General features: G+C 62.9%; 409 protein-coding genes, 1 tRNA gene, 1 other RNA gene, 18 pseudogenes and 1 riboswitch (2 of these 430 cut by a window edge). Of the genes and pseudogenes, 169 read left to right on the top strand and 260 right to left on the bottom strand.

What is annotated here, in order from left to right; translation table 11 throughout:
• The 8 genes and pseudogenes from IVB26_RS05830 to IVB26_RS05795 form a co-directional block, all read right to left on the bottom strand.
• A protein-coding gene (locus IVB26_RS05830) for a hypothetical protein (protein WP_247970948.1) crosses the window boundary here: on the bottom strand, positions 1–13 show its beginning. Its footprint begins 326 nt before the window's first position; the window shows 13 of its 339 coding nt (coding positions 1–13); its start codon is at positions 11–13; its stop codon lies off the left edge, out of view.
• A gap of 610 nt (positions 14–623) precedes the next feature.
• Positions 624–1,043: a CopG family transcriptional regulator gene (locus IVB26_RS05825; protein ID WP_247973078.1), complete on the bottom strand. Its 420-nt coding sequence runs from the start codon at positions 1,041–1,043 to the stop codon at positions 624–626.
• 12 nt (positions 1,044–1,055) lie between these two features.
• Positions 1,056–3,036: pseudogene (locus tag IVB26_RS05820) on the bottom strand (conjugal transfer protein TraG).
• A gap of 1,270 nt (positions 3,037–4,306) precedes the next feature.
• Positions 4,307–6,034, bottom strand: coding sequence for a relaxase/mobilization nuclease domain-containing protein (locus tag IVB26_RS05815; protein WP_247970947.1), 1,728 nt, complete (start codon positions 6,032–6,034; stop codon positions 4,307–4,309).
• Between the two features lie 547 nt (positions 6,035–6,581).
• On the bottom strand, positions 6,582–7,670 hold the full coding sequence (locus IVB26_RS05810) for an IS110 family RNA-guided transposase (protein ID WP_247476073.1): 1,089 nt from the start codon (positions 7,668–7,670) through the stop codon (positions 6,582–6,584).
• 190 nt (positions 7,671–7,860) lie between these two features.
• Positions 7,861–8,454 carry a lytic transglycosylase domain-containing protein gene (locus tag IVB26_RS05805; RefSeq protein ID WP_458309323.1) on the bottom strand — a complete coding sequence of 198 codons (594 nt, stop codon included), beginning with the start codon at positions 8,452–8,454 and terminating at the stop codon, positions 7,861–7,863.
• A 305-nt stretch (positions 8,455–8,759) separates the two neighbouring features.
• Positions 8,760–9,224 carry a S26 family signal peptidase gene (locus IVB26_RS05800; protein ID WP_247804072.1) on the bottom strand — a complete coding sequence of 155 codons (465 nt, stop codon included), beginning with the start codon at positions 9,222–9,224 and terminating at the stop codon, positions 8,760–8,762.
• 41 nt (positions 9,225–9,265) lie between these two features.
• The gene (locus IVB26_RS05795; RefSeq protein WP_247970946.1) at positions 9,266–9,730 is read right to left on the bottom strand and encodes a DUF2840 domain-containing protein; all 465 of its coding nucleotides are present in this window, start codon (positions 9,728–9,730) and stop codon (positions 9,266–9,268) included.
• A gap of 368 nt (positions 9,731–10,098) precedes the next feature.
• On the opposite strand from IVB26_RS05795, the gene IVB26_RS05790 reads away from it, so the two are divergent.
• Positions 10,099–10,797 (top strand): transposase, encoded by a 699-nt coding sequence (locus tag IVB26_RS05790; protein ID WP_247970945.1) that lies wholly within the window; start codon positions 10,099–10,101, stop codon positions 10,795–10,797.
• A gap of 797 nt (positions 10,798–11,594) precedes the next feature.
• On the opposite strand, the gene IVB26_RS05785 is transcribed toward IVB26_RS05790, so the two are convergent.
• The 5 genes from IVB26_RS05785 to IVB26_RS05765 all read right to left on the bottom strand — a co-directional run bounded on the left by IVB26_RS05785 (position 11,595) and on the right by IVB26_RS05765 (position 14,116).
• Positions 11,595–12,497: a replication initiator protein A gene (locus IVB26_RS05785; RefSeq protein ID WP_247970944.1), complete on the bottom strand. Its 903-nt coding sequence runs from the start codon at positions 12,495–12,497 to the stop codon at positions 11,595–11,597.
• A gap of 3 nt (positions 12,498–12,500) precedes the next feature.
• Entirely contained in the window at positions 12,501–12,779 is a 279-nt protein-coding gene (locus IVB26_RS05780) for a helix-turn-helix transcriptional regulator (protein ID WP_148742779.1), read from the bottom strand.
• Between the two features lie 124 nt (positions 12,780–12,903).
• Entirely contained in the window at positions 12,904–13,434 is a 531-nt protein-coding gene (locus tag IVB26_RS05775) for a DUF2285 domain-containing protein (RefSeq protein WP_247970943.1), read from the bottom strand.
• A gap of 49 nt (positions 13,435–13,483) precedes the next feature.
• Positions 13,484–13,615, bottom strand: coding sequence for a transcriptional regulator domain-containing protein (locus tag IVB26_RS05770; RefSeq protein WP_247973076.1), 132 nt, complete (start codon positions 13,613–13,615; stop codon positions 13,484–13,486).
• A 222-nt stretch (positions 13,616–13,837) separates the two neighbouring features.
• Positions 13,838–14,116, bottom strand: a complete 279-nt coding sequence (locus tag IVB26_RS05765; protein ID WP_247970942.1) for a DNA -binding domain-containing protein — start codon at positions 14,114–14,116, stop codon at positions 13,838–13,840.
• 160 nt (positions 14,117–14,276) lie between these two features.
• Between IVB26_RS05765 and IVB26_RS05760 the strand changes: the two genes are divergently transcribed.
• Positions 14,277–14,528, top strand: a complete 252-nt coding sequence (locus IVB26_RS05760) for a helix-turn-helix domain-containing protein (RefSeq protein WP_247970941.1) — start codon at positions 14,277–14,279, stop codon at positions 14,526–14,528.
• Between the two features lie 52 nt (positions 14,529–14,580).
• Here IVB26_RS05760 and IVB26_RS43350 read toward each other — a convergent pair.
• From IVB26_RS43350 to IVB26_RS05675, 17 genes and pseudogenes are all read right to left on the bottom strand, one after another.
• Positions 14,581–14,730 (bottom strand): annotated as a pseudogene (locus IVB26_RS43350) (DUF736 family protein); the annotation flags it as partial.
• Between the two features lie 196 nt (positions 14,731–14,926).
• Positions 14,927–15,100, bottom strand: a complete 174-nt coding sequence (locus IVB26_RS05755) for a hypothetical protein (RefSeq protein ID WP_247970940.1) — start codon at positions 15,098–15,100, stop codon at positions 14,927–14,929.
• A gap of 609 nt (positions 15,101–15,709) precedes the next feature.
• Positions 15,710–15,904, bottom strand: a complete 195-nt coding sequence (locus tag IVB26_RS05750) for a hypothetical protein (RefSeq protein ID WP_247278034.1) — start codon at positions 15,902–15,904, stop codon at positions 15,710–15,712.
• Positions 15,901–16,710 carry a ferredoxin--NADP reductase gene (locus IVB26_RS05745; protein ID WP_247970939.1) on the bottom strand — a complete coding sequence of 270 codons (810 nt, stop codon included), beginning with the start codon at positions 16,708–16,710 and terminating at the stop codon, positions 15,901–15,903. The genes IVB26_RS05750 and IVB26_RS05745 overlap by 4 nt, the downstream gene beginning before the upstream one ends.
• An 894-nt stretch (positions 16,711–17,604) precedes the next feature.
• Positions 17,605–18,672: pseudogene (locus IVB26_RS05740) on the bottom strand (IS630 family transposase).
• A gap of 668 nt (positions 18,673–19,340) precedes the next feature.
• The gene (locus IVB26_RS05735) at positions 19,341–19,661 is read right to left on the bottom strand and encodes a DUF736 domain-containing protein (protein WP_247970938.1); all 321 of its coding nucleotides are present in this window, start codon (positions 19,659–19,661) and stop codon (positions 19,341–19,343) included.
• Positions 19,662–20,209: 548 nt separating this feature from the next.
• Positions 20,210–20,689, bottom strand: a complete 480-nt coding sequence (locus IVB26_RS05725; RefSeq protein WP_247970937.1) for a hypothetical protein — start codon at positions 20,687–20,689, stop codon at positions 20,210–20,212.
• Between the two features lie 133 nt (positions 20,690–20,822).
• Positions 20,823–21,746 (bottom strand): DUF2493 domain-containing protein, encoded by a 924-nt coding sequence (locus IVB26_RS05720; protein WP_247970936.1) that lies wholly within the window; start codon positions 21,744–21,746, stop codon positions 20,823–20,825.
• A gap of 330 nt (positions 21,747–22,076) precedes the next feature.
• Positions 22,077–23,138 (bottom strand): DUF7146 domain-containing protein, encoded by a 1,062-nt coding sequence (locus tag IVB26_RS05715; protein ID WP_247970935.1) that lies wholly within the window; start codon positions 23,136–23,138, stop codon positions 22,077–22,079.
• Positions 23,138–27,460 carry a strawberry notch-like NTP hydrolase domain-containing protein gene (locus IVB26_RS05710; RefSeq protein ID WP_247970934.1) on the bottom strand — a complete coding sequence of 1,441 codons (4,323 nt, stop codon included), beginning with the start codon at positions 27,458–27,460 and terminating at the stop codon, positions 23,138–23,140. The genes IVB26_RS05715 and IVB26_RS05710 overlap by 1 nt, the downstream gene beginning before the upstream one ends.
• Positions 27,461–27,641: 181 nt before the next feature.
• Positions 27,642–29,733 (bottom strand): annotated as a pseudogene (locus IVB26_RS05705) (ParB/RepB/Spo0J family partition protein).
• A 75-nt stretch (positions 29,734–29,808) separates the two neighbouring features.
• Positions 29,809–30,789: an ArdC family protein gene (locus tag IVB26_RS05700; RefSeq protein ID WP_247970933.1), complete on the bottom strand. Its 981-nt coding sequence runs from the start codon at positions 30,787–30,789 to the stop codon at positions 29,809–29,811.
• A gap of 716 nt (positions 30,790–31,505) precedes the next feature.
• Positions 31,506–32,552, bottom strand: coding sequence for an IS110 family RNA-guided transposase (locus IVB26_RS05695; protein ID WP_247973075.1), 1,047 nt, complete (start codon positions 32,550–32,552; stop codon positions 31,506–31,508).
• Between the two features lie 144 nt (positions 32,553–32,696).
• Entirely contained in the window at positions 32,697–32,879 is a 183-nt protein-coding gene (locus tag IVB26_RS05690; RefSeq protein ID WP_247970932.1) for a hypothetical protein, read from the bottom strand.
• A 251-nt stretch (positions 32,880–33,130) separates the two neighbouring features.
• Positions 33,131–33,466, bottom strand: a complete 336-nt coding sequence (locus IVB26_RS05685; protein WP_458309322.1) for a thermonuclease family protein — start codon at positions 33,464–33,466, stop codon at positions 33,131–33,133.
• 37 nt (positions 33,467–33,503) lie between these two features.
• Positions 33,504–33,854, bottom strand: coding sequence for a hypothetical protein (locus IVB26_RS05680; protein ID WP_247970931.1), 351 nt, complete (start codon positions 33,852–33,854; stop codon positions 33,504–33,506).
• 69 nt (positions 33,855–33,923) lie between these two features.
• Positions 33,924–34,106 (bottom strand): annotated as a pseudogene (locus IVB26_RS05675) (IS701 family transposase); the annotation flags it as partial.
• 412 nt (positions 34,107–34,518) lie between these two features.
• On the opposite strand from IVB26_RS05675, the gene IVB26_RS05670 reads away from it, so the two are divergent.
• Complete coding sequence (locus tag IVB26_RS05670; protein WP_247970930.1) at positions 34,519–35,127, top strand: hypothetical protein; 609 nt, start codon at positions 34,519–34,521, stop codon at positions 35,125–35,127.
• Positions 35,128–35,183: 56 nt separating this feature from the next.
• Here the strand turns inward: IVB26_RS05670 and IVB26_RS05665 are convergent, their stop codons facing one another.
• From IVB26_RS05665 to IVB26_RS05655, 3 genes and pseudogenes are all read right to left on the bottom strand, one after another.
• Entirely contained in the window at positions 35,184–35,567 is a 384-nt protein-coding gene (locus IVB26_RS05665; protein WP_247970929.1) for a hypothetical protein, read from the bottom strand.
• A gap of 329 nt (positions 35,568–35,896) precedes the next feature.
• A pseudogene (locus IVB26_RS05660) lies at positions 35,897–36,268 on the bottom strand (IS66 family transposase); the annotation flags it as partial.
• A gap of 215 nt (positions 36,269–36,483) precedes the next feature.
• On the bottom strand, positions 36,484–37,602 hold the full coding sequence (locus tag IVB26_RS05655) for a Fic family protein (protein ID WP_247970928.1): 1,119 nt from the start codon (positions 37,600–37,602) through the stop codon (positions 36,484–36,486).
• A 146-nt stretch (positions 37,603–37,748) separates the two neighbouring features.
• On the opposite strand from IVB26_RS05655, the gene IVB26_RS05650 reads away from it, so the two are divergent.
• The 4 genes from IVB26_RS05650 to IVB26_RS05635 are packed head-to-tail and all read left to right on the top strand — an operon-like array spanning position 37,749 to position 41,472.
• Positions 37,749–38,327, top strand: a complete 579-nt coding sequence (locus IVB26_RS05650) for a hypothetical protein (protein WP_247970927.1) — start codon at positions 37,749–37,751, stop codon at positions 38,325–38,327.
• On the top strand, positions 38,324–39,706 hold the full coding sequence (locus tag IVB26_RS05645) for a 7-cyano-7-deazaguanine synthase (RefSeq protein ID WP_247970926.1): 1,383 nt from the start codon (positions 38,324–38,326) through the stop codon (positions 39,704–39,706). The genes IVB26_RS05650 and IVB26_RS05645 overlap by 4 nt, the downstream gene beginning before the upstream one ends.
• Positions 39,690–40,871 carry an XRE family transcriptional regulator gene (locus IVB26_RS05640; RefSeq protein ID WP_247970925.1) on the top strand — a complete coding sequence of 394 codons (1,182 nt, stop codon included), beginning with the start codon at positions 39,690–39,692 and terminating at the stop codon, positions 40,869–40,871. Before IVB26_RS05645 ends, IVB26_RS05640 begins: the two co-directional genes overlap by 17 nt.
• A complete protein-coding gene (locus IVB26_RS05635) occupies positions 40,849–41,472 on the top strand; it encodes a hypothetical protein (RefSeq protein WP_247970924.1) in 624 nt (207 codons plus the stop codon). Before IVB26_RS05640 ends, IVB26_RS05635 begins: the two co-directional genes overlap by 23 nt.
• 335 nt (positions 41,473–41,807) lie before the next feature.
• Here IVB26_RS05635 and IVB26_RS43345 read toward each other — a convergent pair whose 3' ends face one another.
• On the bottom strand, positions 41,808–41,990 hold the full coding sequence (locus IVB26_RS43345) for a helix-turn-helix domain-containing protein (RefSeq protein WP_458309321.1): 183 nt from the start codon (positions 41,988–41,990) through the stop codon (positions 41,808–41,810).
• A gap of 693 nt (positions 41,991–42,683) precedes the next feature.
• Here IVB26_RS43345 and IVB26_RS05630 point away from each other — a divergent pair.
• The gene (locus IVB26_RS05630; RefSeq protein ID WP_247970923.1) at positions 42,684–44,921 is read left to right on the top strand and encodes an alpha/beta fold hydrolase; all 2,238 of its coding nucleotides are present in this window, start codon (positions 42,684–42,686) and stop codon (positions 44,919–44,921) included.
• Positions 44,922–45,255: 334 nt separating this feature from the next.
• On the opposite strand, the gene IVB26_RS43340 is transcribed toward IVB26_RS05630, so the two are convergent.
• The 5 genes from IVB26_RS43340 to IVB26_RS05615 form a co-directional block, all read right to left on the bottom strand.
• A complete protein-coding gene (locus IVB26_RS43340) occupies positions 45,256–45,699 on the bottom strand; it encodes an NAD(+)--rifampin ADP-ribosyltransferase (protein WP_458309320.1) in 444 nt (147 codons plus the stop codon).
• 41 nt (positions 45,700–45,740) lie between these two features.
• Positions 45,741–46,640 (bottom strand): hypothetical protein, encoded by a 900-nt coding sequence (locus tag IVB26_RS05625; protein ID WP_247970922.1) that lies wholly within the window; start codon positions 46,638–46,640, stop codon positions 45,741–45,743.
• Positions 46,637–47,293, bottom strand: a complete 657-nt coding sequence (locus IVB26_RS43335; RefSeq protein WP_458309319.1) for a hypothetical protein — start codon at positions 47,291–47,293, stop codon at positions 46,637–46,639. The genes IVB26_RS05625 and IVB26_RS43335 overlap by 4 nt, the downstream gene beginning before the upstream one ends.
• Before the next feature lie 236 nt (positions 47,294–47,529).
• Positions 47,530–48,984, bottom strand: a complete 1,455-nt coding sequence (locus tag IVB26_RS05620) for a UvrD-helicase domain-containing protein (RefSeq protein WP_247970921.1) — start codon at positions 48,982–48,984, stop codon at positions 47,530–47,532.
• On the bottom strand, positions 48,977–50,605 hold the full coding sequence (locus tag IVB26_RS05615) for an ATP-dependent nuclease (RefSeq protein WP_247970920.1): 1,629 nt from the start codon (positions 50,603–50,605) through the stop codon (positions 48,977–48,979). Before IVB26_RS05615 ends, IVB26_RS05620 begins: the two co-directional genes overlap by 8 nt.
• Before the next feature lie 308 nt (positions 50,606–50,913).
• Between IVB26_RS05615 and IVB26_RS05610 the strand changes: the two genes are divergently transcribed.
• Positions 50,914–51,582 carry a recombinase family protein gene (locus IVB26_RS05610; RefSeq protein ID WP_247970919.1) on the top strand — a complete coding sequence of 223 codons (669 nt, stop codon included), beginning with the start codon at positions 50,914–50,916 and terminating at the stop codon, positions 51,580–51,582.
• 1,945 nt (positions 51,583–53,527) lie between these two features.
• Here the strand turns inward: IVB26_RS05610 and IVB26_RS05605 are convergent.
• A complete protein-coding gene (locus IVB26_RS05605) occupies positions 53,528–53,692 on the bottom strand; it encodes a DUF2934 domain-containing protein (RefSeq protein ID WP_247970918.1) in 165 nt (54 codons plus the stop codon).
• Between the two features lie 669 nt (positions 53,693–54,361).
• On the opposite strand from IVB26_RS05605, the gene IVB26_RS05600 reads away from it, so the two are divergent.
• Complete coding sequence (locus IVB26_RS05600; protein ID WP_247970917.1) at positions 54,362–55,222, top strand: radical SAM/SPASM domain-containing protein; 861 nt, start codon at positions 54,362–54,364, stop codon at positions 55,220–55,222.
• A gap of 116 nt (positions 55,223–55,338) precedes the next feature.
• Positions 55,339–55,653 (top strand): quaternary ammonium compound efflux SMR transporter SugE, encoded by a 315-nt coding sequence (gene sugE / locus IVB26_RS05595; protein WP_247970916.1) that lies wholly within the window; start codon positions 55,339–55,341, stop codon positions 55,651–55,653.
• Positions 55,654–55,676: 23 nt separating this feature from the next.
• Here sugE and IVB26_RS43330 read toward each other — a convergent pair.
• The 4 genes and pseudogenes from IVB26_RS43330 to IVB26_RS05585 form a co-directional block, all read right to left on the bottom strand.
• A pseudogene (locus IVB26_RS43330) lies at positions 55,677–55,780 on the bottom strand (inorganic phosphate transporter); the annotation flags it as partial.
• A gap of 96 nt (positions 55,781–55,876) precedes the next feature.
• A pseudogene (locus IVB26_RS43325) lies at positions 55,877–55,978 on the bottom strand (inorganic phosphate transporter); the annotation flags it as partial.
• Positions 55,979–57,521: 1,543 nt separating this feature from the next.
• Positions 57,522–58,043 (bottom strand): thermonuclease family protein, encoded by a 522-nt coding sequence (locus IVB26_RS05590; RefSeq protein ID WP_247970915.1) that lies wholly within the window; start codon positions 58,041–58,043, stop codon positions 57,522–57,524.
• Positions 58,044–58,497: 454 nt separating this feature from the next.
• Positions 58,498–59,244 (bottom strand): energy-coupling factor ABC transporter permease, encoded by a 747-nt coding sequence (locus IVB26_RS05585; protein ID WP_247970914.1) that lies wholly within the window; start codon positions 59,242–59,244, stop codon positions 58,498–58,500.
• 709 nt (positions 59,245–59,953) lie between these two features.
• On the opposite strand from IVB26_RS05585, the gene IVB26_RS05580 reads away from it, so the two are divergent.
• On the top strand, positions 59,954–60,793 hold the full coding sequence (locus IVB26_RS05580; protein ID WP_458309318.1) for an RMD1 family protein: 840 nt from the start codon (positions 59,954–59,956) through the stop codon (positions 60,791–60,793).
• 833 nt (positions 60,794–61,626) lie between these two features.
• Here the strand turns inward: IVB26_RS05580 and IVB26_RS05575 are convergent.
• From IVB26_RS05575 to nifH (IVB26_RS05540), 8 genes and pseudogenes are all read right to left on the bottom strand, one after another.
• Positions 61,627–62,157: a hypothetical protein gene (locus IVB26_RS05575; protein ID WP_247970913.1), complete on the bottom strand. Its 531-nt coding sequence runs from the start codon at positions 62,155–62,157 to the stop codon at positions 61,627–61,629.
• 521 nt (positions 62,158–62,678) lie between these two features.
• A complete protein-coding gene (locus IVB26_RS05570; protein ID WP_247279062.1) occupies positions 62,679–62,975 on the bottom strand; it encodes a ferredoxin family protein in 297 nt (98 codons plus the stop codon).
• A gap of 42 nt (positions 62,976–63,017) precedes the next feature.
• Complete coding sequence (locus IVB26_RS05565) at positions 63,018–64,325, bottom strand: FAD-binding protein (RefSeq protein WP_247970912.1); 1,308 nt, start codon at positions 64,323–64,325, stop codon at positions 63,018–63,020.
• 12 nt (positions 64,326–64,337) lie between these two features.
• The gene (locus IVB26_RS05560) at positions 64,338–65,453 is read right to left on the bottom strand and encodes an electron transfer flavoprotein subunit alpha/FixB family protein (RefSeq protein WP_458309317.1); all 1,116 of its coding nucleotides are present in this window, start codon (positions 65,451–65,453) and stop codon (positions 64,338–64,340) included.
• 1,145 nt (positions 65,454–66,598) lie between these two features.
• A complete protein-coding gene (gene nifW / locus IVB26_RS05555) occupies positions 66,599–66,931 on the bottom strand; it encodes a nitrogenase stabilizing/protective protein NifW (protein WP_247970911.1) in 333 nt (110 codons plus the stop codon).
• A gap of 118 nt (positions 66,932–67,049) precedes the next feature.
• Positions 67,050–68,202: pseudogene (nifV, locus tag IVB26_RS05550) on the bottom strand (homocitrate synthase); the annotation flags it as partial.
• A 592-nt stretch (positions 68,203–68,794) separates the two neighbouring features.
• On the bottom strand, positions 68,795–69,523 hold the full coding sequence (locus IVB26_RS05545; RefSeq protein ID WP_247970910.1) for a nitrogen fixation protein NifQ: 729 nt from the start codon (positions 69,521–69,523) through the stop codon (positions 68,795–68,797).
• Between the two features lie 66 nt (positions 69,524–69,589).
• A complete protein-coding gene (gene nifH / locus IVB26_RS05540; protein WP_026233535.1) occupies positions 69,590–70,480 on the bottom strand; it encodes a nitrogenase iron protein in 891 nt (296 codons plus the stop codon).
• Positions 70,481–71,013: 533 nt separating this feature from the next.
• On the opposite strand from nifH (IVB26_RS05540), the gene IVB26_RS05535 reads away from it, so the two are divergent.
• Positions 71,014–71,568: a peroxiredoxin gene (locus IVB26_RS05535; protein WP_247279058.1), complete on the top strand. Its 555-nt coding sequence runs from the start codon at positions 71,014–71,016 to the stop codon at positions 71,566–71,568.
• A 257-nt stretch (positions 71,569–71,825) separates the two neighbouring features.
• Here IVB26_RS05535 and IVB26_RS05530 read toward each other — a convergent pair whose 3' ends face one another.
• The 13 genes from IVB26_RS05530 to IVB26_RS05470 all read right to left on the bottom strand — a co-directional run bounded on the left by IVB26_RS05530 (position 71,826) and on the right by IVB26_RS05470 (position 82,881).
• Positions 71,826–72,083: a hypothetical protein gene (locus tag IVB26_RS05530; protein WP_247970909.1), complete on the bottom strand. Its 258-nt coding sequence runs from the start codon at positions 72,081–72,083 to the stop codon at positions 71,826–71,828.
• 392 nt (positions 72,084–72,475) lie between these two features.
• Positions 72,476–72,721: a hypothetical protein gene (locus IVB26_RS05525; RefSeq protein WP_247973072.1), complete on the bottom strand. Its 246-nt coding sequence runs from the start codon at positions 72,719–72,721 to the stop codon at positions 72,476–72,478.
• Between the two features lie 688 nt (positions 72,722–73,409).
• Complete coding sequence (locus IVB26_RS05520) at positions 73,410–73,589, bottom strand: hypothetical protein (protein WP_247970908.1); 180 nt, start codon at positions 73,587–73,589, stop codon at positions 73,410–73,412.
• A gap of 133 nt (positions 73,590–73,722) precedes the next feature.
• Positions 73,723–74,082 (bottom strand): DUF3024 domain-containing protein, encoded by a 360-nt coding sequence (locus tag IVB26_RS05515; RefSeq protein WP_247970907.1) that lies wholly within the window; start codon positions 74,080–74,082, stop codon positions 73,723–73,725.
• An 11-nt stretch (positions 74,083–74,093) separates the two neighbouring features.
• Complete coding sequence (locus IVB26_RS05510) at positions 74,094–74,333, bottom strand: nitrogen fixation protein NifZ (RefSeq protein ID WP_247970906.1); 240 nt, start codon at positions 74,331–74,333, stop codon at positions 74,094–74,096.
• On the bottom strand, positions 74,330–74,650 hold the full coding sequence (locus IVB26_RS05505) for a nitrogen fixation protein NifZ (protein ID WP_247324242.1): 321 nt from the start codon (positions 74,648–74,650) through the stop codon (positions 74,330–74,332). The genes IVB26_RS05510 and IVB26_RS05505 overlap by 4 nt, the downstream gene beginning before the upstream one ends.
• Before the next feature lie 1,119 nt (positions 74,651–75,769).
• The gene (locus IVB26_RS05500) at positions 75,770–75,994 is read right to left on the bottom strand and encodes a 4Fe-4S binding protein (protein ID WP_247297545.1); all 225 of its coding nucleotides are present in this window, start codon (positions 75,992–75,994) and stop codon (positions 75,770–75,772) included.
• A 17-nt stretch (positions 75,995–76,011) separates the two neighbouring features.
• Positions 76,012–77,568 carry a nitrogenase cofactor biosynthesis protein NifB gene (nifB, locus tag IVB26_RS05495; protein ID WP_247970905.1) on the bottom strand — a complete coding sequence of 519 codons (1,557 nt, stop codon included), beginning with the start codon at positions 77,566–77,568 and terminating at the stop codon, positions 76,012–76,014.
• 641 nt (positions 77,569–78,209) lie between these two features.
• Positions 78,210–80,321 (bottom strand): prolyl oligopeptidase family serine peptidase, encoded by a 2,112-nt coding sequence (locus IVB26_RS05490; RefSeq protein WP_247970904.1) that lies wholly within the window; start codon positions 80,319–80,321, stop codon positions 78,210–78,212.
• Between the two features lie 470 nt (positions 80,322–80,791).
• Positions 80,792–81,013, bottom strand: coding sequence for a putative nitrogen fixation protein NifT (nifT, locus tag IVB26_RS05485; RefSeq protein WP_247279050.1), 222 nt, complete (start codon positions 81,011–81,013; stop codon positions 80,792–80,794).
• Positions 81,010–82,209 (bottom strand): cysteine desulfurase NifS, encoded by a 1,200-nt coding sequence (gene nifS, locus IVB26_RS05480; RefSeq protein ID WP_247970903.1) that lies wholly within the window; start codon positions 82,207–82,209, stop codon positions 81,010–81,012. Before nifS ends, nifT begins: the two co-directional genes overlap by 4 nt.
• A gap of 18 nt (positions 82,210–82,227) precedes the next feature.
• A complete protein-coding gene (locus IVB26_RS05475; RefSeq protein WP_247970902.1) occupies positions 82,228–82,521 on the bottom strand; it encodes a NifU family protein in 294 nt (97 codons plus the stop codon).
• Positions 82,522–82,560: 39 nt separating this feature from the next.
• Positions 82,561–82,881, bottom strand: coding sequence for an iron-sulfur cluster assembly accessory protein (locus tag IVB26_RS05470; protein WP_247279072.1), 321 nt, complete (start codon positions 82,879–82,881; stop codon positions 82,561–82,563).
• Positions 82,882–83,207: 326 nt separating this feature from the next.
• On the opposite strand from IVB26_RS05470, the gene IVB26_RS05465 reads away from it, so the two are divergent.
• Positions 83,208–83,798 (top strand): hypothetical protein, encoded by a 591-nt coding sequence (locus IVB26_RS05465; RefSeq protein ID WP_247970901.1) that lies wholly within the window; start codon positions 83,208–83,210, stop codon positions 83,796–83,798.
• Between the two features lie 243 nt (positions 83,799–84,041).
• Positions 84,042–84,233: a hypothetical protein gene (locus tag IVB26_RS05460; RefSeq protein ID WP_247970900.1), complete on the top strand. Its 192-nt coding sequence runs from the start codon at positions 84,042–84,044 to the stop codon at positions 84,231–84,233.
• A 75-nt stretch (positions 84,234–84,308) separates the two neighbouring features.
• Here the strand turns inward: IVB26_RS05460 and IVB26_RS05455 are convergent, their stop codons facing one another.
• Positions 84,309–85,328 (bottom strand): IS481 family transposase, encoded by a 1,020-nt coding sequence (locus tag IVB26_RS05455; protein ID WP_247973071.1) that lies wholly within the window; start codon positions 85,326–85,328, stop codon positions 84,309–84,311.
• 205 nt (positions 85,329–85,533) lie between these two features.
• Here IVB26_RS05455 and IVB26_RS05450 point away from each other — a divergent pair, with 205 nt between their 5' ends.
• Positions 85,534–86,055 (top strand): hypothetical protein, encoded by a 522-nt coding sequence (locus tag IVB26_RS05450; RefSeq protein WP_247970899.1) that lies wholly within the window; start codon positions 85,534–85,536, stop codon positions 86,053–86,055.
• 556 nt (positions 86,056–86,611) lie between these two features.
• Here IVB26_RS05450 and fni read toward each other — a convergent pair.
• From fni to nifH (IVB26_RS05400), 10 genes and pseudogenes are all read right to left on the bottom strand, one after another.
• Entirely contained in the window at positions 86,612–87,661 is a 1,050-nt protein-coding gene (fni, locus tag IVB26_RS05445; protein ID WP_247970898.1) for a type 2 isopentenyl-diphosphate Delta-isomerase, read from the bottom strand.
• 85 nt (positions 87,662–87,746) lie between these two features.
• Positions 87,747–88,648 (bottom strand): annotated as a pseudogene (locus IVB26_RS05440) (terpene synthase family protein).
• The gene (locus IVB26_RS05435) at positions 88,645–90,195 is read right to left on the bottom strand and encodes a hypothetical protein (protein WP_247970897.1); all 1,551 of its coding nucleotides are present in this window, start codon (positions 90,193–90,195) and stop codon (positions 88,645–88,647) included. The pseudogene IVB26_RS05440 and the gene IVB26_RS05435 overlap by 4 nt, the downstream one beginning before the upstream one ends.
• 296 nt (positions 90,196–90,491) lie before the next feature.
• Positions 90,492–91,487 (bottom strand): polyprenyl synthetase family protein, encoded by a 996-nt coding sequence (locus IVB26_RS05430; protein ID WP_247973070.1) that lies wholly within the window; start codon positions 91,485–91,487, stop codon positions 90,492–90,494.
• A 149-nt stretch (positions 91,488–91,636) separates the two neighbouring features.
• Positions 91,637–92,980, bottom strand: a complete 1,344-nt coding sequence (locus tag IVB26_RS05425) for a cytochrome P450 (RefSeq protein ID WP_247970896.1) — start codon at positions 92,978–92,980, stop codon at positions 91,637–91,639.
• Positions 92,980–93,825, bottom strand: a complete 846-nt coding sequence (locus tag IVB26_RS05420; RefSeq protein WP_247970895.1) for an SDR family oxidoreductase — start codon at positions 93,823–93,825, stop codon at positions 92,980–92,982. The genes IVB26_RS05425 and IVB26_RS05420 overlap by 1 nt, the downstream gene beginning before the upstream one ends.
• Positions 93,812–94,102: a ferredoxin gene (locus IVB26_RS05415; RefSeq protein WP_247970894.1), complete on the bottom strand. Its 291-nt coding sequence runs from the start codon at positions 94,100–94,102 to the stop codon at positions 93,812–93,814. The genes IVB26_RS05420 and IVB26_RS05415 overlap by 14 nt, the downstream gene beginning before the upstream one ends.
• Before the next feature lies 1 nt (position 94,103).
• Positions 94,104–95,393, bottom strand: a complete 1,290-nt coding sequence (locus IVB26_RS05410) for a cytochrome P450 (RefSeq protein ID WP_247970893.1) — start codon at positions 95,391–95,393, stop codon at positions 94,104–94,106.
• 94 nt (positions 95,394–95,487) lie between these two features.
• Complete coding sequence (locus tag IVB26_RS05405) at positions 95,488–96,690, bottom strand: cytochrome P450 (RefSeq protein ID WP_247970892.1); 1,203 nt, start codon at positions 96,688–96,690, stop codon at positions 95,488–95,490.
• Positions 96,691–96,843: 153 nt separating this feature from the next.
• A pseudogene (nifH, locus tag IVB26_RS05400) lies at positions 96,844–97,036 on the bottom strand (nitrogenase reductase); the annotation flags it as partial.
• Positions 97,037–97,379: 343 nt separating this feature from the next.
• Here nifH (IVB26_RS05400) and IVB26_RS43320 point away from each other — a divergent pair.
• Positions 97,380–97,778 carry a hypothetical protein gene (locus IVB26_RS43320; RefSeq protein WP_458309316.1) on the top strand — a complete coding sequence of 133 codons (399 nt, stop codon included), beginning with the start codon at positions 97,380–97,382 and terminating at the stop codon, positions 97,776–97,778.
• A gap of 316 nt (positions 97,779–98,094) precedes the next feature.
• Here the strand turns inward: IVB26_RS43320 and fdxB are convergent, their stop codons facing one another.
• The 11 genes and pseudogenes from fdxB to IVB26_RS05340 form a co-directional block, all read right to left on the bottom strand.
• On the bottom strand, positions 98,095–98,379 hold the full coding sequence (gene fdxB / locus IVB26_RS05390) for a ferredoxin III, nif-specific (RefSeq protein ID WP_247279041.1): 285 nt from the start codon (positions 98,377–98,379) through the stop codon (positions 98,095–98,097).
• A 13-nt stretch (positions 98,380–98,392) separates the two neighbouring features.
• Positions 98,393–98,593, bottom strand: a complete 201-nt coding sequence (locus IVB26_RS05385) for a CCE_0567 family metalloprotein (RefSeq protein WP_247437403.1) — start codon at positions 98,591–98,593, stop codon at positions 98,393–98,395.
• A gap of 7 nt (positions 98,594–98,600) precedes the next feature.
• On the bottom strand, positions 98,601–99,071 hold the full coding sequence (locus IVB26_RS05380; RefSeq protein ID WP_247970891.1) for a NifX-associated nitrogen fixation protein: 471 nt from the start codon (positions 99,069–99,071) through the stop codon (positions 98,601–98,603).
• A 10-nt stretch (positions 99,072–99,081) separates the two neighbouring features.
• Entirely contained in the window at positions 99,082–99,477 is a 396-nt protein-coding gene (gene nifX / locus IVB26_RS05375) for a nitrogen fixation protein NifX (protein WP_247970890.1), read from the bottom strand.
• A 22-nt stretch (positions 99,478–99,499) separates the two neighbouring features.
• Positions 99,500–100,882: a nitrogenase iron-molybdenum cofactor biosynthesis protein NifN gene (gene nifN, locus IVB26_RS05370; RefSeq protein ID WP_247970889.1), complete on the bottom strand. Its 1,383-nt coding sequence runs from the start codon at positions 100,880–100,882 to the stop codon at positions 99,500–99,502.
• Positions 100,883–100,891: 9 nt separating this feature from the next.
• Positions 100,892–102,535, bottom strand: a complete 1,644-nt coding sequence (gene nifE / locus IVB26_RS05365; protein ID WP_247973069.1) for a nitrogenase iron-molybdenum cofactor biosynthesis protein NifE — start codon at positions 102,533–102,535, stop codon at positions 100,892–100,894.
• 119 nt (positions 102,536–102,654) lie between these two features.
• Complete coding sequence (nifK, locus tag IVB26_RS05360) at positions 102,655–104,214, bottom strand: nitrogenase molybdenum-iron protein subunit beta (RefSeq protein WP_247973068.1); 1,560 nt, start codon at positions 104,212–104,214, stop codon at positions 102,655–102,657.
• A gap of 81 nt (positions 104,215–104,295) precedes the next feature.
• Positions 104,296–105,798, bottom strand: coding sequence for a nitrogenase molybdenum-iron protein alpha chain (nifD, locus tag IVB26_RS05355; protein WP_247970888.1), 1,503 nt, complete (start codon positions 105,796–105,798; stop codon positions 104,296–104,298).
• On the bottom strand, positions 105,795–106,058 hold the full coding sequence (locus tag IVB26_RS05350) for a hypothetical protein (protein WP_247970887.1): 264 nt from the start codon (positions 106,056–106,058) through the stop codon (positions 105,795–105,797). The genes nifD and IVB26_RS05350 overlap by 4 nt, the downstream gene beginning before the upstream one ends.
• A gap of 903 nt (positions 106,059–106,961) precedes the next feature.
• Positions 106,962–107,183: pseudogene (locus tag IVB26_RS05345) on the bottom strand (ISNCY-like element ISBva1 family transposase); the annotation flags it as partial.
• Positions 107,171–107,431 carry a hypothetical protein gene (locus tag IVB26_RS05340; RefSeq protein WP_247970886.1) on the bottom strand — a complete coding sequence of 87 codons (261 nt, stop codon included), beginning with the start codon at positions 107,429–107,431 and terminating at the stop codon, positions 107,171–107,173. The gene IVB26_RS05340 and the pseudogene IVB26_RS05345, both read right to left, overlap by 13 nt.
• A 14-nt stretch (positions 107,432–107,445) precedes the next feature.
• Here IVB26_RS05340 and IVB26_RS05335 point away from each other — a divergent pair, with 14 nt between their 5' ends.
• Positions 107,446–107,727 (top strand): hypothetical protein, encoded by a 282-nt coding sequence (locus IVB26_RS05335; protein WP_247970885.1) that lies wholly within the window; start codon positions 107,446–107,448, stop codon positions 107,725–107,727.
• 280 nt (positions 107,728–108,007) lie between these two features.
• Here IVB26_RS05335 and IVB26_RS05330 read toward each other — a convergent pair whose 3' ends face one another.
• Together IVB26_RS05330 and IVB26_RS05325 are read right to left on the bottom strand one after the other, a co-directional pair.
• On the bottom strand, positions 108,008–108,301 hold the full coding sequence (locus IVB26_RS05330) for a hypothetical protein (RefSeq protein WP_247970884.1): 294 nt from the start codon (positions 108,299–108,301) through the stop codon (positions 108,008–108,010).
• A 597-nt stretch (positions 108,302–108,898) separates the two neighbouring features.
• Positions 108,899–109,264 carry a hypothetical protein gene (locus IVB26_RS05325; RefSeq protein WP_247970883.1) on the bottom strand — a complete coding sequence of 122 codons (366 nt, stop codon included), beginning with the start codon at positions 109,262–109,264 and terminating at the stop codon, positions 108,899–108,901.
• 1,017 nt (positions 109,265–110,281) lie between these two features.
• On the opposite strand from IVB26_RS05325, the gene IVB26_RS05320 reads away from it, so the two are divergent.
• Positions 110,282–111,349, top strand: a complete 1,068-nt coding sequence (locus tag IVB26_RS05320; RefSeq protein ID WP_276578708.1) for a cytochrome-c peroxidase — start codon at positions 110,282–110,284, stop codon at positions 111,347–111,349.
• Between the two features lie 97 nt (positions 111,350–111,446).
• On the opposite strand, the gene IVB26_RS05315 is transcribed toward IVB26_RS05320, so the two are convergent.
• On the bottom strand, positions 111,447–112,112 hold the full coding sequence (locus IVB26_RS05315; RefSeq protein WP_247970882.1) for a DUF6538 domain-containing protein: 666 nt from the start codon (positions 112,110–112,112) through the stop codon (positions 111,447–111,449).
• Between the two features lie 531 nt (positions 112,113–112,643).
• Here IVB26_RS05315 and IVB26_RS05310 point away from each other — a divergent pair.
• A complete protein-coding gene (locus IVB26_RS05310) occupies positions 112,644–114,974 on the top strand; it encodes an AAA family ATPase (RefSeq protein ID WP_247970881.1) in 2,331 nt (776 codons plus the stop codon).
• Positions 114,975–115,104: 130 nt separating this feature from the next.
• Here the strand turns inward: IVB26_RS05310 and IVB26_RS05305 are convergent, their stop codons facing one another.
• On the bottom strand, positions 115,105–116,814 hold the full coding sequence (locus IVB26_RS05305; RefSeq protein ID WP_247970880.1) for a hypothetical protein: 1,710 nt from the start codon (positions 116,812–116,814) through the stop codon (positions 115,105–115,107).
• Positions 116,815–116,940: 126 nt separating this feature from the next.
• On the opposite strand from IVB26_RS05305, the gene IVB26_RS05300 reads away from it, so the two are divergent.
• Both IVB26_RS05300 and IVB26_RS05295 read left to right on the top strand, forming a co-directional pair.
• Positions 116,941–117,708, top strand: a complete 768-nt coding sequence (locus IVB26_RS05300; RefSeq protein ID WP_247970879.1) for a hypothetical protein — start codon at positions 116,941–116,943, stop codon at positions 117,706–117,708.
• Positions 117,709–117,876: 168 nt separating this feature from the next.
• The gene (locus IVB26_RS05295; protein ID WP_247970878.1) at positions 117,877–118,785 is read left to right on the top strand and encodes a hypothetical protein; all 909 of its coding nucleotides are present in this window, start codon (positions 117,877–117,879) and stop codon (positions 118,783–118,785) included.
• Between the two features lie 363 nt (positions 118,786–119,148).
• Here the strand turns inward: IVB26_RS05295 and IVB26_RS43315 are convergent, their stop codons facing one another.
• A complete protein-coding gene (locus IVB26_RS43315) occupies positions 119,149–119,259 on the bottom strand; it encodes a hypothetical protein (RefSeq protein ID WP_458309315.1) in 111 nt (36 codons plus the stop codon).
• Positions 119,260–119,508: 249 nt separating this feature from the next.
• On the opposite strand from IVB26_RS43315, the gene IVB26_RS05285 reads away from it, so the two are divergent.
• Entirely contained in the window at positions 119,509–119,937 is a 429-nt protein-coding gene (locus IVB26_RS05285) for a hypothetical protein (RefSeq protein WP_247970877.1), read from the top strand.
• A gap of 247 nt (positions 119,938–120,184) precedes the next feature.
• Positions 120,185–120,541, top strand: a complete 357-nt coding sequence (locus tag IVB26_RS05280) for a hypothetical protein (RefSeq protein WP_247970876.1) — start codon at positions 120,185–120,187, stop codon at positions 120,539–120,541.
• 190 nt (positions 120,542–120,731) lie between these two features.
• Here IVB26_RS05280 and IVB26_RS05275 read toward each other — a convergent pair whose 3' ends face one another.
• The 3 genes from IVB26_RS05275 to metE form a co-directional block, all read right to left on the bottom strand.
• Complete coding sequence (locus IVB26_RS05275) at positions 120,732–121,376, bottom strand: cation transporter (protein WP_346732857.1); 645 nt, start codon at positions 121,374–121,376, stop codon at positions 120,732–120,734.
• A 79-nt stretch (positions 121,377–121,455) separates the two neighbouring features.
• Positions 121,456–123,144, bottom strand: coding sequence for a tyrosine-type recombinase/integrase (locus tag IVB26_RS05270; RefSeq protein WP_247970875.1), 1,689 nt, complete (start codon positions 123,142–123,144; stop codon positions 121,456–121,458).
• A gap of 908 nt (positions 123,145–124,052) precedes the next feature.
• A complete protein-coding gene (gene metE, locus IVB26_RS05265) occupies positions 124,053–126,368 on the bottom strand; it encodes a 5-methyltetrahydropteroyltriglutamate--homocysteine S-methyltransferase (RefSeq protein WP_247970874.1) in 2,316 nt (771 codons plus the stop codon).
• Between the two features lie 100 nt (positions 126,369–126,468).
• A riboswitch (cobalamin riboswitch) is annotated at positions 126,469–126,668 on the bottom strand.
• A 221-nt stretch (positions 126,669–126,889) separates the two neighbouring features.
• Here metE and IVB26_RS05260 point away from each other — a divergent pair.
• Together IVB26_RS05260 and IVB26_RS42985 are read left to right on the top strand one after the other, a co-directional pair.
• Positions 126,890–127,153, top strand: a complete 264-nt coding sequence (locus IVB26_RS05260; protein ID WP_247970873.1) for a hypothetical protein — start codon at positions 126,890–126,892, stop codon at positions 127,151–127,153.
• A gap of 162 nt (positions 127,154–127,315) precedes the next feature.
• Positions 127,316–127,450, top strand: a complete 135-nt coding sequence (locus tag IVB26_RS42985; RefSeq protein ID WP_256468918.1) for a hypothetical protein — start codon at positions 127,316–127,318, stop codon at positions 127,448–127,450.
• A 305-nt stretch (positions 127,451–127,755) separates the two neighbouring features.
• On the opposite strand, the gene IVB26_RS05255 is transcribed toward IVB26_RS42985, so the two are convergent.
• Positions 127,756–127,959 carry a 4Fe-4S binding protein gene (locus IVB26_RS05255; protein ID WP_247970872.1) on the bottom strand — a complete coding sequence of 68 codons (204 nt, stop codon included), beginning with the start codon at positions 127,957–127,959 and terminating at the stop codon, positions 127,756–127,758.
• A gap of 608 nt (positions 127,960–128,567) precedes the next feature.
• Entirely contained in the window at positions 128,568–129,782 is a 1,215-nt protein-coding gene (locus IVB26_RS05250) for an EAL domain-containing response regulator (RefSeq protein ID WP_247970871.1), read from the bottom strand.
• A 603-nt stretch (positions 129,783–130,385) separates the two neighbouring features.
• On the opposite strand from IVB26_RS05250, the gene IVB26_RS05245 reads away from it, so the two are divergent.
• A complete protein-coding gene (locus tag IVB26_RS05245; RefSeq protein WP_247970870.1) occupies positions 130,386–130,901 on the top strand; it encodes a GNAT family N-acetyltransferase in 516 nt (171 codons plus the stop codon).
• Between the two features lie 573 nt (positions 130,902–131,474).
• Here the strand turns inward: IVB26_RS05245 and IVB26_RS05240 are convergent.
• From IVB26_RS05240 to IVB26_RS05215, 6 genes and pseudogenes are all read right to left on the bottom strand, one after another.
• A pseudogene (locus tag IVB26_RS05240) lies at positions 131,475–131,879 on the bottom strand (SMP-30/gluconolactonase/LRE family protein); the annotation flags it as partial.
• A gap of 82 nt (positions 131,880–131,961) precedes the next feature.
• Positions 131,962–132,789 (bottom strand): citryl-CoA lyase, encoded by an 828-nt coding sequence (locus tag IVB26_RS05235; RefSeq protein ID WP_247970869.1) that lies wholly within the window; start codon positions 132,787–132,789, stop codon positions 131,962–131,964.
• Between the two features lie 55 nt (positions 132,790–132,844).
• On the bottom strand, positions 132,845–134,110 hold the full coding sequence (locus IVB26_RS05230) for a CaiB/BaiF CoA transferase family protein (RefSeq protein ID WP_247970868.1): 1,266 nt from the start codon (positions 134,108–134,110) through the stop codon (positions 132,845–132,847).
• A 53-nt stretch (positions 134,111–134,163) separates the two neighbouring features.
• Positions 134,164–135,186 (bottom strand): ABC transporter substrate-binding protein, encoded by a 1,023-nt coding sequence (locus tag IVB26_RS05225; RefSeq protein WP_247970867.1) that lies wholly within the window; start codon positions 135,184–135,186, stop codon positions 134,164–134,166.
• Positions 135,187–135,219: 33 nt separating this feature from the next.
• Positions 135,220–135,993, bottom strand: coding sequence for an ABC transporter permease (locus IVB26_RS05220; RefSeq protein WP_247973065.1), 774 nt, complete (start codon positions 135,991–135,993; stop codon positions 135,220–135,222).
• Positions 135,977–136,765, bottom strand: coding sequence for an ABC transporter ATP-binding protein (locus IVB26_RS05215; protein WP_247970866.1), 789 nt, complete (start codon positions 136,763–136,765; stop codon positions 135,977–135,979). Before IVB26_RS05215 ends, IVB26_RS05220 begins: the two co-directional genes overlap by 17 nt.
• A gap of 79 nt (positions 136,766–136,844) precedes the next feature.
• On the opposite strand from IVB26_RS05215, the gene IVB26_RS05210 reads away from it, so the two are divergent.
• Positions 136,845–137,618: an IclR family transcriptional regulator gene (locus IVB26_RS05210; RefSeq protein ID WP_247970865.1), complete on the top strand. Its 774-nt coding sequence runs from the start codon at positions 136,845–136,847 to the stop codon at positions 137,616–137,618.
• 292 nt (positions 137,619–137,910) lie between these two features.
• Here the strand turns inward: IVB26_RS05210 and IVB26_RS05205 are convergent, their stop codons facing one another.
• Positions 137,911–138,096, bottom strand: coding sequence for a hypothetical protein (locus tag IVB26_RS05205; RefSeq protein WP_247973404.1), 186 nt, complete (start codon positions 138,094–138,096; stop codon positions 137,911–137,913).
• A 373-nt stretch (positions 138,097–138,469) separates the two neighbouring features.
• On the opposite strand from IVB26_RS05205, the gene IVB26_RS05200 reads away from it, so the two are divergent.
• The 3 genes from IVB26_RS05200 to IVB26_RS05190 all read left to right on the top strand — a co-directional run bounded on the left by IVB26_RS05200 (position 138,470) and on the right by IVB26_RS05190 (position 141,260).
• Positions 138,470–138,877: a recombinase family protein gene (locus IVB26_RS05200; protein ID WP_247973403.1), complete on the top strand. Its 408-nt coding sequence runs from the start codon at positions 138,470–138,472 to the stop codon at positions 138,875–138,877.
• A gap of 677 nt (positions 138,878–139,554) precedes the next feature.
• Positions 139,555–140,724 carry an outer membrane protein gene (locus IVB26_RS05195; protein WP_247970864.1) on the top strand — a complete coding sequence of 390 codons (1,170 nt, stop codon included), beginning with the start codon at positions 139,555–139,557 and terminating at the stop codon, positions 140,722–140,724.
• Positions 140,649–141,260: a hypothetical protein gene (locus tag IVB26_RS05190; RefSeq protein ID WP_346732881.1), complete on the top strand. Its 612-nt coding sequence runs from the start codon at positions 140,649–140,651 to the stop codon at positions 141,258–141,260. The genes IVB26_RS05195 and IVB26_RS05190 overlap by 76 nt, the downstream gene beginning before the upstream one ends.
• 419 nt (positions 141,261–141,679) lie before the next feature.
• Here IVB26_RS05190 and IVB26_RS05185 read toward each other — a convergent pair whose 3' ends face one another.
• Positions 141,680–142,393, bottom strand: a complete 714-nt coding sequence (locus tag IVB26_RS05185; protein ID WP_247970862.1) for a Glu/Leu/Phe/Val dehydrogenase dimerization domain-containing protein — start codon at positions 142,391–142,393, stop codon at positions 141,680–141,682.
• 866 nt (positions 142,394–143,259) lie between these two features.
• Positions 143,260–144,687: an MATE family efflux transporter gene (locus IVB26_RS05180; protein WP_247970861.1), complete on the bottom strand. Its 1,428-nt coding sequence runs from the start codon at positions 144,685–144,687 to the stop codon at positions 143,260–143,262.
• 462 nt (positions 144,688–145,149) lie between these two features.
• On the opposite strand from IVB26_RS05180, the gene IVB26_RS05175 reads away from it, so the two are divergent.
• From IVB26_RS05175 to IVB26_RS05165, 3 genes are all read left to right on the top strand, one after another.
• Positions 145,150–145,350 (top strand): hypothetical protein, encoded by a 201-nt coding sequence (locus IVB26_RS05175; RefSeq protein WP_247970860.1) that lies wholly within the window; start codon positions 145,150–145,152, stop codon positions 145,348–145,350.
• A gap of 136 nt (positions 145,351–145,486) precedes the next feature.
• Entirely contained in the window at positions 145,487–145,849 is a 363-nt protein-coding gene (gene queD / locus IVB26_RS05170) for a 6-carboxytetrahydropterin synthase QueD (protein ID WP_247973064.1), read from the top strand.
• Positions 145,850–146,049: 200 nt separating this feature from the next.
• Complete coding sequence (locus IVB26_RS05165) at positions 146,050–146,262, top strand: hypothetical protein (protein ID WP_247970859.1); 213 nt, start codon at positions 146,050–146,052, stop codon at positions 146,260–146,262.
• 61 nt (positions 146,263–146,323) lie between these two features.
• On the opposite strand, the gene IVB26_RS05160 is transcribed toward IVB26_RS05165, so the two are convergent.
• A complete protein-coding gene (locus IVB26_RS05160) occupies positions 146,324–146,563 on the bottom strand; it encodes a hypothetical protein (protein WP_247970858.1) in 240 nt (79 codons plus the stop codon).
• Positions 146,564–147,189: 626 nt separating this feature from the next.
• Between IVB26_RS05160 and IVB26_RS05155 the strand changes: the two genes are divergently transcribed.
• On the top strand, positions 147,190–148,893 hold the full coding sequence (locus IVB26_RS05155; RefSeq protein WP_247970857.1) for a recombinase family protein: 1,704 nt from the start codon (positions 147,190–147,192) through the stop codon (positions 148,891–148,893).
• Here IVB26_RS05155 and IVB26_RS05150 read toward each other — a convergent pair.
• The 6 genes and pseudogenes from IVB26_RS05150 to IVB26_RS05125 all read right to left on the bottom strand — a co-directional run.
• A pseudogene (locus IVB26_RS05150) lies at positions 148,875–148,955 on the bottom strand (acyl-CoA thioester hydrolase); the annotation flags it as partial. The gene IVB26_RS05155 and the pseudogene IVB26_RS05150 overlap by 19 nt on opposite strands.
• A gap of 69 nt (positions 148,956–149,024) precedes the next feature.
• A pseudogene (locus IVB26_RS05145) lies at positions 149,025–149,935 on the bottom strand (metallophosphoesterase).
• 129 nt (positions 149,936–150,064) lie between these two features.
• Positions 150,065–151,102 (bottom strand): Holliday junction branch migration DNA helicase RuvB, encoded by a 1,038-nt coding sequence (gene ruvB, locus IVB26_RS05140; protein ID WP_247973063.1) that lies wholly within the window; start codon positions 151,100–151,102, stop codon positions 150,065–150,067.
• Positions 151,103–151,251: 149 nt separating this feature from the next.
• Entirely contained in the window at positions 151,252–151,869 is a 618-nt protein-coding gene (gene ruvA, locus IVB26_RS05135; protein ID WP_247970856.1) for a Holliday junction branch migration protein RuvA, read from the bottom strand.
• A complete protein-coding gene (ruvC, locus tag IVB26_RS05130; RefSeq protein ID WP_247970855.1) occupies positions 151,866–152,393 on the bottom strand; it encodes a crossover junction endodeoxyribonuclease RuvC in 528 nt (175 codons plus the stop codon). Before ruvC ends, ruvA begins: the two co-directional genes overlap by 4 nt.
• A 232-nt stretch (positions 152,394–152,625) precedes the next feature.
• Positions 152,626–153,372, bottom strand: a complete 747-nt coding sequence (locus tag IVB26_RS05125; RefSeq protein ID WP_247970854.1) for a YebC/PmpR family DNA-binding transcriptional regulator — start codon at positions 153,370–153,372, stop codon at positions 152,626–152,628.
• Positions 153,373–153,577: 205 nt separating this feature from the next.
• Between IVB26_RS05125 and IVB26_RS05120 the strand changes: the two genes are divergently transcribed.
• Positions 153,578–155,326 (top strand): methyl-accepting chemotaxis protein, encoded by a 1,749-nt coding sequence (locus IVB26_RS05120; RefSeq protein ID WP_247970853.1) that lies wholly within the window; start codon positions 153,578–153,580, stop codon positions 155,324–155,326.
• A 108-nt stretch (positions 155,327–155,434) separates the two neighbouring features.
• A complete protein-coding gene (locus tag IVB26_RS05115; RefSeq protein WP_247970852.1) occupies positions 155,435–156,859 on the top strand; it encodes a methyl-accepting chemotaxis protein in 1,425 nt (474 codons plus the stop codon).
• Positions 156,860–157,181: 322 nt separating this feature from the next.
• Here the strand turns inward: IVB26_RS05115 and IVB26_RS05110 are convergent, their stop codons facing one another.
• From IVB26_RS05110 to IVB26_RS05090, 5 genes are all read right to left on the bottom strand, one after another.
• Positions 157,182–158,006: a TIGR00282 family metallophosphoesterase gene (locus IVB26_RS05110; protein WP_247970851.1), complete on the bottom strand. Its 825-nt coding sequence runs from the start codon at positions 158,004–158,006 to the stop codon at positions 157,182–157,184.
• Positions 157,984–158,580: a 5-formyltetrahydrofolate cyclo-ligase gene (locus IVB26_RS05105; protein ID WP_247970850.1), complete on the bottom strand. Its 597-nt coding sequence runs from the start codon at positions 158,578–158,580 to the stop codon at positions 157,984–157,986. The genes IVB26_RS05110 and IVB26_RS05105 overlap by 23 nt, the downstream gene beginning before the upstream one ends.
• Before the next feature lie 228 nt (positions 158,581–158,808).
• Positions 158,809–158,969: non-coding RNA, 6S RNA (gene ssrS, locus IVB26_RS05100), on the bottom strand.
• 206 nt (positions 158,970–159,175) lie between these two features.
• Positions 159,176–159,559, bottom strand: a complete 384-nt coding sequence (locus IVB26_RS05095) for a cell division protein ZapA (protein ID WP_028150902.1) — start codon at positions 159,557–159,559, stop codon at positions 159,176–159,178.
• Positions 159,556–159,876, bottom strand: coding sequence for a DUF4164 domain-containing protein (locus IVB26_RS05090; RefSeq protein ID WP_246929437.1), 321 nt, complete (start codon positions 159,874–159,876; stop codon positions 159,556–159,558). The genes IVB26_RS05095 and IVB26_RS05090 overlap by 4 nt, the downstream gene beginning before the upstream one ends.
• 371 nt (positions 159,877–160,247) lie before the next feature.
• On the opposite strand from IVB26_RS05090, the gene tkt reads away from it, so the two are divergent.
• From tkt to IVB26_RS05050, 8 genes are all read left to right on the top strand, one after another.
• On the top strand, positions 160,248–162,233 hold the full coding sequence (gene tkt / locus IVB26_RS05085) for a transketolase (RefSeq protein WP_247970849.1): 1,986 nt from the start codon (positions 160,248–160,250) through the stop codon (positions 162,231–162,233).
• A gap of 148 nt (positions 162,234–162,381) precedes the next feature.
• Positions 162,382–163,389, top strand: coding sequence for a type I glyceraldehyde-3-phosphate dehydrogenase (gene gap, locus IVB26_RS05080; RefSeq protein ID WP_247970848.1), 1,008 nt, complete (start codon positions 162,382–162,384; stop codon positions 163,387–163,389).
• A 138-nt stretch (positions 163,390–163,527) separates the two neighbouring features.
• The gene (locus IVB26_RS05075; protein ID WP_247970847.1) at positions 163,528–164,724 is read left to right on the top strand and encodes a phosphoglycerate kinase; all 1,197 of its coding nucleotides are present in this window, start codon (positions 163,528–163,530) and stop codon (positions 164,722–164,724) included.
• A 57-nt stretch (positions 164,725–164,781) separates the two neighbouring features.
• Complete coding sequence (gene fba / locus IVB26_RS05070) at positions 164,782–165,849, top strand: class II fructose-bisphosphate aldolase (protein ID WP_247324160.1); 1,068 nt, start codon at positions 164,782–164,784, stop codon at positions 165,847–165,849.
• Positions 165,850–166,086: 237 nt separating this feature from the next.
• A complete protein-coding gene (locus IVB26_RS05065; RefSeq protein ID WP_247970846.1) occupies positions 166,087–167,112 on the top strand; it encodes a class I fructose-bisphosphate aldolase in 1,026 nt (341 codons plus the stop codon).
• 3 nt (positions 167,113–167,115) lie between these two features.
• Entirely contained in the window at positions 167,116–167,805 is a 690-nt protein-coding gene (locus IVB26_RS05060) for a thiamine phosphate synthase (protein WP_247970845.1), read from the top strand.
• An 8-nt stretch (positions 167,806–167,813) separates the two neighbouring features.
• Positions 167,814–168,896: a tetratricopeptide repeat protein gene (locus tag IVB26_RS05055; RefSeq protein ID WP_247970844.1), complete on the top strand. Its 1,083-nt coding sequence runs from the start codon at positions 167,814–167,816 to the stop codon at positions 168,894–168,896.
• A gap of 97 nt (positions 168,897–168,993) precedes the next feature.
• Positions 168,994–169,785, top strand: coding sequence for an inositol monophosphatase family protein (locus tag IVB26_RS05050; RefSeq protein WP_247970843.1), 792 nt, complete (start codon positions 168,994–168,996; stop codon positions 169,783–169,785).
• A gap of 26 nt (positions 169,786–169,811) precedes the next feature.
• Here the strand turns inward: IVB26_RS05050 and IVB26_RS05045 are convergent, their stop codons facing one another.
• From IVB26_RS05045 to IVB26_RS05030, 4 genes are all read right to left on the bottom strand, one after another.
• Positions 169,812–170,942, bottom strand: a complete 1,131-nt coding sequence (locus tag IVB26_RS05045) for an AAA family ATPase (protein WP_247973062.1) — start codon at positions 170,940–170,942, stop codon at positions 169,812–169,814.
• A gap of 169 nt (positions 170,943–171,111) precedes the next feature.
• Positions 171,112–174,273: a multidrug efflux RND transporter permease subunit gene (locus tag IVB26_RS05040; protein ID WP_247970842.1), complete on the bottom strand. Its 3,162-nt coding sequence runs from the start codon at positions 174,271–174,273 to the stop codon at positions 171,112–171,114.
• A gap of 6 nt (positions 174,274–174,279) precedes the next feature.
• Positions 174,280–175,473 (bottom strand): efflux RND transporter periplasmic adaptor subunit, encoded by a 1,194-nt coding sequence (locus tag IVB26_RS05035; RefSeq protein ID WP_247970841.1) that lies wholly within the window; start codon positions 175,471–175,473, stop codon positions 174,280–174,282.
• 234 nt (positions 175,474–175,707) lie between these two features.
• Positions 175,708–176,727 carry an SAM-dependent methyltransferase gene (locus IVB26_RS05030; RefSeq protein WP_247970840.1) on the bottom strand — a complete coding sequence of 340 codons (1,020 nt, stop codon included), beginning with the start codon at positions 176,725–176,727 and terminating at the stop codon, positions 175,708–175,710.
• A gap of 167 nt (positions 176,728–176,894) precedes the next feature.
• On the opposite strand from IVB26_RS05030, the gene IVB26_RS05025 reads away from it, so the two are divergent.
• The 4 genes from IVB26_RS05025 (at position 176,895) to IVB26_RS05010 (ending at position 179,825) form a co-directional block, all read left to right on the top strand.
• Positions 176,895–177,914 (top strand): flagellar motor protein MotA, encoded by a 1,020-nt coding sequence (locus tag IVB26_RS05025; protein ID WP_247970839.1) that lies wholly within the window; start codon positions 176,895–176,897, stop codon positions 177,912–177,914.
• A 150-nt stretch (positions 177,915–178,064) separates the two neighbouring features.
• Positions 178,065–179,093 carry a peptidoglycan -binding protein gene (locus IVB26_RS05020; protein ID WP_247970838.1) on the top strand — a complete coding sequence of 343 codons (1,029 nt, stop codon included), beginning with the start codon at positions 178,065–178,067 and terminating at the stop codon, positions 179,091–179,093.
• Positions 179,093–179,539 carry a GNAT family N-acetyltransferase gene (locus IVB26_RS05015; protein ID WP_247970837.1) on the top strand — a complete coding sequence of 149 codons (447 nt, stop codon included), beginning with the start codon at positions 179,093–179,095 and terminating at the stop codon, positions 179,537–179,539. The genes IVB26_RS05020 and IVB26_RS05015 overlap by 1 nt, the downstream gene beginning before the upstream one ends.
• A gap of 79 nt (positions 179,540–179,618) precedes the next feature.
• On the top strand, positions 179,619–179,825 hold the full coding sequence (locus tag IVB26_RS05010) for a hypothetical protein (protein ID WP_247970836.1): 207 nt from the start codon (positions 179,619–179,621) through the stop codon (positions 179,823–179,825).
• A 126-nt stretch (positions 179,826–179,951) separates the two neighbouring features.
• Here the strand turns inward: IVB26_RS05010 and IVB26_RS05005 are convergent, their stop codons facing one another.
• On the bottom strand, positions 179,952–181,814 hold the full coding sequence (locus IVB26_RS05005; protein ID WP_458309314.1) for an ABC transporter ATP-binding protein/permease: 1,863 nt from the start codon (positions 181,812–181,814) through the stop codon (positions 179,952–179,954).
• A gap of 193 nt (positions 181,815–182,007) precedes the next feature.
• Here IVB26_RS05005 and rpmE point away from each other — a divergent pair, with 193 nt between their 5' ends.
• Positions 182,008–182,235, top strand: coding sequence for a 50S ribosomal protein L31 (gene rpmE / locus IVB26_RS05000; RefSeq protein ID WP_007599895.1), 228 nt, complete (start codon positions 182,008–182,010; stop codon positions 182,233–182,235).
• A gap of 381 nt (positions 182,236–182,616) precedes the next feature.
• Here rpmE and rcdA read toward each other — a convergent pair whose 3' ends face one another.
• Positions 182,617–183,126, bottom strand: coding sequence for a protease adaptor protein RcdA (gene rcdA / locus IVB26_RS04995; protein ID WP_246931258.1), 510 nt, complete (start codon positions 183,124–183,126; stop codon positions 182,617–182,619).
• A gap of 537 nt (positions 183,127–183,663) precedes the next feature.
• Entirely contained in the window at positions 183,664–183,855 is a 192-nt protein-coding gene (locus IVB26_RS04990; RefSeq protein ID WP_247970835.1) for a DUF1192 domain-containing protein, read from the bottom strand.
• Between the two features lie 109 nt (positions 183,856–183,964).
• On the opposite strand from IVB26_RS04990, the gene IVB26_RS04985 reads away from it, so the two are divergent.
• Together IVB26_RS04985 and IVB26_RS04980 are read left to right on the top strand one after the other, a co-directional pair.
• The gene (locus IVB26_RS04985; RefSeq protein ID WP_247970834.1) at positions 183,965–184,963 is read left to right on the top strand and encodes an NAD(P)H-quinone oxidoreductase; all 999 of its coding nucleotides are present in this window, start codon (positions 183,965–183,967) and stop codon (positions 184,961–184,963) included.
• Positions 184,964–185,127: 164 nt separating this feature from the next.
• Entirely contained in the window at positions 185,128–188,004 is a 2,877-nt protein-coding gene (locus tag IVB26_RS04980) for an EAL domain-containing protein (protein ID WP_247970833.1), read from the top strand.
• A 154-nt stretch (positions 188,005–188,158) separates the two neighbouring features.
• Here IVB26_RS04980 and IVB26_RS04975 read toward each other — a convergent pair whose 3' ends face one another.
• A complete protein-coding gene (locus IVB26_RS04975; RefSeq protein ID WP_247970832.1) occupies positions 188,159–188,419 on the bottom strand; it encodes a DUF7662 domain-containing protein in 261 nt (86 codons plus the stop codon).
• A gap of 154 nt (positions 188,420–188,573) precedes the next feature.
• On the opposite strand from IVB26_RS04975, the gene IVB26_RS04970 reads away from it, so the two are divergent.
• A complete protein-coding gene (locus tag IVB26_RS04970; protein ID WP_247970831.1) occupies positions 188,574–190,070 on the top strand; it encodes a sensor domain-containing diguanylate cyclase in 1,497 nt (498 codons plus the stop codon).
• Between the two features lie 110 nt (positions 190,071–190,180).
• On the opposite strand, the gene IVB26_RS04965 is transcribed toward IVB26_RS04970, so the two are convergent.
• On the bottom strand, positions 190,181–191,056 hold the full coding sequence (locus tag IVB26_RS04965) for a UTP--glucose-1-phosphate uridylyltransferase (protein ID WP_247970830.1): 876 nt from the start codon (positions 191,054–191,056) through the stop codon (positions 190,181–190,183).
• A gap of 259 nt (positions 191,057–191,315) precedes the next feature.
• On the opposite strand from IVB26_RS04965, the gene IVB26_RS04960 reads away from it, so the two are divergent.
• Together IVB26_RS04960 and IVB26_RS04955 are read left to right on the top strand one after the other, a co-directional pair.
• Positions 191,316–192,647 carry a lytic murein transglycosylase gene (locus tag IVB26_RS04960; protein WP_458309313.1) on the top strand — a complete coding sequence of 444 codons (1,332 nt, stop codon included), beginning with the start codon at positions 191,316–191,318 and terminating at the stop codon, positions 192,645–192,647.
• Between the two features lie 170 nt (positions 192,648–192,817).
• Positions 192,818–194,521 (top strand): SGNH/GDSL hydrolase family protein, encoded by a 1,704-nt coding sequence (locus IVB26_RS04955; protein WP_247970828.1) that lies wholly within the window; start codon positions 192,818–192,820, stop codon positions 194,519–194,521.
• A gap of 164 nt (positions 194,522–194,685) precedes the next feature.
• Here IVB26_RS04955 and IVB26_RS04950 read toward each other — a convergent pair whose 3' ends face one another.
• The gene (locus IVB26_RS04950) at positions 194,686–195,060 is read right to left on the bottom strand and encodes a CsbD family protein (RefSeq protein ID WP_247970827.1); all 375 of its coding nucleotides are present in this window, start codon (positions 195,058–195,060) and stop codon (positions 194,686–194,688) included.
• A gap of 164 nt (positions 195,061–195,224) precedes the next feature.
• Entirely contained in the window at positions 195,225–195,962 is a 738-nt protein-coding gene (locus IVB26_RS04945) for an SDR family NAD(P)-dependent oxidoreductase (RefSeq protein ID WP_247970826.1), read from the bottom strand.
• Between the two features lie 96 nt (positions 195,963–196,058).
• Between IVB26_RS04945 and IVB26_RS04940 the strand changes: the two genes are divergently transcribed.
• Complete coding sequence (locus IVB26_RS04940) at positions 196,059–196,838, top strand: SDR family NAD(P)-dependent oxidoreductase (RefSeq protein ID WP_247970825.1); 780 nt, start codon at positions 196,059–196,061, stop codon at positions 196,836–196,838.
• A 199-nt stretch (positions 196,839–197,037) separates the two neighbouring features.
• The gene (locus IVB26_RS04935) at positions 197,038–197,925 is read left to right on the top strand and encodes a TauD/TfdA dioxygenase family protein (protein WP_247970824.1); all 888 of its coding nucleotides are present in this window, start codon (positions 197,038–197,040) and stop codon (positions 197,923–197,925) included.
• Between the two features lie 166 nt (positions 197,926–198,091).
• Here IVB26_RS04935 and IVB26_RS04930 read toward each other — a convergent pair whose 3' ends face one another.
• A complete protein-coding gene (locus IVB26_RS04930) occupies positions 198,092–198,736 on the bottom strand; it encodes a YqgE/AlgH family protein (protein ID WP_247970823.1) in 645 nt (214 codons plus the stop codon).
• 141 nt (positions 198,737–198,877) lie between these two features.
• Here IVB26_RS04930 and IVB26_RS04925 point away from each other — a divergent pair, with 141 nt between their 5' ends.
• The 3 genes from IVB26_RS04925 (at position 198,878) to IVB26_RS04915 (ending at position 202,432) form a co-directional block, all read left to right on the top strand.
• A complete protein-coding gene (locus tag IVB26_RS04925) occupies positions 198,878–199,717 on the top strand; it encodes a protein-disulfide reductase DsbD domain-containing protein (RefSeq protein ID WP_247970822.1) in 840 nt (279 codons plus the stop codon).
• 324 nt (positions 199,718–200,041) lie between these two features.
• Complete coding sequence (locus IVB26_RS04920; RefSeq protein ID WP_247970821.1) at positions 200,042–201,409, top strand: lipopolysaccharide biosynthesis protein; 1,368 nt, start codon at positions 200,042–200,044, stop codon at positions 201,407–201,409.
• Between the two features lie 198 nt (positions 201,410–201,607).
• Positions 201,608–202,432, top strand: a complete 825-nt coding sequence (locus tag IVB26_RS04915) for a sulfite exporter TauE/SafE family protein (RefSeq protein WP_247970820.1) — start codon at positions 201,608–201,610, stop codon at positions 202,430–202,432.
• Between the two features lie 126 nt (positions 202,433–202,558).
• Here the strand turns inward: IVB26_RS04915 and IVB26_RS04910 are convergent, their stop codons facing one another.
• The 12 genes from IVB26_RS04910 to cysG all read right to left on the bottom strand — a co-directional run bounded on the left by IVB26_RS04910 (position 202,559) and on the right by cysG (position 213,898).
• Positions 202,559–203,347, bottom strand: coding sequence for a 3-hydroxybutyrate dehydrogenase (locus IVB26_RS04910; protein WP_247970819.1), 789 nt, complete (start codon positions 203,345–203,347; stop codon positions 202,559–202,561).
• Between the two features lies 1 nt (position 203,348).
• The gene (locus tag IVB26_RS04905; RefSeq protein WP_247970818.1) at positions 203,349–204,524 is read right to left on the bottom strand and encodes a DUF3734 domain-containing protein; all 1,176 of its coding nucleotides are present in this window, start codon (positions 204,522–204,524) and stop codon (positions 203,349–203,351) included.
• A gap of 93 nt (positions 204,525–204,617) precedes the next feature.
• Positions 204,618–205,121, bottom strand: coding sequence for a CAP domain-containing protein (locus IVB26_RS04900; RefSeq protein WP_247970817.1), 504 nt, complete (start codon positions 205,119–205,121; stop codon positions 204,618–204,620).
• Between the two features lie 201 nt (positions 205,122–205,322).
• Positions 205,323–206,357 (bottom strand): sulfate/molybdate ABC transporter ATP-binding protein, encoded by a 1,035-nt coding sequence (locus tag IVB26_RS04895; protein WP_247970816.1) that lies wholly within the window; start codon positions 206,355–206,357, stop codon positions 205,323–205,325.
• Complete coding sequence (gene cysW, locus IVB26_RS04890; RefSeq protein WP_247970815.1) at positions 206,347–207,258, bottom strand: sulfate ABC transporter permease subunit CysW; 912 nt, start codon at positions 207,256–207,258, stop codon at positions 206,347–206,349. Before cysW ends, IVB26_RS04895 begins: the two co-directional genes overlap by 11 nt.
• Before the next feature lie 10 nt (positions 207,259–207,268).
• Positions 207,269–208,054, bottom strand: a complete 786-nt coding sequence (gene cysT / locus IVB26_RS04885) for a sulfate ABC transporter permease subunit CysT (RefSeq protein ID WP_247005272.1) — start codon at positions 208,052–208,054, stop codon at positions 207,269–207,271.
• Between the two features lie 88 nt (positions 208,055–208,142).
• Positions 208,143–209,144: a sulfate ABC transporter substrate-binding protein gene (locus tag IVB26_RS04880; protein WP_247970814.1), complete on the bottom strand. Its 1,002-nt coding sequence runs from the start codon at positions 209,142–209,144 to the stop codon at positions 208,143–208,145.
• A 124-nt stretch (positions 209,145–209,268) separates the two neighbouring features.
• Positions 209,269–209,994: a phosphoadenylyl-sulfate reductase gene (locus IVB26_RS04875; protein ID WP_247970813.1), complete on the bottom strand. Its 726-nt coding sequence runs from the start codon at positions 209,992–209,994 to the stop codon at positions 209,269–209,271.
• Positions 209,991–210,506: a DUF934 domain-containing protein gene (locus IVB26_RS04870; protein WP_247970812.1), complete on the bottom strand. Its 516-nt coding sequence runs from the start codon at positions 210,504–210,506 to the stop codon at positions 209,991–209,993. The genes IVB26_RS04875 and IVB26_RS04870 overlap by 4 nt, the downstream gene beginning before the upstream one ends.
• The gene (locus IVB26_RS04865) at positions 210,493–212,148 is read right to left on the bottom strand and encodes a nitrite/sulfite reductase (RefSeq protein ID WP_246930741.1); all 1,656 of its coding nucleotides are present in this window, start codon (positions 212,146–212,148) and stop codon (positions 210,493–210,495) included. The genes IVB26_RS04870 and IVB26_RS04865 overlap by 14 nt, the downstream gene beginning before the upstream one ends.
• A gap of 11 nt (positions 212,149–212,159) precedes the next feature.
• Complete coding sequence (locus IVB26_RS04860; protein ID WP_135166566.1) at positions 212,160–212,477, bottom strand: DUF2849 domain-containing protein; 318 nt, start codon at positions 212,475–212,477, stop codon at positions 212,160–212,162.
• Complete coding sequence (gene cysG / locus IVB26_RS04855; protein WP_247970811.1) at positions 212,474–213,898, bottom strand: siroheme synthase CysG; 1,425 nt, start codon at positions 213,896–213,898, stop codon at positions 212,474–212,476. The genes IVB26_RS04860 and cysG overlap by 4 nt, the downstream gene beginning before the upstream one ends.
• 244 nt (positions 213,899–214,142) lie before the next feature.
• Between cysG and cysD the strand changes: the two genes are divergently transcribed.
• The 4 genes from cysD to IVB26_RS04835 all read left to right on the top strand — a co-directional run bounded on the left by cysD (position 214,143) and on the right by IVB26_RS04835 (position 219,780).
• Entirely contained in the window at positions 214,143–214,937 is a 795-nt protein-coding gene (gene cysD, locus IVB26_RS04850; RefSeq protein ID WP_247561775.1) for a sulfate adenylyltransferase subunit CysD, read from the top strand.
• A gap of 19 nt (positions 214,938–214,956) precedes the next feature.
• On the top strand, positions 214,957–216,873 hold the full coding sequence (gene cysC, locus IVB26_RS04845; RefSeq protein ID WP_247970810.1) for an adenylyl-sulfate kinase: 1,917 nt from the start codon (positions 214,957–214,959) through the stop codon (positions 216,871–216,873).
• 410 nt (positions 216,874–217,283) lie between these two features.
• Positions 217,284–219,449: a malate synthase G gene (locus IVB26_RS04840; RefSeq protein ID WP_247970809.1), complete on the top strand. Its 2,166-nt coding sequence runs from the start codon at positions 217,284–217,286 to the stop codon at positions 219,447–219,449.
• 130 nt (positions 219,450–219,579) lie between these two features.
• Positions 219,580–219,780 (top strand): CsbD family protein, encoded by a 201-nt coding sequence (locus IVB26_RS04835; protein WP_247324094.1) that lies wholly within the window; start codon positions 219,580–219,582, stop codon positions 219,778–219,780.
• Positions 219,781–219,927: 147 nt separating this feature from the next.
• Here IVB26_RS04835 and IVB26_RS04830 read toward each other — a convergent pair whose 3' ends face one another.
• Entirely contained in the window at positions 219,928–220,083 is a 156-nt protein-coding gene (locus tag IVB26_RS04830; protein WP_008546817.1) for a Thivi_2564 family membrane protein, read from the bottom strand.
• Positions 220,084–220,353: 270 nt separating this feature from the next.
• On the opposite strand from IVB26_RS04830, the gene IVB26_RS04825 reads away from it, so the two are divergent.
• Positions 220,354–222,447: a methyl-accepting chemotaxis protein gene (locus IVB26_RS04825; protein ID WP_247970808.1), complete on the top strand. Its 2,094-nt coding sequence runs from the start codon at positions 220,354–220,356 to the stop codon at positions 222,445–222,447.
• 187 nt (positions 222,448–222,634) lie between these two features.
• On the opposite strand, the gene IVB26_RS04820 is transcribed toward IVB26_RS04825, so the two are convergent.
• Positions 222,635–223,285, bottom strand: coding sequence for a DUF2865 domain-containing protein (locus IVB26_RS04820; protein ID WP_247970807.1), 651 nt, complete (start codon positions 223,283–223,285; stop codon positions 222,635–222,637).
• A 17-nt stretch (positions 223,286–223,302) separates the two neighbouring features.
• Entirely contained in the window at positions 223,303–224,076 is a 774-nt protein-coding gene (locus IVB26_RS04815; RefSeq protein ID WP_247970806.1) for a L,D-transpeptidase, read from the bottom strand.
• A gap of 207 nt (positions 224,077–224,283) precedes the next feature.
• Here IVB26_RS04815 and IVB26_RS04810 point away from each other — a divergent pair, with 207 nt between their 5' ends.
• From IVB26_RS04810 to IVB26_RS04790, 5 genes are all read left to right on the top strand, one after another.
• Entirely contained in the window at positions 224,284–225,396 is a 1,113-nt protein-coding gene (locus tag IVB26_RS04810; protein ID WP_247970805.1) for an AI-2E family transporter, read from the top strand.
• A gap of 78 nt (positions 225,397–225,474) precedes the next feature.
• Positions 225,475–225,846 (top strand): DUF883 family protein, encoded by a 372-nt coding sequence (locus IVB26_RS04805; protein ID WP_247970804.1) that lies wholly within the window; start codon positions 225,475–225,477, stop codon positions 225,844–225,846.
• 92 nt (positions 225,847–225,938) lie between these two features.
• The gene (locus tag IVB26_RS04800) at positions 225,939–226,394 is read left to right on the top strand and encodes a hypothetical protein (protein ID WP_246920279.1); all 456 of its coding nucleotides are present in this window, start codon (positions 225,939–225,941) and stop codon (positions 226,392–226,394) included.
• 173 nt (positions 226,395–226,567) lie between these two features.
• Complete coding sequence (locus tag IVB26_RS04795) at positions 226,568–227,710, top strand: OpgC domain-containing protein (RefSeq protein WP_247970803.1); 1,143 nt, start codon at positions 226,568–226,570, stop codon at positions 227,708–227,710.
• Between the two features lie 181 nt (positions 227,711–227,891).
• Entirely contained in the window at positions 227,892–228,503 is a 612-nt protein-coding gene (locus tag IVB26_RS04790; protein WP_458309358.1) for a TetR/AcrR family transcriptional regulator, read from the top strand.
• A gap of 11 nt (positions 228,504–228,514) precedes the next feature.
• Here the strand turns inward: IVB26_RS04790 and IVB26_RS04785 are convergent, their stop codons facing one another.
• The 15 genes from IVB26_RS04785 to urtA all read right to left on the bottom strand — a co-directional run bounded on the left by IVB26_RS04785 (position 228,515) and on the right by urtA (position 242,549).
• Positions 228,515–230,173, bottom strand: a complete 1,659-nt coding sequence (locus IVB26_RS04785; protein ID WP_247970801.1) for a CHASE domain-containing protein — start codon at positions 230,171–230,173, stop codon at positions 228,515–228,517.
• Positions 230,174–230,467: 294 nt separating this feature from the next.
• Positions 230,468–231,091, bottom strand: a complete 624-nt coding sequence (gene ureG, locus IVB26_RS04780) for an urease accessory protein UreG (RefSeq protein ID WP_247970800.1) — start codon at positions 231,089–231,091, stop codon at positions 230,468–230,470.
• 41 nt (positions 231,092–231,132) lie between these two features.
• Positions 231,133–231,861: an urease accessory protein UreF gene (locus tag IVB26_RS04775; RefSeq protein ID WP_247973060.1), complete on the bottom strand. Its 729-nt coding sequence runs from the start codon at positions 231,859–231,861 to the stop codon at positions 231,133–231,135.
• A complete protein-coding gene (gene ureE, locus IVB26_RS04770) occupies positions 231,842–232,477 on the bottom strand; it encodes an urease accessory protein UreE (protein ID WP_247970799.1) in 636 nt (211 codons plus the stop codon). The genes IVB26_RS04775 and ureE overlap by 20 nt, the downstream gene beginning before the upstream one ends.
• Positions 232,478–232,491: 14 nt before the next feature.
• Positions 232,492–232,791: a putative quinol monooxygenase gene (locus IVB26_RS04765; protein WP_246920267.1), complete on the bottom strand. Its 300-nt coding sequence runs from the start codon at positions 232,789–232,791 to the stop codon at positions 232,492–232,494.
• 138 nt (positions 232,792–232,929) lie between these two features.
• Positions 232,930–234,645 carry an urease subunit alpha gene (gene ureC / locus IVB26_RS04760; RefSeq protein ID WP_247970798.1) on the bottom strand — a complete coding sequence of 572 codons (1,716 nt, stop codon included), beginning with the start codon at positions 234,643–234,645 and terminating at the stop codon, positions 232,930–232,932.
• 34 nt (positions 234,646–234,679) lie between these two features.
• Positions 234,680–235,219, bottom strand: a complete 540-nt coding sequence (locus IVB26_RS04755; protein WP_247970797.1) for an HD domain-containing protein — start codon at positions 235,217–235,219, stop codon at positions 234,680–234,682.
• A gap of 57 nt (positions 235,220–235,276) precedes the next feature.
• Entirely contained in the window at positions 235,277–235,582 is a 306-nt protein-coding gene (locus tag IVB26_RS04750) for an urease subunit beta (protein ID WP_235543311.1), read from the bottom strand.
• 114 nt (positions 235,583–235,696) lie between these two features.
• The gene (locus IVB26_RS04745) at positions 235,697–235,999 is read right to left on the bottom strand and encodes an urease subunit gamma (protein WP_007605424.1); all 303 of its coding nucleotides are present in this window, start codon (positions 235,997–235,999) and stop codon (positions 235,697–235,699) included.
• 37 nt (positions 236,000–236,036) lie between these two features.
• Complete coding sequence (locus IVB26_RS04740; RefSeq protein ID WP_247970796.1) at positions 236,037–236,867, bottom strand: urease accessory protein UreD; 831 nt, start codon at positions 236,865–236,867, stop codon at positions 236,037–236,039.
• 31 nt (positions 236,868–236,898) lie between these two features.
• Complete coding sequence (gene urtE / locus IVB26_RS04735; RefSeq protein ID WP_091881260.1) at positions 236,899–237,594, bottom strand: urea ABC transporter ATP-binding subunit UrtE; 696 nt, start codon at positions 237,592–237,594, stop codon at positions 236,899–236,901.
• A 3-nt stretch (positions 237,595–237,597) separates the two neighbouring features.
• Entirely contained in the window at positions 237,598–238,359 is a 762-nt protein-coding gene (gene urtD, locus IVB26_RS04730) for an urea ABC transporter ATP-binding protein UrtD (RefSeq protein ID WP_246920254.1), read from the bottom strand.
• 4 nt (positions 238,360–238,363) lie between these two features.
• Positions 238,364–239,533 (bottom strand): urea ABC transporter permease subunit UrtC, encoded by a 1,170-nt coding sequence (urtC, locus tag IVB26_RS04725; RefSeq protein ID WP_247970795.1) that lies wholly within the window; start codon positions 239,531–239,533, stop codon positions 238,364–238,366.
• Positions 239,530–241,137, bottom strand: coding sequence for an urea ABC transporter permease subunit UrtB (gene urtB, locus IVB26_RS04720; protein ID WP_247970794.1), 1,608 nt, complete (start codon positions 241,135–241,137; stop codon positions 239,530–239,532). Before urtB ends, urtC begins: the two co-directional genes overlap by 4 nt.
• Positions 241,138–241,220: 83 nt before the next feature.
• A complete protein-coding gene (gene urtA, locus IVB26_RS04715) occupies positions 241,221–242,549 on the bottom strand; it encodes an urea ABC transporter substrate-binding protein (protein WP_247970793.1) in 1,329 nt (442 codons plus the stop codon).
• A gap of 480 nt (positions 242,550–243,029) precedes the next feature.
• Between urtA and IVB26_RS04710 the strand changes: the two genes are divergently transcribed.
• From IVB26_RS04710 to IVB26_RS04700, 3 genes are all read left to right on the top strand, one after another.
• Positions 243,030–244,613, top strand: a complete 1,584-nt coding sequence (locus tag IVB26_RS04710; RefSeq protein WP_247970792.1) for a DEAD/DEAH box helicase — start codon at positions 243,030–243,032, stop codon at positions 244,611–244,613.
• Between the two features lie 24 nt (positions 244,614–244,637).
• Positions 244,638–244,925 (top strand): translation initiation factor IF-1, encoded by a 288-nt coding sequence (gene infA, locus IVB26_RS04705; RefSeq protein WP_007599789.1) that lies wholly within the window; start codon positions 244,638–244,640, stop codon positions 244,923–244,925.
• Positions 244,926–245,191: 266 nt separating this feature from the next.
• Entirely contained in the window at positions 245,192–245,404 is a 213-nt protein-coding gene (locus IVB26_RS04700) for a cold-shock protein (protein WP_194404462.1), read from the top strand.
• A gap of 102 nt (positions 245,405–245,506) precedes the next feature.
• Here the strand turns inward: IVB26_RS04700 and IVB26_RS04695 are convergent, their stop codons facing one another.
• From IVB26_RS04695 to IVB26_RS04680, 4 genes are all read right to left on the bottom strand, one after another.
• Complete coding sequence (locus IVB26_RS04695; RefSeq protein WP_247970791.1) at positions 245,507–246,121, bottom strand: TadE/TadG family type IV pilus assembly protein; 615 nt, start codon at positions 246,119–246,121, stop codon at positions 245,507–245,509.
• 23 nt (positions 246,122–246,144) lie between these two features.
• On the bottom strand, positions 246,145–246,726 hold the full coding sequence (locus IVB26_RS04690; protein WP_246926124.1) for a TadE/TadG family type IV pilus assembly protein: 582 nt from the start codon (positions 246,724–246,726) through the stop codon (positions 246,145–246,147).
• 162 nt (positions 246,727–246,888) lie between these two features.
• Positions 246,889–247,386, bottom strand: a complete 498-nt coding sequence (locus IVB26_RS04685; RefSeq protein ID WP_247970790.1) for a pilus assembly protein N-terminal domain-containing protein — start codon at positions 247,384–247,386, stop codon at positions 246,889–246,891.
• A gap of 156 nt (positions 247,387–247,542) precedes the next feature.
• Entirely contained in the window at positions 247,543–248,370 is an 828-nt protein-coding gene (locus IVB26_RS04680) for a sterol desaturase family protein (protein WP_247970789.1), read from the bottom strand.
• 269 nt (positions 248,371–248,639) lie between these two features.
• On the opposite strand from IVB26_RS04680, the gene IVB26_RS04675 reads away from it, so the two are divergent.
• The 10 genes from IVB26_RS04675 to IVB26_RS04630 all read left to right on the top strand — a co-directional run bounded on the left by IVB26_RS04675 (position 248,640) and on the right by IVB26_RS04630 (position 257,568).
• Positions 248,640–248,804, top strand: a complete 165-nt coding sequence (locus tag IVB26_RS04675) for a Flp family type IVb pilin (protein ID WP_027544253.1) — start codon at positions 248,640–248,642, stop codon at positions 248,802–248,804.
• A gap of 74 nt (positions 248,805–248,878) precedes the next feature.
• Positions 248,879–249,019 (top strand): hypothetical protein, encoded by a 141-nt coding sequence (locus IVB26_RS04670; RefSeq protein WP_246926139.1) that lies wholly within the window; start codon positions 248,879–248,881, stop codon positions 249,017–249,019.
• A gap of 122 nt (positions 249,020–249,141) precedes the next feature.
• Complete coding sequence (locus tag IVB26_RS04665) at positions 249,142–249,666, top strand: A24 family peptidase (protein WP_247970788.1); 525 nt, start codon at positions 249,142–249,144, stop codon at positions 249,664–249,666.
• Positions 249,667–249,794: 128 nt separating this feature from the next.
• Positions 249,795–250,592: a Flp pilus assembly protein CpaB gene (gene cpaB, locus IVB26_RS04660; RefSeq protein WP_247970787.1), complete on the top strand. Its 798-nt coding sequence runs from the start codon at positions 249,795–249,797 to the stop codon at positions 250,590–250,592.
• Positions 250,593–250,603: 11 nt separating this feature from the next.
• Entirely contained in the window at positions 250,604–252,079 is a 1,476-nt protein-coding gene (locus IVB26_RS04655; RefSeq protein ID WP_247973059.1) for a type II and III secretion system protein family protein, read from the top strand.
• Positions 252,080–252,099: 20 nt separating this feature from the next.
• A complete protein-coding gene (locus tag IVB26_RS04650; RefSeq protein WP_247970786.1) occupies positions 252,100–252,834 on the top strand; it encodes a CpaD family pilus assembly protein in 735 nt (244 codons plus the stop codon).
• A complete protein-coding gene (locus tag IVB26_RS04645) occupies positions 252,831–254,099 on the top strand; it encodes an AAA family ATPase (RefSeq protein ID WP_247970785.1) in 1,269 nt (422 codons plus the stop codon). Before IVB26_RS04650 ends, IVB26_RS04645 begins: the two co-directional genes overlap by 4 nt.
• Positions 254,100–254,120: 21 nt before the next feature.
• On the top strand, positions 254,121–255,590 hold the full coding sequence (locus IVB26_RS04640) for a CpaF family protein (protein WP_247970784.1): 1,470 nt from the start codon (positions 254,121–254,123) through the stop codon (positions 255,588–255,590).
• 16 nt (positions 255,591–255,606) lie between these two features.
• Positions 255,607–256,584 (top strand): type II secretion system F family protein, encoded by a 978-nt coding sequence (locus IVB26_RS04635; protein ID WP_247970783.1) that lies wholly within the window; start codon positions 255,607–255,609, stop codon positions 256,582–256,584.
• Positions 256,585–256,593: 9 nt separating this feature from the next.
• The gene (locus IVB26_RS04630) at positions 256,594–257,568 is read left to right on the top strand and encodes a type II secretion system F family protein (protein ID WP_247970782.1); all 975 of its coding nucleotides are present in this window, start codon (positions 256,594–256,596) and stop codon (positions 257,566–257,568) included.
• A 49-nt stretch (positions 257,569–257,617) separates the two neighbouring features.
• On the opposite strand, the gene IVB26_RS04625 is transcribed toward IVB26_RS04630, so the two are convergent.
• The 3 genes from IVB26_RS04625 to IVB26_RS04615 form a co-directional block, all read right to left on the bottom strand.
• Positions 257,618–258,448 (bottom strand): tetratricopeptide repeat protein, encoded by an 831-nt coding sequence (locus IVB26_RS04625; protein ID WP_247970781.1) that lies wholly within the window; start codon positions 258,446–258,448, stop codon positions 257,618–257,620.
• Positions 258,449–258,544: 96 nt separating this feature from the next.
• Positions 258,545–258,790 (bottom strand): hypothetical protein, encoded by a 246-nt coding sequence (locus IVB26_RS04620; RefSeq protein WP_247970780.1) that lies wholly within the window; start codon positions 258,788–258,790, stop codon positions 258,545–258,547.
• 234 nt (positions 258,791–259,024) lie between these two features.
• On the bottom strand, positions 259,025–259,228 hold the full coding sequence (locus IVB26_RS04615; protein ID WP_246923905.1) for a hypothetical protein: 204 nt from the start codon (positions 259,226–259,228) through the stop codon (positions 259,025–259,027).
• 199 nt (positions 259,229–259,427) lie between these two features.
• On the opposite strand from IVB26_RS04615, the gene IVB26_RS04610 reads away from it, so the two are divergent.
• The 4 genes from IVB26_RS04610 (at position 259,428) to IVB26_RS04595 (ending at position 262,393) form a co-directional block, all read left to right on the top strand.
• Positions 259,428–260,801, top strand: a complete 1,374-nt coding sequence (locus IVB26_RS04610; protein ID WP_247970779.1) for a leucyl aminopeptidase family protein — start codon at positions 259,428–259,430, stop codon at positions 260,799–260,801.
• Complete coding sequence (locus tag IVB26_RS04605) at positions 260,794–261,648, top strand: C40 family peptidase (protein WP_247970778.1); 855 nt, start codon at positions 260,794–260,796, stop codon at positions 261,646–261,648. The genes IVB26_RS04610 and IVB26_RS04605 overlap by 8 nt, the downstream gene beginning before the upstream one ends.
• Before the next feature lie 198 nt (positions 261,649–261,846).
• Positions 261,847–262,128 (top strand): hypothetical protein, encoded by a 282-nt coding sequence (locus tag IVB26_RS04600; RefSeq protein WP_247970777.1) that lies wholly within the window; start codon positions 261,847–261,849, stop codon positions 262,126–262,128.
• A 37-nt stretch (positions 262,129–262,165) separates the two neighbouring features.
• Entirely contained in the window at positions 262,166–262,393 is a 228-nt protein-coding gene (locus IVB26_RS04595) for a hypothetical protein (protein ID WP_247970776.1), read from the top strand.
• Positions 262,394–262,471: 78 nt separating this feature from the next.
• On the opposite strand, the gene IVB26_RS04590 is transcribed toward IVB26_RS04595, so the two are convergent.
• From IVB26_RS04590 to IVB26_RS04565, 6 genes are all read right to left on the bottom strand, one after another.
• Positions 262,472–264,109: an ABC transporter ATP-binding protein gene (locus IVB26_RS04590; protein WP_247970775.1), complete on the bottom strand. Its 1,638-nt coding sequence runs from the start codon at positions 264,107–264,109 to the stop codon at positions 262,472–262,474.
• Positions 264,110–264,113: 4 nt separating this feature from the next.
• Complete coding sequence (locus tag IVB26_RS04585; RefSeq protein ID WP_247970774.1) at positions 264,114–265,292, bottom strand: ABC transporter permease; 1,179 nt, start codon at positions 265,290–265,292, stop codon at positions 264,114–264,116.
• A complete protein-coding gene (locus IVB26_RS04580) occupies positions 265,292–266,401 on the bottom strand; it encodes a microcin C ABC transporter permease YejB (protein WP_247970773.1) in 1,110 nt (369 codons plus the stop codon). The genes IVB26_RS04585 and IVB26_RS04580 overlap by 1 nt, the downstream gene beginning before the upstream one ends.
• Positions 266,402–266,403: 2 nt before the next feature.
• The gene (locus IVB26_RS04575; protein ID WP_247970772.1) at positions 266,404–268,290 is read right to left on the bottom strand and encodes an extracellular solute-binding protein; all 1,887 of its coding nucleotides are present in this window, start codon (positions 268,288–268,290) and stop codon (positions 266,404–266,406) included.
• Between the two features lie 14 nt (positions 268,291–268,304).
• Complete coding sequence (locus IVB26_RS04570; RefSeq protein WP_247970771.1) at positions 268,305–270,206, bottom strand: extracellular solute-binding protein; 1,902 nt, start codon at positions 270,204–270,206, stop codon at positions 268,305–268,307.
• 211 nt (positions 270,207–270,417) lie between these two features.
• A complete protein-coding gene (locus IVB26_RS04565) occupies positions 270,418–270,972 on the bottom strand; it encodes a c-type cytochrome (protein WP_247005541.1) in 555 nt (184 codons plus the stop codon).
• A 218-nt stretch (positions 270,973–271,190) separates the two neighbouring features.
• On the opposite strand from IVB26_RS04565, the gene IVB26_RS04560 reads away from it, so the two are divergent.
• Entirely contained in the window at positions 271,191–271,931 is a 741-nt protein-coding gene (locus tag IVB26_RS04560; protein ID WP_247970770.1) for a 3-deoxy-manno-octulosonate cytidylyltransferase, read from the top strand.
• A 38-nt stretch (positions 271,932–271,969) separates the two neighbouring features.
• A complete protein-coding gene (locus IVB26_RS04555; protein ID WP_247970769.1) occupies positions 271,970–272,830 on the top strand; it encodes a prephenate dehydratase in 861 nt (286 codons plus the stop codon).
• Between the two features lie 128 nt (positions 272,831–272,958).
• Here the strand turns inward: IVB26_RS04555 and IVB26_RS04550 are convergent, their stop codons facing one another.
• Positions 272,959–273,972 (bottom strand): LLM class flavin-dependent oxidoreductase, encoded by a 1,014-nt coding sequence (locus IVB26_RS04550; protein WP_247970768.1) that lies wholly within the window; start codon positions 273,970–273,972, stop codon positions 272,959–272,961.
• Positions 273,973–274,363: 391 nt separating this feature from the next.
• Here IVB26_RS04550 and metF point away from each other — a divergent pair, with 391 nt between their 5' ends.
• Together metF and metH are read left to right on the top strand one after the other, a co-directional pair.
• Positions 274,364–275,284, top strand: a complete 921-nt coding sequence (gene metF / locus IVB26_RS04545) for a methylenetetrahydrofolate reductase [NAD(P)H] (RefSeq protein WP_247970767.1) — start codon at positions 274,364–274,366, stop codon at positions 275,282–275,284.
• Between the two features lie 6 nt (positions 275,285–275,290).
• Positions 275,291–279,142, top strand: a complete 3,852-nt coding sequence (gene metH, locus IVB26_RS04540) for a methionine synthase (RefSeq protein WP_247970766.1) — start codon at positions 275,291–275,293, stop codon at positions 279,140–279,142.
• A 1,039-nt stretch (positions 279,143–280,181) separates the two neighbouring features.
• Here metH and IVB26_RS04535 read toward each other — a convergent pair.
• On the bottom strand, positions 280,182–280,811 hold the full coding sequence (locus IVB26_RS04535) for a glutathione S-transferase family protein (RefSeq protein ID WP_247970765.1): 630 nt from the start codon (positions 280,809–280,811) through the stop codon (positions 280,182–280,184).
• Positions 280,812–280,937: 126 nt separating this feature from the next.
• Here IVB26_RS04535 and IVB26_RS04530 point away from each other — a divergent pair, with 126 nt between their 5' ends.
• Positions 280,938–281,360, top strand: a complete 423-nt coding sequence (locus IVB26_RS04530; protein ID WP_247970764.1) for a DUF6636 domain-containing protein — start codon at positions 280,938–280,940, stop codon at positions 281,358–281,360.
• A 147-nt stretch (positions 281,361–281,507) separates the two neighbouring features.
• On the opposite strand, the gene IVB26_RS04525 is transcribed toward IVB26_RS04530, so the two are convergent.
• The 7 genes from IVB26_RS04525 to IVB26_RS04495 all read right to left on the bottom strand — a co-directional run bounded on the left by IVB26_RS04525 (position 281,508) and on the right by IVB26_RS04495 (position 291,524).
• The gene (locus tag IVB26_RS04525; protein ID WP_247970763.1) at positions 281,508–282,107 is read right to left on the bottom strand and encodes a GNAT family N-acetyltransferase; all 600 of its coding nucleotides are present in this window, start codon (positions 282,105–282,107) and stop codon (positions 281,508–281,510) included.
• A 245-nt stretch (positions 282,108–282,352) separates the two neighbouring features.
• Positions 282,353–283,858: a glycerol kinase GlpK gene (gene glpK, locus IVB26_RS04520; protein ID WP_247970762.1), complete on the bottom strand. Its 1,506-nt coding sequence runs from the start codon at positions 283,856–283,858 to the stop codon at positions 282,353–282,355.
• Between the two features lie 321 nt (positions 283,859–284,179).
• On the bottom strand, positions 284,180–284,953 hold the full coding sequence (locus IVB26_RS04515) for an SDR family NAD(P)-dependent oxidoreductase (protein ID WP_247970761.1): 774 nt from the start codon (positions 284,951–284,953) through the stop codon (positions 284,180–284,182).
• A 141-nt stretch (positions 284,954–285,094) separates the two neighbouring features.
• On the bottom strand, positions 285,095–286,237 hold the full coding sequence (gene pimD / locus IVB26_RS04510) for a pimeloyl-CoA dehydrogenase small subunit (protein WP_247970760.1): 1,143 nt from the start codon (positions 286,235–286,237) through the stop codon (positions 285,095–285,097).
• Between the two features lie 163 nt (positions 286,238–286,400).
• Positions 286,401–287,591, bottom strand: a complete 1,191-nt coding sequence (pimC, locus tag IVB26_RS04505) for a pimeloyl-CoA dehydrogenase large subunit (protein ID WP_247970759.1) — start codon at positions 287,589–287,591, stop codon at positions 286,401–286,403.
• A 25-nt stretch (positions 287,592–287,616) separates the two neighbouring features.
• Positions 287,617–289,278, bottom strand: coding sequence for a dicarboxylate--CoA ligase PimA (gene pimA / locus IVB26_RS04500; protein WP_247970758.1), 1,662 nt, complete (start codon positions 289,276–289,278; stop codon positions 287,617–287,619).
• Between the two features lie 149 nt (positions 289,279–289,427).
• Positions 289,428–291,524, bottom strand: a complete 2,097-nt coding sequence (locus IVB26_RS04495; protein WP_247970757.1) for a 3-hydroxyacyl-CoA dehydrogenase NAD-binding domain-containing protein — start codon at positions 291,522–291,524, stop codon at positions 289,428–289,430.
• A gap of 131 nt (positions 291,525–291,655) precedes the next feature.
• Here IVB26_RS04495 and IVB26_RS04490 point away from each other — a divergent pair, with 131 nt between their 5' ends.
• From IVB26_RS04490 to IVB26_RS04450, 9 genes are all read left to right on the top strand, one after another.
• The gene (locus IVB26_RS04490; RefSeq protein ID WP_247970756.1) at positions 291,656–292,522 is read left to right on the top strand and encodes an IclR family transcriptional regulator; all 867 of its coding nucleotides are present in this window, start codon (positions 291,656–291,658) and stop codon (positions 292,520–292,522) included.
• Positions 292,523–292,588: 66 nt separating this feature from the next.
• Entirely contained in the window at positions 292,589–293,386 is a 798-nt protein-coding gene (locus IVB26_RS04485; protein WP_247970755.1) for an ABC transporter ATP-binding protein, read from the top strand.
• Entirely contained in the window at positions 293,383–294,096 is a 714-nt protein-coding gene (locus IVB26_RS04480; RefSeq protein ID WP_247970754.1) for an ABC transporter ATP-binding protein, read from the top strand. Before IVB26_RS04485 ends, IVB26_RS04480 begins: the two co-directional genes overlap by 4 nt.
• 13 nt (positions 294,097–294,109) lie before the next feature.
• Positions 294,110–294,988, top strand: a complete 879-nt coding sequence (locus IVB26_RS04475) for a branched-chain amino acid ABC transporter permease (RefSeq protein WP_247970753.1) — start codon at positions 294,110–294,112, stop codon at positions 294,986–294,988.
• 2 nt (positions 294,989–294,990) lie between these two features.
• The gene (locus IVB26_RS04470; protein ID WP_247970752.1) at positions 294,991–296,010 is read left to right on the top strand and encodes a branched-chain amino acid ABC transporter permease; all 1,020 of its coding nucleotides are present in this window, start codon (positions 294,991–294,993) and stop codon (positions 296,008–296,010) included.
• A gap of 38 nt (positions 296,011–296,048) precedes the next feature.
• Complete coding sequence (locus tag IVB26_RS04465; RefSeq protein ID WP_247970751.1) at positions 296,049–297,278, top strand: ABC transporter substrate-binding protein; 1,230 nt, start codon at positions 296,049–296,051, stop codon at positions 297,276–297,278.
• A gap of 119 nt (positions 297,279–297,397) precedes the next feature.
• Positions 297,398–298,624 carry an ABC transporter substrate-binding protein gene (locus IVB26_RS04460; RefSeq protein ID WP_247970750.1) on the top strand — a complete coding sequence of 409 codons (1,227 nt, stop codon included), beginning with the start codon at positions 297,398–297,400 and terminating at the stop codon, positions 298,622–298,624.
• A gap of 239 nt (positions 298,625–298,863) precedes the next feature.
• Complete coding sequence (locus tag IVB26_RS04455; protein ID WP_247970749.1) at positions 298,864–300,093, top strand: ABC transporter substrate-binding protein; 1,230 nt, start codon at positions 298,864–298,866, stop codon at positions 300,091–300,093.
• A gap of 192 nt (positions 300,094–300,285) precedes the next feature.
• On the top strand, positions 300,286–301,569 hold the full coding sequence (locus IVB26_RS04450; RefSeq protein ID WP_247973058.1) for a glycerate kinase type-2 family protein: 1,284 nt from the start codon (positions 300,286–300,288) through the stop codon (positions 301,567–301,569).
• Positions 301,570–301,728: 159 nt separating this feature from the next.
• Here the strand turns inward: IVB26_RS04450 and IVB26_RS04445 are convergent, their stop codons facing one another.
• Positions 301,729–302,250: a MarR family winged helix-turn-helix transcriptional regulator gene (locus tag IVB26_RS04445; protein WP_247970748.1), complete on the bottom strand. Its 522-nt coding sequence runs from the start codon at positions 302,248–302,250 to the stop codon at positions 301,729–301,731.
• Positions 302,251–302,428: 178 nt separating this feature from the next.
• Between IVB26_RS04445 and IVB26_RS04440 the strand changes: the two genes are divergently transcribed.
• The 3 genes from IVB26_RS04440 to IVB26_RS04430 are packed head-to-tail and all read left to right on the top strand — an operon-like array spanning position 302,429 to position 305,974.
• Positions 302,429–303,469 carry a branched-chain amino acid ABC transporter permease gene (locus IVB26_RS04440; protein WP_247970747.1) on the top strand — a complete coding sequence of 347 codons (1,041 nt, stop codon included), beginning with the start codon at positions 302,429–302,431 and terminating at the stop codon, positions 303,467–303,469.
• 7 nt (positions 303,470–303,476) lie between these two features.
• Positions 303,477–305,246 (top strand): branched-chain amino acid ABC transporter ATP-binding protein/permease, encoded by a 1,770-nt coding sequence (locus IVB26_RS04435; RefSeq protein ID WP_247970746.1) that lies wholly within the window; start codon positions 303,477–303,479, stop codon positions 305,244–305,246.
• The gene (locus IVB26_RS04430) at positions 305,243–305,974 is read left to right on the top strand and encodes an ABC transporter ATP-binding protein (protein WP_247970745.1); all 732 of its coding nucleotides are present in this window, start codon (positions 305,243–305,245) and stop codon (positions 305,972–305,974) included. The genes IVB26_RS04435 and IVB26_RS04430 overlap by 4 nt, the downstream gene beginning before the upstream one ends.
• A 181-nt stretch (positions 305,975–306,155) precedes the next feature.
• Here the strand turns inward: IVB26_RS04430 and IVB26_RS04425 are convergent, their stop codons facing one another.
• Positions 306,156–306,773 carry a pyridoxamine 5'-phosphate oxidase family protein gene (locus tag IVB26_RS04425; RefSeq protein ID WP_247970744.1) on the bottom strand — a complete coding sequence of 206 codons (618 nt, stop codon included), beginning with the start codon at positions 306,771–306,773 and terminating at the stop codon, positions 306,156–306,158.
• Positions 306,774–306,895: 122 nt separating this feature from the next.
• On the opposite strand from IVB26_RS04425, the gene IVB26_RS04420 reads away from it, so the two are divergent.
• Entirely contained in the window at positions 306,896–307,780 is an 885-nt protein-coding gene (locus IVB26_RS04420; protein WP_247970743.1) for a LysR family transcriptional regulator, read from the top strand.
• Positions 307,781–307,933: 153 nt separating this feature from the next.
• Here the strand turns inward: IVB26_RS04420 and IVB26_RS04415 are convergent, their stop codons facing one another.
• Positions 307,934–308,356 (bottom strand): PaaI family thioesterase, encoded by a 423-nt coding sequence (locus IVB26_RS04415; protein ID WP_247970742.1) that lies wholly within the window; start codon positions 308,354–308,356, stop codon positions 307,934–307,936.
• Positions 308,357–308,587: 231 nt separating this feature from the next.
• Positions 308,588–309,757, bottom strand: coding sequence for a 4-hydroxybenzoate 3-monooxygenase (pobA, locus tag IVB26_RS04410; protein WP_247970741.1), 1,170 nt, complete (start codon positions 309,755–309,757; stop codon positions 308,588–308,590).
• Between the two features lie 261 nt (positions 309,758–310,018).
• Between pobA and IVB26_RS04405 the strand changes: the two genes are divergently transcribed.
• The 9 genes from IVB26_RS04405 (at position 310,019) to IVB26_RS04365 (ending at position 318,962) form a co-directional block, all read left to right on the top strand.
• Positions 310,019–311,035: a TRAP transporter substrate-binding protein gene (locus IVB26_RS04405; RefSeq protein ID WP_247970740.1), complete on the top strand. Its 1,017-nt coding sequence runs from the start codon at positions 310,019–310,021 to the stop codon at positions 311,033–311,035.
• A gap of 223 nt (positions 311,036–311,258) precedes the next feature.
• Positions 311,259–311,768 carry a TRAP transporter small permease gene (locus tag IVB26_RS04400; RefSeq protein WP_247524658.1) on the top strand — a complete coding sequence of 170 codons (510 nt, stop codon included), beginning with the start codon at positions 311,259–311,261 and terminating at the stop codon, positions 311,766–311,768.
• A gap of 2 nt (positions 311,769–311,770) precedes the next feature.
• Complete coding sequence (locus tag IVB26_RS04395; RefSeq protein WP_247970739.1) at positions 311,771–313,090, top strand: TRAP transporter large permease; 1,320 nt, start codon at positions 311,771–311,773, stop codon at positions 313,088–313,090.
• 12 nt (positions 313,091–313,102) lie between these two features.
• Entirely contained in the window at positions 313,103–313,564 is a 462-nt protein-coding gene (locus tag IVB26_RS04390; protein ID WP_247970738.1) for a DUF3237 domain-containing protein, read from the top strand.
• Positions 313,565–313,813: 249 nt separating this feature from the next.
• Complete coding sequence (locus IVB26_RS04385) at positions 313,814–314,623, top strand: crotonase/enoyl-CoA hydratase family protein (RefSeq protein ID WP_247970737.1); 810 nt, start codon at positions 313,814–313,816, stop codon at positions 314,621–314,623.
• Positions 314,620–316,503, top strand: a complete 1,884-nt coding sequence (locus IVB26_RS04380) for a feruloyl-CoA synthase (RefSeq protein WP_247970736.1) — start codon at positions 314,620–314,622, stop codon at positions 316,501–316,503. The genes IVB26_RS04385 and IVB26_RS04380 overlap by 4 nt, the downstream gene beginning before the upstream one ends.
• A gap of 25 nt (positions 316,504–316,528) precedes the next feature.
• Positions 316,529–317,290: an SDR family NAD(P)-dependent oxidoreductase gene (locus tag IVB26_RS04375; RefSeq protein WP_247970735.1), complete on the top strand. Its 762-nt coding sequence runs from the start codon at positions 316,529–316,531 to the stop codon at positions 317,288–317,290.
• A 10-nt stretch (positions 317,291–317,300) separates the two neighbouring features.
• On the top strand, positions 317,301–317,720 hold the full coding sequence (locus IVB26_RS04370; RefSeq protein ID WP_145630794.1) for an acyl-CoA thioesterase: 420 nt from the start codon (positions 317,301–317,303) through the stop codon (positions 317,718–317,720).
• Positions 317,721–317,810: 90 nt separating this feature from the next.
• Entirely contained in the window at positions 317,811–318,962 is a 1,152-nt protein-coding gene (locus tag IVB26_RS04365) for an ABC transporter substrate-binding protein (RefSeq protein WP_247970734.1), read from the top strand.
• A 252-nt stretch (positions 318,963–319,214) separates the two neighbouring features.
• Here IVB26_RS04365 and IVB26_RS04360 read toward each other — a convergent pair whose 3' ends face one another.
• Positions 319,215–319,943 (bottom strand): glutathione S-transferase family protein, encoded by a 729-nt coding sequence (locus tag IVB26_RS04360; RefSeq protein ID WP_247970733.1) that lies wholly within the window; start codon positions 319,941–319,943, stop codon positions 319,215–319,217.
• 36 nt (positions 319,944–319,979) lie between these two features.
• A complete protein-coding gene (locus tag IVB26_RS04355; RefSeq protein ID WP_247970732.1) occupies positions 319,980–320,255 on the bottom strand; it encodes a hypothetical protein in 276 nt (91 codons plus the stop codon).
• Between the two features lie 111 nt (positions 320,256–320,366).
• Between IVB26_RS04355 and IVB26_RS04350 the strand changes: the two genes are divergently transcribed.
• Together IVB26_RS04350 and IVB26_RS04345 are read left to right on the top strand one after the other, a co-directional pair.
• Positions 320,367–321,065, top strand: coding sequence for a helix-turn-helix transcriptional regulator (locus IVB26_RS04350; protein WP_247970731.1), 699 nt, complete (start codon positions 320,367–320,369; stop codon positions 321,063–321,065).
• A gap of 16 nt (positions 321,066–321,081) precedes the next feature.
• Positions 321,082–321,405, top strand: a complete 324-nt coding sequence (locus IVB26_RS04345; protein ID WP_247973057.1) for a YkgJ family cysteine cluster protein — start codon at positions 321,082–321,084, stop codon at positions 321,403–321,405.
• A 54-nt stretch (positions 321,406–321,459) separates the two neighbouring features.
• Here IVB26_RS04345 and IVB26_RS04340 read toward each other — a convergent pair whose 3' ends face one another.
• Positions 321,460–321,858: a hypothetical protein gene (locus IVB26_RS04340; protein ID WP_247970730.1), complete on the bottom strand. Its 399-nt coding sequence runs from the start codon at positions 321,856–321,858 to the stop codon at positions 321,460–321,462.
• 255 nt (positions 321,859–322,113) lie between these two features.
• A complete protein-coding gene (locus IVB26_RS04335; protein ID WP_247973056.1) occupies positions 322,114–322,461 on the bottom strand; it encodes a DUF3307 domain-containing protein in 348 nt (115 codons plus the stop codon).
• Positions 322,462–322,877: 416 nt separating this feature from the next.
• Between IVB26_RS04335 and IVB26_RS04330 the strand changes: the two genes are divergently transcribed.
• The 4 genes from IVB26_RS04330 to IVB26_RS04315 all read left to right on the top strand — a co-directional run bounded on the left by IVB26_RS04330 (position 322,878) and on the right by IVB26_RS04315 (position 326,937).
• Positions 322,878–324,326, top strand: coding sequence for a TAXI family TRAP transporter solute-binding subunit (locus tag IVB26_RS04330; protein ID WP_247970729.1), 1,449 nt, complete (start codon positions 322,878–322,880; stop codon positions 324,324–324,326).
• Between the two features lie 303 nt (positions 324,327–324,629).
• Positions 324,630–324,848, top strand: coding sequence for a hypothetical protein (locus tag IVB26_RS04325; RefSeq protein WP_246925471.1), 219 nt, complete (start codon positions 324,630–324,632; stop codon positions 324,846–324,848).
• Between the two features lie 183 nt (positions 324,849–325,031).
• On the top strand, positions 325,032–326,138 hold the full coding sequence (locus IVB26_RS04320; RefSeq protein ID WP_247970728.1) for a cyclic nucleotide-gated ion channel: 1,107 nt from the start codon (positions 325,032–325,034) through the stop codon (positions 326,136–326,138).
• 13 nt (positions 326,139–326,151) lie between these two features.
• A complete protein-coding gene (locus tag IVB26_RS04315; RefSeq protein ID WP_247970727.1) occupies positions 326,152–326,937 on the top strand; it encodes an enoyl-CoA hydratase/isomerase family protein in 786 nt (261 codons plus the stop codon).
• Here IVB26_RS04315 and IVB26_RS04310 read toward each other — a convergent pair whose 3' ends face one another.
• Both IVB26_RS04310 and IVB26_RS04305 read right to left on the bottom strand, forming a co-directional pair.
• A complete protein-coding gene (locus tag IVB26_RS04310) occupies positions 326,938–327,372 on the bottom strand; it encodes a DUF6157 family protein (protein WP_247970726.1) in 435 nt (144 codons plus the stop codon).
• 17 nt (positions 327,373–327,389) lie between these two features.
• Positions 327,390–328,034, bottom strand: a complete 645-nt coding sequence (locus IVB26_RS04305; RefSeq protein WP_247973055.1) for a glutathione S-transferase family protein — start codon at positions 328,032–328,034, stop codon at positions 327,390–327,392.
• A gap of 131 nt (positions 328,035–328,165) precedes the next feature.
• Here IVB26_RS04305 and IVB26_RS04300 point away from each other — a divergent pair, with 131 nt between their 5' ends.
• Both IVB26_RS04300 and IVB26_RS04295 read left to right on the top strand, forming a co-directional pair.
• Positions 328,166–329,146, top strand: coding sequence for a helix-turn-helix transcriptional regulator (locus tag IVB26_RS04300; protein ID WP_247970725.1), 981 nt, complete (start codon positions 328,166–328,168; stop codon positions 329,144–329,146).
• A 136-nt stretch (positions 329,147–329,282) separates the two neighbouring features.
• Positions 329,283–329,531, top strand: a complete 249-nt coding sequence (locus tag IVB26_RS04295; protein ID WP_247549595.1) for a hypothetical protein — start codon at positions 329,283–329,285, stop codon at positions 329,529–329,531.
• Between the two features lie 56 nt (positions 329,532–329,587).
• Here the strand turns inward: IVB26_RS04295 and IVB26_RS04290 are convergent, their stop codons facing one another.
• The 3 genes from IVB26_RS04290 to IVB26_RS04280 form a co-directional block, all read right to left on the bottom strand.
• Positions 329,588–330,535 (bottom strand): fatty acid desaturase, encoded by a 948-nt coding sequence (locus IVB26_RS04290; protein WP_247970724.1) that lies wholly within the window; start codon positions 330,533–330,535, stop codon positions 329,588–329,590.
• A gap of 14 nt (positions 330,536–330,549) precedes the next feature.
• Entirely contained in the window at positions 330,550–331,560 is a 1,011-nt protein-coding gene (locus tag IVB26_RS04285; RefSeq protein ID WP_247970723.1) for an alpha/beta fold hydrolase, read from the bottom strand.
• A 155-nt stretch (positions 331,561–331,715) separates the two neighbouring features.
• Positions 331,716–332,519, bottom strand: a complete 804-nt coding sequence (locus IVB26_RS04280) for an MBL fold metallo-hydrolase (protein WP_247970722.1) — start codon at positions 332,517–332,519, stop codon at positions 331,716–331,718.
• Positions 332,520–332,693: 174 nt separating this feature from the next.
• On the opposite strand from IVB26_RS04280, the gene IVB26_RS04275 reads away from it, so the two are divergent.
• On the top strand, positions 332,694–333,896 hold the full coding sequence (locus IVB26_RS04275) for an MFS transporter (protein ID WP_247970721.1): 1,203 nt from the start codon (positions 332,694–332,696) through the stop codon (positions 333,894–333,896).
• 154 nt (positions 333,897–334,050) lie between these two features.
• On the opposite strand, the gene IVB26_RS04270 is transcribed toward IVB26_RS04275, so the two are convergent.
• Positions 334,051–334,290, bottom strand: a complete 240-nt coding sequence (locus IVB26_RS04270) for a hypothetical protein (protein ID WP_247970720.1) — start codon at positions 334,288–334,290, stop codon at positions 334,051–334,053.
• Positions 334,291–334,425: 135 nt separating this feature from the next.
• On the opposite strand from IVB26_RS04270, the gene IVB26_RS04265 reads away from it, so the two are divergent.
• Positions 334,426–335,115, top strand: coding sequence for an AraC family transcriptional regulator (locus IVB26_RS04265; RefSeq protein WP_247970719.1), 690 nt, complete (start codon positions 334,426–334,428; stop codon positions 335,113–335,115).
• Between the two features lie 37 nt (positions 335,116–335,152).
• Here IVB26_RS04265 and IVB26_RS04260 read toward each other — a convergent pair whose 3' ends face one another.
• Together IVB26_RS04260 and IVB26_RS04255 are read right to left on the bottom strand one after the other, a co-directional pair.
• Complete coding sequence (locus IVB26_RS04260) at positions 335,153–336,766, bottom strand: acyl-CoA synthetase (protein ID WP_247970718.1); 1,614 nt, start codon at positions 336,764–336,766, stop codon at positions 335,153–335,155.
• A 69-nt stretch (positions 336,767–336,835) separates the two neighbouring features.
• Positions 336,836–337,603 (bottom strand): FadR/GntR family transcriptional regulator, encoded by a 768-nt coding sequence (locus tag IVB26_RS04255; protein ID WP_247970717.1) that lies wholly within the window; start codon positions 337,601–337,603, stop codon positions 336,836–336,838.
• A gap of 165 nt (positions 337,604–337,768) precedes the next feature.
• Here IVB26_RS04255 and IVB26_RS04250 point away from each other — a divergent pair, with 165 nt between their 5' ends.
• Positions 337,769–338,974, top strand: a complete 1,206-nt coding sequence (locus IVB26_RS04250) for an ABC transporter substrate-binding protein (RefSeq protein ID WP_247970716.1) — start codon at positions 337,769–337,771, stop codon at positions 338,972–338,974.
• Between the two features lie 48 nt (positions 338,975–339,022).
• Here the strand turns inward: IVB26_RS04250 and IVB26_RS04245 are convergent, their stop codons facing one another.
• Positions 339,023–342,079, bottom strand: a complete 3,057-nt coding sequence (locus IVB26_RS04245) for an ATP-binding protein (protein ID WP_247970715.1) — start codon at positions 342,077–342,079, stop codon at positions 339,023–339,025.
• 260 nt (positions 342,080–342,339) lie between these two features.
• Between IVB26_RS04245 and IVB26_RS04240 the strand changes: the two genes are divergently transcribed.
• Positions 342,340–342,831, top strand: a complete 492-nt coding sequence (locus IVB26_RS04240; protein WP_247970714.1) for a hypothetical protein — start codon at positions 342,340–342,342, stop codon at positions 342,829–342,831.
• Positions 342,832–342,952: 121 nt separating this feature from the next.
• Here the strand turns inward: IVB26_RS04240 and IVB26_RS04235 are convergent, their stop codons facing one another.
• Together IVB26_RS04235 and IVB26_RS04230 are read right to left on the bottom strand one after the other, a co-directional pair.
• Entirely contained in the window at positions 342,953–343,849 is an 897-nt protein-coding gene (locus tag IVB26_RS04235; RefSeq protein ID WP_247970713.1) for an alpha/beta fold hydrolase, read from the bottom strand.
• Positions 343,850–344,109: 260 nt separating this feature from the next.
• Positions 344,110–344,186 (bottom strand) — tRNA-Met (locus IVB26_RS04230).
• A 300-nt stretch (positions 344,187–344,486) separates the two neighbouring features.
• On the opposite strand from IVB26_RS04230, the pseudogene IVB26_RS04225 reads away from it, so the two are divergent.
• From IVB26_RS04225 to IVB26_RS04210, 4 genes and pseudogenes are all read left to right on the top strand, one after another.
• Positions 344,487–345,450 (top strand): annotated as a pseudogene (locus tag IVB26_RS04225) (aldehyde dehydrogenase family protein); the annotation flags it as partial.
• Positions 345,451–345,612: 162 nt separating this feature from the next.
• Positions 345,613–345,846, top strand: a pseudogene (locus tag IVB26_RS04220) (glucose-methanol-choline oxidoreductase); the annotation flags it as partial.
• A gap of 204 nt (positions 345,847–346,050) precedes the next feature.
• The gene (locus IVB26_RS04215; protein ID WP_247970712.1) at positions 346,051–346,563 is read left to right on the top strand and encodes a CvpA family protein; all 513 of its coding nucleotides are present in this window, start codon (positions 346,051–346,053) and stop codon (positions 346,561–346,563) included.
• A gap of 247 nt (positions 346,564–346,810) precedes the next feature.
• The gene (locus tag IVB26_RS04210) at positions 346,811–347,593 is read left to right on the top strand and encodes an SDR family oxidoreductase (RefSeq protein ID WP_247970711.1); all 783 of its coding nucleotides are present in this window, start codon (positions 346,811–346,813) and stop codon (positions 347,591–347,593) included.
• 111 nt (positions 347,594–347,704) lie between these two features.
• Here the strand turns inward: IVB26_RS04210 and IVB26_RS04205 are convergent, their stop codons facing one another.
• Entirely contained in the window at positions 347,705–348,181 is a 477-nt protein-coding gene (locus IVB26_RS04205; RefSeq protein ID WP_247970710.1) for a DUF3775 domain-containing protein, read from the bottom strand.
• 114 nt (positions 348,182–348,295) lie between these two features.
• Here IVB26_RS04205 and IVB26_RS04200 point away from each other — a divergent pair.
• The 8 genes and pseudogenes from IVB26_RS04200 to IVB26_RS04165 all read left to right on the top strand — a co-directional run bounded on the left by IVB26_RS04200 (position 348,296) and on the right by IVB26_RS04165 (position 356,220).
• Positions 348,296–349,148 (top strand): annotated as a pseudogene (locus tag IVB26_RS04200) (MBL fold metallo-hydrolase).
• Positions 349,149–349,344: 196 nt separating this feature from the next.
• Positions 349,345–350,187, top strand: coding sequence for a fumarylacetoacetate hydrolase family protein (locus tag IVB26_RS04195; RefSeq protein WP_247970709.1), 843 nt, complete (start codon positions 349,345–349,347; stop codon positions 350,185–350,187).
• 94 nt (positions 350,188–350,281) lie between these two features.
• Positions 350,282–350,893, top strand: a complete 612-nt coding sequence (locus IVB26_RS04190; protein ID WP_247970708.1) for a glutathione S-transferase family protein — start codon at positions 350,282–350,284, stop codon at positions 350,891–350,893.
• A gap of 12 nt (positions 350,894–350,905) precedes the next feature.
• Positions 350,906–351,775, top strand: coding sequence for an MBL fold metallo-hydrolase (locus IVB26_RS04185; protein WP_247970707.1), 870 nt, complete (start codon positions 350,906–350,908; stop codon positions 351,773–351,775).
• Positions 351,776–351,939: 164 nt separating this feature from the next.
• Positions 351,940–353,088, top strand: a complete 1,149-nt coding sequence (locus IVB26_RS04180; protein ID WP_276578707.1) for an alpha/beta hydrolase — start codon at positions 351,940–351,942, stop codon at positions 353,086–353,088.
• Positions 353,089–353,153: 65 nt separating this feature from the next.
• Positions 353,154–354,125, top strand: coding sequence for an iron exporter MbfA (mbfA, locus tag IVB26_RS04175; protein WP_247970706.1), 972 nt, complete (start codon positions 353,154–353,156; stop codon positions 354,123–354,125).
• 102 nt (positions 354,126–354,227) lie between these two features.
• Positions 354,228–355,700 carry an amidase gene (locus IVB26_RS04170; RefSeq protein ID WP_247970705.1) on the top strand — a complete coding sequence of 491 codons (1,473 nt, stop codon included), beginning with the start codon at positions 354,228–354,230 and terminating at the stop codon, positions 355,698–355,700.
• A 166-nt stretch (positions 355,701–355,866) separates the two neighbouring features.
• A complete protein-coding gene (locus IVB26_RS04165; RefSeq protein WP_247970704.1) occupies positions 355,867–356,220 on the top strand; it encodes a nuclear transport factor 2 family protein in 354 nt (117 codons plus the stop codon).
• Positions 356,221–356,387: 167 nt separating this feature from the next.
• On the opposite strand, the gene IVB26_RS04160 is transcribed toward IVB26_RS04165, so the two are convergent.
• Both IVB26_RS04160 and IVB26_RS04155 read right to left on the bottom strand, forming a co-directional pair.
• Entirely contained in the window at positions 356,388–357,476 is a 1,089-nt protein-coding gene (locus tag IVB26_RS04160; protein ID WP_247970703.1) for a Zn-dependent alcohol dehydrogenase, read from the bottom strand.
• Positions 357,477–357,521: 45 nt separating this feature from the next.
• Positions 357,522–359,306, bottom strand: coding sequence for an acyl-CoA dehydrogenase family protein (locus IVB26_RS04155; RefSeq protein WP_247970702.1), 1,785 nt, complete (start codon positions 359,304–359,306; stop codon positions 357,522–357,524).
• Between the two features lie 231 nt (positions 359,307–359,537).
• On the opposite strand from IVB26_RS04155, the gene IVB26_RS04150 reads away from it, so the two are divergent.
• A complete protein-coding gene (locus tag IVB26_RS04150; protein WP_247970701.1) occupies positions 359,538–360,239 on the top strand; it encodes an SDR family oxidoreductase in 702 nt (233 codons plus the stop codon).
• A 116-nt stretch (positions 360,240–360,355) separates the two neighbouring features.
• On the top strand, positions 360,356–361,186 hold the full coding sequence (locus IVB26_RS04145; RefSeq protein WP_247970700.1) for an enoyl-CoA hydratase: 831 nt from the start codon (positions 360,356–360,358) through the stop codon (positions 361,184–361,186).
• 225 nt (positions 361,187–361,411) lie between these two features.
• Here IVB26_RS04145 and IVB26_RS04140 read toward each other — a convergent pair whose 3' ends face one another.
• On the bottom strand, positions 361,412–362,035 hold the full coding sequence (locus IVB26_RS04140; protein ID WP_247970699.1) for a GNAT family N-acetyltransferase: 624 nt from the start codon (positions 362,033–362,035) through the stop codon (positions 361,412–361,414).
• 68 nt (positions 362,036–362,103) lie between these two features.
• Positions 362,104–362,307, bottom strand: coding sequence for a DUF1127 domain-containing protein (locus IVB26_RS04135; RefSeq protein ID WP_247970698.1), 204 nt, complete (start codon positions 362,305–362,307; stop codon positions 362,104–362,106).
• A 110-nt stretch (positions 362,308–362,417) separates the two neighbouring features.
• Here IVB26_RS04135 and IVB26_RS04130 point away from each other — a divergent pair, with 110 nt between their 5' ends.
• Both IVB26_RS04130 and tcuC read left to right on the top strand, forming a co-directional pair.
• Positions 362,418–363,317 (top strand): transcriptional regulator GcvA, encoded by a 900-nt coding sequence (locus IVB26_RS04130; protein ID WP_247970697.1) that lies wholly within the window; start codon positions 362,418–362,420, stop codon positions 363,315–363,317.
• Between the two features lie 142 nt (positions 363,318–363,459).
• Positions 363,460–364,791: an MFS transporter gene (gene tcuC / locus IVB26_RS04125; protein WP_247970696.1), complete on the top strand. Its 1,332-nt coding sequence runs from the start codon at positions 363,460–363,462 to the stop codon at positions 364,789–364,791.
• Positions 364,792–364,919: 128 nt separating this feature from the next.
• Here the strand turns inward: tcuC and IVB26_RS04120 are convergent, their stop codons facing one another.
• The 3 genes from IVB26_RS04120 to IVB26_RS04110 are packed head-to-tail and all read right to left on the bottom strand — an operon-like array spanning position 364,920 to position 367,525.
• Positions 364,920–365,333, bottom strand: coding sequence for a Rieske (2Fe-2S) protein (locus IVB26_RS04120; RefSeq protein WP_247970695.1), 414 nt, complete (start codon positions 365,331–365,333; stop codon positions 364,920–364,922).
• Positions 365,333–366,442, bottom strand: coding sequence for an amidohydrolase family protein (locus IVB26_RS04115; protein WP_247970694.1), 1,110 nt, complete (start codon positions 366,440–366,442; stop codon positions 365,333–365,335). The genes IVB26_RS04120 and IVB26_RS04115 overlap by 1 nt, the downstream gene beginning before the upstream one ends.
• Positions 366,443–366,466: 24 nt before the next feature.
• On the bottom strand, positions 366,467–367,525 hold the full coding sequence (locus IVB26_RS04110) for an amidohydrolase family protein (protein ID WP_247970693.1): 1,059 nt from the start codon (positions 367,523–367,525) through the stop codon (positions 366,467–366,469).
• A gap of 144 nt (positions 367,526–367,669) precedes the next feature.
• Here IVB26_RS04110 and IVB26_RS04105 point away from each other — a divergent pair, with 144 nt between their 5' ends.
• Positions 367,670–368,152, top strand: a complete 483-nt coding sequence (locus tag IVB26_RS04105) for a CinA family protein (protein ID WP_247970692.1) — start codon at positions 367,670–367,672, stop codon at positions 368,150–368,152.
• Between the two features lie 200 nt (positions 368,153–368,352).
• On the opposite strand, the gene IVB26_RS04100 is transcribed toward IVB26_RS04105, so the two are convergent.
• The 13 genes from IVB26_RS04100 to IVB26_RS04040 all read right to left on the bottom strand — a co-directional run bounded on the left by IVB26_RS04100 (position 368,353) and on the right by IVB26_RS04040 (position 382,305).
• On the bottom strand, positions 368,353–368,628 hold the full coding sequence (locus tag IVB26_RS04100; protein WP_346732880.1) for a DUF1488 family protein: 276 nt from the start codon (positions 368,626–368,628) through the stop codon (positions 368,353–368,355).
• Between the two features lie 137 nt (positions 368,629–368,765).
• Positions 368,766–369,380 carry a tetratricopeptide repeat protein gene (locus IVB26_RS04095; protein WP_247970690.1) on the bottom strand — a complete coding sequence of 205 codons (615 nt, stop codon included), beginning with the start codon at positions 369,378–369,380 and terminating at the stop codon, positions 368,766–368,768.
• 121 nt (positions 369,381–369,501) lie between these two features.
• Positions 369,502–370,971, bottom strand: coding sequence for an AMP nucleosidase (locus tag IVB26_RS04090; protein ID WP_247970689.1), 1,470 nt, complete (start codon positions 370,969–370,971; stop codon positions 369,502–369,504).
• Between the two features lie 215 nt (positions 370,972–371,186).
• Positions 371,187–372,521: an HlyD family type I secretion periplasmic adaptor subunit gene (locus IVB26_RS04085; protein ID WP_247970688.1), complete on the bottom strand. Its 1,335-nt coding sequence runs from the start codon at positions 372,519–372,521 to the stop codon at positions 371,187–371,189.
• Positions 372,518–374,266 carry a type I secretion system permease/ATPase gene (locus tag IVB26_RS04080; RefSeq protein ID WP_247970687.1) on the bottom strand — a complete coding sequence of 583 codons (1,749 nt, stop codon included), beginning with the start codon at positions 374,264–374,266 and terminating at the stop codon, positions 372,518–372,520. The genes IVB26_RS04085 and IVB26_RS04080 overlap by 4 nt, the downstream gene beginning before the upstream one ends.
• 256 nt (positions 374,267–374,522) lie before the next feature.
• Positions 374,523–374,792, bottom strand: coding sequence for a GlsB/YeaQ/YmgE family stress response membrane protein (locus IVB26_RS04075; RefSeq protein ID WP_018321362.1), 270 nt, complete (start codon positions 374,790–374,792; stop codon positions 374,523–374,525).
• 157 nt (positions 374,793–374,949) lie between these two features.
• Positions 374,950–375,927: an ABC transporter ATP-binding protein gene (locus tag IVB26_RS04070; RefSeq protein ID WP_247970686.1), complete on the bottom strand. Its 978-nt coding sequence runs from the start codon at positions 375,925–375,927 to the stop codon at positions 374,950–374,952.
• Positions 375,924–377,339, bottom strand: a complete 1,416-nt coding sequence (locus tag IVB26_RS04065; RefSeq protein WP_247970685.1) for an amidase — start codon at positions 377,337–377,339, stop codon at positions 375,924–375,926. Before IVB26_RS04065 ends, IVB26_RS04070 begins: the two co-directional genes overlap by 4 nt.
• Positions 377,336–377,533 carry a hypothetical protein gene (locus IVB26_RS04060; protein ID WP_247970684.1) on the bottom strand — a complete coding sequence of 66 codons (198 nt, stop codon included), beginning with the start codon at positions 377,531–377,533 and terminating at the stop codon, positions 377,336–377,338. The genes IVB26_RS04065 and IVB26_RS04060 overlap by 4 nt, the downstream gene beginning before the upstream one ends.
• The gene (locus IVB26_RS04055) at positions 377,530–378,591 is read right to left on the bottom strand and encodes an ABC transporter ATP-binding protein (protein WP_247970683.1); all 1,062 of its coding nucleotides are present in this window, start codon (positions 378,589–378,591) and stop codon (positions 377,530–377,532) included. The genes IVB26_RS04060 and IVB26_RS04055 overlap by 4 nt, the downstream gene beginning before the upstream one ends.
• 2 nt (positions 378,592–378,593) lie before the next feature.
• A complete protein-coding gene (locus IVB26_RS04050; protein WP_247970682.1) occupies positions 378,594–379,496 on the bottom strand; it encodes an ABC transporter permease in 903 nt (300 codons plus the stop codon).
• Positions 379,497–379,498: 2 nt separating this feature from the next.
• Entirely contained in the window at positions 379,499–380,452 is a 954-nt protein-coding gene (locus tag IVB26_RS04045; RefSeq protein WP_246919844.1) for an ABC transporter permease, read from the bottom strand.
• 197 nt (positions 380,453–380,649) lie between these two features.
• Positions 380,650–382,305, bottom strand: coding sequence for an ABC transporter substrate-binding protein (locus IVB26_RS04040; RefSeq protein WP_247970681.1), 1,656 nt, complete (start codon positions 382,303–382,305; stop codon positions 380,650–380,652).
• Between the two features lie 200 nt (positions 382,306–382,505).
• On the opposite strand from IVB26_RS04040, the gene IVB26_RS04035 reads away from it, so the two are divergent.
• Entirely contained in the window at positions 382,506–384,101 is a 1,596-nt protein-coding gene (locus IVB26_RS04035) for an ABC transporter substrate-binding protein (RefSeq protein WP_247970680.1), read from the top strand.
• 129 nt (positions 384,102–384,230) lie between these two features.
• On the opposite strand, the gene IVB26_RS04030 is transcribed toward IVB26_RS04035, so the two are convergent.
• Both IVB26_RS04030 and IVB26_RS04025 read right to left on the bottom strand, forming a co-directional pair.
• Entirely contained in the window at positions 384,231–386,462 is a 2,232-nt protein-coding gene (locus tag IVB26_RS04030) for a CHASE2 domain-containing protein (protein WP_247970679.1), read from the bottom strand.
• Between the two features lie 140 nt (positions 386,463–386,602).
• Entirely contained in the window at positions 386,603–392,449 is a 5,847-nt protein-coding gene (locus IVB26_RS04025; protein ID WP_458309312.1) for a VCBS domain-containing protein, read from the bottom strand.
• Positions 392,450–393,070: 621 nt separating this feature from the next.
• On the opposite strand from IVB26_RS04025, the gene IVB26_RS04020 reads away from it, so the two are divergent.
• Positions 393,071–393,802: a transglutaminase-like cysteine peptidase gene (locus IVB26_RS04020; protein WP_247970677.1), complete on the top strand. Its 732-nt coding sequence runs from the start codon at positions 393,071–393,073 to the stop codon at positions 393,800–393,802.
• Between the two features lie 175 nt (positions 393,803–393,977).
• Positions 393,978–395,090 carry a lysozyme inhibitor LprI family protein gene (locus IVB26_RS04015; RefSeq protein ID WP_247970676.1) on the top strand — a complete coding sequence of 371 codons (1,113 nt, stop codon included), beginning with the start codon at positions 393,978–393,980 and terminating at the stop codon, positions 395,088–395,090.
• Between the two features lie 196 nt (positions 395,091–395,286).
• Here IVB26_RS04015 and IVB26_RS04010 read toward each other — a convergent pair whose 3' ends face one another.
• The 6 genes from IVB26_RS04010 to IVB26_RS03985 form a co-directional block, all read right to left on the bottom strand.
• Positions 395,287–396,486, bottom strand: coding sequence for an ABC transporter substrate-binding protein (locus IVB26_RS04010; protein WP_247970675.1), 1,200 nt, complete (start codon positions 396,484–396,486; stop codon positions 395,287–395,289).
• 139 nt (positions 396,487–396,625) lie between these two features.
• Positions 396,626–398,464: an AMP-dependent synthetase/ligase gene (locus IVB26_RS04005; RefSeq protein ID WP_247970674.1), complete on the bottom strand. Its 1,839-nt coding sequence runs from the start codon at positions 398,462–398,464 to the stop codon at positions 396,626–396,628.
• Between the two features lie 95 nt (positions 398,465–398,559).
• Entirely contained in the window at positions 398,560–399,348 is a 789-nt protein-coding gene (locus tag IVB26_RS04000; RefSeq protein ID WP_247973053.1) for an ABC transporter ATP-binding protein, read from the bottom strand.
• A gap of 4 nt (positions 399,349–399,352) precedes the next feature.
• Complete coding sequence (locus tag IVB26_RS03995) at positions 399,353–400,111, bottom strand: ABC transporter ATP-binding protein (RefSeq protein ID WP_246919856.1); 759 nt, start codon at positions 400,109–400,111, stop codon at positions 399,353–399,355.
• Positions 400,108–401,259, bottom strand: a complete 1,152-nt coding sequence (locus IVB26_RS03990; RefSeq protein ID WP_247970673.1) for a branched-chain amino acid ABC transporter permease — start codon at positions 401,257–401,259, stop codon at positions 400,108–400,110. Before IVB26_RS03990 ends, IVB26_RS03995 begins: the two co-directional genes overlap by 4 nt.
• 5 nt (positions 401,260–401,264) lie before the next feature.
• Positions 401,265–402,140, bottom strand: a complete 876-nt coding sequence (locus IVB26_RS03985; RefSeq protein WP_247970672.1) for a branched-chain amino acid ABC transporter permease — start codon at positions 402,138–402,140, stop codon at positions 401,265–401,267.
• Between the two features lie 263 nt (positions 402,141–402,403).
• Here IVB26_RS03985 and IVB26_RS03980 point away from each other — a divergent pair, with 263 nt between their 5' ends.
• Both IVB26_RS03980 and IVB26_RS03975 read left to right on the top strand, forming a co-directional pair.
• Positions 402,404–403,153 (top strand): ABC transporter ATP-binding protein, encoded by a 750-nt coding sequence (locus tag IVB26_RS03980; protein ID WP_247970671.1) that lies wholly within the window; start codon positions 402,404–402,406, stop codon positions 403,151–403,153.
• Complete coding sequence (locus tag IVB26_RS03975; RefSeq protein ID WP_247970670.1) at positions 403,150–404,676, top strand: permease; 1,527 nt, start codon at positions 403,150–403,152, stop codon at positions 404,674–404,676. Before IVB26_RS03980 ends, IVB26_RS03975 begins: the two co-directional genes overlap by 4 nt.
• A gap of 25 nt (positions 404,677–404,701) precedes the next feature.
• Here IVB26_RS03975 and IVB26_RS03970 read toward each other — a convergent pair whose 3' ends face one another.
• A complete protein-coding gene (locus IVB26_RS03970) occupies positions 404,702–405,802 on the bottom strand; it encodes an acyltransferase family protein (protein WP_247970669.1) in 1,101 nt (366 codons plus the stop codon).
• Positions 405,803–406,193: 391 nt separating this feature from the next.
• Between IVB26_RS03970 and IVB26_RS03965 the strand changes: the two genes are divergently transcribed.
• From IVB26_RS03965 to IVB26_RS03955, 3 genes are all read left to right on the top strand, one after another.
• Positions 406,194–407,006: an MBL fold metallo-hydrolase gene (locus IVB26_RS03965; RefSeq protein ID WP_247970668.1), complete on the top strand. Its 813-nt coding sequence runs from the start codon at positions 406,194–406,196 to the stop codon at positions 407,004–407,006.
• Positions 407,007–407,071: 65 nt separating this feature from the next.
• On the top strand, positions 407,072–407,593 hold the full coding sequence (locus IVB26_RS03960) for a hypothetical protein (RefSeq protein ID WP_247970667.1): 522 nt from the start codon (positions 407,072–407,074) through the stop codon (positions 407,591–407,593).
• Positions 407,594–407,849: 256 nt separating this feature from the next.
• Positions 407,850–408,902 (top strand): amidohydrolase family protein, encoded by a 1,053-nt coding sequence (locus tag IVB26_RS03955; RefSeq protein ID WP_247970666.1) that lies wholly within the window; start codon positions 407,850–407,852, stop codon positions 408,900–408,902.
• A gap of 72 nt (positions 408,903–408,974) precedes the next feature.
• On the opposite strand, the gene IVB26_RS03950 is transcribed toward IVB26_RS03955, so the two are convergent.
• Positions 408,975–409,430, bottom strand: coding sequence for a cupin domain-containing protein (locus tag IVB26_RS03950; protein WP_247970665.1), 456 nt, complete (start codon positions 409,428–409,430; stop codon positions 408,975–408,977).
• Positions 409,431–409,998: 568 nt separating this feature from the next.
• Between IVB26_RS03950 and IVB26_RS03945 the strand changes: the two genes are divergently transcribed.
• Complete coding sequence (locus tag IVB26_RS03945) at positions 409,999–410,220, top strand: hypothetical protein (RefSeq protein WP_247970664.1); 222 nt, start codon at positions 409,999–410,001, stop codon at positions 410,218–410,220.
• A gap of 131 nt (positions 410,221–410,351) precedes the next feature.
• Here the strand turns inward: IVB26_RS03945 and IVB26_RS03940 are convergent, their stop codons facing one another.
• A complete protein-coding gene (locus tag IVB26_RS03940; protein WP_247970663.1) occupies positions 410,352–411,608 on the bottom strand; it encodes an aminopeptidase in 1,257 nt (418 codons plus the stop codon).
• Positions 411,609–411,721: 113 nt separating this feature from the next.
• Entirely contained in the window at positions 411,722–413,083 is a 1,362-nt protein-coding gene (pcaB, locus tag IVB26_RS03935; RefSeq protein ID WP_247970662.1) for a 3-carboxy-cis,cis-muconate cycloisomerase, read from the bottom strand.
• 418 nt (positions 413,084–413,501) lie between these two features.
• On the opposite strand from pcaB, the gene IVB26_RS03930 reads away from it, so the two are divergent.
• Complete coding sequence (locus IVB26_RS03930) at positions 413,502–415,061, top strand: winged helix-turn-helix domain-containing tetratricopeptide repeat protein (RefSeq protein ID WP_247970661.1); 1,560 nt, start codon at positions 413,502–413,504, stop codon at positions 415,059–415,061.
• Between the two features lie 25 nt (positions 415,062–415,086).
• On the opposite strand, the gene IVB26_RS03925 is transcribed toward IVB26_RS03930, so the two are convergent.
• The 4 genes from IVB26_RS03925 to IVB26_RS03910 form a co-directional block, all read right to left on the bottom strand.
• Entirely contained in the window at positions 415,087–415,782 is a 696-nt protein-coding gene (locus tag IVB26_RS03925; RefSeq protein ID WP_247970660.1) for a hypothetical protein, read from the bottom strand.
• An 87-nt stretch (positions 415,783–415,869) separates the two neighbouring features.
• The gene (locus tag IVB26_RS03920) at positions 415,870–416,586 is read right to left on the bottom strand and encodes a hypothetical protein (RefSeq protein ID WP_247970659.1); all 717 of its coding nucleotides are present in this window, start codon (positions 416,584–416,586) and stop codon (positions 415,870–415,872) included.
• 136 nt (positions 416,587–416,722) lie between these two features.
• Complete coding sequence (locus tag IVB26_RS03915; RefSeq protein ID WP_212087590.1) at positions 416,723–416,971, bottom strand: hypothetical protein; 249 nt, start codon at positions 416,969–416,971, stop codon at positions 416,723–416,725.
• 137 nt (positions 416,972–417,108) lie between these two features.
• Positions 417,109–418,083, bottom strand: coding sequence for an NAD(P)H-dependent flavin oxidoreductase (locus tag IVB26_RS03910; RefSeq protein ID WP_247970658.1), 975 nt, complete (start codon positions 418,081–418,083; stop codon positions 417,109–417,111).
• A 123-nt stretch (positions 418,084–418,206) separates the two neighbouring features.
• On the opposite strand from IVB26_RS03910, the gene IVB26_RS03905 reads away from it, so the two are divergent.
• Positions 418,207–419,769, top strand: a complete 1,563-nt coding sequence (locus IVB26_RS03905; protein WP_247970657.1) for an AMP-binding protein — start codon at positions 418,207–418,209, stop codon at positions 419,767–419,769.
• 341 nt (positions 419,770–420,110) lie between these two features.
• Here the strand turns inward: IVB26_RS03905 and IVB26_RS03900 are convergent, their stop codons facing one another.
• The 7 genes from IVB26_RS03900 to IVB26_RS03870 form a co-directional block, all read right to left on the bottom strand.
• Positions 420,111–420,884 (bottom strand): thioesterase family protein, encoded by a 774-nt coding sequence (locus tag IVB26_RS03900; protein WP_247970656.1) that lies wholly within the window; start codon positions 420,882–420,884, stop codon positions 420,111–420,113.
• A 148-nt stretch (positions 420,885–421,032) separates the two neighbouring features.
• Positions 421,033–422,001 carry an NAD(P)H-dependent flavin oxidoreductase gene (locus IVB26_RS03895; RefSeq protein ID WP_246925927.1) on the bottom strand — a complete coding sequence of 323 codons (969 nt, stop codon included), beginning with the start codon at positions 421,999–422,001 and terminating at the stop codon, positions 421,033–421,035.
• 332 nt (positions 422,002–422,333) lie between these two features.
• On the bottom strand, positions 422,334–423,734 hold the full coding sequence (locus IVB26_RS03890) for an aspartate ammonia-lyase (protein WP_247970655.1): 1,401 nt from the start codon (positions 423,732–423,734) through the stop codon (positions 422,334–422,336).
• A gap of 36 nt (positions 423,735–423,770) precedes the next feature.
• Positions 423,771–424,289, bottom strand: coding sequence for a hypothetical protein (locus IVB26_RS03885; protein ID WP_247970654.1), 519 nt, complete (start codon positions 424,287–424,289; stop codon positions 423,771–423,773).
• Positions 424,290–424,336: 47 nt separating this feature from the next.
• Positions 424,337–424,939, bottom strand: coding sequence for a YqaA family protein (locus IVB26_RS03880; protein WP_247970653.1), 603 nt, complete (start codon positions 424,937–424,939; stop codon positions 424,337–424,339).
• Between the two features lie 144 nt (positions 424,940–425,083).
• Positions 425,084–425,488, bottom strand: a complete 405-nt coding sequence (gene hisE, locus IVB26_RS03875; RefSeq protein WP_246925923.1) for a phosphoribosyl-ATP diphosphatase — start codon at positions 425,486–425,488, stop codon at positions 425,084–425,086.
• Between the two features lie 117 nt (positions 425,489–425,605).
• The gene (locus IVB26_RS03870) at positions 425,606–425,974 is read right to left on the bottom strand and encodes a hypothetical protein (protein ID WP_247970652.1); all 369 of its coding nucleotides are present in this window, start codon (positions 425,972–425,974) and stop codon (positions 425,606–425,608) included.
• A gap of 229 nt (positions 425,975–426,203) precedes the next feature.
• Here IVB26_RS03870 and IVB26_RS03865 point away from each other — a divergent pair, with 229 nt between their 5' ends.
• The 6 genes from IVB26_RS03865 to IVB26_RS03840 all read left to right on the top strand — a co-directional run bounded on the left by IVB26_RS03865 (position 426,204) and on the right by IVB26_RS03840 (position 433,900).
• Positions 426,204–427,253: an ABC transporter substrate-binding protein gene (locus IVB26_RS03865; RefSeq protein WP_247970651.1), complete on the top strand. Its 1,050-nt coding sequence runs from the start codon at positions 426,204–426,206 to the stop codon at positions 427,251–427,253.
• A gap of 84 nt (positions 427,254–427,337) precedes the next feature.
• On the top strand, positions 427,338–429,146 hold the full coding sequence (locus tag IVB26_RS03860) for a glucan ABC transporter ATP-binding protein/ permease (protein ID WP_247970650.1): 1,809 nt from the start codon (positions 427,338–427,340) through the stop codon (positions 429,144–429,146).
• A gap of 189 nt (positions 429,147–429,335) precedes the next feature.
• Positions 429,336–430,835, top strand: coding sequence for a D-alanyl-D-alanine carboxypeptidase family protein (locus tag IVB26_RS03855; RefSeq protein ID WP_247970649.1), 1,500 nt, complete (start codon positions 429,336–429,338; stop codon positions 430,833–430,835).
• Positions 430,836–431,024: 189 nt separating this feature from the next.
• Positions 431,025–432,710, top strand: a complete 1,686-nt coding sequence (locus tag IVB26_RS03850; RefSeq protein ID WP_247970648.1) for a long-chain fatty acid--CoA ligase — start codon at positions 431,025–431,027, stop codon at positions 432,708–432,710.
• 12 nt (positions 432,711–432,722) lie between these two features.
• Entirely contained in the window at positions 432,723–433,295 is a 573-nt protein-coding gene (locus IVB26_RS03845; protein WP_247970647.1) for a DUF924 family protein, read from the top strand.
• 119 nt (positions 433,296–433,414) lie between these two features.
• Positions 433,415–433,900 carry a peroxiredoxin gene (locus IVB26_RS03840; RefSeq protein ID WP_247970646.1) on the top strand — a complete coding sequence of 162 codons (486 nt, stop codon included), beginning with the start codon at positions 433,415–433,417 and terminating at the stop codon, positions 433,898–433,900.
• Positions 433,901–434,064: 164 nt separating this feature from the next.
• Here IVB26_RS03840 and rnhA read toward each other — a convergent pair whose 3' ends face one another.
• The 3 genes from rnhA to ispH are packed head-to-tail and all read right to left on the bottom strand — an operon-like array spanning position 434,065 to position 436,484.
• The gene (rnhA, locus tag IVB26_RS03835; RefSeq protein WP_247970645.1) at positions 434,065–434,529 is read right to left on the bottom strand and encodes a ribonuclease HI; all 465 of its coding nucleotides are present in this window, start codon (positions 434,527–434,529) and stop codon (positions 434,065–434,067) included.
• Positions 434,526–435,509, bottom strand: a complete 984-nt coding sequence (locus IVB26_RS03830; RefSeq protein ID WP_247970644.1) for a homoserine kinase — start codon at positions 435,507–435,509, stop codon at positions 434,526–434,528. Before IVB26_RS03830 ends, rnhA begins: the two co-directional genes overlap by 4 nt.
• 6 nt (positions 435,510–435,515) lie before the next feature.
• The gene (gene ispH / locus IVB26_RS03825) at positions 435,516–436,484 is read right to left on the bottom strand and encodes a 4-hydroxy-3-methylbut-2-enyl diphosphate reductase (protein ID WP_247970643.1); all 969 of its coding nucleotides are present in this window, start codon (positions 436,482–436,484) and stop codon (positions 435,516–435,518) included.
• Positions 436,485–436,727: 243 nt separating this feature from the next.
• Here ispH and IVB26_RS03820 point away from each other — a divergent pair, with 243 nt between their 5' ends.
• Positions 436,728–437,423: a DUF1013 domain-containing protein gene (locus tag IVB26_RS03820; protein ID WP_026202531.1), complete on the top strand. Its 696-nt coding sequence runs from the start codon at positions 436,728–436,730 to the stop codon at positions 437,421–437,423.
• Positions 437,424–437,572: 149 nt separating this feature from the next.
• Here IVB26_RS03820 and IVB26_RS03815 read toward each other — a convergent pair whose 3' ends face one another.
• From IVB26_RS03815 to IVB26_RS03795, 5 genes are all read right to left on the bottom strand, one after another.
• Positions 437,573–437,779: a DUF6494 family protein gene (locus tag IVB26_RS03815; protein ID WP_247970642.1), complete on the bottom strand. Its 207-nt coding sequence runs from the start codon at positions 437,777–437,779 to the stop codon at positions 437,573–437,575.
• Positions 437,780–437,804: 25 nt separating this feature from the next.
• Entirely contained in the window at positions 437,805–438,074 is a 270-nt protein-coding gene (locus tag IVB26_RS03810; protein WP_247970641.1) for a hypothetical protein, read from the bottom strand.
• Between the two features lie 234 nt (positions 438,075–438,308).
• Positions 438,309–440,219, bottom strand: a complete 1,911-nt coding sequence (locus IVB26_RS03805; protein ID WP_247970640.1) for a propionyl-CoA synthetase — start codon at positions 440,217–440,219, stop codon at positions 438,309–438,311.
• Between the two features lie 372 nt (positions 440,220–440,591).
• Positions 440,592–441,977 carry a tetratricopeptide repeat protein gene (locus tag IVB26_RS03800; RefSeq protein ID WP_247970639.1) on the bottom strand — a complete coding sequence of 462 codons (1,386 nt, stop codon included), beginning with the start codon at positions 441,975–441,977 and terminating at the stop codon, positions 440,592–440,594.
• A 184-nt stretch (positions 441,978–442,161) separates the two neighbouring features.
• Entirely contained in the window at positions 442,162–442,926 is a 765-nt protein-coding gene (locus tag IVB26_RS03795; RefSeq protein ID WP_247970638.1) for a tetratricopeptide repeat protein, read from the bottom strand.
• Positions 442,927–443,026: 100 nt separating this feature from the next.
• Here IVB26_RS03795 and IVB26_RS03790 point away from each other — a divergent pair, with 100 nt between their 5' ends.
• Entirely contained in the window at positions 443,027–444,604 is a 1,578-nt protein-coding gene (locus IVB26_RS03790) for a cation:proton antiporter (RefSeq protein WP_247970637.1), read from the top strand.
• Positions 444,605–444,820: 216 nt separating this feature from the next.
• A complete protein-coding gene (locus IVB26_RS03785) occupies positions 444,821–445,591 on the top strand; it encodes a hypothetical protein (RefSeq protein ID WP_247970636.1) in 771 nt (256 codons plus the stop codon).
• 191 nt (positions 445,592–445,782) lie between these two features.
• Here the strand turns inward: IVB26_RS03785 and IVB26_RS03780 are convergent, their stop codons facing one another.
• The 5 genes from IVB26_RS03780 to IVB26_RS03760 all read right to left on the bottom strand — a co-directional run bounded on the left by IVB26_RS03780 (position 445,783) and on the right by IVB26_RS03760 (position 451,127).
• Entirely contained in the window at positions 445,783–446,589 is an 807-nt protein-coding gene (locus tag IVB26_RS03780) for an SDR family NAD(P)-dependent oxidoreductase (protein WP_247970635.1), read from the bottom strand.
• A 96-nt stretch (positions 446,590–446,685) separates the two neighbouring features.
• Positions 446,686–447,099 (bottom strand): DUF1850 domain-containing protein, encoded by a 414-nt coding sequence (locus IVB26_RS03775; RefSeq protein ID WP_247970634.1) that lies wholly within the window; start codon positions 447,097–447,099, stop codon positions 446,686–446,688.
• Entirely contained in the window at positions 447,060–449,180 is a 2,121-nt protein-coding gene (locus IVB26_RS03770; protein WP_247970633.1) for a TRAP transporter permease, read from the bottom strand. Before IVB26_RS03770 ends, IVB26_RS03775 begins: the two co-directional genes overlap by 40 nt.
• Before the next feature lie 164 nt (positions 449,181–449,344).
• The gene (locus tag IVB26_RS03765) at positions 449,345–450,292 is read right to left on the bottom strand and encodes a TAXI family TRAP transporter solute-binding subunit (protein ID WP_247970632.1); all 948 of its coding nucleotides are present in this window, start codon (positions 450,290–450,292) and stop codon (positions 449,345–449,347) included.
• Between the two features lie 355 nt (positions 450,293–450,647).
• Entirely contained in the window at positions 450,648–451,127 is a 480-nt protein-coding gene (locus IVB26_RS03760) for a hypothetical protein (RefSeq protein WP_247970631.1), read from the bottom strand.
• 194 nt (positions 451,128–451,321) lie between these two features.
• Between IVB26_RS03760 and IVB26_RS03755 the strand changes: the two genes are divergently transcribed.
• A complete protein-coding gene (locus tag IVB26_RS03755; protein ID WP_247970630.1) occupies positions 451,322–451,627 on the top strand; it encodes a hypothetical protein in 306 nt (101 codons plus the stop codon).
• A 168-nt stretch (positions 451,628–451,795) separates the two neighbouring features.
• Here IVB26_RS03755 and IVB26_RS03750 read toward each other — a convergent pair whose 3' ends face one another.
• Positions 451,796–453,025 carry a hypothetical protein gene (locus IVB26_RS03750; protein WP_247970629.1) on the bottom strand — a complete coding sequence of 410 codons (1,230 nt, stop codon included), beginning with the start codon at positions 453,023–453,025 and terminating at the stop codon, positions 451,796–451,798.
• A gap of 72 nt (positions 453,026–453,097) precedes the next feature.
• Positions 453,098–453,721: an NUDIX hydrolase gene (locus IVB26_RS03745; RefSeq protein WP_247970628.1), complete on the bottom strand. Its 624-nt coding sequence runs from the start codon at positions 453,719–453,721 to the stop codon at positions 453,098–453,100.
• Positions 453,722–453,792: 71 nt separating this feature from the next.
• On the opposite strand from IVB26_RS03745, the gene IVB26_RS03740 reads away from it, so the two are divergent.
• From IVB26_RS03740 to IVB26_RS03720, 5 genes are all read left to right on the top strand, one after another.
• Entirely contained in the window at positions 453,793–454,218 is a 426-nt protein-coding gene (locus IVB26_RS03740) for a PaaI family thioesterase (RefSeq protein ID WP_247973052.1), read from the top strand.
• Between the two features lie 302 nt (positions 454,219–454,520).
• Positions 454,521–455,531 carry an aldo/keto reductase gene (locus tag IVB26_RS03735; protein ID WP_247970627.1) on the top strand — a complete coding sequence of 337 codons (1,011 nt, stop codon included), beginning with the start codon at positions 454,521–454,523 and terminating at the stop codon, positions 455,529–455,531.
• A gap of 16 nt (positions 455,532–455,547) precedes the next feature.
• Entirely contained in the window at positions 455,548–456,861 is a 1,314-nt protein-coding gene (locus IVB26_RS03730) for a tetratricopeptide repeat protein (protein ID WP_247970626.1), read from the top strand.
• A 197-nt stretch (positions 456,862–457,058) separates the two neighbouring features.
• The gene (locus tag IVB26_RS03725; protein WP_458309357.1) at positions 457,059–457,655 is read left to right on the top strand and encodes a hypothetical protein; all 597 of its coding nucleotides are present in this window, start codon (positions 457,059–457,061) and stop codon (positions 457,653–457,655) included.
• 145 nt (positions 457,656–457,800) lie between these two features.
• Positions 457,801–458,208, top strand: partial view of a sensor histidine kinase gene (locus IVB26_RS03720; RefSeq protein ID WP_247970625.1) — the 5' end (the start) only. 1,443 nt of this gene lie beyond the right edge of the window; the window shows 408 of its 1,851 coding nt (coding positions 1–408); it begins with the start codon at positions 457,801–457,803; its stop codon lies off the right edge, out of view.

Below are 458,208 nucleotides of genomic sequence, written 5' to 3'. Positions count from 1 at the left end.
GATGCTTGGCCATCGTCGCCATCCGGGGAATTGGGCCTCATTCAAACGGCTCCAAGCCAATGTGCTTCTCGTGGCCCAGCTGTCCCTTCCATCGAAAGGGGACGATTTAGTTCCGTTCCTTTGGAATTGTGGAAACATATTGCAGGCGATCTCAGGCGTTGCCCGATCGCAATCTGACGTAAACGGATAACGTCGCACCAGTTTGCTGAAGCGTGGGTCAGTGCAAGTTCTCGCATTTTTGGACAGGATTTCGCAGAGTAAGACCGTACAACGTGGATTGCTAACACAGAGGACCTGCGCTGCAATCCGCAAAAACTGGTAGGCCAACTATTCAGAAGACCTTCCGAAACTCTGGAGAGGCTTCCGCTTGCTCAAGCGAGCAGCATTACTCCATTGAGCGGCAGCTCGGATGGAGGCCGGACCTCGACTCAACTCGCTTCAGATTTCAGCATTCATGTCATGAGGCCTGCTACCCTCAGATATCTGCCGTCGGTCCCGATCCAACGCGCTCGCTCCGTTCGATTTGGCCCTATCGTTGTTTGCGGCCGAAATGTACTCGGCGCGAGCACCCTCGCAAATTCCCTTGTAGTCCTGCATCGCCCACCCGCTCGTCGGTTGTTGAATTACTCTGGAATTGCGGGGTTCGAATCGAAGCTCACCTCTTTCAGAACGGTTGATCCGCTGGAAAGCCTTCGGCCAAGCGCTTCAACGAATCGATCATAACGTTCGGCGCCTTTGGCGCGAGCGGCTGGACTGGATTGTTCTGGTAATGCCGGCACCGATGTCAACCAGAAGCGAATGAACAGGGCGAGCGTCTCGAGCGTGATGCTGTCATTGCGTTCAAGACGCTCGAGCAGCCGTGCGGTCCGATCCAGCCGCTTGGCAATAGCCGCCTCGCGTCGGTCGGAATCGTCAGGCGAAAGAAATGACGTGATCGCGGCCTCTGCGACCAGCGACTTGGGCTGGCCACGACGCTCCGCGAAGACATCAAGGGTTCTGAATGTCTCCGGATCAAGGTAGACACTGAGCTGAATCTTTTTCACCGATTTGCCCACTCAGAGGTCCATGCCATCGTCAGGGTCGAGGCTGGTCGCGCGCGCTAATCCCTGCATTGCGCGGCTAAGCGCTTGTGCCTGGACCGCATCTGCGTCGGGCTCATCGGGACCAGCATCGAACTCATGTTCCGCGAGCGGTGCCTTGATTTCGATCTCCTCGTGCTGCGGCAATTCTGGCTCGCGCCGCAGCCCTCCATTCGGATCGCCACGCTTTCGCTGCCGAGGCGCAAGCAGTTCGGTCGAGGGCGCAGGGATTGGGTGCCCTGACCAGTCTTCATCCGGGCGCGAGGACAAGAGAATTGTTCCTGTTTCAGCGGGCTTGAGGATTCGCTTCTGAAATTGCGGGTCCTCATAGTAACGAACCTTAGTGGCACGCAGCGGGTGGAGGCCCGACACCATCACGATCGCCTCTTTCGATGAGAGCTGCATGACTTCGCCAGGCGTCAGGAGCGGACGGGACGTCTCTTGGCGGCTCACCATCAAGTGTCCAAGCCAGGGGCTTAAGCGATGCCCGGCATAGTTTTTCATGGCGCGCAGTTCGGTCGCGGTCCCCAGCGCATCCGAGACGCGCTTAGCGGTGCGCTCGTCATTTGTGGAGAAGGCGATCCGGATGTGACAATTGTCGAGGATCGCGTGGTTCGGCCCATAGGCGCGTTCTAATTGATTCAAGCTCTGAGTGATCAGGAAACTGCGAATGTCATAGCCCGCCATGAAGGCAAGCTGGCTCTCAAAAAAATCGAGGCGGCCAAGGGCTGCAAACTCATCGAGCATCAGGAGGAGCTTTTGACGGCGCCGGTCGGCATCCAGGCTCTCGGTCAGGCGCCGTCCGATCTGATTGAGGATGAGCCGCATCAGGGGTTTTGTGCGGACGATGTCGGATGGCGGCACGACGAGATAGAGCGAAACGGGCTGCGGTCTGTCGACGAGATCGCGAATGCGCCAATCGCTCCGCGCGGTGACCTTAGCGACGACCGGATCGCGATAAAGCCCCAAGAAGCTCATTGTGGTCGACAGCACGCCCGACCGCTCGTTCTCGCTCTTGTTGAGCAGCTCTCGCGCAGCTGAAGCGACGACGGGATGAACGCGATCACCAAGATGAGGGGTCGCAAGCATCGCATTCAGCGTGGCCTCGATCGGGCGGCACGGGTCCGAAAGGAATCTGGCAACCCCGGCAAGTGTCTTGTCAGCTTCAGCGTAGAGGACATGCAGGATAGCGCCGACGAGCAGAGAATGGCTGGTTTTTTCCCAATGATTGCGGCGCTCGAGCGCCCCTTCGGGATCGACCAGGATATCCGCGACATTTTGCGCGTCTCGTACTTCGCAATCACCACGGCGAATCTCAAGAAGGGGATTGTAGGCGGCGCTTGCCGCGTTTGTCGGGTCGAACAAGAGTACATCTCCAAGGCGCGCGCGCCACCCCGAAGTCAACTGGAAATTCTCGCCCTTGATATCGTGGACGATCACCGAGCGCGGCCAGGTCAAAAGAGTTGGAACGACCAGGCCGACTCCCTTGCCCGAACGGGTAGGCGCAAAGCAGAGCACGTGCTCAGGCCCATCATGGCGAAGATATCGACCATCGAAACGCCCGAGCACAAGGCCATCGTTGCCTAGCAGCCCCGCCCGTTTGACCTCGCGCGTATCGGCCCAACGCGCGGATCCGTAAGTCGTGACGTCGCGAGCCTCATGCGCGCGCAAGACCGAAAGCATCATTGCTGCGGCGACTGCCGCTATCCCACCGCTCCCGGCAATGGCGCCCCCCCTGGAGGAATATCGTGGGCGCGTAAGCGTCGAATTCAAACCACCAGATGAAGAAGGCAAACGGCTGGTAGAGGGGCCAAGTCCCTAAACTGAACCAGGCCGGTCCAAGCTGCGGCTGGAACGCAAGCTGATAAGCGGTCCATTCGGTCGCTGCCCACACGAAGGTGAACGCGATTAGGCAAACCAGGATCACCTGATGCCAGATGATTTTTGTCGCAGACATGGCTTGCCGATATCGACACCATCGACCTGTTGGCTGCAATCAGAGGCTTATCCTTCTCGTAGTCGCGCGCGTCCTAGCGAAGGGATCGGCGGGTCAGATCCGCAAGCCGCGTTAGGGCCGAAAAAGATCCCTCGCGTAGGCCGTCTCAAAGCACCGTCCCAACCAGCTTCGCGTGATAGGCGCTTGGATGATGAGAAAATCAACTCGTACCGTGCTGCCGCGCGAGGCGAACCGGCCGGCTTTCGCGCAGCGAGGCTCCGGAGGCTAGCGCCCTGAGCTCTCCGTCAAGCGCGCGATCAACAGAGCGTGCGGCGTGTCACAACGCGTTATTGATGAGGCGGGCGTTCCTGGATTAAATCGGCGGGACGCGCGGGCTCGCGGAGTACAAGCGTCAAGCGGGGAGCGTCCCGGCAGGAGCTTATTTCCGACGGGACGACACTGCCGGGCCGACGGTCATCTAGATACTCCCGCACATCGGCATCGAGCGAGTCCTCCTCCAGCCGGTCGCCTGTTGGTGCCCTGTTGTTTTGGCCAGCCAGATGCTGTTGTACGTCAGCTGTTGCGGTCTCTCTGGAAACTGGGACAGGCGAACTGGCGTTTGCCAAATCTTCATTGCGCGAATCGAGTTGCACTTCAGCTATCCGCTGTCAAGGCCGGCTTGCGGGCTCGGAGCTGTCCGATTGCTGGCCGGCCTGCCTACGCGGATAACCTCGCGCGAATGCCTCCGGATCAAAATCGAGCAGGTTGAAATCGTTATTCGCCCGCTCGATGACACGTCCACAACTGGGTCCAGCAAACTGGACTCTGGTGATCCGAAAGGCGGTGCGCGCAGCGCCGGAGTCTTCTGCAGAGCATCTGACCATCGGCATCCGAGACCAGCACGCACGGAAGTATCGTCGCCGCCATCATGCCACAGCCAGACACCTTCCGATCACCTAAAGATCGAAGGTCCCATGCCGTTTCCGCTACACGGGATGGCCATCTAGATTCGAAGGGTTCTGCTGTCCGATTTAGCCGTTGAGAGTCTCAGCGACCGAAGGGTGAACGGCGCATTTTTCCACACAGCTGCGTCCAGTCGATGATCGAGCGCCACCAACGTCGAGGGAACCCGGAGGCGATGAAGAGATAGTTTCAGAACGGTGGACCCTCCATTCGCTATTTGCTGCTCACTATCGCTCCTCTCCCATTTTTCCGCCTCGACCTGTCCGCGCGATGCAACCAAGTCTTCCCTGCCCTGCAATTGGGCGTAGTGCAGCGCCATCGCCTCAGGTCAGAGCGATAGGCCGCGCTTGCGCCCGAAGTCCCAGTCCACGCTGCCTGGACCGGCGATGCCGCTGACCTGCTTTCCCAACTCCCGCTCGAGCGAAGGCGACCAGGGCACAAGCTGAAAGCCGAGGCCGTTGTCGATCATCGCGAAGCGCCCGGAGGCCAGTGAGAGGCGTCGACGATAAACCCCCGAAATCTGCTCACCTACATCAGATGACAAGTGCGGAAGCCCCGTTTCCTCCATGAGCCGTCGTGTGACGACATCGAGTTCGCGGTCGCGGAGGGTTTCGATCAGGTTGCGGCTTAGCCGGACCTTGTTGCCATCGCGTTGGGCGAGCCCTTGGTCGGCCAAAACATCGATGCGCCGTTCAAGTGCCGCTCGAACCTCGGCGCCAAACGCATTGCGCGAGAGCTCGGCAGGAGCTCGCGCAACGAGCTGCCGGTCTAGCCACGTTGCACCATCCGCCGCGACCTGCTGGTCCAGAACGAGCTCCGAGCGAACCGCGAGCGCAATCCGTGTTCGACCACGGGCGTCCGCAAACCGGCGCAGTTCCACAATCCCACCGATCGGCCCATCGCCGGCCGCCTCGACGTCAGGAAGCGTCAGGTGATGCACGCGCCCGTCAATCCCATCGACAATGGCAAAGGCTGTGCCCTTCAGCTCGTCATGAAGCCCGCGCGCGATGAGACGGCCAACGATCGGTTCTCCATGAGTTTCGCCCTCGAGTGCCCAGGATGCGGGGGTGCGGCTGGCGCCGTCCCGCGTGAGGGTTTTGTGCAGCCGCTTGATGATGTCACCGCGCTCACCCAGCGCGCGCAACCTCGCCTCCGCATCGGCGGCCAGAACCCAGACCGCGGGGCCAGCAGGTTCCGCCAAGCCGAGCCGCTCGAGCGTCCGCATCCGCCCGATCCGAATTTCCCGCAATGGATCGCGCCCGGCATCCCGCTCGAACCTAAAATCGATAACGCCGTCCGCCGTCCCCGCTTCCCGGGCAAGCGTCCGATCGAGCCTGGTCCAGCGTTCGGCCGTCGTGTCCGCCTCAAGGCTCTGGCGGATCTCGAGCTCCGAACGAGGGCCAAGTTCGCGCGTGACAAGGTCGCTGGCGCGGGCGCGTAAGCCCATAGCGATATAGTCGCGACTGATGACGAGGTCGGCACCGTCATCGGTACGGCCCCGCACGAGGATGTGAATGTGCGGATGCTCGGTATTCCAATGGTCGACCGCGACCCAGTCAAGCCGTGTGCCAAGGTCGCGCGAGGCTTGGTCCATCAGCTCCCGAGTGAAGCTACGCAGGCTGGCAAGTTCACCAGCATCATCAGGCGAGACGATGAACCTAAAATGATGGCGGTCACCCTCGCAACGCGTGACGAACGCGCGACCGTCCGCATCGTCCCCCGCAGCGTCGAATAGTTTGCCCGGAGCGCCGTCGCGAGTGACTCCGTCGCGCTGCAGGTAACCGATATGGCCGCGCAACGCGCCCGGCGAACGCATCCGCCGCACCACCCGCGCCTTGACCATAGCGCCGCGGCCGCGGGCGTTGAGGAGCCGTGCCGCAGCGATGCTCGCGGCGCGGCCGCGTCCAAACTTACGGCCGTGGCCATCCTTGCCTCGCGAGAGGCCGCCGGCCTTCTGAGCGGCTGTGAGTACCTGCGCCAGAAACGGCTTTGTCCGGGGCGCGCGCGTGGAACGGATACGGCCGGGACGGATCCGAAAATCATCGTCGCGCGTCATTCCGGCCGCCGCAAGGCATCGAAAACCGTGTAAGAACAGCGCTTTGGGGAAAGCTGAACTTTGCTCCGAGTCGCCGCAATGTTTAGTTGATCATTGAAATCGATACGCTTTCTCGCACAACCGACCGGCCGCACCTTGCGGCTTTTATCCTGCCGTCTTAATCGGTCGTCTCGTCTGTCTGACCTCAGCCATTCTCGCTTCCTTTCTCGCTTGCGACAAGCCTCTCTGATCCACGCCATGACACGATGCGCCGCGAGGCTTGCGAGTCCTGATGCGCCGTGCAGTCTTCCGCGCTCAGCGACGGCACAGTGTCGCTGCAGCAAGGCAGCGCGGACGCCGTCGCGGCGCATCTTTCCATCGGTGTGACGGAGCCACATCACAGGCAATCCGGCGCGATCGGTCGGCATCCGAAGATGCATCGTCGCAGGCAAGATAACGTGCGTTCCGTCGTGTTGGTGCTGCACCAGTCCTCATCCGCCGGCGGCGGAGCTCCGTGTTCAGGTCGCGGCCATCACCGCGTCGTTGCCAGGTTGCAGGATCACGCGCCTCATGCGTAGGGCCCGAGCAATTTGCGCTGCTTAGCTGTTGTTTCGGCATGCATCTCCGCCGCCGAGGCGTCCGGATCGCCGCAGTAGAACGTGCCGCTGGTCCACATCGCATGCATGATCACAGCGAGCTTGCGCGCTACCGCCACCGTCGCCTTGCGGTGCGAGGAGCGCTTGGCCAGCGCCAGCCCCCACGCCTTGACCTTGTCTTTTTTCTTGTAGCGAGTCAGCAAAGCGCTGGCCGCCTCGTACAGCGCCCGCCGCACGTCACCGTCGCCCGCCTTGCTGATCCGGCCCTTGACGTCGATCGACGAGCCGGACTGCCAGCGCCGCGAGGTCAGGCCAAAATAGGCCGCCACGTCGCGCGAGCGCCTGAAGCGCGAGGGATCGTCGACCGCGGTCATAAAGCTCAGCGCCGCGATCGGGCCGACGCCAGGAATCTGCATGAAGCGCCGGCACAGCTCATGGCCGGCGACCAGGCGAACCACCAGGTCGTGCAGCCGGCAGTACTCCTTCCACAGCGCCGCGCGCGCATTCAGCATGGCGTCGATCAGCTCGCTGACAAGCGCATCGTGGGCCACCGCCTCGCGCACGACTTGCGCAAAGCCGCCGCGCCCGACCCGGTTCAGCCGGATGCCAAACACTTTCAGCGAGTGCCGGATCGCATTCTCGAGGTCCACAAACTTGCGCTTCAGATTGCGCCGGTGCGTCAACAACAGCCGCAGCCGGTAGCAGGCCTCGCTCTTGATATGCGCCCTGCGGAACCAGCCGGTGCGCATGATGTGGGCAATCCCGAGCGCATCTGCCCGGTCGGTCTTGTTGCGCTGCGCCTTCAGCGCCGCGCGAACATGCAAAGTCTCCAGGCAGACCGCCGGCAGGCCCAGCCTGAGCAGCTCCGGATGCAGCCAGGGCGACAGCGATCCCGCCTCATGACCAAGGCGTCGCAAGCGGCCAAGATAGGGCGTCAGCGCCACCTTGATCGCGTCCGGATCGGTCACCACCGCCGTCTCCAGCATCACCTTGCCGGTCGCGTCCACCACGCAGATCGCCGTCTCGTCCATGCCGACGTCCAAACCACAGAAGAATTCCATCACACGCCTCCCGCGTTGCTGAGCCGGTGCAGTGTGCGCAATATTCATCGCGCAGACCATCTGCTCCGCCGCCGCAAGTTCTGCAGGAGACCGATTACGGGCGGCCCTCGGCGGTCGGCTCCCCCTGCTTCCTCCCGGCCATTCTCAAATGCGAGAACCTTCGAGGCCATTCGACCAAATCCGATTGCTATCACGGAGACTGCACCTTGATTGATCGATGCCAAAACAGCCCCGTCGCGCGAGGTACAAGTGCACGGGCAACGGCTTTAGGCGCAGCCTTCGACGAATTCATTGTGCGCACTCCTGATGCAAAGTTGTCGGCAGCGGACGAACTGCCGCATCGCTCAACAAAAACTGGAGCTTGCTGCCACAGGACGACGTGTCTGGCGGCCGAACCACGGCTGTTGCGTTGCTCAATTCCGATCAATGCTGCGAGTCTGGCTACATAGGTTTGCGTTTCTTCTGGAAGCGATCGACCTGTCGTCAAATGCTCGTCATACCGCTTCGGTCCCGCATTGTAGGCTGCAAGAAATCCTGCCGATCCGAACCGGTCGAGCATCTCGCGAATGTACGCTGCCCCAGCTATAATATTGTCGTGCGGATCAAACGGATCGATACCGAGATCGTGACGAGCGCTCAGTTCGGCCCAGGTCGCGGGCATGATTTGCATCAGCCCGAGCGCTCCTTGAGGCGATATGGCGTGCGCATTACCGCCACTTTCGACCTGCATCACGGCATCGATCCAACGCTCCGGGATCGCGAACCGGTGGGAGGCTTCGGTCACGAACGCGGCGTATGCAACGCTACGAGGCAGGGTTATGGAGTGCGCAGCTGGTGCCCGCGATGCGACCTCCGCTCTGGCGCTCGAGGACGGTCCGAACGTCAGCAGAATTCCCAAAAAGCAAGCAGTGGCCCCACATCGCATTGTGCGGACAGCTGCCAAGTACAACGTTTCTCCCAGCCGGCCTTGAGGCCGCCTGATCCTGGGGCAATGCGCGCCGATTCTCAAGAAGCTGGCCGAGACGGAGGAACGATGTTGCGAACGGCCGTATGGAGAAATGACAGGCCAACAGGGGAGAGCCGGCATTGTCACTTCTCTCTGGTCCACACCGGGAGCGCTCGCCCAATGACGGCCGATCTCGGCAGGGGTCCGAAATATCGGCCGTCTAGCGAGTCCGCCGACTGCCAGTTCATGAGAAACACTTCGCCCTCAGCAATGACCCGGCAGCCCTGCCAGACCGGCAACGGCCGGCCGCGACGATCGCGCTCGCTTGCCTCACCCATGTGTATGCTGTCGACGATGATTGCGAGGCCCGTTCTGCAGACGGTTTGGCCGGGCAGCGCCAGCACACGCTTGAGCATTGGAAGCCCGCTTGGCAAATAGCCGTTGAGATCGAGAAAAGTCGCGAGCGGGTCTGGAGTTCGAACCGCCACGAGCTCAGTAACGTACAATGGTCCGGCCTCTTGCAGGCGATAGACCCCGATCGGCACGCTGTCCGAGGCATTCCAGATGTACAATGGTGAGGTGTTGTTGACTGGCCAGAGCGCGAGCATTGTGGCCCCACACATCGCAAGAATGTTCCCCAACCGTCCCATCAGAGTGCCAACCTGCGCCGATGGAGCCACGCTTGGTGGCGTGCACGGGTATAAGCTCGTGGCTTTTCGTTGACAGAAAGACGGTTGTGGGCGTGATGCCAATACTCGGGGGCTGCATCGGCAGGATCGATGCCCAGTGACTCTACGCAGTCGATCAACTGGAGAACGCGTTCGACCTTTGGCCAACCAGCTAATCGCAGCAGGCTTTCGCCGCCGGGGCTGACCCAAGGCACGGTTGAGTATCGCTGCCCTGGAGCGACGGCGCGTAAAATGTCGATCCGAGACAGGATGGTCCCGAAGTCGTTGGACGTCCAGCGCACGAACGCGAAGATGCTGCCGGGCAAAAACGAGAGAATGCGCCGGTGATGATCAATGATCTTCTCTGATGCAGGTTTACCGAACCGGATTCGATTTTCGATGCGCTTCTCGAGCCACAAGAGCTCAACAGTTGTGAGGTCGCTCACCTGACTGCTCCATATTGTTGAGAGGGCTCTTGGACGTGCCGAGAATGGCTATCACCGGCGTATCGTGCGAGAAGCCTTTGCGTCGGCAGGACGGCTGTAATGACGCTTCGATGGATCGTGGTCGCCGAAGGCTTGCAACAATCCTGCTGCAAAGGACCACGTCGGAGAGGCTCCAATTCGTTAGAAGGAATCGAAAGCACTGCAGGTTTTCCGAGGTGGTCGACTTGTGTCCCTCGCCGGCCGGATTGCGGAGATGTTGCGACAATCCGGGAACGGAACGGGCGGCGTGTTCCGGCGGAGAATGGTAGAGACGAACGACGGAATTTTATGCACGGCTCGACGTGTCGCTGCGGGCAACGAATGTTTGCGTGGTGGACGGCGACGGAAACGTCGTCCAGGAAGCGACACTCGAGACCGACCCGGACGCGATCGAGCTGTTCCTGGCGGAACCGGGAATCCACCTCAAGCGCGTCCACCTGGAAGCGTTCTCGTACAGCGCCAGGCTGTTCACGGCGCTTTCCGAAAAGGGTCTCGCCGTGATCTGCATCGAGAGCCGGCACGCCAAAGCGGCGCTGAACGCGATGCTGAATAAGACTGACCGCAACGCCAAAGGCATTGCGCAGATGCGCAGCAAGATGCTGGGCATGGAGAACATGATCCGCTGCCTGTTGCGCCCGTTCGGTCTCAAGGTCGGCGAGATCTCGGTCGGCCGTTTTGACGCGCGGGTGCGCGAGATCATGGCCGGAAAGAGAGAATTGGAAGCGATGGTCGCACCGCTGTTCGACGCCCGCAACGCCATGCGGCTGCAATTGGCAAAACTGCACCGCCTGCCGTTGGCAGCTGCGCGCAGCGATAGCGCGGCGCGCCGGATGATAACGGTGCCCGGAGTCAGCGCGTTCGTGGCGCTGACATTTCGCGCCACCGTCGATGATCCGGCGCCATTCAAGAAGTCGACCAATGTCGGCGCCCATTTCGGGCTGACGCCGCGGCTCTATCAATCCGGCCAGACCGACCGGATCGGCAGCATCTCCAAATGCGGCTATGAGCTGACGCGATCGATCCTGTAGGAGGCACCGATCGCGATCCTCACGCGCATTCCGAAGAGTTTTAAGCTGCGGCTGTGAGGCCTGCGGCTGGCCAGGCAGAAGGGGCTGAAGCGCGCGGCGACCGCGGTGGCGGGCGCGCTCGCCGTGCTGCTGCACAAGATCTGGATCGATGGCAGGACCTTCCGGTTTGGCGCGGGCGTGAAGCGCGGCCGGCTCGCTGCGGTGGTCTGAGGGCCTCCGCGACCCGGCCGTTTCCACGAGCGGCTTCTTCCGCCACGGCGGAGCGGCGTCTCCCAACCAGACGGGGACTTGGGTGAGATCGCTACTTTTGCTGCCAGTGGCTTCATGCACACTTTTGAAGCCATCAAGCACGGCACTGGTTAGCCTGACCGCCCCTTCTTCAGATTCCGGCATGTGGTCGCGGCCGTGCCAACCACGGACCTTAGCGAGTTCTCCTCGACGCGCGAGCTGGCGCAACGGAAACGAACGAGCGTTACGCGGGAGTGACAACGATGCTGCTGATCGCGTGATTTTGCGCGCAATCGCGTCCGCGCGCGTGCGCTCGCGACAAGAATCGCATTGCAGGAAGGTCTTGCGCGTGAGAGAGTAAGCGCATGAGGCATCCTCGTTGCCCGCGCGGCTAACTTGTTCACAACGCACTGATTCACAACAAGACGTTAGTGTCAGTACGTTAGTAAAGTTAAGAGAGCTGGAAAGATTGGCGTCGCAGTGCTTTAGGTGTGATTTCGGTCCTCGATAGCACGCGGATCGGGTCCCCGATGGCACGAGACTTCCAGTCCCTGATAGCATGAGCGAATTCACAGCTTATCCCCCGCAGGGCTGATAAGGCCACGCTTTCGCAATCGCTGCGTAGGCGGATCGATCGGGACGGGTGCGAAATTCAATCGTCCTTCGCCATTCAGGTCGTGTGTGATAGCCAACCGATAGCCCGGCAAGGTCTGATGATGCACGATCTGACGCAGGTCATAGGCGAAGTGCTTCAGCGGCGAGAGGCTCCCGGACTTGGCATGCAGGTGCACGAGCCCGAAGCTCCAACCGCCATGCTGATGACCCCCGTGCTTGCGGACAAGGCGATAGAGCCAACGTTCCAGTCCACCGGTCAGATCGAAATACGCGCGGTCAATGGTCAGCACGAGCGATTCGTTTAGAACGCCCGTATAGAACCAATCGGGTAAGATCAACTCAATCCCACGGGCACGCCCGTGCACATCGCTTGTGTGCTTCCATTCGTTTATCCAGGAGAAGCGATGCCGCGACCGTTCTGTCGGTTGCCGGATTGAGGTCATCACGCTGGTTGATTGCAATCGATCGAGCGCAGCCTTGAGGCGGTCGTAGTCGCGTACGCTGGTGCCGCGGCCGACGAAGGTCAGGATCTCGTAGGGGGTGGTGGACATCAGGCGCGAGGTTTTCAACCCGGCATCGCGGGCCTGGACAATCTGTGAGGCAGCCCAGATCAGAACGTCCGCGTCCCAGATCGTGGCCAGGCCATGTTCCGCCACCGCTTCGACACGGATGGTGATGGTGCCTGCGCGGAAGTCGATCGGGACGATCCGCTTCGACTTTGCTAGCGAAAAGAACGGATACGCCATCAAGTCTTGCGCGTCACGTGCAGCGAGATCGCCAGGAAGCGCGCGAAACAGATCGAGTTGGTCGCGCTCTGACCGCCGCCTCCCGGCTGCAGTTGAGTTGCGGTCCGGCATAGGTCAGCGCCGCTCCTTGCCCGCATACGGAATCGGCGTGTGCCGTTTCGCGGGCAGGACTGTGCCTGCGCCAGGATCGCTGGTGGACGTTTTGGCGCCGCGGTCAACCCACGCCGTCAGGTCTTCGAGCGCATACACAACGCGGCCGCCCAGCTTCCGGTACGTCGGGCCTGTGCCATAGGTGCGGTGCTTTTCGAGGGTGCGACCGGACAGTCCGAGAAAGCGCGCCGCCTCGGGCGTGCGCAGGTATCGCGGCGGCAAGCCGGCGTTCGGATCGGGCATTTGCAAGGCTCCGTGGTCGTCTGGAGCGCGACCGGGTTCGGTCGCGCGTCGACGGTCACCATGACGGAGTAGGAGTGCTCAGGGGGATGCCGAAGATGGACCGATGGTTTTCAGCACCCCTGCTCTACTCCCTGCGAGATGAGGGATGCAGTAATGCGCGATAGCCGCCGCGCATCAGAGCCAAGCCGGCCTGCACCAGGCGGATGGTCCGGCTGCGCAGCTCATGGGTTTTCCAGGCGCGTTCAGGGATGCGTTTTCGGCCGAACAGCACTTCGGCAATGACCCGATAAGAAGCGCCATCCAAGTGCCCATCGAGCGCGCGTAGCGCCAAGGCCAATCGTTCGCGTCGCTGCGCCGAAAGCTGATAAAAGGGGGGTCCTGGGGCGCGGCCGGTGATAGCGCGCCACAACCGACGTGAAGCGTGCACGCGGATCTCGTAATCGCCGTCGAGCGGCAGTTCAGCCGCATAAGATACACCCAGCTGCGGCGCCTCTTTCAGCCACAGGTGATGTTGCGCCCCCTGAATCCGCAACACCGCATGCCAGCCGTCAGATGCCTGTCTGATGCTTGCCGATCCGAGATCGGCAAGCGGTAGCTCAAGGCCGATCGCTCGTGATGCTGACGCGCTGCGCACGACCGAGACGACGCTTGGCAAGGTCTCGGGCGCCCAGAAGATCGTCTGTTGGTAAAAGGACCGCTGCGGGTCATGAGCGAAAGCAGACGCCCCATCTCCTCCGGAATTCGGACGTCGCCTGCCCGCCTTTCGAGCGAGCTTCCCGAAAGGAAGCTCGATAGTTAGGACTGCGTCGGAGTGACTCCCAGGCGAAGTCCGGCATCTCCGCCGACTTGATGGCGTGCCGATACGCCTCGGGTGAGCGCCAGTCGAACTCAGACATTACTCTGATCCCCTGCCGTAAATCGATTGCCGCGAAATGTCTATAAAGCCGTGGGTTGTCGGGGAAGTCACCAAATGTGCATTGCGCGATGCGCGCAGGCGATCACGTTTTGAACGGGAGAAATCTGTTCTCGATTTGGAATTCGAGACGATAGAATCTTTGCTATTTATTGGCGCCGCCGCGAAGCAAGTCGCGGTAGCCGTGGTCTGCTATCCATTTTGCTCGCGCCAGATGGCTGTCAAATGCATTGCGGGCTCGCGCCGGTTCGCGATCCGGATCGATATGCAACACGATCAGGGCAACTTCTTTCCAGTGCGCGCCAACAGCCTCGGCATCGAGCAGGCGCCAGTAGGTCACCAGATGCTGCTCGTCATAGGAGGTGAGCACCGCATCGTTGGGCGCCAAATCCGCGACATCCGGGTCAAGCGGCGGTGTTTGCATCAAGAATCTCGCAAGAAAAACAATAAGAGTGCCCGCAGCCACGGTACGCTCAGCGGGCGTTAGCTGAAAGTCCGCTGGCCTCGCTCCCAAGGCGCTCACACTTGGGAATACATACTATAGGAGATAAACCCCATAGTATGTAAACCCGCAACTTGCGCTGATGGACATGCGCAAGTTGGTGGGGCGGAATTTCGCTAAGTTCCGGAAGCAAAAAGGCTTCACGCAGGAGAAATTCTCCGAGGCGTCCGGCTTTACTCAGCAATACATCAGCGATTTAGAGCGTGGTCGGCGCAATCCCACGGTAGTGACGCTGTTCGAACTCGCGAGCACACTAGGCGTTAGCCACGTCGATCTCGTGTTGCCTGATGAGGAATTCTGCAAAGAGCGAACCAAGGCGCCGAAGCACAAATGAGAGGACTTCGGCCAGACGCTTGTTTCCAGTTGCTCGGCAGTTGCTGCATGGCTCGAACACGAAGCTCCGCCAGGGTGTAGCCTTCGCCGCCTTCGTCATCGAATAGGTTCGCGCATGTCGGCGCGTCGAGGGGGATCGTCAAGCTCGTGTGAGAGGTATTCGCGCTTCCTTCGGAGCGCGTTGACCACACTGCGCCTATCTTGCGATCATATTGCGCACCAAATAGCAAGATTATGAGCCGTTTACCCGGCAATTCTTCTATGAGGACCCGGAAATTAGGGCTTCAAGACCATGCTCATAATAGGCTGCCTAAAGGCGGGCTTTACCATTCCAACACAGCCTCCGCCCGAGGATTGATCAACGAGTGCTAAGCGGTCGGGCCGGCCCGGCGCTATCATTCACAGGCGTCGACCTCCTCCACCGGGAATTTCTCGGCGTCCAGCTACAGCCTGTTCTTCGCCTTTTCCAGCTCCCATGTGACTCACGTAGTCTTCGAACGTGCTCGAGGAGCTGATCTGCGTGTCGATCAACAGCCGCAGCTCGTGCCTGAACTGATACTTGCTGACGGTCATTCGCCTTTTCCTACTATTGCTGGGTTCAGGTACGAGATCCAACTTCTCGGGCTGGCGCGTTGAACAGTTTGGGAAGGTGACGAACTGCAAGCTACATTGCGGTTGGTGCCAAGAAGAGTCAGCGCAAGGCCAACAATAGCAGAAATCCCGCCCGCAATGAGGCCGCACTCAATTGAAATCGCCCAGCCTTGTCTCGCCAAATCCGCATAAGAGGAGATGACTTTGGTGCAACTCCATGTTCCCGGCTGGCCCCGTAGCGGATTCCGTTCGATCGCTCCGCCATTCTTTCGCTTTGGCGCGCGCAATCTATGAAAAAACGTACCCGATGCTCTCTCATCCGCGGTTAAGAGAAAGCTCAAGATTGGTCCCTGTTAGAAGTTGACCAATGCTGCACGACAGGGACAACTGGACAAGCAAAGCGTAGTGAGGCCGCAAGTTGAGGCAAAAAGTCACGGTCACGGTTGAAGATTAGTCCTCATATGCACCGCGCTTCCGACTGAAAATTGAGAGCCCGGCCCGATGAGCGCAAGGATGGACCGCTCCCCGCCGCCCACAGCGAGGGAGCACGCTGCTGGGAAACAGCGCGCTACTTCGGCGTCGCTCACAGACTCATGAGCGTTCCGACTTTCCGCCCCCGACGCTCTTTACGACGTTGCGTAAGACGATTTCAGAAAGCTGCACAACCTGCCGTTTGAGAAACACAACCAGCTGTGTGAGACGAAGAATTTCTTGCTTGCAGCGTTCTAGCTCGCGCTCTTCGTCTGTCATCGTCGACGCTTCATGGCGATTTGTACTTGTCGTCATGGTTCACTGCCCTCCTTCTCCGAGACGAACCTATTTCGTTCTGCGAACTCCTTTTCGAACACGAATTGCGCCGGCTTGCCTTGATTCCCTTCGACAAACCCCTTCGCCACCAATAGCTCGCGGGCGTCGCGCACCAAGCCGGGGCTGCCACAGATCATGATGCGGTCATGCTGAGGCTCCAGTTCCGGCAGTTCGATCTCCGCAAACAGCTTGCCTGAAACAATCAGATCGGTGGCCCGGCCGCGGTTACAGAAGCGATCGCGCGTCACGGTCGGATAATAGATCAGCTGGTAGCGCACGAAGTCGCCGACCAGTTCGTCGCACGGCAGTTTTTCCGTGATCATCTCGCCATAGGCGAGCTCGGCGACGCGGCGGCAGCCATGCAGCAGCACGACATTCTCGAATCGCAAATAGGTTTCGGGATCCTTGATGACGCTCAGGAACGGCGCAAGCCCGGTGCCGGTGCCGATCAGATACAGATTGCGCCCGTCCTCGAGGTTATCGATGACCAGCGTCCCCGTCGCCGTGCGGCTGACGATGATCTCGTCACCCTCCTTCAGATGCTGCAGACGCGAGGTTAAGGGACCATCCGGTGCCTTGATCGAGAAGAATTCCAACCGGTTCTCGTAATGAGCGCTGGCGAGGCTGTAGGCCCGCAGCAGCGGCTTCTCGTCGACCTTGCACCCGATCATCGTGAATTCACCGCTACGGAAGCAGAACGACGGATTCCGGGTCGTGGTGAAGCTGAAGAGATTGTCGGTCCAGTGACGGACGCTCAGTACTTTTTCCTGGCTGAACTTGCTCATCTCACCGTCCCGGCGAAACTAAGGCATGATCCGAATCCACGGGCCGCGTTCGCGCAAAGTTTGCACCAGTTTTCCGAATGATCATACCACAAGCACCAGATGATGCTCTCGATGAAGTAGAGTCGGACCGATAGCTTCGCGCCCACAACCGCTTTGTCTTTCATTGGAAGATCGGCCTGTGCGCCTCCTGTAGCGATCAATCAGGCGCTGCCCATTCACGTAGATTATCCAACCGCTTTACTCTTCCGCCCGCCACCTCCCAGATGAACTTTCCCCAGTTCACGCGGGCCGGTAGGCTGGCTTTGCCAGCTCACTCCCGGCCGAGTGGCCGTGCCCCTCCTCGAGCAGACGCAGTGCCAGATTTGGGCGAATTTTCTCCGACAAACACAGTACATAGCGAACAAACAATCTCGTTTCGTACCTGAGTGTGCTGTCTCGGCTTCAGTGGAGCGTTTCGTACAAAATACCTCTTCCATCTCGCCTGGACCTTGCGCTCAGTTACAACGCTATTGAAACGGGAACCCCAACGAGGATCGACGCTCCGAGATATCAATCCCCTGAACATGATTCTTTCGACCGCGCGTGATTGCTCAAGCTGACTGTAACAACTCTGCGATTCTGCTTAATGCAATGAGGCGCGTGTTCACGGCTAAATCCTGCATCTTGGCCACCTTCTGCGATGGATTTCACGCCGCACATGGTCCCGAACTTTCCCGGACAGCGGCCTTGTCATGACGGCACATGCTCGGTCCGATGCAGATAGCCGCGTGCTTTCAGCCTCCCTCAAGCAAGGACCGAAGCGGAAGCACAAGAGACATGGGCACGGACTTCAAGGTCTGCATCGAGCGGCAGTTCGGCGGAATAGAAGGCCCTGTCCTGAACAAGATCGCAACATCACATTGTGTTTGTCGGGGCATTGTACCGGTAGAAGCGTTCGATGAATGGAAGGATGTGATCGGCGGACTTCCTCCATCGGGACGGTTTGGGATCGGCGTTGTGTCGATCAATAAACGAAGTGATGTCTGCCCGGAGGGCGGCGACGCTGCGCCCGCCTGATCTTTTTATCCGGGAGGAGAACGAAGAAAGGCCCGACCTGGTTGAGCCATGACGAACTGGTCGGGGTCAGGTGCACGTGCCAGCGCGGTCTTTTAGCCATCCATCATTGGATCAGTGCGGACTTATGCGTGGCGTAATTGTCCATGACGAGATGGACCTTGAGTTCGCGCGGCACAGCGGCCTCGATCTCGTCGAGGAACTGACGGAATTTGGCAGCACGGCGAACTCGCTAGCACTTCGCCGTTGGCTCGTGCTGTCGCAATGTCGAGAGCGGCGAACAGCGATGTGGTGCCATGTCTTCTGTAGTCATCCTTCCTTCGGGCCGGCTGGCCGGGACGCATCGGCAGCATGGTGGCTGCGGTCCAGCGCCCGGATTGGGACTTCTCATCCACGCATAGAACGACACCGAGCTCCGGCGGCCGGACGTAAAGGCCCACAGCGTCGCGCACTTTGGCCATGAAGTTTGGATCGTGGAGAGTTTGAAGGTCTCCGTCCGGTGCGGCTGGAGCCCGAAGGCCGGCCAGATGCGTTGCACGGTCGACACCGACAGGCCGCTGGCCTTCGCCATGCCGCGGGAACTCCGATGGATGGCGTTCTCAGGGCAACTCTCCAATGTCCTCACGATCGCGGCTTCGATGCGGGCATCCTCAACCGTACGCGGCGCCCGAAGCGTGGCTCGTCTTGCAGCCCGTCCACGCGCCGCTCCACAAAACGCCGCCGCCTACCCTCGATCCGTCAAGGCCCAGCTTGGCCGCCACTTCCTTGTTCTGACCGCCTTCCGCGCAGGTCAGCACGATTCGCGCTCGCAGCGCCAGCACCAGAACCGTCTTCCGCCGCGTCGTCAGCGACTTGTTCGGCACGAACTTCATCGCTCAATGTCAGGGAGGCAAGTTGCCGGAGCGCCATCACATTCTCCGTCCCTGCTACATCCTCCATCTTGGCACAGCGATGCAAATCTAATGCAAATCTACGATTGCGGACTTGTGGCTCGGGACACCGGCCGCGGCGCATTTTTGAACCAAAGCTGATGTTGCTCTCCCTGAATGCGCACTACAGCACACCAACGGTCGGGTGCCTGTCTGTTGCTGCCCGATGCAAGATCAGCAGACGGTTGCGCAGCGGCGAGGCAGACGCGCTCCGCACGACTGGCACCAGCATCGGCAAGGCATCGGTTCCCCAAGAGCCACGTGCCTACAGTGTCGGCAGTGACCACTCATATATGGTGGCCTCGAGAGGCATTCTGAGAACCGGAGAATTGATGTTTCTCGACTGGCTGGCCGACACGCTGGGTGTTCACTTATGCCGAAGGCTCTGTTCAGCCACCCAGAGGAGCCGACAACACCGAAGGACTTCGCCTAAGGGTCGCAAGCCGGCGAGCCACGCTCCAAGAAGAAATAGCACTGCTGCGTAAGAGCAACTTTATGACCACCCAGATCGGTAGTGGCACTGCGAGCTCTAGAAGGCGAAATCACGAAAATCGACTGCGCCGATGCAGCGGCGCAGCGTTGATGTTTTCGACTTTAGGCTCCAAAAGGAACCCGCCCGATCAACTCGGGCGGGCTTTAGAGCGAGTCTCACTCGCCGTTCTTGCGCGGCCGCGACCAGAGCAGGGTGTACCCCTCGCCGCTTTCGTCATCGAACAGGTTCGCGTAGATCGGTGCGTTGAAGGAGGGATCGTCGAGCTTGAGCGAGAGGTAGTCGCGGCCCTCCTCGGAGCGCTTCGACCAGGCTGCCCCGATCTCCGCCCGGCCCACGTAGATGCGGTGGCTGGGCGCGTTGTCGCTGGAGCGGTTGGTTTCGGCGACGATGCGGACGCCCTTGGTCTGAAGGCTCAGGGTGACGATTTCGCCGTGAAACTCGTTACCGACCTTCTTGAATGAACCGATGTTAGCCATGTTACTTCTCCTGTTTGTGTTTCGAGCCCGCGACCATCGCGGCCTCGATGGCGATCTGAAGCCGAAGACGATCGGCGACGCACCCGCGGTCTACGGGCCGGAGCGCAGCGGAGGACGCCGTTGTGGCGACTTTCTTGTCTCGCGAGGAATGGGCGAAGCCCAGGGGAAGAAAGTCGCATCAACGGCGTTGCGGCTCAGACGATCGAGGCGCAGCCGGTCTTGGGCCAGATCAAGCCATCAAAGAGGCCACGTGCGTCGCGTGCTGAACCGCAATCTTAAGGAGAAGACGTGGCGTATCTCGGTTCTTCTAAGCAAGAGCGGCGAACGATCCGGCGTAGAAAGAGAAACAATCTGCTGCAAAGGGCGGTGTCCTCTTCGAAGGAATGATCAAGGGCACGCCGCACCGCTGCAGCTACGTGGGTTGGGCCGAGATGGACGCGGATTGGTCAAGCCACTCCGAGAAGGACTGGCTCCCCGCTCGCGTCCCGATGATCCCTCCTTCAACGCACCGATCTACGCGAACCTGTTCAATGATGAAGGCGCAAGGGTCATCCCTTGCGGATAGTGGCCGTAAAAACTGGCTGGGACCGCTCCACCGCCCGACCTGACTCGAGCGGGCGGGTCTTCGCCAAAACTCTCAAGCGCGTCCATGCCGCGCCGCCAATGCAAACCGCACCTACGCAAGCGAAGGCCTCGCGCCAAGCCAGCGAAGCCCCCCCGATCTGCGAAAGCGCAAACACCGCTTGATAGCCGGCGATTGCCGCAGGGACGGCAAATGCGCTTGCGATCGCGACGCGCAAAGTCAAGGACTGACTAGCAGCGATGGCGACCTGACCAGCGGCAAGCGTCAGCGCGCCAGAAGCAATTCCGATGAGCAGTGCGTCGAAAACGCCCGCGCCATCACGAAATGCCAACATCCCGATGCTGAGTGCGACGAAAAACGGCAAGGCATAGACCGCCAGCGCAAAAATCAGCCAGCAGAATAAACCGATGCCGAGTGTGTTGAGCACAAGCCCAAAGGCGAGCATGGCGGTGGCTCCAATGCATAGATGTACTGGTCGCGCCTTCCACCACCACCGCGGCACGGCTTCGGACCTAAAATCGAAACGAGGCGGAGTTGCGGCGTGCAACTCCACCCTGGCGTCTTTGAGGCGACGGCGCTCACGCCCCGCCGAACCTCCAGACGGAGATGCCGAGCCGCTTCGCCTTGTCAGCTAGATTGTCTTGAATTCCCGTGCCCGGAAAGTGCATGACGCCGATCGGCAGGAGCTCGAGCATGGCGTCGTTGCGCTTGAAGGGTGCCGCCTTGGCGTGCTTGGTCCAGTCGGGCTTGAAGGCGATCTGCGGTACCTTGCGATTGATCGCCCATTTGGAGGCGATCAGTTCGGCGCCTTTCGGCGAGCCGCCATGGAGCAGGACCATGTCGAGATGCTTGGCGTGAACCTTGTCGAGGCGATCCCAGATGAGGTGGTGGTCGTTGAAGTCGAGCCCGCCGGTGAGTGCGATCTTGGGTCCTGGCGGCACCAGGACCTCGGTCTCGGCGCGGCGTTTCGCTGCGATGAAGTCGCGGGAGTCGATCATTGCCGCGGTGAGCGTGCGGTGGTTGACCAGTGATCCCGACCGCGGACGCCAGGAGGAACCGGTGTGGATCTCAAATCGCTCGATGGCTTGGTCGCGGAAGAGCTCCAGGCAATTGCGGCGCTCGATCAGCGTGATGCCTTCGGCCGTCAGGCGCTCGAGTTCGACCGATCGCACTTCTGAGCCGTTCTGCTCGCGCTGGCTCTTGTGCTGCGCCTGTTCGTTGTCATCGAGCTGCCGTTCGATGCGATCGACGGCCCGATGGAACAGGTTGACGGTCGACCAGAGCAGATCGTCAAGGTCCGGCTCAAGCCGCGTGTCGCTCAACGTCGCAACAAGGGCGTCAAAGATATCGACCACGCCGCCCACGATCATCTTGCCCTCGGGGAGCGGTCTTAGATCGGGCTGGTCGTCGAAGGGACGATAGCCGAACAGCTGTAATTCGGTGAGGACGTGGTCGGTCGGAGATGTGGCGTGCGGCGGTTCGATGTCGTCATGGTCGGTCATGGGAAGAGGTCCTTTGCCGGATCGGCCGCGACCATCGCGGCCTTCGTGGCGATCCTCTGACGGCAGGCGGAACGGGCCAGAACCCGAAAGGGCCGAAGCGGCAGCGGAGGATGGCGGAGGCCGGCTATTTTGCTTCGCGATGCAAAGCGCGCGGCCAACCGTATGATGTGTCTTCACATCGCTGGCGCGCGGCGGAAAATAGCCGGACGCAGCCATTGCCGGCCCGGGCCGCTTGCCGTCCGATCGCCCTCTAGAAGGCCGAGGTCGCGTCCTTTTCCGGTATTGGCCTCGCCTATGACCGACCTGGCAGCATCGATCGGACACCGGGAGCTATTCTGCGACCGCCATCGAGGAATGCAGAAAGCGAACGACGTCCTCTGGCGCGAGCTGAAGCCGCAAGGCTGTTCGGAGGGCATCGGGACCGAAGATGTGCAGATCCTCGTTGAAGTCCCCCAACCGGGGCAGCAGCGCGATCGCTTCAATACCGGCGTCTGCTGCGCGCTGGGTGAGAATAGCCTGTACCGTGTCCCCGGCGGCATCGGCATCGCGGGCGATGTAGAGCCGGCGCAGGCCAGACGGCAGCAACATGGCCGAGAGGTGATTGGCCGAAAGCGCAGCGGCCATCGGCATCGTCGGCAGCACGTAGCGCAACGACAGCATGGTCTCGATCCCCTCGCCGGCAGCGAGCACGTCGTCCGCAACGCCGAAGCGGACGGCGTTACCGAGCAGGTCGCCCATGGCGCGTCGCGGCGTGTCGACCGGGGCCTTGCCGAGCCGAATGCGATCAAAGCCGTCCGGATCGAGCCACGTGCGGTGTGCACCGGTGATCCTGCCTTCGAGATCCGTGACGCAAGCGATCATCGCCGGCCAGGTTTCAGTCGGCAGATTGTCGTCCGGACGATAGTAGCAGCGTGGGTGGAAGCGAAGGCTGCCCCCATGGTGGATGCGGACTATCCCACGATGCCGCAAATAGGTTTCGACCACCGTGCCTTCGATGGGGCTGGATATCGCGAGGAGCCGTCGGGCGGATTCCTGCGACCCGATCGGAATGAGCGAACGAACGGGTTTCGGCGCCGGTTGCTGCTCTGAACGAGGCAGCCTTAGAAACCGCCTCGCTTCCTCGGCGACCTCGCGGAAGTCTCGCAGACCCAGGCTTTTGCGGATGATGTCGAGGAGGTCGCCATGTTCTCCCGTCGCCGCATCGGTCCACTTGCCAGGCGGCCGCTTCGGCGATCCCTGGAGCCGCACGAACAGTGAGCGGCCCGGCGTGTTGTGGACGTCGCCAACCAGCCAGTACCGCCCTGCCCGTTTGCCGTGGGAGAGATAATGCCGGCACACCGCCTCGGCGTCGCGCGCGAGGCGGCGTGCCAGGTCGCTAGCATCGCGGGGCATCAGGCGGCCTCCCGTTCGCTGATGCGCGCGACCGGATAGTGGTCGAGCACCTTCGACAAGACCTCACGACCGCTTGCATCCGCAGGCACGAACATGCGCAGCTTCCAGGAGATGATCTCTCCAAAGAGGCCGTAGGCCCGCAAGCGATCACGCATGGTGTCGTTGAAGCCCGCCAGTTCGATGCGGTGTGCGCCCATCACCCGGACACGGCGAAGCTGGAGCCCCTCCGTAAGCTCGAGGACGGTCCGTCCCTCCATCAGCGCGGCAAAGGCAGTGTCCGGCGTCAACGCCGGCGCGTCCGTCGCGAGGGCGTTCGCGACCCAGGAGGCCGACACCTTGCGGCCGATGACGCGTTCGCCCGCATCGGTCTGGAGCCGGTAGACGCGGGTCGATTCGTTCGGTAGCCGCTTCCAGATCGGGAGCAGCAAGCCAGCCACGATTTGGATCGTGCTGTCCGTGTACTCGGGGACCTCGTCAAGCTCTGCCAGCCATGCCGCGGCGAAGCGCTCACGATCTGCTTCCACCCAGTGGCTCTCTGCCATCATGTTCAAGGGAACGTTATGCTGCTCCATCGGCCGGATCAGGCGGACGCGCCGCTCGATCTCGCCGTCGTTGAGCATGGCACTCGCCGCCGCGACCTGCACGGCGGCTCGTCCCGAGCGCTCATTGATTAGCAGGACGGAATGGTGATCGGAGACGCGAGCAAGAGCATCATCCAGGCTCACTGGATGATTACGCTGGTGTTGGGTGACCGTGAGAAGCCGGGTTTCGGCGCCAGTGCCGGCATGGACGTAAATCGTGCGCCGGTCGGTGACGAAAAAGCTCTCGGCGCGGAGCGTTTCCAGCCCGAGGTCATAGGTGCCTGAGGCAACCGCGCCTTCGATCCGAGTGGCCAGGAGCTGCTCGAAGACGGTGAACAGGATATTCTGAAGCTCGATCGTGAGCGCCAGCAACCTGTTCAGGAAAGTCGTGATCGGCGGCAAGTCGTCCCTGAGCCCGTTGGCATCCGTGAGCTTCAAGCCGGTCGCATCCTCGAACCGCCCGATCGAGCAGCCCTCGACCTTGCCGCGCGCCAGCAGCGTGTAGAGTTGGCGCAACGCGTCGCGGCCATACTGGCTTTCGAGATTGTCTTCGGGCCGAAACAGGCCCTGCCCTCCGGTCTGGCGCTGGCCACGCGTGATCGCTCCCAACGTATCGAGCCGGCGCGCAATGGTGCTGAGGAAGCGCTTTTCGGCCGTCACGTCCGTCGCGATGGGACGAAACAGCGGCGGCTGCGCCTGGTTGGTCCGGTTGGTGCGGCCGAGCCCCTGGATCGCGGCGTCCGCCTTCCAGCCAGGCTCGAGCAGATAGTGGACCCGCAGGCGGCGATTCCGCGCTGACAGCTCAGCATGGTAGCTCCTCCCCGTGCCGCCCGCGTCGGAGAACACGAGGATCCGCTTGACGTCGTCCATGAACGCCGAGGTCTCGGCGAGGTTGGCCGAACCGGCACGGTTTTCGACCACCAGCCGGTCGGCCTTGCGAACGATGCGACGTGAGCGGCCGGTCACCTCCGCGACCATGTCAGCGCCGAACTGCTGGACGACCTGGTCCAGCGCTCCCCGGACCGGCGGCAGCGAGGCGAGCTTCTCAATGAGGCGGTCGCGGCGAGCGACCGCTTCCCGGCTCTCGACCGGCTGTCCGTCACGATAGACAGGCCGGGAGCAGAGATTGCCATCCGGGTCCGTGAAGGGCTCGTAGAGCTGGACCGGAAAGGAATGGGCGAGATAGTCAAGGACATACTCGCGTGGGGTGATGTCGACCTGGACGTCGCCCCAGTCCTCCGTTGGTATCGCGGCGAGCCGGCGCTCCATCAGCGCCTCGCCGGTCGAGACAATCTGGATGACGGCGGCGTGGCCGGATTCGAGGTCGCGCTCGATCGAGCGGATCAAGGACGGCGCTTTCATTGAGGTCAGGAGGTGGCCAAAAAAGCGCTGCTTGGCGCTCTCGAAGGCGGATCGCGCGGCCGATTTGGCCTGGCCGTTCAGCGTGCCGGTCTCGCCTGTGATATTCGCAGCCCGCATTGCCGCATCGAGATTGTTATGGATGACGCTGAACGCACCGGCGTAGGCGTCATATATCCGTACTTGCTCTGGCGTGAGCTGGTGCTCGATGAGTTCATACGCGACGCCCTCGTAAGATAGAGACCTCGCCGCGTAGAGACCGAGCGCCTTGAGGTCGCGCGCGAGCACCTCCATCGCCGCGACGCCGCCCTCCTCGATCGCCTCGACGAACTCGGCGCGGGTAGCGAACGGGAAATCTGTACCTCCCCACAAACCCAACCGCTGAGCGTAAGCCAGATTGTGCACCGTGGTGGCACCGGTCGCCGAGACATAGACGACGCGGGCATCCGGCAACGCGTGCTGGAGCCTCAAGCCAGCACGCCCCTGCTGAGAGGCCGCCTGATCGCCACGCTCGCCCTTCTGGCCTGCCGCGTTCTGCATCGCGTGGCTCTCGTCGAAGACGATTACTCCATTGAAATCGGAGCCCAACCATTCGACGATTTGCTGAACGCGCGAAAGCTTCTCGCCGCGCTCGTCGGTGCGCAGCGTAGCGTAGGTGGTGAATAGGACGCCTTCCGAAAGCCGGATCGGCGTGCCCTGGCGGAAACGTGACAGCGGCGTCACGAGCAGCCGCTCCATGCCGAGTGCGGCCCAGTCGCGCTGCGCATCCTCGATCAGCTTGTCAGATTTACTGATCCAGACCGCCCGGCGGCGGCCCTTGAGCCAGTTGTCGAGCAGGATGCCGGCGATCTGTCGCCCCTTGCCCGCGCCGGTGCCATCGCCCAAGAACCAGCCGCGACGAAAGCGGACGGCGTTTTCTGCATCGTCGCGCGCGGCCGCTACAACGTCGAAGGTCACATCGACCGTCCACGAGCCCGCGAGAAACTCGGAATGCGCCTGGCCGGCATAGACGACGCTCTCGAGCTGGCCGTCGGACAGGATGCCATCCGCCACGAGATTGACCGGCAAATGTGGCCGGTAAGACGGCTTCGGCGGCGCGACCGAGGCCATCGCAGCGGACTGCACGAGTTTTGTCGGATGCGCATGCGCGTCCGGGATACGGATCGCCTGCAGTGCATATTCCTCATAAAGCGCGTCGGTCAATCGAGGGCTTTCCGGAGGTGTCCACTCGACCGTCCCGTAGATGAGCTCGACGCCCTCTGGCGCACTATCTCCCGAAGGGGACGATGGGCTGGGTGTAAAGGCGCCGGCCGGCCGCGACGTCGCAGGGCGCTTGATGACGTCGACCACGACGGGGGTGGCGACTGGCAGCCTTGGAGGCACATGCTGGATCACCCAGTCGAGCAAGGTGGCGACATCGTCCGCCATGCCCAGCGAGGCCGCAAAGACCTTCGGATCTGCGGCAGCCTGCTTGTCGATCACAAGGAGCCTGATGTCGGTCTGCGTTCCGTGCTTCGCGTAGACCGCGCCATCGATGGCGGCAGAAAACACCACCCGCCCGCGCTGCTGGAGGCGAACGAAGGCAGCTCGCCATGCCGGATCGTCAGGCGCAAGACTTGCGCCTGTGATGGCAACCAGACGTCCACCCTCGCAAAGACGCGCCAAGGCTGAGGCGATGTGCCGGAGCGCCGCGTCCGCCATCCGTCGGTCGACATTCGCCAATGCCGAGAACGGCGGGTTCATCAGGGCGACGCTCGGTACGACACCCGCATCGAGGTGATCATCGATCTGGGCGGCGTCGAACCGCGTGACCTTAACGTTGGCGAACAGTTGATCGAGCAACGCCGCGCGGGCCTCCGCCAGCTCGTTCAACACCAAGGCGCCGCCGGCAAGCTCGGCAAAGATGGCGAGCAAGCCGGTCCCCGCTGAGGGCTCCAGAACGCGGTCGGTCGGTGTGATGCCGGCCGCGGTGCATGCGGCGAGCCCAAGCGGGATCGGCGTCGAGAATTGTTGAAGGGCTTGGCTGTCCTCGGAGCGCCGCGTGTGGGTCGGCAGATAGCACGCGATTCTCGCGAGCACCGGCAGCATCGCGGCCGTCGAGCCGGCCTTGACGCGGATGGCCGGGCCGAACTTGCGAAGGAACAGAACGGTTGCCGCCTCGCAGACGTCATAGTCGGTCTTCCAGCTCCAGGCGCCAATGGCGTCGGAACCGCCGAAGGCAGCTTCCATGGCGCTACGCAGGACAGCGGCATCGATGCGACGTCCGCGCTCGAGATCGATCGCGAGCTGTCGCGCGGCCCTGACGGCGGCGGAGGTGAAAGTTGCAGCGGCGCGCATCGAGAGCGGCGCGGCGGCAGCGCCGCCGGCGAGAGATTCGGTCATGACAGGTTCTTTCGGAGAGCAGGAATGGGTCGAACCATCAGGCGCTCTCTTTAAAGCCTGACGATTCAAACCCTTCCCGGCCCGACTCTCCCTCTCAGTCCCACCATAAAAGTGGGGACCGGCGCGAGACACCGGTCCCCAAGCAAATCGCGGGAACGGCCGGAGCCGTCCTTCTACGACGTCATTCAGCCGCGTCGACCTGTTGCGGATCATCGTCGCCCGCGTTCTCCTCGTCCTCGCCGAGGAATTCGGGCAGCGAGCCCGCTTCACTTTCCTCCATTGACGACGAGGTGGTGTCTGCGAGACGCAGCGGCTCCGGCAACCAACCCGAACCATCGAGAAGACGCTCGGCCTCTTTGGCCATGTCGGCCTTCTTCAGATGGTCGATCAATTGGGCGGACGATTCGCCTCTTGCTTCCCGCACTGCCTCCAGAATGCGAGACTTGGACCCGGCCGAGATAGTTGTCGACGAGGGCTTCCACCCCGCTTGAGCCATGTCGAGGCCGACGGCGCGCGCAAGCACATCAGCCTGGTCAAGTCGCGTGCGAACGCCGTGAGCCGAGAGGCGGCCCTGATTGTAGCGGTTGGCCGGCTCATAGACGGCGTTGACCGCAAACGACGCACAGTGAGCGAACAGGGATGCCTGTGCGACGCCGTCGAGAGCTGTGAGTGCATTCCAGAAATCGTTCTCGCCCTTCGGCAACCGTGCCTTCCAGGATTCATGCCGCGTCTCAACGGCCTTCGCGGACGCGCTTTCCGGGCGCTTGAGCAGGGAAGGTCGGCGTGCGAAGTCCGATCTCAAGGCAGCTTCCGGACGATGCGAACCGGTAAAAGGCCATCAGCACGAAGTTGTGCAGCACCGCCTGGAACGCAATCGCAGGATTTTCTGCCAGCGCATCCCGCAATGCCAGCGTGCGATGTGCTGTCAATTCGGTGATGAGCCGATCCGGCAGAGGTTTCGTCGCGTCCTCATCATCTTCTCCGGGATCAGCAGCGCCGCCGGCCACGATGACCGTGCGCTGGACGGAAGCACCACCCGCCTGCCGCTCGATCGACTGTGTATCGCCGTCCTGCCCGACGTCAGGATCAGTTGCCGACAGGTCGTCCTCCGGCCGGACATAACCCGGTCCACCGAGAGGCGCCCTTCGGAATCGATACTGACGAAGACGCCAGCCCGGGTGATCTCAGCCGGATCGTAAATCATCGGCCGGTCTTCGAACGCGACCAGTGCCGCCTCGATTTCGCCGAGACGTTGATCGACCTCATCGGGCAACTCGTCGGCATCCTGATAATCGGATTCAAGCTTGGCTTGCTCGGCGTTGAGTGCGTCGATGGTGGTCTGCTCCTCTGGGGAGAGATCGACAGGTTTGCCGTCCAGCTCGCGCAGGCCATCCGTGCGGCCGTAGGGGAACTCCACGGCGACCGAAATCCACTTCCAGCCTTCGGCTGCAATCGTCTCAGCCTCGGCTTTGAGCTTTTCCGTCACGAGACGGTCGAGCAAAGCAACGTCCTGAAGCCAGCCGCCATCATCGTGCTCGAACAGATCCCGCAAAACGCCGCCACCGCCTGCTCGTGAGCATCCAGGCCAATGAACTGCACGCGGCGATCGGATGCGCGCACGGTATTTTCCGTGAGCATTCGCCGGATCTGATAGGGCTCGTCATAGCCGGATCGGCTGACATTCTCCCAGACCTGCTCCTGTCTGGCGTGGTCGGCCGTAACAGAGAAAGCCATGAGCTGCTCGAGGGTCATGCCGTCTTCGGCATAGACGTCGTGCAGCTTTGGGGACACGGATGCCAGCCGCAGCCGTTGCTTCACGATGGCCGGTGTCACGAAATGCCGAGCCGCGATATCCTCGTCGGATAACCCGGCGCCACTCAAGGTCTGAAAGGCTCGGAACTGATCGAGCGGATGAAGCCCTACCCGCTCGTCATTCTCTGCGAGCGAGTCGTCTTCAGCGATGCCCCCTCGCGCACGACACAAGGAACGACTTGCGTCTTTGCCATGCGCTTCTGCTTCACCAGAAGCTCCAGCGCGCGATAGCGCCGGCCACCTGCCGGCACCTCGAACATGCCGGTCTCATTGCCTTCGGCGTCCACGACCGCCCGCACGTTGAGACTTTGCAGCAGCGTGCCCTGCGCGATGCTTTCGGCGAGTTGCTCGATCGAAACGCCCGCCTTCACATGCCGGACGTTGGACTGGCTGAGGACCAGTTTGTTGAACGGAATGTCTCGTGAGGGGGACAGCGTGATCTTTTGGACAGCCTTCGTCATATCGATTCTCCACGACGGGCAGCCGGGAGCCTCTCTCTCGGCCTCCAACCCGTCGCGGAAAACGACCCCGCCCTCTCACTCTCGTGCCGCGGCCACCGAGCAGAGCCTCACGCCGCCTGCTGGGTCCTCCGGCATATCGACAGCGGGTTCTGGGAGAAAGCCAAGGAGATAGTCCGCGACCTTGCTGGCGTGGGAAGCGGCCCGGATAATTGCACGATTGTCCTCGCGCATGACTTCAAGCCACGAGCCGATATAGTCGGCGTGCCGGACCGTGGGCACGACACCGAGCGACGCACAACCGAACGCAGAGGCGATTTCCGCAACCAACTCCTCAAAGGCATACTTCTTGGTCCCAAAGCTGCCCGACAAGTCGCGGTTGAGACGTGACGGATGACCGCTGGCATGCGCCAGCTCATGCAAGGCCGTTCGATGCCAATTGATCAGTTCGAAATAGGCCTGCGGTGGCGGCACCTGCACATAATCTTCTGCCGGCACATAGAAGGCCCGGTTACCGCCGATGCGGAAGTCGATGCCGGTCGCCTTGATCAGGTTTTCGACGCGTGGCTCGATCAGACCTGGGGGCGGAGGCGGCGCGGTCGTCGCGATCTCTGGAGGGAGGCCGTCGCACTGATCGGCGTTAAAGACGCTAAAGCGCTTGAGGAATGGAACAGCTTGTGCCTCCTCGCCGGTCTCGTGTGCGCGGCGCTGTTCGTCGACTGGGACAAACCGGTCGGCATAGACGATGGTCGTGCCGCGCTCGCCCTTGCGGACGTGACCACCGAGCGACAGCGCCTGGCGGAAGGTAAGCCAGCTCTGACCTGTGAATCCGTGTTCGATCGCCGCACCCCAGAGAACTAAAATGTTAATGCCGCTATATTGACGGCCGGTCGCTGCGTTTTTCGGCATGGCCAAAGGCGCCTTCGCCGCCGCGGTGCCCCAAGGCTGCGCCCACGGCACGCGGCCGGCCTCCAGCTCGGCGATGATCTTGTCGGTGATTTCGTCATAAAGGCTTGTCCGGTCCTCACCGGTGCACGCCCGAGGATGATGTCTGGACATCGTGGATCTCCGCGACGGACGCCGCGAGCCTCTCTCGCAGCCCGTAACCCATCACGGCAAAACCGCGCGACACTCTTACTCTCAGCCTCTCAGCGAGAGAGTGCGAAATCTGCGACGCAGCCCGCCTTCCGCCAAGTCTTCATTTGATTTGGCATTGAGATGCCTAATTTAGGGCCGCAGGCCCCGACCAGGCGTGCGCCAAAGGCGCATCGCCTCTACGGGAAATGGCACCCGGAGAGCGTGAGCATAGCGACCCGAAGGGGCACGCGGGTCCGAGTGCAGCGACGAGAACGGTTAACAGCGGCACCCGGGACAGGGGCAGTGATAGCGATCGCCGAAGGCGAGCCCCTTTCCCGAGTGCCCCCGGCGAGGAGCTCCGCAGTGTTTGCGCGAGGGATCGACGCCGCACGGCCGAGACGCAAAGCGGCTCGGTTCATATGTGGACGGCCCCCGACTTGCAAGGATTGGCTTGGGCAGCATGCTCGGATCGCTTGCGCTCATATGTCCGGCCTACGATTGGGTCTGCGACCACTGGCCAAGATGGGCTTCGCGAACAGTGAGATCCAAACACGAGAACGGCATTTGCTGCCGGTGAACCGAGCGGAAACTCTCCCTGTTCGGCTTGCGCCGATCACACCACCTCTTCCTATCCTGCAAGTTCCAGCCTTAGCGTCAGACCTGCGGTGCTGACGCCAAACTTTGCATTTCGTTCATGCCTATATCGGTGTTGCCATTGGAACTGCCTTGCCAATGGGTCGATAGCGCTCCCCGCTGATCATCAATTTCCAAGCGATCCGAGCCATCTTGTTGGCCAATGCTACCGCGACGAGTTTTGGTGGCTTCCGCGCGATTAAAGCTTTTAACCAAGGCCACATCCTACTGCCGCCCCGGCGTAGGTCGCCGATGACCGCGGTAGCGCCTGCGACTAAGACGCTTCTTAGCATCTCATCACCGGCGCGCGTGATAACACCGAGCCGGTTCTTGCCTGCCGTTGAGTGGTTTTTTGGCGTCAAGCCGAGCCAGGCCGCAAAGTTTCTTGCCGACTTGAAGCCGCGCGCGTCTACGACCTTTATTGATAGCAAAGTCGCGCCGATCGGACCAACTCCTGGAATAGCCGCCAGTCGTCGGCTCATCTCGTTACCCCGATGGAGTTGCATGAGCTTTTTGTCGAGCGTGGCGATCTGATCATCAACACGTGCCAGTTCGGTCGCCAACGCCTCCACCAACTCCATTGCCAATTCGGGGACTGTCGCGTCGGCCCGAATATCGATCAGCAATTGCTGAAGCCGCGAAAGCCCCTTGGGCGCGGTAAAGCCGAACTCTGCGGCGTAACCGCGGATCGAATTGGCGAGCTGGGCGCGCCTACCGATGAACTGGGTACGCACGCGCGTCAGCATCTGTGCGCCCTGTTGCTCGGGACTTTTGATCGGCACAAAGTTCTTGCGCAATTTGGGTCGACTCGCCGCCTCGCAAATCGCCTCGGCGTCCGCAGCGTCGGACTTCCCGCGCTGTACGTACGGTTTGACATATTGCGGCGGGATCATCGCCACCTCATGCCCCAGCGATCGCAGCTCCCGCGCCCAATAGTGCGATGCTCCGCAAGCCTCCATCGCGACAAACGCAGGCGGCAAACGACCGAAGAACGCCAGAACCTGACTGCGTTTCAGCTTACGTCGCAAGACCGGCTGCTCCATCCGGTCAACGCCATGCAATTGAAATACGCTCTTTGACGTGTCCAAACCGATGCAAACAATTGTTTCCACGGGCGGCTCCTTCTTTGAGGTCATCGACGACCCCATCCTGCCACGCAGACCGGCGGAAGGGGGCCGTCCACCCCAACACGAGAGCCCGATGCGGCGGAGCCGCACGCGCGCAAGCAGAAGACACTAAGGCTTAAGTCGGGGGACCTAGATTTCCTCGCGCGCATGCGTCTGGGCGTCATAGATCCTGATCTGAAGCATGGGAAAACGCTTCTTTAGTTCTTCTCCGCCTGCCCTGGCACCGTCTCTGGTTGCAAATTCGGCTTTGAACCGGCCGTCGACTTCAAGCGCGTAACCAGAGGCCGGCAATTCACGGGTGACTGCAACCATTTCATTCCCATTGTGCAGTGAGGTGATTGGGAATGATGGGTAGCGTGAGTCGCCCAAACCGCACCAGAGCCACCTGCCCAAGTGCGGTGATAGGCCAACACACGTTGTGGATCGGCATCTCTCCGGGATCGCATCAAGGATGGGCATTTGCATCATCCGAGCAGGTGGCCGGCTTTCCACTTGCCCGGATGCATGCACGATAGAGCCACGGCTCGACGTAGCTGCCCTTCCAGAGTCCCTGGCCGGTACGCTCAGCCTCGCGCTGAGCTTCGCGATATCTGCCCTTCGAGTATTGAGGCCAATCCAACGCAAGGCCCTTGTGCGGTGCGGCCATACGGGTCGAGGCTGAATGGAACACATTTGACGGGACGGCCGGCAATGAAGGCGTCAAGGTCGTTCGCGGCCTGCGCACCGCAACGATATTGCAAGCTGTCTTCGCCGCGACACAGCTGACTGCTCTCCGGTGCATCGATGCCCCAAAGCCGGATACGCGCTCCATGCATTTCCAACGTGTCGCCGTCGATCACGCTGGCCTGTCCGACAAAATCGACGGCCAGCGCCACGCTCGACAGAATGGCGAGAATCAAAGCGACAGAGGTTCGATGCATTCCAAGGACCTTGTAGCTACCGCAAATCTCGCAGATCGGATTTCGACCAGTTCTCGAGTGGTTTCAGCGCCGGCAGGTTCTCTGGCCGCTCGGGATAGTGAAACTCTGTGCCGCGCAGCCAGTCGTCATGCGCGACGCAGACAAGGAAGGCAAGATTGCTGCGCGGCTGGTTTTGCACAAAGCTACGGCTCTGCCCCGACGATTTGGAATCCCTGCTCTCTGTTAGCAGCCGGAACGAATCGAGGGTTGCAAAGATTCGTCCCGCGCGGAGGAGCGATCTAGCATTACAGTTGCCGTTTTGCTTTGAGATGCGCGCGCTGAGCGGCAGCCTGGTGAGCTCTGCGCCAGAATGACCATGCGATGACATGCGCGGGTTCGATCCGCTTTCGAGCAAGCCTGATGGCGATGCGGCGGATTTCCTGGATTGACCAACGGATCAGCGGCGGCGTGGGTGTGCTTTGGCTTTTGCCGGGGGGCGAGGTTTGGTTTTTTTGGGCGGTGGCGGATTGGCGCGATGGCGGATCGCCGCCATCATGGCGAAGGCGAGCATCACCAGGGACACGTGGCGATGCCAGCCATGCCAGGACCTGCTCTCGTTGTGATCGAGCCCGAACTCGCTCATCACTCCGACATGCTTTCGCATCAAATTGTGCTCGGCAATGAAATTGGCCGAATATGCGGTCGAATTCCCATACTACCCATGCTGTGCCCCGAATGCGGGCTGTAGCGAGCCCACAAGGGGGCCCCGACGGCTTATGGACGCGCGAGGCTCACCCAGAGCAGTGTGATTGCGGCAACGACGATGTCCATTGGCGCCATATTTCCGCATTGCATATTATTGAGCGTTATCTCGGTGCTCCGGAGACATTTGGCTGAGATACCGTGGGCATCCAGATCTTCCCTGCACGGGCGATGGAGCGCTTCGATGAGGGGCAGCGAGCCGCGCTCAGAACTGCAATGAATGAGCTGAAACCATGTGATATGCTTGAATGGGGCAACCAACTGGCCACAGTCGGGCTACGGATGATTTTGTGCAGACGATAAATTCAGCGGCCGATCGGGTTTTTCGCACCTATGCGCAACATTGTCTTGAACCGGATGAAGACACGCTTTTCGGATATCTCGACGCACTTCACAGCTTTAACGACAAGTTGCGAAAGGCCGGAAAAGGAGACCTGTTCGGCTTCGCCGATTTCATGGCGCTGAAAGCACTTCGCAATCTGTTTCACCACGAAATGGAATTGTTGCATGAGATAAAAATCATTCCCGCGGAGAGGTTGCCGCTCATCGTGATCGATTACGGTATCGTATGCCTCGTTGATCGCTCCGTCGTGGAGCGCGCAATACAACGGGAAAAGCCGGAACAGCGCGACGCCATCAGGGGAGCGTTCAAATGGTACGGCACCGTCGTCAATATTCAGCCATGTGTTTTCAATGGATCGGTCGACGTATTCGAGGCGGTTCAATCAGCCGACTTAACGCCGGAATCCGAGGCTTATCAGGAGTTTGAATCAAGCTATCGCGATGAGGAGTGTAACGGGCACCCCCATCGCGTTACCGGAGAGATTTCATGCGCTGCGGGCTCGGTGGAAACCGTCTTACAGGAAGTCTTCCGGCAAAAGCCCATTGGGCGAAACTGAAGTAAGGTCTGCCCGAATTTCTCTGAGGGCAATTACCCAATGTTGGTTTGCCCAAACTATGGAATGAACTCCTCGTGAATTGTCACGGGCAGTTGCGTGTAACCAGCCGCTACAGAGGCATAGTACCGATGGAAGCCGTTATGGACTTTGTATCGATAACGGCCTGAGCCTTCGACCGGGTTGAGTTCGACAGGTGGCAACGCACACTCCGGCGACATGAGTGCAAACAGGACCGGCACCATCTTATACTTCCTGAACAAAGGCGTGGTCGCGTTACGTCGCGGTGGCTCGATCTGATCGAGCGGGACAAGTTCGCAATCCGGAGTATTCGGCGGAAAGAACCCGCCGCCGGATATTCTAAATTCATCCATGCCGGCGAAGAGCCACCAATCGTCAGGAATTTCAAACTCTACACCCGGATGCGGCGTTTGGAATTTCATTATGGGAACAACCATTCGTAAAGGAGCTGACTTAAAGCTATAATTCGCAGAGTGATTAATGTATCTTACGGAAATTAAATCATTGAGGCACGAAGCTCGCGACGCTCGCCGCAGGCCAATTATAGCCGGCCATGCTTCTGGCAGTCCGCTGCTTTATCGAAATCAGCAGCTCATGAATCTTGTACGGCTTTGAGAGCGTAAGCTCTCGGTATCGCTTGGACCATTTGTAAAACCCGCCAGCCGACATTTCTTGTACGCATACGACGAGGACCGCCTGATTGACGCATGCGCGCGGGCACGGCGAGCTCTATGATGGCGTTGCGTGAAGGTCAGGCGGCCTGCTGACCGGCGGGCTTGTCGGCTTGGCGCAGGAGCTTCCATTCCCAGGGCAGCAGTTCGTGCAGACGCGACGCGGGAAGATCGGCGATATGGGCGAGGACGTCGGCGAGCCAGGCCTTGGGATCGACGTCGTTGAGGCGACAGGTCGTGATCATCGTCAGCATGATGGCGGCACGGTCGGCGCCACGCTGGCTGCCGGCGAAGGTCCAGTTGCGCCTTCCCAATGCGATGCCCCTCAATGCGCGCTCAGCGCAATTGTTGGTCAAGCAGATCCTGCCATCGTCGAGGAAGCGGGCGAAGTCGTCCCAGCGCCTGAGCATGTAGTTCATAGGCTTCAGGACCTCGGAGGAGCGCCGGGAACTTCCTCGCCGATTTTTCTTCGAGTTGCCAGTCATGCCCCAGCTGCGCCCTCCAGAATATCCGATCTTCTTCAATTTGACGATGCGGTCGGAGCAGGTATCCAGCTCGAAGGAAACGCTCACTCTTCTCGGAGCGAATAAAGCGGGAGTGGCGCGAGGATTCAGACCGGAAAAGCCAAAAACTGTCCCAGCCTTCAAAAGTCTCAGTTGTGTGCGGATCAGTCATTGGTCTTGATCTCCGTGAGCGAGTAGCTTGTATTGCGGCCACCCCCCTCGTCCTTCACCAGCATGCCGTGTTCGACCAGTTCACTGATGTCGCGTAGCGCCGTATCGGCCGAGCATTTTTCGATCTTCGCGTATTTGGACGATGTCAGCTTGCCCTCGAATCCGTCGAGGAGACGATTGAGAATATCGCGCTGACGCTTGTTGAGCGGCGCCTGTGCGTAGTTCTTCCAGAACTCTGCTTTGTGGAAGACATTCGCCAGAACCGCTTCAGCGCCGTCAAACGCCCGATCGAGGCATGCGAGAAACCATTCAAGCCATGAGGTGACATCGAGGTCTCGCTTCTGCGTTGCTTCAAGCATGTCGTAATAGGCGTTTCGTTCCAGCCGGATCTGTGCCGACATGCTGTAGAAACGTTGCGGGCTGTCTTCTGATCGCGCGAGCGACATGTCGGCAATCGCGCGTGCAATGCGTCCATTGCCATCATCGAAGGGATGGATGGTCACGAACCACAAATGCGCGAGCGCAGCTTTGATAACGGGATCAAGTTTATCATCCGCGTTGTACCAGACGAGAAAGGCCTTCATGTCGTGATCGAGCCGGTCGGCGCCGGGCGCTTCGTAATGGACCTTTTCGCGACCATATGGACCGGAGAGAACCTGCATAGGACCGGATGCCGCGTCCCGCCATGCGCCGACTTTGATCTTGCTCAAGCCGCTGCGTCCGGTCGGAAAGAGCGCGCCATGCCAGCCGAATAACCGCTCGTCCGTGAGCGGCTCTTTGAAACGCTGCGTGGCGTCGAGCATCATCTCGACGACGCCGTCGACGTTGCGGTCGGCGGCCGGAAGCGCGCCGACATCCATCCCCAAGCGCCGGGCGATGGAAGACCGGACTTGATCCTTGTCTAGAATCTCGCCTTCAATCTCACTGGATTTAAGAACGTCCTCGGTCAGAGTTTTTAAGACCGCCTCTTCCCGCAAAGGAAAGCCAAGCGCCTGCATGCGGCCGATGAGCCGTCCCTGCCGGTGACGTACTGCAGCAAGTTGTTGAGCCAGAGCCTCGGAGCTCCATCGGAAATCGGGCCAGTCTGTTTGTTCGTAGATGTATTTCGGCATTCTCCGCACCTCTTGCGGTGATTATGGGAGCTATTCGCCGCATCTGCAAGTTTATTCTCCGCAAATTCTGCGGTGAATAATGGGCTCAATCTCCGTATTTGACATTGTCAGACTTTTATGGTATATTTTTGACATGGAGAATCGCCATGAGTGATGGTCCGTATAAAAGTTTGAACATGACGCGCGCCTGGAAGAAGTTTGCTGAATGGGCGCACAAGGCTGCATTTGAGCCTGACGAAGTTGCCGGACGTGTCGTCCCTGCACTGGAAGAGACGTGGCATGACGAAGGCTGCGGCGAAGTCGTCCGCGCCATCCGAACGATCCTGAGCGACGCCCGGCAGACCGATTTGTTCGGACGAGAGAAGACAGTGGAACTGGAAGCCGCGCGGCGGGATCTTTCTGCCGGATACCCGATGCGGCGCCTGATCGTCGATCACGTCATCCAATCTGCGGCGAGTGGAAAGCTCGGCATCGACGCGGTTTGCGACGGTGTCGAAAATACCCTACGCGATCGCGCCGCGCGGGGGCCCCGGCAAGTGGAAGAACATTACCTGCGCAAGCAGAGCCCCGAAGCGATGGCGACCCGTGTCAGAAACCGGATGGAGGACGCTGTCGCGAGTGCTCCGATTGCGGGTCTCGCTCGTCGTCTGTCGGGTCTGGACGCTGCTACCCAACCCCAATCCGTCAAGCAGCAAGGGCTTGAAGACGGCGTGAGGCTGCCATGAACGACGATGAACTGCCTGGACTCCTGGTCGATGTGCACGAAGCCGGCGGACGCGCCCGCGCAGGCCGGATCTCTTGCGAGATCGATACCAATCTCATCTTCAAGACGCATAATCTTGCGGCGTATTTCTTTGCGAAATGGGAGCCGGTCGTATTCGATCTGATGCTGCTCGCTGCATCCGTTGAATTCTGTGATCGCATACAACGTCGCCCAGCCTTAGGATGGGGCCGTGCCTTTGACCTGCGCTTGCCGGTGCATGATCCAGACGTATGGAATCAGAAGGCTGTGTCTGACGCCTTGCATGAAGCACTGGAGCTCCTGACGGGTGATCAATGGAAAGTCACCTTCATAAAGCGTAAGAAGCCTGCCGCTGAACCGGCACAGGAACTTTTCTATCTGGAAACGGGTGCCGAGGCGGTCATTCCTTTTAGCGACGGACTCGACTCCCGCGCGGTTGGCGCGTTGATGGCAGAGGAATACGGCAGCCGGCTGATCCGTGTTCGGCTCGGATCAAAGAAGAAAGATCAACCGAAAGATTCGTTCGGCCGAAAGCAGCCTTTCATGGCGCTGCCATATCAAGTGAAGCCCGGCGCATCCCACTTTGTCGAATCAAGCGCCCGGTCTCGCGGATTCAAATTTGCCGTGTTGAGCGGATCGGCCGCGTATTTTGCCAAAGCGGGCAAGGTCATCGTGCCGGAGAGCGGACAAGGTGCGCTTGGTCCAACGCTTGTTCCGGTCGGTCAAGCGTATGAAGATTATCGCAATCATCCCCGATTCATGAAACACATGACGGCGTTCTTCAAAGCCCTTCTCGGCGTTGACATTGCTTTCGTATTCCCGCGTCTGTGGTTCACCAAAGGTGAAACCCTCAAAGAGTACATGGCGCTGAGCAACGGAAAGGATACCGAGTGGTCGGAGACGAGATCATGCTGGCAGGATAACCGCCATGTGTCGGTCGACAATCACCGTCGCCAGTGCGGCATTTGCGCGGCCTGCATGCTGCGGCGACTAAGCGTTCATGCGGCAGATCTCACGGAACCTGCAGATACCTATGTCTGGGAAAATCTCTCTGCGCCAACTTTTGATGCGGGCGCCGCCGAAGGTTTCAACAAAAAGACCCGCGCGCAAAAACAATATGCAATCGCAGGCACGTTGCATCTCGATCACCTGGCGTATCTAACGCAGTCGCGCGCGGCAGAGCGGCCGCTCAGTCTCGCGGCCTTTCAGCTGGCACGCGCGCTCGGAGAGACGGAAGCGGTCATCCGGCCAAAGCTGGACCGACTGCTTTCCCAACACCAAAAAGAATGGAAGACTTATATGAGTTCTCTGGGACCACAGTCATTCGTTGCTCAGTGGGCCGACAATGACCAGTCTGCTTGATACCATGCCGCCGGTGGAAGTCGGAGAGCGCCTCCGCGGAGCGCGCGACCGTGTGAAGCTCAAGCAAGCGGAAGCAGCGGAATCCGTTGGGCTGTCGCGGACCACTCTGATTGCGATCGAGCAAGGGCAACGACGCGTCCGCATCGACGAGCTCCGCAAACTCGCGAGTCTTTACCAAACGTCCATCAACGAGCTGATGCGGCAGGAGGCGATCCACGCGGAACTCACGCCCAAATTCCGTAAACTGTTCCAACAGGAGGATGATGCGGTCGAGCTCGCTGTGAAGCAGCTGGAGGATTTGGCCCGTGCCGAGGCGGAGCTGGAACAGCTTCTCGGCGTTCAGCCACTGCGCAATTATCCGCCGGAACGCCCCATTCTGCCCGGCGATGTTCGAGCGCAGGCGGAGCAGGACGCGCTCGAATTGCGGCAGCGGCTCGGACTAGGCCTGAGCCCGATCTCCGACATTGTAACGCTGCTGGAGCTTGAGCTTGGTGTGCGCGTCTACATCCGGCGGATCGATGGCGGAATCTCTGGCGTATTCGCGTACGACGAGGCGCTCGGCGCCTGCATCCTCCTTAACGGCAATCACCCGCGCGATCGCCGCGCTCAAACGGCAGCCCACGAGCTCGGTCATCTGGTTTCGACGCGGCGTGAGCCGGAGGTGCTGGAAGAGGGCGTCACTGAAAACTCCCGCGAGGAGCGTTACGCCAACACGTTCGGCCGAGCCTTCATGACTCCCGCCCGCGCGGTCATGCAAAAATTCAAGGAAATTACTGTCGGATCGGAAAAGCTGACCCGGCGGCATGTCATCGTGCTCGCCCATTTCTTCGGCGTTTCACGTGAAGCGATCGTCAGGCGGTTGGAGGAACTTAAGCTGGCGAAGTCTGGAACGTGGGATTGGTTTCAGGCGAACGGCGGCATTAGCGATCAGCACGCTGTCCAGGTGCTGGGCGATCTTTCGGGGCCCGACCTTCATAAAGCGGATGCGGACAGGCCGACGACGCTTCGGCTCGGGCTCCTCGCCGGGGAAGCCTGGCGCCGTGGGATGCTCAGCGAAGGCCAACTCGCGCGCATGCTCCATCTGAACCGTGTCGAGCTGCGGCGCATGTTTGATGGCCTAGAAATAGAAGGGAGCGAAGCCGATGGGGCTCTCATGCCTGATTGACCCCACGGCGCCGGTTGTGATCGATGCGAGTACCGTGATCAATCTGAATGCAACGGCCTGCGGGCCGCGCATTCTAAGAGCCATTCCGAATCCCTTTATCATTACGGATGTCGTGCAGGGAGAACTCCTCGAAGACCGCCGCAATGGTCGCAACGACGGGCAACTGGTCGCCGATCTTGTTGGGCCAAGTCTTATCTCCGTTGCGAAACTTGACGATCTCACCGAGTCCCATTTCGAGGATCTGGTGATCGGGCGGGGCGACGCAACCCTCGACGACGGCGAAGCCGCGACAATCGCTTATGGCGTCGAGAAGGGAGCGATCACCCTGATCGACGAGCGGAAGGCAACGCGAATCTGCGGTGAACGGTACCCGCGCCTGACCGTTGGAAATTCTTTTGATTTACTCACCCACCCTGCCGTGCTGGCGGCATTGGGTAAGGGCGCCACCGCCGATGCGGTTTTCAACGCACTCCGGCTTGCCCGGATGCGGGTCCCGCCCTCTTTGTTGAAATGGGTGGTTGAGCTGATCGGAGCAGAACGCGCGGCGATGTGCGAGTGCCTTCCGCGCGCATTCAGAACAAAGGCGGTAACTCATCGATGATAACGCAGACTCATTGGACGAAATCATTCTCACGAATCCGCCGGTCGCTGCGCCGAGAGCAGATCGAATTGACCATTCATGGCCTGCGATCCACCGCGTCAACGCTCCTGCACGAAAGCGGCAAGTAGCAAGCGGATGCGATCAAACGTTAACCTGCGCATCAGGAGGCGAATGAGATCCATGGCGCCTATATCCATGCCGCCGAATTCTGGCAGGGGCGCCTGCGGATGATGCGATAGTGGGCGACCGAGCTCGACCAAGTGAGCACGGTCGTGTCATAATAATGATGAGGAAAAGCGCGCTCAAAGTGGGCTGCCGCCTAAGTCGCACGTCCATTAGTTCGACATGTTGGTGTCAAGGAGCTCCAGAAGTGAGCCCACCACTACTAGTCGCCGACGTCCGATCGTTGTCGTGACGATACGCCCAGCACCTATTAACTCGTAAAGCTTCGTGCGTCCCAAGCCGGTCGCTTCGCATGCATCGTCAATCGTGCAGGTGAGCCGCTGGGCGAACGGCATCAAGCTCGGTTCTGCGGCTTTCGGAGCGGATAGCCTGACTTGTGACTGTTGTCCGCCAGTGTTCTCTCGTCAATGGTATCTCACGCGCCCTCCTCCTCGCACAAAGCTCGACAGGACGAGAGTCGACTGTGCGATGAGCAACGTCAATGCGAGCATCCGAGGGCGCTCGCGTACGACAGCGCACGTCAGCGGCGGTTTGAATATTTCCGGACACCAAAGGGCGACGAGCAAATTTTTTTGCGAACGCGCCACCGGCAGTGAGGCACCGCGCCGAGCCTAGTCTACCAATATCGGCAGCAAATTCCGCAAGCATTCGCCGCTGTTCACCACCGTGTTATTCAACCATTATTCAATGAACGCGGTTGATGGCTACTTAAGTGCCTGAGATTGCTGGCGCTCCCTAGGGGAAACGAAGGGCGACCCAAGAAGACCCTGACAAACAAGCACAAATCGGCATGACTGCTGCCTCATTGCTACCACGTCTTGCTACCACCGAAAAGGAAATCCCGCCCAACCTGCAAAAGCCCTAATCGGGAGCTGTGCTCGCCTTGGCCGCCAATTATTTGTAATCAGTCATCTCTGCCGGGTAATGCCGTTAATCGAGCAACACCCAGACCAGTACACCTGCTTGACCGGACAACCAATAGACGAAAAAATGCGGCCCACTACGTCACTTTGCTTTGGAGCAAACCAATGGAGGCTTACAAGGAGGCGCTTCGGACGTGGCTGGATCAACAAAAGGAGGCTTCGCTAGGCGCGAGCGACCCAAACTCACTACAAATCGACGACGCGATGGCTTCTTTGCCCGAGATGTCTGATGAGCAAATTTACCGGCTTGTGCGGCAGCTTCGTCCAACATTTCCTATTCAGAGCGGATATTTAAGTCTTCCCGACGGTGATTTGCGCCCACCGTTCTTCGATTTGCTTGAAAGCAATCGTACTGAGATAGATCAGATAAGTCGTTCAGTTGGGTGCATTGAGGTTTCCAATCTACCAAATTCCGCTTCTATTATCGGGACCGCTTGGCCCGTCGCCGAAGATATTCTCGTTACCAACCGACACGTGGCAGAGATGGTCGGCTCTTGTGATGGAGGGGAATTTCGTCTCAAGAGTGGTTTTTTTGGCGAGCCACTAAAGCTAGATTTCAATGTTAAACGAGAGCTGGGCTCCCTTAGAGTAACGTACCGAATTACCGATCTCTTGTGGTTCGAACCTGACGCCACAAGGGCTGACATCGCTTTTTTCAAGATTGAGAGCGAGGCGTTTGCCTATCCGAAGTACGAACTAGCTCCTCTGGCTTCAGTTGATCTCGCACCGGGCGAAACAATCGTCACGATCGGCCACCCCCGCCAGCCCGCGTCGGGCAGCATTCTTGATGATTTAGAAGGCCCGTTCGACATCAAGCGGGTTTCGCCGGGCCGCCTTCTAGCTGATGATCATGGATGGGCGACTCATGACTGCAATTCGATGGGGGGCAATTCTGGTGCGGCAGTCGTCGACCTGCGTCAGGGCTGCGTGCTCGGGCTACAATTCGCGAGCCCAGATCCCTTCAAGAGCTACTTCATCAAAGCATCAGCAATACGTCACTATCTGGCCGAGCGACCATGGCTCAAATCGCGCCCAAGCTCTCCCGGAGGGGAAGAACGGAAAGCCTCCGAAGCCCTCGGCCTTTCGATCCCCATCCAGCTCAAAATGTCGGTGCAGATCGAACCGCACGAAGCGCCTGCAGCGGGTCGGACCGACTTGGCCTTCTCTGCCCCGTCGATGCTGTCGGTTATTGCTAACTACTCGCCCTCCGACGCGCTCCACGGGCGCTTGATGCCCCAAGGACCACTGCGGAATCCAACGGCACCTGGTGCGGTCGTTGGAGGTCCTGGGCCTGAAGGATTTTCGAGCCCGGCGCCGTTAGAAGAGGTGGAAGGAGCTCGCGAAAGCGGTGATGGCAGACGCGTCGGAATTTTTTACGCGACCTCTCGCGAGAGAGACGCAAGTGAGGTTAGCTATTTCACAGGCGAGCGATCCAAGAACATTACTTTCGGAACAGCAAAGGTGCGTATTCCAGAACGGCACCGTATCGGAAGAGTCGAGTTGCCGCGTACGTTTTCAGTTCTTTCAATCCCTCTATTCGAACAGTCGCTTGATCCAAGTCGTCACTTCATAATCGAGGCCGTGGACGTCCTGTCCGAGGAAGAATGGAAGAGTCTGATTGCTAACTCCTCTCTGAGCGAAGCATTCGTATTCGTGCATGGCTTCAATGTAGCGTTCCGAGACGCTCTATATCGAGTCGCTCAAATCACTTGGGACCTCCAGTACAAAGGCGTCCCTGTCCTTTTCTCATGGCCGTCCCGTGGTCAAATACTCGACTATGGTTATGATCGTGAAAGCGCGCTTGGAGCCCGAGGTGCCTTCATTTCGGTCCTGAAAACGCTCCGCTCGTCGGGTATAAATCGGATACATCTGTTAGCCCACAGCATGGGCAATTTTTTAGCGCTCGACGCATTTAATGGCTGCACTAAAACTCAGCTGAAAAAACTCGCCATAGGCGAGATGATGATGGCAGCACCAGACCTGGATTCGCATCATTACCTTTCGATAGCACCGAAAACTGCCGACGCATTTGGAGCCACGATGTACGCTTCGGCAGCCGACAGGGCCTTATTGATCGCAAAGCGTATTGCGGGTGGTATTCCGCGCGCCGGTGACGTGCCCGCTTCTGGGCCATTGCTCGTGGACGGAATAGACTCGATAGATGTAACTGCGATAGGCGGGGAGATACTTGGACTTGGGCATTCCGTTTTTGCTTCAAGGCGTTCGATCCTGAACGATATCGGATTAGTGATGCTCGGTATCCGCCCGCCCCATCAACGACTGCGAGAGATGCGCGGCGTTCCAGAAACCTCTTTGCCCAAATGGTGGCGCTATGTGCTTTGAGTTCATCCTCTCGCAAGCTCGACTTCGAATGATCTTCTTTCAGAAGGAAAAGCCCACTAGCCGCCCCGTTCGGAGCTGCAGAGGCCGTCGATAAGGTTGGTACTTCGGCGGCTATTCGCAAGGAATTAGCCAGCTGTGGGCTATTGAAGCCCACGTATGCAAAACGGAATCGCAGGGATTCCAAAATACGCGTCGTATACTGCGGATACTGACGGGAGCCTCGCCGGCGACCGACCGCGCCCGTAACGCTCCACCGGGGAGACGAAGGTCAGCGCCGGAAAACACTGAGAAAATATAGCAAATCAGCTCAAACTGCGAGCAGCCTGCTACCATGCTACAAGCATCGGCCGACAGCAGGCTTCAATCGAAGCAATGCGAGTTGGGCAGCGACAAGTAGATTAGCTGGGATCTGATGCACCGCGACAATTTTCGCCCTTAGGCATCGATAAGACAGCCCGGGCTTTTCAACGTCTGGGTCATTTTCGACGATACCCTCAGGCTTGACCTCATAGATGATCGGGTTCGGGTGATGGGCCGCCCATGGGGCAGCCTCGATGAAATCCCGGACCATGTAGATGTGGTTCTTTCCACGAATGTGAGAAGGCACATCACCATTCTGCGGTGCGTTGGTCTCCAATGGTGGCAGAATATGTCCTCCGACCTCAAGGCCAGCATTGCCTCCGTGAAAGTATGGCCGCTGATCGCTCTGCCCCGGAATTTTCGACCCACCTCTTGCGGCAAGCCTTCTACGTTTCCTCTTCCCGAGCTTTTGATTCATTGCCAAGGCCTTTCGATCTGAACCGTGACCTCCGACGCGTCCTACATATTATCATATTCCTCATAGTGCTCGGGCTCATACAGATCATGCAGGCTCGTGGATTCTACTTTCTTGAAATGAGTCGGAAGGCCCGCATGCGCAATTTCTTCGATTGAACTGAATGACAAGTCGCACGAGGTACACTTAAATGATGTTGCTAGATATTCGACTTCGTTGAAGAGTTCACCATCTGAGTACTGTTCGGGCAGCTCTTTGAACCTTCGTCCGGTCAACAGCGCTTTATTCGTGCACGCGGGACATGCGCAGGCGCGTTGATTATGTCCCGGAAAGGCAAATGGAGACGAGGCGGCATCCTGCAGCTTCTTCTTTTCGTCGTCGGACTTTGCCTCGAAGACCTTATGGTGCGCGGCTACCTTGGACTTGACGCCGCTAAGAACGCTTTGATTGAGAGTCTTTATCAACTCCTTTGCCATCTTGGCCTCGTCTTTGCCAAGAAAGTCGGACATTGGCTTTCCCATGAAATCGTGCAGCACCGAGACAGTCTCGAAAAATCGGGCGAGCCACTTGTCGGTGCCAAGATTTTCATACGGAAGGTCTGCGGTGTGAACATGAGCGTTCCGTTGCAAAGCAAGAAATTCACACAATTCTCGATGCTGCGCTTGAAATGGGTCGATGATTTTTTCTACCCGGAGATAGACCGAATGCGCTGGCAAGGAGCGCGGTTTTGCGAATGTGTAGCCGCAGGCGTAGAGGACATTAGAATCATCTCTCGGGTCCGCATTTAGGACTGGATGCACCTTCGTGAGAGCACTTCTAGCCAAGCATTCAAGCGCCAAGGATGCAAAGAAGGCGAACTCCGATGAACCATGGTCGCTTTCGTTCGCTTGGTCCATAAACAGCTTCGCTTTCTTCCATAGCCCTTCCGAGTCCCAAGCCTTCACGTCATCCTCCCCCCAATCAAGATACGTTTAAGCACCCGGTTCGCGTCGGGCCGCTTGCTTGTTCCCCGCGCATGAATCATGCGTCGATTGTCGATGACCAGTAGGCATTCCGGCTCCCAAGAGACGTGGGTCTTCTCAGAACGATTGATTCGCTCCTCAACAAGCGCCCCTAGTTCCCACGCTTCCCTAGTCATAGGGCGCATACAATCATTATCGTAACGGACTTCCATGCCTTCGGCTGAACGTTCGGCGAGCGTGCAAAGCCGAGGCCGCACGTGTCCAGTCCTCCATAGAGCTCGACACGCCAACTCAATTTCGTCATCTCGGAGTTGCCACGCCCGAGAGTCCTGCAGAAGGGTCGCACGCTCTCCCTCGCCCGGATCGACGCAGAACAACACTAAGTACCGAGCCGGCTGATCCCAATGCGCACTGTCCGTATGAAACGGAAATGCATTGGTGCCATAGCGGCTCGATAGCGTGTTTTCCTTTGCAGAGCTTGGAGGCTGGGGGCGGATATCGCGCACAGAGATTGGACTCCGCGGGTCAACCCTGACATTTCCCAGATGTTGGACAGTTTCGAGCAGGTCGGTTTCGTGGACGCCACGCGCCCAGGCGAAACCATTTGATTCTAGTTGGGTCACATCAATTGACATGCCGGCATCGCCCCGCCCGAGGAACGCAAATGGATTCCTAGCGACACCATAGCGCGAATTTTCTCCAAGACACAACCTTGTTGCAAGTGCATGTAACGTTCGTTTATAGACTTGGTGGAGCGATTGTAGGGAAACTAAGCAAGCGCGCCTTGCCCATCGAAAGAATTGGTTCTGGCTTTGTAGCGAGGTTCTGTAGCGCTCGCCAGCTTAGCCGACATCCGTACAAGTAATTATAATTATCGGTCGGAAGCCAACGAAAATCGTTGAGCAGGCACGAGAAGGGTCAACGTCTTACTGGCTCGCGTGAGCGCCACGTACCAATCCTTTCGGGTCATGCTCGGCGCATGGATCAGTACTGAATGATCAAACTCCAACCCCTTCACAAGCAAGGTGCTGCCTACGCACCGTCTCCCAACAATTCGACCGGCATGTCGCGCGTTCGACTGAACCTCCCAAAGAGCGTTCGTTAGTAGGCAGGAAGGCCGGCTTATGCATATAAGCAGAGCGGCCCGCATCGCATGATACATTTCGCGTCGGAAACAATAAGCATCGTCACGACCATAGAATCCTTCGAGCAACGCCAGCCTCGACGATGGCGTTTGGTCATCCAAAAGGGCAACTCCTAGATCGATTAGCGATCCAAACTCCGCCGTTCCTTTCCTCAAGCCTTTCCGGCAAGCCTCCACCGCCCGCAGATAGGGCGTTGCGCTGGAGCCGGTCATGCAATCGCCAATGAACTTCATCACCGCCATCAAGTGCTTCATATCTTGCGTATTCTCGAATTGCTTGGCTGCATTGTAAAGCGTCGTGCAGCCTATCGGCTCTATTTGGGAAAATCCCACCTTCGCCAACTTCTGAGTGATATGCGCGCGCGCTCCGATGCTCGCGGCATCAGCAATAACGACCAGTGTCCCATCGCCGACTTTGCCACGAGTACGCTTACAAACTTCAACAATCTTGTTAGTTCTGTATCTCGGATCAACAGGCAGAACCTCCCATCTCACGCAATCCGGACATCCGGCAAGATTGATTTCACCGCGCGATTCAATCGCCCTACGCATCTTTTTCAGCCATACAGCCAGCGTCGAGTTATCCTTCCACCGCCATGGGGTCGTGAGTTCACCGGCCTTGGCGAACGTGGGATAAACATGCGTCGCCCAATCTACCGGCCGTTGCCCCTTGAAATCGAAGATGGCTTGCAGTGGATCGCCGAAGACACAGACTGGGAGCAACCTTGAAAGTGCCGTCACGACGTTGTGTTGCTCAAGCGAGCAATCCTGGTACTCGTCAACGAAAACGCCGCTATAAGAAGTCGAAAGCACTGAATCTATCGCGCCACTGCTAATAAGCTGCGCTCCTGAACGATAAACCTCGTTCCATTCACCCTCGGCCCGGGGATCAAACTTTTGCAGTCCAGACCGCGTAGGGAATGACGATGCGTAGCGCAAGCACCACCCTGCAATCGTCTCCAGCCGGAACCTGCGTCTTGGTACACTCAGCTTTTTGAGGCGCTGCCTTAGAACGTCCACGCCTGCGTGGCTGTGCGTCAGAATGAGCCGGCGACCTGGGCTCTCTAGTGTGGCAATAGCTATCTGCTCAGTCTTACCGCAACCCGCAGCAGCAAGGATGCTCCCGAGACGAACCGATACGGCGGCCCTTGCAATCTCGCTGTCGGCCGCCGCCTCAAGCATCGATCCAATTCCGAAGCAGAGCTATTCCCTGAGAAAGGGGCTTGTCAGCGATTTGATCAAGGTGGGGCGCTAGAATTTCTGCGAGCTGCTCGCCGCGCGTGATGTCCTTAAACCAACCGCGGTTTTCGTTCTTGGCCGCGCGCCCTAAGACGGCTCGGAACGCGGTACTGTTCAAAGTCGCGGGCAAATCGAGGCCAGCCAATTCGGACAAATCGCTCGCCTTGCACTCTCTATTGATTTGGGCCTTGACGCTGTCCGCCGTAACGCACTCTGCCGCAAACGCCACGAGTTTGATTACTACGGACCAAGGCAAATCAAGGAACATTCGTTCCTCGGTAGAGCATCCACCGGGCCATTCAAGAACGACAACACCCTTGGCTTTCAGTGCTTGCAAAACTACATCGTCGACCTTCTCGTCGGTATCGAGCAACAGCAAAACCTCATAGCCGAGGCTGATAAGGTGATCAGCCAGAATGGGAGCACTGCCGTTGCCGTGCCCATCGATGGCGACAGCGCCCTTAACGGCGAAAGAGTCTAGTTCCCCTTTCGCAGCCCAATAATGGTCAAGCCCTCGCGCGAGGCCTTGTTCGGTGCGGCCCTCGCAGACCACGATCCTGTGGGCCAAAAACGCCCCCGGCTCTTGGCGCAAATGTCGTTGGGCAACCCCATTGGTTTTTGCTGCGGCCGAAATTGATTGGACTTTCGTTTTTCCATTTGAACAACGAACGGCCCAAAGCTCTCCGGCCGTCAATTCTCGGAGAACTACGGGAGAATGGGTCGTGCAAAATATCTGTGGTTGTGTGTCAGCGCCCGATTCTTTTGTCGATGGCGAACTTAGGTGTTTAAGGAGTCGCGCTATGCGATGAGGTTCTAGCCCATGCTCGATTTCATCAATCAATGCGACATGCGATCCACCCGCCTCGTGCTGGAGTGCCGATACGATCAGCCGCGACGATCCTGCGCCGAGCCGCCGAAGAGGCAACTTGCCATCGTGTAGGGAAATTCCGCTCGCCGTGATATTCACACCTTGAACGTCCAGCTGAGCGGCATATCTCTCGCGCACCGGAACACCAAACTGCTTGCTCAGATATTCTGCGCGCCGAACGATTTCTTCGAAAGCGTTAGGATTTCCTGCCGCGAATGCAGCTCGGGCGGCACGGCTTGCGTCTGCCAGTTGCCCTCGGAGGGCTTCGGCATCATCACCTAAACGATTGAGAACAGATAGACGGCCCCAACTCAAGTGGCGTTCCGCGTACGGACCGAGCCGTGTGGTAGCAAAGCTAGCGATGTCTTTGTGTCTCACCGAGGGAGGGTCTACTTCGGTGTCCGCTTCAATGCGGTCGTTATGCAGCGACCAACGCACTTCGTGGGTTTTATCGACGATTGCTCGGAGGGACAGGACGTCTTCGAGCCCTGACCTTGGCTCGTCCTCAATACTCAGAGTTTCGGGATTCCAACCGCGCAAGTGCATGCCATAACGGTCGTCCGCAGTGAACTCGGTGGGCAACCCGCCAACTGTCACGACGACTCTAATCGGCTGATCATAATCTAGATTGTAGAAATCGGAATCATCAGCAATGGAATAAGACCTGGGATTCATTGCAAATTCGATTGCGTCCAAAATTGTCGTCTTGGTGGAATCGCCGGGGCCAATCAGACAATTCACCTTTGGGCTAGGGGCCCAGCGAAGGCTCTTAATGCCCCTAAAATTATCTACTTCGACATACACAATGCGCATTTTGCAAAACTCTCGATCCGCTCAGGCCCAAGCACTTTCACCGAGCGAATTCCGTTGCGCACTCGCTGGCTATCGAGCGTCAAGAATGGCCGAAGCTATGCAGAACGGAATCCCTGCGATTCGCAAATGCGTGTTGTCCACAATCTAAACGCTCGTATGATTCTTGTACAAGGCCAAAGCGAGCGGCAATCATGTCAAATAAAGCGTTCTTTTATATCCGGGTATCTACTGCGCAGCAGGGCCGCTCCGGTCTAGGGATTGAAGCACAAAGGCAAGCACTGCAGCATTTTGTCCGAGCCGAGGGAATCGAGGTCCTAGGCGAATATGTTGAGGTCGAGACCGGCAAGGGTACGGACGCGCTGGAGCGACGGCCTCAGCTCAAAGCCGCTCTTGCATCGGCCAGGAAGCACCGATGCCATATTGCTGTTTCCAAGCTGGATCGGCTGAGCCGCGATGTGCATTTCATCAGCGGCTTGATGGCTCATAAGGTGCCCTTTTGGGTCGCTGAGCTTGGGTCAGACGTGGACCCCTTCGTGCTGCACCTGTTTGCCGCCCTCGCCGAGAAGGAACGCGCGCTTATCAGCACACGGACCCGGCAGGCTCTCGCGGCAGCAAAGGCTCGTGGGGTGGCGCTTGGAAACCCAAGGCTCCACCTAGCCCGTAGGAGCGCAGTGGAGACGGTGACGGCCTCGGCTGACAAGTTCGCCGCCAACGTTCTACCCATCATCCGCGAAGCCCAGAAGGCGGGCGCTACCACGCTGAGGGACATTGCAGCTGTACTAAACGCCCGAGGGGTCGCCACGGCTCGCGGTGGTCTGTGGCACGCCACGTCCGTTAGCAACATCCTTGAGCGGGCGTAAGAAAGGCCAACATGCACGTGATAGACGGATCTGTGCCGGTCATGATTGCCACCGTCCTCGTCTCGTTCGAGCGCATTGGGCTCGCAGCGGCGGTCGGCGGCGTCGGAGTTTGGCTGCTCGTGCGCTGCACTTGAGCGGGACGGCTGGAGGTAGCCATCGAAATCAATGGGCCCTCATGGAAAAAATGAGCCTCCCTTTCTCGCATGGATCCTAATTTGGCCTTCATCGCAACGCGGTTTCGAAGTTCCTCTGGCTAAAGCCTGTCGCCGCCGCCCGCCTCACAGCAGCAGTGTTGGTTTCCCAAGGAAGGCATTAGAGGTGATGGCTTCGTAAGATAGGAATAGGTTTTGTTCCTCTCGGCCTGTCTGAGCCTAATAAGTCTGCAGCGATGGCCTGCTTTTCCGCCGCGGAGAGTGTCCATTGCATCGAGCTTTGCAACTGGTTGTGACGACGGCGTAGGCCAATCTCCACGACTTTTGGTTGCTCAAGACGCTCTCGTTCGATTGCTTCAGACGCCTCGACAAGCTGGTACGCACTCAGCATCGTCTTGAGTGGAACACAGAGGCAACCATCGGCGTCAAATTCGGAATAGGTCCCGTAAGTCCGGGCGAACAGCCGCCCGTCACGACGCTGCGTAACTGCTTCAACAGTCCTTTGCCAGTATTTGCGAACTGGGGAAGCGAAGCGCGATTTTCGAAAACCTCTCTTGCGATCCGCCTCAGCCCTTCGTCTGTGCAAACGTAAAAACGAAAGCCCATTCCAGAATTTTCCTTGCAACACTTCAACAGCGCGAGTTTCCGCCTGAGTACACCGCTGTTTAGGCACAGGCAATCGTTGGGAAGAGGGGCGATCGGAATGCAGGCACCATGGGTAGACGTTGGGGTACGCCCGCGCGCAGACCTCGCTGAGAATTTTGTGGGCGCCCTTCTGACACTGGATCCTAATTGGGGCTTCCACCCACCCCCGGCTTCAAATGACCGGGCTTAAAGGGCGCAGCCGCCGCCGAGGTTACAGCAGCGGTGCCGACTTCTCGGCCGGGGGCCTCCCCAGGTTCTGAGCGGGCCAGCGACTGCCACATCGCAACCACTACTACCGACCTGAGATGAAGACCTGCATGAAATCAGCGTCAGGCCTAACGGGAGTTGCTAGTTACCCACGGAAAATATGCGCGTTGCTCCGCGACCTGAAGGACACCCGCGTAGGCAAGCAAATCCAGTAGAAGGCCAATGTCCCATTTTGGCAGTCGGTAGGTGGTGAGGCTTAAGCTATCCGCCACCTCATGTTTGGTCGGTATCCGACGATTTTGTAGCACGCGTTGAGTTGCATTGATTAATTCGTCCCGCGTCATGCCTCTCTTGAGGAGATACGCGTCTACGGCTTCTAAGAGCAGTTCGTTACCCCGGCTCTCCCAGTTTGAGGCGAGCGACTTACCTCGCGGTGATAGGACGAGTGCACCATCCTGCAACAAGCCTAGTCGCCGCTTCTAATCATTGTTCGTTTTCCGGCTCGTTTGCCGTTAATCATTGATTTAGTTCGCAGCATGATCATTGGGGAGCCGCAAGGGATCCGATCATGCGATTGCACCAGGCAAATACCTTCGAAGAGATCGAGGTGACGGTCGCTGACAAGAGTCAGCGACGTCCCACTGCCGCGTGTGGCGCTGAACCAGGGAGATCTCTCAAGTCCAGTCGAGAAGAGGTTCTGGCGTTATTGAAGCCAGACGGCGATCGAACGCGCACCATTTGCGCGGTCGCAGGCGCACTGATTGTTGGGTTTGTGCTCGGATGGAGGACACGATGACGTTCGGACGGCAACACGCGGCGACACCGTGCCGGGTATTGGTCGGATCGACTCCATCGTGCGTTGGGGCAACCGGTGGATCGTTGCAACAGCTAGTGGATTGATCTCGACGCCTAAAAGGCGCTCAGACTTCTCTTCCGGTTTTCTACAGCGTGTCCGGCGTCTTGAGTTCATGGCGGATCAGCTCTTCGTTCAGCTGTCGTTCCGCTTCTAGATAGAACTCTTGATCGCGCCCCTTAGGCATTCCGGCTTGCTCCCACAGGTGATATGCGCGGCGCTCGACGTCCTCCTGAGCCAGAGGACCTACCATTTGCGTGACTCCTAATGAGACCAAGGGCGGCGGCTTAGGCTGGCCGCGTCCGAGAGTGTCAGTAGCACAGTGTAAGTTGGCTTCTCTGAGTTTATCTTTGACAGGAGATACACATGGCTACGGATTTTTCACCTGAGATTTTGGATCAGCTGCTTGCTGGGGGGCACTCGCAATCGGAACTTCGCGGGTCGATGCCGACCACGTTGATCATGATGACGTGGCGCTCGGGGCGGGCAACGCCGTCACATTTCATAAGAAAGCTGCCATTCAACTCATTTTTCAAGAGAGCTTGAATCGTACGTAGCGTCATATTGTACGCTATCGATCGCGTAGAGTTGCGCTTCGGTTGCAGCATTTGGGACGACAGCTATCGTGGACGTGTCGAGTTATGGACAGTACCGCCAATGGCATGAGTGATGCTTGTTGGAACAAACGAGACGTTAGACCAACCCCATCGACACATGTGCATTCGGCAGCCGTCCAATCCTGCTGGACTGGGGCGCTAAGGGGAGAGAGCCGTGGCGCTTTCTTCATCTGTCGCGACCGCGTTTGCGACGGTGCCGTGTCGCGCTGATGGACGAAGAATCGAGAATGATGCATGAGCGAACCGGCATGAGATGAAAATCGACGGTCCCCTCAATATCTCTTTGTCAAACGCGGAGCGCGGAAGTGGACAATATAGAATCGATGACTCTACAGGAGCTGCGCTCTGCAATCAGCGGCGGCAGGGTCTTGGAGATAACTACGACAACGGGCTGTGTCGTCGGATGTTCTTATTGCCCGCAGGACAAGTTTGCCGAACGGCAAAGAGCGATATCCGACGTGAAGCATTTTTCTCTCCAAGATTTCAAGCGATGTCTGGCGCGCGTACCAGCACCGGTCGACATCAGCTTTTCCGGGTTTTCGGAGCCTTGGCTCAATCCGGCTTGCACCGAAATGGTTGAGCATGCCTATGCGTGTGGCCATGGAATGCGGATTTTCACAACCCTGGTAGGAATGAACGGACGGGATCTAAAACGCTTGCGTGCGCTGCAGTTCCGCGTTTTCCTGGTGCATGTTTTTGATGACGGCACGCACATGGACAATGGTCTCGCCACGCGCAACTATGTCGATTTAATGCGCCAACTTGTCGATGCCGACATTTCATCGTTGCTCTTCATAGTCATGGGCGAGGTGCATCCCGAACTTGTCGGCATAATTCCTGACGAAGCGCTGGTTCGCTCGCGTCCGCCGCGCAGCAGGGCTGGCAACGGCAAGAAGATGGTTGGAGCGCGGCAGCCAATCGTTGGAGCACTGACATGTCCTGACGAACGGCAATATCGTAATGTTCTTCTCCCAAACGGCGACGTTACTTTCTGCTGCATGGATTTTGAGCGACGACACGTTTTGGGCAACCTCCTCCGCGTCAGGTACAAGGATCTCTTTGAAGGGACAGCTTTTTGCAACATTGCCGATCGCATGAACGGAACGGACGGCTTTCTGCTTTGTCGATCGTGTGAATTCGCCGAGCCAATAACGCCGCAATTCTGATCTTTGAGAGAAGTTGACCCCTGCTCGAAGCGAATCGCGAGCCCTGGCAAGGATGACCTTCCAGCTCATCACCACATCAGCCGCGGGGACGACCCTGCCATGAACGGAGGGCCGCCGTGGCCTGGAGCATTTTGTTGGTCGCCGGCCTGCTGGAGATCGCCTGGGCAATCGGCCTCAAATACACCGAGGGCTTTACCAAGCCCGTTCCGTCCGTGCTCACGCTCGCGGCCATGGCCGGCAGCGTGATCCTGCTCGGCCTTGCTCTAAAGACGCTGCCCATTGGAACTGCTTATGCGGTCTGGACCGGCATCGGTGCGGTCGGCACCGCAGCGCTCGGGATCATCCTGTTCGGAGAACCGGCCGCCGCGTTTCGCCTTGCCAGCATCGGACTGATCGTCGCCGGCATTGTCGGGCTGAAGCTCGTGTCCTGACGAAAACATCGAAAGCATTGACCCCACGAGGTCAGCGCCGCAACGATCGCCGAGGCCGGCACGTAATTCTCCAGGCATAGACGATCGAGCTGGCCACGCTCCAGCGCACCGCCGAGGTGCGCGGCGCCGATAATGGCGAGGAAAGTCGCCAAGAACAACATGCTGATGCAAGGCCTCTGGGCCGAGACCATCTGGCCGCGACCTGGTCGTGACGCGAAGCCCTAGTGCGGACGATACGCCAGCCGCCCATCACGGTCCCACCGGCATCGGTCTGGCACAATAGCACCACCCAGAACGGCACGAAGAATTCGCTGCCGAGATCGCCCTACGAATAGAACGGCAATGAAACCCAGCTATGCTGGCTGACCTCCGGGCGACGGTCAAGAAAGCTCGCTTGCGGAGTTATACGATGCCTGATCTCCGGAGCAGCAGGGGAGAAGATGCAGACCGGCAGATCGTGTTCGTTTGCTCCGAGCTGCTTCCGACCATCCCGCGTCGGCACCATCGGGGACTGCCGACCAGTTCGTCTCTTAGATCGCAGTCAGGTAAGCTTGCGATCTCTGACTGAGCTCAGCTCCGCGCCTCGAATTACCGGTGCGACTTCATTGTGTGGTTGCAAAGAAGCTCGATCACCCAATCTCTTTCGCAGGAGCGTTCATGAAATCATCGAACTGGCGGTGCCGGCGCACGGCATTCGATTCGTGTTCGACCTCAGGCCCCCGGCTTGTTTGAACAACGACCGCAATTGTCGCGTAGACGACATCGCGATCGAAAAACGCCGGGAGCTTGCATCGTGCCCGTCGGCACAGAGTCTGCACACAACAACGAGGGCATGGGAGCGACGCTGCGTGTTCAGTGGCTCACGCTTCATTCTGGAAGGCGCGCACTTCGCGTTCGGAAGGTGACATGCGATCTGACGTTCTTGTTCGGGCTGCCGCAGCAGTTGCGCTTGTCGCATGCGGTGTTGCTCATTCAGCGGATCTCCAGCCAATCGTCAGCGAGCCATGCTGTTTCCAACCCAACGAACAGCTGCATTGTGTGGCATTGTTGTGATCGGCGCCTGCAAGGCAGGTCCACACGTCCTTGTCACCGAAACCGCACGTGTGGTGTTAGGCTTCTTACCCGCCCGGCCATATGCTGGAGCAGCCGTGGCTTGAAAAGGCAATCGCGGCCGATATCGCCAACAGCAGCGAAGTCCGGGAAGGTACCTATGCGGCGTTCCCGCGGCAAAGCGCGCAATTCTCGTCGTTTTGATGGGCCCCTCGGAGCCGGCTTTGAGCAAGCGCTCGCACCTGCTTGGTCCATCAGATTTGAGTGCGAGTGTATGAGTTTTGGCGGACAGCATCTGGCGACCTCTGGGAATCAAGCTGCGCGCTCTGGGCAAGTCAAAACCTGAAAGTTTGAGGCGAATGGAGTGGAGGTAGGCTGCATCCCAAGCCTCATTCGTGTTGCCTACCTCGCCCAGTGGTGCCTTGAACGCCACTGGCCTTCTTTCTTCCGCTCAACCTGTACCCGGCGGAATCTGATTGTTGTTCCGTGCCACGCCTTTGTCTTGTTTAGGCTCCGGAGAGCCCGCCATTTTTCCGAGTAAATGCGGCTCTCTCTCGAACTCGAAAAAGCGCCGCCTTGGCATGGCCGCGAGTCCATGGTTCCGAAGAATTACGCCGAGAACGATGGCGTTCCTGCGGAGCTCGCGATTTTCTGTCTTTCGACTTTCGCGCTTACGAGAGCTTGAGACATCCTACTTCTTTGAGCATGGTTGGGCGGCAGTGGTAAGCTTGCTCACTGCCGGTCGACGCCAGCTCGCCCGTGACTGTCACTTTGTGCGGAACCCACTCTGGCATTTATTCTGGTGTGGGGAATACGAGTCAAGGGTGTGCATTCGCGTCGTCTGAACAGCTGGCTGGTCGACCACCTAACCGAATGCACGCTCGATATAGCCAAGGTACGGCAAAGCTGCCCGCCCACAAGCCCCGTCCGGCACGATCGGCCGCGCGTTGCGCAGCGTGGTATCGTCCCCTGGAGTATCGCGCCCAATCGAGCACGAGACCGTTACGCACCAACCATTCTCCGAGATCGATGCCGTCAGCTGAACAGATCGCCATCGTCCGTCCACACTCATCCTCCAGGACTGACAGACAACTGACTTCGCGCTCTGCAACGAAGCTTTCAAGATCGCTCGCGGCCCTGAGGCCACATCGATATGGATTGACGTTGATATCTCGGCACATTTGAGTCTTGTCCGGCGCGTCGATGCCCCAGAGCCGAACGCGTGTCCCGTGAATTTCAAGGGTGTCGGTGCTGATGACCTTTGCCGGGCCCATCAATTCGCCGGCAAACACGATGCTGCACAGTGCGAGCATGGTCAACACCACGATCAATCCATACATGGCGATCTTCTTTGTCGAACTGCGAACATTCCGGCCGAGTGCAGCAGAGCATGGGAAGCCGCCGAACGGCGTGCCATCGCGGCTGTGCTTAGGAGGCTGCTAATGTTGCATGGGTAAGCTCGTTCGACGGATGAATCCCCGTGTATCAGCAGCGCAAGACGCCCCTCGTGTCCAACTTCGCCCCCGATGCTCTGCGACCAGGCTGCTGCGCTGACCGCATCCCGCCATTCCTCCACGTCGTTGCGGCAGTTCGCCTTGGCCGCATCACGCACCAGCAGGTCGAACTCGGTAGAGCGCGTCCGCTCATTAGCGACCGGGCCGACGCAGACGGCCGGCCGCAAGTCGGCGAGATATGATTTCCTGGTCGCCTTGTGCGGAATGAGCATAAGCTCGACCCCCTCGCTGCCACGGATAGCAGCGAGCGAGCGTCGCCCGGGATCGCGGCAACCGGCTGCTATCGGGGAAAGCGTACGCATCGCTTGAGCAAAACGGGCGACATGGCGGCCATCGTTGCTATCAACAGCAACATGCCTTCTAAAAGCGGTGGGCGACAGATCCCCTCGCACTCACGTCGCCCGATTTGTTTCGCGAGCGCCGGCACAGCCAGATCAGCCACCAGCTCGACCAAGGCCACAACTGCATAGGAAACCGCGAACGATGCGACGTGACCGAGGTTGGCGGCGCCGAAGCCCGCGCCATAAAGCGCCCAAAACGCGACCGAGACAACGATAGCAGATTGATACGCAGTCGAGAGCGCAATCGCGTTACGGTACTGCAGATCGCGATAGGCGGCCTTGGATGGAATGAGCCGCTTGGCGAGCGCCCGGATCGCAAAGAGCGGCACTAGAAGTGTCGTGGCATTCATACCATATTGCGGCAGGTCGGTCGGAAAAAAGAGGACGCCTTGCAGCAAAAGGCCGAGCGCAAGACCAAAGGCAGCCGGCGCCGCGCCGAACAACAGTGACAGCGTTGAGCGCAGGACGAAGTGCACTTCGGGCATCCCAACCGCAAAGTGCGGCAGGATTTCGAAAAACGTGAACACAAGGCCCGTCGCGGCGCTGGCTTGCATAGCAAATGACATTGCGCCCCGCTCGCGTATGCTCTCGACCACAAGCTTGGCGATGACGCAGCCCGTCGCAATGCCTCTCGCGTACCTCAACACGAGCTTGGCGCCTGTTACTAGTCCCGGTTCGATATGCACGGTCTCAAGTCCTTCCTGCCGTTGTACTCGGGCCTTGGCTCAAGAATTTGCCGGGACCGTCGTGCGGCTGACGGTTGGAAACGGCACTTCACCTTCGCCACCCTCGGTCCACTGGTAACGTCCTGTTTTCGCCAGATCGGACCGGATGTGCACTCCGCCTTCGCTCGGTCATTGCGACATTTGATAGCAACAGCTATGCCAGCGCCGCTGCGGCGGTTAAGGCTCTGATTGCCTTGAAACATCCCGCGGCGCGCAGGATTCGCCGTGTTCTGTAGCCGACACGCTCTGGAGGAAATTGAACACACATCGCGGCCAGTCTTTGGTCAACCCGTGCCGTTTCAAACAATCATTTTCGCTCGCCCGTTGAAGCGGAAAATCCTGACGCCGCTGGCGCGAAGACACCGGTTCGGCATCAATCTTGCTCGACCTTGTTCGAGGACGGCGCCTACGGCGCAGCCAAATGTTTGGCGGCCCGGGTCGTCGAATTCCTCCAAGAGCTTGCTGGGTCGTTCGATTGATCTTGCGGCCAAGCATGCACGAACATGGAAATGGCGACGCACCCATCCAAACTTGGAGCCGGCATTTTCTGGATCGTAGCATCATCTCTCAGCGACGCGCCCGGCAAATTCCGCTGCACCATCTGCGACGAAGTTCTGGACGCGTTTGACGGTCCCAACGCTATCGTGTCGCAATCAAACCGGATGCTAAAGTGAACCTGGATCAACTTACGCCCGGTAAGCCTGCCGTCTCCGAACAGACGGCGGCCGCCTCGATGCTGAGCATTCGCGCAGTCATGCTGGGCGATCGCATCAACCCGTCGGCTCTCGAAATCGGACCGCTGGTGTCCTCGACGCCGGTCGCTTTCCGCATTCATGCGGGCCTTGTCGTGATCTTCCGCTATGGCGTTGTAGTGCTCATCGGATTGTCGCCCTCGGAAGAAACCGCTCTGATCGAAACGCTGATATCGCGGGTCATCGGTGAACTCAGCTCCTACGAGGAGGAGAGCGCGCAGGCGCAGCTCTGCAACGACCAGAGCGCCGAGGTCATCCTGCCGGGCGGACGGATTTGTCTCAGAGAATTTAGCGACGATCGGCTGCTGCTGATCGCCGATACGCTAGCCAAGAGCACGGCGCTGGAGCGAGATGAGCGCCGTATCGCCGCGGTGTTCGACGTGATCGAACCCTTTGCACGCGAACTAGCCGAGCATGGCCGGACGCCGCGGGGCCGGAAGGGCATTCTCCAACTGATCGGCAATGCGCTCCTGGTCCAGCAGCGCGTCGCGGGCCGCGTCGCCATTGCCGAAAAGCCCGACGCACTCTGGGAGAAGCCGGAACTCGAGCGGCTCTATTCGCGTCTGAAAGACGAATACGAACTGAAGGAGCGTCTTGAGATGCTCGAGCGCAAGCTGTCGGCCATCTCAGGAACGGCTAACGCACTGACGGACATCATCGATACACGGCGCTCGCTGCGTCTTGAGTGGGTTATAGTCGTGCTGATCGTGATGGAAGTTGCAATCGGATGCTTTCAGATTATTACAGCAGCTCACTGAAGTGCGGCTGACCGTAGCGCGTGAGGCGCCTTCGTGGGGTTTGACCCTACTGACCGACCTGACCGGCATTGACGTGGGACGCGCCGTTCGGCCGCACTCAGCTGCGGATTTCGGCTATGTCTTCGCCGTGCTAGTGGACACGAGGTTCGGCGAAAGCCCGGTGCGGCTCGCGAAGACAGCGAATAGCCGAGGCGAGTTCGGCGCATTTCCCGGGCGATCGAGCAAGGATAGGGTGTTTATGGCAGACGCTCGGCGGAGCGTTCATGTCGACGATCCAGCGCCACCCAAGAAAGCCCTTTTTGCCCGATTTGTAGCGGGCCGCCACTCAGTTGGTCTGCAATTCTCGATTCGGTCGCGGAATACTTGCCAGGCCTTTCCCCCGCCGCCCCAGGCGCAGCCAGCGACTACCGAAAAAAGGACGGTCGACTTCACCAGGACGCCTGACCGAGTTGAGCGACCGCCTTTCGCCGCTTTGGCACATCGCCGCGGCTCGGTCGACGTGTCCTGCCGTGATTTCCCTTGCGTGGCTGTTAGCGAACGGTTCCATGATCCTCCAGCACGCAAACGCCCGCTGCAACCGAACATGAAAGCTCAGAATGCGGATCTCGTCCTCGCTAACGTGAAGGTCACCGAGCTTGACGCGGCCGGGGACTGCGACCGGGCGTGCATAGCGGCTCCGCGTCAGCGATAAACACTAAACGGATGACAAAGGATCTACGCCGCGAATTTCGACGCGGTTTTGACCTCGCAAGGAGGCGCGGAGATTTTCTGACGTCCCCATCCGCTCTGGACATTCCATCTGCAGGGACTGTCGCTCAAAGCGCCCTGGACACTCACGCGCCCTCGGCTGCTCCTCTCAAATCCGCTTCCGAACCGATCCCGGCATGGCGATCCTTCGCTGGCTCGTTCAGGAGCCCGGCGAGCCTGAGGCCTTCAAGGACTCCTTCGAGCCGCTGTTCGCGAATGATTGCGGCCAGCAGCGAAACGGCGTCCTCCCGATCGACGGTGAAGCAGACGTCAGGCGCTCGCTCAACCAACAGGTCCAGCAAGGTCGGAAGGTCAGCGACGTGGTGGCGTAAGGTCGAGACCACATCATTCGCGAGATAGGTCGCCAAATCAGCATTCGGCGGCGGATCAATGTCCAAGTCGACCTCGGTGCGCTTCTCGATCGCATGGCGTATCAACTCGCCCTGCCGTCTTGCATTCATCGAGAGCATGAACACCGCATCCGCGAGGTTCTCGCGCGGCAAGCTTCTCAGTTCGGCTATGCGGGCCTGGATGTCGTCGACCGAACTCTCACGGCGTGCCTCTGCTCGCCGCGCGTTAGCGGCTGCCCTGCTCTTTTGTAATCGAACCATCGTCATGCTCTCCGGCCGATCATATATCCCGGCGATACAGGCGAATGAAAGTGCAAATTTGTGTGCTGCATGCGCGCAGCCCGCCTGACGAACCCGCAACCGGCGGCCGCGCGAAGGAGTCACAAAGCGCTAATTCGTGGTCCGCTCGTGCTTGTCTGTCTACAAGGCGCTCGATGGGACGTTCGTCGGGTCGGCGGCTATGGCGAAGCGAAGTCCTGCTTTCAGCGTTCCGTTTGTAGGTGATAGGCAGCGTCGCGAGGCAATGGCGGCGGGCGGATCGCCGCGAACTCCAAGAAGGACGAAACCGGCCAGATATCGGGGAAGAGAACCAGGATCGGTCGACAGATCCGAGATGGACGACCTAATCCAGTGCGTTGCGCCCTCTTTCGTATCCGCTCGCTTTGGCTATCTCCGGGCATATTATAGCGGAACCTGGCAAGGGCCCGCCCGGCAGATGGAAAGATCGGAACTCGATTGACATCGCGAGAACGCCGCAGCCTGCCAATCAGCCCCTACCACCCCAAGCTTTAACCAAATTTGAATAGCACACCGTAACCGCCACGTGGGTAGCTCCACTCGATATCACCACTTTCTTCGCAGATCACCCGGCAGGTGCCGCACTCGATACATCCGTCGACTGTCACCTCAACATGACCTTTATCGCTGAGCTCGTAGCACCGCGCAGGGCAGGCCTTCAGCATCGATAAGAGCCGCGAGGATGGTGTGGTGTGCGGCCGCACCTTGATATGGGCGCGGCCGGAATCAACGAGATAGCGGTTGTAGAATAGTTTGTCCTCGACACGTCGGGATGGCTCGCTCGGCATTGTTTCTGGCTCCGTCGTTCGTCGTTGTTCTTTGGTGTGTGATCACCGCCAGGCCCGGGCAATGCGCAGGGCATCGCTGAACAGTCCACTCCACGACCGCGCCTTGACGAACGAGCTCAGCATCAGCTTCTCTTTGTCAAGCTTTGGTGTGCCGTCGACGCGCACGTAATCCTGCATCGCCCTGGAGAAGAGCTGCGGATATGTGAGAAAGAAGTTCTGCGAGTGGGTATGCATCAGTGCCGGCATATCCTTGTACTTCTTCAGGTCCTTGATCACGAAGGAATCATTCAGCAGTTTTTTGTAAAGCGAAAGATTTTTGGCCGTCATCGAATTCTTTTGCGATTTGATAAGGCAGATTGCTTCCGCGGCGATACGGCCCGACGTCATCGCCAGATTGGACCCCTCGCGATGGATGGCGTTGTTGAGCTGGGCGGCGTCTCCGACAACGACCCAGCCCTCACCACAAAGCTGCGGGATCGCCTTGTATCCACCTTCGGGGATCAAATGCGCAGAATATTCCTTTACTTCCGAACCCTCGATCAACGGCGCGACGGACGGGTGATGCTTGAAGGCCTCGAGCAGGCCGTAAGGTGTCTCGCCGGTACGCTGGAAGTCGGCAACAAGACAGCCGATACCGAGCGAGATGCATTCCTTGTTGGAATAGATGAAGCCCATACCGGTCATGCCGCGGGAGATGGTTCCGGCGGCTTCGATGACGAGCCCCTCGTCGCCTTTGAGATTGAAGCGAGCATCGATTGTCTCGCGCGACAGGAAATGCATCTCCTTAACCGCGAGTGCGACCTTGTCCGGTTTCGGCCGCCCTCTTAAGCCCGCAGCCGTCCCCAGCACTCCGTTCACCCCCTCGGCCAGCACGACGACATCTGCATGGATTTCACCCCCATCTCGGTCTGTGCGCACCCCGACGACCCTCCCATGGGAATCTTGGAGGAGCTCGGTCACTGTGGTCTCGCACAGCACCGTGGCGCCGGCCTCGCGGACCTTCTGCGAGAACCATTTATCGAACTGGGCGCGGATGATGGTGTAGCGGTTCGGCTTCTCCTCGTTGAAATCATCGGAGCGATAGTGAATCCCCGTGTGCGAACGATCGTCCACGATCCAGAAGCGTTGCTCGACGAGATGCCGCTCAAGCGGTGCATCTTCTCGGAAATTCGGGATCAGCTTCTCCAGCATATCGGCATAGAGGATGGCGCCTTGCACGTTCTTCGACCCCGAATACTCCCCGCGCTCCAGCTGCAGCACTTTTAGGCCCCGCTCGGCCATGGTAAGCGCTGCCGCATTCCCGCCCATGCCAGCACCGACGACGATCGCGTCGAATCTTTCCTCGATCATAACAAAGCTCCCCTAGCCAGCGATGCGGTCATGCGAGTGCGGCGACAGCTGCGCGCGGAATGCAGAGGTCAATGCGGGCAACAGTCGAATGGCGTCGGTGACGATGCCGATATGGGCGAAGTCGAAGATCGGAGCGTTCTTGTCGGTGTTGATGGCAACGATGAGGTCGCCCCCCTCCACGCCAACGCGATGCTGGATCGCGCCGGAAATACCGGCCGCGATATAGAGCTTTGGCCGAATGGTTTTCCCGGTCTGGCCGATTTGTCGGTCCGAGGTGACCCAGCCCTTCTGGACCAGCGGCCGCGAACAGCCATATTCGGCGCCAAGCACGTCCGCGAGCTGCTGTACCAGTTGGAAGTTCTCAGGCGATCCCAGACCGAGCCCTCCAGCGACGACCACGTCGGCATAGGCAAGGTTGGACTTTGTAGAATCGCGGTCCGGGAGGAACGACAGCACTTTCGTGACAATATCTTCCTCTACAAGCCCGAGCGGATGCGAGATGACGCGCCAGACGGCGCCGGTCACGCGCTCGGGCATCGGCATCACGCGCGAACGGACGGTTGCCATCTGTGGACGATAGTTCAGTGTGTAGATCGTGCACAATAGTGAGCCGCCAAACGTCGGCCGGGTCGCTGCAAGCGAGCCGTCGGCATCGACGTCGAGCTCGGTGCAGTCGGCAGTTAGGCCGGTGAGCAGTGTGGTGGCCACTGAGCCGGCGAGATCGCGGCCGAGTGTAGTTGCCCCTAGGAGTAGGATTTCCGGCTTGTACGTATTGACCAGCTCTGACAGGGCCTTGGTGTAGGATTCATTGCGATAATCGGCCAAGAGATCATCCGCGACGATATAGGCGAGGTCGGCGCCGTAGCAGAAGGATTCGGCGATTGCCTGCTGCGTTGTCTCCCCGACCGGGCCGATGACAACCGCGGCGAGGTCAACGTTGAGCTTGTCGGCGAGCCGGCGGCCGGCACCCATCAGCTCCCAGGAGACGGGGTGCACTATCCCGCGTTCCTGCTCGACGAAGACCCAGACGTGCTTATACGCCTTGAATCGTTCAGGCAGCTCCCTCTTGGTCGCCGCGCGACCACCACCCGCGGCCGGAGCGGCGCTTTTGGGTGCGGTGCTCATCATCTGTACTCCCATCCGTGTTCAGTAGCGGCTCGCCAGCGAAGCGTGCTCCGCCTCCAGCTTTGAATTCGCGCGTGAAGATTGCTTCAGTTAAGAGTGCGGCCGCGTGCCCGCCGCCATTTTTTCAACACCGCCTGGCAGCAGCGCGGGGCCGAGACACCCATTGCTGGACCTTTGTCGACGAGCCCGGAAGCACGCCGCTTGGGTTTCTTTCCGGGTTCGGCATTCTGGGGCCACCATTTGGCAATGGAACAAGTGAGGCACGCAACCGCCCGGTCACGCGAGCCGATCGATTGGTCTCCCCTCATCTTCGAGATGCAACCGAGTTGGAACAGATCGAGGACCTGCCAGAGGCTCGGCTGGTGCCATTGTCGGCCGCGAGCTTGCCGGTGAAAACGCGATCCATTACTCCGAATGCCCTCGCAATCTTGCCGATTGCAGCGACACGCCCGCAACTCTTGGCGAGGGCACGAGGGCCGGCGGTGAAGCCGCCCGTCAACGGCGCCGCGCGACCGGCGCTGGAGAGCAAGGGCTCCCCCCGGGAAACCTCGGCCATAGATCGGCCAACGGGAGTGATTTCGTCGACGAATCTTTGGCGCGGATCAAGCGCAGCTTTCAGCTCAGCCAGGCCGGAATATGCAACCATCGCTTTGGCGTCGCGACGCATCATGATGCCGACAGGCAGCGCGCGCGAAACTGCGCGGCGTCAAAAACAAACTCGATGCGGACCAAGATGTGCATTCGCTTCTCCAGACTAGCTGAGCATGTGTCAGCAATTGTCGTACCAATTGCGCATACTATGAAAATTGACCGCCAATACAGAATCTTACTCAAGGAAATCGGATTGGCAGCCTCTCACGAGGATCGGAACATTCGGTAACCGTGCTGGACCCGTGTCCGGAATGCGACAGAAGACAGTCATCCGCGCTCCCGCTGCCGGCGTACCATTGCAGGAGATAGGTGCACCATGGGCACCAGCTTGAAACGACGGAAATATCCGGGCTGAGCCGTGATTACCTTAAGGAGCCGAGTGTCCAAGCTGCGGATCCGCGAGGCCGTAACTGCAACTTCCATTTTAATTCGACGCCCTGGGTGGTTCGCAGGTTCTCTGAACCTTCACGCTCCGGAGCACGAGATACAAACTCAATTCACTCCAAAGAACCGAGCTGCACCAATGCTGGATGCTTGTTCGGTTGTGGTGCGGCCGCATCCTTCAGGACCTTGAACACGCGCTGTTCGATCGGCGAGGACGTGACGAAGTCGGCATAGGCGCGCTCAAGCGTGGCCTTGCAACGCGAGGCGATGTCAGAATCGGATGCACCGGTAAGCTCCTCGCCCGCGAGATATTGCCCCATGCGACGCAGAATATGAAGGCGCGCTACGTCGATGATTTTCGCATCGTACTCGACGCCGAGCAGTGCAAAAAACTCCTCTGCCGCCGAGGCCTTGTTCAATTGCGAAAGGATCCCGTCCGTCGTCATTCTCAACCTCCATTAGATCCGCGCCGAGAAACCGTCCTGGCTCGAATGTTCCAACCTGATCGCGCGATGCGCATGGCTGACCACCCGATCGCGCTCGGTTGACGAGCGATCTCTCGTGAATGTCGCGCCAGATCGCCACCACCGTTTCCTGGGAAACCGGGCCTTTGTGCTCGATGGCATGCTTCCTGACGTGCGCGAGAATGGTTTCGGTTTGCTCGGCGGTGACCGAAAGCTGCAACTCGGACAAGAGCGAAGTGATAGCGGCAAGGCCTGAATGCTTGCCGATCACAATGCGGTGGGAGGGGCCGAGCAACCCCGGGTCCAGCGCTTGGATAGGTGGGCCGGTCTTTTACCAGCCCATCGACGTGGATGCCGGATTCATGGGTAAAGACATGCTCGCCGACAATCGCCTTGTTGAGCGCAATGGTGCGGCACGCTGCGGCTGTAGCGGCGGCCGCGAGTTTTTCCAGTTCGGATAGCAGCACGCCGGTATCACGGCCGTAGAGCTGCCTAACTGCGACGGCAACTTCCTCCAGCGGCGCATTGCCGGCTCGCTCGCCCAGTCCAATGACCGTCACAGAGGCGTACGTCGCAGCGGCCTTGATCGGCACCAGCGTATTAGCCGTCGCCAGCCCAAGATCGTCATGGCCGTGGAATTCGAGCTCGAGATCGGTGCTGGCGCGCAGTGCGGCCACGAGCGCGAAGGACGCGTCGGGATCGAGCACGCTCAGCGTATCTGCGACACGAAAGCGCCGCGCGCCGGCCGCCTTGGCGATTGCGATCAGGTCGATCAGGAAGTTGACATCGGCACGCGAGGAGTCTTCGCCACCCACCGCAACATCCAGTCCCTTGGTGCGAGCATAGGCCATGACGCGCTTCACCCGCTCCAGCGCGGCCAAGCGGCCGCCACCGAGTTTCGCCGCAATCTGCACGTCGGACGATGGAATCGAAAGGCTGACCATCGAAACACCGGCCTCGATCGCCGCATCGACGTCCGCGGGTTTCATCCGGCACCAGCCGATGATCGTGGCCGCAAGGCCCGCTTCGGCGACCGCTCGGATCGCGGTAATCTCTTCCTGACCCATCGCCGGCGTTCCGGCCTCGATCTCCGTGACTCCGGTCGCGGCCAGCGCACGCGCGATCGAGACCTTTTCCGGTGTCGTGAAGGCCACGCCGGGTGTCTGTTCGCCGTCGCGCAAGGTGGTGTCATTAAGGACTATGGACCTCGACCGATCTTTGTCGGGCCCGGTGGTTGCGGCGGCGAACGCCATCAGCGGCTCCGTATGTTTATTCCGGAAGCTGTTCAGCAACTGCTGTGCCAACCCGCTCGAATTCCCAAGAACCTGTGAATGACGCCGAATTTCAGATTAGTCGGGTGTGTCGCAAATCCGACAGGGTGGAAACGGCGGAGCGCCAGGTTCGGTGCGCTTGCCACCGAGCTGAAGGCACGCGGCGAGCTTGGAAGCTTGCTAGCCGGCCAACGGTTCGGGCATCACCTCAAGCTGCAGCACTTCGGGGAAGGCGCGTGCATTCCGGCGCTTATCGAAGAAGAGTTTTGAGCCATCGGGTTCGGTCCAACCACAAGTCAGTGTTCGTAAACAAGTTCAGCGGGGCGCGATCGAGAGGCGGATGTTGGCGTCGATCGCGCGTCAACATAGAACATCTCGGCGGCAAATGTGACGGTCGCCTCCGCCAGTTATCAAGCCGCGATCATTAGGCGCCGCCGCGTCCTGCTTAGGCCGCCTGCGCAAAGTTGTTTACCCCGGTGTCTTTTCAAACCCTCAGTCTCGTCATGTGGCAGCTGGCCGAAAGGTCGTCCGATACACCGGGACTCGCGCCGAGGAGGGGGCATCCATTATGAGCTCAGTCTTGCGAACTTGGGATGGCTTGGACTGAGTCATCGAGACGACGCAGATGATCCCGCCGGCGTCCGGCCATCCGGCTCTTCCCGCTCTCCTCGCCGAAGCAAAGATCAAAATCATTGCATTCCGTGCAGACTGGCGTGGTACACATCACCAGACCGTCATCTTCGCATAGCGTGCGATAGAAGAAGCGCTTCCAGCGCATGTTCTTGGTGTTGCGAGCCGCCAGCGGCCCGAAATGGCGCATCAGGAGGCGGGACAATTCGTCCCGCTCCCGCAGACCGAGATCTTCCCACAGGTGATTAGGCTCCATGGCGCGCCGCGCGATCATCGTCGCGAGCCAGCCGCCGACCTCGCCATGAGTGGAACGTTGCGCAAGCAGGAGGTCGCGCACCATAATCGTCTCGTCAGGAGCCGGTAACGCGGACTGTTCGCGCCAGGTACAACTCCTGACCGGGGTGGATGGGAAGTATTGCACCAAGAGCGCATCGAGCTCCTGGTTAGTCAAGCCAGCCCGTTCGGGAAGTTGGCCGCCATCCATAGCGGATGCGGCGAGAACGCAAGCGAGCACATGGCGATCGAAATCGTCATCGTCGCTGATGTCGACTTCTGTTGGATGGCGCCCGGTCAGAAGCCCGTAGAGCTCACTTGCATCGCGCTGCTCGGCGATGTGAGCTGCTGATACAGGAGATGACATCGTATCGGCCAATTTGCTTTGTGTGCCAATCATGAAGGTCCCCCAGCTTCTGAGTGGACGATGTCGGCCTTCCCCGGTCGAGAAGGCCGACAACATGAACTATGCCGAAACAGCGGCGAGCTCGGCGGCGGTCTTGCCGACCAGGCTCTCGTCGACAGGCTTGATGATGCCGTGCTCCATGAGCATATCCTCGAGCTCGTCCATGCTGATTGGCGTCGGGATGGCGCCTTGTCCCGCATTATTGTGGATCTTGGTCGCGAGATTGCGATAGTGATCCGCCTGCTTGGACTCTGGCGCGTATTCCAGCACAGTCATGCGGCGCAGCTCCGCGTGCTGCACGACGTTGTCTCGTGGCACGAAGTAGATCAGCCGGCTGCCGAGCTTCTTGGCAAGAGCATCTGCCAGCTCCAGCTCCTTGTCGGTCTGCCGCTCGTTGCAGATCAGGCCGCCGAGGCGCACGCCGCCGGAATTCGCATACTTCAGAATACCCTTGGAGATGTTGTTGGCGGCATACATCGCCATCATCTCGCCGGACATCACGATGTAGATTTCCTGTGCCTTGTTCTCGCGGATAGGCATCGCGAAGCCACCGCAGACAACGTCGCCGAGCACGTCGTAAGAGACGTAGTCGATGTCCTCATAGGCGCCATTCTCCTCCAGAAAGTTGATCGAAGTGATCACGCCTCTTCCGGCGCACCCGACCCCCGGCTCTGGACCGCCGGACTCGACGCATCGAATGTCCTTGTAGCCGAGCTTGATGACGTCCTCGATTTCGAGGTCCTCAACGCTGCCGGCATTCGCCGCCAGACTCAGAATGGTGTCCTGCGCTTTGGCGTGCAGGATGAGGCGAGTCGAGTCCGCTTTGGGATCACAGCCGACGATGAGAATCCTTTGACCCAGCTCAGCAAGAGCCGCCAGCGTATTTTGCGACGTTGTCGATTTACCGATGCCACCCTTGCCATAAAACGCGATTTGTCTCAGCGAAGACATGTTGCTCTCCATCAACCGATTGCCAATTTTTCGCGCGGAACGCGCGAGGCTGTTTCTCTCTCAGAAACGTGGGCACACGGGTTTCGGGAAGGAGGCCATCGCTCGCCATCGGCGTCGGCGTGCCCTCAGCCCTCACTCGTTGTTGCTGCATCCAGTTAGCAACTGGCGTGCCATTCGTTCGCAAGCGCGTTAAGCATCTGACTAGGCTCGACTAATAGCGCAGTGTCCGAGACTGGATGCTGTGGCGGACCCGACAGCGGCAAGAGCTCTGAGACAAACCCGACAACGCCCGACGCGTGGATTCCACTACGAGTCTCGGGCGAAAGAGCGCGGAACGGGGAATGCCGGGCCGTAAGCTCGAGGCAATTGAGGAGACCACACGGTGCAGATGGGCTTCGAGGACACCGCCATCATTAAAGGCGAATGTTCCACGACCGGCATGATGGGTACTTGCCGTCAGATCGGGTGGCATATCGCTTGCTTTGCCAGTCCCGGAACGCTGTTTCCGTGTGACGCGATGTTGTGAGGACAATATGCCTGGAATTGGAAGTAAGTTGCCGCCCTTCGACATCACAGGCGTGAAGCCCGGCTTTCACCTGCAAGAGGAGAACGGGCAGAGCGCCTTCGAGACGCTGACTGAGAGGAGTTTCCCCGGAAAATGGAAAGTCATCTTCTTTTACCCGAAGGATTTCACATTCGTCTGCCCAACCGAAATCGCTGAGTTTGCTCGCCTGTCCAAGCATTTCGCCGATCGCGATGCAGTCGTGCTTGGTGGCTCGACCGATAACGAGTTCTGCAAGCTCGCCTGGCGGCGTGAGCACAAGGATCTGCACCGTCTATCGATCTGGCAGTTTGCCGACACCAAGGGCGCACTGGTCGATGGCCTTGGCGTGCGATCGCGAGATGGCATCGCGCATCGCTACACCTTCATCGTCGATCCTGAGAACACGATCCAGCATGTCTATGCGACAAGCCTCAATGTCGGCCGCAGCCCGACGGACACGTTACGCGTTCTGGATGCGATACAGACTGATGAGCTCTGCCCTTGCAACCGCGAAATCGGCGGCGACACGCTCAAAATTGCCTGAGCCAACATATCGAAAGTGCAGCAAGGAGCAGCTCCCGCATTCGAAGGACGTCAGATTCAATCGTTTGTCGGATACCAGATGAGACGATCTTACCGCAAATGCGGGCTGCTGCTAGCGAGTGCGGCCCGCAATTCAATTCTCATTGCCGCCATGGAGTCTGCCGCGGCCGCCGCGCTGTCCGCGCGCGGCAATCGCGGCGGCGAAATCGACGGTCCCGATGATAGCGATGAACAATGTTCACCACCGCTTTGCTCACCTCACAACAGATCGCGCATACAAGAGGATGCCGGCGCGGCTTCGCATAAACATACAAAATACTTGTACGCTTCTGCGCCTGCTGTACGCACATCTCCTGCCGGACTTCCTATGTTGTCGCCGTAGCCCGGACCGCGGCTATTCCCTTCTTTCTGCGGCTTGCCGGCCGGCAGCATCATCAGAGCGATCTGCGTCAGCCGCAGGCCGCTAATGCTGTAGGCCGACGATGCCGGCCGCCGGACTCGGAAAAATGGTGCCAAGCTCCCTCTTGGGGCAACTAGGTTCCAGTCGCCGCGCCTCGAGAAGTATGGACGCAGAGGGAGATGGCTCAGCGCCGAATGATGTCTACCGGCCGAGATGATGATCCGCCGGCACGCTCGCGAACCGTATTTCCGGGCTCGGTAAATCTATATTCACGATGTAAGCCGCACAGTGAGACGAACGAGTCGGCTTTATCAGTCCCTGAATTGAAACCATGACAATCGACGAGGTTTAGGCCATTGACTGGTCTATCGGCAAACCGGTCAGCTCGTTCATCGCGCGAGCTGCCCCTCGAGCGCAGGGACCTGAAACGATCAGATGGCCCGGCGGTCGTAAGCCGCCTGGCCGTCCGATCATCACGCCGGTCAATTTCCGAACATTCACGCGTATCTCAGCGCTGGTGACCCAAGCCAATCCCCAAGGTACGTGCTTTCTGTCTTAGAGAGCCCTCGGATCGCTTCATAAGCTTTGAAACCCTAGCTACAGGGGTGCGGGCCTTTGAGTGCTCTTTGAGCAGCTTGACGTCATCCTTACTATACTCTTTGCGCTTGGTGCTTTTTGCCACGTGTTCTCCGATTTCGCTTTGCACATTTGCCTGTAGCGCCTTGTTTTTGGCGAACACGCAACTGCTTCCCATTACCACATCAATGGTCGTCGACAACCGCTCAAGCGATTTTTCTCTTCGAGATAAGAGCTGGAACTACACGCGAATTTGTCCTCTGTCCTCTGGATCTTTATCCGCGTGACAAACCCGATTTTCGACGTGCACGTCAGCCCCTTCAACATGGAAGCAAGCCATAGAGAGGGGACGCTCGATGCGTCTTCGAAAAACAACTCGAAAAGCGCTTCTTGCTTGAATGCGCCGCCTTCACTCATCAATTTCGTAGTAATGATATGTCCAGGGGCCAATACTATTGATGGAGTAGCACGGATCGGCCGGGACAGTCGCACTGCCTTACTTGCGCGCGCATCATCAACCGGCCTTCACGGCGAGTGCACGGCGTTACCGCGCGAAGAGCAAACGTCTTCTCCTATTTTCTGAAGTCCTGCGGACTTAAGGGCGAGTACTCACAAAGGCAACTCTTGCAATGCCTGACCGTTACTCCTCGTCAGCTGATCGAGCACGGTTCGCTCATCCAAATTTGATCTACCGCAGTATCCTTGGTTTAATAAGCCGCGTTGAGATACACAGGCAATTCCGCCTTCAGCGGACATTTCTGCGAGACCATGCCTGCCCCCGCCTCATGGACCCGATGAACGAGCGAGCGACCTGATCGTGATATTTCCCGGGCCGGGCACTACGGCATGGCAAGCAACCCGCGGGCCTAGCCGTCCTGTGTGAGCTTGGCACCGGAAGACGATTGCTTGATCATGACTTGCCAGAGCGCTTGGCCAGCAATGCCGGCGGCGCGGTGTGGATCATTCGTGATCTGTACACAGTGACCTCCACTGTCGAGCAGATGCAGGTCGAACTTTCCAAGCCGGCGGAACGGACTCTGCGTCATGTCGGACGCCTCGCAAGAAGGCAAGATGTGGAACTTTCTGCCGGAGCATCAGGCAGGGCTCAGAGGCTATATCAATAGCGGCGAGCGTCTGCTCGATCTCCGTCAAGTCGCCTTAGCACCATCTCCACAATCCTTATTGCCAGAACAAACGTTCAGGGTCGGCGTTCAGAACCGCTGTCGCCAAGCCAAGCCGTTGATGGGTCGAATGCCACTCCCAGACGCCCTTGCGGTGATCTTTGCGGAGCAGCTGCCATGCCGCCCCAGTCCTATCGTGGTGCAGCAGCGCGACGTCGACGAGGCCGCCCTCCGCATTGATATTGCCTGAGCAGCACGGGCTCTCGACCAGATAGCCGCCAGCAACCGCTGTCACCTTTGGCGAGACATATCGGTAGTGCTCGCGCTTCGTCAGCGCGCGCACGATCCGCCACCGGTCGAGCTCGTTGGGATGCGCAGGCAATCCGGAATGATGTCGTCTGATGATTGCGGCGTTCATTGCGCGATATCCTAGACTGCAGAGATTTCTGCCTCGAGGCAGCCAATCACCAAGTGCTTGCCGAAGTCGACCATATAAATGGGTAGGTTCGCTTCCGTATGGCGACCGACCTGGACGATCTCACCAATGTACCCGACGCTGACCAGACACTCTTCCGCCGACGCGCCGGGAAAGGAACCGTCGTTGAGCAGATCGATTGCCGCCTTGACACGTTGGCCTGACCGGTATTTTGGCGATCTTGGTTCGATCATCGGGGTGCCGCTCCTGGCAAGAACGGCTCCTCGCCTTCGTGGCTTGGCGTGACTAGATCGAGCTCCTTGCATTTCATGCCGACGCGATTGCCGGAGCCGAGGAATTCGACTCCATAGATATAAAATTGTTGCAGGAACGTGCCGATCGAGACGACATAGCCAAGCTCGCCTTTCTTGACCAGAACCTCACCGATCTCCTTGCCCACATAGGTGCCGTCGTTACGGATGGTGCGGTTGGCCCGCACGTTGTCACCATAATCAAAGAAGGGGGCGTCCGTCAGCTCGACGATGTCACTGTCACGGGCGATGTTGCTCATGCTGCCGTCCCTGTTCCATAGTTCAACTGTACCGCGCCTTGCAGGCGCCCGGCCTTACGAACCACCCTATCACGATGCTCGATCAACCCCCTCCATTCCCGCACGGCGGGGCTTGCGATCACGGATTGCATGAGCCTGTCGGGATCCCGGTGCAGCAACATCAACGCCCGCAACCTAAACTCCAGATGCTAGAGACTATCGTGAGCCCATGGTTGATGTTGAAGAAGCCATCGACGCGGCACGCGCGTCGTCTGCCATCGAGGGAGGCGTGCTTGAGCCGGCGGCGAGGCGCGTGCTTCAGCGCGGGATGCGCACAGCCGACAGAGTCGACCTGATTACCCCGGCAACCGAGGGCATTGTGGACGTCATCACTCACGGTCCCGCCCATACGCTCGAGCGTGCCCAACAACACCTTGGCGCCAGCCTTGTCCGCGGGACAAAGCCCCAGCGGTCTCCCGACAGCTGCCGTCCCTCCCGAGTTGCCCGAGACGCATCTGCAAGTCGGCAATATGCGTTGAGCGAGAACAGGAAGACCCACACGAGGTGCTCTCATAGCAGCCGAATTCCGGCTTGGTGGCGCCGACCGCACTGGTGGCAGGAAATTCGTTTCCGCATCACGTGATCCGGTGCGAACGCCTTGGCGTGGCGCAGGTGTACTTTCTGCACTTTCATCGAGGTGATAGGATAGCCCTGTCGCCCTGGGATGATGCTCGGCCTGCTCGACACCGTGCGACCAAGACAGGACTCGGCGAGGACGCCCTCTTTCGGATGACCAACTGAAGAAGGCCTCGGGCATGAATGGCGCCTGATCAACAATGGCTGCAGGTGCATGGATTGATGTCGCGGAAGACGCGTCCGCCCTTCGTGGGCCCATCGGCGAAATCGATCCTCCACGCTCAAGACGGCGGCCTTCGGGCCGACAGGAATAGCTCGACTCGCTCCCGCCGACGTGCGCGTCGCCAGAATATGACTTGGCAACTGGCGAAAACGTTTGCGACCAGGGCGAGCCGTCCACCTGATCTGAGAAGGCGAAAGCCGCGACCGGCGCCTCGTCAAGGCGGAGCATCATCCGCCCGAGTTTCTGAACCTTTAGTGTCGTAGTGACATCCATCGTAGCCCTCAAGCAGGCTCCTGGTGACGCGGCAGTGCCGTGTCGAGCACGCATGTATTGTCAACCGGGCAAACCGCCACGCATTGCGGCTCATCAAAGTAGGCGGCGCACTCGGTGCATTTCTCAGGATCGATCAGGAAAACCCCGGCTCGCTCGGAAATAGCGAAGTTCGGGCATTGCGTTTCGCACGCCGAACAGCCCGTGCATTGCGAGGCGATGATCTTGAACGGCATTGTCTGAACCCATCCTCTCAGGCGGCGGAAATCAGCGCATTGCGGCGGGCCGCCGGATCGACCCGCTCAACGTGCTTGATCTTCCCCTCATTGACCTTATCGAGATAGAGTTTGAACCAGGCGATCGCCGAGCCATCAATGAACTCGTAGGCGTACTGATCGACCGGTTCGATTCCGGCCTTGATCAATTCGGCCTTCGGGCAGCCGCCGATCTTTGACACGAACACGGCATGACAATCGTTGATGGCGCCGATGGCGATTTCGAGCTTGCTGTCCTCGCCATGGCCGCCCTGGCAATAGGGATGAATAGGACGATGGCCAACGAATTTTGCGCCTGAAGTCGAGAGCTCGTAGATCTGGAACTCCTTGGCATGACCGAAGTGCTGGTTGATCAATCCCGAGCCCTTGGTTGCAACCGCCACCAGCACCTTGATTTCGCTGGACGCGTTGGCGAGCCCCGCAAGCTGCTCCTGCTTGGCCGCAAGCTTTGCAATGCGCGCTTTCTCGACTTTGGCCTGATACTCCTTTCGGGCCTGCTCATCATATTTGATGTCCATGGCCATGATCTTTTCCATGGTGAACTCCGCGCCGCGGTCCTCCCCGAGCAGTCCGACGGCGTCGGCGCGGCACTGGCGACAGTGACGCATCATGTTCATCTCGCTTTCGCAGCTATCCTGCAATGCTGTCACTTCCTGTGCGGTCGGGCCGCGTTGCCCGCTGAGACCGAACACGGTGCCGTGCTCGGGCGACGAAATCAGCGGCATCACGTTATGCAGGAAGGCGCCGCGCGACTTCACGGCCTTGTTAACCTCAACCAGATGCTGATCGTTAATCCCGGGAATCATCACCGAGTTGACTTTGCACAGGATGCCGCGCGCGGTGAGCATCTCCAGGCCCTGGAGCTGCCGATTGCTGAGGATGCTTGCAGCTTCAATGCCGGTGTAGCGCTTGTGGCGGTAGAAGATCCATGGATAGATCTTTGCGCCGATATCGGGATCGATCATGTTGATCGTGATCGTCACGTGATCGACCTTGAGTCTTGCGATCGTGTCGACATGATCAGCTAGCGCCAGACCGTTCGTCGAGAGGCACAGCTTGATATCTGGCGCGAGCTTATTGACGAGTTCGAACGTCTTGAATGTCTTGTCCGGATTCGCCAGGGGGTCGCCAGGGCCAGCAACGCCGACCACGCTCATCTGAGGGATCGCGGAAGCGACCGCCAGCACCTTCTTGGCGGCCTGCTCCGGCGTCAACTTCTCGCTGACAATGCCGGGGCGCGATTCGTTGGCGCAATCGTATTTACGATTGCAGTAATTGCACTGGATATTGCAGGCGGGTGCGACCGCGACATGCATGCGGGCATAATGGTGGTGCGCCTCCTCGCTGTAGCAGGGATGGTTCTTCACCTTTTCCCAGACCTCATTTGGCACATTGCCGATGCCGGCCTGAGATCCGCAGCTCGCCTTGCCGCTGCCACTGACCGTACCGCAGCTCTTGTGCTTAGCCATGATTTGCATGGTCTCGCTGATCTCGCCGCCGCCGCAGGATACCTGGTGTTGCGCTGAAGTACTCATTTTTCCAATTCTCTTCGCAAGCCGAATCCTTCCAGCAAGCATCCCCAGAGTCGTTTCTGAAAAGCCAAGAGCAACTGGCGTGCCATACCTGCCACAAATCAATTTTGTGGTTCGCTTCAAGTAGTTAGGTAACGCCTGCTCGAATGTCAGTTTTATCAATTCATGTTGGAAAGCCGACAGAAATTGCGATCACAAGAGCGCTGGCAGCGCTATTATGACGGCGGGTACGCTGCATCATCTATGCCCTTGGGCAAAGAGCATGGCGGCTGGTGTCGTTGAAAGTTGATCTTGTCGGCGAAATGTGACGCGTATGCAAAGCACAATCCGCAAAAGACGTTCCGGAGCTTTGAAAGGACAACTTGAACTGGCGATCCTTCGTAGGTGCAGACAAGAAGCAGCCCCCGTTACCGACCTATGTCGTGGAAGATCACGCGGGCCCCTGCCTGACACTCCGCAAAGGCATTGTCGGGCAGGTGAAGAGAAACGCCTGGTGGCCAGGGTCCCGACGGCCACGAATTGGACCGTGTTTCCAAACGTTGGTTGGCATCTCGAATAGGTCGTGCGGGTGTGGACGCCGATCAGATTCGCAATGCTGCAGCCGCCTCGGTCGACATCGCACGAGCTGCCGTCCAACAACTACGCTAAGTCGCTGACGTCTCGGTATCCAGCCAGCCGATCCTGCTCTTCAGGAAACGCAGGCCCAGCACCAACAAGCCGGCGTGCTCCCTGTTGTCCTTGCCACAGCTGTGGCCGCCGGCGGCATGCTCGTAGAAATAAGCCTCATAGCCCATCGCCTGCAGCTTCGCTGCCATTTTGCGCGCATGTCCGGGATGGACGCGATCGTCCCGCCGCCTGGCGGCCATCAGGATCGGTGGATAGGACTGCCCGGGTCTTGCGGCATGATAGGCAGAATAGGTCTTCAGCCACTCCCACTCCTCAGCGTTGTCGGGATCGCCATATTCGGCGAGCCAGTTCGCCCCGGCGAGCAGTTTGGTGTAGCGGCGCATGTCGATCAGCGGGACGGTGCAGAACAGTGCGCCAAAGAGCCCGGGATATCGCGTTAGCATGTTGGTAATGAGGATGCCGCCGTTCGATCCACTCTCGGCCCCGATCCGCTTGGCCTGTGTCACGCCGCGCTTAACGAGATCGGCGGCGACGGCTGCGAAATCGTCATGCGACAATCTCTTGCCGGCCAGCCGGCCGGCGTCGTGCCAGCGCGTGCCGAACTCACCGCCGCCGCGCAAATTTGCCTGAACCGTGGTGCCGCCGCAGTCAAGCCAAAGCTTACCGAGCGCGGAATTGTAATACGGTTTCACGGAGATCCCAAACCCGCCATATCCGCTCAGATGGACCGGCGCGTTGCCGGTCTGTCTGACGGGGCCGGTCTGTAGGTAGGGAATTCGCTCACCGTCGATCGAGATGGCCTCGTGCCGCGTGACCACGCAGTGCTCCGCGGCAAACGTCTTCGGCGCCTGCTTCAGCACGGCGGGACTGCCAACGCCCCGCTCCATCAGGATGAGGGACGGCGGGGTGAGCGGATCCTCGACGTGAGCCAGCAAGTCGCCATTGCTCTCGGACGGATCGCGATCGAGAGACCAGATGTCGACCACGCCAAGATCAGGAAGCCCGCCCAATTGCTCGCGGTTCCAGCCATGATCGGATGGCGTGCAGATCTCGAAGACTGGCCGGAGTTCGTCGAGAATACAAAGCACAACCTTGCCCGCACTCCAAAAGAAGCTCTGCAGCGCACGGCGCGGGTCCGGCTCGAAGAGAATCTCGAACTGGCGGCTGCCCGCCAGGAATACCGGCAGCGGGATGACGAGCACCGTATCCGCGGCATAGGTCTGCCCTGCCACAGACCAGGATTCGCGCGGCTTCAGGGCAAGCCAGTTGCGATGCGACCGCATCCAGATGTTATTTGGCAAGTCGAGCCTCGTCTTGGCGCCCGTTTCATCGCCCAGCCAGACCACGCAATTGGAGACGTCTGTCGCGTCGAGGAACCAGATCCTGGGCGGCACGACGGTGTCGTCAACACTGCAACCGACTGACACATGAGCGGCCTTGGTCTCAAAGATCACTGCCGCTTTGTCAACATGCGTACCACGCCGCCACAGCCTCACCGTGCGCGCATAGCCGGTGGTCGCGGCCATGCCGTCGCCATGGGAGCTTAACAACACCAGCGTATCAGGATCGAGCCATACGCCGCTGCCTTTGGCTTCCGGCAAAATAAAGCCATCGTGGATGAAGAGCTTCGTGTCTGAATCGAATTCACGCAAAGTGACGGCATCGCTTCCGCCGCGCGATAGACTCAGGATCCATCGCGAGTGATTTCCAGGCGGTGCGGCCGTGGCGTTCAGAAGCCAGTCTTTGCCTTCGCTGACGGCAAGTTGATCGAGGTCGAGCAGGATGTCCCATGACGGCTTCGGCGTGCGATACTCTTCCAGAGTGGTTCGCCGCCAGAGGCCGCGTGGATTATTGGCGTCCCTCCACAGATTGTAGAGATAGCCGCCGCGCCGGCTGACATAGGGGATATTGTCAGGTCGGTCGTAAATCGCTGTCAGTGCATCTCTGTCTCGTTCGGCTGCGGGTCCGCCAAACACCTCCAGGGTTCTGCTATTCTGCCGCTCGACGAAGTTCAGCGCCCGCGCGCCTTCGATCTGTTCCAACCATAGATAGGGATCATCGTCAGGAGCGGAGGGCGTTGGCCTTCCAGTTCGCGAGTCGTCGACGCTCCTTGTCTGACCATGCTTCATTTACAACCTTAGTCTTGACGCGTAGTTCGACTGATTCAAGGATTTGCATCGCGAACGTTGCATCACGATTTGCAAGCTACGACCTGGCCCGGCGCGAGATTCGATCCTCTCGAAACTGAATCTTGCGGAGTTGCAGCAATTGGCCTGACGCTGTTAAGATGTGCGAAATGCAACGACCGGGCTGGCGATGTCAGCACAATGGGCCCTCGCGAGGGCCTTCCCGTCAGCGCCATCTCGCTGGCCCAACGCCTCAGTGCTGGCCTAGGCCGAAATATTGCGTTTGGCACCGTGCGTCTCCAAGAACGCTTCGAGCGCTTCCGGAGTCATCGGCACACTCGGCTGGAACCTTCGATCACGCCAAGCCAAAGCCAGGGAATGATGTGGCCTTCCCCGCAGAGGCCGGACCGCTCCGCCAAGAATAGCTTCCGCATCCGCTGGTTTGGCGAGGTTCTGTGGAGTCGCAGCATTCATCATTCGGTTGCTTCGCCGCCGCGCTTCTTGGCGTTGATAGTGATTGGAAGGATGGTGTCACTCGCCATCGCGGGTAGGTCGAGCACCCAGCCGTTCGCGATTCTAATCCAACCACCCCACAGCGTCTCGTGCTCACATTCGACAATCGACTCCTCAAGATCCTTCTTGGGCACATAAATCGAAAGCCCCGTCTCGGGCGAACGGCGAATCATGACCTTCATAGGAGCTCCGCAAGTTGTGATCTCTCGCCCGCGCGCGCGCGCTCCTGACACGCACGCCACAAGGTTCTCTGTTTGGCATTGATGTCCGCCAGGACTTGCAGGACACGATCGATCTCATCCCGCGCGGTTTCGCGCGACAGCGAGAAGCGAACCGCACCGCGCAAAAAGGCCGGTGGTACTCTCATCGCGCGCAGGACATGGGACGGCTCCATCGAGCCGGACGCGCAGGCTGAACCGAGTGAGACGGCAATTCCGTTGCGGTTCAGGTGGTCGACGATGGCCTCTGCTTCGAGATGCTCGAATGCAATGTTAGACGTATTTGGCAAGCGGTTCTTGATATGACCAAGCACGATGCAACAGCCGAGAGCGAGAATGCCTTGCTCCAGCCGGTCGCGAAGGACGCCAATCTGCATCTGCTCTTGTATGAGGTGTGCCGCAGCGAGTTCCGCCGCCTTGCCGAGCCCAATAATGCCCGGAACGTTTTGGGTGCCAGCGCGGCGATGCCGCTCCTGTGCGCCGCCGAAGATCAGCGGTCGGAACTTGATTTCCTTGCGCACATACAGCGCGCCGATCCCCTTCGGACCATGGAGCTTATGGCCGGAGAGCGACAGCATGTCGATGTCCGTAGTCTTCAGGTCAATCGGAATCCGCCCGACCGCCTGGACCGCGTCGGTGTGAAAGAGCGCGCCGACTGAGCGCGCCATCTTGGCGAGGGATTTCACCGGAAAGATCGTACCGGTCTCATTATTGGCCCACATGACCGAGGCGATTGACGTGCGCCTCGACAATGCGTTGCGATAAGCCTCGATGTTCAATCGGCCGCTTGCGTCGACCGGAATGACATGGGTCTTGATTCCTCGTCGGCCCAGCTCCTCGGCAAGGGACAGCACGGCTGGATGCTCAACGGCCGTTGTGACGATTTCGTCGCGCCCCTCCTGCACTGCGAGCGCGGACAGGATCGCTGTGTTGTCGGATTCAGTCGCGCCCGACGTGAAGACGATCTCGTGATCGAATGCCGCGCCAACGAGGGCCTGCAGCTTCCGGCGCGCCTGTTTCAATGCGGGCGCAACCTCAATGCCGAATGCATGCGCGGACGACGCATTGCCGAATTGCCCAGAGAAGAACGGCAGCATTGCCGCGACCACCAAAGGATGTGCACGGGTCGTCGCGTTGTTATCCAGGTAGATCGGCCGCACGGACTGTCCGCTCTGCACTTAAGGCCCCACTTTGGCAGCTCCGGGGAGCGGGATCAGGCGGACGAACTCGCCGAGCCGCTCGATCAGGCGCGCTTGAATGGCCGCGAGCGTCGTTCCCGCAAGCTTGCATAACGTGCAGGCGCCGGTGAGCCTGACCATGATCTTGTTGGCTTCGATTTCGACGAGCTCACAATCCCCACGATCACGCCTGAGGCTTGGCCGAATCTCATCGAGCACGGCGCGGACAATCCGCTCGCGATCGGAAGGCTCTGCAGTCGAAGACTGCTTCGTTCGTTCAGCCTTCAGGCTCATGTTCGATGCTCCTTCCATTGCGAATGGTCCGAAGGCGGCTCAGCTGAACGATTTGCCGCAGGAACAGCTCGATTTGGCATTTGGGTTATCGAAGCGGAACCCTGATCCTTCGAGCGACACCACGAAATCGATCGTGGTGCCGTTGAGATGCGCCCGGCTCGCCTTGTCGACGAAGACTTTGATCCCGTCTTGCTCGAACACGGGCTCATCGGAGACCGGCTCATGAGCAAGACCCATTTTGTATGTGAACCCTTGGCAACCGCCGCCTTCGACCATGACCCGCAAACCGCTTGCCGGCTGGGCTGTCGAGGAGATTGCGGCCTTCAGTGCGTTGATGGCGCTATCCGTTAGGTTGATCATTTCTGGCTCGCTCTCAGTTTCTGTCGCGAGGCACAATTCGCAAATCCCATGCCAGTCGAGATGCAGCTGAAATCAATTGGTTTTGCAGGGGCGACCATACGATTTGCGACCTGTCGGCTTTGCGACAGGCGGTTTTCCGGCGTCCCGACCTCATCCGGCCGAGACCTCGTGATGGTGCCGGCACGTATTCATGCACATTGCGCCAAGCCGCCGCTTACGCTGTGCGTCGCTGCAGACATAGCCGCACGGCAAACAACTTGCATAAGGTTAGCGGACACGCCGCATTGGGCGATGCATGTACACGACAGATTGATGAGGAGCCTTCCATGACGTCGATCGACAACACCGCTCTTGGCCAGTTGGACAAGGAGGGGCGGTTGCTGAATGCGGTGCTTAAGACCGAGACAACGAAGTCGGGGCGGTTTGGATTTCGGGGCGACATCGCGCTGAAGTTCCAAGCCCAGCTCGCCGACGAAAAACGACCGCCGGACTATTCCATCGAACAAGTTCTTGCAATCGCGCAGGAAGGCGAACCGACCATCCCAGTCCTTGCCGGATATCTGCATTCCTTCGCCTATCTACCTCAGGCCGCAAAGGTTCTGGATGGCAGGCTGAGCCCCGAAGGCAGCTATTTCATGTTCTGCAACAACATTGATCTGCTCGCGAAGTACCGCACCAAGATAGGCGACATCACCTTCCGCATTCTGCCTTGCGACGAATCAACTGTGTGGAAGGAGATGATGGACCTCGCCGGCGTCGACAAGAATGACATCAAGAAGCTCGGTACGGCCGGTAGGCTCGACTACTTGCTCGACGCGGCCAAGGACATCGGTGGATCATACACGGAAATTTCATACGCGGACGGCCTGGCCAAAATGGAGCCGGTGAAGAACAGAAGCGAAAATCGCCCCGTCTGAGGCATCGCCTCAGACCCTCTCTCTCGCCAGCTCGACGAGTATGCCGGAGAGAGTCACTGCACCCGCTTCGCCGGAACTGGCTCTGACAAACCCTGGTGATGGACTAATCGGCCTACCTTTCGGGAGATCACACGGCCACTCTGCTAGTCGTGTGTTGGCCAAGAGCACTGTCGTCAATTGCACCGAGGGGCGGTTGGCCGTGACCGTCCGGCTGACTGCATCCATGGGGATCCGGACATTCCAATGCTCATCGGTTCACGATCGCGGTCACATTTCAGAGGGCGGATCGACGATGTATGGATCGGCTTTCGCGCTGTGCGCCAGGCCTTTGCCAGCCTGCATGGCGCAGAGATGTCGCGCGTCGATGCTCGCCAGCCGACAGTTGTCGACGAGCTGCGCCCATGGACCATGGAAACCGACCCGGGGATCGAGTAACGCGCAGGTTGCATCGTTCGAGAGAACCCAGCGAGCCAGGCCAAGCGATAGCTGAGCAGAGTTGGCCGCACGTCCTCAATGTTGTGAGAACGAAGCGAAGCTATGCAGAATGCCGCAACCGAAGCTGTCCCAGGTGTTCAGTCCCGAGGTCAAGTGGAGTGGATCGAGCCGGAAGCGGTCCGGCTCTTTTGCCCAGGCCGTGCAGATGGCTTCGTAGGGTGTAAGGCCACGTAGGGTCTTTAGCCGCTTGGCGAAGTTGTAGCCGTCCAGGAAGGCAGCGAGGTGATCCTGGAGCTGGCGGTGGGTCTCGTAGTGGTATCGCCGGATAGTCGCCTCCTTCAGCGTTCGGTTCATCCGTTCGACCTGACCGTTCGTCCAAGGATGGCTGGGCTTGGTGAGCCGATGCTCGATGCCATGATCTCGACAGGTCCGATCGAAGGGATGGCTGCGCCAACGGGCGGTTGGCCCGCTCCGGTTCTTGGGCAAGTCAGCGAACTGGATGCCATTGTCTGTGAGTACGGTGTGGATTTTGTAGGGGACAGCTTCCACCAGTTCGTCGAGGAAGGCCCTGGCGGTGGCGGTGGTTGCCGTCTTCGTCAATCGAGCGAACGCGTACTTCGAGGTTCGGTCCACGCCCACGAAGAGGTAGAGCTTCCCCTCTTCGGTACGGACCTCGGCGATGTCGATGTGAAAGTATCCGATGGGATAGGCCTTGAACGGCTGTTTGGCTGGCTTGTCGCCAGCGACCTCCGGTAGGCGGCTGATCCCATGGCGCTGTAGGCACCGATGCAAGGATGACCGCGTCAGGTGCGGTATCGTCGCCTGCAGGGCATAGAGGCAGTCATCAAGGGGCAATAGTGTGTGCCTGCGGAAGGCGACGACCGTCGCCTCCTGCTCGGCCGTCAATATGGTCGAGCGCGCGGTCTTCGGGCCCATTGGCGCGTCGTGGACAAAGGTCCGCTTACGCCACTTGGCAACCGTCTTCTGATTCAGGCCGTACTGCGCGGCTAATTCTTTGAGCGGAGCCTTCGATCGCTGTATTGCCGCTCGGATGGCGTGCGTAGTCGTGGCGCTGCCATGGAGTATCTGTCCCATAACCCTCCCAGAATGAAGGGATAGTTTGGCTGATTCCCCCACACGCCGGGACCAGACACCTAGAAGTTGCTCCAGGTCGCGGATCGCGCGCCCGACCCGCCCATGCCACAGACGCCACTTCACGGCTCTGATGTCCCTGTCGATGGTTGGAAGCGCTTCAAAGGCGCCTGATCGGGATCGTACGATGTGATCGGCGATCTGCTGCATGGGGCTGGATCTTCATGGCAATATGAAACCAGTCGATGATGTGGGTCGTTGGTTTCAGCATGGCGCGGGGCAGCCGCTTTATGATTTCGGCCCCGTCCGAGATCACCGTCACATCCCCAAAGTCGCGATATCCGACTTCCTGGAGAGAGTGAAGAGCACGATCGCGGATTGCCTGCTGGTCGGTGCTGCCGGTGACGAAATAGCGACCGCCCCTTTCTCCCCGTCCCCCGCGGCCGCATCTGGCCACGACGAGCTCGAAATTTCGCGCCGAATGTTGATCAGCGCTACGAACGTGCGCCGTATCAATGCTGATGACGAATCCTTTGCGCCGATCTCCGGGAAGCTGCATCTCAAGCTGGCATCGGTCATCCGTTTGGGACCTCGCACGCCAGTTTCCTGCATGACCTGGTCGTCGAGCCGCTTGCCGGTCGGAACGTATGGCAGTCCGGGCAAAACCGGCGAAGAAGGGCATACATCTCCGCCTCATGATTCACGACCGCGTTCTGCAGCGCTGCCATGATCTTTTTGCTATCGCCGATCGACAAGCCGATGTCGCCGTCGAATAGGCTCTCCCAGCTCTTGTCTATGCGGACCTCCTTCCGGCATGTTTCACCAAATTCGTTCCGGCCCTCGATCGTAACCGTCCATTCCACCGCCATCGCTTTGTCTCAAAACGATGCTGATGGACTGCTCAAGCCTAACAACCCGTGTTTGACCCCAGAGAAGTTACCGGTCTCCGCACGACCGACCGCGCATGACTGGGGGTCAATGTGGATCGATACTCCTTCATTGCAATGGACTTGCACCATCTACTCCTTGCCGGTCTCCCGGCGCACCTTGTTCCGACCCCTTCAGGGGCTCAGCTCGTTCGGCGTGGCCGATCACCCCGATCAAAGCATCGACATAAGCGTCGAATGCGGCTTCACTCTCGGCTGTCCAGTCGGGCATCGCGGAGCGCTTCCCTGATCACGAAGCAGCACCCTAACAAATCCGCGCCAGCGCGAATCCACCCGCATCCGCGACTTTCTGACTCAGTAAGACTAGGCGCCCGCCGCCACGTGCGGGCGACGCCGGCATCAACCGGCGGGCAGATGCGCCGAGGGCAACAAGCGCGCCTGACGCAACGCCGCCAGATCAGCCGAGCCGGTGCAGAAGCAGGCGACGGCCAACTGGCGGATGAAGATCTCGAAATGCGCGACAACCGCCTCGGTGGATACCGTAGCCGCGCGCAGCACGCCGGCCGCCTGCCCGGCGATGTCCGCGCCCAGGCGAATGGCCTTGGCCACGTCGACGCCGTCGCGGATTCCGCCCGACGCGATCAGCTTCACCGTTGGCAGCGCCCGACGTACCGCCTGCACGCTGGCCGGGGTCGGAATCCCCCAATCGGCGAACGCCATCGCCACTGCACGGTCGGCGGCATCGCGGGCGCGCTCGCCCTCCACCGCGGCCCAACTGGTGCCGCCGGCGCCGGCGACATCGATCACCGCCACGCCCGCCTCGACGAGCGCACAGGCCACCGAGGCGGACAGGCCCGAGCCCACTTCCTTGGCCACGATCGGCACGCCCACGCTGCGCGCGGCGCGAGCGATCTGCGCCAGGACGCCGCGCCAGTCGCGGTCGCCCTCCGGCTGTACCGCTTCCTGCAGCGGATTGAGATGGACGATGAGTCCATCGGCCTCCAGCGCATCCACCGCCCGGCGCGCCAGGTCCAGGCCGTCGGTCTCGCGCAGTTGCGCGGCGCCGATATTGGCCAGCAAGGGAATGTCTGGGGCCAGGTGGCGCAGCGCGCGCGTCAGCCCCTGGGAGTTGCGGGATTGCAGGCTCACGCGCTGCGAACCGACGCACATGGCGATCCCCAAGGCTTGCGCTGCCTCGCTCAGATGCCGGTTGATGGCCTCGGCGCGTGACGTGCCGCCGGTCATGGAGCTGATCAGCAGCGGCGCGCGCATGGTCTTGCCCAGCAGCGAGGCGCGCAGGTCGATCTGCGTCAGGTCCAACTCGGGCAATGCGCAGTGTTCGAAACGGATGTACTCCCAGAGGGCGGCAACCGTGGCCGGCGCCGTTCGCCGATCCAGCACGATGTCCAGATGGTCGTCCTTGCGCCGGCTCAGGGCGGTGTCGCTCATGCTCGCTCCATCCGTCGCATCGGGCGACGGCGTTGCGTCGGATCGGACCGACGGCAGCGCGCGCACGCCGCCCCCTCCCGCGCGTTCAGGCCGGCGCACGCTGGCCTCCCCCGCAGCGTCGCTGCGGTAGCGGCTGGTCGAGGTCTGGTAGTACTGCGCGCGGATGGCCGCCATGGCCTCGATCAACGGTCCCCACGGCGCGGGAAAGCGTTCTGAAGCCATCACCCGGTGCAGCATGCGCGTATGGCCGGCCAGCTCGTCGTTGAGGAACTCCACCACAGGCATAGCCGGATAGCGCTGCAGCAGCAGGATCGCCGCGTTATCGGCCTCGCCGGCCGACCTGTCCTTGTCGCGTCCATGCAGATCGTTCTGCAGGCGCCCTATCGCGGAGATGAGCCGCAGGACCTGGCGAAACGCCGGACGCGCGCGCAAGGTCGCCATGTCCAGCCCCCACAGCAACGACAGGCAACAGAACACGTTCGTGTAGGCGATCGAATCGATGCCGTTGTGCAGGTACTCGGCGTAGGACCAGCGTTCCGCCCCTGCCGCCTGCGCGTGTCCGGCGCGCAGCGCCGCGCAGTAGCACCGGGTATCGTCAAGAAGCTGAGCATAGTCGCGACGATCGTAGGCGAGCGCGGCCAGCGAAGCGCGCAGCACAGCGCAGCCCTCGAATCCGGGGAGCGCGCACGGCACGCCCTGCCCCAGCGCCTGCTCCACCGCAGCGAGCTGCTCCGGCGCGATCAGGCCAAGGTCGTTGCAATCGTCGAGCCAGAACAGCAGCGCCAGTTCGCGATAGAACGCCACGATCAGCGCTTCGTCCTGCGGATCGCGGCCGGTGCGGGCGCTGGTGTCGCGCAGGCTCGGGTGGATGCGCTGCAGGATGTACTGGCCGCCCCTGACCGCTTCCACGGCATGCTCGTCGGCGAACCCGGTCAGAGAACGCCCCCACTCCAGCACCTGCTGCAGCGCGCGTTCGGTCTGGATCATGGCGCCGCTCCTGCTCCCTCGGCCGGGACGCGCCGCCCCCAACGAAGCGCCAGCCACAACCCGGCGAGTTCGGCCACGCGCACGATCCGGGTGGGGCAATACAGTTCCTTTCCGATCCACAGCGGCGTCTGCGGCAATGCATGCGCCGCATGGCGGGCGAGCATCCACTCCAGCGCACGCGCCACCGCCTGCGCGATGCGCCGGCGCCCTGTCGGCTCTTCGCTCCCGTCCATCACGTACAACGCGAACAGCGCATAGGCGGTTTCCTCGAATGTGGACGCGCGACCGGCGCCCCAGCCGCCGTCGTCGCGCTGCGCCTGCAGCAGCGCCGCCAGCGCGCGCTCGTCGCGCCACTGGGGCTTGCCTTGCGCCAGCGCAGCGATCGCATGCGCGGTGGGATACAGCCACGAAACGTGCCATTTTTCGTTGTCCCATAGACCGTGCGGGTTGCGATTGGCCTCGACGTACGCGCTGGTGCCGGCGGCGGGCTTTCCCAACAGTCGCAACGCATGCAGGGCATGGATGTTGGTCGACACGGAGGCATTGCGCTCGCCGGGGAAGGTGACGAACAGCTCGCCGATTTCGAAATGGCGCAACGGATCGACCGTCGGGTCGCGGCCTGCAAGGCGCAGGACGCACAACGCAACGGCGGTGTCGTCCGCATCGGCCGCGAAGTGCAAGGCCGGGCCTAGACCGCGCACGCCCAGACGGGCGTCGAGCTGCGCGATGATCACGCGCACCGCCTCGGCGAGCGCGGGATGCGCGAACAGCCCGGCCAGATGCAGGGTGTACAGCGACCAGCATGGCTCGAACACATTGATCGGCCAGACGTTGGGAACGACACCTTCGATGCCGCTGCGCGTCGCCCGCGATGCCGCCTGCAGATACGCGTCGGCGCGCCCGATCTGCGGCGTGCTCCCCTGTGTCACGGCGTGCGCACGACACGCGGCGGTGGCGGCCGGACTGATGCCGATGCTGCCGTCGTCATCCGGGCATGCGGTGGTCAGCGACGTCCCCCAGGCTTCCCAGGAGTGCAGCAACGGATGGCCGCTCGGCAACGTCGCCAGCGCCCCCAGCTTGACCAGGCACGCTTGCCGCAGAGGCAACAGCGCCGGGTGGCGCGGAAACGCCACGCCGCCCAGCAAGGATGCGGCCTCGCCGCACAACTGCGGCAGGATCAACTCCGCGCCGATCGGCGCGTCTTCCGGCACCGTCTGCGCGTAGGGATCGGGCTCGCGCTCGAGGAACCGGGTTGCAGCCTGGACTGCGTCGGCAGCGCCGGGAAGAGGATCGGCACGCTGCAATGCCAGCAACGCCGCCCAAGTGGGCGCATGGCGGAACAGCGGGAAGTCCGCGCTTCCCCATCCTCCATCGGCCTGTTGCTGCGCGATGAGCCACGCGTATGCGTCCTGCCGACCGGTGACGTTGCCGCGGAACTGTAGAGCTCGCGCCGTGTCATAGACGGACGGGCCGACGCTGCCGCCGTCGCTCATCTCGCTCAGCAGGTGGCGCAATTCGGAAAGGATCTGTTCGGACAGCGCGTTCACGCGGGATGTTCCTTCTGCAGACGATTGACGAGAACCCGGTCGGGCAGACGCCGCGCACGTCGCCGCAGGCCCGTCGCGGCCCGGCGCATGGGCAGCGCCGGACGGTCGCCCTGCTCCGGCGCGGTGACGCGCCGATGCTGGCGCCGGTCCGCCGCATAGGCTTGCGCGCAGCGCGCCGCGGCCGTGCTGGGCAACCGCTGCGATCGGCGCCGCGGACTCGGACACAGTGCAGCATGCACCGCTGCCGCCGGCCGATCGCAGCGGCACAGGGGGCGCCTCCATGCGGACGGGCGCGCTCATGCGAATGGCGCGTGCTTGAACAGATACGCGTTGGCCCGCTGCAGCATCTGCGCCAACCGTTCCGCACGCGGCCCCAGCGGGGCGATGGCCTCCCCGGCGTCGCGCAACAAATCCAGCGCGAACTGGCGCGCTGCCTGCAGCCCCATGATCGACGCGCAGGTCGGCTTCTGCGCCGCCGCGTCCTTGCCGGGGGTCTTGCCCAGCGTCGCGGTATCAGCTGTCGCGTCGAGAATGTCGTCGACCACCTGCAACGCCAGGCCGAAACAGGCGGTGTAGCGATCGAGCGCACAGTACAGCGCAGCCTGCGCGGCATCCTCCGCGATGGCGCATAGCGCGCCCATGCGAACGGACGCGCGCACTAGCGCTCCGCTCTTCATCCGGTGCATCGCCACGATCCTGTCCAGCTCGACGTGCTTTCCGACCAGCGACAGATCCATGGCCTGGCCGCCTGCGGCACCCTCGGCGGACACCGCCTGCGCCAGTTCGCGCACGAGCGCGATACGGTTGTCGCTCGGCACATCCAGGCTCGCCAGGGTCAGGAAGGCGTGCGCCTGCAGCGCATCACCGACCAGTATCGCAGTGGCTTCGCCGAACTTGACGTGCACGGTCGGAAGGCCGCGGCGAAGCACGTCGTCGTCCATCGCGGGCAGGTCGTCGTGGACCAGGGTACAGGCATGCATCATCTCGATGGCGGCGCCGACGTCGTCGAGCATGTGCGCCGGCGTGTCGGCCAGTGCGCCGGCAGCCAGACAGAGCAAGGCGCGGGTGCGCTTCCCGCCATTCAAGGTGGCGTAGCGCATTGCCGCCATCAGCTCGGTCTCACCGTCGTCTTCGGCGCGGAGAAGACGCGCCAGCGCCTGTTCGACCCGCTTTGCGCCGTCCTGCATCCAGATCTCCGGCAGCAGCCTGCCGGATGCGCCGCGCACCTGGGCGCCCAATCCGCCGAGCGCGGAAACGCCAGTTCGGTCGTTGTGCGTGGAACCGGTCTGCATGTTGTTCATGTCCTTGTACCTGACACGGCCACGGCGAGCGCCGAGCCGCCGCCGCGGTGTTGCCGGCGGCGCACCGAGCGCGCGCCGAGTGCAGCAATGCCGCGCGTCACCGGCGCCGCTGCCTCGCCACACGGGACACGCGAGCCAGCTCATGAGAATCCGATGCGGATTGTCATGGACGGATGTGCGGTCGGGTAATAGCGCCGGCCTTTTTCGACGCCGCTCAGCAACCGCGGCCGCACCCCGGCCTTGTGCATGGTCAGCGCCAAGGCGATGCAGAACTGCACCAGTTCCAGCCATACCAAGTGGTAGCCGATGCAGACGTGTGGGCCGGTACCGAACTGCAGCATGTCCACCGGCCGGATCGGCTCCGTGCGTTGCAGCCACCGCGCCAGGCGGAACTGATCAGGCGCTTCGTGCAGCAGCGCCGAGGTCGAGAAATGCAGCAGCGGAATGCACAGATGGGTGCCCGCGGGAATGCGCCGTTGGCCGAGTTGCAATTCCTGCAGCGCGCGACGCGGCAGGAGCGTGGTCGCCGGATGCACGCGCAGCGTCTCGCGGAACAGCGCCTCGGCGACCGGACACTGCGCAAGGTCCGCGTGCCGGGTCGGCACCGCGCCCACGCGTTGCGCCTCCTCGACCAGGGCGTCCCACAGCACAGGCTGCCGCGCCAGCTCGATCACCATCCACGCCATCGTCGAGGCAGTGGTGTCGTGACCGGCAAGCAGCAGCAAGCGGATATTGGCGACCAGCACGTCATCGGAGAGCGCATCGTCGCTGCGATCGAAGGCGCTCACCATGTCGCTGATCAACCCGGTGCGCGCGGCATGCGCGCGCGCGTCGCGGACGAACTGGCGCAACTGCGCGTCGATCCAGTCGCGGGCGGCGCGACCGCGCCGCAAGGGCAGTCCGGGCAGGTCGACCGGGGGCGCGACGATCAACTGCAGCAGTTGCCGGTACTTGCGATGCCATCCCGGCAGGTCCTGCGCGGGTATTCCCATGAGGCTGAAGATGAGCTTGAGCATCAGGTCGCCGGTTTCGCGCAGGATGGTTACGTCGCCGCCGTCGCGCCACGCCTGCACCCGCGCCCGGATGACGGGCGCGAACAGGTCGCCGATGCCGGCCTGGGTAAGTCCCTTGGGCAGGAACGCCGCCTTGATCGCATCGCGCGCCTGCCGGTGCGCGCCGCCGTCCTGGGCAACCAACGTTCCACCAAGCAATTCGGGCGCGATCTCTTCGATCAGCGCCGAGGACACGTCCTTGTGCCGGAGCAGTGCGAGCGCATCCGGATCCACGCAGGTCATCAGGTGTCCGGCAGGGCCGAAATCCAGCCAGAAGTGGCTGCCCAGCGTCCGTTCCGCGCGCCGCAGCAGGCGCGGCAGGTCGCAGACGATGGCGGGAAGATGCCCGACCAGGGGAAAAGCGCCGGGCACGACCGGGATGTCGTGCCGCAGCCGGTGCCGACGGTCCAGCGGGTTGAGCAGCATGTCCATCAGCGGCGCGGCGCCACGGCCGCTTCGGCGGTCTCGCCGGCAGGCCGCGCGGCGCGGCTGTTGCCACCATCGGCGTACGTCGGCACATGCGCCAGCATGCCGCCGTCGATGCACACGACCTGGCCGGTGATGAAGGCAGCATCGTCGGAGAGCAGGAATCCCACCAGCGCGGCCACGTCCTCGGGGCGGCCGACGCGCGGCAGGAGCTGGTGCCGGCGCAGATGCCGTTGCATGCACTCGTCCAGCTTGGCGAGGAGACGCTCGGTCATGACGAGACCCGGCGCAACCGCGTTGCAGCGGATCTGCGCATGACCGTACTGGGTGGCGAGCGAGGCCGACAACATGTTCATCGCCGCCTTCGACGCGGCGTAGGACGTCTGCGCGGTGTCACCGCTGAGCCCCTGGCACGACGACATGTTGACGATCGCGCCACCGCCGCGGGCGATCATCCGTGGGATGGCCTGCCGGCAGCAGAGCAGCGTGCCGCGCAGATTGGTCGCCATGGTCTGATCCCAGACCGCCAAGTCCAGGTCGAGGATCGCGCGGTCGCGCGCGTTCAGATGCATGGCGCTCGCGTTGTTCACCAGCAGGTCGACCCCACCGAAGTGCCGCTCCGCCGTCTCGAACAGCGCTGCCACCGCCTGCGCATCGGCGATATCCATGGCCAGGGCCAGCGCGTGGCCCGCTTCGGCCGCGATCTGCGCGGTGCAGGCGATGGCCGCCGAGCCATCAATGTCGGCCACCACCACTCTGCCGCCCTCGCGTGCGATGGCGAGGGCGCATGCCTTGCCGATGCCGGCGCCGGCGCCGGTCACTACGGCCACCTTGCCTTCAAACCGTGCCATCCCTTCCTCCTGGATTGCGTTGCTCGGCCTCCGCCGGAGCAGGCGCAGGGTCGGCGCTGGCGCGCTCGTCATCGCCAGCGTCGCTTTCGATGACCCGAATGGCGGCGACCGGACACTGGCTTGCCGCGAGCCGCACGGCGGCGTGCAGCGCCTGCGGGACCGTCGCCACGCACACTTCGGCCACGCCGTCCGGTTCGCTCTGGCGAAAGGTGCCCGGCAGCGTCAGCACGCACTGCCCGGTGGTTCCGCACAGATCCTGGTCGACCACGACGCGCATCTCAACCCTCCTGCGCATGCAGCCGTACCGGCAGCGCGCGGAACGTCCTAAGGAACGCGGAGGGCTCCCGGGTCGGCTGCTCGGCCAATGCCAGCGTGGGGAAGCGCGCCTGGATCCGCGGCAGGCTCTCGGCCAACTGCACCCGGGCCAGTTGCGCACCGAGGCAGAAGTGGATGCCGTGGCCGAAGCTCAGCATGATCTTCCCGTCGGTCGACATGCCAGGACTGGTGCCGTAGAACCGCGCGGGATCGAAGCGGTCGGGATCGGCGAAGGCGTCCGGGTCGCGATTGCCGGCCGCGATCAGCACGCGCACGTCCGCGTTCTTCGGGATCACCACGCCGCCCAGTTCGATGTCGCGCTGGGCGATACGCGGAATGGAGCTGAACATGGCGGGCGCGTCGCAGCGCAGGACTTCTTCGACGAATGCCTCCACCTCCACGGCGTGTCCCTGCAGCCAGTGCCGCTGTTCGGGATACGCCAGCATCGCCACGACCGCATGGTCGATGGTCGCAGCAGTGGTTGCGAAGCCGCCCAGCAGCATGCCCCACAACATGCTGATCAACTCCGCATCCGACAGCGTGTCGGCATCGTCGTCGTGTGCGCCGACCAGCATCGACACGATATCGTGGCGGTGATCGGTGCGCTTGCGCTGTATGAGGCCGCCGAAGTAGGCCTGCACCCTGGCGCTGGCCGCGTCCGCCGCGGCGAGCTGGGAATCGCTGGCGTGCGGGCTCAGGCCTTCCAGAATGGCGTCGATGCCGGCGGCGAGCCCGAACATGTCGTCCTGGGGCATGCCGAACAGTTCGGCGAAGACCAGCATGGGCAAGGCCAGCGCGAATCCCCGATGCAGGTCCACCGCCTCCCCGCGCTCCAGCGCGGGCGCCATGCCGTCCAGGCGCGCTGCGACGATGCGCGCGATGCTCGGCCGCAGGTTGTCGATCTGGCGCATGGTGAAATCGCGCGAGATCAGCCGGCGCAGACGCGTATGCGTCGGTGGTTCCTTCATCGCTAGCGTGGACGCCAGCAGATTGAGTGACAGGCTAGTCGCCGCACGCGGGAAATAGCGCGCCAGTTCGCCCGGCGCCGGTCCCCGAAACGCATCGCCCGTGGCCTTGAGCGCCCAGTAGATGTCGGCGTGGCGGCTCAACAGAAAGAGGCCCGACGCCGCGCGATGCACCGGATCGTGCTCGCGCAACCACCGCATGAACGGATACGGGTCGTGGATGCACGCTGGCGACGCCAGTTCGGCGAAGGCGTCCCGGCAAGCTGCCGTGGTTTCTTGCACGTCCATCTTGGTTACCTGTTGGCTGGCTGATCTGACCGGCGCGCGCCAAGCGCGCCGCCAAATTGCGGAGAAGATCGCAATTCCCGGCGGCGTCCGCGCATCACCAGAGCACCGGAAACTCCTCGAACCCGCCAGTGATGATCTCCTTGCGCAACTTCAGTTCTTCGGCCGCCACGGCCAGGCGCAGCGCGGGAAAGCGCTGGAAGATCGAACCGAACACCACCTTGAGTTCTAGCCTGGCCAGCGCCACGCCGATGCAGGAGTGCGGCCCGTAGGAGAACGCCAGGTGCGGATTTTCGTCGCGTCCGATGTCGAAGATTTCCGGGTCGTCGAAATGGCGCGGATCGAACGACGTCGCCGGCAGGCCGACCAGCACCTTGCTCTCCGCGGGAATATGCACCCCCGCGATGGTCACGTCGGTCCTCGGATAGCGCATGATGCCGTCCCAGCCCGCGCCCGGCGGGTACATGCGCAGGATTTCCTCCACCGCCTTGTCCGCCAGGGATGGATCGCCGACCAGGCGTTCGCGCTGTTGCGGATGGCGGAACATGCCCAGCAGGCCGAATTCGATCTGCGCGACGGTGCTCTCGTGCCCCGCCACCAGCATGCCCGCCGCCAGGCCGATCGCCTCTTCCTCGGTCGCCTTGCCCTGGTCGACCGCCGCGAGCAGATCCGTCAGCAGGTTGTCGCCCGGATCCTGGCGCTTGTCCCGCATCTTGCCGCGAATGTAGGCGCGCAGTTCTTCCCAGGCCAGGCGCGATGCGCTGCGCGGGCCGCTTTCATGCTGGTGCGTCATCACCTCGTCGGACAGCCCGGCGAAAAAGGCGTGATCCTCATAGAGCACGCCCATTAGCGCACTGATGACCATGGCCGGAAGCGGAAAGGAGAGGTGGCGCCGCAGGTCGGCGGGCTGGGGCTGGGCCGCCAGCGTCTCGAACAACTGCGCGGCGATCGCCTCGACCTGCTGCGCGAGCAGGTTCATCCTGCGGTTGCTGAAGGCCGGCGCCACGATCGTGCGTAACCGGGCATGCTCGCCCCCCTCGTGCGAGACCAGCCACCCCGGCGAACCGAGAATCACCGAATCCGGGGTGAATGCCGCCGGCGGCATTCCCGCGGGCCGGAACCCCGCGTCGGACAGCGCCGCCTTGGCCTCGTCGTAGCCTGTCACCCACCAGCCTTCGTGCCCGGACGGGAAGCGCACGCGGTGGATCGGACCGTTGGCGCGTAGCGCCAACATCTCGGGCGAGGGCTCGATGTGATCGACGCGCCACATCGGCAGCATCGGTAAGGGTTGTTCGGACATGGTGGCACTTCACTCTCTAAGCGATGGAAGGGCGAAGGTGACCGGCAGGCGCTGCGGGCAGCGAATGACGTAAGACGGCATGTAGACGACGTCCTCCGCGGCGTAGCCCGACTCGATTATCAAGTTCGGTCAACGTGTAACTGTCTAGGCATACCGCGCGGCGAGATGCAGAACTTTATCCTGCGCCTTCGAGTTCAGGATAAGACGAGTGTGGTGGGCCTTTGAGTCGCAGCCGACCATCAAGATTTCCTGCGCAAGGGTCGACAAGGGCGGCGAGCCTGTTTGGTAGGGGCGATTTCGCCGAGGCCCCCTTCCCATAGAATGCTATCTGATGCGGATTTGACATTTTGCTTTTCTTTCTTCGTTCCATCGATCGCGGTGTCATCCACGAAATGAAGCTCGGTCGGCGGCTCCCGGCTCGCAACGAAGGAGTTTCAAAACTCGTGCCAATTTGGCCGACCCAGCAGAAGAAAAAGATTGTGATTGCTTTTCAGCGGATTAGCCTGAGGCCAGACAAGAGCTCGGCGAAATAGGCCGGTGTCGCGGACCAACAAAGGCGACAGAACAGTGTCGGATAGTCGTCAGACGCCAGACCGGCGACACCTTCTTTATCAGTTCTCCTGAATGACGATTCCAGTTGCTTAAATATATCCGGCCTCTCGCAAGTGGACTGCTGTTGCAGCCAGGCCATGATGAGATCCGCGCACACCGTACCCAATAATTGGTTGGGGCACGAAGCCCGCTTTTTTGCACAGGGCTTACGGTATGCTGATCCACTGTTTCGTCATCACTATTCGCGAGCCTTGCAATCGAGCCAGAAGCGTCAGGTAAACGCGGGATCTCTGCGTTCGTCGCCAGAACAGCATCTGTTCGAAGCGCTAACAAAGACAGTGCTCCAGATCGACTTCACGTTGGTCGTCATGAACGGGATGCTAGCATTCTTGCGCTTCGCGGGAGCGCTCCACGTCGATCTCGCAACATTGGTAAGCCGCGCCGTACCCGTAATCGAGCTTGCCACCTTCGCCACGATCACGTCGACGTTTATCGTTGGCTTTCTATTCTGGCAGGCCGCTGGTCTCCTTGGTTAGTCGCTGCCGCTGTCCTGGGCGCTGGTGTTTGGCGCTCTCATCAGCCTGACCGATCCGGTGGCGGTCATGGGTACGCTCAAAATGTAAAGGCACCTGAAAGTCTCGAGGTCGAGATGCAGGGCGAGTCACTCTTCAACGACGGTGTCGGCATTGTCGTTTTCACGATCCTGCTGGCCTTCGCCGCCGGGCGCCCATGCGAGGTCGCGGCCGATTCGGCAACTGTCGGCTTCACGCCAGTAGAACAGGTCGGATCTAGGCGTTCCCTACCAGCTTGTATCTGACAACTGACTCGTCGATCTCGTCGGAGAAAGCTAAGTCAACCAGGTGGTGTGTGGGTCTGACAGTTTGTTGGGCACACCCGGGCGCAGGCGCTGCAGCCGATGCAAGCGCCTTCGTCCTTCAGCACCATGACCTTCTTTTCGAGCTCATCGTCGTCCTCGTCGAGATCGATGATCTCGCCACCCTCGCTTAGCCCCTTCAGCGTCATGACCTCACGGCCGCAGATCTTGTAGCAGCGGCCGCAGCCGATGCACTTCTTGGGATCGATAGCAACCAGGTAGTCCGGCCTCCAATTGCGACCGTCGCGGGTCCTGAATGACATGGCTAACCGTCCGTTATGTTTTGTCCAGCGCCTGGAGATATTGGCGTTTGCTTTCGAGCTCGCTGAAGGCAGCGTGGGCCTTCTGGGCCACGCTCAGGATCGACGACCAGTTGACCGGCAGCTCCTCGGAGAGGTCGTGGAGGTCCATCTTGGCCTGGGTCGCCTTGGCCGACAGCTTCTTTATTTCCGCTTTCAGAATTTCGATATCGCTCACACTTGCCTCAATAACTCGCCACTTCCGGGAACTTACGAATCATCTCAACGCCACTTTTGACGAATTTGTCGCCTTGATTGGCGAGATCAGAGAGATGGTCGAAACCAAAGCGATGCACGTCGCGCAGCTGCTTGCTCACGACAACGAGCCTGCCGCCGATCAGCACGATCCGACCGAAGCCTTCGTGATGCATCTTCAGCATCGGCGAGATCATCACACCGGTCGCCTTCTCGATCGAGAGCGCAACGGCGTCGAAGAACAGCTCCAGCCGCCATGTCGTGTCCGGGTCGGGATTGCCGACGATCGGCAGCGCACGGCGCTTGCGCTTGTCGAGAACGTAGGGTTGGAGCAGCTCGAGATCCTTTTTGCCCTCCCAGGCGCCGTGGGTGTCCTGGGCGCGCCAGATCTTGATGAGCTCTTTCAGAAATGGCCCCTCCGCCGCGGCGGCGGCTGGAGTGACTTCAGGCGGATCGGCCATCTTTGTTCCTTCAGGCTTCGAAATCCACCGTACGTTCCCGGCTTTTGGTGAGCAGCTTCCGTAGCCAGGGCGGCGGCGCCCCCTTCAGCACGGTTTCGAGTTTTACGCAAAGATCGTGGATGGGCTCTGGCTGCAGCACCTTCATCGGATGGATGTTCCTGGCGACGACTCGCGCAGCACCCGAGCCGCCAATCGCCGCAACATAGAGGATTGCGCACTCCCTGATCGCCTCGATCTTCGGCGCGAGCTTATCCTCATTGCCGTCTTCGGTGAGGTCACCGTCGAACTGGATCGCCTCAATAAACCGATGCCCGTCCGGGCCGACCTCGTAGATCGCGATGTTCTTGGCCCAGCCGAAGTGGGCATCGACGTGCTTCAAGTCCTGAGTGGCGAATGCAACTTTCATCCGGGTTGTTTTCTCTCCCTGCTCAATGCAACTGGGGCGGATGGGCCTGCGGGCCGCCGCAGGTTGATCGCCAGGTGTCGGGCGTCGGCCCATGGTTGGCTTCGCGGTCGGTGATGATCAGATTGGCAATGTCAAAGATCAGATCGCGCGTGCCGCGATAGCCAGCGATCGTGAGGTGCGCAGCGCCAACGCGATCGAACATCGGAAAGCCTACCCGGAAGAACGGGACATTGAGTCGCGAAGCGGCCTGGCGACCATGTGAATGCGACATCAAGAGGTCGCAGTCACGCGACTTGGCAAGCTCTTCAAGATCCTCCAGATCGCCGATCAGGACGTCCTCGGTCCTGACCCGCTGGAGCACCGGTGAGTTCGTCGTCGTCACCGCAGCACTTACCTGTGCGCCCATCTCGTGGAGCAAGCTGGAGAGATCGAATAATAAGTCCGGCTCGGCGCCGATCGCGAGCTTGCGGCCGCCGATATGGAAATGTGCATCCAGCATGGCATCTGCCAGCTGTCCACGCTGCCGGCGATATTTCCAGGGCACCGACCGGCCGCTGATCTGGCTCAGGAAGGCGATGAATTCGTCATTTGGGATAAGGCCACAGAGCCGCTCGAACAGACGGAACGGCGTGCCTGTCCGCACCTGCATGGCCTCGGCCGCACGGCGCATTTGCGCGCCGATCGCGATCGTCCAGGCCACCTGCCCCATGGTCGCAATCTCGTCCACTCCAATGCCCCCGATCGTGGTGGGCGTGAATTCGTCGGGGATGTGACCGTCCAGCGAACCGGCAACGTCCGGCAGGAACGAGGGCTTGAGCCCAAAATCCTCAAAAATCGTGCGAAGCTCGTCGAGATCGCCGGGCGTGAGGTGACAACCAGGTAGCACGTTGACGCGGGAGATATCGCGCGGTCTCGCTGTGTCGACGGGAGCCACAAGCACCTCGATCATCCGCGCCACTGTCTTGCCCCAGCCATCCTGAAAGGCATCCTTAAAATCCGGGGTCGAGACGTAGACAAGGGGGAGCTTTTCGAGCTTCGGATGCTTCTGTCGGATCAACCGGATGAAGGCTTCGACGTCATCGCCGTTGGTCTCGGTGACGCCAGTCGAATTGATGCCAATGATCTCGGGCCCGACGCGATTGTAGATGTTGAGGATCGCCTGTTCGAGATTCTCGTGGCCACCGAGCACGGTGGCAACCTCGCTCATGGCGGTCGTCTGCATCGGCACGGCTTCATTGAAATGGCGCACTAACAGCGTCAGCCCGAAGGAGGTGCAACCTTGCGGGCCGTGCAAAAGCGGCATCGCGCCGCGCAGGCCCAGGAAGGCAAATGAGCCGCCGATCGGCTGGCTCATTTTGAGCGGATTGACCGAACAGGCTTTCTTCGAGGTAGTGACGATCGCCATGTCGTTCCCCTACTCCGCCGCCTGCAGCGCCGGAGGCTGCAGATCGGAACGAACGTCTTTACAAGCAACGCACCGTGCGGTGGAATTGGTGCACGGCTTGGCGGGCTTGGCGAGGTTGGGGCCATGCGCCGCAATCGCGCTCTCGCCACCGCTGGCCTCACTTTCATTGGAGAGACTTATCGTATTGACGCCGTTCTTGCTCGCGTCTCGAACTGGATCAGCGGCTTGCGCATACATCTGCGCAACTGTCCTTGCCTGACGATTTCGGTCGAACTCATCCCATGGCGCGGCTTGGCGGAGCTGATCCCATATCGGATTGTAGAGCGCTTTCTCGATCTCCTCCATGAGCTTGACAATCCCGATATAGCCCATATAGGCGTGGCAGCGCTCCTGGTTGATATCGAGCCACGGCGTCGCCGCCTTTAGTGCGACGAATTGCGACTTGCCGCCGGAGAGCATGATGTCGGCTTTTGCGTCCTTTAGCATCTTGTAGATCTCGCGAGGCGACATGTCCTCGATCATGTGGGCGTGCTGGCCCATTAACTCCTTGATACGTTCCTTGTCCTTCTTGGTCGATTTCTTCACGGACGTGCCGACGATCTCGAGCCCGGCCTCTTGCAAAGCGGCCACCATCGACCAGGATTTCACGCCACCGGTGATGAGAACAACCCTCTTGGCGGCAAAGCGTGGCTTGAAACGTTCAATCGCAGCCCAGGCTTTGGTCTCTTCGCGTGCGATCAGGGCTTGCGTGCGTTCCATCAGCTCAGTCGGCGCGCCGCGTTCGATCAGCATGCGCGCGATCTGGCGTAGTGAATCGCTGGAATCCTCAATACCGTAGAACGAGCCTTCAAAAAACGGGATGCCGTAGCGCTGCCTCATCTTGCGTGCGACGTTGATCATTGCCTTTGAGCAGACCATCATCGCGGCTTTGGCTCGGTGCGAATAAGCCACCTCGCGATACTTGCCGTCCCCCGAGATGCACGACAGGATCCGGATTCCGAGCTCATCGAGCAGCGGCTTGACCTGCCAGAGCTCGCCCGACAGGTTGTATTCGCCGATGATGTTGATGTCATAGGCCGTGGTGTAATCGGGCTCTGCGGTACCAATGACGTGCTCCAGCAGCGCTTCGCCTGCGAGCTTGTTGCCAAGGTTCTTCGACCCCACAAATCCCGGTGCATTGATGGGAATGACCGGTTTGCCAAATTTGGCGGAGGCCGCTTTGCAGACCGCATCGATGTCGTCACCGATCATTGCGGGCACGCATGTCTGGTAGACGAAGATGGCCTGCGGGTCGTATTTCTCTGTGATCTCCTTGACTGCCCTGTACAGCCGCTTCTCGCCGCCGAACACGATGTCGGTCTCGCTCATGTCCGTGGTGAAGCTTCTGCGCCACAGATCGGAGCCGGAGGAGGCGGAACCGCGATTGTCCCAAGAATTGCCCTCACAGGCGATTGGACCATGCACAAGATGGGCGACGTCGGTGAAGGGCTGCAGTGCGACTTTGGCGCCATCGAAGGCACACCCACCGGCGACGCCGCCCGGCTTCAGCTGCTTGGTGCATCCATTCTTGCGCTCGACGTTCGACTTGCTCGCGTTCCTGGCGCAGCCCGGTTCGTTAAAGACGTCCTGTATGGTCGTGGGAAGCGAAGTCATGGTGTCACTTTCGGGGATGTCAAGACATCCGCACAGACCAAGAGGATGGACCGGCGGATAACCTGTGATCCCCGCCACAGCGCCGCTGTTCCTGCGGACGATGAGGCGGGGCACTCGCCTTAGCGTATGATGTCGAAGCTGTAGTCTGTCTTGCCAATCGAGCTGGTTTTTCTATCGATCTCATCAAAGATCTTGTCGAGAATCTTGACCAGCACATTCATGCTACCCTGATAGCCCCACACTGGATAACGATGGTGATGATGGCGATCGAAGATGGGAAACCCGATGCGGATTAGCGGCGTTCCAGTGTCACGCTCGAGATACTTGCCGTAGGTGTTACCGATCAGGAAATCGACTGGTTCTGTGAACAGGAGCGAACGCATGTGCCAGAGATCCTTGCCCGGGAAGGCGCGGCAGTTTTTACCGAACGGCGAGCTCGCGAACAGCGCCTGCATCTTCTGCTCCCAGGCCTTACTCCCGTTGGTCGAGAGCACGTGCGTCGGTTCAGCGCCAAGCTCCAGCAAGAATGCGGCCAGGCCATAGCAGAGGTCGGGATCGCCGTAGATCGCGAACTTCTTGCCGTGAACATGCGCGCTAGAATCAGCCATTGCGTCTACCAGACGCCCGCGCTCCCGCTCCAGCGCATTTGGAATTGCCTTGTTGGTGATACGCGACAGCGTCATCAGGAAATCGTCCGTGGCGCTGACACCCAGCGGGTGATTGAAGGCGACGACCTCCTGGTCGTGCCCCTTGATGAAGGGCAACGTCTTCTCCGTACAGTATTGCTGCATGGAAATGGTTGCCTTCGCATGGACTGCGTTGGCGGCATCCTTTAGTGTGGTGCCGCCATCATACATGCGGAACTCGCCGTCGGTGGGGGTATCGAACACATCACTGTTATCCGCGAGGATCGTGTAGCCGATCCCCATCAGCTCGAAGATGCGCTTTATCTCACGGGTGTTTCCGACAGTGTAGCCGTCGAAGCCACCGATGAAGTTGATCCAGTTGTTCGCTTTGCGCTGGAGTTTTGGCGCCGTGCCGGCTTTGCCATCCCAGAAATGCTCGAGGATGCCCTTGAGCGTGTTGTCGTAGCCCGTAATGTGGCTACCGACGAATGCAGGAGTGTGAGCGAATGGTACGTCGTAGTCCGCGGGGACTGAACCTTTTTCCTTTGATGTTTTGATGAAGGCGTTGAGGTCGTCGCCAATGACTTCCGCCATGCAGGTCGTGGCGACCGCGATCATCTTCGGCTTGTACATGTTGTAGCTGTTGGCAAGCCCGTCGGTCAGGTTGTTGAGCCCCCCGAACACAGCCGCGTCTTCCGTCATGGACGAGGAGACGCACGAGGTCGGCTCCTTGAAGTGCCGCGACAAATGGCTGCGATAATACGCGACGCAGCCCTGGGAGCCGTGGACGAACGGCAGTGTGCGCTCGAACCCGAGCGCGGCGAACACCGCACCTAGCGGCTGGCAAGCCTTCGCCGGATTAACGGTTAGCGCCTCGCGGGCGAAGTTCTTCTCGCGGTATTCGGGCGTCTTGGACCATTCTCCGACACGGTCGACTTCGGCGGGATCGTGCGGATTCTCAAATAGCGCCTTCTTATTGGCCAGCATCTGCTGGTATTCGTCTCCCCGGAAAAGCTCAGAGTGGTCGAGTATGTGTTCGGCGTTCTGTGTCATCATGGCACTCTTCAGGTTCTTGTGTTCGTTCTCCTGCCCTTCCCCTCCTCTGTGGAAGAAAGGGCCCGGGCGTCGGCTTTCCTATTCCGCCGCCATGAGGCTCGGCCGCGGAGCGTCCTTCCAAGGTGCGGTGGTCTTCCCCCAGATCGGGGAGTTGATCGCCATGTCCATGTCTCGGGCGAAGATCGCGAAGCCGTCATAACCGTGGTAAGGACCCGAGTAGTCCCAGGAATGCATTTGGCGGAACGGCACGCCCATTTTTTGGAAGACGTATTTTTCCTTGATACCGGAGCCGACGAGGTCGGGCCGGATCTTTTCTACAAAGCGCTCGAATTCGTAGCCGGTGACATCGTCGTAGATCAGCGTGCCGTCCTTGACGTAGTGCTGGGCGGTGCGCTGATAGTCGTCGTTGTGACCGAACTCATAGCCTGTGCCGACAACATCCATGCCGAGGTCCTCATAGGCGCCTATGACGTGGCGAGGACGTAGGCCGCCGACGAACAGCATTACGGTCTTGCCATCGAGCCGCGGCCGGTATTTCGCGGTCACCGCATCGACCAGCGGCTGATATTTCGCGATGACGCGCTCGGCGTCCTCCTTGATCTTATCATCGAAGAAGCTTGCAATTTTGCGCAGGGACTCCGCGATTTTGGAAGGCCCGAAGAAGTTGTACTCGCACCAGGGAATCCCGAATTTTTCCTCCATGTGCCGTGAGATGTAGTTCATCGAGCGATAGCAATGCAATATGTTGAGCTTCGCTTTCGGCGTCGCCTCCAATTCAGCGAGAGATCCATCCCCGGACCACTGGGCGATGACGCGCAGGCCCATTTCTTCGAGCAGGATCCGTGACGACCAGGCGTCGCCGCCGATGTTGTAGTCGCCGATGATGGCAACGTCATATGGGGTCGGCTCAAATTTAGAGCTGGTTTCTGGGGCGCTCTTGTCGAAGATCCAATCTCGAACGGCGTCGTTCGCGATGTGATGGCCGAGCGATTGTGACACGCCACGAAAACCCTCGCACCGCACAGGCACGATGGTTTTGCCGCCATATTCCTTTGACTTTTCTCTGGAGACCGCCTCGATATCGTCGCCGATCAAACCAATCGGACATTCGGACTGAATGGTGATGCCCCTGTTGAGAGGAAACAGCTCCTGAAGCTCGTCGATGAGTTTGGTGACCTTTTTATCGCCGCCGAACACGATATCCTTTTCCTGGAAGTCGGAAGTGAACTGCAGTGTCACGAACGTGTCGATGCCGGTCGTGCCGACGTAGTAGTTGCGCCGCGAGCCCCATGAGTACTGACCACAGCCGACCGGACCGTGGCTAATGTGGATCATGTCCTTGATCGGCCCCCAGACCACGCCCTTGGAGCCCGCGTAGGCGCAGCCGCGGATGGTCATCACGCCCGGAATGGACTTGATATTCGACTTGACGCCACAATCCGACTTTCCCGCCTCGTGAACACTCAGATGCTTGGCGCGCCTTTTGGCGGTCTTCTCTGGGTAGACCTTCAACACCTCATCGATTAGCTGCTTGTTGCGCGCCTTGATCTCTGCGACGCTTTCGGTAGTTGCTCGGCTCATACAAATTTCCTTTCGATTGTCGTCTCAAATGAAGAAGCAGCGCTTTTCCGGTAGACCGAGGGATTTCCGATCCCGCGTTCAGGTGTAAAGCGTGCAATCTCCCTGGCCGGTCCTAGCGGACGCAACTTCGCGGGCTTCTGGATCATGCCGCAGCGGTCGATCAGGATCAGCGCCATGTGTGACGCTGTTGATTTGTCGACGGAATCGCTGACCAAGACGCGTCTCGGTGATGTCATGCCTGCCCTCCAGCGATTGGTCATATCGGCTTCTTTACTCGCTCGCGTGCCATCAGGGGGCGGCCTGCCCCTCTGCATGTCGATGCAAAAGGGCTAACAGCCGCCTGTTGCGCAGGGGTCTGCAACGAGTGTGCCAGCGGTGGTTGAATACAAAAACCCACGTCTGTAGAGCTAGATAGCTGATAGGATGCGGATTGTTATAAAACTGACCCTGCGTGGCACCGACAGGCTTACCCGCTAACGCCCTGTCTGAAACAAAACAATCACTTGCGCTCTCCGCCAGCGAGATGGCTAAAGTCTTCCCGCGCGCCGACGTCACTCCGGTGCGCAGCTTTGCTTGGCGCACCCATCGAGCGATCGCAAACACCATCGGTTCGAGATGGACTTCAGCGCACGTAGATGCGCCCATGGTGTTTGCGATCGATCCTAAGAAAGTGGTGATTGAGCTGCACCACCTCTTCCGGATGACTAAGAGAACTCAGTTGTCAGCAGAACGCTTTGTTTCACTTACGCGCGATCTTTCGCTTCGCTCGTCATTCCAGTTGATCTCGTGGAGACGCGCTCTAATGTGGCGACACCGATCTCGTGGAGAGCATGTGGGGCTGATTCTCAACCCGCGATAGCCTTAAAGGCGCAAGCTCGTGGCCCTTCGTCGTTCGGGGTAAAGGGGTCGGCGTTCTACAATGGCCCCGTCCTTGTCATTCGGCAGTCCAGTTGCAGCTCGCTTCAGCATCTCGATTAGACACGCGACGACGCAATTCGGCACTTTGATCGGGCGCGCGTCGACTTTTTCTACCGCCGCTTGCGGGAGCGTGACACGATGAGCCGAACCCGGCACCGAGTGCAGCGACAACGAGGGCGGTCTGCTGATGAGCGCGAGGCCCTCCTCCCACGAAAGACGAACACCGCTTGAGCGGCTCGATCAGTGCGGGCTAACACGCTGATGCGTCCTTCACATCGCGTGTGCCATTTTTGGCCATCGCGGAACCAGCGCTTCTTCTGTTCGCGCTTGCGCTCAGGGCTTTTGCTCGATCGATTGGGAATGCATACCCGCTTGACCCCCATTGCTCTCGCAGCGGCCTCGTTCCTGGCAGAGTAGAACCCGGCGTCAGTCGCCACCAGCCGCGACACGCGCCTCAGCTTGACCTGGGGGTTGCGATCGTGCCGAGCCGACCACGACTGCGGCTCTTCGGGCACCGCTTCGCTAGTGCTTCGTGCACCGCCGCCACGATCTGCTCGTCCGCCAGCATCTGATCGGCGTGCTGCATCCACTCTTCGCGAAGATCACTCACTTCCTCGGCGATTAGCCCATCGCCAAAGCTGAGTTGCGCCCGCCGCATCTCAATCATCTCGCCGCCCCGCGCGCCTTCGATGCGGCGCTGGACGTAGCAGCTCATGATTGAGTTGGCAGATGCCCTCGCATCGCCTGCTTCAGCTTCTGATAATTGTCGAGCCAGCGACGAACCTCGGCGACCCGTTCGCGACGTACGCTGAACTGCTGCGTGCGGCCGCCGGCGTATATCACGGTGAGCACGAACACCTGATGCCCTTCGCCGCGCGCGCATTTAGAACAGCCTTTGGTATGTCGGACGGTGCGCTCCAGCTACGAACCGCGCAGCAACTCGCCGGTGGCCGGCAGCTTGCCGACGAGCTTGTCGCGCGCTTTAACGGTTCGCTCACGAATGATCCATAGGAATGAATCAATGGCAGCCTAACAAGTCAAGCGCCGATCCGTTCGACCTTGCAGTTTTCCGCCGACCGGCCGACTCTGAATTCAGACTGCGTCCACCTAATTTGCGCTGGGAAGTAGTCTGGCGCCTTCAAGTGCCTTCTGAGTTTGGGCTCAACCTTTGTTGCGGTGTGCTCGTCTTTGAGGACGGCACACAGGCCGGAGCGGTATTCATCATGTGGAGTTAAGAGTCGACAGTGGCTCGTCCGCCCGAGCGCTTGCGGAAATCAGCGTGAGACACGAGTCACTTCCAAAAAAGAGATTCTGGCCAATCTGTGAACTCCAATTCGAAGCTACGTAGGCCAGTGAGTTTGGTGGTGAATTTAAGGGTTTTCCCTGAAAGGGCTGCCAATGAGCCAGATGCGAACTTGAATACTGTCGTGCCGGAAGTTGCGACCGCAATGCCTTGCTCGCCTTCCATGCTAGAGAAGCCGGTCACCTCGGAGAGTTGCCCAATTGCAATTCCCTCCAGCGCGCGGTGAAATTCCAGGGACGCTAAGTATGTTCCTTTATCAGCAGCCCACTCGCTGACGGACACTGCTGTAATCCCCGCGTCACTCAAGAGACCATCCGCGATCCGGCAGCCATATTGAACCGTGAGAATGACCCGCTCGTCCCGAACTCCGACCGGCTCTCTATCGGCGGCAGTGATCGTGCACGCGTACCGCCTTGTGTCCGCAACCGCGCCCGTGCTTAGCCCGAGCAACTCGAGAGCGGAACATAATACAAAAGCGATAACGGGTCTTCTCATTCGGCTACACCTAGTCTGGAGTATCGTTCGCCTGCTCTGTACAATCTGACGCTACGGCCGATTCAAGCTTCTTCGATCGCTCTGTCGGATGAAAGCTACTCATGGTGACCGCGGTGTCGCAGAAACGGGGCAATCGGTATGCCCCCAACGGTGGCCCTGGATGGGCGGCCAGAACGGTTTCACTATCCGCGCTCACGGTGCGCCGCGGGCCAGCACATCGGTGAACCAAGGCTGAGGGCCGACGCATTCAGCTCGGCGGCGGCCATGACGGGCGCGACGGCCCGCGGCGACGGACCGCTACGTTCCTGACGCAGGCGCATGCGTTCTATGAGCGGACACCATTTTCCGCGCCAATGACTCGCGGCACAGGTCCCGAATTTTGCTTCACAGTGTCCATGTAAAAGGAAACGTGGTCGCTAGGAGCCGTTCAAAGGCAGATTGCCGCTCAAGCAGGCGTTCTTCGAGAACCTTACGCTCGAGATCACTTAGCTCGCTTTGAAGTCTTCTTCGATAGCGCCAAATGTCATTCCGCACGTATCTGATCTCATTCAAGCGATCGTCAATCGAAGCCATCACGGACACCATATCTAGCTTGAACCAGCCATGGACACTGCGGACATGATGTAACGATCTCCTCCCAGCATGTCCTCTTGTATCGAAGTCTTTCAACGCAAGAGCACGAAGTGACCGTTGCTTCTGCAGAAGTTCAGCGATTTTTGCCATCAGCGCGCGGATTTCAAAAGCTGCCACTCGCCCGTGAGTGAGTCGACAGGGTTATCTTATCCTAACCAACACGCGGCCCGATCAGGTGTCAGGCCGGCACTTAAGCTGGTGTCGAATGGGAGTATCCGAGTAAATCGGACGGTCGTACCGTCAAACTCTGGGTAACAAATTTGAGATCGGCAATTGCCATGCGAGCGTGCGAGCGAACCCCAGGTGGGATTCAAGACAAGCCATGTTCAGGCTTCGGAGCTTGTCTGTTACAAACGAGCGGGATTTCGGCGGCGGCCCACAAAGAGCCGGCCCGGCTATGAGGTCGGAGAGCCTTCAGTCGGCAGGGCGAGGCGAAATCGTGAGCGATGCGCACCGCCGGGCGCCTCGGCTCAGTGTCTCGCCGTACGCCAGCGTAGATCTTTTTACCGCCGTCCCACGTGTGGCCGGCAAGCTGGCAATTGGAATCTCATCACAAAACTTTCTGTGCGATGATGTCTAGCCGGGACTGGCGCTTGTCGCATCTGTGACACTGTATGTATTCCTCAAACCAAGACATCCGACGTTGTTCGGTAGCCCCGGACTCGTTCTGTAACTAAATCAGCAGCTTGCATGTCAGATGCAACTGGCATGGGGGTTGCTATTGTCCAGCCGCACCGTGAGCGCTGAGCGCGACCAGCGGTGCAAGACGGATACGATCAACTTCGCTGGAGCGTATTGGCCACCCAATCGCTTAATGGAGAACCGATGCGGCCACCGGACAGATTATCCTTTTTCGGCACGCTTGTTGTTGTCAATCGGCCATCATGCCGAAGGTTGAGGCGCTAGTCTGATCTACCAAGGTCGTGATCTAAGCTCAAAGCGAACTCGCGAATCAAATAACGGCTTAAAGCCTCGTGGGCGAACGCCGGCAGCGAGCATCTCGAAATCGACCATTTGATGCAGCCTCGCTTCACAGGATCCGGTGCATGCTGCGCCGGCCCGTTGCGGGAACAGGGTGTGGCATCGCTTTCGACTGTTTCCTTGATTATCAATCAGAACTGATGAGGCGGGTGTATGAACAAATCGATCCGGGAGCTTCGGCTTGTGGCTGAAGTATCTGTTTTGGCGATTGGGCTGCTGATGTCGTCAGGAGCTAGCGCGGACGATGATCTGATGAGAACCGCCAGGCAGATCTTCCATCCGATCCCCTCAGTCATTCCTGCGGTAAAGGACAATCCAGTCACGCATGAAAAGGTCGAGCTTGGCAAGATTCTGTTCTTCGATCCGCGGCTATCGGCAAGCGAGATCATTAGCTGCAATACGTGCCACAATCTCGGCAGCGGCGGAGTCGATGCCGGTCCGACCTCAGTCGGTCACGGCTGGAAGGTCGGCCTACGTCGGGCCCCAACCGTCTACAACGCGGTGTTCAATGCGGCGCAATTCTGGGACGGACGCGCCGCGGACCTCAAGGCGCAAGCAACTGGCCCGGTGCAGGCGAGTGCCGAAATGAATGCGACTCCGGATCATGTGCTCGACACCTTGAACTCAATGGCCAGCTATGTCGTCTTGTTCAAAAATGCTTTCCCGAACGAAGCGAGACCGGTCAGCTTTGAAAACTTTGCGAAGGCAATCGAGGCTTTTGAAGCGACTCTCATTACACCTGCGGCCCCGTTCGATCAGTATTTGGAGGGCAATACACATGCTCTCGATGATCAGCAGAAGTCAGGGTTGGCGCTATTTATGGAGAAGGGATGCTCCGCTTGCCACAATGGAATCAATGTCGGTGGACAGGCCTACTTCCAGTTCGGCGTGATGAAGAAGCCGGACGCAACCCTGCTTCCGCAAGCCGATACGGGCCGATTCGCGGTCACCAAGGCGGTCGGCGACGAATATGTCTTCCGCGCGGCGCCGTTGCGGAACGTCGCTTTGCGAGCCCCTTACTTCCATTCGGGCCAGGTTTGGAGCCTGAAGCAAGCTGTTGCCCTGATGAGTGAAATCCAGCTCGGCGCCAAGCTTAGCGATGGGGAAGAAAACGACATTGTCGCGTTTCTGAATTCGCTTACCGGGCGGCTACCTAAGATCGAGTATCCAATACTACCCACCCGTACAAACACGACGCCAAAGCCTTCAATAGACAGATAGGATTAACAGCACCGGCCTCATGTCTTGCTGAATAATAACAGATGCGACGCAAGAACCCGGCGTCCCGCAATGACGTCAAAATGAATGATCCCGGCTGTCATTCATAACCAGGCAATCGGGTAGGAGGAAGCCTCACGGCTTCCCCCTCCCACACACCGTACGTACGGGTCCGTACCCGCGCTCCCGTGAAGGCACACAACCACGGCACCCACCGTTTGGCCAATGCCAGCTTCGGAGCAGCCCTCGCAGCAGCAGAATTCCGGGCATGCTTGAGAATGGCGGATGCTTCTCGGTCGTAAAATCCCTTTGACCTAAGTTTGCGCGATTTGCCGACCTTGATGGTAAGTCCTTCGGCAGGGTTGGAGTGCATGCGGCGGTTCGGGACTGCCCAGCCAAACACCGTCTTTAGGCCGGCTAAGTCACTATGCTTCACGGTCTTCGCACTCGCGCCGCCCAGCAGCCGGTGAGACGCAGCACGGATCTGCTCCCTGGTCTGAGGGGGGCCGAACAGCCGATCTCCGGCCACGACATCCCAACGGGTCAGTTGGCTTGGATTATCCCTGTACATCTGCAGCCACTGATCGTAGGCGACGACGGCAAGTTCATGCGCCTCACGTTCATTCAGCAGTTTTGGCCCTGTGCGCAAGTTGGCCCACCGAGCCTCGACCTCAGCAAGCGCCTTCGCGAAGCACTGTTTGGCCTCGCCGGGATCGCGGGTTTGAAGGCTTACCTTCTCCTCGCGGTTGCCGACGATCTTGCGCAAATCCTCCGGAACGGCCTTCCGGAGCTGATAGATTCCAGCTTTGGGACGCTTCCACAGACGCGTTGAATTTGCTACTTTGCTTTGGATTTCACGCTCTTAGAGAAGCGATGGTGCCCAGGAAAGGATTGCCTTGGCAAAACTGCAAGCTACTGATCTCTATAACTTTTTTCTCCCCCCGTCGAGGCGTTGTTACACAGTCTTGTTCACGCCACAGACCCGGCCGGAGTTGTTTGATCTTATTCGCTCAATTTTCCGTATACTCGTCCTGTGAGAATCAAGGGGCAGGGTGGGGGAACAGGACGTGTCGGAAGACGAAGTGGGGCCAAGCCATGTAGCGTGCGAGCCCGAAACAGCCGAGCCTGACTGGATCGCTAGCAGGATGGCTACAGCCATTTCGGACATGCCCATCCCGGCTGAGACAGCGGCTCTTCTCCAAAACGAAATGCGAGGGCTTCTAGGAGAACGCAGGCTTTCCCACGGAGGGTTGGGAGCCCTAGCAGAGCAGCTGCTGAAAAGCCTTGGGGAAGCCTGATGCTCGAAGAAATTGCGCTTAGCTGGTTTCGGGGCGCGTCGGCTAAGGTTTCGCTGGAAACGCAAAAGAAGAGCATCGTAGTTCACGGTCCAAACGGATCAGGGAAGTCGTCATTCGTTGACGGCATCGAATATCTGCTTTCTCAAGGTAGGCTTCAGCATCTCGCCCATACCTACAGTGGCCGCAGGCAAGAACTCGGAGTTATCAACACCGGAGCCGCGCCGGACGCAGATCGACACGTTGAGCTGCGCTTTAAAGGTGTCTCGATTAAAGGAATGATTGCTCCGAACGGCGCTTGCATCGTTTCCAACAGGGAGATCATAGCTAACTGGAATTCTCGCCGTATCATCCTGCGGCAAGACGAGGTGAGCGAATTCATCAAGGCAAGCGCAGGCGATAAGTATTCTGTCTTGCTGCCCTTGCTGGGGCTGAGCTCTTTAGAGAACGTTGCGGTCAATCTCAGGGCGCTCGGCCGCAAGGTGTCCGAGATTGCGAGCTATACTCGGCTGCAAGATCGACTCTCGCAATTAGATCGCGATTGGCGAGCAAAGTTCGGATCGGATGATTGGGAGATCGTAAAGGAGAAGCTAAAGGCCATCTATCGTGCACATATGCCGAATGGGTCAGAGCCGACTAGCCTAAAGGCCTTGGTGAACGATCTCCGGCCGGTGCTAGACAAGGTCGTAAGTGGTCTCCAGTCCGAACAGGCAGCCCACTTGGCAATTAGGACGGCCGCCGATCAGCCGCTTAAGAACCGTCTCAGCGAAGTTCAGCGTCTGGCTGGTGAGGCGCTAAAGCTTTCCGAACCGCTTATCGAAACTCGGCTCTCCATCCTTGAGAGCACTTACATTTATGCAGAACAGCTTAACGCCGATGGCTCCGTCAATTGTCCCGCGTGCGGACAGAGCGTCTTAGCTAGCGATCTTAGGGCCCACGTCGCCCGTGAGAAGTTGAGGCTGGAGGCAGCTATCGCGATCTTTGGCGAGCGAAATGCGGCTCTGACTATGCTGGCGGATAGCATCGCCATTGTTCAAAGCTGCTTCGGCCGCCCCGAACTGGGGGGTTGGCACGGCGCGATTGCTGCCGGGCAGATCAAGGACCACGTGAGCCAGTTTCGTGCTCTGCAGATCGACGCGCTCCGAGAGGGCAAGCTCGACGCGTCCTCAATGGTGTTCACCAAAGTTGTCCACTGCATCGCAGACGAGCTTGAGAAGGCAGCAAACCACGTCCCGCCCTCGATAGAGAGGCTCGTTACCGATCTGGGGATGCTCGAAGCTGCCAGCCACTTTCCTGAGATGCTGAGGCTCAAATCCAGGATTGAGCAGATCGATGTGCTCACGGACTTCATCACGACAATGGAGAACGAAACGCGCGAAGAAATTAAAGCTCAAACGAAATTCGTGGTCAAAGACATAAGCGACGATATTCAAAACATGTGGGCCGTTCTGCATCCTGCAGAGCCAATAGACGGAGTTCATCTCTATCAGCCGGACGGCTTAGACAAAGCCCTTGATATCGCACTGCGGTTCTATGGAAGAGAGCAGCTGAGCCCCCGACTAACTCTATCAGAAGGTCATCGAAACAGCTTGGGTCTCTGCGTTTTTCTCGCCCTCGCGAAGCGTGATGGCAAAGACGGTCCACTTGTATTGGATGACGTCGTCAGTAGCTTTGATCGGGAGCACCGGAGTTATGTGACGGACCTCCTTTCTCAAGAGTTCTCCGACAGGCAGGTTTTTATATTTACGCATGACTACGATTGGTTCGTAGAGCTGCGAACCCGCCTCGCGGCCAAACTTTGGCGCTTCAAGATTCTGTTGCCTTGGAAGGAGCCGGCTGTCGGCATTCGCTGGGCGAGCAACGCCGGGGGATTTGATTTGGCTAGAGAGCTCTTAGAGAGCGATCCCGCGAGTGCGGCCGCAAAGGCACGGGCAGTAATGGACACACAGCTATCAGCAATTGCCGAGGTGCTTGGTGTTCTAGTGCCCTTCATAAAGGGTCCAAAAAATGATCTCAGATTCGCTGGCGATTTGCTTGAACGGCTCTCAAAAGATTGCGACCGCAAAATGCGAAGGAAAAGCGGTGACGAATACGCGGCTTGGGATGTGCCTACACTTAAAGCCAGAGCAGCACATGGACTGTTGCTTCCATTCGCCAACGCCGGAACTCATGGGCGCTACGTCTCGAAGGGAGAGGCTGAGCGTTTGATCGACGCTTGTGAGGCAGCCATAGCCTCACTCAGCTGCGAGACCTGCGAGCATCCCGTTTGGAATGCCGCTGTCAATGATCATCATCTAAGATGTGACTGCGATGCTATCCGTTGGAAATTGTAGCTCACAGCCCGGATAGGACTTTGAAGGGCCAGGCACTGGTGCTCTTACGCCGCTACCGATGCGCTCGTAACCCGCGATGAACACCGGGCCGAATGTCGAGCCGCGCTTGCGCTGCAAGCATAACCTTCGACTAGCGCTTGGGATCGAACTCCTGTGATCTGTGAATGATCTCTTCCCAGTCAAGAACAGCGATTGTTTTCTGCGACTTGCCTTTCCAGCTGCCTCCATAAGCTACAAGCTTACCGTTGATCCGTATCATTCCCCGGAGAGGAAACTGGACATCCGCCGCACCGATCTCCGCTTCAGACTCAACATCAAAAACACTGATCCTTCCATCGTCGTTTCCGGCGCAAAACGTTTTGCTATCGATGCCGACAACACACGTGTATTTCGCCGCCTCGGAGGCTGCGATGTACTTCGTGTATTTGCCTGCCGTGAGTTTTACCTGTGCGAGGGACCCTTCACCGCACACAATTAGGCTTGTGTGATCCATGAGGCACATGTCGATAACAGGGAAATCAATCGGTACCTTGCGATCGACCACAAACCTCTCATTCAGGAACATGAGGTTTTGACCTGCCGCGATCACCACCTCTTCACCGAGCACTATCATGCGCTGAATGCTCCTGCCGAGCTTCAGATTCTCCGCTCCGTAGCGGATGAGAGTGGCTCCGTCCATAATCCAGCGCCTTGCGATCCCATCCTTCGTTCCACTTACGACGCCCCAGGGAAGTACCGCGACGGCCGCTACATTCTCCTGATAAATGGCATCACGTTCCAAGCTGACCAGAGTTGCGGGGTTTATCGTTTCAAGCCCGTCTTCGTTTCCGGCCACGACCGCCAGCGATGAGCGAGCCAAGCAATTGACCGTTTTCTCTGCGACCTTGTGACGGTCAGAAACGGTCCCGGTGAGAACATCTAATGAGTACACCCACCCGTTTCTCCCACCGAGGATTACTTTGTTCTCGCCGAGGCGAGCCGCGCACACCATAGGCTCCCCTGTAGAAGCATTACGTGTTTTGAGTTTGAGCTGCTTCTGTTCGATAGGCTCATCGCTGAAAACTTGACGTAGTAGCTTTGCGATGTCCCTAGAAATCTTACTTCCCTTGTCAACGAGCGACGAAAGATCTTCGGTGAATTCTTGCTCGTCTCTGTACGCCTTCTTGAAGTGCTCCGCGAGCTTTCTCAGTTCGCCTACGATCGTGTCTGCCCCCTCCTGCAAGAATCGGAATGTGCCCTGATAAACGACATTCTGCTCAAGTGAGAGTTTTATGGCGAAGGCGGTTGCGCTCAAGCGCTGCACCACCAATTTAGCGGTCCGAAGCACCTCGGTGTCACTGACTCGCATGAGGTGGACTTCAAACTTTTGATAGGTGATGTGCGTGCGAGTGAGCAGCTCGTTTACGTCATCCTTCAACTCTGACACGTTGTGCTGAATGAGCCGCACATCGATGTAGGGCGTGCGCATAAGAGCGGCGATTTCTGCCTGCGCTCTCGTTATGGCTTCAGGATTCAATGTGCGCATCGCGCGCTCTAGGTCGGCGTACAATCGGTCCATAGCGGAGAGCAGTTGCTCAGCTGAGTGCTCGCCCTCTCCGTCATGTTTATCCCGCAGATCGTTTCGTAGCTGATAAAGGCCGTCACGGATGATGAATATCGTTTCGAAGAACTCTCCACTCCAATCATCCGGGTCAAGCCGCAACGAGTCGCACAGTGCATCAAGGCCAACTCGGTCGAGGACCTCCTCCACTGGAATATTAGTTCTCCTAACGAGAGCCGCTATGGCGTCGACGTCATCCCGCACGCGCCTTAGCAGTTCTTCTCCTTGAGAATTCACCATTGCGCCCCGCAGACATTGCGAATCGTCCAAAGAACCGAAAGTATATCACTTTATCTTGGATTTAGTTCAGAGACTGGCACTACTTAACGAAGTGCCTTGCTTCCAGCCAAGGGACCGCACGCGAATATGACCACCACAGATATTGCAGCTGACGCCGTGCAGATCGGTTTGGCATTATTTGAGCTGCTCGGAACCTACATTTTGGCCTGCTTCGTGGGGGCCGGCGGCGGTGTATTGATCGCAAAGACGTACTTAATGGAGAAGATCAAGAGCGCGATCAAAGCTGAGTACGACGAAAGACTTGAGACTCTCAAAGCCGACCTAAAGGCGAACAACGATACGGTGCTTGAGAAGCTCAAAGCCCAACTCAAGGCGCAGGGCGACATTGCGATAGAGAAGTTCAAGAGTGAGCTTTCTGTCGCTGCGGCTCAGCGGAATGTCGAATTTTCGCACCTCCATCTAAAACGCGCCGAGGTGATCGCGCAAGTGCACGCTGAACTCCGAGACGCCCTTGATACCATGGCTGACTACACCAAAGCGTTTGAACCTGTTGGGGGCACGCCACGCAAGGAACGAGGGGAGAAAGCTGCGGAAGCCACAAACAAATTCATTCGCACCTTTCGCGCTAATGAAATTTATCTTCCAGACGCAGCAGCCGACAAAGTCCGAGCCATAGCTGACGAGTTGAGGTTTGCATTTTTTCAGTTCCTTTACGGCGTAGACTTGGGGCGGGACCTCGGTGCGGAGAACACAAAGACTTGGTTTACTATTCAAACAAAAGTCGAGAGGCTCTCGGGACCAGCAATAAGCGAGCTGCAGAAGGATTTCCGAGTCTTGCTCGGCTATCAGGATATGCGCCCAGCCGAGGCAGTAACACGCCGACCTGCCGATTGATCCCATGGAAGCGGTGCGGCCCCGCGCGATGAGCTCCAAAACAATTTTTTTGGCCCCGGCTCGAATTCGCAAACGGGTCTAAAATGTAAGACGTGACCTCACGCGGATCGCAGCTGCCATCTCCCCCGTGCCGTGCCTTCGCCTGGCCGCGCTCATCGGAGGCTGCGCGTGCCGTCGCTCATTCGACCAAGCGCAGCGCTCGCTCAGCATCTTCCGCTGGCACCAGCCGATTGGCGAAGCGTTAAGCAAATCGACGACCGCGCTCTGATCATTTTGAAGGAAGGCAAGGATGATGACGGGCGTGCGGCCCCGATTGCCTTCCGGGAGACAGCCAATACGCGCCAGCTTGCGGGGCAGATGCGGCGTATCAATAAGTTTCTGCACAGCGCGGATATCGAGGCGACCGGTCAGAACACCGGCCTCTCTTTAGGGAAGGATGGCCAAGTCATCGCGCCCTATCGCCGTTCTCTTCGGCGTATCTTTAATAACGCGAACTGGCAGCACGGAGGTCGGCTCGCTGGCGGTTTCTGGATGGGCATGGAGCGAGTTCAGCGGTTTGAACGCATTCGGATTGATGGCGAGCGAATTGCCGATGTCGATTACAGGCAGCTCTTCCCGCGCCTCGCGTACGTACGGGCGGGACAGCCGCAGCCGGAGGGTGATGACTTATATGATGTAGCCGGTGACGGCTCTGGGCGTGACGGCTGGAAACGGCTGATGAACGCGATGTTGTTCGCGGACGGCCGATTGCGGAATTGGCCGGAGGGCACGCTTCAACATTTCCCCTCGGGCACGAGACTCCGTGACGCCATTGAGTTGCTAGCCAAGCACCATGCGCCCATCGCTGATTTGTTCGGCACCGGGCTGGGCTTTCAGTTGATGCGCATCGAAAGCGACATGCTGATCGGGATCATCACGCATCTTGCGAGCATAGGGGTCGCCGCCCTGCCGCTCCATGACGCGGTGCTGGTCGCGGAATCGAAGGCCGACGTTGCGGCCGACGCGATGCAGGCTGCATTCAGCATGGGAACGGGATCTTCCTGCGCGATTGTTTCCATAGAGTTTTTCCAACGATAACAGTCGCTTAGGACAAAGTTGGGCCTTACGCCTCCGCTAATGGAGGAGGAAGCAAGAGGGGAAACTTAAAGGGGGAGACTTTGAGGCTTAACTCGGTGCCGTCTTTAAGTTGCCCTCAAGTTGGGAGGGTGACACCACCCCTCCTTCATGGCCCCCTAAGTGCGGCCTCTAGGGTCACCCTCACCAACCCGAAGGCTCACCTCCAAGCTCGGGTGAGTGACCACCACCCCTCCCATGGGGCGCCACCTAGCCTCATCCTTTGACCTACATCGAGCTGGCCCTATCGCCCTGCCCTTCTGATGGGAAGCGAGATGGGTCACGTGTTGAAAGTGACCACCCTCATAACACCGGACGAGAGAGGGATTAAGGTCGCCCCTTCCGCTGGGGGACAAGCAACCTATCAGGGGTCGTCTTCAAGGCCTTCGCCAAGCGGGCCAGGACGATGATGGTGCAGTTGCGGACGCCCCGCTCCACCTGACTGACGTAGGTCCGATCCAGCCCCGCCTCTAGCCTAGGGCCAAATCCTCTTGGGACAGACCAAGCCCCTTCCGGGCCCGCCGCACAGCCGCCGCCACCACGTTAACGATGCCTGTCTCGTCATCCATCCACGGAAGCAGGCCGTCATGATGACTTTAGGTCTACGGACTATGAGTCCCATTTTCCCATTGAGCCATGATGACTATCGTCTACAATCACGGCCGCCCGCTAATGAGGAATGCAGGAATGGCCACCACTGAGAGCACCGCCCCAAAGCCACATGAGGACGACCCCATTAAGGTTCTCTTCGATATGGCCAGCTACTGGGCCACCATCTGGAGCTCCATCGCGCTTTGCCTTTGGCTCGAACATCAGGTTCTCAACCGGCTGGATATCGAGTCGAGCAACATCCAAGTCGCCATCCTCTTGGTCAGCACACCGGCCATCTTTTTGGCGACGGTCACTCGCATTGAGAAGAACCCAAAGGCGCGGCTTATTCTAGAGCGGGCCCGTTACATCGTGATCTTGGTCGCTGCGGCCGTGCTCGGGGCCTATCTTCACGCCAACCACAAAGACGATTCGTATGAGAATGCTTTGCGGGATGGCGCCGTGCTGGCCTGCTCAAAGATGGCGGCCTGCAAAGCGGCAGCAACCGATTATGCCAACACGCGCTAAGAGCTAAACCGATATTGGCTTACAGGCACAAACCGGACCATCTCCGCTCAATGTGACGCGGCCGCTTGTGACCCAGAGCGACCAACTTGGTGATGCGGCCAAGCTTCCTTATGGCCCCCAACGGGAGATTTTTGAGCTAGACTAGGAGACTCGGTTCCGACTGCCAAGCCGACAGCCAGGTATTCACGCGAAGAGGCACAAGTGCATTCCATATCTTTCAATGCGACAAACAGCGGGAGGATTGGTGATGGAGCGCATAGCGATCGTGAGCATTCTAACCGCCCTGCTAGTCCCGTTTACGGCTGCAAGAGCGACTGAGGATGGCGACTATAAGAAGATTTGTCGCGTGAGCGAAAATCTGAAAGTGCTTGCCGACAGCAACGATGCAAACTCATGCAGGCAAATTGCAGTCGGCTCCCAGGCGCAAGAATATCAAATTGGATGCCGTGACAGGGACAACAACGGCACTATTATTGTTACCACGCCCTTCGGCATAACTGACAAAGCAGCGAGGGTAACTACTTCAAAACTAGCAGCGAACACGCAAAACACAGCCACCCCGGAACAATTTGCGAAATGCGCAAAGGCTTGGGGGAGTCGGTAGCTCCAGGAAAATCTGAGCGGATCTCAGAGGAAACCGCTCTCAAGCAGCGATCGGCGTGATGTCGCTTTTGGCCCGTTCGAGACATGCCGGTCCGATGTGACCACGTCCGCTTATCCCGTCAGACCGGAAGTCATCGCCTCACGGGCAAACCGACGACATTGAAACCAAAAGAGACTTTTGGGGGGCTAAATTACTCAGCCGCCGCCAGTCGGCCGATCCGCAACTCTCCACTGGCTTGCCGGACCACTACCAGAGCCCCTTGAATTGCAAGCAACGACATGACCGTCGCCACAACGATGTCGGGCCAACCTGCGCCGGTCCCGAACACGCCAGCCGCAGCTAACAGCACAGCGAGATTACCCAGCACATCGTTACGAGTGCAAATCCATGCGGACCGCATGTTTGCATCACCATGACGATAAGCCCAAAGTAGACCAAACGAGGCTGCGTTCGCAATCAGAGCGGCAGCTCCCACGGTGCCCATCGCGAAAGCACTCGGAAGCGTTCCGTGCAGAATGTGCCAGATGACGGTTGCAACGACCCATAGGCCAAACATGCCCATAGTGGCGCCCTTCGCAAGAGCCGCGCCAGCCCGATAGCGAAGTGTCATGCCGACAACGAGTAGGCTGATGGCGTAGTTCGCAGCATCCCCTAGGAAGTCGAGTGAATCGGCTTGCAGCGAGGCTGATCCGGCAGCAAGGCCCGCGACCACCTCAAAGGCAAACATGGCCGCGTTGATCGCAAGCACAATCCAGAGCACCCGCCGGTAAGCGGCATCACGTTTCTTGTTCCCGCCGAGGCTTAAGGGCGGTGGAGCGCAACAGCAGTCGTTCATCAGCCGAATATAAGATGGATCAGGACGCGTCGCTAGTCCGCTTGATGTCGTCTCTGGCCCTTGGCGGACCTTGGAGGCCCTAGCGGATTTCGTCGGCTATCGGTGGCTTATGCGATTTCAATGACCGGAAACTTCCCGATAGCGTTCGCCTTCGCCTTAATGGTCTCACGTCTCCGTAGCCCTCCGAGACGTTGCGCGGCGCATGTCCCTGAATGGCATCCAGCACACGCATCTCAACGCCCTGATCAATGCCAACCGTCTTGAAGCGATGGCGCCAGCCGTGGCTTGGTTTAACGTTCTTATCCTTCACCACTTCGCGCACGAATTCATTGACCTTATTCCGCGCCGTCTTCACCGCGTTGCGCACCCCTAGCTCGCCGGCCTTGGGATCAATGAACAGATAGCCGCCCTTCGACTTCTCAAAGAACGCCAAGAAGCCTTCCTCGATGACTTGCCGATGGAGCACGACATCCCGCGCTTCATCCGTCTTCACCGGTCCCGCTTCCGGCGTCACATGCAGCACCCAGAGCTTGCCTTCGCGCCGCAAATCCTCCTTGCGAATCTGGATCATCTCACCCACGCGGGCGCCCGTGAAGGCACACAGCCACGGCACCCACCGCTTGGCCGCCGCCAGCTTCGCGGCTTCTAGGCCGGGCACGAACTCGCGGGCATGCTTCAGGATGGCGAGAGCCTCCGAATCGTAGAACCCCTTGGACCTGAGCTTGCGCGACTTGCCGACCTTGATGGTGATCCCTTCGGCCGGATTGCTGGGCAACCGACGATTGACCACCGCCCAGCCAAACACCGTCTTCAACCCCGCGAGGTCGCTATCCTTCACGGTCTTCGGACTCACCCCGCTGTGCACTCGATAGTCTTTAAAGCGAACGATGTCCTCCGGCGTCACCCGGCTCGCCGTGTCGTGCTTTAGGAATGTCACGAGCCGCGCCATCGAGTTGCGATAGCTCTCATAGGTGCTCTGCTTGCGACCGGCCCGCTTGGCTTCCTTCCACCAGTCCTCGACGAGCCCGCTGAGGGAATTCTTGGAGGCGCCCCGCTTTGGCTTTTCCTTCGGCGCATCTGCCGGGGCCTGCCACTCGGGAAAGCGAGCAGCCTTGGGGTCGAGCGAATAGTCTCCCCCTGCATTCCGTTGGCGGCTCGCGAAGGCGTCACGCAGCGCCATCCAAAAGGCAGTGAGCAAGAGAGCACGCGATTCGCTATCCACGCGGCGGATGCCCTTGGTCAGCAAGAGGCGGTCCACAATGGGCCCGAGCGGCTTCTCTAGTTTCTTGGGCTCACCGTCAGCGCCAATCTTCTCCCACATCTCCGTCACTGCCGCCCAGTGAGCTTCCTGTTCCTCGTGGCTCTCAGTCTCCGGCGCCCAACCGACACCGGGCGTGTGGACCATGGCGACACTCCGGGCGCGGCTCTCGCTGTCCGCCCAAACGCGATAGAGTTCGCCTGCCAAGGCCGTCGCCTGCCGGTGGCTCAGATGCACGGGAGCGTCATTGCGGAAGGCCTGCCAGATGCCTTCCAGATGGGCCGCAGCGACTCCATGGCGCGTCTTGATCTCGCTGGGCTCCGCGGTGCGAAGGGAGAACCGGACGGCCTGAGCGCCCTCGCTAGGCGTCACGAAAACGAAGCCGTCACCGAGCGGAATCGCCAGCTCAACACCGACTGCTTTACGTCGGACATCAGCCGGAATGCGCTGCACGAAAAGAGGAAAGCGAGACCCGTCCCGGCGCATCGGCCGAACAACCCTGAACAGCAATGTTACGCCCCATTGTTACACAGTCGGGGCCAACGCAACACTCTGAAAGGGCTTATCTATCTGGATTTGTTTGATATCCAGAATTGTATGGTGCCCAGGAAAGGACTCTGACCTCCAAGTCATCGACCGGACACCACTCCGGTCGAATCGCGCCAGTCACGGCGGTCCGCGCCATGCCTGGCGTACCAAAAAAAGCCCGGCCTCCTCCGGAGGCCGGGCGAAAGTCACGCAGGAACGACGCTGCTTTACGCATCGCACCAGCTTTCGTCGGTAGGGAGGACTTACCGGCGATCGATTTTCGGCGAGGGCATTCGCCGTCAAACAAGGAGAAGCGGATATCACTCCGCGCGAAATCTGGAGCCGCTTGCCTTCCGCTCCTGTCGGAAACTTCACGACTTGTCCACCACTCGCCCGCTGTCCGGTTGGGACGGCAGTGCCTTGATCGAGCTGGGATCCTTCGCGCAAGCGGTTTGGCTGCCGTGCCCTGAAACACAAGCGGCAGTTTGCCGTCGCGCAGCAGCATTTGGCACGCCCCCAAAAACCAACAACGCTCGATTACCTTTCCCGAAGAGCGTGCCAGGGCGCGAATTTCGTATGACGTTCCGTAAGGACGGTAAAATAGATTGTTGTGATGGGACGCATCCACGTTTTGGATAAATGAAAACGTAGGGCTGTGCTTCGCCTCGAGCGTTAATGACGTCGCAATATGTGACCTGATCGGACGTCGCCGGCATGCTGTCGGCCGTCGGGTCGAGAATCGAGCTTGTCGCCGGCTGTATGCGACCGCCTCCGCCGACGCCGGCCGGCATTCCGAGGCGCTGGGAACTTTGGGAGCTCGCAAGGACATCGTAAGCCCCCAAAGCGCGTGCATCTTGTTCACAAACGCGTTGGCGAAACGCTCCGGACCATCATGGCTCAGCCCGCAACTCGCGTGCGGCGGCCACCATATTGATGAGCGCGGGACGCACCTCCTCCCATCTTCGAGTTTTCAGTCCGCAGTCGGGATTGATCCAGAGCTGCCGATCGGAAACTCGCTGCCGCGCCAACACAATCAGCTGCTTGATTTCCGCCGCTGCGGGAATGCGCGGTGAATGGATGTCATAGACGCCGGGCCCGATCTCATTGGGATATTTGTAGCTCTTGAAGGCCTCGAGCAATTCCATCTTAGAACGCGACGTCTCGATTGAAATGACGTCAGCATCCATTGCTGCGATCGCATCGATGATTTCGTTGAACTCGGAATAACACATGTGGGTATGGATCTGAGTTCCGTCGGCGACAGCGGAGGAGCAAACGCAGAAGCTGTCCACTGCCCAATCGAGATAGTTCCTCCACTGCGATTTGCGTAGCGGCAATCCCTCCCGCAACGCAGCCTCGTCGATCTGGATCATGGTCGCTCCAGCCGCCTCAAGATCGATGACCTCGTCTCGAATCGCAAGAGCGATCTGACGACATGTCTCGCTCCGCGAGATGTCGTCGCGGACAAACGACCAGTTCAGGATCGTCACCGGTCCGGTCAGCATAGCCTTGACGGGTTTCTTGGTCAGAGACTGCGCGTAGCGCCACCATTCAACGGTCATCGGCTTCGGCCGGGAAACATCTCCAAACAGGATAGGCGGACGAACGTACCGCGACCCATAAGACTGAACCCAGCCGTGCTTGGTGAAAGCGAATCCCAACAGCTGCTCGGCAAAGTATTGAACCATGTCATTGCGCTCGAACTCACCATGTACGAGCACGTCCAGGCCGATATCTTCCTGCCACTGCACGGTACGGGCTGTCTCCGCTTTCAGAAGCTGCTCGTACTGCGCGTCATTCAGCGCTCCCCGCGCATGGGCCGCACGCGCATTCCGGACGTCGACCGTTTGCGGGAAGGATCCGATGGTTGTCGTTGGAAACATCGGCAATGCGAACGCGACGCGCTGGACGTCGGCACGCTGGGTGAACGCACTGCGACGGCGACGCATGCTATCGTCGATCGCGGCCATTCGTCCGGCGACATTCGCATTGTGGGTCTCGGGCGATGTTTCGCGGGTCACGGCTGCGTCCTCCGAAAGCGCAAGTTCATCGGCCACCTCGGCAGCATGGCCAGCCAGCGCTTTGCCCAATATTGAAAGTTCCTTGATCTTCTGAACTGAGAACGCCAGCCATGTCTTCAGATTGGGATCGAGATCGGTCTCTAGCTCAATGTCGATCGGAACATGAAGCAGCGAGCAGGAAGGAGCAATCTGAACACGGTCCCTGCCCAGCTTTTTGACCATAGGGGCAAGTTGGTCGAGCAGCGCCGCAAGATTAGAGCGCCAGACGTTGCGACCATCAACGACGCCTAGCGAGACCACGAGATCTCTGCGGGCTGTGGCGACAATTGCGTCCAACTGGTCGGGTGCCCGAACCAGATCGACATGAAGCCCGGCAACGGGCAAGGCGAAGGCTGTTTCAAGATTGTCGCCGATAGCGCCGAAATAAGTGGCCAGCATGATTTTAAGGGCCGGCACAACCTTTGCGAAATGAGCATAGGCCCGGCGGACAGCCGCCCGCGACGCTTCGTCGACGTCCATCACTAGGCACGGCTCGTCGAACTGAACCCATTCAGCACCGCGCGAGGCTAGTTCGCGGAGAACATCGACATAGACTGGGAGGAGCCTATCAAGCAGCGACAGCGGATTGAATGCGGGATTTGCGCTTTTGCCGAGCTTCAGGAAAGTGACTGGTCCAACTAGGACGGGGCGCGTTTGGTAGCCGAGGCTTTTTGCCTCCTCATATTCCTCGATCGGCTTTCGAGAGGAATACTTAAAGATCTGATCCTGGTGAAATTCCGGCACCATGTAGTGGTAGTTGGTATCGAACCACTTCGTCATTTCCTGTGCGGCTACGCCAGCCCCACGCTGAGCGTGACCACCGTCCTGAGCGCCACGCGCCATGGTGAAGTAGGTCTTGAGCGACACAGGACCTTCGGTCCAGCCGTAGACGTCGGGAATGGCGCCGACCATTACGCTGGTATCGAGCACATGGTCGTAGAGCGAGAAGTCATTCGAAGGAATGACGGTCGCACCGCAGGATTTCTGCCGTGCCCAATTAGCGGCACGAAGTCCACTCCCCGCCTCGAGGAGCTCGGCTTCGCTGGAGTTTCCCGCCCAGTAGCTCTCGAGCGCGAATTTGAGTTCGCGTCGTGGGCCGATGCGTGACGTCCCCAGTGTGGCAACGGGAAGCGAAAGAATAGACATAGCTCAGACCCCATAATTGGGGCAAAGGCCATGGCGGACGCATGCAGCGAATATCGCGTGAGCGACAGCTGCTTGGCGCACACCGGGACACCCCGCCCGTGGACGATATATTGTCGAGGCAGGTCTCCTGGCTCGCGGGTCGTCGCTGCTGTCCGGCCTTCCCGAAGCCGCAGGGCTTCAGTGACTTCGTTGGACAGCGGCTCGCCGCTTACAGTTGCGGGGGCAGCGCCGGCATTGCACCGGTTTCCCTCTTAGCTCCGGATCAAACGAAATCCGGAGACCACGACGGCTGGCATTATGCGCACGAGGATCGATCGGTCAACCTACTAGCTGTCGCTGCGATATTGCCCAAGCGATTGCGAGCTGTACCAGGTAGGCTACAACGGTCTTACTCCCGGCCTGGTGAAAACACGTGGATCTGTGGAGACTCCGCTTGTGAATGCGTCCGCTCAACAACCTGTTCGCGTAGTCGGATGAGCTCCGCGAGCAGAACGAACGCGCCCGGCGCTTTCGACATCTGCGTGATCGCGACAAAGCCTGGACTTTTCCGTCAGCAGCTTCTCGAACTCGTCCGTGAGGAAGTTGCGATCATCCTCGGCCGGCATCCGTTTGATGACAGCGCCAGCTCCTTAGGAATTGCCAAGGCCGGATTGCTCCAGGATCGAACGAATGATCAGGTCGGACTGCCTGTGTTCGGCCTGCCCCCACGACGAGCCGCGAGCTCGATCGCCTCCGTGGCGTGGGTCAAGATGATCTCCTCGGTGAGCCCGGCACTCACGTGCTGAGCGACTTTGGCGCGCGCCTCGTTGTCTCCGTCGCCGCTTGGCGAATAGTGCAGCCTGGACGTTGGCTTGCGCGACACCGCAGGAACCGTTCCGGACCTCAGGATGCACGCTGACTTGCGAAACTGGAGTAAGCGGCGAGAGCGCGCGCGGCGGGATCGTGCTATGACTCTACGCTCCATGCACTCGTGCACGGTGACCACGGGCAAGCGGATGCCGAGCTTCTCGTACGTCTTCAGGATCTCCGGACCGATCTCGTCGCGCGAGGAGACCGTCTCTTCGGCTTCGGCCGTGACGTAGCTTTAGATATCCTGCAAGTCGATCTTGATATGACGCCCCTTCCACCTCCCCTTGGCTCGTCAGCCAGCGACGATAAGCCTCGACGCGGCGACTGGAGCATCGAGGCGGCCTTCTTTATTCGAGACAAATTTGACGGTGTCCTCTGACAGAGCCCTTCGAGGGCTTCTCGGAGTCGATCAGCGCCTTAAGGTCATAACGATGTTGATCGACCTCGATCGCCCCACGCGGTCGGCGGCCTCCTCAAGCTCGACATCTACTACTTCGTTCGCGAAATCGAGCGGTGAAGCCTTCTGGACGCGGGCTGCTTATGCTGTCTTAGACGGGACACAGGTGTCAGGCACCGGACAGACCACCGCGCATTGCGGCGTGTCGGAATGGCCCTCGCACTCCGTACACTTTTTGGCATCGACAACGTAAATGTCGCGCTTGAGGCTGATCGCCGCGTTGGGACACTCGAACTCACATGCCCCACAAACGGTGCATTGCGAAGCGACGATCTTGTAAGCCATGCCTTCCGACTCCTTAGGCGAGCGATGCCATTGGCGATCCCTTTCAAATGCCGTGCCAAACACAGACGCGGTCAATGATGGGCAATTTGCCCAATTGTGCTGTCCCGGGTCTGAGACCATGTTGCATCTGCGACAGCAACGGGCAACTTCAATTTCAAGCTATGCGAGCTCTCGGGCCCTACTCCAAGAGGCAGTCGCGACTCGGCCGCTGCGAGCTTCCGTTGGTTTGTCTGGCACGGCAGCGCGGGGCAAGCGACGCGCGACGATTCCCAAACCGGCGGCGCGACTAAAAGCCGCGAGCCGACGCACGTCTACGCGGACCTCGGCAAACCTCCGGTCACACGCCCTGACTGGAGGTTTTGTGCAAGCCTCGCTCACGGCTGCAACGTTAACTCCGCGGATTGACTCGCTGGAGGCGTGCCAAAACGGGTTGTGCTACAACAAGCTTCAGCGTCGCTTCGGAGGGAAATAAAGTTGCGCCGGGAGGAGCGATACTGGCTTTGCTAAGCGACCGATTTAATTGCCGCATGCCTGGTGCCGAGTAGGCATGGCGTGCGGGCGAGCGCTGATACGCTTTGCCTGGCCGTGCTCAGCCACTTCTCATGCAGCTATTTTGGACGAAGTGGAACAGGGCTGAAAGATGACTGTGCAAATTGCTTCAGCGGCATGGCCTTTCCGAACAGATGGCCCTGCGCAAGGTCGAAGCCGAGTTCGGTCACAGCGATCAGGTCGGCGTGGCTCTCCACACCTGCGGCGACGGTGCGCACACTGTACTCTTTGGCTAGATCGACGATATGGCGGCACACCGTTCGCTTCAGCGGCCCATTTCCGCAACCGGCGACGTACTGCCGGTCCACTTTTAATTTCATGAACGGGAATTTTTCCACCCCCATCAGCTGCGGCCAATTGGCGCCGACATTGTCGATTGCAAGGCCGATGTTGTGAAAGCGAACCTCACGCGCGACCTCGATCAGGAGATCTAGGTTCTGGATCGCTTCCTCGCTATCGATTTCAATCGTCAAGCCGCCGAAAGCGGGGTGCGACGGCATGCGCTGACAGAGATCGCGTACCGCTTGCGGGTCAATCAGGAATGCTGCCGGGAGATTGATGGAGAGATCGATCGAAGTTTGCTGCTCCAGAAGATACTGCCAATCCTTGATCGCGCGGTCGATCACGAACTGCGATAACTCCCTAAAATGCGGATCGTGAGCCTCCGGGATGAAATAGGCCGGTGGAACAACGCCCCAGGTCGGGTGCCGCATTCGCACAAGCGCCTCGGCGCCGCGGCGGCTGAGGGTACACGCGTCAAACTTCGGCTCATACCAGAGCTCAAGCCAGCCAGCGTGTAAGGCCTCTCCGACATGGACCGCGGGACGGGGCGCCGGCTCTCTGGGCAAGAGCATGGCGACCCGATCGCGCAGCGTTTCGGCTGCAAACGGCGTCCTCAGCGGCGGCAGCATAGCAAGTCCATATTCGCCCCCGACCTGCTGCACTGCCGTCATGATGATCGACTCGCGGGCGCCGAACGCCAGCACTCCGCCTGCAAATCCTTCGCGTACGAGTATCTCGAGCAATCGTCCAGGCTCGATGCGATCCGAGCCAATGCCGAGCAGGATCAGATCAGGGAAGTCCGTGCCGAGTACGTGCGGCAGCTCGTCAGCAGTCCCGCATTCGCTGATAACAAACCCCATATCCTCCAGCACATCCCGAAGAAAGGCGCGCAGATGCCGCTTGCCGACGGCCACGCACGCTCGCGGCCGCACCTTACGCTGTCCGAAGATTACAGGTTTCCCTCCGACCAGTTCGGCCTGCCCATGCTCCATTGCAACCACTCCCGTTCCGTGACGGTCCCTTAAACGAGGAGCGAAGGTCCAAAACAAGCTGTGCTTGCCATTATCTTTCGATTCTTCGAGGTAAGCTTAAGATAGTGCATTAGCGTGCAAAATCTTTGGCGATGTTGTTCAGACGATTTTGTCGGGCGCACGCGTATGATAGCTCTCCCGCCTCGCGCAACTTTGTACGAGTGACGCACACGAGTGTGGGGAATCTCACCTTCGGACGCGCCGAGCTGATGCGCCCTATGGCACGGCGATTACCATGCCGCAAGATCTACTGAATCGAGTCGCTCGTGAGTGATGATCGGAAATCACTCTTACGAAATGTTTGATCGGCATGGCCGGCCTGCCCACGCGCGAATGGCCGTCTCGTGGATTTCCTTTCCAATCGAAGGAAGTCCATCATGAGTTCGCAGCAGGTCAAGCCGCAGTCGATTCTTAGAACGGCAACAGCTTGCACTTACCTCACCTCTGTTGCTGATAGCGAGTGCGGACGTCCTATTCCCTATCGAGCTTGATAGTTGCTCTCAGTTGCGTTTTCTGTATCCTTCTGAAGCATGGATATCCTCAAGAGGGACTGGAGGGACTAACGTGACGGGTGTTCGTGTTGGCGCGGAAGCGCAAGGCCTGCCCCACGGGGGCACGGCTTTGCGCAAAGACGTGCCAGGAGATGAGAACGCGATCGCAGAAGCCGTCGGAAAGCTACTTTCTGAATTAGGTGGCCTCGGACCAGAGTTCAGCCTTGAAGGCGCGAAGCAGGCTGCTTTGCGCCTGATTCAGGATCCCGAAGAGGGCTTCATTTTTGTCATCGAGGAACAAGCCACCGGGCAGATTGTAGGGGTCGCTGCCACCTCGGCCGTACAGGCCGTGAGAGCAGCCGGAGCGTACGGTGTGCTTCAGGAGCTATGGATTTCTCGCGACTTCCGAAGCTCTGACCACGGTCGGCATCTGCTCGAGGCGGTACATTCGGAGGCGAAGCGCCGAGGCTGGCAGATGATCGAGGTTGCGTTGCCCCCGGATGGCTATCCAGCTTTACAACGGGTACGCCGTTTCTACGAGGAGAGGGGATATCGGGTTGGAGGATTGCGCGCGCGCAAGAGGCTATGACAGTACTGCGACCTCTGCTCCACACAGTTAAAAGCGCTCCTGGGCTTATCAGTAAAGACTTTCAAAGCAGCAAATCCTGCTGCTTGTTGGTTCTCAAAACGAACGCTCCAACGCGTGCGTCGCGGCCGAGGATGATCGAGAACCTCGACGCTGATGCGGTGCTTACTCCTACTGCGAGCGGATTACCTCTTCGACCTTCTTGGCGGGTATCAGCCATCAAATCGTTCTTCATGGTGCGAAGCGATACGATCGTCTTCTCAAGGCTCGTGGACCGCGAGCCGAAGCCTGCCCGCCTAAAAGGCGCGGAGCCAGGTCGGCGGCGACCCGTTGGGGGCGAAGCCCGACCCAGCCTTACAAACGATGGCCGAGTCGTTCTTTCGTGCTTCCCACACAATGCGACTTACTGACGCCAGTTTCGGATCACCGCACACAAATGCGATCCATTCGTCGCCAAGTACAATGCCTCGGCAACTGGCAAGCCAATCACCTACCGGGCTCCTTCCTGCATCTTGATTCGGTGGACCGTCGCGTAAAAGGATTCGGCACCACCTTGTCACTCCTGCTGGCGAACGTTCAAGGAAAGTGAGCGAGATCAGCCATCAACACTGATCCGGTAGAGGATTCCGTAATGAGCAATGTGCCGTTTGCCGACTCCAATACGAGGTTCGTGCAGGTCGCCCCAGCGCAGGACTTGATGCGGGCGATCGTTTCGCCGTTCGGCGCCATGACGAAGACGTGGCCGAGGGAGGCGTGCGCGACAAAGAGCCGCCCTTTTTGATCCATCGTCAGCCCGTCAGGACCGCTGATCCCGAAGAACAAGCTGAACCGTCCCACCTTCCCAACCCCACCGTCACGCATCAGCGGCACGCGCCAGATGCTGTTGTCGCGCGTCATTGCAACGAACAACACGGCCTCGTCGGGACTGAGCACCAGCCCGTTCGGGCTTGGCCCGTTCGAAATCAGGCAATCGAGCCGGCCGTCAAACACCAGGGCGACGAAATTCCGCCGGCATCGACGAGAACACGCGGGTCTCAACCAGCTGAGGCGGCTTGTCGATAGATCATGACGCGCCTCCCAGCGAGCGGCGCGGCTGGCCCTCATATTTGTAGCCAAACTGCTTGGGCATCGGTCCCTTGTTACGATCCTTGCGCCTGGTCTGTTCCCAGGCGTGGGCCAGGATTCCGACCGCGCGCGACAGGCAGAAGACGCCGCGCGCCAGCGGAGGCGCGAAGCCGAGCTCGCCATAAATGACCGCGGTCGCGCCATCAATGTTCATTGGGATGAGTTTGCCCTTGCGCTGCTGCATCACGCGCTCGATCGCGCGGGCGGCCTTGGCATAGTCGCCGCTGACACTGCCCTCAGCACCTGCGCCATCCACCAGCGCCAATAGCGGTGCCGCGCGCGGGTCGACCGGATGAAACCGGTGGCCGAAGCCGGGCAGGTATTTGCCGCGCCTTGCGGTGAAATGGTCGATTGCGGCGGCCGCGGCCTCGCCGATCTCTAGGCCATCGCGCCTCCGCAGCACATCTTCGTAGAGTTCGACCGCCTGCTCCCCTGCTCCGCCGTGCACATCATCGAGTGTATTGATCGCGGAGGCCATCGCACCGTTCAGGGGCAGCCCGCAGCTCACCGCCATCTGCGCAATTGCGATGGAGGGCGCGTGCGGACCGTGGTCAACGGACGCGACCAGCGCAGCTTGCAGCAGCCGCTCCTGCGCTGGCGTCGGCAGATCGCCGCGCAACATCAGCCAGATCATGGCGGGAAAGGAAATCCGGCCGATCAAATCTTCGATTGGATAACCCCGATAGGCGATGCGACCGGGCGCGATGTCGCAGATGGAGGTTCGCCACCAACGGGCCGCTTGCTGTCGCAATTCTTCTTCGCTCATTTCCGGTTCCGCCCCTTCTACCTGCCGATTGCCAACCGCCGCAAGCGGTCGAATATCATGATATTGGTCCGTCCGCGGCTACGCGGACGGGCAGGAAATCAGCCTCTCCTTGCTTTGGCGTCCCGACGGCCCGGCTTGAGACCAGTTGCTCGACCTCCGCATACGAATAGCCGAGCCGCTGCAGCCATCGCTCGGTGTCTGCTCCGAGCGTCGCAGGTGGTAAAGGCACCGAAAACTCCTCATCCAGCCGGAAGCCCGGCCGCGTGATTCGTAACGGCTGCGCACCGTCTTGTTCTGGGGCCAAAGTCTCGACGAATCCGCGCTCGAGGAGCTGTGGCTGCTGCAAAACTTGCGAGACCGTCAGCACGCAGCCTGCGGGGACTCCAGCCACATTCATTTGGGCCTCCCATTCGTCAGCGGGCTTGCAACTCAACGCCTTGTTCAACTCCGTGTTCAGCGCTGCGCGATTGACCTTGCGCATCTCGCGCCCAGCAAAGCGTGGATCCGTCTTCAGGTCCGGTCGGCCAATCAGGTCGCATAGGGCTTGGTACTGCTTCTGCTCGTTGGCGGAAATGTTCAGGGGGCCTGTTGCGGTGCGGAACGTGCCGGAGGGAGCCGCGGTGAAGTTCTCGTTGCCGATGGGTTGCGGCTCGACACCAGCGTTCAGGTGGTTGGAGACGACCCATCCCATTGCTGCAACGGTGGCTTCGAGCAGGGACACGTCAATGAACCGACCGCGGCCGCTATGCCGCTGGTCGACCAGAGCCGCGGCGATGGCAAAGGCAGCAGTCAGTCCCGCAATCGTATCCGAGATCGGAAAGCCCGTGCGCAGGGGAGCCGAGGCCGTATCGCCAGTGACGCTCATGGCACCAGACAGACCCTGAACGATCTGGTCATAGGCTGGACGGGCGGACCACGGCCCGCTCTGCCCAAAGCCGGAGATCGCGCAGTAGACGAGACGCGGGTTCTGCCTGCTGAGCACATCAAAGCCCAGGCTAAGCCGTTCCATCACCTTCGGCCGGAAGTTTTCGAGCACCACATCGGCTTCCTTGACGAGTCGCAAGAATACCTCGCGGCCCGATTCCGACTTCAAGTCCAGCGCCACGGATTGCTTGCCGGCGTTCACCGCGACAAAAGAGAGGCCCTGCAGGCGCTCTGCCCTTTGCGGATCGGCGCCGAGGCGCCGCGCGAGGTCGCCGCCGTTCGGATTTTCGACTTTGATGACCTCCGCGCCAAGACGCGCGAGATGATAACCGCAGAACGGACCGGCCAACACGTTCGACAGGTCCAGGACGCGGATGCCGGTGAGCGGCAGAGACATCTGAAGACGCCTTCCTTTAGGTGATCCGATGGTGAGGGCTGGCCGGCGGGCAGCTATTTCAGTTGTTGTGCGGCGCGTTCCGCGAAACGATTGGTGAAGGTTTTGTTCAGGTCGATCTTTGCGGCAGCAATTTTTGGATCAAAGTCGCTCAGGACAGCCAGCGGGACCTTGGCCGCCTCAATGTCCATCTGTCCGGTTGGCGAGAAGAGCGCTTTCGATGCGTTCATGATTTCGATATTCACCTCGCGATTGTCAGTCTTGTAACCAGGAGGAATCGTATCGACGAGCTGCTCCGTCGGCGTTACGTTGATCCAGCGGTGAGTTTTGAGCAAGGCGTTGACCAGGCGCTGGACCGTTTCGGGATTTTTGTCGATGAAAGACTGCTGAAGGTAGAGACACGCGGTCGGATAGGATCCGCCGAAGGCCTGCTTTGAGCCTTCGATCGTGCGCGCATCGAACAGCGCTGTCGCGCTCTTCTTGCGCGCGAGAAGCGTCGCGATGGGATCGAAATAGACCAGGGCATCGACGTTCATGGCCTCAAGCGCCACCATGCCCGGTGCACCGCTGCCGACGGCAATGATGTTGACATCGCGTGAACCCAATCCTGACTTCTTGATGTAGTAACGCGCCATAGTCTCCGTCGATGACCCCGGCGCCGTGATCCCGAGCCTGAGACCCTTCAGGTCGGCGCCGGTTCTGACCTTGTCGGCGAGGTCGCTGCGGACACCGAGCAGGACGCCGGGAATGTCATTCAGCAGGAACACGCAGGAAATTTGCTTACCCTGCGCCTGCATCTGAATGGTGTGATCGTAAAAGCCGATAGTCCCGTCGACGGAGCCGCCGATCAGGGCCTGCAGAGCCTTTGAGCCACCGGCCTGGAAGTTCTCGACGGTAACGTCAAGGCCTTCTTCCTTAAAGGAGCCAAGCTTCACTCCAAGTTCGACAGGCATATAGTTGAGGATCTGTGACCCCACGGCGATCTTCAATTTTGTTTTCTCGGGCTCGGTGGCATGCGCCAAAATGACCGAGAATGCGGCCAGCGCCACGACTGGCGTCAGTCTTATGGAAACGTGCATGCGAACCTCCATGATTGATGGGAGAGCGTACGATCAGCTTTCGTGCGCAGGCGCCGGCCGCCAGACCAGGAGCCGCTTTTCCGCGCAGTCGACAATGGCATCGAGGACAACGACGAAGGCGGAGAGAACGATAATTCCTGCGAACACTCCCGTCGCATCGAGGACGCCTTCGGCCTGCGCAATTAAGTGCCCCAATCCTGCGGACGAGCCGAGATATTCAGCGACCACGGCGCCCATCATGGCCATGCCGACGGACACCCGCAGGCTCGACAGAATCCAGGTCGTGGCGGACGGCAGGTAGACGTGCCGTAGCAGGGACGACTTCGATGCACGCAGCAGGCGGGCATTCGCCAGCACGACCGGATTGACCTCGCGGACGCCCTGGAACGTGTTAAAGAATGCGACGAATAGAACCAGCGTGACGCCGAGCGCAACCTTGGAGGTGAGGCCCAATCCGAACCAGATGACGAAAATGGGTCCAAGCAAGATCCGCGGGATTGCATTGAACATCTTGATAAAGGGCTGAACGACTTCGGCAGCGAACGGGCTTAAGCCCAGCCAGATACCAAGTGCTGTGCCGATCCCGATGCCAGCCAGGAACGACAGGACCGTCTCCAGCAATGTTATGCCAATATCGGTCCAAAAGTCCGCCGTCGACATCCACAGCCCGATCCTTGCGACAAGTGTCGACGGTGCCGGAAAGAAGAAGGGATCGATCAGTCCGGCCCACACGCCCAATTCCCAGATCAGGATCAGGCCAAGGACGATGGCGAACTGCGTGAGAGCGACCCTACCCCTGCGTGACATAGCTTTTCTCCACTTCGGCGCCGAGCAGCGACCAGATTTCACGATAGAGCGCTATGAATTCGTCGGTGGTCTGCAGCGCAGAAACATCGCGCGGACGAGGCAGCGTGATCCTGACGTCGGCAACCATGCTGCTGGCGGGACCGGCAGACATCACAACGACGCGGTCCGCCAGCGTGATCGCCTCATCGAGATCATGGGTGATGAAGATGAGCGAGCGCCGGTCCGCCTGCCAGAGGTCGAGCAGGATGCGGTGCATGAGTCGGCGTGTGTGAACGTCCAGCGCGGAGAACGGCTCATCCATGAGAACGATTTTGGGCTCCATGATCAGGGTTTGTGCCATCGCAACGCGCTTGCGCTGGCCGCCGGACAATTGATGCGGATAGCGCTCCTCGAATCCCTTCAATCCGACCTTGGCGAGCCAGGGCCGTGCCTGCTCGCGCGCTTTCGCGATCGAGCTGCCCTGAAAGACGAGCCCGAGGCCGACATTGTCCTGGGCGGTCTTCCAGGGCAGCAGCCCTTCCTGTTGAAGCATGTAGCCGGACTGACCGTTCAGGCCCGTAAGAGACTTGCCGAAAATGCGAACGTCGCCGGCGGCGGGCTTCAGCAGTCCGGTGACGGTGTTGAGAATGGTCGATTTTCCGCAGCCGGTCGGCCCCACCACTGCAACGAATTCAGTCTCGGCCACCTGGAGGTTCATGCTTTTGACGGCCGTGAAGTCGCCGAAGCGAATCATCACGTCGCGCAAGTCCACGGCAAGTCCCGGCCGCCCCATTTGTTTCACTCCATAGAACTTATTCTGACGTCTGGAACCGCGTAGCTCGCGTCTCACGAGGAGTCAATCCTATTCTGATGTGCAGAATGGCGGTCGTGCTAACTGGCTGGACTCTTGGCGTCATTCTGACTATTGGTTCTGCACAGCAGAACCAGAGGTATCGATGGTAAGAACAGGGGTTGATGCGGTCGCGCGGGCACTGGCAATCCTTAAGGCGTTCGACCCGGAACGCGCCGCGATGACGCTGACAGAGATTGCGCATGCGACTGACCTCTACAAGAGCACAGTCCTTCGCCTTGCCGCATCTCTGGAGGCGGATGGCTTCCTGGTGCGGGGTACGGACCGGCTATTTCGACCCGGACCGGAGCTATGGCGCCTTGGGGCGCTCTATCAGCGCGGGCTCGACCTCGGTGACCTGATCAGACCCTCGCTCCATCGTCTGGTCGAGGCAACCGGAGAGACCGCATCCTTCTACATTGCGGAGGGCGACGAGCGCATCTGCCTTTATCGCGTCAATTCTCCGCGTTCGGTCCGGCATCACCTCGAAGAGGGTCAGCGATTGCCGATTGACCGCGGCGCTGCCGGCCGTGTTCTTACCGCCTACCGCGATTCTGCATCAGCCGATGGAAAGAAGGTCAGAGATCGTGGCTTCTACGTCTCGATCGGCGAGCGGGACCCTGAGGTCGCGGCCGCAGCTGTGCCTGTGATCGACGTTCATGGTCAATTGCGCGGCGCCCTCTCGGTCTCCGCCATTCGGACTCGCTTTGATGCAGATGCTCGGAAGGCTGCGATTGTAGTTCTGAAGTCCGAGGCTAAAGCGCTGATCGGTCTGCTGCCTGCAAGCGAGCGCTGAGCTACAATGGCAGCGTTCCGTTTATGACGCACAGCTCAGCGGGTGCCGCAGGGGCCTCTCCTGAGCGCAGCGTGCATTTCTCACATTGTTGAGGCGCATCGGGGCGCGATTCGGCAAGGCGTGTTGTGGTGGTTCAAGGAATGCCCTGATAACGACAGAGCGTAGTGCAGATCAGTCTGGAGTGGTGGGACGCCCCTGAAGCTGTTCCTGGAGTCGCCCAAGTGATCCCGCCGCAGATCATCCTCGATCTCGACGCCCCCACCCGTACACGGGCATCAGGAGGGAGGCTTCTTCAAAGGCTATTACGCTGCTCGATATATGTGCTGGTGTTCTGGAGCCGGCATATGCTGAGGGCTAAGCTGCGGCACGCCGACATCGATGCAAGCGCGGCCAGAACGTTGCGCAGATTGTGCGGCCGTTCGACCCATTTTGCCACCATCTTCGGCGTGGTGTTGAACTGGGGCGCGGCGGCGTGCATTGCTCAGTCCCGCCTCCACACACCGCACCTTGGCCTCTCGACCTTTCGGTGTCAGGAGAGCATTCTTGTGGCTGTTCATCTGGTCTGTCCGTGGAACACTGAAGCTTCGCAACCTCAGCTTCCTCGGTTCGGACCAGATGGACAACCTCCTGAAAGACCACATCTAGCTCATGCACCGGCGTGGTCTTCGCACGCCTGATGATGTCGAGCGCCACGGTCTGATTGGTGTCGCACCCCAGGCACCGAACTTCCAAATAAAAATAACCGGCATTGATCGCGTCGCCGATCGTAGGTGACGGCGGGGTCGGACGCCGGCGGCGTACAACGCGCCGGCTTCGAACGAATGGTAGCGGAGGTTTGCCTTGGTAAGGTGGTGCGATTTGCGCCCGCGAGGTCTCGCGCTTCGCTCGCAACAGCCGGGATTGGCAGCAACTCATCGAGATGTGCCGCGTGGTCGATACCGGTTCTGGTCGATCAGGCGACCATCTACGCGCCAAGGCACGGCAACGACCGCCTGCTGCTCGGGCTCAAGGGCAGCCTCAACGAGTACGAGCCGGATCTGTTGCGGCAGCGCTCGCTCTCGGCCCGCTATGAGAAGGCGCGCCGCGGCGAGTTGGTTGTGGCGGCGCCCGTCGGCTTCGTGAAGGCCGGCGACCGTTATGAGAAAGACCCGGATCGGCGTGTCCAGGAAGCGATCAAGCTGGTGTTCGACAAGGTCGAGGAACTGGGCGGCGCGCGACAGGCGCTTTGTTGGCTCCACGAGTACAATCTCTGCCGGTGAAGCAGACCAACGGCGACACGACCCGGCGGCGACCACACTACTCCGCCATCGGCAGGCTTAAACACCGGGATGTGGTAGTTCCGAGCGCATTGATGTGACGCGCTCGCGGGTACGCGATTGCCGTTGCCGGTCTTGAGGTCATTGCGATTGAGGAAGCCAACAATGAGATCGTCGCTGGCGATCAGCAACAGTTGGCGCACGGCTGCATGATGTCGGCGGAGAGCATCACGCACCTGATCCCGCCGTTCCTTAGCTCTCCTGGCTGCCGCGATTGCAGCGGCGATCGCCCCATGACGCCAAGCAGCGCTTCCTCGATCACCGCGCTGAACGATGCCGAGTTGAATGCCCCACATTAACGCGCGTCCCGCGTATTGAGGGACGATGGGACAACTGTTCGAGGCGCAACGTCGTGTCGGACGATAGCAGCGCAGACTGTCAGTCTTGAGACGAATGTCAGCAACTTGACGCTACACACCTTACGGAGTGCCTGCAGAGCTTCGAACTCTCTTCGGCACGAGGTTTGCGTTGTTCACGTCATCATCACCAATCGCAGTGCGATGGTCTTCGGGACGGACTCGGCGCGCATCGCCGTTAGCGTCTGGTCCGCCCCGACGGCTTGCTGCGGCGATAACTTAAGGGCGCTCGGTTGTGGCCGAGAAAATGCAGGGAAGTATTGGATGCGATCTGGAGTTCTTCTTTCGGGAGCCACAACAATTGCGCTCATCGCAAGCGGTGCAGCCAATGCGGCGGACCTTGAGCCACAAGTGAAAGTGCCAGCGACGGTGTGGAGCTGGTCCGGAGGCTATATTGGCGGGCACGTCGGCGGTGGGTACGGCCGAACCTCCTTCAGCAATCCCTACGGTCCGTCAATCTATGGCGGCGTCGTCGATACCCCAGTGTTCCTCGCAGGAGGCCAGATCGGCTACAATTGGCAGAAGAACGGCTGGGTGTTTGGCGTCGAACTGGATGCCAGCCGTGCTGTCTCCGATGGCACAAATACTTGCCTGGCCGCCTCGGGCTTTGTTGTGAGCGCAAACTGCACGGCAGGTCCAAACCTCTTTGCCACCGGGGCCGGCCGCGTCGGTTACGCGTTCGGCGCTCTCGGCCATACGCTGGCCTATCTCAAGGGAGGCGTGGCTTGGCAATACAAGCAGGGCAACGTGCTCAATAACAACGAATATAATGGCCTGCAGCCACAGGAGAACACTCGTTTCGACTATGGTCAGGTCGGTGGCGTCATCGGGCTGGGCATCGAGCAAGCGCTTACGCCTGCATGGTCGGTCAAAGTAGAGTATGACTATCTGCATTTCGGTGGGCCAAGTGTCGCAACGCCTCCGACGGTGCAGTTGCCGCCGTTGGCAATTCTTCCGGCAAACACAACGAGCCTGTCCAGCAACTATCACATCGGAAAGATCGGGTTGAACTACCATTTTGGCGCCGTCCCATGGGTGGCCCAATGGTCCGATGCGCCGCTGTACGCGAAAGCACCTGCCGGCGTGCCGCCGGTTGCTTACACGGCCGGTTGGTCGTTCGAAGGCGGATCGCGGCTCTGGCTCAGCCGGGGACGATTCCAATGGGACGCCAGCGCTATTTCCAATGAGATCGCTACTGAAGATCCTAACATTCTTATATCAAGGCTCACCTACCACGGCCTCGACGGACTTTCCGGGGAATTATTTGGCCGTCTTGACAGCCCGTGGGGAGTGTTCCTGAAGAGCAACGTCGGCATCGGGCGCTTCGATAAGGAAAGCTCAACGATGAAGATTGGGGCATCCCTCGCGTCTCTTATAGCAACACGATATCGGGCCAGGCAAACGGGAGGTTTACGTACTACACGGCCGACGTAGGTTACGATTTTTTGCACGGCGCCAACTACAAGGTCGGCGGATTTATCGGCTGGACCTATTACGCCCAGAACCCCGACACGATGGGATGCATGCAGATTGCCAACCCCATCGTTTCATGCTCCGCGTCCGCTGATCAGATCGTTGGCAGCCAGGATACGCAGTGGAATGCACCTCGCGTCGGCCTGAGCGCCGAAACCATGCTTACCGAGCATTGGCGTTTAAGCACAGATGTCGCTTACCTGCCTTGGACCGATTTCGCTGGTCGCGACCACCATCTCTTGCGCCCGAGGACTACCTTTTTTGATCAGCGCGGGAACGGAGGCGGGGGTGTACAGGTCGAAGGCGTGTTGTCCTACTTCATCACCAATAATCTCAGCATCGGCGTCGGCGGGCGCTATTGGGCAATGTGGACCCAAAAGGACAGCGAAACGATATGCACAGGCTGTTCTCATCCGGGAACCACTGCGACTCAGTTTTCGAAGTTCAGCATGGAGCGCTGGGGTACGTTCTTTCAGGCCTCTTATAAGGTCAATTGAAAAGGCCCCACCGTAGTCAAGCTCCAGACTCCAGCCTTTCTGGACGAGCATCCTGAAGCCGTACGCGTTTCCCTAGCAGAAGTACCTTGAACCGTCCGAGACGTTTTCGAAGGTGGAAGTCATTACCGGCGTGGCCCGCCGGCGGCGGGTTTACGGTGGATTCCGCCGCCAAATAGTAGTCAGATACTGTCGAGCAGCTGATAGAAACGTGGAAGCGGCGCCAGGCTGGAATCGGCAGCTTCAACAGGCTGCTAGTGCTGCGATCGACGAGCGATTCGTAAGACGCACGCACTCATTCACTAGTAAAAAAGGGGCCGCCGCCGTGAACTTCGGCGGCGACCCACCTGGCCTACGGCGCAGAAAGTCCGGTCTGTCATCGGCCCGACATAGCGAACTGACAACAAAGACATTCAGCGAGATCACACTACTAGGGAAACAGTCCGCGTGTTTCTTTTGCTCCGCGAACGCTCGACACCTATCGCCATCGGGATGAGGAAGATCTCCTCCTGATGGCCTTCCGGTATCGGCGTCGATGACCCGTTCCAGGGCAGCCGGAACAAGCAGTCACACGGGATCGTCAGCAACTCGCCTGGGTCTAGAGCAAGCTCGCTGGAGTAGCCCATCCAGGCTACGTTGCGAGGCAGCATGTCCGACCAGCTGTGGTATATCGAGCCCCCGACGCCGATAAAGCGCCGCCCGTGTGATCGCTGACCGCGATCACTTTCGCTCCCATGTTGTGTAGCTCGAGTGCGGTGATCGACCGAAATTTCCAAAGCCTTGAACAAACGGCTGTTGGGGCCATTGAGTGGGATTTTGAGCTCGTCCGCTGCGCGGCGAACCAAATGAGCCATACCCCGGCCTGTGGCTTCACGGCGACCGAGCGTTCCGCCAGCGCTGACAGGCTTGCCAGTCACGATCTCGGCGACGGTTTGGACCTGATACATCGAGTAGATAGCCATGAACCACGCCATGATCTGCTCGTTTGTTCCAAGGTCGGGAGCTATGACATCTGTGTGCGACCCAACAAACGGGATCATTTCCAGCATACACCGGCGCGACAGAGTCTGAAGCTCACGGTTCGACAAGCTAGAAGGGTCGACGTTAATTCCGCCCTTGGCGCCGCCATATGGCAATCCGACCAGGACACACCCAGCTCATCCAGATCGCGAGCGCTGCAACTTCGCCAAGGTCGACGTTGGCCCGAATCTGGTGCCCCCTTTGTGCCGTCATCACGGTGAATTGGGCCCGACACCGTGACAGATCGCTTCGGCAGCAGCAGGCCGGGTCTTACGTCGTCTGGTATCCCCAGATAATTCGCGATCAGTTCGAATGTTTTACGGCCATCTCAAACACTGGCCCAGTGTAGACAGTCACGATAGCTCCTGAGGCTGGATATAAAACATCGGAGTGCTTGTGCTTCAGAGCACCGAGCTCCCTAGTGCGTGTTGCGCGTTTCAGATGTGGCGAGACAACTAGTCCAATCAGCAAGATTGCGTCTCGCGGTCACGCCAAAAATATGACCAATGCGATGAAAGCGAGATTGACCGAGGCGGCCACGACGGCCCAACAGCGAATCGTGGCAGGCGAAAATTCAAGAGCGTCCTGCGAAGTGTCGACCCAAAGCGGCGGCATTCAAGTCAGCTCCAAAGATCCGGGTTAAGAGACAAACCTGCATAAGCGCAGAAACCACCCACTCTGCTAAAGCCGAGCCTTTCGACCGCGCGTAGAGCCCGTGCTGCCCCTCCAACCGCGCCCGCAAAAAAGCACCCCCCGTCTGGCGGGCGGGAGCACATCGGCTATCGCTCGCCGAATTGCCCGATGCGTCCGCTAGGCGAGCCGGTGCGATCCGCGAGTGCGAGGAGCAGGGCTGGATGAAGGACCGCGCCGATCGCACGCTCGCGAGCCCGCAAAATCCGTGCCCACTGGCAGCGCATCTTGCCGCGAGCTTCTCAGGAGGCTTACCCCCAATGCTCTGAGCTCGATGACATCCGTTCTAAGGTCAACCCGCGATCCCGATCGCTCTTGAACCACGGTGCCGGAGCGCTCGTCTGAGCTCACCGAACTGGTGGAACATGACGAACAGAGCGATCATTCCGGCGCCCAGCTCAGCGATTGCTTGACTGGCTAACAGTCCGTCGAAACCCGCAACCCCCGGGAATAACAGTACGGCCGGTATGAAGAGATAGCCCTGCCTCGCCAGGGCCACAATTGCACTGAGGCGTGCTCTCCCAAACGCCTGAAGCATTGCCGTCACGAAACTCTGAACCCCAAACAGTCCAAAGAAGAGATGGAACACGATGCTGGACGAGACGGCTATTTCCGTGACATTCTCGTTATCGCTAAATAGGCTCACCAAAGGCCTTGCAAAAACCACAACGGCCGCAGAATACGCGATGGAGAATGCGACCGTCACGAAGAGCATGAACTTCGCAGCCTTCAGAATACGAACATAGTCGCGTGCGCCCCAACCAAAACCCAGGACAGCTTGAGCGCCTAAGCAGAACCCGGTGATAGGCAGTGCGCCGACCATCAAGATTCGCACAGCTATTCCAACTGCGGCGATGGAATCATCGCCGAACGGTGCAGCAGCTCCGTACAAGAGCATAACGGCAAGTGCCGATAAGATACTCGTCATTGTCGCTGGCGCGCCCACCAACGCGAGCTGTCTGATGCGATCTGCTCGCAATGATATGTGAGATATCCTGACCAGAACTGTCCCGCCAAGCTTCGTAAAATACGCGATATAGAGTCCAATAGCAGCGATCTGCGATACCAGCGTTGCCAGGGCTGCGCCACGCACACCAAGGTCAAACAAGAATATGAAGATGGGGTCAAGCACAGCGTTCAGTAGAAACGCGGTAAGCATCGCCCACATGCTGAATCGTGTATCGCCTTCGGCCCTGACAATGAACCCGCTGACGATGTTTAGAAGCATCAGGGTGTTCCCGAACAAAAGCGTTCCCGCGTAATCGAGCGCTACGGGCATGATGGTTGGAGTCGCTCCGAAGGTTGCGAATATCGCTGGCAGACTTGGAAGCAGAGCGACGGTAACTATGATACCAATCGGGGCGGTGAGCGCGAGTGCTGTACTTGCGCCTCGACTCGCCTCTAGGTACTCACGAGCGCCCAGATGACGAGATATGAAGGACGCCGTTCCAACACCGATCCCCTGTCCGACTGCCGCGAGCAGGACCATGATCGGCAAGGTCATGCTCACAGCTGCGATCGCCTGCGCGCCAAGTGCGCCAACAAAGATCGCATTGACGACCTGCTGTAACGCATGGATCGATAACCCAACAACAGATGGAATGGCGAGCCGCAGGATAAGGCTTGAGAGATTCGGGTCCGATAGATCCATGTGCTGTTTCTTCTGTGGCATCAAATTTCGCTCGCTCTCGAGCGCGAATTCCGTATCCGGCTCATTCATGCATGAACGTGTCGCGAGCTTTTCCAAATTCGCTGATCGCGTACTCAGCGCAACCCTCTCCGGATCTGCTCTTGCACAGCGGTACATAAGTTTATCTGCGCCGATCGATCGCCGTGATCGCGTGCATCCGTTTGACGTTTGACAAGCTGATTTTTGCCTTGGTCGATTTTCCCTAGGCATACGCCTCCCGCCAATCGTAGCCTTCTGCGGCTCTTAAGTTAGAACAACGAGGATCTTGATTGAGGTGTGCGTGGGTAGCCACCCAGGTTCTGCTAGCATTGTGCCGTTCTGCCCATTGTTGACTTCTCATCGGTTGCGTTCATTTCTGTTTCCTCGATGATGATCGGCGGGGGAACGCGGCCGGACCCTAGGGCCTCAAGTTGGCTTTGGCATCTACCGGATCTTGTAGTAGACGCTCCATCGTCTGCATGGCACACGCAATGAACGTGCCCAGAACCACTGTTGTGGTTCGGCGACGATCTCGTGCAAGCGCTCCATGATCTCGGGTTCCTTGTCGCGATCGAGACGAACGGCAGGCTGCTGGTCCCGGCCGGCGTGGTAACTGGATTTGCGTCAGCAAATCGCGCCGCGCTGGCCATCGCTCGCGGACACAAACTCAAAATTCGTGTAGCCGCAGCCGGCAGCTCTGCCGGCGGTCGATGAGAGGGGCTCGGACGATTTCTGCTTCGGCCCACAGACGGCCCTGACGCCGTCGACCACATGCGGCAGGCCTCGCGTAATACCTGGCTCATCGGAAATGGCGAATCAGCGTGCAATCCCACAAACATCCCGGCATCAGATGAAGATATCCCAGGTATTTAAGTTCGAGGCAGCGCACCGACTTCCAAACGTCCCGCAGACACATCGCTGTCATCGGACGCACGGTCATTCCTATCGCGTCGAGGTCGTGCTGAACGGGCCCGTCGATCCGCACACCGGGTTCGTAATGGATTTCTTCAACATGGAAGAAGCGTTCGGCCTTCTTCTAAAGAAGCTCGATCACCATTGCCTGAACGAAGTCCCGGGACTGGAAAATCCGACGGCGGAAAATATCGCCATCTGGATCTGGCAGCACGCAAAACCGCGCCTTGCGCAACTCTCGAGCGTGAGGGTATACGAGACGACAGATTGTTGGGCGGAATATGACGGGCCCGATCGCTGAATTCAGCGTTCATTTGGGACTGTGTTGATGCGGCGCGCCTGTCCTTCTTCGGCTCCGAAGCCGACTTGCTCGATCTGCGCTTCGGCTCCTCATCGGCCGGATCCGCGGGCAGATTCCCGTGCTCACGGAAGGCCCTTGGATCTCAGGGAGGTCAGACGACGGCGCCCCTGCCAAGCTAGGATCTCGAGGAGCGCGAGGCAGTGATCGACAGCGCGATGAGCCTCATGAAACAGACCGCCTTCATCAGCAGATGCGGCAGCCGTAAGTCTCCGAAGCTCGCCGGACCAAATGCCCGGGTTGAGCCGATTCATGCCTCCCGCGACGACGTGGTGTATGTGCCTGCATGCATGATGATCAGGATCTTTACGCGAGAAGCGGCCTTTGCCGGACGACCGAGTTTGACAGGAATCTGAGTCGAGAGGCCCTCATAATAGGCACTTTCCGGCCTCGGTAGGTTCCCATTCCACGCCAGGCTCATCGAGCGCGTGACGCGCCGCGCCGGCGAAGCCATCTGCCGTCAGCCGCGAGGGATTGGCGCGGCCATGGGGCGTAGCCGAGCTGTACGAGACGGCCCTTGGCTAAAAGGGTACGAAGCGCGCGCAAGACCCGATCTTCGCCGCCGAGCTTGGTGAACTCACGCACTAGGAAGACAGCCTCATCCTTCTTGCGCTCGATCTTTTCGATCTTTTCAAGCGAGGTCTGATGCTTTGGCATCGCGGTCTCCGTTCCCGCAAAACATGGACGCATAAGGAAGAAAACATAATTTACACCACTCCGACGCACCGGGGCGGCTATGCTAATGCCTCGACGGACCCGCGATTCCCGTGCGGGCTGGCTGATTCCTCGTGGAAAACGGCGAACCGTATCTGCCCAACCCGATCTTGGCCGAGACGGCAGACTCGGCGTGCTCTTCCCACCACAGGCCAGCGCGTCGCCGTCACCCGCAAGTATTTTTACTCCGCTTTGCTTAGCGTATCTGCTCTCAACTACGCGCCTCATCGCTAGGAATGCCCTCACGCGCGCCGCGCCACTTGAAGAATTTCATTTTCATTCGACGCTGCCGAAGTCAGCATGAGAGAAGCGTTGCGAGTAATCGCTACGGCTTGCTGTAGCGCAGCGCAGAAATTTACGCTAGCTTCTGCTCGCGAGTTTGCAAATGCGTACCCGCATCCGATCTCTCCGAAGACAACGAGCGATCATTCGACCGCTTGCCCCCTCTCATCCTCAGAGCTGGGACAATCCGGACAATGAGGAAATCTGGTTTGAGTTGGCGCGCGCTATCGGACGTCAGGTCGCACGGGATGAAAATCACGGCTCGGGGCAGCCGATAAAGGACGGGCATGACGACAGCGTCATCGAAGAAAACGGCCGTACTATACGCCCGTTATTCCAGCGACATGCAAAAGGCGACCTCGATTGACGGTCAGCTATTGCTCTGCCGCAAGGTCGCATTGCGCAACGACCTCGATGTCATCGGCGAGTTTGTGGATGCCGCAAAATCTGGTCTTACCGAAGGTGCGCGGGACGGCTATCAGCGCTTGCTCCACGGTGTGAGAAACCAGGAATTTGACGTAGTCGTGGTTGAGCATTTCGACCGCTTGTCGCGCGATCCCGCAACCATCCAGCGTCTCAAGCAGGTTTTCGAGTTCAACGGCGTTGAGCTGATGGATCAGAAAGGGGTCTATGCGACCGCCACTGACATCAGCATCGCAAGTCTGTACAACACGATTTACAAGCCGCAGCTCGCCGAAAAGGTTCGGCGCGGCCATGACAACGCTGTTGCCAACGGAAGAATTCCTGGCTCATACGCCTATGGTTATCGACCGAGGCCGGGCGCGCCGGGCGAACGCGTGATCGATGAGAACGAAGCAAAGATTGTGCTCCGCATCTTCACCGAATATGCAGCGGGCCGCTCGACCCGAACTATCGCCGCTGATCTCACTCGCGAAGGCGTGCCCTCACCAGGGGCAACTCGTCACAAGAACAAGGCTGATCGTACCACCTGGAATCACCAGTGCATTACAGGCGGTCGGCATGGTCGCGGCATAATCGGCAACGATCTATATATCGGCGAGATACATTGGAACGTTCGCTCGACAATTCTCAACCCGGAGACCCAGAAGAAACAGAAGCGCCGCAATCCAGAAGAGCGCCACATCATAGTCAAGAAGCCGGAGCTACGGATCGTGCCGCAAGTGCTCTGGAATCGAGCGCAGGAGGTTCGTAGCGCGCGCGCCGTATCTATGTTCGGACCGACTGGCAAGCCGCGGCGTCGCGCCGTGATCCCGCGCAACAATGAGCACCCGCTTGCCGGTGTGCTCCGGTGCGGCGTTTGCAATGGCCACATGCGAATCGCTCAATCCTCGCGTAACGGTGCACCGCGCGCGGCATGCGCAAGCGCGCATCAGCGGGGCACCTGCGAGCACACCCGTAGCTTCGATATGGACGTTCTGCTCGAGGATGCCTCCGACAAAATCCAACTGAAATTGCTTTCGCCGAAAGCCATTGAAGAGGCGATGTGCGCCTGGAAGGAGGAGCGCAAAAACGATCGGAACAAGGGCAGCGAACACGCTAAGCTAGAGCGTCGACGCCGCGTGTTGACTACCGAGATCGAACGCCTGTCATATGCCATCGCAAATAGCCGTCGGAAGCCGGACGAGTTGCTCAAGCGGATCGATGAGTGCGACCTGGAGCGGGAAAGCGTTGACGAGCGCTTGCGGCTGCTGGGCGGTGGCGGCGAAAATGTCATTGGCTTCGATCACCCGAAATTCGGTGACCGATACCGTTCGGAGGTTAGAAGGCTGGTCACCGCGCTCAAGACCAATCCGAAGGCGATCGAAACTCGCGTAGCCTTCCGCAACTTGATTGAGTGCATAGTAGTGCATCCGGTTCGCAAGCGGATGCCCTACGAATATACGCCCTACCTGAACAGCTCCGCGCTTTACGGCAAGAACCTTTTCCCCGAAAACCGCAGCAAGGGGCGAGAAATCAGCACGTTTGCCTACTACGACAATGGCAAGTCAGGGAAATCCGTGTCCTCGTAGTAGACGCGGACCTGCATGTGGTGGCGGCCGTCGCGGATCTCGCCGTCGAGATGGGCAGTCACGTCGTGTGCCTCTTCGCTTGTCGGTCACCTGCCCGTTTTGCGCAAAAACTGGCGGTCGCGCAAGCGCAGCTAGGACACAATTGCTCCCGTTCGACCCAGCGTCACCTCGACGATCTCAGGCGGCACGCCGACGCGGAGCGGCATGATGCTGCAGCCGAGGCCGCCGGAGATGATGACGTCGCATTTCAGCCTGACATGGCCATAAGCCAGCCGGATGCCCTGCTGCGGCGGTACCGCCGGCGACCAGCCCAGCAAGCGGACCTGGCCGCCATGGGTGTGGCCGGACAGTTGCAGCGCGACGCGTGCGGGCACGCGCGGCGCGATGTTGGGCTCATGGGCGAGCAGGATGATCGGCGCATCGTCCGTGACCTTGGCAAGCGTCGCGCTGAGATCGTCGGCGCCGAAGCGCACCATGCTCCGAAACCGGCGCGCCGGCAGGAAGGCGAGTTGATCACCCAAGCCGGCGAGCCAGAACGGGCGGCCGTCCTTCGTAAGGCGTACGACGTCGTTCTCGTAGACGGGGCTTCGAGCGCACGATGCGCGATGGTCGGCCCGTGCCCGGTCCGCTGTACCGTCCTGTCGTCCCAATAATCGTGGTTGCCCATGACGGCATGGACGCCCAGCGGCGCTTTGAGGCCGGCCAACACTCGCGCCCATTCGCTCGACGGAATGATGCGCGTGACCTGGTGCAGGCCGGCGACATAGTCGCCGAGCAGCACGATGATGTCAGCATTCAGCGCGTTGGTGCGGTCGACGATGGCCTCGATCCGGTCCAGCGGCATCCAGGGATCGCAGGCATGGATGTCGGCGATGACAGCGATCTTCAGCGGCAGATCCGCCGGCCACTGCCGCGGCGTCGGATGATAGCGGGTGACGCGAAGCCGCAGCACCGGCTCGACGGCAACACCATAGGCGGCGGTCGAGACGCCGAGGGCGGACAGGCCCCCGATGGAGCGGATGAGATGACGGCGGGTAATCATGGAAGCCCGTTTCTGATGCAGCTTCTCGATGCGATCCGATTGGAGCGGAATTGGGGTGCGCTCGTGCAGATCGTCTGCACGAGATTACCGGAAATTCATGATGGATGGAGTGCGCTGCGTTAGCGCAGATCAGTCGTCCTCGGCCTGATCGGTGCCGAACAAGCCGAATTGCGCCGCCGCATCCCGCGAGGGCTCTGCGATGCCGAGATGACGGAAGGCGTGCGAGGTCAGCAGGCGGCCGCGCGGGGTGCGCTGGAGATAGCCGCACTGGATCAGATAGGGCTCGATGATGTCCTCGATCGCATCGCGCGGTTCAGACAGAGCGGCGGCCATGGTCTCGACGCCGACCGGGCCGCCGCCATAGTTCATCGCGATGGTCGTGAGATAGCGGCGGTCCATGGCATCGAGCCCTGCGGCGTCGACCTCGAGCGCGCTCAGCGCATGGTCGGCGATCTTGCGGTCGATCTTGTCGGCATCGGCTGCTGAAGCAAAATCACGCACGCGGCGGAGCAGACGGCCGGCGATGCGCGGCGTGCCGCGGGCGCGGCGCGCGATCTCGTTGGCGCCGTCCGCGCTCATGCCGACATTGAGCACACGCGCGCCGCGGCTGACGATGCTCTCCAATTCCTCGATCGTGTAGAAATTCAGCCGCACCGGAATGCCGAAGCGATCGCGCAAGGGATTGGTGAGCAGGCCGGCGCGCGTGGTGGCGCCGACGAGGGTGAATTTCGACAGCTCGATCTTCACCGAGCGCGCCGCCGGTCCCTCGCCGATGATGAGGTCGAGCTGAAAGTCCTCCATCGCGGGATAGAGCACCTCTTCCACCGCCGGGCTCAGGCGATGGATCTCGTCGATGAAGAGCACGTCTCGCTCTTCGAGATTGGTCAGCAGCGCGGCAAGATCGCCGGCCTTGGCGATGACAGGGCCTGATGTGGCGCGAAAGCCGACGCCGAGCTCCTTGGCCACGATCTGTGCCAGCGTGGTTTTGCCGAGGCCGGGCGGGCCGACGAACAGCACGTGATCCAGCGCCTCGCCGCGCTTGCGCGCGGCTTCGATGAAGATCGAGAGATTTTTGCGCGCCTGCTGCTGGCCGACGAAATCGGACAGCGATTGCGGCCGCAGCGCGGTGTCGCCGACATCGTCGCTGCGGCGCTCGGGCGAGACCATGCGGTTGGCCTTGGGATCGCTCACCTAGCGAGCTCCTCGTAGGGTGGGCAGAGGCGCGCTTCGCGCCGTACCCACCATGTCTCCGGTCGGTTGAAAGATGGTGGGCACGCCGCGCTTTGCCCACCCTACGAGGCTGACCATTGCCGCGCTCACTTCGCGAGTTCCTTCAGACCGAGGCGGATGAGTTGCGCGGTCTCGGCGCCTTCACCGGCGCTGCGCGAGGCCGAGGCGATCGCAGCGGCCGCCTGCGGCTGGCCGTAGCCGAGATTGACCAGCGCGGAGATCGCGTCGGCAACGGGCCGCGGCGCGCGCTGGTCGTCGACGGCACCGGCGAGATGCACCACGGCCGGGTCGACATTGGCGAAGGCCGGCGCCTTGTCTTTCAATTCGGTGACGATGCGTTCGGCGACCTTGGGGCCGACGCCAGGGGTGCGCGCCACCGCCGCCTTGTCGCGCAGCGCAATGGCGTTGGCGAGATCGGAAGGCTGTAGCGTGCCGAGCACCGCGAGCGCGACCTTGGCGCCAACGCCCTGCACGGTCTGGAGCAGGCGAAACCATTCGCGCTCCTGATCGGTGCGGAAGCCGAACAGTTTTATCTGGTCCTCGCGGACATAGGTCTCGATCGACAGCACGGCGGCTTCGCCCGGCGAGGGCAGATGCTGCAGGGTGCGCGAGGAGCAGTGCACCTGATAGCCGACACCACCGACGTCGAGGATAACGAAATCCTCGCCGAAGGAATCGATCAGGCCCTTGAGCTTGCCGATCATAGGCTCGCCACCTTCAGCCTGAGCGCGGTGCTCTGGCGGTGATGGGCGTGGGTGATGGCGATGGCGAGCGCGTCGGCGGCATCCGCTGACGGCGGCTCGGCCTTGGGCAGCAAGATCTTCAGCATCATCGCGATCTGTTGCTTGTCGGCGTGACCGGCACCGACCACGGTCTTCTTGACCTGGTTCGGCGCATATTCGGCGACAGAGATGCCGAACATCGCGGGCGCCAGCATGGCGACGCCGCGAGCCTGGCCGAGCTTCAGCGTCGCAACGCCGTCCTTGTTCACAAAGGTCTGCTCGACCGCGGCCTCCATCGGCTGGTGGCCGGACAGGACGGAAGCAAGCCCCTCATGGATCGCGAGCAGCCGGCTCGCCAGCGGCAGATCGTCCGGCGGTTCCACCGACCCGCAGGCGACGTAGATCAAACGATTGCCCTCGGCCTCGATCACGCCCCAGCCGGTGCGGCGCAGGCCAGGGTCGATGCCGATGATGCGAACGGGGCCACGAATCGGGAGCGCAGTCATGGGCCAGTGATAGCGGCTGGCCGCTTGAAGCGAAACAGAAACAGAACGGAAGTAACAGGGGAAGTGGGGGGTGAGGGGCGGACGGCGTCCGCCTTACATTCTGCCGTCATACCCTGCGAAGGCGGGGTATCCAGTACGCCGCGGCTTATCCGTATCCTTCGAACGTCTCTGGAATACTGGATCGCCCGCCTTCGCGGGCGATGACAGCGGATTTTGTGCTAGCGGATAACGCCTATCCGCCCATCTTCGCGATCAGCGCGTCCGACACCTCGAAATTGGCGTAGACATGCTGGACGTCGTCATGCTCGTTGAGCAGATCCATCAGCTTGAGCAGCTTCTCGCCGGTCTCGTCGTCGACCGCGACCGTGTTCTGCGGCTTCCAGATCAGCGCGGCCTTGCGCGGCTCGCCGAACTTGGCTTCCAGCGCCTTGGCGACGTCGCGGTAGCCTTCCGTTGAGGCGTAGATCTCGTGACCGGTTTCGCCGGAGACGACGTCGTCGGCGCCGGCCTCGATCGCAGCATCGAGCACGGCGTCGTCGGAGGCAACAGCGCGGTCGTATTCGATGATACCGGTGCGGTCGAACATGAAGGAGACCGAGCCGGTTTCGCCGAGATTGCCGCCCGATTTGGTGAAGAAGGAGCGGATGTCGGAGGCGGCGCGGTTGCGGTTGTCGGTCAACGCTTCGACGATGACGGCGACGCCACCGGGGCCATAGCCCTCGTAGCGGATCTCGTCATAGTTCTCGCCCTCATTGCCGAGCGCCTTCTTGACGGCGCGCTCGATGTTGTCCTTCGGCATGTTCTCCTGGCGCGCCGCGATGATGGCCGCACGCAGGCGCGGGTTCATGTTGGGGTCGGGCGTCCCCAGCTTGGCAGCGACGGTGATTTCCCGCGCCAGCTTGCCGAACAGCTTCGACTTCTGCGCATCCTGCCGCCCCTTGCGGTGCATGATGTTCTTGAATTGGGAATGTCCGGCCATGCGTGATCTTCTCTAGGGAATCGTGCGCCAAGGTGAGCGTGGGAAGCGCGGCGTTATAGGCCGCCACCCCACCGGAATGAAAGAGGCTCTACGACTTTAAGGTAACACCGTAGTGGCCAATGCCTAGATGTCAGGCATCGTTAACCCTGATTTCATTCCAGCCTGCGAAAATAGCGCACGACCGTTCCCCGACAAGAGAGACGTGATGGCGTTCGGACTATTTCGGAAGCGTCTGCCGGACCAGGCTGCGCCTGCAAGCGCCTCGGCGGCGCCGCAGCCGGCGGCCCATTCCGAGCCCGCTCCCGCGGCCGAAACTGATTCGGCCCGGGAAATCCTGGAGCTCTTGGAACTCGAGTTGGGCGCCATGATCCGCCAGCTCGAGCGCGCCGCCAATTCCGTGGCCGGCGGCGCCGAGGCGACCGCCACGACGCTGGCCGCCATCCGCGACCGCACCGATGCCCTGACCGGCCGGACCAACGCGGCGCAATCGAACGCCTCCACCTTCGCCGATGCCGCCGACAAGTTCACCCAGTCCGCGCTCGGCATCGGGGCGCAGGTCCGTGAAGCCGGCAAGCTCGCCGACGAGGCCAGCGCCGCGGCGCGGGAAGCCCGCGCCAATGTCGACCGCTTGCGCGAGTCCTCTGCCGCCATCGGCAACGTCGTCAATCTGATCGCGCAGATCGCGCGGCAGACGACGCTGCTCGCGCTCAACTCGACGATCGAGGCCGCGCGTGCCGGCGCTGCAGGTAAAGGTTTTGCGGTCGTCGCCACCGAGGTCAAGGCCCTCGCGGTGCAGACCCAAAGCGCGACGGAAGAGATCACGAAGAAGATCGACGCACTCCAGCGCGACGCCGCCGGCTCTGCGGATGCGGTGCACCGCATTTCGCAGGCGATCGAGGCGATCCGCCCGGTGTTCGAGACCGTCAACGGCGCGGTCGCCGAGCAGAACGCCACCACCAGCGAGGTCTCCGGCAATGCCGCCAGCGCCTCGGAGTTCATCGTCTCGGTCAGCGAGAGCGCGGCCGAGATCGATGCCGCGACCAAGGCGGCCGAGAGCCATGGCGAGAACGTCGCCAGTGCCGGCAAGGCCGTCACCACTTTTGCTCAAAAGCTGAAATCGCGCTGCGCCGTGCTGCTCCGCCAGAGCGAGCACGACGACCGCCGCAAGACCGAACGACTGCCCTGCCATCTCAAGTTCGAGAGCGCGCGCGGCGTGATGCCGGTCTATGAAATCTCGATGGACGGCGTGTTGATCGGCGGCGCGGACGCAGGCCGGCTCACACCGCAAGCGATGATCGAAGGCACGCTCGAACACGTCGGCGCCTGCCGTCTGCGCGTGATCGAGCAATCCAAGGCCGGCGCGCGCGCGCAATTCGCCAGCCCCAATGCCGAGCTCCGCGAAAAGATCGAGGACAGGCTCTGGTCGATCCACGAGGAGAACACGGAGTTCGTCACCCGCGCCATGGAGGCGGGCAACGCGCTGACGAAGATATTCGAACAGGCGCTTGCGCGCGGCGAGGTCAAAATCGACGACCTCTTCGACACCGACTATGTCGAAATCGCCGGGACCAATCCGCAGCAATACCGCACGAAATATCTCGACTGGGCCGACCGCGCCCTGCCGCCGTTCCAGGAAGCATTCCTGGCGAAGGACCAGCGCATGGCGTTCTGCGCCATGGTCGACCGCAACGGCTTCCTGCCGGTGCACAACAAGATCTATTCACATCCGCAGCGGCCGGGCGACGTCGCCTGGAACACGGCCAACAGCCGCAACCGGCGGATATTCAACGATCCGGCGGGGTTGGCGGCCGCACGCAACCTGCGATCGTACCTTGTCCAGAGCTATGCGCGCGACATGGGCAACGGGAACACCGTCATGATGCGGGAGATCGACGTTGCGATCCGCGTGCAGGGCCGTCACTGGGGTGGATTCCGCACGGCCTACAAACTGTAGTGCACGCTCAGGCAAGACGCCGAGCGCGAATCATCCCTTAAGATCGAAATTGGAATGGGAATGCCGCCGTGAGCCGGGTTGCGGCTCTGACTGGAGGACTCATCAAACATGTCCGTCGTACAACTTGCCGTCATGGACACCGGCTCCAATCGCACGCTGGCTGAACGGCTGATCGATCAGCTTGCCGACCGCATCGGCGGCCTCGGCGTGGAACTGGCTGACATTGCCGGCAACGTCCAGGAAGTCGCAAACCGCGTCGCAAACCAGTCGGACCGGTTCCACCATCTGCAGGAGACGGCCGAGACGATGGTTTCGGCCAACCACGACATCGCCAACGCATCGCAGGCCGTGCAAACGACCACGTCCGCAGCGGTCGGCGAGATCGCGCAGTCGCGCAGCGCCGTCGACACCGCGGTCAACCACATCTCCGAGCTCGTCGCAGCGGTGGAGCGCATCGAAGCGCGCCTCAGCGCCGTCGGGTCGGCGCTGGCGCAGGTCGCGAAAGTCTCCGGCTCGATCGAGGCGATTGCGAAGCAGACCAATCTGCTCGCGCTGAACGCAACGATCGAAGCCGCCCGCGCCGGCAACGCCGGCCGCGGCTTTGCGGTGGTCGCAAGCGAGGTGAAGAACCTCGCGGAAGCCACCCGCCAGGCCACGCATCAGATCTCCGACACCGTGCGCGATCTCGACGGCCAGATCGAAGGCCTGATCGGCGAAAGCAGCGACGCATCGCAGCGCGCCAAGACCGCCGGCGAAGGCGCCCAGCAGATCTCCGGCATCATCTCGCGGGTCCAGCAGGGCTTTGCCTCCGTGGAGGCGGAGATCGGCAGCGTCACGCGCGCGGCGACCTCCAATCTCGGACATTGCGACACCGTCATCAGCGAGCTGAACGAACTCGCCAAGGGCGTCGACCTCTCCTCTCGCGATCTCAGGAGCGCCGATCAGCGGGTGACGAAGCTGCTCGACACCTCCGAAGGCTTGATCGCGCTGATCGCCGACAGCGGCGTGGAGACATCGGACGCACCACTGATCCGCGTCGTCGTCGAGACCGCGAAGCGAATCTCGGCCGAGTTCGAGGCCGCGATCGACCGCGGCGATATCACGCTCGACAGGCTCATGGACGAGACCTACCGCGAAATTCCCGGCACCGATCCAAAGCAATACCTCACCAACTATGTCGACTTCACCGATCGCGTGCTGCCCGCGATCCAGGACCCGATTCAGAAATCCGATCCCCGCATCGTGTTCTGCGTCGCCTGGGCCAAGGGCGGCTATCTGCCGACCCACAATCCCAACTACCGCCTGCCGCAGGGCAAGGACCCGGTCTGGAACAACGCCAATTGCCGCAACCGCCGCCTGTTCACCGATCGCGCGGTGAAGAAGGTCGCGGCGAATACCAAGCCGTTCCTGCTCCAGACCTACCGCCGCGACATGGGCGGCGGACAGTTTGTGCTGATGAAGGATCTGTCCTCGCCGATCGTGATCCGCGGCAAGCACTGGGGCGCCTTCCGCATGGGTTTTCGGCAGAGCTGACGACCGGCGCGCGACGGCGCTCCGGCATCCTCGAAATTCGAAGTTCGAAAACAACCCCATGCACAGTAGCCGGGGTGTGCGGAATCAATGGCTTATCCCGGCAGGCCAGGGCGCGGTTTGACTCGTCGGGCAAAACAGAATTGTAGGGTGGGCAAAGGCGCACTTGCGCCGTGCCCACGATCTTTGCAATACGGCAACAGAGCGTGGCACGCTACGCTTTGCCCACCCTACGATTCTGCCTATGTGGAGAGATGACTCCACCCCATCGCGCTACGCGCGATCGACCCTCTCCAGAGGTTGGCAGCAACGATTGCAGCGCTACTCAGCTCAACCAGAATTTCGGCGTCGCCGGCTCCAGCCTTCCACCCACGCGCACCGGTGCAATCTTCAGCGCGAGGCCCGTTGCGTCATCCGTCTCCACCACAACGCCGCTGAGCGTTGCCGCGCCCGCCGCCGGCTCGAAGCGGCCCGACGGAATTCCCGAGGTGAACCTGCGCAGCGGCTCTTCCTTCTGCATGCCGATGATGGAATCGTAGTCGCCGGTCATGCCGGCATCGGTCATGTAGGCGGTGCCGCCGTTGAGGATCTGGTGGTCGGCGGTCGGCACATGGGTGTGCGTGCCGACGACGAGGCTGGCGCGGCCGTCGCAGAAGAAGCCGATGCCCTGCTTCTCGCTGCTCGCCTCGCAATGGAAATCGACGACGATGGCGTCGGCGGCAACGCCGAGCGGGCAAGCGCCGAGCTCGCGCTCCAACGCGGCAAAGGGATCGTCGAACGGGGTCATGAAGACGCGGCCGAGCGCGTTGACGACGAGCGCATGCTTGCCGTTCTTGGTCTCGACCAGAGCGGCGCCGCGGCCGGGCGTGCCGCGCGGATAGTTTGCGGGGCGCACCAGGCGCTCGGCGCGCTCGATGAACACCAGGGCTTCGCGCTGGTCCCACGAATGGTTGCCGAGCGTCACCGCATCGGCGCCGGCATCGAGAAACTCCTGATAGATCGCTTCCGTGATGCCGAAGCCGCCGGCGGAATTCTCACCGTTGACGACGACGAAATCGAGCGACCAGTCCCTGACCATGCCGGGCAGATATTCGGCGATGGCGTTCCGCCCGCTGCGGCCGACGACATCACCCACGAAGAGAATGCGCAACTTCAGAACTCCGGAAATCGAACACGTCCGATTCCGTTAGCACATAATCCAGCGCGACGTCGTGCGATAGTGCCGGAACCGCCTTGATCTCCTGCGCTGCAAAAGCGAGCCCGATGCCGACAATGTTCTTGGTCTTGCGCAAATGCGCGAAGGTGAAATCGTAATGGCCCGCACCATAGCCGATGCGATGGCCGAGGCGATCGAACGCCGCGAGCGGCGTCAGCATGATATCGGGGATGACTTCGGCAGCCGCCGGCGACGGCTCGGGAATGCCGAGCGGACCGAGCATCAGCCGGTCGTTCGGATGGAAGAGGCGGAAGATCAGCGATTGGCCGCGCGCGGTGACGCAAGGCAGCGCCAGCTTCGCACCCTGCTCCGCGAGCCTCGTGAGCAGCGGCATCGGATCGATCTCGCTGCGAATCGGCGAATAGCCGGAGACGATGCTGCCGGGCAGAAGGTCGAACGGCAGCCCGCGCTTGGCGAGCTTTGCGGCGGCAGCGCTGCGCTTTTTCTCGCTCAGCGCGTCACGCGCCGCGACCGCCTTGGCACGGAGTTCGGCTTTGGTGTTGGTCATGCGCGTTTTCCCCGAAGGCGGAGCCTTGCTCCGCCGTCATCACCCGCGAAGGCGGGTGATCCAGTATTCCAGAGACGCCAATGCTAGAACCTCGACGCCGCGGCGTACTGGATGCCCCGGTCCCACGTGCGCAATTGCGCACTAGGGGGGCATGACACCGAACCTTGAGCTGAACCGCAAGCGTGTCGGGGACGCAATTTCGACAGGCACAAACCAAGCAAACAAAAGTGCGAAGCCGCGTACGCCGTTGAAGCACTCGATCCCGGAGTTCCCTACGAAAGTAGGTGGGCACCATATGTCCGGGCCCACGGGCCCGGCCAGGGACAGTTCCCTAAAGGATCGATAAGGCCCCGGGGATATATGGCTCCTGACGCGCGTCGCAGCCTCGCGGAGCCAATCTAACAACGATGCTGACGAATCGCTAGCCCGTGGTTACTCACCTCTCCCGCTTGCGGGGAGTGGTCGCGCCGAAGGCGCGGGTGAGGGTTCTCTCCTCTTGGGGATTGTCCCGTTGCGGCGACCCCCTCTCCCCAGCCCTCCCCCGCATGCGGGGGAGGGAGCGCACCGTCTTCGCGGCGCCTATCGCGGCTCTCGCCTACCCTATCGCGATCCCGTTCCCCACCGTCCGGTTCAGGACCTGGGTCGACTTCTCGATGCGTTCGGCCGCGGCGTTCAGGGCATTCACCACCGCGGTCTGCGTCATCCTGGCGCGCTCGACGGCGGCATTGCGGAAATCGCGCAGCTCGGTCAGCTCCTGCTCCATGGTGCGGACACGATTGCCAACGTCGACCAGTTCGTCGCAGACGGTCAGCGCCGCCATCACGGTGAGACGCGCATCGCCGATCTCGCCGAATTTTCCGCGCAGCGATTGAATCCGTGTCTCCAGGCTTTCGGCGAGCTTGAGCAGCCGCACCTCCTGGCCCTCCTCGCAGGCCATGCGGTATTGCCGGCCGTTGATGGTGACGTTGATGTGGCTCATCCGTCCTCTCCGGTATCGAGCACCGAGCGTATCGTGACGATCGCGGAATCCAGCCGGTCGGAGATCTCGCGATTGGTGCGCTCGAGCTTGCGCGCCTTCACCAGCGCGCCGTCGAGCTCGTCGGCAAGCCGCGAACGGTCAGCGCCGAGCGCCTGAATCCGCGCCGCGAGCTCGTTCTCGTCGCGATCGGCGTCGCGTCGCCGCTCCACCGCGCTTTCGAGCGCGTCGAGCGCCGCCATCAGCCTGCGGGTCGCGATGTCGATCTCGACCGCGGAGGACTCCGTCATGGCGGAACTGTTGGACACGCGATCGTTCATGCAGTCAGCGCTGGAACCTAGCGGCCTTTGCCCAGTGGCCTTTTCCTGGGGCTTGCCGCCCGGCAAAAGACTCGGTTCGGCAAGCGGTTAGAAGCAGAAATTTACGTGGCAAGCTAGCCCAGCGCAACGTCGCCGCGAAACTATGCACCGATAGATCGGAAGGAGGTCGTTCCGATTCGACCGTTCCTCCACGCGTGAGCCCGGCGGAAAACCGATCTCCACATAGGCAACTTTTACGGCCAAACCGGCGTTTGATTGCCTTGGACTCCCGGAACCGAGGTGCTATCCCAGCCCCGACCTTCAGTGGCCGCCAGGCTCCTTCCCGCGCGGGCGTGCATCGCCAAGCGCCTCATTTCAGACGGATTTCAGACATGACGCAGGTCGATCACTCCCGTATGGCCAACGCGATCCGCGGCCTTTCGATGGACGCTGTCGAGAAGGCGAAATCGGGTCATCCCGGCCTGCCGATGGGTGCCGCCGACATCGCCACGGTGCTGTTCACGCAGTTCCTGAAATTCGACGCCGCCGCGCCCGCCTGGCCGGACCGCGACCGCTTCGTGCTCTCGGCCGGCCACGGCTCGATGCTGCTTTATTCGCTGCTGTATTTGACCGGCAATTCCGAAATGACGCTTGACCAGATCAAGCAGTTCCGCCAGGTCGACTCGCTCACCCCGGGGCATCCCGAGAATTTCCGCACCAACGGCATCGAGACCACGACCGGCCCGCTGGGCCAGGGTATCTCGACCTCAGTCGGCATGGCACTCGCCGAGAAGATGCTCGCGGCCGAGTTCGGCAAGAAGATCGTCGACCACCACACCTATGTGCTCGCCTCGGACGGCGATCTGATGGAAGGCGTGTCGCAGGAAGCTATCGCGATGGCCGGTCACTGGAAGCTCAACAAGCTGATCGTGCTCTACGACGACAACGGCATCTCGATCGACGGCCCCACCTCGATCTCCGATTCCGTGGACCAGGTGAAGCGCTTCAAGTCCGCGGGCTGGGCGGCCGAGAAGATCGACGGCCATGACCAGGCGGCGATTGCCGATGCGATCACGCGCGCGAAGAAATCCAACAAGCCGACGCTGATCGCCTGCCGCACCACCATCGGCTTCGGCGCGCCGCACAAGGCCGGGACGTCGAAGGTGCATGGCGAGGCGCTCGGCGCCGACGAGCTCAAGGCGGCCAAGGAGAATCTCGGCATCTCGCTCGAGCCGTTCGCGGTCGCCGACGACGCGCTGAAGGCGTGGCGCGCAGCCGGCAGCCGCGGCGCCGCGGCGCGCCAGGAATGGGAAACACGGCTTGGCGAACTCGGCAGCCGCAAGCGCGCCGAGTTCGAGCGCCGCCTGCGCCATGAGCGTCCGGCCTCGCTCGCAAAGGCCGTGCGCGCGTACAAGAAGGAATTGCTGGAAAAGCCGATGATCGCGGCGACCCGCAAATCCTCGGAAGCCGTGATCGAAGTCATCGCCGGCGCCATGCCGATGGAATTCCTGGCCGGCTCGGCCGATCTCACCGGCTCCAACAACAACAAGGCGAAATCGGCGACCGCGTTCTCGGCGAAAACGCCGAAGGGCCGCTTCATCCATTACGGCATCCGCGAGCACGGCATGGCCGCCGCGATGAACGGCATCTTCCTGCACGGCGGCTTCGCACCGAACGGCGCGACCTTCCTGGTATTCACCGACTACGCACGTCCCGCGATGCGCCTTGCCGCGCTGATGGGCTCCGGCGTCGTCTATGTGATGACCCATGATTCCATCGGCCTCGGCGAAGACGGTCCTACCCATCAGCCGGTCGAGCATCTCGCCGCGCTTCGTGCCATTCCCAATATGCGCGTGTTCCGTCCGTGCGACGCGATGGAGGTCGCCGAATGCTGGGAGCTCGCGCTCAACCGCATCGACGGCCCGACCGTGCTGGCGCTGACGCGCCAGAATTTGCCGCAGTTGCGGACCACCGCGCCGAACGACAATCCCTGCGCGGCCGGCGCCTATGAGCTGGTCGCCGCCCAAGGCGAAGCCAAGGCGACGTTGTTCGCGTCCGGCTCCGAGGTCGAGATCGCGGTCGCCGCCCAGAAGCAGCTCGCCGAGCGCGGCATCGCGTCACGGGTGGTCTCCGTTCCCTCGCTCGAGCTGTTGTTAGCGCAACCAGAGGCCAAGCGCGCAGCCATCATCGGCAACGCGCCTGTCAAGATTGCGATCGAGGCGGCCGTGCGCTGGGGTTGGGACGCCGTGATCGGCCAGGATGGCGAATTTGTCGGCATGCATTCCTTCGGCGAAAGCGGTCCTGCCAAGGAGCTTTACAAGCATTTCGGCATTACTGCCGAGGCCGCGGTTAACGCTGTGCTGAAGCGCGTTTCCTGAGAGTTGAGCTTGCCGCAAAAAAGGACTACGTAATCTCTCATATGATCAAGCACCGCCCGGCCGAACCGGGCGTCCGCCCCTAAAAAACCCTCGCAGGCGCGCATAGCGCGTTGTGCGGGATGACAACGGTCATTGAAGGAGACGAAACATGGCAGTCCGCGTTGGAATTAACGGTTTTGGCCGCATCGGCCGCAACATCCTGCGGGCTATTGCCGAGTCCGGCCGCAAGGATATCGAGGTCGTCGGCATCAACGACCTCGGTCCGGTCGAGACCAACGCCCATCTGCTCCGCTTCGACTCCGTGCATGGCCGTTTCCCCGGCACCGTGACCATCGATGGCGACTCGATCAACCTCGGCACCGGCAAGATCAAGGTGACCGCGGAGCGCGATCCCTCGAAGCTGCCCTGGAAGGATCTCGGCGTCGACATCGCGATGGAATGCACCGGCATCTTCACCTCGAAGGACAAGGCTTCCGCGCATCTGACCGCCGGCGCCAAGCGCGTGCTGGTCTCCGCGCCCGCTGACGGCGCCGATGCCACCATCGTCTACGGCGTCAACCACGACACGCTGACCAAGGATCATCTCGTCATCTCGAACGGCTCCTGCACCACCAACTGCCTGGCGCCGGTCGCCAAGGTGCTGAACGACCTCGTCGGCATCGAGACCGGCTTCATGACCACGATCCACGCCTATACCGGCGACCAGCCGACGCTCGATACGATGCACAAGGATCTTTACCGTGGCCGTGCGGCTGCAATGTCGATGATCCCGACCTCGACCGGTGCGGCGAAGGCGATCGGCCTCGTGCTGCCCGAGCTGAAGGGCAAGCTCGACGGCGTCGCGATCCGCGTGCCGACCCCGAACGTCTCGGTGGTCGACCTCAAGATCGTCGCCAAGCGCGCCACCGACGCCAAGGAAATCAACGCGGCGATGAAGCGCGCCTCCGAGCAGCAGCTCAAGGGCATCCTCGGCTACACCAATGCGCCGAACGTCTCGATCGACTTCAACCACGACCCGCACTCCTCGACCTTCCACGAGGACCAGACCAAGGTGCAGAACGGCACGCTGGTGCGCGTGATGTCCTGGTACGACAACGAGTGGGGCTTCTCGAACCGCATGGCGGACACCGCCGCTGCGATCGCGAAGGTGATCTAAGGATCTGGTGCGTTCTAGTTGCACCGTCATTCCGGTATGGTCCGAAGGACCAGACCCGGAATCTCGAGATTCCGGGTTCGGTGCTAGCGCACCGCCCCGGAATGACCTCCTAGAGGCCCGGGACAAGAGAACCCAGAGATGACCAACAAATTCCGCACCCTCGACGACGTCGACGTGAAGAGCAAACGCGTGCTGCTGCGCGTCGATCTCAACGTGCCCATGGACAACGGCCGCGTCAGCGACACGACCCGGCTCGAGCGCGTCGCACCGACCATCACCGAAATCTCGGACAAGGGCGGCAAGGTCATCCTGCTCGCGCATTTCGGCCGGCCGAAGGGGCGCGATGCCAAGGAGTCGCTCAAGCCGGTTGCCGAGGCGCTGTCGAAGGTCGTGAAGAAGCCCGTCGGCTTCGCCGAAGACTGCATCGGTGAGCCCGCGGCCAAGGCGGTCGCTAGCCTGAACGACGGCGACATCCTCTGTCTCGAAAACACCCGCTTCCACAAGGAAGAGGAAAAAAACGATGCCGCCTTCGTCGCGGAGCTCGCAAAGCTCGGCGACATCTGGGTCAATGACGCATTCTCGGCGGCGCACCGCGCCCACGCCACGACCGAAGGCCTCGGCCACAAGCTGCCCGCCTATGCCGGCCGCACCATGCAGGCCGAGCTCGTCGCGCTGGAGAAGGCGCTGGGCTCGCCGACCAAGCCTGTTATCGCAATCATCGGCGGCGCCAAGGTCTCGACCAAGATCGACCTGCTCGAAAATCTCGTCAGCAAGGTCGATGCACTGGTGATCGGGGGCGGCATGGCCAACACCTTCCTGCACGCCCAGGGCGTCGGCGTCGGCAAGTCGCTGGCCGAGAAGGATCTCGCCGCCACCGCGCTGCGCATCATGGAGAAGGCGGACGCCGCCAACTGCGCCATCATCCTTCCCGTGGACGCAACCGTTGCCTATCATTTCGCCGCCAACGCGCCCTCGCATGCCTATGGGCTCGATGCGATCCCGGCCGACGGCATGATCCTCGACGTCGGTCCGCAGTCGATCGCGCGCGTCCACGCCGCGATCGACGACGCCGCGACGCTGGTCTGGAACGGACCGCTGGGCGCGTTCGAGATGCAGCCGTTCGACCGCGGCACGGTCGCGGCCGCCAAGCACGCTGCCGAGCGCACCAAGGCCAAGAAGCTGATCTCGATCGCGGGCGGCGGCGACACCGTCGCGGCGCTCAACCAGGCCGGCGTCGCCGGCAGTTTCACCTATGTCTCGACCGCTGGTGGCGCGTTCCTTGAATGGATGGAAGGCAAGCCCCTGCCCGGCGTTGAGGTGCTGCGCATCAAGTAAGCTTCGATCGGCAAACATTGAGCGGCCTTGGAAGGCCCAAACGGGAGAAAAAGACAGATGGCTCGGATCACGTTACGTCAATTGCTCGACCACGCGGCGGAGAACGATTACGGCGTACCGGCCTTCAACATCAATAACATGGAGCAGGCGCTGGCGATCATGGACGCGGCCAACCAGGTCGACGCGCCCGTCATCATCCAGGCCTCGCGCGGTGCGCGCTCCTACGCCAACGACATCATGCTCAAGCACATGATGGACGCGGTCACCGAAATCTATCCGCACATCCCCGTCTGCGTGCATCTCGACCACGGCAACGAAGCCGCGACCTGCATGACTGCGATCCAGGCCGGCTTCACCTCCGTCATGATGGACGGCTCGCTGAAGGCCGACGGCAAGACCCCCGGCGACTGGAGCTACAATGTCGGCGTCACCAAGACCGTGACCGACATGGCCCATCTCGGCGGCATCTCGGTGGAAGGTGAGCTCGGCGTGCTCGGCTCGCTCGAAACCGGCATGGGCGACAAGGAAGACGGCCACGGCGCCGAAGGCAAGCTCAGCCACGACCAGCTCCTGACCAATCCGGACGAGGCTGTGAAGTTCGTCCAGGAGACCAAGGTCGACGCGCTCGCGATCGCGATGGGCACTTCGCACGGTGCCTACAAGTTCACCCGCAAGCCCGATGGCGACATCCTCGCCATGAACGTGATCGAGGAGATCCACCGCAAGCTGCCGAACATGCATCTCGTCATGCATGGTTCGTCCTCGGTGCCGCAGGACCTGCAGGAGATCATCAACGCCAATGGCGGCAAGATGAAGCCGACCTGGGGCGTGCCGGTGGCGGAGATCCAGCGCGGCATCAAGAACGGCGTGCGCAAGATCAACATCGACACCGACAACCGCATGGCGATGACCGGTCAGATCCGCAAAGTGCTCAAGGACAGCCCGGAAGAGTTCGATCCGCGCAAATATCTGAAGCCGGCGATGGAAGCCATGACCAAGCTGTGCAAGCAGCGGCTCCAGGAGTTCAACACCGCGGGGCAAGCCTCCAAGATCAAGCGGGTCCTGACCACCGCCGAAATGGCCAAGCGCTACGCCAAGGGCGAGCTCGACCCCAAGGTGGCGTAAGCGATCGCGAAGGTCGCGTAAGCCGCCGTCCCATCCTCCCGTCATTCCGGGACACGCGAAGCGTGGGCCCGGAATCCATAACCACAGCCTGGGGTTATGGATTCCGGGCCTGCGCCTTTCGGCGCATCCCGGAATGACAGAAAGAGCCTTACCCTGCGACGAACGTTAACTCGGCAATTGCCCGAGAACGGTCTATTTTCACGGGCAAGGGCAGAATCGTTTTGGGAGGACCTCTCGATGAATCTGACTGAGCTCAACAGGGTGGCGACCGCCATGGTCGCATCAGGCAAGGGTATCCTTGCCGCCGACGAATCCTCCGGCACCATCAAGAAGCGCTTTGACGCGATCGGCGTGGAATCGACCGAAGCCAACCGCCGCGACTATCGCGAGATGCTGTTCCGCTCCCAGGACGCCATGAGCCAGTATATTTCCGGCGTGATTCTCTATGACGAGACGATCTGGCAGGATGCCAAGGACGGCACGCCGCTGGTCAGGCTGATCGAACAGAGCGGCGCCATTCCCGGCATCAAGGTGGACGAAGGCACGCAAGCCCTGCCGATGTGCCCGGGAGAGCTCGTCACCGTCGGGCTCGACAAGCTCGCCGAGCGGCTGAAGAAATACCATGAGCGCGGCGCACGCTTTGCCAAATGGCGCGCGGTGATCGACATCGGCAGCGGCATTCCCTCGATGACAGCGATCAGCGTCAACGCCCACGCGCTGGCGCGCTATGCCGCACTGTGCCAGGCCGCGCAGATCGTGCCGATCGTCGAGCCTGAGGTGCTGATGGACGGCGACCACGACATCGACCGCTGCTATGAGGTCACACAACGCGTACTCAACAAGACGTTTCAGGAATTGCGCGTGCAGCGCGTCGCGCTCGAAGGCATGGTGCTCAAACCCAACATGGCGATATCAGGCAAGAAGTGCGCAAAACAGGCCTCTGTGGAGGAGGTCGCGGAGAAGACAGTTCGGCTCCTGAAGGCCTGCGTGCCCGCGGCGGTGCCCGGCATCGCCTTCCTCTCCGGCGGCCAGTCGGACGAAGAGGCGACCGCCCATCTCAACGCCATGCACAAGCTCGGCCCGCTGCCCTGGGGCCTGACCTTCTCCTACGGCCGCGCGCTCCAGGCCGCGCCGCAGAAGGCATGGTCCGGCAAGGCCGAGAACGTCGCGGCCGGACAGCGCGCTTTCAGCCATCGCGCGCGGATGAACGGACTCGCCTCCAAGGGCGAATGGCAAAGCAGCCTGGAAAAGAAGGCAGCCTAGATCTTGTCGAACAAACCACCTCCGCCGCGCCCGGCGCCGCGCCTCTATCTCGCGACGCCTGTCGTCGATGATCCCGCTTCGCTTCTTGCCGAGCTGCCGGGTCTGCTCGCCGCCGCCGACGTCGCGGCCGTGCTGCTTCGGCTGAAGGAGACCGATCAACGCACCATGATCACGCGCATCAAGGCCTTGGCGCCGCCGGTGCAGAAGGCGGGCGCCGCGCTGCTGGTCGAGGACCATGCCGAGCTGGTCGCGCGCGGCGGCGCGGACGGCGCGCACCTGCCCGGCATCGCCGCGCTGAAAGAGGCGCTGCCATCGCTCAAGCCCGATCGCATCGCCGGCGTCGGCGGGCTGACGACGCGGCACCATTCCATGGATGCGGGCGAGATGGGCGCGGATTACGTGCTGTTCGGCGAGCCCGATGCGAAAGGCCAGCGTCCCTCAGCGCAAGCGATCGCGGAACGGCTGGACTGGTGGGCCGAGCTGTTCGAGCCGCCCTGCGTCGGCTTTGCCATGTCGCTGGAAGAAGCCCACGATTTCGCCCTCAGCGGCGCCGATTTCGTGCTGGTCGGCGACTTCATCTGGGCCGATCCGCGCGGACCCAAGGCCGCGCTGATCGAGGCGGATGCTGCGATCAAGAAGGCCCATGCGACGGCGACGGCCAGCCAAAATCCTGCTGGCCAGGAGCACGGCTAGCGCCCGACATGAACCTCCCCTGCATCACCATGCTGGCTACGCTGCTGCTCACGCTGCCCGCGGCCGCGCAACTCCAGATCGCCCCGCCGGCGACAACGCCGAGCGCGCCGGCCGAGAAGCCAAAGCCCAAGCCGCACGCGCTCACCAAAAAGAAGGAGGCCGCGCCGGCGCCAAAGCCTTCGGCCTCGCCCAAGCCGGCTCCTTCCTCCAAGCCCGCCCCGGCCGCGACCGTGATCCCGGCGCCGCCGACCGACAATTCCAACGCCGATCTGGTGTACGGCGCCTATCAGCGCGGCCAGTACAAGTCGGCGTTCGACCTCGCCACCGCCCGCGCACAAGCCGGCGATCCCAAGGCGATGACCATGCTCGGCGAGCTCTATTCCAACGCCATGGGCATACGCCGCGACTACGCCAAGGCGGCCGAATGGTACAAGCGCGCCGCGGACGCCGGCGACCGCGAGGCAATGTTCGCGCTCGCCATGCTGCGCATTTCGGGCCGCGGCGGCTCGGTCGACAAGGGCGAGGCGGTCAAGCTGATGGCGTCCGCCGCCAAGCTCGGCGAGCCCAAGGCGGCCTATAACCTCGCTTTGCTCTATCTCGACGGCCAGACCTTGCCGCAGGACGTCAAGCGCTCCGCCGAGCTGCTGCGCCAGGCCGCCGATTCCGGCCTGCCCGAGGCGCAATACGCGCTTGCGACCTTCTACAAGGAAGGCACCGGCGTGGCGAAGGACCCGGAGCGCGCGGTGAGGCTGCTGCAAGCCGCCTCGCTCGCCGACAATGTCGACGCCGAGGTCGAATATGCCATCGCCATGTTCAACGGCACCGGCACGCCGAAGAACCAGCCGGCTGCCGTCGCCCTGCTTCGCAAGGCATCCCGCCAGGGCAGCGCGATCGCGCAGAACCGGCTGGCGTGGGTGCTGATCAACGGCGTGGGCGTATCCGCGGACAAGGTCGAGGGCTTCAAATGGCACCTGGTGGCCAAAACCGCCGGCAAGGGTGACCCGGAGCTCGACAAGCAATTATCCGACTTGCCGGCCGAGGACCGGGCCAAGGCGGAGGCCGCCGCCAAAAAATGGCTCGGAACCAAATGACTTGACCCAATGACTTGACGCAAGCGCCCCCGCAGGGCACCCAATCCCTCAAACAGGCGCGATTTCCCGCCCTTTCCCCCGATCAAGTCCAGAGCTCATGCTGTATTCCGCCACTATCAACGTCATGGTCAAGGCCGCGCGCCGTGCTGGCCGCAGTCTCAAGCGCGATCTCGGCGAGATCGAGCATCTCCAGGTCTCGCTGAAGGGGCCGGCGAATTTCGTCTCGCTCGCCGACAAGCGCGCTGAGGAGATCCTTTACCAGGATCTCGCCAAGGCCCGTCCCGGCTACGGCTTCATCGGCGAGGAAGGCGGCACCCGCGAGGGCTCCGACAAGAGCCACACCTGGATCGTCGACCCGCTCGACGGCACCACCAACTTCCTGCACGGCATCCCGCAATTCGCGATCTCGATCGGCCTCGTGCGCGAGGGCACGATCATCGCCGGCGTGATCTACAACCCCGCCAATGACGAGCTCTACATCGCCGAGCGCGGCAAGGGCGCCTTCCTCAACGACCAGCGCCTGCGCGTCGCCGGCCGCCGCCAGCTCAACGAATGCGTGGTGGCCTGCGGCCTGCCCCATATCGGCCGCGGCGACCACGAGGAATTTCGCCGCGAGATGACCGCGATCCAGGACCGCGTCGCTGGCCTGCGCCGCTTCGGCGCCGCCTCACTCGACCTCGCCTTCGTCGCCGCCGGCCGCCTCGACGGCTATTGGGAGCGCAATCTGCAATCCTGGGACATCGCCGCCGGCATGCTGATGGTGCGCGAAGCGGGCGGAACGGTGAGCGACATCGCGACGCCGGGGGATGCGCTGGTCACCGGGAATGTGGTGTGCGGCAACGAGTTCGTGCACGGGGAGCTAGTGAAGATTTTGCGGAAGCCGGCGTAGTCATACGACGCCTCAATCTGCAACGGTCAGTCTTCGTCGTCGTCCGATTCGTCCTCGTCACGATATTCACCGCCGAGGGTCAGACCCTCGATAGCCGTGGCGCCTTTCGACTTGATGACGCGACGAAGCGGGACAGAGCTCTCGTTCCGCAAGGCCTCCATCAGCAGTTCCGAATGGGTGACGATCCAGATGTCGGCACGGCTTGATGCCCTGGCGATCAGCCGGGCCAATGGCGCCAGCAGCGACGGATGGAGACTGGTCTCAGGTTCGTTCAGCGCGATGAACGGCGGAAGCCGATAGCCCATGAACACCGCGAGCAGACAGATGTATTTCAGCGTCCCATCGGATAGTTCATGTGCCCTGAACGGCCGCGGCATATCCTCCAGCTGCAGATCGAATTCGCACCACCCGCCCTGTTCCCATGCGCGGAGCTCGGCGCCCGGAAATGCATCCTGGACTGCGTCCTGCAGATCGGTCGCGTCTTCTCGAATGGTATAAAGTGTCGCCAGGGCGGCAGCCAAATCGCTCCCATCGGCACTGAGCGAAGGCGTCGTGATCGCCAGGCACGGCTTGCGTATCGGTGAGGCCGGATCGGTGCGAAAGTCGTGATAGAATCGCCAGCCCAGCATCACGTTTCTGATCAGATCGATTTCGGGGCATTCCTTGCTGTCGGAAAAGCCGGCCAGCGCGGGCTCCGACGGCAGCACCGCATCCTTGTGGCTAACCCATGCGCCGCTCTCGCCGCGGACACTGACGAGAGAATTCTTCCGCTCCATCAGTAAAACCGTTCGTTTGCCCTGCGTCGCCTCGATTCTTTCGGACTTGATCATCGGCTCGCCGGCAAACGCCGCCGCAACCGGACTGGGAAATCCGATCTCAATCGAATATTTCAGGTGATCGAATCTGGCCGACAAGCGCAGTCGCCCATCCTCGCCGCGCTTGCGCGTGCCGGACCAGCAGACTGAATTCAATCCGCCTTCGTCGGCGATCGTGCGCGTGATCCGCCCGGTCGCCGCGTCACGCAACAGCGACAAGGATTTGTAGAGATTGGATTTGCCGACACCATTCTCGCCCACAAAGACGGACAGGGGATGGATCGGTATGGAGAGCCACCGGATCGAGCGATAGTTCGAGATCGAAATGTCGGTCGGACGCATCACGTGCTTTCAATCGGAAGGCCGTGTGCATTCGCGATGCAGTGCGGAATACACATTCGCTCAATGCAGGGATGCAGTCTGGATCGACACCTCCGAGAAAGCAAGCGAACGCCGGTTTGACCTCGCGCGACGTGGCATCAGTTCGAAGCAATCAAGACCGATCGGGCGTTCAGTGGCCGGTCCTTGCCGGCGCCGGCGGTCCATACGCCTCGCCTTCCTTCGCAGCCTTTGGCTCCCGGTCGCCCGCCAGCACGCGCTGCACCGAGACGAAGAACACCGGCACCATCAAGAGCGCTAGGATCACGACCGCGATCATGCCGCCCATCACGACGCTGCCGAGCGCCTGCTGGCTGGCGCCGCCGGCGCCGTGCGCAATCGCCATCGGCAGCACGCCGCAGATGAAAGCGAGGCCGGTCATCAAAATGGGGCGGAAGCGCAGGCGGCAGGCTTCGATGGTGGCTTCCACCAGCGGCTTGCCTTCCTTGCGCAAGTCCTTCGCGAACTCGATGATCAGAATCGCGTCCTTGGCTGCAAGGCCAATGATCGTGATCAGGCCGACCGTGAAATAGACGTCGTTGGGCAGGCTCCGCAGCGTCGCTGCGACGACCGCGCCGACGATGCCGAGCGGCACGGTGAGCAGCACCGCGAGCGGAATGGTCCAGCTTTCATAGAGCGCGGCCAGACACAGGAACACCACGAACACCGACAGCGCCAGCAGGAACGGCGCCTGCGAGCCCGAGAGCTTCTCCTGGAGCGACTGCCCGGTCCATTCATAGCCGAAGCCGCGCGGCAGCCTGCCGGCAAGCCGCTCCATCTCCGCGATGGCGTCGCCCGAGGTGAATCCGGGTTTCGCCTCACCGGAGATGCGCACCGCCGGATAATAGTTGAAGCCTGCGATCTGCGTCGGTCCGCGCGCCCATTCCACCGTGGCAAAGGACGAGAACGGCACCAGCTGGCCGCGGCTGTTCTTGACGTTGTAGTTGAGGATGTCCTCGGTCCGCATGCGGTCGCGGGCGTCGGCCTGCACCACGACACGCTGCATGCGGCCGCGGTTCGGGAAGTCGTTGATATAGTTCGAGCCGAGATTGGTCGAGATCGTGTTGTTGATGTCCTCGAAGGTGACGCCGAAGGCGCCGGCCTTCTCGCGGTCGATCATGAGATTGACCACGCCCGCCTCGGGCAGGCCCTCGATATAGACCTTCTGCAGCACCGGGCTCGCATTGGCCTCGGCGATCAGTTGATCGGCGGCGCGCATCAATTGCTGATAGCCCTTCTGGCCGCGGTCCTGGAGACGGAACGAGAAGCCCGAGGAGTTGCCGAGATTGTCGATCGGCGGCGGCTGCAGCGCCGAGATCTTTGCGTCGCGGATCGACGAGCCCAGGTCGCGGTTGACGTCGTTGACGATCGCGGCGGCGGAATCCTTCGGCCCGCGCTCCGACCAGTCCTTCAACGTGATGAACGCCTGCGCAGTGTTCATGCCCTGGCCGGAGAAGCTGAAGCCGGTGAGGAAGGTGACGTTGTCGACGCCCGGCCGCTGAGCCAGGTATTTTTCCACCTTCTCGATCACGGCCTCGGTGCGGGAATAGGACGAATCCGACGGCGTCTGCACGTCGGTGGTGATGAAGCCCTGGTCGTCGACGGGCAGGAAGCCGCCGGGCAGATTGACGAAGGCCCATGACAGGCCGACCAGCAGCGCGGCATAAACCAGCATCAGGCGGCCAGTGCGCTTCAGCGAGAAGCCGACGGTGAGCGAATAGCGTTCCTTGACGCCTTCGAGCATGCGGTTGAACCAGCCGAACACGCCGCGCTTGGCGTGACCGTGACCGGCTGCGACGGGCTTGAGCAGGGTCGCGCACAGCGCCGGCGTCAGTGACAACGCGAGGAACGCGGAGAAGCCGATCGCGGCGACCATGGTCACCGAGAACTGGCGATAAATGATGCCGACCGAGCCCGGGAAGAATGCCATCGGCACGAACACCGCCATCAGCACCAGCGTGATGCCGATGATGGCGCCCGATATCTGCGACATCGCCTTGCGCGTCGCTTCCTTCGGCGGCAGGCCTTCCTCGGACATGATGCGCTCGACGTTCTCGACCACGACGATGGCGTCGTCGACGAGGATGCCGACCGCGAGCACCATGCCGAACATCGAGAGCATGTTGATGGAGTAGCCGGCGAGCAGAAGCGTGGTGCAGGCGCCCAGAAGCGCCACGGGCACCACGATGGTCGGGATGATGGTATAGCGGATGTTCTGCAGGAACAGGAACATCACCACGAACACCAGCACCACGGCTTCGACCAGCGTCGTCAGCACCTTCTTGATCGAGGCCTCGACCACCGGCGTGATGTTGTAGGGGATCTCGTAGGAGATGTTGGCCGGGAAGAAGCGCGACAGCTCCTTCATCTTCTCTTGGACCGCGCTCGCGGTCGCCAGCGCGTTGCCGGTCGGCGACATCAGGACGGAGAGACCCGCGGTCGGCTTGCCGTCGAGCCGCGTGTTGAACTGGTAGCTGAGACCACCGACCTCGACCCGCGCGACGTCGCGCAAGCGCACGGTCGAACCGTCGGCATTGGCGCGCAGGATGATGGCACCGAATTCGTCCGGCGAGGAGAGCTGGCCTTTGACCAGCACCAGTGCGGAGGTGCGCTGGTTCGACGTAGACGGCTCGGCGCCGATGCTGCCCGAGGCGACCTGCGCGTTCTGCGCGGCAATGGCCTTGTTGACGTCGTCCGCGGTCAGCCCATAGCCGACGAGCTTGGCCGGATCGACCCAGACGCGCAGGCTGCGCTCGGTCGAGTACAGCGTGGCGCGGCCGACGCCGGGAATGCGGCGGATCTCGCCCAGCACGTTGCGGATCATGAAGTCGCCGAGCCCGACCTCGTCCAGGCTGCCGTCGGTCGAGTTCAGCGTGATGATCTGCAGCACCGCGCTGGAGGCTTCCTCGATCAGGATGCCCTGCTGCATCACCGCGCGCGGCAGGCGCGCCTCGACGCGCTTGATGCGGTTCTGCACCTCGACCGAGGCGGCGCTGGTATCGGTGCCCGGCTGGAAGTTGGCGATGATCTCGACCTGGCCGAGCGAGTCGCTGGTCGATTCGAAGTTGAGGATGTTGGCGGCGCCGTTGAGCTCCTCCTCGATCAGCCGCGTGACGCTGTTGTAGAGGTTTTCGGGCGAGGCGCCGGGATAGCTGGTCGAGATCGAGATCGAGGGCGGCGCGATGATCGGATATTGCGCGATCGGCAGCAGCGGCACGGCGATCGCGCCGATCAAGCAGATGAACAGCGCGACCACCCAGGCGAAGATTGGCCTGTCGATGAAGAAGCTCGCCATAGCGCGTTACCGCGTGAGCTTCTGCGCGTGCCGATTGTCGGCGGTCGCGTCCGCCTCCGACCAGGATTGCGGCTTGACCTTGTCGCCGGCCGCGAATTTCTGGAACCCTTCCACCACGACCTTGTCGCCGGCCTTCAGGCCTTCAGTGATGAACCAAACTCCGTCCTGCACGGACCCTGTGCGCACCGCCTGCACCGCGATGTGATTGTCATCCTTGACGACGAACACTTCGCTGCCGCCGCCGCCATTGCGCTGGATCGCCTGCTGCGGCACCGCGATCGCGTCGGAATCCAGACCCTGGTCGATGCGGACGCGGACATACATGCCCGGCAGCAGTTCGCGCTTGGGATTGGGGAACTCGCCGCGCAGCGTCACCTGCCCGGTGTGGGCGTCGACCTTGGCATCGGAGAACAGCAGCTTGCCGTCGAGCGAATAGATGGTGTTGTCGTCGAGCACCAGACGCACCTTGGCGGCATCGGAAGCGATGCGCTCGAGATCGCCGGTTTCGAAGGCGCGGCGGAGCTGGTTGAGCTCGGTCACCGACTGGGTGAAGTCGGCATAGATCGGATCGAGCTGCTGGATGGTGGCGAGATTGGTCTCGTTCTGCACAGCGAGGGCGCCCTCGCTGACAAGGGCCGCACCGACCACGCCGTCGATCGGCGCACGCACGGTGGCATAGTCGAGATTGAGCCTTGCCCGCGAGAGGTCGGCCTTGCGACCTTCGACCTCGGCATGGGCCTGGCGTTCGGCCGCAATCGCCTTCTCGTTCTCGGCTTCCGGAGCAGCGCGATCCTTGGTGAGGGTAGCGATACGGTGCGCCTGCTGCTTCGCCTGCATCAACGCGGCCTCCGCCTTGGCGAGCGCAGCTTCGTTTGCCATCACCTCGACCTCGAACGGGCGCGGATCGATGCGGTAGAGCGGATCGCCCGCCTTCACTTCGCTGCCCTGGCGGAACAGACGCTCGACCACGATGCCGGAGACGCGCGGCCGCACCTCGGAGACCCGCGTCGGCGCGATGCGGCCCGGCAGCTCGCGCACCACGGCGCGTGACTGCGGCTTGACGATCACGATGCTGACGTCAGGGTGGGCCGGCGGAGCGGCGGACACGGCGGAGCTCGATTCGTCACAGCCCGCGAGCAGCGGCGCCAGGGCCGCGAGCATCATTGCAACGCATGCCGATCGCGCACGAAGTCCTGACATGAAGTGGGGTGCCCCGATATTGTTGAAACTGATCATGCTCCGCGCGAGGCCCGTTCTGGGCCGTTTTGCACGCGGCTGATGCCGCCAAAATAGAATGCATCTGCTGCGATGCAACGCATGATGCGGGCGGCTCATTGTCACACAGCGTATGACATTGAGTTTAGACGGCTTTTGCCGTGTCACTTGATCGTGAATCGGGGTTCCATCGCTGCGTGCTGCGACGGAACAGCGCAATCACACGGCGGCCTTCAGTCGGTACTGGCTGACACCCCATTCAGTTCCATCGGCATAGCCGAACAGGCCCGATGTCGCGAGCAGGTACCAGCGCCAACGCCGCGTCCACTGGCAGGTCTGTTCGCCATAGGCCTTGCGCAACGCCCCCTCGATGGTGTCGCGATGCGTATCGAAATTGGCGAGCCAGTCGTTCGCGGTGCGCTGATAATGCGTGCCGCTCCAGCACCATTCCTTCTCGACGGTGAAGATGTCGTCGAATTGCCTGACGAGGTGATGGCTCGGCATCAGCACGCCCGTGAAGACGTGCTGCGCGATCCAGTCGTCGCGATCGAGCCGGTCGTACAGCTGCGAGCCGGAGCGGTGGGTGACGATTTGCATGAAGAAGCGGCCCTCCGGCGCGAGCCATGACCGCAGGCGCGTCATCAGCTTGCGCCAGTTCATCATCCGCTCGAACATCTCGACCGAGACGATGCGATCGAATTGGCCGTCGGGCGCGAACACGTTCATGTCCGCGGTGACCACGCGCAGGTTCAGCAGGCCGCGCCGCTGCGCCTGCTCCTCGAGATGGGCGCGGTGGACCTGCGAGGTCGACACCGCCGTCACCTTGGCGTGCGGAAACTGCCGCGCCATCCACAGCGACAGCGAGCCCCAGCCGCAGCCGAGCTCGAGGATGGTCTGGCCGTCGGCGAGACCGGCATGCTCGACGGTCTGTCGCAGCGCCTCCTCCTCCGCCTCCTGCAGGGTGGTCGCATCGGTCTTGTAGAAGCAGCAGGAATATTTGCGGCTGGGGCCGAGCATGTCGGCGAAGAACGAAGCAGGCACCTCGCCAAACCCGACCGCGACATCCTCGGCGATCGGCCGCAGCATCATCCGGCCGGCGAAAGCGGCATCGGCGGCCGCGTCATGTGCGGCGAGGCGCGTTGCGCTGCGGGAGCACAGGCGTTGGATCGCGGCGCGGATCACCACGTCCGGCAGCGGCACGCGTTCGGCAGTCCCGATGATCGCGGAAACGACGCTCATGCGCCCCCCGAATGGCGAACTTCTGCAGATACCTGGCTATCAAAGCGCCGCTTCCGCTCCGGGTTCCCCGAACCATCCCCGAAATCGGCGCATCCGGCGCTTTTTTTGGGCCGGCGCTGTGCCATAGTACGCACGCAAGCAAGCTTTCGTAATGGATGATTCCGGCCATGCCGCCTGGCACTTCCCGCTCCACCATGGATATCGAGTACACTAAACTGTCCTCACCCAGCGTCTTCCTGGTGCGGATGCTGGTCTTCCTGGTACTGTGCTCACTGGTCAGCGTGGTGCTCTACAAGCAGATCATCCAGGCCTTCTTCGCCAATCCCGGGCTCAATGCCCTGATCGGCGGCGTGCTGTTCATCGGCATCATCCTGGCCTTCCGCCAGGTCATCCGGCTCTACCCTGAGGTGTCCTGGGTCAACAATTTCCGCGTTGCCGATCCCGGCCTGGCGCCGGCGCGGCACCCGAAACTGCTGGCGCCGATGGCGGCGATCCTCGGTGGCGAGCGCTCCGGGCGGATGTCGATCACTCAGACCACCATGCGGCACCTGCTCGATTCGATCGCAACCCGCCTGGATGAAGCCCGCGACATCTCGCGCTACATGACCGGCCTCTTGGTCTTCCTCGGCCTGCTCGGCACCTTCTGGGGCCTGATCGAAACGGTCGGTTCGGTCGGCAAGGTGATCGACGGGCTCAAGGTCGGCGGCGATTCCGGCGCATTGTTCGACACGCTGAAGGAAGGCCTTGCCGCCCCGCTCGGCGGCATGGGCATCTCGTTCTCGAGCTCCCTGTTCGGCCTCGCCGGCTCGCTGATCCTCGGCTTCCTCGATTTGCAATCGAGCCAGGCGCAGAACCGCTTCTACACCGACCTGGAAGACTGGCTCGCCACCACGGTGCGGGAATATGGCAGCGGCGAAGTCGCGGTCGCTTCCGGCGGCGGCGGCGGGGTCGCCAGCGGCGAGCTCCAGGCCGCGGTCGAACGCTTACGCTCCGCGCTCGAGGAAGGCAGCGCCAGCCGCGGCACCACTGCGGCGATGGCAAGCCTTGCCGAAGCCATCCAGGCCCTGGTTTCGCACATGCGCACCGAGCAGCAGATGATCCGCGAATGGGCCGATGGCCAGGGCGAGCAGAACCGCGAGATCCGGCGCCTGCTGGAGCGCCTCGCCCGCCAGCCGGAAAAGAGTTAACGATTCGCGTGCCCCGGACGCTGCGCAGCACGAAGTGATGCGCTGCAGAGCCGGGGCCTAGCGTCGGGAAAGATTATGGGTCCCGGCTCTGCGCAGCAGCGTTTCACGCTGCGGCGCGTCCGGGACACGAGAGAAGAAGCGGAGAACTAAATGGCTCTAGCGCGCGGCCGCCGCAGCGACGGCGCCTTCAACTACTGGCCCGGCTTCGTCGACGCACTGTCGACGCTGGTGCTGTCGATCGTATTCCTGCTGTCGGTGTTCCTGGTGGTGCAGTTCTTCCTGTCCCAGGAGGTCACCGGCAAGGACAAGGCGCTGGAGCAACTCAATGCCAAGATCGCGCAGCTCAACGAGCTGTTGTCACTGGAAAAGCTCGGCAAGCTCACGCTCGACGACCAGGTCTCGCAACTGAAAGCCGGCCTCGCCTCGGCCGAGACCGAGCGCGACCGCATCAAGGGCCTTTATGACGGCCTGGCCGCCGCAGGCACTGACGCCCAAGGCAAGTCCTCCGAGCTCGGCAAGGCGCTGGACTCGGAGAAGGCGGTTTCGACACGGGCGCTGGCGCAGATCGAGGTGCTGAACCAGCAGATCAGCGCCTTGCGCCGGCAACTGGCCGCGCTGGAAGAGGCGTTAGATGCCAGCGAGAAGCGCGACAAGGAATCGCAGAACCGGATCGCCGATCTCGGTTCTCGCCTGAACGTCGCATTGGCGCAGCGCGTGCAGGAATTGTCGCGCTACCGCTCGGAGTTCTTCGGCCGGCTGCGCACCATCCTCGGCAACCGGCCCGACATCCGCATCGTCGGCGACCGCTTCGTGTTCCAGTCCGAAGTGTTCTTCGACACCGGCCAGGCGACGCTCCTGCCCGAGGGCCGCGCCGAGCTCGACACATTGGCGACCGCGCTGATCGAGCTCGACAAGAAGATCCCGAACGAGATCCCCTGGGTGCTGCGGGTCGACGGCCACACCGACGTACGGCCGGTGAGCGGTGCGAACTTCAAGTCGAACTGGGACCTGTCGGCGGCACGCTCGATCTCGGTGGTGCAATATCTGGTCTCGCTTGGCGTGCCCGCCCAGCGCCTTGTCGCCGCCGGCTTCGGCGAATTCCAGCCGCTCGATCCCGGCAACACGGAAGAGGCCTACAAGCGCAACCGCCGCATCGAGCTGAAGCTGACGGAGCGGTAGTGAGCGCCCTCCACCTTCGCCCCTATCGCCCCGAGGATGAAGCAGCCTCGATCGACCTCTGGCATCGCACCTGGCAGCAGGCCTATCCGCAAATCGATTTCGCGGCGCGTCTGGAATGGTGGCGCGAGCGCTGGCGCAAGGATCTGGTGCCGAAGGCCCGGATCGTGGTGGCGGAACTGAATGGCGCGCTGATCGGTTTCGTCACGATCGATGGCGAAGGCTATCTCGACCAGCTCGTGGTCGACCCCGATCACTGGGGATCGGATGCAGCAAAGCTGCTGGTCGAGGAGGCCAAGCGGCTGTCACCCTCGGGCGTCACGCTGCTCGTCAACAAGGACAATTCCCGCGCCATCCGCTTTTACGAGCGCAACGGATTTGCCCATGCTGGCGCCGATGTGAACCCGACCTCAGGCCGGCCGGTGCTGAAGATGGAATGGCGGGCGTGAGGCCCATCACGGCCGGGATCCAGGGACGTCTGCTAATCGTTGGTGCCGGAGCAGCGATGACAGCGGATGGAGGCGATCGATGCAGCTGCGCGATCTGGCCAAGGGTTCCTCGGTCTTTCTGGGCGTCATCGTCGCCGGATATCTGTCGACGACCTATGTCGACCGGCGCTTTGCGATGCAACTCGATACGAGCGGCCCTGCATCATCGGCCTGCGTCGGCGAGGACGGTAGCTGGAAGAACTGGCCGTGGCCGAACGTGCCGGCGCTCTCGCCGAAGTGCCGGTGATCGGGACGTCATTCCCCGCGAAGGCGGGGAATCCAGTACGCCGCGGCCTATCGATTGATCACTCCTGTCACGGATTACTGGATCATCCGCCTTCGCGGATGATGACACCGTGACTGAGGCAGCGCCTCAAGCCCCCTCGAACTGCAGCCTCGCCAGCCTCGCATAAAGCCCGTTTGCAGCCACGAGCTCGGCATGCGTGCCCTGCTCGACGATCCTGCCCTGATCCATCACCAGGATGCGGTCGCAGGACAGCACGGTGGCGAGGCGATGCGCGATGACCAGCGTGGTGCGGTGGCGCATCAGCTCTTCCAGCGCGGTCTGCACCAGCGTCTCGCTTTCGGCGTCGAGCGCGGAGGTGGCTTCATCGAGCAGCAGCAGAGGCGCCTCGCGCAGGATGGCGCGGGCGATCGCGATGCGCTGGCGCTGGCCGCCTGACAGCGTCACGCCGCGCTCGCCGAGCGGGGTGTCGAAACCTTCCGGCAGGCGGCGGATGAATTCGGCAGCATGCGCGAGCTCGGCGGCACGCTCGACCTCGGCGTCGGTCGCATCGGGCCGGCCGAAGCGGATGTTCTCGCGCGCACTCGCGGCGAACACGTTGGATTCCTGCGGCACCAACGCGATGCGCGCGCGGAAATCCCTGGGATCGGCGGATTTGACCGGCACGCCGTCGAGCGAGATCGCGCCGCTGCGCGGGTCGTAGAAGCGCAGCAAGAGGTGAAAGATCGTGCTCTTGCCGGCGCCGGACGGACCGACGATCGCGACTTTCTCGCCGGGGCGCACCGTGAATGAAACGGCATCGAGCACATTGACGTCGCGCCGCACCGGATAGGCGAAGCTGACCTGATCGAAGCCGACCTCGCCGCGTGCCGGCACCGGCAGCGCGCGCGCAGACGCGGGCGCCTTGATGTCGGGCTCGACGTGCAAAATCTCGAACAGGCGCTCGGCCGCGCCTGATGCCGCCGAAACCTCGCCCCAGACCTCGCTGAGCTGGCCGAGGCCGGCTGCGGCGAACACCGCGTAAAGCACGAACTGACCGAGCCGGCCCGGCGAAATCGCGCCGGTCAGCACGTCATGCGAGCCGATCCAGAGGATCGCGACCACGCTTGCGAACACGATGAAGATGATGATGGCCGTGAGCACCGCGCGAGCCTGGGTCGAGGTGCGCGCCGCCTCATAGGCCTGCTCGACCTCGCCGCCGAACCGCTTCTCGGCGAATGGCTCGCTGGTATAGGCCTGCACGGTGCGGATCGCACCAACCAGCTCGCCCGCATAGGCCGATGCCTCGGCGAGGGTGTCCTGCGCATTGCGCGACAGCCGCCGCACCCAGCGCCCGAAGGCGACCAGCGGCAGCACGATCAAGGGGATGGCCAGCAGCACGAAGCCCGACAGCTTCGGGCTCGTGATCACCATCATCGCCGTGGCGCCCAGGAACATCATCAAATTGCGCAGCGCGATCGACACGGAAGCGCCGACGGCCGATTTGAGCTGGGTGGTGTCGGCGGTGAGCCGCGAGATCAGCTCGCCGCTGCGCGCGGAGTCGAAGAAGGCGGGGGAGAGCGAGAGCAGATGAGCGAAGACGTCGCGCCTGAGGTCGGCAACGATGCGCTCGCCGATCGTCATCACGAGGTAGTAGCGCGCGGCGCTGGCGAGCGCGAGCACGGCGACCACCGCGAGCATCACCGAGAAGTAGCTGTTGATCAGCTCGATGCCCTCGGGCGTCAGGCCGAAATCGATCATCCGGCGCACCGCGACCGGCACCAGCAGCGTGGTCAGCGCCGCGACCGTGAGTGCGACGAAGGCGAACGCCGCGCGGCCGCGATAGCGGTACACATAGGGCGCGAGCGCAAGCAGCGGCCGCAGCTTGGCACGACCCTTGGCCGGCTCTTCGATCAGATCGACTTCGATCGACGGGGTGTCGGCGGAATTCAATTGGGAGTTCATTCCGGGCTGATCGACATACTGGTCATCAAGCCGTTCCACTGCGCTCATGAGATCTGGCCCATTGCATTCGTTTGCTCCCAATAGGCCGCTGCAGGGGGTGTGGCAAATCCGGGATGTCCCTTAGGGGCAAACCCGGTTCACCGCCCGGGATGGCTTGTTTTGCCTGATACCGTGAGGTATAGAGCCGGCCAAATCCGTCATTCGTTAGCCACCAAGAGGCGCCGGGCGCCGAGGAATTGCCATGAAAGCCGAAATTCACCCGAATTATCATACGATTAAGGTCGTGATGACCGACGGAACCGAGTACCTGACCCGCTCGACCTGGGGCAAGGAAGGCGACACGCTGAACCTCGACATCGACCCGAAGTCGCACCCGGCCTGGACCGGCGGCAACGCCCAGCTGATGGATCGCGGTGGCCGCGTCTCGCGCTTCCAGAAGAAGTTTTCGGGCTTCCTCAAAAAGGATTGATCCGGCCCGCAAGGCTGGAGACGAAAAACGCCCCTGGGGAAACCAGGGGCGTTTTTGTTTTGGGCAACCGTCGCGCTGCTGACAGACCCGTCATCCTGAGGTGCCGGAGCGAAGCGGAGGCCTCGAAGGATGAACGTCCGCGATGCAGCCGGGCCGTCGCCCTTCGAGGGCCGCTACGCGGCCACCTCAGGGTGACGGTTCAACATTCAATGCACGGATGGTCTCGTAGGGGGCAAAGCGACTTGTCCGCCGTAGCTCGAAGAGCGAAGGCGGAAGCGTGCCCACGAAACCTTTGCTGTAGTCCCAGGTGAGAGATCGTGGGCACGGCGCTACGCGCCTTTGCCCAACCTACGGAAGCGTGCCCCTACGGCAGCCGTGAACCTACCGCTCGAATGCCGCCTTCAGCGCGTTGAGGTGCGGCACCAGCGGATTGCCGATCGCGACGTGCTCGGCCGGCGGGGTGTGGATGGTGGTGTCGAGGCGGCGCACGCGGGTCTGCAGGCTCATCGAGCGATGGATCAGGTCCTGGAGCTGCGAGGGCAGCTTCTCGATGGTGTCGGCGGGGCCGGGATCGGCCGCGCTGAGCTTGACCTTGGTCTTCTCGCGATTGGCCTGGCTCAGCGTCATCTCGCCTTCCTTCACCGCACGGTGCAGCAGCAGCCACGAGGCGAGCTGCATCAGGCGGGTGGTGAGACGCATGCTCTCGGTCGCGTAGGTGAGGCTGACGGCACGGTCGAGCGCCTTCGCCTCGGTGCGGCCGTCGCCGTCGAGATAGGCGGCGGTCTCTTCGACGAGGTCCATGCCCTCGCGGAACAGGACGCCGAACGCCGCAGAATTGGTGAACCGCTCGCTGAGTTGAACGAGAGCGCCGTCGGCCTGCAAACGTTCCATGGTTAACGCCTCTTACGCAACTGTTTGACGATCCGGCTTGGCACCGGCTTATGATGAACAAATCATTGCGCGGGCGGGACGCGGAGTCCAGCGACATGCGCGGTTATGGTTTCCGCGGGTCATTCCCGGGAATTCAACCGCAACGCGATGCAAAAACGCAAAAAAGAGCCGCCGGAAGACCGGCGGCTTTGAAAGTTGATAACAGGGAGGCGTCAAACAGAGTGGACAGGAGCCACTCGGTGTCCAAACGAGGACAGTTCCAGTCATAAACCCGAAAGCTTAATCGACGGTAAACGAGCTAATTTTTTGAGAGTTCGTTAGCCATGTCGGTCAGTGGCCGAGTGTGTTGCGGAACAAGCTCTCCGCCGTCATTCCGGGGCGCGACGAAGTCGCGAGCTGTGATGCGCAATTGCGCATCGTAGCTCGGCGTTGCGCGCCGCCCCGGAATGACGGCGCGAGATAGTGTTACGCGAGGCTGGTCCGGCTCTGCGGAGCGTCACTGCGTGCCGCACCGCGTCCGGGACACGAGAGCGTGAATTACTTCTTGAAGAAATTATCCGCCGCATCGCGCGAGGCGCGCTTCTTGGTGGCGGCTTCTTCCAGCCGTGCGATCTCGGTCTTGAGCAGCAGCACGCGCTCGGTCAGCTCCTCCACCGACAACAGTGAGAGATCCTGTCCAATCTCATGGCTGATCTTCTTGCGCGGGCGGTCCTCGTCTTCCGTTGCCATCCTCGTTCCTCCTGCGTTCGCGGGCACAATGCCGAGGCGGTTGCCAGCGTGGGCCGCGCTGGCTAAGCAAAGGCCTCGTTCCTCCCGCACCTTTGCTCAAGGACACATCATGGACAAGCTGCCCGCGCAAATGACCGTGGTCGCCATCTCCAAGCCCGGCGGACCGGAGGTGCTGGTGCCGGAACAGCGCAGCGTTCCGCAGCCCGGCCCCGACGAGATCCTGGTCAAGGTCGAGGCCGCGGGCGTCAACCGGCCCGACGTCGCGCAGCGCTCCGGCGCCTATCCGCCGCCGCCCGGCGCCAGCGACCTGCCCGGTCTCGAGATTGCCGGTGAAGTGGTTGCGTTGGGCAGCAACGCCAAGCGGCACAAGATCGGCGACAAGGTGATGTCGCTGGTCGCGGGCGGTGGTTATGCGCAGTACTGCATCGCGCAGGACGCCCAGGCGATGAGCGTGCCGCCGGCGCTGTCGATCAAGGAAGCCGGCGCGCTGCCGGAAACCCTGATGACGGTCTGGCACAATGTGTTTGAGCGCGGCGGCCTGAAGGCCGGCGAGACGCTGCTGATCCATGGCGGCTCCTCCGGCATCGGCACCATGGCGATCCAGCTCGCGAAGGCATTCGGTGCGAAGGTGTTCGTCACCGTCGGATCGCAGGACAAGATCGATGCCTGTCTCAAGCTCGGGGCCGATCGCGCCATCAACTACAAGAGCGAAGACTTCGTCGCCGTGGTCAAGGAAGAGACCGACAAGGCCGGCGTCAATCTGATCCTCGACATGGTCGCGGGCGACTATGTCGACCGCAACTATGACGCCGCCGCGGTCGACGGTCGCATCGTCCAGATCGCGACGCTGAATGGCCCCAAGGTCAGCGTCAACATCGCCAAGGTGATGGTCAAGCGCCTCACCCATACCGGCTCGACCCTGCGCCCCCGTAGTAATGCGGACAAGGCGGCGATGGTGGCCGCGATCGAAGCGAAAGTGATGCCGCTTTTGCGCGAAGGCCGCGTCAAGCCGCTGATGGACAGCACTTTCCCGCTGGAAAAGGCAGCCGACGCGCACCGGCGCATGGAAACCAGCGCACATATTGGCAAAATTGTGTTGGAGGTGTAGGCCCCCGGCCCACTGGGCTGGCGGAAACCCTTTGATTTTCCTTGCTTTCGTGGCATCTATCGCGACGCACCGAACCGCTTCCGTTCGGGCAGAAATCGCCTTTTAGAATCGCCTTGTAGAGTCGCCTTGCACTCGAAGTTTGCGTCGAACGCGGAGAACTGACCTTGCGTCTGATCAGGTGCCTCGCGCCCATCGCGCTGGGCCTCATGATGCTCGTTGCCGCGTCCCCTGCACGCGCGCTCGACGCGGTCAGCGTTCGCGGTGACGCGCCCGCGATCGACCTCACCGGCGTGCTCGAGCATCAGCGCAGCGATGCCGATCGCATTCAGGTCTCCACCGCGCCCGGCACCGACGGCATCGTCCGCCGCATCGAGGTGCGCGCCCGCGAGGGCGGCCAGAACTGGGTAGTGTTCGCGCTCGCCAACAACACCGACGACCAGCTCGACCGCCTGATCGTCGCTCCGCATTACCGCATCGTCTCCTCGGGGCTGCTGTGGCCCGACCTCGGCCTGTCGCGCATCGCGACCATCACGCCCTCGACCGGCGATCGGCCGGAGCGGCAGGAAAGCCCGACCGCCGACGTCTTCCGCGTCACGCTCGACCCCGGCGCCGTCATCACCTTCGTCGCGGAGCTGCGGACCGACAAGCTGCCGCAGCTCTATCTGTGGGAGCCGGAAGCCTACAAGGACAAGGTCAACTCGTTCACGCTGTACCAGGGCATCGTGATCGGCATCTCCGGCTTGCTCGCGCTGGTGCTGACGATCCTGTTCGTGGTCAAGGGCAGCATCATGTTCCCGGCTGCCGCGGCGCTGGCCTGGGCGGTGCTGGTCTATATCGGCGTCGATTTCGGCTTCTGGGGCAAGGTGCTCGACATGTCGAACAACGCCGAGCGCATCTGGCGCGCGGCGGGTGAAGCGATCCTGGCGGCGACGCTGCTGGTGTTCCTGTTCGCCTATCTCAACCTCAGCCGATGGCATGTGCGCTATTCGCACATCACCGTGGGCTGGCTTGCGTTCCTGGGATCGTTGGTTGCGCTCGCACTGTTCGATCCGGCCGTCGCCTCCGGCATCGCCCGCATCTCGCTGGTGCTGATCGCCTTCGCCGGCTTCGCGCTGATCGTCTATCTCTCCACCCACGGCTTCGACCGTGCCGTGCTCTTGATCCCGACCTGGTTCCTCCTCGTGGTCTGGGTGGTCGCGGCCGGCATGACGGTCGCGGGCTCCGTCACCAACGACATCGTCGGCCCTGCCCTGCTCGGCGGCCTCGTGCTGATCGTGATGCTGATCGGCTTCACGGTGATGCAGCACGCCTTTGCCGGCGGCGGCGCCACCACCGGCGTCGTCTCCGACATCGAGCGGCGGGCCCTTGCGCTGGCCGGCTCCGGCGATCTGATCTGGGACTGGGACGTCTCCGCCGACAAGGTCTTCACCAGCCCCGAAACCGAAGCGCTGCTCGGACTGAAGCGCGGTACCCTCGAAGGGCCCGCGGCCTCGTGGCTCGAGGTGCTGCATCCGCTCGACCAGGACCGTTTCCGCGCCGCGCTCGACAGCGTGCTCGACCAGCGCCGCGGCCGCCTGGTGCAGGATTTCCGCCTGCGCACCCCGGACGGCCATTTCATGTGGTTCGCGCTGAAAGCGCGGCCGGTGGTCGGCTCCGACGGCGAGGTCTCGCGCGTCGTCGGCACCCTCACCGACGTCACCGAGCTGCGCAACGCCGAGGAGCGCCTGCTGCACGATTCCGTGCATGACAACCTCACCGGCCTGCCCAACCGCAAACTGTTCATGGACCGGTTGGGCGCGGTCGCGCATTTCGCCAAGACCATGCCGACGCTGCGGCCGACGCTGATGGTCATCGATCTCGACCGCTTCAAGCAGGTCAACGATTCCGTCGGCATCGCGGTCGGCGATTCCATCCTGCTGACACTGGCCCGCCGTCTCACCCGCATCCTGAAGCCGCAGGACACGCTGGCCCGCATGGCCGGCGATCAGTTCGGCCTGATCCTGCTGTCCGAGCAGGACCCGGCCCGCATCACCGCCTTCGCCGAGACCATCCGCAAGACCATCCGCGCGCCGATCGCCTTCAACGACCGCGAGATCTTCCTCACGGCGTCGATCGGTCTCGCGCTGTCCGATCCGCAAGTTCAGCTCACGGACGAGATCATCAAGGACGCCGAGCTGGCGATGTATCATTCCAAGCGCATCGGCGGCGACCGCATCGACGTCTACAAGCCCGCGATGCGGGCGCGGAAGACCGACCGCCTGACGCTGGAGAGCGAGCTGCGCCGCGCCATCGAGCGCCAGGAGCTGACGATCCTGTACCAGCCGATCGTGCGGCTGGAGGATCGTTCGGTCGCCGGCTTCGAAGCGCTGGTGCGCTGGGATCACCCCAAGCTCGGACGCATGGCGCCGTCGGAGTTCATCACTATCGCGGAAGAGACCGGCCTGATCGTCGACCTCGGCATGTTCGTGCTCGACCAGACTGCCAAGCAGCTCTCGATCTGGCAGCGCGCGATGCGCTCACGCGAGCCGATCTTCGCCTCCGTCAACGTGTCGTCGCGGCAATTGCTGCGCCACGACCTGATCCACGACATCCGCACCGTGCTGTCGCGCTCCTCGGTGGCGCGCGGCACGCTCAAGCTGGAACTGACGGAATCGCTGGTGATGGAGAACCCGGAGCACGCTGCGCAAATGCTGACGCGGATCCGCGAGCTCGGCACCGGGCTCTCGCTCGACGATTTCGGCACCGGCCATTCCTCGCTGGCCTATCTCCAGCGCTTCCCGTTCGACACCATCAAGATCGACCAGTCGTTCGTGCGCACCACCAACCGCGGCACGCGGCCGGTGATCCTGAAGTCGATCATCGCGCTCGCGCACGACCTCGGCATGGACGTGGTGGCCGAAGGCGCCGAGACGGATTCGGATGCGGTCGAGCTCTACCAGATGGGCTGCGAATACGCGCAAGGCTTTGCCTTCGGCGAGCCGATGGACGCGGATGCGGCAATGCGGCTGCTGACGGAAGTGCGGCTCGAAGCGGCGAGCTGATCTAGCCGCGAATCTGGTATCGTAGGGTGGGCAAAGCGAAGCGTGCCCACCGCTTCTGTTGCAGGTATTGGATCGATGGTGGGCACGGCGCAAGTGCGCCTTTGCCCACCCTACGATACTGTTGGACGTGGAGAGACCGTCGCCCCACTCCGGCTCACCTGCGTTGCAGCTTCTTCTTCGTGAACCTCACGCTCGCACCATCCGGCATGCGCGTCGCAACAAACCCCGCGGCGAGGCAGGCTTCGCGCTGCGGCATCTGGATGTCGGGGCTGCGCAGGCTGTCCCACCACGAGGCACGATTGGCCGCGCGCGGCAGCGCCGCGCCGATGATCTCCTCGATCTGTTCGAAGCTCAGGACGAATTCAGCCTGCTTCTGCCGCATCAGATAGTCGCGCAACGCGTCGTAGTCGTTCACAATCGTCCTCTCGCCCGAACCCCAGCTGTCCCATCGAGGTCTGCCCAAAACCGTGAGCCTTGTAAACCGATCCTTAACTCATTGCAGCAGCGCCGTCCTACCTTAAACACTACGCAAGCTTTCGGGCGCATCCACTAGGGGTCGGGAGCGAACGATGCTGTCTGGATGGCGCGAAGTCACGGCCCGCCGGCCGTGGCGGATTTCGGCGAAGCTGCTGATCATCTCGTCCGTGGTGACGGTGATCGGCTTTTCCGCCGTTTGCGTCAACGTCATGCTCGACATGCGCCGGGGTGAGGAGGCGCTCGCCCGCCAGACGCTGGAGAATTTGGCGACGAGCATCCAGTCCGACGTCAGCCGCAACGTCGAGATCTACGACCTGTCACTGAAGGCGGTCGCCAGCAACATGCTGCTGCCCGAGCTTGCCACGGTCTCGAAGCCGATCCGTCACCTGATCCTGTTCGACCATGCGATCACGGCACGGCATTTCGGCGCCATCCAGGTGTTCGACGCCGACGGCAGGTTGACCATCGACGCCTCCACGCTCGATCCGATCACTGAGAACCGGAGCGACGAGGACTATTTCAGGGTTCATCGCGACAATCCCGAGGTCGGGCTTTTCATCAGCCGCCCGATGCTGTTCCGCGGGGCCTACGCGATCGTGCTGAGCCGTCGCATCAGCGATACCGACGGCGGCTTCCTCGGCGTTGTCGCCGGCTCGATCCGCTTCAGCTATTTCCACGAATTGTTCGAGCAGCTGAACCTCGATCCCGAGGACACCATCACCGTGCTCAAGCGTGACCGCACCATCATGATGCGGCGGCCGTTCGACCTCGACGTGATCGGCACGAACCTGAACGACCGCCGGGCCTGGAAGGCCGACAACCTCCCGGTCGGAGCCTCCTATGCGGGACAGGGCCCGGTCGATCCGACGCCGCGGCTCTATGTCCGCAGCGCCGACAGCGGACCGCTGTTCGTGGTGGCGGGCAAACCTCTGGCCGCGGTGTTCGCGCTCTGGCAGAAGGAAGCGTTTCGCATCGGCGCCGTGGTGCTGGTGCTCGCGCTGTTCGTGCTGGGATCGACGCTCGTGCTCGCGCGCGAGATCAGCCGGCGCGCCGAGGCCGAGCGCAAGCTCGAGGAAATGGCGACGACCGACGCGCTCACCGGCCTGAAGAACCGCCGCAAATTCGATTCCGTCATCGACGTCGAATGGCGGCGGGCCATGCGCCAGAAGGCGCCGATCGCGCTGTTGATGATCGATGCCGATCACTTCAAGGCCTACAACGACACGTTCGGCCATCAGGCGGGCGACCAGGTGCTGGTCGGCATCGCCATCTGCATTTCCGATTCGGTGAGCCGGGCCGGCGACTGCGCCGCACGCTATGGCGGCGAGGAATTCGCCGTGCTGCTGCCGAACGTTTCGGCTGCCGACGCCTTCAAGATCGCCGAGACGATCCGCCTCAAGGTGCAGGGCTGGTCCGACGACCCGGTGATTTCGACTGTCTCCTGCGGCGTCGCCAGCTTCGTGCCCACCGCCGGCATGGACTGGCCGGTCCTGGTCGCCGCCGCCGACAAGGCGCTCTACGCCGCCAAGGCCGGCGGGCGGAATCAGTCGGTGGTTGCGAGCTTGCCGCAGCTGTCGCTGGTGGCGTGAGACGGTCTACGCGCCGTTATTGAACGCGACGCAATTTACCACACCATCGCGGTCGTCCCTGCCCCGTGCGCAATTGCGCACTCGGCAGGGACGACACCGAGTTTGTAGCCCTACTGCCCCAGATACTTCTTCATCTCCGCGATCAGTCCGTCACGCAGCTCCGGCCGCTTCAGGCCGTAGGCGATGTTGGCGCGCAGAAAGCCGGGCTTGGAGCCGCAATCGTGGCGCTCACCCTCGAACTCGACGCCGTAGAATTTCTGCGACATGGCGAGCCCGATCATGGCGTCGGTGAGCTGGATCTCGCCGCCGGCGCCGCGCTCCTGCGTCTGAAGGATCTTGAAGATCTCCGGCTGGAGAATGTAGCGGCCGGTGATCGAGAGGTTGGAGGGCGCGGTGCCCTTGGCCGGCTTCTCGACCATGCCGTCGACCTCGAACATCTTGCCGCTGCGTTTTCCCACGCCGCAGATGCCATATTGATGCGTGAGATGGTCGGGCACCGCCTCGACCGCGACCAGATTGGATTTCTCGCCGAGCGAGGATGCCATCTCGATCATCTGCTTGAGGCAGCCCGGCGTGTTGAGCACGAGCTCGTCGGGCAGCACGACCGCGAACGGCTCGTTGCCGACGATGTCGCGCGCGCACCAGACCGCATGGCCGAGGCCGAGCGGCGCCTGCTGGCGGGTGAAGCTGACGGCGCCGGCTTCGGGCTGGTTCTGCGCCAGGATGTCCTGCTCGGCCTTCTTGCCGCGCGCCGCCAGCGTCGCGTCGAGCTCGAACATCCGGTCGAAATGATCTTCGATGACGTTCTTGTTGCGGCCGGTGACGAAGATGAAGTGTTCGATGCCGGCCTCCCTCGCCTCGTCATAGACGTACTGGATCAGCGGCTTGTCGACGATGGTCAGCATTTCCTTCGGCATCGCCTTGGTGGCGGGCAGGACACGGGTGCCGAGGCCGGCGACGGGGAATACGGCTTTGCGAATTTTCATGTGATTGTTCGAATACCTGGGGGCACATGGGGACGGAGCAATGGCATCTTGCTAGCCTGTTTGCAGCCGCCAACAAAGGCGGTTGTGGGGCCTCATCCGCGCAGAGTTAAGAAAAAGGCGGTCACCAAAATTTCACCTTTGTTAAGCTATTGGCAACCGTAACCAGGCCTCCTGATGGCGGATTCCAGAAGCCGACGAGTGGGACATGATGCAATCGGTGGCAGGGCAGGCAAGACGGGCGGTATCCCTAAGCGGCGCAATGATGATTGCGGCCGCTGTGCTGCTGCCTGTCAGCGCGCACGCCCAGGCGCAGAACGGCCTGTCCAACCTGTTCGGCGGCATCTTCTCGGGTCCGCCCCCCGCGCCCTCGCAACCTGCGCCCGGCCCCGGCGGCGCACTTCCCTGGAGCGGCGAGGACGGCGCTTCGGGCCATCCGCTGATGACGGCCGCGGCGATCCGCGAGGCCGCCGGCAACTTCAGCAATTGCGTTGCCGGGTTGTGGCCGGATGCCGCACGACGCGGCATCACGCAGGATAATTTTCAGCGCTTCACGGCCGGGCTCTCGCCCGACCTGCGCATCATGGACCTGATGGACTCGCAGCCGGAGTTCACCAAGTCGATCTGGGACTATCTCGACATCCTCGTGAACGACAACCGCCTCGCCAAAGGCCGCGAGGTTCTCGCCAAATACAAGGCGCAGTTCGACGCCACCGAAAAGGCCACCGGCGTCGACCGCTACATCATCGCCTCGATCTGGGGCATCGAGTCCAATTACTCGACGCAGATGGGCGACCGCAGCGTGCTGCAATCGACCGCGACGCTCGCCTGCGTCGGCCGCCGCCAGGCCTATTTCAAGGACGAGTTCCTGTCCGCGCTGGAGATCGTCAATCGCGGCGACCTCAGACCGGAGCAGATGCGCGGCTCCTGGGCCGGCGCCTTCGGCCCGACCCAGTTCATGCCGACTGCGTTCAAGCGCTTTGCCGTCGATGGCGACGGTGACGGCAGGCGCGACGTCGTCGACAATCCCACCGACCTGATCGCCTCGACCGCCAACAATCTGAAGAAAGACGGTTGGCAGGCCGGTCAGACCTGGGGCTTTGAGGTCGTGGTGCCCCAGGGATTCAACTATATGCTGGCCGATCGCGCCAAGGCGATGACGATCGCGCAATGGGAAAAGCTCGGGCTGAAGCGGGCGACGAGCCAGCCGTTCCCGCATCCGGCGGAGAAAGCCTATCTGCTGGCGCCGGCCGGCGCGCAAGGCCCCGGCTTCCTGATGCTGCAGAATTACCGCGTCATCATGAAGTACAACCCGGCCGAGGCCTATGCGCTGGCGATCGGCCATTTCGCCGACCGCCTGCGCGGCGGGCAGCCCTTCGTGCAGCCCTGGCCGCGCCAGGAGCGCGAGCTGTCGCGCACCGAGCGGCTGGAACTGCAGCAGATCCTGGCCCAGCGCGGCTTCTACAAGGGCACCCCGGACGGCCAGTTTGGCGGCCAGACCCGGGAAGCCCTGCGCAATTTCCAGGCCTCGATCGGGGTCCCCGCCGACGGCTTTGCCTCCTCCGACGTGCTGGACCGGCTGCGCGGGCGGTAAAATCGCCCCGAAAGTAACCCTGAACAGGGATTCCGGCAGGCAGCCTTGACGGAGGCGGCTGTTCCCCGGTGTATGGCGCAAGAATCTGCAACGGAATTTGCCTGTTTGGCGCCCGATTCCGTTATTATATTGAGCCGCTTCCGATCCCCGTTGCGCGTGCCCGAGATCGCATGTCGAAAAAGTCCCTGTTCAAGGCGCTAACCGAGACCGGCCCGTTGATCGCGCTGGGGACGGCGCTTGCGATTCTGGTCTCGGTCGCAGGGCCCGCCTCGGCGCAGTTCTTCAACTTCCCCGGATTCGGCGGCCCGCCGCAGCGCTCGGCACCACCGCCACAACGGGGCGGAGGTGGAGGTGGCGGCGGCTGGTTCGGCGGCGACTTCTTTGCACCATTCCAGCAGCAACAGCCGCAGGCACCACGCCAGGATTTTTCGCGCGCGCCGGCGCCTGCGAAACGCGACACCATCCCTGAGAAGAACGTGCTGGTGATCGGCGACGCCATGGCCGACTGGCTCGGTTACGGTTTGGAAGACGCCTACACCGAGCAGCCCGACATGGGCGTGATCCGCAAGCACAAGACCACGTCCGGCCTGATCAGGTACCAGCCGAAGGGTGAGCCCTCGGATTGGGCGGCAGCGGCCAGGGGCATCCTCGAGACCGAGAAGCCTGACGTCATCGTCGTCATGCTCGGCCTCAACGATCGCGCCGCGATCCGCGAGCCTGTCGCCGACAAGCCGGACAAGGCCACGGATAAAGACAAAGACAAGAAGAACGACAAGGGCGCGCGCGCCAAGCAACCGGGCAAGCCCGGCGAGACCAAACCCGGTACCGATGCCGCCGCCAAGCCCGACGACAAGCCTGCCGATGCCGACCTGCCGCAGGATGATGCCGACAACGCCGATACGCCTGTGGCGGCGCCCGAAAAAACGGCCCGCAATCCGAACGGCCTCTACGAATTCCGCGACGATCGCTGGGTCGAGCTTTACGGCAAGAAGATCGAAGAACTGGCAGGTGTCCTCAAGGCCAAGGGCGTGCCGGTGCTCTGGGTCGGTCTTCCCGCCATCCGCGGGCAGAAGGGCACGGCGGACATGCTGTTCCTGGATTCGCTCTATCGCGAAGGCGCGGCCAAGGCCGGCATTACCTATGTCGACGTCTGGGACGGCTTTGTCGACGAGGCCGGCCGCTTCCTCCAGAAGGGTCCCGACTTCGAAGGCCAGATCCGTCAGCTTCGCAGCTCTGACGGCGTCTTTTTCACCAAACCCGGCGCGCGCAAGCTCGCGCACTATGTCGAGCGCGAGATCACGCGCCTACTTGCGGGACGCTCCGGCCCGATCGCGCTGCCGAGCGAGCCGGCGACGCCCGACACCAGCGCCGAGCCCGGCAAGCCCGCGCCACGGCCGCTGGCGGGGCCGATCGTGCCGCTGGTTGCAGCCTCGATCTCGACGGATCAATTGCTGGGCGGACCGGGCACGCGTCCCGCCGCCGTCGATGCGCTCGCTGCGAAGACGATGGTGAAGGGCGAGCCGCTGACGGCCCCGGCCGGCCGTGCCGACGATTATGCCTGGCCGCGCCGCGAAGTCGGGCGCGAGCAGGCCAAGGGCGATACGCCTGTTGCGGCGACGACGCCTGAGGGCGGTGTTGCTCCAGGCGCACCGGGTGCCGCGGCTGCGATGGCGCCGCCAAAGCTCGCGCCGAAGAAGCCGCCGGTGGTGCAGCAGCCGGCACAGGCCGCGCCGACGTTCCGTGATTTCTTCGGCTTCGGCTCGCCGCAGCCACCGCCGCGTCAGCTGGCGCCCGGGCCGCGCAATCCGAATCTCAATCCAGGGGCTCCACGTCCGCCTGGAAATGTTGGGCGCTCCGCCGAGATGTTCCGGTAATTGCCGCCGTGTCCCGGACGCGGCGCAGCACCTCTTGGTGATGCGACGCAGAGCCGGGACCCAGCTCTCTCACGCGAACTCTCTTACAAAAGAATGGGCCCCGGCTCTGCGCAGCAGCGCTCTGGCGCTGCAGCGCGTCCGGGGCACGAGTGAGTGCTTGTCGCTCAGCCGTAATAGCGCCAGCGCGGCGGCGGACGGCGCGCAGGCCGCGACATCAGAAGCGCGAGCGCAAACCCGATTCCGCCGGCGACCAGCAGCGAGCCGAGCGGATTGTCCTGCACTTTCTTCGACAGTGCCTGTGTCCCATCGCGGAAAGTCTCGCCGCTGTTCTCATAGGCGTCCTTGGCGTAGCCGGCGGCGGTGTCCGTGGCATCGCGCACGGCATCCTTGGCCTGGCCATAGAGATTCTGCACCGTGCCCGCAGCTTCCCGGGCCTTGCCCGATGCCTGCGTCTTCGCATCGCCTGCCATGTCTCCGATCGCGCCTTCCGCGCGTCCGGCATATTCCTTGGCCGATCCAACAATCCGATCCGTATCCATGATGCTCCTCCTCGGGGGTCAGCCCAAGTAACCGATCAGGAGCAGCGCAGTTCCAAGCCTCTACGAAAGAGTAGCCCGGATGAGCGAAGCGAAATCCGGGACAGCGCTAACCGTATCGCAGACCCGGATTACGCTGCGCTCATCCGGGCTACAAGATGAGCCCGCTACAGAATCAGCCCGCCATCGACGACCAGCGTCTGGCCGATGATGTAGGACGACAGCGGCGAGGCCAGGAACAGCGCCGCGCCTGCCATGTCGGCCGGCGTGCCCAATCGCCGCAGCGGGATGCGCGCGAGCGCGCCTTCGAGCCGCTTCGGATTGTCGGTCGTCACCTTCGTCATCTTGGTGTCCACGAGCCCGGGCGCGATCCCGTTGACGCGGATGCCGTCCTCGGCCCAGGCCTCGCCCAGCGTCCGCGTCAATCCGACCGCACCGGTCTTCGAGGCGTTATAGGCGGGATTGCCCATGGTGGAATGATAGGCCGCGGTCGAGGACACCATGATCAGCGCGCCCCTGGAATCCCGCAACATGGAATGAAATCGCGTGGCGCAAGCCATCAGGCTCATGAGATTGACCTCGACCACCTTGCGGAAGCCACTCATCTCGAATTCGCCGCGGCGATAGAGCACCGCGCCTTGCGCGAGCACGAGCACGTCGAGCCTGTCGAAGGACGGCTTGAATGCCTCGATCGCACTGGGGTTGCCGACGTCGAGCTGCGCATAAGACAGGCCCGTGAGATCGGAGCCCTCTTCGATCGAATAATCCTGCGGCTGTGCCCGCGTGCCGCAAACAGCCACACGCGCGCCCCTCGTGCGGAACGCTTGCGCGATGCCGTTGCCGATCCCGCTCGAACCGCCGATGACCAGCACCTGCTTGCCTGAGAAATCGAGCTCGTTCGCCATCGCGGCCTCCCTTTTCGTTTTGCTTGTTTGACCTGTCTGCGGATCGATGCCAGCCTTGTCAATCATAACAAGAACAAGCATCTCTGAGGAAACAGCATGTCCGAGTTCAAGCAGCTCAGCCGGTCCGTCAAGGGCTTGACCGTTCTCGTCACCGGCGCGGCCAGCGGCATGGGGCGCGCGACCGCGCGCTTGTTCGCCGCAGAAGGCGCCAACGTCGCCGTCACCGATTTCGACGGCGAAGGCGCGCGTGCGGTTGCCAAGGAGATTGCCGCGAGCGGCGGCGCAGGAAAGGCTTGGGAGCTCGACGTTGCCGACGGTGACGAGATCAAGCGCGTCGTCGGTGAGGTCGCGGCGCATTTCGGCGCAATCGACATCATCGTCAACAATGCCGGCATCTCCGTGCGGGTTGCGATTGACGACGAGGGCTATGAGGACGCCTGGGCCAGAGGCATCGCGGTGATGCTGACGGCGCATCCGCGCATCATCCGCGCTGCGCTGCCGCACTTGCGCAAATCGAACAGCCCGCGCATCGTCAACATCGCCTCGACCGAGGCGCTCGGCGCCACCGCGTTGCACAGCCCCTATTCAGCAGCGAAGGGCGGCGTTGCGAGCCTCACCCGCTCGCTGGCGGTAGAGCTCGGCCGCGAGGGCATCACCGTCAATTGCATCTGTCCGGGCCCGATCCGCACCGGGATCACCGACCGCATCTCGGAGGAGCACAAGACGATCTACGCCAAGCGCCGCACCGCACTCGGCCGCTACGGCGATCCCGAGGAGGTCGCGCATATGACGCTGAGCCTGTGCCTGCCGGCGGCGTCTTTCCTCACCGGCGCGGTGATCCCTGTCGACGGCGGGTTGATGGCGCGGAACGCGTAGGAGTTAAGGGGTGTAGCCCGGATGGAGCGTAGCGCAGTCCGGGGAGGTCTTTCCGCGAGGTGAGAACCCCGGATTACGCTTCGCTCCATCCGGGCTACGGGCAGCTATGCACGCCGAGCGTTGACAACTCTGGGTCGGGGAGTAGCTTTTTAGCCGACAGAGCGGGACCAACCGCTCGCGACCCGCGGGAGAAAACGCCATGACGATCGCGATCCGGCAGCTTCAGAAGCATTTTGTCGGCGAGGTCTCCGGCCTCGATCTGCGAAAGCCGCTCACACCGGATGAGGCGCGCGAGATCGAGTCCGCGATGGACAAATACGCGGTGCTTGTGTTCCACAACCAGGACATCACCGATGAGCAGCAGATGGCGTTCGCGCTGAATTTCGGCCAGCGCGAGGAAGCGCGCGGCGGCAACATCACCAAGGCGGATGAATACCGCCTCACCTCGGGCCTGAATGACGTCTCCAATCTCGGCAAGGACGGCAAGCCGCTGCCGAAGGACAGCCGCGCCAATCTGTTCAACCTCGGCAACTGCCTGTGGCACTCCGACAGCTCGTTCCGCCCGATCCCTGCAAAGTTCTCGCTGCTGTCGGCGCGGGTGGTGAACCCGAAGGGCGGCAACACCGAATTCGCCGACATGCGCGCCGCCCATGACGCGCTCGACGACGACACCAAGGCGGAGATCGATGACCTCGTCTGCGAACACTCGCTGATGTATTCGCGGGGATCGCTCGGCTTCACCGAATATACCGACGAAGAGAAGGAGATGTTCAAGCCGGTGCTGCAACGGCTGGTGCGCACCCATCCCGTCCATCGCCGCAAGTCGCTCTATCTGTCATCGCATGCCGGCAAGATCGTCGGCATGAGCGTGCCGGAAGGGCGGCTACTGCTGCGCGATCTCAACGAGCACGCGACGCAGGCCGAGTTCGTCTACGCGCACAAATGGAAGCTGCATGACCTCGTGATGTGGGACAACCGCCAGACCATGCACCGCGTCCGCCGCTACGACCAGTCGCAACCTCGCGACATGCGCCGCGCGACCGTGGCGGGGACAGAGCCGACGGTGCAGCAGCAGGCGGCGGAGTAGTGCGGCAAAGCGCTGCTCCGCAAATGGTGTCGTCGCCCGGCTTGACCGGGCGATCCAGTATTCCAGAGACGGCTGTGATTGAACCGACAGGCTGCGGCGTACTGGGTCGCGCGGTCAAGCCGGGCGACGACAGCGGCAAGTGGAGCTAATACAGCGGAGCCTATCGCTACGCGTGTCCCGCCTCGTTCGAGAGCATGCCGGGATCGATGCCGATCTTGCGCAAGGCGCGGCCGTACTTGTCGTCGACGTCGTCGCCGAAAATCAAATCCGCATCCGCATCGCAATGCAGCCAGCCGTTGCTCTGGATCTCGGTCTCGAGTTGGCCGGGCGCCCAGCCGGCATAGCCGAGCGCGAGAATGGCGTGCTTGGGGCCGGAGCCGTTGGCGATGGCGCGCAGGATGTCGACGGTCGCCGTGAGGCAGACGCCCTCATCGATCCGCAGCGTCGCGTTTTCGATGTAGAAGTCGCTGGAATGCAGCACGAAGCCGCGGCCGGTATCGACCGGGCCGCCGCGCAGCACCTTCATGCTTTCGGCGTTCTCCGGCAGCTTGATGTGCTCGCCCTTCTTGATAATGCCGAGCTGCTGCAAGAGCTCGGGGAAGTCGATGCTGCCGGCCGGGTGATTCACGATGATGCCCATCGCTCCCTCCGCCGAATGGGCGCAGAGATAGATCACCGAACGCTCGAAGCGGGAATCGCCCATCACGGGCATCGCGATCAGCAGCCGGCCGTCGAGATAACCGGCCGAATTGGGGAGCGCGGGGCCTGCCCTGCGGGTGCTTTCCCCCGTCCTCTTGCTTGTGGGAGCCATCGCTAAGCACTCCGGTTTCAATTCCTATCCTGATGTCGGGCCGGGCCGCTGTCAAATCAAGGCTTGCAGAGACTCGATTCAAGTGCATCCATCACAAGCAATTCAATGGTTTGCCCGGGGGTGACCCTGTAAAGACGTGCTATGCTCACAAGAGTTCCCCTGCGTGCGGCGATTGGCGTCGCGACAACCCTGCTTGCGTCGTCGCTGGCCATCGCAGCCCGCGCCGATGACGCTTCGCCGTGGCAGCGCGACGGCCACTCCGCAGTGCGGCTATTGGCGGGATCGCGCAGTGGCGCCGTCCTGCTCGGCGGTATTGCCTTCCAGCTCCAGCAAGGGTGGAAGACCTACTGGCGCACCCCCGGGGATTCCGGGGTGCCGCCGCGGTTCGACTTCTCGAAGTCGGACAATGTTGAGGCGGTGACGGTGATGTGGCCTGCGCCGCTGAAATTCGACGACGGCGCGGGCGGCCATTCGATCGGCTATCACAACCAGATCGTGCTGCCCTTACGCATCGTCGCCAAGGCGGCCGACAAGCCGGTGACCTTGCGCGCCGAGATCAATTACGCGGTGTGCGAGAAGCTCTGCATTCCGGTCGAGGCCAGCGCCGAGCTCGGCTTCAACAGCGTCGCCTCGACCGAGGATGCCAATTTGCGTGCCGCGCTCGATACGGTGCCCAAGCCTGCCAATATCGGCGATCCCAATCCACTCACCATCCGCGACGTCAAGCGCGACGGACCCAAGAATGTGGTCGTCGACGTCGTCGTGCCTGATAGCCGCAACGTCAATTTGTATGTGGAAGGGCCGACGCCCGATTGGGCATTGCCGATCCCGGCCCAGGTCGAGCCCAGCCCGGTCGGCGTCAAACGCTTCTCGTTCGAGCTCGATGGATTGCCGCCGGGCGCCAAGCCCGACGGCGCGGCGCTGAAGTTCACGCTGGTCGGACCGGAGAAGTCCTACGAGTTCAATACGAATCTGGAGTGAGCGGTCGTCCCGGCGAAGGCCGAGGCCCAGACGGGTGAGTTGCACCGCTGTCACTTCACTTTCGGCTGTCGTCCCGGACAAGCGCGCCTCAAGCGCGCGCAGATCCGGGACCCATAGCCACAGGCCTGCGTTGTTGCACGAGCTGGTGGTTGCCAATCTTCGCCAAACCACACCCTGGGTTATCGGTCCCGGATCTGCGCTTACGCTTGTCCGGGACGACAGCGATGATGGGAGCTCACCCAACCAAATCTTAACGAAGGGTTGCTAATCCCGAGGCTGCGCAGCATGCGGGACGCCTGATGTGGGCGCTTGGGGAATCGCGTATTGGCCGTAATGGATGCAGAACCCGCAACGACCGGACCGGCCGGGCTGATCGCACGGCTGCGGACCAAGCTGACGGGCGGCCCGAGCGAGGCATCGCTGACGCGGCGGCTTGCCGGCACCATCTTCATCATCCGCGTGATCAGCGCCGGGCTCGCCTATGTCTCGCAGGTGCTGCTGGCGCGCTGGATGGGCACGTCCGACTACGGCGTCTATGTCTATGTGTGGACCTGGGTGCTGCTGCTCGGCAGCATGATGGATTTCGGCATCTCGGCCTCGGCGCAGAAAATCATTCCGGAGTATCGCACCAGCGGCGAGCAGGCGTTGCTGCGCGGCTTTCTCTCCGGCAGCCGTTGGCTGACCTTTGCCGTATCCACGCTGGTCTCTCTCGCCCTTGCCGGCATCGTCAAGCTGCTGTCGCCCTGGATCGACCCGGCCGAGGAGCTGCCGCTCTATATCGGCTGCATGACGCTGCCCGCCTTCGTCGTTGCCAACACCCAGGACGGCATCGCGCGATCGCATGACTGGATGCAGCTCGGCTTGATGCCGCAATTCATCATCCGTCAGGCGCTGATCATCGGCATCACGGCTATCGCCTTCCTGCTCGGCTATCATCTTGGCGCGGTCGCCGCGATGGCCGCGAGCGCCGGCGCGGTCTGGATCGCGATGACCGGGCAGATGGTGGTGCTGAACCGCAAGCTCGCCGATCATATCGTGCCCGGTCCCAAGACCTACGACATTGGCGGCTGGCTCGCCGTCTCGCTGCCGATCCTGCTGGTCGAGAGCTTCTACCTCCTGCTGTCCTACACCGACGTGCTGGTGCTGCAGCAATTCCGCCCCTCCGACGAGGTCGGCGTCTATTTCGCCGTCGTGAAGACGCTGGCGCTGGTCTCCTTCATCCACTACGCGATGTCGGCGACGACGGCCCACCGCTTCGCCGAATACAACGCGAGCGGCGACAAGGCACGGCTGTCGGCCTATGTCGCGCATGCGATCGGCTGGACGTTCTGGCCGTCGCTGGCGGCGACCATCGTGCTGCTTGCGCTCGGCAAGCCGCTGCTCTGGCTGTTCGGGCCGCAATTCGTGGTCGGCTACGACATCATGTTCGTCGCCGCGATTGGCCTGGTGGTGCGCTCCGCGATCGGCCCGGTCGAACGGCTGCTCAACATGCTCGGTCAGCAGAAGATCTGCGCGCTCGCATATGCACTGGCCTTCGTGATGAACCTCCTGCTCTGCATCGCGCTCGTCCCGCGCTACGGCGGCCACGGCGCCGCGGCCGCAACCTCGATCTCCCTCACCTTCGAGACGGTGCTCTTGTTCTGGATCGTGCGGCAGCGGCTCGGACTGCACGTGCTGGCGTTCGGCAAATAGGCGCTGCGCGCCTGGCGTGCTCGCTGCTTGCCCGGGGAACGGCTCTGTCAGAGCACCCACAGGAAGGAGGTAAAATGCCTCTCCTTAGTGAACCTGATGCAAAATTTTTCTTATTCTGCCCAAACAGTTGCGCATTAGGGGAACTTTATTCTACGTCGTATTGCCTAACCGACGAGACCAACCTAAGATTCCCCTGATATGTTCGATCCACTCTACGTCGCCTCAGGATTCGGCGTCGGCCTGCTTGTCGGGATGACCGGCGTGGGCGGCGGCTCGTTGATGACGCCGCTCTTGATCCTGCTGTTCGGCGTCCATCCCTCCACAGCGGTCGGAACCGACCTGCTCTATGCCGCCGCCACCAAGACCGGCGGCAGCGTGGTGCATGGCTGGTCGCGCAGCGTGCACTGGCCGGCGGTGCTGCGGCTCGCCTGCGGCAGCATTCCTGCGAGTGCGCTGACGCTGCTGGTGCTGTGGAAGCTTGACCTCAAGAGCGATTCCGAGCGCAATCTGGTCAATCTGGTGCTGTGCTTCGCGCTGCTACTGACCGCGACGTCGCTGATCTTCCGCAAATCCATCATGGAGCGTTATCGCCGCCGGCTCGAACAGGTCGACGAGCGTATCACCGCCATTGCGACCGTCGTCACCGGCATCGTGCTCGGCGTGCTGGTCTCGATTTCGTCGGTCGGCGCCGGTGCGGTCGGCGTGACCGTGCTGCTGCTGCTCTACCCTCGCCTGCCCATGGTGACCATCGTCGGCTCCGATATCGCCCATGCGGTGCCGCTGACATTGGTCGCCGGCATCGGGCACTGGGCGCTCGGCGATGTGGATTGGGCGCTGATGGGCGTGCTGCTGATGGGCTCACTGCCCGGCATCATCGTCGGCAGCTTCAGCGCTACGCGCGTGCCCGAGACGGTGCTGCGCCTGACGCTTGCGAGCGTCCTGTTCGTGGTCGCAGGCAAGATCATGTTTGCGGAGCTGCACCTGTCATCCGCCTTTGTGACGGCGCTGGCCTGGGGACATTGAGCGGGAAGCGAACGCCGGAATCGTAGGGTGGGCAGAGCGCAAGCGTGCCCACCACCATTTTCGATCAGATACAGAGCGTGGGCACGGCGCTTTCGCGCCTTTGCCCACCCTACGGCACCGTCGTGCCTACTCCGCCGTCCAGCCGCCGTCGATCGAGAGGTTGGTGCCGGTGATCTGCGCGGCATCGTCGCCACACAGGAACAGCGCCAGCGCGGCGACCTGCTCCGAGGTGACGAACTCCTTGGTCGGCTGCGCATCGAGCAGCACGTCGTTGATGACCTGCTCGCGCGTCAGATTGCGCGCCTTCATCGTGTCGGGAATCTGCCTCTCCACCAGCGGCGTCCAGACATAGCCCGGGCTGATGCAGTTGCAGGTGATCTTGTGGGTCGCAACTTCCAGCGCCACGGTCTTGGTGAGACCGGCGATGCCGTGCTTGGCCGAGACATAGGCCGACTTGAAGGGCGAGGCGACCAGCGAATGCGCCGAAGCCGTGTTGATGATGCGGCCCCAGCCCTTTTTCTTCATGCCGGGCACGGCGGCGCGGATGGCGTGGAAGGCCGAGGACAGATTGATCGCGATGATCTGGTCCCACTTCTCGAGCGGAAACTCCTCGATCGGCGAAACGAATTGGATACCGGCATTGTTGACGAGGACGTCGACCGAGCCGAAGGTCTTCTCTCCGAGCGCGATCATCCCGGCGATCTCGGCGGGCTTGGTCATGTCGGCCGGCGAATAGATCGCCTTCACCTTGAAGTCCTGTTCGATCTTGGCGCGCTCTTTCTCGATGTCGTCCGGGGAGCCGAAGCCGTTGATGACGACATTCGCTCCGGCAGCTGCAAAGGCACGCGCGTAAGCGAGCCCGATGCCGCTGGTCGAACCGGTCACGACGGCATTCTTGCCTGACAGACTACCCATGCTATTCGCTCCTTTTTGGCGGGGGTGCGGTGACGTCCCCCGTGAGATCGTAGGTGACCATGGTCTCGCCGGACTGAGGCCGCTCGAGCCAGTCCTTGTGGCGCATCGACAGATGCACGTCCTTCACGCCCGCCTCCCAATGCTCGACCATGGCGACGTGGGAGAAGTCGTAATCCTTCGACGAGGATTCGTAGTTCTTGCTGCGGTAGATCAGGTGGACCACGGTGACGGTGCTTTCGCGCGATACCTTCGCGAGGAATTCGACCGAAGGATCGTTCCTCAGATAATCCGGCAATTTGCCGATCAGGTCGCGCACGGCCCTGCGGGCGTTGTGGATCTGCTTGTTCTTGTCGGTGTTCATCCGCGTACGGCTGGAGAAGCGGATGTCCTTCTCGCGCTCCGTGGCCTCGAGCAGCGAGGTCGGCAGATCGCCGCGCGCGGAAAACAGGTCGACCTGGAAGATCAGCATGTCGCGGTCGGTCTCGGCATCGAGCACATAGTCGAGCGGGGTGTTGGAGGCGATGCCGCCGTCCCAATAATGCTCGCCGTCGATCATGATGGACGGAAAGCCGGGCGGCAGCGCGCCGGAGGCCATGATGTGCTCGGGGCCGATGGTCTTGCCGAGCTTCTTGAACTCGTAGTTGTCGAAATACCTGAAGTTGCCGGAGGTGACGCCAACCGCGCCGACCGACAGGCGCGTCTTCAGGTCGTTGATGCGGTCGAAATCGACCAGACGCTCCAGCGTCTTCTTCAGCGGTGCGGTGTCGTAATAGCTCTCAGCTTCGGGATGCCCCGGCGGCCAGAGCGGCGCCGGCGGAATGCGCGGCGTGAAGAAGCCGGGCACACCGAAGGTCGCGATCAGTGCGGCACTGGTCGAATTGAACAGCTCGCGGCTGTGGTCACTCTTGCCGATCGGTTTCCACGGCACCGGCGCGGAGACCATTTCCCAGAATTCCTTCAGCCGCTTGACGCGGGTCGGGCCCTCATTGCCGGCGATGATGGCGGCGTTGACCGCGCCGATCGAGATGCCGGCGACCCATTCCGGCTCGAAGCCATGGCCGCACAGCGCTTGATGGGCGCCGGCCTGGTAGGAGCCAAGCGCGCCGCCGCCTTGCAGGACCAGAACGCGTTGCGCATTCGCGGGGATACTGGGGGATTGCGGGCTATGATCGGTCATGGGGGAACAATAGCAAATGACACAATAGCAAATGGCACGCCACCGTGGCGACACTCCGCCGCGGCGTCAATGCATGCTGGGATCAAGTCTGGCTTATCGGGGCTCGGTCGAGGCCAGGATCATGGTCCAGAACACCTTGTATTTGGTGCCGGGAGCATAGCTCGCCGCGATGCCCAGTTTTGTGACACCGCCCTTGAGCATGTTGGCGCGGTGCGGAGGCGAGTCGCGCCAGCCGGAAAATGCTTCCGCCAGCGTATGATAGCCGGCCGAGACGTTCTCGACCGCAACCGTCGCCGGGTAACCGCCCGTGCTGAGCCGCTTGGCCAGCGGCGCACGGACGTCGTGGTCCATCTTGTTGGCCGCCGCCATGGCATTGGACTGGGATTCGGCAAGCCGCATCAGGTCGGGGTCGATGACGACGGTGCCGAGGGCGTTGTTCTGGCGGTATTGCGAGATCATGATCGCGGCCGCCTGCGCATCGAGCTTGGAGCCCGGGACCGCCATATCGGCATACATGGACGGCTGCTGGACTGGTGCCTCGTTGCCGGCACAGCCGGCGAGCAGCAAAGTGATGAGAATTGCGGCCGCAGCGCGCATGGAGGTGCCCCCGAATGAGGGGCCGTTGTTGCATACCAACCGTGGCTGAAAGGTGAATTTTGAAGAAAATCTGACCGGTGTCATTCCGGGGCAGCGCGGAGCGCTGAACTATGATGCGCAAGCGCGCACCTGAGAATCTCGCGCCACGACCTCAAGATTTCGGGTTCGTTGCTTCGCATCGCCCCGGAATGACGGGGATTTCTAACCCGCAAATATCCGGTAGCGGCGCGGTTCGAGCCCGATCGTATCGCCGGCGCGCAGTTCCTTGCCGCGGGGGGCGTCGATCTCGATCGTCTCGCCGCCCGACAACGCGACCTCGGCCCGCTGTACCGGACCGAAATTGCGGACATGCTGCACGGCGCCTTCGAAGGCGCCGCTGCCGGGCGGGCCAACCAACATGTCATGTCGCCGCACGAACAGTTTTGACGCGCCAGGCGCAATCCCGTCCGCCGCAAGCCGGAGCGGCCGGTCGCCGAGCCTGACGACGCCGCCTTCGACCTGAACCGGCAGCTCGATGGATTCGCCGATGAAGCCGTGGACGAAGGCGCTCGCCGGGCTTTCATAAACGTCGTCGGGCGAGCCGATCTGCTCGATCCGGCCCTTGTCCATCACCACGACGCGGTTGGCGACTTCCAGCGCTTCCTCCTGATCGTGCGTGACGAAGATCGAGGTGACGTGGATCTCGTGATGCAGCGAGCGTAGCCACCTTCGCAGCTCTTTCCGCACCTTGGCATCGAGAGCACCGAACGGCTCGTCGAGCAGGAGGATGCGCGGCTCGATCGCCAGCGCGCGGGCGAGCGCGATGCGCTGGCGCTGGCCGCCGGAGAGCTGGCTCGGATAGCGATCGGCGAGCCAGTCGAGCTGGACGAGATCGAGCAACTCTTTCACCCGCGCACGGATCGTGGCCTCGTCCTTCCGTATCGCGCGTGGCTGCACGCGCAGGCCGAAAGCGACGTTCTCGAACACCGTCATATGACGGAACAGCGCGTAGTGCTGGAACACGAAACCGACATGCCGCTCGCGCGCGCCCTGCGCCAGCGCGTCCTCGCCGTTGAAGAAGACCTCGCCAGCATCAGGCCAGTCGAGGCCTGCGATAATCCGCAGCAGCGTGGTCTTACCGGAGCCGGAGGGGCCGAGCAGCGCCAGCAATTCGCCGTCATTGACCTTGAGGTCGACGCCGTCGAGGGCTGAAAAGCCGCCGAACTTCTTGACGAGATTTTTGACTTCAATGGTCACTTGCGTCGTCTCCTTCGTCGAGGTGACGTTCGAGAACAGTCTTGCCGATCAGCGTGATCAAGGCCAGCATCGCCAGCAGCGAGGCAATCGCGAAGGCGGCGACGAACTGGTATTCGTTGTAGAGAATCTCGACCAGCAGCGGCATCGTGTTGGTCTCGCCGCGGATATGGCCGGAGACCACGGAGACTGCGCCGAACTCGCCCATCGCGCGCGCGTTGCAGAGCAGGACGCCGTAAAGCACGCCCCATTTGATGTTGGGCAGCGTGACGCGGAAAAACGTTTGCAGGCCGGACGCGCCGAGCGAGATCGCGGCCTCCTCCTCCTGCGTGCCCTGCTCCTGCATCAGGGGGATCAGCGCGCGCGCCACGAAGGGGAAGGTGACGAAGGTGGTGGCGAGCGCGATGCCGGGCACCGCGAACAGGATCTGGATGTCGTGATCCCTGAGCCAGCCGCCGAAATAGCCCTGCGCGCCAAACAGCAGCACGAAGACGAGGCCCGAGATTACCGGGCTCACCGAGAACGGCAGGTCGATCAGCGTGATCAGGAAGGTTTTGCCCGGGAATTCGAATTTCGCAATCGCCCAGGCCGCGACGAGGCCGAACACGAGGTTGAGGCCGACCGAGATTGCCGCAACCAGCAGCGTCAGCTTGATCGCGGCCAGCGCTTCCGGCTCGGCGAGCGCGGCGAAATAGGCGAGGATCCCCTTCGAGAAGGCCTGCGCGAACACGACCACCAGCGGCAGCACGACGAAGACCGTGAGGAAGATCATCGCCAATGCGATGATGGCGATACGCACCGCGCGCGGCTCGGTGCGGAGGTTGTCCCGTGCCGCGGCCGCATGCGCGCGAGCCCTGGCATCGGGGGCCGAGAGCGAAACGGAGTCTGCGATCTGCATCGTCATGGCCAGCCCCTCAACGCGCCGGTATCCGGCTCTGCGACCAGCGCTGGAGCCGGTTGACGGCGAAGATGATGATGAAGGAGACGACGAGCATGACCACCGCGATGGCGGTGGCATCGGCGTAGCGGAACTCGGAGAGCCGGATCACGATCAACAGCGGAGCGATCTCGGACACGTTGGGCAGATTGCCGGCGATGAAGATCACCGAGCCGTATTCGCCGACCGCGCGCGCGAAGGCGAGCGCGAGCCCGGTGAGCAGCGCCGGTGCGAGCGAGGGCAGAATCACGCGGATGATGGTCTGCCAGCGGCTGGCCCCAAGGCTGCCGGCAGCCTCCTCGATCTCGGGGTCGAGATCCTGCAGCACCGGCTGCACGGTGCGGACCACGAAGGGAATACCGATGAAGATCATGGCGACGAAGATGCCGACCGGCGTGAACGCCACCTTGATGCCGGCCGCGGCAAGCGGCGCCCCCAGCCAGCCCTTCTCGGCGAACAGCGCGGTCAGCGCCACGCCGGCGACCGCCGTCGGCAGCGCGAACGGCACATCGACGATGGCATCGAACAGGCGGCGGCCGGGAAAGCGATACCGCACCAGCGCCCAGACGATGATGCTGCCCATCACGAGATTGACGCAGGCCGCCGCGAACGCGAGGCCGAAGGAGACGCGCAGCGCATTCAGGGTGCGGCGGCTGGTGAGGATATTCCAGAACTGCTCGGGGCTGAGCTCGAGCGATTTCAGGAACAGCCCGGCGAGCGGAATCAGGATAATGATGGACAGCCAGGACAGCGTCAGTCCCATCGTGAGACCGAAGCCCGGCAATGTCCGGCGTCTTGCTGCGAATGCGCTCACCAGGCCCCCTGCTAAAAGCCCTTAAGACAGCGCCAGATCAGTTCTTGTAGATCTGGTCAAAGATACCGCCGTCGGCGAAATGTTCCTTCTGCGCCTTGGTCCAACCACCGAAAACGTCGTCGATCGTAAATAGTTCGACCTTGGCGAAGGCGTTTTCGTTTTTCTTGGCGATCTCGGGATCGCGCGGGCGGTAGAAATTGCGGGCGGCAATTTCCTGCCCCTCCTTGGTGTACCAGTACTGGAGATAGGCATCGGCGGCGTTGCGGGTGCCCTTTTTATCGGCAACCTTGTCGACGATGGTGACCGGCGGCTCGGCGAGGATCGACTGCTGCGGCGCCACGATCTCGAACTTGTTCGCGCCGAACTCCTTCAGCGCCAGGAATGCCTCGTTCTCCCAGGCGAGCAGCACGTCGCCGACGCCACGCTCGACGAAGGTGACGGTCGCGCCGCGCGCGCCGGTATCGAGCACCGGCACCTGCTGATAGAGCTTTCCGATGAACTCCTTGGCCTTGTCGGCCGAGCCGTGCTTTTTCTGCGCAAAACCCCAGGCCGCCAGATAATTCCAGCGCGCCCCGCCCGAAGTCTTCGGGTTCGGCGTGATCACGGCGACGCCCGGCTTGATCAGATCGTCCCAGTCCTTGATGGCCTTGGGATTGCCCTTGCGGACGAGGAAGACGATCGTCGAGGTGTAGGGTGATGAATTCTGCGGCAGCCGCTTCTGCCAATCGGCTGTGGTGAGGCCCTTTGCGGCGATGGCATCGATGTCATAGGCGAGCGCGAGGGTCACCACATCGGCCTGCAAGCCGTCGATCACCGAGCGCGCTTGCGAGCCGCTGCCGCCATGCGACTGCTTGATCTCGACGCTCTTGCCGGTCTCCTTCTGATAGGCATTCGCAAACGCCTTGTTGAATTCGACATAGAGCTCGCGCGTCGGATCGTACGACACGTTCAACAGATTGATATCAGCAGCGAGAGCCGAGCTAGCCAAGAAACCCGTCAAGACGAGGCCTGCAGCGAGCGGAACGATACGGCGCATCATGTCCATCTCCATTCACTTCGCTGACGTCGGTGTCAGCGAAGGCGTGCAGGCATAACTCGGGGCGAAACGCGCTTAAGTCAACGGAACCGGATTTTCTTGTTCGCTTCGTGGCGACGCGACTGTGCTACGAAGTCTTCATCGTGTGGATGCCGCATTCTGTCTTGGCCCGGCCGCGCCAGCGACCGGCGCGTGCGTCCTCGCCCTCGGCCGTTCTGCTGGTGCAAGGCATACACCCAACGGACAGAAAACCGGAGGCGGCCAGTGGATGACGCGGCAATTTGGCGCGGACGAAGATCGCCTCGAGTTCCTCACGCGAGACGTTGGCGAAGGGGTTGAACTTCAGCCGTGCGCCATCGTCTTCGACGACCGGAATGTCGGTCCGCGCATTGCCCTGGAAGCGCTTGCGGCCGTTGATCCAGGCCGCGAACGGCTTCAGCGCACGCGCCAGCGGTTCCACCTTGCGGATGCGGCAGCAGGCGTCGGGATCGGAGAACCAGAGGTCGCGGTCGGGATCTTCGCGCGTCAGCGCTTCCTCTGCGGGCTTGATCGAGCGAACGTCCTTCAGGCCAAGCGTCGCGATCAAGGTGTCGCGATAAGCGAGCGTCTCCTCGAACAGCCAGCCGGTGTCGAGGAAGATCACCGGGATCGCCGGGTCGACGTCCGCCATGACCTTCAGCAGCGTCGCCGATTCCGTGCCGAAGGACGACACCAGCGCAAGCCTTTCACGTCCAACCGCCTTCAGCGCCGCCGCGATGATCTCAGCGGGCGAGGCATCGCGCAGGGCGCGATCGAGCTCGTCCGCCGAAGGCAGCGCAGAGACGGGCGAAATCTGCGGCGCGATCGCGTTCATGTGCCGACACCTTCGGAGTGGCGGAGCTGCATGCGCCGGTGCAAAGCCGTGATACGGCCGTCGCCGGTCGGCTGGTAGAACACCGAATAGCGCTTGGCGGTCTGCATGAAGGCTTCCGCGTCGGCCTGCTTCTTGACCTCGAAGGAATCGAAGCCGGCACGCAGCATGAACACGAACTGGTCGCGCAGGATCTGGCCGGTGGCACGCAATTCGCCGCGGTAATTGTAGCGCTCGCGCAGCAGCCGCGCCTGGCTGTAGGCGCGGCCGTCGCGGAAGGTCGGGAACACCAGCGCGACGACGGCGATCTTGCCGAGATAGGGTACGAGTTCGGCGATATCGCGGCTGTTCGGCCAGATCACGCCGACCTTGCCGGCGCGCTTAAGCAAGCCGTCCGCTTCGCCGAGGAAGCGTTCGGCCGGCACCAGGATGTCGCCGCCCTCGGGCAGCGGCGTGTCGACGGTCAGCTTGACGAAGCTGTCGTCGGCGATCTTTCCGCCGTTAACGAGTGGCATAGACGCGCTCCTTGAAGGGTTCGACGCCGAGACGCTTCACCGTGTCCATGAACAGCTCTTCGGGCCGCTCGCGCAGCGCCAGATAGGCCTCCACGACGTCTTCGATGACATCGGCGACTTCGTCGAATTTGACACCGGGTCCGATCAGGGTGCCCAGCGCGGCGTTCTCGTCGGCACGGCCGCCGATGGTGATCTGATAGACCTCCTCGCCGTTCTTCTCGACGCCGAGAATGCCGATATGGCCGACATGGTGATGGCCGCAGGCATTGATGCAGCCGGAGATGTTGATGTGGAGGCGGCCTATCAGGTTCGCGAGCTCGTGATTGGCGAAGCGCCGCGTCAATTCCTGCGCGATCGGAATCGAGCGCGCATTCGCCAGCGAGCAATAATCGAGCCCGGGGCAGGCGATGATGTCGGTGATCAGATTGACGTTCGGGGTCGCAAGCCCGAGCTTGTCGAGCGCCTTCCACAGCGCCGGCAGGTCGCGCTTGGCGACATGCGGCAGCGCCAGGTTCTGCTCGTGGCCGACGCGGACCTCACCGAAGGAATATTTGTCGGCGAGATCGGCGAGCGCGTCCATCTGCTCGGCGGTTGCGTCGCCCGGAGGCGCACCGATCGGCTTCAACGAGATCGTGACGATGGAGTAGCCCTGCACCTTGTGCGGGGCCACCGAGTTCTTGCGCCACGCTTCGAAGTCGGGATCGGCCGCGGCCTGACGCAGCTCGTCCGGCATGTGCGGCAGCTTCTCGTAAGAAGGATAGGTGAAGCGCGAGCGGATGTCCTCGATCACCTCGTCGTCGATCTGGAGCGAGGAGTTGCGGATGTGCTGCCACTCCTCCTCGACTTCGCGGGAGAACTTCTCGATGCCGAGCTCGTGCACCAGGATCTTGATGCGCGCCTTGTAGATGTTGTCGCGCCGGCCGTACTGATTGTAGACGCGCAGGATCGCCTCGATGTAGCTGAGGATGTCGCGACCGTGCACGAAGTGCTTGATGGTCTTGGCGATGAACGGCGTGCGGCCGAGACCGCCGCCGACCAGCACCTCGAAGCCGGTCTCGCCCTTCTCGTTCTTGATCAGCCTCAAGCCGATGTCGTGGATCTTGATCGCGGCGCGATCATGGTCCGACGCGGTGATCGCGATCTTGAACTTGCGCGGCAGGAACGAGAATTCCGGATGCAGCGTGGTGTGCTGGCGGATCAGCTCCGACCAGATGCGCGGATCCTCGATCTCGCCAGGCGCGACGCCGGCCCACTGGTCCGAGGTGACATTGCGCATGTTGTTGCCGGAAGTCTGCATCGCATGGATGCCGACCTTGGCGAGATCCTCCAGCGCATCCGGCAGCTCGGCGAGCTTGATCCAGTTGAACTGGATGTTCTGCCGCGTGGTGAAGTGGCCGTAGCCGCGATCGTATTTGCGCGCGACATGGGCGAGCGCCCGCAATTGGTTCGTTGCCAGCGTCCCATACGGGATCGCGACGCGGAACATGTAGGCGTGCAGCTGCAGGTAAACGCCGTTCTGCAGGCGCAGGATCTTGAACTCGTCCTCGGTGAGTTCGCCGGAGAGGCGGCGCTTTACCTGGTCGCGGAACTCCGAGACGCGCTCGTTGACGAGCGTGCGGTCGATTTCGTCGTAAGCGTACATAAGAAAGCGCCTTAAGCCTGGGCCGACTGTCCGATGGTCACACCGGTGCGGCGGATCTGTTCGCGCAGATTGCCGGGTTCGATCTTGCCGTCCGCGCCGACCTGCACCGGGGCGATATAGGGTCCGATCGCGCCGACGTCATCGGCGACGGACTCCGCAAGCAACGCCTTGGCCTCGTCGGAGTTGCGCACGATCGCAGCTTCCGACAGGTCCGCAGACCAGCTCTTGGCGGCGGTGCGATACACCACGATGCCGTCCCAGGTCCGGTTGGCGGTCACGATCGAGGGGCCGGCGATCTTGATCTTCTTCTGTTCAAGCGGGGAGGTCATTCGGCTGCATCCAGGAGGTCAGAGATGATTTGCTTTGGAGAGTGGCGGCGAAGCGAGCCGGCATGCCGGACCACGTCGCCGATGATGAGTATGGCGGGACCGCCTTGGGTCCGCCGCACGAGTTCGGGCAGGTCGCGCAGCGTGCCGATCGCGCCTTTCGCGTCGGGACGCGTGACGCGGGCGAACACGCCCACCGGCGTCTCCGGCGAACGGCCGGCGGCAAACAGGCCGGCGCGTATCGCGGGCGCTGCGGTCATGCCCATGTAGACCACAACGGTCATCTTGGTGTCGGCCAATGTCGACCAGTCCACGACTTCCGCATCGCGTGCCTTGTGCGCCGTGAGGAAGGTGATGCGGGTCGCTTCGTGACGATAAGTGAGCGGCACCTCGAAATCGGCCGCGCCGCCGAGGCCTGCGGTGATGCCGGGAATGATCGAATAGGCGACGCCGGCGGCGCGCAAGGCTTCCACCTCTTCGCCGCCACGACCGAACACGAAGGGATCGCCGCCTTTCAGCCGCACCACGCGCTGCCCGGCTTGCGCGGCCTCGATCATGCGCTTGTTGATGGCGTCCTGGCCGATGCCGGGCTTGCCGACGCGGCGGCCGACGGGAACGCGCGTGGTATCGCGGCGGATGCGATCGAGAATTTCGGGGGAGACCAATTCGTCATGGAAGACGATGTCGGCGTCCTGCAATGCGCGCAGCGCCTTGATGGTGAGAAGGTCGGGGTCGCCGGGGCCGGCGCCGACCAGCGCGACCGAGCCTTCCGGCTTGTCTGCGCGCGCGAATTCGGCGGGATCGGCAATCGCCTTAAGCGCCGCATCCGCCTCGGCCTTGCGGCCGGCGAGCACGGCGGCGCCGATCGGGCCGTCGATCACCCGCTCCCAGAACCGGCGGCGCAGCGGAAACTCGGCGATGCGCTCATTGATGGCTTTGCGGCAGCCGCCGATGAATTCGGCGAGCTCGCCGATGCGCGCCGGAAGCAGCGCCTCGATCTTTTCGCGCACGCGTCGCGCCACCACCGGCGAGGTGCCGCCGGTACCGACTGCGACCACGACATCGCCGCGATCGACGATTGCCGGGAAGATGAAGCTGGAATGCTCGAGGTCGTCCATGACGTTGACGGGCAGGCCGAGCGCCTTGGCCCGCGCCGACATCGCAACGCCGACGTCGCCTGCTCCCGCGCAGACGATGGCGATGACACCCGAGAGATCGGTGGTGAGCGGATCGCCGGCCGCGATTTCGATGCGGGCTGCGTCCTCAGAGCTGAGCCCCAGATCCTGATTGCCGCCGATCGCATGCACGCGGATGCGCGCGCCGGCCGCCGCGAGCACGCGCAACTTGGCGCGCAAAAGCTCGCCCGCGCCGATGAGGACCACCGGACCGGCCTTGAGATCGAGAAACACCGGCAAGAACCGCATACGATACTCGCTTCCCCCGATACGGGGTTGACTGGAATTATTTTCTATATATGTGTCGTTTCGAGCGCGCAAAGAGAAAATTTTTTCTTCTACTTCGCGCAGTGACTATAGAATTTTCGCCTCCAAACGCAAAGTGGCAGAGATGCATCTTCTCAAGGACGATTCCGCGCTTGTCGGAGTGAGCAGCCCGGCCCCCCTCAGCCGCGGGGGCTCGCAAGAATTTTCTGCTGATGTTGCGCCCAGCATGGACCATCTCGACCAGCTCGAGGCGCAGAGCATTTACATCTTCCGCGAGGCCTTCGCCCGGCTGAAGAAGATCGCCCTGCTGTGGTCGCTCGGCAAGGATTCCAACGTCATGATCTGGCTGGCGCGGAAGGCCTTCTTCGGCAAGATGCCGTTCCCCGCCCTTCATGTCGACACCGGCAAGAAATTTCCGGAGATGTATCGGTTCCGCGATCATTACGGCAAAGAGTGGGATCTCGATTTGCGCGTCGAGCCCTGCCCGCCGATCGATGCGGTCGATCCGACGCTGCCGCCGGCCGCCCGTTCCGCTGCGCGCAAGACCGAAGGTCTCAAGATGGCGCTCGGCAAATTCGGCTTCGACGGCCTGATCGCCGGCATCCGCCGCGACGAGGAGGCCACCCGCGCCAAGGAGCGCGTGTTCTCGCCGCGAGGCCTCGAAGGCAATTGGGACGTGCGCGACCAGCCGCCGGAGTTCTGGGACCATTTCAACGCCTCGCCGCCGCAAGGCGCGCACCTGCGCATCCATCCCATCCTGCATTGGACCGAGGCCGACATCTGGGCCTACACCAAGCGCGAGAACATCCCGATCATCCCGCTCTATCTGTCGCAAAACGGTAAGCGCTACCGCTCGCTGGGCGATCAGGACATCACCAATCCGGTCGCCTCGACCGCCTCGAGCATCGACGAGATCCTGATCGAGCTCGAACAGACCAAGGTGCCGGAGCGTGCCGGGCGCGCGCTGGACCACGAGACCGAGGACGCCTTCGAGCGCCTTCGCGTCGCCGGCTATCTCTGATCAAGGACGCGAGCGCGTTATGAACATGATCGTCACCCCCGCTTCGCCTGCGACCCCGAACGGCACCACGCGCCCGCAGGTGCGCATCGTCATCGTCGGCCATGTCGACCACGGCAAATCGACGCTGGTCGGCCGCCTGCTGCACGAGACCGGCAGCCTGCCCGACGGCAAGCTGGAAATGCTGAAAGCGGTCAGCGCACGGCGCGGCATGCCGTTCGAATGGTCGTTCCTGCTCGATGCGCTCCAGACCGAGCGCGACCAGGGCATCACCATCGACACCACCCAGATCCGCTTCCGGACCAATTCGCGCGACATCGTGCTGATCGACGCGCCCGGCCACGCCGAATTCCTGCGCAACATGATCACCGGCGCCTCGCAGGCCGACGGCGCGGTGCTGATCATTGACGCGCTGGAGGGCGTGCGCGACCAGACACGGCGGCACGGCTACCTGCTGCATCTGCTCGGCGTGAAGCAGGTCGCTGTTGTCGTCAACAAGATGGACCGCGTCGACTTCTCCGCCGATCGCTTCAAGGAGATCAGCGACGAGATTTCCGCGCATCTCAACGGCCTGGGCGTGAAGCCCACGGCCGTGATCCCAATTTCCGCCCGCGACGGCGACGGCGTCGCCGAGCGTACCGACCGGATCGGCTGGTACAAGGGACCGACGGTGGTCGAGGCGCTGGACCAGCTCGAGCCGGCGCGCCCGCTGGAAGCGCTGGCGCTGCGCCTGCCGGTGCAGGCGATCTACAAGTTCGACGATCGCCGCATCGTGGCGGGCCGCATCGAATCCGGCAGCCTGATTGCCGGCGACGAGATCGTGATCATGCCGGCCGGCAAGATCGCCAAGATCAAGTCGGTCGAGAGCTGGCCGGTGACGCCGGTGGCGGGACGGCAAGGCGCGGGCCGCTCCGTCGGCATCACGCTCGATCGTGAATTGTTCATCGAGCGCGGCGACATCGTCGCGCATGCGGGCAGTGCCCCGCGCGAGACGCGCCGGCTGCGCGCACGCATCTTCTGGCTGCACGACAGGCCGCTCGCCAAGGGCGACCAGCTCCTGGTGCGCTGCGGGCCGAAGGAAAGCCGCGCCACTGTCGTCGCCATCGAGAAGGCGGTCGATCCTGGTGAGCTCTCGAGCAGCGAGAACAAGGCGATCGGCCGCAACCATGTCGGCGAGATCGATATCTCTCTGTCGAATTCGATTGCCACCGATCCCTATACCGAGAACCCGCGCACCGGCCGTCTCGTGATCGAGGTCTCCGGACGCATCGCCGGCGGCGGCCTGGTCCTGTCGGTCGATGCCGGCCAGCGCGCCGTGCCCGTCGACATCGTGCCGGTGGAATCGGCCCTGCGTCCCGACGAACGCTCCGCGCGTTACCGCCACAACGGCGCCGTGGTCTGGCTCACCGGCCTGCCGGCCTCCGGCAAGTCGACGCTGGCAAAAGCGCTGGAACGAAGGCTGTTCACCAATGGCGGCTTGCCGATCCTCCTCGACGGCGACACGCTGCGCGCCGGGCTCAACAGCGATCTCGGTTTCTCCACCGCCGATCGCAGCGAGAACATCCGCCGCCTCGCCGAAGTCGCAACGCATCTCGCCCGTAACGGCCACATCGCCATCGTCGCCGCGGTTTCGCCGGCCCGCCAGGATCGCGCTACCGCGCGCCGCATCGCCGACACCACATTCCGGGAGATCCATGTCGCGACGCCTGCTGAAGTGTGCGAGGAGCGCGACCCCAAGGGCCATTACAAGAAGGCGCGCGCCGGCGCGTTGGCTTCGTTCACCGGCATCGGCAACGACTACGAGGTACCGCAGGCCGCCGAGCTCGTGATCGACACCTCGGCACGGACGGTCACTGAGGCCGCCGACGAGATCGAGCGGATGCTGAAGGCGACCGGCGTGCTGTTCGACGAAGTCGTGGACCTCGCCGCGAATATTTGAGCGGGCGCTGTTCGTTGGTGCACTTACTGCCGCCACATAGGCAGTGCGTTCCCTCCCCCCTTGCGGGGGAGGGTTAGGGAGAGGGGTCCACACGGGGGCTCTCTCCATCAGGAGCATTTCGCTCCATCGAACTCCGACACACCACTTACTGGGCTACCCGCTCTCCCCCCGCCCTCCCCCGCAAGGGGGAGGGAGCGCAGTTGCGCATGTGGCGGAGAGCCGGGCTCAAGCCTGTAAAACCAGCGACCTCCCCGACCTCTTCTTGACATTTTGACAAGCCCCCGGGGGTCTTCTCACCGCCCCTTTTTTGGGGCTAATAGGGCCCCGAAAGCCGCCCTCTATGGGCGCATTTTGCTGCTGGTCGGGTCAAAAGCAGCCAAAAAGAGCCATTTCCAACAAGAAAGACCATCATGAAACGCGTCGACGCCCACGGATTGAAGATCGCTCCTGTCCTGTTCGATTTCATCGCCAAGGAAGCGGCCCCGAAAACGGGGATCGCGCCGGATGCGTTCTGGGCCGGGCTTGCCGCCATCATCAAGGAGCTGGGCCCGAAGAACCGGTCGTTGCTCGCTTTCCGCGACACGCTGCAGGCCAAGGTCGACGACTGGCACCGCGCCAACAAAGGCAAGGCGTTCGACCTCAACGCCTATACCGCTTTCCTGAAGGAGATCGGCTATCTCGTCCCGGAGCCGGCGACGCAGAAGGTCGAGACCGCCAATGTCGACGAGGAGATCGGCAAGATCTGCGGCCCGCAGCTCGTCGTGCCCCTGACCAATGCACGCTACGCATTGAACGCAGCGAATGCGCGCTGGGGCTCGCTCTATGACGCCTTCTACGGCACCGACGCGATCCCGCACGACGCTGCCGAGACCGGCAAGGGCTACAACAAGGCGCGCGGCGACAAGGTGATCGCCAAGGCCAAGGCGTTCCTCGATACCGCCGTGCCGCTCGCGACCGGCAGCCACACCGACGTCACCGCCTACAGCGTTGTCGCGGGCCAGCTCGCGGTGAAGCTGAAGAGCGGCAACGCCACCGCATTGAAGAACGCCACGCAGTTCGCGGGCTTCCAGGGCGATCCGGCTGCGCCGAGCGCGGTGCTGCTCGTCAACAACGGCCTGCATGTCGAGGTCAAGATCGACCGCAGCAGCGCGATCGGCAAGGACGATCCGGCCGGCGTCGCCGACATGATCATGGAATCTGCTGTCTCCACCATCCTCGACATGGAGGACTCGGTCGCCGCGGTCGATGCCGAAGACAAGGTGCTGGTCTATCGCAACACGCTCGGCCTGATGAACGGCACACTGTCGGCTGATTTCGAGAAGGGTGGCAAGACGCTGACGCGCTCGCTCAACGCCGATCGCAGCTACAAGACGCCTGATGGCAAGGGCGAGGTCAAGCTGCACGGTCGCAGCCTGCTGCTGATGCGCAATTGCGGTCACCACATGTTCACCGACGCGGTGCTGGACGAGAAGGGCGAGGAGATTCCGGAAGGCCTGCTGGATGCCGCCATCTCGGGCCTGCTCGCCATTCACGACCTCAAGGGCAATTCGAAGGTCAAGAACAGCCGCACCGGCTCGGCCTATATCGTCAAGCCGAAGATGCACGGCCCGGACGAGGTGTCGCTGACCTGCGAGATCTTCGACCGCGTCGAGAAGATGCTGTCGCTGCCCGAGAACACGCTCAAGGTCGGCATCATGGACGAAGAGCGGCGCACCACCGTCAACCTCAAGGCCTGCATCCAGCGCGCCTCCAAGCGCATCATGTTCATCAACACCGGCTTCCTCGATCGCACCGGCGACGAGATCCACACCTCGATGGAAGCGGGTCCGATGATCCGCAAGAATGAGATGAAGGCGCAGGCCTGGATCAAGTCCTATGAGGACTGGAACGTCGACATGGGCCTGACCTGTGGCCTGCCCGGCCATGCCCAGATCGGCAAGGGTATGTGGGCCGCGCCCGACAAGATGGCGGACATGCTTCAGCAGAAGCTTGGTCATCCGCAGGCCGGAGCGACCACCGCCTGGGTGCCCTCCCCGACCGCTGCGACGCTGCACGCGCTGCACTACCACCAGATCAACGTCATCGCGCGCCAAGAGGAGCTGACCAGGGGCGGACCGCGCGCAAAGCTCTCGGACATCCTCACCATTCCGGTGTCAAAGTCGAACTGGGCGCCCGATGACGTCAAGCAGGAGGTCGACAACAACTGCCAGGGCATTTTGGGCTACGTCGTGCGCTGGATCGACCAGGGCGTCGGCTGCTCCAAGGTGCCCGACATTCACGATGTCGGCCTGATGGAAGACCGCGCGACCTTGCGCATCTCCAGCCAGCATCTCGCCAACTGGCTGCACCAGGGCGTGATCACCGAGGCTCAGGTGATGGAATCGCTCAAGCGCATGGCGGTCGTGGTCGACAAGCAGAACGCCGGCGATGCCAGCTACAAGCCGATGGCCCCCGCCTTCGACGGCGTCGCCTTCAAGGCCGCTTGCGATCTCATCTTCAAGGGCCGCGCGCAGCCGAACGGCTACACCGAATACATCCTCACCGCGCGCCGCCGCGAGGCCAAGGCGGCGGGCTGAGCGAAGTCACGAAACGTCAAAGGCCCCGGCTCAAGCCGGGGCTTTTTTCGTTGGGCGAAACGTCGCGGCGCACATCGGAACGGCTGCGCGCGCCTCGCGTTGTCCGGCCATCAACCAACGGGAGATGGTCATGGACTGGAATCGGATCGAAGGAAACTGGAAGCAGTTCAAGGGATCGGCCAAGGAGAAATGGGGCAAGCTCACTGACGATGACCTCAGCTTGATCGAGGGTCGGCGCGAGCAGCTCGAGGGCCGGCTCCAGGAACGCTACGGCAAGGCCAAGGACCAGGTTCGCCAGGACGTCGACGACTGGCTCAAGACGCTGCACTGAAGCAGGCGTAAACGAAGCCCCCGGCTCACGCCGGGGCTTTTTGTTACACCAGTAGCCCGGATAGAGCGATGCAATCCGGGAGCAGGAGCGCTTGGAGCAAGTCCCCGGGTTTCGCTGCGCCCGTCCGGGCTACGAACTACGTCCCCGCTAAAATACCGCGAGATATTTCAGCAGCGAGACGATGCCGATGATGATGACGATCACCCGTGCGATCTGTTTGGCACGGCCGTCCATCGGCAGCATGTTGATGAGATAAAGTACGAGAATAACGACGAGAAAAGTGACGAGTACACCCACCAGCATCGCGAGACCCCCTTCTGGCAAATTGCGACCGTTGCTCTAACGCCTGTCTCCCGCACCGGTTCCATCGCAGCAACCCATTGCAACTTCTAGTAAATACGTACTTCTACGATCAGCCGATCTGCCTAAAATTTTACCCTTTTCCCTTCAGATGCGGAAACCGTTTGGGCTCTGGGCCGCAAACGCATGCGATTGCCGATCTGCCACGCCCCCGTTTGTCGATGTTGCCGGGCGTCCTTCTGGGACTTTGTAAATGGGAATTGGGGGACTTCGATGCTGAATCGTCTGACCGTATCCGCGCTGCTGAAGGCGGTGATCGCGATCACATCGGTCTGTGTGGTGATCGCGCTGTCGCTCACCGCTTACGACTCCTGGGGTCGCCTCAAGACCGCCAGCCGCATCTCGCAGATTGCGGACACCTCCGCCGATCTGTTCAAGGCGATGCACAATCTGCGCACCGATCGCTCGACCACGACGCGGCTCCTGAACGCGACCGAGCCGCTGGACGGCGAGATGGAGAAATATCTTCGCGCCCTGCGCGATGCGCAAATGCCCGCGATGGCACGCGCGCTCGAATTGTTGCCGACCTTGGACTTCCCCCAATCGGGCACGCTGGTGCCGGAGCTGTCGCGCCTCTACAAATTGCTGGTCGAGGAGCAGAAGCAGTTCTGGGAGGACGTGGCCAAGCCCAAGGACCAGCGCCGCGCCGGGCTGCCGAAGGAATACATGGAGACGACGCAGGGCCTGCTCGACGTGCTGGACAAGCTGTCGAACACGCTGGCGGCCACCGTCAACCACCAGGACGCCGCGATCGACCAATTGCTGTCGATCAAGCAGAACGCCTGGCTGCTCCGCAACACCGCGGGCGAGGCCTCGCTGATCGTGTCGACCGGACTTGCAGCCGGCAAGATCACGCCGGAGGGCCGCTATAACTACACCCAATATGTCGGCGGCACGGCGGCGATCTGGAAGGCGCTGGAATTGTCGACGTCGGGCATGCAGTTACCGCCCGCGCTGGCTTCCGCGATGGCGGGTGCCAAGACCGCTTACTTCGAGCCTCAATATCTGACTCTCCGTGACCGGCTCGCGGACGCCCTGGTCAAAGGCGAGAAGGCCGAAATGACCGCCAACCAGTGGAGCCCGCTGACGGTTGGCCGTATGGCCAGCGCGGTCGCGGTGGCCGAAGCCGCGCTCGACGCCGCCAAGGTCCACACACAAGAGCAACGCGGTGCCGCACAGCGCGCTCTCATCGTGCAGCTCGTGCTGCTCACACTCGCCATCAGTCTCGCCGCTGGCGCGATCATGCTGGTCAGCCGCCGCGTCATCACTCCGCTCAACACCATCCGCGACGCCATGCTGAAGGTCGCCGGCGGCGACCTTGCCGTCGACAGCGGCTATCTCGATCGCCAGGATGAGATCGGCGCGCTTGCCGGTGCGCTGGAAACCTTCAAGCAGCAGGCCACCGACAAGCTCAAGATCGAAGAGCAGGAGCGCGAACGGAACACGGGCGCTACTGCACGCCAACGCGCCGTCGAGTCCTATGTCGGCGAGTTCGAGGGCGCAGTGCGCAAGACGCTGGGGGAATTGAGCGAGGCCTCCGGCGAGATGCGCAAGACCTCGGGTGACCTCTCCGCGGTGTCGCGCCAGACCAATGATCGCGTGCAGATCGCCGGCAAGGCTTCCAACGACGCCTCGATGAGCGTCGACAGCGTCGCCGCGGCCGCCGAAGAGCTCTCGGCCTCGATCAACGACATCAGTCAGCAGGCAGCCCATGCCGCGGGCATCGCCGGCCGCGCGGTCACGCAGGCACGCGAGACCGACGGTACCGTGCAGGGCCTCGCCAAATCTGCCGGACGCATCGGCGAGGTCGTCGGCCTGATCAACACCATCGCACAGCAGACCAATCTGCTCGCGCTCAATGCCACGATCGAGGCGGCCCGCGCCGGCGAGGCCGGCCGCGGCTTTGCCGTGGTCGCCTCCGAGGTGAAGTCGCTGGCAAGCCAGACCGCCAAGGCGACCGAGGAGATCTCCGAGCAGATCGCCGACATCCAGAAGGTCGCAGGCGACGCCATCAACGCGATCCAGACCATCGGCGGTATCATCGGCGAAGTGAACGAAGTGGCGACCGCGATTGCCGCCGCCGTGCAGGAGCAGGGCGCGGCGACCCAGGAGATCACCCGCAGCACCCAATATGCGGCCCAGGGCACCAAGAACGTCTCGGACAATATTACCGGCGTCAAAGCCGATGCGGACGCCGCAGCCGCAGCCGCCGACAACGTGAAGCACGCATCCGAAATGCTGGAGACCCAGAGCCGCCAGCTCGGCCACGAGGTCAGTGACTTCCTCGGCAAGATCCGCGCGGCGTAGGGCACGCTAGCGCTACACGCTCACTGTCGTCCCTGCGAACGCATGCGAACGCAGGGACCTATAACCTCAGGGAGTGGTCGTAGCGCGAACCGGCAACCCCGGGTGTTCGCCAAACCGAATTCTGTGGCGTTCGCAGGGACGACAGCTCGGAACGGGGGCGATAGCGCGCCCCATTAAAATACTGCCCCTACTCCTTCGCCACCACCGGCACCTGACGGAATTTGGCGCGCACCGAGTCCGGCAGCGGCGAGAAGTTCATCGCGACGCCACGGCGGTCGTTGGCATTGCGGCTGGCGACCACGAGGCCGTTGGCGCCGGCGACGATGTCGCCCTTGCGTAAGGTGGGATCGTCCTCGACCTTGACCGATGCGAGCCCGGCCGGATCCTTGCCGTTGCAGGTGCAGCCCGCGACGATCTCGTTGCGATAGCGGAAGGCGTTCGGCAGGTCGGAATAGGATTTACCGCTGTCCGTGGTGGCGTCGTCGATATTGCTGCCATAGACCAGCGAGGTTTCGGAAGCCGGGCAGAAGCTCTTGCAGGATTGCGCCTTGCTCTCGGCATCGTTGCCTTGCGCCGGGAAGTAGCGACCATCGCAGCCACGCACGCAATAGGCCGTGCCGCCGCCATAGGCGGCCCGCTGGCGCGGCACATCGTAACGCGGCATGTCGTCATGGGGAAACGGCGCCCGGATTTGCGGAGGTCGGCCCCCAAACGCGCCGAACAGCGCCGAGAAGAAGTCTTCCGCATGCGCCGACGGCGTCAGCGCAAGACCGGAGAAAGCAACGGCGAACATTGCCGCCACGCCAACGGCCAATTTGCGGATCGAGCGTTTACTCATGTGACCTCACTGAACTCCTAGTTCACCGACGACGCCGAGATATTCAGCGCCTGCCGCCCCGAGGGCATTGCCGTCACGGCCGGGCGCTTGCGCATGGGGTCGCCGCCTTTGGCCATCAACGGCGCATTCTTCGGCAGCACCACGACCTTGGCACCGACATTGACGCGGTTGAACAGGTCGATGACGTCCTCATTGGTCATGCGGATGCAGCCGGAGGAGACGAACTTGCCGATTGTGGAGGGATCGTTGGTGCCGTGGATGCGGTATTCGCTGGAGCCGAGATACATCGCACGCGCGCCGAGCGGGTTGCCGGGGCCGCCGGCGACGAAGCGCGGCAGATAGGGCTGCCGCGCGATCATCTCGGCCGGCGGATGCCAGTCCGGCCACTCCGCCTTGCGGCTGACGCTCTGCACGCCGGACCAGGTGAAGCCTTCGCGGCCGACCCCGACGCCATAACGGATCGCACGGCCGTTGCCGAGCACGTAGTAGAGATAGGTGCTGTTGGTATCGATCACGATGGTCCCGGCCGGCTCGCTGCGGTCGAAGCCGACGATCTGCTTGCGCAGGCGGTCAGGCAGCTGGGCGTCCTCGTTAGCCGCCTGTGGCGCCTCATTCACGTAGCCCGGCGAGTAAACCTGGTCCTGCGGGTACACCGGCGGCTGCATCGGCGCATAGCCGAAAGTTTGTCCGCTCGCGGCGCCGAAGGGCACCGTGGCCAAAGCGGTTGCGAAGGCAAATGCGGTGACGGCGCGCGGCGAAAAGCTGCGACGGAGTGCCGAGAACTTTGTCATGTGCTGCCCCGTTGGATGTCTGCATCAGGGTGATGCGCTTTCCATGAACTCCGCAGGCACGATCCAAGTTCCGGCGCGGCGCGCGGCAGCCTTGTCACAGTCAAGCGAGCACGTGTTCACGAAGCCGCGATGGAACCGCGGCGAGGCTCGCGCATTGTCAACCGTCGATGGGCGCGCGGATCGAGGCTTCCGTGCGGGAGAAAGATTGTGCGCGTCCTTCCCAGTGAACGTCTGATCCCCGGCAACAGCGAAGGTGAGCCGCTTCCCGAGAGCCATAGTGAGCTACCGCCGGTCATCCGCCGTACCGAGTTTGTTGCCTTCGCGCTCGCTGGCTTGCTCCTGATTGCGGTCGTCACCGTGCTCTATCTCGGAAGGGCGTTCTTCCTGCCGGTGGTGATGGCCTTCGTCACCGGCACCATGCTGTCGCCGGCTGCGAATTTCCTCGAACGTTGCAAGGTGCCGCGCGGGCTCGGCGCCGCCCTGATCGTGATCGCGGTGACCGCCGTTGTCGCCTTCGTTGTCGCGCTGATCGCTTCCCCCGCCATGGAATGGAGCACGCGCCTGCCGGAGCTCGGCGCGCAGCTGAAAGACAAGCTGCACGTGTTCGATCGGCCGCTGGCGCTTTGGCGTGAGCTGCAAGGCATGGTCGGCGGCTCGGAGGGATTCCCGAGCATCCAGATGCCGAAGGTCGAGTGGGTGCAGCCGACGCTGGAATTTCTGTCACCGACCTTTACTGAATTTCTGCTGTTCTTCGTCACCCTCATTCTGTTCATCGCAAGCTGGCGCGACCTGCGGCGGGCGGTGATCATGACCTTCAGCGATCGTGACGCGCGGCTGCGTACGCTCCGGATCCTCAACGAGATCGAGGTCCATCTCGGCAATTACCTGTTGATGGTCACCGTCATCAATGTCGGCGTCGGCGTCGCCACCGGCATCATCTGCGCGCTCACTGGCATGCCCAATCCGGCCGGGCTCGGCGCGCTGGCGGCAACGCTCAATTTCATCCCGATCATCGGACCGGTCGCGATGTTCGTGGTGCTGGTCGTGGTGGGGCTGGTCGCGTTCCCGACCATCAGCGGCGGCCTCATGGCCGCGCTCGCCTTCGGCGGCCTCACCTTCCTGGAAGGACACTTCATCACCCCGACCATCATCGGCCGGCGGCTGGCGCTGAACGCACTTGCGGTGCTGCTTGCGCTGGCATTCTGGACCTGGATGTGGGGCCCGATGGGCGCCTTCCTGTCGTCGCCGCTGCTAATCGTGGCCCTGATCCTCAAGGAGCATCTGTTGCCGGCGGATGCGCCGCAGCTGCCGCAGGACTGACCGGTTTCCGCGAACGGAACTTCCCCGAAGACGAAACGTTCTCCGGCTATCTCAGCCGTCAACAGTTCGGAGCTCCTGATGTCCACGCCCAATGCCGAAGCCGGGATGAGAGACTGGACCGACAAAGCCACCAGAGAACGCCTCGAGAAGGATGTAGCAGCCGTGAAAAGCGATATCGCCGCCCTCACCGACCAGATCACCGACGCGCTCAATACCTTCGCCAATTCCACCAGCAAGCAGGCTCGCCGCGGCTATCGCCAGGCGCGCGAGAACGTGGATTCCGCGATGGACGACATGTCGGAGCGCGGCAGCGCAATGATGGGCGCGGCCCAGGAGGCCTACGGATCGATCGAGGAGACGCTCGAAGACGCGATCACGCAGCGGCCGCTCGCGACCGTCGGGCTGGCGCTCGGCATCGGCTTCCTGATCGGTGCCGCCTGGCGCCGGTAGGCAGCGCGAACGGATATTGAGACGGCGGCGCGACCGGCCGCCGATGCCAGCTTGCGGACGATTCGGCTTGTGGGGATTTGAGGAGCAAGGCCATGTTTCAGCGCATCATCGACGGGATCAGTGCATCCACCGGTACGACTATGCGGCTGACCTCCCTGGCCGCGGGCGCGGCGTTCGCACTGTTCATCACCACGTGCTTCCTGTGCGCGGCGGCGTTCATCTCGGTGCTCAACAAATATGGTCCGGTGCAAGCTTGCCTCGCGGGTGCCGGCGTCTTCTTTCTGCTGACCCTGGCCGCAGCGGTGAGCTACTGGGCCTACAAACGGGAGTTGCGCAAGCAAGCCCAGATCGCGGCCGAGCGGGCCGCGAAGTCGGCGGCGCAAAGCATGCTCGCAGACCCCATGCTGCTCGCCACCGGGCTCCAGATCGTTCGTGCCATAGGCGTCAAGCGGCTGCTGCCGATCCTGGCGATCGGCGGCGTCGCCCTCGGCATCATGGCGAGCCGCGCCGGTGTGTCCGACGAGGTATCGGCCGAACCGGCCGAGTAACGGTCCGAGCGGGTTAGAAATTTTCGTTTATAGGTACTGCGAGCATCACACAGGCGTCGCCGCGCAATTTTTCGCCGGGCGGCACGAATGCATCCACTCACGCAAACGCTACTCGGATGGGCAGGCGGTTGCCGGTAAAAGCATCACCCTGATTCCCAAAGCTATTTTACTCAATGAAGCCTACTGTCAAAGCGAACCTCTCCGCATTCCAGCACGACGCCCGGCTGTATTTGACGCTCGGCATCGCCAATTGGTCGGTTTTCGTCGATCACATCCCGAACAACGTCGTCAACCTGCTGACGCTGCGCAACTTCGGCTTCAGCGGCGCTGCCGACCTGTTCGTGTTCGTGGTGGGTTACGGCGTCGCGATCATCCACGGCCGGATGGCGCTGGAGCGCGGCTATGTCGTCGCCGCGACGCGCATCTTCCGTCGCGTATGGCGGCTCTATGCCGCCTATGTCGTGCTGTTCGTGATCTATATCGACACCATCGCCTACGTCGCCTCGCAGTCGATGGCGCCGGAAATCATCCATGAATACAACATCTCGGGGATTCTAGAGCACCCGCTGCGCATCCTGGTCCGCGGCCTCGTGCTCCAGGAGGAGCCGCTGAACCTCGATCTCCTGCAGCTGATGATCCCGCTGATGGCTTTTTTTCCATTCGCACTGTGGGGGCTGTTGCGGTGGCCGAACCTGACGTTGGCGGCATCGATCGCGCTGTATCTTGCCGCACGCTGGTTCGACTGGAATTTTCGGGTCTATCCCGACCAGGAGTGGACCTTCAATCCGCTGTGCTGGCAGATGCTGATGGTGCTCGGGGGCTGGTTCGCCGTGACCGGCGCGCCCGGGCGCGCCCTACGCGACATGCCCTGGCTGCGGATACTCGCCGGGGCCTATCTCGTATTCGCGATGGCCGTCACCTTGCTGCGCCATTCGCCGGCATTGTCCGCTTTTTTGCCGGACCTTCTCCTCGACAGCATCGCGCCGACGGACAAGGAAAACCTTGCACCCTATCGCGTGGTTCACTTCCTCGCGCTCGCCTTCCTCGCGACCCACCTCATTCCGGCCGATCACCCCGGACTGCGGTTGAAGCCGCTCCAGGCGGTCATCAGATGCGGCGAGGAATGGCTCGCCGTGTTCTGCGTCGGGGTGTTCCTGTCCTTCGCCGGCCATCTGATCCTGATCACCAGCGCCAATCTGGTGGTGATGCAGATCGTGGTGAGCCTCGCCGGATTCGCCGCGATGAGCGCCGTGGCCTACTACGTCGCCTGGTCGAAATGGCAGGATCTGCCCGCCGCCTTGCGGCAGCAGGCCTAAAGCGCGATGCGATCAGCATGCATCGTCATCGCGCTTTAGGCTGTTGTCTGAGCATGATCTGTTCGGAAAACCGCTGCGCGTTTTTCCGGATCATGCTTTGGCCGTCGCGATTCCGCTAGGTTGGCCGCCGCGGCTGCGCTATCCCGGAGCAGGAGCGGGTTGCGCGGGGAGACCGGGCGTGGTGACGACGAATGGCGGGGGTGACAGGGCCGACAGCGCTCCTCGGCGCGGCCGGCCGCGATCGATCGAAACCAGCAACGCCATTCTCGAAAGCGCCTATGCGCTGATGGCTTCCACCGGCCTTGCCGCCACCACCATCGACGCGGTCGCCCGCCACTCCAGCGTCTCCAAGATGACGATCTACAAATGGTGGCCGTCGCGCGAGGCGCTCTTGATCGACGCCTTTCTCCAGCATGCCGCGCAGATGCTGCCGCTGCCCCCGGTGAGTTCCGGCAGCCCCGCGGCGCGCGCGCGCCGTCATGCCGCGGCCTATGCCGAGGCGCTCCAGGGCGAGTTCGGCAAGGTTCAACTCGCCGTCATCTCCGAATGCATTTCCAAGACCGGCTCCGCCGAGCTGTTCTACGCCCGCTATCTGCAGTTCCGTCGCGACGCGCTGGTGGAAATGATTGCGGCAGGCCAGGACGACGGCAGCATCCTGGCCGAAGGGCCGGCTGAGGATCTCTACGACGCCATCTACGGCGGCCTGTTCTATCGCTACGTCTTCGGCATTGCGCCGATCACGCCTGGCTTCGCCCGCCATCTGGTCGACGTGGTGTTGCGGCCGAAGACTTAGCCGCACGACGTTTATCGCGCGGGCCTCACCGGCGCCGAGAGCTTATCGGTGCGATCGCGTTCGGTCATGTCGACCACCGTCTCCATCGGCGCGGTCAGCTCATAGACGTAGGAGGCGTCGGTGAAATAGCGCTTGGCGGTGCCGCCGAGCGCCTCCGGGGCGACGCGGTCGAGCAGGATCAGGCCGAAATCGGAATCGGGGCGGCGCGTCGCCTCGCTGGTGTTGAGCTCCTCCCAGCGGAAATGGAAGACCTCGTCGGTCCCCTCGCCTGTCACCGTCCAGTTGGCGGTGATGTGCGGATGCTTTCCGACCAGCGACAGGCCCTCGTCGGAATGCGAGGCCAGCTCGAAGAACAGCAGTGAGAGGCTCTGCGCCGCGCGCGCGCTGACGGCGATGTCGGGACCAGTCACGGCGATGCGATCGGCATGCGGAATGGCGCGTGCCTCGAACAGGCCCTTCAGCTTGACCCCCTGCCATTGGCTCTCGCTGAGCAGAGAGACCACGTTCGACATGGCGTGGATGCGCCCGATCAGAAGCTCGCGGGCAACGTCGATGTCCGAGCCGTGACGCAAGGTGCGCGTCACGATCGACTGGATGACCGCAAGGATGTTCTTGACCCGATGGTTGAGCTCGTCGATCACCGCGGTCAGCCGGCGCTCGAAGCCGATTCTGACCTGGATTTCCCGGCTGAGCCGCAGATTGTTGTAGGCGACATAACCGAACAGGCCGCACACCATCGCAGTGATCGCAAAGCCGATCGCCGCCACGATGATCGCGGTCTGCTCGGCACGGCGCAACGAGTTGGTCTTCGCGTAGTAGCCGAGCTGCCAATCACGGCCACCGAAGCTCACCGTGCGCGTTGCCGACGGCGCAGGTCCGTCCACCGCCGCCCTGCGCGTCGAAACAACGCCCTGGTCGTTGGCGATCAGCTCGCCGCCTTCCTTGCGCGGATCCCTGAGCGCGACCGAGAACAACGACATGTCGTCATTGGTCAACATCAGCGAGGCGAGCTCGTAGGAGAACGTGACGAACCCGGCCGGCTCGGTTGCGCCCTCGGGAACGACGGGTGCGGCCACGACAACGCCGACCGGCCCGTCTGCGCGCAACAGCGGAACCGGGTCCGAAGCCACCGACCTCTTCTCGATCCGGGCGCGCGTCAGCATGGCGCTGCGAACCGGGTCCTGATCGAAACTACGGCCCGGCAGTGCCTTGGTCTCGTCGCTGCGCGGCTCGAGATCCAACAGCACGTCGATCGGCTGGGTGATCTCGGCCGGATTGATCGGCTTGTCGTCATAGGTGCGGATCTTCGGATTCGGGAAGCCGGCGGCGCCAATGGCAGCCTGCGCCGCCGTAAGCTCGTTCGGCTTCAGCCGGGCGATCCAGCTGGCCACCACGAAATCCGTCTTGAAGGCGTAGATGGCCGAGCGCAGCGGCTCCAGCATGTTCGGCTTGATCACGGATGGCGTGCGGAACAGGCCGGAAGCGACGCGTGCCAGCAGTTCGCGCTCGGTGAGCCGATCCTGGACCAGGCTGGCGTGAACGTCGATCGCACGCGCGAGCGCGATCCGGTCCAGCGCCAGCTCCTGGTCGTGGACGCGATAGGCCGCAAGCCCGGAGAGCAAGGCTCCGAGCAGAGCGATGAAACCGATGATGAAACCCAGCCGGACCACGCGACTACTCAGGCGAACGCAGGAGGTCGGCAATAAACAAAGAGCATATGAACGCCGTTCGAACGGCCACGTGCCGAAACAGGGTGAACCCCAGTGGCAGAGATAATGGAGGAGGAGACATCGGTACGCAACGTAGGTCGCCTGAAAAGCTTAATCCGTCCGGCCGATGGTCTGGCCGGGATGGATTGCCCGGGCGCCGGAGGTAATTAATCGCCGTGTCCGAAATTTGTTCCCTGGTTGTGGTTCGACCCCAAGGTTAACGGCGAAAAGCGCATGCGCCAAGTCGTCGCGCCGTCAGCCTGCCCGTTTCAAGCCACCTTTGGCCTCGATGAAGCCGATGATGCGATCAAGCCCCTCGCTCTTCTTCAGGTTGGTCATGACGAAAGGACGCTCGCCGCGCATGCGCCTGGCATCCGTGTCCATCTTCTCCAGGGAGGCACCGACATGGGGGGCGAGGTCGATCTTGTTGATGACCAGAAGGTCGGACCGCGTGATGCCGGGGCCGCCCTTGGACGGGATCTTGTCGCCGGCCGCCACGTCGATGACGTAAATGGTCAGGTCGGCCAGCTCCGGGGAAAAAGTGGCAGCGAGATTGTCGCCGCCGGACTCGATCAGCACGAGATCGAGCCCGGGAAACTTGGCGCGCATGTCCGCGACCGCGGCGAGATTCATCGAGGCATCCTCGCGGATCGCGGTGTGCGGGCAGCCGCCGGTCTCGACGCCGGCAATGCGGTCCGGCGTCAGCGAGCCCGAACGCACGAGGAACTCCGCGTCCCATTTGGTGTAGATGTCGTTGGTGATCGCGGCGATGTCGTAGCGATCGCGCATGGTCTTGCAGAGCAGGTCCATCAGCGCGGTCTTTCCCGATCCGACCGGACCGCCGACGCCGACACGCAATGGGCCGTGAGATTTCGACATGGAATTCGCTCGCTCTCGATGGGTTGAAGGCCGCCTCGCTTTCACGATCGGAACAGCCGCGTATATTGCGTCTCGTGCCGCAGGCTGGCGAGATCGGCGCGGAAGGTCGCGCTGCCAAGATCGTCCAATGTCGCATTCAGCGCACGATTGGCGGTCGCGGCCACAATGGCTTCCAGCCTCACCAGCACGCGCTGGCTGTCGGTCTGGCCGAGCGGGATGAGCCGGCTCGCCGCGGAAATCCAGTTCGAGACCAGCGCATGCAGGAAGGCGTGGAGCGTCGGCGCCAGGGACACACCGTGCTTAGCTGCGACCACGCCGACTGCGACCGGATAGACCGGTGGCGTGCGGCATGCCGCAACCATGGCATCCAGCCCGTCGGCATCCCAGGCGGCGCGGGCGATGTCGATGAAGGCGCGGCCCTGCGAGCTCGTCTCCAGCTGCCGCTCGCGCGACGGCACGAAGGCGGCAGCGAGCTCGGCGATATCGTTCAAAGTGGTCTCCGCGCCCGCCTCCGTGGCGCGATAGGCATGGACCAGGAACGTCGCATCGCAGAAGCCCGAGCCGTCGCAAAGCATCGCGTCGAGCCAGTCGGTCAGCGTCGCGGTATCCGTGATGTCGCCGGCCTCGACTGCCCATTCGATGCCGCTGGAGTAGGAGAAACCACCGACAGGGAATGCCGGCGACAACCAGGTCATCAACCGGTACAGCGCCGCCGCCTCGCGCTCGGCGAGGTCACCGGCACGGACCGGCTCATTTGTGGTCATGAGCATGCGTGTGGCCGTGGTGATGGTCGGGATGGTCGCAATGCTCGTCGTGGTGATGGTGGTCGTGTCCATGGTCATGCGCGGCATGGCCATGATGATGGTGATCGTGGCCGTGATGATCATGGTGATCATGGTGATCGTGATGGCCGTGATCGTGATGCGCATGTTCATCGTGCCCATGCGCGTGGCCGGCATCGGCATAGGCGCCGCCTTCGGGATCGAACGGCGCCTCGATCTCGATCACGCGCGCGCCGAGCCCCTTCACCATGGCTTCGATGACGTGGTCACGGCGGATACGCAAGGCTTTGGCCATGATCTGCGTCGGCAGATGACGGTTGCCGAGATGCCAGCCGACGCGGATGAGATGGTGCGGATCGCGGCCGCGGATCTCCAGCAGCGGCTCGGGCGCCGCGACCACCTCGACCAGCCTTCCGTCCTCCAGCACCAGCGCATCGCCGCCGCGCAGCGCGACGGCGTGCTCCAGGTCGAGCAGGAATTCGAACCCCCGCGTCCCCGTCATCGCCATGCGGCGGCGGTGCCGATCGTCGAAATCGAGCACAACCGTGTCCACCGGCGCTTCCATGAAGCGGTGTTGTCCCCTGACCTGCGTCGCCCGGATCATGCGCTTTTACCCTGTTACCGTGTCTCGACCTTCTCGGGCGTGATCACCTCGATCTTCGGCGGTGCCGTGAAGCACTTCACTGCCACGCGGCCAAACGTCTTCATGTGCTCCATGGTCCGATGCGGCACCAGCGCCTCGGCATTCTCCCACTGCTCGACGAACACCATCTTGGCAGGATCAGTGACGCTCTCATGCAGATCATAGGCGATATTGCCGGGCTCCTTCCGGGTCTCCTTGATGCAGGCGGTGGCCGCAGCAATGAATTCGGCGCGCGTTTCGGGCTTGATGGTCAAGGTGGCAACGACGTAGATCACGAGAAATCCTCCCGGCTTTGCTTCTGGCTTCAGATACCGGGCGGGACATTAGACTAGCCGGGATCGAACGCAAAACCGGAAAAGGCTCCCGGACATGCGCTCAGGACACGTTCTCGGGACATGCGTTGAGGCGCTATTTCAGTACATGAAATATCGCTGCGCCATGGGCAGCACCTCGGCAGGGGCGCAGGTGAGCAGCTCGCCGTCGGCGCGCACCTCATAGGTCTCCGGGTCGACCTCGATGTTGGGCGTGGCGTCGTTGTGGACCATGCTCTTCTTGGAGATCTTGCCGCGGGTGTTCTGGACGGCATAGAGCTTCTTGTCGATGCCCAGCTTTCGCGCGAGGCCGCCGGTGATCGCGGCTTTCGAGGTGAACACCACCGAGGACGCCGTTCGCGCCTTGCCGAAGGCACCGAACATCGGCTGATAGTGCACCGGCTGCGGCGTCGGAATCGAGGCATTCGGATCGCCCATGGGCGCGGCGACGATGCTGCCGCCCTTGACGATGCAGTCCGGCTTGACGCCGAAGAAGGCCGGCGACCACAGCACGAGATCGGCGAGCTTGCCCTTCTCAACCGAGCCGATCAGCTTCGACACGCCATGCGCGATCGCCGGGTTGATGGTGTATTTGGCGATGTAGCGTTTGATGCGAAAGTTGTCGTTGTCCTTGCCCTTGTCCTGCGACAGCGACCCGCGCTGCTTCTTCATCTTGTCGGCGGTCTGCCAGGTCCGGATGATGACCTCGCCGAGCCGGCCCATGGCCTGGGAGTCCGATGACATCATCGAGAGCGCGCCGAGGTCGTGCAGGATGTCTTCAGCTGCGATCGTTTCCTTGCGGATGCGGCTCTCGGCGAAGGCCAGATCTTCCGCGATCGAGGGATCGAGGTGATGGCACACCATCAGCATGTCCAGATGCTCGTCGATGGTGTTGCGCGTGAAAGGCCGCGTCGGGTTGGTGGAGGACGGCAGCACGTTCTTCAGGCCGGCGACCTTGATGATATCAGGAGCGTGACCGCCGCCGGCACCCTCGGTGTGGAAGGCGTGGATGGTGCGGCCCCTGAATGCCTTGATGGTGTCCTCGACGAAGCCGGACTCGTTCAGCGTGTCGGTGTGGATCATCACCTGGATGTCGTGGGCGTCGGCGACCGACAGGCAATTGTCGATCGCGGCCGGCGTCGTGCCCCAATCCTCGTGCAGCTTCAGCGCGCAGGCGCCGGCCTTGATCATCTCGACCAGCGCGGCCGGACGCGAAGCGTTGCCCTTGCCGGAGATGCCGAGATTGACCGGGAAGGCGTCGAACGACTGGATCATCCGTCCCATGTGCCACGGCCCCGGCGTACAGGTGGTGGCGAAGGTGCCGTGCGACGGGCCGGTGCCGCCGCCCAGCATCGAGGTGACGCCAGACATCAGCGCGTGCTCGATCTGCTGCGGGCAGATGAAATGGATGTGGCTGTCGAAGCCTCCGGCGGTGAGGATCTTGCCCTCGCCCGCGATCACGTCAGTGCCGGGTCCTATGATGATGGTGACGCCCGGCTGGATATCGGGATTGCCGGCCTTGCCGATGCCGGCGATCATGCCGTCCTTGATGGCGACGTCGGCCTTCACGATGCCCCAGTGATCGACGATCAACGCATTGGTGATGACGGTGTCGGCCGCGCCCTGCTTGTTGGTGACCTGCGACTGACCCATGCCGTCGCGGATCACCTTGCCCCCGCCGAACTTCACCTCCTCGCCATAGGTGGTGAAATCCTTTTCCACCTCAATGATGAGATCGGTATCGGCCAGCCGCACCCTGTCGCCGGTGGTCGGGCCGAACATGTCGGCATAGACGGAACGTTTTATCTTGACGGACATCACAAGCCCCGTTTGTGTTTGAATGTTTGGTGCGTCACAGCAACGCTTTCGCTGCTTTCACGGCATCATCGAATTTCTCGTCGAGCCAGGCATTGCCGCCGCGGCACCCCGCAACGACCTGCGTGGCCCAGCCGACGTAATCGGCGAGATCGTCGCGCTCCTCGGCACTCGGATCGGTTTGAATGCGCGCGGCCGTATTGCTGATCTTGTCGGCGATCTTGATCAGCTTTGCGCCTGGCGATTTGTGCGGCGCGTCCTCGATCTGCTTCTGCCGCCGCTCGGCCTTGGGCAGGCTCATGTCGTCGGTGCATTCGGCGACGAGCGAGGCGACCCGTTGGGAAAATCGCTGCGCGAGCTCGTCGCGCGTGGTGTCGGTGTCTTCGATCACATCATGCAGCCAGCCAGCCGCGACCAGCTCGGCATCGGCGCCGTCGGTCGCGGTCGCAAGCAGGTTCGCGACCTCGGCGAGATGATTGATGTAGGGCTCGTTGCCGCGTCCCTTGCGCGCCATTCCATTGTGACGGCGCGCGGCAAGCTCGGCGGCTTCTGAGATGAGGCGGATTGGTGAGAGCATGGCAGATACCTCCGTTTCCGCCTCAACCGCACCGCACCGCGCTCGTTCCTTCGGAGCTCACAGCTTCCCCATAACGTCACCGCGAAAACCATAAATCGTCTTCTTCCCCGCCATGGCGACGAGCTGGACGTCGCGGGTCTGGCCGGGTTCGAAGCGGACGGCGGTGCCGGCGGCGATGTCGAGGCGCATGCCACGGGCCTTCCTGCGGTCGAACTTCAGCGCCGGGTTGGTCTCGAAGAAATGGTAGTGCGAGCCGACCTGGATCGGGCGGTCGCCGGTATTGGCCACCGTCAGCGTCACGGTCTTGCGGCCGGCATTGAGCTCGATCTCGCCGTCCTGGATGAAGAGTTCGCCGGGGATCATATCTGTTCTCTCCTCGTCATTCCGGGGCTCGCGCAGCGAGAACCCGGAATCTCGAAACCTAAACCTCTGGATTCCGGGTTCGCCCTTCTGGCGCCCCGGAATGACGAATTCAAATTACCTGATCGGCTCGTGCACGGTGACGAGCTTGGTGCCATCAGGAAAGGTCGCCTCGACCTGGATGTCGTGGATCATCTCAGGGATTCCCGGCATTACCTGATCGCGGGTCAGCACCTGCGCGCCGGATTGCATCAGCTCGGCGACGGTGCGGCCGTCGCGCGCGCCTTCCAGGATGAAATCGGAGATGATCGCGATCGCTTCGGGATGGTTGAGCTTGACGCCGCGGTCCAGCCGGCGGCGGGCGACGATGGCCGCCATCGAGATCAGAAGCTTGTCCTTTTCGCGGGGAGACAGGTTCATGCAGAATCTCTTCCGTTCAACACGTCAATTCAGCCGGTCAATTCAGCCAGAGCCGCGGCAGCGCGGCACCGGTCCGCGCCAGCACCGTCATCATGTCGGCGCGCAAGCGCGCCGCATCTTGGGCACAGAACCGCGCCATTGCAAAGCCATTCCACGCCGAGATTCCGACCTCACCCGAGAATGAGTCCGAGGCCTCGCGAATGCGCTCGACCAGGGCCTCGTCACCAGGCACGATCAAGGCAGTGCCAATCGCGGCGCCGCCCTTGGCAACGGCGGATCGCCCAAGTTTTGCGCCGACATTGCCATCAAGCCTGACGGTCTCAGCAAACACCAGTCTGCCACCGCGACGCAGCCGCCAGCGGTCGACGAACTCGCCCTGCTCCATCCGCTCGCCCATGGCGGCGCGGCCGAACACCACGATCTCGCAGAGCAGGAGCGAGGCCGCCTCGTCGAGTTCGATGTCGAAGCGGCGCTGCACCCGGGCCCGGTCAAACAGGATGGTTTCCTGCGGCAGCCAGGACAAATGTGCGCCTGCACCGACCTTCAGAGCGATGCTGAGCTGCGCCGCCGCGCCCGGCGCGCGATAGACCTTTTCGGCGGCCGCCGTCGTCAAGGTCAGCCGCGAGCGATCCGCCGCCGATATCTCGATATCGAATCTGTCCCCACCAGCGACGCCGCCGGCCGTGTTGACGAACACGCCGGAGAGCCCCTCGCCTTCCGGCGAGGGAAAACGCACGCGCAGCGAGCCGGATTCATGCAAGGCGCCGCGTCGCGTCACGCCGTCGCGTGCATGCACGTCGAAGCGCACCGCGCCGCGGGCACGGTTCGCCTCGAAATCCGTTGACGTAACTGAAACGTCGCTGCGCATCCGCCTCCCCAGCCGGTCGCGGCAGAATGGCTTACAGCGCCATCTGGCGGCTGATCTCGCTCGCGTCGAGATTGCTGCGATCGCAGGTGAACTTCACCGCGCCGCGATCCATCACGGCGAAACTGTCGCCGAGTTCGCAGGCAAAGTCGAGATATTGTTCGACCAGCACGATGGCGATGTTGCCGAGGTTGCGCAAATACGAGATGGCGCGGCCGATGTCCTTGATGATCGAAGGCTGGATGCCCTCGGTCGGCTCGTCGAGCAGGAGCAGCTTCGGCCGCATCACCAGCGCGCGGCCGATCGCGAGCTGCTGCTGCTGGCCGCCGGAGAGATCGCCGCCGCGCCGGCCGAGCATGGATTGCAGCACGGGGAAGAGCGAGAACACGTCGTCCGGAATGTGCTTGTCCTCGCGCTTGAGCGGGCCGAAGCCGGTCTTGAGGTTCTCCTCGACCGTCAGCAGCGGAAAGATCTCGCGGCCCTGCGGCACGAAGCCGATGCCCTTGCGCGCGCGCTCATAGGGCTTCAAGCCAGTGATGTCATTGCCGTCGAGCACAATCGCGCCCGAGGAGATCGGATATTGCCCGACCATAGCGCGCAGGAGCGAGGTCTTGCCGACGCCGTTGCGCCCGAGCACGCATGTCACCTTGCCCGGCTCGGCCGAGATCGAGACGCCGCGCAGCGCCTGCGCCGCGCCGTAGAAGAGATTGATGTCCTTGACCTCAAGCATCGCTCAGCGTCCCAGATAGACTTCGATGACCCGCTCGTTGGACGAGACCTGGTCGATGGTTCCTTCCGCCAGCACCGTGCCTTCGTGCAGGCAGGTGACCTTGACGCCGAGCTCGCGCACGAACGTCATGTCGTGCTCGACGACCATCACGGTGTGGGTTTTGTTGATTTCCTTGAGCAGCTCGGCGGTGAGGTGCGTCTCGACGTCGGTCATGCCGGCGACGGGCTCGTCGACCAGCAGGAGCTTTGGATCCTGAGCGAGCAGCATGCCGATCTCCAGCCACTGCTTCTGGCCGTGGCTGAGGCTGCCGGCGAGACGGTTGCGTGCCTCCGTGAGGCGGATCGTCTCCAGCACCTTGTCGATGCGCTCGGACTCGGCCTTGCTGCCGCGCCAGAACAGCGTGCCGCGGACCGAGTGGTCGACATTGAGCGCGAGCAGGAGGTTGTCCTGCACCGTCTGGCTCTCGAACACGGTCGGCTTCTGGAACTTGCGCCCGATGCCGAGCTCGGCGATGCGGGTCTCATCGAGCCGCGTCAGATCAGTGACGCCGTCGAACAGCACCGTGCCTTCATCCGGCTTGGTCTTGCCGGTGATGATGTCCATCATCGTGGTCTTGCCGGCGCCGTTGGGGCCGATGATGGCACGCATCTCGCCGGGCTCGAGCGTCAGCGACAAATTGTTGATGGCGTGGAAGCCGTCGAACGAGACGTGCACGCCGTCGAGATACAGCATCGCCGAAGTCGTGCGGGTGTCCATGACGTTCATCGCGCTACTCCGCCATCTTGGGTTCGGTAACGCCGTCTTCGGCCGCAGCGCTCGCCAGGCTCGCGGCGTTGCGCTTTTCCTTCGAGGAGTCCCACCAGGCGTTGAAGGTGCCGATGATGCCCTTCGGCAGCAGCAGCGTCACCAGGATGAACAGCGCGCCCAGCATGAACAGCCAGTACGGCGCCAGCATGCCGGAGGTGAAGAAGGTCTTGGCGTAGTTGACGACGACGGCGCCGAGGGCAGCGCCGACCAGCGTGCCACGGCCACCGACCGCGACCCAGATCACCGCCTCGATCGAATTGCCGGGCGCAAATTCGGATGGATTGATGATGCCGACCTGCGGCACGTAGAGCGCGCCCGCGACCCCGGCCATGCAGGCCGACACCGTGAACACGAACAGCTTGTAGGATTCGACGCGGTAGCCGAGGAAGCGCGTGCGCGATTCTGCGTCCCGCACCGCGATCAGGACCTTGCCGAGCTTGGACGAGACGATGACGCGGCAGATCAGGAAGCCGATGATCAGCGCCAGGCAGCTCAGCGCGAACAGCGCCGCGCGGGTACCTTCAGCCTGGACGTTGAAGCCGAGGATGTCCTTGAAGTCGGTCAGGCCGTTGTTGCCGCCGAAGCCGAAATCGTTGCGGAAGAAGGCGAGCAGCAGCGCATAGGTCATCGCCTGCGTGATGATCGAGAGATACACGCCGGTGACACGGGAGCGGAAGGCAAGCCAGCCGAAGCAGAAGGCGAGCAGGCCGGGCACGACCAGCACCATCAGCGCGGCGAACCAGAACATGTCGAAGCCGTACCAGTACCAGGGCAGCTTCGAATAGTTCAGGAACACCATGAAGTCGGGCAGGACCGGATTGCCATAGACACCGCGGGTGCCGATCTGCCGCATCAGATACATGCCCATCGCGTAGCCGCCGAGCGCGAAGAAGGCGCCGTGGCCGAGCGAGAGGATGCCGCAATAGCCCCAGATCAGATCGATCGCGAGCGCGAGGATGGCGTAGCAGACGTATTTGCCCCATAGCGCGACGAGATAGGTCGGAACTTGCAGGAACGACCCTGCGGGCAGCAGCAGGTTGGAGAGCGGGATGAGAATGCCGCAAGCCGCGACGACGGCAAGAAAGATCGTCGCGCTGCGGTCCAGCGAACGCGTCAGCATGTGAGGGGTCATGCTTCCACCGCACGGCCCTTGAGCGCAAACAGACCGCGCGGCCGCTTTTGAATGAACAGGATGATCAGAACCAGGATGGCGATCTTGCCGAGCACTGCGCCGGCGACCGGCTCCAGAAATTTGTTGGCGATGCCGAGCGTGAAGGCGCCGACCAGCGTGCCCCAGAGATTGCCGACCCCGCCGAACACCACGACCATGAAACTGTCGATGATGTAGCTCTGGCCGAGATTGGGGCTGACATTGTCGATCTGCGACAACGCCACCCCGGCGATGCCGGCAATGCCCGAACCGAGGCCGAAGGTCAGCGCATCGACGCGCGAGGTGGCGATGCCCATCGAGGCCGCCATGCGCCGGTTCTGCGTCACCGCGCGCATCTCGAGGCCCAGCGCGGTATAACGCAGCATCGCCAGCAGGATCGCGAAGACGGCGAGCGTGAACACGAGGATCCAGAGCCGGTTATAGGTGATGGTGATCTGGCCGAGCTCGAACGCGCCGCTCATCCAGGAGGGATTGCCGACCTCGCGGTTGGTCGGGCCGAACATGGTGCGCACCGCCTGCTGCAGCACCAGCGACAGGCCCCAGGTCGCCAGCAGTGTCTCCAGCGGACGGCCGTACAGGAAGCGGATGATGCTGCGCTCGATCAGTACGCCGATCGCGCCGGCGACGACAAAGGCGAGCGGCACGGCGATCAGCAGCGAATAGTCGAACAGGCCGGGATAGCGGGTGCGGATCACCTCCTGCACCACGAAGGTGGTGTAGGCGCCGATCATCACCATCTCGCCATGCGCCATGTTGATCACGCCCATCACGCCGAAAGTGATGGCGAGCCCGATCGCGGCGAGCAGCAGCACCGAGCCGAGCGAGAGGCCGTACCAGGCATTCTGAACCGTGGACCAGATGGCGAGCGAAGACTGGATCGAGCCGATCGCGCTCGCGGCGGCCTTGGTCACCGAAGCCGGCTGGTCGCCCATGCCGGTGAGCAGAGCCATCGCCTCCTGATCGCCGCGGGCCTTGAGCGTGGCGACCGCCTCGAACTTCTCGACCTCGGAGGCATCCGCCTTGAACAGCAGGATGGCCGCGCGGGCCTCGCCCAGCGCCGTCTTGACGGATCTGTTGGTTTCCTTGGCAAGCGCGGCGTCGACGGCCTCGAGCGCGGTCTCCTCATGCGACTTGAAGACGGATTGCGCCGCCTGAAGCCGCGTCCCGACGTCCGGCGACTGGAGCGTCAGGCTGCCGAGCGCGGCATCGACGCTGCGGCGCAGGCGGTTGTTGAGGCGGACCGCGCTCGCGCTGTCGGGAACGCTGGCCACCGCCTGACCGGTCGCGGCATCGATCGACTTGCCGTCGGTGCCGGTGACGTAAACCTTCTTGCTGTCGGGGTCGGCCATGAGGCGGCCGTCCTGGAGCGCACTGATGATGGGAAAAGCCAGCGGATTGCCGCTGCCCGCGACCACGCCGATCGCCTCTTCCGTGTCGGAGAAATCGTCATTGGCGAACTTGGCGACCCCATCCTCGAACGGACCGGCGAAGGCCGGCAGCGCGAACGCGATCAACAACAACGAGAGCGCAAGCGAGCAGAGGCGCGCGGACAAATAGGCTGGCACTGTGAATGACCCCGGCGGAAATGAGTGGAGAAGGCGGCGGGATCGCCTCCTTCTCCGATCTTGCAATGAGTGTCAGATCCGGATCAGGAGCCCGAACCGAGGCACTTGTTGGTCTTGGTGTTGAAGTTGCCGCACTTCTTGCCGACCCAGTCGCCGATCAGGTCCTTGGAGCCGTCGAGCTCCTTCGACCAGGCGTCGCCCGCGACGAGGCCCGGGGTCTTCCAGACCACGTCGAACTGGCCGTTGCCCTTGATCTCGCCGATGAACACCGGCTTGGTGATGTGGTGGTTCGGCAGCATCTTCGACACGCCGCCGGTCAGGTTGGGGGCTTCGATGCCGGGAAGCGCGTCGATCACCTTGTCCGGATCGGTCGACTTCACCTTCTCGACGGCCTTCACCCACATGTTGAAGCCGATCACATGCGCTTCCATCGGATCGTTGGTCACGCGCTTCGGATTCTTGGTGTAGGCCTGCCAGTCCTTGATGAACTTCTCGTTCGAGCCGTCCTTGGTCTTGATCGACTCGAAGTAGTTCCAGGCGGCGAGATGGCCGACCAGCGGCTTGGTGTCGATGCCGGCGAGCTCTTCCTCACCCACCGAGAACGCGACGACCGGGATGTCCTTCGCCTTGATGCCCTGGTTGCCGAGCTCCTTGTAGAAGGGAACGTTGGCATCGCCATTGATGGTCGAGACCACCGCGGTCTTCTTGCCGGCCGAGCCAAACTTCTTGATGTCGGCCACGATCGTCTGCCAGTCGGAGTGACCGAACGGCGTGTAGTTGATCATGATGTCTTCCTGGGCGACACCCTTGGACTTCAGGTAGGCTTCCAGGATCTTGTTGGTGGTGCGCGGATAGACGTAGTCGGTGCCCGCGAGCACCCAGCGCTTCACCTTCTCTTCCTTCATCAGGTAGTCGACGGCGGGGATCGCCTGCTGGTTCGGCGCCGCACCCGTGTAGAACACGTTGCGCTCGCTTTCCTCACCCTCGTACTGCACGGGGTAGAACAGGATGCTGTTCAGCTCCTTGAACACCGGGAGCACCGACTTGCGCGACACCGAGGTCCAGCAGCCGAATACGACCGAGACCTTGTCCTTGGTGATCAGCTCGCGCGCCTTCTCGGCGAACAGCGGCCAGTTCGAGGCGGGATCGACCACGACGGCCTCGAGCTTCTTGCCGTTCACGCCGCCCTTCTTGTTCTGCTCGTCGATCAGGAAGAGGATGGTATCCTTCAGCGTGGTTTCGCTGATGGCCATGGTGCCGGAAAGGGAGTGCAGCACGCCGACCTTGATGGTGTCGTCGGCGGCTTTCGCGCCGGTCAATGGCGCCAGACCGAGCATCAGGCCGGCGGTCGCAGCGAGAACGCCACGGCGGCTAAATGACGCCGCTATATCGTGAATGGATTTGCTAAGCATGAGTGTCTCATCTCCCTGACGCAGACGTGAAAAACGCTGCGAAACGGCCCCACGGCCGCCTGCGATTAACGGATTCGCAAGAACCGTGCCATGGACTGAGCACCCACCAACCATTTGGTTTCGCTGGAATAATTGCCAGAAATCAAAGTTTCGCCACCAAGAAGCAGCCCAAAACTTGAGCAATTCAAATGTATGCCAAAGCGGCAGGCGGGTTATTTTTTAAGCAAATTGGTCACTCTGGCTAAATTTCCGGCATAACTATTTCTGCACCGCAATCGCCATTTCAGGCGAGCCAGCCTTGAAAGCGCCCCCTAAATGTTCCATATCAACAGCCGAGACCTCTTGCGAATCAAGGGGTCGTTGCGAGCCGCGTGTTCTTAAGCCCCTACGGGCCTCTGGCTTGCCCCATATCTCACAAGCCATCCGACACCCTAAACACGCAGGTGTCTTCTCGACACCCTTTTGCGCGCGCCGCGCTGAATGCGCCGGGCGCCCGCTTTTGACATGGAAAGAACCCATCTTTTGACATCGTTTCAGGATTTCGGCCTCGCCGAACCGATCGCGCGCGCTCTCGCCGAAGAGAACTACGTCACTCCCACCCCCATCCAGGCCCAGACTGTTCCGATCGCGCTGACCGGCCGCGACGTCGTCGGCATCGCCCAGACCGGAACCGGCAAGACCGCGTCCTTCGCGCTTCCGATTCTCCACCGCCTGCTCGAGAACCGCATCAAGCCGCAGCCCAAGACCTGCCGGGTGTTGGTGCTGTCGCCCACCCGCGAGCTGTCCGGCCAGATCCTCGATAGCTTCAACGCCTATGGACGCCATATCCGCCTGTCCTCGACGCTCGCCATCGGCGGCGTGCCGATGGGCCGCCAGGTCCGTGCACTGATGCAGGGCGTCGACGTGCTGGTCGCCACCCCAGGCCGCCTGCTCGACCTCGTGCAGAGCAATGGCCTGAAACTTGGCAGCGTCGAGTTCCTTGTGCTCGACGAAGCCGACCGCATGCTCGACATGGGCTTCATCAACGACATCCGCAAAATCGTCGCGAAACTCCCAATCAAGCGGCAGACGCTGTTCTTCTCGGCCACCATGCCGAAGGACATCGCCGAACTCGCCGACGCCATGCTGCGCGACCCCGCCCGCGTCGCGGTGACCCCGGTCTCCTCGACTGCCGAGCGGATCAACCAGCGCATCGTCCAGGTCGACTTCTCCGCCAAGCCCGCCTTCCTGACCAAGCTTCTGAAAGACGAGCCGGTCAACCGCGCACTGGTCTTCACCCGCACCAAACATGGCGCCGACAAGGTGGTGAAGTCGCTCGAGAAGGCCGGCATCCCTGCCAGCGCCATCCACGGCAACAAGTCGCAGAACCATCGCGAGCGCACGCTCGCCCAGTTCCGCTCGGGCGAGATCCGCACCCTGGTCGCCACCGACATTGCCGCCCGCGGCATCGATGTCGACGGCATCAGCCACGTGATCAATTTCGACCTGCCCAACGTGCCGGAAACCTACGTCCATCGCATCGGCCGCACCGCGCGCGCTGGCGCCGACGGCACCGCGATCTCGCTGGTCGCAGGCGGCGAGGAACTGAGCTATCTCCGCGACATCGAACGACTGATCAAGGTGGCGCTGCCGCGCGAAGACCTCCGCACCGATGCCGGCCGCCGCGACGCCGGCCCTCCCCCTGCTCAGCAGCGACAGGGTCGGTCCGGCCGCCCAGGCCAGCGTCCCCAAGGCGCCCGGCACGGTGACGGACGGCGTGGCGACGACAGGCATGCCGACGGACGCCATCATAGCGCCGGCAGGCAGGGCGACGGACGGCCCGGCGAAGGACGCCATGGCGAGGGCAGACCTGTTGATGGCAGGCCCGGTGAAGGCCACAAGGCCTCCAAGGGGTCTCGCCGCCGCCGCGGTTCCGGTGGTAAGATGAACTCCTCACCCGCCGATCGGTCGGAACAGCGTCCCGCGCATAGCGCCGGCAAGCCTGATGGAATACAAGGCGTTGCCTTTTTGCGTCGCGAGAGTCGTCCCAACGGCCGACCGAACCGCAATCCTCATTCGAACTAACAGTCCACGACTGGAGACACCCACATGGCTAAGGAAGAGCTGATCCAGTTCGAAGGACTGGTCACCGAAATCCTCCCCGACGCCCGCTACCGCGTGCAGCTCGACGCCGGACACGAGATCGTTGCCTATACCGCCGGCAAGATGAAGAAGAACCGCATCAAGACGCTGGCGGGCGACCGCGTGACGGTGGAGATGTCGCCCTATGACCTCGAGAAGGGCCGGCTGATTTTCCGCCACAAGGACGAACGTCCCAGCGGGATGGGTGGACCGCCTCGTCCGGGCCAGCGCGGCGGCCAGTTCCGCCGTCGCTAGCGGTTGCTGGCACGCGAGCGGCAGTAAGATTCCGGCCTGCCTGTCGATCCGCCGTGGACCTCGCGGCGGATCAAAAAATCGTGCATGGCCGGATTGTTTTGAGGCCTCAATTCCGATAAAATGAATTTATCGATTTTCGGCCGGACGACATTAGCATCCACCGGTACAGCCGGTTCAGACACGCTGACGACCCTTCCAAAAATTCGATCTAACCGGCCTGCGCGAGTGGGCTCCAACATTGTGTTATCTGAGAAGGGACTACCCCCGTGAGCATGGGAACCGTGAAGTGGTTTAACGCGACCAAAGGCTTCGGCTTCATTCAGCCCGACGATGGCGGCCAGGACGTGTTCGTTCACATCAGCGCTGTCGAGCGTGCAGGCCTCGGCACGCTGCGTGAAGGTCAGAAGATCTCCTACGAGATCGTGGCCGACCGCCGCTCCGGCAAGTCGGCAGCGGACAACCTACGCGACGCAGGCTGAGCCGCCGGGCGCTTGGCCCGATCGGCTTGCGCCAGCCAAAGCAAACAAAAAGGCCGTGCGCGACGCACGGCCTTTTTCATTCCGGGGGCCTGCTCGTGAATGTCAGCACGAGGACGGTACGCCGTTGTAGGGAACGCATGTGACCTGGCGCGGCCGCGTGTAGGACAGGTCGCTCAGCGGTATGCTCGACTTCAACACGTAACCCACGGAAGGCGTGTAAGTGTAGCTCGCCTCGCTGAGTATGAGGTAGGTCGACGGAATCAACAGCGTCGAGGGAAGCTCGCTGGTCACCTTGTCGCCGGCCTTCCGAGCCGAGGTCGCCAGCGTCGCTTGCGTCGCACCGCTCGCAATGGTGCCGGCCTTGCTCCACTGGACCGTGGCAATGCTGTTGGCATCGATGTAGATCTGGGAGATCGAGCCTTTCACGAGCGTAGCGTCGTAAGGCATGATGATCGAGATGCTCGCCGTGAACGCGTTCTGCATGTCGGAATCGGTCAGCGTCGTCGACTGCGATGTCAGATCGGACAGTGTCCGTGCGATCAACGTGACTTTGCGATCGATCGCCACGGCCGACGAGAATTCGACGGTACCGAAGAACATCACCAGCATCAGCGGCACGATGACCGCGAATTCGGTCGCCGCGAGGGCGCGGCTGTCGGCGACGAAGTCGCGCACCGAGCAGCGCGCATTCCTCGAGAATTTCGTAATCGCCCGCATTGGTCCGCTCAGATCCATCTGCCTCAGAAGGGTTCGTTTTTGAAGGCAGCGGTCGCGACCAGCAGTCGCTTGCTGCTGCAACCGATGTTGTAGCCGAGGCCGGTGACGAAGAGCGGCCACTGATAGAACATCCGCACCACGACGACCTGGCTGGAACTGCCGGGATTGTATTGCACGCCGGTCGGATTGAAGTTGCAGGAATCGCCGTAACTGGTGAGGTTCAGCGCTGTGAAGGAACTGGTACTCACCACGTCGACGTAAAGCTTGCTGCAATCGAAGAGCGCCGGGATCTGGCTGCAGACATAGGTCTTGAACGTGGTCTGATCGCACGCCGCGACCACGTTGGGCGTGGTCTGACAGGCTGCCACCGAGCCGCCCTGCGCTTGCGCCTGGCCGGTCAGAATGGCACGCGCGGAATTCTGGGTGACGGTCTCGAGCACCTGGCCTGCGAAGAACACCAGCGCCGTCTCGATGATGGCGAACAGCAGCGCGAAGAAAATCGGAGCGACCAGCGCGAACTCGACCGCCGCGGAGCCGCGGCGGCTGCCATGAAACCGGGATAGCGCTGTCCGGAGCGTGAACCTCGTAGGCGGAAGCGATGGCATCGCGTCAAATTCCCCAGCAGCGGCGATCCTCTGCTTGGTTCAATAGCTAAAACTGATTGTTTAAGTGTTGCAGGCGATTCACGCCCGCCGAACCGCATCGTTAAGGATGCGTTAGCCTTGGCGGGCTCGGCGATCCCCGGGTCAACCCGCCAGTCGACCTGGCTAGTTGGACTTGGTGCCCGCACCGGCGTTGCCGCTGGCATTGCTGCTCAGCGAACCGGCCTGGCTCATCGTGTTGTTGAAGTAGGCGTCGCTGTCGCCGAGCGTCACACGACGCTGGCAAATCGGCACGCAGCTGTAGGATTCGCGCTCGATCCCGCGATAGACGGTGACGAGCCGGTCGCTCGGACCCTCGACCTGGATCTGGCGGTCGACCAGAATCTCGCCGCTCCGGTCGAGCGCGATGAAATTGGTGGCACCGTAGCCCTTGCCGGTCACGACGATCATGCCGCCGGGCTGGAGGGTGACGTCCGCGATCAGGGGATTGCCGACCACGATGGTCGCGACCTTGCCAGGCAGCCGCACCAGCTTGGCCTGGTCGACATTGACGGCGATGGTGTCGGCGGTGGGCTCGGCGAGGCCGGCAGCCGGCGATGCCAGCACTGCGGCGGCAACCAGAAGACAGACGCGCGCATGACGGCGCAGCAATTCTTTACGCATACTCTTACCCTCGGGACGTCACAAACCGGCAGAAGCAACCAGCTGACAGCGGAGCCAGTGCCCGACCTAGGTAACCTGCCTTTAATTCGTGAACGTTCCGCAAACTCGCCGACTATTGTTTGAACGGACTGGCGTTTCCCGCCCGATATTGCAATCCTAGCGGCGGAACGGATAGGCCAGTTGGCCCCCGAACTCCTTCGGCATGGTCGCTTCGTCCTTGCCGTAGTCCTGCGGCAGCTGCCCCGCCGGCATGCGGAAGGTGCCAAACAGCACGTCCCAGATCGGGAACGTCCCGGCGAAATTGGTGTTGCCACCCTCTTCGAGCGAGGTGTGGTGCCAACGGTGGAATACCGGCGTTGCCAGCAAATATTTGAACGGCCCGAAGGTCCAGTTCAGATTGGCGTGCACGAAGGCCGAATGGAAGGTGGTGAACGGGCCGACCCAGATCATGACGTTCGGGGAGATGCCGGCCATCAGCAGCACGACGTCGACGCTGATCGTCCCGAGCATGAGATTGACGGGATGGAAGCGGGCCGCGGAAATCCACCCGATCTCCTCCGACGAATGATGGACGGCGTGGTACTTCCAGAAGCCGCCGTCATGGAAAAGCCGGTGCAGCCAATACAGCATGAAATCAGACAGCATCAGGAATAGCAGGGCCTGCACCCACAGGGGCAGCTGCGCCAGCGGGCCGTGGCCGTTGTCGTAGAAGGCGATGAGCCCGTCGGCATCGTGGATATTGAAGATGGCGCTGGCGCCGACGATCAGAAGTCCGATCCGCATGGTGCGGGCGAACACCGGAACGAAGAACCAGTAACAGATGTCGGTGATGATCTCCCGCTTGCGCCACCACGGTGCGCCGGGATTGCAGGCCCAGAAATGCTCGAGCACGGTGAAGACGGCCGCGAGCGCGAAGGTGACCGGGATCACCTTCACGATGGTCTCACCGAGCATCAAGGCGACTAGCATGGGCAGGCTCGACATTGTCGCCTCTCTCGCGGATTCCAGTTCTCTTACGCCTACTCCGCTAGATTTAAGGGAGGGTGAAGCCGACGCCGCGCTCACGCTGCATCTGGAACCGGAGCGAATTGCAGCCGCAGTCTTAAGGCGAAATTCACTTTGGGTGGAAGCATCGCACCAGAATCGGGTTTGCTTGATCGAATTAACCCCACCGAAAGAGCTCGGCTCTCATGGTCATCGGGTCAAAGACGGCGCCGAACGAGGCGATCTTCACCCCAGATGGAGTTTTGTTCATGAAGAACTTGATTGCACGTTTCGCGAAGGATGAATCCGGCGCCACCGCCATCGAATACGGTCTGATCGCCGCCGGCATCGCGCTGGCCATCATCACCGTCGTCAACAATCTCGGCACCACGCTGAACACCAAGTTCACCTCGATCAGCACGTCGCTGAAGTAAGCGACCGACGAACGACGGCAAAAGCCCCGGATCTCCGGGGCCTTTGTTTTTGAAGACGGCGAGTTCCAGTGGCGTTGCGCGAGTACAGAACCGATGCCGCGGTCGCGGCGAACGAGGCAGGGGCGGCGCAGGCCGGATCACCGGTCTATTGGGTCTGCCTTGCCCTGCTGCTTGCAACAGTCGCGCTCGCCGCGCGCATTGCCAGCCTCTGGTGAGCACGCGTTCGGCGGCTTCGGCCCCGCGCGACCCTTACTGCCGTTGTCGGTTTGTTTAGCACTGCCGGCTAGCATCGCCCGACGCCAGTTCCCGCGGCAAACCCAGGCCCAAAACGCAGCCCATGATCCTCGACCTTGCGCGCCTTCTGCTCTTCCCGGCCCTGATGGCGTTCGCCGCCGCGAGCGATCTCTTCACGATGACGATCTCGAACCGTGTGTCGCTGGCGCTGGTCGCCGGCTTCTTCGCACTTGCCCTCGCCGGTGGCATGGCACCTTACGAGATGCTGAGTCATGTCGGTGCCGGCGCGCTTCTCCTGGTCGTGGCCTTCACCTGCTTTGCGATGGGCTGGGTCGGCGGCGGCGACGCCAAGGTCGCGGCCTCGGTCGCGCTCTGGTTCGGGTTCGCGCAGTTGATGAACTTCCTGCTCTACGCCTCGCTGTTCGGCGGCGCGCTGACGCTGCTCCTGCTCCAGTTCCGGCAATGGCCGCTGCCCTACGGGCTGGCGGGTCAGGCCTGGCTCGCGCGGCTGCACGCCAAGGAGAGCGGCATCCCCTACGGCATCGCGCTCGCCATGAGCGCGCTGATGGTCTACCCGGAGACCGAATGGGTGAAGGCGATCGACCTCGCCCACCTCGCACTGCGCTGAACGCACTGGGTAAACCGGGCGTTAAGGCGATTTAGATACGCCTCATTAACCATGCTTTGACGAATAGCTGGTCAACTGCCGATTACGGCGGCGGCAGCGTCGCGGCGTTTTGTTGGAAAGTGAAGCGTATGAATAGGGCACGCATTGTCGTCCTGACGGTCGCCATCTGCGCCGGCGGCGTCGCCGCGTACCTGGCGAGCGGCTCGGACAATTCTGCGCCGCCTCCGGCCCCGGTCGCGCAGCTTCCGACCGTCGACGTTCTCGTGGCCAAGAACGACATCGGCCTCGGCCAGACCGTGAAGCCGGAAGACGTGCAATGGCAGACTTGGCCGGCCGCGACCGCCAGCGCCACCTTCATCCGCCGCAACGAGCGTCCCGAAGGCGCGACCCAGGTCGCCGGTTCGATCGCGCGCGCGCCCTTCATTCAGGGCGAACCGATTCGCGACCAGAAGCTGGTCAAGGCCGAGGGTTCCGGTTTCATGGCGGCAATCCTGCCCACCGGCATGCGGGCGATCTCGACCGAGATCTCGCCGGAGACCGGCGCGGGCGGCTTCATCCTGCCCAACGATCGCGTCGACGTCCTGCTCACGCGCCGGCTGAAGAACCCGGACCAGAGCAGCGGCGCCCCCGACGTCGTCACCTCCGAGATCATCCTGGCCAATATCCGCGTCCTCGCCATCGATCAGGCGCCGAAGGAGAAGGACGGCCAGAACGCCGTGGTCGGCAAGACCGTCACCCTCGAGCTCAATCCCGCGCAGACCGCAACGCTTTCGGCGTCCCGCCAAAGCGGCACGCTGTCGCTGGCACTGCGCAGCATCGTCGACGTCAAGATGAGCGAAATCACGCTCGATGACTCCGCGCAGAAGCGGGACGGTATTTCGATCATTCGCTACGGCATTCCAAGTCAGACGGCGAAGGCACGATGAAGACAGTCGATATGAAATGCAGGGTGGATTTGACGACGATGCGAACCTCCATGGTCCGCGCCCTGTCGTTTTCGGCCGCTGTCGCGCTGGCGCTCAACCCGGTTCTGACCCCCGTGGTCGCCGCCGATTACCGCCCCGTGGCGTCGGCCGCAGCGGACGGCCAGATGAACGCGCGCTTCCTCTCGCTCGGCGTCGGCAAGTCCATCGTGATCGACCTGCCGCGCGACATCAAGGACGTGCTGGTCGCCGATCCCAAGATCGCCAATGCGGTGGTCCGCTCGGCGCAGCGCGCCTATATCATCGGCGCCGCGGTCGGCCAGACCAATATCGTGTTCTTCGATTCCGCCGGTCAGCAGATTGCGGCCTATGACATCGCGGTCAAGCGCGACCTCAACGGCGTGCGGGCCGCGCTGAAGCAGGTCCTGCCCAATTCAGACATCCAGATCGACGGGCTCGGCGACGGCATCGTCCTGACCGGCACGGCGGCGAACCCGTTGGAAGCGCAGCAGGCCAACGATCTCGCCGCACGCCTGGCCGGCGGCGCCGACAAGGTGGTGAACTCGATCGTGGTCCGCGGCCGCGACCAGGTCATGCTCAAGGTGACGGTGGCCGAGGTCCAGCGCAGCATCGTCAAGCAGCTCGGCATCGACCTGACCGCCAACCTCAACTACGGCACTTCCGTGGTGAGCTTCTCCAACTCGAATCCGTTCACGGCTCTCGGCAAGAACCTCGTGGACGGCAACAATCTGACCACGAAGTTCGGCGCCGCACCGTCGGTGCAGGCCACCCTGCGCGCGATGGAAACCGCGGGGGTGATCCGCACGCTGGCCGAACCGAACCTGACCGCGATCTCCGGTGAATCGGCAACGTTCATCGCCGGCGGTGAATTCCCGGTCCCGGCAGGCTATGCGTGCGATCCCACCACGCATGTCTGTACCACCCAGATCAGCTTCAAGAAGTTCGGCATCTCGCTCAACTTCACCCCCGTGGTGCTGAGCGAAGGCAAGATCAGCCTGCGGGTGATGACCGAGGTTTCCGAGCTTTCGAACGAAAACGCGATCACGCTGTCGCAGGCCGTGACCTCGACGTCAGTGAACTCGCTGACGGTGCCCTCGATCAGGACCCGCCGCGCGGAGACCTCGCTGGAAATTCCCTCCGGCGGCGCTATGGCGATGGCCGGCCTGATCCAGCAGCAGACCAAGCAGGCGGTCAGCGGACTGCCGGGACTGATGCAGCTCCCGATCCTCGGCACGCTGTTCCGCAGCCGCGACTTCGTCAACAACGCGACTGAGCTCGTCGTGATCGTAACGCCCTACGTCGTTCGCGCGGTGGCGCCGAAGGATCTGTCGCGTCCGGATGACGGCTTTGCCCCGCCGGCCGATCCGCAAGCCCAGCTGATCGGCAACATCAACCGGATCTATGGCGTGCCTGGCCGAACCGAACCGGCCAAGAACTACCGCGGCACCTATGGCTTCATCACCGACTGAAGCGGAACGGGGACTTCACGATGATCACAAGACCACCCCAGCTTCGCAAACGCGCCATCCGCCTCAGTGGCGCGCTCGTCGGCATGGCGCTGGCGCTCTGCGGCTGCCAGCACGACGAAGTCCTCACTGCCTCCATTCCCGACGACTACAAGCAGCGCCATCCGATCGCGGTCGAGGAGCAGAACCGATCGATCGTCGTCTTCGTCGGCCATGCCCGCGGCGGATTGACCGCCGCCCAGCGCGCTGACGTGATGGGTGTGGCCTCGGCATGGTTGCACGAAGGTACGGGCGCCATCCGTATCGACGTGCCCTCCGGCACTCCCAACGCGCGTCCGGTCGCGGACACGATGCGTGAAATCCAGGCGATGCTGGCAGGCGCAGGCGTTCCGCCGCGCGGCGTGAACATTCGCCCCTACCAGCCGGAAGACAAACGTTTCCTGCCGCCGATCCGGCTCACCTATTCCAAAATCGCCGCGGTCGCGGGTCCATGCGGCCTGTGGCCGGAGGACATCGGCCCTTCGATGAAGAACAAGAGGTGGTTCGAGAACAAGGACTACTACAATTACGGCTGCGCCTATCAGCGCAACCTCGCGGCGATGGTCGACAATCCGTCGGACCTCGAGCAGCCGCGGCCCGAAACGCCGTCCTACACGGCCCGACGCATGACCGGTTTCGAGAAGTATCGCAAGGGACTCTCGACATCGACCACCTATCCCGAGGCCGACAAGGCCAAACTCAGCGACACCGGCAAATGATCAGCTACGCTCGCCAGACACACGAAGAGCAGCCGGAAGCAGCTCCTCCGCCGGTCGAGGAGCATATTGCTCCCGCGCCGCGCGTCTCCGTCCAGGCCTTTTGCGAGACCGTGGAAACTGCTGCCGCGGTCCAGTCGGCCGGCGAGGATCGCCGCCTCGGCAAGGCCCATCTGAAGATCCAGATGGGCGGCATGGCGGCCGCGGTCGAAGCCTACCGCTCGGCTCCCACGCCGAACGTGATCGTGCTCGAGAGCGACGGCCGCAACGACCTCTTGGGCGGGCTCGACCAGCTCGCAACCGTCTGCGACGCCGGCACCCGCGTGGTCGTGATCGGCCGCATCAATGACGTGACTCTCTACCGCGAGCTGGTGCGCCGCGGCGTCAGCGACTATGTGCTCGCGCCGGTCGGCGCGATCGATGTCGTGCGCTCGATCTGCAACCTGTTCTCGGCGCCGGAAGCCAAGGCGGTCGGCCGCATCATCGCCGTGGTCGGCGCCAAGGGCGGCGTCGGGGCTTCCACCATCTCCCACAATGTCGCCTGGGCGATCGCGCGCGACCTCGCAATGGACGCCGTCGTCGCCGATCTCGACCTCGCCTTCGGCACCGCCGGGCTCGACTACAACCAGGATCCGCCGCAGGGCATTGCCGACGCCGTGTTCTCACCCGATCGCGTCGACACCGCCTTTATCGACCGCCTGCTGTCGAAATGCACCGACCATCTCAGCCTGCTGGCGGCGCCGGCGACGCTCGACCGGGTCTATGATTTCGGCACCGACGCATTCGACTCGGTATTCGACACGCTGCGTTCCACCATGCCGTGCATCGTGCTCGACATTCCGCATCAATGGTCGGGCTGGACCAAGCGCGCCTTGATTGGAGCGGATGACATCCTGATCGTGGCCGCTCCCGACCTCGCCAATTTGCGCAACACCAAGAACCTGTTCGATCTGCTGAAGGCCGCGCGTCCCAACGACCGACCGCCGCTCTACTGCCTGAACCAGGTCGGCGTGCCGAAGCGACCCGAAATCGCCGCCGCGGAGTTCGCCAAGGCCATCGAGAGCCAGCCGATCGTCTCGATCCCGTTCGAGCCGCAGATCTTCGGCTCGGCGGCCAACAACGGCCAAATGATCGCGGAGATCTCCGCCAACCACAAGTCGATCGAGATGTTCCTTCAGATCGCCCAGCGCCTGACCGGCCGCAGCGAGACCAAGAAGCAAAAGTCGTCCCTGTTTTCACCCCTGATTGACAAGTTGCGGGGAAAATAAGCCACCGCATGGAGTTGTTAAGTGTTCGGTAAGCGTAGCGGAACAGACACCGACCTTCGGGCGCCCAAGCCCGGCGCCGTGTCGCCCGAGCCTGCCCAGGCTCCGGCGCCGACGGTGTCGCGCGCCCCGCCTCCGCCGGCCGTCGCCTCCCCGCCGCTCGCTCCTGCCAAGGCCCCGCCGCCTCCTTCCATGGAGAGCCGGCGTTCAGACAATTATTACGAGGTCAAGGCGACCATCTTCGGCGCGCTGATCGAGGCGATCGACCTCGCCCAGCTCGCCAAGCTCGATTCGGAGTCCGCGCGCGAGGAAATCCGCGACATCGTCAACGAGATCATCGCGATCAAGAACATCGTGATGTCGATCGCCGAGCAGGAGGAACTGCTCGACGACATCTGCAATGACGTTCTCGGCTACGGTCCGCTCGAGCCGTTGCTGTCGCGCGACGACATCGCCGACATCATGGTCAACGGCGCCAACACCGTCTACATCGAAGTCGCCGGCAAGATCCAGCGCACGGGAATTCGCTTCCGCGACAACCAGCAGCTCCTCAACATCTGCCAGCGCATCGTCAGCCAGGTCGGCCGGCGCGTCGACGAATCCTCGCCGATTTGCGACGCGCGCCTCGCCGACGGCTCCCGCGTCAACGCCATCGTGCCGCCGCTGTCGATCGACGGGCCGACGCTCACCATCCGCAAATTCAAGAAGGACAAGCTGACGCTGGATCAGCTCGTCAAGTTCGGCGCGATCTCACCGGAAGGCGCGGAAATCCTCCAGATCATCGGCCGCGTCCGCTGCAACGTGCTGATTTCCGGCGGTACCGGCTCGGGCAAGACCACGCTGCTCAACTGCCTGACCAACTATATCGAGCACGACGAGCGCATCATCACCTGCGAGGACGCGGCCGAACTACAGCTGCAGCAGCCTCACGTGGTGCGGCTGGAAACCCGTCCGCCCAACATCGAGGGCGAGGGCCAGATCACCATGCGCGAGCTGGTGCGCAACTGTCTGCGTATGCGTCCTGAACGCATCATCGTCGGCGAAGTCCGCGGCCCGGAAGCGTTCGACCTGCTCCAGGCCATGAACACCGGCCACGACGGCTCGATGGGGACGCTGCACGCCAACAACCCCCGCGAGGCGCTGTCGCGCTGCGAATCCATGATCACGATGGGTGGCTTTTCGCTCCCCTCGCGCACCATCCGTGAGATGATCTGCGCCTCCATCGACGTCATCGTCCAGGCCGCGCGCCTGCGCGACGGCTCGCGCCGCATCACCCACATCACCGAGGTGATGGGCATGGAAGGCGACACCATCATCACCCAGGACATCTTCCTCTACGACATGGTCGGCGAGGACGCCAACGGCAAGATCATCGGCCGGCACCGCTCGACCGGCATCGGCCGTCCGAAGTTCTGGGAACGCGCCCGCTATTACGGCGACGAGAAGCGCCTTGCCGCTGCGTTGGACGCGGCGGAAGTCAAGCCGACGACGTGAGCAGGTCAGCACCGTCATGAACATGCAAGTCCTCGCCCTCGCATTCCTCGCCACCGCAGCGGTCGGCGGCGTCGCCTGGGTCTTCCTCTATCCGCTGCTGTCCGGGGAACGAAAGGCGGAGAGCCGCCGAGCCTCGATCTCGCGCGCCGAGGCGCCCACGGCACGCCAGGCCGAGAAGACCCAGCGTTCGCGCCGCGAACAGGTCGAGACCACGCTGAAGGATCTCGAAGCGCGACGCCTGCAGGAAAAGAGCGTTCCGCTCAGCGTCCGCCTGTCGCAGGCTGGACTCGACTGGACGACGCAGAAATTCTGGTTGATGTCCGCCGTCGTGGCGGGCGTGTTCTTCGCGGCCGCCCTGTTCGCCGGCGGCGGCCTGATCGGCGCTGCCGGCCTTGCCTTTGCCGGCGGATTCGGGCTGCCGCGCTGGGCGTTGGGCTTCCTGAAGAAGCGTCGCGAGAGCAAGTTCCTGGCGGCGCTGCCGGACGCGGTCGACGTGATCGTCCGCGGCATCAAGGCGGGCCTGCCGCTGTTCGAATCGATCAAGGTCGTTGCCGCCGACGCGCCCGAGCCGCTGCGCAGCGAGTTCCTGGCGATCATCGAGACGCAGGCGATCGGCATGCCCCTCGGCGAGGCCTGCTCGCGGCTCTACGATCGCATGCCGCTGCCGGAGGCCAATTTCTTCGGCATCGTGGTTTCGATCCAGCAGAAGTCGGGCGGCAACCTCTCCGAAGCGCTCGGCAATCTTTCCAAGGTGCTGCGCGACCGCAAGAAGATGAGGGAAAAGATCCAGGCGATGTCGATGGAAGCCAAGGCTTCGGCCGGCATCATCGGCTCCTTGCCGCCGATCGTCATGTTCCTCGTCTATCTCACGACACCGCAATATATCTCGCTGCTTTGGACTCATCCCACCGGCCAGCTGATGCTGGTCGCCTGCGTCGTCTGGATGTCGATCGGCATCATGGTGATGAAGAAGATGATCAACTTCGATTTCTGACGGTGCCGTATGGTCGATTTCCTCGTCTCGAAACTGCACGACGTACGCTTCATGACCATGCTGCTGGCGGCCATTGCCGCCAGCGCCACCGTGTATACGCTGGTGATGCCACTGCTCGCCGGCGAGGGGCTCGCCAAGCGCATGAAGGCGGTGGCGAGCGAGCGTGAGCGCATTCGGCAGCGCGAGCGTGAGCGCCTTCACAAGAACGAAAAAGTCTCGCTGCGCCAGACCCCGAAGCAGCTCGTCTCCAAGGTCGTCGAGGACTTCAACCTCACCAAATGGCTCGCGCAGGAGGCTGCGCGGGACAAGCTCATCATGGCGGGCTACCGCGGCCATGCGCCCTACATCACCTTCCTGTTTGCCCGCATGGTCGCGCCGATCGTGCTCTTCATCGGCTCGGTCATCTACGTTTTCGGCATCGCGCATATGGAGCAGGCGATGCCGATCAAGATCGGCATCTGCGTCGGCGCCGCCTATCTCGGCCTGCAGGCACCGATGCTGTTCCTCAGGAACGCGATTTCCAAGCGCCAGCTCTCGATCAAGCGCGCCTTTCCCGATGCGCTCGACCTGCTCCTGATCTGCATCGAATCCGGCATGTCGGTCGAGATGGCGTTCAGGAAAGTCGCCACCGAGATCGTGGGACAGTCGATCGCGCTGTCGGAGGAGTTCACGCTGACCACGGCCGAATTGTCCTATCTGCAGGATCGCAAGGTCGCCTATGAGAACCTGGCGCGACGCACCGGCCTCGAGGGCGTCAAGTCGGTGTGTCTCGCGCTTCAGCAGGCGGAGCGCTACGGCACCCCGCTAGGACATTCCTTGCGCGTCATGGCGCAGGAAAACCGCGACATGCGCATGAACGAGGCCGAGAAGAAGGCCGCCGCCCTGCCGCCGAAGCTGACTGTGCCGATGATCTTGTTCTTCCTGCCGGTGCTGTTCGTCGTCATTCTCGGGCCGACCGGCATCAAGATCACCGAACTGCACTGAGACGGACAGACCGCGCGGTCCGCCCTTACGTCAAAGTCGGGGGATCTGATCAGTCTGGCTGGCTGAGCGAGGCGACCGGCGTCCGCTTCGGCCCGCCGCGCGGGCCTTCGCTGCGGCTGAGCATGTCCTTGAGATAGGCGACGTTGGCCGCAGCCTGATCCGGTGGCAGATCTGCCTTCACGATGGTCTCGGCTTCCGCAAAGCGGCCCTGGAGACCGACGACGAGACCGAGATTCTGCCGCACCCGGGTGCTCGCGCGCGGCGAAGCGTAGGCCTGCCGCAGCGCCTCTTCAGCCTTCGGCAAGTCTCGCGACAACATGTAGGACAGGCCGAGATTGGAGAGCACGCCGGGATCACCCGGCGCGATCTTGAGCGCGCTCGCGTAATAGGAGCGCGCCTCCTCATGACGGCCCATTTGGTCCAGCGCCGTTCCCTGCACAGAGAGCAGATGCCAATCCGGATTGTCCGGGGAATGCGCTTTCGACAGGACGTCGTAGGCCTGCTGGAAATTGCCGTTGTCGGCGAGGGCGCGGCCGTACAGGGCGAGCAATGTCTTGTTGCCGGGATTGGCAATGGTCGCCTGCTCGAGCACCGCTGCGGCCTGGGCGCGCTGGCCGTTCGCGCGCAGGGCCTGACCATAGCCAAGCGCGGCGTCGGCGTCCTTGGGATTGGCGCGGTAGCGCTCGCCATAGACCTCGACGGCACGCACCGGATCGGTGGGCGCGCGATCGGTGGCAGCGGCCTCGGCCCGCGGCCCGCCGACCGAGCCCGTTACGTCGGAGAGTTTCGACATGGCCGTGCAGCCGCCGAGGCCCATGGCCAATGCCGCGACCACCGACGTGGACGCAAGAAGCCTGGCAAGACTGAACCGTTGACGCATGACGCCTTGACTCTCGAGCCGATTGATCGAGCAGAACGCGCCAGCAATAGACTGTTAACCCTAACGGCCGGTTAACGCCGCTTCCTGCCCGCACCTCTAGGGCGACGTTTGCGGCGGCGCCTCACCGCCGAGGTCCAGATCGAGGCCGAGGGCCTTCACCTGGTCGTCCAGGTCCCGCAGCAATTGCCGCCTTTGTCGCGCCGGCTGTCGGGCATCGACGCCCTCGCGGGACAGCCTGGGCAGTTGGCGCAGGAAATCATCACAGTTGATCGAGCGCCTGCCGGAGAGCTCATCGAGCTGAGCGCGATCGACGCCGAGCACATCGGCGGATTGCGCGATCAATCGACCGAGCAGTGTTCTCACGGCGGACAATGCGTCGATCTCAGAGCTCGGCCCGGATCTCGCGACCTTGCCTTCGAGGTCCGTCCAGGCATGAGACGAGGCGACGTAAGTATAGAACGCGCTCGCCCAGTCCGGTTCGGCGGCGCTAGTAAAGCCCTGCGGCCGCGCTCGCGTGAACGGCAGTTCTCAACATGAGATACGAGTCCTGCCGTACAGCGGTTTCGTTTCGTCCGATCAATATTCGATGGCAAGCCGCTTGCGGATTTCGTCGACGCGCTTGTCCAGCGCATCGAACCGCGCGTGGACGGATCGGTCATGGAGATAGAAGACGTAGCCGCCGGCAAGGAGCGCGAAGATCCAGTGGTGGTGCTCGACATAGCCAAAAATCGCCTCGACGGCCTGGCCGATGAATGTGACCACGCTCCACACAAATTCCATTGCACTTTCCTCCCGACGCTTCGTCGCCGGTCGCCCGATTTCCATTCCTGGCGACCGTTGCCGGAACCTAGCATGCCCCCCTTGCCGCGAGTAGCGGCTCGCTGAACGGTGACGGCAAAGCCGATTGCAGCAGCGGCCAAACTCTGCGAAGTCTCGTCCGTTCGTATGACCCGTTTGATCTGACGATCGGGACCCGCCAATGCCTTCTGTCTTCGAGACGTCGCCCACCGCCATCCCGATCAATTTCGTCACCAAATCGAGCTGGGATCAGGTCGCCGAGACGCTGCCGCCCCCGCAACGCCTGTTCGCCACGGCATGCGCCTTCACCGCCAAGCCGGGCGCCTATCTGGCACTGCCTGCGCCGGACGGCGCAATTGCCCAGGTGCTGTTCGGCCTTGAGGACGAGGGTGCAAGATCGCGCGACCTGTTCCGGCCTGGCGCCCTGCCGGGGCTCCTGCCGCCGGGCACTTATCGCTTTGCCAATGCCCCACACGATGCACGGCTGGCGGCGCTTGCCTTCGCACTGGGATGCTACCGCTTCGCGCGATACCGGAAGGCTGACCGTCCCGACGTCCGGCTGGTGCCGCCTGATGGCATCGATGCGACCAGGATCGAGCGGATCGCGGATGCCGCAATGCTCGCGCGCGACCTCATCAACATGCCGTCCAACGACATGGGGCCCGCGGAGTTGGCTGCCGCCGCGCAAGACCTCGCGGCGGAGTTCGGTGCAAGTTTCGCCTGCACCATCGGCGCAGAGTTGGAGACGGATTTCCCGTTGATCCACGCCGTCGGCATGGCCTCCAGCCGCGCGCCGCGGCTGATCGATATCGGCTGGGGCGATCCTGATCATCCCAAGGTGACGTTGGTCGGCAAGGGCGTCTGCTTCGACACCGGCGGGCTCGATCTGAAGCCGTCGAGCGGCATGCTGATCATGAAGAAGGACATGGGCGGCGCCGCAAATGTGCTGGCGCTGGCACGCATGGTGATGGACGCGAAGCTGAAGGTGCGGCTTCGCGTGCTGATTCCGGCCGTGGAGAACGCGGTCGCGGGCAACGCCTTCCGCCCGCTCGACATCTTCACCTCGCGCAAGGGGATCACGGTCGAGATCGGCAACACGGATGCGGAAGGCCGCCTGGTGCTCGCCGACGCGCTGGCGCTGGCCGACGAGGAGAAGCCAGACCTGCTGATCGATCTGGGCACGCTGACCGGGGCGGCGCGCGTCGCGCTGGGGCCGGATTTGCCGCCCTTTTACACCAATGATGAGACCCTTGCCGCCGACCTCGCGCGCTGCGCGGTGCAGGAGAACGATCCGTTGTGGCGCATGCCGCTATGGCCGCCTTACGATGCCTGGCTGGACTCCAAGACGGCCACCATCACCAACGCGCCATCAGGCGGCTTTGCCGGCTCGATCACCTGCGCGCTGTTCCTGCAACGCTTCGTCGAGCAGGCCAGGAGCTGGCTGCATGTCGACATCTACGGCTGGACCCCGTCGGCCAAGCCCGCACGTCCCGAGGGCGGCGAGTGTCAGGCCGCGCGCGCCATCTACACCTTGCTGAGCGAGCGCTATGCTTGATCCAAAATACGATCCGCGGCTGACGCCGGCGCGAGGCGATCTCGCCGCGAAATATCTCGAAGGCAAGGTCGAGGCGGATCGCTTCGTCACCGGCGAGGAATTCGAGGTGGTCGAACCGGTCGCGCCGGTGCGCGAGCAACCGTCTTCGAACGCGATGCTGATGACGGAGGCACTGCGCGGCGAACGCGTCACGGTCTACGACCGGAACGGCGAAGGCTGGGCGTGGGGCCAGCTCAATGGCGATGGCTATGTCGGCTGGCTGCCGGATGCGGCGCTCGTAAAGCCGTCGGCCGCCCCAACTCACGTGGTCGGCGCGCTGCGGACGTTTGCCTTCCCCGGTCCCTCGATCAAGCTGCCGCCGGCCGAAACGCTCGTGATGGGATCCAGGCTCGCGGTGGCGCGCGAGGACGGAAGCTTCGCCGTGACGCGCGACGGCAGGTATCTGCCGAAGTCCCATCTCGCGCCGCTCGATCATCGCGAGCCGGATTTCGTCGCGGTCGCCGAGCGCTTCGCCGGCACGCCCTATCTGTGGGGCGGCAAGAGCAGTTTGGGCATCGATTGCTCCGGCCTCGTTCAGGTCTCGCTGACAGCATCAGGCATCGGCTGCCCGCGCGACAGCGACATGCAGCTGGCCGGACTCGGCCGCGCGCTGGATCCGCATGAGCGGAGCAGCTTGCTGCGCGGCGATCTGATCTTCTGGAAGGGGCATGTCGCGATCGTACGCGATAATCGCACCATGGTTCACGCCAACGCGCATCACATGACGACGGTGATCGAACCGATCGAGCCGGCCATCGCGCGGATCAAGCAGGCCGGCAGCGAAGTTGTCGCGATCAAGCGGCTCTAGGGCCGCGGATCAAGAGGATCGTAACGCGAGCTCTTTCTCGGCACCCGAACAGGTTCCGGACGCGATTGTTGATGTATCGGACGCATCGACCCCGTCCCAATGGGCATCTTGCGGCGCAGCTACGGAACAAACGTTACATCTGAGAGCTTTGCGGAACGAAACGCGTCGCCAGTCTTTCTCTGGCTTTGGGAGGTGCCCATGAGTTCTCAGGCCAGAGAAGGCGCGTGTGCGTTTGCTTGGCGGAACTACTTGCTGATCCACAGCGGCATCAGCGAGAATGATAACAGGCGTTCCGCCCTCTACCGCTACATCGCCAGTCTTCGCGATACCGGCGAAGATGATTTCGATCTCTTGCAAATAGCCGCAGTCGCCTACCTGAAAAAGCTGGATGAATTGCAAGACAACCAATGCGCGCGACTCGCGGCGGATCAAGTTTTGGCCAAGTGTTTAGAGGCACGCGGTTCAAAACACGACAGCTAGCTTTCAGGCCATAACACCAGAGCGAAGGAGGAACAGCATGGCAGACAAGTCCAATGTAGACCGTTTCCCGCGCGACCCAGAACGGCGCGTCGCCGCAGCGACAGCAATCGGCATGAATGCCTTGAAGCCGATGATGCACTTCCAGATCTCAATGCTGAGGATGTGGGCCGACGGCATCGAGAGGCTCGCGGGCAATTACGAAAAGCGGCTGGAAGAAACTGCGACCGCAGCCGAGGACCGGTCAGACAAGGAACGCGCCGCGTAAATCAACGCGACGGGTCAAGCACAGCCCGCATTGGAAGCGGCCCCGGGGTTCGCGCTGTCGCGCCCCTGGAATGACGGACTACGTCGCGGCAGCCCCATTGCCCGCCGTCTCCAGCCGGAACGCCGCCGCGAACAGCGCGCGCGTGTAATCCGTCTTCGGGGTCTTGAACAGCTCTGCGGCCTGTCCCTCTTCGACGACCTTGCCGCCGCGCATCACGATCAGGTGGCTCGCGAGCGAAGCGACGACGCGTAAGTCGTGCGAGATGAACATGTAGGTAAGCTCGCGCTTGCGCTGGAGCTCGCGCAGCAGATCGACCATCTGCGCCTGGAACAGCATGTCGAGCGCACTGGTCGGCTCGTCCAGCACGACAAAATCCGGCTCCAGCACCACCGCCCGCGCGATAGAGATGCGCTGGCGCTGGCCGCCGGAGAATTCATGGGGATAGCGGTTGCGGGTATCGGGCTTCAGCCCGACGTCTTCCAGTGCCTTGACGACGCGCGCCTCGCGTTCTTCGCGCGACAGCGTCGGCTGATGCACGGACAGACCCTCGGCAATGATATCTGCGACCGACATGCGCGGTGAGAGCGAGCCGAACGGGTCCTGGAACACGATCTGCATGTCGCGCCGGAACGGCCGCATCTCCTTGAAACGCAGGCCCTGGATGTCCTTCCCCAAGAATACGATGCGTCCGTTCGACGAGATCAGCCGCAGCAGCGCCAGCCCCAGCGTGGTCTTGCCCGAGCCGGATTCGCCGACGACGCCAAGCGTCTCGCCCTTGCGCACGGCGACGCTGACGCCGTCGACCGCCTTGATGTGGCCGACCGTCTTGCGCATGAGGCCGCGCTTGATCGGAAACCAGACCTTCAGGTCGTTGGCCGACATCACCAACGGCGCATCCGGCTGCGGCGGCGCCGGATCCGGCTTCGGCTCGGCCGCGAGCAGATCGCGCGTGTAGGGATGTTTCGGCGTCTTGAAGACCTGCTCGACCGGTCCCTGCTCGACGATCTCGCCGCTCTTCATGACACAAACGGTGTCGGCGATGCGGCGCACGATGCCGAGATCGTGGGTGATGAAGAGCAGGCTCATGCCGAGCCGCGAGCGGATCTCGGCGAGCAGCGCCAGGATCTGTGCCTGCACGGTGACATCGAGCGCCGTCGTCGGCTCGTCCGCGATCAACAGATCCGGCTCGTTGGCGAGCGCCATCGCGATCATCACGCGCTGGCGCTGACCGCCGGAGAGTTGATGCGGATAGCTCTTCAGCCGCGTCTCCGGCTCGGGGATGCCAACCTGCGTCAGCAGTTCCAGCGTCCGCCTGCGCGCCTCGGCATTGCTGGTTGGATTATGCAGCTGGATGATCTCGCCGATCTGCGCCTCGATCGTGTGCAACGGATTGAGCGAGGTCATCGGCTCCTGGAAGATGATGGAGATATCGCTACCGCGAATCTCCCGCATCTCCTGTTCGGATCGGTCGATGAGCTCCTGACCCTTGAAGCGGATGCTGCCGGAGGGGTGCGAGGCGTTCGGATAGGGCAAGAGCTTGAGGATCGAGAGCGCGCTGACGGACTTGCCGGAGCCGGATTCACCGACCAGTGCCAGGCATTCGCCGCGCTTGATCTGGAACGAGACCTTGTCGACCGCGAGCGTCGTGGCTCCGCCCTGGTGGAAGGCCACCGAGAGGTCGCGAACGGCAAGCAGGGGCTGGTTGATCGCGTCCATCGGCTTACCTGAACGTCTTGCGCGGATCGAAGGCGTCGCGCACGGCTTCGCCGGTGAAGATCAAGAGCGACAACATGCTCGCGACCGAGAAGAAGCCGGAGAAGCCGAGCCAGGGCGCCTGCACATTGGACTTGGCCTGCGACAGCAATTCGCCGAGCGAAGGCGATCCCGGCGGCAGGCCGAAGCCGAGGAAATCCAGCGCCGTCAGCGTCATCACCGAACTCGAGACGATGAAGGGCAGGAACGTCATGGTCGCGACCATCGCGTTCGGCAGCAGGTGGCGGAACATGATGATCGGGTTGGAGACACCGAGCGCCCGCGCCGCCTGGATGTATTCGAAGTTGCGCCCGCGCAGGAACTCGGCCCGCACGAGACCGACCAGCGAGACCCACGAGAACAGCAGGAGGATGCCCAGCAACACGAAGAAGCCGGGCACGAGGACCGAAGACAGGATCAGGAGAAGATAGAGCGAGGGGATCGCCGTCCAGATCTCGATGAAACGCTGGAAGATGAGATCGACCCGACCGCCGAAATAACCTTGCACCGCGCCCGCTGCGATGCCGATGACCGACGAAACGATGGTGAGACAAAGGCCGAACAGCACCGAGATGCGGAAGCCGTAGATCAGCCGTGCGACCACGTCGCGCCCCTGATCGTCGGTGCCGAGCCAATTGTATTCGAGGTCGCGGCAGCTCTTCAGTCCCTTCTTCTCCACCACCGACTGGCATTGCTTCTCCGTCAGCATCCATGTCGGCGGCGACGGGGCCGGCGTCGGGAGGTCGAGATTGTGGGTGTCGTAAGAATAACGGATCAGCGGCCAGACGATGGTGCCGTTCTTCTCCTTGATCAGCTTCTGCAAATAGGGATCGCGGTAGTCAGCCGCGGTTTCGAAGTCGCCGCCGAAGGTGGTTTCCGAATAGGTCACGAAAGCGGGCCAGTAGAGACGGCCATCGAACTTGATCAGGAAAGGCCGATCGTTGGCGATCAGCTCCGCGAACAGCGAGACCACAAACAGCGCAATGAAGATCCAGAACGACCAGTAGCCGCGGCGGTTCGCCTTGAAATTCTGCCACCGCCGCCGGTTGAGCGGCGAAGGAGCGAACGGCTTGCGCGTGATCGGAACGACCTCCCCCAGTGGGGACTGGGTCGTGGTCTCGATCGGCGTCGGTGCGGTAATCGTCATCAGACCTCCCGCGCCTCGAAATCGATCCGGGGGTCGATCCACATATAGGTCAGGTCGGAGACCAGGTTGATCACGAGGCCGACCAGCGAAAAGATATAGAGCGTGCCGAACACCACGGGATAGTCGCGGTTGAGCACGCTCTCGAAGCTGAGCAGTCCCAGCCCGTCCAGCGAGAAGATGGTCTCGATCAGCAGCGAGCCAGAAAAGAAGGCGTGGATGAAGGTCCCCGGGAAGCCGGCGATCACGATCAGCATGGCATTGCGGAAAACGTGGCCGTAAAGCACCCGTCCCTCGCTACAGCCCTTGGCGCGCGCGGTCATGACGTATTGCTTGCGAATCTCGTCCAGGAACGAGTTCTTGGTCAGGAACGTCATGGTGGTGAAGGCACCTAGCCCCATGGCGATCAGCGGCAGCGTCAGATGCCAGAAATAATCGATGATCTTCCAGTACCAGGGAAACTGCGACCAGCCGTCGGAGGTCAGTCCGCGCAGCGGGAACCAGTTAAAAAAGGAGCCGCCGGCAAACAGGATGATTAGGAGGATTGCGAACAAAAAGCCGGGAATGGCATAGCCCAGCACGAGAATGGTCGATGTCCAGGTGTCGAAGCGCGCGCCGTCCTGCACCGCCTTGCGGATGCCGAGCGGAATCGAGATCAGATAGGTGATCAGCGTCAGCCAGATCCCGAGCGAGATCGAAACCGGCAGCTTCTCCTTGATGAGTTGCAGAACGCTGACGTCGCGGAAATAGCTCTTGCCGAAATCGAAGCGGGCGAAATTCCACACCATCAGTGCGAAGCGTTCCGGTGCCGGCTTGTCGAAGCCGAACTGTACCTCGAGCTTCTTGATGAAGTCGGGATCAAGTCCCTGCGCGCCGCGATATTTCGAGTTGATGGCATCGCCGCCGGCCCCGACTTGCCCGGGCGCGCGCTGCGCAAAGTCGCTGCCGCCCGAAATGCGCGACGTGCCGCCGGTGTCAGCCCCCGACAGCTGCGCGATCACGCGCTCGACCGGGCCGCCCGGCGCGAATTGCACGACGACGAAAGACACGAAGAGGATCCCCAGCAGCGTCGGGATCATCAAGAGGATGCGGCGGGCGATATAGGCGCTCATGATTATTTCGCCTGCTCGAGCTTGGCGGCCTTGGCGGGTTCATGCCACCAGATGTCGGGCGCGCCGACGCCATTGGCATAACGCGGCAGCTTCTGCGGATGACCGAACTGATCCCAATAAGCCAGCCGGTGCGTCTTGTTGTACCATTGCGGCACCCAATAGCGGCCGGCGCGGAACAGGCGGTCGAAGGCGCGGCAAGCGACGGTCAATTCCTCGCGGGTATCGGCCGCCATGATCTTTTCGATCATGGCGTCAATGGCCGGATTGGCGATGCCCGCGAGATTGTACGAGCCCTTGGTGTTCGCGACCTGCGAGGAGAAGAACGAGCGCATGGCATCGCCCGGCGTCGCCGACATGCTGAAGCGCTGGATCGTCATGTCGAAATCGAAGTCATCCTGACGCGCTCTGTATTGCACGGCATCGACGAGGCGTATGTTGGCTTCAATGCCGAGCGTCGCGAGATTCTTGATGTAGGGCGCGTGATGCGGCTGGAAGGACGGTTCGTCCAACAGGAACTCGATCTTGAACACCTCGCCGTTGGGCAGCATCCGCTTGCCATCCTTGATCGGCACACCAGCCTCGTTCAGCAATTGCTGCGCCTTGCGCAACAGGCTGCGGTCTTGTCCGGAGCCGTCCGTGACAGGAGGCGTGAACGGTGCGGTGAAAACGTCGTCCGGAACCTGGCTGCGAAACTGCTCCAGCAGCTTCAGCTCCTCCGGCGAAGGCGGCGCACCGCCCGCCATGAGATCCGAATTCTGGAACGGCGACACGGTACGGGCATAGGCGCCGTACATGATGGTCTTGTTGGTCCATTCGAAATCGAAGGCGTTGATCAGAGCCTCGCGCACGCGCGGGTCTTTGAACTTGTCACGCCTTGTATTGATGAACCAGCCTTGCGCGCCGGAGGGCGTGTCGTCGGGCACGACCTCCATCTTGACGCGGCCGTCCTTGACGGCCGGGAAGTCGTAGCGTGTCGCCCAGATGCGCGAGGTGAATTCCTCGCGGTAGAGATAGCTCTTGCCGGTGAAACCTTCGAAGGCGACATCGCGGTCGCGATAGAATTCATAGCGTACGACGTCGAAGTTGTAGCTGCCGCGGCAGGGCGGCAGATCTGCAGCCCACCAGTCCTTGACCCGTTCGAACTCGATATAGCGATTGACCTCGAACCGGCCGACTTTGTACGGACCGGAGCCGAGCGGAATGTCCAGCGTCGATTCATCGAACGACCGCGACGAGTAATACACTTTCGAAAAGATCGGCAGCCCCGCGACATAGAGCGGCACATCGCGGGCGCGTCCCTTGGCGAAGGTGACGACGAGCGTCGCGTCATCGATGGCTTCCGCGCTCACGAAGTCGCGCATGTTCACGACGATCAGCGGATGGCCCTTGGCCTTCAGCGTTGTCAGCGAGAACGCCGCATCATGCGCGGTCAGCTTCGTACCATCGTGGAATTTCGCCTCCGGCCGCATCGTGAAGCGATAGACCAACCTGTCGGGCGATATCTGCACGGACTTCGCAGCAAGCCCATACATCGCGTCGGGCTCGTCGCTTGCCCGCACCATCAGGGGCGAAAACGTCATGTCCATGCCTTGCGCGCCATCGCCCTTCAGAATGAAAGCGTTGAGCGAGTTGAAGGTCTGGTAGGACTGGTTATGCGATTTCGTCGACGGAATCAGGGAGAACGTGCCGCCCTTCGGAGCACCCGGATTGACGTAACCGAAATGATGGAAGTCGGCGGGATATTTGAGATCGCCGAAAGCGGAGATGCCGTGAGCCTCAATCCCCGCTTCCGATGCATGCGCACCACGCAGCGGCCACGCGCCCAGCGACGCCCCCAGGGCGCCGCCAACACCCAAGGCCAGCACATGGCGACGTGACATCTGCGTCATGCGGGGGATGTCCTTCACGACTTCTTTGCGATCCGCGCCGCCTTGTCTGCGTCGTACCACCAGATGAACGGAAAACCGGACTGACCATATCGGGGCAATTCGGCGGGTCGGCCGAAGCGGTCCCAGCGCGCGGTGCGCACCTTCGTATAGGTCCACTGCGGCACGACATAGTGATTCCACAGCAGTACACGATCGAGCGCCTTGGTTGCGGCGACGAGATCGTCGCGACCGGTCGCGTAGATGACCCGCTCGATCAGCTTGTCGATCGCCGGATTCTTGATGCCGGCGATGTTGCGCGAGCCGGCGATGTCAGCCGTCTTGGACGACCAGAACTCGCGCTGCTCGTTACCCGGCGACTGCGACTCGCCCCACGAGTTGGTGACGATGTCGAAATCCCACTCGCGTGTCCTGTTCTCGTATTGGGTCGGATCGACCGTCCGCACGCTGACGGCAATGCCGAGCCGCTCCAGGGACGGCTTGTAGAACAGCGTGATCCGCTCGAAGCTTGGATCCGAGTTCAGCAATTCCAGCGTGAACTGGGCGCCGGTCTTGACGTCGGTCAGCTTGCGGTCGCGCACCTCGTAGCCGGCCTCCTTGAACAGGCGCAGCGCCTCGCGGAGATTGTCGCGCACGGCTTCCGGACTGCCGCCGACCGGATTGCTGTAGGCCGTAGTGAAGACTTCGGGCGGGACCTGAGCACGGACGGTCTCGAGGATCTCGAGCTCCTTGCCCTGCGGCAAGCCGGTTGCCATCAGATCTTCGATGCCGTCGAAATAGCTGTTGATGCGCTTGTACTGGCCGTAGAAGATCTGCTTGTTCATCTCCTCGAAGTCGAAGGCGTAATTGAGCGCACGCCGCACGCGGGGGTCGCTGAATTTGGCGCGGCGCAGGTTCGGCACGAAGGCTTGCATCACGCCCGAGCTGCGATTGGCGAACTCCTCGAGGATCACGCGCTTTTCGGTCACGGCCGGGAAGTCGTAGGCGGTCGCCCAGTTCTTCGCGCTGTTCTCGGTACGCCAATCGACCTGGTCGGCCTTGAAAGCCTCGATCGCCACGGTGGCATCGCGGAAATATTCGTAGCGCAGCTCGTCGAAATTGTTGCGGCCCACATTGGCCGGCAGGTCGCGGCCCCAATAATCCTTGACGCGCTCCAGCGCTATCGACCGTCCTGCAACGAAGTCCTTGACCCTGTAGGGACCGGAGCCGAGCGGAACTTCGAGCGTGGTTGCGGAGACATCGCGCTTGCGGCCCTGCGCGTCGGTCCCTTCCCACCAATGCTTCGGCAGGACCGTGAGTTGGCCCACAATCTGCGGCAGCTCGCGGTTGCCCGGCGCGTCGAATACGAACTTCACCTCGCGCTCGCCGACCTTCTCGGCCTTTACCACATGGCTGTAATAGGCCGAGTACATCGGGTGGTGCTTCTTGAAGGAATCGAGCGAAAAGATCACGTCGTCCGCGGTAACGGGCTTGCCGTCGTGCCATTTGGCCTGCGGCCGCAGGCGGTAAGTCACGTAGGAGAAATCATCCGGATGGCTGACGGCCTCGGCCAGCGCGCCATATTCGGTCGAGACTTCGTCGAGCGAGGGCGTCGTGAGGGATTCGTAGATGAATGCGACGGCGCCGGCGACCTGCCCCTTCACACCTGACACGACGATGTTGAAGTTGTCGAAGGTGCCGACGGCGATCTGGCGGGCGACGCCGCCTTTCGGCGCTTCCGGATTGACATAGTCGAAGCGCTTGAAGTCGGCGGGGTACTTGACCTTCCCGAACAGGGATAGTGCGTGGCGCCAAGGTAGCTCACTGGCGGATTGCGCGCGTGCTGCGCCGATGACGGGAACGCTGCCCAGGGAACCAAGGGCGGGAAGCGCTGCGGCAGCAGTGCCGGTGAGCAGGAGATCGCGTCGGGTAATGGCCAAATCAACATCCCTGTCTTGAAGGAGGCTACTCCTTTAAGTTCCCAATATAGGCGAGGTTTCGACCGAATATGTTGCTTTTTCCTCATCTTGGAAGGCCCGGCGACCTGTCGGATGCGGCCAAACGCCCCGATAAATTCGTCGCGAGGCCCGGATAAGGAAACGGCCAGGCTTTTCAGCCTGGCCGCATATTCCAAGACAGGTTCTTGAGGCCTTACTTCGACGCGGTCGGCAGCGGCTGAGGGTGCTCTGACAGCGAATTCAGATAGGCAATGACATCAGCGCGCTCGGAATCCTTGGGGATACCGGCAAAGCCCATCGCGGTGCCCGGGATGAAGCCCTTCGGATTGGCGATGAACTTGTTGAGGTCGTCGAACGTCCAGGTGCCGCCCTTGGCCTTCATGGCAGCCGAGAAGTTGAAGCCGCCGCGGCCCTCGCCCCGCTTCTCGCCGACGACGCCATAGAGGTTCGGACCAACGCGATTCGGACCGCCCTTTTCGAAGGTGTGGCAGGCGCCGCACTTCTTGGCGGCTGCAGAGCCCTTTTCGACGGAGGCGGTCTGGAGCAGCTTTTCGATCGGCTCGGAAGCTGCGGCGGCAGCGCCGCCTTCCTTGCCGTGGCCGGCATCTTCCTTCACGGCGATCTCGAAGCCGGGCTTTTCCGGCATCTTGGGCGAGAAAAGAGCCTGGGCGGTAAAGCTGGTCACCAAGAGAAAGAGACAGGTACCAAGCACGGCACCCATGATTTTATTGAGTTCGAAAGAGTCCATTTCCGGCCAGGCCCCACCGCAAGAAGGAAACAGCGGCGCAATCGGCCGCCAGGACGAGCCTCGGGAGAATCAAACGTTCCCTATTGTTTCCCCGAGTTTTGCCATTGAGATATCGGTTTGCCCGGGGTCTGGCAACCCGTATAAGCGACCCGGCTTTCAACCCGTCCCCACTCCATTTCTCGGCGCGGAAAACGCCCTGTTTGCAGGCTCTTGACCCGATGATCGATCCTCGCATCCTGGTGCTGATCCCGGCCCGCATGGCCGCCACCCGCCTGCCCGGCAAGCCGCTCGCCGATATCGCGGGCCAGCCGATGATCGTGCATGTGCTGCGCCGCGCCGAGGCCGCCGGTATCGGCCGGGTCGCGGTCGCAACCGATACGCCGGAGATCGCCTCGGTCGTGACGGCCCATGGCGGCGAAGCCGTGATGACGCGCGCCGACCACCCCTCTGGTTCGGACCGCATCCACGAGGCCATGCAGAAGCTCGACCCGGACGGCAAGGCGGAGATCGTGATCAACCTGCAGGGCGATTTCCCGACGATCACGCCGGCCACCATCCGGGAGGTGCTGCCGCCCTTTGCCGATCCGGCGGTCGACATCGTGACGCTGGCCTCGCAGATCCACACCGAGGAGGAGGACCTCGCCCCGAGCGTCGTGAAGGCCATCGGCTCGCCGATCGGCCCGCGGCGCATGCGGGCACTTTATTTTACCCGCGCTACAGCCCCTTACGGCAACGGACCGCGCTACCACCACATCGGCCTATATGCTTACCGCCGCGCTGCGCTGGAGCGGTTCGTCTCGCTGCCGCCTTCACCGCTGGAGCGTCAGGAAAGCCTGGAGCAGCTCCGGGCGGTTGAAGCCGGCATGCGCATCGACATCATGATCGTCGACAGCGTGCCCCGCGGCGTCGACACGCCGCCCGACCTGGAAACCGCGCGCAGCATCCTTTCCAAATCCTGAGCGGCTGCTACAAGGCGCCGCAGGAGCACTTTTAAGACATGAGCAAGCTGAAAATCGCATTCCAGGGCGAGCCCGGAGCCAATTCCCACATCGCGATCGTCGAGGCCTATCCCGACGCCGAGCCGATGCCCTGTGCCACCTTCGAGGACGCGCTGTCTGCGATCTCGTCGGGCGAGGCCGATCTCGGCATGATTCCGATCGAGAACTCGGTCGCCGGCCGCGTCGCCGACATCCATCATCTCTTGCCGGCCTCCGGTCTCTTCATCATCGGCGAGTGGTTTCTCCCGGTGCGGCATCAGCTGATGGCGGTGAAAGGCACCAAGCTCGACGACATCAGGAGCGTCGAGAGCCATGTGCATGCGCTCGGCCAGTGCCGGCGCATCATCCGCAAGCTTGGCATCAAGCCGATCGTGCACGCCGATACCGCCGGCAGCGCCCGCGACATCTCGGAACGCAAGGACAAGTCCGTCGCCGCGATCGCCTCGCGCCTCGCCGCCAAGATCTACGGCCTCGACATCCTCGCAGAGGACATCGAGGATGAAGCCCACAACACCACGCGCTTTGTGGTGCTGGCGCGCGAGCCGAAATGGGGCTCGCAGGGCACGGGACCGCTGGTCACGACTTTTGTCTTCCGGGTGCGCAATTTGCCCGCCGCGCTCTACAAGGCGCTCGGCGGCTTTGCCACCAACGGCGTCAACATGACCAAGCTCGAGAGCTACATGGTCGACGGCAATTTCTTCGCCACGCAGTTCTATGCCGACGTCGATGGCCACCCCGAGGACAAGGGCCTCGCCTTCGCGATCGAGGAGCTGAAATTCTTCTCGCGCGAATTCCGCATCGTCGGCGTGTATCCGGGCCATCCGTTCCGCGCGACGTTCAGCGAAGCGCAGCAGGATTAGTCTCGTGTCCCGGACGCGCGAAGCGCGAGCCGGGACCCAGAAGCCAAAATACCCAATCGCGAGATGGGCCCCGGCTCTGCAGCGCACCGCTGAAGGGCGCTGCGCTGCGTCCGGGGCACAGCAACGACTTACACGTCTGCTCCAAGCCCAAACGCCTCCGCCAGCAGCGCATATGACTTCTTCCGCGCCTCGTGGTCATACACGGCGGTGATCACCATCAACTCGTCCGGCCTGCTCGCGTCGATCAGCGGCTGCAGCTTCCTCCGGACCGTCGTGGGGCTGCCGACGAACAGGCGGGAGCGGTTGCGGAGGATCGAGGTGCGCTCGGAGTCGGAGTAAGGATAGGCCAGCGCCTCCTCGACGCTCGGCAGCGGCAGATATTGACCGCGGTCGCGGCGCAGCCGGTTGAGGTCGAACGAAGAGGCGAGCCGTTCGGCCTCCTCATCGGTGTCGGCCGCGATGGCCGCGACTGCGAGGATCGCGTGCGGACTCGCACGCCATGACGAGGGCTGGAAGCGGTTGCGGTAATGCACCATCGCACCGACTGCATCGTGGGACGCGAAGTGATGGGCGAAGGCGAAGCCCATGCCCACTTGCGCGGCCAGCTCCGAAGAATAATCGCTGGAGCCGAGCAGCCAGATCGGCGGCAGGGCGGTGTCGTCGGGCATGGCGACGACGTTGTTGTAGGGATGTCCTGCGGGGAATTCGCGCGTCTGCCACAGAATCAGTTCGTGCAGCCGCTCCAGAAAATCGTCGCCCTCGCGGCGGTCGAGCCGGCTCCGCAGCGCGTAAGCCGTCGCGCCGTCGGTGCCGGGCGCACGGCCGAGGCCGAGGTCGATGCGGCCGGGAAACAGCGCCTCCAGCATCTTGAAGCGCTCGGCCACCACCAGCGGGGCGTGATTGGGCAGCATCACCCCGCCGGAGCCGACGCGGATATGCTTGGTCACCGCCGCGATCTGCCCGATCATGACGTCGGGCGCCGGGCTCGCGACCGAGGCGAGGTTGTGGTGTTCGGCGAGCCAGTAGCGGACATAGCCGAGCCCGTCGACATGGCGCGCCAGGTCGATGCTGTTGCGCAGCGCCGCGGCAGGCCTGGTGCCTGATGTGACGACCGAGAGGTCGAGGACTGAGAGCGGGATCATGGCGCGCTAAATTAGTTGCGGGCGGCGACGCGGCAATGGGCTGACGGCGCAGGTCTGGCGTGTGCGGGCTGCGAACCGGCCCTCCAGCAGACGTTGGGACGACCGGCGACTGCGTCGTCATCAATTCACACTGCCCACCGCCACGCTTTGCCCGTTGGCTCCGGCTCTTAGGCCATATTGTATTGATTATACGTAACTTTTTGGATCTTACACGTATCCCACAAATTCAGCATTTAGGCACAAGAATTCAATACATTCCGCACGAAGTGGGCCATTTCCCATCCACGATGGGCTGTAGCTCGATTCACCTTTGCCCTATCTTAGGCCCTTCAAGCGAGAACCTGACCGGCCGCCGCCAAATTTGGCGACGCAATCTGGAGCGAGTGGTGCCATGACCGATCTGACGACGCCTTCCCGAGCCGACGGGCAAGACGGGCACCTGAAGCGCCCTGCGATCTCCTTCGAGTTCTTTCCGCCCAAGACGGAAGATATGGAGCGCAATCTCTGGGAGACCATCAACCGGCTCGCCCCGCTCGACCCGAAATTCGTCTCGGTGACCTACGGCGCCGGCGGCTCGACCCGGGAGCGGACCCACTCCACCATCTCGCGCATCCTGAAAGAGACCGCGCTGCTGCCGGCGGCGCATCTGACCTGCGTCGGCGCCTCGCGCGGCGAGATCGACGAGATCGTCGACCGCTATCACGAGGTCGGCGTCCGCCATATCGTCGGCCTGCGCGGCGATCCCGCCGGCGGCATCGGCACGCCCTATGCCAGCCATCCCGACGGCTATCAGAGCTCGGCGGAGCTCGTCGCGGGGATCAAGAAGCGGCATGCCGATATCGAAGTGTCGGTCTCGGCCTATCCGGAGAAGCACCCGGAGGCGCGCGACTTCGATGCCGACATCGACACGCTGCAGGCCAAGGTCGATGCCGGCGCGAGCCGCGCGATCACCCAGGTGTTCTTCGATAACGACCTCTACTTCCGCTATCTCGACCGCGTCCGCGCCCGCGGCATCAGCATCCCGATCGTGCCGGGCATCATGCCCATGCACAATTTCAAGCAGGCCCGCAATTTCGTCACCCGCGCCGGCACCTCGGTGCCCGATTGGTTCGCCGCGAAATTCGAAGGCCTCGATGACGATGCCGAGACCCGCAAGCTGGTGGCCGCGACCGTTGCCGCCGGCCAGGTGCAGAAGCTTGCCAAGCACGGCGTCGACACCTTCCATTTCTACACCATGAACCGCGCCGATCTCGTGTTCGCGATCAGCCATTTGCTCGGCATCCGCGCCAAGAGCGCGCAGAAGGCGGCGTAAGACAACATGACCGTATCCACCTCTCCGAAGCGAACTGCCCTGCTCAACGCCGCGCGCGAGCGCATCCTCGTGCTCGACGGCGCCATGGGCACGATGATCCAGAACCTCCAGTTCGACGAGGCCGCCTTCCGCGGCGAGCGTTTCAAGAATTTCCATCGCGACCTGCGCGGCAACAACGACCTCTTGATCCTGACCCAGCCGCAGGCGATCGAGGACATCCACGCGGCGTATTTGCGCGCCGGTGCCGACATCGTCGCGACCAACACCTTCTCCACGACCTCGATCGCGCAGGCCGATTACGACCTCACCGACATCGTCTACGAGATGGCGCGCGAAGGCGCCCGCCTTGCCGGCAATGCCGCGCGGCGCGTCGAAGCCGAGGACGGCAGGCCGCGCTTCGTCGCGGGCGCCATCGGCCCGACCAACCGCACCGCCTCGATCTCGCCCGACGTTTCCAATCCCGGCTACCGCGCCGTCACCTTCGACGATCTGCGCAAATCCTATGGCGAGCAGATCAACGGCATGCTCGACGGCGGCGTCGATCTGCTCTTGGTCGAGACCATCTTCGACACGCTGAACGCCAAGGCGGCGCTCTATGCGATCGCGGAGATCACCGAAGCGCGCGGCATCGACATGCCGGTGATGGTGTCGGGCACCATCACCGACAAGTCCGGCCGCCTGCTCTCGGGCCAGATGCCGGAGGCGTTCTGGTATTCGGTCCGGCACGCCAAGCCTGTCACCATCGGCTTCAACTGCGCGCTCGGCGCCGAGGACCTGCGCGCGCATATCGCCGATATCGGCCGCGTCGCCGACACGCTGGTCTGTGCCTATCCCAATGCCGGCCTGCCCAACGAGTTCGGTCAGTACGACGAGACGCCCGAATACATGGCGCGCCTGGTCGGCGAGTTCGCGCGCGATGGTTTGGTCAACATCGTCGGCGGCTGCTGCGGCACTACGCCGGGCCATATCGCGGCGATCGCCGCCGCGGTGGCCCCACACAAGCCGCGCATCGTGCCGGAGATCAGCCCGCGCCTCCGGCTCTCCGGCCTCGAGCCGTTCGTGCTGACGGACGCGATTCCGTTCGTCAACGTCGGCGAGCGCACCAACGTCACCGGCTCCGCGCGCTTCCGCAAGCTGATCACGGCCGGTGACTACACCGCCGCGCTGCAGGTCGCGCGCGACCAGGTCGAGAACGGCGCGCAGATCATCGACGTCAACATGGACGAGGGCCTGCTCGATTCCGAAGCCGCGATGGTGACCTTCCTCAACCTCGTCGCCGCCGAGCCCGACATCGCCCGTGTCCCCGTGATGGTGGACTCCTCGAAATTCTCGGTGATCGAGGCCGGCCTGAAATGCGTGCAGGGCAAGCCGGTCGTCAATTCGATCTCGATGAAGGAAGGCGAGGAGAAGTTCATCCACGAGGCGAAGATCGCCCGCCATCACGGTGCGGCGGTCGTCGTCATGGCATTCGACGAGGTCGGCCAGGCCGACACGTTCGCGCGCAAGACCGAGATCTGCAAGCGCGCCTACGACATCCTGGTGAACAAGGTCGGCTTCCCGCCTGAGGACATCATCTTCGATCCCAATGTTTTTGCGATCGCGACCGGCATCGAGGAGCACAACAATTACGGCGTCGACTTCATCGAGGCGACCCGCTGGATCCGGCAGAACCTGCCGGCCGCGCACATCTCGGGCGGCGTCTCCAACCTCTCGTTCTCGTTCCGCGGCAACGAGCCGGTGCGCGAGGCCATGCATTCGGTGTTCCTGTATCACGCCATCAAGGCCGGCATGGACATGGGCATCGTCAACGCCGGGCAGATGATCGTTTATGACGACATCGATCCGGAGCTGCGCCAGGTTTGCGAGGACGTCGTCCTCAACCGCGACGCGGGCGCGTCCGAGCGGCTGCTGGCGCTCGCCGAGAAATTCCGCGGCAACAAGACCCAGACCAAGGAGGCCGATCTCGCCTGGCGCGAATGGCCGGTGGAGAAGCGGCTGTCGCATTCGCTGGTGCACGGCATCACCGAGTTCATCGAGCGGGACACCGAAGAAGCCCGCAAGAATTCGTCGCGCCCGCTCGACGTGATCGAGGGACCGCTGATGGCCGGCATGAACGTGGTCGGCGATCTCTTCGGCGACGGCAAGATGTTTTTGCCGCAGGTCGTGAAATCCGCCCGCGTCATGAAACAGGCGGTGGCCTGGCTGATGCCGTTCATGGAAGAAGAGAAGGCGCGCAATCTCGCCAACGGGATCGGCACCGAGGGCTCCTCCTCCGCGGGCAAGATCGTGCTCGCGACCGTGAAGGGCGACGTCCACGACATCGGCAAGAACATCGTCGGCATCGTGCTCCAGTGCAACAATTTCGAGGTCATCGACCTCGGCGTGATGGTGCCTGCCGCCAAGATCGTCGAGACCGTGAAGGCGGAGAAGGCCGACATCGTCGGTCTCTCCGGCCTGATCACGCCCTCGCTCGACGAGATGGCATTCTTCGCCGGCGAATTGCAGCGCGAAGGCCTCAAGCTGCCGCTGCTGATCGGCGGCGCCACCACCAGCCGCGTGCATACGGCCGTCAAGATCGACCCGAGCTATCGCGCCGGTCCCGTCGTGCATGTCAACGACGCCAGCCGCGCGGTCGGCGTCGCCTCCTCGCTGCTCTCGCCCGAGAAGCGCGAGGCCTATGCCGCCGAAGTCCGCGCCGAATACGCAAAAATCTCGGACGCGCATCTGCGCGCGCAGGCCGACAAGAAGCGCCTGAAGCTGGCGGCCGCGCGTGCCAACCGCGTGCCGGTCGATTTCACCAAGAGCAAGCCGGTGAAGCCGACCCTCCTCGGCATCCGCAGCTTTGACGACTACGACCTCGGCGAGCTGGTCGACTGCATCGACTGGACGCCGTTCTTCCAGACCTGGGAGCTCGCGGGACGCTTCCCCGCCATCCTCAACGATTCCAAGGTCGGCGAGGTCGCGCGCTCGCTCTATGACGACGCGCGCAAGATGCTCGACACCATCGTCAAGGAGAAATGGTTCAGGGCGCGCGCGACGATCGGCTTCTGGCCGGCCAACGCTGACGGTGACGACATCGTGCTCTATGCCGACGAGAGCCGCACGAAGCGCGTCGCGACGCTGCACACGCTGCGCCAGCAGCTCGAGAAGCGCGAAGGCCGCTTCAACGCGGCGCTGGCCGACTTCGTCGCGCCCGCGGGCGTGCCGGACTATGTCGGCGGCTTCGTGGTCACCGCCGGCATCGGCGAGGACGCCGTCGCCGATCGCTTCAAGATGGCGAACGACGACTACTCCTCGATCCTGTGCAAGGCGCTGGCCGACCGCCTCGCCGAAGCCTTCGCCGAGCGCATGCATGCCCGCGTGCGCCGCGAGTTCTGGGCCTATGCGCCGGACGAGGCGCTCTCCAACGAGGAGATGATCCTGGAGAAATACCAGGGCATCCGCCCCGCGCCCGGCTATCCCGCACAGCCCGATCACACCGAGAAGGCGACGCTGTTCGAACTGCTCGATGCGGAAGCCAGCTGTGGCGTGAAGCTGACCGAGAGTTTTGCGATGTGGCCCGGCTCGTCCGTATCCGGGCTCTACTTCGCCAGTCCCGACAGCTATTATTTCGGCGTCGGCAAGATCGAGCGCGACCAGGTCGAGGACTATGCCGCCCGCAAGGGCATGACGGTGGCGGAGACCGAGCGCTGGCTCGCACCGGTGCTGAACTACATTCCCGCGCGAGAGGGGACCGACAAGGCGTTTGCGGCAACGCCCGCGAACGACGAGACCTCAAAGGACCTCGCCTCGCATCCGCCCGGCTGCACCTGCGCGGTGCATCTCGTCTGGCAGAAGAAGCGCGCGGGCGCGGGGTAGGCGCCGCTCTCTCCACGTCATTGCGACGAGCCCTTGCGACGGAGCAATCCAGAATCCCTCCGCGGAAAGACCCTGGATTGCTTCCGCCTCCGCCGAAGGCTTCGGCGGACAAGTCGCTGCGCTCGCAATGACGGAGAGTGAGGTGATGGCTCATTCTCCAACTAACACTGTCATTCCCCGCGAAGGCGGGGAATCCAGTACGCCGCGGCCTCTCGATTCAATAACAGCCGTCTCGGAGTACTGGATCGCCCGGTCAAGCCGGGCGATGACAGTTGTGTTTGCGGCAGACCCAGTGCCGTAGGGTGGGCAAAGGCGCACAGCGCCGTGCCCACCATCTCTCTCGATCGCGAAAAATGCGTGGGCACGCTTCGCTTTGCCCACCCTACGATGTCGGAGGTTGTGGCCCGCAGACATGCCTTCGCCTCCTCGCGGCTTGTTCCGCCCGAGTTTTGCTGGCCTCTTCACGCCCTCATAGCGAAAGGGCGCAGGGAAGGCCGGGCGCCGGCTGGCACCCGCTTGTCCGTCGTGCGATGAGAATGCACACGCAATGCACAACGGATGACAGGTGAAGCCGGAAACGACCGGCCTTCCCTGCGCGATGTTTGACGGCGTATGGCGCGCTCTCCCCGGAGACGAAATTCTTGCTTGCCTCCGTCACCTCGCGAATTGGCGGTGCGCTTCGCCCGGTCGGGCGGCCCGCACCTCCGCAAGGCTTGGCTGTAGCAACGACAGCCAGGACCACGCGATTTGGCCGTACGCTTCAAGCGCCGCTCGTCCGCACGCCGCCGGGACCTCACGGGGTTCTCCCGCCCTGCTCCCACCTCTCGTGCACGACGCTGCCGCGTCCACCGCTCCCCGATCCGCGGTTCGAAACGACGTACGACCGCCCCTTTCGCCGGATCAGGATGGCCGACACATACGCCGAAACCGAATTTCGGTAAAGCGGAATATTTTGAGCGACGTTGATTGACCCAGGGCTCGTGTGTTTTGCCCGCCGGGCTCCCCACGATCTGGTAGCTTGGGGCCCGAGCACCGGGCCTCAGCCCTTCGGCGGGGCCAGCGGCTGCACGAACTCCTTGAACGGCGCCAGCGCCTCGCAGCGCTCGGCATGCGCCGACAGCGCCGGATAGCGCGACGCATCGAACAGCTGCGGATGCGCCTCGCGGGTGAAGCGGACGACGCAGGCCACCGCGACGTCGGCGTGACCGATCCGATCGCCCAGCCAGTACGGCGTCGTCACCCTGGCGCGCTCGGCCTCGAGCACCTTCAGCACGTCCGCAATCTGCGCCTGGCAACGCTCGACCCATAGCGTGAGCTGCTCCTTTCGCAGCACACGCTCGTAGAGCAGGCTGACCGCCTTGTCGCCGAGGCCGGACGCGAGCGCACAGATGCGCAAATGCTTGCGCCGCTCGGCGCCGCTGCGCGGCAGCATCGCCTTCGCCTCGCCGACGAGGTCGTCGAGATGATCCAGGATGATGGTGCTCTCGATCAGCGCCTCGCCGTCGTCGAGCACCAGGGTCGGCACGCGCCGCAGCGGATTGTACGGAGCGATCTGGTCGGCATCGCCGAAGGTCGACCACGGCCTGTGCCCGAAGGTGAGGCCGTAGAGCTTCAGCGCAATCGCGACGCGGCGGACGAAGGGGGAATCATATTGGCCGATCAGGAACATGGTTCGTACTCGCGTGTCCTGGCCGGGCTCGACCCGGCCGCCCATCTTTTTCACGAGCCCACTATAGAATAGGGATGGATGCCCGGATCAAGTCCGGGCATGACAGTGCCGGACGCAGGAGCATGCATGATGCGGCGATTTGCAATGATGGGACTTGGCGTCGCCGTGCTCGCCGCGGCGAGCCCTGCCCGCGCCCAGGACCGCCCGATCGGCTTTCTCACGCCATCGAAAAACATCGTCTGCCAGTTCTTCGGCGATAGCGGCCAGGGCGTGCTCCGCTGCGACATCATGAACATGGAGACCCGCCCACGCCGCCCCGCCGATTGCGAGCTCGATTATGGCCACGCCTTCGAGATGAGCGCGAAGCGAGCCGCGGGCCGCATCTGCGCTGGCGACACCGTGATGGACGCCTCGCTGCCGGTGCTGGCCTATAACGAGGTGTGGCAGCGCGCGGGATTCACCTGCAGGTCGGAGCAGAGCGGGTTGACGTGCTTCAATGCGATGCAGCGGGGATTTTCGCTGGCAAGGGGGAAGCAGGAGGTGTTTTGAAGCGTCGCCCGCACCGTCATTGCGAGCGAAGCGAAGCAATCCAGACTCTCTCCGCGGTGGCAGTCTGGATTGCTTCGTCGCAAGAGCTCCTCGCAATGACGGCGGGGAGAGACCGACTCAGCCCGGATTTCGCTGCACTCTTCCGGGCTACGGCGAGTCGATGATCGGCACATGCTTCGCCGCATCGCGCGGCGCCGTGCCGTCGAGGCGTGGATCGTCGGCGATTTCGATCTGGCGGCGGAACGGGCGGAAGCCGGAGCGCTGATAGAAGGCAACGGCCGATGGGTGGTCGAGGGTGCAGGTGTGGACCCAGACGCGGCGGACCTCGCGTGACCATGCGGGCTCAAGCGCGCGGTTCATCAGGAAGCGGGCGGCGCCGGTGCCGATCAAGGATGCGGTGACGCCGAAATAGACCAGCTCGCACTGGCCGGGCTCGCGGAAGTCGAGTTCCAGCAGGCCTTCGTCGCGGCCATTTACGGAGAGCGCGTAGACTTCGATGCCCGGCGCGCGGATGCTTGCGGCGAGCTCCGTATCGGTCATGCGTGCGCGCGAGAACCACAGCCAATCCTCGCCGACGCGGCGGAAGAGATCGCGGTACCAAGGAAGCGCGGGGGCGTCGACCTTGCGCAGGGTCCAGGCGCCGGGGGGATCGTCACGGCGCGGAGGGCGCGCGGTCATCTCGAGATGGGTGACGACGGCGGCGATCTTGCCGGCGGGGACGTCGGAATAGCCGTCGGGGAGGATCATGGGTCCTTGCTTCCCTGCGTCATGGGCCAGCCCTGTGTCAGCCGCTCCATACTCCGTCATTGCGAGCGCAGCGAAGCAATCCAGGATCTTTCCGCAGAGGCAGTCTGGATTGCTTCGCTCCGCTCGCAATGACGGTGGAGAGACAATGTGTAGCCAGGATGGAGCGCAGCGTAATCCGGGATTTGCGCCACAAGCGATAGCTGTCCCGGATTTCGCTTCGCTCCATCCGGGCTACGAAGTTACTGCTACCCCTCCCCCTCGTCACTCGCCAGGACGCCCTTGACCGCCCTCGCCCAGCCCGCGAGCTTCCGCTCGCGCGTGGCCCCGCTCATGTTCGGCTTGAAGCGGTGCTCCAGGCGCCAATTGTCGGCGAATTTTGTCGGCTCGGGATAGACACCGGCCTGGAGGCCGGCGAGATAGGCGGCGCCCAGCGCGGTGGTCTCCTGGATCACGGGGCGGTCGACGGGCGCATCCAGCAGATCGGCGAGGCGCTGCATGGTCCAGTCGGAAGCGGTCATGCCGCCGTCGACGCGGAGCACGACGCTGGCGGTTTCGGAGCTTGGCCAGTCCGCGCGCATCGCGGCCCAAAGGTCGAACGTCTGGTAGCAGACGCTCTCCAGCGCGGCATGGGCGAGCTCGGCGGGACCGGTGTTGCGGGTCAGGCCGAACAGCGCGCCGCGCACGCGTGGATTCCAGTAGGGCGCGCCCATGCCGACGAAGGCGGGAACGAGATAGACGCTCTGCATGGAGTCCGACTGATCAGCAAGAGGTCCGGTCTCGGCCGCATGCTTGATGATGCCGAGGCCGTCGCGCAGCCATTGCACCGCCGAGCCCGCCACGAAGATCGAGCCTTCGAGTGCGTAGGTGCGTTTTCCCTCGAGCTGATAGGCGACCGTGGTGAGCAGCTTGTTCTTCGACACCACAGGCGTGGTGCCGGTGTTGAGCAGCGCGAAGCATCCGGTGCCGTAGGTCGACTTCATCATGCCCGGACGGAAGCAGGCCTGGCCGATGGTCGCGGCCTGCTGGTCGCCGGCGATGCCCGAGATGGCAATCGCGCCGCCGAACAGATCGGGCGTGCTCTCGCCGAAGCGGGCGGAAGAGTCCTTCACTTCGGGCAGCATCGAGCGCGGCACGCCGATGATCTCGAGGAGCTCGTCGTCCCACTGGCCGGTGTGGATGTTGAACAGCAGCGTGCGCGAGGCGTTGGTGGCATCGGTGGCGTGCACCTTGCCGCCAGTGAGGCGCCAGAGCAGATAGCAATCGACGGTGCCGAACATCAATTCGCCGCGCGCGGCGCGGGCCCGGGCACCGGGGACGTGGTCGAGGATCCAGGCGACCTTCGTGCCGGAGAAATAGGGATCGATGATCAGGCCGGTCTTTTGCGAGATCACGGGCTCGCGGCCTTCCGCTTTCAGTTTCGCGCAGATGTCGGCGGTGCGGCGGTCCTGCCAGACGATGGCGCGGTGCACGGCCTGCCCCGTCGCGCGGTCCCACACCACGGTGGTCTCGCGCTGATTGGTGATGCCGATCGCGGCGATGTCCGTTGCGCTGATGCCGGCCTGCTCGATCGCCTCGCGGCACACCATCACGGTCGAGGTCCAGATGTCCTCCGGCTCATGCTCGACCCAGCCCGAGGCCGGAAAATGCTGCGGAAACTCGGCTTGCGCCTTCGCCGCAATGGAAATATCGCCGCGAAACACGATGGCGCGCGAGGAGGTGGTGCCCTGGTCGATGGCGAGGACGAAAGACATGGCGGCTACCTTGGCGTTTAGCTTGGCGTTTCCCCGGAGGGAGTCATTGTGTCGCGCCAAAGGGAGCGGATTAGAATGGCAAGGTCAAGGTTGGTCTTGCTTACCTCCCCTGGAGGGGGAGGGTCGGATCACATGCAGCGCAGCGGAATGTGATCCGGGGTGGAGTGACGGTCTCTCCACAGCCAACAGTGCTCGAGTTGAGAGATCACCCCACCCCGTTCGCGCTACGCGCGAGCGACCCACGGGCGAGCTACGCTCGTCCCTTCCCTCCAGGGAAGATGAAGTGGAGCGCGCTCGCCGTGCAATTGCAAGTGGTAAGAGCTACACCGCGGCCGTCGTCACGCCGCCGTCGATGACGATGGTCTGTCCCGTCATGAAGCTCGACGCATCCGAGGCGAGGTAGGCGACGGCACCGGCGATTTCGTCGGGCTCGCCGATGCGGCGCAGCGGCGTGGTCGCGGTGCGGCGCTTCAGCATGGCCTCGTCCTCCCAGAGCGCGCGGGCGAAATCGGTCTTGACGAGGCCGGGCGCGATGCAGTTGACGCGAACGCCTTTCGGGCCCCATTCGCCGGCGAGCGAGCGGCACAGCGCGAAGTCGGCCGCCTTGGAGATGCCGTAGGCGCCGATCACGGTGGAGCCGCGCAAGCCGCCGATCGAGGAGATGATGATCACGGAGCCGCCACCGCGCTCGGCCATTTGCGGGATCGCCAGCGCCGAGAGCCAGATGTTGCTCTTGACGTTCGAGCCCATGATCTTGTCGAAGGCTTCATCCGTGATGTCGAGCAGCGGGCCGTAATAGGGATTCACCGCGGCGTTGCAGACGAGAATGTCGATCTTGCCGTAATGCCTGGTCGCACCCGCGATCAGCGCCTCGACATCCGCCTTGCGCGCGATGTTGCAGGGAATGACGGCGGCATCGCCGCCGGCCGCGATGATGCCGTCGGCGACCTCCTTGCAGGCATCCGCCTTGCGCGAGGACACCACGACCTTGGCGCCGAGCTTTGCCAGGAGTTCGGCGGAGGAGCGGCCGATGCCGCGACTGGAGCCGGTGACCACGGCGACCTTGCCGGTGAGATCGAACGGGGTGTTTTTCATTGTTGTTGGGCTCCCTCTCCTGGTCATTCCGGGGCGCGCCACTTGGCGCGAGCCCGGAATCCATTTCACCGCACGTGATGCCGCCCGATGGATCCCGGGCTCATCGCTTCGCGATGCCCCGGGATGACAGTCATAGTGTGGTCAGACCAACCCGCCCGAGTCCGCGACGCGGCGCTGGTGGTAGTCGGTGTCGCCGAAGCTGTTCTCGATCATGGTGAGGCGCTTGAAGTAGTGGCCGATCTTGGCCTCCATGGTCATGCCGATGCCGCCGTGCAGCTGGATCGCCTGCTGTCCCACGAACTTCAGCGACTTTCCGATCTGCACCTTGGCCGCCGCGACGGCGTTGGCGCGCTCCTGGGCGCTCTCGAAATCGCTCGCCATGGTCGCGAACATCGACATCGAGCGCGCCTGCTCAGCGGCGACGAACATGTCGGAGGCGCGGTGCTGCAGCGACTGGAACGAGCCGATCGCGACGCCGAACTGCTTTCGGGTCTTGATGTACTCGACAGTGGTCTTCAGCGATTCATCCATCAAGCCGACTGCCTCGGCGCAGAGCGCGATGCGGGCCTCATCCACCACGCGCTCGATCAGCGCGAGCGAATCCTCGGGATTGCCGAGCACCGCATCGGGGCCGGTTTCGACGCCGGTGAAGGTGATGTCGGCGGCATGCAGGCCGTCCTGGGTCGGGTAGGACTTCTTGGTCACGCCCTTGGCATTGGCGGGGACCAGGAACACGCCGATGCCGGTCTTGTCACGGCGATCGCCCTTGGTGCGCGCGGTGACGACAAGCGTGTCGGCGTTCTCGCCGTTGAGCACGACGAACTTCTCGCCGTCGATGACCCAGCCGTTGCCTTTCTTCTTCGCCGTCGTGGTGACGTCGAACAGATCGTAGCGGGAGTTCTTCTCGAGCTGGGCAAAGGCGAGCGTCTTGCTGCCGTCGATGATGCCGGGCAGATGCGCGGCTTTCTGCGCATCGGTGCCGACATGGCGCAGGAAGCCGCCACCGATCACGACCGTCGCGAGGTAAGGCTCGAGCACCAGCGCCTTGCCGAGCGCCTCCATCACGATCATGGTCTCGACGCCGCCGCCGCCGAAGCCGCCATCGGCTTCCGCGAAGGGCAGGCCGAGCAGACCCTGCTCGGCGAGCTTGAGCCAAACGGCTTTGCTCCAGCCCCCCTTCTCCTTCATGTATTTCTTGCGCTGCTCGAAATCGTAAGAATCGGTCAGCAGGCCGTCGATGCTTTCCTTGAGAAGCCGCTGCTCCTCGTTCAGATCAAAATCCATGTTTCTCTCCAAATCGGCGGGAATTGCCCTGCCGTCGCCTCACCCTCAGACGTCATCCCCGCGAAGGCGGGGATCCAGTAAACGCAGCCGCCTGCCGTACTCACGACCGCCGCGGCGTACTGGGTCCCCCGCTTTCGCGGAGGACGACACCGTCATTGTTGCCTCACAGCCCCAGCACCGCCTTGGCGATGATGTTGCGCTGGATCTCGTTGGAGCCGCCGTAGATCGAGACCTTGCGGTTGTTGAAGTAGCTCGGCGCGATCTGGGCGGTCCAGTCCATGGCTTCGTTCGAGCCGTCGTCGCCGTGCACATCGTAAGGCGCGGCGAACGGGCCGATCACTTCCATGAGCAGCTCGGTGGTGGTCTGCTGGATCTCGGAGCCCTTGATCTTCAGCACCGAGGAGGCCGGATTGGGCTTGCCCTTGCCGTGCTTGCCCTCGTCGGCGACGACGCGGAGCTGGGTGAGCTCGAGCGCCTTCAGCTCGATCTCGCAGGCCGCCAGCTTCTCGCGGAACGCGGCGTCCTGGATGATCGGCTTGCCGGCGGATTCGACCTTGCCGGCGAGATCGCGGATGCGGCGCAGCCGCTCCTTGGAGACGCCGACGCGAGCGATGCCGGTGCGCTCGTTGCCGAGCAGGAATTTTGCGTAGTCCCAGCCCTTGTTCTCTTCGCCGATCAAATTCTCGACGGGCACTTCGACGTCGTCGAAGAACACTTCATTGACCTCGTGGCTGCCGTCGATGGTCTGGATCGGGCGCACCGTGACGCCCTTCGACTTCATCGAGAACACGATGAAGGAGATGCCCATCTGCTTCTTCGCATTGTTGTCGGTGCGGCACAGGCAGAAGATCATGTCGGCGTGCTGGGCAAGCGTCGTCCAGGTCTTCTGGCCGTTGATGATCCACTTGTCGCCCTTGCGCTCGGCCTTGGTCTTGAGCGAGGCGAGGTCGGAGCCGGAGCCGGGCTCGGAAAAGCCCTGGCACCACCAGTCGTCGACATTGGCGATGCGCGGCAGATATTGCTTCTTCTGCTCCTCATTGCCAAAGGTGTAAATCACCGGGCCGACCATGCTGACGCCGAAGGCGAGCGGCTGCGGCGCCGGATAGGACTGCAGCTCCTCGTTGAAGATGTAGTGCTGGACGCTGGTCCAGCCGGTGCCGCCATATTGCTTGGGCCAGTGGCTGACGCCCCAACCCTTCTTGTTGAGGATGCGCCACCACGTCACCATCTCGTCCTTCGAGAGGTGGCGGCCCTCCACCAGCTTGCGCCGCGTATCCGGCGGCACGTTGTCGCGGAAGAATGATCGCACTTCCTCGCGAAACGCCTGCTCTTCTTTCGTGAATGCGAGATCCATCGGATCCTCCTGTGAACCTACTTGTCTATGATTTGGATTGTGACGGTTTCTGCTGCTGGCGCAATTCGTGGCGCGACAATTTTCCGACCGGCGTACGCGGCAGATCGTCGACGAATTCGACCGCGGCCGGTAGTTCATGCTTGCCAAGCTTGCCGGCCAGCTGCGCGCGCAGCTCGTCGAGCGAGAGCGGCTTTGCGTCCGGCTTCAGCTTGATAAAGGCCTTTGCGGCCTCGCCGCGATAGGGGTCGGGAATGCCGAGCACGATCACCTCGTGCACGCCCGGTATGGTGTAGATCGCCTGCTCGATCATCTGCGGATAGACGTTGAAGCCGCCGGAGATGATCATGTCCTTCTTGCGGTCGACCAGGAAGAAGTAGCCGTCGGTGTCGACATAGCCGATGTCGCCGGTGAGGAAGCGGCCGTCGACGAAGGCCTCCGCTGAACCCTCCGGCCTGTTCCAGTATCCCTTGGTGACGTTCGGGCCCTTGATGCGGATCTCGCCGACTTCGCCCGGCGGCAGCACGCGCTTGGGATCGTCGAGCGCGACGACGTCGAGCTCGATGCCGGGCAGCATCAGGCCGATCGAGCCGGGCTTCTCCGGCCCCGTGGGCGGATGACCGGTGCCGGGCGAGCAGGTCTCGGTCATGCCCCAGCCGCTGCGCAGCTTCTTGCCGACCTTGCGTTCGAAGAAGTTCGCGATCTCCACCGGCAGCGGCGCACCGCCGGAGCCGATGACAGTGAGCGAGGAGAAGTCGCGCTTGTCGAGGTCAGGCAGCGCGGCGATCGCGATCCACATCGTCGGCACGCCCGGAAAGTACGTGGCGCGCTTGACCTCGATGTCGCGCATCACGGCTTCGACGTCGAAGCGCTGATGCAGCGAGATCAAATTGCCGCGGCTGAGCGAGGACAGCAGCACCACAGTGAGCGCATAGATGTGGAACAGCGGCAGGACGCAGATCACGCGTTCGATCACGTCGCCGCGCGCGGCGCGCGAAGGCTTGCCCCAGACGTCGTAGATCGACACAGCGGAGGTGAGATTGCCGTGCGTCAGCATCGCGCCCTTGGGCAGGCCGGTGGTGCCGCCGGTATATTGCAGCAGCGCGACGTCGTCGGCCGTCACGGCGGGCCATTCTGCCGGCGCGGTCGCGCCCTCGACGAAGACCTTGAACGTCACGATGCGCGGATCATTGGGGATCGCCGCCTGCGGCGTGCCGACCTTGCCCCAATGATCGTCCTCGCAGACGACGAGGCGATCGATCAGCCCCTTCTCCAGGAATTTCAGCGCGGTCGGCAGCAGCGCCGCGAGATTGGACGTGACCAGCAGGCGCGAGCCGGAATCGGAGACCTTGTGGGTCAGCGCGATCTCGCCGTCGAGCGGCGACAGATGCGCAATGCGGGCGCCCGCCTTCAGCGCGCCGAAGAAGTTGACGGAGTGATCCGGCGAATTGCCGAGGAACAGCGCGACAGAGGAGCCCTTGCCGCAGCCGGCGCGCAGAAACGCCGCGGCGGCGCGCTCGGCCTGAGCTGCGAGCTCGGTGTAGGTGATCGAACGGTCCCGGAACTCCAGCGCGGTGCGCGGGCCGTAGTCGGCAGCGGCTTTCGACAGCAGGTCAGGCAGCGTGCCCTGGACAATGGTGTCGTCCCACCGCACGCCCTCGGGGTAAAACTGTTCGCCGGGATGGGTCATTCTCTGCATCACATTCGGTCGTCATTCCGGGGCGATGCGAAGCATCGAACCCGGAATCCATCGGGCCGCGCGCTCAGCGGCGAAATGGATTCCGGGTCTGGCCCTGCGGGCCATCCCGGAATGACGGAGAGTTGGAGCGCAAAGCCCCATCACGCCGCCTTCGACGCCGCCGCCAGCGAGGCAAACGTCTTGCCTTCGGCCGCGAGCTTCTTCAGCAGCGGGGCGGGCTCGAGGCTGGGGTCGTTGGTCTCCTTGGCGTAGAAGGCCAGGCGATCGGCGATGTGCTTGAGACCGACGCTGTCGGCCCAGAACATTGGGCCGCCGCGATAGATCGGCCAGCCATAGCCATAGAGCCAGACCACGTCGATGTCGGACGGACGTGCGGCGATACCCTCTTCCAGGATCTTCGCGCCCTCGTTGATCATCGGATACATCATCCGCTCGAGGATCTCCTCGTCGCTGACGACGCGCTTCTTGCGGCCGAGACGCAGCAGCGTCTCGTCGATCAGCTTCTCGACCTCCGGATCGGGCAGCGCCGAGCGCGAGCCTGCCTCATACTTGTAGTAACCCTTGCCGGTCTTCTGACCGAAACGGCCGGCTTCGCACAGCGCGTCTGCGATTTCCGACTTGATGCCGCGGTCCTTGCGCGAGCGCCAGCCGATGTCGAGGCCGGCGAGGTCGCCCATCGCGAACGGGCCCATCGGCATGCCGAACTTCGTAACCACGGCATCGACCTGCTGCGGCAGCGCGCCTTCGAACAACAGCTTCTCCGACTGCTTGCCGCGCTGCGCCAGCATGCGATTGCCGACGAAACCGTCGCAGACGCCGACCACGGCCGGCACTTTTGCAATTTTCCGCGCGATGGTGACGGCCGTCACCAGGGCATCCGGCGCGGTCTTGTCGGCGCGCACGATCTCGCACAGCTTCATGACGTTGGCGGGGGAGAAGAAGTGCATACCAAGCACGTCCTCCGGACGTTTGGTCGACTTCGCGATCTCGTCGATGTTGAGATACGAGGTGTTGGAGGCGAGCACTGCGCCGGGCTTGACGTATTGGTCGAGCTTGCCGAACACTTCCTTCTTCACCGCCATGGTCTCGAACACGGCTTCGATGACGAGGTCGGCATCGCCGACATTCTCGATGCCGACGACGCCGTTGATGAGCGCCATGCGCTTGGCAGGCGCGTCAGCGGGGATACCGCCGCGCGCCGCGGTCGCTTCCCAGTTCTTCTGCATGATGCCCATGCCGCGCTTGAGCTGCTCCTCGCCGGTCTCGATCAGGGTGACGGGAACGCCGGCATTGGCAAAAGACATCGCGATGCCGCCGCCCATGGTGCCGGCGCCGAGGATGGCGACGCGGTTCACGGGACGCGACTTGGTGCCGTCAGGGACGCCGGCGATCTTGCTGGCTTCGCGCTCGGCGAAGAAGGCATAGCGCTGCGCCTTGGACTGGTCGCTGGCGACGAGCTTCAGGAAGCCCTCGCGCTCCTTCTTCAGGCCTTCATCGAAAGGTAGGTCAATGGCGTAGCCCACCGCGTCGGCGGCGGCGAACGGCGCTTCCAGGCCGCGCGACTTCTTGGTCATGGCGGCGACCGCATTGGTGAAGATCGAACGGTCGGCCTTGGCGGCCGCGATCTTGGAATCGTCGTCGCGCAGGCGGCGCAGCGGACGCTTCTCGGCCAGCAGCTTGCGCACGAAGGCCTCGCCGCCCGACGCCGGTCCTTCGACGATTTCCTCGATCAGGCCGTTCTTCAGCGCTTCCGCGGCTCCGATGGGATCACCGCCGACGATCATCTTGACCGCGAGCTCAGGACCGACCGCGCGCGGCAGGCGCTGGGTACCGCCGGCGCCCGGCAGAAGACCGAGCTTAACCTCCGGCAGGCCGAGCTTGGCTTCCTTGACGGCGACGCGGAAATGACAGGCGAGCGCGACCTCGAGGCCGCCGCCGAGCGCCGTGCCGTGGATCGCAGCGACCACCGGCTTCGGCGAGTTCTCGATCTCGGACAGCACGTCGTTGAGGGCGGGAGGTTTCGGCGGCTTGCCGAATTCGGTGATGTCGGCCCCCGCGATGAAGGTGCGGCCGGCACAGGTCAGCACGATGCCCTTGATGGCGGGATCGGCGATTGCGGCCTTGATGCATTCCAGGATGCCCCCACGGACTGCGGCACTCAGCGCATTGACCGGAGGGCTGTTGACCGTGACGATCCCGACTTCGTCATGACGCTCAAGCTTGACCACTTCGCTCACGGTGTCCCTCCTTGGTGGGGCTATATACTTTTGTCGATTTCGCGGTGCGGAATTTAATTCCGCATCTTGACGGCAGGGTTATTTTGAAGCACGGACGTTGTCAACGACTCCGCGCAAGAAGCAGATCAGGGATGAAGCGTACAGGAAAGAAGACCGCGACCGATCGGAACTTCGTCGTCGCGCTTTCCCGCGGACTGGACGTATTGCGCGCATTCCAACCCAATGACGGTCTTCTCGGCAATCAGGAAATCGCGGCGCGGACCAACCTGCCGAAGCCGACCGTGTCGCGGCTGACCTATACGCTGACCAAGCTCGGCTATCTGACGCCGGTTCCCCGCTTCGAGAAGTACCAGCTCACCCCCGCCGCAATGTCGCTCGGCTACGCAGCGCTCGCCAATCTCGGCGTTCGGCATTTGTCCGAGCCGTTTCGCGAGGACCTGATGCGCGCGACCGGCGGCGCCGTCGCCGTCGGCGGTCGCGACCGTCACAGCATGATCTATTTCGGACAGAGCCGCGGCAGCGAGACGGTCGGTGTTCAACTTGACGTCGGCTCCCGCGTGCCGATTGCAACCAGTGCGATGGGTCGCGCCTATTTCTGGGCGCTCGACCCCGACGATCGCGCAGAGCTCTCGCGCCTGCTGCGGGAGCATTACGGCAGCCGCTGGCCGAAGATGCGCGAAGGGCTGGAACGCTCCGGCGAGACCGTCGCGAAGTACGGCTTTGCGATCTCCGTCGGCGACTGGCACGACGATATCGGCGCCGCCGGCGTCGCGCTTAGGCTCAACGACGGAACCGGTCCCTACGCATTCAATTGCGGCGCGCCCGCATTCCGCTTCACGGAAGAGCATTTGATCGACGACATTGGACCGCGTCTCTTAGCGATGGTAAGGAACATCGAAGCGGCGCTCGGGGGTCTGATGCCGCATTCCAAAAAAGACATCAGCAAAAAGCTGAAATCAGGAGGAAAAGTTGCGCGTGTGGCCGAGGGGATCAGATAGCCTTTGTCATCACCGGGAGCGGTTCACATCGCCCCATCGCCCACTGAACAGTGTGGGCGAGACGAGATGACGCAGGCACAGCTCGCGCAGGGGACATCGCCCCTGCTCGCGGTTCGCGACGTCAGCGTCGTGTTCGGCGGCATCATCGCGCTCAACGGCGTGTCCTTTGACATGCACAAGGGCCAGATCCTCGGCTTGATCGGCCCCAACGGCGCCGGCAAGACCACGCTGTTCAACTGCCTCTCGCGGCTTTATCAGCCGTCGTCCGGCGACATCCTGATGGAAGGCGCGAGCATCCTGACGCGGCCGCCGCACCGGATCGCCGAGATCGGCATCGGCCGCACCTTCCAGAACGTCGCGCTGTTTCCGAACCTGTCGGTGATGGACAACGTCCGCGTCGGCGCCCATTCGAAGACCTCCAGCGATATCATCAGCGACTCCCTGAAGCTTGCCTGGGTCCGGCGCAGCGAGACCAGCGTCAACAAGAAGGTGCACGAGATCCTCGCCTATCTCGATCTCGAGGACGTCGCCCACACCGTCGTGTCAGGCCTGCCCTTCGGCACGCAGAAGCGCGTCGAGCTGGCGCGCGCGCTCGCGGCCGATCCGAAGATCCTGCTGCTCGACGAGCCGGCCGGCGGCCTCAACCATGAGGAAGTCTATGTGCTCGGCGACCTCATCCGCCGCATCCGCGACGAGCGCCACATGACCGTGCTGCTGGTCGAGCACCACATGGGCCTCGTGATGTCGATCGCCGACCACGTCGTCGCGCTGAACTTCGGCAAGAAGCTCGCGGAAGGCACGCCCGCCCAGGTGCAGGCCGACCCCGACGTCATCAAGGCCTATCTCGGGAGCAAGGACCAATGACGACGCTGCTCAACGTCAAGGACCTGCGCGCCTATTACGGTCAGGTCCAGGCGCTCCATGGCCTGTCCTTCTCGCTCAACGAGGGCTCGCTCGTGACGCTGCTGGGTGCCAACGGCGCCGGCAAGACCACCACGCTGCGCGCGATCTGCAACATGGTGCGCTCGACCGGCGGCATCGAGTTCGACGGCAAGCCGCTGAACAGCCGCTCCACCGAGAGCATCGTGCGGTACGGCATCGCCCACGTGCCGCAGGGCCGCGGCACCTTCACCACCATGACGGTGGAGGAGAACCTCCAGCTCGGGGCCATCACCCGCAAGGACAGCGCCGGCATCGTCTCCGACATCGAGCGCATGTACGCGCATTTCCCGGTGCTGAAGCAGCGCCACACCCAGCAGGCCGGGACGCTGTCCGGCGGCGAGCAGCAGATGCTCGCGGTCGCCCGCGCGCTGATGCTGCGGCCGCGGCTGATGCTGCTCGACGAGCCGTCCTTCGGCCTCGCGCCGCTGGTGGTACGCGACCTGTTCGGCATCCTCGGCAAGATCAACCGCGAGGACAAGGTGTCGATCCTGGTGGTCGAGCAGAACGCCCAGCTCGCGCTCGAGCTGGCCGACCAGGCCTATGTGATCGAGACCGGCCGCATCGTGATGTCGGGCAAGGCCAAGGACATCGCGAACAACGAAGAAATCCGCAAATCCTATCTGGGTTACTGAGGGAGCCGGGACAATGGAGCTGTTCACCAACCAGGTCCTGGCCGGCATCGCCACGGGCGCGATCTATGCCTGCATGGCGCTCGCCGTGGTCATGATCTACCAGGCCATCGACCATCTCAACTTCGCGCAAGGCGAGATGGCGATGTTCTCGACCTTCATCTCCTGGCAGCTGATGCAATGGGGCGTATCCTATTGGGCCGCCTTCATCATCACGCTGGCATTCTCCTTCGTCGCCGGCATCGCGATCGAGCGCATCCTGTTCAAGCCGCTCGCCAAGGCACCGGTGCTGACCAATGTCGCCGGCTTCATCGCGCTGTTTGCGATCATCAACTCCTCGGCCGGCCTGATCTGGGACTTCACCATCAAGCAGTATCCGACCCCGTTCGGCTCCTCGCCGTTCCTGGGCAGCCAGCTGATCTCGACCCACCAGGCCGGCATGATCGGCGTCACCGTGCTGCTGCTGCTCGGGCTCTACTTCTTCTTCCAGTATACCCGGATCGGTCTCGCCATGCGCGCGGCCGCCTCGGTGCCTGAATCGGCCCGTCTCGTCGGCATCAACACGAGCTGGATGATCGCGCTCGGCTGGGGCATGGCCACCGCGATCGGCTCGATCGCCGGCATGCTGATCGCTCCTGTGGTGTTCCTCGAGCCCAACATGATGGGCGGCGTCTTGATCTACGGCTTTGCCGCCGCGGTGCTCGGCGGGCTGTCGAGCCCGTTCGGCGCGGTGGTCGGCGGCTTCCTGGTCGGCGTCTTCGAGAACCTCGCCGGCACCTACATCCCCGGCGTCGGCAACGAGCTGAAACTCCCGATCGCGCTCGCGCTGATCATCTCCGTCCTGGTCGTCAAACCCGCTGGCCTGTTCGGCCGGCAAATCGTCAAGCGAGTTTGATCATGAGCGCAGCAGAAGAAGTCGTCGGCGAAGGCCACGAGGCGGTCGAGGCGGTTCCGAAGCGGGCCATGACGCTCGGCACGGGCACCTCGCTGTTGGTGCTGGCGGTGCTGTTGATCGTGCCGGTGTTCGTCAAGAACTTCATCATCTTCCAGATGACGATGCTCCTGATCTACGGGCTCGCGGTGCTGGCGCTCAACATCCTGACGGGCGGCTCGGGCCAGTTCTCGCTCGGCCAGAGCGCGTTCTACGCCGTCGGCGCCTATACGTCGGCGGTCCTGATGGAGCACGCCAACATCAACTACGCGCTGACGATTCCGATTTCCGCCACGGTCTGCTTCGGGTTCGGTTACCTGTTCGGCAAGCCGGCACTGCGGCTGTCGGGCGTCTATCTCGCGCTCGCGACCTTCGCGCTTGCGACCGCGATGCCGCAGCTGCTGAAGTTGAACTTCCTCGAGCACTGGACCGGCGGCGTACAGGGCCTCGTCGTCACCAAGCCTGACGCGCCGTTCGGCCTGCCGATGTCGCAGGACATGTGGCTGTACTATTTCACGCTCATCGTGACGCTCGCGATCTACATCTTCTCGGTGAACCTGCTGCGCTCCCGCTCGGGCCGCGCCTTCATGGCGATCCGCGACAACGAGATCGCGGCCTCCTCGATGGGTGTCAACGTCGCCCTGTACAAGACGCTGGCCTTCGGGGTGTCCGCCGGCATCACCGGCGTTGCCGGCTCGCTCGGCGCCATCGCCGTGCAGTTCGTCGCGCCCGACAGCTACACCATCACGCTGGCGATCTCGCTGTTCCTCGGCATGGTCGTCGGCGGCGTCGGCTGGCTGCCCGGCTCGTTCGTCGGTGCGGCCTTCATCATCTTCGTGCCCAACATGGCGGAGAGCATCTCCAAGGGCCTTTCCGGCGCGGTATTCGGCGTGCTGCTGTTCCTCGTCATCTACCTGGTGCCGCATGGCGCAAGGCAGATCGCGATCATGGGCCAGCAACTCGCCGGGAAGATTAAAAGAAACTGAAGCCCTCAAGTACTGTTGTTCAAACGAAGGAGATCGAATTGCATTTTGGAAGAATACTTCGAACCGCCGCACTCGTAACGGCGGTCGCTACCCTCACCTCCGGCGCTGCACTCGCCCAAAAGAAATACGACACCGGCGCGTCCGATACCGAGATCAAGATCGGCAACATCATGCCGTACAGCGGTCCGGCGTCGGCTTATGGCGTCATCGGCAAGACCGAAGAAGCCTATTTCCGGATGATCAACGACAAGGGCGGCATCAACGGCCGCAAGATCAACTTCGTCACCTATGACGACGGCTATTCGCCGCCGAAGGCCGTCGAGCAGGTCCGCAAGCTGGTCGAGAGCGACGAGGTGCTGGTGGTGTTCAACCCGCTCGGCACGCCCTCGAACACGGCGATCCAGAAATACCTCAACGCCAAGAAGATCCCGCAGCTCTTCGTCGCCACCGGCGCCACCAAGTGGAACGACCCGAAGAACTTCCCCTGGACCATCGGCTGGCAGCCCTCCTACCAGAGCGAAGCGCAGATCTACGCGAAATGGCTGATGAAGGAGAAGCCGGACGCCAAGGTCGCGATCCTCTACCAGAACGACGATTTCGGCAAAGACTACCTCAAGGGCACCAAGGACGGCCTCGGCGCCAAGGCTTCGTCCATGATCATCATGGAGGAGAGCTACGAGGTGTCCGAGCCGTCGATCGACGGCCACATCGTCAAGATCAAGGCCGCCAATCCCGACGTGCTGCTGATCTACACCACGCCGAAGTTCGCGGCCCAGACCATCAAGAAGACCGCCGAGCTCAGCTGGAAGCCACTCCAGATCCTCACCAACGTGTCGATCTCGGTCGGCAGCGTGATGAAGCCGGCCGGCTTCGAGAATGCGCAGGGCGTGCTGTCGGCGGCCTATGCCAAGGATTCGACGGATCCGCAGTGGGCCAACGACCCCGGCATGAAGAAGTGGAACGAGTTCGTCGACAAGTACATGCCGGGCGCCGACAAGTCGGACACCAGCATGGTGTACGGCTATGGCGCCGCCTCGACCCTGGCCAAGGTGCTGGAAATGTGCGGCGACGATCTGACCCGCGCCAACATCATGAAGCAGGCGGCCTCGTTGAAGGACTTCGTTCCGGACACCATGCTGCCCGGCGTCAAGCTCAACACCAGCGCCACCGACTTCGCCCCGATTTCGCAGCTCCAGATGCAGCGCTTCAAGGGTGAGAAGTGGGAACTGTTTGGCGATATCATCAGCGGCGACGTCGCTTCCGAGTGACACGCTGACGCGATAGCCCGACCCTCGAAAGCCCCCGCGAGCGATCGCGGGGGCTTTTTGTTGACGGCTGGCGCCAATCTTGTTCAATGCGGCGCCGATCCAACCCGGGTAGGAGAACAATGACCGCCGTTCGCTTTCAGGTTGCGGCCCTCTGGGCCGGGCTCGCTTTGTGCACTGCGATGAGCACCCCGGCAGTGGCGCAGAAGAAGTACGACAGCGGCGCCTCCGATACCGAGATCAAGATCGGCAACATCATGCCCTATAGCGGCCCGGCCTCGGCCTACGCCGCGATCGGCAAGGCCGAGGAAGCCTATTTCAGCAAGGTCAACGCCGAGGGCGGCATCAACGGCCGCAAGGTCAGGTTCATCTCCTATGACGATGCCTATTCGCCGCCGAAGACGGTGGAGCAGGCACGCAAGCTGGTCGAGAGCGACGGGGTGCTCCTGATCTTCGGCTCGCTCGGGACGTCTACCAACGGCGCCATCCGCAAATACATGAACGAGAAGAAGGTACCGCAATTGTTCGTGGCGAGCGGCGCCTCGAAGTGGAACGATCCCAAGCAATATCCCTGGACCATGGGCTGGCAGCCGAGCTACGCGAGCGAAGCGCGCATCTATGCCAAGTACATCATAAAGGAAAAGCCGGACGGAAAGATCGGCGTGCTCTACCAGAACGACGATTTCGGTAAGGACTATCTGAAGGGGCTGAAGGACGGTCTCGGCGCCAAGGCCTCGATGATCGTGCTGCAGGAGTCCTACGACACGTCTGAGCCCGCAATCGACGAACACATCGTCAAGCTGAAGGCCTCGGGCGCCGACGTCTTGATCAGCATCACCACGCCGAAATTCGCCGCGCAGGCCATCAAGAAGGCGGCGGAGATCAACTGGCATCCGGTCCACATCGTCTCCAACGTCTCGGCCTCGGTCGGCGGTGTGATCGAGCCAGCCGGCCTCGAGATCTCCCAGGGCATTCTGTCGGCGAGCTACCTCAAGGACGGCTCCGATCCGCAGTGGAACGCCGACGACGGCATGAAGCGGTTCTATAATTTCCTCGCGCAATACGATCCCAAGGCCAACAAGCTCGATGCCGGCGTCGTGTTTGGCTATGCCGCGGCTCAAACGATGGTGAAGGTGCTGCAGATGTGCGGCGACGATCTCACCCGCGAGAACGTCATGAAGCAGGCCGCCTCCTTAAAGGATTTCGCACCCGACACGCTGCTGCCCGGCATCAAGATCAACACCGCGCCGGACAATTTTGCCCCGATCGAGCAGCTCCAGATGATGCGCTTCAAGGGCCGGAAATGGGAGCTGTTCGGCGACATCATCTCCAGCGAGACCGGTCACTGACGCCACGCAACTCAAAATCACCCCGGATTGATTAAACAACTCAAGACAGCCGGACCTTCTCGCAGTTGCACACGAGAGCCGGCGGCCCTTGACTACTAAAGACGCAGCCCCCGCGACACCATCGCGGGGGCTTTCTGTTGAAGGCCTTGGCCAAATCGTATTGAATTGCGGCCGCGTCACCAAAAACGGTCAAGCCAAGAAAAGGGACGCACACACACCAAGAAATTAGGGAGATAGGAATGCCCGCTGTCACCGGCAAGTTTGCGGCCGCGTCACTGGCGCTCGCGCTTATTGCAGCCACGACCTCCACTGCGTCGGCCCAGAAGAAATACGATACCGGCGCGACCGATACCGAGATCAAGATCGGCAACATCATGCCCTACAGCGGACCGGCCTCCGCCTACGGGATCATCGGGCGGACCGAAGCCGCATATTTCAAGAAGATCAACGAAGAGGGCGGCATCAACGGCCGCAAGATCAACTTCATCTCCTACGACGATGGCTATTCGCCGCCGAAGACCGTCGAGCAGGCGCGCAAGCTGGTCGAGAGCGACGAGGTGCTGTTCATCTTCAACTCGCTCGGCACGCCGCCGAACTCGGCGATTCACAAATACATGAACTCCAAGAAGGTCCCGCAGCTCTTCGTCGCCACCGGCGCCACCAAGTGGAACGATCCGAAGGACTTCCCATGGACCATGGGCTGGCAACCCAACTACCAGAGCGAAACGCAGATCTACGCGAAGTGGCTCTTGAAGAACAAGCCGGACGCCAAGATCGCCGTGCTCTTTCAGAACGACGATTACGGCAAGGATTACCTGAAGGGCCTGAAGGACGGCCTCGGCGCCAAGGCCGCCTCGATGATCGTCATGGAGGAGAGCTATGAGACCTCCGAACCGACCGTCGACAATCACATCGTCAAGCTGAAGTCGACCGGCGCCGACGTCTTCATGAACATCACGACGCCGAAATTCGCAGCGCAGGCGATCAAGAAGAACGCCGAGATCGGCTGGAAGCCGCTGCACTTCCTCAACAACGTCTCGGCCTCGGTCGGCAGTGTGATGAAGCCCGCCGGCTTCGAGAACGGCCAGGACATCATCTCGGCCGATTATCTGAAGGACGTGTCGGATCCCGCGTGGGCCAACGATGCCGGCATGAAGGACTTCCTGGCATTCATGACCAAATACTTCCCTGAGGGCGACAAGCTCGATAAAGGCACGATCGTGGGTTTTGCCGTAGCGCAGACGCTCGTGCAGGTGTTGAAGCAGTGCGGCGACGATCTCACCCGCGCGAACGTCATGAAGCAGGCGGCGAGCCTGAAGGACTTCCGTACCGAGGCGCTGCTGCCGGGCGTGAAGATCAACACCTCGCCGACCGATTTCGCACCGATCAGCCAGCTTCAGCTTGAGAGGTTCAAGGGCGAGAAGTGGGAACTGTTCGGCGACGTGATCAGCGCCGACGTCGGCGGCTAGCCGCCTGACGATTTGACGACGAAGCCCCCTGCGAAGCCATCGCAGGGGGCTTTTGCTTGCGCGCCGATTGTGATCACGCGATTGCACAATCGAATGATGGCAAAGCCGGCTTACGCTTTCACGCCCGATGCGGTAGGCAGGTGAACGGCGGCGTTGGCCGCCAGTTTCTTCCGTCTGCCGAAGGCCATCGTCATGACCGACCGACGTCCCCTGCTCCGCGCGCTCTACGACGCAGCCGTCGCCGCCGCCCATCCCAATGTGGTGCTGGCGCCGCACCTGCCGGCCGCACCCAAAGGACGCGTGATCTGCCTCGCCGCCGGCAAGGGCGCAGGCGCCATGGCCGCGGCGGCCGAGCGGCATTATCTCGACACGCTGGGACTGGCGCCAGAGCGTCTCGTCGGCATCGCCACCACGCGCCACGGCTACGGCGTGCCGACGCGCCGCATCCGCGTCGTCGAAGCCGGACATCCCGTGCCGGATGAGGCCGGCCTCAAGGGCGCAGCCGACACGCTCGCGCTCGCAGGCGAGGCCGGGCCAGACGATCTGCTCCTGGTGCTGCTCACCGGCGGCGGATCGGCGAACTGGATCGCACCGAGCGACGGCATCAGCTTCGCGCAGAAGCAGGCGGTCAACAAGGCGCTGCTGCGCTCGGGCGCACCGATCGGCGAGATGAACACGGTGAGGAAACATCTGTCGCGGATCAAGGGCGGCCGTCTCGCCCGCGCCGGCAAGAATGCCGCGGGGATCGTGACGCTCGCGATCTCGGACGTGCCGCATGACGATCCTTCCGCGATCGCCTCCGGTCCGACCGTCCCCGATCCGACCACGCTGGCCGATGCGCGCGCCATCGTGGCGAAATACAAGCTCGCCATCGACGACGCGGTGCGCCGCGCGCTCGAGGACGAACGCAACGAAAGCTGCAAGCCGGACGACGCCGCCTTTGCGCGCGCGCATTTCGAATTGATCGCGCGGCCCAAGCAGTCGCTCGACGCTGCGGTGAGGCTCGCGCGCGAATCCGGCTACGAGACGATCGATCTCGGCGCCGATCTCGAAGGCGAGGCGCGCGAGGTCGCCGCCGCTCACGCCAGGCTGGCGCTGGAGGCGCGCGCGCAAGGCAAGCGTGTGGCGATCCTCTCCGGCGGCGAGCTTACGGTCACCGTGCGCGGCCAGGGGCGCGGCGGGCCGAACCAGGAATACGCGCTGGCGCTCGCCAACCTGCTCAAGGACACGCCGGATATCTCGGCGCTGGCCGCCGACACCGATGGTGCCGATGGCGGCGCCGGCAACCCCACCGACCCCGCCGGCGCGCTGATCGACGCGGCGACGTTCGCAAGGATGAAGGCGCTAGCGCTCCAGCCGCAGGCGTACCTGGACAACAACGATGCCACCGCGTTCTTCGAGGCGACAGGGGACCTGCTGCTGCCGGGCCCGACGCTGACCAACGTGAACGACATAAGGGTGATTTTGGTGGATTGAGGCGCCTGCCCCAAGGACGGTGTCATTCCCCGCGAAAGCGGGGAACCCAGTGCGCCGCGGCTTCTCCGTATCCCACGACAGCCTCTGGAATACCGGATCGCCCGATCAAGTCGGGCGATGACAGTGGAGAATGCGGATCGGCCGCGGTGAACCGCGCCCTTAGAACTCGTTGGCGACCTTCGAGAGCATCGCGATGAGGGCTTCGCGGTTGGCCTGGCCGAGCAAATCGTTCAACCGGGCCTCATGCTTGGTCGCGACGAGCTTCTTGGCGCGGGCCAGCACGGCCTTGCCCTTGTCGGTCAGCACCAGGATGTGCGAGCGGCGGTCGTTGGTGGAGCGGATCCGCGCGCAAAGGTCGCGGCTCTCGAGATTATCGAGCAGCGCCACGAAGTTCGGCCTGAGGATGCCGAGGGTGGAGGCGATCTCGGTCTGGTTACGGCCGGGATTCTTCTCGACCAGCAGCAGGACGGAGAATTGGGCCGGCGTCAGCTGGAGCGAGGCCATGCAACGCAGGAAATTCTCGAAAACCTTGAGCTGCGCCCGCTTCAGCACGTAGCCGAGCTGTTCGGAGAGATCGCCGAGCTGGAGCGCCTCCGGTTGCGCCTCGGCCGCGTCCTTGCGGCCCTTGGCCGTCTCGGCAGGCTTTTCAGAAGACTTTTCAGCGGTTTTGGAAACGGTCATCGCCTCGTGCTCGTAATCCCGCTAAATTCGGGACAGGTCGTCCGTCCCGCCCTTGATGTTATATTTGATAATTGTTATGGACCATATCAAATATCGCATGCGTTTTTCAATGGCTGTGAGCGTACCGTCCACCGCGATCGAGGGACCGGTCCGCAATCTTTAGGGGGAGCGTCCGGTCTTGAATACCACCATCATGCTGTTCCTGGTGCAGGATGGCATCACCAATGGCGCGATCTATGCGCTGCTCGGCCTGGCGCTGGTGCTGGTGTTCGCCGTCACCCGGGTGATCCTCATTCCCCAGGGCGAATTCGTCACCTACGGCGCGCTGACCTATGCCTCGCTGGCGGCGGGCCAGATGCCGGGCACGGCAAAGCTCGCGCTTGCGCTGGGCATCGGCGCTTTCGCCTTCGACCTGTTCGTGGCGCGCAAGGCGCTGCACGGGCGGCTGATCCTGCGCAGCGCTGTCACCAACATTGTGCTGCCGGCCATCGTGCTGGCGCTGACCGTGTATTTCGCCGCTCAGAAGCCGCCGGTCGCGGTCAGCATCGCGCTGTCGCTGGTGATCGTGGCGATGATCGGCCTCTATCTCTACCGCGTCGCATTCCAGCCGCTGGCGCACACGTCCGTGCTGGTGCTGCTGATCGCCTCGGTGGGCGTCCACCTCGCGCTGCAGGGACTGGGCCTCCTGTTCTTCGGCGCCGAAGGTCAGCGCGGACCAGCCGTGCTGTCCGGCGCCTTCACCGCCGGCGCGCTGCGCTTTACCGGCCAGAGCCTCACCGTCTACGGCATCACCATCGCCTTCATCGTCGGGCTCTGGCTGTTCTTCGGCCTGACGCTCTACGGCAAGGCGCTGCGCGCGACCGCCGTGAACCGGCTGGGGGCGCGACTCGTGGGCATCCGCACCACACTATCGGGGCAGATCGCCTTCCTGCTGGCATCCGTCATCGGCGCGCTGTCGGGCATCATGATCGTGCCGATCACGACGCTCTATTATGACAGCGGCTTCCTGATCGGCTTGAAGGGTTTCGTCGCCGCGATCATCGGCGGCCTCGTCAGCTACCCCTTGACCGCCGTCGCGGCGCTGGTCGTCGGCCTCGTCGAGGCGTTCTCGTCCTTCTATGCCTCCAACTACAAGGAGGTGATCGTTTTCATGTTGCTGATCCCAGTGCTGCTGCTGCGCTCGCTCGCCGCGCCGGCGGTCGAGGAAGAGAAGGACTGACGCCAAGATGCAGAGCCGGCTTCCCATCATCGCCTTCGCAGCTCTCATGGCGGCGATCCCGTTCATCCCGGGGATGCCCCCGTTCTGGATCGTGCTGCTCGACAATATCGGTCTCGCGGCCCTGGTCGCGATGGGCCTCGTGCTGCTGACCGGCGTCGGCGGCCTGACCTCGTTCGGACAGGCGGCCTTCGTCGGCTTCGGCGCCTACACCACCGCGGTGCTGTCGACGGCCTATGGCCTGTCGCCCTGGCTGACGCTGCCGCTGTCGCTCGTCGTCAGCGGTTCGCTGGCGGTGCTGCTCGGGCTGATTACCGTCCGCCTCTCCGGCCATTATCTGCCGCTCGGCACCCTCGCCTGGGGGCTCGGGCTGTTCTATCTGTTCAGCAAGCTGGAATTCCTCGGGAGAAACGACGGCATCTCGGCAATCCCGCCGCTCTCGATCGGCACGTTCAAGATGCTCTCGCCCGGCTCGATCTACTACGCGATCTGGGTCGCCGTGATCGTGTCGGCGCTGCTGACGATGAACCTGCTGGATTCCCGCACCGGCCGCGCCATCCGCGCGCTGCGCCGCGGCCATGTCGCAGCCGAAGCGTTCGGCGTGCACACGCCGCGCGCCAAATTGCTGGTGTTCATCCATGCCGCGGTCCTGGCCGGCCTCTCCGGCTGGCTCTACGCGCATCTTCAGCGCGCGGTAAACCCGACACCGTTCGGCGCCCAGGCCGGCATCGAATACCTCTTCATCGCGGTGGTCGGCGGCGCCGGCTATGTCTGGGGCGGCGTCCTGGGCGCGGCGATCGTCGTCGTCCTGAAAGAGGTGCTGCAAAGCTATTTGCCGCTGATCCTGCCCGGCTCCGGACAGGTCGAGACCATCGTGTTCGGCATCATGCTGGTGGCCCTGTTGCAGCTCGCGCCCGGCGGCCTCTGGCCGTGGCTGATGTCGTTCCTGCCGGAATCTACCCGTGGCAAGAAGCCCGACACCTCCCTGAAGCTGGAGCAGCGCACCCGCTCGCCCGGCCAGTCCAGCGTCCTGCTCCAGGTCGACAAAGCGCGAAAACAGTTTGGTGGCGTCGTCGCGGTCAACAACGTCTCCTTCGACGTCCAGGCCCGCGAGATCGTCGCGCTGATCGGCCCGAACGGCGCCGGCAAGAGCACGACCTTCAACCTGATCACCGGCGTGCTGTCCGCCACCTCAGGCTCGATCTCGGTGCTGGGCAGGAAGGTCGACAAGGCGCCGCCGCAGGAGATCGTCAAGCTCGGCATCTCCCGCACCTTCCAGCACGTCAAGCTGGTGCCTGACATGACCGTGCTGGAAAACGTCGCGATCGGCGCGCATCTGCGCGGCCATTCGGGGCCGATCGCCTCGATGCTGCGGCTCGACCGCGCCGATGAGGCAAAACTGCTCGCGGAGGCCGCCCGCCAGATCGAGCGTGTCGGCCTCACTGAGCAGATGCACCACCTCGCGGGCAGCCTATCGCTTGGCCAGCAGCGCATCGTCGAGATCGCCCGCGCGCTCTGCGTCGATCCGATGCTGCTGCTGCTCGACGAGCCGGCCGCCGGCCTGCGCCATATGGAAAAGCAGCAGCTCGCCACCCTGCTCCGTGAATTGCGCGACGGCGGCATGAGCGTGCTGCTGGTCGAGCACGACATGGGCTTCGTCATGAACCTCGCCGACCGCATCGTGGTGCTCGATTTCGGCACCAAGATCGCCGAGGGCACCCCCGCCACGATCAAGACCAACCCCGAAGTGATCAAGGCCTATCTCGGAGTGGCGGCATGAGCACGCTGTTGTCCGTCACCGACGCACATGTCGCCTATGGCAAGGTCGAGGCGGTGCGCTCGGTCTCGCTCGAGGTCGGCGACAACCAGATCGTCACCATCGTCGGCGCCAACGGCGCCGGCAAGACCACGCTGCTTTCCGCCATCATGGGCGTCCTGCCACTGAAGGGCCGCGTCACCTTTGCGGGGCAGGATCTCGCCCGGCTCGACATCGAGGACCGCGTCGCGATGGGGCTCGGTCTCGTCCCGGAGCACCGCGAATTGTTCGTGACCATGAATGTCGAGGACAATCTCGAGTTAGGGGCCTTTCGCATCGAGCGAAGCAAGGCGAAAGCCTCGATGGAGCGCGTCTACACGCTGTTTCCGCGGCTGAAGGAGCGCCGCAAGCAGCTCGCCGGCACGCTCTCCGGCGGCGAGCAGCAGATGCTCGCGATGGGCCGCGCGCTGATGGGCGAGCCGAAGCTCCTGATGCTGGACGAGCCGAGCCTCGGCCTCGCACCGATCATCGTCGCCGACATTTTCCGCATCGTCACCGAGCTGCGCGCCAGCGGCGTCTCCGTCCTGCTGGTCGAGCAGAACGCGCAGGCCGCGCTGAAGATCGCGGACCAGGCCTATGTCATGGAGCTCGGCGAGTTCGTGCTCAGCGGCAAGGCCAGCGACATCGCGGCGAATGAACGCGTCGCGGCCAGCTATCTCGGCTTCCAGCACGAAGGTGAGAGCGCGATTTAGTTTCGGAGACGTCGCTGCAAACTCAGCTGTCATCGCCCGGCTTGACCGGGCGATCCAGTACTCCGAGACAGTAGTGATTGACCGATAGGCCTCGGCGTACTGGATGCCCCGCCCCCGTGCGCAATTGCGCACTAGGCGGGGCATGACACCGGAGGATACGGGGGAAGGTGAAGAAGGCCGCTTAACTCGTCGCCCCCTTCATCGCCGCCACTTCCGCCTCCAGCTCTGCGATCCTCGCATCCCGCGCCGCCAGCGCGGCCGCGACATCCCCCGCGTCGAACTTCTGCGGGATATGCTGCGGGCAGTTGGTGTCCCATGCCGTGATCTTGAACAGGATCACCTGCTCGGGCCGGGCACGATAGCCCTTCGGCATCAGCGACGTCGTCAGCGCTTCGTCGTCCTCGATGACGCGCGCCTCGCCCCAGATCTTCACGCGGCGGCGGTGGGCGTAGTCCATCACGAAGATGTAGGCCTTGGGATTCTCCGAGAGGTTACCCTGGGTGATAAACTGCTGGTTGCCGGCATAATCGGCGAAGGCCAGCGTCTGCCTGTCCAGCACCTTGAGAAAGCCCTTGGGCCCGCCGCGGTGCTGGATATAGGGCTGGCCGTCCGCTGAAGCGGTGGCGAAATAGAAGCTGTTGGCGTCAGCGAGGAAGGCTTCTAGGTTGTCGTCGACCTCGGTACGCCAGCCGCGCTGCTCGCTGCGCGCATAAGCCTCGCGCGAACCCTTGCGCGCCTGGATCCCCTTCACCGCGGGCGAGAAGGCGACGTCGCTGGCATAAGTATGTACGGCCGTCATCGGAACATCTCCTGGAATTCCGGCGCATTGCTGCGTCTTTCACGTCCTAAAATGGAGCTTCCGGCGGGCAAAACAATCGACCCGCTTGACACTTGATCGTTGCGATATATGCAATAATTCCCATGGACCGTCTCGAAGCCATGCACGTCTTCGTCACCGTCGCCGATCTGCGCGGCTTTGCGCCGGCGGCGCGCAAGCTGCGACTGTCGCCCTCGGCGGTGACGCGGCTGATCGCGGCGCTGGAGGAGCATCTCGGTGCGCGGCTGCTGCAGCGGACCACTCGGCAAGTGAGATTGACCGATGTCGGCACGCGCTATCTGGAACGCGCGCGGCGCATCCTCGCCGATGTCGAGGAGGCCGATGGCTCTGCGCGGGACGAGCGCAACCGGCCAAGCGGACGGCTCGTGGTATCGGCGCCGGTTGGCTTCGGCCGTCTGCATGTCGGGCCGGTCATGACCGCCTATCTCAAGCGCTATCCCGAGGTCACCGCCGAGCTGAGGCTGTCGGACCACCTGGTCAACCTCGTGGAGGACGCCGTCGACGCCGCGGTGCGGATCGGCCATCTCGCGGATTCCTCGCTGGTGGCGCGCCAGGTCGGCGAGATGCGGCGGATCGTGGTGGCCTCGCCCAGCTATCTCAAGCGCCACGGCGAACCCAAGACGCCGGAAGCCCTCCCCGCACATCAGACCATCCAGTTCGGTCCCTGGTCCGAATGGCGTTTCCTGCGCGACGGCCGCGACATCGAGGTGACGCCGTTTCCCCGCTTCATCAGCAACAGCGCCGACGCGGCGCTGCAATATGCCGAGGCCGGCGGCGGCGTGACGCGCGTGCTGGCCTATCAGGCCGCCGACGGCCTCAAGCGCGGACGGCTCAAAATCGTGCTCGCGGCATACGAACAACCGGTGCTTCCGATCCACATCATCTATCCGACCTCGCGCCTGCTCTCGGCCAAGGTGCGCGCGTTCGTCGATCTCGTGGTGGAGACGGCGCAGTGGCGGTTTGGGTAGCATTCGTGCCCGGACGCGGTGCGGCGCGAAGCGCCGCTCCGCAGAGCCGGGACCCGGGAAGCCAGAGCGCTAGCTGCGGATGGATGGGCCCCGGCTCTGCAGAGCACCACGCCGCAAACGCGGCGCGCTGCGCTGCGTCCGGGGCACGAGAGCCTACCCCTTCTTCGGCACCACCCGGAACGTGCCGCTGGCCCGCGCGATCACGGCGTCGTCGGCCCTCACCAGGCACTGCGCGAAACAGATCGTATTGCCGGTCTTGATCGCCTCGCCCTCGACCGCGAGCCATTGGCCGATCTCGGCCGCGCCGACATAGTCGACCGACAGCGAGATCGTGACGAACGAGGTGCTCCAGCCCGTGGCCTGGGCGCAGCTATAGCCCATGGCGGCATCGGCCAGCGCCGCAATCAGCCCGCCATGGATGAGCCCGCGCGCGTTGGTGTGCGGCGTCGCCAGCCGCAATCCCACCGTGACGCCCTTGTCGGTCTTCTTCGAATAGAGCGGCTCCCAGGGATCGGTGAGCGGGGCTTTGCGGAAATGCGGCTCGAAGCCGGCGGGGATGTCGGGGGTGGTGGTCATGGCTGTCTCGCGATGCTGGTTGCCGGCATTGAACGCGAACGAAGTGATGAATGCATCACCTACAAAGCTTTAAACGGGATTTGTGCGGGCGTTTGAAACGGGCGGCGCCACAACAACGGTCCCGTAGGGTGGGCAAAGGCGCAAAGCGCCGTGCCCACGATCTCTCGATGATCGAGAGAGTTGGTGGGCACGCTGCGCTTTGCCCACCCTACGGTACCAACGCTGCCACCCTCAAAACGGCAGCCCCAGGTAATTCTCCGACAGCGACGTCATCGCGGCCTGCGACTGCGTGACGTAGTCGAGCTCGGCGAGCTGGATGCGGGCGCCGATGGTGCCGGTGTCGGGGAATTTGTGCAGCATCGAGGTCATCCACCAGGAGAAGCGCACGGCCTTCCAGACCCGCGCCAGCGCCGTGGCGGAATAGGCGTCGATCGCGGCGCTCGATTTCTCCTCGTAGAACTCGCGCAAGGCGCTCGACAGATAATGCGCGTCGGAAGCAGCGAGGTTCAGGCCCTTGGCGCCGGTCGGCGGCACGATGTGAGCGGCATCGCCGCACAAGAACATCCGGCCGAATCGCATCGGCTCGGCAACGAAGCTGCGCAAGGGGGCGATGCTCTTTTCGATCGAGGGGCCCGTGACGAGACTGTCGGCCGCCTCCTGGTCGAGCCGGCGCTTCAGTTCGTCCCAGAAGCGGTCGTCGGGCCATTGGTCGACATGGTCGTCGAGCGCGCACTGCACATAGTAGCGGCTGCGTCTGGTCGAGCGCATGGTGCAGAGCGCAAAGCCGCGGGCGTGGTTGGAGTAGATCAGCTCATGGCTAACCGGCGGAGTATCGGACAAAATGCCGAGCCAGCCGAACGGATAGATCCGCTCGAATTCCTCGATCGCCGTGGTCGGAACGCTGGCGCGGCTGACGCCGTGAAAACCGTCGCAGCCGGCGATGAAGTCGCAATCGATCGTATGGGTGACACCGTCCTTGACGTAGGTTACGCGCGGGTGACTGCCGTCGAAATCATGCGGCTGCACGTCGCTGGCCTCGTAGACCGAGACGAGACCGGCGGCCTTGCGCGCATTCATCAGGTCGAGCGTGACCTCGGTCTGGCCGTAGATCATCACGGTCTTGCCGGTGGCGGCCTTCATGTCGATGCGGTGCCGGCGGCCGGAAAAGGCGAACTCGATGCCCTCATGGACCAGGCCTTCGGCATGCGCCCGCGCGCCAGCACCGATCTGGTCGAGCAGCGCGACGGTTCCCTCCTCCAGCAGGCCGGCGCGGATGCGGCCGAGCACATAGTCCGGGCTCTGCCGCTCCAGAATGATATTGTCGATGCCGTAAGCGTGCAGCAGTTGCCCAAGCAACAATCCGGCCGGCCCGGCCCCGATGATTGCGACTTTTGTCCGCAATACTTGCTCCTTCCGATCCTGTAGGCTTTCGCACGGCCCGCTTGTCGCGCCAGCCCGCAGACGATAATTATATCATATAACGTTTGGGCAAAAAGGGGAGCGGTCGTCGCCCGCAGCGACAAATCCATGCAACATGGCTGACGTAGACGGCACGACAAGGCGCGCGCCAGTTCCGGCTTGAACGCGCCGGCTAATTAGATAACATGTTAATTAACGAGACCGGGCCATCGAAGCCCGCCGTCGAAAAGGGAGAGACGCGTGATGAGAAAAGCCTGTCTGGCATTGCTGCTGGCCGCGAGCGTGACGCCTGCCTTGGCGCAGGACAAGACCTTCGATTTGAAGATCTCGCACTGGGTGCCGGCCTCGCATCCCCTGCAGAAGTCGCTGGAAGACTGGGCTGCGGCGGTCGAGAAGGACTCCGGCGGCACCATCAAGGGCAAGGTGTTTCCGGCCCAGCAGCTCGGCAAGGCGTTCGACCATTACGACATGGCGCGCGATGGCATCGCCGACGTCACCTACGTCAATCCCGGCTACCAGCCCGGCCGTTTTCCGATCGTCGGCGCCGGCGAGCTGCCGTTCCTGATCTCCGACGCCAAGGGCGGCTCGATGGGGCTGGACGCCTGGTATCGCAAATATGCCGAGAAGGAGATGAAGGACGTCAAATACTGCCTCGCCTTCGTCCACTCGCCCTCCTCCTTCCATTCCAAAACCAAGAAGATCGTCAGCCCTGAGGACGTGAAGGGCATGAAGATCCGTCCGGCGCACGCCACCATGGCGAATTTCGTGACGTCGCTCGGCGGCACCAACGTGCAGTCGTCGGCGCCGGAAGTGCGCGACATCATCGAGCGCGGCGTCGCCGACGGCGTCACCTTCCCCTGGGGCTCCCTGGTGCTATTCGGCATCGACAAGGTGACCAAGTACGACATGGAGGCGCCGCTCTACACCACGACCTTCGTGTTCGTGATCAACAAGGACAAGTACAATGCGATGTCCGACAAGCAGAAGGCCGCGATCGACAAGAATTGCTCGGTCGAAATGGCGGGCGTGGTCGGCGAGCACTGGGGCAAGTTCGAGGATGCCGGCATCGACAAGGTGAAGGCGGAATCCGGCCACGAGGTCTACAAGCTGACACCCGAGCAGACCGCCGCCTGGAAGAAGGCCGCCGAGCCGCTGGTGAAGACCTGGAGCGAGGGCGCCAAGAAGGCCGGCGCCGATCCCGACGCGGCGCTCGCGGATCTCAAGGCGTCGCTGAAGAAGTACAACGCGCTGGCGGAGTAGCCCAGCAGCGGCCACGCACGCGCCGCACCTCTCCCGCTTGCGGGAGAGGTCGGGGCGCCCGGGCGATGCGAAGCATCGTCCCGCGCGCCGGGTGAGGGCTCTCTCCTGTTCGGGGTCCTCGGTTGTGGAAATACCCTCTCCCCAACCCTTCCCCGCAAGCGGGGGAGGGAGCGCAGCTTTCATCGCGGACACACCTCGCACTCGTCTGAAGGACTCTTTCCCCATGAAGCGCTCCTGGATGGATCGCGTGATCGACACGATCGAATGGATCGCGGCCGGATTCGTCGGCATCGTCGCGCTCGACATCTTCCTGTCGGTACTGCTGCGCAACACGCTGAACTACTCGATCCCCGACAGCTTCGACATCGGCCGCATGCTGCTCGGCATTCTCATCTTCTGGGGCATCGCGGCGACCTCCTATCGCGGCACCCACATCACGGTCGATCTGGTCTGGGGCAATGTCGGGCCGCGCCATCAGCGCTGGATCGACGTGTTCGCAACCCTGGTGCTGCTGTTCGTCGTGACCGTGCAGACCTGGACGCTGTTCGACAAGGTGCGCGGCACCTACAATGACAACGTCCAGACCTTCGACATGCACATGCCGACCTGGCCGTTCTTCGCGGTCGCCTGGATCGGCGACGTCTGCGCCGTGCTGCTGATCGCGATCCGCACCTACCGGCTGATCTTCCATCCCGAAGAGATGCATGACCCCAAATTGAAGGCGACGGAGTAATCATGAGCACCGATGCCGTCGCCGTAATCGGCTTCGTTTCCCTGTTCGTCCTGATGCTGCTGCGCGTGCCCGTCGGCATGGCCATGGGCCTCGTCGGCGTCTCCGGCTTCGCCTACCTCGTCAACGGGAATGCGGCGCTGAAGCTGGTCGGCCAGACCTCGATGCGCACGGTGACCGACTACACCTTCGGCGTCATCCCGATGTTCCTGCTGATGGGCTCGTTCGTCAGCAATTCCGGCATGAGCCGCGAGCTGTTCCGCGCGGCCAACGGCTTCGTCGGCCATTTGCGCGGCGGGCTCGGCATCGCCACCGTCGGCGCCTGCGGCGGCTTTGCAGCGATCTGCGGCTCTTCGGTCGCGACCGCCGCGACCTTCTCCGCCGTGGCCTATCCCGAGATGCGCCGGTTCGGCTATCCGCAGTCCTTTGCCACCGGCGTGATCGCGGCCGGCGGAACGCTGGGCGCGATGCTGCCGCCCTCCACCGTGCTCGCGGTCTACGGCATCATCACCGAGCAGGACATCGGAAAGCTCTTCATCGCCGGCATCATCCCAGGCCTGCTCGCGATGAGCATGTACATGATCACGATCTTCCTGATCGGTTATTTCCGCCCCGACTTCCTGCCAAAGGGCAAGGTGACACCATGGCGCGAGCGCTTCGCCGGGTTGAAGGAGATCTGGGCGCCGGTGCTGCTGTTCGTGTTCGTGATCGGCGGACTCTACGGCCTGCCCTATTTGCCGCGCTTCACGCCGACGGAAGCGGGCGGCGTCGGCGCCGCGGGCGCGTTCATCATCGGCGTGCTGACGGGCCGCCTCGACCGCGAGAAGATCCTGGCCTCGCTGCTGCAGGCGACGCGCACTGCGGCCGCCGTCTTCACCGTGCTGATCGGCGCGCTGATCTTCGGCTATTTCCTGACGGTAACGCAGACGCCGCAGAAAGTGACCGAATTCCTCACCGGCCTCGGCCTCGGCAGCTACGGCGTGCTGGCGCTGATCATGGTGATGTATCTCGTGCTAGGCTGCCTGATGGACGCCATGGCGATGATCATCCTGACCGTGCCGATCATCTTCCCCGTGATCACGCATCTCGGCTTCGACCCGATCTGGTTCGGCGTCATCATCGTCATGACTGTCGAGCTCGGCCTGATCCATCCGCCGGTCGGCATGAACGTCTTCGTCATAAAAAGCGTGGTAAAGGACGTCTCCTTCTCCACCATCTTCAAGGGCGTGATTCCGTTCGTGGTCACGGACCTGATCCGCCTCGTGATCCTGATCGCCTTTCCGCTGCTGGCGACCTGGCTGCCGACACGCATGATGGCGCATTGACGAGGCGAAGCAATGACCACACCGATGCTCGAAACCAAATACCTCTTCACCGTCACCGCCCGCATTGGCGACGTCGTCACCGCCGGCGAGACCGGGATCGGCGTTCGCCGCATCATTCCGATCATCGGCGGCGAAGTGACGGGCGCGATATCTGGCAAGGTGCTGCCGTTCGGGGCCGACTTCCAGACCATCCGCCCCAACGAGCTGATCGACCTCGAGGCGAAGTACGCCTTCGACACCGACGACGGCGCGATCGTCTATGTCGAGAACAAGGGCATGCGCTTCGGACCGGTCGAACTCTTGCAAAAGCTCAAGCGCGGCGAGCCGGTCGATCCCAAGCTGATCTATTTCCGCACCGTTCCGAAATTCGAGACGGGGCACGAGAAGTATCGCTGGCTGATGGAGCATATTTTCGTCGGCTCGGCCGCGCGGCATGCGGATCGCGTCGTGATCGACGTGCACCAGGTGATGTAAGGCAGCGGCAAGTCTCCGCCGGCTCCGCAAACTCCGCTAGTCGTCCCGGCGAACGCCGACACCCATACCGCGGAATCCATCGATGGCGGCGGGCGGGGTTCCGAACGACGTATCTTCGCCAAATTCCTCCTTGGGAGTATGGGTCCCGGCGTTCGCCGGGACGACACCGAATGTGAGAATGGCCGCCCGGTCCCATATTGACTCCCACAGAATTCGTTATACAACATAACTATTCTGACAAGGACGCAAATGACACAGGGAAACGCTGAGACCGCTGACGCGGGTGCCTCCGGGCTACTCCGGATCGAAAGGGCGGACCGGGTTCTGACCGTGGGTCTGAACCGGCCGGCCAAGCGCAATGCGCTCAACGACGGCATCATCCTGGAAATCGGCGAGTGTTTCGCGAACCTGCCCGAGGATATCGGCGCGGTCGTCATCCACGGCATCGGCGATCATTTCTCCAGTGGCCTGGACCTCTCCGAGCTGACCGAGCACGACGCGACCGGCGGCCTGCTCCATTCGCAGATGTGGCACCGGGTGTTCGACCGCATCCAGTACAGCCGCGTACCCGTAATCGCGGCCCTCAGGGGCGCGGTGATCGGCGGCGGGCTGGAGCTTGCCTGCTCGGCGCATATCCGCGTCGCGGAGCCGTCGACCTATTTCGCGCTGCCGGAGGGACAACGCGGCATCTTCGTCGGCGGCGGCGGCTCGGTGCGGTTGCCGCGGCTGATCGGTGTCGCCCGGATGATGGACATGATGCTGACGGGCCGCGTCTATAGCGCGACCGAAGGCGCCTCCTACGGCTTCGCGCAATATGTCACGGAAGCCGGCAACGCGCTCGGCAAGGCGATGGAGCTCGCGACCAAGGTCGCCTCCAACGCGCCGCTGACCAATTTCGCCGTGCTCCAGGCACTGCCGATGATCGCGGAGGCCAATCCGCAGACCGGCCTCCTGATGGAATCGCTGATGGCGACCGTCGCGCAGAGCGACAAGGAGGCAAAACGCCGGATCCGCGAATTCCTCGAACACAAGACCGCAAAGGTGAAGCCGAAATCATGAGCGCGCAGCCGTCCTCTTCCAGCATGGAGCGCGGCGCGAGCACTTTTCCGCTGCGGCCCATCTCGTTCGGCGATCCCATCGTCAACATCGAGCGCCGCGACGACGGCACGATCTACCTGCGGCCCAAGCAGTCGCTCGGCGACTATCCCGTCCGCATCACCGACCGCCTGCTTCATTGGGCGGCGACCACGCCGGACCGCGTCTTCATGGCCGAGCGCGAAGGCGGCCGCGGCTGGCGCAAGATCACTTACGCCGAGCTGCTCGTCGCGAGCCGGCACATCGCCTCGAGCCTGATCGCGCGCGGCCTTTCGGCGGAGCGGCCGGTCGTGATCCTCTCCGGCAACTCGATCGACCACGCTTTGCTCGCGTTCGGCTCGTTCTATGCCGGCATTCCGTTCTGCCCGGTCTCGCCGGCCTATTCGCTGGTGTCGAAGGATTACGGCAAGCTGTCTTACCTGATGAAGCTGCTGACGCCAGGCCTCGTCTTCGCCGAGAATGCCGACAGGTTCGCCGATGCGCTCGCCGCCAATGTCTCGCTCGGCACCGAGATCGCCGCGTCCTATGGCCATGTGCCGGGCCGTGACGTCACCCTGCTCGCCGACCTCATGGCGACGCCGATCCGCAGCGATCTCGACGACGTCCACGGCAAGATCGGCCCCGACACGATCGCGAAATTCCTGCTGACCTCGGGCTCGACCGGCAACCCCAAGGCCGTCATCAACACCCAGCGCATGATCTGTGCCAACCAGGTGATGCTGCGCGAGACGCTCGCCTTCCTGAAGGACGAGCCGCCCGTCATCATCGACTGGCTGCCGTGGAACCACACCTTTGGCGGCAACCACAATATCGGGCTGACGCTCTACAATGGCGGCTCGATGTATCTGGACGCCGGCAAGCCAATGCCCGGCGGCATCGAGGAGACCGTGCGCAATCTCCAGGAGATCTCGCCGACGGTCTATTTCAACGTGCCCAAGGGCTATGAATCGCTGCTGCCCTATTTGCGCGAGGACCAGGGCCTGCGCGCAAAATTCTTCGACCGGCTGCACGCGATGTTCTTCTCGGGCGCCGCGCTGTCGCCGTTCATCTGGGACAGCCTCGATGAGCTCGCGGTGAAGGAAAAGGGTTATCGCGTACCAATGCTGACCGGGCTCGGCGCGACCGAGACCGCGCCGTTCTTCATGTCGGTCAACCCGCGCACCAGCCGCTCCGGCCATGTCGGCCTGCCTGTTTCGGGCAACGACGCCAAGCTGGTGCCGAACAACGGCAAGCTGGAAGTGCGCGCCAAGGGGCCGAACGTCATGCCCGGCTACTGGCGCCAGCCCGACATCAGCGCGAAATCCTTCGACGAGGAAGGATTTTACAAGATGGGGGATGCGCTCAAGCCCGCAGACCCCGATGATCTCAACGCCGGGTTCGATTTCGACGGCCGTGTCGGTGAAGACTTCAAGCTCGCCAGTGGCACCTGGGTCAGCGTCGGCCCGCTGCGCGCGCGCCTCACAGCGGCCTGCGCACCGCTGGTGCGCGACGTCGTCATCGCCGGCATCAACCGCGACGAGGTCTCCGCGCTGGTCGTGCTCGATCTCGACGGTTGCCGGCTGATCAACCCGACGCTGCCGACCGACGACCTCGTCGTCGCGACGCGTGACCGGCTGGTGCGCGAAGCCTTCCGCGAGCGCCTGACCGGTTTCCTCAGCCAAGCCACCGGCTCCTCGACGCGGATCACGCGCGCGATCCTGATGGACGCGCCGCTCTCGATCGACAAGGGCGAGGTCACCGACAAGGGCTCGATCAACCAGCGCGCGGTGCTCGAGCATCGTGCCGCGCTGATCGAAGAGCTCTACGCTGCCAATCCGTCCGACCGTGTGATATCGGTCGCCTAAGAAATCATCGCCAAAGGAGAACGCCATGTTGTTGAAGGATCAGGCAGCCATTGTCACCGGCGGCGCATCGGGATTGGGCGCTGCCACCGCGCGAAAACTGGCGGCGCAGGGCGCCAAGGTCGCGGTCTGCGATCTCAATGCCAAGCTTGCAGAAACGGTTGCCGCCGAGATCAAGGGCGTGGCCGTGACCTGCGACGTCTCTGATGCCGCCTCCGCCGAGGCCGCGGTCGCGCAGGCCGCGAAAGCCCATGGCCCGGCGCGCGTGCTGGTCAATTGCGCCGGCATCGGCGTTGCCAAGCGCGTGGTCGGCCGCGACGGCCCGATGGCGCTCGCCGATTTCGACAAGGTGATCAAGGTCAATCTGATCGGCACCTTCAACATGCTGCGCCTTGCCGCCGCCGAGATGTCCAAGCTGGAGCCGCAGGCGACCGGCGAGCGCGGCGTCATCATCAATACCGCCTCCGTTGCCGCCTATGACGGCCAGATCGGCCAGTCCGCGTATTCGGCTTCCAAGGGCGGCATCGTCGGCATGACGCTGCCGATCGCGCGCGAGCTGGCGCAGTTCGGCGTTCGCGTGCTGACCATCGCACCCGGCCTGTTCCTGACGCCGCTGCTCGCGAACCTGCCGCAGGAAGCCCAGGACTCGCTCGCCGCCGCGATCCCCTTCCCGCGCCGGCTCGGCCAAGCCGACGAGTTCGCCGCGCTTGCGCTGCACATGGTCGAGAATACGTACCTGAACGGCGAAGTGGTGCGCCTCGACGGCTCGCTGCGCATGGCTCCGAAATAAGGCACCGCGCATGTTCGTGAACCGGCGCGACGTCCAGATCCAGTGGGGTGATTGCGACCCCGCCAACATCGTCTACTACCCGCGCTATTTCGCGATGTTCGACGATTCGACCTCGACCCTGTTCGAGGTCGCCGGCTTCTCCAAGCAGGACCTGGTCCGCAAATACGGCCTGGTGGGAATCCCCATGGTCGATACGCGGGCCAAGTTCTACATCCCCTCGACCTATGGCGACTGGATCACCATCGAAACCAAGATCGAGAGCATCAAGCGCTCGAGCTTCGAGGTGAAGCACAACGTCTACAAGGGCGAGGCGCTGGCGATCGAGGGTTTCGAGACCCGCGTTCTGGTCGGCCGTGATCCTGACAACCCCGACAAGCTGAAATCGGCACCGTTCCCTGCGGAAATGGTCGCCAAATTCACGGGGAGCTAGGTCCGAAGCTAAATCGCCGCATCACCAAAAGAGGGGGCTGAATTACCCCCCGATTTCTGCTTTCAAAGAAACACGTAAAGGGAGGAATAGATGAAACGCTTTTACCTGACCGCCGCCATCACCGCGGCGACGCTTGCCCTGCCGGCGCTGCCCGCGCTGGCGCAGACCAGCGAAGTCACCATCGGCATCACCACCACCACGACCGGCCCCGGCGCCGCGCTGGGCATTCCCGAGCGCAACGCGCTGGAATTCGTGCCGAAGGAGATCGGCGGCGTGCCGCTGAAGGTGATCGTGCTCGACGACGGCGGCGATCCCACCACCGCGACCACCAATGCCCGCCGCTTCGTGACTGAATCCAAGGCCGACATCATCATGGGCTCGGCGCTGACGCCGCCGACGATCGCGGTCTCCAACGTCGCCAACGAAGCCGGCATTCCGCATTTCGGCCTCGCCCCGTTTCCCATCACGCCGGAGCGCATGAAGTGGTCGGTGGCGATGCCGCAGCCGATCCCGATCGTGGGCAAGGTGCTGTACGATCACATGAAGGCCAAGGGCGTGAAGACGCTAGGCTATATCGGATATTCCGACTCCTATGGCGACCTCTGGTTCAACGACCTCAAGGCGCAGGCCGTGCCGATGGGCATGACCATCGTCGACGAGGAGCGCTTCGCCCGTCCCGATACGTCAGTGACCGGACAAGTGCTGAAGCTCGTCGCCGCCAATCCCGACGCCATCCTGGTCGGGGCCTCCGGCACCGCGGCCGCGCTGCCGCAGACCGAGCTGCGCGAACGCGGCTATCAGGGCCTGATCTACCAGACCCATGGCGCCGCCAGCATGGATTTCATCCGCATCGCCGGCAAAGCGGCGGAAGGCGTGCTGATGGCCTCGGGCCCGGTGATGGATCCCGAGGACCAGCCGGATGAAGCCGCGACCAAGAAGCCGGGCCTCGCGCTCAACTCGGCCTATGAGGCCAAGTACGGCCCGAACAGCCGCAGCCAGTTCGCCGGCCACTCCTACGATGCGTTCGAGATCCTGAAGCGCATCATCCCGACTGCGCTGAAGACCGCAAAGCCCGGCACGCCGGAATTCCGCGAAGCGATCCGCCAGGCGCTGCTGACGGAGAGGGAGCTGGCGGCAAGCCAGGGCGTCTACAATTTCACCGAAAAGGACCGCTATGGCCTCGACGAGCGCTCGCGCATCCTGCTCACGGTGAAGAACGGCAAGTACACGCTGGTGAAGTAAGCGCAGCGAAAACTCCAAGATGACAAGAGCCGGCCCATCGGGCCGGCTCTTTTGTTTTGGCAACGGGCCGCGAGCTGACGCTCCGCTGTCGCTGCGTCCCCTCTCCCGCTTGCGGGAGAGGGTTGGGGAGAGGGTGTCACCGCGTAGGGATTACGGAGCAGTCCCTCAGCCGAGAGAGCCCTCACCCGGCGCTTCGCGCCGACCTCTCCCGCAAGCGGGAGAGGTTGCACCGCGCTCGCGGCGAGACTGAGCCTAAGCCGCCTGCCGCAGCGGGGTCCAGGCGAACTCAGGATAGTAATCGTCCATCATGCGGTCGACGTAAGCCGTGAGGTTCGGAAAGCCCTCGGCACGCTCGCGCAGGATCGATTCGAAGAACGGCGAGAGGACACCGGCGAGCATACCGAAGGCCGTGGCATCGACGCCGCAGGGCTTGTTGCCCATCAGGTACGCCTTGTCGGCGAGCTGCACCGACAGTGCGAACAACGAGCGCACGGCGAGGTCGACGTCGTCATCTGGCGCGTGGCGGCCGAGGCCCGAGAGCAGATAGTTCTCGGCGACGCGGAATTGCGCATCCTCGCGCAGCTTCTCGCGGTTGTGCTCCGGTGCGCCGTCGAAGAAGTGGGCGGGACCCTTGGCGAAATTGACCGGGTCGACCCAGCGCGCCCCGACCAGTCCCCAGTAGACATGGTGCTCGATCATCCGTTCGAACGCCCAGGCCTGCGCACGCTCGGCCAGCGACAGGCCGGCGTCGAAATCGAAGCCGTAGCGCCGCTCGATATGGGCGCGGATGAAGGTGGAATCGGCCACCGCCTCACCGCCGTCGTCGATGAACGGCAGCTGCCCCTTGGGGGAGGCCGGCGGCATCGCCCGCTCCTTCCGGTAGGGCAATCCCGCCATCTTGAGCTGCACCTCCGTCTTGGTGACGAAGGGACTGATTTCCGGCAGGCCAAAGCCCGTGCCAAAGCCATAAAGCGTGATCATGCGAGCTCTCCTGAACCTCTCGAAAGTTGACGGAACCTAGCGACCGGCTGCTGCCACCATGGTGGCAGCAGCCGTGATATCTTCTGCGAAGCGGGCGCCCCGCCAGGCACGGCCCATCACATGGCGGACCAGCGCGTCCGCGGCCTGGACCAGCGAGCGTGTCACCACGCTTGCGAACGCCAATCGGAGGTCAACGGCCATGAGATCGAGCGAAACGAGGCGGCTGAGCGCCAATGCTTGCCAAATCTGGGCCTGCCAAAGCTGGGCGCGCCACAACGGGACGGCCGGGCCGAAATGGGTTGGAATGATCATGGACAAATCCTCTCAGTCGATGTGTTGTCCCGGTATAGAACCCCCCTGCTGCCAACATCCTGTCAGCAGCCGCGCGCCGCCTTCTGAAAAGACCACAACAAGAGACCCCTCATGAGACGCGCCGATCGGCTGTTTCAAATCATCCAGGTGCTGAGGCGCACGCGTAAGCCGCTGACGGCGGATGCCATCGCGGCCGAGCTCGAAACCTCGAAGCGCACGATCTATCGCGACATCGCCACGCTGATTGGCCAACGCGTGCCGATCCGCGGTGAAGCCGGCATGGGCTACATCCTGGAAAAGGGTTTCGACCTGCCGCCCTTGATGCTGACACCCGACGAGATCGAGGCGGCAGTGCTGGGCGCACAATGGGTCGCCGGCCACGCCGATTCGGCACTGGCACGCGCGGCCGAAGATCTGATGGCCAAGATCGCCGACACGGTGCCTGAGCGCCTGCGTCCCTTCGTGCTGGAGCCGGCTAGCCGTGCGCGGCCAAGCTGGAACAGGGAGCCGGACCGTCTGGACATGGTCCGCACCCGCACCCAGATTCACGAAGGCAAGAAGATCATGCTGCGCTATCGCGACGAGCAGGGCCGCGCCAGCGAGCGCATGATCTGGCCGATCTCGGTCGGCTATCTCGAAGCCGTGCGGCTGCTCGCCGCCTGGTGTGAGTTGCGCAGCGACTTCCGCAGCTTCCGCACCGACCGCGTCGTGGAGGCGAACTATCTCGACGAGAAATATCCGGAGCGACGCGACGTGCTGCGCGCAAGATGGCGGCAGAGCCTGGTCTGGGGCCCTCCCAAGGATACTTGAAGAACACGTGACGATGATGGAAGAGAGCTCCCCCACCGATCCGTCGAGCTGTTGCCAGAATTGCGGCGCGTGCTGCGGCTATTCGGCCAACTGGCCGCGCTTCTCGGTCGAGAGCGACGAGGAGCTTGCCGCGATTCCGGAGACGCTGGTCAACGAACGCCAGTCCGGCATGCGTTGCGAGGGCGATCGCTGCTCGGCCTTGCAGGGGGAAATAGGGAAAGCGACCGCGTGCGGCATCTATGCGATGCGGCCGGAAGTGTGCCGCACCTGCATGCCGGGCGATGCCGAATGCGCGATGGCGCGGCGGAAGTTCGGGCTGCCGGTGATCGCTAGCGCATGATCCGGAAAAGTGTGAAGCGCTTTTTCGTCAAGATCATGCGCCGACAAAGTGCGCTTAAGCCGGAACCGCTTCGCTGATCTCGTCGACGAACTCGTCCTCGAGCGGTGCGAGCACCGAGAGGGGCTTGGTCGACAGCGTGATCGGCTTGCGGCCGCCCGACAGCGACGGCGAGGATTTCGCCGTGCCTTCGCGCGCCAACGCATAAAGCGTCGAGCCGACGCGGCCGCCGTTCTCGATCAGGTCGCGTTCGTTGCAGCTCGCTGCGATCGCGACCGCCAGCGAGTGCAAATGGCTGCGGCGGTAGCAGAACAGCGCCAACCTGGCGCGGGCGTCAGGGGAAACACTCTCAACCAGCCTCGGCAGGCCACTCTCGCTGGCGCGATACATCTCGCCAAGGAGCTCGTCGCGGACCGGGCAGAAATCGCTTTCAAAGGTATCGCGGCTTGAAAACATTGCAGTTCTCCCTCAGGCACGGAAGATGCAGTGCAATTCTCTAATGAAAGGTTAACCACGCTGCCCGGTAGTCACCCGGGGTGGTTGCGCCCTGGCCGCGAATCAGTGGGGCTCCCGACCGATCCCTTGAAGGTCTGCGTGGCCCGGATGGAGCGCAGCGCAATCCGGGAAGGACGCAGTACGTGGCACGGGATTACGCTGCGCTCCATCCGGGCTACGAACTAGCCGCCGCCTTACGTGCGAGGCCGCCAGGCCTCAGTTCGCCGCCATGAAGATGGAGAGGCCAAAGCCGGTGAGATGGTGGAGGGCCTGGTCGACGCCGATCAAGGTCCAGAACCAGGGATGCGCAAGATCGACCCCGAAATTCGCCGAGACGAACCCCTTGGCGCGGTCGATCGTGATGTGGATCACGAAGTCGATCAGGGCCACAAACCAGAATCTCGGCGCGACGATCAGGATCAGCGGCAACGCAACCGCAAGGTGAACGAGGCAGTGCACCAGAAGCGGCAGGGCCCAACCGTGCTTCTGGTCCTTGCCGTGCGCCATCCAGGCGGTCTGAAGGACGAAATCGGCGATGATGTGCTTGAAAGTGAGCAGCAACATCCAGCCAATGAGCGCTTCGACCGGAACCGCCGATGACATGGGTGGAAACGACAAGCTAACGCCCTCATTGACGTGACAAGAAAAACTGGAGCGTTCAGCGCAACTTCTTCTTGGACCGGTTCTCGGACCGGTCAAATCGCCGGGACGTGCGATTTATGACATCTCCCGCGGCCGAATGCAGCCGGGGGGAACCGGAAAATCGCCAAGTGTGGCTAACTGGTGATAGGATGACCAATCGCCGCGGCGGCGAGGAGTAAGGTTACCTACGGCTCGAAATTTGCTTTCCGCTGCCTTCGCGGTATCATTGACGGCAGAGAATATCGTTCTTTTTTCAGGCGTTTACGAATTGCAGGGCGCCCGCCGCGATCACGTCCGCGAGCCGCCCGCCACCGATAGAATAAGGCCAGAGTGCTGCCATGAGTACTGAAGGCCCCAATTCATCACCGATGGAGCCGCCGCCCCGGCGCCCCAAGGTGATCAAGACCAATCAGCAGCAGGTCTTCCTCTACGTCGTGCTGACCCTGCTGTTGTCGCTCGCCACCGTCTGGGGCGGCCGCGCCATGCTGCACAATTCGGAAACGCTGACTTTTGCCGTCGGCGCCCCCAACAGCGACGAGGCGCTGTTCGCGGCCAAGCTCGCCACCGTGCTGAAGACCAACGCCTCGCGCTTCCGGATCAAGATCGTCAACAACGCAGACAACGCCAAGGCGCTCGCACAGTTCGACCGCAAGCAGGCTGACCTTGCCGTCCTGCGCACCGACGCCAAGGTACCGCTGCGGGCGCGCACGCTCGCGATCCTCGAGCACGATCTCGTGCTTCTGATCGGTCCCGGCAACAAGAAGATCAAGTCGATCGCCGAGTTGAAGAAGAAAAAGGTCGCGGTCGTCGCCGAGAACGAGTCCTCCCTCGCCTTCGTGCGCAGCATCCTCGACATCCCCGACGGTCCGGACGCCGCGAAAATCCAGATGGCGCCGCCGGGCGCAACGCTCGACAAGCTGTTTGCACCGTCAAACGGCTTTGGCGCGGTGATCGCCATCGTCCATGCCTCCAGGGCGGTGCGGGACAAGGCCTATGAGCAGGTCGCCAAGCGCGGCGGCGGCTTCACGCTCAACGCGATCGACGAGGCCAAGGCGCTGGCGCGTAGAGTCCCGGGCATCTCCAGCGAGACGCTGACGGCGGGCACGCTGTCGACCTCGCCGCAAATTCCCGACGACGATCTCGACACGATCGGGCTCGAATGGCTGCTGGTCGCGCAATCCAGGATGTCCCCGAGCACGGCAGGCGAGCTCGCACGCATCGTCTACGAGAACAAATCAGCGCTCGGGCTCGACAACAGCTTTGCAAGCAGAATTGAGCCGGCCTCGACCGAGAAGGACGCCTTCGTGATGGCGCACCAGGGCGCGGCCGACTACATCAACGACGACACCAAGTCGTTCATGGAGAAGTACAGCGACCTGATGTATCTGGGCGCCGCCGCGCTCAGCGTCATCGGCTCGATCTTCGCTGCCATCTACGCCAAGATCACCCGCATCGCGCCAGAGAAGGCCAGCGAGCTCTCCACCGCGATCCTCGACATCGGCGAGCGGATCGAGCACGCCCACTCTCTGGATCAGCTCGAATGCCTCCAGGACGAGCTGGAGGGCATTTTACGCGGGGCCGTCATCGGCCTGCGAGACGGCACGATCAGCACCGACGGGCTCGACACCTTCAAGCTCGGCTACGAATTCGTCCGCGACGAGATCGGCATGCGCCGCGACTATCTGAAACGTCATGCCGGCGAGACTGAAAAGACGGCGCGCGACGAAAGCCCTGCCCAGCACGACGACAGCAATGTCGTGGTGGTCAAGACCGCCCAGAGCGCCTGAGGGAGCCGGGCCAGTTAGGCCGTCCACCACTCTCCTGTCCCGGACAAGCTGCAATGCCAAAGGCGTTGCAGCGCAGAGCCAGGACCCGGGAGCCGCAGCGTACGTTGCTGAATGGGCCCCGGCTCTGCAGCGCATCACTGCGTGCTGCGCTGCGTCCGGGGCACGAGGCTGAGGTCGTGACGACGCCATAGGCGCGAGCCCTGCCAACAGGTTGGGGCGCGCAAAAGTCCGATCAATAGCCGGCCGTCGGGAACCGGCACCATCTGCAACCGTTGGTTACCGGTTACAACCGGAGACCGCAGCATGCGTGCACTCCTCATCATCCTCCTCCTGGGAATGCTGGCGGCGGCCGGCTATTTCGCCTATTCCGCAATGGCGGTCGAAGGTGAGCCGATCCCGACGGAAGGCTATGTGGCCCTGGCGCTCGGGGCGGGGTTTTCCATCCTGGTCGGGGTCGGACTGATGGTGCTGTTGTTCTTCAGCAGCCGCCGCGGTTACGACGAGCCGCCACATTTCAGGTAGACAAGCTCCCCAACCATAGCCGCGCAGTCCGCGAGGCTCGGTGCAGCAGCGCCGATCACGCTGCCGCCCGTCGCCCCGTCGTTGACGGCCTCGGCGCGGGCGGGCACTTTGGCGCCGACGTCCCAGAAGGGACGCCGAAGACTTTGCCCCAACACCGATCTCGAGACCGAGCCGCCTTCGCGCATGTCCAAGCCGCTGATTTCCGCACTGGCCCAGTTCGCGGCCGCCACGGCCGGCCGCAACATGACCAAGGCGGCCTATGTCGCGGTGACCGTCGGCGTGCTCGGCATGGTGTTGCTGACGGACAAACGGGCCCATGAGGCGCACGGCTGGATCGGCGCTCTGCTTTGGGCGTGCCTCGCCTATTTCGTCTTCGAATGGCTGGTCCGGCTGCACCATATGACGCAGCAGGGGCGACTTTCGCTCTACATGTCCTCCTCTGCCGGGCTGGTTGACGCGATCGGAGCTCTGGCGGTGCCGGTCGCGCTGGTTCTCGGCGTCGAGCCCGGGACGGCCTGGCTGCTCGGCGTGCTCTGGGTGTTGAAGGTCATCCCGGGCATTCCGGGCCTGCGGCAGCTTCGCCGCGTGCTAGTGCTGGAATCGGGGCCGCTGGTCAGCGTGCTCGTGATCTTCCTGATGGTGGTCTTCCTCGCCTCCGTCGCCGAATATTTCCTGGAGCGGGACGTGCAGCCCCAGACGTTCGGCAGCGTGCCGGCGGCGCTGTGGTGGGCCGTCGTCACGCTGACGACCACCGGCTACGGCGACGTCGTGCCGGTGACGCCGCTCGGGCGCTTGGTGGCAGCCGCCGTGATGATCTCCGGCCTCGGCGTGTTCGGCCTTTGGACCGGTATTCTGGCGACCGGATTTGCCGCCGAGACCCGGCGCGACAATTTCCTCAAGACCTGGGAGTCCGTCAGCAAGGTGCCGTTCTTCGCGGCGCTCGGCCCCGCTGCGATTGCCGACGTCACCCACATGCTGCGGACCATGGAGCTGCCGGCGCGCACCATGATCATCCGCAAGGGGGCGCAGGGCGATTGCATGTATTTCATCGCCGCCGGCGAGGTCGAGGTCGACCTGCCCGGCAAGAAGGTTCAGCTCGGCGAAGGCGCCTTCTTCGGCGAGATGGCGCTGCTCGGCAACAACAAGCGCGGTGCCAACGTTTCGACCACGAAAGTATCGCGGCTTCTGGTGCTCGACCTCGTCGACTTCCGCGTGCTGATGGCACGGCACCCGGATCTCGCCGAGACCATCGACGCCGAGGCGAATCGCCGCGCGCTCGAAAACAAGTAAGATGGAGACAAGAATGTCGGACATCACCGACGCAGCCACCGGCCCCCTGCTCGAACGCGACGGCGCGCGCGCCACCATCCGCCTCAACCGGCCCAAGCATCTCAACCGGCTCCAGGCGGAGGACCTCGACGCGCTCGTCAAACTGTTCGACCTGGTCGAGGCAGATCCTGGCATCCGCGTGCTGGTGCTGACCGGCACCGGCCGGGTCTTCTCCGCCGGCTATGACCTCAATTCGGTCGCCGAGCGCGCCGTCAGCGCAAACGAGCAGCAGAGCGCGGGCTCCGCCTTCGAGGTGGTCGTCAACCGGCTGGAGGATTTGGGCGTGCCGACGATCTGCCGGCTCAACGGGGGCGTCTACGGCGGCTCGACCGACCTCGCGCTCGCCTGCGATTTCCGCATCGGCGTCGACACTGCCGAGATGTTCATGCCGGCGGCGCGGCTCGGACTGCATTATTACCCGAGCGGCATCAAACGCTACGTCACCCGGCTTGGCCTCGACAATGCGAAAAAGCTGTTTCTGACCGCGCAAAAGATCAGCGCGCCGGAGATGCTGCGCATCGGCTATCTCACCGCCATGGTGCCGGTGGAGTTTCTGGACGAGGAGGTCGACAAGCTCGCCGGCGTCCTCGCTGGCAACGCGCCGCAGGCGATGCGTGGCATGAAGCGTGCGATCAACGAATTCGCCCGCGGCGAGCTCGATGATCGCGCCGCCGACCAGCGCCATCGCGACAGCATGCGCGGCGACGAGATCAAGGAAGGCATCAAGGCGTTCGCGGAGAAGCGAGCGCCAAAATTCTGATCACGCCCGCTTCGACCGCATCGCGCGCACCTGCGTGAGCTTGGGATCGCGGACGAGCGCCTGGTAGCGTTTGCTGTCGATGGCGTAGATCGCGATCCGGCCCTCGCTATCGGCATGAACGCCCCATCCGAAGCGCTTGCCCAGGCTCGACGCCCTCATGCACGCTTGCCCCCGAGAGAAGAACGCTTCGCGGGCCGCATGCTTCTCCGCTTTGGTCGCCTTCACATCGAGCTCGCGTCCAGGCGCAGACGTCGCGAAGATAACGTCGTCGGACGAGTATTTGTAGGGTGCCATGGCGATCATCACGTATTGCAGGCACGCCACCGTCGGCTTTCCCGCGCGCAACGGCGGCTCCTCGCCAGTACGCGCGGGACAGTCTTCGGCTACCCGGATGAAGGTGTTGAAGCAGTTGGTCGTGTGCATCGGCTTCGTCATCTGTCACCTTGTATCATTCAGCCCCCAACGGCCGCAGCATGCTCCGCCGCCATCTCGTCATCGGCCGCATTGATCCGCTGGAACGCCGACCGCGACGTCATACGTTCGGCATAGCGCACGAACACGTCCTTTTTCGGCACGATGCCGAACATCATGGTCCAGCTGAATGCGACGCCCCACAGCACATCGGCAGCCGTCATCCGCTCGCCGAGGAGATACGGCCCCTTCGACAGCTGCGCTTCGAGCGTTGCGAGCATGGTGTCGTAGTCGGCATAGGGCGAATGCGTGATGGGGGCCGGCTCGCGCTGCATGAATTTGTCGATCAGCGCCGGCTCGAAGGATGAGCCGTAATAGGCGATCCAGCGCAGATAAGGGCCTCGCAACGGATCGTTCAGCGCGGGCGTCAGCCCCGCCTGCGGAAACAGATCGGCGAGAAAGATGGTGATCGCGACCTGCTCGGTCACCAGGGCGTCGCCATGACGGACCGCCGGGACCTTGCCGAGCGGATTAATGGCGAGATAAGCGGGCTGACGCTGCTCGCTCGCCTTCATATTGAGGACGTGGAGATCGTAGGGCGCCTCCAGCTCCTCCAGCAGCACCCGCGTGCCGGTGGCGCGGCTTTGCGGCGAGTAATACAGGGTGATGCGGTTCGGATCGGTCATGGCAGGTCTGGTCGTGGCAGGTCTGGTCAAGGCAGGTCTGGTCAAGGCAGGTCTCCTGGGCGTCGTGTGACTAGCCGCATCTTGTAGAGGCCCATACCTGACATCCTGTGTCAGGTATGATTTAAAGAACCATGCGCGCGAGCCGGATGCTGTCGATCCTCACCACCCTCCAGGCCAGGGGGCAGGTCACCGCGCCCGAGCTCGCGGAGGCCTGCGAGGTGTCGGTGCGCACGATCTATCGCGACATCGACGCGCTCGCCGCGTCCGGCGTTCCCGTGTACGCCGATCGCGGCGCGGAGGGCGGCTATCGCCTGATCGACGGCTACCGCGTGCGGCTGAACGGTCTGTCGCAGAGCGAGGCAGGCGCGCTGTTCCTGGCCGGATTGCCGGGCCCGGCCGCGGCACTCGGGCTCGATGCTGCGATGATCGCCGCGCAGAACAAGCTGATGGCCGCCCTGCCTGCGAATCTTCGCGCGGACGCCGGGCGGATGCAGGAGCGTTTTCACCTGGACGCGCCGGGCTGGTTTGGCGAGACGGAAGACCCAAAGCACCTGCGCACGATCGCCGGGGCGACTCTGCGCGGGACGCTGATCAAGATCCGCTATCAGAGCTGGCGATCCGAGAAGCAGCGCCGCCTCGCGCCGCTCGGCCTCGTGTTGAAGGGTGGGAGCTGGTACCTCGCGGGTCAGGTCGACGCCAGCGTGCGCACCTATCGCGTCGCGCGCGTGCTTGACTGCACGGCGCTCGACGACGGCTTCGATCGCCCCGCCGATTTCGATCTCGCCGCCTATTGGCAGGCCGCGACACTTCGCCTCGAGGCCGAGATGCATCCGAATGTCGCGGTCGTGCGGCTCTCGCCGTTCGGTGTCAAGCTGCTCGATGCGCTGAGCCAGCCCTACGTCAAGGCGCGCACGCAGCTCGAAGAGACCGCTGATGCCTACGGCTGGCGCATTGCGCGCGTGCCTGTCGGCAAGACATCCTGGCACGCCGCAGCCGAATTGTTGCGGCTCGGTCCCGAGGCCGAAGTGCTTGAGCCCGCCGATCTTCGCGACAAGATGGTGGAGCTGACGCAGGCAATGGCCGCGCGCTATCGCGCGGTGCGCAAAGCCTGACGGCGGCACATTTTGCCGCAGGCCACGAAACAATCCTGAAACACGATTCTCGCCGCGAGCCGTGAACGCATTCGCGTTTCAGCCCGACCGAGATGCAGGGACACAACAACGGCCCCGCGCCAAATGGAGAATGAAGATGTTTCGTAAGCTTGCTCTTGGTCTGATCGCCGCCGGCTCGCTCGCTGTCGCCGCTCTCGCCCCCACCGCGGCCTCGGCCGGCGGTTTCCATCACCATCACGGTCATCACCACTGGGGTCCCGGCTGGGGCTTTGGCGGCATCTACCTCAACACCGGCGTCAGCAATTGCTACCAGGAGCGCCTGGTCCAGACCCGTCATGGCCTGCGCGTGCGCGTCGTGAATGTCTGCGCCTACGGGATGTACTGATATCTCGCCTTCACGACAAAGCTCCGGTCGCACCGCGGCCGGAGTTTTGCATTTGACTAGCGGGCCTGCCGCTGCCGGCGAAACCAGGCCCAGGTCTCGCGCGTCGTTCTGATGTAGCCGCGGCCGCGATGGACGATCTCGCCGTCGACGATCTCGTTCAGCTTCGGCAGCGCATGAAAGGGGATCGAGGGATAAGCGTGGTGCTCGACATGGTAGGGCATGTTCCACGCGAACCATTTGACGACCGCGGCGGTATAGGTGGTGCGGGTGTTCTGGAACGCGCTGCGGGTGCGGTCGCAGCCGGTATGCTCGGCATAGAGATAGGGCCGCAGGAAGAACTGCCCGATGACGAGCGGGACGATCCAGACCCAAAGCAGCAACGCTGACGAGAACCACAGCGAGAGCGCGAGCAGCAGGAGATAGAGCGCGACATAGGCGCGCGCCTCGATCACGATGGTGGCGCGCTTGCCCTCGGGAATCCAGGGCATGGTGACCTTGCCGGTGATCGCATGGCCGAGCACCAGCCGTAGACGTCCGGCGACCTGGAGCAGGCCGCTATAGGCGATCGCGAGCTGCGTGTCGGATGTCGGCTTCACCCCGACGATCAACTCGGGATCCTTGTCCGGATCCTGGGTGTAGCGGTGATGGTCCCAGTGAAACAGGCAGTAATATTCGTAGGGCAATCCGATGATGAAGGCCGAGAGATGGCCGACGACGAGATTGAGGCCGCGGCTCCTGAACGCGGTCTTGTGCGCGGTCTCATGCACCGCCATGAACAGGAAGGCGACGAAATAGCCCTGCACCGCCATCAACGGCAGCGCCCAGAGCACGCCATGGCGGAAAGCGACCATCCCGATCAGCGCGCCCACCAGCGCGATCACGCCATAATGGCCAAGGCTCTGCGCCGCGCCTCTGAGATTGGAGCGGACCGACAGTTCGCGCAGCATGGCCGGCGTCAGCGGCTTCAGGCGGTGGCCGGATTCTGAAACGGTCGCGTCAGTCATGGTCGGATGCCCTGTCACTTGCCGAGAAGGGCTGCGACCTCGGCCTTGATGAAGGCCTGGTCGCGCGGATTGCCAACGGGGTTGCCGGCGCGATGGCCGTGCAACGACGGGATCGGATGCAGCACGGCCGATTTCGCGTTGGTCAGCCGGCCGAGTTCGTCCTCGTTGTCGCGGACATCGAAATAGCGATCGGTCGCGCCCGGCATCAGCAGCATGTGCGCCTTGATCGCCGCCAGCGCGCGGTCGAGATTGCCGCCGAATGCCCCACAGCGACTGATGTCGCCGCGCTGCCAGATTCCGATCTGCGCCAGCAGATCATTGGCATCGCGCCGGGCAAAGGTCGCATCCCAGGTACGGACGAGATAGTCCTCCAGCGAGCTGAAGCCGGCCTCGCGCCAGAGCTCGTCGCGATAGAAGCCGTGCGACATCGCCCAGCCGGCATAGACGCGCCCCATGGCGCGGTAGCCGGCGACGGGCTTCTCGGCGAAGCGGCCGTCGCGGAAGGCGGGATCGGCGGTGAGCGCGGCCTTCACGCTTTCCAGGAAGACGTAATTGTAGGGCGCGCAACGCGCACTGCCGCAGACCACGGCCGCGCGCGCGACCATATCGGGATGCAGCGCCGCCCAGTGAAAGGCCTGCATGCCGCCCATCGACCAGCCGTAGACGAGGGCAAGCTTTGCGATGCCGAAGCGTTCGGTGAGGAGCCGGTGCTGGACCGCGACCGCATCGTGATAGGTCACCTCCGGGAACGGCGCCGCGGTATTCGACGGCGAGGACGACAGACCGTTGCCGAACAGGTTCGGGATGATGATGAAGTAGCGCGTGGGATCGAGCACGCCGTCCGGGCCAATCAGCCACTCGGTGTCAAAATGCTGCGCGCTGAACGACGTCGGATAAAGGATGACGTTGTCCTTGGCCGGGCTCAGCGTGCCGTAGGTCTTGTAAGCAAGCTTCAGCGCGGAGAAGACGGCCCCGGACTGGAGGGTGACGTCGCCGGCTTCGAAGATGTCGTAGTGCGCCGTCATGAACCGAACTCCCGCTCGCGGCCCAGAATGCGCCGCTGAGGCGGCGATTGCATCGATCATGCCGAGCCCGCGGACGCGCCGCTGCGTCGCGCTCAATAACTGTACTTTTAGTACAGTTATTTTGGACCGACAAGATAAATCAACGAACCGCCCGCTTACGCGATGGCGGCGATATAGCGCTCCACCGATGCTGCGAAGGCGGCCTTGGCCCCACTGGCAATGTTGCGCCCCCACCAGGCGCCATAGATGCGATCGAAGGCGAGCGGCTCGACTGCGGCCGCGATCCGCCGCACCGCGGCGGCATTGAGCGGCATGTAGTTGGGGTAGGAGTACATGAAGCTGACGAAGCGGCGGTCCATCGTCACCTGAGCGATGTCGCCGGTGAGCAGCGCGCCCTTGCCGTCCGCACCGCGCGCAGCGTGCAGCATGGTGGCACCGGCGAAATGACCGCCGGTGCGCAGCAGCAGCACATCGTCGGAGATGCGGTGGCTTTCGCCGGTCCAGTGCACGATCGAGGGATGCGGCCGCGTGACGAAGGCGCGATCGTCGGCATGCAGATAGACCGGCACGCCGCCAAAGGTATCGCTCCAGTCGGCGACCGCGCCGTAGTAGTGCGGATGCGAGATCGCGATCGCCTTCAGTCCGCCGAGTGCTGCAACGTGTTGGATGGCTTCATCGGTTGCCAGCGGAACGCAATCCCACATCACGCATCCATCGCCTTGAGGCACCAGCAGCGCGCGCTGCCCGATGGCGAAGCTCGGCTCCAGGCTGATCCCGGTGAGGCCGAGATCGTCGCGGCCCACCAGTCGGTGCCCCCGCATGAGCTCCTCGCGCGTGAGGAAGCTCTGCCCTTTCCAGTTCACGAACTGCCGCTCGTCCTCGCAAATCAGGCAGGAGGCGGGCGGATTTCCGCCGTTCGGAAATTGCGCGCCGCAGGTTTCGCAGGTCCAGAGAGGCATGACTCGAGCTCCGTGGGAAGGCCGCAGGATGACATTGCGAACGAGCGTTCAGCAAGTTCGATGAGCCGCAAGGGGTGACTGGAACCAACGCGGCGAGCGCCCGTTACGTTCAGATCAACGCCAGAACGATTGGCCAAGAGGATCACGACACACGAAGAGTATGTCTAGGTATCGATGACATCGCGATCCCCCTCTCCGGCCCGCCTTTGGCCCCTGTTCGCGCTCAACTTCTTCATGGCCGACATGCAGTCGGGCATCGGTCCGTTCGTCGGCGTATTCCTCCAGGAGCGCGGCTGGGCGACCGGGCTGATCGGCACCGCGCTGACGATCGGCAATGTCGCGGGCATGCTGATCACGACGCCGATCGGCGGCTTCATCGATGCCAGCCGCAACAAGCGGATGTGGGTCGTCATTCCCGGCATCTGCGTCGTTCTCGCCTCCGCCATCATCCTGATCTCGCAAAATTTCTGGGCGGTGACGTTCTCGCAAGTCGCGCAATCGCTGGCGAGCGCCGCAATCGTGCCGGCGGTGACGGGCATCACGCTGGGCATCGCCAAGCAGAAGGGCTTCAACGCACTCAACGGCCGCAACCAGGCGTACAACCACGCCGGCAACATGGTCGGCGCCGCGCTGTCGGGCTATCTCGGCTACAAATACGGCTATGTCGCCGTGTTCATGCTGGCGGCCCTGTTCGGCGCCATCGCGATCGCCTGCGTGATGATGATCCCGGCCAAGGCAATCGATGACCGGGCCGCGCGCGGCAGCAAGGAGGATGACTCCAAGGCTCCGCCGGATGCGATGACGATGCTGCTCAAGCACCGGGCGCTGCTGGTTCTGGCGCTCGCGCTCGCGCTATTCCACCTCGGCAATGCCGCGATCGTTCCGCTCTACGGGCTTGCGGCGGTCGCCGAGGGACAGGCCAACGGCCCGAGCTTCGTCGCGACCACCGTGGTCATTGCACAAGGCGTGATGGTCGTGACGTCGCTGATCGCGATGAAGGCCGCGAGCAAGCGCAATTACTGGCCGATCATCCTGGTCTCCTTCATGTTCCTGCCCATTCGCGGCGTGCTCGCCTTCTTCGTTACGGGATGGTGGGGCGTCGTGCCGATGCAGGTGCTCGACGGCATCGGCACGGGGCTGCAAACCGTTGCCGTTCCCGGCATGGTGGCGCGGGCGCTCAACGGCACTGGCCGCATCAATCTCGGCCAGGGCGCCGTGATCACGGTGCAGGGTGTCGGCGCCAGCCTCAGTCCCGCGCTCGGCGGCTGGATCGCGCAATGGATCGGCTACGGTCCGACCTTCCTGCTGCTCGGCGGCTTCGGGCTCGCATCGATGGCGCTGTGGTTCGCGTTCGGGGCGACAGTGAAGAAGTATTGAGCTTCATCGCCGTCACCGATGTCCACGGCGGCGACGTAGGCGGGAGCCGGTCTCGTTCGCCGCGAGGGACGCACTCGCGAATGGTGTGAAGTGAAAGACAGCGGCGGCGCCTGTTGCGTTCCGGGCACACTGGCTGCGGCACCTCGTCGCGGTCTCAGCGCGTCATCGCGAGTGGCTTATCACGCAATTCCCCGCTTTTGCCGTTGCGGCGCAGCGGCATGACGATACAACCTGCCGCAATCGCCAATAAACCTGCTCCTCCCGATCGATGATCCAGCCTCAACTCTCCTTTGACGGCGACCCGAATGGCCCGGCCTATGAAAGATGGCGCGAGCAGTTTTGCCGTCAGGTGGCGAACGTCGATTTCGTGCCGGTCGGGGAAGGGCGAGTCCACCGGACCATTGCGCCGGCCATTCTTCCCCGCATCAGACTCTCGGCCTCGTTCGGCTCGCCGATATCTTTCGTGTCGTTGGGGACGAACGACGAATTGGTGATTACGACGTCGCCCAATTCGGCGTTGAGCGGGACCATGGGAAAGCGCCCGCTGGAGATCGCGGCGGGCGACGTCACAATCGGGGACCCCTCAATCAAGGGCGCCTATATCACGCAGACCGGGAACGGTAATTTCCGGACCGCGCTGCTGCCGCGTAAGGCGCTGCTGCGCGTCTGCCCGAATGCCGAGGACCTGATCGCGCAGTCGATCCCTGGCGCCAACCCGATCACGTCGATGTTCCTGCGATATTACGATCTCGCGCATGCTTATGCCGACAAGCTCGCGCCCGCGGAACTCGACGCGGTCTCGCAGCATTTGTTCGATTTATCGGTGCTGATGATCGGAGCCCGCGGCGATGTCGCCGAGGAAGCTCGGACGCGCGGCCTTGCCGCAGCGCGTCTCGAGATCCTCAAATCCGACATCCTGGCGCAGTTGGACAACCCCGCACTGTCTCTCACCGTCCTGTCAGCCACGCACCGGGTCAGCCCACGCACGATCCAGCTGCTGTTCGAGCAGGGCGGCATCACCTATAGCGGCTTCGTGCTGGAGCAGCGCTTGCTACGCGCCGATCGGCTGCTTCGAAATCCTGCCATGCGCACCCGCAAGATCATCGAGATCGCGCATCTCGCGGGTTTCCACGACGTCTCCTACTTTCATCGCGCGTTTCGCCGCCGCTTCGGACAGACGCCCGACGACGTCAGGAAGCTGGCCGGCGACGCCGACTAGCCAACCTAGACGCGACGCTGCCGAACGCCGCCGGGTTCTACGTCCCAAAATTCTTCTGGATCGCCTTGTCCAGCGTCTCGCCGCCGACGAATCGCTGGCGCAGCTCGCGCTTGAGCAGCTTGCCGCTCGGATTCTTCGGCAAGGCATCGACGAAAATGACGCGCTTGGGCACCTTGAAGTGCGCCATCTGGCCGGCGCAGTGCTTGATGACGGCGTCCTCGTCCAGCTTTTCACCGCTCTTGACGACGACGATGGCGGTGACCGCCTCGATCCAGCGCGGATCGGGCAGGCCGACGACGGCGACCTCGGAGACTGCGGGGATGCGGTAGACCATCTCCTCGACCTCGCGGCTCGCGACGTTCTCGCCCCCGGTCTTGATCATGTCCTTGACGCGATCGACCACAGTGATGTGGCCCTCCTCGTCGACGGTGGCGAGATCACCCGAGTGAAACCAGCCGCCGGAGAACGCGGCCGCGGTCTTCTCGGGATCGTTGTAATAGCCGGACAATAGATGCGGCGAGCGGTGCACGATCTCGCCGACCTCACCGACCTTGACGTCCTCCATCGAAGTGTTGACCACGCGCGTCTCGACATTGAGCACGGGCTTGCCCGCCGAGCCTGCCTTGCGCAGCTGGTCCTCCGGCCGCAGCACGGTCGCGAGCGGCGCGATCTCGGTCTGGCCGTAGAAATTCCAGAACTTGACGTTGGGCAGGCGGCGCTGAAGCTCGAGCAGCACCTCCACCGGCATGATCGACGCGCCGTAATAACCTTTCTGCAGGGTCGATAGATCGGTCTTGTCGAAGTTCGGCGAACGCAGCATCGCGATCCAGATCGTCGGTGGCGCGAAGAAGGAGCTGATTTTATGCGCCTGAATCAGCGTCAGGATGTTGTCGGCGGTCGGCTTGCCCGTGATGACGCCGGAGGCGCCGAGATAGATTTGCGGCCCCAGGAAGACGTCGAGCTGGGCGCAGTGATAAAGCGGCATAGCGTGCAGGAATTTGTCCTCCACGCTCATGCCGCCATCGATGATGCAGCTGACATACTGCCACATCACGGCTTCATGGGTCAGCATCGCGCCCTTGGGCAGCGATTCCGTGCCGCTGGTGTAGACGATCTGAGCCAGATCGCGGCTGTCGACCGACGCATCCAGGAATGCGCCGTCGGCATGCAAGAGATCGTCGAAGGTGGTGAGGCCCGCGGGCGCGGACGCAGGATCCTCGCCTGGCAGCCAGATCATCTTCTCGACCGCGCAATCCCTGGCGCTGGCTGCGCGTGCGGGCTCGACGAAATCGGGACCGGTCGCGAGCAATTTTGCCCCGGAGCTCTTCAGGATGAAACTGATCTCGTCCGGATTGAGCATGAAGTTGATCGGCACCAACACCGCGCCGATCCGCGCCACCGCAAAACGCAGCGCGGCGAAGGCGTGCGAATTGCGCGAGAGTACCGCGATGCGGTCACCCTTCTTGACGCCGAGGCCGAGCAGGCCGCGGCCGAGCCGGTTGCAGATCGCGTCCATCTCGGCGAAGGTCCAGCTCACGTCGCCGCAGCTCACCGCAAGCTTGTTGGGCTCTCGCCCCGCGGAACGGCGCAGGAGGTCGCCGATGGAATGCTCGCGGGCTTTCGAGATGGTGGCTGCGGTGTCGCCGGTCATGTGTCCCTCCGTGTGATGTCTTTGTTTGCTCGTTTTATTGCTTGATATCTTGCGTCTTGTTTGTTTGCGCTATCTGCGCCGGGCCGCCTGCGCGTGCTCCATGTACATGTGCTCGACCGAACGATCGAGCGAAGCGATCTTCTCGAAGCCGCGGCGCCAGTCCTGCAAATGCCGGCGCGTCCAGAGCACGCCGGCCTCGCGGTCGCGGCGGCGGATTGCGTCGATGAGATGGCGGTGCGCCGCGACGAGGCGCGGACCGCCTTCGGCGACACCGGTCACGATCATCTCGGTGGTCGGATAGAACAATTGTGCTGCGGGCTCACGCGCGAGCTGGAGCACCCGGTTCTGCGAGGCCTTGGCGACCAGAACGTGGAATTCGGCGTCGCATTCGGCCAGCCTCGCGGGATCGCCGACCACGGCCTCGCTGCGCACGAGGTTATCGTCGAGCTCGGCGAGATTCTCGTCGCTCGCGCGCTCCACCGCGCCCTCGATGCCGGCGACCTCCAGTGTCATGGAGGCCTCGTAGAGTTCGCGGAAGGTGACCTCATGCAGAACCAGCGCGCGGCTGAGACGGCTAGCGAGCTTGCTGTAGCGCGGCAGACAGGCGTGCAGACGCCGCGAGGAATCGCGTCGGATCAGCCCGCCCTCCTCCAGCACACGGATGCCCTCGCGGATGGTCGAGCGATTGACGCCGAACTGGCGGACCAAATCATGCTCGGTGCCGATGGGATCGCCCGGCTTGATGCGGCCGTTGACGATCTCACGTTCGATGGCGTCGGCGACCTTCTGATAGGCCGGCGCGACATCGATCGGTCGGAAGAGCGGCGCGACAGGCAAATCGGCCTCCAATGGCGATTGTCGGACAAAGCATAGAACCGGCCCGACGTCGCGTCAAACTGCGACAATTAGGCCTTGTACGCAACAAATTGACTCCTCAGGAACCGAGCTCTAACTTTGTCGGACAAAGGGACAGAATAGTCCCGCTCAAGAGGAAACGTATCCATGAGACCTATCGCAGCACTCGCGTCTGCGGCCGGCTTGCTGTCGGCTGCCCTGATCATCCCCGCTTCCGCCCAGCAGGCGCCGCTCAAGATCGGCGTCCTCTCGGACTTCTCCTCGGTCTATTCCGACATTGGCGGCATGGGGAATGTCGAGGCGACCAAAATGGCGATCGAGGACTTCGGCGGCCAGATGTTCGGCAAGCCGATCGACATGGTCTCGGCCGACGTGCTCAACAAGCCCGACGTCGCCTCCACCATCGCCCGCAAATGGTGGGAGACCGAGGGCGTCGATATGATCATCGACCTTCCGACGTCAGCGACCGCGCTTGCCGTGATGGAGTTGTCGAAGCAATACGAGAAGATCATGATCGTGACGGATGCGGCCAGCTCCGACATCACGGGAAAATCCTGCTCGCCCTACACCGCGCATTGGACCTACGACACCTACGCCAACGCCCACACCGTCGGCAGCGCCATCGTCAAGAACGGCGGCGACACCTGGTTCTTCCTCACCGCGGACTATGTGTTCGGCCATTCGGTCGAGCGCGACACCGGCGACGTCGTGAAGGCTGCGGGCGGCAAGGTGCTGGGCAGCGTCAAGCATCCGCTCAACACGGCGGATTTCTCCTCGTTCCTGCTCCAGGCCCAGGCCTCCAAGGCCAAGATCATTGGCCTCGCCAACGGCGGCGGCGACACCATTAACGCGATCAAGCAGGCCGGCGAGTTCGGCATCGTCGCCGGTGGCCAGAACCTGGCCGCGATCGTGATGTTCATCTCCGACGTGCACAGCCTGGGCCTGAAGCTCGCGCAAGGCCTGATCATCACCGAGGCCTATTACTGGGATCTCAACGACAAGACCCGCGCCTTCGGCAAGCGCTTCCTCGAGCGCGTCAAGCGGATGCCGACCATGAACCAGGCGGCGACCTACAGCGCGACGCTGCACTATCTCAAGGCCGTGCAGGCTGCCGGCACCAGGGACACCAAGACGGTGATGGCGAAGATGCGCGAACTGCCGGTGCGCGACGCCTTCACCGACAACGGCACCCTGCGCGAGGACGGCCGCATGGTGCACAGCATGTACCTGTTCCAGGTGAAGAAGCCGGAGGAATCGAAGGGGCCGTGGGATTACTACAAGCTGCTCGCCGAGGTGCCCGCCGACCAGGCGTTTCGGCCACTGAAGGATGGCGGCTGTCCGCTGGTGAAGTGAGGCCGATATCGGCCGGGCGATGTCATCGCTGACCCTCGCGGGGCAGAGTCAGGTCAGCTCGCCGCCTCGCGCCAGCATCCCGGCCAGCATCGCCTCGGCCTTGCTCTGGAGCGGCTGCGCGCCGCTTTCGGAGGCGATCGCAATCGTCGCGCGCAGAGCGGCAAGGATCGCAGCCTTGTTCGCCTCGCGCGAGGGAGGCGTCACCACGGCCTCCCCGAACAGGGCCTCGGCCTCGAGGCCCGAAAATCCCTGCTGCCGCGCCGTATCGCGGGCCTCGCGCAGCATGTTCTGCGCGGCCCTGAAGTCGCCGAGGCGGGAGGTCGCGAGCGCAAGGTAGATCGAGCTGCGCAGCACCGCCGAGGTATAGCCGACCGCCTTCGCCTCCTCGCGCGCCTCAGCCAGCATGCCGCGCGCCCGGTCGAACAATCCCTGCTCCAGATAGGCGTTGCCGAGGTGGCAGCCGAGCACCGGCACGAACAGGCGGATGCCGTGCTTCTGCGCAAGAACAAAGCCGTCTTCGAGGATCGCGGCGCCCGCCGCCGGATCGTTGCGGCCGAGCTTCAGCCAGCCGCCGCTGTAGGCGGCGGCGACGCGGTCGTAGGGACGGCTTGTCTCCTCGGCGATGGCGAAAGCCTCGCGCTGGAGCTGCTCGGCAGCATCGAGCTCACCCATGACGGTGTGGGTGATGCTGTTCATCATGCAGCAAAGCAGGAGAAGAGATCGGGGGGTCGTACCGATCGGGGCACTCGCCGCCGAACCCGCAAGATGGACGCGGGCCGTGGCCAGCATCTTCCCAGCGCTTTGGTAGCGGCCGGAAAGAAAATAGGCCTGTCCGAGACTATATTGCGCTAGACTACGCCAGCCGGGATTGCCCGAGTTTTCTGCCAGATGCACGACGTCTTCGCCGATCACAACAGCTTCGACCGGCGTTCCATAGAAGTTCTGCGCGCCCGCCCTCATCGTCATGGCGGCGACCTTGCGTCCAATGTCATTGATCGCATCGGCTCGCCGTTCGGCCTCCCTACCCAGATCCAGGGCCTCGGCGACGCGACCGGATCCGGCGAAGGCCAAACGCGCCTCCATCCGAAGGTCGATGGCGTCCGCCTCTCGCGCGTCCGTCACGGGGGTCTTGTCGAGAGATCCCATCGCGATCTCGAAATAATCGACCGCGTCGGCATAGGCTGAGCGGGCCAGACATTTTCGAGCGGCGCTCCGGCCATGGTGAAACGCCTTCTGCCAATCCTTCGCCCGCGTCGCGTGATAGCAGAGCGCGTCCGGGCCATCGGACCATGCCTCATCGTCCTCGAGAGCTGCGAGTATGTTGGTGTGGATGCTTTCGCGCACCTTTTCGACCATCGAATCGTAGGTCACCTGCCTGACCATTTCGTGCCGAAATTCGAGCGAATCTTCCAACTCACTGTCGATCCTGACGAGCAGTTCGGCCCGATCGAGCGCGGTGAGGCAATCCTGCAAGACGTCTTCCGGCAAGGCTGCGACTCTCCGCAATATGGCCTGGTTTGTTCGGGGTCCAAGCGCTGCGGCGATCTGGAGAAGCGAGCGTTCCTGTCGTGACACGCGATCCAGCCGCGCCGCGATCACACCCTGAATACTGCTGGGGATGCCGAGCTCGTCCACAGGACGTGCAAGGGAAAGGTCGCCCCACTGGCCAAGGAGCAGGCCGTTGTCCTTCAGACTGCGGCAGACCTCCTCGATGAACAACGGCACGTTGGCCGTATGGGAGATGATCCGGTTCTTCAGGTCTGCGTGCGTCGTGGCAGGGCCGAGCATTTCGGCGAGCATGGCCAGGCCCGAATCGTCGTCGAGCGGCTGCATCGCCACGATCTCTGCGTGGCAGCGCGCGATCCAGACCGGTATCCCATTGGGCCGCGTCGTCAGAAGCACGAGCAAACCGGGGCTTTGCAGCGCGGAAAGAGTGGCCACAACCGTATCGCTGGCCCGATCGATCCAATGCAGATCTTCGATCAGAAGGATCGTAGGCTGGTGACGGGTGATGCTTTCGACGATTGCGCAGCTTGCCTCTGAAATCGCGCGTCCGCGCGCGTGAGGCTCCAATTCGTCCCATTGTGGATCGGAAACAGGCAGGTCCAGGACCGCGTCGATCGCCCGCTGCTGCACCCACGGCATCGCGTCTCTAGGGTCGTCGTTCCTGGCTTGATCTCTCGCAGCCCCATCGAGGATCGACTGCAACAGGCGCTTGAGGGTGCTGTACGGTGCACCCTGGAGATTCGGGCTGCACTCGGCATCGACCAGCCGCCAGCCGCCGGCCCGAAGATCCTGCGCGAACTCATGCGCCAGCCGCGACTTGCCAATACCAGCGTCACCCGTCAGAAGAACCGTCTGCCGGCTGCCGCTGACCCTCTCCGCTGCGCGCCGCAACAAGGCCCGCTCTGTCGTGCGGTCGACGAACCGGGAAACACTGCGCGCGCGCCGGACCCGCCAGCTCGACAGATCGCTCGCGCCCATGACCCGGTACACCGGCATCGGCTCGGCAAAACCGCGGAGCGCCTTGCGGCCCAGGAACTCGAAACGGACGTGGCCGTCCGCGAGTTGCTGACAGGCCTCGGAGACGCAAATCTGGTTCGCTTCGGCCGCCGCTTCCAGCCTTGCGGCCAGATGCTGAGCGGCGCCGCCGATCTCGTAGACCTTGGAAAATTCGCTGGAGACCATGTAGGCCACTACATGGCCGGAGTGGAGGCCGACCCGGACCTGAAGTCCTGGATCGCCCAGGCTGCCAACGCGCCGGACAAGCTCGATGGCCGCGTGGCAGGCCAGCGGCGCATGATTGTCGTCGGCGATCGGGGCCCCGAACACCGCGGCCAACCCGTCGCCCAGCTCCTTGCTGACGATGCCGCCGAACTGGCGCACCGCGCCTCGCATGGCCGCAAGCGCCGGCTCGAGTCGCGACACCGCCGCCTCCGGCTCCAGCTCGGCAACGAGACCCGTGGAGTCGACGACGTCGGCGCGCAGTATTGTCACGAACCGTCGTTCGCTGTCGGGATCGACGCGTTGACGGACGGCCGCTCCGCATTTGGAGCACCAGCTGTCGCCCGGACCGATCGCCGACTGACATGCGAAGCAATGCATTCCAGCGCCTTCAAACAACTGCCTCTGCAGTCCTCGCACCAACACCCGCGAGACGTTCGGCGTACATTACCCATGGGGAGATGCATGGCAATTGGGCTTGCGGGATACGCGATGTCACCGGACAGCGGCTCTCTGGACGAAATACAGGCGTGGGTGGTAGCGTGCCCGCACACAACAAATTGTGTGGTCGGCCACCGCGTGGCGTATTTGCGGCCAGACGCTACAGTTTTTGACAAACAGACATATCGAGGAAAGAGGCGATGGCCGGACTGGTATATAGCGGCAAGGCATTTCGAGATTTGATGAACGCCAATTACTATCCGCTGGCAAACATGAAGAAGAGCGTTGCCAAGCTCAAGGCATCTGAAGACATCGACCTGCCGACCCTGGAATACGGCCAGTACCACCTGATCCTAAACCCGCCTTCGACGTGGCCGCAGGGAAGCGCCAAATATTGGCACAAGGAGAAGGGCCGGGCTCGTCTCGACCTCAGCACCCAGCCGAACACGGTCCCGCTGTCCAGGGACGAGCCCGGCGTCCTCCCGCTGACGCGATGCGATCTGCTCGATGCCTGCGTCCGGAAGTGCTTCAACAGCGAGCCGCCGATCCCGATGAAGACGAAGATCATCACCCACGCGGCCAGCGATGCCTATGCCCACCGGCACGAAATCCGGCTGGAGTGGGAGTACAAGAAGGGCTCGGACAAGCCGACGCTGCTCAACTTGACGATGGTCTGCCCGCACAGATCCTGATCATCCGCCAAGCTCGGAGAAGCGGATGCTAACGATGTTGGCGTCCGCTTCGAGGCGCTGGCAGCGAGGCCTCGGTCTGCGCTGACCGCCGCGGCGGCCCACGGCGGGCAGTTCATCACTGCTACCGCCTGCCGAAAAACCGGGCCAATTCGTCTGCAGTCTGCCGCGGAAACTCCTCGGGGAAGAAGTGTCCTCCATCGAGCGGCTTTCCTTGCACGTCGTCGGCCCAGGTCCGCCACAGCCCCAAGGGGCCGCCCTCGCTCGCGTACCACGCGTTCAACGGGCCGCGGCCACTCCAGAGGACCAGGACAGGGCAATCAATTAGGCGGCCGGAATTGCGATCCGCCAGATCGTGCTCGTGATCGATCGTCGCCGCCGCGCGATATTCCTCGCAGATCGCGTGAACATGCGCCTCATCGCGCAGCGCCTCGACATAGGCCGCGCGGACCGCCGGACTGAAGCTACCTGCTGCCGACCCCCAGCCATGGAGGGCATTGTCGACGACGGCGTCGGGAGCTGCGGACAACAGCCGCTCAGGGAGAGGTTCAGGCTGCGCAAGCAACGACCAGGGCCAATAGCCGACCGCCAGTTTCTTGTCGGCGCGCTCCCAGGCATCGGCGATCGGAACGACGTCGAGGACGGCGAGCCGCTCCACGCGGTCGCCATGGTCGAGCGCGAGCCGATAGGCGACACGGCCACCGCGATCATGGCCGGCAACCGAGAAGCGGTCGAAGCCAAGCTTCGTCATGATGGACGCCATGTCCTTTGCCATCGTCCGTTTCGAATATGGCGCGTGGTCGGGGCCTGAGGGCGGACACGCGCTGCGCCCATATCCGCGAAGGTCGGCGCAGACCACGGTAAATTGCTCAGCGAGCAGCGGCGCAACGTCTCGCCACATCAGATGCGTCTGCGGAAATCCGTGCAACAGAAGAAGCGCCGGTCCCGAACCGGCCCAACGGATGAAAATCCCCGCTTCCTCCGCCTGCACATCGGCGGCGTCGAAATCCCTAAACTTCATTGGACCAGCCTTTCCGAATGACAGACAGCCGGAAAGCGAGCGCCGGATGGCGCGGGCAACAATGACGACGCGCGGATCGATACCGGGTTCCTTCAATCATGCCGTGCTGTTTCGGCCGAACAAGCACTCGCGCGCGGCATGCACGCCCGTGGAGCGCTGGCCCGTCATGCTCTGCGCGGGGCGCTGCACGCACGATCACAAAACAAAAATGGCCCGCATCATGCGGGCCATTTTCATATCAGATCCGGTCGATCCGAATTTGGTTGCGGGGATAGGATTTGAACCTATGACCTTCAGGTTATGAGCCTGACGAGCTACCGGGCTGCTCCACCCCGCGTTAAACACTTGCACGCCTTCAGTCAGATCCCGGGGACGGTCGGTTGAGGCCGGCGCTGTTCGCGTGGCTTTCCTCTTCCGTCCCAAAGGCTTCCTTGGAAGGCAACCCCGGGCAAAGCCCGTCGGGTGCGGGGCGTATGTACCAACCCAAGCTGCCTTTGGAAAGGGCTGCGGGAACGTTTTTTTCGAGTTTATGACAGGCGAATGGACCGATTTCCTGTGCCCTTGCCAGAAGTTCCACAAAGGACCAGCTTGCGGCAACAAGATTAAGGCCAAAGCGCCGGCTGAGGGAGGATCGCCCGTGGACAAATCCCTGACGAGCGCCCCGCTGCGGGGGCTCGAGGAGGCCTCCGCGCCATGGTCGCGCGATCGCGGGACGCGCCGGCCGGCTTGCCGAGCGGCTCGACCGGCTGGCGCGGCTGCGCAGCGTTGTCGCCGACAATGAAGAGCGTTTCCGGCAGGCGATCTCGGCCGATTTCGGCCACCGCTCGGCGGTCGAGACCACCATCGCCGAGACGATGCTGCTGTTCTCCGAGATCCGGCATGCCACCAAGCACCTGAAAAGCTGGATGGCGCCGCAGCGGGTCGCCACCGCGCTGCAGTTCCTGCCGGCGCGCAACCGGCTGATGCCGCAGCCGCTCGGCGTCGTCGGCATCATCGCGCCCTGGAATTATCCGCTCCAGCTCACCCTCGCGCCCTCGATCGGCGCGCTCGCCGCCGGCAATCGCGTCCTCATCAAGCCGAGCGAGCTCACGCCGCATTTCGCAGGCCTGCTGAGGGAGACGGTCGGGCAGAGGTTCGATGCCACGGAAGTGCTGGTCACCAGTGTCGAACGGGAGATCGCAGAGGCCTTTGCGCGCCTGCCGTTCGATCACCTCGTGTTCACCGGCTCGACCCGGGTCGGGCGGCTGGTCGCGGAGGCCGCGGGGCGCAACCTGACGCCTGTCACGCTCGAGCTCGGCGGCAAGTCGCCTGCCATCATCGACGCCTCCGCCGACCTCGAGGAAGTCGCCGAGCGCATCGCCTATGGCAAGCTGCTCAATGCCGGGCAGACCTGCATCGCGCCTGATTACGTGCTGGTGCCGGAGCGCTCGTTGCAGGTCTTCGCCGAAAAAGTGCGTGCCCAGATGCGGCGCATGTTCGGCACCGATCCCGCCAACAAGGACTACACCTCGATCATCTCGGACCGGCATTATGCGCGTCTCGAAGGCCTGGTCGCGGATGCGGCCCAGCGCGGCGCAAAGATCCTGCAACCGGCGAAGGCGGCAAGATCGCGCGGCTGGAGAAGTTGATGCGGTTCATGTCGTAGATCGTCGACCACCGTCATTGCGAGCGCAGCGAAGCAATCCGAACTGTCACCGCGGACGGATTCCGGATTGCTTCGCTGCGCTCGCAATGACGAAAAGAAAATGCAGGGGGAAACAACATTGGCTGACACATTCGATTTCGTCGTCGTGGGCGCGGGCTCGGGCGGCTGCACGGTCGCGGGCCGGTTGTCGGAGGATGCGGCGACGTCGGTCGCGCTGCTCGATGCGGGCGGACGGAACGACAATTGGCGGATCATCACGCCGTTCGGACTCGCTTTGCCATACAGCGCGGCCAACTGGGCCTTCGATACTGTGCCGCAGAAAGGATTGAACGGCCGCATCGGCTATCAGCCGCCGCGACGCCTTCGAGGCGCGCAGCAAGGATGGTTTCTTTACTGACGCCGGCTAGGTCTGGCATCACCGTTTACTTGACGATTTCCTTCACGATGTCCTGGACGCAACCCTGAGCCTTTGGAGCACGAATACAGACGATTTTATCGATCTGAAACCGAATGATCGGTTCGGCGTTCATTCGTTCCATCGAGGCAGGGTTTGCTGATGAACAGTTTCGATCTCGCTGTCTATGCCGCGCTCGCCATCGCGGTCGGATTCGGTTTCAGGACCGGTCTGCTGCGCAGCGCCATGACCATCCTCGCCTATCTGCTCGCCGCGCCGATCGCGGTTGCGCTGATGCCGCTGATTGCGCCGCAAATTGCAGGCAACCCGAATTCACCGCAGCTGCAAAACTGGATCTGGTTCTTCGGCATCTTCGTCGTGGTCGGCATGCTGTTCGGGCATATCGGCCGCGTCGCGCTGAACGACACCATCGGCGAGGCCGGCATCGGCGACCGGCTCGGCGGCGCCGCGCTCGGCGCCATCAGGGTCGGGCTCGTCGCCACCACGCTGGTCCTGGTCTTCGACCAGATCGTGCCAGCCAATCGCCAGCCGCCGTTTCTCGCCGGCTCGCATCTGCGGCCGCTGTTCTCGACGGCAGGGCAGATGGGCTTCAAGTCGCTGCCGCCGGAAGCAGCCTCCGCGATCGACCGCCTCAAGCAGGAACGGCGGATCTGAAGCGCGATAAGATCGCGCCCTTTTGTTTGGGCATGATCTCCGCGCAAACGCGTTCCGCGTTTGTCGCGAGGGAAAACCGCCGCACACTTTTCGCTAACGCGCCCTTCGGGTCCGGATCATGCCTGCGCATTTGCATCGCTAGCGCCCGGCGCATGCATTTTGGTGCGAGCCCGTCCCTTATCAGCGGCGCCACGATTGGCTAGAGTGCCGCTATCCAAAACCTGCCTGACATTACGGGAGTGAAACAGTGGATCTTGGGATCAAAGGTCGCCGCGCCATCATCTGCGCATCCAGCAAAGGCCTCGGCCGCGCCTGCGCCATCTCGCTGGCGGAGGCCGGCGTTCACGTCACGCTGACCGCGCGCGGCGCCGAGGCGCTGAAGAAAACGGCCGATGAGATCCGGAAAGCCTATCCCGGCGTGACGGTCACCGAGATCGTCGGCGACATCACGACGCCGGCGGGCCGCGAAGCCGTGCTGAAGGCGTGCCCCGAGCCCGACATCCTGATCAACAATGCCGGCGGCCCGCCGCCCGGCGATTTCCGCAACTGGACCCGCGACGACTGGATCAAGGCGATCGACGCCAACATGCTCACGCCGATCGAGCTGATCAAGGCGACCGTGGACGGCATGATGGCGCGCAAGTTCGGCCGCATCGTCAACATCACGTCGGCGGCGGTGAAGGCGCCGATCGACATCCTCGGCCTCTCCAACGGAGCGCGCGCCGGGCTCACCGGTTTCATCGCCGGCCTGTCGCGCAAGACCGTGATCAACAACGTCACCATCAACGGCCTGCTGCCGGGCCCGTTCGAGACCGATCGTCTGACCGGCACCGCCAAGGCCGAGGCCGACAAGCGCGGCGTCTCGGCGGAGCAGATCCTGACCGAACGCGCCAAGCTCAACCCCGCCGGCCGTTTCGGCCAGCCCGACGAGTTCGGCTATGCCTGCGCCTTCCTGTGCGGCGCCAAGGCCGGCTTCATCACCGGGCAAAACATTCTGCTCGATGGTGGTGCGTTCCCGGGCACGTTGTAGCCGCAGTTGTGGGGCGCCGAAGCTCCCACATCGTCATGCCCGGACAAGCCCGGGCATGACGACCTTTGGCAGACAGCTTGTCCGCTCGTACTGCGCGCAACGCGTTGAAGATCACCGCTGCTTCGTCGGCTCGTCTTCGTCCTGCTGGCTCGGAGCAGAGGAATCGGCCGTCGTGCGCTCGTCGGTCCAGTCGATGCCGAATGCGTCGAGCCCGTCCGCGAGCAGATCGCCCAGCATCGGCTCGCCGAGCAGGTAGTGCACCGTTTCGCGGCGCGGGCTGCGATACTCGGTGCGCGCCTCGGTCGCGCGTGCGCGCAAATCGTCCCAATCATCGATTGTGCCATCGCCGCGACCGAGCCAGGTCAGCGCGACGAGATCGACCTGCTCGTCCTCGTTCAAGACGATCATGAAACTTCCGAGCTCGTTGACGACAGGATCGGAGCCGTCATCGGCGAGGACGTCAACCGCATCGTCATCGGACGGGTTCGAGCCGGAATCCGGATCGGAATCCCCCTCCTTGACGTCGAATTCGCGCGCCTTCTCGATGATGAAGGCGACCTTCTCAGCGGAAATCGTAAGCTCTGGCATGGCTCTCTCCAGGGTTCCCGCGATAACGCCGCATCGCGTCAGATGATCCATTGCGCTTGAGGGCGGAAAACCGCATGTTTCGGCACGAAAAAGAACAACATGGGAAGGTGCCGCATGCAGTGGAAAGTCGGCCAGGTCAAAATCACCAGGATTGTGGAGTTGGAGACGGTCGGCTCGACCCGTTTCATCCTGCCGCTCGCGAACAATGATGAAATTCGCAAGCTGCCTTGGCTGATCCCGCATTTCGCCACCGAAGAGGGCCGGCTGAAAATGTCGATCCATTCACTCGTGGTGGAGACGCCCTCGCAACGCATCGTGGTCGACACCGGCCTTGGCAACGACAAGCGGGGCCGCAACGTTCCGACCTGGAACAACCGCACCACGCCGTTCCTTGCGGCGATGATGGCGGCAGGCTTTGCGCCCGACAGCATCGACACGGTGCTGTGCACGCATCTTCATGTCGATCATGTTGGCTGGAATACGAAGCTGGTCGAGGGCCAATGGGTGCCGACATTTCCCAGGGCGCGCTACGTCTTCGGCAAGACCGAGTACAAGCACTGGCTGGAGCATTCGACCGAGCCGGACAAGCGGGCCGTGTTTGACGATTCCGTCAAGCCGATCGTCGATGCCGGCAGGGCTGATCTAATTCCGAGCGACGCCCGGCTCTGCGAGGAGATCAGCATGATCCCGACCCCGGGCCACAGGTCCCGGCCATATGAGCATCCTCATCCGATCGGACGGCGAACAGGGCCTGCTCACCGGAGACGTCGCCCATCACCCCTGCCAGATGGCGCATCTCGACTGGTCCTCGACGGCGGATTCCGACCAGGCGCAATCGGCCGAAACGCGACGCCAGTTGTTCGGCCGCTTTGCCGACACGCCGACGCTGGTGATCGGCGGCCATTTCTCGGCCGGGCATATCAGGCGGGACGGAGACGCGTTCAGGTTTGTGGCGCTGGGATCGTAGGGTGGGCAAAGCGAAGCGTGCCCACGAGCTGTCGCCGTAGCGAAAAGTGGTGGGCACGGCGCTTCGCGCCTTTGCCCACCCTACGAGCGACTGAATCGGGGGGCTGCAATGCATCCCTTTTCGGCGGTTGAATTTCCCGCCGCCCTGTTCCATGAAGCTAGTCAACCGATCGGTCCATTTCCAGGGAGAAACGAAAATGAAGCTTGTTCGCTATGGCGAGAAGGGTGCGGAAAAGCCCGGCCTGATCGACAAATCCGGCCAGTTGCGCGACCTGTCGGCACATCTGAAGGACCTCACCGGCGAGGCCTATTCGCCTGAGAGCCTGAAGAAGCTGGCGGCGCTCGATCCCGCCTCGCTGCCCGCGGTCTCCGGCAAGCCGCGCTTCGGCGCCCCCGTCACCGGCATCTCGAAATTCGTCGCGATCGGCCTCAACTACTCTGACCATGCCAAGGAGACCGGCGCCGATATCCCGAGCGAGCCGATCATCTTCATGAAGGCCAACACGTCGCTGTCAGGGCCGAACGACGCGGTCGAGAAGCCGCGCGGCTCGACCAAGCTCGACTGGGAGGTCGAGATCGCCGCGATCATCGGCAGCCGTGCGAAATATGTCTCGGAAGCCGACGCGCTGAACCACGTCGCCGGCTACTGCGTCTGCAACGACGTCTCCGAGCGCGCCTTCCAGATCGAGCGCCTGGGACAATGGACCAAGGGCAAGTCGCACGACACGTTCGGCCCGCTCGGACCGTGGCTCGCCACCAAGGACGAGATCAAGGACGTGCAGAACCTGTCGATGTGGCTGGACGTCAACGGCCAGCGCCGCCAGACCGGCTCGACCAAGACCATGATCTTCTCGATGGCCAAGTGCATCTCCTATGTCTCGCAGTTCATGACGCTGCTGCCCGGCGACGTCATCACGACAGGCACGCCCCCCGGTGTCGGCCTCGGCATGAAGCCGCCGACCTTCCTCAATGTCGGCGACGTCGTCAGCCTCGGCATCGAGGGTCTCGGCGAACAGCGCCAGGAGATCGTGGCGGCGTAAGGTCTCCGGCCTTTCCCCGTCATTGCGAGCGAAGCGAAGCAATCCAGAATCCCTCCGCGGTGACACTCTGGATTGCTTCATTTGGGACACATCCATGAAACTCACCTTCTCCCCCGCCTCGCCGTTCGCCCGCAAGGTGCGCATCGCCGCGATCGAACTCGGGCTGATCGACAAGATCGAGCTGACGCCGGCAACCGTCGCGCCGGGGACGGCCAATGAGGACTATTCGAAGCTCTCGCCGCTAAAGAAGCTGCCGGTGTTGATCACCAACGACGGCGACGTCATTTTGGACTCCTATGTCATCGTCGAATATCTCAACGAGATCGCCGGCGGCAGCCTGATCCCGGATTACGGCCCGCGGCGCTGGAAGGCGAAGACCAATCACTCCCTGATCAACGGCATGCTCGATTCCATGCTGCTCTGCCGCTACGAGAAGATGGTGCGGCCGCAGGGCCTGCAATGGCAGGCATGGTCGGACGACCATTGGAACCGGGCCTGGACCGGCATGGCGCGGTTCGAGAACATGCCGGAGGTGCTGAACGGCCCGTTCGACATCTCGCAGATCGGTCTCGTTTGCGTGCTCGGCTATGCCGACTTCCGCTTCGCCGATTGCGGATGGCGCAAGGCCTATCCGAAGCTCGACGCATTCCACCAGAAGATGCTGGAGCGGCCCTCGGTCAAGATCTCGGTGCCGCCGGCCGCATAAGCGGGAGTTCTCATGAGCCTGAAATACGCAGTCGCCGATCTCACCATCCATCGCGTCATCGAGCAGGAAACCTCGTTCGTCCCGGCGCTGGAGATGCTGCCGGCACTGACGAGCGACGTGCTGGCCGAGAACCGCGCATGGATGCGCGAAGCGAAGGCGCTGGACGAGCAGGATGTGCTGCTGCTGTGCTTCCAGTCCTATGTGGTGAAGACGCCGCACCACACCATCCTGATCGACAGCTGCATCGGGAACGACAAGCCGAGGCCGCAGCGGCCGAAATGGAACATGAAGACGGACGACACCTATCTGCGTGCCCTCGGTGCCGCCGGTTTCTCGGTCGACGACATCGACTTCGTGATGTGCACGCATCTGCATGTCGACCACGTCGGCTGGAACACGCGGCTGGAGAACGGCCGCTGGGTCCCGACTTTCCCAAAGGCGCGCTACGTCTTTGCCAGGCAGGAATTCGACCACTGGTCTGCGCAGAACGCGAAGACGGAGATCCCGCCCTTCGCCGACAGCGTGCTGCCGGTGGTCGAGGCGAAACGTCACGAGCTCGTCGGCAACGACCACCAGATCGGCGACCACGTCCGCATCCTGCCGACGCCGGGCCACACGCCCGGCCATATCGCCATCACGATGGGCCGCGGCAAGGACGATGCCGTGTTCTCGGGCGATCTCATGCACTCGCCGCTGCAGACGCTCTACCCGGAGCTGTCGATCAAGTTCGACGTCGATCCTGTGGCGGCGGCGAAAACGCGCCGCGGTTTTCTCGAACGCTATTGCGACACAGACACGCTGTGCTGCACAGCGCATTTCCCCTCGCCGTCGGTCGGAAAGATCAAGCGCAAGGGCAGCGGCTTCGTCTGCGCGGCGGTGTGACCAAGACACCGTACCCGTAGGGTGGGCAAAGCGACTTGTCCGCCGTAGCTCGAAGAGCGAAGGCGGAAGCGTGCCCACCATCCCGGGCTGTTGCACGAGATTGATGGGCACGGCGCTTTGTGCGCCTTTGCCCGCCCTACGATACTGCCCGTGTGGAGAACACCATGAGATCGCTCCCCGACATTCCCCTCCCCGCCGGCATCCGATCGCGCTATGTCGACGGCATCAACGGCTTGCGCATGCATGTGCTGGAGGCCGGCTTCGAGACCCCGGGCCGGCCCTGCATCCTGCTGCTGCATGGCTTTCCCGAGCTGGCCTTCTCCTGGCGTAAGGTGATGCCCACGCTCGCTGCGGCCGGTTACCACGTGATCGCGCCGGACCAGCGCGGCTATGGCCGCACCACGGGATGGACCGCGGACTACGACGGCGATCTCGCGCCGTTCTCGCTCTTCAGCCTGGTGCGCGATGCGCTCGCCTTGGTATCGGCGTTCGGTTACAGGCAGGTCGATGTCGTCGGGCATGATTTCGGCAGCCCCGTTGCGGCCTGGTGCGCCTTGATACGGCCTGACGTGTTTCGTTCAGTGACGATGATGAGCGCACCGTTCGGCGGACCTCCACCGCTGCCGTTTGGCACGGTCGACAGGCCGGTAAAGCCTCCCGCCGAAGACCCCGTCCATCACGAGCTCGCCGCGCTGCCGCGGCCGCGAAAACATTACCAATGGTACTACTCGACGCGCGCGGCGAACGCCGACATGCACCGCGCGCCACAGGGCCTGCATGATTTCCTGCGCGCCTATTATCATCACAAAAGCGCGGACTGGGCGGACAACAAGCCCACTCCGCTGGCATCGTGGTCGACGAATGAGCTGACAAAGCTGCCGACCTACTATGTGATGGACCTGAATGAAACGATGGCGCAGACGGTCGCCAAGGAAATGCCGTCGCCGGCCGCGATCGCAGCCAACCGTTGGCTGCCGGACCGCGAGCTCGCCTACTACAGCGCCGAATATGGCCGCACCGGATTCCAGGGCGGCCTGCAATGGTATCGCTGCGGCACGTCAGGCGCTTTCTACGCCGAACTGCAATTGTTCGCCGGCCGCAGCATCGACGTGCCCTCATGCTTCATCTCGGGCATGCAGGATTGGGGCACTTATCAGCGTCCGGGCGTGTTCGAGACGATGCAGGCGCGCGCATGCACGCAGATGCTCGGCTGCCATCTCATCGACGGCGCCGGCCATTGGGTCCAGCAGGAGCAACCCGCTGAGGTGAGCCGGCGGCTGCTGGAATTCCTTGCCAAGACTCGCACGGCCTGATTTGACCCGGGAACCGCGTCGCCCTATATAATTTAGAATAATTCTAAACTCGATGTAGGGCCGCCGTGAAGAATTTTGCCGATCTGACCGAGCGTGAGGTGCTTGCGGTCGCGATTTCCTCCGAAGAGGAGGACAGCCGCATTTACATGACCTTCGCCGAAGACTTGAAGGAGCGCTATCCGGACTCGGCCAAGCTGTTCGAGCAGATGGCCGAGGAGGAGCGCGGCCACCGGCACATGTTGCTGGAATTGTATGAGCAGCGCTTCGGCCCGCATCTGCCGCCAATCCGCCGCGAGGACGTCAAGGGATTTCTGCGCCGCCGCCCGGTCTGGCTCACCAAGAACCTGTCGCTCGATGCCATCCGCAGGGAAGTCGAGACCATGGAGATGCAGGCGGAGCGCTTCTACGTGAAGGCCGCCGAACAGTCCCAGGACGTCGGCGTGCGCCGCCTGCTCGGCGATCTCGCCGAAGCCGAGAAAGGTCACGAAGAGACCGCCGCAAAGCTGACGGGCGAGATCCTGAATTCCGACGTCCGCGCCGAGGAGGATCGCACCAACCGTCGCATGTTCGTGCTGCAGTATGTGCAGCCGGGCCTCGCAGGCTTGATGGACGGCTCGGTCTCGACGCTGGCGCCGCTGTTTGCGGCGGCCTTCGCCACCCACCAGAACTGGCAGACGTTCCTCGTCGGCCTTGCCGCCTCGATCGGCGCCGGCATCAGCATGGGCTTTGCGGAAGCACTGTCCGACGACGGTTCGCTGACGGGACGCGGCTCGCCTTGGCTGCGCGGCGTCACCTGCGGCGCGATGACGACGCTCGGCGGGCTCGGCCACACCGCGCCCTATCTCGTGCCGGATAGCTGGGCCAATGCGTTCTGGATCGCAACGGCCATCGCTTGCGTCGTGGTGTTCTTCGAATTGTGGGCGATCGCCTTCATCCGCTCGCGCTACATGGACACGCCGTTCCTCCAGGCGGTGTTCCAGATCGTGCTCGGCGGCGCCATCGTGCTGGCGGTGGGCGTGTTGATCGGGGCGGCGTAGCAGCTTCGCCCTCGGTGGCACAGCAATCGCGATCAAACAATTGTTGCGGGGCTCGGCCAAACTGCGCATCATCGTCTGAACAACCGGAGCGGGAGGCGCGCCGTGGCCAAATCGGAATGGAGTTTCAAGAGCGCGGTCGAGCTATCGGCCGCATTGAGCGCAAAGAAGGTCTCGGCGGTCGAGCTCACGCATGACGCGATCGCCCGTATCGAGCGTCACGACGGCAAGATCAACGCGATCTGCGTCCGGGATTTCGATCGCGCGCTCGGCGCCGCGCGCGAGGCGGACGCCGCATTGGCCCGCGGCGAGCGCAAGCCGCTGCTCGGCCTGCCCGTGACGATCAAGGAATCCTTCAACATTGCCGGGCTGCCGACGACCTGGGGATTCGTGCCACAGAAGGAATTCAAGCCGGCCGAAGACGCCCTGGCGGTGACGCGCATCAAACAGGCCGGCGGGGTGATCCTCGGCAAGACCAACGTGCCGGTCGGCCTCGGCGATTGGCAGAGCTACAACGACATCTACGGCACCACGAACAACCCCTATGATCTCGGCCGCACACCGGGTGGATCCTCCGGAGGATCGTCGGCAGCCCTCGCCGCGGGCTATTGCGCGCTCGCGACCGGCTCCGACATCGGCGGTTCCTTGCGTGTGCCGGCTTTTCATTGCGGCATCTTCGCCCACAAGCCGACCCTCAATCTCTGTCCGGCGCGCGGCGAGACCCCGCCGCCGTTTCCGGCCATTCCGCGTGAGGGCGACCTCGCCGTCATCGGTCCGATGGCACGCACGGCAGCAGATCTTTCCTTGCTGCTCGATGTCATGGCCGGACCGGATCCCCTGGACGCCGGTGTCGGCTACAAGCTCGACTTGCCCGTTGCACGGCATCAATCGTTGCGGGACTTTCGTGTCCTGGTGATCGACAGCCATGCGCTGCTGCCGGCCGACCAGGATGTCCGCGGCGCGATCGACAGGCTCGCCACCGATCTGTCGAAGGCCGGCGTGACGATCGCCCGCGAGAGCCGCCAGCTCCCGGACTTCGCGGAGACGTCGCGGCTCTACATGCGCATGCTGCTGAGCTTTCTCGGCGCATTCTTCCCGCCGGAGGAGTTTGCGGACGCGCAAGCCAGCGCGAGCCAGCTTTCGCCTGGCGATCGCAGCCTCGGCGCGGAGCGATTGCGCGGGATCACCGCAGGCCACCGCGCCTGGGTGCTCGATGCCGGCGCCCGCGCCGGTCTGCGTGCGCAATGGCGCGCGCTGTTCAGGAGCTTCGATGCGGTAATCTGCCCGATCATGCCGACGCCGGCCTTTCCGCATGACCATTCGCCGGACCAGAGCCTGCGGCGTATCAGCATCGACGGCAAGGACTATCCCTATTCCGATCAGCTCGCCTGGCCGGGCATTGCGACGTTGCCGGGCCTGCCTGCGACGGCTGTCCCGCTCGGTCTGTCGAAGGACGGCCTGCCGGTCGGCGTGCAGATCGTCGGCCCGTGGCTGGAGGATCGCACGCCGCTCAAGCTCGCCGAACTGATCGAGCGTGAATTCGGCGGGTTCGTGCCGCCGAAGATGTTTGCCGACTAGCATTCATCGCGCGTCATTGCGCGCGCAGCGAAGCAATCCAGACTGTCACCGCGGAACGATTCTGGATTGCTTCGTCGCAAGGGCTCCTCGCAATGACGGAGCAAAACAATTTCGAGATTCCGGGTTCGCGCCCTGCGCGTCCGAATGGCGGAAAGAAGGAAACATTATGGGCAACGACCTCGAACAGCTCACCGCGCTCAATCGCGACTATGTCGCCTCCGTGCAGAACTGCGACGTCAAGCGCTTCGACGAGATCCTGGCGCCGGAGTTTTACTGCTCCAATCCCGACAAGACGCTGGTCGACCGCGCAGCCTTCCTGGAGCAGACCGCGCGGCCGATCGCGATCCGCAATTTGCATGCATATGACGTCATCGTCCGCATCATGGGCGATTTCGCCATCATTCATGCCGCGACGAGCTACACCACGGCGGACGGACAGCAGGCGACCGGGCGATATACCGATTGCTGGGCGAAGAGGAACGGCAGATGGCTCGCGGTGTCGGCGCACGTGTCGCGGTGAGGTGGTAGGCCATCCTCATACTCCACTGTCATGCCCCGGCTTGACCGGGGCATCCAGTACTCCGCGGCCGTCATTGGTCCACACAATCTCCGCCACGGCGTACTGGATCGCCCGGTCGAGCCGGGCGATGACACCGAATTTGGAGCGACGCTGGCGAGCGCTGGCGCTCAGCTATCAAACATGATCACGCTGCGCAGCGTCTTGCCGGCCTTCATGTTGGCAAAGCCCTCGTTGATCTCGCTCAGCTTCAGCTTGGCCGAGATCCAGTCTTCCAGGTGCAGCCGTCCCCGCAGGTAGAAATCGACCAGCCGCGGCATGTCCACGCGAAAGTGGTTGGAACCCATCGAGGAGCCCTGGATTTTGCGCTCGCGCAGGAAGTCGAAGCCGTGCAGCTCGATCTTCTGGCCGAACGGGATCATGCCGACGATGGTGGCGGTGCCGCCGGAGGCGAGCATGCCAAACGCCTGCTCCGCGGTCTCCTTGCGGCCGAGCACCTCGAAGGAATGATGCACGCCGCCATTGGTGAGGTCGCGCACCTGCTTGACGACGTCGCCATCGGCGGGATTGATGATGTCGGTGGCACCCAGCTTGGTCGCGAGCTGGAGCTTTGCGGGATTGGTGTCGATGGCGATGATGCGGCCAGCGCCGGCGATCTGCGCGCCGTTGATCGCGGCCATGCCGACGCCGCCGCAGCCGATCACCGCAACGGTCTCGCCCGCCGTCACTTTCGCCGTGTTCACCACCGCGCCGTAGCCGGTGATGACGCCGCAGCCGATCAGCGCGGCGAGATCGAGCGGCATTTCTTTCCGGATTTTGACGATCGCGTTCTCGTGCACGAGCATCTGCTCGGCAAAGGACGAGAGATTGAGGAACTGGTGCAGCTTCTCCGGCTTCGACCATTGCATCCGGTTGGAGGCGCCCGGCAGCAGCTTAACCGTGGTGTCGGTGCAGAGTACGGTGCGGCCCGTGGTGCAGTTGTCGCAGGTGCCGCAAAACACCGACAGGCAGGTGACGACGTGATCGCCCGGCTTGACGTAAGTGACGTCGGAACCGACCTGCTCGACGACGCCGGCGGATTCGTGGCCGAGGACCGCTGGCAGCGGATGCGGATAGAGGCCTTCCATGAAGTGCAGGTCGGAATGACAGAGACCGGCGACCGCCGTGCGGATCAGCACTTCGCGCGGCCCCGGCTTCGGCAGGCTGACATCCTCGATGACCAGCGGCTGGTTGACTTCATAGAGGACGGCGGCCTTCATCGAGCACTCCCTATCGCGTTTCTTTGGTTTGAGCGTGGAAGCAGCCTACGCCGCCACAATCAGTTCGCCAACCTCGCTCATGCCTGCGGCGCGATCGCTGAGCAGCAGCGCGGCGATCTTGGCTTGCGCCGCATTTTCCGCGAGCCGGAACGGATCGCTCGCCGACACTCGATGATCGATCACGAGCCGCGACAACAGCAGCCGGCGCGCATCGCCGCGCGTCTCGTGGATACGGTGCGCCTCCCAGGCGAGCGCGACGGCGCTTGCGACATGATAGAGCAGGCTGGTGGCGCGCCGCGCATCGGATTCGTTTTCGGCCTTTCCTGCCACTTCGCGTGCGAAGCCGACAGCGCGATCGACGAGACCGCGCAAGCGGTCGCGCCAAGCCTGCGGCACCGTGGCGCTGTCGTCGAGCCGGGCGTGCAGATCAGCCGCGAGCGCGGATTCGGCGCCGTGGCGTCCGACCGCGCGCCGCAGCGCGTCGATGGCCACGATGTTGCCGGTGCCTTCCCAGACCGAGCCGAGATGGGCATCGCGCAGCAGGCGGGCGGTGGCGAACTCCTCGATATAGCCGATGCCGCCGCGCATCTCGAGCGCATCGCCGCAGACTTTTCGCGCATCGCGCGTGGCGCGGAATTTCAGCGTCGGGGTCAGGATACGCAGCAGTGCTGCCGCATCCTGGCTGCCGGCCTCGGCGCGGTCGAGTGCGTCGGCAGTGAGGAAGCTCATCGACAGTGCCTGCTCGACCGGCAGCATGATTTTCAGCATCTGTCGTCGGCCGAGCGGCAGGTCGATGATGCGCTGGCCGAACACGACGCGGTTGGTCGCGACCGTCATCGCGTCATGATAGGCGCGGCGCATCAGGGCGGTGGACTTGACGCCGTTGGACAGCCGGGACGAATTCACCATCTCGGCCATCTGCACAAAACCGCGGTCGAGCTTGCCGACCGCGTACGCGATCGCGCCTTCGAGCTTGATCTCACCCGATGCCATCGAGCGGGTGCCGAGCTTGTCCTTGAGCCGGACGATCCGGTAGTGGTTCTGCGAGCCGTCGTCGAGGAAGCGCGGCATCAGGAACAGGCCGACGCCGCGCGTGCCGGGGCCGGCACCTTCGGGGCGCGCCAGCAGCATCACCACCTTGGCGTCGGCATTCGAGCAGAACCATTTTTCGCCAGTGAGCCGCCAATGGTCGCCCTCCTGCACCGCCCGCGTGGTCAACGTGCCGACATCGGAGCCGCCCTCTTTCTCGGTCATGAACTGGCCGCCCTGCGTCAGCCTGCTCATGTCGGTCGAGGTCAGGCCGTCGAGATATTTCGCCTTCAGCGCCTCGCTGCCGAAATTCGCCAGCAGCTTGGCACAGCCGTCGGTGACGTTGATCGGACAGCCCATGCCGAATTCGGTCTGGTTGAACAGGAAGGTGAAGGCGTGCTTGGCCACGACAGGGTATTTGTCCGGCCAGCCCATGATGCCCTTGCGGAGCGAGAGCGCATGGATGCCGAATTCCCCGAACGCTGCATTCTCCAGCTCGCGATAGGCCGGGTGATATTCGATCCACTGCACGTCGCGGCCGAACTTGTCGCGCTGATGCAGCAACGGCGTGTGGCGGTCGGCGAGGCGCGCGCACTCGTCGAGACGGCCACCGGCGAGCTCACCGAGACGGTCGAGATGCGGCTCGATGTGACGGAACAGCGTGTCCGGCAGATGGATGCGCAAGAGGTCGGTGAGCGCCGGATCGGCGCGGTAGAAATTCATGCCAGTTGTATCGGGCGCCAGCAGGCCGGGTTGCTCGGCCGCGGCGTTTTTCGGCTGTGCTGTGACCGGCTTGTGCATGATCGTCCTCTATCGTTTCCGCCATGCGGACATTTTGCGCTGATTTGGCGCTTGCCGCTTTGGATGATGTCGATCATGCTCCAGCCGCGGATCGCGATAAAGCCGCAAATTGTCAGGGCGGCATGATCGCCGTGAGGGAGCAACTCGCCCTGCGGAATTGTGACCGCGCCGGCTGGTTGTTCGCGCGGCCCATGCCTAGATCAGCGTCTCCCTGTCCTAAGAGATCACGCCATGGAACATCCGAAATACAAGATCGCTCTCATCGTCGGTGCCGGCGAAGGACTGAGCGCCTCGCTGGCGCGCTTGCTGGCCGCGCAAGGCATTCGCATTGCGCTGGCCGCCCGAAAGATCGAGAAGCTTGGCGCGCTCTGCAGCGAGACCGGAGCGAAAGCCTATGCCTGCAACGCGACGGAGCCCGAGGAGGTCGAACGCCTGTTCGGCCTCGTCGAGCGCGAGATCGGTACGCCCGATCTCGTCGTCTACAATGCCAGCGGCCGCGCCCGTGGGCCGATCGTGGATCTCGTCCCGGCCGATGTCGCGCAGGCGATCGCGGTCAGCGCCTATGGCGGCTTCCTGGTGGCGCAGCAGGCGGCCAGGCGCATGCTGCCGAACAAGCATGGCGCGATCCTGTTCACCGGCGCCTCCGCCAGCGTCAAGGGCTATGCACAATCCGCCTCGTTCGCGATGGGCAAGTTCGCGTTGCGTGGGCTCGCCCAGAGCCTCGCGCGCGAGCTGTCGCCGCAAGGCATCCATGTCGCGCATTTCGTGATCGACGGCGGCATCCGCAGCGCAGCGCGGACCGAGCCGGATGACAAGCCGGATTCGATGCTCGATCCCGACGCGATCGCGCAGAGCTACTGGAACGTGCTGCAGCAGCCGCGCAGCGCCTGGAGCTGGGAGCTTGAGCTACGGCCCTGGGTGGAGAAGTTTTGAAGCCGAGATGCCGTAGGGTGGGCAAAGGCGCATGGCGCCGTGCCCACCGCAAATGACGAAACAACAAATGGTGGGCACGCTTCGCTTTGCCCACCCTACGAGAGCAGGGAGGAATAATGAGCAGCGAAATCACCATCGACACCGGCACCAACGAACTCCTCTGCGTCATCCGCGACCGCGTCGCGGTGATCACGCTGAACCGGCCGGAGGCGCGCAATTCGCTTTCGGACGCGCTGACCCCGGCGCTGCGCACGATGATCCGAAGCTGCGGCGAGAATCCCGATGTCGGCGCGCTGCTGCTGACCGGCGCGGGCGAGGCCTTCTGCGCCGGCGGCAACGTCAAGGGCATGGGCGCGCATCGCGACAAGGCGAAGCTCGAGATGCCCTTTGACGAGAAAGTCGCCGATCTCCAGGAGCGGCAACGGCTGCTGACCGGCGCGCTGGTGTCGTTGCGCAAGCCGACCATCGCCGCGCTGCCCGGCCCCGCGGCCGGCGCCGGGCTCGCCATCGCAATGGCCTGCGATATCCGCATTGCCGCGCAATCCGCCTTCGTCGCCACCGGCTATGCGCGCATCGCGCTCAGCGGCGATTACGGCATCGCCTGGCTGTTGACGCGGCTGGTCGGCACCGCGCGAGCGCGCGAATTGATGTTCACTGGCGATCGGGTCGACGCCGCGCGCTGCGAGGCGATCGGCCTCGTCAATCGCGTCGTGCCCGATGACAGACTTCAAGCCGAGGCCTTTGCGCTGGCAAAGTCGCTCGCTGAAGGCCCACGCCTGGCGCTGCGCTACATGAAGGACAATCTCGACGAGGCCGTACTGTTCGACTTCGAGACAGCGCGCGACCACGAGGCCGAACGGTTGATCCGCCTGACCACGACCGCCGATCACAAGGAGGCGGTGCAGGCGTTCATCGAGAAGCGGAAAGCGGTGTTCACGGGGAAGTAGCCGGTTCGAAAATCCCTGACCGTCACCCTGAGGCGGCCGCTTCTTCAGCGGCCCTCGAAGGGCGACGGCCCGACTGTTGCCCGGAGGAATCGAACGCTAGGAAAGCAGCGGGGCCGTTCATCCTTCGAGGCTCGCTCTGCGGGCAGCCGCAGAGCGAGCGCCTCAGGATGACGGAAGCAAAAAAAAGCCCGGCGCTGTTTCACCAGAGCCGGGCTTGCAGTGATGTCAGACCGAGGCTGAGGGGCTATCGGCCTGACGGGAAAGGGCGGCGAGGCGCCAGCTCGCGCAGGGAATGTCTTTCGGTGCGACCGCGATCTCCTTGTCGAAGCGCACCAGCTTCCAGTCATCCGGATGATTGACGAAGGCGAAACCGGATTTGCGGGCGAGCGAGAGCATGGCTTCGTTGGAGCGGAGCGTCTCGCCAAAGATATGCGCGGCGTCAAGCGCGGCGGCGCGGCATTCGAGGTTCTTCAGCAGCGCGGTGGCGATGCCGTGGCCCTGCCAGCGATCATCGACCGACAGACCGAATTCGAGTGTCGCGGTTTCGGCGTGCAGCGCGTAGCGCGCCTCGGCGACGATGGTCTCGAAGCCGTCGACCCTCATGGTCGCGACCACCGTAAAACGTTCGCGCTCGCCAATTTCAAGGAAGTCGTGCAGCAGCCCGTTTGGCAGCTCGCTGATCGCGCCGAAGAAGCGATTGTAGCGCGAGCGGGTCGAGAGCGAACGAAAATAGTGCTGAAGCTCGTCGGCGTCGCGCGGCTCGACGAAGCGAACGTTGAGCGCCTCGCCATGCCGGGTACGCAGCGTGTCCGAATATCGCTGGAGGTCTTCGAGGCGGAGGGTGCTCATGACACATGCCCTACGGAAAAGGGACCGCCGGCGCCCCTGTCTTCAGGCGGCGCCGGCCTGGCGGCCAATCAGGCCCGCCAGAAGGGCTTGTCGGCCTCGGAGGCGATATCGCTCCAGGACAGTCCGACGTCCTGGAGATCGCGCGCCGTCCATTGGGTGAGCTCGCGCCTGTTGCGATAGCGCTCGTGCCAGACGTGCAGCGTCTCACTGACCTGTTGAAACAGGTTTGGCGCATGATGATTTGTCATCGAGTTGTGGGTCAAAGTAGACATTTTCAGCTCCTGGAGCTAACTTGACCGCTAATATCTGCCTGCTGTTGCGCTGCGACAAACGACAATTTGTACCTTTTCGCATGAAATAACGTCATGTATCCTGCTGCCAAATGACTGCCAGATTGCCATCCCTGAACGGATTGCGGGCGTTCGAGGCCGCCGCGCGCCATCTCAGCTTCACGCTGGCGGCCACCGAATTGAATGTGACGCAGACCGCGATCAGCCATCAGATCCGACGGCTCGAGGAGGAGCTCGGCATCCGCCTGTTCATCCGGCAGAACCGCGCGCTGGCGCTGACGCCGGAAGCGCGCGACTATTTGCCGGGCGTCCGCGCGGCCTTCAACGACCTCCGGCTTGCGACCGACCGGTTGCTGCGCAAGGACGATGACAAGGTGCTGACCGTCTCGACCCTGGCCTCGCTCGCCGCAAAATGGCTGCTGCCGCGGCTGACGGATTTCCAGGAGCAGCATCCGGGCATCGATGTCCGCATCACCACCTCGGCCACCCTCGTCGACTTCCAGCGCGACAATGTCGATGCCGCGATCCGCTACGGCCGCGGCCAGTGGCCCGGCCTGCGCGCCGATTGGCTAATGGCGGATGAGTTGTTTCCGGTGTGCAGCCCGTCGCTGCTGCGCGGCGACAAGCCGCTGCGCCGGCCTGAAGACCTCAGACACCATCCGCTGCTGCACACCTCGAACACCAATAGCGACGATTGGCGGCTATGGCTGACGGCGGCGGGCCTGCCGGCCGACATCGCCAGGCATCCTGGCATCACCTTCGACATGATCTTCATGACCGTCCAGGCCGCGATCGACGGCATCGGGGTTGCCATGGGGCGGACGTCCTACGTCCAGGACGACATCGCCAAGGGCCGCCTCGTGGTCCCGTTCAAGATCGCGCTGCCGGCGGATGCCGGCTTCTACCTGGTCTCGCCCGAGGGCCGCCGCGAGGCGCCGAAACTGGTGGCATTCCGGGACTGGATGCTCGCTGCAACGCAAAATAAAGCCTGAAAAATCATCGGCTTCCGCGGCAAAAGCGGTTGACTTGCTTCGCCCCGCGCGGGAAGGGATGAGACAGATTGTCGCAGCTGCAATCTGCCGTCTTGCCGTGAAATCATTTCCGGTCCGGCCACGTCTTGAAGGGGAGAACGCCATGGCTGGACCAGCCACCTCAACCAATTCACCCGAGACCAAGTCGCGCATCGGCGCGATCCTGCGCGCGACGTCAGGCAATTTCCTCGAGCAGTTCGATTTCTTCCTGTTCGGCTTCTATGCCGCCGCCATCGGCAAGGCGTTCTTCCCCTCCTCCAACGAGACCGCGTCGCTGCTCAACACCTTCGGCGTGTTCTGGCTCGGCGCGTTGATGCGGCCGGTGGGCGCGATCGTGCTTGGCGCGTACATTGATCGCATCGGCCGCCGCCAGGGCCTGATCGTCACGCTTGGCATCATGGCCTTCGGCACCGTGGTGATCGCATTCTGCCCGAGTTACGCGACCATCGGCATCGCGGCGCCCGTCATCGTGCTGATCGGCCGGCTGCTGCAGGGCTTCTCAGCGGGCGTCGAGCTCGGCGGCGTGTCGGTGTATCTCGCGGAAATCGCAACGCCCGGCAATCGCGGCTTCTACACCTCGTTCCAATCAGCGAGCCAGCAGGTTGCGATCTTCGTGGCCTCCATCCTCGGCTTCATCCTGTCCGAGGTGATGCCGGCCGACACGGTCGCCGCCTGGGGCTGGCGCATTCCCTTCTTCGTCGGCTGCCTGATCATTCCCCTGATCTTCTTCCTGCGGCGGACACTGGAGGAGACGCCAGCCTTCCTCGCCATGAAGAAGCACCCCACGGCCAGCGAGGTGTTCGCCTCCGCGCTCGCCAATTGGCGCATCGTCGTTCTCGGCATGATGATTGCGATCCTAACCACGACGACGTTCTATTTCGTCACCGTCTACACGCCGACCTTCGGCAAGACGGTGCTGAAGCTGTCGACGCAGGACGCGTTGCTCGTGACCCTGCTGGTCGCGGTGAGCAACTTCATCTGGAATCCGGTCGGCGGCGCATTGTCCGACCGCATTGGCCGCAAGCCGGTGCTGCTCGCCATCGCCGGCCTCTCGCTCGTCACCGCCTATCCGGCGCTGCACTGGCTGGTGGCGGCGCCGACCTTCGGCAAGCCGCTCGCGGTCGAGATGATGTTCTCGTTCTATTTCGGCGTCTACAGCGGCACCATGTTAGGTGCGCTGGTCGAGATCGTGCCGGCGCATGTCCGCACCACCTGCTTCTCGCTTGCGTTTGCGCTCGCCGCCGCGCTGTTCGGCACCTTCACGCCGCTCGCCTCGACCTGGTTGATCGAGCGCACCGGTGACAAGGCCTCGCCCGGCTTCTGGCTGATGTTCGCCGCCCTGCTCGGCATCATCGCGGCGTCCACGGTGTATCGCGGCGGCGGCAAGTCGGTGCCGACATATGATGCGGTGCCGGAGCCCGTCGCGGGGCATTAGAGCGGTGTTATTCCGGAGCGAACTCTCATGCGCAATTGCGCATCAGAGAATCCATTTCTCCGAGCATGCCTGTTGCACGATGGATTCCGGGTTCGGTCCTGCGGACCGCCCCGGAATGACAGCGGGGGCTACAGCTCCACCACCACGTAGTCGCTCTCGACCCTGACCGTAACAGTCTCGGCGACATACGGCCCCTTCACCACGCTGGAACCCGGCTCGACATTCGCCGGATAGGCCTTCACGCGGAAGCGGCGGGGGTCGCAATAGGATTGGCCGGTGCGGATGTCGAACTCCCAGCCGTGCCAGGGGCAGCGGATGATCTCGCCGAGCTTGGTGTACTCGATCTCGCCGGGATCCCTGGATTGGGCGAGCCCGATCAGCGGGCCCTCGCACAGGGCCGCACCCTGATGCGGGCAGCGGTTCATCAGGCCGAAATATTCACCCTTGATGTTGAAGACCGCGATCGGCCGTCCGTCGATCTCCAGGAATTTTCGCGTACCCGGCGGAAGCTCATCGACCGGCGCGATGACATGCCGCGCCATCAACCAATCCCGTATAGGGCGCGCGCATTGCCGAGATAGAACGCCTCGCGATTAGCCTCGCTGACGCCCGCGGGCAAGACGCGCGAGGGCTCGTCATAGTCCCAATGCGGATAGTCGGTGGCGAACAGGAGCCGGTCCCAGCCGATCCAGTTGATGACATCGAACAAATCTTCGCGCCGTTCCGGATCCTCCATCGGCTGTGTGGTCCACCACACCTGCTCACGGATATATTCGGACGGCGGCCGCTTCACATGCGGCACCTCGCTGCGCAGGCGCTGCCACACCTTGTCGAGCCGCCACGCCAGCGACGGCGCCCAGCCGAAGCCGGCTTCGATCATCACCATCTTCAGCTTCGGGAAGCGTTCGAACACGCCTTCCAAAACAAGACTGGCCAGCGCCGATTGCTGGCATTGCGAATGTCCCACCATCTCCTCGATGTAATAGGAGGGCCAGCCCGAGGGCGTGATCGGGTTGCCGCCGAAGCCGAAGGCGTGGACACCGATGGGCAGCCCCGCCTCTTCCGCGGCCTGATAGATCGGCCAGTAGCGGCGCTGGCCCAGCGGCTCGACATTGCGGCTGAGCAGCAGCACCTGGACGAAGTTCTTGTCGCCGGCCCGCTCGCGGATTTCGGCAGCGGCCGACAAACCATCCTCATTGCCGACGACGATGGACGCCTTCAGCCGCTTGTCCCTGCTGGTCCATTTGTCGATCTGCCAGTCGTTGATCGCCGAGCACAGAGCGGCCGAGAGTTCATGATTGCGGATGCCCTGCCCGGTGTTGAGCGGATTGAGCACCCCTAACTGCACGTTGTTGGGATCGAGCAGCTGCTTCTGCATGAAGGAGAGCGAGGAGCCCTGCGGCCCGCCTTCGGGCGGATAGGCATCGCGGCGCGAGGCATTGGGCTGCGCCTTCGGATAGGGCGGGCCTTCCATCATGCCCTGATAGGCATGGACACCGTAGACTTCGAGATGATGCTGCCAGCGTTTGGCGAGATAGGGATAGAGCTCGGTGCGGGTGGCGCGGGCCGGATGGATGTCGCAATCCGCGATCGCGGTTTTCGCAGTCAGTGGGGAAGCAGCTTCGGAGCTCTCGCGGAATTGGATATTCATCGCCTTGCCTCCTTTGGCAGCGGGCTAAGTCAGGCGGGGATAGGTCGCATGCGGATTGTCGATCATGATCTTGCGCACGAGATCAGGGGTGAGACCTTCGGGCAGCGCGTTCTGGCCGTCGAACTGCCAGTGCGGATAGTCCGTGGAGAATAGGACCAATTCGTCCGACTGCATATGATCAAACAGGCGAATTAATGTCGCGTCGTCTGGCGGTGCATCAAATGGCTGCAACGAGAAGCGGATGTTGCTGCGCACAATCTCCAGCGGCGCGCGATCAACCCAAGGCGTCTCCATTCGCACCCCGCGCCAGAACTTGTGCAGGCGCCAGAGATAGGGGGAGATCCAGGAGACGCCCGACTCCAGCATCACCATTTTCAGGCGCGGATATTTGACGAACACGCCCTCGACGATCAGGCTGGTGAGCTGGGTCTGGAACGCCTGGGCCTGCCCGACATAATCCTCGATGTGATAGGAACCCCATCCCACCGCGGTCGGCGGATTGTGGTAAGCGGAACCGGCGTGGATGCCGACCGGAAGTTCCAGCCGTTCCGCGGCTTCATAGATTGGCCACAGCGCGCGCTTGCCGAGTGGCGTGTCGCCCATGACCAGCATCAGCACCTGCACGAAGCGCTTGTCCTGTGCGCAGCACTCGATCTCGGCAACGGCCTTCTCGACGCTTTGCGTCGGGATCACGATCGAGCCGCGCAGCCGCTTGTCGCGATCGAGCCATTCCCGCGCCAGCCAGTCGTTCAGCGCGCGGCAGAAGGCGGCCTGCAAATCTTCCGAAAACACCATCTGCACGCCGTAGAGCGGATTGCAGATGGCATGCTCGAGCTTGAAGGCATCCAGCACATGGCGTTGCATGTCCTCCAGGCTCTCGCCCGGCTTGCCGCTCTCGGAGCGCCAATCGGGGCGCGCCACGATGGGTGACCTCTCAGGATAGGATTGCGAGACGAGGTCGACCATGCCGCGCGTCGTCACCTGATCGCGCCAGTAATCGTTCAGGTACGGCAGCAAGCTGGTCAGATGCGGCACGGCCGGATGCACATCGCAATCCACCCCGCCCGCGATCAGGGACGCCATGACGTCTCCTTCACGTTTCCTCGTCGATTTTGTCTCTTGCCCGCCATTCAAGCAGGCCTGCCCGCCGCCCGCAACTCAGCGAGGGCAACCGGCATATGCTAGGAAGGCTGAGCACCGTTGCGGGGAAATGAGAGGTTCAGGGAAATGAAAGAGCTCGTCGGCATTGCGGAACAGATCGCGGCCAAACTGATCGCGCGCAAACAAACCATCGTCGTGGCGGAATCCTCGACCGGCGGCCTGCTCGCGGCCAGTCTGCTCGCAGTGCCCGGCGCCTCGGCTTATTTTCTCGGCAGCGCAGTGGTCTACACCCGCGATGCCCGGCGCGTGCTGATGGATATTTCGGACGAAGGAATGAAGGGCTTTCGCTCCTCCTCGGAACCCTATGCGCAACTGCTGGCCGAGCAGATGCGGACACGCTTCAACAGCGACTGGGGCCTGTCCGAGACCGGCGCAGCCGGCCCCACCGGCAACCGCTACGGCGACGCCGCGGGTCATAGCTGCATGGCAGTCGCGGGGCCGGCGACAGAGGTGATGACGCTGGAGACGGGGAGCAATGACCGGTTCGCGAACATGCAGGTGTTTGCCGCGACGGCGCTGAGATTGTTGTTGAGGAAGCTGGAGGGATGAGCGGCGCGATGTGAGTGAATTGGGGCCGTCCCACCACCAACACCACAGTCATCGCCCGGCTTGACCGGGCGATCCAGTATTCCAGAGACCCGCGTTGGAGCGCTCGCTCTCACCATACCTGCCGCGGCGTACTGGATGCCCCGGTCAAGCCGGGGCATGACAGCGGAGGGTGAGGCATGACAGCGTAGCGTGCGGCAGCCTCATCGCCCCAAATGCCTCATGAAGATCCGCACCACATATCCCTGAAACCGCGGCGCTTCGTCGTACAGATTCGACGCGATCCGCTCGATGGTCTCGCGCAACGACAGGAATTGCGCCTGCCGTGCGCTGCTTTCGGTGCCCTGCATGCCCGCGAGCTCGTCCATCGCGGCGTCGCTGATCTGGCACTGAACGACCTCGTCGTCGTTCAGCATGGTGAAGCGAAAGGCCAACCGTTGGAGGTCGTGGCCGATGATCTTGTCGCGCGTCAGCGGCATCCAATTGTCCCGTTCGCCCCCCCGAACGGGACAATGCTGAAAATCTGCCGCGTTGTCACCATCTGCCCCGAAAGACATGGCCGTCATCCGGGCGCCCGTCATCAGGACGGGACCGGTGAACCGTCTGCTCGCCAGCTTCAATAGGTGAGCGCTGTGCCGGTTGGCCTATCGAGTGCCGCGGACAGCGATCGATATTCCTCGCAGTTTGTCCCGCAAATCGACGCAATGCGGCCAAGGTGATAGAGCGCCTGCTCGCGATTGCCGCGCTCGAGCTGCCACAACCCGTAATATTGCCACGTCAGCACGTGGTTCGGATCCGCCTTCAATGCGCGCTCATACCAGACCTGCGATTGCTCGTAGTCGCCGAGCTTGCGATAGGAGTAGCCGATGAGGTTGGCGACGTTCGGATGGTCGTCGTGGCCGAGCGACTTCAATTGCGCGATCGCGGCTGCATAGTCGTTGCGCTCGTAGATCGTGTCATAGGCCATGCGATAGCCGGGCGCGAATGCGGGATCGTCGATGCTGGACTGGTTGTTCGGCTTCTTGCCCTTCTGGGTTGCCTTGCTACCCGGGCGCTTCGGATAGGTCGGCTGCGGCTTTTGATCCGAATAGGCTCCGGCATAGGGATCGGTGGAACTGACGCCACCCCCGCCTCCGCCACCCCCGCCTCCACCCGCGGCGAATGCCGGCGAGCTCAACAGGGCTGCCGCGAATGTACCCAACGCGACGCACCTGATCATCGCTGCGATCATGTCTGCCTCCTGTACTGTTTCAAGCGGCCCCGGACGAATTGATAACCCTGACTCGGCGGCAATATTCCGGGACGCTGCGCTTCAGAAGGCATCAGCGTTCGTACGACAGAGCCGGTGTCCTTTACTGGAACGCGACCTCGGCGAAGCTGCGCAGCTTTCGCGAATGCAGCCGCTCCGATTCCTGCTGCTTGAGTCGCTCCAACGCCTTCAGGCCGATCTCGAGATGCTGGCCGACGCGGCGGCGGTAGAATTCGCTGGCCATGCCGGCGAGCTTGATCTCGCCGTGCAGCGGCTTGTCGGAGACGCAGAGCAGCGTGCCGTAGGGCACGCGGAAGCGGTAGCCATTGGCGGCGATCGCCGCTGATTCCATGTCGAGCGCCACCGCGCGCGACTGCGACAGGCGGCGGATCACCGCCGGCCCGGAGATCTCCCAATTGCGGTTGTCGACGCTCGCCACCGTCCCCGTGCGCATCAGGCGCTTGAGCTCAAAGCCTTCGAGCCCCGTGACGTCCTCGACCGCCTCCTCGAGCGCGACCTGCATCTCGGCCAGCGCCGGGATCGGCACCCACAATGGCAGCTCGCGGTCGAGCACGTGGTCCTCGCGCACATAGCCGTGCGCGAGCACGTAATCGCCGAGCCGCTGCGTGTTGCGCAGGCCCGCGCAGTGGCCGAGCATCAGCCAGGCATGCGGGCGCAGCACCGCGACGTGGTCGGTGACGTTACGGGCATTGGACGGACCGGTTCCGATGTTGATCAGGGAGATGCCGCGATAGCCCGGCGCGACGAGGTGGAAAGCCGGCATTTGCGGCGTGCGCGCAGGCGCGTCCCCGGTGGTGGCGCCGCCGCTGCGCGTGATGACATTGCCGGGCGTGACGAAGGCTTCGAGGCCGGCCTCGCCGGACTGGAGCCGCTGCTGGCAGGCTTGCGCGAAAGCGTCGACATAGAACTGGTAGTTGGTGAAGATCACAAAATTCTGGAAATGCTCGGGGTCGGTGCCGGTGTAATGATAGAGCCGGCGCAGCGAGTAATCGACGCGAGCGGCCCGAAAGAGCGACAGCGGCTCGGGCGCGCCGGGCTGGAGCTCGAACGTGCCGTCGGCGATCGAATCGTCCATCGTCGCGAGATCAGGCACGTCGAACGCATCGCGCAGCGATCGCGTGACGGCGGAATTCTCGCTGGTGGTAATGGCGGCCTCGATATTGATATCGCGGCGGTAGGCGAAGTGGATCGGGATCGGCTCGGCCGATTCTCCGATCTCGACCGGAACGGCATGGTTCTGGATCAGCAGTCCGATCTGTTCGACGAGATAGCTGCGGAACAGATCCGGCCGTGTGACGCTGGTCTCGTGCACGCCGGGCCCGGCGACGAAGCCATAGGCCAGGCGCGAATCCAGCCGCGCATGCGTTGCGGTGGTGACGCGGACGAAGGGATAGTAGGCCCGCACCCGCGTCGTGATCGCTTCGCCGCCAACATAGGCCTCGAACCGATCGCGCAGGAACTTCGTGTTGCGCTCGTAGATCTCTTCCAGGCGGGCAACGGCGAGGGACGCGTCGGAGAAGGATTCGGTGGCGATGGAGGGGAGAGATTGCATGGGTCGACCGCCGGGTTGCTGAGGCTCGAGTCGAACTATAGCAAAGAAGGCGGTGCCGTAGGGTGGGTTAGCGCAGCGTAACCCACCACTTCTGCTTCCGCGGATAGAGAAGTGGTGGGTTACGGCTTCGCCTAACCCACCCTACGAGACCGAATGTGCCGCGCGTGATCCCGGATGCGCGCCAAGCGCGCTCCGGGAAGACGCGCTTTCGCCGGTCACTTCTCCCGGAACGCCCGCATCAGCTGGTCGTGCAACGGCTTCATCAGATAGGACAGCATGGTGCGGTCGCCGGTCTGGACGAAGGCTTCCACGGGCATGCCGGGAATCATCTTGACCTCACCGAGACGGGCGATCTCTTCGGCGGGCATCGAGACGCGGATGGTGTAGTAGCTCTGGCCGGTGCGCTGGTCGGTGGTGACGTCCGGCGAAACGCGGCTGACGAGGCCGTTGAGCTCCGGTGTGGTGCGCTGGTTGAAGGCGGAGAGGCGCAGCAGCGTCTTCTGGCCGATCTGGAGCTTGTCGATGTCGACCGGATTGACCTTGGCCTCGACCTGGAGATCGTCGGCCTGCGGCACGATCAGCATCAGCGCATCACCGGCGGTGATGACGCCGCCGATCGTGTGCACGGTCGATTGCAGCACCATGCCGTCCTGCGGCGCGCGGATGTCGATGCGACGAAGCTGGTCTTCGGCGGCGACCTTGCGCTCGATCAGTTCGCCGATCTTGTCGTTGGTCTCGCGCAGGTCCTTGGAGACTTCGCTCACCACGTCCTTGTCGACCTGGATGATCTGCAGCTCGGTCTCGGTGATCTTGCCCTTGGCCTGGGCGCGCGAGGCGATGTACTGCGCACGCTCGCCGTTGAGGCGTGCCGAGTCGCGTTCGAGCTGGGTCAGGCGGGAGATCTGCACCAGGCGCTTGTCATAGAGCTCCCGCACGCCGGTGAGCTCGTTCTGCACCAGCGAGATCTCCTGGTCCTTGGCCTTCTCCTGGGCGCTGAGGCCGGAGATTTCCTCGTTGAGCTGCGTGATGCGCTCGCGTAGCTGCGCCTTCTGTCCGGTGCGGCCGTTGACGCGGACGTCGAACAGCTTAGTTTCGGCGGAGAGCAGCAGCTTGACGTCAGGATCGCTGGCGCGCTCGAGCAGGGCTTGCGGAAATTCGATTCTGTCGACACCGCGCTGCTCGGCCTGCAATCGCGCCGCGCGCGCCTGCGCGGCATCGAGATTCTTGGTGACGATGGCAAGGTTCGCCTTGGTGACGGTGTCGTCGAGCCGCACCACGATGTCGCCGGCCTTGACCAGGTCGCCGTCGCGGGCGCGCACCTCGCCGACCACGCCGCCGGTCGGGTGCTGCACTTTCTTGACGTTGGATTCGACCACGATCTGCCCGGGCGCAATCAGCGCGCCCGAGATCAGGACCGTGGACGCCCAGCCGCCGAGACCGACGACCAGGACGACCACGATCACGAGGCCGAGGATCAGGTGAAACTTGATGGATTCACGCACGGTCTTCTTCGCGGCAGGTTTCGGGCCGCCGATGGCCATCGTGCTCATGGCTTGGCCACTCCGCCTTCGCTGACGATCTTGATCGGTGCCGGCGGCGTCACGCGCGGCTGCAGCACCTGGGCGAGCACCTGCTCCTTCGGGCCGAACGCCTGCATGCGGCCGTCGCGCAGCACCAGGACCTGGTCGACCGCCTCGACGCCGATCGGGCGGTGTGCCACCACGATGACGATGGCGCCGCGCTCGCGCGCGGCACGGACCGCGCGAGTCAGCGCCTCATCGCCTTCGGTGTCGAGATTGGAGTTGGGCTCGTCGAGCACGATCAGGAAGGGGTTGCCATAGAGCGCACGCGCCAGCGCCACGCGCTGCGCCTGGCCTGCGGAAAGCGCCGCGCCCTGCTCGCCGACTTGGGTGTTGTAGCCCTCGCGCATCTTGATGATCATTTCATGCACGCCGGCTTCTTTCGCCGCCGCGATGATGCCGTCGGAGGTCGCCTCGGGGTCGAACCGGCTGATGTTCTGCGCGATGGTGCCGCCGAACAATTCGACGTCCTGCGGCAGATAGCCGATGTGGCGGCCGAGCGCGTCGGATGACCATTGATCGAGCGCCGCGCCGTCGAGCCGCACCTTGCCGCGCACCGGCTGCCAGACCCCGACCAGCGCGCGGATCAGCGACGACTTGCCGGAGCCGCTCGGGCCGATCACGCCGAGGCCGTTGCCCGCGGCGAGCGTGAAGGTGATGTCCTGCACGATCAGGCGCTGGTCGCCGGGCGGCACCATGGCGACGCCTTCCACCGAAAGCCGGCTGGTCGGCGCCTGCAACTGGGTCGGCATCGCCTGCGCCGGCATCTGCTCCAACAGGCGGGTGAGGCGATGCCAGCTCTGGCGTGCCGCGACAAAGGATTTCCAGTGCGCAATGGCGAGATCGACCGGTGCAAGCGCGCGGGCGGAGAGGATCGAACCGGCAATGATGATGCCGGCGGTCGCCTCCTGGTGGATGACCAGATAGGCGCCGACCGCGAGCACGGCCGATTGCAGCATCATGCGCAGCACCTTTGCGACCGCACCGAGACCGCCGGCAACGTCGCTCGCACGCTGATTGCCGGCGAGATATTTTTCGTTGGCCTCGCTCCAGCGCGCGTTCATCCGGCCGGCCATGCCCATCGAGACCATGACTTCGGCGTTGCGGCGGCTGGCCTGGGCGAGATCGTTGCGCTGGGCGGCAAGGCCCATCGCCTCGCGCGCCGGCTGGCGCGACATGAATTCGGTGACCAGCGTCAGGCCGACCAGGATGATGGCGCCGATCAGCGCGGTGACGCCGATCATGACGTGGAAGGCGAAGCAGATGGCCAGATAGAGCGGCAGCCAGGGCAGGTCGAAGAACGCGCTCGGGCCCATGCCGCCGAGGAAGGAGCGGACATTGTCGAGATCACGCAGCGGCTGCAGACCTTCGTTGCGGCTGCCGACCAGGAGCGGCAGGCGCACGATGGTGTCAAACACGCGCTTGTTGAGGGCTTCGTCCAGGGCGGTGCCGACCCGCCCCAGGATCCGGTTGCGGATCATGTCGAGCACGCCCTGCGCCATGTAGAGGAAGCTGGCGAGGATGATGAGGCCGACAAGGGTGGGAATGCTGCGGCTCGGCAGCACCCGGTCGTAGACCTCCAGCATGAAGATCGACCCGGTCAGATAGAGCAGGTTGATCATGCAGCTCATCAAGCCGACGCCGACGAACGCCGTGCGACAAGCGCGCAAGGCGTCACCGAGCTCTGAACGGCGGACGCCAGGGATGGCTGCCATCAGTCTGGTCTCTTTCCGGTGAGAGGCAAAGCCCCTGATTTCAAAGACGAAATCAGAAGTACTTGACCCGGATTAACATCGCGTTTTCCGCCCGTCCAACGCAGTCGACCTAATCCAGGCCTCCATGAGCCACATCTACCCCTGATGGCATTGTGCGCAAGTCCGGAATTTCACAGGCTTGCGGCTTTTTCTTGCGGGCTTTCAGGCTCTTCCCGGAAAAGCGAGAGCCCGAAAGTTCCGATCCGCGGAGCGCGGGCTAGAACCGGCCCCCGCCACGCACCAGCCGCACCACCAGGAGCAGGATGACCGCGCCGATGGCGGAATAGACGATCTCCGACACCAGGCCCGTGCCGAGACGAATGCCGAGCTTCGGAAACAGGAAGCTCGCCACCAGCGCGCCGGCGATGCCGACCACGATGTCGCCGATGATGCCGAACCCGGTCCCGCGCACCACCTTGCCGGCGAGCCAGCCGGCCACAAGGCCGACGAACAGGATGACAAGCAGGCCTTCGTTGGAAATGTACATAAGTGAGGTCCCTCTCCGTGAACGGAGCCATGGAACGGGAACCGGGATGAATGCGGTGTGAATGCTGTTCCCCGGCGGCTGGGAAGAGAAAAAGCCGAAAACAACCCCATGCACAGTAGCCAAGTCGGTGTTGTCGCAGAATAATTTCGAGTGAGTGTTACGGCACTGCGGCCGCCTGCTCCGCCAGCACGCATCGCGCCGCCCGGCCTGCTCCCACCTCCACATTCGCAGGCAATTGCTCCAGGCAACGAGGCTGGGCCGCCGAACAGCGGGGGGCGAAGGAGCAGTTGTGGGGCTTTTCGCCCAGCGAGGGCGGCGTGCCGGGGATGGTTTCGAGGCGTTGCCCGCGCTTGGCGCCATTGATGGTCGAGGCAAGCAGGCCCTTGGCATAGGGGTGCACCGGGGTGCGGACGATGTCGCGAAGCGTGCCCTGCTCCACGATCTGGCCGGCATACATCACCGCGACGCGGTCACAGATCTCGATCGCGACGCCGATGTCGTGGGTGACGAAGATGACGGACATGCCGAACTCGCGCTGCAGCTCGCGCAGCAACAAGAGGATCTGGATCTGCACGGTGGCGTCGAGCGCCGTGGTCGGCTCGTCCGCCAGCAGGATTTTTGGACGGCAGGCCAGCGCCAGCGCAATCATGGCGCGCTGGCGCATGCCGCCGGACATCTCGTGCGGATAAGCGTCCAGCCGCCGCTTGGCGGAGGGGATGCGCACGACCTCGAGCATTTCCAGTGCGCGCGCCCTGCCCTCCGCGTAACTCTTCCCTTCGTGACGCACGACACTTTCGGCGATCTGCGCGCCGATCGTGTAGACCGGATCGAGCGCCAGTGCCGGCTCCTGAAAGATCATCGAGACGGTCTGGCCGCGGAACGACGACAATTCCGCATCGTTCATGGCGAGCACGTCGCGACCCATCACGTTGACCGCGCCCGAAATCTGCGCGCGCTTCTTCGGCAGTAGCCGCATCAAGGCACGCAGTGTCACGCTTTTGCCAGAGCCGGACTCGCCGAGCAGGCCCAGCACCTCGCTGGTTCCGAGCGTGAGGCTGAGATCGTTCACGGCATAGACCGTGCGCTCGCCGGTGAAGCGGATGTTGAGGCCTGAGATCTCGACGAGCTTTGTCATGACGGCAGTTTCGGCAATCGATCGTGGTAGTCGGTGACGCGCTGGAACGCGGCGCCGATGGTGAGCAGGGTCGCTTCATCGAAGGAGCGGCCGATCAGCTGCATGCCCACAGGCAGGCCGCTTTTGGTGAAGCCGGACGGTACGGTGAGCGAGGGCAGGCCGAGATAGTTCACGGGACGGGTGAACAGGGTCAGGCGCTGCACCATGGCCGGCGCATTGGGGCCGCCGCCGACATCGCTCTCCTCGATCGTCGGCGCCGGCACCGGCGAGGCCGGTGCGATCACCGCGTCGACACCGGCCGTGGCAGCATGGTGCGCGGCCAGCGCCGGGCCGCGCCAGCGCATCGCCTCCAGATAGGTGATGGCGGGAACGGTGAGACCGTTCTGAAGCCGCATCAGGACCTGCGGGCCATAATCCTGCGGACGCTCGATCATCCAGCGCTTGTGGAAGGCGGCAGCTTCGGCGGCGAGCACGAGCTGGCTCGCCGAGGACAATTGCCGCTGGTCCGGCAGTTCGACCGTCACGATGTCGGCGCCCTCGCGCTTCAGCACCGCGATGGTCTCGTCCAGCACGCGGGCGACCTCGCCGTCGAGATCGTCGACATAGAAGGACGCGGGCACGCCGATCTTGAGGCCCTTCAGCGAGCCCTTGGTCGCAGCGACATAGTCCGACAGCGGCTCGTGGCTGCAGGTGGAATCGGCGGGGTCGGCGCCGGCCATCAGCGCCAGCAGCAGCGCGCAATCCTCGGCGGTGCGGGCGAGCGGGCCGACGGTGTCGAGCGATTGCGACAGCGGCATCGCACCGGCGCGGCTGACGCGGCCGACGGTGGTCTTGAGCCCGGTGACGCCGCAGAAATGCGCGGGCATCCTGATCGAGCCGCCGGTGTCGGAGCCAAGCGCCGCATAGGTCAGCCGCGCGGCAACCGCCGAACCGGAGCCGGATGAGGACCCGCCGGTGATGTGGGCGACGTTCCAGGGATTGCGCACCGGGCCGTAATGGGCGTTGTGGCCGGTCGGGCCGTAGGCGAATTCGGCGAGGTGCAGCGTGCCGAGGCGCACCTGTCCGGCATCCTTCAGCCGCTGCAGGGCGGTGGACGTGACGGTTGGCACGAAGTCGCGGCGGATCAGCGAGCCGCAGGTCGCGACCTTGCCGGCATCGTAATACATGTCCTTGTGCGCGAGCGGCACGCCATGCAGGGGTCCACGGACATTGCCCTTGGCGAGCTCGGAATCGGCGGCCTCGGCCGCCTTCAATGCTGCCTCGGCCTCGACCGACATGAAGGCGTTGAGATGCGGCTGCCACTGCGCGATGCGCTGCAGCAGCGCGCGCGTCACCTCATGCGAGGACAGTTGCTTCATCGCGATCGCGCGCGCGACCTCGGTGAGCGTCATCAATGCAGGCTCGGTGCTCATTTCGAGACCTTCTGCGTCTGCGCGATCGGATAGAGCGCGGGCTCGAGGTCGAACGGCAGCGTGCCGGCGATGGCCTCGAAGCCTTCGAAGGCAGGCCCGATGGAGTTGGAGATGCGCATCGCGATCTCGTCGTCCACGGGGACGCCGGCGATTTGCGCGATCGGCTTGATCTCTTTCGGTGTCGGTCTCGTCATGCGGTCTTCTCCCTGGGCGCGCGGCTATGGCCTGAACCCGGTATCGCCATGTAGCACGCGGCCTCGTGGCCCATTCTATCGAGCGCGGTGAGCTTTGGTGTCGCATTTGCGCAGAGCGGCTCCGCAAACGGGCAACGGGTGTGGAAGCGGCAGCCCGAGGGCGGATCAATCGGATTGGGCGGATCGCCCGTGATCGGCGGCGTCTCGGTGCGCCTGTCGGGGTCGGAGGACGGCATCGCAGCGAGAAGCGCGCGCGTGTAGGGATGCGCGGGGCTATCCCAGACCTGGTCGACCGGGCCGAGCTCGACGACCTCGCCGAGATACATCACCAGCACGCGATCCGAGATGTAGCGGACGACGTTGAGGTCGTGGCTGATGAACAGATAGGTCAGGCCGAACTCGCGCTTGAGATCGGCCAGCAGATTGAGCACCTGCGCCTCGACGGACTTGTCGAGCGCGGAGACGGCTTCATCCAGGATCACCAGCCTTGGCGACAATGCCAGTGCTCGCGCGATGTTGACCCGCTGGCGCTGGCCGCCGGAGATCTCGTGCGGATAGCGGCTCGCGAAGTTTTCCGGGCGCAAGCCGACCTTGCCGAGCAGCTCGCGCGCGAGGGTGCGCGCCGCGCCGTCGGCCATGCCGTGGACCTTGGGGCCGAACGCGATCGACTCCTCGATCGTCAGGCGCGGATTGAGCGAGGCGTAGGAATCCTGGAACACCATCTGCATGCCTCGGCGTAGCTCGCGCAGCGACAGCGACTGTCCCACGGTCATGCCGTCATAGATGATGTCGCCGGTATCGCGCGGCATCAGATGCATCAGCAGCCGCGCCGTGGTCGACTTGCCGCAGCCGGATTCGCCGACGATGCCGACGGTCTCGCCCTTGGCAACAGTGAAGGAGACATTGTCGACGGCGCGCACGGTTCGCTTGGCGGCGAACAGCCCGCCGCGCACCGGAAAATGCTTGGTCAGCCCGTTGACCTGCAGCAGCGGCTGCGCGACGCCACCGACGTCCTCGACGGGCTCCAGCATTTCGACGGATGCGTTGTTCTCGCTCATGGCTAGTTCCTGATGTCCATGGCGCTGCGCAGGCCGTCCGAGAGCAGGTTGAAGCAGATCGAGACCGCGAAGATCATCGCGCCCGGCAATGCTGCGACCCAGGGATTGACGTAGATCGCGGTGCGCAAGGTGTTCAGCATCAGTCCCCATTCCGGCTCCGGCGGCTTGGTGCCGAGACCGAGGAAAGAAAGACCGGCGGCCAGGATCATCGAGACCGAAATGAGACTGGTGGCATAGACGAAGATCGACCCCAGCACATTGCCGAGGATGTGCACGCGCATGATGGTGAAGGGCCCGGCGCCCGACGCACGCGCGGCCTCGACGAAATCCATGTTGCGCACGCCTGTGGTGACGCTCTCGGCGACGCGGGTGATCTGCGGCACGAACACGACGGTCAGCGACACGATGGAATTGAGGATGCCTGCCCCGAGCGCGCCGGAGATGGCAATCGCCAGCAGCACCGACGGGAAGGCATAGAACACGTCGATCGTGCGCATGATCGCCGTGTTGAGCTTGCCGCCGACATAACCGGCGACGAGGCCAAGCGAGGTGCCGATGCAGAAGGCGAGGATCACGGGCAGGATGCCGATGACCAGCGACAGCCGTCCGCCATAGATCAAGCGCGCCAGCATGTCGCGGCCTAGCTCGTCGGTGCCGAGCGGGTAGCCCGCTGTGCCGATGTGGCGCAGGCGGCGGATCATCGAGCCCTTGTAGGGATCTTCCAAACCCAGCCATGGCGCGAGGATCGCCGAGAGGAAGATCAGCAGCAGCACCAGCGCGCAAGCCATGCTGACCTTGTCGCGCCTGATGCGGCGGCCGACGGTCGCCCAATAGCCGCGCGCCTTGGTCGCGGGCGCGGCCTGCAACGCGGAGTCGGTGGTGGCGGACAACGGAAGCTCGCTCATCGCTAGCCCCGCTTGATGCGCGGATCGATCGCGGCTTGGGCGATGTCGACCAGGAGATTGAGGAAGACGAAGAACAGCGCCAGGATCAGGATCGTGCCCTGGAGCAGCGGCAGATCGCGCTGGAAAATTGCCGAGTTGAGCAGGAAGCCCGAGCCCGGCCAGGAGAATACGGTCTCGATCAGGATCGAGCCGCCGAGCATATAGCCGAGCTGAAGCCCCATCACCGCAAGCGCCGTGGGCGCGGCGTTCTTGATGACGTGGCGGAACACGCCGCGCTCGTGCAGGCCTTTTGCGCGCAAGGCCTCGACGAAGTCCTGGCTGAGGATATCGCCGGTGAGCGCACGTACGGTACGGGTGACGATGCCCATCGGAATCACCGACGTCGTGATTGCCGGCAGCACCAGATATTTCAGGTGGGCCCAGTCCCAGGCCCAGGAGTTGGAGCCGTTGGGCCCGGCACCGACCGCGGGCAGCCAGTTCAGCTGCACCGAGAAAATGATGACGAGCACCATGCCGAGCCAGTAATGCGGCACCGACACGCCGGCGATGGCGAAGGAGGTCGCGACCTTGTCGATCCAGGTCTCGCGAAAATAGCCTGCGATCAGGCCGAGCAGGATGCCCATGGTGAAGCCGATGATCGCGGCGGCGATCGCCAGCGTGACGGTGTTGCCGACCGCGCGCATGACCTCGGCGAGCACGGGGCGGCCGGTGGCGATGGAATTGCCGAGATCGCCATGCAGCGCGCGCAGGAGCCAGAGGCCGAACTGCACCGGCAGCGGGCGGTCGAAGCCATAGGCGGTACGCAGTTGCGCGGCAAGCTCCTGCGAGGCGTCGGCCGGCAGCACGGCCACCAGCGGATCGCCCGGCGTGATGTGCACGAGCAGGAAACACACCAGCGCCACGCTGATGACGATCGGAACGACATAGACAATGCGTCTGGCGATATAGGCGAGCACGTTGCTTCTTTTTCTTCCCTTCTCCCCTTGTGGGAGAAGGTGGCGCGAAGCGCCGGATGAGGGGTTCTATCCGCGGAGATTGTTGCATCGATGGAGGGGTTAACTCCCGCGGAGAGAGACCCCTCACCCGGCTTCGCTTTGCGAAGCCACCCTCTCCCACAAGGGGAGAGGGTGCACCGAGTACGTGGCTAGCGGCACTACTGCATCGACACCAGGGAGAAGTCGATGAACCAGCTCTTCGGCTGCACGACGCCTGTCACCTTCGGGCTCATGGCGCGGGGGCCGACGTCGTGGGCGACGTAGAGGAAGGCCGCGTCGTCGACCGAGGCCGCGTGCAGCTCCGCGAGCGCGGCGTCACGCGCGGCGGGATCGAAGGTCTGGCGCGCTTTCTTCACCAGCTCGTCGAACTTGGGCTCGTTGATGAAGCCCCAATTGTTCGAGACCGGCGCCGCCATGCCCGACTGCAGGAAGCGCACCAGCGCGAAGAACGGGTCCATCGCCGCATAGGTGACGTTGGTCGCATTGGCGCCGTTGGCGCTGGGGTCCTTGGCGCCGCGGCGCCAGTTGGTGAACAGCGTATTCCATTCGATGACGTCGAGCTTCACGTCAAAATAGCACTCGGCGAGCGCCTGCTGGAGATATTCGTTCATCGGCAAGGGCTGCATCTGGCCCGAGCCTGACGCAGACGTCTGGGTCTTCACCGTCAGCTTCTTGTTTGGACCGAAGCCGGCTTCCTGCATCAGCTTTTGCGCAGCTGCCTTGTCGTATTTGATCTGAAAGGTGGGCTTGCCGCGCCAGGGATGACCGGGCTCGAAGGTGCCGGTCGCCGGTACCATCAGGCCGGCGAGCAGGCCGTCCCTGAGGCCCTCGCGATCGACGCAGAGGTTCGCGGCCTTGCGCACGCGGATGTCGTTCCAGGGCGAACCCTCGATGCGCGAGAACTGCCACGGCCAGACATGGGGCTGCTCGTTGGCGTAGAGCTTGAAGCCGCGCTGCTTCAATTCGGGCAGCGCGTCCGGCGCAGGTGCCTCGACCCAATCGACCTGTCCGGAGAGCAGCGCCGCAGTGCGCGCGTTTGCTTCCGGCATCGGCAAGAGCACCATCTTGTCGACCTTGGGCACACGCGCCTTGTCCCAATAGCTCGCATTCTTCACGAGTTCGAGCCGCTCGCGCGGCGTGAAGCCCGCCATTTTCCACGGACCGGTACCCGCTGCGTCCCTGGCAAACGCAGTCCATGCGGCCTGCGACTTGGCCTTGGCATCGGCGCCTTCCGCCTTGTCATAGAAATGCTGCCACTTCGCCGGGCTCGCCATGAACAGATTGGTCAGGTTGATCGGCAGGAAGCTGTCGGGCTCCTTGGTGGTGAGTTCCACCGTCATGTCGTCGATCTTCTTGGCGGAGGCCAGCGTCGGCATGCGCGAAGCGGTGACGCCGACCTGGCTGGCGTCGAATTGCGGCGCGTCCTGCTTCAGCACCTTCTCGACGTTCCACACCACGGCGTCCGCATTGAACGGCGAGCCGTCGTGGAAAGTCACGCCGGGGCGTAGCTTGAAGATCCACTTGGTCTTGTCGGCATCGTCGACCTTCCACTCGGTGGCAAGGCCGGGGATCACCACGCTCGCCTTCTCGGCAGAGGACAGGTCCCAGCCGGTCAGCGCGTCGTACATGGTGAGGCCGGTGAAGCGATTGCCTTCAAAGCCCTGATCCGGCTGCCCCAGGGTGCGCGGAATATCGGCAGCGGTCATGCCGATGCGCAGCACGGTCTCCGCGCTGGCGACGCGCGGCCAGGCAGCGGCCGTAGTTAGAGCGAGCACCGCGATCAATGCCGCGCGCGTGTTCTTCTTAGTAAGCATCGCCTCAATCCTTTTCCGGCTTCGATGACTATTTTTGATGCAATCGTATGCAATGGCTATGCCAAAGAGAAACTTATTCTGTCATTTGTCACTGCGACGACAAGTCCTTGTGGCCCGCGCGCGGGTAACCGCATCGCGCTGCCTATTCTGGCATCAAGATTGCAGGTTCGGCTCCGAAATTTCGTTGGGAGCTTTGGGCCATGCGTCTCCGTTTATCGACCTGTCTCGCCGTGCTTGCGCTGGCGTCGTCCGCAATCTCGGCGCGCGCCGAAACGGTGGTGCGCTACGGCATCTCGATGGCGGATATCCCGCTGACGACGGGGCAGCCCGATCGCGGCGCCGGCGCCTATCAGTTCACGGCGTACACGATCTACGATCCCCTGGTGGCCTGGGAGATGGACGTCGCCGACCGTCCCGGCAAGCTGGTGCCGGGTCTCGCGACCGAGTGGAAGGTCGACGATGCCGACAAAACCAAATGGCGCTTCACGCTTCGCAACGGCGTCAAATTTCACGACGGCAGCGAGTTCAATGCCGATGCGGTGATCTGGAATCTGGACAAGGTGCTCAACGACAAGGCGCCGCAATTCGACAAGCGGCAGAGCGCGCAGGTCAAGACCCGCCTGCCCTCCGTCGCAAGCTACGCCAAGATCGACGACTTCACGGTTGAGATCACCACCAAGACGGTCGATTCCTTCTTCCCCTATCAGATGTTGTGGTTCCTGGTGTCGAGCCCCGCGCAGTATGAGAAGCTCGGCAAGGATTGGGACAAGTTCGCGAGCCAGCCCTCGGGCACGGGGCCGTTCAAATTGACAAAGCTGGTGCCGCGCGAGCTCGCCGAGCTGACCAAAAATCCGGACTACTGGAACAAGAAGCGCATTCCCAAGGTCGACAAGCTCGTGCTGGTGCCGATGCCGGAAGCGCTGACCCGCACAAACGCACTGCTTGCCGGGCAAGTCGATCTGATCGAGACGCCGGCACCGGATGCCGTGCCGCAGCTCAAGGCCGCGGGCATGAAACTCGTCGACAACGTCACGCCCCATGTCTGGAACTATCATCTCAGCGTGCTGCCCGGCTCGCCCTGGACTGATATCCGCCTGCGCAAAGCGTTGAACCTCGCGATTGATCGCGAGGCCGTGGTCGGCTTGATGAATGGCCTCGCGAAACCCGCCAAGGGCCAGGTCGACCCGTCGAGCCCATGGTTCGGCAAGCCGAGCTTCGAACTAAAATACGATCTGGCCGCGGCGAAGAAGCTGGTCGAGGAAGCGGGCTATTCGAAAGCGAAACCACTGAAGACCACCTTCATCATCGCGCAAGGCGGCACCGGCCAGATGCTGTCGCTGCCGATGAACGAGTTTTTGCAGCAGAGCTTCAAGGAGATCGGCATCGACATCGACTTCAAAGTGGTCGAGCTCGAGACGCTCTACACGCACTGGCGCAAGGGCGCAGCCGACGAGATGAACGCGGGCATTACCGCCAACAACATCGCCTATGTCACGTCGGATCCGCTCTATGCCATTGTCCGCTTCTTCCACTCGGGCCAGATCGCGCCCGTCGGCGTCAACTGGGGCGGCTACAAGAATCCGAAAGTCGACGCGCTGATCGACGAGGCCAAGCAGACCTTCGATGCCGCCAAACAGGACGCCCTGCTGGCGCAGGCGCATGCCCTGATCGTGGACGATGCCACGCTGGTCTGGGTCGTCCACGATACCAACCCGCACGCGCTGTCGCCGAAGGTGAAGCAGTTCGTGCAGGCGCAGCACTGGTTTCAGGATTTGACGACGATCGGGATGGAGTGAGGGCGGCAGACACTGGGGTTGTAGGGTGGGCAAAGCGAAGCGCGCCCACCACTTCGGTGTTCGGAAAGAGATCGTGGGCACGGCGCAAGTGCGCCTTAGCCCACCCTACGGCAGCGGCGATGCGGGCGACTACTTCGTCAGCAGCGCATACGCTCCGGTCCAGCCCTCGGCCGGTGGATTGAGCTGGAAATCCTTGATGCGGGCCTCATAGAGCCTGAACAGCTTTTCCAGCGTGTCGGCGTCTTCGCTGCGGCGGCCGCGTTCGATCGCGTCCAGCGCGCCCTGCCAGTCGCGGCCGCGGTAACAGCCGAGCATCTCGATGGTGATGTTGCGCAGGCGCTGGAAGGCGGCCGAATGCATCACGTCCTCGCGGCCGGCTATTGCGTAGATCACCTCCGGCTCGGTCTTGCCTTTGACCATGATGAAGTCGAGCTCGAGGATCGCGAACTTGTCCTTGGCGGCGAGCGCGGTCCTGGATCCCACGATGATGGGAAAGCCGTATTCCTTCGACTGGCCTTCCAGGCGCGAGGCGAGGTTCACACTGTCGCCGAGCACCGAATAATTCTTCTTCAGATCGGAGCCCATGTTTCCGACCACGCCGATGCCGGTGTTGAGGCCGATGCCGACATTGAGCGGAATATAGACATGGCCGCCCTCGGCAGCCTCCTCCTCGCGCTCCTTGTTGACTGCGTCGATCTGCTCCAGCATCTGGATCGCCGCCTCGCAGGCGTTGATCTCGTGCTCGGCATCGTCGAGCGGCGCGTTCCAGAACGCCATGATGGCGTCGCCCATGTATTTGTCGATATAGCCCTTCCGCTCGATGATCACGTCGGTCAACGGCGTCAGAAAACGGTTCATCAGCGCGATCAGGCCTTGAGGGTCATGCTTATAGCTCTCCGAGATCGTCGTGAAGCCGCGCACGTCCGAGAACATGATCGTCATCTCGCGCTCTTCGCCACCGAGCACGAGCTTTTCCGGCGACTGCGCCAGCTGCTCGACCAGCACCGGCGACATATATTGCGCGAACTGCCCGCGGATCTGCACGCGCTGGCGCTGCTCGCGCACGAAGCTGGCGAAGATCAGCGTCAGGTAGACCGCCGTGGTCGAAAGCAGCGGATAGGTGAAGTCGATGAGGTAGCGGTACTGCGCGTAGAAGAACCAGGACACGCCGACCAGAATGGCGGCGAAGGTCGCACCCGCGAGCACGAGGCGCACCGGTCCGAGGTTCGGCGTGAAGATGATGACGAGCAGGCCGATGACGAGCGCAGCAAGCAATTCGACGCCGAGCGCATAGTTCGGTTGCGAGATTACCGCGCTGCTCAATACGCTCTCCAGCACCTGCGCGTGGATCTCGACGCCGGGCATGGCCCGGGATACCGGCGTGGTCTTGATGTCGTTCAACCCGCCCGCGGAGGTGCCGACAAGCACCAGCTTGCCGGCGAACTTGGAGGGCGGCAGGCTATTGTCGAGCACATCGACCGCAGAAACGTAAATCGAAGGATCACGGCGGGCATAGTGCACCCAGAGCTGGCCGTTCTTGTCGGTCGGCACTTCCACGCCCTTGAGCCGGATCGACCTGATACCGGCCTTGTCTGTGCGGACCAGCAAGGTCGGCGTTCCCGTGACGACGCGCAGGATCTCGAGGCTGAGCGAGGGCATGATGTTGCCCTGGGCGCGCATGATCATCGGCACGCGGCGGATCAATCCGTCACGCTCGGTTCTGATCGAGAACAGGCCGCGGCCGGCGGCAGCCTTTTCGATGATCGGCACGTTGCGGAGCAGGCCGGGGAATTCAAACAGGAAGCGCTCAGCCCCCTCCTCCCCGAGCGTCGCCACTCCCGTGAACGGAAGTGATCTATCGAGTTCTGACAAGACCTCTGGAAGCCCGGTCTCGCCCAGCACGACTCGCGAGCGCTTGATGGCGTCGGCCAGGATCTGGTCGTTGCTCGGCAACTCGCGTAGCTTGGCACGGGTGGCATCGTCCAGATAGCGCATCTGGCTCGCGACCAGATCCGGATTGAGCCGGTCGGGTTCGGAGAACACCACGTCGAAGCCGATCGCCACCGCGCCGTTGCTGGTGAGGTTCTGGATCAGATCGGCGATCCGCGAGCGCGGCCACGGCCACTGGCCGAGCCTGGCAAGGCTCTTGTCATCGATGTCGACGATGACGACCGGCCGCGCCGCCTTGTGGCGGGGGTCGATCAGCTGGAACATGTCGAAGGTGCGCAGCCGCAATTCCTGGATCGGCAGCGGATCCCAGAGGCGGGCGCCGGCAAACACGACCAGCAGCGCAAGGCACATCAGCCGCGCAAAGCCCAGCTTCCGCGCAAACCACCGCCGCAGGATCTTGAGACGTTTCATTCCGATCAAACTTCTTGCCACCGCTTGGGGTTCGATCTCGCACCGCCATGCCGCCGATGGCCACAGTTCGGCGACATAGGATAAGCGATTTTCGGCGCGATCAAAGCGGAATGAAGGGTCGCCTGCCTGGACGGACGCCCTTAACTCACATGAAGGATGAAGTCGCTGGCGTGGAGACTACCGACGACGGTATTCTTCAGGAGGATCTTGTCGTTGCTGTCGAGCGTAAGCAAGGTATCGGCGCCCTGCTGCTCCGCGTGCTGCGAGACCTGTGACCAAGACGTGATGCTGGTGAACTGCCGCAAGTCGATCTTGTCGAGGCAAGTCTCGAAGTCATTCACGGTGTGCTGAACCGCCGTCTGCGACGACGTCGGCGCGAACACGAACTGGTCCTTGGCGCCGCCGCCAATCAACGTGTCGCTCGACTCCGTCGCGAAAATGACGTCCTTGCCGTTGGCGCCTGCCAGAGTGATATCCTGGCTGCTCGCTCCCTCGACGAAGATGAAGTTGACCGTGTCGGAGTGGCCGGCCGAATCGGCGACGGTCAGCGTGATCTGGTCGGTCGCGGGCGGCTGCGGGTAATCAGCGGTGCTGGCGCCTGTCGGATCGTAGACGACGCCAGTTCCGCCGCTCGCGAGGCCCGCGTTGATTGCGTCGAGCGACCCCGTCATCGGAGCGAAATAGACGGTGCTGACGTCCGGATTTGCGGTCGACAGCGTAACGGTGAAGGTATCCGCCGCTGCGCCTGCATCGGTGTCGAGGACGGCAAGTTCGGTGATAATGTCGTTGCTGTTCTCGATGATGTGCTCGACCTGGAAGCGCGTGGTATCGATGACCGGGCCGCTGGCGTCGTCCGCCCCGGTCACGTCGACCGTGAGCGTGGCCGTGCCGGTCGCACCGTGCACGTCCGTGGTCTGGACCGTGAACGCATCCGTGTAGGAGCCTGCCGGCAGCGCATTGATGGCCGCTGCATTGGGAACGTAGCTGTAGTTGCCGTCATGGTCGACCGTCAGCGAGCCGTAGAGCCCCGCAACGGTTGCGGTCGCGTGATGATCCGCATTGAGGACGGCATAGGTCAGAGTCGCTGTCTCGCCGGTATCGGCATCGTGGCCCGCCAGCGTCCCGGTCAGATCCGAGAAGGTGTCGAGGGCGGCCGTGTCGGAGAGCGAACCGATATTAAGATTGTCGAGCGTCGGCGCGTCGTTCGTACCGGCGATGTTGACGGTGACGACTGCGCTCGTGCCAGCGCCAACAGCATCCGACGGAACGATGGTGTATTGCAGCGACAGCGTCTGGCCGGCGGCGAGGAAATCGAAGGCCTGGCTGCCCGAATTGAACTGCCACGTAAACTGGGCATGGGTAACCGTGCCGTCGAGGATGTCGCCGGTCGGAACGGAGAGATAGTTCAGCAGGTCCGCCTGCGACAGCCCGCCGACGCTGCCCGATTGCGGCACGCCGTCGAGAGTCACCTGCACCTGGCTGACCGACACCGTGACGTGATCGATCGCGTCGATGTCGGAAACCGTCAGCACGCCATGCGAAAGCTGGCCCGCATTGGTTTCCATCAGATCGGCAACGGCGCCGCCCGGCCCGGAGGTGCCGCTCGCCCAATCCGCATCGCCTTCGATTGCGAGGCTCTTGGCGGGGTTGACCGTATTGGCGGCCGCGGTCCCGCTGCCGTCGCCGAGCTGGTAATAGGCGGCCAGATCCGCTTCGCTGCCGGTGAGCGCGGTGAAATCGATCGACTGGATCTGCGCCTGCGTGAGCGCGGCGGTCCAGACGCTGACATCGGCGATCGAGCCGAAGAAGCCTTCCGCTCCAAAGCCCGCCGCGCCCGGCTCGCTCGCGGCGCCAATCATCATGTAGGACGCCGACGGATTCGACGGGCTGCCGTCGATCGGGTTGACGCCCCATGCCTGCGAATATTCGAGGTTTCCGTCGAGATAGAGCGTGAAGGTGCCGCTGTCGCGGGTCAGCGCGATGTTGTGCCATTGCGAGGCGGCGAGCGCGATGCCGGTATCCTCGATGTCGACGCCGCCCGCGAGAATCTGCAGCTCCAAGGTACCATCGACGTTGACGGTGCCGAGCAGACCGAAGCCGGTGGTCGAGGTGTTGCCGTTGTAGAACAGGATCTGGCCGTGGCCGGGTTCGGCGCCCCCGTTCCAGTTCACCCAGCCGTCCAGCGTCACGCCATCGGTGGCGACCGTCGGCACCTCGCCCACTGCGATCGTCTGTCCGTCGAAGTTCATGTAGTCCGACGTGACATAGGAAACCGTCGGCGCATCGTTGGTGCCGGCGATCGTGACGGTGACGTCCTGGCTGACCTTGCCGCCCTGCTGGTCGTCGAACGTGACGGTGTAGACTTGGGTGATGGTCTGCCCTTCCGCCAGCGACTGCAGGACGGGATCGCTGTTGTCCAATGTGAAGTGCCAGCCCAGCGTCGCAGCGGTGCTGGTATCGCTGCCGGATTCGGACACCGCGTCGATCGAGAAGGTGCCGATATGCGCACCGCTTCCGAAGCCCGGCAGGTCGGTGCTGACGGACGACGATTTGAACACCGCCTGCACCGTGTGGGTGTCGATCAGGTCGAGGTCCTCGATCGCCAGCGTGCCGCAGGTCGTTAGCGAGGCGCCCTCATCCTCGGTGACCGCGCCCGTTGCCGCGTCAGCATCGCTCGTGATCGTCGGCGCGTCGTTGGCGCCTGTGATCGTGACGGTGACGTCCTGGCTAACGATGCCGCCATGATGATCGTCGAACGTGACGGTGTAGACCTGAGCGATGGTCTGCCCTTCGGCCAGCGACTGCAGCATTGCGTTGCTGTTGTCGAGCGTGAAGTGCCAGCCCAGCGTCGCGCCGTTGTTGGTGTCCGTATTGCATTCGAGCACCGACGGATCGATCGTGAAGGTGCCGATGTTCGTGTCGTTGGCATCGAAACCCGGCAGAGCCGAGCTGACCGAAGACGACTTGAACACCGCCTCCGCCGTATGCGTGTCAATCAGGTCGACGTCCTGGATCGCCAGCGTGCCGTCGATCGACAGCGTCAGGTCCGCATCCTCGACGACATGACCTGTTGCCGCCGCGGCACTACTGGTGATGGTCGGTGCGTCGTTGGCGCCCGTGATCGTGACGGTGACGTCCTGCGTGACCGTCGCATTGTGATTGTCAATGAAAGTAACGGTGTAGACCTGGGTGATGGTCTGCCCTTCAGCCAGCGACTGCAGCATCGCATTGCTGTTGTCGAGCGTGAAGTGCCAGCCCAGCGTCGCCCCGTTGTTGGCGTCCGCAATGGATTCGAGCACCGACGGATCGATCGTGAAGGTCCCGATATTGGTCGACCCCTCCACAAAGCCGGGCAGATGCGCGCTGGACGCCGACGACTTGAACACCGCCTCCGCCGTATGCGTGTCGATCAGGTCCAGATCCTGGATCGCCAGCGTGCCGCCAATCGACAGCGTCAGGCCCGTGTCCTCGATGACCTTGCCCGTTGCCGCCGCAGTGCCGCTTGTAACGGTTGGCGCATCGTTGGCCCCAGTAATGGTGACCGTGACGTCCCGGGTGACCGTCCCGCCGTGATGATCGTCGACCTTGACGGTGTAAACCTGAGTGATGGTCTGGCCCTTGGCCAGCGACTGGAGCACCGGATCGTCATCGTCGAGCGTAAAGGTCCACTTCACCGATCCCCGAGAGCTGACGCCGGGACTCTCGACCACCGGCTCAAGCGCGAACGTGCCGATATGCGACGTGCCGTCGCTGAAGCCGGGCAGATGCGCGCTCGAAATCGTCGACTTCAGGACGAAACTCGCGGTGTGGGTGTCCGTGAGATCGGGGTCGTTGAACGTGATGGTGCCGTTGGCGGCGAGCGTGGCCGCACTATCCTCGGTTACCGCACCTGTCGGGGTGGTGGCGTCTTCGACGATCGTCGGCAGGTCGTTGGTGCCCTCGACGTTGACGTCCGCACCGTTGATGGACACGGTGATCGGCGTGCTGACGACGCCGCCGTGTCCGTCATCGACCTGCACCACATAGTTGAGCGTCAGCGTCTCGCCTTCGGCGAGGAAATCGAAGAGATGGTCGGGAACGCTGTAGGTCCAGGTGGCCGAGCCGTTGTTGCCGTTTCCGGCGCCCTGCACCACGGTCAGCGGCACCTCGACGGCGGCGATCGCGGCGCGCTGCTCCGGCGTCAGCGTTGCGGTGATATCGTTGCCTTCGGCATCGAGATATTTGAACGGATGGGTGGACGAGAGCGCCGCGCTCACGATCGGCCGGTCCGTCAGATCGACGTCGGTGAAGGCGACCGTGCCCGTGATGGTGTCCAGGGCATCGTTGCCGGTCCCGACCTTCTCGATGACGGTGCCGCCTGACGTCGCGACGGTGGGCTTGTCGTTCGTTCCCGTGATCGTGATGGTGATCGGGACGAACTTGCTCTCGGGGTTGACTGCGAAATTGGTGTCGACGCGGACCATGTAGGTCAGCGTCAGCGTTTCACCGGCCGCGAGGAAGTCGAAGACATTGTCGGGGATCGTGTAGGTCCAGACCGCCGACCCGTTGTTGTTGTTGGCGCTGTCGGCAACGACACTGATCTGGATCTGCGTCGCCGCGATGTCCTGCTTCTGGAGCGCGGACAGCGAGCCGGTGACGTCCTGCTGGCCAGCGTTCTTGTAGACGTAGTTCGGCGCGTCGTCGAGGCTCACCGACACCGTCGGGCGGTCGCCGAGGTTTTGATCGACGAAGGTGATCCGGCCGGAGACCGTGTCGGTATGCGCCGTATCACCCGTGGTGTCCGCGCGCTCGGTCAGCGCGAACGCCGTCTTCACGTTGCCGCCGAGATCGAGGCTTTGCACCAGCGGCTGGCCGGGCATACGGGTGACGATCGGCGTGGAATTGCCGGGACTGTCCTGGCCCTGCGGATTGAGGTTGACGAATGTCGCGGTCACGACGGCGCCGGAGGCCGACTTCAACATCACCTCCTGGCCGATCGGCGTGAGCGTGTCGGTGAAGTTCGTGGTCAGCTTGGTGTTGGTGTTGTTGTCGGTGAACTTCAGCGTGAACACGTCCGTGATCAGCTTCTGCACGTCCGGCGACATCAGCGCATTGGAGATCGAGACGTTGCCGCCGCTGATCTGGATCATCTGGCCGGCCTGGTTGACCGTCGCGATCGGCAGCAGCGTGACCTTGTCGAACAGGATGTAGGAGCCCGTCGTACCGTTCGGCTCGACCAGCACCTGGAAGCTCGCCTGCGGCTGCGGATCGCCGCCGCCGGCGGGAACGACGAAGTTGATCTGGGTCAGCACGGCGGTGCCGCGGATGCCCATGGTGGCGACCGGCGTGTCGATCTTCATGTCGCCGTGCTTGGCGGTCTCGCCGGCGACGAAGGTGATGGTGCCTGCGACCAGGCTGAGCAGCGAGGAATTGCTCGACCCGTTGGGGTCGTAGACCATCTCGTTCAGCACCATCCGCGCGTTGGAGGACAGGCCGAACACGGTGCCGTCGATGAAGGTGATGCCGAGCGTCGAATCGGCGCCGGTCGAGACCACGTCACCCTTCTCGACGTTGTCGCCGTTGTTCAGGATGACCGAGACGCCGTTGCGGATCGCGGTCGCGCTGCCCACGAGCTTGGTGACGTGGCCGATGACCTGGGCCGCGGCCGCGCCGGGCGCGGCTTGCGCAACCTGGACATGACCCGTGAGCGCGTTGACGACGTCGCCGCTGAGGTGGGCGCCGTCGGGGGAGGCGAGCGCGGCACGTTTATCGCCCCTGAAATAATCGTGAACGACGAACTCGTGCCCCTCGTGGGACAGCACGAGATCGAGCCCCGTGCGCTTGAACTCGCCGTTGAAGATCAGATTGGGGTCGGGAACAACGAACGCGCCCTCAGGCGCATGACCATGCGCTTTCGCCGTAAAGGAATCGACATGGCCCCCGGCAGATGCACGGGAACCTTGGCCGTCCAAAGAAATCGCGGCGTCAAATTGGCCAGCGTAATTCAATCGGGCACCGTAAAAAGGGTTAAAATTTAAGTAAGTATCGACCGCCTAAGCTTGCATAGCATTAGCAAGTCCTTAGCGATACCATCTATTGCTTGTGTGATTTCGCATCACTTGGCGGCAAGAGGCCCCGCGGGTCGGAACTTCTCCAGAGAAGCCAAGGTAGTCCCTCAAGTATTCTGAAGTCGAATTTAGCTCGTTTCCACGCATTTCCAGTCATCCAAGGTAACCTGCTGTATAGTCGCGCAGCAGATACTTGCATCATCTTTCCTTCACGGGGTCCCGCAGCATCCTGCGGCAAATACGGAGTTAAATCTGTGACCTAACTAACAGAACCCCATGAAATAGGGGGTTGTTAGCCATAGGGATGCAGATTCGGCACTTCCACAACCCTTGCCTGCAATTGGCTCCCTTTCGCGGCAACGGGACACCCTTAGCCCCCGAATCGTAAAATTTTACGCAATTTGGGCAGGCCCGTTTCAGCCTGATCCCCGGTTTTGGGAACCCCTCCCGGCGCGTTAAGCAGAACAAAACGGCCCGTCTCGCACTATCTCCACGAAAGCAACAAAGCCCGGCACGTCGAGGTCGAGAGGGACCTGGCGAAGCCCGGGAAGGGGATGTCAGATGGAGACGGCTGCTCGCTCGCGCGCCTGGCGCGCAATCCTTGTCCTGTGCGGATTGATCCTGCTCGGATCGACCGCCGAGCTCCGCGCCGGCACGCTGCTGTCGCCGGGAGCAGGCCTTCTCGTGCGCAAATCCGCCGAGCCGTTCGGCGTGTTCGCCTTCGCCATCTCGTCCGGCAGCCTGCAGAAGAAATGGTCCGCGCTGAAGCACAGGTTCGACGACGACATGGTGCAGCTTGCGCTCTGCGACGGCGACCGGGACAATTGCGTATCGCCCGCGGCCCTGAAGCTGCTCGCCATCGTCGACCAGGCCCGCGCCCGCGACGGCCGCGCACGGCTCGGCGAGACCAACCGCGCCATCAACCTCGCCATCCGGGCCGCCAATGACGGCATCGACGACGTCTGGAGCTCGCCGCTTGCGACCTTCGCCCGCGGCGTCGGCGATTGCGAGGACTACGCCATCGCCAAGCTGGCCGCGCTGCGGCTGGCGGGCATTGCGCCCGAGGACCTCCGCATCGTCGTGGTGCGCGACGTCAGGGTCGGCGAAGAGCATGCGGTTGTCGCCGCGCGTCTCGACGGGCGCTGGCTGATGCTCGACAACCGCCGCATGGCGATGGTCGAGGACGACGCTGCGCAGAGCTACCAACCGCTGTTCGCGCTCTACCAGTCGGCCGTGCTGAAATATGTCGATGAGCCCGCGCGATTCTCGATGGTCGCCGCCGCGGCTAATTGATCGTCCCGTAGCCCGGATGGAGCGCAGCGAAATCCGGGGCCGCTGTCGCTTATCGCACGAATCCCGGATTGCGCTGCGCTCCATCCGGGCTACCCACCAGACCATCCCACACAACCCCATTCCACCGCGCTATCCGAACCGCTAGCATGGCGCCTTCCATGCGGGGGCGACTGGAATGCGGTTCATCGTGCTGACTGTGCTTGCGCCGCTGGCGCTCGCGACACCCGCGTCCGCGCAGTCTGACCACGCCATCGCCGACAGGCTGCCGCTGTTCGCCAAGAACAACTGCCAGCAGATTCGCGACCCCGGCAATCAATTGTTCTGCGGCGATGCCACGCTCGCCGCGGCCGCCGAGAAGCTGAGCGCGGCGATCGAGGGGCGGCTCGCCCGCCTGCCCGACCGCCTGCCTGGGATCGAAGAAAATGCGATCTGGATCCGCCAGCGCAACCTCAGCTGCGGCATCGTCGGCCAGACCGCGATCCGCACCGACGACTTCGACCGGGTGAAGGCCTGCCTGCTCAAGGTGACCGAGGAGCGCGCCGCGATCGTGCGCGATCCTGATTTCGACTGCCTTGCGGCCAACACCGCGGCGGGCGCGCTGATCTGTGCGGACCCGTCGCTGGCGCTGGCGGAAACGGAGCTCAACGGCGAGGTGCTCGGCCTGATCGGCAAGCTGGATCCGACCGCGGCGCGCTTTGCCTTCGCCGAATATGGCAGGTGGACGCGCGAGCGCGATCGCAAATGCAATCTGGTCGGCAAGGAGAATGTGCCGCTTCAGGAGCTCGAAACCGCGGAGGAGTGTCTTGCGGATCATTTGAGGCGCAAGACCGACGAGATCCGCGCGGCGAAGGGTGCCCCCAAGAAGGTGTTCGGCCGGCAGGTCGCGGCCCGCATCCCCGACACCGACGCGGTCGACTTCTGCGCGGCGCGCATCCATGCGGCCAATTCGTGCGGCAACTTCCTCCGCATCAACCGCGTCTACGCGCTCGACAGCCAGGTGACCGAGCAGGAAGCGCAAGTCACGGGCGAGATCGAGATGGCCGTGCTGGCGCCCTTCACCATGTGCAGCAAGGTCGCCTCCAACTGCACCGGCACCTGCTGGGACGCCAGGACGGGGCGGCCGCAGCCCGGAGCCGGCAACAAGGAGCGCTCGGCCGAAGCCTTCAACGTGACGCGCCGGCTGCGTATCCAGCGGACTTTTGCCTTCGTGAAAGCTGCCGACGGCTGGCGTTGCCGGGAGGACGAACTGGCCCCGGTGAATTCGGGGACGGCGAGCGGGGGGTCGTAGGGCTCTAACCGTTGCGCTTTCTTCCTTCTCCCCCTGTGGGAGAAGGTGGCGCGAAGCGCCGGATGAGGGGTGCTCTCCACTCGCACGACTGTTCGTGAGGAAAGATACCCCTCACCCGGCTCGCCGCTATGCGGCGATCCACCCTCTCCCGCAAGGGGAGAGGGTGCACCGGTCGTGTCGCGAGAGCCGCCCTTCATCAAAACATCAGATTGTCCTTCACCAGCACCCAGCGGCCGTTCTTCACCTGCTGCACCTGGGTGACGGTCGTGGCGAGATGGTTGGACTTCGAGAACACGGTCGGCGGCGAATTGAAGATATCCTGGAACTTGTCGCCGGACTCGAGCGCGTCGAGCATCTTCTGGCCAGTGAGATCCTTGCCAGCCTTGTTGGCATAATGCGCGAACGTCATCACCGCATTGTAGCCGATGATCGCCTGGGTGTTGGCGTCGGCGTTGAACATCTTCTTATAATTGACGAGCCAGTCCTTCACCTTTCCCTTCGCGGTGTCTTCGTAAGGAATTTCGAAGTTCGAAGCGGCATACAAGCCTTCCACCACTTCCTTGCCGAGCGCCGGCACTTCGAGCACGTTAACGGGCGTGGCACCGAGGAAGGTGACCTCCCAGCCGAGCTTCTTGGCCTCGGTCATGGTGCCGATAGGCTCACGCAGGACGGCGCCGAGCACGACGAGGTCGCAGCCGTCGGACTTCATCTTGGCGACCTGCGCCGAGAAGTCGGAGGCGCCGCGCTTGTAGCTCGTGATCGACGCCGGCTGCACCTTCATGGCGGCGAGCTGCTGGTTGAAGCCATCGAGCACGTTTTTTCCGTACTCGTCGTCCTGATGCATAATGCATGGCTTCTTGAAATTCTTTGCCTCAATCATGTATTTGAGCGCCGCGCGCGTGCTCTCGACATAGGGCAGCAAATTGTTGAACTTCAACCGTTCCTGCGGCTTGGCCGGATCGAACTTGAAGGTGAACTCGGCCGCCGTCAGCGGAAACAGCTGAAGCACGCCGGCGTCGAGCAGGATGTCCTGCGCGGCGAGCACGGTCGGCGATCCCATCGGTCCCACCATCGCGAAGATCTTGTCGCGCTCGATCAGCTTCTGCGAAGCCAGCACGGCCTTCTTCGGATCGTAGCCGCTGTCCTCGACGACCAGCCGGATCTTGCGGCCGTTGATGCCGCCCGCCGCATTGACCTCCTCGGTCGCCATCTTCATGCCGTTGGAAACCGGGACGCCCCAGCCCTTGATCGGGCCCGACAGATCCTGATGGGTGCCGACGACGATCTCGCTTGCCGAGATGCCCTCATTGGTGACCTTGGTTTGCGCTGTGGCCGGCAGACAGGTGAGCGCCAGCGCACTCACAGCAAGGCCGAACGTTCCGAACGATCTCGACATTGACGTCTCCTCTCCTAAAGGCCCGTGTTACGCTAAGGGCGGGGGCCATCGCTCCTTCGCTTTCCCAAACGTGCTTTTCCCTTTTGCGCATGCCCCTCTCGGAAAACCGGTTCCCACTTTTCCAGGGCATGCGCATGCCTCACGCCACGGCGCGCTGGCGATACATCTCTTCGATCTCGGCGGCGTAGCGCTTGTTCACGAAACCGCGCTTCAGCTTCATGGTCGGCGTCAGTTCTTCGTCTTCCGGCGTGAGCTGGCGCTCGATCAGGTAGAACTTCTTGATGGTCTCGACGCGGGCAAAATTGCCGTTGACGTGCTCGATCTCGCGGCCGATCAGGTCCTGGATCTCCGTCGCCCGGCACAGGCTGGCATAATTGGTGAAGGGGATGTCGTGGTCCTGCGCGAACTTCTCGACGTTCTCTTGGTCGATCATCACGAGGCAGGTGAGGTATGGCCGCTTGTCGCCGATCACCACGGCGTCCGAGATGTAGGGCGAGAATTTGAGCTGGTTCTCGATCTCGGACGGCGTGATGTTCTTGCCGCCTGAGGTGATGATGATGTCCTTCATCCGGTCCGTGATCCGGACAAAGCCTTCATTGTCGATGGTGCCGACGTCGCCGGTGTGCAGCCAGCCGCGGGAATCGAGGGTCTCGGCGGTCTTCTCCGGCTGGTTCAAATAGCCCATGAACAGGAAGTCGCCCTTGATCAGGATCTCGCCATCGGGCGACAGCGCGACCTCGCCCCAGGGCACCGCCGTGCCGACCGAGCCGAGCTTGATCCGCTCCGCCGGCATCATGGTGGCGACACCGCAATTCTCGGTCTGGCCGTAGAGCTCGTGCATGTCGATGCCGAGCGCGAGATACCAGCGGATCAGCTCCGGCGCGATCGGCGCCGCCCCGGTGAAGGCGATGCGGCAACGATCGAGCCCGATCATGCGGCGGATGTTGCGGAATGCGACCCGGTAGGCGATGCGGCTCGCGAGCCGTAGCGGCGGTGGCGGCGCCTTACCCTCGAGCCTGTAGTCGACCATGCGGTAGCCAATGTCGATGGCGCGGCGATAGACCCATTGCTGCAGCGGCGTCGCATCCTTCAGCGCGATCGTGATGGCGGAATAGAATTTCTCCCAGATACGCGGCACCGCGAGGAAGACCGTCGGCTGCACCTCGCGCAGATTGTCCGGCACGGTCTCCGGGCTCTCGGCGAAATTCATCACCGAGCCGAGCGCGACCGAGATGTAGTAGCCGCCGATGCGTTCGGCGACGTGGCAGAGCGGCAGGAAGATCAGCCGCTCGTCGTCCTCTTGCGCCGGAATGAAGTCGTTGGCATGCCGCATCTGGTGCGTGACGCTGCGGTTCGCATGCATCGCGCCTTTGGGCGGACCGGTCGTACCGGATGTATAGACGAGAATCGCGAGATCGCCGGCGCCGCGGCTGTCGATCATCTCCTGCCACAGCGCTTCGCGGCCGACCATGTGGTTGCGACCGAGCGCGCGAAACTCGTCGAGCGACATCACCATGTCGTCGGAGAAACCGCTGAGGCCCTCCATGTCGAACACGACGATCTTCTGCAAGCTCGCGCAGCGCGCGCGGCAGGCGAGGATCTTGTCGAGCTGCTCCTCGTCCTCGGCGAAGATCACTTTCGTTCTGGAATCGTTGACGAGATATTCGACCTGGGACGACGCATCGGTCGGGTAGATGCCCGAGGCGACGCCGCCCGCGCACAGGATGCCCATGTCGGCATGGACCCATTCGGGAACGGCGTTGGCGATGATGGAGGCGACGTCGCCGGGCATGAAGCCGGAGGCGCGAAGCGCGTAGGCAATCTCCTTCGATATCTCCAGCCACTCGCGCCAGCTCGTCGGCTGCCAGATCCCGAATTTCTTCTCGCGGATCGCCGGCCGCTCGCCCCGCATCTCGGCAGCGCGCAAAAAGCTCTTTGCGATCGTATCAGCGACCGTCAGCACCGCCAGTCGGGCCATGCGCCTCTCCTCCTTGTCGCTCTCCCCTCCGCTGCCTGCCTTGCCGGCGGTCTTTGCTTGCGGATGGGCAATCTCATCTTACTGCCAGCTCTTCCTCACCGCCACGTCTTCTTCTTTTTCCAGCGCCGCTCGCCCCGCGCGCCCGCTTCCTTGGCGCCAAGGTAGAACTCCTGGATGTCCTGGGAATGCATCAAGCGGTCGCAGCTGTCGTTCATCACGATGCGGCCGATCTCCAGCACGTAGCCGTAATGGGCCGTTTCCAGCGCCACCTTGGCGTTCTGCTCGACCAGCAGGATCGACATGCCCTGCTCCTCGTTGACGCGGCGGATGATGGTGAAGATCTCCTTCACCAGCAGCGGCGACAGGCCGAGCGAGGGCTCGTCGAGCAAGAGCAGCGTCGGCCGGTTCATCAGGGCGCGGCCGATCGCGAGCATCTGCTGCTCGCCGCCGGAGAGCTGGCCGGCCGGCTGGTTGATGCGCTCCCTCAGGCGCGGGAAATAACCGTAAACCCGCTCCAGATCCTCCGCGACGCCGTCGCGGTCCTTGCGCGGATAGGCCCCCATCATCAGGTTCTCGCGCACGGACAGGAACGGAAACACCTCGCGCCCCTCCGGCACGTGGCTGAGGCCGAGCCGCACGATCCTGTCGGCTTCCATGCGCTGGATCGGCTTGCCCATGAATTCGATCGAGCCCTTCTGCGGATCGAGAATGCCCGAGATGGTCTTCAGGACCGTGGTCTTGCCGGCGCCATTGGCCCCCAGCAGCGTGACGATGCGGCCGCGCGGCACTTCCAGCGAGATGCCGCGGATCGCCATGATCGGCCCGTAATAGCTCTCGACGTTGGAGAGCTTCAGGATGGTCTCGGGTGTCGCGATCGCATCCATCGCCTCAGGCTCCCAGATACGCAGCGACGACATCGGGATGCTGCTGCACCTCGGCCGGCGAGCCCATCGCGAGCACCCTGCCGTAGTTCAGCGCGATGACGCGATCGGAGACGCGGTTGACCAGCGACATGTCGTGCTCGACCATCAGCACGGTGATGCCGAGCTCGCTCTTCATGTCGCGGATCCAGAACGACATGTCGTCGGTCTCCTCGACATTGAGGCCGGACGACGGCTCGTCGAGCAGGATCAGCTTCGGCTCCGAGCAAAGTGCGCGCGCGAGCTCGATCACCTTGCGCACGCCGTAAGGCAGGCCGGAGATCAGCTTGTCGCGATAGGGCTCAAGATCGAGGAATTCGATGACCTGCTCGACCCTGCGGCGATGCACCTTCTCGTTCGCGCGCACGCTCGGCAGGAACAGGAGCTCCTGCCACAGCTGCGTGGTCGAGTGCCGATGGCGGCCGACCAGGAGGTTGGAGAGCACGGTCGCATTCTCGAACAGCTCGATGTTCTGGAAGGTCCGTGCGATGCCGAGTTTTGCGATGTCGTAAGGTGGCTCCTGCGTGATGTCCTGGTCCTCGAAGAAGATTCGGCCCGAGGTCGGCCGGTAGATGCGCGAGATCAGGTTGAAGATCGAGCTCTTGCCCGCACCGTTCGGCCCGATGATCGACAGGATCTCGCCCTTCTCGACCGCGAAGGACACCGCATCGACCGCCTTCAGGCCCCCGAAATGCAGCGACAGGTTCTCGGCGCGGAAATAGCTCATCGGTTCCGCTCCGACTTCACGTAGATCTTCTGCCGCTTGAAGGTTGCGCGCTTGTAGAGCGGGAACAGCTGGAAGAAGAGCTTGATCTTCAGCCAGCGGCCATAGAGCCCGAGCGGCTCGAACAGCACGAACAGCACGATGATGATGCCGTAGATCGCGCCCTTCAGGCCGTTGAGCGAGGCGAAGGCCGCGACCTTCGACTGGATGGCTCCCGCGGTGGCCGGGCCGGCGCCGAATGTCGCGGCGATTCCTCCGATCATGCCGGGCAGGTCGTCCTTCAGGTACGTCAGGAACGGATCGATCATCACGATGAAGATCGCGCCCAGCACCGCGCCATGCAGGCTGAATGTGCCGCCGATCAGAATCACGATGATGAACTCGATCGAAAGCTGCAGCGTGAACATCTCCGGCGAGATGAAGGAGAGCTTGTGGGCAAACAGCACACCGGCAAAGCCGGTGATCGCCGCCGAGATCGCAAAGGACTTCACCTTGTAGAGCGCGACATTGACGCCCATGCTGCGTGCCGCCGTCTCTGAATCGCGGATCGCGACGAAGGCGCGTCCCGTCGGCGAGCGCAAGAGATTCAGCGTACCGATGATGGTCAGCACCAGCACGGAGAGGCAGAGGAAGTAGAAGGTGGGGCTGTCGCGCGGCACCGCGACGCCGAGCAGCGACAGCGTCTTGACCCGCATGCCCTCGTTGCCGTGGGTGACGCTTTCCCAGCGCGCCAGGATCTCCTCGACGATCAGGGCAAACGAGATGGTGGCGATGACGAGGTAGATGCCGGTCAGGCGCAGGGCGGGAAAGCCGACCAGCGCGCCGATCAAGCCGGTCAACGCGCCGGCGGCGAGGAAATAGACCGGGAACGGCACGTTGTATTTCTGCAAATAGGCCGCCGTGTAGGCTCCGATGGCAAGGAATGCGGCGTGGCCGAGCGAGGCCTGGCCGGTAAAGCCGGTCAGGATCAGCAGCGCGACGCCGACGGTCGCATAGATGCAGACGAAGACGAGCTGGCTCATCAAATAGCTGGAGAGCACGAAGGGCGCGATCAACAGCAGGGCGAGCAGGATTCCGTAAGAGACCAGATAGCCCGAATGCGGGATCAGCTTGATGTCGTCCTCATAGTCGGTCTTGAACAGGAAGCGCATGGTGTTCAGACCTTCTTGCGGACGTGGCGGCCGAACAGGCCTTCAGGCTTCAAGAGCAGCACCGCGAGCAGCACGAGGTACGGCGCGACGTCCTTCCACCCTTCGGGCAGGTAGAAGCCGGCCATGCTCTCGATCACGCCGATCAGGACGCCGCCGACCACCGCCCCCGGGATCGAGCCGAAGCCGCCGAGCACCGCGGCGGGAAACGCCTTCAGGCCAAGCACGAGACCGACATTGGAATGGATGAAGGTGATCGGCGCCAGCAGCACGCCGGCGCAGGTCGCGACCGCCGCGCTGATCGCCCAGACGATCGACACCACGCGTTTGACGGGGATGCCCATGTAGTAGGCGGCGAGCATGTTCTCGGAACTGGCGCGCATCGCAGTGCCGAGCGTTGTCTTGTTGAAGAAGAGATAGAGCAGCGTGCACAGGATCATCGTCGCCGCGATCACCGACAGCTTGTCATAGGCGAGCACCAGCGACCCGATCCGCAGCACGCCCTGGCTGAACGGAGTCTCGATCTTCAGATCATCGGTGCCCCAGATCATGCCGGCGATCGAGCGCAGGAAATAGCCGAGCCCGATCGTCGCCATGATGATGGAGAATTGCGGATAGCCGAGGATCGGCCGCACCACCACGCGCTCCGCCAGCATGCCGAACAGCGCCATCGCGGCCACCGCACCGGCAAAACCGATCCAGTAGTTCAAGCCCATCATGCCGATGAAGGTGAAGGCGAAGAAGCCGCCGAGCATCATCAGGTCGCCCTGGGCGAAATTGACGACCTCGGTGGCCTTGTAGACGAGCACGAAGCCGAGCGCGATCAGCCCGTAAACGCAGCCGAGCGCAACACCGCTGACCAGCTGCTGAACGAAATCCAGCATCGACGCGCGTCCTCCCGATACAACCGGCGGCTCTTTCCGACCGCCTTGCCGCATCTTGTGTCCAGTCGCTACGCAGTCGTTTCGCTGCGTTGGCGCCATTTGTCCGGAACCAATTCAGCCTGAACCGTCCAGCGCTGTCAACAAACGGTGACTTGCCTTTAGTCCAATCCGGAGCGCGGAATTTGCGGCAGCGCGATTCACGGTGCCGAAACATCTTCGGGTCCATGGTCGCGGGCGATGCAAAACCGGATGGTGTGGCCGTCATGAAGCCGGACAGCTCGGCACTGGAAGTCCTGGGGTTAACGAAGCGTTTTGACCGTCTGGCGGTCGACGGCCTCGATCTCACCGTCCACGCCGGCGAATTCTACGCCCTGGTCGGCCCCAACGGCGCCGGCAAGACAACGACTTTGCGCATGGTCGCGGGCCTGCTGCGCCCCGATGCGGGCGCGGTCTCGATCTTCGGCACCGATGCGCTCCAAAACCCCGTTGCCGCCAAGCAGGTGATGGCGTGGGTCTCCGACGAGCCGATGATCTACGACAAGCTGACCCCGCTCGAATATCTCGAATTCGTCGCCGGCCTCTGGGGCATCGCGCCGTCGGCCTCGGAGCCGGTCGCGCAGGAGCTGCTCGGCTCGCTCGGCCTCGAGCCGCACCGGCACGAGCGCTGCGAGGGCTTTTCCAAGGGCATGCGCCAGAAGGTGGCGCTGGCCGGCGCGCTGGTACACGATCCCCGCCTCATCATCCTCGACGAGCCGCTGACGGGGCTCGATGCCGTCTCCGCCCGCCACGTAAAGGGTCTTCTCAGCGCGCGCGTCCGCGCCGGCTGCACCGTCATCATGACAACCCATATTCTCGAAGTAGCCGAGCGGATGGCGGACCGCATCGGCGTGATCGCCTCGGGCCGCCTGGTCGCCGAAGGCACGCTCACCGAATTGCGCCAGCAGAACGGCCATGCCGACACCAGCTTGGAGGATCTCTTCATCGCGCTGGTGACGCTTCCGGAAGCCGCATGAGCTCGGCAACCGCGCTCTCCTGGTTTGCCCGCCACGAGCTCCGGCTCGCCTGGCGCGAATCGCTCGCCATGATGACCGGCGGACGACGCAAGCGGACGCGCGCCGCTGTCATCGGCCTGATCTGCTTCGCCGCGCTGCTGCACCTGCCGGCCTGGGCGGTGATCGGCCGCTTCGCCGATCTGCAATTGCCGCTCGACAAATCCTCGCTGATCGTGATCTCGGCGACGATTTTTCTCGCCTGGACGCTGATGCTGTCGCAGGCAATCGAATCGGTGACGCGGGTATTCTACGCCCGCGCCGATCTCGACCTGATCATGTCCTCGCCGGCAAGACTGGCCAATCTGTTCTCGGTCCGAATCGCCGCGATCGCGCTGACCGTCACCGCGATGGCGCTGCTGTTCTCGACACCCTTCATCGACGTGCTCGTGATCGGCGGCGGCGCGCGCTGGCTTGCGGCGTTCGGCGTCGTCGTCGCCATGGGTCTGTCAGCCGCCGCAGTCGCGATTGCCGTCACCATCCTGCTGTTTCGCCTGATCGGCCCGGCGCGGACGCGCCTAATTGCCCAGATCCTCGCCGCGATCATCGGCGCCGGCTTCGTGATCGCGCTCCAGGTCGCCGCGATCGTGTCCTACGGCACGCTGTCGCGCTTCACCATCCTGACCTCGGGTAGCCTGGCCGCTCATGCTCCCGATGTCGACAGCATCTGGTGGTGGCCGGCGCGGGCGGTGATGGGCGACAGCGAAGCGCTGCTGCTACTCCTGGCGCTCGGCTTGGTGCTGCTCGGAAGCGTCATGGCGATCTTCTCGCAGCGCTTTGCCGACACGGCGATCGATGCCGCAGCCTACGGCACCGCCGGCAGCAAGCGCGCTAAGGAGCGCCCATTCCGCGGCGGGTCGCGGCAACAGGCGCTGCGGCGCAAGGAATTCTCGCTGCTCTGGCGCGATCCCTGGCTGATCTCGCAGACCCTGATGCAACTGCTATATCTGGTGCCGCCGGCGCTGCTGCTCTGGCGCAATTTTGCCGACAGCTCGGCGGCGCTGACGCTGATCACGCCTGTTGTCGTGATGGCGGCCGGACAGCTTGCCGGCGGGCTCGCCTGGCTGACGATCTCGGGCGAAGACGCCCCCGACCTCGTCGCAACCGCACCGCTGACGCCATCCAGCGTCACCCGCGCCAAGATCGAGGTGGTGCTGATCGCGATCGCCGTCATCTTCTGCCCGCTGGTCGCGGCGCTCGCGTTCGCCTCGCCCTACCAGGCCGCGATCAGTGCCGGCGCGATCATCATCAGCGCGGCTTCGGCGACCGCAATCCAGCTCTGGTTCCGGGTGCAGGCACGGCGCAGCCAATTCCGCCGCCGCCAGACCTCGTCGCGGCTCGCGACCTTCGCCGAAGCGTTCTCCTCGATCGGCTGGGCCGCGACGGCAGCGCTGCTGCTTGCGCTCCCCGCCGCGGGCCTCGTCAGCGGCCTGATCACCGCGAGCCTCGTTGCGATCACCTGGAAGTGCAGCCCAAGGCGGGAATGAGGCGCTTGCCCTCGAGCTGCGGACGTCAGGTGTCGAAAGCCGGCTGTGCACGGCGGACCGCGGCGACGTTCCGTCGATCCATCAAGCGCCTGACCCAGTTGCGCCCTGGCTCTTCAACAAGACGATACGTGGCGACCGACAGCAAGACAGTCAACAGCAGCATCGCGATTTGCAGGAGATCTCCAAGCCAAAGCGATCCATGCATGGAGACCACTTTCGTCGGCTCATAGCCCAAGCTCAACGCGTAATTGACGAACAGGTCCGTATGCCCAAGGCGCTCGACGACCATGAGGATCGCCCGCACCACGGCCCTGACGAGCGGATGCAGCATGTAGATCGAATAGGTCAGCATCCCGATTGCGAGCATGAACGGCACCGTCAGTTGGCGGCTGACCGCGCCAGCTTCACGGGCGAACACCAGAACGACCAGCGTAAACACCGCCGGCGAGGCCACCTGCAAAGTGACGCTGCTGCCGGCCAACGAGACATAACCGACGACGAGCAGGACGCTCGCCGTCTCCAGCAATGTCTCACCGGACGGCGTCAGGCGTACGCGCAACACCGGAAAGCGCTCTCGTAGATCGAACGAGAGAACGCCAAGCGCGAAGCCGTAAAGACAGCGCAGGAGACCGTAGTCGTAAGTCGCATTCATCCCATCCGGGCTGATGGTGGCGAGCACGACCGGCCCGGCAATGATCGGGATCAGCCAGGGCCAGATCGCCGGTCCGATCCTGCTGACGACCGCGGCGAAGATCACATAGGCGGCGAATTCGGCGCTGATGCTCCAGCTCGCGAAGTTCAGCCAGTTCTGCGGGTTGACGCCGAGCCCCTGCAGCAGAAGAACATTGGTGACGATGGCCTGCAGGAGGTTCGGGCCAACACCGTCCTTCGCAGCGTCGATGGGAATGAACAGCAGCAACGTCACAAGATGCAGCGGATAAATCCGCCCGAGCCGCAGGAGGAGAAAGCGGCCCGCGCCGAAGCCCTCAGCAAGGCGCGAACGATAGTTCGACGCGATGACAAAGCCGCTCAACACGAAGAAGAAATCGACGAACAGATAGGCATTTCTGGTGAGCGGCAGGAAAGACAGATGGCTGATCACGTCGAAGTGGAACAGCGCAACCATGCAGGCACAGATGCCACGCCAGCTGTCGAGCGCATGATATCGAGTGATATTTGCAGCCGCGTTCATTGGACATGGGTAGGCAAGACCCGACACCGGAACAAGCCGAGGCTGAGTCTATGCTTAATGTGGTCGCGGCCCGAGCCCGAGGCGACCCCGGACCGCTTGCAAGCCGGCTGGGCCGGCGTCGCCCCCGATGTCTCCACCTGTGCGTTGAGCATCCAGAACACCAGCGGCGCGATGTTGAGCTGGCCTCGCGCCGGATTGCCGGCGCCTTGAAACTTCGTCCGCGGCGGGAGTGAGGGTGCGACACTGACGCGCTGTTGATCGCAGCCCATTGGCCACGCACTGCATTGCACGCTAGACTTTCCCCTGACACATCGGGGACGGATGCATGTGGCGATTGGTTTCGGCAGCTCTGGCGCTGTTCAGCGTATCCTTCGCACCTAGCCTCGCCCAGCAGCCGCCGCGCAGCGAATGCCTGGCGATGGCCAATGCCGCGCCGCGGGCCATGCCGGTCGCGTTCCGGCAGGCCGCGGGCCCCGCCGAGGTCGAGATCACTTACGCCGGCCATTCCACCTACTACATCGACACGCCCGCGGGCCTGCGCATCGCCACCGACTATAGCGGCGCCTATCAGGTCGGCCGGCTGCCCGATGTCGCCACCATGAACCGCGCCCACAGCACGCACTACACCTTATTCCCGGACAGGCGCATTCCCCACGTGCTGCATGGCTGGAGCGAGGACGGCAAGCCGGCGATCGTGTCGGAGCGCATCAGTGACACCTTCGTCCGCAATGTCACGACGGACATCCGCCGCTATTTCGGTGACGACGCCGGCGCCGACATGATCCGCGACGGCAATTCGATCTTCATCTTCGAGGTCGCGGGTCTCTGCATCGGCCATCTCGGCCACCTCCATCACAAGCTCGACGACAGCCATTTCGCCCAGATCGGACGGCTCGATATCGTGATGGTGCCGATCGATGGGACCTACACCATGACGCTGGGAGGCATCTCCGAGATTACCAAGCGGCTGCGCGCCTCCGTCGTGCTGCCGATGCATCGCTTTGCCACGCCGCTCGACGATTTCATGCGCCGGATCGGGCAGGACTTCGAGATCGACCGTCGCACCGAACGCTCGTTCCGGATGTCGCGGGATGCGCTGCCCTCGACGCCGACGGTGATCATCCTCGACGGAGTCTGAGGCGCAATTTTCTCCAAGTCGGCCGTCGGCCGGTCGTGCTGATTTCCTCTCAACAGGAGATCGACATGACCGACTTTGGCAGACTTTTGCACGCGGACGGACCAAATCCCGAGCATGCGGCGGCGCTTCAGCTCTATGGCCGCTTCGTCGGCGACTGGGAGGCCGAAATCACCGCCCACGGCTCCGATGGCGCGAAACATAGCACGCCCGGAGAAATCCATTTTGGTTGGGTGCTGGAGGGCCGCGCCGTCCAGGACGTCTGGATCATTCCCCGCCGGGCAGGCTCTCAGACCTTTCCGATCGCCGGCAACTGGTACGGCACGACGCTGCGCGTTTACGATCCGTCCATCGATGCGTGGCGGATTTCCTGGTTCGATCCCGGCCGCAGCATCTTCCGCCAGCAGATCGGCCGTCTGCGTGGACAGGATATCGTGCAGGAAGGCACGACCGAAACCGGCGAGCTGACGCGCTGGAGCTTTACGGAGATCACCAGGGACTCCTTCCATTGGTGTGGGGAGGTCAAACCGGCCAATGCGGCGGACTGGCGGCTGATCGTCGAGGTGAGAGCGAAGCGGCGGTCGGGCTAAGGATCTGTTGGTTGAAGCCGTGGGCTCCGGGCACGCTGCAACCTCTCCCGCTTGCGGGGGAGGTCGGCGCGTAGCGCCGGGTGGGGGCTTTCTCCGTATCGGGAGTGTCCCGTTGCGGAAACACCCCCACCCCGCAAGCGGGAGAGGGAGCGCACCTCCTCCGCCGCTGCTATGGTGCTTTGAGCAACGCGCGCTGCTGCGTGACGAGGCGAGATGATAGGCTCCCGGCACAAAAAGCATGAAGGGAGCGACGCCGATGGCTGCAACCGGTGTGCCCGCCAATACGAGCGGGCTGTTCGTCGAGCCGCGCGAGGACTGGCTCGCGCTGCATCAGGAGGAGATCATCGATCCCTTGCGGCCGATCGTCGACCCCCATCACCATCTCTGGAATCGCGGGCACCGCTATCTGATCGAGGAGATGGCTGATGACATCGCCTCCGGCCACAGCATCCTCGCCACCGTCTATGTCGATTGCCGCTCGATGTACCGCGCGCATGGGCCCGAGGCATTCCGGCCTGTCGGCGAAGTCGAGTTCGCCAACGGCGTCGCCGCGATGAGCGCGAGCGGTGCTTACGGCAAGGCCGCGATCTGCGCCGGCATTGTCAGCCATGCCAATCTGCTGCAGGGCGACGCGGCCAAGCCGGTGCTGGAAGCCGAGATCGCGGCCGGCAACGGCCGCTTTCGCGGCATCCGGCATTCGTCGGCCTGGGACGAAGACCCTGCCGTTGCCGGCATGTATGCGAACAGGCCGAAGGGATTGTTGCGGGACCCGACCTTCCGCAAGGGATTTGCCTGCCTTGCACCATTGAAACTCAGCTTCGATGCCTGGCTATTCCATCCGCAGATCGGTGAGCTCACCGAGCTTGCGCGCGCCTTCCCCGACACCAGAATCGTGCTCGACCATTGCGGCGGCCCGGCCGGAATCGGCCGCTTTGCAGGGCGGCGCGAGGAGGTGTTTGCGCAATGGCGCACCTCGATCCGGGAGATCGCAAGATGCGAGAACGTGGTGGTCAAGCTCGGCGGGCTCGCAATGTGCCTGCTCGGCTACGACTTCCATCTGCGCGAAAGGCCGCCGTCATCCGAGGAGCTTGCCGCGGCCTGGCGGCCCTATATCGAAACCTGCATCGAGGCGTTCGGTCCCAGACGTGCGATGTTCGAGAGCAACTTCCCACCGGACAAGGGCCAATGCAGCTATCAGGTGATATTCAACGCCTTCAAGCGCATCGCCTCGTCACTGAGCGAGGCCGAGAAGACGGCGCTGTTTTCGCAGACCGCAATCGACGTCTACCGGCTCGAGCTGCCATCATGACAAGAAGAGGGGCCGGGATGTGATCCCGACCCCTCTTCGTCGTGGCCGCTGGGAAGCGTCCTTGAATAGAGACTAGCCGGCACCCATCAGCGAGGCCGGACGGCGCTCGCCGCTGGAGGTGAAGATCTTCTTCAGCTTGTTGACCACGCGGATCAGGAAGCCGATCATCACGGGATTGGTCTTGCGGCAGAAGGCGATCTTCTTGACGTGGCCCTCGACATGCCATTTGGCATGCGCGCCGTCGCGAAAGAAAATGACATCGCCAGGGCCGTAGCGCTTCGGCGGCATGCCATCGCTTTCGAGCACGATCGATCCTTCCATGATCATGATCGTCTCGTCGATATCGTAGTACCAGTTGAAGCGGCCTTCGGTGCAATGCCAGATGATAGTCTGAGCGGTGCCGTCGGCGCTGGTGGACAGCACGCGCGAGCGCGACACGGGATTACCCTCGATGACCCAGGACGGCTCGATCGGCCGCAGCTCGAGGTCGACATTGCAACTACCGATTTCAATCAATGCGCGCGACATCTTCTTCCCCAGGCGATATATTAAATATGGCCGGGTCTCGGCCCGGATTGTTGAGAATGACGTCGGGGACGCTAGTCATCGGTTTTTAATTCTTCCTTACGGAGGCCGCGAAAATCAGCCTGGAGTTGCGGAGGCAAAGCGGTTAACGCCGCGATTTCCCTGCAAATTCGCGCACATGAACCGATCCTTTCCGGGGTGCGACAAAGTGCGCGGAAGCACCAAAACGGAGCCACGCCGATGCCCCTCACGCCCGAGGTTGTGACAGCCGATCGCACGGTCGTCGCCCGGCTCATCAGCCTCGATGTCTCGTTCGTACCGGACGAGGAGCCCTGGTTCACCATCGACGGCATCGAAAACCCCCGACAGATCGGCAGTGCCGGCTCAGGCGGCGCGTTCGTGCTGCTGCCGTCGCAGAATATGCTCTACGTCTCATCGGAGGGCCGCGCAGGAATTATTGCCGGCACGTTCGAGGCGTTCGTCCAGCTCGTCGCCGCCCGCCCCTATTGGCTCGACATCCTCAAGTTCCGGCGGCGGCGACCTCCAGGAGATGCGGCGCGCGGCGGAGGCGATGGAGGCGACGCTCGCCGACGAGGACGAGATCAACGAGGCTCGCGACGAGATCCGCAGGAGCCTCGACCTTGGTGAGGCAGACGATGCCGTCGGCGCGCTCTACGAAGCAATCGCTGCTTCCGACGCCATCGTGCGGGCCACCGACGGCAGCCCGTTCACGACCCTGTTCAACCGGTTCAGCATTGACAACAATCCGATGCTGCGCAACGCGGCGGCGTGAACGCGTACAATGCCAGTTTGAGCGCTGAAGCTCCCACATCGTCGTGGCCGGGCTTGTCCCGGCCATCCACGTTTAACGGGCACAAAGAACGTGGATGCCCGGGACAAGCCCGGGCATGACGAACAGCGGCCTTACTTCGCCCACTCGCCCTTGCGGAACACCGGCACCTTGCTGCCGTCGGGCAAAATGCCGTCGATATCGGTCTCGGCCGAGCCGATCATCCAGTCGATATGGATCAGGCTCTGGTTGCCGCCTTGCGCCGCGATCTGCTGTGGGGTGAGCTGCGCGCCGTTGACGAAGCATTTCGAATAGCACTGGCCGAGCGCGATATGAGACGCTGCATTCTCGTCGAACAGTGTGTTGTAGAACAACAGCCCGCTCTGCGAGATCGGCGATGAATGCGGCACCAGCGCCACTTCGCCGAGGCGGCGGGCGCCCTCATCGGTGTCGAGCACCTTGTTCAGCACCTCCGCGCCGCGCGAGGCTTTTGCGTCCACGATCTTGCCGTCCTCGAAGCGCACGGCGATGTTGTCGATCAGCGTGCCCTGGTAGGACAGCGGCTTCGAGCTCACGACATGGCCGTAGACCCGGCGGCAATGCGGCGTGGTAAACACCTCTTCGGTCGGGATGTTGGCGTTGCAGCTGATGCCGTTCTTGGAGAGCGAGGCGCCGCCCTCCCATTCGTGGCCGTCGGCAAGGCCGATGGTGAGGTCGGTGCCCGGCCCCGAATACTGCAGAGCGCGGAAACGCTGGCCGTTCAGCCAATTGGTGCGCTCACGAAGCACCGCATTGTGGCTCGCCCAATTGTCCATCGCGTCCTCGCGGTCGACGCGGGACGCCGCGAAGATCGCATCGGCGAGCTTGCCGATCGCAACGTCCTCGGCATCATCAGGGAATACCTGCCTGGCCCAGGACGGGCTTGGATAGGCGATGATGTTCCAGTTGGTGTCAAAATTGACGATCTTTTCCAGCGCAGGCTGATAGGCCATCGAATTGGCCTTGCTGGCGCGCGCCACCTTGGAAGGATCCTCGTCCGACAGCAGCATCGGATTGTCGCCGACGATGGCGAGCCGCGCGGTGTTGTCCGAGAACGCCTTGGCCATGCCCTCGTAGAGCCAGCCGGCGGCACGATCGAAACTGCTGTCGTGGCCGTGGCGGTAGCGCGCCAGTGTCATCTCCTCGTCCGACAGGATCGGCGTCACGATGCCGGCACCGGCCTTGTAAGCATGCACGGCAATCCGTCGCACCAGCGGCAGAGCGATCGCGGGCGCGGTCAAAAGAAGATCCTGCCCCGGCCGCAAGCCCAGGCCCACCTTCACCGCCACCTCGGCCAGCCGGTCGAGTTTTGCGGGATCGATGGGAGGTGCGGAATTGCGGTGATCAGTCATGCGGGTCCCTCTGCCGAAAGTCTCTCGTTCAATCTAAGTCTAGCATCGTGAGGCGCAAGTGCGCGAGCACCTTGCGACACCGAGAAGATACGCAGTTTCACGCATATTGGTTTTCAACGCGTTGCCGATTTCAGCACCCGGTCAACCATGGCAGGCGCGAGCCCAAGGTAATTTTTTGGTGAGGTGAGCGCCTCGATTGTGGCGCGGTCGATCCGGCTCGCTATCCGCGGGTCCGCGGACAGCGCATCGGCCAGGCTCATTCCCTTGTCGTTGGCCTGACGGCAGGCGTCATAGACCACGTCGTGGGCCTCTTGCCGGCCGAGTTGCGGCGCGAGCCCCATCATGACCGCTTCGGCCACGATCAGGCCGCGGCTGATGGCAAGATTGTCGTTCATCTTCGCCTCGTCCACGATGAGGCCTGCGAGTGCAAACTTCGCCTGGTGCAGCGCGCCGGCGGTCAACACGAAGCTTTCGGGGATCGCCATCCATTCGGCGTGCCAGGGACCCGTGGCGCGCTCGAAATCCTGCACCATGGCATCAAGCATCAGGCCGGCGTGCTGGCGCACCGCCTTCGAGGCCGCCAGCATCAGCTCCGACGAGATCGGGTTGCGCTTCTGCGGCATGGTCGAGGAGGCGCCGCGTCCCTTGACGAAAGGTTCGTAGACCTCGGCGAACTCGGTCGAGGCCATGATCATGATGTCGAGCGCGATCTTGCCGAGCGAGCCGGTGACGAGCGCGAGGAAGTTCACGGCCTCGGCAAAGCCGTCGCGCGCGACGTGCCAGGTCGAGGCGGGAACGCCGAGGTTCAGCTCAGAGCAGAGTGCCTCCTGCACCTCGAACCCCTTGTCGCCGAGCGAGGCCAGCGTGCCCGCGGCACCGGCGAATTGTCCAACCAGGACGCGCGGCTTCAACTGCGCCAGCCGCTCGGCATGACGATCGAACATTGCGAGCCAGATCGCGGTCTTGTAGCCAAAGGTCACCGGCAGCGCCTGCTGGAGATGGGTACGCCCTGCCATCGGCGTGTCGCGATGGCGTTTCGAGAGGTTCGCCAGGATGCCGCGAAGCTCGTCGATGTCGCGCGCGACGATCTCCAGCGCAGCGCGGAGCTGCAGCACCACTGCGGTGTCCATGATGTCCTGCGTGGTCGCGCCCCAATGCACGTAGCGGCCGGCCTCGCCGCATTGCTTCACCATCTGGTGAACCAGCGGCAGGATCGGATAGCCGACGATGTCGGTCTCCTGCCGCAACAGTTCGAAATCGAGCGCGGCGACGTCGGTCCGCGCCGCGATCGCCTCGGCCGCCTGCTGCGGGATCACGCCACACTTCGCCTCCGCCTTTGCCAGCGCCACCTCGACCTCGGCATAGCGCGCCACCAGCGCAACATCGGAGAACACCTCGCGCATCTCGGGCGTGCCGAAGGCGTCGCGAAACAGCATGGAATCGAGCACGGTGGTCGAGGCATGAAAAGGGGGCATGGGCGTTTCTTCGTGGCTGGTGTTGTCTAGCGAGAGCAGCTTACGCAGACGTGGTTGTTCGGCAATGGACATTCACGATTCGGCACACAATCGATGCCGTGCGAGGACACTACGTCCGCGCGTCAGGCTGTCACCCCGTCATCCTGAGGTGCGAGGCGTGCGATGCGCAGCAACGCACGAAGAGCCTCGAAGGATAGACGGCCACGATGCAGCCGGGCCGTCCATCCTTCGAGGCCTCCGCTACGCTCCGGCGCCTCAGGATGACGGTGACGGATTGTCCAGACGGTCTGTTCCCGCATGGCAGCCATCACGCGATCGTGCTGAACCGGGCGGGCCCGTGGGCAGACTTACTGGTTTCAGTCGAAATTCGTTTTGATTTCATCATTGCCGATGTCGCCGTGAGGTCTGAGTTTTCGACGTGCAGTTTCTGTTCAGGGACCACCTCCTCGATACCGACTTGCGCGAGCTGAGCCGCGAGCAGGTTCCCGTTGCCGTGGAGCCGCAGGTTTTCGATCTCGTGGTCCACCTCATGCAGAACCGCGACCGGGTGGTCAGCAAGGACGAGTTGATCGACAAGATCTGGCACGGGCGCAGCGTCTCCGAATCCACCCTGACCAGCCGGATCAACGCCGCGCGCAAGGCGGTCGGCGACAGTGGCGCGAGCCAGGCGCTGATCCGCACCATCGCCCGCAAGGGTTTTCGCTTCGTCGGCGATGTCGAGGCCAAGGAGGGCGCGATCGCGCCGGAACACGGCCGCACCGCCTGGGTGCCGCGCGCTGCACTCGCGCTTCCCGAGCGGCCCGCGATCGCCGTGCTGCCCTTCACCAATATGAGCGGCGAGGCCGAGCAGGATTATTTCTCCGACGGCATCAGCGAGGACATCATCACCGCGCTGTCGAAGCTGCGCTGGTTCTTCGTCGTCGCGCGAAACTCCTCCTTCGTCTACAAGGGCCGCGCCGTGCACATCCGCGAGGTCGCGCGCGAGCTCGGGGTGCGCTACGTGGTCGAAGGCAGCGTGCGGCGGAGCGGCGATCGCGTGCGCATCTCGGCCCAGCTCAACGATGTCTCGACCGGCAGCCATCTCTGGGCTGAGCGCTATGATCGTGAGCTCGCCGACATCTTCGCCGTGCAGGACGAAATCACCGAGGCGATCGTCGCCGCGATCGAGCCTCAGCTCTATGCTGCCGAGAGTTTTCGCGCCCAGCAGAAGCCGCCAGGGAGTCTCGACGCCTGGGACCTCGTGATGCGCGCATTGTCGCATCATTGGCGCAGCACGCTCGAGGACAATGCCGCCGCGCAAGCGCTGCTCGAAAAAGCCGTCGCGATCGATCCCGCCTATGGCAAGGCGCTGGGCCTGCTCGCGACCAGCCATATCTTCGGTGCGCATATGGGCTGGGCCGACATGGCCACGACGGTGCCGATCGCCGAGCGCGCAGCGCTCGCGGCGGTGGAGGCCGATCGCGAGGACGCCTGGGCCCACCATGGCCTCGCCTATACCTATCTGTTCCGCCGCCGCTTCGACGACGCGCTGGCGGAATTCGAGCTGGCGCTGCAGCTCAATCCAAATTTTGCAATGGCGCACGCATTCTACGGGGTGACGCTGTGCTACGCCGGGCGATGGCAGGATGGCGACGCCGCCGCGCGTCGTGCGCTGCGGCTCAGCCCGCGCGACCCGCTCGCGGCGATCTATTGCGGAGTTGTGGCCTATGCCCGGTTCGTCGGCCGCGACTACGAGGGAGCCATGCAGATGGCGCGGGAATCGATGCGGCAACGCGGCGATTTCGTCGGCGCGCACCGCGTTCTGACGGCCGCCGCCGGGATGTCAGGAGATCCGGCACTCGCCGCTTCCGCGCTTGACGGTCTGCGCCGCGCTCAGCCGGCGGTCTCGCTCGCCTGGATCACGCGCGAGCTGCCGATGCTGCGGGATGAGGATCGTGCGCATTATCTCGAAGGATTGCGACGCGCTGGACTGACATGACAGCGGCGCACCTTCAGTCCAAGCGCTAATCGTCGTCGGGCCCGAACAGCCGGATCTGCGGGAAGCCGCCGCGCGGCCGGCCGGCGTAATCGCGCGCATCGGAATCTTCGCGGATGTTGCGTGCGACGTCGTCCCAGTCGGTGCGATCGCGCATGCCGCGCTGCTCCCGGGAATCGTAGTGGCGACGCTCGGCCCAGCGGTCACGGCGCTCCATCCGGCGCCGTTCGGACGTGGCGCGCTTCACGTCGGACTCCCTGGCCTTGGCATAGGCGTTCTCAGGTGAAGAAGTTGGGTCGGCCGAGGCCTGCTGGTCGGTCGATTTCCCGGCCTTAGACGATGCGGTTGCTGGCTTGGCCTGTTCCTTGGGCGGCTCGACCGCGGCCGCTTGCGACGGCGGCGGGGGCGGCGGTTCGGCGTTTGCCTGGGTGGGCTGCGTGTCGGGCTTTGCGGCTTCAGGCTTGACTTCGGCCTGCGCCGGCGTCGCAACGATCGCACCGAAGGCTTGCGAGCCTGTGAGATAATCGACGCGTTCCGAGGGCGCCCTTGTCGCCGCGGGCGCGCCGGCGGATTCGGCGCGCTGCGCCATTTTGCTGGTGTCCGGCCCCTGTTTGGACGTGACCGGATTCATGATGTTGCCGGCAACGATGCCACCACCGAGACCGATGGCAATGGCTGCGACAATGGTTCCAGCACCGACGAAATAGGCTGTCGAGGCGCGCATTGATCCACTCCCTCTTTGGAGCGAGCAACGCGCGTTGATTGCCGGATGTTCCTGGTGTTGAAGCAGTTCCCGGCGGAACCTACGCCGTCAGATCTGCTGCGCGACCTTGTCGAGCCCGATGAGGCGGGCGAGCTTGCGCACTTCTTCCTTCTGATCGTCACGCAGCTGGAACAGCAGGGGCATTGCGGCCGACTTCAACTGCTGGACCTCGTCGCAATTCGGATCGATCTGCGCACTAGGCGGCGCGTTCGGATTGGAGAGCTTGTTGGCCGAGATCTTGCGCACGACGTTGCGGAGCGCAGTCTCCACCGAGGGCCAATAATATTCCTGCGACGATGACAGTTTCAGGCGATCCCTGATGCCGGAGATCTGTGCGTCGGACAGCAGGGTATAATGTTTCTGCGGCTGCGGCTTGGCCACCACCTTCGGCTTGGCCGGAACTTCGACGGCGGGAACCTCCGCCGCGGCGGGCGCTTCGGACAGGCTCGACGCCTTGGGCATCGGGAAATCGGACGGCGTTGCAGCAGCAAAGGCTTGCCGCAGCGGCTCGGCCAGCAGGGGCGCCTGCGAAAGCCTGTCGGCCGGCACCTGGACCGGCTCGATCGCGGCCGAAGCCAGGGCCAAGGTCGGGACCAGACGATCGGCCTTGGCGGCGCGGTTGGCTGCGAGGGGCTTCGGCGGAGGCGTCTGCGAAATCATCTCTTCGCTGACGCGGGGCACGCTGTCGCGGCCAAGAATGGCGGTGGTGGCGGCGCCCAGGACGAGAAAACAGGTCAGCACAACGATGGTGATGGCTTTAGACAAGCGTCTCTCCGGGAACGACGGCTTCACGAGTTTGTTAACGTTGCCGGGCAAAAAGGCACGAAATAAGGCTTGAGTGTGCCATCGTTGCGACAATCAGTATGTTTGACGCGACATACCCCGTGAAAAGCCAGGGAAATCAGGCAGCTACGGCCAGCTCGTAGGCGTCCTGGATGTCGGCGACGATCTCCGAGGCCTCCCAGACCGCGCGCGGCTCGACCGATTGCAGCGCAACCGTCCAGTTGCCGCCCCGGCGGGTGCGAGGGACGCTGACGATGTCGAAACGGACGTTGCGGCACAGCGGGTGGCGGGCCAGGGCATGCGCGACCCGAACGCGAATCTCGTCCAGCGAAGCCGCCGTCTTGGTGTTGAGATAATCGAAGTCCATCGCCTGTCCTCTCGGCGCTGATTGGAGGCCGTGAGGGGATTCTTGGCGGGCGTTGGTTAATCTGCCGTTAAATGGGGCGTTTCGAGCGAGCCCTCGATTAACTGTGATCGGGACGACGGCCCCGACTTTCCGCATTTTTACGGGGAGAGGCGTGCCCTCGCCTCTCGATATTCGGCCGCCGTCCGCGCAACGAGATCGTCGACAGGGAGCACATCGGTGACGCCCGAGGTGGAGTGCCCGCCGCTCCAGATGTCTCGCCAACGCCTCGGCCGGTTTTCGCGCGCGGCGACGTCGATATCCTCGGCGATGTCGATCGTGCCGCGTGCCGGCAGATCGCCGGGATCAAGCCCTGCGGCTACGATCGAAGGCCTCAGCATGCTGGTCTGCAGGCCGGTAAAGGCGGTGGTGAGCAGGATGTCGTCGGCGCTGCTCTCGACCAGCATCCGCTTGTGGCGGTCGTCCGCCATGCTCTCGCGTGTCGCGATGAACTTCGTGCCCATATAGGCGAGATCGCAGCCGAGCACTTCGGCCGCGTGCAGCGCATGACCGTCGCTGATGCCGCCCGCGAGCACGATGACGCCGTCGTAGAATGCACGGACCGCGCGGACGAAGGCGAACGGGTTGAGCCAGCCGGTCTGCCCGCCGGCGCCCGCGGTGAGCAGCACCAGCCCGTCGGCACCTGCTTCCGCCGCGCGTTCGGCGTGGCGGATGGAAGCGACGTCCGCCAGCACCAGCGCACCGGCATCGTGAAGCGGCTTCAACACCGGTGCAGGCGAGCCGACCGAAGTGATGACGACCTCCGGCCTATGTCGCAGCAGCACGGCGAGATCCTGCTCCAGCCGCGCATTGGAGCGGTGGACGATCAAGTTTGGACAGAGCGGCGCTGCCTTGCGGCCGGTTTGATCTTCGTGCTGGCGCAGCCGCGTTTCGATCGCGGTGAGCCATTCATCGAGCTGATCCGTGCTGCGGCAATTCACGGTGGGGAAGCTGCCGATGACGCCGTTGCGGCAGGCCGCGATCATGAGCTCGACGCCCGACACCAGGAACATCGGCGCTGCGATCAAAGGCAGAGCGAGACGATCGCGAAAGCGTTGCAGTCGATCGGATGTCACTCAATTCTCCTTGTCGCTCTTGCCTCGCCGCACGGGCTTTGTCGTTTCATCCCGCAGTCCCTGTGCTAGCGTCATCCGCAACATTGGCACGCCAGAAGCCCGTGACAAGCAACGAGGAAACATATGTCCGATCCGCTCCACGCATCGTCCCCGACTTGCGCACAGACGCTGCGGGCGCTGTCGCGCTATCCCGGCCGCACCGCTTTCGCATGGCCAGAGGGATCACTGAGCTACCAAGGCACGATCGACCTGATTGGACGCATCCAGGGCGTGTTCATGCGGCTTGGATTGCAGGCGGGCGCGCGCGTCGCCTTCCTCACGGCCAACCGTGCCGACACCTGGTGCGCCGGCGTCGCCGCGCAATTGTCGCGGCTCTGCATCACCTGGCTGCATCCGCTGGGATCGCTGGAGGACCAGCTGTTCCAGCTCGAGGATTCCGAGGCGGCGATGCTGGTGGTCGATACGGCCGCCTTCCGCGACCGCGGCGGAGAGCTGGCCGCGAGAGCGAGCCGACTCAAGGCGGTCTTCACCATGGGGCCGGCCGGCTACGGTGTCGATCTGCTGGCGGCGATCGAGAGCGCGGGACATGCCAGCGCGCAGAGCCTCGCCGGCCTCGACGATCTCTCCACGCTGAACTACACCGGCGGCACCACCGGCAAATCCAAGGGCGCGCTGCGTTATCACCGCGAGAATGCCGGAGCCGCCGCTGCGATCCTTGCCGATTTCGAGATCCCCGACGCGGCACGCTATCTCACGGTCGCGCCGATCAGTCATGTCGCCGGCACGAAAGTGCTGCCGACCCTGATGCGCGGCGGCACCGTGCACATGCTGAAGGGATTCGATCCCGAGGCCGTGCTGGCCACGATCGCGCGCGAGCGCATCAATTTCACGCTGTTCGTGCCGACTATGATCTACGTGTTGCTCGACCATCCCGCGCTTGATAAGACCGATCTCTCCTCACTCGAGCTGGTGCTCTACGGGGCGTCCGCGATGTCGCCGAGCCGGCTGGTCGAAGGCATCGAGCGCATCGGACCAGTGTTCTCGCAGCTCTACGGCCAGACCGAATGCTATCCGGTCTCGGTGCTTCGCAAGGCGGATCACGATCCCAGGACGCCCGAACTGTTCCTGTCCTGCGGCTTCCCTATCGCGGCCTGCGAGGTCAGAATCCTCGACGACAACGATCAGGAGGTGAAGACGGGCGAGGCCGGCGAGATCTGCGTGCGCGCCCCGCATGTCATGGCCGAATACTGGAAGCGGCCTGACATCACCGCCGAAACGCTGAAGAACGGCTGGGTCCATACCGGCGACATCGCACGGAAGGACGAGCGCGGCTACATGTTCATCCTCGACCGCAAGAAGGACATGATCGTGTCCGGCGGCTTCAACATCTTCCCGCGCGAAGTCGAGGACGTGCTGTCGCAACATGCCGATGTCGCCATGGTCGCGGTCGTCGGCATCCCCGACGAGAAATGGGGCGAGGCCGTCACCGCCATCGTGGTGCCGCGCGAGGGCGCTCGGCCCGATCCGGACGAGCTGATCAACCTGGTCAGGACGCGAAAAGGCTCTGCGCATGCGCCCAAGCAGATCCAGTTCGTCAAGCAATTGCCGATGACCGGCGTCGGCAAGGTCGACAAGAAGGTGCTGCGTGCGGGCTTCTGGAGCGGCCGGGACCGAATGGTGGGGTGAAATACCCCGGGATTCTACGGTGTCATTGTTGCCCCGACACCACAACGCGCAACGGAGTGTGCGCGCGCAGCGTCCACGCAATTGCCGGCGAATCGGGGAATCACCTAGACCGCTGATGGGGCTGGGAAGCGGAGAGTAAGATGAGAGTCGCTTCCCTGGAAAGTGCAGTCGCCGCGGTCACGTTGATCACGGCTATCATCGTGGTGCTGTGGGAGATCAAGATCTTCTACGGAATGTGAACTGGCAGGATGCCTCTTCGAACACGACCGAGCATCCCTTCCGCGGCGGCGGAAGCCTGCCGTTCAATCGGCCAAAGAGCGATCCGGCGCTTACCGTCATGCTCACCGCTTCTCGATCACCAGGCTCTGCACCGCTCGGCCGAAATAGCCCTGCCGGTCGGCCAGCCGGGACATCGCCAGTCCTGCGCCGTCTGAACCGATCCAGGATTCGCCGTCGAGCAAAATCCACTCTCCGACCGGCTGACGTGCGAAGCTCACGGTGAGGTCTGCGTTGATGAACGTCCAGGCGCGGAAATCGAGCATCGAGGCGGTGCCGTTGGAGAAGTCGGCGGCGACCACGGCGCGCATCGCCTGCGAGATGGCCTCGCCTTCGATCAACGGATGATCAACGCGAAACCAGATCGCGCCGGCGCCGGCCTGGCCGAAGCGGCCGCGCGCGGCGCGCATCGAGACCAATCGCACGAACGGGCTGGTGACGGCGATACTGTCCTCGACCAGCGAATCCTCAGGCGAGGGCAACGTGACCGGCGGCTGCTCGACGTCGTCGGGCAGCGTCAGCGCCTGGCGCCTGATCTTGAGCACGGTGGCGCCGACCACCTGCACGCCGTCGGCGAGCAGCTTGATCTCGCAGAGCTGGATCTTGCGGCCCTCACGCAAAATTTCGGTCGCGATCGTGAGCGGCCCGACCGGCACCGGACGCATCAGATCGATGGTGACGCGCGCGATGTCCATCGCAACCGGCGTCGGGATGCGTTCCGCCGCCCATGTCACCAGCGAGGCCGGCGCCGAGCCGTGCTGCATGCGCGGGTCCCAGGGACCGGCGGCATCCGGGCTGGTGACGACGCTGTTGCCCTCGACGCGGTAGATGGCGGTCATCGTTTCAATCGGCCTCAGTTCACGTTCCCCGGACGCTGCGCAGCGCGTAGCGGTGCGCTGCTGATCCGGGGTCCATACGTTGCTTCGATGGGTCCCGGCTCTGCGCTGCAGCGTTGCGCGCTGCAGCGCGTCCGGGACACGAGAGCGATCACAACGGCGGATCGATCGCTTCGTCGTACTCCTTCTTGAAGCGCGCGATCAGTTCGGCGGCGGGCACGACGCCCTCGATGCTGCCGATGCCCTGGCCCGAGCCCCAGATCTCCTTCCAGGCCTTCGGTTTGGCGCGCTCGCCGGAGGCGTCGGTGCCGAAGTTCATCTTGGAAGGGTCGGAGGTGGGCAAATCCTCGGGATCCATGCCGGCAGCGAGGATCGAAGGTTTCAGGTAGTTGCCGTGCACGCCGGTGAAGAGGTTGGAATAGACGATGTCGTCGGCGGTCGAGCCGGCAATCATCTCCTTGTACTTTTCGACCGCATTGGCTTCCTTGGTCGCGATGAAGGCCGAGCCGATATAGGCGAAGTCGGCGCCGAGAACGCGCGCGGCGCGGATCGCCTTGCCGTTGCCGATCGCCCCCGACAACGCGATCGGACCATCGAACCACTTGCGGGTCTCGGCGACGAAGGCCAGCGGCGAAATGGTGCCGGCATGACCACCGGCGCCGGCCGCGACCAGGATCAGGCCGTCGGCGCCCTTCTCGATCGCCTTGCGCGCGAACTTCTGGTTGATCACGTCGTGGAAGACGATGCCGCCCCAGCCGTGCACGGCCTGGTTCAGCTCCTCGCGGGCGCCGAGCGAGGAGATGATCATTGGCACCTTGTACTTGGCGCAGAGCTGCATGTCGTGGTCGAGCCGGTTGTTCGACTTATGCACGATCTGGTTGACCGCGAACGGCGCCGAGGGCCGGTCGGGATGGGCCCGGTCATAGGCCGCGAGCTCTTCGGTGATGCGCGCCAGCCATTCGTCGAGCAGCTCCGGCGGCCGGGCGTTCAGCGACGGAAACGAGCCGACCACCCCCGCCTTGCACTGCGCGATCACGAGATCGGGCACCGAGATGATGAAGAGCGGCGAGCCGATCACGGGGATCGACAGGCGTCCCTTGAACAAGGCAGGCATGGACATAGCGAAACGATCCTCTGTTGGCCGGTCAATGGAAGGTTGGCACCATACCAACAAGGCAATCTTTCCACTGTCAAGTATTGCGTATTGACGTTGTGGCGGATGCCGATACCGCCATTCCAATCTGCGGAATTCCGACCGCATACGGCCTATCTGTCCTCTCCGTCATTGCGAGCGACCTGTCCGCCGAAGCTTGAAGAGCGAAGGCGGAAGCGAAGCAATCCAGTCTCTTTCCGTGGAGACAGAATTGCTTGGTCGCATCAGCGCAAAATTGCTACGCAATTCTGTCGCCAGCTCCTCGCAATGACGAGGCGAGAGCCGCGGATGACCACGGCCTACGCAATCAGATCCGGATTGATCAGCCGCTCGAACGAGAACATCTCGTCCCACTTCTCCTGCGTCAGCAGCTTGCGCTCGACCACGACGATCTGATGTAGCGACTTGCCGCTCTTGTAGCCCTCGCGCGCGATCTCGGCGCATTGCTTGTAGCCGAGCAGCGGCTTCAGCACCGTGACGATACCGAGGGAATTCAGCACCATGTTACGGGTGTGCTCCTCGTTGGCGGTGATGCCGACGACGCAATTCTCGCGCAGGCTGTTGACCGCGCGCTCCATGGTGCGGATCGAGAAGAACAGCGCGAACGAGATCACCGGCTCCATCACGTTGAGCTGGAGCTGGCCCGCCGAGGCCGCGAGCGTCACCGTGGTGTCGAGCCCGATGACGAGGAAGCTGGTCTGGTTGACGACCTCGGGGATAACGGGGTTGACCTTGCCGGGCATGATCGAGGATCCCGGCTGAAGCTGCGGCAGGTTGATCTCGTTGAAGCCGGCGCGCGGACCGGACGCGAGCAGGCGAATGTCGTTGCAGATTTTCGTCAGCTTGCTCGCCGTGCGCTTGAGGACGCCCGAGAGCTGCACATAGGCGCCGGTGTCCGAGGTCGCCTCGACGAGATCGCCCGCGAGGATGAAGTCGACGCCGGTGAGCGCGCTCAGATGCCGAACCGCGAGCTTGGGATAACCGACCGCCGCCGTGACGGACGTGCCGATCGCGGTGGCGCCGAGATTGATCTCGCGCAGCAGCGCCCGGGCTTCGGAGATGCGGTCGACCTCCTCGCCGATCGTGGTGCCCCATCCCCGGAATTCGGCCCCGAGCGACATCGGCACCGCATCCTGGAGATGCGTGCGCCCCATCTTCAGGACGCGGTCGAACTCGCGACCCTTGGCGAAGAAAGCTTCCTGGAGCTGGCGCAGCGCGGTCATGTAGCTCTCGAGCCGCAGGATCAGCGCGAGCCGAAAGGCGGTCGGATAGGTGTCGTTGGTCGACTGGCCGTAATTGACGTGGTCGTTGGGACTGACGTGCTGATAGTCGCCCTTGCCGAAGCCGAGCGATTCCAGCGCGAGGTTCGCGATCACCTCGTTGGCGTTCATGTTGGTGGAGGTGCCGGCGCCGCCCTGGATGAAGTCGGTGACGAACTGGTCCATCATGTCGCCGGCGATGACGCGGTCGCAGCCGAGGATGATCGCGTCCGCGACCTTGGCGTCGAGCGCGCCGAGATCGCGATTGGCCATGGCGGCAGCCTTCTTGACGTAACCGAGCGCCTTCACGAAGTAAGGCTCCTGGTTCATCGGAATGCCGGTGATGTGGAAGTTCTCCTTACCCCGGATGGTCTGGACGCCGTAATAGATGTCGTCGGCGATCTCACGCTGTCCGAGGAAGTCCTGCTCCGTACGGCTCATGGGCGCTCCTTGCTGCATGCGCGCGAGGCCTTCACGTCAGTTCTGGCACAGCGCGCTGGTCACGAAAGTATCGGTGCGGCAATCGTCCGGCTTGCGAGCCCTGCCGGGAATCAGGACCTTGGCCGAGCATTTTTCCGCGGAGTCGGCATTCAGGCTCTTGCCGTCCTTGTAGCCCTTGCTCTGGCAGAGCTGGTCGGCCGCCTGCTTGCAGTCGGGCGCACCGTTCGACGAGGCTGGACAGGCCACGCGACCCGACACCATGGTCGAGGGCTTGGCCAGCCGCGATAGATCGTTCATGGTTTCACTGGGGCTTTTGATCGGCGGCAGGATCGAGGGCAGCTTGTCGAACAGCTTGCCCATTTCGTTGAACAGCCCGGGATTCTCTGCAGGTGCGGGCGTCGAGGGCGGCGGCGCAGCCTGCGGCCCTTGCTCCTGCAAGCCAAGCGACGGCGGCGCCGATTGCGCCCACCCGGTCCCGCAAGCACCGAGCAGGAGCAGCACTGCAGACATCAGCGTCCCGAGCCGCACGGCGGGATTGCCGGTTCGAACCATCATGACGGCAACCGTAGCCGAAGCCGGCCCTGCGGCAAAGCGCCGTGGATCTAGATCAGCTTGACCGCCACCACGAAGCCGAGCACCAGCAGGGCAGCGCCGACCGCCACCACGAGTCCGAGATGCTTCTCGATCTTGACCCGGATCCAGTCGCCATAGCGGTTGAGCAGGATCGCGACGATGAAAAAGCGTCCACCGCGCGCGACGATCGAGCACAGGACGAACAGGACGATGTTGTAGCCGGCGAAGCCCGAGGTAATGGTGACGAGCTTGTAGGGGATCGGCGTCAGCCCCTTGAGCAGGATGATCACGGCGCCCCATTCCGCGTAGGAGGCGCGGAAGGCCTCGACCTTGCCGCCGAGGCCATAGACCTGGATCAGCCATTGGCCGACCGAGTCGAACAGTAGCGCACCGATGGCGTAGCCGACGACGCCGCCGAGCACCGAGGTGACGGTACAGACCATCGCATAGACCCAGGCGCGCTGCGGGCGCGCCAGCGACATGGGGATCAGCATCACATCCGGCGGGACCGGAAAGAACGAGCTTTCGGCGAAAGACACGACGCCCATGATCCAGAGCGCGTAGGGCTTGTGGGCGGCGTCGATGCACCAATCGTAAATACGTTTCAGCATGGCGCCGCGATGAAGCACCATGGGACGGATTTGTCCATGCCGAGATTGAGGCGAATTATGACGTTTCGAGCATGATCCGGAAAAGTGTGCGGCGGTTTCCCGAAAAGATCATGCTCAAACAAGAGGCTAAAGCGCGATGACCGTTCATCCTGGTCTCATCGCGCTTTAGTGGCGCTTGCGCGCTGTGCGGCCCTCGAGCGCGACAATTGGCCGCCTGGCGGCCACGCGCGGTGACGCGACTTTGGGCAGCTTCATCGAGGATTTCGGCAGCTTCTCGGCGATGCCGAGCATGTCTTCACGCCGCGTCATCTCGCGCCATACGTCCTCGGGACGCACGCCGGCAGAGGCCCAGAGCACGGTGAGATTGTACAGCAGGTCCGCGCTTTCCCGGATCACGGCCTCGCTGTCGCCGTTGACCGCATCGATCACGACTTCGATGGCCTCTTCGGCCAGCTTCTTCGCCATTTTGGAAGGCCCGCGCTGAAACAGCCGGGCCGTACGCGATGTTGCCGGATCAAGATCCCTGGCCGCGAGCACAGCCAGATATAGCCGCTCAAGCGAATCACTCATGGTACTCAAAACTACTCTAAAGCAATGTCGAGCGCGTTAACGCGCGACAATAAAAGCAGAAAACAGGCCGTCGCAGCAACCGCGACGGCCTGTCCTGGTCAACCTGTGCTGCCAAGGCTAGTAGCAGTTCTGGTAGTAACCCTGGCCGCAGAACTCGGACGGAGCAGTGCCGCCATAGCGCTGATATTGGAAGTTCGGCCCCGGACCATAATAGGGACCGTAGGCAGGAGCGCTGTAATAGGCCGGACCGCCGTAATAGCCGTAGCCCGGACCGTAGTCATAAGCGTAGGAGTCACGAGTCGCGGCGATGGCGAGACCGGTGCCGATGGCCGCGAAAGCCGCAGCGGCAGCCGCGCCGCCTCCACCGCCATGCCAATGGCGGCCGCCCGCATAGGAAGCGGTCGGGGCAATACTGGTCAGCGCCAGCACCGCGGCGGTGGCAAGAACGGCCTTTCGGCCCGCAAACTTGGAGAATCGCTCGAACATGTCTTGGGCCCTCCTTTGGGACCTGGAATGCGACGCCTGCGGACAGGCTCATGCCTCTCAAACCCGCATGACCTAAGTTGGGTTCCCCAACCCCAACACAAGCTGAACGGGGTTGCGTAACGATGCCGCAACGCCGCTCATCCTCCGTTCATGTTGGCGCGGACAGACTGGCTGCCGGCCGGCGCTGCGAGCGTCACGAAACCATAACAATGCGGGACCGACGCAACTGATGTCGGACTTCAAGTCGATCGCGCTTCGTTGCCTGCTGGCCCTCTCGATCCCGCTTGCGACACTGATCGCTCGCGATGTCAGCGCGGCCGAGACCGCTGCGCCCTCGCTTGCGATCCACTTCAGCTTCGACCGCCCGTTGGACGCGAGCATGGCGCCGTTCTTCCTTGCGGCGAAGGACGGCAGCTTCGGCGCCGAGCGTCTCAACGTGTCCTTCAGCATCGCAACCGGATCGCCCGAGGCGCTCGCACGCGTCGCCAAGGGCGACAGCGAGCTTGCGCTCGTCGACATCAACGAGCTGATCCGCTTTCGCGACAAGGAAGATGCGGCGCCGGTCAAAGCCGTGTTCGTGCTGTTCAACCGCGCCCCCTACGCGATCGTCGCGCGCAGGAGCCGAGGCATCCATGTGCTGCCCGATCTCGACGGCAAGACCGTCGGCGTTGCCGACGGCGACCTGTCGATGCGGCTGTGGCCGGCGCTGGCGCAGCAGAACAACATCAAGGCATCGCGCGTCAAATTCCACAAGATTGGCGCCGCGGTGCGCGAGCCGATCCTGTCCGCAGGACAGGTCGATGCCGTCGCGGGCTTCCACTATCTCTCCGCGGTGAACCTGCGCGACCGCGGCGTGCCCGGAGCCGATCTGGTCGTGCTGCGTTATGCCGACTATGGCTGCGAAGCCTATGGCTTCGCCGTGGTGGTCAATCCCGCCTTCGCCGCAGCAAAGCCGGACGCTGTGAAGGGCTTCGTCCGCGCCTTGATCGCCGGCATCGCTGCGACCGTCAAGGAGCCGGCGCGTGCGGCGGACGAGGCCGCGAGCCGCATCGACGACGGCGAGCGCGACCTGGAGCTGGAGCGCCTGCGCACCGTCCTCGCCGACAACATCCTGACCGACGAGGTCAAGCGCAACGGTCTCGGCGGCATCGAACCGCCGCGCCTGGAGCGCTCGATCGACCAGATCGCGCAGGACTTCAAATTCCGGAAACGGCCTAGCGCGAGCGATATCTTCGACGACCGGTTCCTGCCGCCGGTCGCGGGGCGGCTGATCAATTGAGCAAAACTGACAGCTTCCGCTATATCTCGCGGGCGATCCCTGCTTAGAATATGGACTCCGTCGTCCGATCGAGTTCGTCCCCGCATGTCCATCCTCCGCCTCTACACCCGCGTTCTCGAGCTGCTCGGCAAGGAGGCGCGGCTGGGCTGGCTGCTCGCGGTCGTCAACCTCCTGCTGGCGGGCTCGCAATTTGCCGAGCCGGTGCTGTTCGGCCGGATCGTCGACGTGCTCTCCGGCAAGACGGTGGCCGGTTCGAACTCGGCCTGGCCGTTCCTGGCGGCCTGGGTCGCATTCGGACTCTTTACCATCCTGTGCAGCGCGCTCGTGGCTTTGCAGGCCGACCGGCTCTCGCACCGCCAGCGCCAGGCGGTACTGACCGACTATTTCGAGCACATCCTGCAACTGCCGCTGACCTTCCACTCCGGCACCCATTCGGGTCGGCTGATGAAGGTGATGCTCAACGGCACGGACGCCCTGTGGCGGCTGTGGCTCGGCTTCTTCCGCGAGCATTTTGCGGCGATCCTCTCGGTCGTGGTGCTGCTGCCGCTGTCGCTCTACCTGAACTGGCGGCTCGCGATCCTCCTGTTCGTGCTCTGCATCGTCTTCACCGCGCTGACCACCTTCGTGGTGCGCAGGACCTTCGGCATGCAGATGGCGGTCGAGGAGCACTACAGCGAGCTGTCCGCCCGCGCCTCCGATGCACTCGGCAATGTCGCGCTGGTGCAGAGCTTTGTCCGCGTCGAATCCGAGGTAAAGGGGCTGCGCTCCATCGCCGATCAATTGCTCGAAGCGCAGATGCCGGTGCTGTCGTGGTGGGCGCTCGTCACCGTCATCACGCGCGCCTCCACCACCATCACGGTGCTCGCGATCTTCACGCTCGGTATCGCGCTGCACGACCAGGGGCTCACCACAGTCGGCGAGATCGTGATGTTCGTGAGTTTTGCGACGCTGCTGATCCAGAAGCTCGAGCAGGTCGTGAGCTTCATCAACAACGTGTTCATGGAAGCGCCGCGCCTGCGCGAGTTCTTTGGCGTGCTCGATGCCGTGCCCGCGGTGCACGACCGGCCCGACGCGATCGATGCCGGCAGGCTGTCCGGCCTCGTCGAGTTCAACGACGTCACCTTCTCCTATGACGGCAAGCGGCCGGCGATCGAGGACCTCACCTTCACCGCGCTGCCCGGCCAGACCATTGCGCTGGTCGGCCCGACTGGCGCCGGCAAATCGACAGCGATCGCGCTGCTGCATCGCGCCTTCGATCCGCAATCGGGCTTCATCAGGATCGACGGCATGGACGTGCGCGGCGTGACGCTGACATCGTTGCGGCGGAACATCGGCGTCGTGTTCCAGGAGGCGCTGCTGTTCAACCGCTCGATCGAGGAGAACTTGCGCGTCGGCAAGCCGGACGCGACCGAGGCCGAGATGCGCAAGGCGGCAGAGCGTGCGCAGGCGCTCGATTTCATCGAGCGCAGCGGCGGCTTCGCGACCAATGCCGGCGAGCGCGGCCGCATGCTGTCCGGCGGCGAGCGGCAGCGTCTGTCGATCGCCCGCGCGCTGCTGAAGGACCCGCCGATCCTGATCCTGGACGAAGCCACCAGCGCGCTCGATGCCGTCACCGAGACCAAGGTGAACGCCGCTCTCGACGAAGTGATGATGGGCCGCACCACCTTCGTGATCGCCCACCGCCTCTCCACCATCCGCAACGCCACGCGGATCCTGGTGTTCGAGAATGGGCGCGTGATCGAAACCGGAACTTTCGATGAACTCGTGGCCAAAGGCGGCCATTTTGCCGAGCTCGCCAGGGCCCAGTTCATGGTCCATGAAACCGCTCAAGCGAGCACCCGGGCCAGCATGACGGCGGCTGAGGCTGCCGCGACGGCCGCCAAATCCCCGTAGCAAGCCCTCATAACAGCGTCGAAATTCGGCCTATTTCATTGCGGAATACCCCGCTGATGCCCCTATTATCGACGCACCAGCCGGTATAGGTTTGCGACGCCGCAAGCGGCGGCGCTGGATTTCAAAACCGAACATCAGATCACGAGAGCCGCCCGGAACCGGCGGGTCTCCAAGGACCGGAATCGGATAGTGCACGCCCTACGCCCGCTGCTTCGCAAATCGCTGTTCAACCTGTTCGCTGCGAGCCTCGCATGCGCCGCGCTGCTCGCGCCCCGCGCGGCGAGCGCCGAAGCGCTGCTGCTGATCGAGGCCGACAGCGGCAAAGTGCTGCAGGCGGATAACGCGACGATTCCCTGGTATCCGGCCTCCGTCACCAAGATCATGACCGCCTATGTGACGCTGAGGGCGGTCAAGGACGGCAGACTGACGCTCGACACGCTGCTCACGGTATCGCCGACGGCGGCCTCGCAATCGCCCTCGAAGATGGGGTTCCGTCCGGGAACGCAGCTCACCGTCGACAACGCGCTGAAGATGATGATGGTCAAGTCGGCGAACGACATGGCCGTGGTGCTTGCCGAAGGCGTCGGCGGCTCGATCGACGGCTTCTCAGCGATGATGAACGACACCGCCAGGAAGCTCGGCATGACGCAGACCAGCTACGTCAATCCGAACGGCCTGCCCGCCGACGGCCAGATCACCTCGGCGCGCGACCTCGGCATTTTGGCGCGCTCGTTCCTGCGCGACCTGCCCGAATACGAATACTTCGTGCACATCCCGGCGATGCGTTTCGGCAAGCGTGTCACCGGCAATTTCAACAAGCTGATCGGCCGCTATCCCGGCGCCGACGGTTTCAAGACCGGCTTCATCTGTGCCTCCGGCTACAATCTCGTGGCGTCGGCGACGCGCAACGGCCGCCGGCTGATCGCGGTGGTGCTGGGCGCGAGTTCCGGCACCGCGCGCGCGGTGAAGGCGGCGCAGCTGCTGGAGCGCGGCTTCGGCCAGGACAATCTGACGTGGCTGCGCCCCTCGCTCGGCACAGTCGATAACCTCGTGCCGGTCGACGCCTCGCCGCCGAACCTGCGCGACGAGATGTGCGGCGGCCATCGCAAGCGGCCGGCCAGCGACGACGACGATGCGCTGATTGCAGCCAATGGCGGCACGACCGGATCGGCCTCGGCCACCGGCGGCGAAGCCCAGGTCACCTTCTTCACCGCCGGCCTCCAGCCGCCCCTGATGAAGGCGTCCGAGCTGATGGCCTCGGCTCCGGCGGCGGCCGAGCCCGTGCTGGTCTATACCGGTCCGACCCGCACCGGCACCGCCCTGATCGCGGCGGTCGCGGCCGATGCCGACCAGCAGGCCGCGTCAAAGCCGCGTGGCAAGAAGTCGCGCGTGGCCAAGAAGCCCGACGCAGCCGACAAGCCGAAAGACGCGGGCAAGGACAGCAAGAAGGATACCAAGACGGCCGCGGCGAAGCCGGAGGCCAAGCCGGCTGCGGCCAAGAGTGACGGTAAGAGCGACGGTAAGAGCGACGCCAAGAATGTGGCGAAGCCGGCGGCGCCCAAGCATGCTGCCGCCAAGCACGATACGGCGGCAAAACCCGCCGAGAAGCCTGCGGCGAGCGGCGATCCGAAGCCCGCCAAGCCCAAGGCCGCGACCAAGCCCGCCGCCAAGCCGGCCAACAACAGTTGACGGCGTCCCTCAGCGCGACGGACGGCGCTTCGCACCTGCGGCAGCGCCGTTCGCGATGATTCCAGTAGCGACGCCCCGACCTTTGCCCTAAGCCTCGACCGCTTGCCACACGCTCCGGCAGGTTCGATACTGGCGGCAATGAGGCAAGCCCGAGACACAACGGGCTCTGGTCAACGAGGGGAGTTTTCCATGGAGCGCATCTGGCTCAAGCAATATCCGCCCGGCGTGCCGGCCGATATCGAGCCGACCCAATACGCATCGCTGGTCGACCTGCTGGAGGAGAGCTTCACCAAGTTCGCCGACCGCAAGGCCTTCATCTGCATGGACAAGGCGATCAGCTACCGCGACCTCGACCAGATGTCGGTCGCGCTCGCCGCTTATTTGCAGGGCCGCGGGCTGCAGCGCGGCGCGCGCGTCGCCCTCATGATGCCGAACGTGCTGCAATATCCGGTCGCGACTGCCGCGGTGCTACGCGCCGGTTTCGCCGTCGTCAACGTCAACCCGCTCTACACCCCGCGTGAGCTCGAGCACCAACTCAAGGATTCCGGCGCCGAAGCCATCGTCGTGCTGGAGAACTTTGCCCACACCGTCGAACAGGTGATCGCGAAGACCGCGGTGAAGCATGTCATCGTCGCCAGCATGGGCGACCTGCTCGGCTTCAAGGGCGTGATCGTCAACCTCGTCGTCCGCCGCGTCAAGAAGATGGTACCGGCATGGTCGCTGCCGGGCGCAGTATCCTTCAACGACGCGCTCTCGGCCGGCCGCGGCATGACCTTCAACAAACCAAAACTCTCGCCGGGCGACGTCGCCTTCCTGCAATATACCGGCGGCACCACGGGCGTTTCCAAGGGCGCCACCCTGCTCCACCGCAACATCGTCGCCAACGTCCTGCAGAACGACGCCTGGCTCCAGCCGGCGATGGCGGCGCCGCCGCATGTCGATCAGCTCATGATCGTCTGCGCGCTGCCGCTCTATCACATCTTCGCGCTGACGGCCTGCTACCTGCTCGCGGTGCGCGCCGGCGGCTGCAATCTCCTGATCCCCAACCCGCGCGACATCGCGGGCTTCGTCAAGGAGCTGGCGAAATACCAGGTCAACAGCTTCCCGGCCGTGAACACGCTCTACAACGGGCTGATGCACCATCCCGACTTCAAGAAGCTCGACTTCTCCAAGCTGAAGATCTCCAACGGCGGCGGCATGGCCGTACAACGCCCTGTTGCCGAGCAGTGGAAGGCGATCACCGGCTGCTTCATCGCCGAAGGCTACGGCCTGTCGGAGACCTCGCCGACGCTGACCTGCAATCCGGCGACCGCGACCGAGTTCACCGGCACCATCGGTCTTCCCGTGTCCTCGACCTGGATCTCGATCCGCGACGACGACGGCAACGAAGTCCCCCTCGGCCAGGCGGGCGAGATCTGCGCCAAGGGGCCGCAAGTGATGTCGGGTTACTGGAACAGGCCGGAGGAGACCACCAAGGTGATGACCGCGGACGGCTATTTCCGCACCGGCGACATCGGCGTGATGGACGAGAAGGGCTACACCAAGATCGTCGACCGCAAGAAGGACATGATCCTGGTCTCCGGCTTCAACGTCTATCCGAACGAGATCGAGGAAGTGATCGCGAGCCATCCGGGCGTGCTCGAATGTGCCGTGATCGGCATCCCCGATTCCAAATCGGGTGAAGCGGTGAAGGCTTTCGTGGTGAAGAAGGACCCCAACCTCACCGCCGAGGCGGTGATCAAATTCTGTCACGAGCAGCTCACTGGCTACAAGGTGCCCAAGCACATCGAGTTCCGCAACGACCTGCCCAAGACCAATGTCGGCAAGATCCTGCGCCGTCAGCTCCGCGACGAGAAGAAGGCGGAAGCGGCGTAAGCCGCACCGCCGATGACGGACGTCGGAGACATTGCGCCATCAGGCATTCTCGCCTTCTGGCGCGAGGCCGGCCGCGAGCGCTGGTACAAGCGCGACGACGCTTTCGACGCGGAGGTCAGGCGCCGCTTTCTCGCTGTGTGGCAGAAGGCGGCCGCCGGTGAGCTTGCATCATGGGAGAGGAGCGACGACGGCGCGCTCGCGCTGGTCATCGTGCTCGACCAGTTTCCCCGCAACATGTTTCGCGGCGATCCCCGGACGTTTTCCAGCGATGCGCTGGCGCGCGACGTCGCCCGCCGGGCCATCGATCGCGGCGTCGATCGCAGGATCAATCCCGTGCTGGTCGAATTCCTCTATCTGCCTTTCATGCATTCCGAGCACTTGCCCGACCAGGAGCATTGCGTCGCCCTGTTTCAAAATGCCGACAATGCCAACAAGGCTGACAATGCCGAGAACCTGAAATACGCCCGGGAGCACGCCGACATCATCCGGCGGTTCGGCCGCTTTCCACACCGCAACCGCGTCCTCAACCGTGACACCACCGAGGAAGAGCAGGCGTTCCTCGACGGCGGCGGCTTCGCCGGCTGATGACATCACGGTGAACGGCCCAAGGAGAGGCCCAAGCCCCACCGCTTCCGCCGCCGGCAATATTGTGCAGGCCCGCCGCTCGGTCTAAAAAGCGGGACCGATTTTCAGGGAGACTGACGATGGCGATCCAGACTGGCGACAAGCTGCCCGAGGCTAAATTCCGCGTGATGACGGCGGAAGGCCCGCAGGTGAAGACCACCGACGATATCTTCAAGGGCAAGAAGGTGGCGCTGTTCGCGGTGCCCGGCGCCTATACCGGCACCTGCCACAAGATGCATCTGCCGAGCATCTTCCTCAACGCCTACGCCCTGAAGGACAAGGGCGTCGACACCATCGCCATCGTCTCCGTCAACGACGCCTTCGTCATGAACGCCTGGAAGCGCGACACCGACCAGCGCGACGAGGCAATCTTCCTCGCCGACGGCAATGCCGAGTTCGCCAAGGCGATCGGCATGGAGCTGGACGCCTCCGCCAACGGCCTCGGCATCCGCTCCAAGCGCTATTCGATGCTGGTCGAGGACGGCGTGGTGAAGAAGCTGAACCTCGAAGCGATGCCCGGCAAGGTCGAGGTCTCCGGCGGCGATACGCTGCTGGGGCAGCTCTGAGCTTTAGGCACCGCTCTTAGCTAATTGACACTGTCATGCCCCGGCTTGACCGGGGCATCCAGTACGACGAGGCCTCTCGGCCCAATCACAAGCGTCTCTGGAATACTGGATCGCCCGCCTTCGCGGGCGATGACAGTTGAGAACCGGGCGACGACAGCGCGCCCCTACTCCGCCAGCCTTTGCTGCAACCGCGCCTTCACGATCCCGTCGCGCGCGAGCTGATCGGCGCGTTCGTTCTCGGGGTGGCCGGCGTGGCCCTTGACCCAGTGCCAGCGGACCTGGTGCTGCTTCAGCGCGGCGTCGAGGCGCTGCCATAGCTCAACATTCTTCACCGGCTTCTTGTCGGCGGTGCGCCAGCCGTTGCGCTTCCAGCCGTGGATCCAGCCGGTGATGCCCTGCCGGACATACTGGCTGTCGGTGTAGAGATCGACGGTGCACGGCTTCTTCAGCGCTTCGAGAGCGGAGATCGCCGCCATCAATTCCATCTGGTTGTTGGTGGTGTGGCGCTCGCCGCCGTTCAGCTCTTTTTCCTTGTCGCCGAACTTCAGGATCGCGCCCCAGCCGCCCGGCCCGGGATTTCCCGAGCAGGCGCCGTCGGTATAGATCGTGACATTGGGAAGCTCGCTCACGCGACCAGTCCTGACGGCATCAGCCCGTAATCGCGCGCGCTGGACACGCTCTGGTGAAAGCGCAGCTTGCGGAAATATTCCAGCGGATCTTTCGGCTTGACCAGCGCACCCTCGGGCACGTTGAGCCAGTCCACCAGCCGCGTCAGCAGGAAGCGGATCGCGGCGCCACGCGCGAGCAGCGGCAGCGCGGCCTCTTCCGCATCCGAGAGCTTTCGGACCCGGCCATAGGCATTGAGGAAGGCACGCGCCTTGGTGACGTTGAAGGAATGATCCGGCTCGAAGCACCAGGCGTTGAGGCAGATCGCGACGTCATAGGCCAGCATGTCGTTGCAGGCGAAGGTGAAGTCGATGATCCCGGAGAGCTTGTCGCCAAGGAAGAAGACGTTGTCGTTGAAGAGGTCGGCGTGGATCACGCCCTCCGGCAAATTGTTCGGCCAGACCCCGCTCGAGAGATAATCGAGCTCGGCGGCGAGAAACGCATGCAGGCCCGGCTGGACCTCATCGGCGCGGCTTGCCGCCGCGTCGAACAGCGGCCGCCAGCCCGACACCGACAGCGCATTGCCGCGCTTGATCGCAAAATTGGCGCCGGCCAGATGCATCCTGGCCAGCCCCTCGCCGACGCCGGCGCAATGCGTCGCGTTCGGCTTGCGCGGCCAGACGCCTTCGAGAAAGGTGATGATCGCGGCCGGACGGCCCGACAGTTCGCGCAGCGCCTCGCCGTCTCTGCCCTTTACCGGCAGCGGGCAGTTGACGCCGTGCTCGGCCAGATGCGTCATCAGCGCGAGGAAGAACGGCAGATCGTTCTTCGCCACGCGCTTCTCGTAGAGCGTGAGGATGAACGAGCCTTGCCCCGTGTGCAGCAGGAAGTTCGAATTCTCGACGCCCTCGGCGATGCCCTTGTAGGAGAGCAATTCGCCGAGATCATATTGCTTCAGGAAATCCGCAAGCTCGTCGGCGGCAACGTCGGTGTAGACCGCCATAAAAGTCTACTCGGCGGCAGCTTCAGGGCGCACCTGACGCGGCAGCGGGAAGAACTCGTTCTCCTCCGCGGCCGAGACCGTCTCCACATGCAGCGTGTAGCGCTCGGCGAACGCGTCCATGATCTCTTCGACGATCACCTCCGGCGCGGATGCGCCTGCGGTGATGCCGAGGCTCGAGATGTTGCCGAACTTGTCCCAGTCGATGTCGGTGGCGCGCTGCGCCAGCACCGCGATCCCGCAGCCCTCGCGCTCGGCGACCTCGCGCAGGCGCTGCGAGTTCGACGAGTTCGGCGCACCGACAACGATCAGCGCATCGACCACCGGCGCCACCTTCTTCACCGCGAGTTGGCGGTTGGTGGTGGCGTAGCAGATGTCTTCCTTGTGCGGCCCGTTGATGTTCGGGAAGCGCTCCTTCAGGAGCGCGACGATCTCCGCCGTGTCATCGATCGACAGCGTGGTCTGGGTCACGAAGGCGAGGTTGTTGGGGTCCTTCGGCGCAATGGTCTTGGCGTCCTCGGCGGTCTCGATCAAGGTGACGGCGCCGGTCGGAAGCTGGCCGAGCGTGCCGACCACCTCGGGATGATGGGAGTGGCCGATCAGGAAGATCTCGCGGCCACGCTTGAAGTGGATCGCGGCCTCGCGGTGCACCTTGGTCACCAGCGGGCAGGTCGCATCCAGCGAGAACAAATTGCGGGACTGGGCGTCGGCCGGAACCGATTTCGGCACGCCGTGGGCCGAGAACACCACCGGTGCGGTGGTGTTTTCCGGGATTTCGGCCAGCTCCTCGACGAAGATGGCGCCCTTTTTCTTCAACCCGTCGACGACGTACTTGTTGTGCACAATCTCATGGCGAACATAGACCGGGGCGCCGTATTTATCGAGCGCCCGTTCCACGGTGTCGATCGCCCGGACCACCCCGGCGCAGAAGCCGCGGGGAGAACAAAGCACGATCTTGAGGTCTGGTTTGGCTGACATTGAGCGATCTCGGGACCGAATCACCCCGCCAAATGGGCGGGAAGCGGTCGATGGATGGAATGGGGCTTGGGTACGGGCTTACAGGGAATTGGGCCCCCTTTCGGGCGCTGTCAAGGCACTATCTATAGCAGAACCATTGCGTGGCTACCCCCTCCGGGCTTATATAGCGCGAATTCCCAGTCATCGCTGATGACCACCGGCTTCGCCTCCAGAGGGGTGGGCGAAGCACAAAGGAGATTTGCCATGAGCAACGCACCTCTGATGCCCAAGGCGACCGCCGTCTGGCTGCTCGACAACACCGCGCTGACCTTCGACCAGGTCGCCGATTTCACCAAGATGCATCCCCTCGAGGTGCGCGCGATCGCCGACGGCGATGCTGCCCAGGGCATCAAGGGCATGGACCCCCTCTCCAACGGCCAGCTGACCCGCGAGGAGATCGAAAAGGGCGAGAGGAATCCGGATTACCGCCTCCGCCTCCAGGAGAGCAAGGTGGTGTTGCCGCCTCAGCCCAAGCGGAAGGGCCCGCGATACACCCCCGTCTCGCGCCGCCACGAGCGTCCGAGCGCCATCCTCTGGCTGCTGCGCAACCATGCCGAGCTCAAGGACGCCCAGATCATGCGCCTGGTCGGCACCACCAAGAGCACGATCGCGAGCGTGCGGGACCGCACCCACTGGAACACCTCCCAGCTGACCCCGATCGACCCTGTCACCCTCGGACTCTGCTCGCAGATCGAGCTCGATTTTGAGGTGGCACGCGCGGCCAAGGAGAAGCCGATCGACGCAGCCTATGGCGGCGCAACCCTGCTGCCGGCGTCCGAGACCACCAAGAAGGACGAGTTCGAGCCCGCCGAGCGATCGAGCGACGACCTCAACCTCGACGCCGTATTCGCCAAGCTGAAGACGCTCGGCGGCAAGAAGCAGGAAGACGAAGAGGAGTGAGGCTCCGGCTTCGCGCCGAACGTCCACATCGATTCGAACGCGGCGGAGCCATCCGCCGCGTTTTTGCTTCGGGACACGGCACACGGACGACACGGGCCGATCACTCGAAGATGAAGGTCAGAACGACGCTTATTCCACGGCGGGGCGGCTCAGCTGAGCTCGATCACGTCGTCGATCTCGTGGACGAGCCCGACACCATCGATGGTCAGGACCATTTTCGCGTTGAGCTTCTCGCGTCCCTGGATCCGGCCGGCTGCGATCGCATCGCGCACGGCCTTCTCGATCTCGCGCTGCGAGGTGACCCCGACTTGCTTGAGGAATTTACGTAAAGATGTGTTGAACTGGTCCTCGTTCATGACGACCTCCGTTGACCGGGACGACCTACGGCCGCTCGGGATGGTTCAGCATGTATTCGCCGAGGTCGCGCTGGCGACGGTCGGCACGCGCGGTGGCGGCGTTGCGCTGGACGTCGCGGTCCTTGCGGCAGGCCACGTATTCGGGCGAGCCCTGCGCATAGCCGCGGCTCTGACAAACCGCGTCGTCATCGTCCCCGCCCACCGCCACCGGCGTCTGGTAGCGCGCGGAGCAGGCGGAGAGAGCGATGGCGAGCAGCACAGCTGCAAGCAGGCGCGGCGCGGCGGCGAGTGGCATACGAGGTCCCCTGTTGGCCGGCCCTGTTTAGCGCGGAATGCGGAGAATGTAAGTCCCAGGAGGCCGTTCCGCGCACGCTGTCATTCCCCGCGAAAGCGGGGAATCCAGTACGCCGCGGCGGTCATTGGGTCACACTGCTGCTGCGGCGTACTGAATCACCCGCTTTCGCGGGTGATGTCGGCGGAGGTTGGGTAGCGGCCCCGCGTCTCACTGGCATGACCGCCAGAGCAAACCTCACACCCTCCCCTTCAGCGCCTCCCCGATCTCGTCGAGCGTCTTGGGATCTTCGATGGTCGCCGGCATGGTCCAGGGCTCGCCGTCGGCGATCTTCTTGATGGTGCCGCGCAGAATCTTGCCGGAGCGCGTCTTGGGCAGCCGGCCGACCGTGATCGCGAGCTTGAAGGCGGCGACCGGGCCGAGCTTGTCGCGCACCAGCGCGACGATCTCCTTCTCGATCTCAGCTGGCGCACGCTTCACGCCGGCCTTGAGCACCAGGAAACCGCAGGGCACCTCGCCCTTGATCGCGTCCTTGACGCCGAGCACCGCGCATTCGGCGACATCGGGATGCGAGGCAAGGATCTCCTCCATGCCGCCGGTGGAGAGCCGATGTCCGGCGACGTTGATGATGTCGTCGGTGCGGCCCATGACGAAGACATAGCCGTCCTCGTCCTTGTAGCCGGCATCGGAGGTTTTGTAATAGCCGGGGAATTCGGTGAGATAGGCTTCCCTGAAACGCTCGTCCTGATTCCACAGCGTCGGCAGGCAGCCCGGCGGCATCGGCAGCTTGATGACGATCGAGCCCATGGTGTTGGGTCCCACCGGCTTGGCCGCCTCGTCGACGACATCCACCTGGTAGCCCGGCATCGGCACCGTCGGCGAACCATGCTTCACCGGCAGCATGCCGAGTCCGACCGGATTGCCGGCGATGCACCAGCCGGTCTCGGTCTGCCACCAATGGTCGATCACCGGCACCTTCAGTTGCTGCTCCGCCCATTCCACCGTCGGCGGATCGGCGCGCTCGCCGGCGAGGAACAGGGTGCGGAATTTCGACAGGTCGTATTGCCGGATGAACTTTCCTTCCGGATCATCTTTCCGGATCGCGCGGAACGCGGTCGGCGCGGTGAAGAAGGCAACGGCCTTGTGCTCGGAGATCACGCGCCAGAACGCGCCGGCGTCGGGCGTGCCGACCGGCTTGCCCTCATACATGATCGTCGTCGCGCCGTGCAGCAGCGGGCCATAGACGATGTAGCTGTGACCGACAACCCAGCCGATATCGGAGCCGCACCACCACACCTCGCCCGGCTTGACGCCGTAGAGATTGAACATCGACCATTTCACCGCGACGAGATGGCCGCCATTGTCGCGCACGACGCCCTTCGGGATGCCCGTGGTTCCCGAGGTGTAGAGGATGTAGAGTGGATCGGTCGCGGCAACGCCCACGCAAGTAGCTTTCTTGCCGTCGTTCAGCGCCTTGCGGCGCAGGCTCGCCCAATCATAGTCGCGGCCCGGGGTCAGGTCGCAGGTCAGCTGCGGACGTTGCAGCACGATGCAGGCCTTCGGCTTGCTGCCGGCAAGCTTGATCGCCTCGTCGAGCAGCGGCTTGTACTGCACGATACGGCCGGGCTCGATGCCGCAGCTCGCTGAGAGTATGAGTTTCGGCTGCGCGTCGTCGATGCGAGTGGCGAGCTCTTTCGCAGCAAAGCCGCCGAACACCACGGAATGCACCGCGCCGATCCGCGCGCAGGCGAGCATCGCGACCACGGCCTCCGGCACCATCGGCATATAGAGGATGACGCGATCGCCCTTGGCGACGCCAAAATCCTGCATGATGGCGGCGAGCGCCTGCACCTCGTTCAGCAGTTCCGCATAGGTCAGTTGGGTGACGCTGCCCGTCAGCGGTGAATCATGGATCAGCGCGACCTGGTCGGCGCGGCCGCGTTCGACATGGCGGTCGAGCGCGTTGTAGCAGGTGTTGGCGACACCGCCCGTGAACCAGCGGCCGTAGGTTCCCTGCGAGGCGTCGAAGATTTTCTTGGGCGGCTCGATCCAGTCGATCTCTTTCGCCGCCTCGGCCCAGAAGCCATCGGGGTCGGCGAGCGAGCGCGCATGGACCTCATGATAGAGACTCTTGCCCTGGATGTTCATTCCCGCGCTCCCGTTCCCTTTATTCGGCTGGCCCTGAACCTCGTGGCAGGACGGGCGTGCCGCCATGACCAGGATCAAGTGCCGGCCTTGTTTGAGGGCTATTTTCCCGGGAACGGGCCGCGGTTCAAGCTGAAAAGAATGGGGCTTTTGGTGGAGGCGGAGTCGCTGCGGCAATGGTGGTTGCTCCCTCTCCCGCTTGCGGGGGAGGGCTGGGGTGGGGGTGCCTCCGCGTCGGGATTGCCCGAGGCGTTAGCTGCAAGTCTCCAAGAGGAGAAAGCCCTCACCCGCCGCGCTCTTCGAGCGCGTCGACCTCTCCCGCAAGCGGGAGAGGTTACGGAGCCAGCCGTTTAACTTCGGCTTCTCAAGCGGCTCTCAGCTCTCCATCGCATTCAGCTTCTGCAAGCGATCCTGCATGATTTTCTTCAGGTCGTAGCCCGGACGACCAAAGCTGGCGTTACGGGTGACGAGGAAATCGCGCTGGGTCTTGCGCAGCTCGCCAGCCGCGCGCTTGCCCGCCGATTTCAGGACGCGATCGTAAGTCTCGGCGATCTGGCGGTCGAGCACGCCCAGTTGCGGATCGGCGCAGATCACCTTTTCGACCTCACGCTTGGCCGTCGCGCATGGAAAGGACGGACCGTTGCCGGACGCCGCATTCAGCGCCCGCGGCGGTTCAGTGCCGAATTTCGCGATCTCGGCGATCATGGCGCGGCGACCGCTCGCGGCATTGTCGTTGGCGGGGTCGAGCCGCAAGGCCGCCTCGTAGTCGGCCAGAGCCTTCGCGCGCTCACCCATTTTCTTGTAGAGCACGGCGCGGTTGTTGTAGGTCTTCGCAAAGTTCGGATCGAGCTTGAGGGCGGCATCATAGTCGCTCAAGGCAGCCCCGAGCTCGCCCTTGAACTGGTAGGAATCGCCGCGATTGGTCAGGAAGTTCGGGCGCTGCTCCCGCCGGATCGCCTGGTCGTAATCGGCGATGGCCTTGTCGTATTCGCCCATCGCGGCATAGACGAGACCGCGATTGTCGTAATATTCCGGCACCTTCGGATCGAGCCTGATCGCCTCGCCGTCATCGGCGACCGCCTTGTCGTAGTGGCCGAGCTTCTTCCAGGCCGCGCCACGGTTGGTGTAGGTGCGGGGCCGGTCGGGGTCGAGCCGCAAGGCCTCGTCGAAATTCTTGATCGCCTTTTCGTTGTCACCACCGAGATAATAGGCCACGCCGCGGTCGGACCAGGCCTGCGCATAATCCGGCTTCAGCTTGATCGCCCGGTCGTAGTCGGCGAGCGCGCGGTCGAGCCGGCGCTGATTGGTATAGACGACACCGCGCAGCTCAAAGGCCTCCGCATTCTCAGGATCGAGCTCGATCGCCTTGCTGAGGTCAGCAGCGGCGCGATTGAGGTCACCGCCGGCCTCGCGCAGGAGGTCGCCGCGCAGGCGCCAGGCCGTTGCATCCTTGCCGTCGAGCGCAATGGCGCGGTCGATGTCCCTCAGGGCCTGGGTGAGGCCACCCGAGCTCCGCGCATTGGCGTCAGCACGGACCAGCAGCGCCGCGGCGCGGTCGGAAGCGGAATTGGCGGCTTGGTCGATGATGGTGCTGCAGGCCGGAATCAGCTCCGCCGGAGCGGCCTTGCTCCCCATCACGCAATCGGTGGCGGCAGAGGCCGGGGCGGCAAGAACGAAGCTCATTGCCGCGCTGAACAGAAAGATTCGCAGCGAAGTTTTGGCAAACGAAGACGTTTGCGCGGAAGGATACGTACCGCACATGGCAGAGAGCTCCGTGACGTCGGGTTCTCACCATTGTCGCGGCTGGCAAGGGATGGGTTCAATTCGGGCCTGTCCACGCCGTCATGGCCGGGCTTGACCCGGCCATCCACGTCTAACCTGGGGCTGAAAGCACTTGGATGCCCGGGATAACCCGGGCATGACGACCTCTCTTCGAGCAAAGCCCTCAATACCCATCCACCCCGTTGAGCCGTTGCAACCGCTCCTGCATCGCCTTCTTCAGATCGTATCCCGGCTGGCCGAAACCGGCATTGCGGCGGGCAATGAACTCGTCCTGCTCACGCTGGAGGTTCTTCGCTTCCGCCGGATTGCGCGCCTCCCTGATCGCACGCGCGTTCGACCCAAAAATCTCGCGATCGAGATCGGCGAGTTCGCGATTGCCGCAGATCGCCTTCTCCACAGCCCGGGCCGCACGCCTGCAATTGAAGCTGGGCTTGCCGGCGACGGCCATCTGCGCGCCGATCCGCTCGATCTCGCGCGCCATCGCCTTGTGATTGGCCTTGGCCTTCTCGTGGTTCGGGTCGATCTTCAGCGCCGCGCCGAAATCCTGCACCGCCTTGGGCTTGTCGCCCTTCTTGAGCCAGAGCTCGCCGCGCGCATTGAAGATGTCGGCAAGCGTCGGGTCGAGCAATAGAACGCGGCTGTCGTCGGCAATGGCACGGTCGATCTGGTCGTGCCGCGCATAGAGCGCCGCGCGCGCGATCAGCGCCTTGATCAGATCCGCCTTCACCGTCTTCTCATTGTCGATCACGGCGGCGCAGGCCGTGGCGGCCTTGTCCATGTCGTCGGCCGCGGTCGCCGCGAGGCATGACGCGACATCGAGCTGGATCACCGCAGCCGGCTCGCCGCCGGTCGCAGCCTGAGCGGCGGCGAGCGAGAGCGCGCAAAGCAATACGGCACCTGACGATTGAATGAGTTTTTGAAAACGCATGCTCGCTGCAGTCGGAAGTCTTGCTTTCGGACCTGACTTAACCCTTGCCTTGGTTCTTGCCTCGGGGCCGTACTATCTACGGCCGGATTGGTGCTAGCTTGTGGCGCCGCTCATATCGGCTGCGGGGATCATCGTGTCGACATTCGAATGGATCATCACGCTTCTGCTCGGCGCCGTTGCCTTATCGGCGCTGGCGCGGCGGATCAAGGTCCCCTACCCGACCTTTCTCGCCATCGGCGGCGCACTGATCGCCTTCGTGCCATCCAGCCCGTCCTGGGCGCTGGAGCCGGACCTGGCATTGGCGCTTTTTGTCGCACCGGTGCTGCTCGACGCCGCCTTCGACACCTCGCTGCGCGATCTGCGCAACAATTGGGTTCCCGTCTCGACCCTCGTCGTCGCCGCGGTCGGCCTGACCACGGCCGGCGTCGCCTTCGTCGCGCACCGGCTGATGCCCGATATGCCGTGGGCCGCCGCGGTTGCGCTCGGTGCCATCGTGGCGCCGCCCGATGCGACCGCTGCGGTCGCGATCCTGAGCCAGGTCAAGCTGCCCCACCGCATGGTGAAGGTCCTGGAAGGCGAGAGCCTGCTCAACGACGCCACCGCGCTGCTGATCTATCGCATCGCGGTCGGCGCGGTCGCCGCCGAGCATCTGACATGGAGCCAGGTCGCGCCGACCATGGCGCTGGCGCTGGTCGGCAGCGTTGTGGCGGGACTCGTCGCAGGCCGCATCATTCCGCTGTTCATGGAGCGCGTGACCGAGGCCCCGAGCGCGATCATCGTGCAATTCGCTACCACCTTCATGATCTGGATCGCCGCCGAACATCTCGGCCTCTCCGGAATCCTCACCATCGTGGTCTACGCCATCACCCTTGCGCGCACGGCAGGGGCGCGCATGCCGGCGCGGCTGCGGGTGCCGTCCTATGCGGTCTGGGAGACGATGGTGTTCGTGCTCAACGTGCTCGCCTTCATGCTGATCGGCATGCAGATGCGGCCGATCTGGACGCGGCTGGACGCGAACGTGCGCTGGGAATATTGCGTGGCAGCGGCCTGGATCCTGCTCACCGTGGTGCTGGTCCGGCTGCTCTGGGTGACGTTCTACCGCACGACCTTGCGTGTGCTGGTCGCGCAGGGGATCTATCATCCGAAGGATCCGAGGCAAGTCGCTTCGGCCAAGGGCGGCCTCATCATCTCCTGGTGCGGCATGCGCGGCCTCGTCACGCTCGCCACCGCTTTCGCGCTACCGGAGAATTTTCCCTATCGCGACTTCATCGTCTTCATCGCCTTTGCGGTGGTGCTGGGATCGCTGGTGATCCAGGGCCTGACGCTGCGACCGCTGATTCTGGCGTTCGGCCTCAAGGACGACGATCCCGTCGGCACCGAGGTCGCGCACGCCCGCGCCGTCGCCTATCGCGCCGCGCTCGATGCGATCGAGAGCGATCCGTCGGAGGAAGCGGAGATCCTGAGGCTCGAATATCGCGCCATCCTGATGCAGGCCGAAAACGATCCCAACGGCGGCATCGCCAATGGCGAACTGCCCGCCGATCCCCTGCGCCGCCGCGCCATCGAGGCTGCCCGCAAATCGATCTTCGATCTCCGTGCCACCGAGGTGATCGGCGACGACGCCTTCCACCGGATCGAAGAGGAGCTCGATCGCGCGGAATTGAGCGCGGGGGGATGAGGCACATACAAAACCGGTGTCGTCCCGGACAAGCGCGCCCTTAGGCGCGCGCCGATCCGGGATCCATAGCCACAGGGAGAAGTTGGGCGAAGACTCGGGGTTACCAGTTCGCGCGGTAATTCGACCCTGTGGTTATGGGTCCCGGGCTCGCGCTACGCGCGCCCCGGGACGACAGCGGAATTTGAACCAAACCCCTTGTCCCCAGACTCACTCCTGATGACGACCCTGACCGACGACCGTCGTGTACGCGCGCGAGATGCGTCGCCTGCACGGCATTTTTATCTGCATATGTCCCTAGCCTGCGCGGCCACTGCATTTTTTGGCTTCGCGCCGACCTATTGGGTTCCGCTCGCCAACCGGACGTTGTCCGCAAGCCCCGTGATTCACTTTCACGGACTCTTGTTCTTCACCTGGTCTCTCTATTTCGTGTTCCAGACCTGGCTCGCAGCCTCGGGCCGCGTCGTCAATCATCGTTCACTCGGCATCGCCGGCGTGTCGCTCGCGACCGCGATGACGATCTTCGGCTTCCTCGCCTCCGTGCACGTGATGCAGCATGCCGCAGCGCTCGGCCAGAAAGACGCCGGCATCGGCTTCTCGATCGTGCCGATGAGCGGGATCGCGTTCTTCGCGATCGTGTTCGTTCTCGCGATCATGAACACGCGCAGGCCCGAGACTCACAAGCGCCTGATGCTGCTCGCCGCGGTCTCGATCCTTGATGCCGCGATCGCGCGTTGGTTTCTGACCTTCCTCGCGCCTCCGGGACCGCCCGGTCCGCCGCCCGTGCCGGTGACGATCGCGCCGGCTGTCGTCGCATCGCTCCTGCTCGTCGTCGCCATGGTGCGCGACTGGCGCAGCGAAGGCCGCGTGCATCCGGTCTATATCTATGGCACGCTCGCGCTGCTGACGGTGAAGGTGCTGAACTGGCCGATCAGCGAGAGCGCGGCCTGGCATGCGTTCGCCGGCGGGATTCTGGCGCTGGCGCAGTAGGTTTCCAAACACTCCGCTGTCGTCCCAAGCATTAATCTCAATCCGTCACCCTGAGGTGGCCGCTCCTTCAGCGGCCCTCGAAGGGCGACGGCCCGGCTGCAGCAGCGGGGCCGTTCATCCTTCGAGGCTCCCGGCGCGATGCTCGTGCATCGCGCCACTCGCACCTCAGGACGACCGGGCTGGTAGAAGTGCTACGCCCCCGCCTTGCACGTGATCCCACCATCGACCACCAGCTCGATCCCCGTCACATATTTCGACTCGTCCGAGGCCAGGAACAGCGCGGCGTTGGCGACGTCGAAGGCATCGCCCATGTGTCCCATCGGCACTTGTGCGTCGCGGGCACGCCACATCGCTTCGACATCGCCCTTGGCGTAGCTGGCGGCAAGGCCTGCGGAATGTTCGACCATCGGCGTCTTCATGAGGCCGGGCAGGATCGCATTGACGCGGACGTGGTGGCGCGCGAACTCGATCGCGGTCGTGCGCGTCATCTGGTTCATCGCCGCCTTCGAGGTGCCGTAGGTGACGTAGGAAATGCCCATGTGGCGGATCGAGGCGATCGAGGAGATGTTGATGATCGAACCGCCGCCCTGCTTCACCATGACAGGGATGACATGCTTCATGGCGAAATAGGCGCTCTTGAGGTTGACGCTGAAGACGCGGTCCCAGCTCTCCTCGGTCACCTCGACCACGCTGCCCATCTCGGCGATGCCGACATTGTTGTCGAGAACGTCGATGCGGCCGTAGGCCTTGAGGCACGCCGCCACCATCGCCTCGATCTCGCTCGCCCGCGAGACGTCGGCAGTGAAGGCGATCGCCTTGCCGCCTTCGCCGGTGATGATCTTTGCGGTCTCCTCGGCCGCAGTGCCGTTGCGATCGACGCAGAACACCTGCGCTCCCTCGCGCGCGAAGGTCACCGCGGTCGCCTTGCCGTTGCCCCAGCCGGGACCGATCGAGCCGGCTCCCACCACCATCGCAACCTTGCCCTTGAGCCGATCCATCGCGTGTCTCCTTTGTTGTTGTTCTTGTTGTAGCCCGGATGGAGCGCAGCGCAATCCGGGGCCACTGTTCCCGGATTGCGCTGCGCTCCATCCGGGCTACGGATCTTTGCAGACGCTCATCGCCGTGACGTTAGCACCAATGGGATGCCCGACAATCTCCGACAGCGTCCGGCACTTTCCATCATGGCACAGCCGCCACTCCCCCGCCGCGCCGGAATTGCCGAGCACGACCTCCCGCATCGGCGCCCGCTTCGGCTGCCACTGAAACCAGCCGTCGACGAGCCGCGCCTCAGGCGGGGGCTCCATGCCGGGGCCGGTGCCCTTGACGCGGGCCTGCACCAGTTCGAGACCGGCGGGCGTGACGCGCCAATCCTCCTGCCAATCGACCTTCGCGATCGAATGCGTCCAGACCAGCGTGAAGGCGGACAACGCCAGCGCCTTCACGCCGAAAGCCGTTGCGAAGCAGAGGCTCACACCGCTTCGACCGGCGCCGGCGGGCGCTGCCGCCATTGCCACAGCACGATCGCCGCCGCGAGCACGAACCCCGCGGTGTCGCTGAACGGAAACTCGCCGAGCAGGCAGAACGCAGCGCCGAGCGCGACGAGGCGCTCGACCAGCGTCAGCCGCGTGAACAGGAAGCCGATCGCGACCATGCCGAACAGGCCGATCGCCACCAGCGCCTTCAAGGTCGCGAGCGCCACCGCGCCATAGAAGCCAAGCTTGGCCGCCATGGGATCGCCGGCCTGCAGCATCAAGGCCGGCGAATAGACGAAGATGAAGGGGATGACGTAGCCGGCGAGCGCGATGCGCATCGCCTCCCAGCCGATCTTGTCCGGGTTCTCCTTGGCGATCGGCGCCGCTGCGAGCGCCGCCAGCGCCACCGGCGGTGAGAGGTCGGCCATGATTCCGTAGTAGAACGCGAACATGTGGCTCGCGATCAAGGGCACCCCTAGCTTGGCCAGCGCGGGCGCGGCGAGCGCGGCGGTGATGATATAGGTCGGAATGGTCGGGATGCCGGTGCCGAGCAGGATCGAGAGCAGCATGGTCATGATCAGTGCGAGGAACAGGCTCTTCTCGCCGAGCCCGATCACCCAGCCCCCGAAGATGGTGCCGACGCCGGTCTGCGACATCATGCCGATAATGACGCCGACGATGGCGCAGGCCATGCCGACGGTGATGGCGGATTTGGCGCTCTCGGCCAGCGCGTCGCGGCACTCGCGCAGGGCCTTGAACCCGCCGCGGACGAACGCGGTGATCACGATGAGCCCGACGACGACGCTCGCGACCGGGACGATCTGGAGGCCGTCGCGCGACAGCGCGGCGACGACGAGCGCAAGGCCGATCCAGAAGATGTAGCGGATCACATTCGAGGATGCGCCGGTCGTGATAGCGGTGCCGAGGATCAGCGTCACCGTGAGAGCAAGGCCCATGCTGCCGGCATAGAGCGGCGTAAAACCTTCGAACAGCATGTAGACCAGCGCGGCCAGCGGCAGCACGAGATACCAGCGCGTCACCAGCGCCTTCCAGGCGCTCGGGATCTCTGAGCGCTTCATGCCGACGAGACCGTGCTTGCCGGCTTCCAGATGCACCATCCAGAAAGCGGACGCGAAATAGAGGATCGCCGGGATCGCCGCCGCCTTCACGATCTCCGAATATTGCACGCCGAGCGTCTCGGCCATGATGAAGGCGACCGCGCCCATCACCGGCGGCATGATCTGTCCGCCCATCGAGGCCGTGGCCTCGACGCCGGCCGCGAACGCGCGGCGATAGCCGAACCTGATCATCAGCGGGATCGTGAACTGGCCGACGGTCACGACATTGGCAACGCCCGAGCCGGAGATGGTGCCCATCATGCCCGAGGCGAACACCGCCACTTTCGCAGGTCCCCCGCGGGTGCGGCCGAACAGGCCGAGCGAAACGTCGGTGAAGAGCTGAATCATGCCGGCGCGCTCCAGGAACGAGCCGAACAGGATGAACAGGAAGATGTAGGTCGCCGACACGTAGATCGGCACGCCGTAGAAGCCCTCGGTGCCGAACGACAGATGCGTGACGATCTGATCGAAATCATAGCCGCGATGATTGAGCGGCGACGGCAGATATTGCCCGAAGAACCAGTAGACGAGGCACGCGCCGCACATCAGCGGCAGCGCCGCGCCCATCAGGCGCCGCGTGCCCTCGAAGATCAGCACCGCGAGCAGCGTGCCGACCACGAGATCGAGCCGCGTCGGGTCGCCATCGCGCGCGATCAAATCGGCGTAGAAGATCCACTGGTAGAGCCCGCAGAGAAAACCGGCGCCGCCGATCACCCAGCCGAGCGCGCGGCCGAAATTGCTCTTCGCGGTGAAGTTTGCGATCAGGCCGAAGGTGAGCAGAACGAGGAAGCCGACATGGACACCGCGAACCACCTGGCTCGGCAGATAATTGAAGGCAGCGACATAGAGCTGGAAAGTGGCGAAGGCGATGCCGATCCAGTAGGCGAGCTGGCCCCACCAGCCCGGACCAAAGCCTTCGGGAAAGCCGTGCTCGAAATTGTCGAACTCGACTTTGACCTTGTCGGGCGCAGCTGCGGTGCCCTCTGCTTTTTCCAGCATCTCAATCCGTCCTTAGCCTGTCCGTGCCGCAATAGCATTGGCACGAGCCACTCGCGCCGTCATGCCCGGGCTTGTCCCGGGCATCCACGATCTTTCTCGCCTGCCCATAGAACGTGGATGGCCGGGACAAGCCCGGCCATGACGCCCTGCAATGAGAGCCGACCTTACTTGATCAGCCCTTTTTCCTTGTAATAGCGGATCGCGCCGGGGTGCAGCGGAACCGGGCTGCCATTGGCCGCCGCCTCGAGCTTGATCTCCTTGCCGGCCGCATGCGCGTTGGCGAGTTCCGGCAGCGACTCGTAGACCAGCTTCGTCATCTGGTAGGCGAGATCGTCCGACACGGCCGAGCTTGTCACGAGGTAGTTCACGACGGCAGCCGTCGGCACGTCCTTGTCCTGGCCCGTATAGGTGTTGGCGGGAATGATCGCGGAGATGAAGGGCGGGCCGATCTTGTCCACGGTTTCCTTCGGCACCGACACAACCGTGATCGGGCTCGAGGTCGACAGGTCCTTCAGCGAGGCGACGCCAAGGCCGGCCGATTGCAGCGTTGCTGCGAGCTGGCGGTTCTTCATGAGATCGACGGATTCGGCGAACGGCAGATACTCGACCTTGCCGAGATCCTTGTAGCTCATGCCGGCGGCGCTGAGAATCGCGCGCGAATTTAGCTCCGTGCCCGACTTCGGCGCACCGACAGAGAGGCTCTTGCCCTTGAGGTCGGCCAGCGTCTTGATGCCGGATTCAGTGGTGGCGACGATCTGGATGTAGTTCGGATAGATCGCGCCGATGGTCCTGAGCTTGTCGAGCTTGGTCTTGAAGCCCGCCTCCTCCTCGCCGTCCCAGGCGGCCTTGAGCGAGTCGCCCAGCGTGAATGCCAGCTCGCCGCGGCCCTGCTGCAGCAGGATCAAATTCTCGACCGACGCCTTGGTGGCCTGCACCTGCGTCTTCACGTTCGGAATCTTGTCGCCGTAGATCTTCCCGATCGCGACCCCCAGCGGATAATAGACGCCGGAGGTGCCGCCGGTCAGCACGTTGATGAAGGATTGCGCCTGCGCGCAAGGTGCCGACGCCGCCAGAACAAGTGCCGCGGCCGCGCCGAAAATCGTCCGTTTCATGGTTGTTGTACTCCCCAAACCGGCGGGGAAATTGGCCGGATGAGAGGGGCGGGTCAACCCATCCAAAAGGCAAAACAGGACTGCGGTAAATGGCCGTTCCGGCTCGATTTTTGCGGAACCCGGGTCGGTGCAGCGAGGTGGCGCAGCAGGAGACTAGCGTGAGGTTCACTCTCAAGCGTGCCGCGGGCTCGCTCACCTCTCCCGCTTGCGGGAGAGGTCGCGCCGAAGGCGCGGGTGAGGGTTTTTTCCTCTGGGGGATTGTCCCGTCGTGGTGACACCACGGCCCTCCCCCGCAAGCGGGGAGGGCGCACACCTCCTACGAGGTGACGATCGCGCCCACAGTCAACTGCACGACTCACTGGAACGTCATGTCCAGGCACTTGGAGATGTCGGAGCCGAGGCCGGAGGAGATGGTGATGCAGCCGCGGATCTTCTGCGCGCTGACGTCGGCGGCCCAGATCGAATAGCCGCCGGGGCCGAAGAACGAATTGGTGTTCGGCGGCTCGGTCTCGGTCGCGTCGAAATCAAAATGGCCGTCGGTCTCGAAGATGCGCGGCTTCTTGATGCAGCCGCCGTCGGTCTGGACGTTGATGACTTCCTTGTTGTCGCGGGTCAGCGCCAGGGAGACCTGGCAGCGGAAATATTCCGAGGTCTTGGTGTTGAAGAGATAAGTGTAGGACTTGCAGGTCGCCGTGTTCAGCTTGCCAGGGGCAAGGCCGCGGCTGCATGAGATGCGCTGGTTGTGGCTGAGCTGGTAATCATCGGCCTGGGCGGCCGGCGCCAGCGCAGTCAGCGACACTGCAGCAGCCCAGCAAAGTTTTATCACATGGCGCATCCGAATCATCCCTGCCAATAATTTTGTCGAGTTGCGTTCTAGACGGAAAGCGGAACATAGTCGCGAGGGGACGAAGGGAAAATCACAAACTACTGGGCAAGACGTGATGCGCTGCGGCGCTTTCGCAAATTGACCCGGACATGCCGTTCGTGATTTGTTCAAACCCGGAATGTCCCGACCGTGGGAGGATGGGAATGACGGCATTTTCAATCAAGCCATTTGCAATCGCAGTCGCGCTCGGCGCCTTTGCCGCGCCCGCATTGGCGCAAGTCCCGGCAACGCCGTGGGACCTCAAGCCCGATACGGGCTACGCCTATGACAAGGAAGGCAAGACCTTTTCCTACAAGATGGGCACCAGCAACGCCGGCGAACTGCTGAAGGGCGCCAAGAAAGTGCCGAAGGGCACGCTGTTCTTCATCGGCCACAACGGCCAGCTCTACATGCGCAGCGGCCCATATCTGGAAGGCGACGGCAAGTTCAAGTTCGGGCCGGATCAGTAAGGACAAAGCTGGCGGGCGATTGCATCGCCACACACTCGGTGTCATCACCCGCGAAAGCGGGTGATCCAGTATTCCAGAGGCCGTCGTGATTGAATCGAGAGGCCGCGGCGTACTGGATGCCCCGGTCGAGCCGGGGCATGACGGCGGAGGATGCGGCAGGGCGAAGGGCTAAAACGCCCCTTCCAGCTCCCTGGCGCCGGCCTTGCCGCTGTTCGAGTCCATCCGCTCATCCGTCACGGCGAGCAGCTTGGCCACCGTGTTGTGGCGGATCGCGACCGGGTTGCGCTCGTAGCCGCCGCGCTGGAAGAAGTTCGAGGTCGGCACCTGTTCGCGCATCGCCTGCGGCATCGTCACCATGTCGAGGCCGGTGCCGTCGCCGGTGAGGTTCATCATCTCGAGCTCGGCCGCGGTGAGCGGGCGGCTGTAGCCCTTGGCGCGGGCGAACAGCACCGAGGTCAGCAGCTTGTGCGTCTGCAACATCGGCCCGACATCGATGTCGATCACCATCGCATGCATGGCCCAGCCCTGCGCGGTGTTGCCGATCTTCTCATGCTCCGACCAGGTGTCGGGCACCGACTTCGCATGCGCCACCATTTTCTTCAGCACGACGAGCTTGTGCTCGAGCGCCTGCCGCGCCGGCCCGGACGTGCGCGATACCTTCTCGGAGAGCGCACGAATGAGTTCGTGGCCCTGCTCGGCCAGCAGCTCGACGCTGTTGGTGGTCAGGAGCTGGTTGTAGCCCATCGCGGTCGAGATCGCGCGCTTGCCGCCATGCTCGATTCCCGCCTGCACGTCGTGGCTGCCGGTGCCGCCGGTCTCGAACGCATAGACCCGCACCGCCTGCTCGCGCGTCAGCCCGGAAGCGAGCGCGTAGCGCGCATAGGCGCGCTTGAACTCGACCTCGCTCGACGGGCGCTGCGGCGTGAACTGGTAGAGCTCCTGCGCCGCGCGCAGGAAATCAGCGACAACTGGGATCGGCCTTTTGACGGGCCGATCCGGCGTTTCCTCAGGCTCCGGATTCACCGGCTTCTTCGGCCCGTCATAGAGCGGCGGATGCTCCAGCACGTAATCATCGAGCGTCGCCTGCTGCCCGCTGCGCCGCTTGGCGTTGCGGCCTTTCCGCTTCTCGGAGATCTGGCTCCAATAGGCCCCGGCCTCGGCGTCGAAAGCGGCACGCGCCGCCTGATATTCCGCGAGCTTGCGGCGATATTCGAGCACGGCCGGCGAGGCGCCGCCTTGGGCAAAAAACTGCGACAGCATCTGAGCTTTGGCATCGCGGACTGCGGGCGGCAGCGCGTCGGCCTCGCCGCCACGCGCGGCGGGCGCGAGCAAGGCGAGCGCGAGTGGAACCAGCGCAAGGCTATGTCGAGAGAGGCTATTTCGAATCGAATGATGCATGCTGCCCTCTTAGCAGGCATCCGGTAACCGTCACGTTAACGCGCCGTTTACCTATTTTTTTCGTCCCTTGCGTCACCTCCAGGCGAACACCGGCTGTTCCAGCTCGGCCACGCGGGTGTGCCGGCCCGCAAGCACCTCACGGAACTGGTAGATCAGCGCCGCGGTCGGCGCGTGGATCAGGCTTTTCTGGTGATGGAAGCGGATCACGCGGCGCGCGCTCTCGGGGATCGCGACGAAATCGAAGGCGTCATCGCGCTCGATGGTGTCGAGCGCGATGCGATGGACGGAAGCGACCTCGTCCGGGTTTGGTTTGATCGCGGCACTGTCGGCAGCCCACACCACCACCGGCGTGATCAGATAGCCCGAGCGGGTCGGATAGTCATCGAGCGTGCCGAGCACCTCCGCACTGGCGAGGCGGAGGCCAAGCTCCTCGTCGAGCTCGCGCAGGGCCGCCTCGACCGGCGTCTCGCCGGCGTCGCAGCGTCCGCCCGGCAAGGCCCATTGGCCGCGATGGGCACGTAAGTGCGATGCGCGTAGCGTGAGCAGGAATGCGGTGTCGTCGCCCTCGCTCGCGGTCAGCGCAACCGCCACCGCCGCACGCTTCAACGTCGCCGGCGCTTCCCCTTCCGGCAGACGCGTGAAGGCGGCGCAGGCTGCCGCGATATTCCGCCGTGTGGCATCGTCGAATTGTCTCATGATGCTTGACTACACCACGTGCGGCCCCGATGAAACGAGATCGCAAGGCCCGCACAGGAACGGACGACGACATGATCAACAAGGCCGCCGCAAGGCTGAAATCGGACGGCTGGAGCATCCTGGAGACCACGGGCTTCATGCACCTGATCGGGCCCCTGTGGGAGCGCAAGGTCGACGGCCATTACGAATTCGCGCTCGCGACCGAGGACAAGCACCACAACCGCCGCGGCATGGTCCAGGGCGGCGTGATGATGACCTTCGCCGACCGCACCTGCGGCATGACCGCCCGCTATGTCTCCGGCAAGGAGTTCATGGCGACGGTGCAGCTCGACACCCATTTCGTCGAGGCCGGCCAGATCGGCGACATCCTGATCTCCCGCCCGCGCGTGGTGCGTTCGACGCGCAGCCTGATCTTCATGAGCACGGAGGTGACGGTGGATGGTCGCTGCATCGTGATGGCGAATGGTGTGTTCAAGATCTTGAAGGGGCCGGGGTAGGCGCGCAGTCAGACCACCGCTCCAACCACACCCACCGCCGTCATTCCCCGCGAAAGCGGGGAATCCAGTACGCCGCGGCTTCTCCGCTCAATCGCATCCGCCTCGGAATACTGGATCGCCCGATTAAGTCGGGCGATGACACCGGGTGTGGGGCACGATCGTCCTTCAACCTCGTCATTGCGAGCGCAGCGAAGCAATCCAGGATCGTTCCGCGGACGCAGCTCTGGATTGCTTCGCTGCGCTCGCAATGACGGGCGTTGCTGGCTATGCTGCCTTCCATTCAAATATCGAGGAAACAGCCCATGCAATACCGCCAGCTCGGCCGCTCTGGCCTGAAGGTTTCGCCGATTTGTCTGGGCACCATGATGTTCGGCGGGCCGACCGATGAAGCCGCGTCCAAGCGGATCATCGCGAAGGCGCATGATGCCGGCGTCAACTTCATCGACACGGCGGATGCCTATTCGAAGGGCGGCTCCGAGGAGGTCGTGGGCCGTGCCATTGCCGGTGATCGCCACGCCTGGGTGCTCGCCACGAAGCTCGCCAACTCAATGGGCAATGATCCCAATCGCGGCGGGCTGTCGCGGCGCTGGATGTTGCAGGCCGCCGACGAGAGCCTGAAGCGGCTCGGCACCGACCACATCGACATCTACTATCTGCACAAGGAAGACCATGCGACGCCGCTGGAGGAGACGGTGCGCGCGATGGGCGATTTGATCCGCGCGGGCAAGGTGCGCTATTTCGGCGTCTCGAACTACCGCGCCTGGCGCGTTGCAGAGATCTGCAACATCTGCGACCGCCTCGGGATCGACCGTCCCGCGGTGAGCCAGCCCTATTACAACGCCATGAACCGCATGCCCGAGGTCGAGCATTTTCCGGCCTGTTCGTATTACGGCCTCGGCATCGTGCCCTACAGCCCGCTGGCGCGCGGGGTGCTGACCGGCAAATACAAGCCGGATGCCATCCCGGACAAGGAAACACGCGCGGGCCGCAACGACACCCGCATGATGCAGACCGAATGGCGGCCGGAATCGCTCCAGCTCGCGCAGGAGATCAAGACTCACGCCGAGAAGAAAGGCATCACCGCCGGCCAGTTCGCGGTCGCCTGGGTGCTCAACTCCGCCTTCGTCTCCTCGATCGTCGCCGGCCCACGCACCGAGGAGCAGGGGGACGGCTACATCGGCGCGCTCGACTATCGCTTCACCGCTGATGACGAGGCACTGATCGACCGGTTGGTCGTTCCGGGCCATCCCTCGACGCCGGGCTACAACGATCCCGCATACCCGATCGAAGGTCGCCGCGCCCGGACGGCGTGAACTCTTGGAGACGACGATGGCGCATCAAGACCGCTACGGCCTGCCGCTCTCCACCGAATCCGATGCGGCAGCAAGCGCCTATCGCGAAGGCGTCGACCTCATGCTTGCGGGGTGGACCGGCACGGCGGAGACTCTGGAGCGCGCGATTGCGGCTGACCCGGATTTCGCGCTTCCCCATATCGCCCGCGCCCGCGTGCACGCTTTCTACCAGCAAGGCGATCTCGCCCGAGGCAAGGCGGCGCTCGCGCGCGAGCTGGTGGCCAAGCGCGGCACCGAGCGCGAGCGCGCGCATGTCGAGACGCTGGCGCTCGCTATCGAGGGCCGCTTGCCTGAGGCGATCGCATCGACGCTGAAGCACATCGACGAATGGCCGCGCGATGCATTGGTGCTGTCGCTGCCGCTCGGCGCGTTTGGCCTGTTCGCCTTCTCCGGCATGGCCGATCACGACCGCGCGCGGCATGAGCTATGCGAGCGCGTCAAGCAGCATTACGGCGAGGATTGGTGGTTCCTCACCATGTATGGCTGGGCGATGACCGAGAATGGCGACGTCGCGCGCGGCCGCGGCGTGACCGAGCGCGGCTTCAATTTGCGCCGGGCGAACGCCCATGCCGCGCATGCGGTGCTGCATGCGATGTTCGAGGACGGCTCGATCGAAGCGGCCGACCGCCTCGTCGACGAGTGGATCCCCACTTACGACCGCGCCGGACTGCTGCACGGCCATATCCGCTGGCACCAGGCGCTCGGCGCGCTCGAGCATGGCGATGCGGCACGCGCGCTCGCGATCTATGCCGACGTGCTCCAGCCCTTGGCCACGCAGGCGCCGCCGCTCAACGTCATCACCGACGCCGCCTCGCTGCTCTGGCGCCTGTCGGCTTACGGCCACACCGTGCCGAGGCCGCTGTGGCAGGAAGCCGACAACGCCGCGCAAAAACTGTTTCCGAAGTCGAGCCTGTCTTTCGCCGACGTCCACATGGCGCTGTTCGCGGCCGCGACGCAAAACCGCGCGGCACTCACCACGCGCCTTGCGACCATCGAGCAGCGGCTCGCCGAGGGCAAGCTGCCGGCCGGCCCCGTCGTGCCGGCGATCTTCCGCGCACTGGCGGCCTTTGCGGATGAGGATTACGCGTCATGCGTGCGAACGCTCGCGCCGGTGCTCGGCGAGGTCGTGCGGATCGGCGGCAGCCATGCCCAGCGCGAGTTGATCGAGGACACCTTTGTCGTCGCGCTCATGCGCAGCGGTGAGCTGCCCCGTGCCCGCGACCTGCTGGACGCCCGCCTGCACCGCCGGCCGTCCCTGCGCGACAGGCGCTGGCAGACGGCGATGGGCTAAGCTTCGCCACGAAAAAAACACCGGTCTGACGGCAAGTGCTGGCGGGACGGGGTGGGCGATTTTGGCGAATTCGCCGTTGGGGTGGCGCGGTGGTATTCCAGACGGGACTTGCAGGACAAACGGGATCGCAACCAATCTGCGGTTCGATGGTTGTGATGCGGAAATTTTCCCTGGTTCCCTGGCACGTGAGCCCTCCGATGCGCCTCTGCCGACCGCCGCTGGCCGCCATGCTGGCTTTGGCCGCCACCCTCGCCGCTTCGGCAAGCCCTTGTTTTGCCGAAACTTCCGCCCCGATCCCGGTCCACAATCCTCCGGCGCCGCAGAACGCCTATATCGACCTGCTGGCGCTGATGTCCGGTCACTGCAAGACCTTCAAGGTCGCCGGCCGCACCTTCGCCTGCAAGACGGTGGCCTACGCCCATGGCGACAAGGGCCGGGTCAATTTCGCGGTCGCGGTCGACGATCCCTCCGACGACAGCCACGTGGTGTCGTTCTCCGGGGAGAACGGCAAGCGCGCCGACGACAATTCCTACGAGCTGCCGATCGACCGCATGCTGCTCAACTCCAAGCACCGTCCCAAGGTCGACGGCCTGCCGGTGCCGGCCGAGCAGACCTCTACCGGCCTCTGCCGCCAGACCGGCAATTTCGCCGCCAGGAAGGTCAACGACGTCACCTGCTCGGCGACCGACAACGAAGGCCGTCGATATGAACTGCTGTTCGTCTCCGACGGTAAGCCGGTGAGTGTGCGCCGCATCCGCCAGTCGTCGCCGTCGATCCAGGATCCTTTCAAGTAGCGGCACTTCGTCCCGCCTTGCGTGATAGCGCAACCGTCGCGCATCGCTCCGTTGAAACTCCAGGTCAGCCGGTTATGCTCGCGCACGCGTCCTCATCGCGGAGGCGCGACTGCAATGGGGGCGGGCCGACGGTCCAGCAACGCGTATGATCACCGGGCTGGTGCGCATCCTGATCGTCTGCCTGCTCGCAAGCCTGTCGCGTGAATGCATCGCGGCCGACGGCAAGCGGCAGCGTTCGATCCTGGTGCTCGAAGAAGCCGATTTCCGCTCACCGTTTTATTCCGAGATCTTTGCCGGCATTCGCGCCGCCGCAAAGCAGAGCGGGACGGCTCACACGGTGACCTACGGCGAAAGCCTCGATCTCACCCGCTTCCCGGGACCCGGCTATGAAGAGAGCCTGGTCGGCCACCTCAGGACCAAATATGCGCAGCGGCCGATCGACGTCATCGTTTCGATCGGCGTTGCGTCGGCGAAATTCCTTCAGAAGCGCAAGCAGGAGATCTGGCCAGGCGCGCCCGTCGTCTACGGCTTCGTGCCCGATCTGCCCGAGACG

It is taken from the genome of Bradyrhizobium sp. 195 (genome assembly GCF_023101665.1).
Classification (GTDB): Bacteria; Pseudomonadota; Alphaproteobacteria; order Rhizobiales; family Xanthobacteraceae; genus Bradyrhizobium.
Note: the sequence above shows the minus strand (reverse complement) of the source record. Positions and strands in the feature narration are given on the sequence as shown.

What these genes read in the sequence shown, in the direction of transcription:
- IVB26_RS04680 (WP_247970789.1), bottom strand. Translation starts at nt 248,370, where the DNA reads ATGTCGAGCCTGCCCATGCTAGTCGCCTTGATGCTCGGTGAGACCATC.
- IVB26_RS05700 (WP_247970933.1), bottom strand. Translation starts at nt 30,789, where the DNA reads ATGTCCAGACATCATCCTCGGGCGTGCACCGGTGAGGACCGGACAAGC.
- IVB26_RS04905 (WP_247970818.1), bottom strand. Translation starts at nt 204,524, where the DNA reads ATGACCGATCATAGCCCGCAATCCCCCAGTATCCCCGCGAATGCGCAA.
- IVB26_RS04950 (WP_247970827.1), bottom strand. Translation starts at nt 195,060, where the DNA reads ATGGATACGGATCGGATTGTTGGATCGGCCAAGGAATATGCCGGACGC.
- IVB26_RS05340 (WP_247970886.1), bottom strand. Translation starts at nt 107,431, where the DNA reads ATGAGCTGCTACGTCCAGCGCCGCATCGAAGGCGCGCGGGGCGGCGAG.
- IVB26_RS04030 (WP_247970679.1), bottom strand. Translation starts at nt 386,462, where the DNA reads ATGAAACGTCTCAAGATCCTGCGGCGGTGGTTTGCGCGGAAGCTGGGC.
- IVB26_RS04455 (WP_247970749.1), top strand. Translation starts at nt 298,864, where the DNA reads ATGCCCGCTGTCACCGGCAAGTTTGCGGCCGCGTCACTGGCGCTCGCG.
- IVB26_RS03915 (WP_212087590.1), bottom strand. Translation starts at nt 416,971, where the DNA reads ATGGACTTCGATTATCTCAACACCAAGACGGCGGCTTCGCTGGACGAG.
- IVB26_RS05425 (WP_247970896.1), bottom strand. Translation starts at nt 92,980, where the DNA reads ATGGACATGCTGCTCAACCCGCTGGACCGTCGGCACCGGCTGCGGCAC.
- IVB26_RS04910 (WP_247970819.1), bottom strand. Translation starts at nt 203,347, where the DNA reads ATGGGTAGTCTGTCAGGCAAGAATGCCGTCGTGACCGGTTCGACCAGC.
- IVB26_RS04425 (WP_247970744.1), bottom strand. Translation starts at nt 306,773, where the DNA reads ATGACGGCCGTACATACTTATGCCAGCGACGTCGCCTTCTCGCCCGCG.
- IVB26_RS04010 (WP_247970675.1), bottom strand. Translation starts at nt 396,486, where the DNA reads ATGTCGAGATCGTTCGGAACGTTCGGCCTTGCTGTGAGTGCGCTGGCG.
- IVB26_RS05525 (WP_247973072.1), bottom strand. Translation starts at nt 72,721, where the DNA reads ATGGGAAGCAGTTGCGTGTTCGCCAAAAACAAGGCGCTACAGGCAAAT.
- nifH (WP_026233535.1), bottom strand. Translation starts at nt 70,480, where the DNA reads ATGTCTTCGCTGAGACAAATCGCGTTTTATGGCAAGGGTGGCATCGGT.
- metE (WP_247970874.1), bottom strand. Translation starts at nt 126,368, where the DNA reads ATGTCTATTCTTTCGCTTCCCGTTGCCACACTGGGGACGTCACGCATC.
- metF (WP_247970767.1), top strand. Translation starts at nt 274,364, where the DNA reads ATGACCGATCTGACGACGCCTTCCCGAGCCGACGGGCAAGACGGGCAC.
- IVB26_RS05115 (WP_247970852.1), top strand. Translation starts at nt 155,435, where the DNA reads ATGTCCGTCGTACAACTTGCCGTCATGGACACCGGCTCCAATCGCACG.
- IVB26_RS04295 (WP_247549595.1), top strand. Translation starts at nt 329,283, where the DNA reads ATGTTTCGTAAGCTTGCTCTTGGTCTGATCGCCGCCGGCTCGCTCGCT.
- IVB26_RS04405 (WP_247970740.1), top strand. Translation starts at nt 310,019, where the DNA reads ATGAGAAAAGCCTGTCTGGCATTGCTGCTGGCCGCGAGCGTGACGCCT.
- IVB26_RS04190 (WP_247970708.1), top strand. Translation starts at nt 350,282, where the DNA reads ATGAAACTCACCTTCTCCCCCGCCTCGCCGTTCGCCCGCAAGGTGCGC.
- IVB26_RS05095 (WP_028150902.1), bottom strand. Translation starts at nt 159,559, where the DNA reads ATGAGCCACATCAACGTCACCATCAACGGCCGGCAATACCGCATGGCC.
- IVB26_RS03735 (WP_247970627.1), top strand. Translation starts at nt 454,521, where the DNA reads ATGCAATACCGCCAGCTCGGCCGCTCTGGCCTGAAGGTTTCGCCGATT.
- IVB26_RS04185 (WP_247970707.1), top strand. Translation starts at nt 350,906, where the DNA reads ATGAGCCTGAAATACGCAGTCGCCGATCTCACCATCCATCGCGTCATC.
- IVB26_RS05770 (WP_247973076.1), bottom strand. Translation starts at nt 13,615, where the DNA reads ATGCCGGACTTCGCCTGGGAGTCACTCCGACGCAGTCCTAACTATCGA.
- IVB26_RS04800 (WP_246920279.1), top strand. Translation starts at nt 225,939, where the DNA reads ATGTTTCAGCGCATCATCGACGGGATCAGTGCATCCACCGGTACGACT.
- IVB26_RS05605 (WP_247970918.1), bottom strand. Translation starts at nt 53,692, where the DNA reads ATGGTAGGTCCTCTGGCTCAGGAGGACGTCGAGCGCCGCGCATATCAC.
- IVB26_RS03985 (WP_247970672.1), bottom strand. Translation starts at nt 402,140, where the DNA reads ATGCTGGATTTCGTTCAGCAGCTGGTCAGCGGTGTTGCGCTCGGCTGC.
- IVB26_RS05815 (WP_247970947.1), bottom strand. Translation starts at nt 6,034, where the DNA reads ATGACGCGCGACGATGATTTTCGGATCCGTCCCGGCCGTATCCGTTCC.
- fni (WP_247970898.1), bottom strand. Translation starts at nt 87,661, where the DNA reads ATGAGCGACACCGCCCTGAGCCGGCGCAAGGACGACCATCTGGACATC.
- IVB26_RS05380 (WP_247970891.1), bottom strand. Translation starts at nt 99,071, where the DNA reads ATGGCCGATCCGCCTGAAGTCACTCCAGCCGCCGCCGCGGCGGAGGGG.
- IVB26_RS04515 (WP_247970761.1), bottom strand. Translation starts at nt 284,953, where the DNA reads ATGAAAAACACCCCGTTCGATCTCACCGGCAAGGTCGCCGTGGTCACC.
- IVB26_RS04840 (WP_247970809.1), top strand. Translation starts at nt 217,284, where the DNA reads ATGAAACGCGTCGACGCCCACGGATTGAAGATCGCTCCTGTCCTGTTC.
- IVB26_RS04080 (WP_247970687.1), bottom strand. Translation starts at nt 374,266, where the DNA reads ATGGCAGCCATCCCTGGCGTCCGCCGTTCAGAGCTCGGTGACGCCTTG.
- IVB26_RS05045 (WP_247973062.1), bottom strand. Translation starts at nt 170,942, where the DNA reads ATGCGTCCGACCGACATTTCGATCTCGAACTATCGCTCGATCCGGTGG.
- IVB26_RS04460 (WP_247970750.1), top strand. Translation starts at nt 297,398, where the DNA reads ATGACCGCCGTTCGCTTTCAGGTTGCGGCCCTCTGGGCCGGGCTCGCT.
- IVB26_RS03850 (WP_247970648.1), top strand. Translation starts at nt 431,025, where the DNA reads ATGGAGCGCATCTGGCTCAAGCAATATCCGCCCGGCGTGCCGGCCGAT.
- rcdA (WP_246931258.1), bottom strand. Translation starts at nt 183,126, where the DNA reads ATGGAACGTTTGCAGGCCGACGGCGCTCTCGTTCAACTCAGCGAGCGG.
- IVB26_RS05280 (WP_247970876.1), top strand. Translation starts at nt 120,185, where the DNA reads ATGGAGCGCATAGCGATCGTGAGCATTCTAACCGCCCTGCTAGTCCCG.
- IVB26_RS03805 (WP_247970640.1), bottom strand. Translation starts at nt 440,219, where the DNA reads ATGAACATCCAGGGCAAGAGTCTCTATCATGAGGTCCATGCGCGCTCG.
- IVB26_RS05765 (WP_247970942.1), bottom strand. Translation starts at nt 14,116, where the DNA reads ATGCAAACACCGCCGCTTGACCCGGATGTCGCGGATTTGGCGCCCAAC.
- IVB26_RS04400 (WP_247524658.1), top strand. Translation starts at nt 311,259, where the DNA reads ATGAAGCGCTCCTGGATGGATCGCGTGATCGACACGATCGAATGGATC.
- IVB26_RS04020 (WP_247970677.1), top strand. Translation starts at nt 393,071, where the DNA reads ATGGAGACGGCTGCTCGCTCGCGCGCCTGGCGCGCAATCCTTGTCCTG.
- IVB26_RS05020 (WP_247970838.1), top strand. Translation starts at nt 178,065, where the DNA reads ATGGCTCTAGCGCGCGGCCGCCGCAGCGACGGCGCCTTCAACTACTGG.
- IVB26_RS04625 (WP_247970781.1), bottom strand. Translation starts at nt 258,448, where the DNA reads ATGCGTCAACGGTTCAGTCTTGCCAGGCTTCTTGCGTCCACGTCGGTG.
- IVB26_RS05225 (WP_247970867.1), bottom strand. Translation starts at nt 135,186, where the DNA reads ATGCACGTTTCCATAAGACTGACGCCAGTCGTGGCGCTGGCCGCATTC.
- IVB26_RS05065 (WP_247970846.1), top strand. Translation starts at nt 166,087, where the DNA reads ATGAATCTGACTGAGCTCAACAGGGTGGCGACCGCCATGGTCGCATCA.
- IVB26_RS05300 (WP_247970879.1), top strand. Translation starts at nt 116,941, where the DNA reads ATGACCACCACAGATATTGCAGCTGACGCCGTGCAGATCGGTTTGGCA.
- IVB26_RS04345 (WP_247973057.1), top strand. Translation starts at nt 321,082, where the DNA reads ATGGAAGAGAGCTCCCCCACCGATCCGTCGAGCTGTTGCCAGAATTGC.
- IVB26_RS05475 (WP_247970902.1), bottom strand. Translation starts at nt 82,521, where the DNA reads ATGAGCCTGAAGGCTGAACGAACGAAGCAGTCTTCGACTGCAGAGCCT.
- IVB26_RS04265 (WP_247970719.1), top strand. Translation starts at nt 334,426, where the DNA reads ATGGGAAAGCGCCCGCTGGAGATCGCGGCGGGCGACGTCACAATCGGG.
- glpK (WP_247970762.1), bottom strand. Translation starts at nt 283,858, where the DNA reads ATGTCTTTCGTCCTCGCCATCGACCAGGGCACCACCTCCTCGCGCGCC.
- IVB26_RS05220 (WP_247973065.1), bottom strand. Translation starts at nt 135,993, where the DNA reads ATGTCACGCAGGGGTAGGGTCGCTCTCACGCAGTTCGCCATCGTCCTT.
- IVB26_RS04055 (WP_247970683.1), bottom strand. Translation starts at nt 378,591, where the DNA reads ATGAGCGAGAACAACGCATCCGTCGAAATGCTGGAGCCCGTCGAGGAC.
- IVB26_RS04560 (WP_247970770.1), top strand. Translation starts at nt 271,191, where the DNA reads ATGATCGATCCTCGCATCCTGGTGCTGATCCCGGCCCGCATGGCCGCC.
- IVB26_RS05230 (WP_247970868.1), bottom strand. Translation starts at nt 134,110, where the DNA reads ATGTCTCTGCCGCTCACCGGCATCCGCGTCCTGGACCTGTCGAACGTG.
- ureE (WP_247970799.1), bottom strand. Translation starts at nt 232,477, where the DNA reads ATGATCCGGGCGACGCAGGTCAGGGGACAACACCGCTTCATGGAAGCG.
- IVB26_RS04795 (WP_247970803.1), top strand. Translation starts at nt 226,568, where the DNA reads ATGAAGCCTACTGTCAAAGCGAACCTCTCCGCATTCCAGCACGACGCC.
- IVB26_RS05535 (WP_247279058.1), top strand. Translation starts at nt 71,014, where the DNA reads ATGCCTGGAATTGGAAGTAAGTTGCCGCCCTTCGACATCACAGGCGTG.
- IVB26_RS05350 (WP_247970887.1), bottom strand. Translation starts at nt 106,058, where the DNA reads ATGACCAATCGCTGGAGGGCAGGCATGACATCACCGAGACGCGTCTTG.
- IVB26_RS04530 (WP_247970764.1), top strand. Translation starts at nt 280,938, where the DNA reads ATGATGCGGCGATTTGCAATGATGGGACTTGGCGTCGCCGTGCTCGCC.
- IVB26_RS04435 (WP_247970746.1), top strand. Translation starts at nt 303,477, where the DNA reads ATGCAGAGCCGGCTTCCCATCATCGCCTTCGCAGCTCTCATGGCGGCG.
- IVB26_RS04930 (WP_247970823.1), bottom strand. Translation starts at nt 198,736, where the DNA reads ATGGCTCCCACAAGCAAGAGGACGGGGGAAAGCACCCGCAGGGCAGGC.
- IVB26_RS05285 (WP_247970877.1), top strand. Translation starts at nt 119,509, where the DNA reads ATGGCCACCACTGAGAGCACCGCCCCAAAGCCACATGAGGACGACCCC.
- rpmE (WP_007599895.1), top strand. Translation starts at nt 182,008, where the DNA reads ATGAAAGCCGAAATTCACCCGAATTATCATACGATTAAGGTCGTGATG.
- IVB26_RS04115 (WP_247970694.1), bottom strand. Translation starts at nt 366,442, where the DNA reads ATGAATATCCAATTCCGCGAGAGCTCCGAAGCTGCTTCCCCACTGACT.
- IVB26_RS04970 (WP_247970831.1), top strand. Translation starts at nt 188,574, where the DNA reads ATGCTGTCTGGATGGCGCGAAGTCACGGCCCGCCGGCCGTGGCGGATT.
- IVB26_RS03955 (WP_247970666.1), top strand. Translation starts at nt 407,850, where the DNA reads ATGGCTGCAACCGGTGTGCCCGCCAATACGAGCGGGCTGTTCGTCGAG.
- IVB26_RS04065 (WP_247970685.1), bottom strand. Translation starts at nt 377,339, where the DNA reads ATGAGCACCGAGCCTGCATTGATGACGCTCACCGAGGTCGCGCGCGCG.
- IVB26_RS05050 (WP_247970843.1), top strand. Translation starts at nt 168,994, where the DNA reads ATGCTGTATTCCGCCACTATCAACGTCATGGTCAAGGCCGCGCGCCGT.
- IVB26_RS05030 (WP_247970840.1), bottom strand. Translation starts at nt 176,727, where the DNA reads ATGAGCGTCGTTTCCGCGATCATCGGGACTGCCGAACGCGTGCCGCTG.
- IVB26_RS05735 (WP_247970938.1), bottom strand. Translation starts at nt 19,661, where the DNA reads ATGGCTAACATCGGTTCATTCAAGAAGGTCGGTAACGAGTTTCACGGC.
- IVB26_RS04965 (WP_247970830.1), bottom strand. Translation starts at nt 191,056, where the DNA reads ATGAAAATTCGCAAAGCCGTATTCCCCGTCGCCGGCCTCGGCACCCGT.
- pimA (WP_247970758.1), bottom strand. Translation starts at nt 289,278, where the DNA reads ATGACCCATCCCGGCGAACAGTTTTACCCCGAGGGCGTGCGGTGGGAC.
- IVB26_RS04165 (WP_247970704.1), top strand. Translation starts at nt 355,867, where the DNA reads ATGGGCAACGACCTCGAACAGCTCACCGCGCTCAATCGCGACTATGTC.
- fba (WP_247324160.1), top strand. Translation starts at nt 164,782, where the DNA reads ATGGCTCGGATCACGTTACGTCAATTGCTCGACCACGCGGCGGAGAAC.
- IVB26_RS04825 (WP_247970808.1), top strand. Translation starts at nt 220,354, where the DNA reads ATGCTGAATCGTCTGACCGTATCCGCGCTGCTGAAGGCGGTGATCGCG.
- IVB26_RS05010 (WP_247970836.1), top strand. Translation starts at nt 179,619, where the DNA reads ATGCAGCTGCGCGATCTGGCCAAGGGTTCCTCGGTCTTTCTGGGCGTC.
- IVB26_RS05710 (WP_247970934.1), bottom strand. Translation starts at nt 27,460, where the DNA reads ATGACCGAATCTCTCGCCGGCGGCGCTGCCGCCGCGCCGCTCTCGATG.
- IVB26_RS05680 (WP_247970931.1), bottom strand. Translation starts at nt 33,854, where the DNA reads ATGTCATCGCATGGTCATTCTGGCGCAGAGCTCACCAGGCTGCCGCTC.
- IVB26_RS03885 (WP_247970654.1), bottom strand. Translation starts at nt 424,289, where the DNA reads ATGATGGTTCGAACCGGCAATCCCGCCGTGCGGCTCGGGACGCTGATG.
- IVB26_RS04475 (WP_247970753.1), top strand. Translation starts at nt 294,110, where the DNA reads ATGGAGCTGTTCACCAACCAGGTCCTGGCCGGCATCGCCACGGGCGCG.
- IVB26_RS04945 (WP_247970826.1), bottom strand. Translation starts at nt 195,962, where the DNA reads ATGGCGAACGAGCTCGATTTCTCAGGCAAGCAGGTGCTGGTCATCGGC.
- IVB26_RS03990 (WP_247970673.1), bottom strand. Translation starts at nt 401,259, where the DNA reads ATGCGCTTCCTGTTCAAGACCGACTATGAGGACGACATCAAGCTGATC.
- IVB26_RS04340 (WP_247970730.1), bottom strand. Translation starts at nt 321,858, where the DNA reads ATGTTTTCAAGCCGCGATACCTTTGAAAGCGATTTCTGCCCGGTCCGC.
- IVB26_RS04275 (WP_247970721.1), top strand. Translation starts at nt 332,694, where the DNA reads ATGACATCGCGATCCCCCTCTCCGGCCCGCCTTTGGCCCCTGTTCGCG.
- IVB26_RS04105 (WP_247970692.1), top strand. Translation starts at nt 367,670, where the DNA reads ATGAAAGAGCTCGTCGGCATTGCGGAACAGATCGCGGCCAAACTGATC.
- IVB26_RS04450 (WP_247973058.1), top strand. Translation starts at nt 300,286, where the DNA reads ATGACCGACCGACGTCCCCTGCTCCGCGCGCTCTACGACGCAGCCGTC.
- IVB26_RS04015 (WP_247970676.1), top strand. Translation starts at nt 393,978, where the DNA reads ATGCGGTTCATCGTGCTGACTGTGCTTGCGCCGCTGGCGCTCGCGACA.
- IVB26_RS04490 (WP_247970756.1), top strand. Translation starts at nt 291,656, where the DNA reads ATGAAGCGTACAGGAAAGAAGACCGCGACCGATCGGAACTTCGTCGTC.
- IVB26_RS04365 (WP_247970734.1), top strand. Translation starts at nt 317,811, where the DNA reads ATGAAACGCTTTTACCTGACCGCCGCCATCACCGCGGCGACGCTTGCC.
- IVB26_RS43320 (WP_458309316.1), top strand. Translation starts at nt 97,380, where the DNA reads ATGATGAGATCCGCGCACACCGTACCCAATAATTGGTTGGGGCACGAA.
- IVB26_RS04060 (WP_247970684.1), bottom strand. Translation starts at nt 377,533, where the DNA reads ATGACGAGACCGACACCGAAAGAGATCAAGCCGATCGCGCAAATCGCC.
- nifX (WP_247970890.1), bottom strand. Translation starts at nt 99,477, where the DNA reads ATGAAAGTTGCATTCGCCACTCAGGACTTGAAGCACGTCGATGCCCAC.
- IVB26_RS03870 (WP_247970652.1), bottom strand. Translation starts at nt 425,974, where the DNA reads ATGTTCGAGCGATTCTCCAAGTTTGCGGGCCGAAAGGCCGTTCTTGCC.
- IVB26_RS04260 (WP_247970718.1), bottom strand. Translation starts at nt 336,766, where the DNA reads ATGACCGGCGACACCGCAGCCACCATCTCGAAAGCCCGCGAGCATTCC.
- IVB26_RS04985 (WP_247970834.1), top strand. Translation starts at nt 183,965, where the DNA reads ATGGACAAGCTGCCCGCGCAAATGACCGTGGTCGCCATCTCCAAGCCC.
- IVB26_RS04645 (WP_247970785.1), top strand. Translation starts at nt 252,831, where the DNA reads ATGATCAGCTACGCTCGCCAGACACACGAAGAGCAGCCGGAAGCAGCT.
- IVB26_RS05040 (WP_247970842.1), bottom strand. Translation starts at nt 174,273, where the DNA reads ATGGCGAGCTTCTTCATCGACAGGCCAATCTTCGCCTGGGTGGTCGCG.
- IVB26_RS04040 (WP_247970681.1), bottom strand. Translation starts at nt 382,305, where the DNA reads ATGCTTACTAAGAAGAACACGCGCGCGGCATTGATCGCGGTGCTCGCT.
- ruvA (WP_247970856.1), bottom strand. Translation starts at nt 151,869, where the DNA reads ATGATCGGCAAGCTCAAGGGCCTGATCGATTCCTTCGGCGAGGATTTC.
- IVB26_RS03775 (WP_247970634.1), bottom strand. Translation starts at nt 447,099, where the DNA reads ATGGCGGCAGCGCCCGCCGGCGCCGGTCGAAGCGGTGTGAGCCTCTGC.
- cysG (WP_247970811.1), bottom strand. Translation starts at nt 213,898, where the DNA reads ATGCGGTTCTTGCCGGTGTTTCTCGATCTCAAGGCCGGTCCGGTGGTC.
- IVB26_RS05205 (WP_247973404.1), bottom strand. Translation starts at nt 138,096, where the DNA reads ATGCACGCCGCCGCGCCCCAGTTCAACACCACGCCGAAGATGGTGGCA.
- IVB26_RS05545 (WP_247970910.1), bottom strand. Translation starts at nt 69,523, where the DNA reads ATGATTGGCACACAAAGCAAATTGGCCGATACGATGTCATCTCCTGTA.
- IVB26_RS03800 (WP_247970639.1), bottom strand. Translation starts at nt 441,977, where the DNA reads ATGTGCGGTACGTATCCTTCCGCGCAAACGTCTTCGTTTGCCAAAACT.
- IVB26_RS05005 (WP_458309314.1), bottom strand. Translation starts at nt 181,814, where the DNA reads ATGAGCGCAGTGGAACGGCTTGATGACCAGTATGTCGATCAGCCCGGA.
- IVB26_RS42985 (WP_256468918.1), top strand. Translation starts at nt 127,316, where the DNA reads ATGACTCTACGCTCCATGCACTCGTGCACGGTGACCACGGGCAAGCGG.
- IVB26_RS03905 (WP_247970657.1), top strand. Translation starts at nt 418,207, where the DNA reads ATGTCCGATCCGCTCCACGCATCGTCCCCGACTTGCGCACAGACGCTG.
- IVB26_RS03730 (WP_247970626.1), top strand. Translation starts at nt 455,548, where the DNA reads ATGGCGCATCAAGACCGCTACGGCCTGCCGCTCTCCACCGAATCCGAT.
- IVB26_RS05155 (WP_247970857.1), top strand. Translation starts at nt 147,190, where the DNA reads ATGACGACAGCGTCATCGAAGAAAACGGCCGTACTATACGCCCGTTAT.
- IVB26_RS43345 (WP_458309321.1), bottom strand. Translation starts at nt 41,990, where the DNA reads ATGCCGTTCGCCCAGCGGCTCACCTGCACGATTGACGATGCATGCGAA.
- IVB26_RS04375 (WP_247970735.1), top strand. Translation starts at nt 316,529, where the DNA reads ATGTTGTTGAAGGATCAGGCAGCCATTGTCACCGGCGGCGCATCGGGA.
- IVB26_RS04745 (WP_007605424.1), bottom strand. Translation starts at nt 235,999, where the DNA reads ATGAACCTGTCTCCCCGCGAAAAGGACAAGCTTCTGATCTCGATGGCG.
- IVB26_RS04235 (WP_247970713.1), bottom strand. Translation starts at nt 343,849, where the DNA reads ATGAAGTTTAGGGATTTCGACGCCGCCGATGTGCAGGCGGAGGAAGCG.
- IVB26_RS04420 (WP_247970743.1), top strand. Translation starts at nt 306,896, where the DNA reads ATGGACCGTCTCGAAGCCATGCACGTCTTCGTCACCGTCGCCGATCTG.
- IVB26_RS05745 (WP_247970939.1), bottom strand. Translation starts at nt 16,710, where the DNA reads ATGAGCAAGTTCAGCCAGGAAAAAGTACTGAGCGTCCGTCACTGGACC.
- IVB26_RS05590 (WP_247970915.1), bottom strand. Translation starts at nt 58,043, where the DNA reads ATGTATGGATTGATCGTGGTGTTGACCATGCTCGCACTGTGCAGCATC.
- IVB26_RS04590 (WP_247970775.1), bottom strand. Translation starts at nt 264,109, where the DNA reads ATGGACGCGATCAACCAGCCCCTGCTTGCCGTTCGCGACCTCTCGGTG.
- IVB26_RS04655 (WP_247973059.1), top strand. Translation starts at nt 250,604, where the DNA reads ATGAAATGCAGGGTGGATTTGACGACGATGCGAACCTCCATGGTCCGC.
- IVB26_RS04090 (WP_247970689.1), bottom strand. Translation starts at nt 370,971, where the DNA reads ATGCAATCTCTCCCCTCCATCGCCACCGAATCCTTCTCCGACGCGTCC.
- IVB26_RS04925 (WP_247970822.1), top strand. Translation starts at nt 198,878, where the DNA reads ATGCTCACAAGAGTTCCCCTGCGTGCGGCGATTGGCGTCGCGACAACC.
- IVB26_RS05450 (WP_247970899.1), top strand. Translation starts at nt 85,534, where the DNA reads ATGGGGCTGGATCTTCATGGCAATATGAAACCAGTCGATGATGTGGGT.
- IVB26_RS04860 (WP_135166566.1), bottom strand. Translation starts at nt 212,477, where the DNA reads ATGACCTCCCCGCTTGAACAGAAGAAGATCAAGATCGCCGGCCCCTCG.
- IVB26_RS04250 (WP_247970716.1), top strand. Translation starts at nt 337,769, where the DNA reads ATGAGACCTATCGCAGCACTCGCGTCTGCGGCCGGCTTGCTGTCGGCT.
- urtA (WP_247970793.1), bottom strand. Translation starts at nt 242,549, where the DNA reads ATGCTTAGCAAATCCATTCACGATATAGCGGCGTCATTTAGCCGCCGT.
- IVB26_RS04565 (WP_247005541.1), bottom strand. Translation starts at nt 270,972, where the DNA reads ATGGACTCTTTCGAACTCAATAAAATCATGGGTGCCGTGCTTGGTACC.
- IVB26_RS04755 (WP_247970797.1), bottom strand. Translation starts at nt 235,219, where the DNA reads ATGCTCTCACCAATCCGCCTCATCTCAGAAGCCGCCGAGCTTGCCGCG.
- cysW (WP_247970815.1), bottom strand. Translation starts at nt 207,258, where the DNA reads ATGACGATGCAGATCGCAGACTCCGTTTCGCTCTCGGCCCCCGATGCC.
- IVB26_RS05645 (WP_247970926.1), top strand. Translation starts at nt 38,324, where the DNA reads ATGAACGACGATGAACTGCCTGGACTCCTGGTCGATGTGCACGAAGCC.
- IVB26_RS04390 (WP_247970738.1), top strand. Translation starts at nt 313,103, where the DNA reads ATGACCACACCGATGCTCGAAACCAAATACCTCTTCACCGTCACCGCC.
- IVB26_RS05780 (WP_148742779.1), bottom strand. Translation starts at nt 12,779, where the DNA reads ATGCCCGATCCGAACGCCGGCTTGCCGCCGCGATACCTGCGCACGCCC.
- IVB26_RS04600 (WP_247970777.1), top strand. Translation starts at nt 261,847, where the DNA reads ATGAGTTCTCAGGCCAGAGAAGGCGCGTGTGCGTTTGCTTGGCGGAAC.
- IVB26_RS05755 (WP_247970940.1), bottom strand. Translation starts at nt 15,100, where the DNA reads ATGACCGTCAGCAAGTATCAGTTCAGGCACGAGCTGCGGCTGTTGATC.
- IVB26_RS03785 (WP_247970636.1), top strand. Translation starts at nt 444,821, where the DNA reads ATGACGACCCTGACCGACGACCGTCGTGTACGCGCGCGAGATGCGTCG.
- IVB26_RS05125 (WP_247970854.1), bottom strand. Translation starts at nt 153,372, where the DNA reads ATGGCCGGACATTCCCAATTCAAGAACATCATGCACCGCAAGGGGCGG.
- IVB26_RS05810 (WP_247476073.1), bottom strand. Translation starts at nt 7,670, where the DNA reads ATGGAATTCTTCTGTGGTTTGGACGTCGGCATGGACGAGACGGCGATC.
- IVB26_RS03815 (WP_247970642.1), bottom strand. Translation starts at nt 437,779, where the DNA reads ATGAACGAGGACCAGTTCAACACATCTTTACGTAAATTCCTCAAGCAA.
- IVB26_RS03780 (WP_247970635.1), bottom strand. Translation starts at nt 446,589, where the DNA reads ATGGATCGGCTCAAGGGCAAGGTTGCGATGGTGGTGGGAGCCGGCTCG.
- tcuC (WP_247970696.1), top strand. Translation starts at nt 363,460, where the DNA reads ATGGCTGGACCAGCCACCTCAACCAATTCACCCGAGACCAAGTCGCGC.
- IVB26_RS03980 (WP_247970671.1), top strand. Translation starts at nt 402,404, where the DNA reads ATGAAGCCGGACAGCTCGGCACTGGAAGTCCTGGGGTTAACGAAGCGT.
- IVB26_RS04580 (WP_247970773.1), bottom strand. Translation starts at nt 266,401, where the DNA reads ATGAGCGCCTATATCGCCCGCCGCATCCTCTTGATGATCCCGACGCTG.
- IVB26_RS03940 (WP_247970663.1), bottom strand. Translation starts at nt 411,608, where the DNA reads ATGACTGATCACCGCAATTCCGCACCTCCCATCGATCCCGCAAAACTC.
- IVB26_RS04485 (WP_247970755.1), top strand. Translation starts at nt 292,589, where the DNA reads ATGACGCAGGCACAGCTCGCGCAGGGGACATCGCCCCTGCTCGCGGTT.
- IVB26_RS04470 (WP_247970752.1), top strand. Translation starts at nt 294,991, where the DNA reads ATGAGCGCAGCAGAAGAAGTCGTCGGCGAAGGCCACGAGGCGGTCGAG.
- IVB26_RS04690 (WP_246926124.1), bottom strand. Translation starts at nt 246,726, where the DNA reads ATGCCATCGCTTCCGCCTACGAGGTTCACGCTCCGGACAGCGCTATCC.
- IVB26_RS05235 (WP_247970869.1), bottom strand. Translation starts at nt 132,789, where the DNA reads ATGAGCGAAGAAGAATTGCGACAGCAAGCGGCCCGTTGGTGGCGAACC.
- IVB26_RS04740 (WP_247970796.1), bottom strand. Translation starts at nt 236,867, where the DNA reads ATGCGCAGCGACGTTTCAGTTACGTCAACGGATTTCGAGGCGAACCGT.
- urtC (WP_247970795.1), bottom strand. Translation starts at nt 239,533, where the DNA reads ATGACCCCTCACATGCTGACGCGTTCGCTGGACCGCAGCGCGACGATC.
- IVB26_RS05640 (WP_247970925.1), top strand. Translation starts at nt 39,690, where the DNA reads ATGACCAGTCTGCTTGATACCATGCCGCCGGTGGAAGTCGGAGAGCGC.
- IVB26_RS04135 (WP_247970698.1), bottom strand. Translation starts at nt 362,307, where the DNA reads ATGTCTACTTTGACCCACAACTCGATGACAAATCATCATGCGCCAAAC.
- IVB26_RS04525 (WP_247970763.1), bottom strand. Translation starts at nt 282,107, where the DNA reads ATGATCCTCCCCGACGGCTATTCCGACGTCCCCGCCGGCAAGATCGCC.
- IVB26_RS03755 (WP_247970630.1), top strand. Translation starts at nt 451,322, where the DNA reads ATGACGGCATTTTCAATCAAGCCATTTGCAATCGCAGTCGCGCTCGGC.
- IVB26_RS04155 (WP_247970702.1), bottom strand. Translation starts at nt 359,306, where the DNA reads ATGCACAAGCCGGTCACAGCACAGCCGAAAAACGCCGCGGCCGAGCAA.
- ispH (WP_247970643.1), bottom strand. Translation starts at nt 436,484, where the DNA reads ATGTCAGCCAAACCAGACCTCAAGATCGTGCTTTGTTCTCCCCGCGGC.
- IVB26_RS04245 (WP_247970715.1), bottom strand. Translation starts at nt 342,079, where the DNA reads ATGCATTGCTTCGCATGTCAGTCGGCGATCGGTCCGGGCGACAGCTGG.
- IVB26_RS05630 (WP_247970923.1), top strand. Translation starts at nt 42,684, where the DNA reads ATGGAGGCTTACAAGGAGGCGCTTCGGACGTGGCTGGATCAACAAAAG.
- IVB26_RS04650 (WP_247970786.1), top strand. Translation starts at nt 252,100, where the DNA reads ATGATCACAAGACCACCCCAGCTTCGCAAACGCGCCATCCGCCTCAGT.
- IVB26_RS04325 (WP_246925471.1), top strand. Translation starts at nt 324,630, where the DNA reads ATGCGTGCACTCCTCATCATCCTCCTCCTGGGAATGCTGGCGGCGGCC.
- IVB26_RS04595 (WP_247970776.1), top strand. Translation starts at nt 262,166, where the DNA reads ATGGCAGACAAGTCCAATGTAGACCGTTTCCCGCGCGACCCAGAACGG.
- IVB26_RS04865 (WP_246930741.1), bottom strand. Translation starts at nt 212,148, where the DNA reads ATGTACGCTTACGACGAAATCGACCGCACGCTCGTCAACGAGCGCGTC.
- IVB26_RS03830 (WP_247970644.1), bottom strand. Translation starts at nt 435,509, where the DNA reads ATGGCGGTCTACACCGACGTTGCCGCCGACGAGCTTGCGGATTTCCTG.
- IVB26_RS04710 (WP_247970792.1), top strand. Translation starts at nt 243,030, where the DNA reads ATGCGCCGGGCGCCCGCTTTTGACATGGAAAGAACCCATCTTTTGACA.
- IVB26_RS04675 (WP_027544253.1), top strand. Translation starts at nt 248,640, where the DNA reads ATGAAGAACTTGATTGCACGTTTCGCGAAGGATGAATCCGGCGCCACC.
- IVB26_RS04665 (WP_247970788.1), top strand. Translation starts at nt 249,142, where the DNA reads ATGATCCTCGACCTTGCGCGCCTTCTGCTCTTCCCGGCCCTGATGGCG.
- IVB26_RS05725 (WP_247970937.1), bottom strand. Translation starts at nt 20,689, where the DNA reads ATGCTCGCCTTTGGGCTTGTGCTCAACACACTCGGCATCGGTTTATTC.
- IVB26_RS05470 (WP_247279072.1), bottom strand. Translation starts at nt 82,881, where the DNA reads ATGATCAACCTAACGGATAGCGCCATCAACGCACTGAAGGCCGCAATC.
- IVB26_RS04290 (WP_247970724.1), bottom strand. Translation starts at nt 330,535, where the DNA reads ATGACTGACGCGACCGTTTCAGAATCCGGCCACCGCCTGAAGCCGCTG.
- IVB26_RS43340 (WP_458309320.1), bottom strand. Translation starts at nt 45,699, where the DNA reads ATGAATCAAAAGCTCGGGAAGAGGAAACGTAGAAGGCTTGCCGCAAGA.
- urtE (WP_091881260.1), bottom strand. Translation starts at nt 237,594, where the DNA reads ATGCTTGAGGTCAAGGACATCAATCTCTTCTACGGCGCGGCGCAGGCG.
- IVB26_RS05335 (WP_247970885.1), top strand. Translation starts at nt 107,446, where the DNA reads ATGCCCTCGCATCGCCTGCTTCAGCTTCTGATAATTGTCGAGCCAGCG.
- cysC (WP_247970810.1), top strand. Translation starts at nt 214,957, where the DNA reads ATGAACATGATCGTCACCCCCGCTTCGCCTGCGACCCCGAACGGCACC.
- IVB26_RS04075 (WP_018321362.1), bottom strand. Translation starts at nt 374,792, where the DNA reads ATGTACATTTCCAACGAAGGCCTGCTTGTCATCCTGTTCGTCGGCCTT.
- IVB26_RS04050 (WP_247970682.1), bottom strand. Translation starts at nt 379,496, where the DNA reads ATGAGCGAGCTTCCGTTGTCCGCCACCACCGACTCCGCGTTGCAGGCC.
- IVB26_RS04480 (WP_247970754.1), top strand. Translation starts at nt 293,383, where the DNA reads ATGACGACGCTGCTCAACGTCAAGGACCTGCGCGCCTATTACGGTCAG.
- IVB26_RS04005 (WP_247970674.1), bottom strand. Translation starts at nt 398,464, where the DNA reads ATGGCCCGACTGGCGGTGCTGACGGTCGCTGATACGATCGCAAAGAGC.
- IVB26_RS04095 (WP_247970690.1), bottom strand. Translation starts at nt 369,380, where the DNA reads ATGATCGCAGCGATGATCAGGTGCGTCGCGTTGGGTACATTCGCGGCA.
- IVB26_RS03925 (WP_247970660.1), bottom strand. Translation starts at nt 415,782, where the DNA reads ATGCGCGCCTCGACAGCCTATTTCGTCGGTGCTGGAACCATTGTCGCA.
- IVB26_RS04835 (WP_247324094.1), top strand. Translation starts at nt 219,580, where the DNA reads ATGGACTGGAATCGGATCGAAGGAAACTGGAAGCAGTTCAAGGGATCG.
- IVB26_RS04205 (WP_247970710.1), bottom strand. Translation starts at nt 348,181, where the DNA reads ATGCCAGAGCTTACGATTTCCGCTGAGAAGGTCGCCTTCATCATCGAG.
- IVB26_RS03740 (WP_247973052.1), top strand. Translation starts at nt 453,793, where the DNA reads ATGATCAACAAGGCCGCCGCAAGGCTGAAATCGGACGGCTGGAGCATC.
- infA (WP_007599789.1), top strand. Translation starts at nt 244,638, where the DNA reads ATGGCTAAGGAAGAGCTGATCCAGTTCGAAGGACTGGTCACCGAAATC.
- IVB26_RS05305 (WP_247970880.1), bottom strand. Translation starts at nt 116,814, where the DNA reads ATGGTGAATTCTCAAGGAGAAGAACTGCTAAGGCGCGTGCGGGATGAC.
- hisE (WP_246925923.1), bottom strand. Translation starts at nt 425,488, where the DNA reads ATGAGTGATTCGCTTGAGCGGCTATATCTGGCTGTGCTCGCGGCCAGG.
- IVB26_RS05420 (WP_247970895.1), bottom strand. Translation starts at nt 93,825, where the DNA reads ATGGCACGGTTTGAAGGCAAGGTGGCCGTAGTGACCGGCGCCGGCGCC.
- ureC (WP_247970798.1), bottom strand. Translation starts at nt 234,645, where the DNA reads ATGTCCGTCAAGATAAAACGTTCCGTCTATGCCGACATGTTCGGCCCG.
- IVB26_RS04685 (WP_247970790.1), bottom strand. Translation starts at nt 247,386, where the DNA reads ATGCGTAAAGAATTGCTGCGCCGTCATGCGCGCGTCTGTCTTCTGGTT.
- IVB26_RS04035 (WP_247970680.1), top strand. Translation starts at nt 382,506, where the DNA reads ATGCGTCTCCGTTTATCGACCTGTCTCGCCGTGCTTGCGCTGGCGTCG.
- IVB26_RS04550 (WP_247970768.1), bottom strand. Translation starts at nt 273,972, where the DNA reads ATGATCCCGCTCTCAGTCCTCGACCTCTCGGTCGTCACATCAGGCACC.
- IVB26_RS05505 (WP_247324242.1), bottom strand. Translation starts at nt 74,650, where the DNA reads ATGAGCAACATCGCCCGTGACAGTGACATCGTCGAGCTGACGGACGCC.
- pcaB (WP_247970662.1), bottom strand. Translation starts at nt 413,083, where the DNA reads ATGCCCCCTTTTCATGCCTCGACCACCGTGCTCGATTCCATGCTGTTT.
- nifN (WP_247970889.1), bottom strand. Translation starts at nt 100,882, where the DNA reads ATGGCGATCGTCACTACCTCGAAGAAAGCCTGTTCGGTCAATCCGCTC.
- IVB26_RS04300 (WP_247970725.1), top strand. Translation starts at nt 328,166, where the DNA reads ATGCGCGCGAGCCGGATGCTGTCGATCCTCACCACCCTCCAGGCCAGG.
- IVB26_RS04120 (WP_247970695.1), bottom strand. Translation starts at nt 365,333, where the DNA reads ATGGCGCGGCATGTCATCGCGCCGGTCGATGAGCTTCCGCCGGGTACG.
- IVB26_RS04360 (WP_247970733.1), bottom strand. Translation starts at nt 319,943, where the DNA reads ATGATCACGCTTTATGGCTTTGGCACGGGCTTTGGCCTGCCGGAAATC.
- cysD (WP_247561775.1), top strand. Translation starts at nt 214,143, where the DNA reads ATGGACCATCTCGACCAGCTCGAGGCGCAGAGCATTTACATCTTCCGC.
- IVB26_RS03765 (WP_247970632.1), bottom strand. Translation starts at nt 450,292, where the DNA reads ATGAAACGGACGATTTTCGGCGCGGCCGCGGCACTTGTTCTGGCGGCG.
- IVB26_RS05635 (WP_247970924.1), top strand. Translation starts at nt 40,849, where the DNA reads ATGGGGCTCTCATGCCTGATTGACCCCACGGCGCCGGTTGTGATCGAT.
- IVB26_RS04140 (WP_247970699.1), bottom strand. Translation starts at nt 362,035, where the DNA reads ATGAGCACCCTCCGCCTCGAAGACCTCCAGCGATATTCGGACACGCTG.
- IVB26_RS04145 (WP_247970700.1), top strand. Translation starts at nt 360,356, where the DNA reads ATGAGCAGCGAAATCACCATCGACACCGGCACCAACGAACTCCTCTGC.
- IVB26_RS05510 (WP_247970906.1), bottom strand. Translation starts at nt 74,333, where the DNA reads ATGATCGAACCAAGATCGCCAAAATACCGGTCAGGCCAACGTGTCAAG.
- IVB26_RS05055 (WP_247970844.1), top strand. Translation starts at nt 167,814, where the DNA reads ATGAACCTCCCCTGCATCACCATGCTGGCTACGCTGCTGCTCACGCTG.
- IVB26_RS04100 (WP_346732880.1), bottom strand. Translation starts at nt 368,628, where the DNA reads ATGCCGCTGACGCGCGACAAGATCATCGGCCACGACCTCCAACGGTTG.
- IVB26_RS05090 (WP_246929437.1), bottom strand. Translation starts at nt 159,876, where the DNA reads ATGAACGATCGCGTGTCCAACAGTTCCGCCATGACGGAGTCCTCCGCG.
- IVB26_RS04935 (WP_247970824.1), top strand. Translation starts at nt 197,038, where the DNA reads ATGACGATCGCGATCCGGCAGCTTCAGAAGCATTTTGTCGGCGAGGTC.
- IVB26_RS05665 (WP_247970929.1), bottom strand. Translation starts at nt 35,567, where the DNA reads ATGAAATTCCAAACGCCGCATCCGGGTGTAGAGTTTGAAATTCCTGAC.
- IVB26_RS03880 (WP_247970653.1), bottom strand. Translation starts at nt 424,939, where the DNA reads ATGGTGCTTCATCGCGGCGCCATGCTGAAACGTATTTACGATTGGTGC.
- IVB26_RS04915 (WP_247970820.1), top strand. Translation starts at nt 201,608, where the DNA reads ATGTTCGATCCACTCTACGTCGCCTCAGGATTCGGCGTCGGCCTGCTT.
- IVB26_RS04870 (WP_247970812.1), bottom strand. Translation starts at nt 210,506, where the DNA reads ATGCCACTCGTTAACGGCGGAAAGATCGCCGACGACAGCTTCGTCAAG.
- IVB26_RS04605 (WP_247970778.1), top strand. Translation starts at nt 260,794, where the DNA reads ATGCTTGATCCAAAATACGATCCGCGGCTGACGCCGGCGCGAGGCGAT.
- IVB26_RS03965 (WP_247970668.1), top strand. Translation starts at nt 406,194, where the DNA reads ATGTGGCGATTGGTTTCGGCAGCTCTGGCGCTGTTCAGCGTATCCTTC.
- ureG (WP_247970800.1), bottom strand. Translation starts at nt 231,091, where the DNA reads ATGTCGAAATCTCACGGCCCATTGCGTGTCGGCGTCGGCGGTCCGGTC.
- IVB26_RS04940 (WP_247970825.1), top strand. Translation starts at nt 196,059, where the DNA reads ATGTCCGAGTTCAAGCAGCTCAGCCGGTCCGTCAAGGGCTTGACCGTT.
- cysT (WP_247005272.1), bottom strand. Translation starts at nt 208,054, where the DNA reads ATGGGACTGACGCTGTCCTGGCTGTCCATCATTATCCTGATTCCGCTC.
- IVB26_RS05460 (WP_247970900.1), top strand. Translation starts at nt 84,042, where the DNA reads ATGCTCATCGGTTCACGATCGCGGTCACATTTCAGAGGGCGGATCGAC.
- fdxB (WP_247279041.1), bottom strand. Translation starts at nt 98,379, where the DNA reads ATGTCATTCAGGACCCGCGACGGTCGCAATTGGAGGCCGGACTACCTG.
- nifT (WP_247279050.1), bottom strand. Translation starts at nt 81,013, where the DNA reads ATGAAGGTCATGATTCGCCGTTCGCCCGAGACGGGGCTTTCGATTTAT.
- IVB26_RS03975 (WP_247970670.1), top strand. Translation starts at nt 403,150, where the DNA reads ATGAGCTCGGCAACCGCGCTCTCCTGGTTTGCCCGCCACGAGCTCCGG.
- IVB26_RS03795 (WP_247970638.1), bottom strand. Translation starts at nt 442,926, where the DNA reads ATGCGTTTTCAAAAACTCATTCAATCGTCAGGTGCCGTATTGCTTTGC.
- IVB26_RS04310 (WP_247970726.1), bottom strand. Translation starts at nt 327,372, where the DNA reads ATGACGAAGCCGATGCACACGACCAACTGCTTCAACACCTTCATCCGG.
- pimC (WP_247970759.1), bottom strand. Translation starts at nt 287,591, where the DNA reads ATGGATCTCGCATTCACGAAAGAAGAGCAGGCGTTTCGCGAGGAAGTG.
- IVB26_RS05405 (WP_247970892.1), bottom strand. Translation starts at nt 96,690, where the DNA reads ATGTCCGAACAACCCTTACCGATGCTGCCGATGTGGCGCGTCGATCAC.
- IVB26_RS04320 (WP_247970728.1), top strand. Translation starts at nt 325,032, where the DNA reads ATGTCCAAGCCGCTGATTTCCGCACTGGCCCAGTTCGCGGCCGCCACG.
- IVB26_RS03900 (WP_247970656.1), bottom strand. Translation starts at nt 420,884, where the DNA reads ATGACCGCCATCTACCGCGTCGAGGGCAACAGCGTCGTCACCAGCCCG.
- IVB26_RS04900 (WP_247970817.1), bottom strand. Translation starts at nt 205,121, where the DNA reads ATGCGCGCTGCGGCCGCAATTCTCATCACTTTGCTGCTCGCCGGCTGT.
- IVB26_RS05075 (WP_247970847.1), top strand. Translation starts at nt 163,528, where the DNA reads ATGACCAACAAATTCCGCACCCTCGACGACGTCGACGTGAAGAGCAAA.
- cpaB (WP_247970787.1), top strand. Translation starts at nt 249,795, where the DNA reads ATGAATAGGGCACGCATTGTCGTCCTGACGGTCGCCATCTGCGCCGGC.
- IVB26_RS03945 (WP_247970664.1), top strand. Translation starts at nt 409,999, where the DNA reads ATGGAGGCGACGCTCGCCGACGAGGACGAGATCAACGAGGCTCGCGAC.
- IVB26_RS05180 (WP_247970861.1), bottom strand. Translation starts at nt 144,687, where the DNA reads ATGAATGAGCCGGATACGGAATTCGCGCTCGAGAGCGAGCGAAATTTG.
- IVB26_RS04575 (WP_247970772.1), bottom strand. Translation starts at nt 268,290, where the DNA reads ATGACGCAGATGTCACGTCGCCATGTGCTGGCCTTGGGTGTTGGCGGC.
- IVB26_RS05565 (WP_247970912.1), bottom strand. Translation starts at nt 64,325, where the DNA reads ATGATCGAGGAAAGATTCGACGCGATCGTCGTCGGTGCTGGCATGGGC.
- IVB26_RS04000 (WP_247973053.1), bottom strand. Translation starts at nt 399,348, where the DNA reads ATGGATGCGATCGCGACACCCGAGACCATCCTGAAGCTCTCCAACGTC.
- IVB26_RS04085 (WP_247970688.1), bottom strand. Translation starts at nt 372,521, where the DNA reads ATGAGCACGATGGCCATCGGCGGCCCGAAACCTGCCGCGAAGAAGACC.
- IVB26_RS04610 (WP_247970779.1), top strand. Translation starts at nt 259,428, where the DNA reads ATGCCTTCTGTCTTCGAGACGTCGCCCACCGCCATCCCGATCAATTTC.
- pimD (WP_247970760.1), bottom strand. Translation starts at nt 286,237, where the DNA reads ATGGATTTTGATCTGAACGAGGAGCAGCGGCTTCTCAAGGAAAGCATC.
- IVB26_RS04535 (WP_247970765.1), bottom strand. Translation starts at nt 280,811, where the DNA reads ATGTTCCTGATCGGCCAATATGATTCCCCCTTCGTCCGCCGCGTCGCG.
- IVB26_RS05570 (WP_247279062.1), bottom strand. Translation starts at nt 62,975, where the DNA reads ATGCCGAGCGAGCCATCCCGACGTGTCGAGGACAAACTATTCTACAAC.
- IVB26_RS04880 (WP_247970814.1), bottom strand. Translation starts at nt 209,144, where the DNA reads ATGATGCGCCGTATCGTTCCGCTCGCTGCAGGCCTCGTCTTGACGGGT.
- IVB26_RS05120 (WP_247970853.1), top strand. Translation starts at nt 153,578, where the DNA reads ATGGCGTTCGGACTATTTCGGAAGCGTCTGCCGGACCAGGCTGCGCCT.
- nifK (WP_247973068.1), bottom strand. Translation starts at nt 104,214, where the DNA reads ATGACACAGAACGCCGAACACATACTCGACCACTCTGAGCTTTTCCGG.
- IVB26_RS05215 (WP_247970866.1), bottom strand. Translation starts at nt 136,765, where the DNA reads ATGGGGCGGCCGGGACTTGCCGTGGACTTGCGCGACGTGATGATTCGC.
- IVB26_RS05715 (WP_247970935.1), bottom strand. Translation starts at nt 23,138, where the DNA reads ATGCCCCGCGATGCTAGCGACCTGGCACGCCGCCTCGCGCGCGACGCC.
- IVB26_RS05035 (WP_247970841.1), bottom strand. Translation starts at nt 175,473, where the DNA reads ATGTCAGGACTTCGTGCGCGATCGGCATGCGTTGCAATGATGCTCGCG.
- IVB26_RS04695 (WP_247970791.1), bottom strand. Translation starts at nt 246,121, where the DNA reads ATGCGGGCGATTACGAAATTCTCGAGGAATGCGCGCTGCTCGGTGCGC.
- IVB26_RS03865 (WP_247970651.1), top strand. Translation starts at nt 426,204, where the DNA reads ATGTCGGACTTCAAGTCGATCGCGCTTCGTTGCCTGCTGGCCCTCTCG.
- IVB26_RS05310 (WP_247970881.1), top strand. Translation starts at nt 112,644, where the DNA reads ATGCTCGAAGAAATTGCGCTTAGCTGGTTTCGGGGCGCGTCGGCTAAG.
- IVB26_RS03745 (WP_247970628.1), bottom strand. Translation starts at nt 453,721, where the DNA reads ATGAGACAATTCGACGATGCCACACGGCGGAATATCGCGGCAGCCTGC.
- IVB26_RS05785 (WP_247970944.1), bottom strand. Translation starts at nt 12,497, where the DNA reads ATGCCGGACCGCAACTCAACTGCAGCCGGGAGGCGGCGGTCAGAGCGC.
- IVB26_RS05760 (WP_247970941.1), top strand. Translation starts at nt 14,277, where the DNA reads ATGGACATGCGCAAGTTGGTGGGGCGGAATTTCGCTAAGTTCCGGAAG.
- IVB26_RS03840 (WP_247970646.1), top strand. Translation starts at nt 433,415, where the DNA reads ATGGCGATCCAGACTGGCGACAAGCTGCCCGAGGCTAAATTCCGCGTG.
- IVB26_RS04280 (WP_247970722.1), bottom strand. Translation starts at nt 332,519, where the DNA reads ATGCCTCTCTGGACCTGCGAAACCTGCGGCGCGCAATTTCCGAACGGC.
- gap (WP_247970848.1), top strand. Translation starts at nt 162,382, where the DNA reads ATGGCAGTCCGCGTTGGAATTAACGGTTTTGGCCGCATCGGCCGCAAC.
- IVB26_RS05520 (WP_247970908.1), bottom strand. Translation starts at nt 73,589, where the DNA reads ATGACGCAGAGTCCGTTCCGCCGGCTTGGAAAGTTCGACCTGCATCTG.
- IVB26_RS05320 (WP_276578708.1), top strand. Translation starts at nt 110,282, where the DNA reads ATGAACAAATCGATCCGGGAGCTTCGGCTTGTGGCTGAAGTATCTGTT.
- IVB26_RS04350 (WP_247970731.1), top strand. Translation starts at nt 320,367, where the DNA reads ATGAGACGCGCCGATCGGCTGTTTCAAATCATCCAGGTGCTGAGGCGC.
- IVB26_RS05025 (WP_247970839.1), top strand. Translation starts at nt 176,895, where the DNA reads ATGCCGCCTGGCACTTCCCGCTCCACCATGGATATCGAGTACACTAAA.
- IVB26_RS04990 (WP_247970835.1), bottom strand. Translation starts at nt 183,855, where the DNA reads ATGGCAACGGAAGACGAGGACCGCCCGCGCAAGAAGATCAGCCATGAG.
- tkt (WP_247970849.1), top strand. Translation starts at nt 160,248, where the DNA reads ATGACGCAGGTCGATCACTCCCGTATGGCCAACGCGATCCGCGGCCTT.
- IVB26_RS03890 (WP_247970655.1), bottom strand. Translation starts at nt 423,734, where the DNA reads ATGAGCCGTACGGAGCAGGACTTCCTCGGACAGCGTGAGATCGCCGAC.
- IVB26_RS05105 (WP_247970850.1), bottom strand. Translation starts at nt 158,580, where the DNA reads ATGACCAACACCAAAGCCGAACTCCGTGCCAAGGCGGTCGCGGCGCGT.
- IVB26_RS04385 (WP_247970737.1), top strand. Translation starts at nt 313,814, where the DNA reads ATGACACAGGGAAACGCTGAGACCGCTGACGCGGGTGCCTCCGGGCTA.
- IVB26_RS05620 (WP_247970921.1), bottom strand. Translation starts at nt 48,984, where the DNA reads ATGCTTGAGGCGGCGGCCGACAGCGAGATTGCAAGGGCCGCCGTATCG.
- IVB26_RS04805 (WP_247970804.1), top strand. Translation starts at nt 225,475, where the DNA reads ATGTCCACGCCCAATGCCGAAGCCGGGATGAGAGACTGGACCGACAAA.
- IVB26_RS03895 (WP_246925927.1), bottom strand. Translation starts at nt 422,001, where the DNA reads ATGTCCATGCCTGCCTTGTTCAAGGGACGCCTGTCGATCCCCGTGATC.
- IVB26_RS04415 (WP_247970742.1), bottom strand. Translation starts at nt 308,356, where the DNA reads ATGACCACCACCCCCGACATCCCCGCCGGCTTCGAGCCGCATTTCCGC.
- IVB26_RS03845 (WP_247970647.1), top strand. Translation starts at nt 432,723, where the DNA reads ATGACGGACGTCGGAGACATTGCGCCATCAGGCATTCTCGCCTTCTGG.
- IVB26_RS03970 (WP_247970669.1), bottom strand. Translation starts at nt 405,802, where the DNA reads ATGGTTGCGCTGTTCCACTTCGACGTGATCAGCCATCTGTCTTTCCTG.
- IVB26_RS05275 (WP_346732857.1), bottom strand. Translation starts at nt 121,376, where the DNA reads ATGAACGACTGCTGTTGCGCTCCACCGCCCTTAAGCCTCGGCGGGAAC.
- IVB26_RS05720 (WP_247970936.1), bottom strand. Translation starts at nt 21,746, where the DNA reads ATGACCGACCATGACGACATCGAACCGCCGCACGCCACATCTCCGACC.
- IVB26_RS03725 (WP_458309357.1), top strand. Translation starts at nt 457,059, where the DNA reads ATGCGCCTCTGCCGACCGCCGCTGGCCGCCATGCTGGCTTTGGCCGCC.
- IVB26_RS04370 (WP_145630794.1), top strand. Translation starts at nt 317,301, where the DNA reads ATGTTCGTGAACCGGCGCGACGTCCAGATCCAGTGGGGTGATTGCGAC.
- queD (WP_247973064.1), top strand. Translation starts at nt 145,487, where the DNA reads ATGAAGATATCCCAGGTATTTAAGTTCGAGGCAGCGCACCGACTTCCA.
- IVB26_RS04875 (WP_247970813.1), bottom strand. Translation starts at nt 209,994, where the DNA reads ATGAACGCGATCGCGCCGCAGATTTCGCCCGTCTCTGCGCTGCCTTCG.
- IVB26_RS05410 (WP_247970893.1), bottom strand. Translation starts at nt 95,393, where the DNA reads ATGGACGTGCAAGAAACCACGGCAGCTTGCCGGGACGCCTTCGCCGAA.
- IVB26_RS05455 (WP_247973071.1), bottom strand. Translation starts at nt 85,328, where the DNA reads ATGGGACAGATACTCCATGGCAGCGCCACGACTACGCACGCCATCCGA.
- IVB26_RS04315 (WP_247970727.1), top strand. Translation starts at nt 326,152, where the DNA reads ATGTCGGACATCACCGACGCAGCCACCGGCCCCCTGCTCGAACGCGAC.
- IVB26_RS04110 (WP_247970693.1), bottom strand. Translation starts at nt 367,525, where the DNA reads ATGGCGTCCCTGATCGCGGGCGGGGTGGATTGCGATGTGCATCCGGCC.
- IVB26_RS05195 (WP_247970864.1), top strand. Translation starts at nt 139,555, where the DNA reads ATGCGATCTGGAGTTCTTCTTTCGGGAGCCACAACAATTGCGCTCATC.
- IVB26_RS04285 (WP_247970723.1), bottom strand. Translation starts at nt 331,560, where the DNA reads ATGACGGCGCACTACGACATCTTCGAAGCCGGCGACGTCACCCTCCAG.
- urtD (WP_246920254.1), bottom strand. Translation starts at nt 238,359, where the DNA reads ATGAACGTCATGGACACCCGCACGACTTCGGCGATGCTGTATCTCGAC.
- IVB26_RS04635 (WP_247970783.1), top strand. Translation starts at nt 255,607, where the DNA reads ATGAACATGCAAGTCCTCGCCCTCGCATTCCTCGCCACCGCAGCGGTC.
- IVB26_RS04130 (WP_247970697.1), top strand. Translation starts at nt 362,418, where the DNA reads ATGACTGCCAGATTGCCATCCCTGAACGGATTGCGGGCGTTCGAGGCC.
- IVB26_RS03760 (WP_247970631.1), bottom strand. Translation starts at nt 451,127, where the DNA reads ATGCGCCATGTGATAAAACTTTGCTGGGCTGCTGCAGTGTCGCTGACT.
- IVB26_RS04070 (WP_247970686.1), bottom strand. Translation starts at nt 375,927, where the DNA reads ATGACAAAGCTCGTCGAGATCTCAGGCCTCAACATCCGCTTCACCGGC.
- IVB26_RS03750 (WP_247970629.1), bottom strand. Translation starts at nt 453,025, where the DNA reads ATGCATCATTCGATTCGAAATAGCCTCTCTCGACATAGCCTTGCGCTG.
- IVB26_RS04830 (WP_008546817.1), bottom strand. Translation starts at nt 220,083, where the DNA reads ATGCTGGTGGGTGTACTCGTCACTTTTCTCGTCGTTATTCTCGTACTT.
- IVB26_RS03810 (WP_247970641.1), bottom strand. Translation starts at nt 438,074, where the DNA reads ATGCCACTCGCCGCCGCGCCGCGCCTGCTTGCAGCTGTGCTGCTCGCC.
- ruvB (WP_247973063.1), bottom strand. Translation starts at nt 151,102, where the DNA reads ATGGTCTCGCCCGAGCGCCGCAGCGACGATGTCGGCGACACCGCGCTG.
- IVB26_RS05515 (WP_247970907.1), bottom strand. Translation starts at nt 74,082, where the DNA reads ATGAACGCCGCAATCATCAGACGACATCATTCCGGATTGCCTGCGCAT.
- IVB26_RS04150 (WP_247970701.1), top strand. Translation starts at nt 359,538, where the DNA reads ATGGAACATCCGAAATACAAGATCGCTCTCATCGTCGGTGCCGGCGAA.
- IVB26_RS04355 (WP_247970732.1), bottom strand. Translation starts at nt 320,255, where the DNA reads ATGATCATTCCAACCCATTTCGGCCCGGCCGTCCCGTTGTGGCGCGCC.
- IVB26_RS04195 (WP_247970709.1), top strand. Translation starts at nt 349,345, where the DNA reads ATGAAGCTTGTTCGCTATGGCGAGAAGGGTGCGGAAAAGCCCGGCCTG.
- IVB26_RS05610 (WP_247970919.1), top strand. Translation starts at nt 50,914, where the DNA reads ATGTCAAATAAAGCGTTCTTTTATATCCGGGTATCTACTGCGCAGCAG.
- IVB26_RS05415 (WP_247970894.1), bottom strand. Translation starts at nt 94,102, where the DNA reads ATGCGCGTCGTGGTCGACCAGGATCTGTGCGGAACCACCGGGCAGTGC.
- nifD (WP_247970888.1), bottom strand. Translation starts at nt 105,798, where the DNA reads ATGAGCCGAGCAACTACCGAAAGCGTCGCAGAGATCAAGGCGCGCAAC.
- IVB26_RS05500 (WP_247297545.1), bottom strand. Translation starts at nt 75,994, where the DNA reads ATGCCGTTCAAGATCATCGCCTCGCAATGCACGGGCTGTTCGGCGTGC.
- IVB26_RS03995 (WP_246919856.1), bottom strand. Translation starts at nt 400,111, where the DNA reads ATGAGCTATTTCCGCGCCGAGAACCTGTCGCTGCATTTCGGGGGCCTG.
- IVB26_RS04430 (WP_247970745.1), top strand. Translation starts at nt 305,243, where the DNA reads ATGAGCACGCTGTTGTCCGTCACCGACGCACATGTCGCCTATGGCAAG.
- IVB26_RS04955 (WP_247970828.1), top strand. Translation starts at nt 192,818, where the DNA reads ATGTCGAAAAAGTCCCTGTTCAAGGCGCTAACCGAGACCGGCCCGTTG.
- IVB26_RS05160 (WP_247970858.1), bottom strand. Translation starts at nt 146,563, where the DNA reads ATGCCAAAGCATCAGACCTCGCTTGAAAAGATCGAAAAGATCGAGCGC.
- IVB26_RS04615 (WP_246923905.1), bottom strand. Translation starts at nt 259,228, where the DNA reads ATGGAATTTGTGTGGAGCGTGGTCACATTCATCGGCCAGGCCGTCGAG.
- IVB26_RS05575 (WP_247970913.1), bottom strand. Translation starts at nt 62,157, where the DNA reads ATGACGATGGTTCGATTACAAAAGAGCAGGGCAGCCGCTAACGCGCGG.
- IVB26_RS03860 (WP_247970650.1), top strand. Translation starts at nt 427,338, where the DNA reads ATGTCCATCCTCCGCCTCTACACCCGCGTTCTCGAGCTGCTCGGCAAG.
- IVB26_RS05750 (WP_247278034.1), bottom strand. Translation starts at nt 15,904, where the DNA reads ATGACGACAAGTACAAATCGCCATGAAGCGTCGACGATGACAGACGAA.
- nifW (WP_247970911.1), bottom strand. Translation starts at nt 66,931, where the DNA reads ATGACGACGGACGGGATCCTTTCGCAATTGAACAAGGCCTCGGCGGCA.
- IVB26_RS04960 (WP_458309313.1), top strand. Translation starts at nt 191,316, where the DNA reads ATGATGATTGCGGCCGCTGTGCTGCTGCCTGTCAGCGCGCACGCCCAG.
- IVB26_RS03770 (WP_247970633.1), bottom strand. Translation starts at nt 449,180, where the DNA reads ATGCTGGAAAAAGCAGAGGGCACCGCAGCTGCGCCCGACAAGGTCAAA.
- IVB26_RS05250 (WP_247970871.1), bottom strand. Translation starts at nt 129,782, where the DNA reads ATGGAGCATGGGCAGGCCGAACTGGTCGGAGGGAAACCTGTAATCTTC.
- IVB26_RS04630 (WP_247970782.1), top strand. Translation starts at nt 256,594, where the DNA reads ATGGTCGATTTCCTCGTCTCGAAACTGCACGACGTACGCTTCATGACC.
- IVB26_RS04335 (WP_247973056.1), bottom strand. Translation starts at nt 322,461, where the DNA reads ATGTTGCTGCTCACTTTCAAGCACATCATCGCCGATTTCGTCCTTCAG.
- IVB26_RS05650 (WP_247970927.1), top strand. Translation starts at nt 37,749, where the DNA reads ATGAGTGATGGTCCGTATAAAAGTTTGAACATGACGCGCGCCTGGAAG.
- IVB26_RS04215 (WP_247970712.1), top strand. Translation starts at nt 346,051, where the DNA reads ATGAACAGTTTCGATCTCGCTGTCTATGCCGCGCTCGCCATCGCGGTC.
- IVB26_RS04555 (WP_247970769.1), top strand. Translation starts at nt 271,970, where the DNA reads ATGAGCAAGCTGAAAATCGCATTCCAGGGCGAGCCCGGAGCCAATTCC.
- IVB26_RS05430 (WP_247973070.1), bottom strand. Translation starts at nt 91,487, where the DNA reads ATGCAGACCGGTTCCACGCACAACGACCGAACTGGCGTTTCCGCGCTC.
- IVB26_RS03960 (WP_247970667.1), top strand. Translation starts at nt 407,072, where the DNA reads ATGACCGACTTTGGCAGACTTTTGCACGCGGACGGACCAAATCCCGAG.
- IVB26_RS04775 (WP_247973060.1), bottom strand. Translation starts at nt 231,861, where the DNA reads ATGCTCATGACCACAAATGAGCCGGTCCGTGCCGGTGACCTCGCCGAG.
- IVB26_RS05490 (WP_247970904.1), bottom strand. Translation starts at nt 80,321, where the DNA reads ATGAAGCATGGTCAGACAAGGAGCGTCGACGACTCGCGAACTGGAAGG.
- IVB26_RS05655 (WP_247970928.1), bottom strand. Translation starts at nt 37,602, where the DNA reads ATGCCGAAATACATCTACGAACAAACAGACTGGCCCGATTTCCGATGG.
- IVB26_RS03950 (WP_247970665.1), bottom strand. Translation starts at nt 409,430, where the DNA reads ATGTCGCGCGCATTGATTGAAATCGGTAGTTGCAATGTCGACCTCGAG.
- IVB26_RS05690 (WP_247970932.1), bottom strand. Translation starts at nt 32,879, where the DNA reads ATGGTTGCAGTCACCCGTGAATTGCCGGCCTCTGGTTACGCGCTTGAA.
- nifE (WP_247973069.1), bottom strand. Translation starts at nt 102,535, where the DNA reads ATGACTTCGCTTCCCACGACCATACAGGACGTCTTTAACGAACCGGGC.
- IVB26_RS04750 (WP_235543311.1), bottom strand. Translation starts at nt 235,582, where the DNA reads ATGATCCCCGGCGAACTCTTCATCCAGGACGGCGAGATCGAGCTCAAT.
- IVB26_RS04585 (WP_247970774.1), bottom strand. Translation starts at nt 265,292, where the DNA reads ATGACGATTACCGCACCGACGCCGATCGAGACCACGACCCAGTCCCCA.
- IVB26_RS05465 (WP_247970901.1), top strand. Translation starts at nt 83,208, where the DNA reads ATGACGTCGATCGACAACACCGCTCTTGGCCAGTTGGACAAGGAGGGG.
- IVB26_RS04380 (WP_247970736.1), top strand. Translation starts at nt 314,620, where the DNA reads ATGAGCGCGCAGCCGTCCTCTTCCAGCATGGAGCGCGGCGCGAGCACT.
- IVB26_RS04820 (WP_247970807.1), bottom strand. Translation starts at nt 223,285, where the DNA reads ATGAGTAAACGCTCGATCCGCAAATTGGCCGTTGGCGTGGCGGCAATG.
- IVB26_RS05560 (WP_458309317.1), bottom strand. Translation starts at nt 65,453, where the DNA reads ATGATGAGCACCGCACCCAAAAGCGCCGCTCCGGCCGCGGGTGGTGGT.
- IVB26_RS43335 (WP_458309319.1), bottom strand. Translation starts at nt 47,293, where the DNA reads ATGTCAATTGATGTGACCCAACTAGAATCAAATGGTTTCGCCTGGGCG.
- IVB26_RS04160 (WP_247970703.1), bottom strand. Translation starts at nt 357,476, where the DNA reads ATGAAGGCCGCCGTCCTCTATGAAGTCAACCAGCCGCTGGTCATCGAG.
- metH (WP_247970766.1), top strand. Translation starts at nt 275,291, where the DNA reads ATGACCGTATCCACCTCTCCGAAGCGAACTGCCCTGCTCAACGCCGCG.
- ruvC (WP_247970855.1), bottom strand. Translation starts at nt 152,393, where the DNA reads ATGACTGCGCTCCCGATTCGTGGCCCCGTTCGCATCATCGGCATCGAC.
- IVB26_RS05255 (WP_247970872.1), bottom strand. Translation starts at nt 127,959, where the DNA reads ATGGCTTACAAGATCGTCGCTTCGCAATGCACCGTTTGTGGGGCATGT.
- IVB26_RS04305 (WP_247973055.1), bottom strand. Translation starts at nt 328,034, where the DNA reads ATGACCGATCCGAACCGCATCACCCTGTATTACTCGCCGCAAAGCCGC.
- IVB26_RS04815 (WP_247970806.1), bottom strand. Translation starts at nt 224,076, where the DNA reads ATGACAAAGTTCTCGGCACTCCGTCGCAGCTTTTCGCCGCGCGCCGTC.
- IVB26_RS05800 (WP_247804072.1), bottom strand. Translation starts at nt 9,224, where the DNA reads ATGCTCGCGCTCTGGCCAGTCAACAACACCTCACCATTGTACATCTGG.
- IVB26_RS04445 (WP_247970748.1), bottom strand. Translation starts at nt 302,250, where the DNA reads ATGACCGTTTCCAAAACCGCTGAAAAGTCTTCTGAAAAGCCTGCCGAG.
- IVB26_RS03820 (WP_026202531.1), top strand. Translation starts at nt 436,728, where the DNA reads ATGAGCAACGCACCTCTGATGCCCAAGGCGACCGCCGTCTGGCTGCTC.
- nifB (WP_247970905.1), bottom strand. Translation starts at nt 77,568, where the DNA reads ATGAGTACTTCAGCGCAACACCAGGTATCCTGCGGCGGCGGCGAGATC.
- IVB26_RS04330 (WP_247970729.1), top strand. Translation starts at nt 322,878, where the DNA reads ATGAGTACTGAAGGCCCCAATTCATCACCGATGGAGCCGCCGCCCCGG.
- IVB26_RS04240 (WP_247970714.1), top strand. Translation starts at nt 342,340, where the DNA reads ATGGCCGGACTGGTATATAGCGGCAAGGCATTTCGAGATTTGATGAAC.
- IVB26_RS04180 (WP_276578707.1), top strand. Translation starts at nt 351,940, where the DNA reads ATGAGATCGCTCCCCGACATTCCCCTCCCCGCCGGCATCCGATCGCGC.
- IVB26_RS04395 (WP_247970739.1), top strand. Translation starts at nt 311,771, where the DNA reads ATGAGCACCGATGCCGTCGCCGTAATCGGCTTCGTTTCCCTGTTCGTC.